This is a genomic window from Dactylosporangium roseum, assembly GCF_025264685.1.
Taxonomy (GTDB): Bacteria; Actinomycetota; Actinomycetes; order Mycobacteriales; family Micromonosporaceae; genus Dactylosporangium; species Dactylosporangium roseum.
In genome coordinates, this window is the sequence record NZ_CP073721.1 from 2,100,231 (window position 1) to 2,561,603 (window position 461,373).

At 72.8% G+C, this 461,373-nt stretch carries 404 protein-coding genes, 7 tRNA genes, 7 pseudogenes and 3 riboswitches (1 of these 421 cut by a window edge); of the genes and pseudogenes, 221 read left to right on the plus strand and 197 right to left on the minus strand.

Annotated elements, in window-relative coordinates; translation table 11 throughout:
- Positions 1–182, plus strand: partial view of a diacylglycerol/lipid kinase family protein gene (locus Drose_RS10535; RefSeq protein ID WP_260727987.1) — the end only. 700 nt of this gene lie to the left of the window's left edge; the window shows 182 of its 882 coding nt (coding positions 701–882); its start codon lies off the left edge, out of view; the stop codon is at positions 180–182.
- 134 nt (positions 183–316) lie between these two features.
- On the opposite strand, the pseudogene Drose_RS10540 reads toward Drose_RS10535, so the two are convergent.
- The 4 genes and pseudogenes from Drose_RS10540 to Drose_RS10555 form a co-directional block, all read right to left on the minus strand.
- Positions 317–433: pseudogene (locus Drose_RS10540) on the minus strand (inositol-3-phosphate synthase); the annotation flags it as partial.
- A 38-nt stretch (positions 434–471) separates the two neighbouring features.
- Positions 472–1,068 carry a YidC/Oxa1 family membrane protein insertase gene (locus Drose_RS10545; RefSeq protein ID WP_260727988.1) on the minus strand — a complete coding sequence of 199 codons (597 nt, stop codon included), beginning with the start codon at positions 1,066–1,068 and terminating at the stop codon, positions 472–474.
- 707 nt (positions 1,069–1,775) lie between these two features.
- Positions 1,776–2,030 carry a DUF6412 domain-containing protein gene (locus Drose_RS10550; protein WP_260727989.1) on the minus strand — a complete coding sequence of 85 codons (255 nt, stop codon included), beginning with the start codon at positions 2,028–2,030 and terminating at the stop codon, positions 1,776–1,778.
- A gap of 492 nt (positions 2,031–2,522) precedes the next feature.
- A complete protein-coding gene (locus tag Drose_RS10555; protein WP_260727990.1) occupies positions 2,523–3,608 on the minus strand; it encodes a GGDEF domain-containing protein in 1,086 nt (361 codons plus the stop codon).
- A gap of 139 nt (positions 3,609–3,747) precedes the next feature.
- On the opposite strand from Drose_RS10555, the gene Drose_RS10560 reads away from it, so the two are divergent.
- The 5 genes from Drose_RS10560 (at position 3,748) to Drose_RS10580 (ending at position 8,707) form a co-directional block, all read left to right on the plus strand.
- Positions 3,748–4,695, plus strand: a complete 948-nt coding sequence (locus Drose_RS10560) for an ABC transporter ATP-binding protein (RefSeq protein ID WP_260727991.1) — start codon at positions 3,748–3,750, stop codon at positions 4,693–4,695.
- Positions 4,679–5,557, plus strand: coding sequence for an ABC transporter permease (locus tag Drose_RS10565; protein WP_260727992.1), 879 nt, complete (start codon positions 4,679–4,681; stop codon positions 5,555–5,557). Before Drose_RS10560 ends, Drose_RS10565 begins: the two co-directional genes overlap by 17 nt.
- A gap of 1 nt (position 5,558) precedes the next feature.
- Complete coding sequence (locus Drose_RS10570) at positions 5,559–6,470, plus strand: ABC transporter ATP-binding protein (RefSeq protein ID WP_260727993.1); 912 nt, start codon at positions 5,559–5,561, stop codon at positions 6,468–6,470.
- A complete protein-coding gene (locus Drose_RS10575) occupies positions 6,470–7,183 on the plus strand; it encodes an ABC transporter permease (protein ID WP_260727994.1) in 714 nt (237 codons plus the stop codon). Before Drose_RS10570 ends, Drose_RS10575 begins: the two co-directional genes overlap by 1 nt.
- 129 nt (positions 7,184–7,312) lie before the next feature.
- On the plus strand, positions 7,313–8,707 hold the full coding sequence (locus Drose_RS10580; RefSeq protein ID WP_390891367.1) for an MFS transporter: 1,395 nt from the start codon (positions 7,313–7,315) through the stop codon (positions 8,705–8,707).
- An 86-nt stretch (positions 8,708–8,793) separates the two neighbouring features.
- Here the strand turns inward: Drose_RS10580 and Drose_RS10585 are convergent, their stop codons facing one another.
- Positions 8,794–9,549 (minus strand): 3-ketoacyl-ACP reductase, encoded by a 756-nt coding sequence (locus Drose_RS10585; RefSeq protein ID WP_260727996.1) that lies wholly within the window; start codon positions 9,547–9,549, stop codon positions 8,794–8,796.
- The gene (locus tag Drose_RS10590; RefSeq protein ID WP_260727997.1) at positions 9,546–10,850 is read right to left on the minus strand and encodes a glycoside hydrolase family 88 protein; all 1,305 of its coding nucleotides are present in this window, start codon (positions 10,848–10,850) and stop codon (positions 9,546–9,548) included. The genes Drose_RS10585 and Drose_RS10590 overlap by 4 nt, the downstream gene beginning before the upstream one ends.
- 245 nt (positions 10,851–11,095) lie before the next feature.
- On the opposite strand from Drose_RS10590, the gene Drose_RS10595 reads away from it, so the two are divergent.
- Complete coding sequence (locus tag Drose_RS10595; RefSeq protein WP_260727998.1) at positions 11,096–11,461, plus strand: hypothetical protein; 366 nt, start codon at positions 11,096–11,098, stop codon at positions 11,459–11,461.
- Between the two features lie 177 nt (positions 11,462–11,638).
- Here Drose_RS10595 and Drose_RS10600 read toward each other — a convergent pair whose 3' ends face one another.
- The 7 genes and pseudogenes from Drose_RS10600 to Drose_RS10630 form a co-directional block, all read right to left on the minus strand.
- Positions 11,639–12,211, minus strand: a complete 573-nt coding sequence (locus tag Drose_RS10600; protein ID WP_260727999.1) for a hypothetical protein — start codon at positions 12,209–12,211, stop codon at positions 11,639–11,641.
- A 116-nt stretch (positions 12,212–12,327) separates the two neighbouring features.
- A complete protein-coding gene (locus Drose_RS10605; RefSeq protein WP_260728000.1) occupies positions 12,328–14,163 on the minus strand; it encodes a polysaccharide deacetylase family protein in 1,836 nt (611 codons plus the stop codon).
- Between the two features lie 11 nt (positions 14,164–14,174).
- Positions 14,175–15,344 carry a non-hydrolyzing UDP-N-acetylglucosamine 2-epimerase gene (gene wecB, locus Drose_RS10610; protein WP_260728001.1) on the minus strand — a complete coding sequence of 390 codons (1,170 nt, stop codon included), beginning with the start codon at positions 15,342–15,344 and terminating at the stop codon, positions 14,175–14,177.
- A gap of 141 nt (positions 15,345–15,485) precedes the next feature.
- Positions 15,486–16,808, minus strand: a complete 1,323-nt coding sequence (locus Drose_RS10615) for a glycosyltransferase family 2 protein (RefSeq protein ID WP_260728002.1) — start codon at positions 16,806–16,808, stop codon at positions 15,486–15,488.
- Positions 16,809–16,811: 3 nt separating this feature from the next.
- On the minus strand, positions 16,812–16,979 hold the full coding sequence (locus Drose_RS10620) for an LPXTG cell wall anchor domain-containing protein (protein WP_259862599.1): 168 nt from the start codon (positions 16,977–16,979) through the stop codon (positions 16,812–16,814).
- 178 nt (positions 16,980–17,157) lie between these two features.
- On the minus strand, positions 17,158–17,949 hold the full coding sequence (locus tag Drose_RS10625; protein ID WP_260728003.1) for a serine/threonine-protein kinase: 792 nt from the start codon (positions 17,947–17,949) through the stop codon (positions 17,158–17,160).
- Positions 17,950–18,412: 463 nt separating this feature from the next.
- Positions 18,413–19,159: pseudogene (locus tag Drose_RS10630) on the minus strand (PP2C family protein-serine/threonine phosphatase); the annotation flags it as partial.
- A gap of 63 nt (positions 19,160–19,222) precedes the next feature.
- Between Drose_RS10630 and Drose_RS10635 the strand changes: the two are divergent.
- Together Drose_RS10635 and Drose_RS10640 are read left to right on the plus strand one after the other, a co-directional pair.
- Positions 19,223–22,150, plus strand: coding sequence for a LuxR C-terminal-related transcriptional regulator (locus tag Drose_RS10635; RefSeq protein ID WP_260728004.1), 2,928 nt, complete (start codon positions 19,223–19,225; stop codon positions 22,148–22,150).
- Between the two features lie 199 nt (positions 22,151–22,349).
- Positions 22,350–23,642: an IS4 family transposase gene (locus Drose_RS10640; protein WP_260728005.1), complete on the plus strand. Its 1,293-nt coding sequence runs from the start codon at positions 22,350–22,352 to the stop codon at positions 23,640–23,642.
- A gap of 36 nt (positions 23,643–23,678) precedes the next feature.
- Here the strand turns inward: Drose_RS10640 and Drose_RS10645 are convergent, their stop codons facing one another.
- Positions 23,679–26,333 carry an MGH1-like glycoside hydrolase domain-containing protein gene (locus Drose_RS10645; RefSeq protein WP_260728006.1) on the minus strand — a complete coding sequence of 885 codons (2,655 nt, stop codon included), beginning with the start codon at positions 26,331–26,333 and terminating at the stop codon, positions 23,679–23,681.
- Positions 26,334–26,501: 168 nt separating this feature from the next.
- Here Drose_RS10645 and Drose_RS10650 point away from each other — a divergent pair, with 168 nt between their 5' ends.
- The 6 genes from Drose_RS10650 (at position 26,502) to Drose_RS10675 (ending at position 34,547) form a co-directional block, all read left to right on the plus strand.
- Entirely contained in the window at positions 26,502–28,409 is a 1,908-nt protein-coding gene (locus Drose_RS10650; protein ID WP_260728007.1) for an amylo-alpha-1,6-glucosidase, read from the plus strand.
- A gap of 294 nt (positions 28,410–28,703) precedes the next feature.
- On the plus strand, positions 28,704–29,963 hold the full coding sequence (locus Drose_RS10655) for a glycosyltransferase family 4 protein (protein WP_260728008.1): 1,260 nt from the start codon (positions 28,704–28,706) through the stop codon (positions 29,961–29,963).
- A gap of 232 nt (positions 29,964–30,195) precedes the next feature.
- Positions 30,196–31,797, plus strand: a complete 1,602-nt coding sequence (locus Drose_RS10660; RefSeq protein ID WP_260728009.1) for a protein kinase domain-containing protein — start codon at positions 30,196–30,198, stop codon at positions 31,795–31,797.
- A complete protein-coding gene (locus Drose_RS10665; protein WP_260728010.1) occupies positions 31,790–32,626 on the plus strand; it encodes a patatin-like phospholipase family protein in 837 nt (278 codons plus the stop codon). The genes Drose_RS10660 and Drose_RS10665 overlap by 8 nt, the downstream gene beginning before the upstream one ends.
- Entirely contained in the window at positions 32,626–33,627 is a 1,002-nt protein-coding gene (locus Drose_RS10670; RefSeq protein ID WP_260728011.1) for a 1-acyl-sn-glycerol-3-phosphate acyltransferase, read from the plus strand. The genes Drose_RS10665 and Drose_RS10670 overlap by 1 nt, the downstream gene beginning before the upstream one ends.
- A gap of 23 nt (positions 33,628–33,650) precedes the next feature.
- Entirely contained in the window at positions 33,651–34,547 is an 897-nt protein-coding gene (locus tag Drose_RS10675; protein ID WP_260728012.1) for a Gfo/Idh/MocA family protein, read from the plus strand.
- 18 nt (positions 34,548–34,565) lie between these two features.
- On the opposite strand, the gene Drose_RS10680 is transcribed toward Drose_RS10675, so the two are convergent.
- Complete coding sequence (locus Drose_RS10680; RefSeq protein ID WP_260728013.1) at positions 34,566–38,264, minus strand: SCO7613 C-terminal domain-containing membrane protein; 3,699 nt, start codon at positions 38,262–38,264, stop codon at positions 34,566–34,568.
- A gap of 149 nt (positions 38,265–38,413) precedes the next feature.
- Here Drose_RS10680 and Drose_RS10685 point away from each other — a divergent pair, with 149 nt between their 5' ends.
- Complete coding sequence (locus Drose_RS10685) at positions 38,414–38,713, plus strand: hypothetical protein (protein WP_260728014.1); 300 nt, start codon at positions 38,414–38,416, stop codon at positions 38,711–38,713.
- A 3-nt stretch (positions 38,714–38,716) separates the two neighbouring features.
- Here the strand turns inward: Drose_RS10685 and Drose_RS10690 are convergent, their stop codons facing one another.
- The 3 genes from Drose_RS10690 to ung all read right to left on the minus strand — a co-directional run bounded on the left by Drose_RS10690 (position 38,717) and on the right by ung (position 41,702).
- Positions 38,717–39,349: a response regulator gene (locus tag Drose_RS10690; RefSeq protein WP_259867599.1), complete on the minus strand. Its 633-nt coding sequence runs from the start codon at positions 39,347–39,349 to the stop codon at positions 38,717–38,719.
- Positions 39,350–39,810: 461 nt separating this feature from the next.
- Entirely contained in the window at positions 39,811–41,007 is a 1,197-nt protein-coding gene (gene macS / locus Drose_RS10695) for a MacS family sensor histidine kinase (protein WP_260728015.1), read from the minus strand.
- A 20-nt stretch (positions 41,008–41,027) separates the two neighbouring features.
- On the minus strand, positions 41,028–41,702 hold the full coding sequence (gene ung, locus Drose_RS10700) for a uracil-DNA glycosylase (protein WP_343870980.1): 675 nt from the start codon (positions 41,700–41,702) through the stop codon (positions 41,028–41,030).
- Positions 41,703–42,155: 453 nt separating this feature from the next.
- Between ung and Drose_RS10705 the strand changes: the two genes are divergently transcribed.
- Positions 42,156–43,583 carry a hypothetical protein gene (locus Drose_RS10705; protein WP_260728016.1) on the plus strand — a complete coding sequence of 476 codons (1,428 nt, stop codon included), beginning with the start codon at positions 42,156–42,158 and terminating at the stop codon, positions 43,581–43,583.
- Here the strand turns inward: Drose_RS10705 and Drose_RS10710 are convergent.
- Positions 43,549–44,259, minus strand: coding sequence for a class F sortase (locus Drose_RS10710; protein WP_260728017.1), 711 nt, complete (start codon positions 44,257–44,259; stop codon positions 43,549–43,551). The genes Drose_RS10705 and Drose_RS10710 overlap by 35 nt on opposite strands.
- 77 nt (positions 44,260–44,336) lie before the next feature.
- Positions 44,337–44,672 carry a hypothetical protein gene (locus Drose_RS10715; RefSeq protein ID WP_260728018.1) on the minus strand — a complete coding sequence of 112 codons (336 nt, stop codon included), beginning with the start codon at positions 44,670–44,672 and terminating at the stop codon, positions 44,337–44,339.
- Positions 44,673–44,682: 10 nt separating this feature from the next.
- On the opposite strand from Drose_RS10715, the gene Drose_RS10720 reads away from it, so the two are divergent.
- From Drose_RS10720 to Drose_RS10730, 3 genes are all read left to right on the plus strand, one after another.
- Positions 44,683–44,937 (plus strand): hypothetical protein, encoded by a 255-nt coding sequence (locus Drose_RS10720; RefSeq protein ID WP_260728019.1) that lies wholly within the window; start codon positions 44,683–44,685, stop codon positions 44,935–44,937.
- A gap of 832 nt (positions 44,938–45,769) precedes the next feature.
- Positions 45,770–47,053, plus strand: coding sequence for a citrate synthase (locus Drose_RS10725; protein ID WP_260728020.1), 1,284 nt, complete (start codon positions 45,770–45,772; stop codon positions 47,051–47,053).
- Positions 47,054–47,175: 122 nt separating this feature from the next.
- Positions 47,176–47,841 (plus strand): hypothetical protein, encoded by a 666-nt coding sequence (locus Drose_RS10730; protein WP_260728021.1) that lies wholly within the window; start codon positions 47,176–47,178, stop codon positions 47,839–47,841.
- Positions 47,842–48,333: 492 nt separating this feature from the next.
- Here the strand turns inward: Drose_RS10730 and Drose_RS10735 are convergent, their stop codons facing one another.
- Together Drose_RS10735 and Drose_RS10740 are read right to left on the minus strand one after the other, a co-directional pair.
- Positions 48,334–48,750, minus strand: a complete 417-nt coding sequence (locus Drose_RS10735) for an STAS domain-containing protein (protein ID WP_260728022.1) — start codon at positions 48,748–48,750, stop codon at positions 48,334–48,336.
- Between the two features lie 35 nt (positions 48,751–48,785).
- A complete protein-coding gene (locus Drose_RS10740; RefSeq protein WP_260728023.1) occupies positions 48,786–49,751 on the minus strand; it encodes a sodium:calcium antiporter in 966 nt (321 codons plus the stop codon).
- Positions 49,752–50,453: 702 nt separating this feature from the next.
- Between Drose_RS10740 and Drose_RS38735 the strand changes: the two genes are divergently transcribed.
- From Drose_RS38735 to Drose_RS10795, 11 genes are all read left to right on the plus strand, one after another.
- Positions 50,454–51,110, plus strand: a complete 657-nt coding sequence (locus Drose_RS38735) for a hypothetical protein (RefSeq protein ID WP_313900013.1) — start codon at positions 50,454–50,456, stop codon at positions 51,108–51,110.
- 258 nt (positions 51,111–51,368) lie between these two features.
- Positions 51,369–51,785, plus strand: coding sequence for a response regulator (locus tag Drose_RS10750; RefSeq protein WP_260728024.1), 417 nt, complete (start codon positions 51,369–51,371; stop codon positions 51,783–51,785).
- A 97-nt stretch (positions 51,786–51,882) separates the two neighbouring features.
- Complete coding sequence (locus Drose_RS10755) at positions 51,883–52,512, plus strand: hypothetical protein (RefSeq protein WP_260728025.1); 630 nt, start codon at positions 51,883–51,885, stop codon at positions 52,510–52,512.
- A gap of 335 nt (positions 52,513–52,847) precedes the next feature.
- Positions 52,848–52,920 (plus strand) — tRNA-Trp (locus Drose_RS10760).
- Positions 52,921–53,019: 99 nt separating this feature from the next.
- Positions 53,020–53,092: transfer RNA gene (locus tag Drose_RS10765), tRNA-Leu, on the plus strand.
- Between the two features lie 70 nt (positions 53,093–53,162).
- Entirely contained in the window at positions 53,163–53,606 is a 444-nt protein-coding gene (locus Drose_RS10770) for an HNH endonuclease (protein WP_260728026.1), read from the plus strand.
- A 78-nt stretch (positions 53,607–53,684) separates the two neighbouring features.
- A tRNA-Ala gene (locus Drose_RS10775) sits at positions 53,685–53,757 on the plus strand.
- Between the two features lie 10 nt (positions 53,758–53,767).
- A tRNA-Leu gene (locus Drose_RS10780) sits at positions 53,768–53,841 on the plus strand.
- Between the two features lie 34 nt (positions 53,842–53,875).
- Positions 53,876–53,960: transfer RNA gene (locus Drose_RS10785), tRNA-Ser, on the plus strand.
- A 5-nt stretch (positions 53,961–53,965) separates the two neighbouring features.
- Positions 53,966–54,039 (plus strand) — tRNA-Arg (locus Drose_RS10790).
- 27 nt (positions 54,040–54,066) lie between these two features.
- Positions 54,067–54,152 (plus strand) — tRNA-Ser (locus tag Drose_RS10795).
- 37 nt (positions 54,153–54,189) lie between these two features.
- On the opposite strand, the gene Drose_RS10800 is transcribed toward Drose_RS10795, so the two are convergent.
- The gene (locus tag Drose_RS10800) at positions 54,190–55,458 is read right to left on the minus strand and encodes an ISL3 family transposase (protein ID WP_260723251.1); all 1,269 of its coding nucleotides are present in this window, start codon (positions 55,456–55,458) and stop codon (positions 54,190–54,192) included.
- Positions 55,459–55,567: 109 nt separating this feature from the next.
- Here Drose_RS10800 and Drose_RS10805 point away from each other — a divergent pair, with 109 nt between their 5' ends.
- Positions 55,568–57,124: an HNH endonuclease signature motif containing protein gene (locus tag Drose_RS10805; RefSeq protein ID WP_260728027.1), complete on the plus strand. Its 1,557-nt coding sequence runs from the start codon at positions 55,568–55,570 to the stop codon at positions 57,122–57,124.
- Between the two features lie 252 nt (positions 57,125–57,376).
- Here the strand turns inward: Drose_RS10805 and Drose_RS10810 are convergent, their stop codons facing one another.
- Together Drose_RS10810 and Drose_RS10815 are read right to left on the minus strand one after the other, a co-directional pair.
- Positions 57,377–58,276, minus strand: coding sequence for a glycosyltransferase family 2 protein (locus tag Drose_RS10810; protein WP_260728028.1), 900 nt, complete (start codon positions 58,274–58,276; stop codon positions 57,377–57,379).
- Between the two features lie 201 nt (positions 58,277–58,477).
- A complete protein-coding gene (locus tag Drose_RS10815; protein ID WP_260728029.1) occupies positions 58,478–61,528 on the minus strand; it encodes a hypothetical protein in 3,051 nt (1,016 codons plus the stop codon).
- A gap of 327 nt (positions 61,529–61,855) precedes the next feature.
- Here Drose_RS10815 and Drose_RS10820 point away from each other — a divergent pair, with 327 nt between their 5' ends.
- Positions 61,856–63,562 (plus strand): polysaccharide deacetylase family protein, encoded by a 1,707-nt coding sequence (locus Drose_RS10820; RefSeq protein WP_260728030.1) that lies wholly within the window; start codon positions 61,856–61,858, stop codon positions 63,560–63,562.
- 648 nt (positions 63,563–64,210) lie between these two features.
- Here the strand turns inward: Drose_RS10820 and Drose_RS10825 are convergent.
- Positions 64,211–65,545, minus strand: coding sequence for an MFS transporter (locus Drose_RS10825; protein WP_260728031.1), 1,335 nt, complete (start codon positions 65,543–65,545; stop codon positions 64,211–64,213).
- Between the two features lie 158 nt (positions 65,546–65,703).
- On the opposite strand from Drose_RS10825, the gene Drose_RS10830 reads away from it, so the two are divergent.
- Complete coding sequence (locus Drose_RS10830) at positions 65,704–66,240, plus strand: hypothetical protein (protein ID WP_260729988.1); 537 nt, start codon at positions 65,704–65,706, stop codon at positions 66,238–66,240.
- On the opposite strand, the pseudogene Drose_RS10835 reads toward Drose_RS10830, so the two are convergent.
- Positions 66,232–66,546 (minus strand): annotated as a pseudogene (locus tag Drose_RS10835) (aldo/keto reductase); the annotation flags it as partial. The gene Drose_RS10830 and the pseudogene Drose_RS10835 sit on opposite strands and share 9 nt — an antisense overlap.
- A 70-nt stretch (positions 66,547–66,616) precedes the next feature.
- Between Drose_RS10835 and Drose_RS10840 the strand changes: the two are divergent.
- Positions 66,617–67,090, plus strand: a complete 474-nt coding sequence (locus Drose_RS10840) for a response regulator (RefSeq protein WP_260728032.1) — start codon at positions 66,617–66,619, stop codon at positions 67,088–67,090.
- A gap of 93 nt (positions 67,091–67,183) precedes the next feature.
- Here the strand turns inward: Drose_RS10840 and Drose_RS10845 are convergent, their stop codons facing one another.
- The 10 genes from Drose_RS10845 to Drose_RS10890 form a co-directional block, all read right to left on the minus strand.
- Complete coding sequence (locus Drose_RS10845) at positions 67,184–68,869, minus strand: S8 family serine peptidase (protein WP_260728033.1); 1,686 nt, start codon at positions 68,867–68,869, stop codon at positions 67,184–67,186.
- 165 nt (positions 68,870–69,034) lie between these two features.
- On the minus strand, positions 69,035–69,280 hold the full coding sequence (locus Drose_RS10850; RefSeq protein ID WP_260728034.1) for a hypothetical protein: 246 nt from the start codon (positions 69,278–69,280) through the stop codon (positions 69,035–69,037).
- A 212-nt stretch (positions 69,281–69,492) separates the two neighbouring features.
- Entirely contained in the window at positions 69,493–70,527 is a 1,035-nt protein-coding gene (locus Drose_RS10855; RefSeq protein WP_260729687.1) for an ABC transporter ATP-binding protein, read from the minus strand.
- Between the two features lie 107 nt (positions 70,528–70,634).
- On the minus strand, positions 70,635–71,714 hold the full coding sequence (locus Drose_RS10860; RefSeq protein ID WP_260728035.1) for an ABC transporter ATP-binding protein: 1,080 nt from the start codon (positions 71,712–71,714) through the stop codon (positions 70,635–70,637).
- 55 nt (positions 71,715–71,769) lie between these two features.
- Positions 71,770–72,771, minus strand: a complete 1,002-nt coding sequence (locus Drose_RS10865) for an ABC transporter permease (protein WP_260728036.1) — start codon at positions 72,769–72,771, stop codon at positions 71,770–71,772.
- 134 nt (positions 72,772–72,905) lie between these two features.
- Complete coding sequence (locus tag Drose_RS10870) at positions 72,906–74,663, minus strand: ABC transporter substrate-binding protein (RefSeq protein WP_260729688.1); 1,758 nt, start codon at positions 74,661–74,663, stop codon at positions 72,906–72,908.
- Positions 74,664–74,931: 268 nt separating this feature from the next.
- Positions 74,932–75,933, minus strand: coding sequence for an ABC transporter permease (locus tag Drose_RS10875; protein WP_260728037.1), 1,002 nt, complete (start codon positions 75,931–75,933; stop codon positions 74,932–74,934).
- Positions 75,934–76,426: 493 nt separating this feature from the next.
- Positions 76,427–77,242: an exodeoxyribonuclease III gene (locus tag Drose_RS10880; protein ID WP_260728038.1), complete on the minus strand. Its 816-nt coding sequence runs from the start codon at positions 77,240–77,242 to the stop codon at positions 76,427–76,429.
- Between the two features lie 101 nt (positions 77,243–77,343).
- The gene (locus tag Drose_RS10885) at positions 77,344–78,354 is read right to left on the minus strand and encodes a LacI family DNA-binding transcriptional regulator (RefSeq protein ID WP_260728039.1); all 1,011 of its coding nucleotides are present in this window, start codon (positions 78,352–78,354) and stop codon (positions 77,344–77,346) included.
- Positions 78,355–78,614: 260 nt separating this feature from the next.
- Positions 78,615–79,064, minus strand: coding sequence for a hypothetical protein (locus Drose_RS10890; RefSeq protein WP_260728040.1), 450 nt, complete (start codon positions 79,062–79,064; stop codon positions 78,615–78,617).
- Between the two features lie 96 nt (positions 79,065–79,160).
- Here Drose_RS10890 and Drose_RS10895 point away from each other — a divergent pair, with 96 nt between their 5' ends.
- The gene (locus Drose_RS10895) at positions 79,161–79,721 is read left to right on the plus strand and encodes an AAA family ATPase (protein WP_260728041.1); all 561 of its coding nucleotides are present in this window, start codon (positions 79,161–79,163) and stop codon (positions 79,719–79,721) included.
- A 245-nt stretch (positions 79,722–79,966) separates the two neighbouring features.
- On the opposite strand, the gene Drose_RS10900 is transcribed toward Drose_RS10895, so the two are convergent.
- The gene (locus tag Drose_RS10900) at positions 79,967–83,125 is read right to left on the minus strand and encodes a penicillin acylase family protein (protein ID WP_260728042.1); all 3,159 of its coding nucleotides are present in this window, start codon (positions 83,123–83,125) and stop codon (positions 79,967–79,969) included.
- A gap of 129 nt (positions 83,126–83,254) precedes the next feature.
- On the opposite strand from Drose_RS10900, the gene Drose_RS10905 reads away from it, so the two are divergent.
- The 3 genes from Drose_RS10905 (at position 83,255) to Drose_RS10915 (ending at position 87,832) form a co-directional block, all read left to right on the plus strand.
- Positions 83,255–86,461 (plus strand): SNF2-related protein, encoded by a 3,207-nt coding sequence (locus Drose_RS10905; RefSeq protein WP_425545115.1) that lies wholly within the window; start codon positions 83,255–83,257, stop codon positions 86,459–86,461.
- Positions 86,462–86,699: 238 nt separating this feature from the next.
- A complete protein-coding gene (locus Drose_RS10910; protein ID WP_260728043.1) occupies positions 86,700–86,987 on the plus strand; it encodes a YciI family protein in 288 nt (95 codons plus the stop codon).
- A complete protein-coding gene (locus Drose_RS10915) occupies positions 86,984–87,832 on the plus strand; it encodes an SWIM zinc finger family protein (protein ID WP_260728044.1) in 849 nt (282 codons plus the stop codon). The genes Drose_RS10910 and Drose_RS10915 overlap by 4 nt, the downstream gene beginning before the upstream one ends.
- 153 nt (positions 87,833–87,985) lie before the next feature.
- Here Drose_RS10915 and Drose_RS10920 read toward each other — a convergent pair whose 3' ends face one another.
- Complete coding sequence (locus Drose_RS10920) at positions 87,986–88,816, minus strand: DUF3105 domain-containing protein (RefSeq protein ID WP_260728045.1); 831 nt, start codon at positions 88,814–88,816, stop codon at positions 87,986–87,988.
- A 258-nt stretch (positions 88,817–89,074) separates the two neighbouring features.
- On the opposite strand from Drose_RS10920, the gene Drose_RS10925 reads away from it, so the two are divergent.
- A complete protein-coding gene (locus Drose_RS10925) occupies positions 89,075–89,683 on the plus strand; it encodes an AN1-type zinc finger domain-containing protein (RefSeq protein WP_260728046.1) in 609 nt (202 codons plus the stop codon).
- Here Drose_RS10925 and Drose_RS10930 read toward each other — a convergent pair.
- Together Drose_RS10930 and Drose_RS10935 are read right to left on the minus strand one after the other, a co-directional pair.
- Positions 89,658–90,989, minus strand: a complete 1,332-nt coding sequence (locus Drose_RS10930; protein WP_260728047.1) for a hypothetical protein — start codon at positions 90,987–90,989, stop codon at positions 89,658–89,660. The genes Drose_RS10925 and Drose_RS10930 overlap by 26 nt on opposite strands.
- 192 nt (positions 90,990–91,181) lie before the next feature.
- A complete protein-coding gene (locus Drose_RS10935; protein ID WP_260728048.1) occupies positions 91,182–91,577 on the minus strand; it encodes a DUF2267 domain-containing protein in 396 nt (131 codons plus the stop codon).
- 189 nt (positions 91,578–91,766) lie between these two features.
- On the opposite strand from Drose_RS10935, the gene Drose_RS10940 reads away from it, so the two are divergent.
- The 5 genes from Drose_RS10940 (at position 91,767) to Drose_RS10960 (ending at position 95,472) form a co-directional block, all read left to right on the plus strand.
- Complete coding sequence (locus Drose_RS10940) at positions 91,767–92,528, plus strand: Hsp20/alpha crystallin family protein (RefSeq protein ID WP_260728049.1); 762 nt, start codon at positions 91,767–91,769, stop codon at positions 92,526–92,528.
- A 123-nt stretch (positions 92,529–92,651) separates the two neighbouring features.
- Complete coding sequence (locus Drose_RS10945) at positions 92,652–93,596, plus strand: DnaJ C-terminal domain-containing protein (RefSeq protein ID WP_260728050.1); 945 nt, start codon at positions 92,652–92,654, stop codon at positions 93,594–93,596.
- Positions 93,593–93,874, plus strand: a complete 282-nt coding sequence (locus Drose_RS10950) for a chaperone modulator CbpM (RefSeq protein ID WP_260728051.1) — start codon at positions 93,593–93,595, stop codon at positions 93,872–93,874. The genes Drose_RS10945 and Drose_RS10950 overlap by 4 nt, the downstream gene beginning before the upstream one ends.
- 46 nt (positions 93,875–93,920) lie before the next feature.
- The gene (locus tag Drose_RS10955) at positions 93,921–94,496 is read left to right on the plus strand and encodes an HdeD family acid-resistance protein (protein WP_260728052.1); all 576 of its coding nucleotides are present in this window, start codon (positions 93,921–93,923) and stop codon (positions 94,494–94,496) included.
- Positions 94,497–94,995: 499 nt separating this feature from the next.
- A complete protein-coding gene (locus Drose_RS10960) occupies positions 94,996–95,472 on the plus strand; it encodes a TM2 domain-containing protein (protein ID WP_260728053.1) in 477 nt (158 codons plus the stop codon).
- A 676-nt stretch (positions 95,473–96,148) separates the two neighbouring features.
- Here Drose_RS10960 and Drose_RS10965 read toward each other — a convergent pair.
- The 4 genes from Drose_RS10965 to aceB are packed head-to-tail and all read right to left on the minus strand — an operon-like array spanning position 96,149 to position 101,812.
- Positions 96,149–97,411 (minus strand): (Fe-S)-binding protein, encoded by a 1,263-nt coding sequence (locus Drose_RS10965; protein WP_260728054.1) that lies wholly within the window; start codon positions 97,409–97,411, stop codon positions 96,149–96,151.
- Positions 97,411–98,601 carry an FAD-binding oxidoreductase gene (locus Drose_RS10970; RefSeq protein WP_260728055.1) on the minus strand — a complete coding sequence of 397 codons (1,191 nt, stop codon included), beginning with the start codon at positions 98,599–98,601 and terminating at the stop codon, positions 97,411–97,413. Before Drose_RS10970 ends, Drose_RS10965 begins: the two co-directional genes overlap by 1 nt.
- 3 nt (positions 98,602–98,604) lie before the next feature.
- On the minus strand, positions 98,605–100,062 hold the full coding sequence (locus Drose_RS10975; RefSeq protein WP_260728056.1) for an FAD-linked oxidase C-terminal domain-containing protein: 1,458 nt from the start codon (positions 100,060–100,062) through the stop codon (positions 98,605–98,607).
- A gap of 10 nt (positions 100,063–100,072) precedes the next feature.
- A complete protein-coding gene (aceB, locus tag Drose_RS10980; protein ID WP_260728057.1) occupies positions 100,073–101,812 on the minus strand; it encodes a malate synthase A in 1,740 nt (579 codons plus the stop codon).
- A 126-nt stretch (positions 101,813–101,938) separates the two neighbouring features.
- Between aceB and Drose_RS10985 the strand changes: the two genes are divergently transcribed.
- Positions 101,939–103,069 (plus strand): FKBP-type peptidyl-prolyl cis-trans isomerase, encoded by a 1,131-nt coding sequence (locus Drose_RS10985; RefSeq protein ID WP_260728058.1) that lies wholly within the window; start codon positions 101,939–101,941, stop codon positions 103,067–103,069.
- A 291-nt stretch (positions 103,070–103,360) separates the two neighbouring features.
- Here the strand turns inward: Drose_RS10985 and Drose_RS10990 are convergent, their stop codons facing one another.
- A complete protein-coding gene (locus tag Drose_RS10990; protein WP_260728059.1) occupies positions 103,361–104,539 on the minus strand; it encodes a hypothetical protein in 1,179 nt (392 codons plus the stop codon).
- Positions 104,540–104,604: 65 nt separating this feature from the next.
- Between Drose_RS10990 and Drose_RS10995 the strand changes: the two genes are divergently transcribed.
- Positions 104,605–106,374 carry a thiamine pyrophosphate-dependent enzyme gene (locus tag Drose_RS10995; RefSeq protein WP_260728060.1) on the plus strand — a complete coding sequence of 590 codons (1,770 nt, stop codon included), beginning with the start codon at positions 104,605–104,607 and terminating at the stop codon, positions 106,372–106,374.
- A 4-nt stretch (positions 106,375–106,378) separates the two neighbouring features.
- Positions 106,379–106,636 carry a hypothetical protein gene (locus Drose_RS11000; protein ID WP_260728061.1) on the plus strand — a complete coding sequence of 86 codons (258 nt, stop codon included), beginning with the start codon at positions 106,379–106,381 and terminating at the stop codon, positions 106,634–106,636.
- Between the two features lie 3 nt (positions 106,637–106,639).
- On the opposite strand, the gene Drose_RS11005 is transcribed toward Drose_RS11000, so the two are convergent.
- Complete coding sequence (locus tag Drose_RS11005; protein WP_260728062.1) at positions 106,640–107,062, minus strand: hypothetical protein; 423 nt, start codon at positions 107,060–107,062, stop codon at positions 106,640–106,642.
- Positions 107,063–107,224: 162 nt separating this feature from the next.
- Between Drose_RS11005 and Drose_RS11010 the strand changes: the two genes are divergently transcribed.
- The 4 genes from Drose_RS11010 to Drose_RS11025 all read left to right on the plus strand — a co-directional run bounded on the left by Drose_RS11010 (position 107,225) and on the right by Drose_RS11025 (position 109,984).
- On the plus strand, positions 107,225–107,560 hold the full coding sequence (locus Drose_RS11010) for a DUF952 domain-containing protein (RefSeq protein ID WP_260728063.1): 336 nt from the start codon (positions 107,225–107,227) through the stop codon (positions 107,558–107,560).
- A gap of 361 nt (positions 107,561–107,921) precedes the next feature.
- A complete protein-coding gene (locus Drose_RS11015) occupies positions 107,922–108,296 on the plus strand; it encodes a hypothetical protein (RefSeq protein WP_260728064.1) in 375 nt (124 codons plus the stop codon).
- 85 nt (positions 108,297–108,381) lie between these two features.
- Positions 108,382–109,161: an SDR family NAD(P)-dependent oxidoreductase gene (locus Drose_RS11020; RefSeq protein WP_260728065.1), complete on the plus strand. Its 780-nt coding sequence runs from the start codon at positions 108,382–108,384 to the stop codon at positions 109,159–109,161.
- Positions 109,162–109,372: 211 nt separating this feature from the next.
- Positions 109,373–109,984, plus strand: coding sequence for a gluconokinase (locus tag Drose_RS11025; RefSeq protein ID WP_260728066.1), 612 nt, complete (start codon positions 109,373–109,375; stop codon positions 109,982–109,984).
- On the opposite strand, the gene Drose_RS11030 is transcribed toward Drose_RS11025, so the two are convergent.
- Positions 109,957–110,466: a GNAT family N-acetyltransferase gene (locus Drose_RS11030; protein ID WP_260728067.1), complete on the minus strand. Its 510-nt coding sequence runs from the start codon at positions 110,464–110,466 to the stop codon at positions 109,957–109,959. The two genes, Drose_RS11025 and Drose_RS11030, sit on opposite strands and share 28 nt — an antisense overlap.
- A gap of 120 nt (positions 110,467–110,586) precedes the next feature.
- A complete protein-coding gene (locus Drose_RS11035; RefSeq protein ID WP_260728068.1) occupies positions 110,587–110,973 on the minus strand; it encodes an LLM class flavin-dependent oxidoreductase in 387 nt (128 codons plus the stop codon).
- A gap of 147 nt (positions 110,974–111,120) precedes the next feature.
- Here Drose_RS11035 and Drose_RS11040 point away from each other — a divergent pair, with 147 nt between their 5' ends.
- From Drose_RS11040 to Drose_RS11060, 6 genes and pseudogenes are all read left to right on the plus strand, one after another.
- Complete coding sequence (locus Drose_RS11040) at positions 111,121–111,984, plus strand: GDSL-type esterase/lipase family protein (RefSeq protein ID WP_260728069.1); 864 nt, start codon at positions 111,121–111,123, stop codon at positions 111,982–111,984.
- A 147-nt stretch (positions 111,985–112,131) separates the two neighbouring features.
- Positions 112,132–113,235 (plus strand): amidase family protein, encoded by a 1,104-nt coding sequence (locus tag Drose_RS11045; protein WP_260728070.1) that lies wholly within the window; start codon positions 112,132–112,134, stop codon positions 113,233–113,235.
- Between the two features lie 64 nt (positions 113,236–113,299).
- A pseudogene (locus tag Drose_RS39010) lies at positions 113,300–113,392 on the plus strand (hypothetical protein); the annotation flags it as partial.
- Between the two features lie 124 nt (positions 113,393–113,516).
- Complete coding sequence (locus Drose_RS11050) at positions 113,517–113,738, plus strand: ATP-binding protein (protein ID WP_260728071.1); 222 nt, start codon at positions 113,517–113,519, stop codon at positions 113,736–113,738.
- Between the two features lie 110 nt (positions 113,739–113,848).
- Positions 113,849–114,043, plus strand: coding sequence for a hypothetical protein (locus tag Drose_RS11055; protein WP_260728072.1), 195 nt, complete (start codon positions 113,849–113,851; stop codon positions 114,041–114,043).
- Positions 114,044–114,404: 361 nt separating this feature from the next.
- Complete coding sequence (locus tag Drose_RS11060; protein WP_260728073.1) at positions 114,405–114,806, plus strand: class I SAM-dependent methyltransferase; 402 nt, start codon at positions 114,405–114,407, stop codon at positions 114,804–114,806.
- A 22-nt stretch (positions 114,807–114,828) separates the two neighbouring features.
- On the opposite strand, the gene Drose_RS11065 is transcribed toward Drose_RS11060, so the two are convergent.
- A complete protein-coding gene (locus Drose_RS11065) occupies positions 114,829–115,206 on the minus strand; it encodes a MarR family winged helix-turn-helix transcriptional regulator (RefSeq protein ID WP_260728074.1) in 378 nt (125 codons plus the stop codon).
- Between the two features lie 281 nt (positions 115,207–115,487).
- On the opposite strand from Drose_RS11065, the gene Drose_RS11070 reads away from it, so the two are divergent.
- Entirely contained in the window at positions 115,488–116,264 is a 777-nt protein-coding gene (locus Drose_RS11070) for a GNAT family N-acetyltransferase (protein WP_260728075.1), read from the plus strand.
- 9 nt (positions 116,265–116,273) lie between these two features.
- Here the strand turns inward: Drose_RS11070 and Drose_RS11075 are convergent, their stop codons facing one another.
- On the minus strand, positions 116,274–117,590 hold the full coding sequence (locus Drose_RS11075) for an ATP-binding protein (RefSeq protein WP_260728076.1): 1,317 nt from the start codon (positions 117,588–117,590) through the stop codon (positions 116,274–116,276).
- 310 nt (positions 117,591–117,900) lie between these two features.
- On the opposite strand from Drose_RS11075, the gene uraD reads away from it, so the two are divergent.
- The 9 genes from uraD to Drose_RS11115 all read left to right on the plus strand — a co-directional run bounded on the left by uraD (position 117,901) and on the right by Drose_RS11115 (position 125,147).
- Complete coding sequence (gene uraD, locus Drose_RS11080) at positions 117,901–118,383, plus strand: 2-oxo-4-hydroxy-4-carboxy-5-ureidoimidazoline decarboxylase (RefSeq protein ID WP_260728077.1); 483 nt, start codon at positions 117,901–117,903, stop codon at positions 118,381–118,383.
- The gene (gene uraH, locus Drose_RS11085) at positions 118,380–118,682 is read left to right on the plus strand and encodes a hydroxyisourate hydrolase (protein WP_260728078.1); all 303 of its coding nucleotides are present in this window, start codon (positions 118,380–118,382) and stop codon (positions 118,680–118,682) included. The genes uraD and uraH overlap by 4 nt, the downstream gene beginning before the upstream one ends.
- A gap of 7 nt (positions 118,683–118,689) precedes the next feature.
- Positions 118,690–119,544 (plus strand): factor-independent urate hydroxylase, encoded by an 855-nt coding sequence (gene pucL / locus Drose_RS11090; RefSeq protein WP_260728079.1) that lies wholly within the window; start codon positions 118,690–118,692, stop codon positions 119,542–119,544.
- The gene (locus Drose_RS11095) at positions 119,532–120,395 is read left to right on the plus strand and encodes an FAD binding domain-containing protein (protein ID WP_260728080.1); all 864 of its coding nucleotides are present in this window, start codon (positions 119,532–119,534) and stop codon (positions 120,393–120,395) included. Before pucL ends, Drose_RS11095 begins: the two co-directional genes overlap by 13 nt.
- The gene (locus Drose_RS11100; RefSeq protein WP_260728081.1) at positions 120,386–120,844 is read left to right on the plus strand and encodes a (2Fe-2S)-binding protein; all 459 of its coding nucleotides are present in this window, start codon (positions 120,386–120,388) and stop codon (positions 120,842–120,844) included. The genes Drose_RS11095 and Drose_RS11100 overlap by 10 nt, the downstream gene beginning before the upstream one ends.
- On the plus strand, positions 120,841–122,187 hold the full coding sequence (locus Drose_RS11105) for an 8-oxoguanine deaminase (protein WP_260728082.1): 1,347 nt from the start codon (positions 120,841–120,843) through the stop codon (positions 122,185–122,187). Before Drose_RS11100 ends, Drose_RS11105 begins: the two co-directional genes overlap by 4 nt.
- Positions 122,188–122,284: 97 nt before the next feature.
- A complete protein-coding gene (pucD, locus tag Drose_RS11110; protein WP_260728083.1) occupies positions 122,285–124,552 on the plus strand; it encodes a xanthine dehydrogenase subunit D in 2,268 nt (755 codons plus the stop codon).
- A gap of 1 nt (position 124,553) precedes the next feature.
- Positions 124,554–124,628 (plus strand): hypothetical protein, encoded by a 75-nt coding sequence (locus Drose_RS39015; protein WP_390891433.1) that lies wholly within the window; start codon positions 124,554–124,556, stop codon positions 124,626–124,628.
- 21 nt (positions 124,629–124,649) lie between these two features.
- Positions 124,650–125,147 carry a flavin reductase family protein gene (locus tag Drose_RS11115; RefSeq protein WP_260728084.1) on the plus strand — a complete coding sequence of 166 codons (498 nt, stop codon included), beginning with the start codon at positions 124,650–124,652 and terminating at the stop codon, positions 125,145–125,147.
- A gap of 34 nt (positions 125,148–125,181) precedes the next feature.
- Here the strand turns inward: Drose_RS11115 and secA2 are convergent, their stop codons facing one another.
- Positions 125,182–127,509: an accessory Sec system translocase SecA2 gene (gene secA2, locus Drose_RS11120; RefSeq protein WP_260728085.1), complete on the minus strand. Its 2,328-nt coding sequence runs from the start codon at positions 127,507–127,509 to the stop codon at positions 125,182–125,184.
- Positions 127,510–127,714: 205 nt separating this feature from the next.
- Between secA2 and Drose_RS11125 the strand changes: the two genes are divergently transcribed.
- Positions 127,715–128,548, plus strand: a complete 834-nt coding sequence (locus tag Drose_RS11125; RefSeq protein ID WP_260728086.1) for an NAD-dependent protein deacetylase — start codon at positions 127,715–127,717, stop codon at positions 128,546–128,548.
- Here the strand turns inward: Drose_RS11125 and Drose_RS11130 are convergent.
- Positions 128,537–129,268 carry a 3-keto-5-aminohexanoate cleavage protein gene (locus tag Drose_RS11130; protein WP_260728087.1) on the minus strand — a complete coding sequence of 244 codons (732 nt, stop codon included), beginning with the start codon at positions 129,266–129,268 and terminating at the stop codon, positions 128,537–128,539. The two genes, Drose_RS11125 and Drose_RS11130, sit on opposite strands and share 12 nt — an antisense overlap.
- 100 nt (positions 129,269–129,368) lie before the next feature.
- A complete protein-coding gene (locus Drose_RS11135) occupies positions 129,369–129,656 on the minus strand; it encodes a DUF3040 domain-containing protein (protein ID WP_260728088.1) in 288 nt (95 codons plus the stop codon).
- Positions 129,657–129,899: 243 nt separating this feature from the next.
- Between Drose_RS11135 and Drose_RS11140 the strand changes: the two genes are divergently transcribed.
- From Drose_RS11140 to Drose_RS11150, 3 genes are read left to right on the plus strand one after another with little or no spacing between them, the layout of a single operon-like run.
- A complete protein-coding gene (locus Drose_RS11140) occupies positions 129,900–130,808 on the plus strand; it encodes a hypothetical protein (RefSeq protein ID WP_260728089.1) in 909 nt (302 codons plus the stop codon).
- A gap of 41 nt (positions 130,809–130,849) precedes the next feature.
- Positions 130,850–132,139 carry an AI-2E family transporter gene (locus Drose_RS11145; protein ID WP_260728090.1) on the plus strand — a complete coding sequence of 430 codons (1,290 nt, stop codon included), beginning with the start codon at positions 130,850–130,852 and terminating at the stop codon, positions 132,137–132,139.
- Positions 132,140–132,148: 9 nt separating this feature from the next.
- A complete protein-coding gene (locus Drose_RS11150; RefSeq protein ID WP_260728091.1) occupies positions 132,149–132,592 on the plus strand; it encodes a nitroreductase family deazaflavin-dependent oxidoreductase in 444 nt (147 codons plus the stop codon).
- A gap of 2 nt (positions 132,593–132,594) precedes the next feature.
- On the opposite strand, the gene Drose_RS11155 is transcribed toward Drose_RS11150, so the two are convergent.
- A complete protein-coding gene (locus Drose_RS11155; RefSeq protein WP_260728092.1) occupies positions 132,595–133,071 on the minus strand; it encodes a MarR family winged helix-turn-helix transcriptional regulator in 477 nt (158 codons plus the stop codon).
- A 74-nt stretch (positions 133,072–133,145) separates the two neighbouring features.
- On the opposite strand from Drose_RS11155, the gene Drose_RS11160 reads away from it, so the two are divergent.
- The 4 genes from Drose_RS11160 to Drose_RS11175 all read left to right on the plus strand — a co-directional run bounded on the left by Drose_RS11160 (position 133,146) and on the right by Drose_RS11175 (position 136,974).
- Positions 133,146–134,345, plus strand: coding sequence for a histidine kinase (locus Drose_RS11160; protein WP_260728093.1), 1,200 nt, complete (start codon positions 133,146–133,148; stop codon positions 134,343–134,345).
- Positions 134,342–134,998: a response regulator gene (locus tag Drose_RS11165; RefSeq protein ID WP_260728094.1), complete on the plus strand. Its 657-nt coding sequence runs from the start codon at positions 134,342–134,344 to the stop codon at positions 134,996–134,998. The genes Drose_RS11160 and Drose_RS11165 overlap by 4 nt, the downstream gene beginning before the upstream one ends.
- Positions 134,999–135,173: 175 nt before the next feature.
- A complete protein-coding gene (locus tag Drose_RS11170) occupies positions 135,174–136,583 on the plus strand; it encodes an IS701 family transposase (protein WP_260726946.1) in 1,410 nt (469 codons plus the stop codon).
- Positions 136,584–136,737: 154 nt separating this feature from the next.
- Positions 136,738–136,974 (plus strand): hypothetical protein, encoded by a 237-nt coding sequence (locus tag Drose_RS11175; RefSeq protein WP_260728095.1) that lies wholly within the window; start codon positions 136,738–136,740, stop codon positions 136,972–136,974.
- 156 nt (positions 136,975–137,130) lie between these two features.
- On the opposite strand, the gene Drose_RS11180 is transcribed toward Drose_RS11175, so the two are convergent.
- Entirely contained in the window at positions 137,131–138,201 is a 1,071-nt protein-coding gene (locus Drose_RS11180; RefSeq protein WP_260728096.1) for a hypothetical protein, read from the minus strand.
- An 82-nt stretch (positions 138,202–138,283) separates the two neighbouring features.
- Positions 138,284–140,077 carry an ABC transporter ATP-binding protein gene (locus Drose_RS11185; RefSeq protein WP_313900014.1) on the minus strand — a complete coding sequence of 598 codons (1,794 nt, stop codon included), beginning with the start codon at positions 140,075–140,077 and terminating at the stop codon, positions 138,284–138,286.
- 95 nt (positions 140,078–140,172) lie between these two features.
- Here Drose_RS11185 and Drose_RS11190 point away from each other — a divergent pair, with 95 nt between their 5' ends.
- Positions 140,173–140,601: a MarR family winged helix-turn-helix transcriptional regulator gene (locus Drose_RS11190; protein WP_260728097.1), complete on the plus strand. Its 429-nt coding sequence runs from the start codon at positions 140,173–140,175 to the stop codon at positions 140,599–140,601.
- A gap of 46 nt (positions 140,602–140,647) precedes the next feature.
- The gene (locus tag Drose_RS11195) at positions 140,648–141,937 is read left to right on the plus strand and encodes a right-handed parallel beta-helix repeat-containing protein (protein WP_260728098.1); all 1,290 of its coding nucleotides are present in this window, start codon (positions 140,648–140,650) and stop codon (positions 141,935–141,937) included.
- 12 nt (positions 141,938–141,949) lie between these two features.
- Here the strand turns inward: Drose_RS11195 and Drose_RS11200 are convergent, their stop codons facing one another.
- On the minus strand, positions 141,950–143,209 hold the full coding sequence (locus Drose_RS11200; protein ID WP_260728099.1) for an aldehyde dehydrogenase family protein: 1,260 nt from the start codon (positions 143,207–143,209) through the stop codon (positions 141,950–141,952).
- A 248-nt stretch (positions 143,210–143,457) separates the two neighbouring features.
- Between Drose_RS11200 and Drose_RS11205 the strand changes: the two genes are divergently transcribed.
- A complete protein-coding gene (locus Drose_RS11205; RefSeq protein ID WP_260728100.1) occupies positions 143,458–143,661 on the plus strand; it encodes a hypothetical protein in 204 nt (67 codons plus the stop codon).
- Here the strand turns inward: Drose_RS11205 and Drose_RS11210 are convergent.
- Positions 143,640–144,044 (minus strand): GGDEF domain-containing protein, encoded by a 405-nt coding sequence (locus tag Drose_RS11210; protein WP_260728101.1) that lies wholly within the window; start codon positions 144,042–144,044, stop codon positions 143,640–143,642. The genes Drose_RS11205 and Drose_RS11210 overlap by 22 nt on opposite strands.
- A gap of 155 nt (positions 144,045–144,199) precedes the next feature.
- Between Drose_RS11210 and Drose_RS11215 the strand changes: the two genes are divergently transcribed.
- Complete coding sequence (locus tag Drose_RS11215; RefSeq protein WP_260728102.1) at positions 144,200–145,090, plus strand: serine/threonine-protein kinase; 891 nt, start codon at positions 144,200–144,202, stop codon at positions 145,088–145,090.
- A gap of 120 nt (positions 145,091–145,210) precedes the next feature.
- On the opposite strand, the gene Drose_RS11220 is transcribed toward Drose_RS11215, so the two are convergent.
- The gene (locus Drose_RS11220; protein WP_260728103.1) at positions 145,211–146,014 is read right to left on the minus strand and encodes a hypothetical protein; all 804 of its coding nucleotides are present in this window, start codon (positions 146,012–146,014) and stop codon (positions 145,211–145,213) included.
- Positions 146,015–146,194: 180 nt separating this feature from the next.
- On the opposite strand from Drose_RS11220, the gene Drose_RS11225 reads away from it, so the two are divergent.
- The 3 genes from Drose_RS11225 to Drose_RS11235 all read left to right on the plus strand — a co-directional run bounded on the left by Drose_RS11225 (position 146,195) and on the right by Drose_RS11235 (position 148,529).
- A complete protein-coding gene (locus Drose_RS11225) occupies positions 146,195–146,611 on the plus strand; it encodes a cupin domain-containing protein (RefSeq protein ID WP_260728104.1) in 417 nt (138 codons plus the stop codon).
- 255 nt (positions 146,612–146,866) lie between these two features.
- Positions 146,867–147,643 (plus strand): histidine phosphatase family protein, encoded by a 777-nt coding sequence (locus tag Drose_RS11230; RefSeq protein WP_260728105.1) that lies wholly within the window; start codon positions 146,867–146,869, stop codon positions 147,641–147,643.
- A complete protein-coding gene (locus tag Drose_RS11235; RefSeq protein WP_260728106.1) occupies positions 147,627–148,529 on the plus strand; it encodes an NAD(P)H-hydrate dehydratase in 903 nt (300 codons plus the stop codon). The genes Drose_RS11230 and Drose_RS11235 overlap by 17 nt, the downstream gene beginning before the upstream one ends.
- 325 nt (positions 148,530–148,854) lie before the next feature.
- Here Drose_RS11235 and Drose_RS11240 read toward each other — a convergent pair whose 3' ends face one another.
- A complete protein-coding gene (locus tag Drose_RS11240; RefSeq protein WP_260728107.1) occupies positions 148,855–149,226 on the minus strand; it encodes a cupin domain-containing protein in 372 nt (123 codons plus the stop codon).
- A gap of 107 nt (positions 149,227–149,333) precedes the next feature.
- Between Drose_RS11240 and Drose_RS11245 the strand changes: the two genes are divergently transcribed.
- Positions 149,334–149,780 (plus strand): MarR family winged helix-turn-helix transcriptional regulator, encoded by a 447-nt coding sequence (locus Drose_RS11245; protein ID WP_260728108.1) that lies wholly within the window; start codon positions 149,334–149,336, stop codon positions 149,778–149,780.
- A gap of 118 nt (positions 149,781–149,898) precedes the next feature.
- On the opposite strand, the gene Drose_RS11250 is transcribed toward Drose_RS11245, so the two are convergent.
- Entirely contained in the window at positions 149,899–151,173 is a 1,275-nt protein-coding gene (locus tag Drose_RS11250) for an ArgE/DapE family deacylase (protein ID WP_260728109.1), read from the minus strand.
- Between the two features lie 26 nt (positions 151,174–151,199).
- On the opposite strand from Drose_RS11250, the gene Drose_RS11255 reads away from it, so the two are divergent.
- Positions 151,200–151,937 (plus strand): endonuclease/exonuclease/phosphatase family protein, encoded by a 738-nt coding sequence (locus tag Drose_RS11255; RefSeq protein WP_260729691.1) that lies wholly within the window; start codon positions 151,200–151,202, stop codon positions 151,935–151,937.
- Here Drose_RS11255 and Drose_RS11260 read toward each other — a convergent pair.
- Genes Drose_RS11260 through Drose_RS11270 form a run of 3 tightly spaced genes read right to left on the minus strand, consistent with a single transcriptional unit; the run spans position 151,855 to position 153,162 of the window.
- Positions 151,855–152,259 (minus strand): hypothetical protein, encoded by a 405-nt coding sequence (locus Drose_RS11260; RefSeq protein WP_260728110.1) that lies wholly within the window; start codon positions 152,257–152,259, stop codon positions 151,855–151,857. The genes Drose_RS11255 and Drose_RS11260 overlap by 83 nt on opposite strands.
- Entirely contained in the window at positions 152,256–152,459 is a 204-nt protein-coding gene (locus tag Drose_RS11265; protein ID WP_260728111.1) for a hypothetical protein, read from the minus strand. Before Drose_RS11265 ends, Drose_RS11260 begins: the two co-directional genes overlap by 4 nt.
- A 10-nt stretch (positions 152,460–152,469) precedes the next feature.
- Positions 152,470–153,162: a GGDEF domain-containing protein gene (locus tag Drose_RS11270; RefSeq protein WP_260728112.1), complete on the minus strand. Its 693-nt coding sequence runs from the start codon at positions 153,160–153,162 to the stop codon at positions 152,470–152,472.
- A 205-nt stretch (positions 153,163–153,367) separates the two neighbouring features.
- On the opposite strand from Drose_RS11270, the gene Drose_RS11275 reads away from it, so the two are divergent.
- The 5 genes from Drose_RS11275 to Drose_RS11295 all read left to right on the plus strand — a co-directional run bounded on the left by Drose_RS11275 (position 153,368) and on the right by Drose_RS11295 (position 156,424).
- Positions 153,368–153,628 (plus strand): DUF397 domain-containing protein, encoded by a 261-nt coding sequence (locus tag Drose_RS11275; RefSeq protein WP_260728113.1) that lies wholly within the window; start codon positions 153,368–153,370, stop codon positions 153,626–153,628.
- A gap of 209 nt (positions 153,629–153,837) precedes the next feature.
- Entirely contained in the window at positions 153,838–154,668 is an 831-nt protein-coding gene (locus Drose_RS11280; protein ID WP_260728114.1) for a helix-turn-helix domain-containing protein, read from the plus strand.
- 9 nt (positions 154,669–154,677) lie between these two features.
- Entirely contained in the window at positions 154,678–155,442 is a 765-nt protein-coding gene (locus Drose_RS11285; protein ID WP_260728115.1) for an SDR family NAD(P)-dependent oxidoreductase, read from the plus strand.
- Positions 155,443–155,511: 69 nt separating this feature from the next.
- Positions 155,512–155,988: an SRPBCC family protein gene (locus Drose_RS11290; protein ID WP_260728116.1), complete on the plus strand. Its 477-nt coding sequence runs from the start codon at positions 155,512–155,514 to the stop codon at positions 155,986–155,988.
- Positions 155,989–156,250: 262 nt separating this feature from the next.
- The gene (locus tag Drose_RS11295) at positions 156,251–156,424 is read left to right on the plus strand and encodes a RidA family protein (RefSeq protein ID WP_260728117.1); all 174 of its coding nucleotides are present in this window, start codon (positions 156,251–156,253) and stop codon (positions 156,422–156,424) included.
- A gap of 32 nt (positions 156,425–156,456) precedes the next feature.
- Here the strand turns inward: Drose_RS11295 and Drose_RS11300 are convergent, their stop codons facing one another.
- From Drose_RS11300 to Drose_RS11315, 4 genes are all read right to left on the minus strand, one after another.
- Positions 156,457–157,107 (minus strand): DUF6766 family protein, encoded by a 651-nt coding sequence (locus tag Drose_RS11300; protein ID WP_260728118.1) that lies wholly within the window; start codon positions 157,105–157,107, stop codon positions 156,457–156,459.
- Between the two features lie 33 nt (positions 157,108–157,140).
- Positions 157,141–157,338, minus strand: coding sequence for a hypothetical protein (locus tag Drose_RS11305; RefSeq protein WP_260728119.1), 198 nt, complete (start codon positions 157,336–157,338; stop codon positions 157,141–157,143).
- Positions 157,339–157,377: 39 nt separating this feature from the next.
- A complete protein-coding gene (locus tag Drose_RS11310; protein ID WP_260728120.1) occupies positions 157,378–157,623 on the minus strand; it encodes a hypothetical protein in 246 nt (81 codons plus the stop codon).
- 292 nt (positions 157,624–157,915) lie between these two features.
- Positions 157,916–159,244 carry an NAD(P)/FAD-dependent oxidoreductase gene (locus tag Drose_RS11315; protein ID WP_260728121.1) on the minus strand — a complete coding sequence of 443 codons (1,329 nt, stop codon included), beginning with the start codon at positions 159,242–159,244 and terminating at the stop codon, positions 157,916–157,918.
- A gap of 57 nt (positions 159,245–159,301) precedes the next feature.
- Between Drose_RS11315 and Drose_RS11320 the strand changes: the two genes are divergently transcribed.
- Complete coding sequence (locus Drose_RS11320) at positions 159,302–160,468, plus strand: MFS transporter (protein ID WP_260728122.1); 1,167 nt, start codon at positions 159,302–159,304, stop codon at positions 160,466–160,468.
- Positions 160,469–161,007: 539 nt separating this feature from the next.
- On the plus strand, positions 161,008–162,441 hold the full coding sequence (locus tag Drose_RS11325; protein WP_260729692.1) for an SDR family NAD(P)-dependent oxidoreductase: 1,434 nt from the start codon (positions 161,008–161,010) through the stop codon (positions 162,439–162,441).
- Here Drose_RS11325 and Drose_RS11330 read toward each other — a convergent pair whose 3' ends face one another.
- Both Drose_RS11330 and Drose_RS11335 read right to left on the minus strand, forming a co-directional pair.
- Positions 162,442–163,143 carry an FHA domain-containing protein gene (locus Drose_RS11330; RefSeq protein WP_260728123.1) on the minus strand — a complete coding sequence of 234 codons (702 nt, stop codon included), beginning with the start codon at positions 163,141–163,143 and terminating at the stop codon, positions 162,442–162,444. It abuts the gene before it with no gap.
- Between the two features lie 75 nt (positions 163,144–163,218).
- Positions 163,219–163,995: a sporulation protein gene (locus Drose_RS11335; protein WP_260728124.1), complete on the minus strand. Its 777-nt coding sequence runs from the start codon at positions 163,993–163,995 to the stop codon at positions 163,219–163,221.
- A gap of 38 nt (positions 163,996–164,033) precedes the next feature.
- Between Drose_RS11335 and Drose_RS11340 the strand changes: the two genes are divergently transcribed.
- Complete coding sequence (locus Drose_RS11340; RefSeq protein WP_260728125.1) at positions 164,034–164,429, plus strand: MerR family transcriptional regulator; 396 nt, start codon at positions 164,034–164,036, stop codon at positions 164,427–164,429.
- A gap of 26 nt (positions 164,430–164,455) precedes the next feature.
- On the opposite strand, the gene Drose_RS11345 is transcribed toward Drose_RS11340, so the two are convergent.
- The gene (locus Drose_RS11345; RefSeq protein ID WP_260728126.1) at positions 164,456–165,106 is read right to left on the minus strand and encodes an FMN-dependent NADH-azoreductase; all 651 of its coding nucleotides are present in this window, start codon (positions 165,104–165,106) and stop codon (positions 164,456–164,458) included.
- Between the two features lie 157 nt (positions 165,107–165,263).
- Between Drose_RS11345 and Drose_RS11350 the strand changes: the two genes are divergently transcribed.
- Both Drose_RS11350 and Drose_RS11355 read left to right on the plus strand, forming a co-directional pair.
- Positions 165,264–165,806: a MarR family winged helix-turn-helix transcriptional regulator gene (locus Drose_RS11350; protein WP_260728127.1), complete on the plus strand. Its 543-nt coding sequence runs from the start codon at positions 165,264–165,266 to the stop codon at positions 165,804–165,806.
- A 121-nt stretch (positions 165,807–165,927) separates the two neighbouring features.
- Positions 165,928–166,656: a M23 family metallopeptidase gene (locus Drose_RS11355; RefSeq protein WP_260728128.1), complete on the plus strand. Its 729-nt coding sequence runs from the start codon at positions 165,928–165,930 to the stop codon at positions 166,654–166,656.
- Here the strand turns inward: Drose_RS11355 and Drose_RS11360 are convergent.
- Together Drose_RS11360 and pta are read right to left on the minus strand one after the other, a co-directional pair.
- A complete protein-coding gene (locus tag Drose_RS11360; RefSeq protein WP_260728129.1) occupies positions 166,653–167,003 on the minus strand; it encodes a VOC family protein in 351 nt (116 codons plus the stop codon). The two genes, Drose_RS11355 and Drose_RS11360, sit on opposite strands and share 4 nt — an antisense overlap.
- A gap of 21 nt (positions 167,004–167,024) precedes the next feature.
- Positions 167,025–169,049, minus strand: coding sequence for a phosphate acetyltransferase (gene pta / locus Drose_RS11365; RefSeq protein WP_260728130.1), 2,025 nt, complete (start codon positions 169,047–169,049; stop codon positions 167,025–167,027).
- Positions 169,050–169,067: 18 nt separating this feature from the next.
- Here pta and Drose_RS11370 point away from each other — a divergent pair, with 18 nt between their 5' ends.
- A complete protein-coding gene (locus Drose_RS11370) occupies positions 169,068–170,183 on the plus strand; it encodes an acetate/propionate family kinase (RefSeq protein WP_260728131.1) in 1,116 nt (371 codons plus the stop codon).
- Between the two features lie 111 nt (positions 170,184–170,294).
- Here the strand turns inward: Drose_RS11370 and Drose_RS11375 are convergent, their stop codons facing one another.
- Positions 170,295–171,725, minus strand: coding sequence for an aminotransferase-like domain-containing protein (locus tag Drose_RS11375; RefSeq protein WP_260728132.1), 1,431 nt, complete (start codon positions 171,723–171,725; stop codon positions 170,295–170,297).
- A gap of 198 nt (positions 171,726–171,923) precedes the next feature.
- Between Drose_RS11375 and Drose_RS11380 the strand changes: the two genes are divergently transcribed.
- The 8 genes from Drose_RS11380 (at position 171,924) to Drose_RS11415 (ending at position 180,286) form a co-directional block, all read left to right on the plus strand.
- The gene (locus Drose_RS11380; protein WP_260728133.1) at positions 171,924–172,763 is read left to right on the plus strand and encodes a nitrilase-related carbon-nitrogen hydrolase; all 840 of its coding nucleotides are present in this window, start codon (positions 171,924–171,926) and stop codon (positions 172,761–172,763) included.
- Positions 172,764–172,845: 82 nt separating this feature from the next.
- On the plus strand, positions 172,846–174,249 hold the full coding sequence (gene hydA / locus Drose_RS11385; protein ID WP_260728134.1) for a dihydropyrimidinase: 1,404 nt from the start codon (positions 172,846–172,848) through the stop codon (positions 174,247–174,249).
- Between the two features lie 18 nt (positions 174,250–174,267).
- Positions 174,268–175,752, plus strand: a complete 1,485-nt coding sequence (locus tag Drose_RS11390) for a CoA-acylating methylmalonate-semialdehyde dehydrogenase (protein ID WP_260728135.1) — start codon at positions 174,268–174,270, stop codon at positions 175,750–175,752.
- A gap of 4 nt (positions 175,753–175,756) precedes the next feature.
- On the plus strand, positions 175,757–176,752 hold the full coding sequence (locus Drose_RS11395) for a TIGR03842 family LLM class F420-dependent oxidoreductase (RefSeq protein ID WP_260728136.1): 996 nt from the start codon (positions 175,757–175,759) through the stop codon (positions 176,750–176,752).
- Positions 176,749–177,618, plus strand: a complete 870-nt coding sequence (locus Drose_RS11400) for an ABC transporter permease (protein ID WP_260728137.1) — start codon at positions 176,749–176,751, stop codon at positions 177,616–177,618. The genes Drose_RS11395 and Drose_RS11400 overlap by 4 nt, the downstream gene beginning before the upstream one ends.
- Positions 177,615–178,373 carry an ABC transporter ATP-binding protein gene (locus tag Drose_RS11405; protein ID WP_260728138.1) on the plus strand — a complete coding sequence of 253 codons (759 nt, stop codon included), beginning with the start codon at positions 177,615–177,617 and terminating at the stop codon, positions 178,371–178,373. The genes Drose_RS11400 and Drose_RS11405 overlap by 4 nt, the downstream gene beginning before the upstream one ends.
- Entirely contained in the window at positions 178,370–179,128 is a 759-nt protein-coding gene (locus Drose_RS11410; RefSeq protein WP_260728139.1) for an ABC transporter permease, read from the plus strand. Before Drose_RS11405 ends, Drose_RS11410 begins: the two co-directional genes overlap by 4 nt.
- A 24-nt stretch (positions 179,129–179,152) precedes the next feature.
- Positions 179,153–180,286 (plus strand): ABC transporter substrate-binding protein, encoded by a 1,134-nt coding sequence (locus Drose_RS11415; RefSeq protein WP_260728140.1) that lies wholly within the window; start codon positions 179,153–179,155, stop codon positions 180,284–180,286.
- A gap of 98 nt (positions 180,287–180,384) precedes the next feature.
- On the opposite strand, the gene Drose_RS11420 is transcribed toward Drose_RS11415, so the two are convergent.
- Both Drose_RS11420 and Drose_RS11425 read right to left on the minus strand, forming a co-directional pair.
- Positions 180,385–182,010 carry a protein kinase domain-containing protein gene (locus Drose_RS11420; RefSeq protein WP_260728141.1) on the minus strand — a complete coding sequence of 542 codons (1,626 nt, stop codon included), beginning with the start codon at positions 182,008–182,010 and terminating at the stop codon, positions 180,385–180,387.
- Between the two features lie 30 nt (positions 182,011–182,040).
- Positions 182,041–183,381 (minus strand): aspartate aminotransferase family protein, encoded by a 1,341-nt coding sequence (locus tag Drose_RS11425; protein WP_260728142.1) that lies wholly within the window; start codon positions 183,379–183,381, stop codon positions 182,041–182,043.
- A 78-nt stretch (positions 183,382–183,459) separates the two neighbouring features.
- Here Drose_RS11425 and Drose_RS11430 point away from each other — a divergent pair, with 78 nt between their 5' ends.
- From Drose_RS11430 to Drose_RS11450, 5 genes are all read left to right on the plus strand, one after another.
- A complete protein-coding gene (locus Drose_RS11430; protein WP_260728143.1) occupies positions 183,460–184,074 on the plus strand; it encodes a pyridoxamine 5'-phosphate oxidase family protein in 615 nt (204 codons plus the stop codon).
- A 130-nt stretch (positions 184,075–184,204) separates the two neighbouring features.
- The gene (locus tag Drose_RS11435) at positions 184,205–185,497 is read left to right on the plus strand and encodes a sensor histidine kinase (protein ID WP_260728144.1); all 1,293 of its coding nucleotides are present in this window, start codon (positions 184,205–184,207) and stop codon (positions 185,495–185,497) included.
- Positions 185,449–186,090: a LuxR C-terminal-related transcriptional regulator gene (locus Drose_RS11440; protein ID WP_260728145.1), complete on the plus strand. Its 642-nt coding sequence runs from the start codon at positions 185,449–185,451 to the stop codon at positions 186,088–186,090. Before Drose_RS11435 ends, Drose_RS11440 begins: the two co-directional genes overlap by 49 nt.
- Positions 186,091–186,222: 132 nt before the next feature.
- The gene (locus Drose_RS11445; protein ID WP_260728146.1) at positions 186,223–186,987 is read left to right on the plus strand and encodes a putative protein N(5)-glutamine methyltransferase; all 765 of its coding nucleotides are present in this window, start codon (positions 186,223–186,225) and stop codon (positions 186,985–186,987) included.
- 117 nt (positions 186,988–187,104) lie between these two features.
- On the plus strand, positions 187,105–187,911 hold the full coding sequence (locus Drose_RS11450) for a S1 family peptidase (protein WP_260728147.1): 807 nt from the start codon (positions 187,105–187,107) through the stop codon (positions 187,909–187,911).
- Positions 187,912–188,050: 139 nt separating this feature from the next.
- Here Drose_RS11450 and Drose_RS11455 read toward each other — a convergent pair whose 3' ends face one another.
- Complete coding sequence (locus tag Drose_RS11455; RefSeq protein ID WP_260728148.1) at positions 188,051–188,545, minus strand: YciE/YciF ferroxidase family protein; 495 nt, start codon at positions 188,543–188,545, stop codon at positions 188,051–188,053.
- A gap of 195 nt (positions 188,546–188,740) precedes the next feature.
- Here Drose_RS11455 and Drose_RS11460 point away from each other — a divergent pair, with 195 nt between their 5' ends.
- Entirely contained in the window at positions 188,741–190,150 is a 1,410-nt protein-coding gene (locus tag Drose_RS11460; RefSeq protein WP_260728149.1) for a bifunctional 3-(3-hydroxy-phenyl)propionate/3-hydroxycinnamic acid hydroxylase, read from the plus strand.
- A gap of 6 nt (positions 190,151–190,156) precedes the next feature.
- A complete protein-coding gene (locus Drose_RS11465; RefSeq protein WP_260728150.1) occupies positions 190,157–190,318 on the plus strand; it encodes an RNA 2'-phosphotransferase in 162 nt (53 codons plus the stop codon).
- Here the strand turns inward: Drose_RS11465 and Drose_RS11470 are convergent.
- Both Drose_RS11470 and Drose_RS11475 read right to left on the minus strand, forming a co-directional pair.
- Entirely contained in the window at positions 190,304–190,807 is a 504-nt protein-coding gene (locus Drose_RS11470; protein ID WP_260728151.1) for a hypothetical protein, read from the minus strand. The genes Drose_RS11465 and Drose_RS11470 overlap by 15 nt on opposite strands.
- A 95-nt stretch (positions 190,808–190,902) precedes the next feature.
- Complete coding sequence (locus tag Drose_RS11475; protein WP_260728152.1) at positions 190,903–191,112, minus strand: hypothetical protein; 210 nt, start codon at positions 191,110–191,112, stop codon at positions 190,903–190,905.
- A 227-nt stretch (positions 191,113–191,339) separates the two neighbouring features.
- On the opposite strand from Drose_RS11475, the gene Drose_RS11480 reads away from it, so the two are divergent.
- Positions 191,340–193,028 (plus strand): DEAD/DEAH box helicase, encoded by a 1,689-nt coding sequence (locus tag Drose_RS11480; RefSeq protein ID WP_260729693.1) that lies wholly within the window; start codon positions 191,340–191,342, stop codon positions 193,026–193,028.
- 40 nt (positions 193,029–193,068) lie between these two features.
- Here the strand turns inward: Drose_RS11480 and Drose_RS11485 are convergent, their stop codons facing one another.
- From Drose_RS11485 to Drose_RS11515, 7 genes are all read right to left on the minus strand, one after another.
- The gene (locus Drose_RS11485; protein WP_260728153.1) at positions 193,069–193,497 is read right to left on the minus strand and encodes a hypothetical protein; all 429 of its coding nucleotides are present in this window, start codon (positions 193,495–193,497) and stop codon (positions 193,069–193,071) included.
- Positions 193,498–193,566: 69 nt separating this feature from the next.
- A complete protein-coding gene (locus Drose_RS11490) occupies positions 193,567–194,751 on the minus strand; it encodes an adenylosuccinate synthetase (protein ID WP_260728154.1) in 1,185 nt (394 codons plus the stop codon).
- A gap of 144 nt (positions 194,752–194,895) precedes the next feature.
- A complete protein-coding gene (locus Drose_RS11495; RefSeq protein ID WP_260728155.1) occupies positions 194,896–195,861 on the minus strand; it encodes a hypothetical protein in 966 nt (321 codons plus the stop codon).
- 10 nt (positions 195,862–195,871) lie between these two features.
- Positions 195,872–196,831 carry a lipopolysaccharide kinase InaA family protein gene (locus tag Drose_RS11500; RefSeq protein ID WP_260728156.1) on the minus strand — a complete coding sequence of 320 codons (960 nt, stop codon included), beginning with the start codon at positions 196,829–196,831 and terminating at the stop codon, positions 195,872–195,874.
- Positions 196,828–197,577: an NUDIX hydrolase gene (locus tag Drose_RS11505; RefSeq protein WP_260728157.1), complete on the minus strand. Its 750-nt coding sequence runs from the start codon at positions 197,575–197,577 to the stop codon at positions 196,828–196,830. Before Drose_RS11505 ends, Drose_RS11500 begins: the two co-directional genes overlap by 4 nt.
- Positions 197,578–197,705: 128 nt before the next feature.
- Positions 197,706–199,400, minus strand: coding sequence for an AfsR/SARP family transcriptional regulator (locus tag Drose_RS11510; RefSeq protein WP_260728158.1), 1,695 nt, complete (start codon positions 199,398–199,400; stop codon positions 197,706–197,708).
- Between the two features lie 76 nt (positions 199,401–199,476).
- A complete protein-coding gene (locus Drose_RS11515) occupies positions 199,477–199,842 on the minus strand; it encodes an MmcQ/YjbR family DNA-binding protein (RefSeq protein WP_260728159.1) in 366 nt (121 codons plus the stop codon).
- 209 nt (positions 199,843–200,051) lie between these two features.
- On the opposite strand from Drose_RS11515, the gene dnaE reads away from it, so the two are divergent.
- Entirely contained in the window at positions 200,052–203,585 is a 3,534-nt protein-coding gene (gene dnaE, locus Drose_RS11520) for a DNA polymerase III subunit alpha (RefSeq protein WP_260728160.1), read from the plus strand.
- A gap of 86 nt (positions 203,586–203,671) precedes the next feature.
- Positions 203,672–205,066 (plus strand): outer membrane protein assembly factor BamB family protein, encoded by a 1,395-nt coding sequence (locus Drose_RS11525; RefSeq protein WP_260728161.1) that lies wholly within the window; start codon positions 203,672–203,674, stop codon positions 205,064–205,066.
- Between the two features lie 62 nt (positions 205,067–205,128).
- Here Drose_RS11525 and Drose_RS11530 read toward each other — a convergent pair whose 3' ends face one another.
- The gene (locus tag Drose_RS11530; protein WP_260728162.1) at positions 205,129–205,404 is read right to left on the minus strand and encodes a CBU_0592 family membrane protein; all 276 of its coding nucleotides are present in this window, start codon (positions 205,402–205,404) and stop codon (positions 205,129–205,131) included.
- A 129-nt stretch (positions 205,405–205,533) separates the two neighbouring features.
- Entirely contained in the window at positions 205,534–206,574 is a 1,041-nt protein-coding gene (locus Drose_RS11535) for a coiled-coil domain-containing protein (RefSeq protein WP_260728163.1), read from the minus strand.
- 3 nt (positions 206,575–206,577) lie between these two features.
- A riboswitch (cyclic di-AMP (ydaO/yuaA leader) is annotated at positions 206,578–206,724 on the minus strand.
- 220 nt (positions 206,725–206,944) lie between these two features.
- On the opposite strand from Drose_RS11535, the gene Drose_RS11540 reads away from it, so the two are divergent.
- Entirely contained in the window at positions 206,945–207,160 is a 216-nt protein-coding gene (locus Drose_RS11540; protein ID WP_260728164.1) for a ferredoxin, read from the plus strand.
- A 26-nt stretch (positions 207,161–207,186) separates the two neighbouring features.
- On the opposite strand, the gene meaB is transcribed toward Drose_RS11540, so the two are convergent.
- From meaB to Drose_RS11560, 4 genes are all read right to left on the minus strand, one after another.
- Positions 207,187–208,269, minus strand: coding sequence for a methylmalonyl Co-A mutase-associated GTPase MeaB (meaB, locus tag Drose_RS11545; RefSeq protein WP_260728165.1), 1,083 nt, complete (start codon positions 208,267–208,269; stop codon positions 207,187–207,189).
- A 17-nt stretch (positions 208,270–208,286) separates the two neighbouring features.
- A complete protein-coding gene (gene scpA / locus Drose_RS11550; protein ID WP_313900044.1) occupies positions 208,287–210,404 on the minus strand; it encodes a methylmalonyl-CoA mutase in 2,118 nt (705 codons plus the stop codon).
- Between the two features lie 68 nt (positions 210,405–210,472).
- Positions 210,473–212,803: a methylmalonyl-CoA mutase subunit beta gene (locus Drose_RS11555; protein WP_260728167.1), complete on the minus strand. Its 2,331-nt coding sequence runs from the start codon at positions 212,801–212,803 to the stop codon at positions 210,473–210,475.
- 925 nt (positions 212,804–213,728) lie between these two features.
- Complete coding sequence (locus tag Drose_RS11560; RefSeq protein ID WP_260728168.1) at positions 213,729–215,063, minus strand: HNH endonuclease signature motif containing protein; 1,335 nt, start codon at positions 215,061–215,063, stop codon at positions 213,729–213,731.
- A 110-nt stretch (positions 215,064–215,173) separates the two neighbouring features.
- Between Drose_RS11560 and Drose_RS11565 the strand changes: the two genes are divergently transcribed.
- Both Drose_RS11565 and Drose_RS11570 read left to right on the plus strand, forming a co-directional pair.
- Positions 215,174–215,986, plus strand: a complete 813-nt coding sequence (locus Drose_RS11565; protein WP_260728169.1) for a hypothetical protein — start codon at positions 215,174–215,176, stop codon at positions 215,984–215,986.
- Between the two features lie 15 nt (positions 215,987–216,001).
- Positions 216,002–216,457 carry a pyridoxamine 5'-phosphate oxidase family protein gene (locus Drose_RS11570; RefSeq protein WP_260728170.1) on the plus strand — a complete coding sequence of 152 codons (456 nt, stop codon included), beginning with the start codon at positions 216,002–216,004 and terminating at the stop codon, positions 216,455–216,457.
- Between the two features lie 19 nt (positions 216,458–216,476).
- Here Drose_RS11570 and Drose_RS11575 read toward each other — a convergent pair whose 3' ends face one another.
- The 4 genes from Drose_RS11575 to Drose_RS11590 all read right to left on the minus strand — a co-directional run bounded on the left by Drose_RS11575 (position 216,477) and on the right by Drose_RS11590 (position 219,266).
- Complete coding sequence (locus Drose_RS11575) at positions 216,477–217,817, minus strand: RNA polymerase sigma factor (RefSeq protein ID WP_260728171.1); 1,341 nt, start codon at positions 217,815–217,817, stop codon at positions 216,477–216,479.
- Positions 217,818–217,830: 13 nt separating this feature from the next.
- Entirely contained in the window at positions 217,831–218,190 is a 360-nt protein-coding gene (locus Drose_RS11580) for a YciI family protein (protein WP_260728172.1), read from the minus strand.
- Complete coding sequence (locus tag Drose_RS11585) at positions 218,187–218,534, minus strand: MmcQ/YjbR family DNA-binding protein (RefSeq protein WP_260728173.1); 348 nt, start codon at positions 218,532–218,534, stop codon at positions 218,187–218,189. Before Drose_RS11585 ends, Drose_RS11580 begins: the two co-directional genes overlap by 4 nt.
- Positions 218,535–218,612: 78 nt before the next feature.
- Positions 218,613–219,266, minus strand: coding sequence for an ATP-dependent Clp protease proteolytic subunit (locus tag Drose_RS11590; RefSeq protein WP_260728174.1), 654 nt, complete (start codon positions 219,264–219,266; stop codon positions 218,613–218,615).
- 210 nt (positions 219,267–219,476) lie between these two features.
- On the opposite strand from Drose_RS11590, the gene Drose_RS11595 reads away from it, so the two are divergent.
- Positions 219,477–219,995, plus strand: a complete 519-nt coding sequence (locus Drose_RS11595) for a chemotaxis protein CheX (protein ID WP_260728175.1) — start codon at positions 219,477–219,479, stop codon at positions 219,993–219,995.
- A 10-nt stretch (positions 219,996–220,005) separates the two neighbouring features.
- Here the strand turns inward: Drose_RS11595 and Drose_RS11600 are convergent, their stop codons facing one another.
- From Drose_RS11600 to Drose_RS11610, 3 genes are all read right to left on the minus strand, one after another.
- Entirely contained in the window at positions 220,006–222,483 is a 2,478-nt protein-coding gene (locus Drose_RS11600) for a putative bifunctional diguanylate cyclase/phosphodiesterase (protein ID WP_260728176.1), read from the minus strand.
- A 206-nt stretch (positions 222,484–222,689) separates the two neighbouring features.
- Positions 222,690–224,294 (minus strand): MDR family MFS transporter, encoded by a 1,605-nt coding sequence (locus Drose_RS11605; RefSeq protein ID WP_260728177.1) that lies wholly within the window; start codon positions 224,292–224,294, stop codon positions 222,690–222,692.
- On the minus strand, positions 224,291–224,809 hold the full coding sequence (locus tag Drose_RS11610) for a MarR family winged helix-turn-helix transcriptional regulator (RefSeq protein WP_260728178.1): 519 nt from the start codon (positions 224,807–224,809) through the stop codon (positions 224,291–224,293). Before Drose_RS11610 ends, Drose_RS11605 begins: the two co-directional genes overlap by 4 nt.
- Before the next feature lie 65 nt (positions 224,810–224,874).
- Between Drose_RS11610 and Drose_RS11615 the strand changes: the two genes are divergently transcribed.
- Positions 224,875–225,462 carry a TetR/AcrR family transcriptional regulator gene (locus Drose_RS11615; protein WP_260728179.1) on the plus strand — a complete coding sequence of 196 codons (588 nt, stop codon included), beginning with the start codon at positions 224,875–224,877 and terminating at the stop codon, positions 225,460–225,462.
- Between the two features lie 63 nt (positions 225,463–225,525).
- Here the strand turns inward: Drose_RS11615 and Drose_RS11620 are convergent, their stop codons facing one another.
- Positions 225,526–226,164: a hypothetical protein gene (locus Drose_RS11620; RefSeq protein WP_260728180.1), complete on the minus strand. Its 639-nt coding sequence runs from the start codon at positions 226,162–226,164 to the stop codon at positions 225,526–225,528.
- A 198-nt stretch (positions 226,165–226,362) separates the two neighbouring features.
- On the opposite strand from Drose_RS11620, the gene Drose_RS11625 reads away from it, so the two are divergent.
- The 5 genes from Drose_RS11625 to Drose_RS11645 all read left to right on the plus strand — a co-directional run bounded on the left by Drose_RS11625 (position 226,363) and on the right by Drose_RS11645 (position 231,814).
- Positions 226,363–228,486: a sensor histidine kinase gene (locus Drose_RS11625; RefSeq protein ID WP_260728181.1), complete on the plus strand. Its 2,124-nt coding sequence runs from the start codon at positions 226,363–226,365 to the stop codon at positions 228,484–228,486.
- A 25-nt stretch (positions 228,487–228,511) separates the two neighbouring features.
- A complete protein-coding gene (locus Drose_RS11630) occupies positions 228,512–229,162 on the plus strand; it encodes a response regulator (protein WP_260728182.1) in 651 nt (216 codons plus the stop codon).
- A 63-nt stretch (positions 229,163–229,225) separates the two neighbouring features.
- Positions 229,226–230,002: a phosphodiesterase gene (locus Drose_RS11635; RefSeq protein ID WP_260728183.1), complete on the plus strand. Its 777-nt coding sequence runs from the start codon at positions 229,226–229,228 to the stop codon at positions 230,000–230,002.
- Between the two features lie 122 nt (positions 230,003–230,124).
- Positions 230,125–230,526 carry a hypothetical protein gene (locus tag Drose_RS11640; RefSeq protein ID WP_260728184.1) on the plus strand — a complete coding sequence of 134 codons (402 nt, stop codon included), beginning with the start codon at positions 230,125–230,127 and terminating at the stop codon, positions 230,524–230,526.
- Between the two features lie 169 nt (positions 230,527–230,695).
- Complete coding sequence (locus Drose_RS11645) at positions 230,696–231,814, plus strand: hypothetical protein (protein WP_260728185.1); 1,119 nt, start codon at positions 230,696–230,698, stop codon at positions 231,812–231,814.
- 8 nt (positions 231,815–231,822) lie between these two features.
- Here the strand turns inward: Drose_RS11645 and Drose_RS11650 are convergent, their stop codons facing one another.
- From Drose_RS11650 to Drose_RS11660, 3 genes are all read right to left on the minus strand, one after another.
- A complete protein-coding gene (locus Drose_RS11650; RefSeq protein ID WP_260728186.1) occupies positions 231,823–232,440 on the minus strand; it encodes a hypothetical protein in 618 nt (205 codons plus the stop codon).
- A 303-nt stretch (positions 232,441–232,743) separates the two neighbouring features.
- The gene (locus tag Drose_RS11655; protein WP_260728187.1) at positions 232,744–233,007 is read right to left on the minus strand and encodes a hypothetical protein; all 264 of its coding nucleotides are present in this window, start codon (positions 233,005–233,007) and stop codon (positions 232,744–232,746) included.
- 108 nt (positions 233,008–233,115) lie between these two features.
- Positions 233,116–234,048 (minus strand): hypothetical protein, encoded by a 933-nt coding sequence (locus tag Drose_RS11660; protein ID WP_260728188.1) that lies wholly within the window; start codon positions 234,046–234,048, stop codon positions 233,116–233,118.
- Between the two features lie 100 nt (positions 234,049–234,148).
- Positions 234,149–234,277: riboswitch (cobalamin riboswitch) on the plus strand.
- A gap of 55 nt (positions 234,278–234,332) precedes the next feature.
- On the opposite strand from Drose_RS11660, the gene Drose_RS11665 reads away from it, so the two are divergent.
- From Drose_RS11665 to cobM, 5 genes are read left to right on the plus strand one after another with little or no spacing between them, the layout of a single operon-like run.
- Complete coding sequence (locus tag Drose_RS11665) at positions 234,333–236,414, plus strand: VWA domain-containing protein (RefSeq protein ID WP_260728189.1); 2,082 nt, start codon at positions 234,333–234,335, stop codon at positions 236,412–236,414.
- A 6-nt stretch (positions 236,415–236,420) separates the two neighbouring features.
- Positions 236,421–237,023: a cob(I)yrinic acid a,c-diamide adenosyltransferase gene (gene cobO / locus Drose_RS11670; RefSeq protein WP_260728190.1), complete on the plus strand. Its 603-nt coding sequence runs from the start codon at positions 236,421–236,423 to the stop codon at positions 237,021–237,023.
- Positions 237,017–238,405: a cobyrinate a,c-diamide synthase gene (locus tag Drose_RS11675; protein ID WP_260728191.1), complete on the plus strand. Its 1,389-nt coding sequence runs from the start codon at positions 237,017–237,019 to the stop codon at positions 238,403–238,405. Before cobO ends, Drose_RS11675 begins: the two co-directional genes overlap by 7 nt.
- Positions 238,396–239,943: a precorrin-6y C5,15-methyltransferase (decarboxylating) subunit CbiE gene (gene cbiE, locus Drose_RS11685; protein WP_313900015.1), complete on the plus strand. Its 1,548-nt coding sequence runs from the start codon at positions 238,396–238,398 to the stop codon at positions 239,941–239,943. Before Drose_RS11675 ends, cbiE begins: the two co-directional genes overlap by 10 nt.
- Positions 239,940–240,680: a precorrin-4 C(11)-methyltransferase gene (gene cobM / locus Drose_RS11690; protein WP_260728192.1), complete on the plus strand. Its 741-nt coding sequence runs from the start codon at positions 239,940–239,942 to the stop codon at positions 240,678–240,680. The genes cbiE and cobM overlap by 4 nt, the downstream gene beginning before the upstream one ends.
- Before the next feature lie 78 nt (positions 240,681–240,758).
- Here the strand turns inward: cobM and Drose_RS11695 are convergent, their stop codons facing one another.
- Positions 240,759–241,523: a LamG domain-containing protein gene (locus tag Drose_RS11695; protein ID WP_260728193.1), complete on the minus strand. Its 765-nt coding sequence runs from the start codon at positions 241,521–241,523 to the stop codon at positions 240,759–240,761.
- Positions 241,524–241,679: 156 nt separating this feature from the next.
- On the opposite strand from Drose_RS11695, the gene Drose_RS11700 reads away from it, so the two are divergent.
- The 3 genes from Drose_RS11700 to Drose_RS11710 all read left to right on the plus strand — a co-directional run bounded on the left by Drose_RS11700 (position 241,680) and on the right by Drose_RS11710 (position 244,449).
- Positions 241,680–242,735 (plus strand): hypothetical protein, encoded by a 1,056-nt coding sequence (locus Drose_RS11700; RefSeq protein WP_260728194.1) that lies wholly within the window; start codon positions 241,680–241,682, stop codon positions 242,733–242,735.
- Between the two features lie 307 nt (positions 242,736–243,042).
- Positions 243,043–243,627, plus strand: coding sequence for a hypothetical protein (locus Drose_RS11705; RefSeq protein ID WP_260728195.1), 585 nt, complete (start codon positions 243,043–243,045; stop codon positions 243,625–243,627).
- 57 nt (positions 243,628–243,684) lie between these two features.
- Complete coding sequence (locus Drose_RS11710; protein ID WP_260728196.1) at positions 243,685–244,449, plus strand: cobalt-precorrin-6A reductase; 765 nt, start codon at positions 243,685–243,687, stop codon at positions 244,447–244,449.
- A gap of 67 nt (positions 244,450–244,516) precedes the next feature.
- Here the strand turns inward: Drose_RS11710 and Drose_RS11715 are convergent, their stop codons facing one another.
- The 4 genes from Drose_RS11715 to Drose_RS11730 are packed head-to-tail and all read right to left on the minus strand — an operon-like array spanning position 244,517 to position 248,749.
- Entirely contained in the window at positions 244,517–245,410 is an 894-nt protein-coding gene (locus Drose_RS11715; protein ID WP_260728197.1) for a DUF72 domain-containing protein, read from the minus strand.
- A gap of 53 nt (positions 245,411–245,463) precedes the next feature.
- The gene (locus tag Drose_RS11720; protein ID WP_260728198.1) at positions 245,464–246,990 is read right to left on the minus strand and encodes a precorrin-2 C(20)-methyltransferase; all 1,527 of its coding nucleotides are present in this window, start codon (positions 246,988–246,990) and stop codon (positions 245,464–245,466) included.
- A 5-nt stretch (positions 246,991–246,995) separates the two neighbouring features.
- Positions 246,996–247,628, minus strand: coding sequence for a precorrin-8X methylmutase (locus Drose_RS11725; RefSeq protein WP_313900016.1), 633 nt, complete (start codon positions 247,626–247,628; stop codon positions 246,996–246,998).
- Positions 247,625–248,749, minus strand: coding sequence for a precorrin-3B synthase (locus Drose_RS11730; RefSeq protein ID WP_260728199.1), 1,125 nt, complete (start codon positions 248,747–248,749; stop codon positions 247,625–247,627). Before Drose_RS11730 ends, Drose_RS11725 begins: the two co-directional genes overlap by 4 nt.
- A gap of 53 nt (positions 248,750–248,802) precedes the next feature.
- A riboswitch (cobalamin riboswitch) is annotated at positions 248,803–248,972 on the plus strand.
- Positions 248,973–249,008: 36 nt separating this feature from the next.
- On the opposite strand from Drose_RS11730, the gene cobN reads away from it, so the two are divergent.
- Positions 249,009–252,563, plus strand: coding sequence for a cobaltochelatase subunit CobN (cobN, locus tag Drose_RS11735; RefSeq protein WP_260728200.1), 3,555 nt, complete (start codon positions 249,009–249,011; stop codon positions 252,561–252,563).
- A 3-nt stretch (positions 252,564–252,566) separates the two neighbouring features.
- Here the strand turns inward: cobN and Drose_RS11740 are convergent, their stop codons facing one another.
- Both Drose_RS11740 and Drose_RS11745 read right to left on the minus strand, forming a co-directional pair.
- Positions 252,567–253,391 (minus strand): PHP domain-containing protein, encoded by an 825-nt coding sequence (locus Drose_RS11740; RefSeq protein ID WP_260728201.1) that lies wholly within the window; start codon positions 253,389–253,391, stop codon positions 252,567–252,569.
- A gap of 32 nt (positions 253,392–253,423) precedes the next feature.
- Positions 253,424–254,224, minus strand: a complete 801-nt coding sequence (locus Drose_RS11745) for a class I SAM-dependent methyltransferase (protein WP_260728202.1) — start codon at positions 254,222–254,224, stop codon at positions 253,424–253,426.
- 75 nt (positions 254,225–254,299) lie between these two features.
- Here Drose_RS11745 and Drose_RS11750 point away from each other — a divergent pair, with 75 nt between their 5' ends.
- The 3 genes from Drose_RS11750 to Drose_RS11760 all read left to right on the plus strand — a co-directional run bounded on the left by Drose_RS11750 (position 254,300) and on the right by Drose_RS11760 (position 256,790).
- Complete coding sequence (locus Drose_RS11750) at positions 254,300–255,574, plus strand: MFS transporter (RefSeq protein ID WP_260728203.1); 1,275 nt, start codon at positions 254,300–254,302, stop codon at positions 255,572–255,574.
- Between the two features lie 91 nt (positions 255,575–255,665).
- Positions 255,666–256,301: an alpha-ketoglutarate-dependent dioxygenase AlkB gene (locus Drose_RS11755; RefSeq protein ID WP_260729696.1), complete on the plus strand. Its 636-nt coding sequence runs from the start codon at positions 255,666–255,668 to the stop codon at positions 256,299–256,301.
- A 93-nt stretch (positions 256,302–256,394) separates the two neighbouring features.
- A complete protein-coding gene (locus Drose_RS11760; RefSeq protein ID WP_260728204.1) occupies positions 256,395–256,790 on the plus strand; it encodes an STAS domain-containing protein in 396 nt (131 codons plus the stop codon).
- A 52-nt stretch (positions 256,791–256,842) separates the two neighbouring features.
- Here the strand turns inward: Drose_RS11760 and Drose_RS11765 are convergent, their stop codons facing one another.
- A complete protein-coding gene (locus tag Drose_RS11765; RefSeq protein WP_260728205.1) occupies positions 256,843–258,237 on the minus strand; it encodes an aminotransferase-like domain-containing protein in 1,395 nt (464 codons plus the stop codon).
- 49 nt (positions 258,238–258,286) lie between these two features.
- Here Drose_RS11765 and Drose_RS11770 point away from each other — a divergent pair, with 49 nt between their 5' ends.
- Together Drose_RS11770 and Drose_RS11775 are read left to right on the plus strand one after the other, a co-directional pair.
- The gene (locus tag Drose_RS11770; protein ID WP_260728206.1) at positions 258,287–259,162 is read left to right on the plus strand and encodes a DMT family transporter; all 876 of its coding nucleotides are present in this window, start codon (positions 258,287–258,289) and stop codon (positions 259,160–259,162) included.
- 374 nt (positions 259,163–259,536) lie between these two features.
- On the plus strand, positions 259,537–261,303 hold the full coding sequence (locus Drose_RS11775; RefSeq protein ID WP_260728207.1) for an ABC transporter substrate-binding protein: 1,767 nt from the start codon (positions 259,537–259,539) through the stop codon (positions 261,301–261,303).
- A 154-nt stretch (positions 261,304–261,457) separates the two neighbouring features.
- Here Drose_RS11775 and Drose_RS11780 read toward each other — a convergent pair whose 3' ends face one another.
- A complete protein-coding gene (locus tag Drose_RS11780; protein WP_260728208.1) occupies positions 261,458–262,546 on the minus strand; it encodes an AOC03_06830 family ribosome hibernation factor in 1,089 nt (362 codons plus the stop codon).
- A gap of 312 nt (positions 262,547–262,858) precedes the next feature.
- Here Drose_RS11780 and Drose_RS11785 point away from each other — a divergent pair, with 312 nt between their 5' ends.
- From Drose_RS11785 to Drose_RS11795, 3 genes are all read left to right on the plus strand, one after another.
- On the plus strand, positions 262,859–264,232 hold the full coding sequence (locus tag Drose_RS11785) for an FAD-binding oxidoreductase (protein WP_260728209.1): 1,374 nt from the start codon (positions 262,859–262,861) through the stop codon (positions 264,230–264,232).
- The gene (locus tag Drose_RS11790; protein ID WP_260728210.1) at positions 264,229–265,599 is read left to right on the plus strand and encodes a class I SAM-dependent methyltransferase; all 1,371 of its coding nucleotides are present in this window, start codon (positions 264,229–264,231) and stop codon (positions 265,597–265,599) included. The genes Drose_RS11785 and Drose_RS11790 overlap by 4 nt, the downstream gene beginning before the upstream one ends.
- Positions 265,600–265,778: 179 nt before the next feature.
- Complete coding sequence (locus Drose_RS11795; RefSeq protein ID WP_260728211.1) at positions 265,779–267,374, plus strand: S1C family serine protease; 1,596 nt, start codon at positions 265,779–265,781, stop codon at positions 267,372–267,374.
- A 31-nt stretch (positions 267,375–267,405) separates the two neighbouring features.
- Here the strand turns inward: Drose_RS11795 and Drose_RS11800 are convergent, their stop codons facing one another.
- Positions 267,406–268,353 carry a hypothetical protein gene (locus Drose_RS11800; protein WP_260728212.1) on the minus strand — a complete coding sequence of 316 codons (948 nt, stop codon included), beginning with the start codon at positions 268,351–268,353 and terminating at the stop codon, positions 267,406–267,408.
- Between the two features lie 63 nt (positions 268,354–268,416).
- Between Drose_RS11800 and Drose_RS11805 the strand changes: the two genes are divergently transcribed.
- Positions 268,417–269,034: a TetR/AcrR family transcriptional regulator gene (locus Drose_RS11805; RefSeq protein WP_260728213.1), complete on the plus strand. Its 618-nt coding sequence runs from the start codon at positions 268,417–268,419 to the stop codon at positions 269,032–269,034.
- Positions 269,035–269,066: 32 nt separating this feature from the next.
- Here Drose_RS11805 and Drose_RS11810 read toward each other — a convergent pair whose 3' ends face one another.
- From Drose_RS11810 to Drose_RS11820, 3 genes are all read right to left on the minus strand, one after another.
- Entirely contained in the window at positions 269,067–269,984 is a 918-nt protein-coding gene (locus Drose_RS11810; protein WP_260728214.1) for an RNA polymerase subunit sigma-70, read from the minus strand.
- Positions 269,985–270,099: 115 nt separating this feature from the next.
- Positions 270,100–271,302, minus strand: a complete 1,203-nt coding sequence (locus Drose_RS11815) for an NAD(P)/FAD-dependent oxidoreductase (RefSeq protein WP_260728215.1) — start codon at positions 271,300–271,302, stop codon at positions 270,100–270,102.
- A gap of 9 nt (positions 271,303–271,311) precedes the next feature.
- Positions 271,312–272,256 (minus strand): EamA family transporter, encoded by a 945-nt coding sequence (locus Drose_RS11820; protein ID WP_260728216.1) that lies wholly within the window; start codon positions 272,254–272,256, stop codon positions 271,312–271,314.
- 52 nt (positions 272,257–272,308) lie between these two features.
- Here Drose_RS11820 and Drose_RS11825 point away from each other — a divergent pair, with 52 nt between their 5' ends.
- Positions 272,309–272,806, plus strand: a complete 498-nt coding sequence (locus tag Drose_RS11825; RefSeq protein ID WP_260728217.1) for a MarR family winged helix-turn-helix transcriptional regulator — start codon at positions 272,309–272,311, stop codon at positions 272,804–272,806.
- A 276-nt stretch (positions 272,807–273,082) separates the two neighbouring features.
- Positions 273,083–273,652, plus strand: a pseudogene (locus tag Drose_RS11830) (aminotransferase class I/II-fold pyridoxal phosphate-dependent enzyme); the annotation flags it as partial.
- Positions 273,653–273,847: 195 nt separating this feature from the next.
- Here Drose_RS11830 and Drose_RS11835 read toward each other — a convergent pair.
- From Drose_RS11835 to Drose_RS11865, 8 genes and pseudogenes are all read right to left on the minus strand, one after another.
- Positions 273,848–275,248 carry an FAD-binding oxidoreductase gene (locus Drose_RS11835; protein ID WP_260728218.1) on the minus strand — a complete coding sequence of 467 codons (1,401 nt, stop codon included), beginning with the start codon at positions 275,246–275,248 and terminating at the stop codon, positions 273,848–273,850.
- A gap of 13 nt (positions 275,249–275,261) precedes the next feature.
- On the minus strand, positions 275,262–275,840 hold the full coding sequence (locus Drose_RS11840; RefSeq protein WP_260728219.1) for an HD domain-containing protein: 579 nt from the start codon (positions 275,838–275,840) through the stop codon (positions 275,262–275,264).
- Between the two features lie 10 nt (positions 275,841–275,850).
- Positions 275,851–276,498, minus strand: coding sequence for a hypothetical protein (locus tag Drose_RS11845; protein ID WP_260728220.1), 648 nt, complete (start codon positions 276,496–276,498; stop codon positions 275,851–275,853).
- 106 nt (positions 276,499–276,604) lie between these two features.
- Entirely contained in the window at positions 276,605–276,970 is a 366-nt protein-coding gene (locus Drose_RS11850; protein ID WP_260728221.1) for a hypothetical protein, read from the minus strand.
- 60 nt (positions 276,971–277,030) lie between these two features.
- Positions 277,031–279,073 carry an SIR2 family protein gene (locus tag Drose_RS11855; RefSeq protein ID WP_260728222.1) on the minus strand — a complete coding sequence of 681 codons (2,043 nt, stop codon included), beginning with the start codon at positions 279,071–279,073 and terminating at the stop codon, positions 277,031–277,033.
- Positions 279,070–279,618, minus strand: coding sequence for a YqgE/AlgH family protein (locus Drose_RS39020; protein ID WP_390891434.1), 549 nt, complete (start codon positions 279,616–279,618; stop codon positions 279,070–279,072). Before Drose_RS39020 ends, Drose_RS11855 begins: the two co-directional genes overlap by 4 nt.
- A 117-nt stretch (positions 279,619–279,735) precedes the next feature.
- A pseudogene (locus Drose_RS39025) lies at positions 279,736–280,350 on the minus strand (caspase, EACC1-associated type); the annotation flags it as partial.
- 4 nt (positions 280,351–280,354) lie between these two features.
- Positions 280,355–280,711, minus strand: a complete 357-nt coding sequence (locus Drose_RS11865; RefSeq protein WP_260728224.1) for an effector-associated constant component EACC1 — start codon at positions 280,709–280,711, stop codon at positions 280,355–280,357.
- Positions 280,712–280,975: 264 nt separating this feature from the next.
- Between Drose_RS11865 and Drose_RS11870 the strand changes: the two genes are divergently transcribed.
- Positions 280,976–281,899, plus strand: coding sequence for a 1-phosphofructokinase family hexose kinase (locus tag Drose_RS11870; protein ID WP_260728225.1), 924 nt, complete (start codon positions 280,976–280,978; stop codon positions 281,897–281,899).
- Positions 281,900–282,189: 290 nt separating this feature from the next.
- Here Drose_RS11870 and Drose_RS11875 read toward each other — a convergent pair whose 3' ends face one another.
- Entirely contained in the window at positions 282,190–283,809 is a 1,620-nt protein-coding gene (locus Drose_RS11875) for a CYTH and CHAD domain-containing protein (RefSeq protein ID WP_260728226.1), read from the minus strand.
- A gap of 141 nt (positions 283,810–283,950) precedes the next feature.
- Here Drose_RS11875 and Drose_RS11880 point away from each other — a divergent pair, with 141 nt between their 5' ends.
- Entirely contained in the window at positions 283,951–286,767 is a 2,817-nt protein-coding gene (locus Drose_RS11880; protein ID WP_260728227.1) for an alkaline phosphatase family protein, read from the plus strand.
- Here Drose_RS11880 and Drose_RS11885 read toward each other — a convergent pair.
- The 6 genes from Drose_RS11885 to Drose_RS11910 form a co-directional block, all read right to left on the minus strand.
- Positions 286,691–287,278: a DedA family protein gene (locus Drose_RS11885; RefSeq protein ID WP_260728228.1), complete on the minus strand. Its 588-nt coding sequence runs from the start codon at positions 287,276–287,278 to the stop codon at positions 286,691–286,693. The two genes, Drose_RS11880 and Drose_RS11885, sit on opposite strands and share 77 nt — an antisense overlap.
- Entirely contained in the window at positions 287,275–288,030 is a 756-nt protein-coding gene (locus Drose_RS11890; RefSeq protein ID WP_260728229.1) for an MBL fold metallo-hydrolase, read from the minus strand. The genes Drose_RS11885 and Drose_RS11890 overlap by 4 nt, the downstream gene beginning before the upstream one ends.
- Before the next feature lie 112 nt (positions 288,031–288,142).
- Positions 288,143–289,525 (minus strand): condensation domain-containing protein, encoded by a 1,383-nt coding sequence (locus Drose_RS11895; protein ID WP_260728230.1) that lies wholly within the window; start codon positions 289,523–289,525, stop codon positions 288,143–288,145.
- A 239-nt stretch (positions 289,526–289,764) separates the two neighbouring features.
- Complete coding sequence (locus Drose_RS11900) at positions 289,765–292,386, minus strand: Hsp70 family protein (RefSeq protein ID WP_260728231.1); 2,622 nt, start codon at positions 292,384–292,386, stop codon at positions 289,765–289,767.
- An 83-nt stretch (positions 292,387–292,469) separates the two neighbouring features.
- Positions 292,470–293,588: a glycoside hydrolase family 26 protein gene (locus tag Drose_RS11905; protein WP_260728232.1), complete on the minus strand. Its 1,119-nt coding sequence runs from the start codon at positions 293,586–293,588 to the stop codon at positions 292,470–292,472.
- On the minus strand, positions 293,585–295,546 hold the full coding sequence (locus Drose_RS11910) for a glycosyltransferase (protein ID WP_260728233.1): 1,962 nt from the start codon (positions 295,544–295,546) through the stop codon (positions 293,585–293,587). Before Drose_RS11910 ends, Drose_RS11905 begins: the two co-directional genes overlap by 4 nt.
- 755 nt (positions 295,547–296,301) lie before the next feature.
- Between Drose_RS11910 and Drose_RS11915 the strand changes: the two genes are divergently transcribed.
- The 4 genes from Drose_RS11915 (at position 296,302) to Drose_RS11930 (ending at position 299,393) form a co-directional block, all read left to right on the plus strand.
- Positions 296,302–297,474, plus strand: coding sequence for an FHA domain-containing protein (locus Drose_RS11915; RefSeq protein WP_260728234.1), 1,173 nt, complete (start codon positions 296,302–296,304; stop codon positions 297,472–297,474).
- 189 nt (positions 297,475–297,663) lie between these two features.
- Positions 297,664–297,840 (plus strand): hypothetical protein, encoded by a 177-nt coding sequence (locus tag Drose_RS11920; RefSeq protein WP_260728235.1) that lies wholly within the window; start codon positions 297,664–297,666, stop codon positions 297,838–297,840.
- 72 nt (positions 297,841–297,912) lie between these two features.
- Complete coding sequence (locus tag Drose_RS11925) at positions 297,913–298,605, plus strand: B3/B4 domain-containing protein (RefSeq protein ID WP_260728236.1); 693 nt, start codon at positions 297,913–297,915, stop codon at positions 298,603–298,605.
- Positions 298,606–298,709: 104 nt separating this feature from the next.
- Positions 298,710–299,393 carry a GAP family protein gene (locus Drose_RS11930; RefSeq protein WP_260728237.1) on the plus strand — a complete coding sequence of 228 codons (684 nt, stop codon included), beginning with the start codon at positions 298,710–298,712 and terminating at the stop codon, positions 299,391–299,393.
- A 29-nt stretch (positions 299,394–299,422) separates the two neighbouring features.
- Here the strand turns inward: Drose_RS11930 and Drose_RS11935 are convergent, their stop codons facing one another.
- From Drose_RS11935 to Drose_RS11945, 3 genes are all read right to left on the minus strand, one after another.
- Positions 299,423–300,895: a dihydrolipoyl dehydrogenase family protein gene (locus Drose_RS11935; RefSeq protein WP_260728238.1), complete on the minus strand. Its 1,473-nt coding sequence runs from the start codon at positions 300,893–300,895 to the stop codon at positions 299,423–299,425.
- Between the two features lie 472 nt (positions 300,896–301,367).
- On the minus strand, positions 301,368–301,697 hold the full coding sequence (cutA, locus tag Drose_RS11940; protein ID WP_260728239.1) for a divalent-cation tolerance protein CutA: 330 nt from the start codon (positions 301,695–301,697) through the stop codon (positions 301,368–301,370).
- A 71-nt stretch (positions 301,698–301,768) separates the two neighbouring features.
- Positions 301,769–302,605, minus strand: a complete 837-nt coding sequence (locus Drose_RS11945; protein ID WP_260728240.1) for an undecaprenyl-diphosphate phosphatase — start codon at positions 302,603–302,605, stop codon at positions 301,769–301,771.
- A gap of 57 nt (positions 302,606–302,662) precedes the next feature.
- Here Drose_RS11945 and Drose_RS11950 point away from each other — a divergent pair, with 57 nt between their 5' ends.
- Positions 302,663–304,264, plus strand: coding sequence for a GGDEF domain-containing protein (locus tag Drose_RS11950; RefSeq protein ID WP_260728241.1), 1,602 nt, complete (start codon positions 302,663–302,665; stop codon positions 304,262–304,264).
- A gap of 1 nt (position 304,265) precedes the next feature.
- On the opposite strand, the gene Drose_RS11955 is transcribed toward Drose_RS11950, so the two are convergent.
- Positions 304,266–305,174: a LysR substrate-binding domain-containing protein gene (locus Drose_RS11955; protein WP_260728242.1), complete on the minus strand. Its 909-nt coding sequence runs from the start codon at positions 305,172–305,174 to the stop codon at positions 304,266–304,268.
- A gap of 143 nt (positions 305,175–305,317) precedes the next feature.
- Here Drose_RS11955 and Drose_RS11960 point away from each other — a divergent pair, with 143 nt between their 5' ends.
- From Drose_RS11960 to Drose_RS12000, 9 genes are all read left to right on the plus strand, one after another.
- Positions 305,318–305,950 (plus strand): succinate dehydrogenase cytochrome b subunit, encoded by a 633-nt coding sequence (locus tag Drose_RS11960; protein ID WP_260729697.1) that lies wholly within the window; start codon positions 305,318–305,320, stop codon positions 305,948–305,950.
- Complete coding sequence (locus Drose_RS11965) at positions 305,947–307,884, plus strand: fumarate reductase/succinate dehydrogenase flavoprotein subunit (RefSeq protein ID WP_260728243.1); 1,938 nt, start codon at positions 305,947–305,949, stop codon at positions 307,882–307,884. The genes Drose_RS11960 and Drose_RS11965 overlap by 4 nt, the downstream gene beginning before the upstream one ends.
- Complete coding sequence (locus tag Drose_RS11970; protein ID WP_260728244.1) at positions 307,884–308,633, plus strand: succinate dehydrogenase/fumarate reductase iron-sulfur subunit; 750 nt, start codon at positions 307,884–307,886, stop codon at positions 308,631–308,633. The genes Drose_RS11965 and Drose_RS11970 overlap by 1 nt, the downstream gene beginning before the upstream one ends.
- Positions 308,634–308,643: 10 nt before the next feature.
- A complete protein-coding gene (murD, locus tag Drose_RS11975; RefSeq protein ID WP_260728245.1) occupies positions 308,644–309,999 on the plus strand; it encodes a UDP-N-acetylmuramoyl-L-alanine--D-glutamate ligase in 1,356 nt (451 codons plus the stop codon).
- A gap of 108 nt (positions 310,000–310,107) precedes the next feature.
- Positions 310,108–310,392, plus strand: a complete 285-nt coding sequence (locus Drose_RS11980) for a DUF2277 domain-containing protein (protein ID WP_260728246.1) — start codon at positions 310,108–310,110, stop codon at positions 310,390–310,392.
- Positions 310,393–310,455: 63 nt separating this feature from the next.
- Entirely contained in the window at positions 310,456–311,661 is a 1,206-nt protein-coding gene (locus tag Drose_RS11985) for a hypothetical protein (protein WP_260728247.1), read from the plus strand.
- On the plus strand, positions 311,646–312,446 hold the full coding sequence (locus tag Drose_RS11990; protein ID WP_260728248.1) for a LuxR C-terminal-related transcriptional regulator: 801 nt from the start codon (positions 311,646–311,648) through the stop codon (positions 312,444–312,446). Before Drose_RS11985 ends, Drose_RS11990 begins: the two co-directional genes overlap by 16 nt.
- Positions 312,447–312,696: 250 nt before the next feature.
- Positions 312,697–313,434, plus strand: coding sequence for an ABC transporter ATP-binding protein (locus tag Drose_RS11995; RefSeq protein WP_260728249.1), 738 nt, complete (start codon positions 312,697–312,699; stop codon positions 313,432–313,434).
- 3 nt (positions 313,435–313,437) lie between these two features.
- Positions 313,438–315,954, plus strand: a complete 2,517-nt coding sequence (locus Drose_RS12000; protein ID WP_260728250.1) for an FtsX-like permease family protein — start codon at positions 313,438–313,440, stop codon at positions 315,952–315,954.
- A gap of 55 nt (positions 315,955–316,009) precedes the next feature.
- Here Drose_RS12000 and Drose_RS12005 read toward each other — a convergent pair whose 3' ends face one another.
- The gene (locus Drose_RS12005) at positions 316,010–316,327 is read right to left on the minus strand and encodes an STAS domain-containing protein (RefSeq protein WP_260729698.1); all 318 of its coding nucleotides are present in this window, start codon (positions 316,325–316,327) and stop codon (positions 316,010–316,012) included.
- Between the two features lie 411 nt (positions 316,328–316,738).
- Between Drose_RS12005 and Drose_RS12010 the strand changes: the two genes are divergently transcribed.
- Positions 316,739–317,890, plus strand: a complete 1,152-nt coding sequence (locus tag Drose_RS12010) for a baeRF10 domain-containing protein (protein WP_260728251.1) — start codon at positions 316,739–316,741, stop codon at positions 317,888–317,890.
- Positions 317,891–317,958: 68 nt separating this feature from the next.
- Here Drose_RS12010 and murQ read toward each other — a convergent pair whose 3' ends face one another.
- On the minus strand, positions 317,959–318,858 hold the full coding sequence (gene murQ / locus Drose_RS12015) for an N-acetylmuramic acid 6-phosphate etherase (protein WP_260728252.1): 900 nt from the start codon (positions 318,856–318,858) through the stop codon (positions 317,959–317,961).
- The gene (locus Drose_RS12020) at positions 318,855–319,769 is read right to left on the minus strand and encodes a MurR/RpiR family transcriptional regulator (protein WP_260728253.1); all 915 of its coding nucleotides are present in this window, start codon (positions 319,767–319,769) and stop codon (positions 318,855–318,857) included. Before Drose_RS12020 ends, murQ begins: the two co-directional genes overlap by 4 nt.
- Before the next feature lie 54 nt (positions 319,770–319,823).
- On the opposite strand from Drose_RS12020, the gene Drose_RS12025 reads away from it, so the two are divergent.
- From Drose_RS12025 to Drose_RS12040, 4 genes are all read left to right on the plus strand, one after another.
- Positions 319,824–320,807 carry an N-acetylglucosamine kinase gene (locus Drose_RS12025; RefSeq protein ID WP_260728254.1) on the plus strand — a complete coding sequence of 328 codons (984 nt, stop codon included), beginning with the start codon at positions 319,824–319,826 and terminating at the stop codon, positions 320,805–320,807.
- Between the two features lie 375 nt (positions 320,808–321,182).
- Positions 321,183–322,592, plus strand: a complete 1,410-nt coding sequence (gene ngcE / locus Drose_RS12030; RefSeq protein ID WP_260728255.1) for an N-acetylglucosamine/diacetylchitobiose ABC transporter substrate-binding protein — start codon at positions 321,183–321,185, stop codon at positions 322,590–322,592.
- Between the two features lie 3 nt (positions 322,593–322,595).
- Complete coding sequence (locus Drose_RS12035; RefSeq protein WP_260728256.1) at positions 322,596–323,504, plus strand: carbohydrate ABC transporter permease; 909 nt, start codon at positions 322,596–322,598, stop codon at positions 323,502–323,504.
- Positions 323,505–323,511: 7 nt separating this feature from the next.
- A complete protein-coding gene (locus tag Drose_RS12040; protein ID WP_390891370.1) occupies positions 323,512–324,417 on the plus strand; it encodes a carbohydrate ABC transporter permease in 906 nt (301 codons plus the stop codon).
- Positions 324,418–324,496: 79 nt separating this feature from the next.
- On the opposite strand, the gene Drose_RS12045 is transcribed toward Drose_RS12040, so the two are convergent.
- Positions 324,497–327,268 carry an IPT/TIG domain-containing protein gene (locus tag Drose_RS12045; RefSeq protein ID WP_313900017.1) on the minus strand — a complete coding sequence of 924 codons (2,772 nt, stop codon included), beginning with the start codon at positions 327,266–327,268 and terminating at the stop codon, positions 324,497–324,499.
- Between Drose_RS12045 and Drose_RS12050 the strand changes: the two genes are divergently transcribed.
- Positions 327,164–327,889, plus strand: a complete 726-nt coding sequence (locus tag Drose_RS12050) for an alpha/beta fold hydrolase (RefSeq protein ID WP_260729700.1) — start codon at positions 327,164–327,166, stop codon at positions 327,887–327,889. The two genes, Drose_RS12045 and Drose_RS12050, sit on opposite strands and share 105 nt — an antisense overlap.
- 91 nt (positions 327,890–327,980) lie before the next feature.
- Here Drose_RS12050 and Drose_RS12055 read toward each other — a convergent pair whose 3' ends face one another.
- The 6 genes from Drose_RS12055 to Drose_RS12080 are packed head-to-tail and all read right to left on the minus strand — an operon-like array spanning position 327,981 to position 335,288.
- Positions 327,981–328,670 (minus strand): cellulose-binding domain-containing protein, encoded by a 690-nt coding sequence (locus Drose_RS12055; RefSeq protein ID WP_260728258.1) that lies wholly within the window; start codon positions 328,668–328,670, stop codon positions 327,981–327,983.
- Entirely contained in the window at positions 328,658–329,041 is a 384-nt protein-coding gene (locus tag Drose_RS12060; RefSeq protein WP_260728259.1) for a DUF742 domain-containing protein, read from the minus strand. The genes Drose_RS12055 and Drose_RS12060 overlap by 13 nt, the downstream gene beginning before the upstream one ends.
- Positions 329,038–329,454, minus strand: coding sequence for a roadblock/LC7 domain-containing protein (locus Drose_RS12065; protein WP_260728260.1), 417 nt, complete (start codon positions 329,452–329,454; stop codon positions 329,038–329,040). Before Drose_RS12065 ends, Drose_RS12060 begins: the two co-directional genes overlap by 4 nt.
- A 10-nt stretch (positions 329,455–329,464) precedes the next feature.
- Positions 329,465–331,414: a nitrate- and nitrite sensing domain-containing protein gene (locus Drose_RS12070; RefSeq protein WP_260728261.1), complete on the minus strand. Its 1,950-nt coding sequence runs from the start codon at positions 331,412–331,414 to the stop codon at positions 329,465–329,467.
- On the minus strand, positions 331,411–333,987 hold the full coding sequence (locus Drose_RS12075) for a helix-turn-helix transcriptional regulator (RefSeq protein WP_260728262.1): 2,577 nt from the start codon (positions 333,985–333,987) through the stop codon (positions 331,411–331,413). The genes Drose_RS12070 and Drose_RS12075 overlap by 4 nt, the downstream gene beginning before the upstream one ends.
- Positions 333,984–335,288, minus strand: coding sequence for an Hsp70 family protein (locus Drose_RS12080; protein WP_260728263.1), 1,305 nt, complete (start codon positions 335,286–335,288; stop codon positions 333,984–333,986). The genes Drose_RS12075 and Drose_RS12080 overlap by 4 nt, the downstream gene beginning before the upstream one ends.
- A gap of 266 nt (positions 335,289–335,554) precedes the next feature.
- Here Drose_RS12080 and Drose_RS12085 point away from each other — a divergent pair, with 266 nt between their 5' ends.
- From Drose_RS12085 to Drose_RS12115, 7 genes are all read left to right on the plus strand, one after another.
- Positions 335,555–336,397, plus strand: coding sequence for an IniB N-terminal domain-containing protein (locus Drose_RS12085; protein ID WP_260728264.1), 843 nt, complete (start codon positions 335,555–335,557; stop codon positions 336,395–336,397).
- A gap of 34 nt (positions 336,398–336,431) precedes the next feature.
- On the plus strand, positions 336,432–338,411 hold the full coding sequence (locus tag Drose_RS12090) for a P-loop NTPase family protein (RefSeq protein ID WP_260728265.1): 1,980 nt from the start codon (positions 336,432–336,434) through the stop codon (positions 338,409–338,411).
- Positions 338,408–339,922 carry a ribosome biogenesis GTPase Der gene (locus Drose_RS12095; RefSeq protein WP_260728266.1) on the plus strand — a complete coding sequence of 505 codons (1,515 nt, stop codon included), beginning with the start codon at positions 338,408–338,410 and terminating at the stop codon, positions 339,920–339,922. The genes Drose_RS12090 and Drose_RS12095 overlap by 4 nt, the downstream gene beginning before the upstream one ends.
- A gap of 139 nt (positions 339,923–340,061) precedes the next feature.
- Entirely contained in the window at positions 340,062–341,693 is a 1,632-nt protein-coding gene (locus tag Drose_RS12100) for a Na+/H+ antiporter (protein WP_260728267.1), read from the plus strand.
- A 173-nt stretch (positions 341,694–341,866) separates the two neighbouring features.
- The gene (locus Drose_RS12105; RefSeq protein ID WP_260728268.1) at positions 341,867–342,178 is read left to right on the plus strand and encodes a DUF6403 family protein; all 312 of its coding nucleotides are present in this window, start codon (positions 341,867–341,869) and stop codon (positions 342,176–342,178) included.
- The gene (locus tag Drose_RS12110; protein WP_260728269.1) at positions 342,171–343,553 is read left to right on the plus strand and encodes a hypothetical protein; all 1,383 of its coding nucleotides are present in this window, start codon (positions 342,171–342,173) and stop codon (positions 343,551–343,553) included. Before Drose_RS12105 ends, Drose_RS12110 begins: the two co-directional genes overlap by 8 nt.
- Complete coding sequence (locus tag Drose_RS12115; protein WP_260728270.1) at positions 343,550–344,536, plus strand: hypothetical protein; 987 nt, start codon at positions 343,550–343,552, stop codon at positions 344,534–344,536. Before Drose_RS12110 ends, Drose_RS12115 begins: the two co-directional genes overlap by 4 nt.
- Before the next feature lie 51 nt (positions 344,537–344,587).
- Here Drose_RS12115 and Drose_RS12120 read toward each other — a convergent pair whose 3' ends face one another.
- The 7 genes from Drose_RS12120 to Drose_RS12150 form a co-directional block, all read right to left on the minus strand.
- On the minus strand, positions 344,588–345,628 hold the full coding sequence (locus Drose_RS12120) for an AI-2E family transporter (protein WP_260728271.1): 1,041 nt from the start codon (positions 345,626–345,628) through the stop codon (positions 344,588–344,590).
- A gap of 177 nt (positions 345,629–345,805) precedes the next feature.
- Positions 345,806–346,408: an HdeD family acid-resistance protein gene (locus tag Drose_RS12125; RefSeq protein ID WP_260728272.1), complete on the minus strand. Its 603-nt coding sequence runs from the start codon at positions 346,406–346,408 to the stop codon at positions 345,806–345,808.
- A gap of 114 nt (positions 346,409–346,522) precedes the next feature.
- Positions 346,523–346,879: a hypothetical protein gene (locus tag Drose_RS12130; RefSeq protein ID WP_260728273.1), complete on the minus strand. Its 357-nt coding sequence runs from the start codon at positions 346,877–346,879 to the stop codon at positions 346,523–346,525.
- A gap of 78 nt (positions 346,880–346,957) precedes the next feature.
- Positions 346,958–347,431, minus strand: a complete 474-nt coding sequence (locus Drose_RS12135) for a hypothetical protein (RefSeq protein WP_260728274.1) — start codon at positions 347,429–347,431, stop codon at positions 346,958–346,960.
- A 577-nt stretch (positions 347,432–348,008) separates the two neighbouring features.
- Positions 348,009–348,737, minus strand: a complete 729-nt coding sequence (locus tag Drose_RS12140) for a serine hydrolase (RefSeq protein WP_260728275.1) — start codon at positions 348,735–348,737, stop codon at positions 348,009–348,011.
- Positions 348,738–348,782: 45 nt separating this feature from the next.
- Positions 348,783–349,613: a slipin family protein gene (locus Drose_RS12145; protein WP_260728276.1), complete on the minus strand. Its 831-nt coding sequence runs from the start codon at positions 349,611–349,613 to the stop codon at positions 348,783–348,785.
- A gap of 135 nt (positions 349,614–349,748) precedes the next feature.
- Positions 349,749–351,017 (minus strand): wax ester/triacylglycerol synthase family O-acyltransferase, encoded by a 1,269-nt coding sequence (locus tag Drose_RS12150; RefSeq protein ID WP_260728277.1) that lies wholly within the window; start codon positions 351,015–351,017, stop codon positions 349,749–349,751.
- 251 nt (positions 351,018–351,268) lie between these two features.
- On the opposite strand from Drose_RS12150, the gene Drose_RS12155 reads away from it, so the two are divergent.
- The 5 genes from Drose_RS12155 to Drose_RS12175 all read left to right on the plus strand — a co-directional run bounded on the left by Drose_RS12155 (position 351,269) and on the right by Drose_RS12175 (position 356,375).
- Positions 351,269–352,393: a CapA family protein gene (locus Drose_RS12155; RefSeq protein WP_260728278.1), complete on the plus strand. Its 1,125-nt coding sequence runs from the start codon at positions 351,269–351,271 to the stop codon at positions 352,391–352,393.
- A gap of 117 nt (positions 352,394–352,510) precedes the next feature.
- The gene (locus tag Drose_RS12160) at positions 352,511–353,164 is read left to right on the plus strand and encodes a CBS domain-containing protein (RefSeq protein WP_260728279.1); all 654 of its coding nucleotides are present in this window, start codon (positions 352,511–352,513) and stop codon (positions 353,162–353,164) included.
- Positions 353,161–353,610, plus strand: a complete 450-nt coding sequence (locus tag Drose_RS12165) for a YbhB/YbcL family Raf kinase inhibitor-like protein (protein WP_260728280.1) — start codon at positions 353,161–353,163, stop codon at positions 353,608–353,610. The genes Drose_RS12160 and Drose_RS12165 overlap by 4 nt, the downstream gene beginning before the upstream one ends.
- A 138-nt stretch (positions 353,611–353,748) precedes the next feature.
- Positions 353,749–355,158: a S28 family serine protease gene (locus tag Drose_RS12170; RefSeq protein ID WP_260728281.1), complete on the plus strand. Its 1,410-nt coding sequence runs from the start codon at positions 353,749–353,751 to the stop codon at positions 355,156–355,158.
- A 74-nt stretch (positions 355,159–355,232) separates the two neighbouring features.
- The gene (locus Drose_RS12175) at positions 355,233–356,375 is read left to right on the plus strand and encodes an aminotransferase class V-fold PLP-dependent enzyme (RefSeq protein ID WP_260728282.1); all 1,143 of its coding nucleotides are present in this window, start codon (positions 355,233–355,235) and stop codon (positions 356,373–356,375) included.
- Between the two features lie 18 nt (positions 356,376–356,393).
- On the opposite strand, the gene Drose_RS12180 is transcribed toward Drose_RS12175, so the two are convergent.
- Positions 356,394–357,056 carry a VC0807 family protein gene (locus Drose_RS12180; protein WP_260728283.1) on the minus strand — a complete coding sequence of 221 codons (663 nt, stop codon included), beginning with the start codon at positions 357,054–357,056 and terminating at the stop codon, positions 356,394–356,396.
- Positions 357,057–357,081: 25 nt separating this feature from the next.
- Here Drose_RS12180 and Drose_RS12185 point away from each other — a divergent pair, with 25 nt between their 5' ends.
- The 3 genes from Drose_RS12185 to Drose_RS12195 all read left to right on the plus strand — a co-directional run bounded on the left by Drose_RS12185 (position 357,082) and on the right by Drose_RS12195 (position 360,795).
- Positions 357,082–357,915, plus strand: a complete 834-nt coding sequence (locus tag Drose_RS12185; protein ID WP_260728284.1) for a hypothetical protein — start codon at positions 357,082–357,084, stop codon at positions 357,913–357,915.
- A gap of 604 nt (positions 357,916–358,519) precedes the next feature.
- Positions 358,520–359,764, plus strand: a complete 1,245-nt coding sequence (locus Drose_RS12190; RefSeq protein WP_260728285.1) for a type VII secretion protein EccE — start codon at positions 358,520–358,522, stop codon at positions 359,762–359,764.
- Positions 359,761–360,795, plus strand: coding sequence for a hypothetical protein (locus Drose_RS12195; RefSeq protein WP_260728286.1), 1,035 nt, complete (start codon positions 359,761–359,763; stop codon positions 360,793–360,795). Before Drose_RS12190 ends, Drose_RS12195 begins: the two co-directional genes overlap by 4 nt.
- 4 nt (positions 360,796–360,799) lie before the next feature.
- On the opposite strand, the gene Drose_RS12200 is transcribed toward Drose_RS12195, so the two are convergent.
- The 3 genes from Drose_RS12200 to Drose_RS12210 are packed head-to-tail and all read right to left on the minus strand — an operon-like array spanning position 360,800 to position 362,608.
- Positions 360,800–361,690 carry an SseB family protein gene (locus tag Drose_RS12200; protein WP_260728287.1) on the minus strand — a complete coding sequence of 297 codons (891 nt, stop codon included), beginning with the start codon at positions 361,688–361,690 and terminating at the stop codon, positions 360,800–360,802.
- Positions 361,681–362,175, minus strand: a complete 495-nt coding sequence (locus tag Drose_RS12205; protein WP_260728288.1) for an SUKH-3 domain-containing protein — start codon at positions 362,173–362,175, stop codon at positions 361,681–361,683. Before Drose_RS12205 ends, Drose_RS12200 begins: the two co-directional genes overlap by 10 nt.
- 28 nt (positions 362,176–362,203) lie before the next feature.
- Positions 362,204–362,608: a YwqJ-related putative deaminase gene (locus Drose_RS12210; RefSeq protein WP_260728289.1), complete on the minus strand. Its 405-nt coding sequence runs from the start codon at positions 362,606–362,608 to the stop codon at positions 362,204–362,206.
- Between the two features lie 116 nt (positions 362,609–362,724).
- On the opposite strand from Drose_RS12210, the gene Drose_RS12215 reads away from it, so the two are divergent.
- Entirely contained in the window at positions 362,725–364,398 is a 1,674-nt protein-coding gene (locus Drose_RS12215) for a right-handed parallel beta-helix repeat-containing protein (RefSeq protein WP_260729701.1), read from the plus strand.
- Between the two features lie 11 nt (positions 364,399–364,409).
- A complete protein-coding gene (locus tag Drose_RS12220; RefSeq protein ID WP_260728290.1) occupies positions 364,410–365,009 on the plus strand; it encodes a hypothetical protein in 600 nt (199 codons plus the stop codon).
- A gap of 19 nt (positions 365,010–365,028) precedes the next feature.
- On the opposite strand, the gene Drose_RS12225 is transcribed toward Drose_RS12220, so the two are convergent.
- From Drose_RS12225 to Drose_RS12260, 8 genes are read right to left on the minus strand one after another with little or no spacing between them, the layout of a single operon-like run.
- Complete coding sequence (locus Drose_RS12225) at positions 365,029–365,517, minus strand: TY-Chap domain-containing protein (RefSeq protein ID WP_260728291.1); 489 nt, start codon at positions 365,515–365,517, stop codon at positions 365,029–365,031.
- Positions 365,514–366,026, minus strand: a complete 513-nt coding sequence (locus Drose_RS12230) for a DUF6301 family protein (RefSeq protein ID WP_260728292.1) — start codon at positions 366,024–366,026, stop codon at positions 365,514–365,516. The genes Drose_RS12225 and Drose_RS12230 overlap by 4 nt, the downstream gene beginning before the upstream one ends.
- A gap of 4 nt (positions 366,027–366,030) precedes the next feature.
- Positions 366,031–366,927, minus strand: a complete 897-nt coding sequence (locus Drose_RS12235; RefSeq protein WP_260728293.1) for an SUKH-3 domain-containing protein — start codon at positions 366,925–366,927, stop codon at positions 366,031–366,033.
- Complete coding sequence (locus tag Drose_RS12240; protein WP_260728294.1) at positions 366,924–367,511, minus strand: HD domain-containing protein; 588 nt, start codon at positions 367,509–367,511, stop codon at positions 366,924–366,926. The genes Drose_RS12235 and Drose_RS12240 overlap by 4 nt, the downstream gene beginning before the upstream one ends.
- Positions 367,504–368,244, minus strand: a complete 741-nt coding sequence (locus Drose_RS12245) for a hypothetical protein (protein ID WP_260728295.1) — start codon at positions 368,242–368,244, stop codon at positions 367,504–367,506. Before Drose_RS12245 ends, Drose_RS12240 begins: the two co-directional genes overlap by 8 nt.
- Positions 368,237–377,575 carry a WXG100-like domain-containing protein gene (locus tag Drose_RS12250; RefSeq protein WP_260728296.1) on the minus strand — a complete coding sequence of 3,113 codons (9,339 nt, stop codon included), beginning with the start codon at positions 377,573–377,575 and terminating at the stop codon, positions 368,237–368,239. Before Drose_RS12250 ends, Drose_RS12245 begins: the two co-directional genes overlap by 8 nt.
- Before the next feature lie 35 nt (positions 377,576–377,610).
- Positions 377,611–377,940, minus strand: coding sequence for a hypothetical protein (locus Drose_RS12255; protein WP_260728297.1), 330 nt, complete (start codon positions 377,938–377,940; stop codon positions 377,611–377,613).
- Entirely contained in the window at positions 377,940–378,335 is a 396-nt protein-coding gene (locus Drose_RS12260; RefSeq protein ID WP_260728298.1) for a YbaB/EbfC family nucleoid-associated protein, read from the minus strand. Before Drose_RS12260 ends, Drose_RS12255 begins: the two co-directional genes overlap by 1 nt.
- 288 nt (positions 378,336–378,623) lie before the next feature.
- Between Drose_RS12260 and Drose_RS12265 the strand changes: the two genes are divergently transcribed.
- A complete protein-coding gene (locus tag Drose_RS12265) occupies positions 378,624–379,766 on the plus strand; it encodes a S8 family serine peptidase (protein ID WP_390891435.1) in 1,143 nt (380 codons plus the stop codon).
- Positions 379,767–379,832: 66 nt separating this feature from the next.
- Here Drose_RS12265 and Drose_RS12270 read toward each other — a convergent pair whose 3' ends face one another.
- The 3 genes from Drose_RS12270 to eccCa are packed head-to-tail and all read right to left on the minus strand — an operon-like array spanning position 379,833 to position 386,250.
- Entirely contained in the window at positions 379,833–381,548 is a 1,716-nt protein-coding gene (locus tag Drose_RS12270) for a WXG100 family type VII secretion target (protein WP_260728300.1), read from the minus strand.
- 17 nt (positions 381,549–381,565) lie between these two features.
- Positions 381,566–382,198, minus strand: coding sequence for a hypothetical protein (locus tag Drose_RS12275; RefSeq protein WP_260728301.1), 633 nt, complete (start codon positions 382,196–382,198; stop codon positions 381,566–381,568).
- Positions 382,199–382,251: 53 nt separating this feature from the next.
- On the minus strand, positions 382,252–386,250 hold the full coding sequence (gene eccCa, locus Drose_RS12280) for a type VII secretion protein EccCa (RefSeq protein WP_260728302.1): 3,999 nt from the start codon (positions 386,248–386,250) through the stop codon (positions 382,252–382,254).
- Between the two features lie 143 nt (positions 386,251–386,393).
- Here eccCa and eccD point away from each other — a divergent pair, with 143 nt between their 5' ends.
- Positions 386,394–387,779, plus strand: a complete 1,386-nt coding sequence (eccD, locus tag Drose_RS12285; protein WP_260728303.1) for a type VII secretion integral membrane protein EccD — start codon at positions 386,394–386,396, stop codon at positions 387,777–387,779.
- A 776-nt stretch (positions 387,780–388,555) separates the two neighbouring features.
- Here the strand turns inward: eccD and Drose_RS12290 are convergent.
- Together Drose_RS12290 and Drose_RS12295 are read right to left on the minus strand one after the other, a co-directional pair.
- Positions 388,556–389,482, minus strand: a complete 927-nt coding sequence (locus Drose_RS12290) for a hypothetical protein (protein WP_260728304.1) — start codon at positions 389,480–389,482, stop codon at positions 388,556–388,558.
- Between the two features lie 44 nt (positions 389,483–389,526).
- Positions 389,527–390,261 carry an SUKH-3 domain-containing protein gene (locus Drose_RS12295; protein ID WP_260728305.1) on the minus strand — a complete coding sequence of 245 codons (735 nt, stop codon included), beginning with the start codon at positions 390,259–390,261 and terminating at the stop codon, positions 389,527–389,529.
- Between the two features lie 92 nt (positions 390,262–390,353).
- On the opposite strand from Drose_RS12295, the gene eccB reads away from it, so the two are divergent.
- The 3 genes from eccB (at position 390,354) to Drose_RS12310 (ending at position 392,562) form a co-directional block, all read left to right on the plus strand.
- Positions 390,354–391,760: a type VII secretion protein EccB gene (gene eccB, locus Drose_RS12300; protein WP_260728306.1), complete on the plus strand. Its 1,407-nt coding sequence runs from the start codon at positions 390,354–390,356 to the stop codon at positions 391,758–391,760.
- Positions 391,761–391,895: 135 nt separating this feature from the next.
- Complete coding sequence (locus tag Drose_RS12305; RefSeq protein ID WP_260728307.1) at positions 391,896–392,237, plus strand: WXG100 family type VII secretion target; 342 nt, start codon at positions 391,896–391,898, stop codon at positions 392,235–392,237.
- Positions 392,238–392,265: 28 nt separating this feature from the next.
- Entirely contained in the window at positions 392,266–392,562 is a 297-nt protein-coding gene (locus tag Drose_RS12310) for a WXG100 family type VII secretion target (protein ID WP_260728308.1), read from the plus strand.
- 202 nt (positions 392,563–392,764) lie between these two features.
- Here the strand turns inward: Drose_RS12310 and Drose_RS12315 are convergent, their stop codons facing one another.
- Positions 392,765–393,808: an ornithine cyclodeaminase family protein gene (locus Drose_RS12315; protein WP_260728309.1), complete on the minus strand. Its 1,044-nt coding sequence runs from the start codon at positions 393,806–393,808 to the stop codon at positions 392,765–392,767.
- Positions 393,809–393,836: 28 nt separating this feature from the next.
- A complete protein-coding gene (locus Drose_RS12320) occupies positions 393,837–394,814 on the minus strand; it encodes a threonine ammonia-lyase (protein WP_260728310.1) in 978 nt (325 codons plus the stop codon).
- Between the two features lie 70 nt (positions 394,815–394,884).
- Between Drose_RS12320 and Drose_RS12325 the strand changes: the two genes are divergently transcribed.
- On the plus strand, positions 394,885–395,820 hold the full coding sequence (locus tag Drose_RS12325; RefSeq protein WP_260728311.1) for a LysR family transcriptional regulator: 936 nt from the start codon (positions 394,885–394,887) through the stop codon (positions 395,818–395,820).
- 60 nt (positions 395,821–395,880) lie between these two features.
- Here Drose_RS12325 and Drose_RS12330 read toward each other — a convergent pair whose 3' ends face one another.
- Positions 395,881–397,302, minus strand: a complete 1,422-nt coding sequence (locus Drose_RS12330) for a serine hydrolase domain-containing protein (RefSeq protein WP_260728312.1) — start codon at positions 397,300–397,302, stop codon at positions 395,881–395,883.
- A gap of 302 nt (positions 397,303–397,604) precedes the next feature.
- Here Drose_RS12330 and Drose_RS12335 point away from each other — a divergent pair, with 302 nt between their 5' ends.
- Positions 397,605–397,967 carry a DUF2203 domain-containing protein gene (locus tag Drose_RS12335; protein ID WP_260728313.1) on the plus strand — a complete coding sequence of 121 codons (363 nt, stop codon included), beginning with the start codon at positions 397,605–397,607 and terminating at the stop codon, positions 397,965–397,967.
- Here Drose_RS12335 and Drose_RS12340 read toward each other — a convergent pair whose 3' ends face one another.
- Positions 397,968–398,336 carry a hypothetical protein gene (locus tag Drose_RS12340; RefSeq protein ID WP_260728314.1) on the minus strand — a complete coding sequence of 123 codons (369 nt, stop codon included), beginning with the start codon at positions 398,334–398,336 and terminating at the stop codon, positions 397,968–397,970.
- Between the two features lie 70 nt (positions 398,337–398,406).
- Here Drose_RS12340 and Drose_RS12345 point away from each other — a divergent pair, with 70 nt between their 5' ends.
- Positions 398,407–398,877 carry a MarR family winged helix-turn-helix transcriptional regulator gene (locus tag Drose_RS12345; RefSeq protein WP_260728315.1) on the plus strand — a complete coding sequence of 157 codons (471 nt, stop codon included), beginning with the start codon at positions 398,407–398,409 and terminating at the stop codon, positions 398,875–398,877.
- Positions 398,878–399,262: 385 nt separating this feature from the next.
- On the opposite strand, the gene Drose_RS12350 is transcribed toward Drose_RS12345, so the two are convergent.
- Entirely contained in the window at positions 399,263–399,799 is a 537-nt protein-coding gene (locus Drose_RS12350) for an isochorismatase family protein (RefSeq protein WP_260728316.1), read from the minus strand.
- Between the two features lie 141 nt (positions 399,800–399,940).
- Here Drose_RS12350 and Drose_RS12355 point away from each other — a divergent pair, with 141 nt between their 5' ends.
- The 8 genes from Drose_RS12355 (at position 399,941) to Drose_RS12390 (ending at position 405,334) form a co-directional block, all read left to right on the plus strand.
- Entirely contained in the window at positions 399,941–400,279 is a 339-nt protein-coding gene (locus Drose_RS12355; protein ID WP_260728317.1) for an immunity 51 family protein, read from the plus strand.
- A 50-nt stretch (positions 400,280–400,329) separates the two neighbouring features.
- A complete protein-coding gene (locus Drose_RS12360) occupies positions 400,330–401,106 on the plus strand; it encodes a 5-formyltetrahydrofolate cyclo-ligase (protein ID WP_260728318.1) in 777 nt (258 codons plus the stop codon).
- A gap of 222 nt (positions 401,107–401,328) precedes the next feature.
- Complete coding sequence (locus Drose_RS12365; RefSeq protein ID WP_260728319.1) at positions 401,329–402,585, plus strand: PQQ-dependent sugar dehydrogenase; 1,257 nt, start codon at positions 401,329–401,331, stop codon at positions 402,583–402,585.
- A 135-nt stretch (positions 402,586–402,720) separates the two neighbouring features.
- Positions 402,721–402,852 (plus strand): hypothetical protein, encoded by a 132-nt coding sequence (locus Drose_RS12370; RefSeq protein ID WP_260728320.1) that lies wholly within the window; start codon positions 402,721–402,723, stop codon positions 402,850–402,852.
- Positions 402,831–403,529 carry a pyrroloquinoline-quinone synthase PqqC gene (pqqC, locus tag Drose_RS12375; RefSeq protein ID WP_260728321.1) on the plus strand — a complete coding sequence of 233 codons (699 nt, stop codon included), beginning with the start codon at positions 402,831–402,833 and terminating at the stop codon, positions 403,527–403,529. Before Drose_RS12370 ends, pqqC begins: the two co-directional genes overlap by 22 nt.
- On the plus strand, positions 403,526–404,905 hold the full coding sequence (pqqE, locus tag Drose_RS12380) for a pyrroloquinoline quinone biosynthesis protein PqqE (RefSeq protein WP_260728322.1): 1,380 nt from the start codon (positions 403,526–403,528) through the stop codon (positions 404,903–404,905). Before pqqC ends, pqqE begins: the two co-directional genes overlap by 4 nt.
- Positions 404,902–405,027: a hypothetical protein gene (locus tag Drose_RS12385; protein WP_260728323.1), complete on the plus strand. Its 126-nt coding sequence runs from the start codon at positions 404,902–404,904 to the stop codon at positions 405,025–405,027. The genes pqqE and Drose_RS12385 overlap by 4 nt, the downstream gene beginning before the upstream one ends.
- 103 nt (positions 405,028–405,130) lie before the next feature.
- Positions 405,131–405,334, plus strand: a complete 204-nt coding sequence (locus tag Drose_RS12390) for a hypothetical protein (protein WP_260728324.1) — start codon at positions 405,131–405,133, stop codon at positions 405,332–405,334.
- 120 nt (positions 405,335–405,454) lie between these two features.
- On the opposite strand, the gene Drose_RS12395 is transcribed toward Drose_RS12390, so the two are convergent.
- Positions 405,455–406,042, minus strand: coding sequence for a hypothetical protein (locus tag Drose_RS12395; protein WP_260728325.1), 588 nt, complete (start codon positions 406,040–406,042; stop codon positions 405,455–405,457).
- Positions 406,043–406,457: 415 nt separating this feature from the next.
- Here Drose_RS12395 and Drose_RS12400 point away from each other — a divergent pair, with 415 nt between their 5' ends.
- On the plus strand, positions 406,458–407,120 hold the full coding sequence (locus Drose_RS12400) for a hypothetical protein (RefSeq protein ID WP_260728326.1): 663 nt from the start codon (positions 406,458–406,460) through the stop codon (positions 407,118–407,120).
- A gap of 49 nt (positions 407,121–407,169) precedes the next feature.
- Here Drose_RS12400 and Drose_RS12405 read toward each other — a convergent pair whose 3' ends face one another.
- Positions 407,170–408,093, minus strand: coding sequence for a hypothetical protein (locus Drose_RS12405; RefSeq protein ID WP_260728327.1), 924 nt, complete (start codon positions 408,091–408,093; stop codon positions 407,170–407,172).
- Between the two features lie 16 nt (positions 408,094–408,109).
- Complete coding sequence (locus tag Drose_RS12410; RefSeq protein WP_260728328.1) at positions 408,110–408,631, minus strand: RNA polymerase sigma factor; 522 nt, start codon at positions 408,629–408,631, stop codon at positions 408,110–408,112.
- Between the two features lie 585 nt (positions 408,632–409,216).
- On the opposite strand from Drose_RS12410, the gene Drose_RS12415 reads away from it, so the two are divergent.
- Positions 409,217–410,647, plus strand: a complete 1,431-nt coding sequence (locus Drose_RS12415; RefSeq protein WP_260728329.1) for an alpha/beta hydrolase — start codon at positions 409,217–409,219, stop codon at positions 410,645–410,647.
- On the opposite strand, the gene Drose_RS12420 is transcribed toward Drose_RS12415, so the two are convergent.
- Positions 410,635–411,444, minus strand: a complete 810-nt coding sequence (locus Drose_RS12420) for a polysaccharide deacetylase family protein (RefSeq protein ID WP_260728330.1) — start codon at positions 411,442–411,444, stop codon at positions 410,635–410,637. The two genes, Drose_RS12415 and Drose_RS12420, sit on opposite strands and share 13 nt — an antisense overlap.
- 116 nt (positions 411,445–411,560) lie before the next feature.
- Positions 411,561–413,942, minus strand: a complete 2,382-nt coding sequence (locus Drose_RS38740; RefSeq protein WP_313900018.1) for a hypothetical protein — start codon at positions 413,940–413,942, stop codon at positions 411,561–411,563.
- A 150-nt stretch (positions 413,943–414,092) separates the two neighbouring features.
- Here Drose_RS38740 and Drose_RS12430 point away from each other — a divergent pair, with 150 nt between their 5' ends.
- The gene (locus Drose_RS12430) at positions 414,093–416,999 is read left to right on the plus strand and encodes a phospholipase D-like domain-containing protein (protein WP_260728331.1); all 2,907 of its coding nucleotides are present in this window, start codon (positions 414,093–414,095) and stop codon (positions 416,997–416,999) included.
- Between the two features lie 227 nt (positions 417,000–417,226).
- Positions 417,227–419,695, plus strand: a complete 2,469-nt coding sequence (locus tag Drose_RS12435; RefSeq protein ID WP_260728332.1) for a fibronectin type III domain-containing protein — start codon at positions 417,227–417,229, stop codon at positions 419,693–419,695.
- Positions 419,696–419,768: 73 nt separating this feature from the next.
- Here the strand turns inward: Drose_RS12435 and Drose_RS12440 are convergent, their stop codons facing one another.
- The 7 genes from Drose_RS12440 to Drose_RS39030 all read right to left on the minus strand — a co-directional run bounded on the left by Drose_RS12440 (position 419,769) and on the right by Drose_RS39030 (position 428,391).
- Complete coding sequence (locus tag Drose_RS12440; protein ID WP_260728333.1) at positions 419,769–420,653, minus strand: C40 family peptidase; 885 nt, start codon at positions 420,651–420,653, stop codon at positions 419,769–419,771.
- Positions 420,650–421,747, minus strand: a complete 1,098-nt coding sequence (locus Drose_RS12445; RefSeq protein WP_260728334.1) for a mandelate racemase/muconate lactonizing enzyme family protein — start codon at positions 421,745–421,747, stop codon at positions 420,650–420,652. Before Drose_RS12445 ends, Drose_RS12440 begins: the two co-directional genes overlap by 4 nt.
- On the minus strand, positions 421,744–422,577 hold the full coding sequence (locus Drose_RS12450; protein ID WP_260728335.1) for a serine hydrolase: 834 nt from the start codon (positions 422,575–422,577) through the stop codon (positions 421,744–421,746). The genes Drose_RS12445 and Drose_RS12450 overlap by 4 nt, the downstream gene beginning before the upstream one ends.
- Positions 422,574–424,322, minus strand: coding sequence for an ABC transporter substrate-binding protein (locus Drose_RS12455; RefSeq protein ID WP_260728336.1), 1,749 nt, complete (start codon positions 424,320–424,322; stop codon positions 422,574–422,576). Before Drose_RS12455 ends, Drose_RS12450 begins: the two co-directional genes overlap by 4 nt.
- A 26-nt stretch (positions 424,323–424,348) precedes the next feature.
- On the minus strand, positions 424,349–425,335 hold the full coding sequence (locus Drose_RS12460; protein ID WP_260728337.1) for an ABC transporter permease: 987 nt from the start codon (positions 425,333–425,335) through the stop codon (positions 424,349–424,351).
- Positions 425,336–425,342: 7 nt separating this feature from the next.
- A complete protein-coding gene (locus Drose_RS12465; protein WP_260728338.1) occupies positions 425,343–426,347 on the minus strand; it encodes an ABC transporter permease in 1,005 nt (334 codons plus the stop codon).
- 214 nt (positions 426,348–426,561) lie between these two features.
- A complete protein-coding gene (locus Drose_RS39030; protein WP_390891373.1) occupies positions 426,562–428,391 on the minus strand; it encodes a transposase in 1,830 nt (609 codons plus the stop codon).
- A gap of 474 nt (positions 428,392–428,865) precedes the next feature.
- On the opposite strand from Drose_RS39030, the gene Drose_RS12480 reads away from it, so the two are divergent.
- Positions 428,866–429,393 carry a hypothetical protein gene (locus Drose_RS12480; RefSeq protein ID WP_260728339.1) on the plus strand — a complete coding sequence of 176 codons (528 nt, stop codon included), beginning with the start codon at positions 428,866–428,868 and terminating at the stop codon, positions 429,391–429,393.
- Here the strand turns inward: Drose_RS12480 and Drose_RS12485 are convergent.
- Positions 429,317–430,111, minus strand: a complete 795-nt coding sequence (locus tag Drose_RS12485; protein ID WP_260728340.1) for a Mut7-C ubiquitin/RNAse domain-containing protein — start codon at positions 430,109–430,111, stop codon at positions 429,317–429,319. The two genes, Drose_RS12480 and Drose_RS12485, sit on opposite strands and share 77 nt — an antisense overlap.
- A gap of 81 nt (positions 430,112–430,192) precedes the next feature.
- Here Drose_RS12485 and Drose_RS12490 point away from each other — a divergent pair, with 81 nt between their 5' ends.
- Positions 430,193–430,717 carry a 2'-5' RNA ligase family protein gene (locus Drose_RS12490; protein ID WP_260728341.1) on the plus strand — a complete coding sequence of 175 codons (525 nt, stop codon included), beginning with the start codon at positions 430,193–430,195 and terminating at the stop codon, positions 430,715–430,717.
- 27 nt (positions 430,718–430,744) lie between these two features.
- A complete protein-coding gene (locus tag Drose_RS12495) occupies positions 430,745–431,170 on the plus strand; it encodes an archease (RefSeq protein ID WP_313900045.1) in 426 nt (141 codons plus the stop codon).
- Between the two features lie 7 nt (positions 431,171–431,177).
- Here Drose_RS12495 and Drose_RS12500 read toward each other — a convergent pair whose 3' ends face one another.
- The gene (locus tag Drose_RS12500) at positions 431,178–432,599 is read right to left on the minus strand and encodes an RtcB family protein (protein ID WP_260729702.1); all 1,422 of its coding nucleotides are present in this window, start codon (positions 432,597–432,599) and stop codon (positions 431,178–431,180) included.
- Between the two features lie 251 nt (positions 432,600–432,850).
- Here Drose_RS12500 and Drose_RS12505 point away from each other — a divergent pair, with 251 nt between their 5' ends.
- The 9 genes from Drose_RS12505 to Drose_RS12545 all read left to right on the plus strand — a co-directional run bounded on the left by Drose_RS12505 (position 432,851) and on the right by Drose_RS12545 (position 445,498).
- Positions 432,851–434,323, plus strand: a complete 1,473-nt coding sequence (locus Drose_RS12505; RefSeq protein ID WP_260728343.1) for a hypothetical protein — start codon at positions 432,851–432,853, stop codon at positions 434,321–434,323.
- On the plus strand, positions 434,320–436,536 hold the full coding sequence (locus Drose_RS12510; protein WP_260728344.1) for a hypothetical protein: 2,217 nt from the start codon (positions 434,320–434,322) through the stop codon (positions 436,534–436,536). Before Drose_RS12505 ends, Drose_RS12510 begins: the two co-directional genes overlap by 4 nt.
- A gap of 385 nt (positions 436,537–436,921) precedes the next feature.
- Positions 436,922–438,190: a CHAT domain-containing protein gene (locus tag Drose_RS12515; protein ID WP_260728345.1), complete on the plus strand. Its 1,269-nt coding sequence runs from the start codon at positions 436,922–436,924 to the stop codon at positions 438,188–438,190.
- A gap of 306 nt (positions 438,191–438,496) precedes the next feature.
- Complete coding sequence (locus Drose_RS12520; RefSeq protein ID WP_260728346.1) at positions 438,497–440,491, plus strand: N-acetylmuramoyl-L-alanine amidase; 1,995 nt, start codon at positions 438,497–438,499, stop codon at positions 440,489–440,491.
- A 177-nt stretch (positions 440,492–440,668) separates the two neighbouring features.
- A complete protein-coding gene (locus Drose_RS12525) occupies positions 440,669–441,028 on the plus strand; it encodes a hypothetical protein (RefSeq protein ID WP_260728347.1) in 360 nt (119 codons plus the stop codon).
- Between the two features lie 194 nt (positions 441,029–441,222).
- A complete protein-coding gene (locus tag Drose_RS12530) occupies positions 441,223–442,551 on the plus strand; it encodes a C39 family peptidase (protein ID WP_260728348.1) in 1,329 nt (442 codons plus the stop codon).
- A 75-nt stretch (positions 442,552–442,626) separates the two neighbouring features.
- Positions 442,627–443,643, plus strand: a complete 1,017-nt coding sequence (locus Drose_RS12535; protein ID WP_260728349.1) for a proline racemase family protein — start codon at positions 442,627–442,629, stop codon at positions 443,641–443,643.
- A complete protein-coding gene (locus tag Drose_RS12540) occupies positions 443,640–443,882 on the plus strand; it encodes a hypothetical protein (protein WP_260728350.1) in 243 nt (80 codons plus the stop codon). The genes Drose_RS12535 and Drose_RS12540 overlap by 4 nt, the downstream gene beginning before the upstream one ends.
- Positions 443,867–445,498: a glycoside hydrolase family 10 protein gene (locus tag Drose_RS12545; RefSeq protein WP_260728351.1), complete on the plus strand. Its 1,632-nt coding sequence runs from the start codon at positions 443,867–443,869 to the stop codon at positions 445,496–445,498. Before Drose_RS12540 ends, Drose_RS12545 begins: the two co-directional genes overlap by 16 nt.
- 314 nt (positions 445,499–445,812) lie before the next feature.
- Here the strand turns inward: Drose_RS12545 and Drose_RS12550 are convergent, their stop codons facing one another.
- Together Drose_RS12550 and Drose_RS12555 are read right to left on the minus strand one after the other, a co-directional pair.
- Positions 445,813–447,708 (minus strand): amylo-alpha-1,6-glucosidase, encoded by a 1,896-nt coding sequence (locus tag Drose_RS12550; RefSeq protein ID WP_260728352.1) that lies wholly within the window; start codon positions 447,706–447,708, stop codon positions 445,813–445,815.
- Positions 447,705–450,341, minus strand: a complete 2,637-nt coding sequence (locus Drose_RS12555; protein ID WP_260728353.1) for an MGH1-like glycoside hydrolase domain-containing protein — start codon at positions 450,339–450,341, stop codon at positions 447,705–447,707. Before Drose_RS12555 ends, Drose_RS12550 begins: the two co-directional genes overlap by 4 nt.
- 206 nt (positions 450,342–450,547) lie before the next feature.
- Between Drose_RS12555 and Drose_RS12560 the strand changes: the two genes are divergently transcribed.
- Positions 450,548–451,363: a hypothetical protein gene (locus Drose_RS12560; protein WP_260728354.1), complete on the plus strand. Its 816-nt coding sequence runs from the start codon at positions 450,548–450,550 to the stop codon at positions 451,361–451,363.
- A 107-nt stretch (positions 451,364–451,470) separates the two neighbouring features.
- Here the strand turns inward: Drose_RS12560 and Drose_RS12565 are convergent, their stop codons facing one another.
- Genes Drose_RS12565 through Drose_RS12575 form a run of 3 tightly spaced genes read right to left on the minus strand, consistent with a single transcriptional unit; the run spans position 451,471 to position 454,666 of the window.
- The gene (locus Drose_RS12565; RefSeq protein ID WP_260728355.1) at positions 451,471–453,060 is read right to left on the minus strand and encodes an ABC transporter permease; all 1,590 of its coding nucleotides are present in this window, start codon (positions 453,058–453,060) and stop codon (positions 451,471–451,473) included.
- A complete protein-coding gene (locus Drose_RS12570) occupies positions 453,057–453,977 on the minus strand; it encodes an ABC transporter ATP-binding protein (RefSeq protein WP_260728356.1) in 921 nt (306 codons plus the stop codon). The genes Drose_RS12565 and Drose_RS12570 overlap by 4 nt, the downstream gene beginning before the upstream one ends.
- Before the next feature lie 5 nt (positions 453,978–453,982).
- The gene (locus Drose_RS12575; protein ID WP_260728357.1) at positions 453,983–454,666 is read right to left on the minus strand and encodes a TetR/AcrR family transcriptional regulator; all 684 of its coding nucleotides are present in this window, start codon (positions 454,664–454,666) and stop codon (positions 453,983–453,985) included.
- 195 nt (positions 454,667–454,861) lie between these two features.
- On the opposite strand from Drose_RS12575, the gene Drose_RS12580 reads away from it, so the two are divergent.
- Together Drose_RS12580 and Drose_RS12585 are read left to right on the plus strand one after the other, a co-directional pair.
- A complete protein-coding gene (locus Drose_RS12580; RefSeq protein ID WP_260728358.1) occupies positions 454,862–455,269 on the plus strand; it encodes a four-helix bundle copper-binding protein in 408 nt (135 codons plus the stop codon).
- A gap of 116 nt (positions 455,270–455,385) precedes the next feature.
- The gene (locus tag Drose_RS12585; RefSeq protein WP_260728359.1) at positions 455,386–455,850 is read left to right on the plus strand and encodes an SRPBCC family protein; all 465 of its coding nucleotides are present in this window, start codon (positions 455,386–455,388) and stop codon (positions 455,848–455,850) included.
- 73 nt (positions 455,851–455,923) lie between these two features.
- On the opposite strand, the gene Drose_RS12590 is transcribed toward Drose_RS12585, so the two are convergent.
- Complete coding sequence (locus Drose_RS12590) at positions 455,924–456,136, minus strand: hypothetical protein (protein WP_260728360.1); 213 nt, start codon at positions 456,134–456,136, stop codon at positions 455,924–455,926.
- Positions 456,137–456,430: 294 nt separating this feature from the next.
- On the opposite strand from Drose_RS12590, the gene Drose_RS38745 reads away from it, so the two are divergent.
- Positions 456,431–456,964, plus strand: coding sequence for a MarR family winged helix-turn-helix transcriptional regulator (locus Drose_RS38745; protein WP_313900019.1), 534 nt, complete (start codon positions 456,431–456,433; stop codon positions 456,962–456,964).
- A 332-nt stretch (positions 456,965–457,296) separates the two neighbouring features.
- Positions 457,297–457,845 carry an SPW repeat protein gene (locus Drose_RS12605; RefSeq protein WP_260728361.1) on the plus strand — a complete coding sequence of 183 codons (549 nt, stop codon included), beginning with the start codon at positions 457,297–457,299 and terminating at the stop codon, positions 457,843–457,845.
- Between the two features lie 507 nt (positions 457,846–458,352).
- Here Drose_RS12605 and Drose_RS39035 read toward each other — a convergent pair.
- Positions 458,353–458,988, minus strand: a pseudogene (locus Drose_RS39035) (sigma-70 family RNA polymerase sigma factor); the annotation flags it as partial.
- Positions 458,989–459,417: 429 nt separating this feature from the next.
- Between Drose_RS39035 and Drose_RS12615 the strand changes: the two are divergent.
- The gene (locus Drose_RS12615) at positions 459,418–460,317 is read left to right on the plus strand and encodes a DMT family transporter (RefSeq protein WP_260728363.1); all 900 of its coding nucleotides are present in this window, start codon (positions 459,418–459,420) and stop codon (positions 460,315–460,317) included.
- 133 nt (positions 460,318–460,450) lie between these two features.
- Here the strand turns inward: Drose_RS12615 and Drose_RS12620 are convergent, their stop codons facing one another.
- Positions 460,451–461,359, minus strand: coding sequence for a DMT family transporter (locus tag Drose_RS12620; protein WP_260728364.1), 909 nt, complete (start codon positions 461,357–461,359; stop codon positions 460,451–460,453).
- Positions 461,360–461,373 lie beyond the last annotated feature (14 nt).

Sequence of the window (461,373 nt, forward strand, 5' to 3'; positions counted from 1 at the left end):
ACGCACTAGCGCTGCGGCGCGGCCGGCACCCCGAGCGCGAGGACGTCCTGCACACCCGCGCCCGGGAGGTCCACATCGCCGGCGAGCCGTTCCACGTCAACGCCGACGGCGAACTGACCGGCCCGTTCACCGCCAACACCTGGCGCGTCGCGCCGGCTGCCTGGCGCCTCCTCCTCCCCTGACCCCTTTCCGCGTCGATCTTGCAGTTATGGTGCCGTGACACTCCCAAAATGTCGGGTTTGTCAGGCACCACAACTGCAAGATCAACGCGGAAAGGGGGTCGGCGGGGCGGCCGGGTGCGGGAGCAGCGCCTTGGCGTCCGTCCGTGGCCGCCGCCGGCCAGCAGGTTGAGGCCCGACCATGAGCGCACCTTGAGGTGGCGCATGGCGACCATCGGCGCCAGCACCGACTTGAGCAGCGTCTCGCCGGTCTTGAGTTGTACGACCAAAGCCTGCCCTATTCGCCGCCGCGTCACCGATCGCGGGCCCGGCGGAACCACCAGCGTTCGACAGTGGTCCACAGTCCCGACGTGACCAGGTACAGCCCGGCGGCGAGCGGCGCGAAGGCCGCGACGGCGACCGTGCCGAACGGTAACACCCGCACCAGCGACGGCGCCCCGGCCGGGAGCTGCCGGACGTTCACCAGTGCGATGCCGGCGAGCGCCGCGACGACGAGCCATCCGACGAGCACGGCGGGATGCCCGACGAGCCGGAACGTGAGGTCCGCCCCGAGGAACGTGTGCCCGTGCATGCCGGGTGCGGTGAACTGGCGGTACAACATCCAGATGAACGGCGCCTGGGCGAGCGCGGGCAGCAGCCCGGCGAACGGCCCGGACCCTTCGGCCCGTAGCAGTGCGGTGGTCTTCTCCGCGAGGATGACCGGCTCGGTGGCATGCTGTTCGCGGAGCGCGGCGAGTTGCGGCGCGAGCCGGCTGCGGACCCGTTCGGCCCGGTAGGCGCGAACGCTGAGCGGCAACATGGCCGCGCGGAGCAGGACGGTGGCGACGATCACGGCGGCGGGCATGGAGTGGAGCAGGGCGGCAAGCCCTTCGAGCACGGTGTGCACCATGGTTCGGAAGACCCTTCAGAGTTACGGCGTCTCGGCTTTGCGTCGTCTCGGCCTTGCGTCGTTTCTGGGTTGCGTGGTTTCTGGGTTGCGTGGTGTCCGGGTTGCGTCGTTTCTGGGCTGCGTCGTCCGGCCGGTCGGCCGAGGCGTCGCGGCCGGGCCGCCGAGCTGGGTGCCGGCAGCAGCCGCCTCGGCCACACGTGCGGCCGGCGAGCCGGCGCGGCAGTACGGACAGTTCGATCACCACCGAGCCGCGAGCCTGGTGCGGCGCCCGGCTACACGCGCACGCCGGCCGGCCCGGCTGCGTCACCGGCCGGTGTGCGCTAACCGGCTCGGCTGTGTCGCTGGCTGGGTGTGGCCCGTTCGGTCCGCGTCGCCGGCCGGTGCGTGTCGACCGGTTTGGCCGGTGCGGACCGGCTCGGCTGTGTCGCTGGTCGGGCGCTGGCCGGTTCGGTCCGCGTCGCCGGCCGGTGCGCGCTGATCGGGCCGGCCTGCGCCGACCGGGTCGGCGGCGTCACTGATCGGCTGGGCCTGCGTGCGGCAACCTGGCTTTTGCTATCGCGCACAACCAGCACGGGGCGCGGTGACCGGCTGTGGTGCGACCGGCCCGAGGCGCGCTGGCCGGGCCCGTGGTGCGCTGGCCGGGCTGTGGTGCGCTGGCCGGGCCGTAGTGCGCGGCGACCGGGTTGCGCGGCGCGCGGCGTGAAGGGTCAGGCGCCGGGCGCACGGGGCCGCGGACGTCCCGCGGCATCGGGATCGGTGGCGCGGATGAACCGGGCGCGCTCGGCGCGGACCCGGGCCGGCACGAGCCGCCCGCGCGCGGAGGCCGCCGGAAGATCGGCGATGAGCCGGGCCGCGAGGACGATGGCCAGGCCGGCGATGATGGCGGTGGCGACCGCGACGATGTCGGCCGGCGTGGCGACTGCGCCCCACGCGGTTAAGAGGGTGGTCATCGACCACGACATGCCGAGAATCCTACGCTCCCACCGCAACTCCACCCTCGCGCCATGAACGAGGGAACATCGCACTGCCTGGCCGCGAGGCCGCGGAGTTGAACCATGCGGTCGTCGGGCAATCCCGGTGTTGCGCTACCGGATGGTGACGCACGGTCGTGCGGGCGGGTGTCTGTCGCTCGTGGTGGCCGCTGGCCCCGGGTCGGCGCGTTCCGGCCGGGCGACTCCATGATCATGGGATCGAGCGGCCTGGCGGCGGAACGCGCGCCGGCCGGCACGCCTCGGCGGCGACGCCTCCGCGCCCCGCGCCCGAATTGTCGGCCTATCCGGGTTGGCAAGGGGCTGGTCTGGGCTCGCCGCCGGCTTGTCCCACGGTTTCGGGGGCCGCTCCGCGGCGGCGGGCGGCTCGCCCTCCCGGCCCGGCGCGTCGTGGGCCGATGCCGCCGAACGGCCGGCCTAGACGGGAAGGGCGCCGGTGCCCGGGTGCCGTAGCGCGGTCGGCGGTCAGGCTGCCTCGCGCAGGGGTTCTCGGGATGCGCGCAGGATGTGGTGGGCGGACTTCACTCGGTACATGTCAGCGTCCGCCGTGCGCAGGAGGTTGTCCAGACTGTCGTCCACCGCTGTCGCCACGCCGATGCTGGCGTCGATGCTCACCTGCTCGCCGCCCAGGAGAATCGGCGCCATCACCGCCAGGCGGAGGCGCTCGGCGATCTCCCGCGCCGTCCGGGTGTCCGTGTCGTGCAGCATCACCGTGAACTCGTCGCCGCCCAGGCGGGCCACCAGGTCGCCGTCGCGCGCCTGGGTGCGCAGGCGGCCGGCGACCACTCGCAGCAGTTCGTCGCCCGCCGCGTGGCCCAGCGTGTCGTTCACCGCCTTGAAGCCGTCCAGGTCCAGCACCAGCACCGACACCAGCGATCCGGGTGACAGCGTCGTCCGGGAGTGCTCGTGCAGCAGGTTGCGGTTGCCCAGGCCGGTCAGCGGATCGTAGAGCGCCTGCTGGCGCAGTGTCGTCCGGGCCGTGGCCAGTTGGCGCAGGTGGGTGTGGTGCGCGCGGGACAGCAGGCCGGTCATCAGGGCCACCACGAGGAGCAGGGCGGGGGCGATCGTCACCAGGTCGTCGCTGGTCGCCCGGCCGGCGAGGAGCGGACCCTGGAAGTACAGCATCAGGCAGGCACCGGCCGTGGCGGCGAACGCCAGCAGTGCGCCGGCCAGCCGGTGGCGGTAGGCGGCGACGATGATCGGGATGATGAACAGCGGCCACAGGTCGACCCCCGGGTTCCGGGCGGTGACGACGACCGTCGCGATGATCGTGGTGGTGTCGGAGGCGACGAGTGCCGCACTCGTCCAGGGGTACCGGCGATGTGCCACGTTGCGCAGCGCGTAGCCGGCGAAACCGTTGATGGCGAGCTCGGGCAGGGCCAGGACCGCCGCCGTCAGCCAGGCCGTGCCGGAGAGCAGCCCGGCTGCGGGTGCCGGCAGCAGCACGTACGCTGAGATGATCCACAGCACGGAGCCGGACCGGCAGATGATCCCGGTCCACTCCAGGTTGCGGCGCATCCGTAGCAACGCTTCGTCGATGTCGACACTCACGTCGCACTGTCGGCTACGACGACCCTGACCTGAGCGGATCGCCGAACCTGAGGGAATTCACAGGTTGAACCCCTAAGTGGTGCCTTTCAGGTGCGATCCGGATGGCACGCCACCGTGTACGGTCCGTAATGTCAGCGGCGTGGCACTCATCGAGACACGTGCGCTGACGAAGCGCTACGGGGGTGGCGTCACCGCCCTGTCGGAACTGACCCTGGCCGTGGAGCCGGGGATCATCGGGCTCGTCGGTGCCAACGGCGCCGGCAAGTCGACCTTTATCAAGATCATGCTCGGGCTGCTCCAGCCGTCTGACGGCGGGCTGCGGGTGCTCGGGCTCGACCCCACGACGGACTCCGAGGAGGTGCGCGCCCGGGTCGGGTACATGCCGGAGCACGACTGCCTGCCGAGCGAGATGTCGGCCGCCGAGTTCGTGACGCACCTGGCGCGCATGAGCGGGCTGCCCGCCAACGCGGCCCGCGAGCGCGCCTCCGAGGCGTTGCGCCACGTCGGGCTCTACGAGGAGCGGTACCGGCAGATCGGCGGCTACTCGACCGGCATGAAGCAGCGGGTCAAGCTGGCCCAGGCCCTCGCGCACGACCCCGACCTGCTCCTGCTCGACGAGCCGACCAACGGCCTGGACCCGGCCGGCCGCGACGCGATGCTCGACCTGGTCCACCGCATCGGCACCGAGTTCGGCATCTCGATCGTGGTCTGCTCCCACCTGCTCGGCGAGGTCGAGCGGATCTGCGACTCGCTCATCGCCATCGACGGCGGGCGGCTGCTGCGCTCGGCGACGGTGTCCGACATGACGACCAGCCGCGACGTGCTGACCGTCGAGGTCAGCGAGGGCGTCGACCAGCTCACCGCGCGCTTGGCCGAGCTCGGCATCCCGGCCACCCGCGACGGCGCGGCGCTGACCGTGCCGCTGGAGAGCGAGGACGTGTACGACCAGATCCTGATCGCCGTCGCCGAGCTGGACCTGCCGCTGCACCGCCTCGACCAGCGCCGGCACCGGGTCGCCGAACTCTTCCAGAGCCCCGCGGTCACCAGCCCAGCACCTCAGGAGGTCGGCCGTGGCGCCGCAAACTAGTGTCATCCACGACATCGGCTACCAGCGCTACAGCGGCCCGCGTCTCGGCCGGTGGTACGCCAACCGCTCCCTCTACGAGCACAGCCTGCGCACCGCGTTCGGCATCGGCCGGGGCGCGAAGGCGAAGATCTTCCCCTGGCTGGTGATCGGCATCGTCGTCGGCGTGGCCATCGTCGAGATCGCGGTCCGCTCGATCAGCGGCCAGACCCTGATCACGTACCGCGGCTTCGTCACCGGCCTGTCGTTCCCGATCATCCTGTTCCTGGCGATCGTCGGGCCCGAGCTCGTCTCGCGCGACCTGCGTGACCGCACCCTGCCGCTGTACTTCTCCCGGCCGCTCGCACGCACCGACTACGCCCTGGCGAAGTACGCCGCGCTGGCGACCGCCGTCCTGCTCCTGCTCGGTGTCCCGCAGCTCCTGATCTACACCGGCGCGATCTTCACCCGTACCGACGGCTTCTCCGGGGCCATGAAGGAACTCGGCGACATGATGCCGGGTCTGGCCAGCGCGCTGATCCAGGCCCTGGTCCTGGCCGCGGTCGCGCTGGTGGTGGCGGCGACGACCGGCCGCCGCGCGTTCGCCGCCGCGTTCATCGTCGGCGTCTTCTTGATCACCGCCCCGATCGTCGGCATCCTCGCCGAGCTCGGCACCGCGCTGGAGAACTGGACGCTGACCAACGTGGCCTTCCTGGCCAACCCCATGACGCTGCTGAGCGGCTTCGAGCAGTGGCTGTTCGGCGCCGACGGCAACAACCGGATGCCGACCGGCGACTTCGGACCCCTTTACGGCGTCGGCGCCGTCGCGCTCCTCGCCCTGGCCATCACGCTGCTGCTGGCCCGTTACCGGAAGGTGGCCGCCTGACATGGGCACCGTCGACCTGAAGCACGTTTCGCGGTGGTACGGCAACGTGGTCGCCGTCAACGACGTGTCGATGACGCTCGGCCCCGGCGTGACCGGCCTGCTCGGGCCCAACGGCGCGGGCAAGACCACGCTGCTGCACATGATGTCCGGGTTCCTCGCCCCGTCGAAGGGTGAGCTGACCGTCGACGGGGCGCCCGCCTGGCGCAATCCCGACGTCTACAAGACCCTCGGCCTGGTCAGCGAGCGCGAGTCGGTGCACGGGTTCCTCACCGGCAAGGAGTTCGTCCTCGCGAGCGCCCGCCTGCACCGGCTGCCCGACGCCGAGGAGGCGGCCCGCCGGGCACTCGCCCTGGTGGAGATGGAGCCGGCGCAGGACCGCAGGATCGACACGTACAGCAAGGGCATGCGCCAGCGGACCCGCGTGGCCGCGGCCCTGGTCCACGACCCGGGTGTGCTGCTGCTCGACGAGCCGTTCAACGGCATGGACCCGCGGCAGCGCTTCCACATGATGGACCTGCTGCACAAGATGGGCGACGACGGCCGCACCGTGCTGTTCTCCTCGCACATCCTGGAGGAGGTCGAGCAGGTCTCCGGCACCGTCCAGGTGATGGTGGCGGGCCGGCTCGCCGCCTCGGGTGACTTCCGCACCATCCGGCGGCTGATGACGAACCGGCCGCACGTCTTCACCGTCCGCTCCAGCGACGACCGCCGGCTCGCGGTCGCGCTCATCGGGCAGCCCTCGGTCAAGGGCGTCGAGCTCGAGCCCGCCGGACTGCAGGTCCGCGCCTCCGACTACGGCACGTTCACCCGGGCACTGCCCCGGATCGCGCTGAAGGAGGGCGTGCGGGTGCGTCAGTTGCTGCCCGCCGACGAGTCCCTGGAAAGCGTCTTCTCCTACCTGGTGGGTGCCTGATGAACGCGACGATCGCCCGGATCACCACCCGCGGCCTGCTCGGCCGGCGCCGGATCTGGCTGCTCGTACCGCTGCCGCTGATCCTGATCGGCCTCGCGCTGATCGCCCGCGCGTCCGGCGCCACGCCGGAGGAGTGGGGTGAGCCGATCATCGTGGGGCTCGGCTTCACCGCCGTGCTGCCGGTCATCGCGCTCATCGTCGGCACCGGCGTGCTCGGCTCGGAGATCGACGACGGCACGATCACCCACATCCTGGCCAAGCCGTTGCCCCGCTCGGAGATCGTCTTCACGAAGCTGGTCGTGGCCGCCGGGGTGACGGGCCTGTTCGCCGGCGCTCCGCTCTTCGTCGCCGGTGTGATCGCCAACTCGTGGTCCCTCGCGTTCGCCCTCCTGGTCGGCGCGGTGGTGGGCGCCCTGGCCTACTCGGCGCTCTTCGTCATGATCAGCGTCCTGACCCGCCGGCCGGTGCTGCTCGGGCTGGTCTACGTCGTGCTCTGGGAGGGGCTGCTCGGCAACATCCTGTCGGGCACGCAGAAGCTGAGCATCCAGCAGTACGTCGTGTCGATCGTCGACTGGCTGGCTCCGTCCGAGGTCCTGCAGGGCCGGGTGTCGGTGCCGGTGAGCTTCGTGATGGCCGGCGTCTTCACGCTCGCCGCCACCGTGTACGCGGTGCAACGCCTGCGCTCCTTCTCGGTCGCGGGCGAGACGGGCTGACCCCCGAAGCCGCGTTGATCATGCACTTGTGGTCCCTGACAAACCCGGACATCCAGGGAGTGTCATGGCACCACAAGTGCATGATCAACGTGACGGGGGGCGTGGTGGGGGAGCGGGGGCCGTGATCGGATGAGGCGCGTGGGTGCGCATCGGGTGTACAGCGTCGTGGTGTTCATCGTGCTGGCCTCGCTCGACAACGTGGCCATCAGCCTCGTCCCGCCGCTGTACTCGCCGATCAGCCGGGCCCTCGGGGTCGGTGAGGGAGCGCTCGGGGTCGTCACGGCGGTCAGCTACCTCGTCACCGCCGTCGCCGCGGTCGTCTGGGCCTACGTCGGGGACCACACCGATCGCAAGCCGGTCCTCGTGATCGGCACCCTGATCTGGGCCGCCGGCACCGCCGGCACGGTGTTCACCGGCGGCTACTGGGCGTTCTTCGCCGCGCAGGTGCTCGCCGCGGTAGGGCTCGGCGCGGTCGGCTCCGTCGGCTTCTCCGTGGTCAGCGACCTGATCTCGCCGCGCCGCCGCGGCCTGGTCATGAGCCTGTGGGGCCTGTCGCAGGGTGTCGGCACGCTCGCCGGAGTGCTGGTCGCCAGCCAGCTCGGCGGCACCGACTGGCGGACGCCGTTCTCCGTGCTCGCCGGCCTCGGCGTGCTCGCCTCGATCGCGTACTTCACGACCGCCGACATCCGCCGCGGGCAGAGCGAGCCCGACCTCGCCGCCGTGTTCGCCGCGGGCGAGGAGTACGAGCACCGCATCTCCCGTGCCGACCTGCCCCGCATCGCCGCCCGGCGGACCAACGTCTGGCTGGTGCTGCAGGGCCTGACCGCGCAGGTGACGTTCGGTTCACTGGTCTGGCTGCCCCGCCTCTTCCAGGCGAAGGCGGAGGCACAGGGGTACGACGAACAGACCGCCATCCAGATCGGCGGTCTGCTGGCCACGCTGTTCCAGCTCGGCGGTGCCCTCTCGATCGTCGGCGGCCTGGTCGGCGACCGGTGGCAGCGCCGCGACCCGGGCGGCCGGGCGAAGGTCGCCGCCATCGGCATCCTCGCCGGCGTGCCGCTCTACGTGCTGCTGTTCTTCGCGCCGCTGACCCTGCCCCCGCCGGCGGCGGAGCACGACGCGCTGTCGCTGGTGCTGGGATCGATGTTCACCGAGCCCGGCCTGCTGGCGGCGTTCCTGTGCGCGCTGCTCGCCCTGGCCCTGACGTCGGCGAACTCGCCGAACTGGTTCGCCCTCATCGCCGACGTCAATCCGCCCGAGCACCGCGGCACGGTCTACTCGCTGGGCAACCTCGTCAACGGCGTCGGCCGTGCCGCCGGCAACGGCCTGGTGGGTGCCGTCTTCGCCGCGCTGGCGCGCGGCTTCCCGCCGCCGGTGAACCTGGCCATCGGCCTGGCGGCGTTCCAGGCCTTCTTCATCCCCACCGGGATCATGTACTGGCTGGCGTCGCGCACCGCACCGGCGGACATCGAGGCCGTCCACCGCCTGCTGCGCACCCGGGCCGCCGCCCCCCTTGCGCGTTGATCTTGCAGTTGTGGTGCCTGACAAACCGGTCATTCAGGGAGTGTCCCGGCACCACAACTGCAAGATCAACGCGCAAGGGGGGCGGGTCAGAGGGTGCGTAGGTGGAAGCCGCCGTCGACGTCGATCACCTGGCCGGTCGAGAACGGGAACAGGCCCTGCGCGACCGCGACCACCGCCTTGCCGACGTCCTCCGGCTGCCCCCACCGGCGGATCGGGGTCACGCCCTCGTCGAGGATCAGCCGGTCGTACCGCTCCTTCACCGGGCCGGTCATGTCCGTCGCGATGATGCCCGGGCGGACCTCGAAGACCGTGATGCCGTGCTCCGCCAGCCGGGCCGCGAACAGCTTGGTCATCATCGACAGGCCCGCCTTCGTCACGCAGTAGTCGCCGCGGTTGACGCTCGCGGTGTACGCCGACATCGACGAGATCGTGACGATCCTGCCGGGTGTGCCGTGCTCGATCATCCGCAGCGCGACCTGCTGGGTGAGGAAGTACGGGCCCTTGAGGTTGATGCCGATCAGGCGGTCGAACGACTCCTCGTCGGCCTCCAGGATGTCGGCTCGCCGCGCCGGCGCGACCCCCGCGTTGTTCACCAGGAGGTCGATGGTGCCGAACGCCTCGTACGCCTCGGCCACCAGCCGAGCGCGGTCGGCGGCGTCGGCGAGATCAGCTCGTACCAACGCCGCTTTGGCTCCTGCTTTTTCGACCTCTCCGGCGACCTCCTCGGCCGCCGCCAGGTTGCTCGCGAAGTTCACCACGACGTCGAACCCGGCGTGTGCCAGGGCCAGCGCGATGCCGCGCCCGATGCCGCGGGAGGCGCCGGTGACGAGGGCCGCGCTCACGCGACACCGCCGAAGAAGGTGTGGTACGGGCCGTTCTCGAGCCGGTCGAGGTACAGCGCGAGTTCGCGCAGGTGGTAGTCGCCCCACATGCTCGACTCGCCGTTCGGGACGTGCTGTCCCTCGTGGACCTGGTCCCAGCCGTTCGGGCGGTGGTACACGGAATGCAGCAGGAGCCCCTGGTGGCGCGGATCCGTCGAGAGGTACGGCTCGGCGAGCAGGGTCCGCGCGACGGTCAGCCCGGCCTGGACGTATCGCCGCTCGCCGAGATGGCGCCCGAGCCGCAGCAGCCCCTGCGCGGCGATCGCGGCCGCGCTCGAGTCGACCGGCTCGTGCTCGTTGAACGGGTCGGCCGGGCGGTCGCGGTGGCCGTCGAGGCGGGCCAGGCCCGGCGCGCCGGTGTCCCAGTAGGGAACGCCGTCGGTGGGGGAGTGCTCGATGTAGAAGTCGCACGTCGCCTTCGCGGCCTCGGCGAACACCGGCTCGTCCTCGAACTCCAGCAGTTCGGCGAAGCCGAGCATCGCCCAGGCGAGGCCGCGGGTCCACGTCGAGAACGGCGAGTAGCCCTGCTGCGTGCTCGGCGCGCGGAACCGGCCGTCGTTGACGTTGAACAGCGCCTCGTGCGCCGTCCGGCCCCGGACGTCGTAGGCGTCCCGGCCCTGGCCGTAGTAGACGTTGTACCGGGCGGTGTTGCGCCCGTGCTGCAAGAGCCGCTCGCGCAGGTCGATACGCTCGTCGTGCTCGCCCATGAGGACATGGCCGAGCCGATGCGCGACCGCCAGCGACCGGCAGGAGCGGATGGTGTCGACGAAGAGCGACTGCGGGCCGTTGAACGAGTAGATGTAGCCCGTCCCGTCGTCGGTCCGTTGCCAGCGCGCGGCCTGCACGGCGCCGCTCACCTTCAGGGCGAGCTCGGTGGCGTCGCGCTGCTCGTCGTCGATGCGGCCCTCGGTCATGAGCCGGAGGAGGGTGCCGTACGTGCTGACGTTGTTGAACCCGTGGTCGTGGACGCCGATGTGGCTGACGTGCGGCGGCATGAGCGAGCGGGTCTGGCGCAGGCCCAGATCGAGGAAGTGCTTGTCGTCCGTGGCGTCGAACTGCAGCAGCGCCGAGCCGACCTGGAACCCTTGCGTCCACTCGGTCCACCCGCGTGCCGTGTACCGCCCGTCGACGGTGAACACGGGTGAGCCGTCGCCCGGCGCCGGCTCGCCGAGAGCGTCGATCTTGGCGGCGGAGAGCTCCCACATCCGCGCGGTGGCGGGACGCAGCCCGCCGGCCGTGAGGCCGTCTTCGATGCGCAACATGCTCGGATAGTACCGAGGAAAGCCCTTTCCCGGGACCCCCACCCCGCGCCCGCCTCGCCCCGCGCCGTGCCGCGCCCCCTTTGTGCGTCGATCTTGCAGTTGTGGTGCCGAGACACTCCCTGAATGACCGGTTTGTCAGGCACCACAACTGCAAGATCAACGCGCGATGCGGGGGTGGGTGCGGGTGGCCCCGGGTCCGGTCGGTCGTCCGCAGGGCGGCGGCGGGGCGTGCGAGGATGTTCGGGATGGAGACCGCGGTTGAGGACGTCGCCGAGCGCTGGGCCGCCGCCTGGACGGCGGGCCGGACGAGTGACCTGTTCCGCCTGCTCGCCGCGAGCCCGGCGATCGAGTCCAACCTCGACCCCGACGGCGACTTCATCGAGATCCTGACCGACTACGCCGCGGCGCTCGACTCGGTCACCGTCTTCTCCCGCACGGTCATCGACCGCCGGGTGGCCCTGGTCTACGACTGCACCCTGGGTGACGAGACGTTCCGCCTGGCCGAGTTCCTGTTCGTGGACGACTCCGGCCTGATCCGCGAGATCCGCCGGGTCTACGACCTATATGCGGTGGAGCGCCTGATCCCGTCCCTGCTGCTCGGCTCCGCTTGATCGCGGGAAGCCTCTGGTCACCCTGGCGCCGAGCCGCGAAGTGAAGCCGCGCGGCCGTCCGTCCACCCCCGGTGTCGCGCTACGAGACGGTGACGCACGGTCGCGCGGGCGGCGTCGGTCGCTCGTGGTGGCCGCCGGTTCCCGGGACGACGCGTTCCGGACCGGACGACTCCATGATCATGGGAAAGATCCGGCCGCCCTGGCACCCGAACGCGGGGCGTGGCCCACCTCCCGGACGAGATCGTTGACCGTGCAGAACCCGGCCTGCACCGACTCGGCGACCATCGCCCGCACCTGCCGCGGGTCGTCACAGCGCAGAGCAGCCTCGACCACCGACCGCTCGGGCGAGGTCAGCCGGAGCGCGCCGTCCTGCCGAGCGAACGGATCGGGCCGCGTCGTGCGGTGCACCCGGACGAAGCCGCTCGACCGTATCCGGCGCTCGTGCGGGATGAGGACCCGGATGGACGGATCCCTCGGCACGTTGCGGAATCCGTGCACGCCGAGCGCTGCCGCTCCGGTGAGGTACGCGCCCGGCCCGCCGAAGAGCAGCGCGGCGATCAGCCGCTGCCGCTCCCGCAGCACACCGCTGAACATCGCGTAGACGGAAGGCAGCACAGTCTGCCACCGTCCGGTTTCCAGCTCCCACCGCAGCCGGCCCCTGGTGATCCCCGCCTGCCTGAGCTGGGCGGCCGTGATGATCTGCTGCTGGGACCGCCGCGGCGGGCCCGTCCACTCCGATTCGTCCTGCACGGGCAAGCATTCATCGCCGCCGGACCGGCGAGCAACCCGGACCGGGCCGCTGTGGACAACCCGCTCATGATCCAGGGGCGGATCCGGTTGTGGATCCGCCCCCGAGTGGCGATGAGTTACGACATCGCGGACGCCGCGACGAAGGTGTAGCCGAGGCCCTGGATGCCCTCGACCGTCTGCTGCAGGTAGGAGGTGCCCAGATACGGGTGGTAGAAGAAGCTCGCCACCCCGTCGCGGACCGCCAGGTTGGCCTTGGCGTTGGCGACCAGGTCCGCCGGCAGCACCGCCGGGTGCTGGTTGAACGGCTCCGGCTCGATGTTGCCGATGTTCTCCGGGACAACCGTCGAGCCGTAGACGTCACGCACCGTGTACGGGAAGAACTGCCCCACCATGTGCGCCACGCCGTTGTCCACGGTCCCGCCGGAGAGCACGCCCGGGAAGTACAACCCCCGGTCGTAACGAACCCCGAAGAGCGAGGTGATCGTCTTGTAGTCCAGCGCGCTGGCCGCGTAGTGCGGCGGCTCGAAGATGGTCGGCTGCTTGAGGCCGGCCACGAGGAACTCGGCGCGGGCGGCGGTGACCCGCGCGGTCACGTTGGCCGCCGAGTCGTTCTTCACCGGGCCGTCGTAGATCACGGCGTCGTTGGCGTCGACGTGGGCCCGGAAGAACTCGAAGTCGTTCGCGCTCACCCCGTCGTACGGGTTGTTCAGCGCGTCGAGCTGGTGCGTGTAGCCGTGCATGAGCAGGGTGCCGCCCTTGCTCTGCATGTACTTCAGGGCGCTGACCACCAGTGGCCGCTGGCGCAGCGTGTAGTCCTCGGCCTTGCCGTTGTTGTTCACGCCCTTCGGGTCGCGGTACCGGCTGTAGACGGCGACGGTGAACGGGACGTTCCTGCTCGACAGGTAGTCGGCGACGGCGCGCAGCTCGGCCGGGTCGGCGTCGGGGCCGACGTCCTCGATCCGGACCAGCGCCCGGTGCCGCGCCGCCGTCTGCGGGGCGAGGGCGTCGAACAGCAGGTCGGAGAAGGCGAGGTACCGGTCGTTGGAAGTGATGTACGAGAACGGGATCTCGCCGAGGTACGTCAGGTTGCCCGACTTGACGCCCCACGGAAACTTCGTGCCGTCGGCGCGGACCGCCTCGCCGACGCCGACCGCCTTGGCGGCGTCGTAGATCGCGTAGTCCATGATGCCGCCGGCGTTGCGCGCGTCGCGGGTCAGCGCGGTGCCCTTGTAGTTCACCCGGGCCACCGACGAGACGTCGAAGCCCTTCCAGGTGTACCCGTACTTCGTGGCGAAGTCCGCCGAGCGGGCCGTCAACTGCCAGATGTTGTCGTACATCCAGACGACGGGCTTGCTGGTGGCCAGGACGTCGTCGAGGAACGCCGCCGGGATCGGCTCGTCGTAGGTGGACCCGACGTAGACGACCGCGGAGTAGTTCGCGAGCTCACCGGCGGTGTACCCGCCGACCGGGTGCGCGGTCCAGGCGCCGAAGTGGGAGACGAGGTTGGTCGCCATCATCCCGTAGTCCTCGCCAAGCCACCCGTACGGCCCGGTGTTGTCGTAGAGGACCAGCGTCTTCGTCGACGGGTTCGCGCCGGGCGCGCCGGCGCCGGTCGACGTCTTCGTCGCGGCGGTCGTGGTCGTGGTCGGGTTGGCGGCCGTCAGGCCGGTCAGGGCCGTGCGCAGCGACGACAGCAACGATCCCCACGAGTCCGCCGCCCGGAGCTTCACCTGCCCGGTGGTGACCACCCGCTCGGACGGCACGAGCTTCGCCGGGCGCGGCGGCGCCGGCACGGAGGACTGGCTCGCGGCGGCGTACTCGCCGGTGGTACCGGCCCACCGATGGTCTCGTGCGCCGGGCGCGGCGGCGCCGGGCAGGGCGTGGGCCGTGGCGGCGAGCGCGCCGGCCAGGACGGCCGTCGCCAGGAGACGGAGCGGGGAGCGTTTCGACATCGTCAGGCCTCTCAGACGTACGACGGGGAAGGCATCGGGGACGGCGCGGAGGTGAGGCCGAGCAGTGCGGCGATGGCCTGCTCGGTCCGCTGCGACGCGAGCCCGTCGCCGTACGGGTTGCCGCTGGCGGTCATCGACTGCCGCAGCATCGGGTCGTCGAACAGGCGCGCGGCCTCCGCGACGATCAGCTCCTCGTCGGTACCGACGAGCTTGGCGCAGCCGGCGTGGAGCGACTCGACGCGTTCGGTCACCTCGCGGAGCACCAGGGCGGGCACCTTGAACGACGGCGCCTCCTCCTGGATGCCGCCGGAGTCGGTGAGCGTCAGGTACGCGCGGGAGAGCACCCGGGCGAGCGCCGGGTACGGCAGCGGGTCGGTGATCGTCACCCGCGGCACCCCCGTCAGCCCGGCCTCGACCTGGGCGCGCACCGCCGGGTTGGCGTGGGCGGGCAGGACGACGCGGATGTCCGGGTACGCATCGACGAGCCGGCGCACGGCGCGCAGGATGCGCTCCAGCGGCTCGCCCCACGACTCGCGGCGGTGGGCGGTGACGAGCACCAGCCGGGCCTCGCCGTGGGTGGCGGCGTCGACCGCGGCGGCGACGCCGGCGTCCTCGAACGGCAGCTCCTTCGCCGCGATCTCCAGCGAGGCGTCGACGACGGTGTTGCCGGTGATGAGCACGCTGGCGGGGCTGACGCTCTCGTCGAGCAGGTTCGTCGCGGCGAGCGCGGTCGGCGCGAGGTGCAGCGCGGCGAGCTGCCCGACGAGCTTGCGGTTGGCCTCCTCCGGGAACGGCGAGTCGAGGTCACCGGAGCGCAGGCCGGCCTCGAGGTGTACGACCGGGATGCGGCGCCAGAAGGCGGCCATCGCACCGGCGAGCGTCGTGGTGGTGTCGCCCTGCACGACGACGGCCTTCGGAGTCCGCTCCGCGAGCAGCGCGTCCAACTGCTTGATCATCTCGGTCAGCAGCTCGGGCTGGCTGCCGGTGACCCGCTCCAGCGGGAGCGTGACGTCGGCCTCCACGTCGAACGCGGCCAGGGCCTGAGTGACCATCGCCGGGTGCTGCCCGCTGGCGACCAGGACCGGGCTGAGCCGTCCGGCGGCGCGCATCGCGGCGGCGACGGGTGCGAGCTTGATGGCCTCGGGTCGGGTACCGGCGATGAGAAAGACTTCAGGAAGCATGTGGCGTCACCTTGGGGTCAGTTCCCCCGCGATCTTGCAGTTGTGGTCCCTGTCTTATAGCGATATTTCTATATAAAACGGGCACCACAAGTGCAAGATCGCGGGGCGGGGGTGGGACTGGGGGCGGGGGTGGGGACGGGGTCAGGCGGGGACGGGGTCGGGGGCTGGGTCCTCGGTCAGGCGTTCGGTCTTGGCCCATGCCTGGCGGCGGGCAATCTGCCGGGCTATTGCCCGCCAGGTGCTCACCAGGCCGAGCATCAGGAAGAAGGGGTACGTCAGCGCCGCCCCCAGCAGCCGCCCGAGCCTCTCGTCGCGCAGTTGGAGCCGGTGCACCAGCGCCCAGATGAGTCCCGGTGCGGTCATGCCGGCCACCCAGAAGGCGGCGACCCCGCCCATCTGCGCCCATGAGTGGATCATGAACGTCTCGCCGCGCCCCTGGAGCAGTCGCCACACCGCGACCGTCCAGAGGGCGAGCACCGTTGCCGTACCGAAGGCGTTCATCCACGGCGCGAGCAGGTAGTACAGCATCTCCAGCAGCGCGTGGTTGCGGATCCGGCGCGAGGCGACGAGCCGCGGCACGTAGGCGATGCACTGCAGGTTGCCCTGCGCCCAGCGGGTGCGCTGGCGCAGCAGCCGCTTGACGTCGACGAGGCCCTGCTGCCGGACGCTGGCGATGGAGGTGTACCGGACGCGCTCACCGTTGAGGTGCATCCGCAGCCCGAGTTCGAGGTCCTCGACCAGGCAGTGCGACCACGGCGCGGCACCGAGCCGCATCAGCGACGACAGCCGGGCGAACTGCCCGTTGCCGCCCAGCCCGACCGTCCCCGCCGAGTCGCGGAGTAGCTGGCTGGCGTTGGCGATGGCGGCGAACTCGAGGTCCTGCACCGCGCCGAGCACCTTGTCGCGGTTGTGGATCCGCACGCGGGTCTGCACCGCGCCGACCGCCGGGTCCCGCATGAGCCGCGACACCTCGGTGAGGATGTTGGTGCTGCCGCGGCCGTCGCCGTCGATGACGCCGACCGCGACCCGGTCCGGGTCCTCCCCGTGGCGCAGCGTGAGGTCGCGGATCGTGCGGAACGCCGCGTTGAGCGCCTCGCCCTTACCCTTGCGGGCGTCGGGGAAGTCGCGGCGCAGGACTGTCAGGTCCGGGTGGCCGATGCCGGCGAGGACGTCCGGGGTGCCGTCGTCCGAACCGTCATCGACCACCAGGACCCTGGTCCGTGTTCCCGCCGACCCGCTGAGCGCGAGGGCGGCGGAGACGGTCCGGCCGACGACCCGTTCCTCGTTGAGGGCGGGCACGACGATCCAGAAGGTCAGCGGCTCGTTTCCGTTCGGCGCGATGGCATCGCGCCGGCGGCGGCGTCCGGCGGTGGCCGAGTCACTGGCGGAGAACGCCACCAGTGCCAGGTTGTACGCCGGCCACAGCGCCAGGAACGCGAAGCCGACCAGCAGGATCGCCGTCATGGGTCAGGCGGCGCTGCGGTTGAAGCGGGATGCCCGGACCATCAAGAAGCCGGTCACGACGAGCGCGACACCGGCCAGGACGATGGCGAAGACCGGGCTACCGGTGACGGGCAGTGAACCTGCGGCGGCCCCGCAGGTCGCGGCGCCGCCGGCGACCTTCGTACACGACATGACAGCTTCCCCTCGGCTATCCGTTGGTGGTGCCCGGCGGCTCCCTGCTGGCAACCGTCGTGCACCCTGTCCGAGAAGCTTGAACCGACCGGGCTGCGATCACAATGGGTGATGCCGGGCTTCGGCTGAAGTCCGCCCAAGCACCCGACAGGGCGCTTACGCAGCCAAAAAGAGGTGGTTACGCACCGTGGCCGCGCGGTGTGCCGTAGCTCTCAGTGAGGGCTCCGGTCCGGTGCCAGTCGGTTGCGAACTCGGCCCACAGGGAGAGGGCGACGGCCGCGCTCTCCGGGCGGTCACCCGGCCGTTTGGCCATGCACTGCCGGCACAGTTCGGCCACGGAGCGTGGCACCCCGGGGACCATGACGACCGGCGTCGGGGCGGCCTGGAGGAGTCGCGCGCCGGGCGCGTGCGGCGAGCGGCCGGTGAGCATCTGGTAGAGCAGGACGCCCAGCGCGTGCACGTCCCAGGCCGGGGCGTGCTCGACCCGGGAGGCGGCCGGGTGGGTGAACGGCACGGCGAGCCCGAAGTCGATGATCTTCACGCCCGCGGTGGTCAGCATGACGTTGTCGGCGGTGAGGTCGCGGTGCGCGATGCCGCGCCGGTGCGCAACGGCGAGCATCTCGGCCACCGACGCGGCGATCTCCACCGCCTGCTGCCAGGGCAGCCGCCCGCGGGCCAGGCGCTGTGCCAGGGGGACGCCGTTGAGCAGCTCCATCGCCACCGCGGGCACGCTCACCCGGCCCGCGACGACCTCGCCGTACCCGTAGATCTTCGGCACCGTCGGGTGCCGCATCCGCTGCATGAGGTGCGGCTCGCGGCGCGCGGCGTGGCAGGCGCGCGTGTTCTGGGCGAACGCGGGCGCGAGCAGCTTCACCGCGGCCGGGCGGAGCCGCTCGAGATCGATCGCCTCGTAGACCAGCGACACGCCACCGCGAGCGATCGGACGGACCAGCAGGTAGCGGTCAAGCACCCTGTGGCCAACCTCGATTCCGGACACAAACGACGACTATTCCCTATTCGGTCCGGCTTGCGATAGTCCCGTGATGCTGGATACAGCGCAATTTGGACGAATTGCAGGCACCTAAGGCTGATCGAAGCGCATAGTTGGCATCCACGACTGTGCGTCACCATCCCGTAGCGCAACACCGGGGCGGACAGGCGACCGCACGGCTGAACTTAGCGCCCTTGCGCGATCGTCCAGCGGCGTACGACAACCTCGCCGCCGCCCTCCCCCTGGTGCGTTGATCTTGCAGTTGTGGTGCCTGACAAACCGGACATTCACGGAGTGTCGAGGCACCACAAGTGCAAGATCAACGCACCAGGGGGGACGGGAAGGGGGTAGCGGTGGGATCGGTGGTTTACGCCGGGAGCCGCGCGCCGGTGACCTCGTCCTTGCTGAGCCACGACCGCAGGCGGTGGCGCAGGCCCCGCGGCTCCGGCACGTCGTCCCCGACGACGTCGGCCACGACGACGGTGATGTTGTCCGGCCCCCCGGCCCGTAGCGCCAGGTCGACGAGCCGGTCGACGCACTCGTCCACGTCGCCGTACTCGCGCATCGCCTCCTCGATCGTCTCCGCGCGCAGCACGCCGGAGAGGCCGTCGCTGCACAGCAGGTACCGGTCGCCGGCCCGGGCGGGCGTCACGGAGTACACCGGATCGGTCGGCTGCCCCTGCAACACCCGGCTGACGAGGGACCGCTGCGGATGTGTCGCCGCCTCGTCCGGCGTGATCTGGCCTTCGTCGACGAGTAGCTGCACATACGTGTCGTCGCGCGTCACCTGGCTGAACTCCTCGCCGCGCAGCAGGTAGGCGCGGGAGTCTCCGATGTGGACCAGCCCGATCCGGGTGCCGGAGAACAGGATCGCGGTCAGCGTCGTGCCCATGCCCTGCTTCGCCGGGTCGGCCTCCACCTCGTCGCGGATCCGGCGGTTGGCGTCGGAGACGGCCGTGCGCAGCGCGGTGAGCAGATCGTTGGCGGCGAACTCCCCGTCGAGCGGGCTCATCGCCTCGATGACGAGCCGGCTCGCGACGTCACCGGCCGCCATCCCGCCCATCCCGTCGGCGACGGCGAGCAGGCGGTCGCCGGCGAACACCGAGTCCTGGTTGCTGCCCCGCACCAGCCCGACCTCGGTGCGTGCGGCCCACTGCAGGGCCAGCGGCTGGGGTTCCGCTTCTGCCATGCGTGCCAGACTGCCGTACCGCACCACGCGGCGTCTCTACGCAGTTGTGCGTATGGTGACCGGATGCCAGCCGCCCCGTTCGTCGGCCGAGCCGCGGAGCTCGCCGGGATCGAGGGTGCGTGGCGGTCCGGAGCGTCCCGCGTGGTGCTGGTCACCGGGGAGGCCGGCAGCGGCAAGAGCCGGCTGGTGTCGGAGGCGCTCGATCAGATCGACGCCGAGGTGGTACTGGCCGGTGCCGCGCGAACCCTCGGCGCCGCGCCGCACGACTGGCTGGCCTCGGTACTGAGCGGCAGGTCCACGGACGGCCTCCCGGTGGACGAGGCCGTGCTGGCCCAGCTCGCGCAGGCCCCGGTGCGCATCGCGGGGGCCGCCTCCGGTCCGGCCGCGGAGGGTGCACGGCTCGCCCCGGCCGCGATGCTGCGCGCCGCCGTCGACGTGGTCCGGGCGCTGCTCGACGGCCGCCGCGGTGTCCTCGTCGTCGAGGATCTGCACGACCTCGACCCGGCGAGCCTGACCCTGCTCGGCGAGCTCGCCGGGGCGGCGTTGCCCGCGCTGCTGCTCGTGACGAGCCGCCCGCCGCAGGAGGCCGCGTTCGCCCCGGCCGCCGCCCGCACGCTGCGCAGGCTCGCCGGCGCGCCCGGGGTGCTGCGCATCCACCTGCCGCCGTTCACCGCGCGGGAGACCGCGGAACTCATCGAGGCGTACCACGCCAGCACCCCGGCGCCGGAAACCGTCCGCGCCGTGCTGCGCCGCACCGGTGGCAACCCCTTCTGGCTGACTGAGCTCGTCACCGCCCACGGCTCCCCGGACGGCCCGGACGGCCCGGCCGCCGCCCCGCTGCCCGACCACGTGGTGGGCCTGCTGGTCGAGCCCCTCGCCGGCGAGCCGGCCCTCGTCGGCCGCGTGGCCCGCGCGGCGGCGCTGCTCGGCGACCCGGTCGAGAGCGACGTGCTGTTCCACGTCTGCGGCGGCGACGTCGAGCCGGGCCTGCGCCGCCTCCTCGACCTCGGCATGCTGGTGATCACCCCGGACCTGGCGCCGGCGGGCCCGCTGCGGTTCCGGCACCCGCTGTTGCGGGAGGCGCTGGCCCGCACCGCGCTGCCGGGCGAGCGGACGCGGGTGCACACCCTGGCCCGCGCGCTGGCGGTGGAGCTCGGCGACGACCCGGCGCTGGCCCGCCACGCGGCGGCACTGGGCCGCCCCGGCGAGGCCCGCGCGGCCGCCGCCCGCGGCGCGGTCGCGAGTCTCGCCGACGGCCGGCCGGAGGCCGCGCTGGACCTGGTGGAGCTGGGCCTGCGCCTCCAGTGCCCGGACGCCGAGCGCCGCTCGCTGTCCGCCGCCGGCGCCGCGGCCGCCTTCGTGGCCGGCCGTTTCGCGGTGGCCGCGGGCCACGCGGCCGAGTGGCTGGACCTGGCCGAGGCCGCCGGAGCGCCGACGGCCGCGGACCCCGGGACGGCGGGGGTGCCGATCTCGGGGGCCGGTGGGCGGGCGGCGCCGTCGGGTGGAGCCGGTGCGGCGGGGGTGCCGGTCTCGGGGGCGGGCGGCGCGGCCGCCACAGGGGACGGCGCCGACGAACTCGCGGACGCGCATCGCACGGTGGCCGCGATCCGGTGGTGTCTCGGGGACCCGGACGGGCACCGGCGGTCGCTCGACCGGGCCGCCGTCGTCGGCGGGTCGCCCGCTTCTCTCGCCCGGCAGCTCGCCGCCGAGGCGGAGGGCGCCCTGCGCACCGAGGAGCCGGCCGGTGTCCTGACGCTCGCCGAGGCCGCACTCGCCGCCGCCGAGCGGGCCGGCACCGGGATCGCGCCCGCGTCCGTCACGCTCGGCACGGCGCTGGCGTTCACCGGGGCCTTCGACCGCGGCACCGCACTCCTGCGCGTGGCCCGCCGGCTCGCCGAACGCGACCACGATCCGGTCACCGTCGGCCGCGCCGTCCACAACCTCGTCGCCGTCAGCCTCCCGAGGCTGGGCGACGTCGACGGCCGCCGGCTCTTCGACGAGGCCATGGCCACCCTCGCGCGGTTCGGGCTGGAGTTCTGCGCCGGTCGTACGACCAGCCTCGGCGTCGCCCACGCCGTCGCCACCGGAGACCTGGCAAGGGCGGAGGCGCTGGTCTGGTCCCGCCTGCCGATCGAGGGCGACCCGGTCGAACGGGTGCGGTTCACCGCCCGCGCCGGGCTCCTGGCCCTGGAGCGCGGCGACGACTCGCTGGCCGTGCGGATGCTGGCCCGCGCCGACGCCGAGGGGCGCGACACCGGGCTGGTCCGGGTGCTGCGGGTCGCGGTCGCCGCCCGCGGGGTGCACCCGGTCGACCCGGTGCGAGCCCTCGCCGAGTGCGCCGAGTGGTGCCGCCCGGCCCGGGTCGTCGAGGCGGCCCGCTGGGCCCTCCACGGCGGCGTGCCCGCGGCGACGGTGGAGGAGCACGTCGCCGTACGACCACCGTCGCTGCGCCTGCTCCTGGCGGTCGCCGCCGGCCGTGACACCGAGGCGGTCGACCTGCTGCCGGAGGCGCTCGGCGCGGCCGACACCGACCACGACACCGACCACGACACCGACCACGACAAGGACCGCGACACCGACTACGACATCGACCGCAGCACCGACCACGGCACCAACGAGAGCAGGCCCGACGCCGCCGCCGTGCACACCGCCGTCGCGCACGCGCTGCTGCGGCTCGGGCAGGCCGGCCAGGCCCGCCAGCACGCGGAGCGGGCCGTCGCGCTGCTCGCCCATTGGCCCGGCTGGCGGCTCACCGAGGCGGAGACCCTCCTGCACAGCCTGCGGGCCGGCGGCGACCTCACCGCCCGCGAGATCGAGGTGCTCGGCTGCCTGGCCGCCGGCATGACGAACCAGCAGGTGGCCAGCTCGCTCGGCATCTCCATCCGCACCGTGACGGTGCACGTGTCCAACCTGCTGCGCAAGACCGGCGCGGCGTCACGCACCGAGGCCGCGCTCTGGGCGGTCAGGCACCGCCTGGCCCCCGAGCGCTAGTCCCAATGCCGGGTAGTTAAGCCCAGCGGTGGCTGGTCAAGTGGTGTGTTGGTGTGGATGTGGGCAGCGGGACTCCGGTAGAGAGGTACGTCCGCCAAGACATGCCTTGCTGCCGGGAGTCCCGCTGTTGGTTCAGTCTGTCATTACGCGTGTGGTGCGGGTCGCGGCAGGTTCGTTCGCGCCGGGTCATCTGGGTGAGTTGACCCAGCAGGTGCCGTTCGAGATGGTCGATGCCGTACTTGCTCAGACCCGCTGCATGCAGCGGCGGGTGCGGGATCTGCCGTCGCGGGTGGTGGTGTATCTGCTGCTGGCGGGTTGTTTGTTCGCCGAGTTGGGGTATCGGCAGGTGTGGCAGCGTCTGGTCGCCGGTCTGGACGGGCTGCCGGTCGCGTACCCGAGCGAGGCCGCGTTGACCAAGGCCCGCCAGCGGGTCGGCCCGCAACCGTTGCGGGCGTTGTTCGACCTGCTGCGCGGCCCGGCGGCGGCGATGGCGGGGCCGGTGCGCTGGCGGGGGCTGCTGGTCTGCGCGATCGACGGGACCATGTTGTTCGCGGCGGACAGCGCGGCGAACCTGACCCGGTTCAGCAAGCAGCGCGGCGGGCGCACCGGCGGGTCGGGTTATCCGATGCTGCGGCTGGTGACGGTGATGGCGTGTGGCACCCGGTCGGTGATGGACGCGGTGTTCGGGGCGATCACCTGCGGCGAGACCACCTATGCCAGGGATCTGTTGGCCCGGCTGCCCGCCGGGGTGCTGCTGCTGGCCGACCGTAACTTCGCCGCCGGGCATCTGCTCAAGATCGTGACCGGCCGGCAGGCGCATCTGCTGGTGCGGGCCAAGACCGGCCGCGGCGGCCCGAAACTGCCGATGCTGCACCGTTTCCGGGACGGCTCCTACCGATCGGTGTTCGGCGGCCAGCCGGTACGGGTCATCGACGCCGAGATCAGCATCGCGACCAAGGCCGGCACGGTCACCGGTGTCTACCGGCTGATCACCACCCTGCTGGACCCGCAGGCCCATCCGGCCACCGCGATGCTGCGGCTCTACCACGAACGGTGGGAGATCGAGACCGCCTACCTGGAGATCAAGTCCAGCATCCTCGGCGGCCGGGTCCTGCGGGCCCGGACCCCGGCCGGCGTCGACCAGGAGATCCACGCCTTGCTGGTCACCTACCAGATCCTGCGCACCGCCATGACCGACGCCACCAACAGCGACACCGCAGTGGACCCTGACCGGGCCAGCTTCACCATCGCCCTGCACGCTGCCCGTGACCAGATCGTGCACGCCGCCGGGGTGATCGCCGACACCGTCATCGACCTGGTCGGCAACATCGGCCGCCTCGTCCTGAACGATCTCCTGCCCGAGCGACGGCTCCGCGTCAACGCCCGCACCGTCAAACGAGCAATCTCCAAATACAACGCCCGCGGCCCGAACATCGACCGACGCACCTACCAAGCCACCATCAGCCTCACGATCCTCGCCGAACCCCCTTGACGACCAGCCCCGACCCTTAACTACCCGGCATTGGCGCTAGTCCCGCTCGGTCGCCGCGGGCGGGCTGCGCAGCGTCAGGATGAGGTCGAGCACGAGAGCGGTCCAGCCGGTCTGGTGCGCGGCGCCGAGGCCCGCCCCGGTGTCGCCGTGGAAGTATTCGTAGAACAGCAGGAGGTCGTGCCACGCCGGGTCGCGCTGGAACAGGTCGACGTCGCCGAAGAACGCGCGGCGGCCGTCGGCGTCGTTGACGAACAGCTTGACCAGCCGCAGGGACAGATCGTCGGCGACCTGGCCGAGGGTGGCCATCCTCCCGGTGCCGGCCGGATACTCCACCTGGAGGTCGTCGCCGAAGAACTCGGCGAAGCGGCGGATCGCCTCGATGAGGATGTAGTTGACCGGGAACCAGATCGGGCCGCGCCAGTTGGAGTTGCCGCCGAAGAGGCCGCTGGTGGACTCGGCCGGCTCGTAACCGACCGTGTAGGCGTGGTCGCCGAGGTGGACCGTGAACGGCTCGTCCTTGTGCGCCCGGGAGAGGGTGCGCAGCCCATACGGCGAGAGGAACTCGTCCTCGTGCAGCATCCGCTGGAGGATCCGGATCAACTGGTCGGGCCCGACCATCGACAGCAGCCGCAACTGTTGGCCGGCCCGGCTCTTCTTGGCCCCGACGACGTCACCGTACTCCGGCTTGTTGGTGAGGAACCAGCGCAGTCGCGCGGCCACGTCCGGCAGCCGCCGCAGCGTCGACGAGCTGATGATCGTCGTCGCGGTGAGCGGGAGCAGGCCGACGACCGAGCGCACCTTCAGCGGGATCCGGTGCCCCTCCGCGGTGCGCAGCACGTCGTAGAAGAACGCCTCCTCCTCGTCCCACAGCCCGAACTCGTAGGCGGCGTCGGCGATGTACGCGAAGTGCTCGAGGAACTTCGCCGCGATGTCCTCGTACACCCGGTCGTGCACCGCGAGCGTGAGGGACATGTCAAGGAGGTTCAGCGCGTACATCGCCATCCAGGCGGTGCCGTCGCTCTGCTCCAGGCGCCCGCCGACCGGCAGCGCGGCCGAGCGGTCGAACGGGCCGACGTTGTCCAGCCCGAGGAAGCCGCCCTCGAAGACGTTGTTGCCCTCGGCGTCCTTGCGGTTGACCCACCAGGTGAAGTTGAGCAGCAGCTTGTGCAGCACCCGGGCGAGGAAGTCGAAGTCGCGGGAGCCGTCGAGCACGAACACCCGCAGCGCCGCCCAGGCGTGCACCGGCGGGTTGACGTCGCCGAACGCCCACTCGTACGCCGGGATCTGCCCGTTGGGGTGCATGTACCACTCACGGAGCAGCAACAGCAACTGCTCCTTGGCGAACCCGGGGTCGACGCGCGCGATGGCGACGCAGTGGAACGCGAGGTCCCAGGCGGCATACCACGGGTACTCCCACGGGTCGGGCATGGACAGCACGTCGCAACTGTTCATGTGCCACCAGTGGCTGTTGCGCCCGTAGCGCCGGCTCTCCGGCGGCGCCTCGGCGACCGGGTCGCCGGTCAGCCAGCGGGCCACGTCGAAGTGGAAGAACTGCTTGCCCCACATCAGCCCGGCGACAGCCTGCCGGACGACCATCTTCTCCTCGGCCGTCGCGGCCGGTGGCACGAGGTGGTCGAAGTACGCGTCGGCCTCCGCCCTGCGGCGGGCCATCGTCGACTCGAAGTCGGCCTTCAGGTCGGCCGGGGCGAGGTCCTTGGCACCGGGCGCGCTGAGGTTGAGCCGCAGCCGGATCTCGTGCGTGCCGCCGGCCGGCACCGAGACGAGGTAGTGCAGGGCGGCCTTGGTCCCGACGCCGTCCGGGTTGACGCTGTCCTTGCCGTGGATGACGTGGTCGCCGATGCCGTCCTTCGGGTACTCCCGGCCCGGCTTGCCCCAGATCCGCTGCCCGTTGGTCTCGTTGTTGCAGAACAGCGGGCGCGGTGCGCCGTCACCGGTCAGCGCCAGCCGGCCCAGCAGGCGGTGCTCGGCGAGCAGGCCGTCGTCCTTGGCGCGGATCTCCGGCATGTAGTCGCGGCCGGGCAGCCCCCAGGCCCACGTGTTGCGGAACCACAGGGTGGGCAGCAGGTGCAGGGTGGCCGGTTCCGGCCCCATGTTCGTCGCGGTGATCCGGATGCACATGTCGGTCGGGCCGGCCTTGGCGTAGTCGACCTCGACCGCCCAGTAGCGGTCCTCGTCGAAGATCCCTGTGTCGGCCAGCTCGTATTCGGGCTCGTCCCGGCCCCGGCGGCAGTTCTCGGCGACGAGCTCGTCATAGGGAAAGGCCCGTTGCGGGTAGTGGTAGCGCCACGTCATCCACGAGTGGGTCGGCGTGGAGTCCAGATACCACCAGTACTCCTTGGCGTCCTCGCCGTGGTTGCCGAGGTCGCCGCCGAGACCGAACATCCGCTCCTTGAGGATCGTGTCCTTGCCGTTCCACAGGGCGAGCGCGAAGCAGAACGTCTGCCGGTCGTCGCAGATGCCGGCCATACCGTCCTCGTTCCACCGGTACACCCGGGAACGAGCATGATCGTGGGGAAAGTGGTCCCAGGCCGTGCCGTGGGCGCTGTAGTCCTCGCGCACGGTGCCCCAGGCGCGCTCGGAGAGGTAGGGGCCCCAACCCCGCCATGGGCGCTCACCGCTGTCGGCCTCGGCCAGCCGCCGGTGCTCGGCGTTCCCGTCGTCCTGGATCACGTAACCATTCTCCGTCGCCCATATTTCCGTGAAGCTGAAGGTGTGACCGATGATCGACTCCTTCGGGCCCTTCAGGGCATTTGTTCCTACACCATGTAGCCCCTTGATCAACAATCTTTGTGGCGAAGCGCTCGCCATTGGCCACCGCCAGCCACAAAGATTGTGCGCATGGTGGTGTTGGGTCCGCAGGTATGTGGTGATTTGTCGCTCGGTGCGACGCGTGAGTGGCTTGTCCCGGACGGCGCCGGTGGCTACGCCATGGGCACCGTCTCCGGCCTGCGGACCCGCAGGTACCACGGCCTGCTCGTGGTCGCCGAGCCCGGCCGGCCCGCCCGCCGCCACCTGGCCCTCGCCGCCCTGGACCCGGTCCTGACGCTGCCGTCCGGCGCGACCGTCGAGCTGGCCGCGCACGAGTGGGCCGGCGGCGTCGTCAGCCCGCAGGGCCACACGCTGATCGAGCGGTTCGACCTCGTCGACGGGCTGCCCCGCTGGCGCTGGCGGATCGGCCCGGTGGTCGTCGAGCGCGAGCTGGCGATGATCCATGGCCGATCGCACCTCGGCGTCGTGCACCGGGTGGTGAGCGCGCCCGGCCCGGTCACACTGACCCTGAAGGCGCTGGTCACCTGGCGCGACGCCCATGGCGAACGGACCGCGGGCGGCCCGCCGCCGCGGGTCGCGAGCTCGTCCGGCGGCGCGGTGGTCGAGCGGGCCTTCCGGATCGCCGGTCCCGGCTGGGAGCCGATCGGGGAGTGGTACCGCGGCGCCCGCACCCGGGCGGAGGAGGAGCGCGGCCTGGCCGCCCACGAGGACCTGTGGTGCGCCGGACGGTTCCGGGCCGAGCTGCGACCGGGGGAGAGCCTCGAGGTCGAGGCCTGGACCGATGTCACCGGCGACCTGACCACCGACCACCGCCGCGGTGCCCGGCGGGTCGTCGACCGGGCCCGCGCCCGCAACCGCGCCCTGACCCACGACGCCGCCGACGCCGCCGACCGCGCGCTCGTCCTCGCCGCCGACGCGTTCGTGGTCGCCGGTCCGCAGGGCGCGCCCGACGTCGTCGCCGGCTACCCCTGGTTCGGCGCCTGGTCCCGCGACACCATGATCTCCTACGCCGGCCTGTTCCTGGCCACCGGCTGGTACGACGAGGGCCGCGAGCTGCTGCGCGCCTACGCGGGCACCCTCTCCGAGGGCATGCTCGCCAACACCGCCGACACCGGGCAGACCGAGCACAACACGGTCGACGCCACCCTGTGGTTCCTCCACGCGATCGAGCGGCACGTCGCCGGTACCGGCGACGACGACCTCGCCGCCGAACTGCTGCCCGCGCTCGACACGGTCGTCGCCGCCCACCTCGCCGGCACCCGCTACGGCATCCGGGTCGATCCGGCCGACGGCCTCGTCACGCAGGGCGCCCCCGGCGTCGCGCTCACCTGGATGGACGCCCGCGTCGACGGAGTGCCGATCACCGCCCGGGCCGGCAAGCCGGTCGAGGTCAACGCGCTGTGGGTCAACGGGCTGGGGGCGATCGCGGCCCTCAAGGAGCGGCTCGGCCGGGACGCGAGCGATGAGCACCGGCTCCGCGCCCGGGCGCGGGCGTCGTTCGAGCGGCGGTTCCCGATCGGCGATCGGCCGGTGGTCCCCCTCCACGACGTCGTCGACGGGCCCGCCGGCGACGACCCGGCGCTGCGCCCCAACCAGCTCCTGGCCTGGAGCCTGCCGCTGGGGCCGCTGCGCGGCAGGCCCGTACCGCCGGAACTGTACGAGCTGCTCACCCCGCTCGGGCCGCGCAGCCTCGCCCCGTCGGATCCCGCCTTCGCCGCCGTGCACCGGGGCGGGCCGGCCGAGCGGGACGCCGCCTATCACCAGGGCACAGTCTGGCCCTGGCTGATCGGCCCGTACGCGGACGCGCTGTCCGCCGGCCCGGACATCCTCCAGGGAATCGAGGCCCACCTGTGGGAATGGGGCATCGGCTCGGTCAGTGAGACGGCCGACGGCGCACCGCCGCACCACGCCACCGGCTGTCCGTTCCAGGCCTGGTCGGTGGCGGAGGCGCTGCGTGTCCGCCGAAAAGTCGGGTGACCGTTACACCCTAGAAATGAGATTTGCCTCCCTGGTAACCCTCGCCCGGCAGGATGAGTATCAAGCCCACCCACCAGCTCACACGCGAACGGAGTTTGCGTGTGTCAGCGTTGGCGCGCGTGGGTACCAGTGCGGGCATTTGATCAACACTCCGTTGATCGGGTCCCGTCGACCACCTCGGTCGGCGGGGTGCCGACCCAACCGGGTCGGCGGGACCTTGACAACCGGAACACCTGTGGGGGCGGCCACGTGAACGAGACCATCGGAACACCGACCAGACCGTTACGAGTGCTGATGCTGTCGTGGGAGTACCCGCCGGTGGTCGTCGGCGGGCTGGGGCGGCACGTGCACGCCCTCGCGACGTCACTGGTGACGGCGGGGCACGAGGTGACCGTGGTGACCCGGCACGCGCCCGGCGCGCCCCTGGAGGAGTATTCGGAAGGCGTGCGCATCGTCCGCGCGGCCGAGGACCCGCCGCTGTTCCCGCTCGCGACCTCGACCCTGCTGGCCTGGACGATGGCGTTCAACCACACGCTGACCCGCGCCGCCCTGCGTGCCGCGGCCGGCGGCGAGTACGACCTCATCCACGCCCACGACTGGCTCGTGACGCACACCGCGGTCACGCTCAAGGAGAGCCTCGACCTGCCGCTGGTCGCCACGATCCACGCGACGGAGGCGGGCCGCCACCAGGGCTGGCTGCCCGACGAGACGAACAAGTGCATCCACTCGGTCGAGTGGTGGCTCGCGCACGAGGCCTGCCGCGTCGTGGTCTGCTCCGAGTACATGCGCTGGGAGGTGACCCGGCTGCTCGACCTGGCGCCGGCGCGGGTGTCGGTCGTCGCCAACGGCGTCGACTCCAGCGTCTGGAAGGCGCCGTCCCGCGCGGTCAACGCGGCCCGTGCCCGGTTCGCCGGCGACGGCCCGCTGCTCGGCTACGCCGGCCGGCTCGTCTACGAGAAGGGCGTCCAGGACCTCATCGCCGCCCTGCCCGAGCTGAGCGCCCGGCACAACGGGCTGCGCGTCGTCGTCGCCGGCGACGGCCCCCACCGTGCCGAGTTGCAGGAGGACGTGCGCCGGCTGCGGCTCCAGCGCGCCGTCATCTTCGCCGGCTTCATGGGCGAGGGCGAGCTGCCCGCGCTGATGGCGGCCACCGACGCCCTGGTGGTGCCGAGCATCTACGAGCCGTTCGGCATGGTCGCCCTGGAGGGTGCCTCGGCGGGGGCGCCGCTCGCCGTCGCCGCGACCGGCGGCCTGGCCGAGATCGTCGAGCCCGGGGTCACCGGCGTCACGTTCCCGGCGAAGAGTCCGGACGCGCTCGCCGCCTCCGTCGGCACGCTGCTCGAGGACGAGCCGTTCGCTCGTCGTGTCGCGATGAAGGCGCGCACGATGGTCGGCCAGAAGTACGGCTGGTCGACCATCGCGGCGAACACCGCCGACGTCTACCGCGCGGCGATCACCGAGGCCCCCGGCTTCGCGGCCCGGCAGGCCGCGACCTACCTGGAGCACGGCCGCCCGCACATCGTGGTCCCAGACGGCAACCTCCTGTCACTGTAACCCCTCCCTCCCTCCCTCCCTCCGTCCCTCCCTCCCCGCCCGCGCGCCCGATTGCGCGTCGATCTTGCAGTTATGGTGCCGTGAAACTCCCAGTTCGTCCGGGTTTGTCAGGCACCACAACTGCAAGATCGACGCGCAATCGGGCCGGTCGACGTTGTGGGGTCGCCAGCGCGCCCGGTGGCCGGTACGGTTCCTGAGGAACAACGACCGGAATCGATCAGGACGGCTAGGTGTGAGCGGCACGGCCGACGAAGTCCTCGGGAACAGGTACCGGCTCATCGCACCCGTCGGCACCGGTGGCATGGCGGTGGTCTGGCGCGCCCGCGATCTCGTGCTCGACCGTGACGTCGCGGTCAAGCTCCTCGCCGGGGAGCTGGCCACCAAGCCCGGCAACCGCGAGCGGATCCGCGCCGAGGCGCAGGTGGTCGCCCGTCTCCAGCATCCCGGCATCACCGCGGTGCACGACTACGGCGAGGCCGGTGACCTCGCGGAGGGCCGCAACGGTCGCCGGCCGTACGTCGTCATGGAGCTCCTCGACGGCGAGCTGCTGTCGAACCGGCTGCGCGCCGGCCCGATGTCGTGGCGGCGGGCCACCCAGATCTGCGCCCAGGTCGCGGCCGGACTCGCCGCCGCGCACGCGCGCGGCGTGGTGCACCGCGACATCAAGCCGAGCAACATCATGCTCACCTCGGCCGGCGCCAAGATCCTCGACTTCGGCGTCGCCGGGCTCACCGGCTCGGTCGACCCCGACGACGAGCGCGACGGCACCGTCTTCGGCACCCCGGCGTACCTCGCCCCGGAGCGGCTCCTCGGCGGCAGCGTCGTGGCCGCCACCGACGTCTACACCGTCGGCCTGCTCGCCTACCGCTGCCTCACCGACCGGCTGCCCTGGCACGCGGACACCCCGACGCAGATGATCGCCAACCACGTCTACGAGCCGCCGCACCCGCTGCCGGAGATCCCCGGCCTGCCCGCGGAGATCGGCCGGCTCGTCGGCCGCTGCCTGACCAAGGACCCCGACGCCCGCCCGCCGGCCGCCGAGGTGGCCCGCGTGCTCGCCGCGGCGACCGGCATCCACATCGTGCTGCCCGACGAGGACGGCTCGACGACGCAGGAGGTGCACGCCCCGGTCCAGCCGCCGGACGCGGACGCGGAGCCTTCCCGGGGACAGCGGTCCGAGCAGCGGCGCGGCCAGCGGCGCACCTGGACCGCGGCCGCGGTGCTCCTGGCCGCCGCCGGCGCCACGACCGGCATGATCGTCTGGCAGCCGTGGGCGGCGAAGTCGGGCTGCCGCGTCGACTTCTACATCCGGCCGGAGGAGGGCGGCTTCGCCGAGCGCAAGTTCGAGGCCCGGGTGACCGTCGCCAACGCCGGCAACCGCACGCTCGATCCCTGGGTGCTGCGGTTCCGCCTGCCCGGCGGGCAGACGATCGACCGGATGGACGGCATCCTGAGCCACCGCGCCGAGATCGGCGGCATCCGCGTCACCGGCGAGGAGCCGTTGCCGCCGGGCAAGGCGGTCACGTTCGGCATCAACGGCTCCGGCGGCGAGCCGATCCCGCCGGAGGGCTTCGCGCTCAACGAGACCGACTGCGACACCCGCATCTCCGAGCGGGGCCCGGGCAGCCAGTTGCCCGGGCTCACCGGCGGCGTCATCGACGCGCCGGCGGGCGAGGAGCGGCCGCCGTCACTCCCGCCGCGGCGACCGGGCGGCAGGCCGCCCGGCGACCCCGGCGGGCGCGGCGGAAGCCCGCCCGCACTGCCCTCGTCGAGCTACGGTTACAGCACCCCGCCGGCCCAGCGCACCAGAAAGAGGCCCCGCGTCCGTGCCTGAACGCTTCACCGCGCCGGTCGGCTTCGTCTTCGGCGGCGGCGGTGTGCTCGGCGCCTACGAGGTGGGGATGGTCCGCGCACTCCTGCACGCCGGCATCCGCCCGGACCTCGTTGTCGGGACCTCCATCGGCGCGTTCAACGGCGCGGCGGTCGCCGCGGCGCCGACCGAGGAGGTCGCCGACCGGCTCATCGACCTGTGGGCGTCGGACGAGGCCCGCACCGTCTACGGCGACTCGCTGCCCCGCCAGCTCGGCCGCTTCGCCCGCCGGACCCACCTGCACTCGCCCGCGCCCCTGCGCCGGCTGCTGGAGCGGGAGCTCGGCGCCGACACCGCGTTCGAGGACCTGCCGGTGCCGTTCCAGTGCTGCGCCGCCAGCATCGAGCGGGCCGCCGAGCACTGGTTCTCGTCCGGCCCGCTGGTCGAGGCGGTGCTCGCGTCCTCGGCGGTGCCGGGGCTGCTGCCGCCCGTACACCTCGGGGAGGAGCACTTCATCGACGGTGGCATCGTCAACTCCGTGCCGGTCGGGCGGGCCGTCGCGCTCGGCGCGCAGACGGTCTTCGTCATGCAGGTCGGCCGGATCGAGCGGCCCTTGCGCCCGCCGCGCCGCCCGTGGGAGGTTGCCCAGGTGGCGTTCGAGGTGGCCCGGCGGCACCGGTTCGCGCGGGAGCTCCAGGAGGCGCCGCCCGAGGTGCGGGTCCACGTCCTGCCCACCGGCGGCGGCTCGGCCCGCGACGACTCCCCGCTGTCATACCGCAACGTCGCGCTCGCCCGAGCCCGCATCGACCGCGCGTACAGCGCCACTTGTGCCTATCTGGAAGCCTTGGAGTAGTGCCACCCCGCTGGTTCCGCCGCATCGTGCTCGCCCCTGTCGCGCTGGCGATCATCAGCGCGGTGCTGGTCACCATGCCGGTGTGGCTGCTCCTCGCGGGCGCCTTCGGCCCGCTCGGCTCCGGCCGGATGCGGGCGCTGCGGGTCTCCTGGATGGTCGCGGTCTACCTGTTCCTCGAGGTCGTCGCGCTGCTCGTGCTCTTCGGCCTGTGGGTCGGCAGCGGCTGCGGCTGGCGCCTGCGCGGCCCCCGGTTCCAGCGCGCCCACTACGTGCTGACCGGCAAATTCCTGCGGATCCTGTACGCGCAGGCGCGCTGGTCGCTCGGCGTGAAGGTGGCCGTCGTCGGTGCCGACCCCGACGTCGCCGCACCCGGCCGGCCGGAGCTGGTGTTCTGCCGGCACGCCGGCCCGGGCGACTCGTTCCTGCTGGTCCACGCGCTCGTCAACTGGTTCGACCGGGAGCCGCGGATCGTGCTCAAGGCCGGCCTGCAATGGGACCCGGTCATCGACGTGATGCTTAACCGGCTGCCGAACCACTTCGTCACCGTCTCGGCCGACGCCGAGTCCATGATCGGCCGGCTCGCGACCGGGCTGGACCACAACGACGTCCTCGTGCTGTTCCCCGAGGGCGGCAACTTCACCCCGAGCCGCCGGGAGAAGGCCATCCAGCGGCTGCGCGACCTCGGCCTGCACACGATGGCCGAGCGGGCGGAGCGGATGCGGCACGTGCTCGCCCCGCGCCCCGGCGGCACCCTCGCCGCCCTCGACGCGGCGCCGGAGGCGGGCGTGATCTGGGTCGCGCACACCGGCCTCGACAGGCTGCTCTCCGTCGCGGACGTGTGGCGGCACCTGCCCCTCGACCTGACGATCACCATGCGCTGGTGGTCGGTGGACGCCGAGGAAGTCCCCACCGGGCAGGAGGAGCGGGTCGACTGGCTCTACGAGTGGTGGGCCAGGATCGACGCCTGGATCGACCGCCACGGGCCCGGCTCGGGTTCCTGAGCGCCCTCGTGGAGAATGGCCCGATGCGATTCGGGCTGCTGGGCACGGGACACTGGGCGCGGGTGACACAGGCGGCGGCGCTGGCCGCGCACCCCTCCGCGACACTCGTCGGTGTCTGGGGCCGCGACCCCGCCAAGGCGGCGACGCTCGCCGGTGACTTCGGCGCGGCGGCCTTCGACGACGTCGACGCGCTCCTCGCCGAGGTCGACGCCGTCGCGATCGCGCTGCCGCCCGACGTGCAGGCCGAGCTCGCGATCCGCGCCGCCCGCGCCGGCCGGCACCTGCTGCTCGACAAGCCGCTCGCGCTGACGGCCGAGGCGGCCGACGCGATCGTCGCCGCCGCGCGCGAGGCCGGCGTCGCGTCCGTGGTGTTCCTCACCAACCGGTTCGTCCCCGCCGTCGAGGCGTTCCTGCGGGACAACGCGGTCGTCGGCGGCTGGTATGCGGCCCACGGCACGATGTACACGTCCATCTTCCGGCCGGACAACCCCTACGCCGGCTCGGTCTGGCGCAAGGAGCACGGCGGCCTGTGGGACCTCGGCCCGCACGCCCTCTCGGTGGTGCTGCCGCTGCTCGGCCCGGTGGTCGAGCTGTCCGCCGCCGAGGGCTCTCGCGACACCGTCCACCTCCTGCTGCGCCACGAGGGCGGCGCCGCCAGCACGCTGTCGCTGACGCTCGACGCCGCGCCCGACGCCACCGCCTTCGGCTTCTCGTACTTCGGCGAGCACGGCGCGACCACCCTCCCGGGCTGGGGCGAGGCCACCGCTGTCGACGCCTTCACCAATGCGACGACGGCCCTGATCGAGTCGGCGGCGTCCGGCACGCCGCACGCCTGCGACGCGACGTTCGGCGCCGACGTCGTCCGCATCCTGGCCGCGGCCGGCCAGGCGCGCCGAACCGCGACCATCGTCGCCCCGTGAGCGCACCGCCGGGGACGCTCATCGCATTCGTGTGACGGCCGCCTTGAGCCGGTGCAGGTCGCGGCGGCGGCGTTCGTACGTCGTGGCGAGCGCGACCAGCACCAGCCCGGCGACGGCCAGCGGCGCCCAGCGGGGGAGCAGGTCCCAGTAAACGGCGACCTCGTGCACCGCGAGCAGGCCGAGGACGGCGCCGCCGATCACCACCGGCGACTGCAGCCGGCGCACGGCTCCGGCCAGCACGACGCCGACCGCGGCCACGCCGAGCAGCAGGCGGCGCAGCGGTTCGCCCTCACCGACCATGACGACGGCCAGGCTCGGCGCGAACGCGGCGAGCAGCCCGGGCGCGAGCGCCGGCCAGCTTTTCAGCTCCGGGTTGCGCCGGGCCGCCAACCAGCCGGTGGCGACGGCCAGCGCTCCCGCCGGCACCGTGTACGCCTCGACGACGCCCACGTCGCGGGCGGCCAGCACCAGCCAATACGCGATGAGCTCCGCCCCGACGGCACACCCGGTGAACACGGCCCGCGCCCCACCGAGCAGGGCACGCAGCCCGAGGGCCAGCCCCCAGAGGGCGGCGATCCCGGCCATGGCGTCGAGGTGCCCGGCCGCCAGCAGGAACGCGACGGCGGCCGTGGCGTGCGCGACCGCCTCCATCAGCGGCGTGCCGGTCGCCCGGCCGGCCGGGCGGGTCTCCGTCGTCGGCGTGCCGGTCGCCCGGCGGGGCAGGCGCCCGACGACCTGCGCCCCCGCGAGGACGACGGCCGCGCCGAGCAGCACCCAGAACGCGGTGCGGTGCAGCGGCAGGTCCGCGGCCCGGGCGGCGGTGAACCCCAGCCAGCCGGCGGTCACCGAGGCCACCAGCCATCCGGCGGCACGGGCACCGGCCGCCCTGCCGGCCACCCCGATCACGGCCGCGACCATCAGGACGGCGGCGAGCGCGGTCAGGGTGGCCGCCTCCGTCGCAAGGCAGCCGGCCAGCCCGGCACCTGCCGTGAACCAGCAGGTCACCGCCCCGGTCCGGCCCGCGATGTCGAGCCCGGCGCGCGCCGGCCGGATCGCGGCCGCCAGCGCGGTGACGAGCCCGGCCGCGAGGGTCACCGCCGGCACCGCCGGCCAGGGCGCGTCCGCCGCCACGCATGAGAGCACCGCCGCGAACGTGACCGGCGGCCCGGCGAGGCTCCACAGCGGCATACCCGTGCGCCGGGCGGCCAGGACCGCCAGCACCGCGAGCAGGGCGAGCCCGGCCGCGGCCGGCCCGGGCGAGAAGGCCGCCGGCCCGCTGTCCCACCACCGCCCGCCGGCCGGGCCCAGCCCGACGCCGTCCGGCGCACCCGCCCAGACCGAGGTGAGCCAACCGTACGGCCGGAAGAGCACCACCAGCACCGCCGGCACCACGGCGACGAGGGCCACGACAGCGGACACCGCGGCCGGCAGGAGCACCCCGACCCGCCAGCCGGCCCCGCCGGCCCCGCCGGCCCCGCCGGTCGGCGTGAGTGTGGCCGGCCCGGTCAGTGTGGTCGGTCCGGTCGGTGCGGCTGGCGTGGGCGGTGCGCTTCGCGGAGCTTCGGCGGCCGGCCTGCCGAGCGTGGTGTCCGCCGCGAACCAGGCACACAGCACCGCGGCGGCGGCGAACCCGCCGAACGGGGTGCGGCCGTCGTCCGCCGCGGAGGCCCACACCGCGGCGAGCGTGACCCCCGCGCCGGCCAGAGTCACGCCGAGCGTGCCCGCCGCGCCCGCCCACCGGCGCAGGAACACCAGCGCCGCGGTCGACAGCACCAGACCCGCCAGCGCGCCGATCAGCGGCAGGGGAGCGTCGAGGGCACGTGCGGTACCACTCCCGAACCAACCGCAAGCGGCGGCGACCGGGACGGGCCCGAGACCGAACGCGACGACGGTGGCCGGGAGGCGCAGGCCAGCGCTCCCGCCGCCGGCCTTGACCACCGCGGACACGGCGATCAGCCCGGCGGACGCCAGCAGCGTGGCCTGCGGCGTCACCAGCCCGACGAGCAGCAGGTGCAGCGCGACGAACGGCAGCGCCGCCGCCGCCAGGGCATCGAACCGCAGCGCGGTGACGGCGAGCCCGACGAGCAGCAGGCCGTCGACGATCGCCACGACGGTCAGCGGCGTCTCGGCGGTGCCCGGCGCGGCGAACGTGATGAGCACCGCGGCCGGGTACAGGACCGCGCGGTGCCGGACGAGCAGGCCGAACGCGGCGGCGAGCACCGCGACGGCGACCGGCACCTGCCAGTCGAAGAGCCGGTCCGTCGTCATCGCGTGCTGTTGTGCCGCCGCCCGCCAGGCGGGGAGCGCGCGGACGATCGCGTCGCCGGCGGCGACGAGGGCGGCACCGGCGTACGCGGCACCGAGGATCCCGGTGACGACCAGCGCGCCGATCCACCCGCCGCGGCGGACCCGCTCCGGCAGGAGCAGGGTGGCAGCCGCGATAACGGCGGCGACGAAGGCGAACGCGAGGTACCGCTGCCCGGGGAACAGTTCGGCGGCCATCCGGACCCCGGCGAGCGCCGTGACGCCGGCCGCGGCACCCACGCCGATGTGCGCGGTGATCCGGTTCGCGAGCCCGGCGACGACGATGACGGCACCGAGGAGCAGCAGCGTGCCGCTCGCCCGGGCCACGCCGGCCACGCCGTCCGAGGTGACGACGGCGCCGAACACCACCGGTCCGGCGATCAGCACCGCGATGCCCGCCGGCAGCCAGGCGATCACGTCGACGGTACGGGCGAGCAGAAGGTTCGCCGCCGCGAGCACCACGAACACCAGCGCCCAGCCGGTCGCGCCGAGGCCGTGGCCGGCCGCGAGCAGGGGCAGCACCGGCTGGAACGCGAGCAGGGCGGCGTACCGCGGGGCGCGCAGGCGGGTCACGGCCGCGTACCCGCCGCCGACGACCGCGGTGACGGCACCGACAATGCCGGCGTACGTGCCGGGGCGCGTAGCTTCGGCCAGGCCGGCGAGGTCGACGTACCAGGCGGCGTACCCGTCGAGGAGGACCAGCAGGAGCCCGAGCGCGGCGAACGTCTCGGCGGTGGCGCGCAGCCGGCGGGCCAGGGCGACGGGCGGCACGGCGAGCGTGACCAGCGTCACGGCGGCCAGGATCGCGGCCCGGCCGATGACCCCGAAGCTGGCCCAGGCGACGGCGGCGAACACCACGGCGGCGCTGCCGAGGAGGAGCCCGCCGAGCACGAAGAGCACGTTCTGCACGGTTCGGGGGGCGGCCTCGGCGGCTGGATAGGTGTGTCCTGCCGGGCCGTGTCCCGCTGGGCCGGTTTCTCCCAGCCCTCTTCCTCCCGGGCCGTTCACGGCGGGCCGGCCCGCGGCGGTGGCGGCTTGGCCCTGGCCTCTGGTTTGGTCCTGGCCTCTGGTTTGGTCCTGGCCTGTAGCTTGGCTCTGGCCTGTGGCCCGGCTCTGGCCCGCGGCTTGGCCTTGGCCAGTGGCTCGGCTCATGGCGACGGCCTGCTTCACGCGGGCGGCGAGCAGGTTTCGCTGCGACTGCACGGCGTTGTACCGCTGCGCCGCCGCGTTGTACTGCACGTGCGCCTCGTCGAGCCGCCCGCGGGCGACCCGCACTTCCGCGAAGAGCTCGGTCGTGCGCCCGTTGAGCCGCACCACCTCGGCCGCGTCCGGATACGGCGGACGCCCACAGCCCCCGCATCCCGACTCCAGGTCGGCCGGGGAACCGCAGAAGGGGCACGGATAGGACACCATGGTTACAGGATGCGGCGGATCGGTTCGGACCCGAATCGGTTGCGGTACTCAACTCTGCCTGAGTACCCGGTCGAGGAGCCCTCCGCCGGGCCTCTCACCGATGCCTTTCGTGTCTTCCTGTACCTGCTCTCCCGCGTCATGCTGGCGTGATGCGGTTGCTCACCGAGGCCGAGTACCGAGCGACGATGGAGCCCGAACCGATACGGATCGGTCCGGAGGACGCGCCACCCTTCGATTTCTGGCCCTACTTCGACGAGATTCCCGAGGCGCATCTCGCCGGCCACGACTTCTCCGAAGGCAGCGTCACCTACGCGTGGCACATGGTGGAAGGGAACCTTCAGCATGTGCTGGTCAATTGTGAGGCACCCAACGTGTTCCTCGTCCTGATCTTGGATCTCGCCACCGAGACCGTGCTGGGTCACTATCTGCTCGACATCTACGGCGTCTGACGGCTACTCGTCGAGCCCGCGCTCGATCGCGTAGCGCACCAGGTCGACCCGGCTGTGCAACTGCAGTTTTCCGAGCGTGTTCTGCACATGGTTCTGCACCGTTCGATGCGACAGTACGAGCCGTTCCGCGATCTCCCTGTATGTGAGCCCCTTGGCGACGAGCCGCAGCACCTCGGTCTCCCGCTCGGTCAACCGCGGCGCGTCGGGATCCTCGGCGCGGGTGACGCTCGCCAACCGCCGGAACTCCCCGAGCACGAGCCCCGCCAGCCCCGGCGTGAACACCGGATCCCCGTCGGCGGTCCGCCGGACGGCGGCGAGAAACTCTTCCCGGGCGGCAGACTTCACAAGGTATCCGGTGGCGCCGGCTTTGACGGCATCGAGCACGTCCTGCTGTTCTCCGCTGGCCGACAGCATGAGGATGCGCGCGTCGGGGCACGACGCGAGGACCCCTTGGATGACCTCGACGCCGGACCGGTCCGGCAGTTGCAGATCGAGCACGACGACCTGCGGCCGCACCGAGGCCGCGATCCGCACCGCCTGGGCACCTTCTCCAACGGCCGCGACGACCTCGTATCCCGCTTCGGCAAGATCCCGGGCGACCCCGTCCCGCCACATGGGATGATCGTCGACGACCATGACGCGCAACTTCACCCCGTCGTCCACCCCTGCACCATATAGTCGCGGGCCCCTGCGGGACCTCTGCCGTTCCCGGGGTCTTCCATGATCGTGCAAGGCCGCGAAGTTCAGCCGTGCGGTCGTCTGTCAACTCCGGTATCGCGCTACGGATGGTGACGCACAGTCGTGCGGGCGGGTGTCTGTCGCTCATGATCGCCGCTGGCCCCGGGACAGCGCGTTCCGGGCCGGGCGACTCCATGCTGGCCCCGGGACGGCGCGTTCCGGGCCGGGCGACTTCACAGATCATGGGAAAGATGTGGCTATCGGGGCAGCCAGATCTTTCCCATGATCATGGAGTCGAGCTGAACTTCGCGGCCTTGCCTGATCGTGGAGCGTTTGACGACGGCGAGGTCGACCCGGGGCCGGTGCGTCCAGAGAAACACATTCGCTCCACGATCATGAAACTCCAGCCCGGCCGGCGGTCAGCGGGGGACGTGCAGTTCGACTTCCGTGCCCGAGCCCGGGACCGAGGTGACCGTCACCGTGCCGCCCAGGTCTCGGACCCGGCCGCGGATCGACTGGGCCACGCCGAGCCGGCCGGCCCGTTCGGCCTCGGCCAGCCGGCCGTCCGGGATGCCCGCGCCGTTGTCGCGGATGGAGACCGTGACGCCGTCCGGGAGCTCCTCCAGCAGGAGCCACGTCTTCGCACCCGGCCCGGCGTGGTGGCGCACGTTGTCGACCGCGGCACCCACCGCCGCCGCGACCTCCGCCGCCACCGCGGCCGGCAGGAGCACCGGCGTCGCCGGCGCCGCGATCGTCACGCCCGACGCCGCGTGCCCGTCGAGCAGACCCCGGAGATCAACGCGGCCGTCGACCCGGCGGCTGTCCGGGTCTCTGTCCGGGTGTCTGCCCGGGCCGTTGCCCGTCCCCGGAGCCTGCGACCGGACGGCCCCGGCAACGGCCACCGCCGCCGGGGGAGCGCTCGACGTCACCAGTGCCCGCAGGGTCGCCTCCTGCTCGCCGGCCAGACGTCCCAGCTCGGCCGCCTCGCCGCCGAGCTCGGCGCCGCGCCGTTGCACCAGGGCCAGGACCTGGAGGACCGAGTCGTGGATCCCTCGGGCGAGCCGCTCCCGCTCCCGGGTCGCCGCCTCCAGCTCGACCGCCCGCTGCAGGCGTGCCTCGGCGTCGATCGCCAGCCGGGCGATGTGCCCGACGCCGATGCCCGCCAGGAGCATCAGCACCGGGCCGTTGGCCGTGGACTGGCTGAACCCGTCGCGCACCACCGCGTCGGCGCCGCTCATGAGGACCGCGGCGATCGCGCCGCGCCGCCGGCCGCCGGAGATCGCCCACGCCACGACCGGGCTGGCGACCCAGGCCATCGGCAGCGTCGGCGCGCCCACGCCGAGCCCTTCCGGATCGACGATCCAGCGTGTCGCCAGCAGGCAGGCGGCGGTGACCGCCAGGTCGGCGGTGAGCAGGGGCCAGCCGCGGCGCTCCGGCTGTGCGTACGCGAGCGTGCTCACCGCCGTCCAGGCGGCCATCCCGCCGATGATCACCCAGCCGCCCGGAGGCCAGTGGTACTCCCGGAAGTTGTTCACCATCAGCACCGCCGCATATCCCAACGCGGCGATGCGGAAGACGGCGAGCGCCCGCCACAGCGGACCCTCCAGGCCGGACACCGGCCCCCCGCGGGCCACGGTCAGACCCAGCGCACCGGCGGCAGGCCGGCCTCTTCGAGCGCGGCGTTGACCTTGCTGAAGGGCCGCGAGCCGAGGAAACCGGCCGGGTTCATCGGGCTGGGGTGCCCGGCCTCGATGACCCTGTGCCGCGGGTTGGTGACGAGCACCGCCTTCTTGCGGGCGTAGCCGCCCCACAGCACGAACACGACCCGCCGCTCGAACGCGTTGAGCGCGCGGATCGCCGCGTCGGTGAAGTGCTCCCAGCCCTGGTTGGCGTGGGAGGCGGCCTTGCCGGCGCGGACGGTGAGGACCGCGTTGAGCAGCAGGACACCGTCGGCGGCCCACGGGGTCAGGTCGCCGTTGGACGGCGGGGTCACGCCCAGGTCGTCGCGCAGCTCCTTGTAGACGTTGCGCAGCGACGGCGGGACCGGCACGCCGGGGCGGACCGAGAAGCTCAGGCCGTGCGCCTGGCCCGCCTTGAAATACGGGTCCTGGCCCAGGATGAGCACCCGTGCCTGCTCCGGCGAGCACAGCCGGAACGCGGTGAACAGGTCCGGCAGCGGCGGGTAGACCGGACCGGCCTCGTATTCGGCGGCCACGAACGTCTCCAGCCGACGCACCACCTCGAGGTCGAGATGCGGCTTCATCACGTCCCGCCATGCGGCGGGGAGGAGCTCCAGCAGATCCAACGACATGCCCGGCACTCTACGAAACAGGTACGACAAATTCCGCCCGGGCAACGTGCGAAGCGCGGCGGACGACATCGAAGTGCTGCTCCGCGCTGCCCTGGACGCGGGTTCGACGGCTTCCCGCCCGTCCGGATGCCCGGCCGGGACGTCGTCTACACACCAACGAGCGGCCCGCCACCGCGAGGCGAGCGGGAAGCGGTGGTGGAGCGGGCGCTCGCCGCGGGCGCCGACGACATGGCGCTGCTGGCTGCTGCCGGCGAGGTCGTCACGAACGCCGTCCAGTACACCGCCGGCGCCGTGCGCGGACGGGGCGAGGTCCGCCGACGCGAGCGAGCGCCGCCGGAAAGATCGGCTGGTTCGAGTTTCCCGCTGGCATGTGGCAGAGGTCGTACTGGCTGAGGCGCGCAGTTCTGGATGAATCCGACCACATCGGTCCGACGAACCCGGGAGACTGGACGGGTGACGCAGGTTGGACCGGTGGGAGGCGGCGGCGAACCGCTGACGGTGCTGTGGGCCTGGCGGCAGGCACAGTTGGAGCAGGGCGGCCAGGACCGGCAGACACCCGCCGACCAGCGCCGGCGGCGGCGTCGACAAGATCGTCCGACGGACAGTCTGACACAGGACGGCCCGGTCGACGGCCCGAAACAGGGTGATCAGGGCTATCTGCCCCAGCTCCAGTCGCGGCTGCGGCAGTCACTGGGGCGGGGCGGCCCGAGCGCGATCCGGCGTGTCGTGCGGCGGCTCGCCGACGTGCCGGCCGAGCAGCGCACCGTCCTGCACAGCGCGTTCGCGCACGACCCGGAGGCGGCCGAGCGCGGGTTCGCCTGGATGCTGGAGCACTTCGACCAGCCGAACGCGGTCGTCCCGGCCCTGGCTCAGATCGGACCGGCGATCGAGGCGCTGACCGGCCCGCACGGCCGGCAGTTCGACCTGTTCGGCCAGGCGCTGCTGGACGCGGTCCGGGAGACGGTCGGCGCCGCGGGGGCCGGTGCCGACGGTGCCGGCGAGGGCAGTGAGACAGACGGTGCGACAGTCGGCGAGACCGACGGTGCGGCGGGCACGGCGGCCTGGTCCGACGAGGACGCCGACGCCTGGCGCGACGGCTGGCGGTTCGCGGTCGACTGGCTGCGTCAGGGCACCCAGTTGACGCACGGGGAGGCCCCGTTCTGGACCGGCACCGTCCTCGCCCACGACCGCCGCCGCGACGACGTCGCCGTGCTGACCGTCGCCACCGACCTGCCGTACCCGTTCCGTGCCGGCCAGCGCGCGATCATCGAGTGCCACCGGGTGCCCGGCGCCTGGCGGGCCTGCTGGATCGGCGAGCCGCCCGCCGGGGACAACCACATCGAGATCCACGTCCAGGCCGTGCCGGGCGACGAGGCGACCGGTTCCCTCGTCCGGGAGACGCACGTCGGCGATCCCGTGCGGCTGCACCGGGCCGAGGGCGACTTCGTGATCGAGGACGGCTCGGCGGGCGCGGTGCTCGTCGTCGCCGAGGACGTCCACGTCACCCCGATCAAGGCGCTGCTGTCGGAGCTCGCCGATCGGGGCGACGATCGCGTCGTGCACATCTTCTGGGGCGTCTCGACCCGCGACGACCTCTACGACCTGGAGGCCCTGCGCGAGCATGCCGCCCGCTGCGCCCACGCGACGGTGCACCCGGTCGTCGCGAGGGGCCCCGCCCACCCGTACCTCAGCGGCTCCTTCCCGCAGGTGGTCGTCGACTTCGGCGAGTGGACCTCGCACGATGTGTACCTCAGCGGCACACCCCTCGCGGTCGGCGTCATGCGCAACATGCTGATCGAGCGGCGGGTCGCGCCGGACCGGATCCACGCCGTCACGCTGACCCCGTTCAGCGCTGACGCCACGACGTCAGGGTCGCGGTGACCACGGTGTTGGCCAGGTAGACGCCGCGCCGCCGGTCGAACGCGCCGCCGCACGTCACCAGCCGTAGCTGCGCGTGGTCCGCCGGCCCGTACACCAGGTCGGCGGGGAAGTCCGCCTTCGCGAACATCCGCACCGAGTCGACCCGGAACACCACCGTGGAGCCGTCCTCCCGGGCCACCGTCACCAGGTCGCCGGGCTTGAGCCGGCCCAGGTCGTAGAAGACGGCCGGGCCGCTGGCCGCCGTATCGACGTGACCCACCAGCACCGAGTTGCCGATCTCGCCGGGCGTCGGCCCCCGCCGGTACCATCCCACGTTCTTCGGGCTCTGCAGGGACGGTGCCTCCAGCATGCCGTCGCGGTCCACGTCGACGGCCTGCACCGGCGCGTCCACCTCGATCGTCCCGATGGCCAGCCGCGCCGGCGGCGACGCGGACAGGCCGGCCCCGCCCCGCGCCGTCGCGGCGCCGATGCCTGCGGAGGAGCCACCGTCAGCGGCGATGAACGGCGGCGGGCCGGATCCGCCGGTGAACGACGCGCCGATGAGCGACACGCCGCTGACCACGACGGCGATCAGGATCATGGCCGTGGCGGCACGCCAGGTGCCGTCCCGGCGCACGAGGAAGCGCGCCGGTGATCGATGGGAGCGCAGAGCGTGCCGGCTCCGGTACTCGGGCACGGATCAGCTCACCGGCTCAGGTCACCGACCGGCCCCGCCGGTGTCGCTGGTCCCGCGGCTCCGGTCGTCGCTCCGGGTCACGACGGGCGGCCCCGGCGCAGGAGCAGCGCCCCGGCGGCGCCGATCACGAGGAGGCTGCCTCCGGTGGCCATCAGCGCGGCGTTCGCGCCCCGCGTGGTGGCACCGCCACCCGCCGGCACCCCGCCCGAGGGCGAGACGACGAGCTGGACGACCGAGGACGTGCCGTCGGCGCAGTCGAGGCTCACCAGGAACGTGCCCGGGCTCGTGGACTGCGGGATGTCCACGGACAGGGAGAAGACCCCGCTGGTCGAACCGGCCTGCATCGGGAGGCGCGCCGGCAGCCCCAGGACGGCCCCGGCGACGTCGGCGGAACGGACCCCGACGGCGCACACGATGCTGAATGTGACCCTTCCACCCGGCTGGACCGTCTCCGGGCTGACCGAACCGACCGGGCTTCCTGACGAGGTGCTTCCTGAAGAGGTGCTTCCCGGCGAGCTCGTTTCGGTCGCATTCGGCGAAACGCTCGCCGACGCACTCGGTGAGTCGGACGGCTCAGCCGCCGCCACGCCGGGCAGCACGAGGAGCGCGGTCACGCCACCGAGCGCGACGCCACTGAGGATTCGTCGCATGGGTCCATTGGCCGGGACTCCCGGGTGACTGCTGAACACCCGCCCCGGGCGATCATGCCCGCTCGTCGTACTCCGGGTGACACGATGACGGGTGGCGAGTCGCCGACAAGATCAATGCTGGCGGACCACCACTTCGATCGCGAGCGGGGTCGGGCCGGACCCGATCACCTTTCGTCAGGAGCCGGCCCCGGGACCGGTTCCGGCCGCATTGTCCGGTCGGCGCGATGCCGCTCAACCCGAGTGTGACCAATTTCCGCACCGGGAACGAGCGGGCGGATCGAGTCCGGCACCGGTGTCCTGGCCGGCCGCACGTTCTCCTGGTCGGACACCCAGCGCTACCGGATCGGGGCCCGGCCACTCGCGGCCGCCGAATCGCCGTCCCGGTGAGGACGTGCTGGTCAGCACCGACCAGGACGTGTCCAGGTGTCGTTACGGCGGCGCCGACCGCGACGGCCGATCCGCACGTCGACTACGGGCCGTAGACCCTTGCCGGGCCGAGGGAGGACGACGACCTGGTGCGCATTCGCACCGACCTGCTCCCGCGATGCGACAAGGTGGGCCCAGGAAAAGATGGTCTGACACTTCCGGCAGTGCGACGATGAATTTGGGCGGTGCTTGGCCGAAGTTTTCGGCCTCGACCACGACGTCGTCAAGGCCTACCCGGACGCCCCTGCGCCTCGGGTGTTCTTGACGACCCTGCCTTTGGCGCGTTACGAGTAGGAAATATCGCAGTGACGCGCCCCGCCGCACGGCGGGGCGCATTCATCTGAAATCCTGCCCGGCGGCGCCATAAGCGCCGGTCGTGGGCAATGACGGCCGCGGCCAGAGCCGGACTGCGGGACGAGACGGGAACGACGCGCATGAGTGAGTACAAGATCACCCACCCGGATGGCGAGCTCGATCTTCCGGTACACAAAGCGACCGAAGGACCTTCCGGGCTCGAGATCAGCAAGCTGCTCAAGGAGACCGAGCAGGTCACGCTCGACACGGGTTTCGTCAACACCGCGTCCTGCGTTTCGTCGATCACCTACATCGACGGTGACCAGGGCATCCTGCGGTACCGCGGATATCCCATCGAGCAGCTCGCCGAGCGGTCCAGCTTCCTCGAGACGTCCTACCTGCTGATCCACGGTGAGCTGCCGACCAGCCAGCAGCTCGCCGAGTTCACCGACCGCATCCAGCACCACACGCTCCTGCACGAGGAGCTGCGCCGGTTCTTCGACGGCTTCCCCCGCGACGCTCACCCCATGGCGGTGCTCTCGTCCGCGGTGAGCGCGCTGTCGACCTTCTACCAGGACAGCCTCAACCCGTTCGACGACGAGCAGGTCGAGATCTCCACGATCCGGCTCATGGCCAAGGTGCCGACCATCGCGTCGTACGCCTACAAGAAGGCCATCGGCCAGCCGATGCTCTACCCGGACAACTCCCTCGGCTACGTCGAGAACTTCCTGCGCATGACCTTCGGCGTGCCCGCCACCCCGTATGAGATCGACCCGGTCGTGGTCAAGGTCCTCGACATGCTCCTGCTGCTGCACGCCGACCACGAGCAGAACTGCTCCACCTCGACGGTCCGCCTCGTCGGCTCCAGCCAGGCCAACCTCTTCGCCTCCGTCTCCGCGGGCGTCAACGCGCTCTTCGGTCCGCTGCACGGCGGCGCCAACCAGGCCGTCCTGGAGATGCTCCAGCACATCCAGTCCGACGGCGGCGACGTCAGCGCCTTCGTCCGCAAGGTCAAGAACAAGGAGGACGGCGTCCGGCTCATGGGCTTCGGCCACCGGGTCTACAAGAACTACGACCCGCGCGCCGCCCTGGTCAAGAAGGCCGCCCAGGACGTGCTCGGCCGCATGGCCAAGCCCGACCCGCTGCTCGACCTGGCGATGGAGCTCGAGGAGATCGCGCTGGCCGACGACTTCTTCGTCTCCCGGAAGCTGTACCCCAACGTCGACTTCTACACCGGCCTCATCTACAAGGCGATGGGCTTCCCGACCACCATGTTCACCGTGCTCTTCGCGCTCGGCCGGCTCCCCGGCTGGATCGCCCAGTGGCGCGAGATGATCAAGGATCCGGACACCAAGATCGGCCGTCCCCGGCAGGTCTACATCGGTTACGGGCAACGGGATTACGCCCCGATTGCCGGTCGGTAAAGACCCGCAGCGCCAACCGGTTCTTGCTCGTTTGTCTACTTGACGGAGATCGACCCCGGCTGTCTCATACATGAGTCCGTTGGGGTCGTTGTCCGTTTTCGACAGGGAGCATTCGGAGCCACATGAGCGCGCCAACGTTGTCGCCGCTACTCACCGCGGCCGTGCAGGACCGGACGTCCGGGGCGACCGGCGTGGCCCGGCAGGTGCTCGACGGACTCGCCGAGTTCGTGCACGACCCGCCCGCCTTGCGGGCCGTGGTGGCCCCGCTGCCCGGACTCCTGCCCGGATACGCCTCGATGTGGCACATCGCTCGCGCCGCGAACAGCGACGACCCGGGCCCCGCGCTGCGGGCGATCCGGGAGCAGCTCGACCGTGACGTCGAGCTGAGCGTCGGCCTGGCCACGCGCCTGCTGCGGGCGCGCGGCGGCTGGGTGTGCACCGCGCCGAGCAGCGCCCTCGTCAAGGCCGTCGCGGCCGGCCTGCCGACCGGCACGGTGGACACCCCTGGCACGGAGGGTCTCCAGCCGGTCACCGGGCTGGCCGGCGCCGACGCCATCAGCCCGACCCGGGTCCTCAACATCAAGGGCACGCTGGCCCTGGCCCGCGGCGTCCCGACGGTCATCGTCACGACGTCGCTCAAACTGGTGCCGGAGAACGTGTTCGCCGGACTCGGCTCACCGCTGTTCGAGCGGATCCCGCTCGACGCGTTCTGGGCCGTGGTGCTGGACGGCGAACTGCTGACGCCGGCCGAGGTGGCCCGCCGCGCCGCGCTGCTGCCGTCGGCGTAGCGGTTCGCCCCGCTCGTTCGTCCGCTCCTTCGTCCGCTCCTTCGTCCGCTCCTTCGTCCGCTCCTTCGTGCGTTCAGCGGCCGGGTGGATCCGTTCGTGCACGACGAGTGCACCGACCGTCGTCCTGATTCTGTTGGCACGCCACCATTTGTTCGATCGTGCGCAGTCCGCACCTCCACATTGGACAGATCCCCACGGACGCCAAGACGGTACGGTTGAGGGGCTGTGCAGTGGCTTCGGTTGGGAGTACATTGCGTGCATCCCAAGGACGGCCGGGGCCGCCGCTTCCCCCGTGGTGGCGGCCCCGGTCTTGGGTCGCGGCTCCGGAGTGTTGCGTGTCCGTCGATGGGACACCACATCGCAACGGCCGCTGTCGAAACCCGCGCCCGGCGGGAGTCGCCGAAGGCCCCGTGCGCACGCCGACGGTCCGGGCCGCCTCCGCGGAGGGTGGCGTTCATCGGCGGCCTGATCGTCCGCGCTGCTGGTGGGCCGCTATCGCAGCTCCTGTAGCCCCATCATCCCGGTGCCCATCACCCCGGTGCCCATTGCCCCGGCGCCCGACACCGGGGCGTCCTCGGGCAGGTCGGGCAGCCCGAACAGCTCCGTCAGCCCGGTCACCTGCAACAGCCGGTGCACAAATGGTGACGGACTGCGCACTTCCATGCGGCCGCCGAACTCGCGGGCCTTGTTGTTGACGGCGACCAGCGTGCCGATCCCGATCGAATCCATGAACGGGACCCGCCGCAGGTCTACCGTGAGCAGGTGGGGACGGTACGCCTCCACCGTCTCGAGCACCACCGAACGCAGCGCTCCCACTGTCGCCGCCTCCAGCGGCCCGAGAACTTCCACCACGATCGTGCTGTCCGAACCCTCCCCGGAGCGGTGCGTCCGGACCATAGCGTCGCCCATTCGACCCGCGTACCCAGCGCGCCGGATCGGAAACGTCACGGATTCGCGGAGATCAACAGGGGGAGCATCAGCGCGTACGAGCAGAGCAGCACCGCCGCCTCCGGTCGGGTGATGCGGTTGCCGCGCTTGAGCAGCAGCCACGCGAGCACCCCGACGCCCACCATCGCGGTCACCGCGGCGAACCCGAACGGCGCGATCGTGTCCTCGCCGGCCGCCAGCCCGACGACCGCCCCGCCGATCAAGCTGTTGAACAGGTTGCTGCCCAGCAGGTTGCCGACCATCAGGTCACCTTGGCCGCGCCGCTGCGCCTGCACCGCGGTCATCAGCTCCGGCAGTGCCGTGCCGCCCGCCAGCAGTGTGAACCCGATGACGGTGTCGCTCACCCCCCACCGGTGCGCCAGGGTGCTCGCGTTGGCCACCAGCAGTTGCGCGCCACCCAGCGTCGCGGCGAGCCCGACGAGGGTCCGGACGGCCTCCACCCACCAGCGGCCGGGCGGCGGGGAGGGCTCGACGAACGCCGCCACGTCGTCCGGCAGCGGATCATTTGGCGGTACGCGCGAAAGGCGCACCAACAGCACCAACGCGCCGACGGTCAGGATCGCGAGCAGTACACCCGCGACGAACTTCATGCCCACGAGCGCGAACGCCCCGAAGACCGCCACGCTGGCTACCATCAGCGGCGCCTCGCGAACCGGCACCGACGAACGGACCACCACCGGCGAGACGACGGCGACGACGCCGAGGATCAGCGTCACGTTGAGAATGTTCGACCCGACGAGGCTGCCCAGCGCCAGCCCCGCGTTGTCCCGCACGGCGGCGACGCCCGACGCGACGAACTCGGGGGCGCTCGTGCCCAAGCCGATCACCACGACCCCGACGATCACCGGCGCCACCCGCAGGACCGTGGCCAGCCGCCCGGCACCCACGACGAGCTGGTCCGCGCCGACGGCCAGCACGGCAAGACCGACGATGCCGAGCCCGATCACCACCAGGGTCGACATCCGCCTCCTCTGTCCGCCTTCGGCCGCTCGTCTTCCGCCCGTGATCAGCGCTTGTGGTCCCGGGTGTGCCTGGCTCGAAACCATACCGTCCGGCGTGCTCCGCACTCCGGCTGGCGTCGCCGCCCAGGCCCCGCCCCCGAGATGCTTGGGACCGCTCCCGGCGAATTGACAGGGTTCACGGGTGGCGGAATGTGCTGGAGGGCTCTACAGTTTTCTTCGAGACCGGCGTCTTCCCCCGTGGATGCCGGTCTCACCATTTCTCGTGGCCGCTGGGCGCTCGTCCTCCAATGTGGACGCCCCGTGCGCGGCACGTGGACCTCTGGAGGGGAGGGGTCACCGTTGCGGTGCCCACGCTGTGGCGCCACCGGGATCGACGCCACTGGCAACTGCGTCCAGTGCCGCTTGTTCCTCGGCATCCCCCCGGCTCAGTCTGCGGCTCAGCCCGAGTCCACGGCCCACCTCCAGCCCCAGTCCGAGGCCCAGCCCCAGTCTCCGGCCCACCTTCATCCCCAGCCCTCGGCTCAGCCCCAGCCCCCGGCTCAGCCCCATTCCCCGGCCCAGGCCGTGCCGGTGCCCGGTGCGCCGCCTCCCGTGGCGCCGGCGCAGTCCCCGCCGACGGGAGCGCTCCCGGCTCCGCCGGCCTACGGCCCACCACCGGCGGCACCGCCGTCGACCGGGCGAAACCCGCTGCTGATTCCCGGCTTGATCTTCGGTGTCGTCTGTCTGGTACTCATCGGTGCCGTCATCGTCTACGCCGCCTCCGGTGGCGGGGAGGCGACACCCGTCAACGCGGCACCGTCCCTGAGCCGCACCCCGCCCGCCACCGCATCCCCGTCCGCCACCGGCTCGGCGGACGTTCCAGGTGCGGAACCGTCGGCGTCCACCGGCTCCTCGGTCGTCCCCGGCGCCACGCCCAGCGCGTCGGCCGACTCGCTCGCCGCCTGCGTGCTCGGGGTCTGGCTGGAGGAGAAGCGCGACGAGCAGGTCACCGTCCGCAACACCGGCGTGTTCCCGTTCCACAGCAGCGGCACCTACCAGCGGTACAGCGACACCGGCCGCGCGGTCTTCGACTACGGCGACGGCATCCACATGACCGGCACCAACGGCACGTCCAAGTTCGACTACGTCTTCAGCGGCTTCATCAGCTACAGCTTCAACGTCGAGAACGGCATGCTGCTCTTCGCCTCCCCACGCCCCAGCGGCACCGAGACGTTCATCCGCAACGGCAGGCAGGATTTCCGCGGCAGCCTGGGTCCCCACATGCCCCAGCCCCTGCGGATCAACTGCGGCCCGGTCGCGATGAGCCTGACGAACGACGTCATGACAATCCAGTTGAAGCGGACCAGCAGCGTACGATGACGGTGCGCGGCTGAGGGCCGGCCCAGAGCACCCGATGACCCCGGTGGCCATGCGGCCCTCGGCGGACTCGGCAGTCCGTCCGTCCCTCGCCGCTCGTCCGTCCCTCGCCGCTCCTCCGATCGCGCCGTTCCGATCAGGAGGCCGTTCCCGATCAGGCCGTCCCGATCACGTTTTGTGCTCACGCCTTCCCGATCGTGCCTTGCTCAGGATCGCCGCCCTCCGGCCGATGGGGCTGGTCGGAGAGAGGGGGAAGCCTGCATGGACACCAAGCTCGCCATGGTCATCGACGACTCGCGCGCCATGAGGGGCATCCTGAGACGGATCCTGCTGCCCCTCGGGTTCGTGGTGCGCGAGGCGACGAACGGTAAAAACGCGCTCGACCAGATCTGGGACGACAACCTGCAGCCGGGGCTGGCCCTCATCGACTGGAACATGCCGGAGATGAACGGGCTTGAGTTTGTCGTGGCCGTACGCAAGCAGAAGCACCTCCGCCAGATGACCCTCATGATGGTGACGACCGAGAGCGAACACGGCCAGATCGTGCGTGCCCTCGCCGCGGGAGCACACGAGTACGTGATCAAGCCGTTCACCGCCGACGCGATCGTGGCCAAGCTGACCTACCTCGGCCTCGTGCCGCTCTCGCCGACGACGGAGGCGACCGGCTCACCCGCCTGACGTCGCTGTTCCCGTTGTGAGATCTTGACCTGAAACGCGCTCGTCTTGGTCCGATAGGCGACGGAAGAACCCCACCCGCCGTCGTACCGTGCGACACATGACGATCGACTTCCCGCACGGCTGGTGGGGCACCGACCTGGGCAGCGCCCGGATGAGCATGGGCACGTACGAGCTCTACCCCACCGAGAGCCTGCCGGTCGTCGACGAGTCTCGCTTCGACGGTACGTTCGGCTGGCTCGTCCCCGGCGCCCCGCACGACCCGCTGCGAACCATGGAGGTCGCCGCCCTCGAGCAGCACGTCGAGCTGCCGCCGGCCTTCAAGCGGTTCATGGGCAGCCAGGTGCTGATGGACTCGATCCCGTCCTGCACCGGCTGCGACTTCGATCTGGCGCCGCGTCCGGTGCCCAGCCCGGTCGAGCCCGAGGCCCAGCTCGTCCGGTTCCTGCGCGATCAGCAGGACTGCGTGATCTGGTACCTCTACCTGCGCCCCGGCGCCGAACCGTTTGTGATCGCCTCGCCCTGGCTGCTCGAGATCGTCGGGCTGGAGGAGGTCGACCCCGACACGCTGATCGCCAACATGGTCCGCTCAGCGAACGGGTTCGAGCAGTTCATCCACCGCTTCTGGCTGGAGAACTCGCTGTGGTTCAGCGTCAACGAGGGCGACGAGTCCACCCACGAGATGGACCTGTACCTGGCGCACTACACGACGGCCGGCAGCCGCGGCTGAGGCGCGCGCATCAAACCCTGCCCCGGTGCGGACTAAATATCTTGCCTCGGCTCGGGCGAGGTCGTATCTTTGAATGCGTCAGGGCAACGAACGCGGCGATGAATAACCCAGCGACACAGAATCCAGAGAAGGGGCCGGCGATGAACGGGTACATGGAGTCACGACTGACGGCGAGCGCGCCGTTCGGTCTGGCCGCCGTGTCCCGCAGTTGGCGGTCGCGGCGCGACAACCTACTGGTCAGCGGGTTGCTGGAGCGTTCGGGTCGGTGGCGAGGCTAGTTCGTCGGCCTCTCCAGCCGCCCGGGCGAGCTCCGGGCGGCTTTTTTGTGTCACCTTGCGGGTGTAGCTCAACAGGTAGAGCACCGGCCTCCAAATCCGGCGGTTGCGGGTTCAATTCCTGCCGCCCGTGCATCGTTCTGCCTTTCGCTGGATTGGCATTGACGCTGTTCGTTGACAAATTCATCCAGTACAACTCCCGCGGGCTGTTTCTGCGGGACCGCAGTGTCGCGCCGGGGTAGCCCAACGGCAGAGGTGGCCCGTTCAAACCGGGTGCAGTGCGGGTTCGAATCCCGCCCACGGCACGCAAGATCGTTTGGTGAGAGTTGGAGTAGTACGTCGGTTTTGCTGGCAACTGTGAAGGGAGGAGGCCCGGTGACCGCGGTTCTCGTACTCAACGCCGACCTCGGACCCCTGCACCGGGTCACTCTCCGCCACGCCATCCGCATGCTCCTGCGTGAGGTGGCCGTCGTGCACGAGGCGGAGCCGGACCGGCTGATCGGGGTCTACCCGCTCCCGCGGGTGGTGCGGCTCGTGTCCTTCGTCGTGACCCGGTGGCGCTTCGGTGCCGGGCCGGCATGGTCGCGCGCCGGTGTGCACGCCCGTGACGGCCGCCGTTGCGGGTACTGCGGGCGGGAGGCCACCACCATCGACCACATCCTGCCCCGTTCGCGGGGTGGGCGGAACACCTGGAAGAACACCGTTGCGGCCTGCTCGGCCTGCAACCAGCGCAAGGGCGACCGCACCCCCGCCGAAGCGGGCATGGTGCTGAGGGTCAAGCCGTCGGTCCCGACGTGGGCCGCGCTCGCCCAGCGCTAGATCGGCCCCGGCGGGTCCTGCTACCGCCCGCCGGGGCCGGCGTTCCAGGCGGTCGCACCCAGGTGGCCGCAGTGTCTCGGGCTCGTAGCTCATCAGGAAGAGCGCCGCTCTTGCAAAGCGGAGGTGACCGGTTCGAGTCCGGTCGGGTCCACGCGGTACATGCCCGGATAGCCCAACGGCAGGAGGCACCTGATTCAGGGTCAGGACAGTGGAGGTTCGAATCCTCTTCCGGGTACGAGGTGTCGAGGTCTTCGTGTGTTGCCCAACCTGGAGAGTTGGCCGAGAGGTAAGGCTGCGGCTTGCTAAGCCGTCGACGGGGGAGACCCCGCGGGGGTTCGATCCCCTCACTTTCCGCGCATGCCCTTGTAGCTCAGTGGAGTAGAGCGCCTCGCTACGAACGAGGAGGTCGGAGGTTCGAGTCCTTCCAAGGGTGCTCTGTCATGGCTGTGTGTTGTAGTTGGGGGAGGCCAGCCGATTGGTGCCGGCACCCGTCTCGAAAACGGCGTTGGGTTGACGCCCGTGTGGGTTCGACTCCCACCCTCCCCGCTCAAGATCCGGAAAAATTGTCGTACGTGTGTGCCAATTAATGGGTTTCTGTGGGTAGTGATGTGGTGATGCCGCCGTGGCAGAGGTGGATCATTTCGATGAGGTTGTCGAGGTCGGCGTAGCCGTGGGAGCGGCGTTGGATGAGGCGGATGCCGGCGTTGATGCTCTCGAGGAGCGAGTTCGACAGTTGGAGGTGGATGGCGTTGAGGATGCCGGTGCGGTGGCGGCGCAGTCGCCGGGCGAGGGTGACGAAGGCGTTGATACCGCTGCGTTTGGCCCGGTTGATCCAGCGTCGTAGGTGGTCGGCTGCGTCGCTGGTGGGGACCTGGTAGAGGCGGCGGAGGTCTTCTTTGAGGCGCCAGGCGTGGTGGATGCGGGGGTGTTTGCGGCGGAGCTGTTCGATGATCGCGGTGCGGGTGGGGTCGTGTTGCCCGGCGGGCTGGCGCAGGGCGCCGCGGGCCTTCTGCCAGGTTTGGGCGGGTGTCAGTCCAGCCACGGCGATCTTTACGCCCTGTTCACGGCAGGTCTGGTAGGCCAGGTCAAGCGCTTCGCCGGCCCATTTGATCACGTGGAACGGGTCGAGGCAGATCGCCGCGTGCGGCACGTGGGTGGTGGCGGCGCCGCGGTAGATCGCGGTCATGTCCATGCTGACCGCCTCGATCCGGGCTCGGCCGTCCTCGCCGAGAGACTCCAGGAATCTGCCGAAGACGTCCTGCCTGCGGCCCTCGCCGACGAACACCACCCGGCCGGTGTCGTGGTCGGCGACCACGGTGAGGAACTTGCGGCCCCGGCGGTAGGCGATCTCGTCGACGCCGATGCGGTAGATCGCGTCGAGACGCTCGCTGTCCAGGTGGGTATCGACGAGCCTGGCTACGAGGTGGTCGACGGTCTGCCAGGTGGTGCCCAGCAGCGCGGCCGCGGCGCTCTTGGACATCCGTTTCGCCAGCCAGCAGGCCATATCCTCGAAGTCGCGGGTATGCCGGGCGCCGGGCCGGGCCCACGGCATCCACTCGCTGCGGACCTGCCCGCAGCCGCGGCAGTCGACCCGGCGGATCTCCGCTTCGATCACCACCCGGTACCGGCCGAAGTCGACATGACGCCACTTCCTGCGGGAACGGTCGTACCGGGCCCGGCTGGTCCGCCCGCACGGGCAGACCAGCACCTGCGAGCGAAGCCGGACCTGCACCACCATCGCGGTATCCGTGAAACACACGTCGTCCACAACCGTTCCCTCGAAGCCCAGCAGACGGTTGATCACAGCAGCGGCGCGCACGTGGATCCCTTCGCTCACAACGGTCTTCAGCAACCTGGTGAACGAACCGGCATCCCATGCGCGCCGCCATTTTGTCCGTTACAGCCCCCTATCCCCACCCACAGAAACCCACTAATTGGCACGTGTGTTCTAACATGACGGCATGGATGTGGCAGATTTGGTCGACGGGTTGCTGGGCACGGGTCCGGCCGCAGGTGTGTGGTCGTGGCCCGGTGACCAACTGCTTTCGGCTCTCGACACACTTCACGACGCCGAGCAGCGCTGCGCCGCCGCCAAGCTGACCGTCCTGCGCGAGATCGACGGCCGTGGCCTCGGCAGGCTCCTCGGCGGCACGTCGACGGCCGCGTGGTTCCACCATCGATACCAGGTGAGCGCGGCCACCGCGTCCCGCCTGGTCCGCCTCGCCGCGGCCCTGGACTCCGACCTGACCGCGACGGCGGCCGCGCTGGCCGACGCGGTGATCAATGTCGAGCAGGCCTGGGCGATCGCCGAGGCGGTCATGCAACTCCCGCCGGGCCTCCGCGACGAGGGCGAACACCGCCTCCTGATCCAAGCGAGGCAGGCATCCCACAACGCGAAGCCCGACCCGGCTCCGGTGGCCGAAGCCAGCGGCTCCTCATCCGAAACAGACTCCGGCTGTGGTTCTGGTTCTGGCTCCGGCTCCGCTGGTGCTGCGGCCTCGGGCGCCACCGGCTCGGAGGACACCGGCGCAGGCACAGACACCGGCGGCGGTGCTGGTAGTGGTGCTGGCAGCGACACGGGCGGTGGTGCTGGCAGCGGCACGAGCAGTGGCATTGGCCCCGGCAGCGGTGCCCGCGGCGGTGCGGCGAACGCCGCGCTCGGCGCCGCTCGTCTTCCGGCCGATCCAAAGGCTCTGACCGCGGCCGGCGCTCGGTTGCTCGACGACCTCGACCCGGCGGAGGCTGAGCGCCGCGAGCACGAGCGGGAGCAACGCCTGGCGGAGCGGGCCCATAAGATGCGAGACTTCCGGCTGGTCGACGTGCCCGGCACGGCCCTCGTCCGGGTCTCCGGCCAGCTCGACCGCGAGGCCGCCGCCATCCTCCGCGCCGGCCTCGACGCCCTCTGCTCACCCCGCGCCGCGAAACCATCGGCAGGCACGCAACCGCCGCGGACGGCGGGACAGCTCCGCGCCGACGCGATTGTCGAGATCTTCCGCATCGCCCTGGCCTGCCGTGACCTTCCCGACAACGGTGGCGATCGCCCGCAGCTCGTCGTCACCGTTGCGCTCCAGACGCTGCAACAGCAGCACGGCACCGCCGATCTCGAAGACGGCGGCACGCTGACCGCTGCGGCCGCCCGCAGGTGGGCCTGCGACGCCAAGGTCGTCCCGGTGGTCCTCGGCGGCGCCGCCCAGCCGCTCGACGTCGGCCGCGGCCAGCGGCTGTTCACCGGCCCGCTGCGGCGTGCGCTGGTGCTCCGCGACGGCGGGTGCGCGTTTCCCGGTTGCGACCGCCCGCCCCGCTGGTGCGACGGCCACCACGTGCGATCCTGGCTCGACGGCGGTCCGACGAGCCTGCACAACGCGGTCCTGCTCTGCCACGCCCACCATCGCCTGGTTCACGAGGGCGCCTGGGAGGTGCGCATCAACCCGCAGGACAACCTCCCCGAGTTCATCCCACCCGTGTACGTCGACTGGGCCCAGCGCCCACGGCGCAACGCGTACCACGGGCAGGAGTAGGCGCCGTCCGCCGCGCAGGTGTTCCACGGCGTACGCTCGCCGTGACCCACCAGCGGCGGAGGGCGCGCCTCATGCGGAACAGCCGCCGGGTCCAGCGCCGGGCAAGCTCGCCCATGCGCCGGTCGACTTCCCGCTGCCCAGCCTCCGCCATGATCGCAAACCCGTGCCGATCAAGCCGTCCGCCGCTCCTTACGGCGCCTCGACTTCCGCTGGTCTTGCCTTGGGTGGTTGATCCGGCGGTACCGGCGTGGATCAGTTCCGTGGCGGGCCGAAGGCATACCTGGTCAGCACGCGGACGCTGCTCCCGCTGCGCTGTTTGGCGGCTGAGGGGAGCATCGTCAGCGCGTGAAGGCGCGACGACAGGTGCCAGCGTGCCGTTCGCGCGGCCCTGGGCCAGCCGTGTGCCTCCATGCGGGCGGCGGCGCCGAGGAAGAAGTTCCGGGCCTCGCTGAACCGGCCGCCGGTCACGGCCGAGGCGGCGGACAGGCTCGAGCCGTGCCGGCGGTACTGGAAGCAGACCTCCTCGTCGGCGACCAGCGTGCCGCCGCGCGCGACCAGCTCCAGGATGAGCGCCAGATCTTGAATGACCTTCAGTGACGGGTTGAAGCCCACCGCCTTCATCTCTTCGGTGCGCCAGCACAGCGACGGGAAGTACAACCAGTTTCCCCTCAGCAGGCTCACCGCCAGGTCCTCGCCCGACATGACGGTCGTGCCGGCGAACCGAGGGGCGTACACCCGCCGCTTCGTGGAATCGACGAGCGTCTTGACGACGGTGCCGTTTTCGTCGATCACCTCGACACCTGGCTGGATGAGCACCGCCTCGGGGTGCGTGTCGATCAGCGCGTGGACGCGCTCGACGTACCGGGGAAGCATCACGTCGTCGCAGCCCATGATGACCATGAACGGCTGGGTCGCCAGATCGATGCACTGCTGGAAGTTGCCGGTGACCCCGAGATTCTGGGGATTTCGGCGGTACTTGACGCGAGGGTGGTCCAGCGTTGCGAACCACTCGGGAATCCCGTGAACGCGGTCCGCGGGGTTGTCATCGAGGACGGTGAGCTGCCACCGGTCGTCGGTCTGCGCCAGAACACTGGTGACGGCGAGCTTGAGCAGCGCCAAGTCGCCGTAGTGCGGCAGCATGATGTCGAGCACCGTGCGATCCTAGTATGTCCGGAAAGCCTGCCCAGGAACGCCCGGGACGTATCGCAGACGTATCGGCCCCGAACGTATCGCCCGGGCTGAGCCGACCTGCGAACCGGCCCACTCCCGATTGTCGGGGTGGACCGGTTCGGTCGTCCAGTCGTGCGTTGGGCTCCTAGTGGCGGGCCCGGCGGCTAGTGGCGGGCCCGGCGGCTAGTGGCGGGCCCGGCGGCGGCCTGCCGGCGGCTGGCCCGCCGCGGCTCGGCGGGCCGCCTGCTCCTCGGGGGAGTTCGGGTCCTCGTCCCAGGCCTTGGCGCGGCGGATCTCGTCGAAGAACCCGAGGAGCCGGTCGAGCTCCTGCGTGCTCGTCTTGTCGTCCGCCCGGGTGGTCTTGCCCTTCTTGCTGTGCGAGCGGATCTCCCGGCCGGTGTTGATCGAGGAGGTCTCCTCGGCGCCGGACAGGCGGTCGTCGACGCTGGCCTCGTCGTGAACCGCCATCCGCTGCCCCGGCATGCGCCCCGTCGCCTCGTCGTGGTGCCGGCTCGGCGGGGCGGGCACGTCGAAGTGATACTCGTCGTGGTTGGGCGCATCGAACGCGTACCCGGGCTGGGCCGGCCCGTTGGGCGGCAGCGGCTGCGCATCCCGATGGAACGTCCGCGGCGGCGCGACGTGCAGATCCGGGTGCATCCCGGCATGCCCGTCGCCGCGGCCGTTGACGTGCCCGTTCGCGGGTCCGTGCTGCGAGTGCCCGTTCGCGTGGCCGTTGCTGTGGCCGCCGCGGTCGGCGCGGTCAGGGCCGTCGAATCCGGGACCCACGTGACCAGGCGCCGCGTGACCCGAACCAGCGTGACCCGAACCAGCGTGACCCGGAGCGGCGTAGCCCGGACCGACCTGACCGGGACCGACCTGACCGGGACCGACCTGGCCCGGACCGGTGTGGCTGGAGCCTGCAAAGCCGGGACCGGCGTGACTGGGACCGCCATGATTGGGACCGCCGTGAACGGGACCGGCGTGAACGGGACCGGCGTGAACGGGACCGGCGTGGCCCTGGCCAGCGTGGCCCGGACCAGCATGGCCCTGGCCGTTCGGGCCGAGGCCGCGGTTGCCGTTGGGTCCCGGTACCTGGAACGCGGTGGTCGCGTCGCCGGAGCGGCCGCCGGGCGGCATCTCGGAACGCCCGCCCGGGAGCATCTCGGAGCGGTCATCGCGGCCGTTGAGCCTGCCGTCAGCCCTGCCGTCAGCCCGGCCTTCGGGACGACCGTCCAGCCAGCCATCCGGACGGTCCTCGCCGCGGGGGTCCGGGCGGGCGCCGGAGTGGCGCGGCTGGCCGTTTGTGGGGCGGTGGGCGCCGTTGGGGCTCAGCGGGGCGAACGAGGTCGTCCCGGGCTCGATCGGGGGCGCTGGTGGAGCCGGTGGGAACGAGCTGGTCCGCGAGGAACGGTAGCCGTCCTCGGGCTGTGCGGCGAACCCGCCGGTGCGCGGCTCTTCGTATGGGCGCTGCGGTTCAAAACTTCCGGCCGGGGAACCGTCGAGGGAACGGGTGTCCTCGAACGAAGGACGCGGCTCGTCGATCGGGCGCTGGCCCTCGAACCGGCGGTCGTAGCCGTTGCGCTCTTCGTACGCGGCGGACCGGGGCACCGTCGGGTGGGCGCCGGACGGGTGACCGTTCGCGGGGCGTCCGTCGACCAGGTACGGACCGTTGACGTCACCGTGACGCCTGGCCCGGCCCACCGGGCGGCTGCTGTCAGGGGAAAGACCCGAGGAAGGGCCGGAGGGAAGACCCGAGGAAAGACCCGAGGGAAGACCAGAGGAAAGGCCGGACGGGGACGAGCCGGGGAGACCCGGCGACGCCGGGGACTGCTGCACGGCCGGGAAGCTGCCCGTGGTTGTCGTCGAGGGCGGGAACGCCGGCAGCGCGGTCGCCGGGGGAGTCGCGGTCGGGGTGAGCAGTTCCACCTCGCTCGCCTCGGGCAGCGAGTCGATCAGGGCGGTCGCGAAGACGAAGACGTTCGGCGCGGCACCGCGGGGCACTGCCAGATAGGAGCGCTTGCGTGCGTCGATCGGCAGCTTCTCCAGTACGTCCGCGATCAAATGGCCCGGCGGAGGCAGTTCGGCGGCGTGCGGCGCCCCCATGATGATGGCGCACCGGTCCACGTCCACCGGCAGGCCACGGATCCAGTCGGCCGGGTCGTTGAGGTGCTCCGGGCGAATCCAGATGCCGGCCTGGACGACCTCGAGCACCCAACCGCTGCCCAGCGAGAACGTCGCCGCGCCGGCCGGAGTGTCGAGCAGATCGGGACAGGGGTTGATCCAGTCGACCGGGCGCGGGGCGCCGGTGCGGGGCGCGTGCCAGAGCTCCCGGGCGAACGTACGCCATCGGGGCAGGCACTTCCGGTCGATGGTGACGACGGCGCGCTGGCCGGCGGGGGCGCACAGCGGCAGGCCGGTGCGCACGTGCACGGACCGGCCGAGGACGTCCGCGACGACCGGACCGACTGGGCCGTCGGCGATGGGCTGCTGCCCATACGGCGTGAAGACGCACTTGTCGACGGCGAGCGCCGGGATGGCGGCGACGGCCTGGGCGACCTCGTCGCGGTGCAGCGGCTCCTCGTTCGGGTGCGAAAGGATCAGTGCCGGGTGTGCGTCGTCCGTCGGCACCGAGTAGGCCAGGTCGGTCACGCTGCCGACGCGACGCCGGTGCAGCCACAGGCCGGCCGGGATCTGGTCGAGCACCAGGTCGCCAGGGAGCTCGGGCAGCTCGGTGCTGAGGTCTGCCTCCCACTGCGGTGCGGGGAACCGCCAGCCGACGCGGACCGGCTGGTCGCCGGGGCGGAACCGCCAGAACCCGCCGGGACGGTGCTCACCGCGACCCTCCGGAGCGAACAGTGAACCGCCGGGCACGCCGAGCAGCGGGCCGGCCGCGGCGATCACGTCGATGCCGAGGCGCATCGAGATCATGTGGGCGGCCGCGGGGCGCTCCTTGTTGGCGCAGGCGCCGTCCCAGGCGACGAACCGCATCGCGCTGAAGCCGCGGGGGAGTCCGTTGGCCAGCACCTCGGCCAGTTCCTCGATCATCGCGGGCAGCAGTTTGACCGTGTGGGAGCTGATCACGACCGCGCACTCGGCGGACCCGTGCGGCGAGACGACGAGCTGGGCCGCGCCGGAGCTGGGCTCGTCACCGGAGTGGACGACCGCGCCGGCGCCGAGCCACGAAACCTTCATGCCCGGCCAGTTTCGGAGCCGGACCTGCATAGCGGTGCTCATGCGGACCTCTCAGAAGGCTGGAAATCCGGGTGAGTCGAAATGACCGGGCCGCGGCACACGGCGGTGTGTGTCTCGAGGGAGCGGTACCCGAGGGGGGCGGCCGCCGGTCGCGTGACCGTCCCTGCTGGCGGCCACGAAGGGACCAGCGTGTCCGGCGCTGTAGCTGCGAGCGGGCAGCACGTTGTCAAGATCGCCCTCCGTCGGGTGTGCCACGAGCGGTGCGATGCGGAGGGGGTTCCACACCGATCACCGCAGGGCGGCCTTGCCGGATCGTACCGCGCTGAGTGACGGACGCAACCATCTCGTTTGTTGCCAGATCCGCCGGATATGGCCGACCGGGCCGCCGATTGCGCCCGTTTTGATAGCGTTGATGGGGAGTTCTCCGGAGAGTTGCACATGCACCGAGCTGCAGTCCGACCAATACGCACCGTGACGCCCGGACGCCTTGGATGGCTGTTCGCGGTGATCGTCTCGTTGGCTCTGGCTGCCGTTTCGATGAGCGCCTGCAAAACCTCTCCAATCGATACGTCTCCGGCTAGCCCGTCGGCGAGCCGTTCTCCTGCATACCCGCGTTCCGGGGTGCTTGTCCTGTATGACACGACCGGGCAATACGGCGACCTGGGCGAGCTGTATGCGGTGCAAGCAGGGAATTTGGCCTCCCACTTCGGATCATGGGAGGCGTTGCCCGTGACGAAGTACACGTCCGGGACAGCGGCAAAGTACCAGTTGACGATCTACATCGGATCGACGTACGACGAGCCGTTGCCGGCCGTGTTCCTGGCCGACGTGGCGGCCGGAGCGCCGGTGTTGTGGATGGGCGCGAACATCTGGCAATTGATCTCGCGGTACCGCGGAATGGGATTTCAGAATGCGTCGATCAACGACGCCGCCGGCGACTCCGCGGTGCGGGAGATCCGCTATCGCGGCACGTCGTTGATCCGCAACCCGGCGGCCGGGGGGCTGGTCCGCATCGGTCTCTCGGCGGGCGCCAAGGCGACGACGATCGCGGATGCGGTGGGGCCCGGCGGTGCGGTGGAGCCTTGGGCGGTACGGGTGGGCGCGCTGACCTATGTGGCCGAGGTGCCCTTCACGTATGTCACGTTCGACGACCGGTACCTCGTGCTGGCCGACCTGCTGTTCGACCTGCTCGCGCCGGGCACTCCCGGGACGCCGGGCCGGCACCGCGCGCTGGTCCGGATCGAGGATGTCGGCCCGCATTCCGATCCCGCTCAGTTGCGGACCATCGCCGACTATCTGTCGTCGCGTAACGTTCCGTTCGCCGTCGCGGTTTTCCCCGTTTACGACGATGCGTCCGGCGTGTATTCCGGCGGCGTGCCGGTGCACAAGACGCTGAGCGGCACACCGCAGGTCGTGGAGGCGCTGCGGTACATGGTCGCCTGCGGCGGAACACTGCTCATGCACGGATATACGCACGGGTTCGCCGGCGGCCCGAATCCGTATGGCGTCAGTGCCGAGGACTACGAGTTCTATCGCGCGCACGTCGACGCCGGCGGTTCGGTCGTGCTGGACGGTCCCGTGCCGGGCGACTCCACCGAGTGGGCGCTGGGCCGGCTCGCCGCCGCCCGGCAGGAGTGGACCGCGGCCGGCCTGGAACTGCCGGACATCTGGGAGTTTCCGCACTATACGGCCAGTGCGCCCGACTATCGGGCGATCTCCTCGGCGCCGGGCATCCGGGCGCGGTACGAGCAGGTGCTGTACTTCTCGGGCATCCTCACCGGCACGCCGAGGAGTACACGCTCCGTGAGCCAATTCTTCCCGTACGTCGTGAAAGACGCATATGGGACACCGGTGATCCCCGAAACACTTGGAAACGTGGCAACACAAAGATTTAACCAACACGGGGTCCGGCTCACGGGGGACCTGCTGGCGTCGGCGCGGCGTCAACTGGTGGTGCGGGACGGTGTCGCAGGCTTCTTCTACCACCCGTTCCTGGGCCTGCGCTACCTCCCTGAGCTGGTCGAAGGCATGCAGGGTATGGGCTACACGTTCGTCAGCCCCTCCTCCGTGCTGTGATCGCCGGCCGGCTCGGCCCTCCGCCGGTCGGTCCGACGGCGCGGTCTGCGGGAAGTCGTCGACACGAGTTTTTCAGCGTTAACTTGCCGACCTGTTCCTATCCGTCATGCCCGACCGGTGCGTCCCGTGCGGCAAGCGCGACGAGCCCGGCTCTGACCTGGCCGTGTAGCAGTTCTTCCGGCCTGCGCTGCGGTGGCTCTCCGGTCGCTCTGGCTCAAGGCTGTGGAGCTAAACCCAACAGCCCCCTGCCAAACCAAACAAGGCCGACAATCCGGACACGGACCTCGGATGTCCACCCCGGGTGTTGCGCTAGGGGGTGGTGACGCGGTCGTGCGGGTGGTGTCTGTCGCTCATGATCGCTGCTTGAGCCGGGGCGGCGCGTTCCGGGTCGGGTGACTCCATGATCATGGGAAAGATGTGGCTATCGGGGCAGCCGTATCTTTCCCATGATCAAGGGATTGGGCCGGGCCGGAACGCGCCGCCCCGCTCCAGCGGCGATCACGAGCGGCAGCACTCGGTCGCACTAGTGGCGTCGCCACCCTGTAGCGCAACACCGGGGTTGGCGGGTGACCGCGTGGCTTGTCGGCGTGGCCCTGCGCGCTGGCTGCCGGAACGTTCACGATCATGACCGCTCCGGCGACCCGCTGATCAGTGGGTGTGGGCGGCTGCCTCGACGGGGGTGCCTGTGGCCGGGAGTGAGGTGACCGCGGCATCGGCCGGCCCCTCGGACCGGGCCCGCTCTTGAGCCTGAGCCGGGTCCTGAGCCTGAGCCGGGTCCTGGGATCCGGCCGGGGGCTGGGGCTGGATCAGGTCCTGGGGTCGGCGGTCCAAGCGGCGGAAGGTCAGGAGCAGGGCGGTCACGGCCAGGCTCACCAGGGCCACCGAGGCGAAGCCCCATGCTGGGGAGCCGTGGTCGATGGCCCAGCCGGCCAAGGGGGAGCCGATGGCCAGGCCGACCGTCAGGGAGGAGCCGTGCCAGCCCATCGCCTCGCCGCGGGCGGACGGCGGGACCAGGCGGCTGACCAGGTCGGCACTGGCGCTCAGCGTCGGGGCGCACAGGGCGCCGGCCGGGATCAGGACGGCGAACAGCAGCGGCCAGGCATCGCCGACCAGGCCGATCGGGAGCGTGAACAGGCTCAGGCCGCCCAGCAGCGCCACCAGCGGCACGGCCCGGGTCAGCGCGCCGTAGACGAAGCCGCCGGCCAGCGAGTAGACGCCCCAGACCGCGAGCAGTGCGCCGACCAGCTCGACCTTCCCCGCGTCGCGCAGCATCGCGACGATGCCCAGGTCGGTGCCGGCGAGCACCAGCGTGGTGGCCGCGCCGGCGGCGCAGACGGCCAGGAAGCGCGGGGTCAGCCAGTCGCGGCGGCGGACCGGGGCACCGCCGGTGGCCTCGCCGTCGGCGGAGTGCACCGGCGGGTTGGTGAGGTAGAGCGCGACGCCGGCGAGCACGAGCGCGCCGCCGATCGCCCACATCGTGATCCGGCTCGACAGGCCGCTCATGAGCAGCACGGCCAGCGGCGGGCCGGCCATGAACGACATCTCGACCGACATCGAGTCGAGCGCGTAGGCCTGGCGGCGCTGGTCGGCGGGGACGAGCGCGGCGATCGACTGGCGCACCACCGAGAACACCGGCAACGAGAACACGCCCGCGACGAACGCGCCGGCGAGCAGCACCGGATAGGACATGAACGGCGCCGCCGACCAGAACACCGCCTCGCACGCCGTGGTGACCACGAGCATCGGCCGCAGGCCGCGCCGGTCGACGAACCATCCGTTGAGCGGACCGCCGACGGCGGTGCCGACCGTCAGCGCCGCGCCCACCAGGCCGGCCGCGCCCCAGCCCCGGTCCAGGTCCTGCGCGACGTGCAGGGTCATGGTCACCCCGATCGCGGTGATCGGGATACGGGCCAACAGGGCCAGCGCCATGAGCGACCGCACCCCGGGGAGGGCGAGGACGCGACGGTAGGGCTCGAGGCGCATGGGGCAATCATGTCGTGGGGGTACGACAGAAACGACCGGGTTTCCCCGCCCGGAGCGCTCCGCGGGTCAGAATGTGCGCCAGCTCACGGGGAACCCAGCGGGCCGGTGCCCGGTCAAAGTGAGCGCAGGAAAAGACAACCATGGATGGAGATCCAGCAATGACGTCGCGGACCCCACTCGCTGCCGCAGCCGCCGCTCTCGTCGCCCTGTCGCTCGCCGGGTGCACCGGGGACGCCGGCAGCACCGCCGGCAGCACCAGCGGCGCTCCCTCCGCCAGTGCCACCGCGGCGGCGAGCACCGGCGGCACCACGGACGGCGGCGCGAGCCCGAGCGCCGCCGGCGGCAGTTCCGCCGCCGTCCCCGCGGGGGACGTCCTGGTGACGTTCACCCGGCAGGGCGGCATCGCCGGCGTCAACGACCGGCTCGTCGTCCGCGGCGACGGCGGCTACAGCCTGCAGACCCGCGGCGGCACGCGGACCGGCAAGCTCACCGCCGAGCAACTCACCGCGCTCAAGGCGGCCCTCGCGGCGGTCGACATCAACAAGGTGCCGAGCGTGAACGACGGCGGCACCGTGGCCGACGGCTTCACGTACCGCATCATCTACAACGGACGCGAGGTCGTGGCGGAGGACGGGGCAATCCCGCCGGCACTCCAGCCGGTGTTCGGGGCGCTGAGCGCGATCGTCAGCAAGTAGCTTGTCGATCGCGGACAGTTCGCCGTCGGGCAGCGCCAGGTGGTCCAGCGCGCCGAGGTTCTGCTCGAGCTGGGCCACGCCGCTCGCCCCGATGATGAGCGAGGTGACCCGCTGGTCGCGCAGTGCCCAGGCCGGCGCCAACTGGGCGCGGGACTGTCCGCGGCCGCGGGCCGTCTCGTCGAGGCCGCGGATCGTCTCCAGCCGCGCCGGGGTCAGCTCGCTCTCGTCGAGGAACCGGCTCGTGCGCACACGCGAGCCGTCGGGGCTGCCGCCGGGGTACCGGTCGGTCAGCAGGCCCTGCGCCACCCTTACCAGCGAACGCCTGGACCTCGCCGCAACACCACCGCCCTACCGGCGGACCCTCTAAGCTGAGAGTGTGGATCAAGATCCCGAGGATGTCGTACCTGACGAGCTCCCGGAACCGGAGGCCGGGACGTTCCCGGTCGCGACCGTTCTGCTGGCCGAGGACGACCCGGACATCCGCGATTTGTTCACGATGGTCATGGAGGGCGCCGGCATCGCGGTGACCGCCGTGAGCGACGGCCAGCAGGCGCTGGAAGCCCTGCACGGGGCCGGCGGCACCGGCGACGACCCAGGGTTCGACCTGCTCGTCACCGACATGTGGATGCCGAAGCTCTCCGGCCTGGACCTGTGCCGCAGGCTGCGCGCCGACCCGGCGACGCAGGGCTTGCCGGTGCTCATGCTCAGCGCGTACGGGCGGCTGAGGGGCCGGGAGGAGGCGATGATGGTCGGCGCGACGGAGTACGTGCAGAAGCCCGTCCGGCCGAGCCAGTTCATCAGCAAGGTCGACAGCCTGCTCGGCGGCCGCCTGGTGACGCGAGGCTCCTGAACGCCGGGGAACACAGCACCGCCGGGAACACAGCACCGCCGGCGATGCGGGGGGCACCTGAGCGGCACCCCCCGCACCACCGGACGGGTCAGATCAGCGTCCCCACCAGGGGTCCGCCGTCACGGCCGCGTAGGCGTCGACGATGCCGAAGCCGTAGAAGCCGTTGAACTCCTTGCCGCCCTCGCAGAGCGCGTTGAACTCGGGAGAACGTCCCTCGTTGGTGTACGTCTGCAGGCGCGGCTCCGGGCACGCGCGCTTGGCGGCCGTGCTGTACAGCAGGTACTCCACCTTCCACGGCTCCAGACCGAAGTCCTTGCCGCGCTTGGCGCCGTGCTGGCTGACGATGAGCGCGGCGACGCCCGACGCGTGCGGCGCGGCCATCGACGTGCCTTGCAGGTAGGTGTAGTAGCCGCACTTGCCGGCGGCGGTGCACTCCTTGTAGACGAGGCCCTCGGCCGTCGGCACGACGTTGCCGTCGGCGTCGACCGAGCCCTCCTTCTGCAGCACCTTCAGCGGGTACGACGACAGGATCTCGTTGCCGTTGGTGCGGTAGGTGTCCGTGCCGAAGCCGTCACGGAACCAGCCACCGGGCGCCGACACGCTGATCCGCTCGAGGCCGTAGTTCGAGAAGTCCGACTTCTTCAGCGACGGGCCGAGCGCCGAGACGCTGATGACGAACGGGCCCTCGTTCGGCAGGTCCCAGCAGCTACCGTTGTCGATCGGGCGGTCGTACGCGGTGCCCGCCGGATAGTCCGGGCTGCTGGTGTCGGTGCGCGGCTTGCCGAGGTCCTCGTGGTTGTTGCCCAGTGCGCCCACGAGCGTGACGCCCTTGAAGTGCGCGTAGGTCAGGGCCCGGAACATGCCCCGGATGATCGTGCGCTGCTCCGCCTGCGCGACCGGGGAGTCGGCCGGGTTGGCGGTGCAGTTGTAGAGCCACGGGTCGACGTAGAACGACATGTTGACCACGTCGATGCCGTTGTCCGCCGCGTGGGTGAGCGCGTTGACGACCGGCTCCAGGAAGAAGAACCCGGAGTCCTGGCCGCCCTTGAGCTCGACGAGCGACACGTTCGGCGCGACACCGGAGACGCCGATGCCGTTGGCCGCCCCGCCGATCGTGCCGGCGACGTGCGTGCCGTGCCCGTCGTCGTCGGTGCCGACCGGGTCGAGGCAGCTCGCGACCTCGCACGGGCCGTCGATGTCGACCATGTCCTTGGCGAAGTTCTTCGACAGCGCCCAGTTGAAGTTCGGGGCGATGTCGGGGTTCGACGCGTCGACGCCGGTGTCGAGGATGCCCACGGTGACCCGCTTGTCCCCGGCGTTGACCGTCCGCGCCTTGTCGGACTTGACCGTCGTCAGACCCCACAACTTGTCGTCGAGCGGGTCCATGCCGGCGGTCGCCGGCTTCTTCGCGGCCTTCGCGGCGGTCGCCACGGCCTCCTTCTCGGCGAGGTCCGCCAACCTCTTCCGGGGCGCCTTGCCGATCGCCGTCCGGTGCGTCGCGCCGACGAGCTTCGAGGAGGCCGCGGCCTTCTCGACGAATCCCTTCTGCGGCGCGGTGACCGTGTACATCCCCACGGTCTCGTTGGATGCGACGATCTTGCCGCCGGCCTTGCCGATGGCGGCCGCCGCGTCCGCGGCCGACACGTTGTCCGCCGCGACGACGGTGTATTCGGTCGTCGCGGCGGGTTCGGCGCTCGCCGGTGACGACAAGCCCGCGGCGGTCACCGTTAACGCGGCGGCGATGACCGCCGCGCCGGTGAACCTCTTGTTGAATCCCACATGGCCTCCCTGATCGAGGGGATGGGGATATGAGATCGAACATCGTGATGCCACGGAAGGCTTGCACCCAAGATTTTCAAGCTAGGAAAGGGTTCCAGGGGAAAATCGAGGGGGTGTTGTACCGAACGAGGGAGAACTTCGAGGGTTCGCGTCGCGCGGAACCGGTCATACCGAACGCGCGAGCCGCTCGACCGCGTCCTTCGCCTCGGCGAGCCCCACGCCGGTCGTCTGCCGATAGATCTTGATCGCCAGGATCAGGTTCTGCTTGCGCAGCGCCTCGGTGAACTCGGGCGGCATGTCACCGGCTGCCGCGAACGCGTCGGCGAGTTGCGGGTCGAGCCCGAAATGGCGGTACAGGAAGGCGATCTGGCGTTCGAGGCGGGCGAGGCGCGTGGTGTCGGCGGCGTCCATGGCCGACACGGTATTCGCCCGGTGGCGAAAAGAAAGTCGGGGAGCCGCCATTGGCGACTCCCCGACCCTCCCCACCGACCCTCCCACCGAGCCTTGTTGATCTTGCAGTTGTGGTGCCCCACAAACCCGGCATTCAGGGAGTGTCCAGGCACCACAACTGCAAGATCGACGCGTGGTGGGTGGGTGGTGGTGGTGGTGGTGGTGGGACCGCGTCAGGAGAGGGGCTCGGCGAACGGGTCCTCGGCCGTGTCGACCGGGATCTCAGCCGCGGCGGCACGGGCTGCCTGCACACCCCGCGACGAGCGGTCCTCGTCGGTGATGGGGAAGTGACAGGCGACGCTCTGGCCGGGCAGCAGCTCCGCCAGCGGCGGCTCCTGCTGCGCGCAGACGTCCTGGGCCTTCCAGCACCGCGTGCGGAACCGGCAGCCGGACGGTGGGTCGATCGGGCTCGGCACGTCACCGGTCAGCAGGACCCGCTCCCGCTGCGCCTTGTCCCGACGGTCCGGGTCGGGCACCGGCACGGCGGACAGCAGCGCGAACGTGTACGGGTGCAGCGGCGTCTGATACAGCCCGTCGCGGCCGCCGATCTCGACGACCTTGCCGAGGTACATGACCGCGATCCGGTCGGAGATGTGCCGGACGACCGACAGGTCGTGCGCGATGAACACGTACGTCAGGTTGAACTCGCGCTGCAGATCGTCGAGTAGGTTGACGACCTGCGCCTGGATCGACACGTCCAGCGCCGAGACCGGCTCGTCCGCGATGATGAGCTTCGGCTGCAGGGCCAGCGCCCGGGCGATGCCGATGCGCTGCCGCTGACCGCCGGAGAACTCGTGCGGGTAGCGGTTGTAGTGCTCGGGGTTGAGCCCGACCAGCTCCAGCAGCCGCTGGACCTCACGCTTCTGCCCGTGAGCGGTCTTGACGTTCTGGACCTGCAGCGGCGCGCCGACGATCGAGCCGACCGTGTGGCGCGGGTTCAGTGACGAGTACGGGTCCTGGAAGATCATCTGCACCTCGCGGCGCAGCGGGCGCATCCGGCCCACGCCGAGGTGCGAGATGTCCCGCCCCTCCAGGAGGACCTTGCCGCCGGTGGGCTCCAGGAGCCGGGTCATGAGCCGGCCCGTCGTGGACTTGCCGCAACCGGACTCACCGACCAGGCCCAGCGTCTCGCCGGACTTCACCGCGAGGTCGATGCCGTCGACGGCGCGGACCGCGCCGACCTTTCGCTTGAAGAACGCCCCCCGCATGATCGGGAAGTGCTTCTCCAGGCCCTGGACCTCGAGGAGATTGTCGCCACCCCGCTGAGGTGCTGCGGCGGGCTGGGGTTGGGTGCTCGTCGACACTGTCGTGCTCCTCAGAGGGATGGGGCGATGTCCGACTTGAAGATGGCCACCCGGTCGGCTGCCGGGATGTGGCACGCGACGCCGTGCTCGGGCGTGCCCTCCGCCAAGGTCGGCTCGACCGTCTTGCAAGGGATGCCGTTGCGCCCGACGTACGGGCAACGCGGATGGAACGAGCAGCCGCTCGGCAGGTTGATCAGCGACGGCGGGTTGCCCTTGATGGGGACCAGCCGGTCGCGGACCTCCCGGTCGACGCGCGGCATCGACGAGAGCAGACCCCACGTGTACGGCATCTCCGGCCGGCGGAAGATCGCCTGCGCGGTGGCGTGCTCGACGCACTTGCCGCCGTACATCACCAGGATGTCGTCGGCGAGCTCGGCCACCACACCGAGGTCGTGCGTGATGATGATGACCGCCGAGTTGAACTCCGTCTGCAGGTCCCGGATCAGGTCGAGGATCTGCGCCTGCACCGTCACGTCGAGCGCCGTCGTGGGCTCGTCCGCGATCAGCAACTGCGGGTTGTTCACCAGCGACATCGCGATCATCGCGCGCTGGCGCATACCGCCCGAGAACTGGTGCGGGTAGTCGTCGACCCGCTTCTGCGGCTGCGGGATGCCGACCCGGTCGAGCATATCGATCGCCCGCTTGCGGGCGTCCGCCTTGCTGACCTTGTGGTGCACGCGGTACGCCTCGATGATCTGCGCGCCGACCGTGTAGTACGGGTGCATCGCGGTCAGCGGGTCCTGGAAGATCATCGACATCTTCGCGCCGCGGAGGGTCCGCACCCGTTCCGGGGAGGCGCCGATGAGCTCCTCGCCGTCGAGCCAGACCTCGCCGCTGATCGCGGCGGAGCCGCGCCGGTGCAGGCCGAGGATGCCCAGGCTCGTGACGCTCTTGCCGGAGCCGGACTCGCCGACGATGCCCAGCGTCTCGCCGCGCTCCAACTGGAACGTCAGGCCGTCGACCGCCCTGACGATGCCGTCGTCGGTCTTGAAGTGAATCCGGAGGTTACGCACGTCGAGGAAGGACTGTGCCGCCGAGGGGTCGGCGCCGGCCGGGGTGGGGCCGCCGCTCGTGAGCAGACCGCTGGACATGCTCACTCCTTTCCAGGAAAGCCGTTGAGAAGCCGGGAACCGGAACGGATCAGGGTCATCCGAGCCGCACCCTCGGGTCGATCACGGCGTAGAGCACGTCGACGATGAGGTTGGCCATGACGATGAAGAACGCGCCGAAGAGCGTGACGCCCAGGATGATCGGCAGGTCCTTCTCGGTGACGGCGTCGATGCTCAGCCGCCCGATGCCGGGGAGGCTGAAGACGCTCTCGGTGAGGATGGCACCGCCGAGTAGGCTGCCGAGGTCGAGGCCGAAGATCGTGACGATCGGGGTGAGCACGGACCGCATGGCGTGCTTGGCGATCACGACCCGTTCCTTCAGCCCCTTGGCGCGGGCGGTCCGGATGTAGTCCTCGCTGATGGTCTCGAGCATCGTGGCGCGCGTCAGCCGCGTGTAGGTGGCGGCGAGCAGCAGTGCCAGGCTCACCCAGGCGAGGAAGAGCTTGTTGGCCCAGCCGAGCGGGTCGTCGACGAAGTTGACGTACTCACCGCCCTTGAGGATCTTCCATTGGTGGACGAACAGCGTTTGGAATATGAGGCCGGTGAAGTACACCGGCAACGACACGCCGGCGAGCGCGATGATCATGACTGTTCGGTCGAGGATCGTCCCGCGTTTCAGCGCGGATATGACGCCGCCGAGCACGCCGCCGACGAGCCAGATGACGGCGGCGCCGAGCGCCAGTGAGACGGTGACCGGGAGCCGGTCGATGAGCAGCGGCCACACCTCACGGTCGGTGCGGAAGGAGTAGCCGAAGCACGGCGCCGAGCAGTGGGTCACCTCCGGGCCGCTGTTGTAGTCCCGGCCGACGACCAGGCCCTTCACGAAGCGCCCGTACTGGATGTGGAGGGGCTTGTCGAGACCCAGCTTGACCCTCGTGGCATCGACGTCGCGCTGGGTCGCAGACTTCCCGACGTACATCTGGGCAGGATCGGCCTTCTGGGCCTTCGGGATCAGGAAGAAGATGCCGAAGGTGACGATCGAGACGGCCACGATGAGCAGTGCCGCGGTGACCAGGCGGCGCAAGATGTAGTTGATCACGTGTGCGGCCTGACGCCGGCCGGCTTGACGGGATTGCCGTCGCACCGGCCGGCGCCGTGGCCCTCACCTGCCTTCTGTTCGTCGTGAAGGGCGGGTTACCGGCTGTTCAGGCTTTACGGCCTCGGAACCAGGGGTTAGCTGACACCCAGGGTGCTGAAGTCGTACATGCCGTAGAACTCCGTCACGAAGACGTTCGTGACGCGGGGGTTGCGGTAGTTCAGCGCCTTGTCGTACACGAACGGCACCATGACGGCCTCGTCCATGACGATGTGGTTGATCTTGGTCCAGAGCTCGGCGGACTTCTTCGAGTCGGTCTCCACCTTCGCCTGGTCGATCAGGCTGTTCACCTCGGAGTTGTTGAGCTCCGCGTAGTTGTTGTTGCCCGACGGCAGGATCAGCCGGCCGTCGACCAGCACGGACAGGTAGCCGTAACCGGTCGGGAAGTCGGCGCCCCAGCCGGCCATCATGAGGCCGTAGCCCTTGGCGTGGGTGTTCGACGGCGCGCCGATGGTCGAGCGGAAGTACAGCGACGCGTCGGTCGGGTCGAGACGGGCGTTGATGCCCACGTTCTTCAGCGCGGCCTGCAGCGCCTCGGCCGTCTTCGGCTCCTTGCCGGCGTTACGGGTCGCGATGACCGTCTCGAAGCCGTCCGGCTTGCCGCACAGCTTCAGCTCTTCCTTCGCCTTGTCGATCTGCGGCTTGCCCGACTTGGTGTTGTACGGGTCGTAGTCGTCGTGACCGGCGATGTTCGGCGGGAGCATGTTGGTGGCGATGTCACCACCGGCGTCGGCGCCACCGCGAGCGGTCTGCATCGTGCTCTTGTCCGTCGCGTACTGCACGGCCTTGCGGCAGTGGATGTCGTCGAACGGCTCGACCTTGGTGTTGATCGAGAAGTAGCGGATGAAGCCCGTGTTCGGGGTGTCCGCGTTCTTCTTCTTCTCGGCGTCGAGGAGAATCTTCGGCTGCGCACCCGGCTGCACACCGACCTGCGCGACGTCGACGTCCACGGAGCCCGAGAGCAACTGGTTGTCGATCTCCTCGACCGCCGTGCCGATGGTCAGGTCGATCTGGTCCGGCAGCGCCTTGCGCACGGAGTCGGTCTTGGGGTCCCAGTTCTCGTTGCGGACCAGGACGGCCTTCTTGCCCTCGTCGTACGACTGGAACTTGTACGGGCCCGAGGAGACCGGCTTGGCGCCGTACTTGTCACCGGTGTCCTTCGCCGCCGGGACCGGACCCGCGCCGGGCATGGCCAGCAGGTACGCGAAGTCGGCCAGGGGCTCCTTGAGCGTGAAGACGATCGTCTTGTCGTCCGGCGTCTGCACCGACTTCAGGCCCAGCTTGTTCGCGTCGGTGTCCTTGTACGGGCCGGGGTAGCTCTGCCCCTGGTCCAGCACGTCGATCAGGTAGGTCGGGCCGCCGGAGAGCACGTCCTGGGCGAAGACCCGCTCGATGCCGTACTTGATGTCCTTCGAGGTGATCGGCGAGCCGTCCTCGAACTTGACACCGTCCTTCAGCTTGAAGGTGTACTTCTTGCCGCCGTCCTCGATCTTCGGCATCTCGGCCGCCAGGTCGGGAACCAGGTTGAGGCCGTCCTTGCCGGGCTTGGCCTCGTTGGTCAGCAGCGATCGGACGTAGTAACCCTTGGTGAAGTTCCACACCCACGCGTAGTACGCACGCGCCGGGTCGAACGAGTCCGGGTCGTCGTGGCTGGCGAGCTTGAGCGTGCCGCCCTTCTTGTCGGACGGGTTGACGACGCCCTTGGTCGCGGCGTTGAAGCCGGTCTCGCCCTTGGCGCTCGAGTTGGTGCTGGGGGTGTCGTCGCCGCCCGAGCCACAGGCGGACAACACCAGGGCGATGGCGGCCGAACCGGCCACCAGTGCCCCTGTCCTCATTCTCACTGGGTTTCCCTCCTTGTTTGGCGCGACCCGTCGAGGGACGGGCCGTCCGAGCTGTGCTGCGGTGCGAGTGGAAGATCGAGGTGCGCACAGGGTTCGACCAGGCGTGGCGCGGGGCCGGACGTACTGCGGGGTACGAGCTGCTGTGGTGGGGCGGCTGTGCGGGACTACTGCTGTCGGTGCTGCTGTCCGGTACTTGTCATCGTTCGGATCCTGGTGTGAAGCACGGTTCGGGACAAGCACGGCAGGCCCGAAGGCCAACCGGCTAGCGGTTGGCCTTCGGGTCGAGCGCGTCACGCAGGCCGTCGCCGAAGAGGTTGAAGGCGAGGACCATCAGGAAGATCGCGGTGCCCGGGATGAACATGTACATCGGGTCGTACTCGTAGTACTGGACGGCGTCGGAGAGCAGCCGGCCCCACGAGGGAGTGGGCGGCAGCACGCCGACACCGAGGAACGACAGCGCGGCCTCGAAGAGGATGTTCGTCGGGATGACCAGCGTCGAGTAGACCAGGATCGGTGCGACCAGGTTGGGCAGCAGCTCCCGGAAGAGGATTCGGCCGGGGCCGGCGCCGATGCTGCGCGAGGCTTCCACGAACTCGCGTTCCCGGAGGGAGAGGGTCTGGCCGCGGATGATCCGTCCTACGTAGGGCCAGCTAAAGAACGCGATGACTCCGATGACGACCCCGATGCGCCAGCCGGAGCTCACCGGGACGACCGAGATCAGGGCGATCGAGAACAGCAGGTAGGGGAAGGCGAGGATCAGGTCCATCAGCCGGCTGATCAGGCTGTCGACGAGCCCGCCGAAATAGCCGGAGACGATGCCCATCACGACGCCGATGGCGACCGCGACGACCGTGGCGGACAGCGCCACGAGCAGCGAGACCCGCGCACCGTAGATGATCTGTGAGAACAGGTCGCGGCCGGTGACCGGCTGGACACCGAACAGGAACTCGCTGCTGATGCCGCCCCAGGTGCCCGGCTCCGGGATGCCGCCGAGGCTCGTGTTGATCTTGTCCTGGTGAAAGTCGTTCACCGGATGCCCGAACGCCTTGTTCAGCAGTGGGGCGAACACCGCGACGAGCACGAGGAACACGATGAAAGCGGCACCCGTGAGCGCGATCTTGTCGCGCTTCAGGCGGGTCCAGGCGATCTGACCGAGTGAGCGACCTTCGATGGCCTTTGCGGGAACACCGGCAGGTGTGGCGGTCGCCTCTTCGACACTCGGCACCTGTTCGTCGCTCTTGGACGTGACGGGTCCCATAGTCATGGGCGTGGTGCCCCTCTCCCCGGCTGCCTGCCCGCCCTGCCAAGCCCGCCAGCGATGGCCGGCGCAGCATGGAGGCGCGCGCGTCGGCCAGACCGGGGCCCGTGGCAGTCAGCAGCCGATCGGCTGTGTCTTCGTGGACTCCTGGTGCCCCATCCGCAGGTTCGGTCCGCGGGCAGAGCATGCACGAAGCCGACGTGGTGTTGTCGCCTTCGTTGGAGGAACCCTGTCTCCCGTTTGGCCGATCGTCAAGGGTCACCCCCCGTCCTGTAACCAAGTCCACGCCGCGCCGTGATGAGGGCGTGATCCAAGGTCAGCGACTTTTGGATCATACACTCCCGAAAGGGGCGAAAAGCTGCTTGATCGTAACGGTGTGATTACGCTGGGTCGCGGATACAAGACGCAAACACCGTCGAGAACGGGCTATCCAGGACGATGGTTGATCGTTTCACACTTAACAGTATGTCCCGGACAGCTCCATGGTGACACAGGGTACTCAAATATCGAAATCAATCACAATTGGCGCATGGTCCGACGGACCCTTGCCCTTGCGTGCCTCGCGGTCGATGTAGGCGGACGTGACCGCGCCGGAAAGCGCCGGACTCGCGTAGACCAGATCGATCCGCATGCCTTTGTCCTGATGGAACATGCCTGCCCGGTAATCCCAGTAGGTGAACGGATTCGGGCCTTTCATCGGTGTGGGCACGATGTCGTCGAGCCCCGCCTCGCGCAGCGCGGCCAGCGCCGCCCGCTCCGGCGCCGTTACATGGGTCGATCCGACGAACGCGGCGGGGTCGAACACGTCGGCGTCGGTCGGCGCGACGTTGAAGTCCCCGCAGACCACGACCGGGGCGGCCGACGCGAGATCCTGGGCCACCGCGGTGCGCAGGCCGCCGAGCCAGGAGAGCTTGTACGTGTAGTGCGCGGACTCCGGGGTCCGGCCGTTGGGCACGTAGACCGACCAGACCCGCACGCCGCCGCACAGCGCGGAGACGGCGCGGGCCTCGATGTGCGGCTGCTCGAACAGGCCCTCCTCGCCCGTGGGCTCGCCGGCCCAGCCCGGGTCGCCGGCAAAGCCGCGGCGCACGTCCTCGAGGCCGGCCCGGGAGAGCAGGGCGACCCCGTTCCACCGGCCCTCGCCGTGGTGGGCGGTCTCGTAGCCGAGCTCGGCCACCTCCTTCGCCGGGAAGGCGTCGGCGGCGACCTTGGTCTCCTGGACACACAGGACGTCGGGGTCGGTCCGGTCCAGCCAGTCCAGCAGGCGCGGGAGGCGGGCCTTGACCGAGTTCACGTTCCAGGTGGCGAGCTTCACGCTGCCTCCGCTCCGCTCCGGCAGCATTCACTGCACTGGGTTCACCGCACTGGGTTCACCGCACTGGGCTCACCGCGCGGTCACGCCTACTGTGCCAGGTTTCAGGCCGACTCGCGCTTCACCAGCTCGGTGGGCAGCAGCAGGATCGGCTCGATCCGCTCGCCGGCCGTCATGCGCAGGACCTGCCGCGCCGCCGTCCGGCCCAGGTCGGTGATCGGCTGGCGGACGGTGGTCAGCGGCGGCTCGGTGTCCCGGGCGAAGTCCATGTCGTCGAAGCCGACCACGGCCACGTCGTCGGGCACCCGCCGGCCGGCCTGCCGTAGCGCCCGTAGCGCACCCTCGGCCATGGCGTCGGAGGCGGCGAACACCGCGTCGAGCGTCGGGTCGTCCGCCAGGAGCCGGCTCATGGCGAGCGCGCCGGACTGCCGGGTGAAGTCGCCGACCGCGACCAGCGATCGCCGGCTCGCGTCCCGCATCGCCGACCGGTAGCCCGTCAAGCGGTCGATCCCGGCGCTCATGGCCTGCGGCCCGGCGATCGTGGCGACCCGCCGCCGGCCGGTGTCGAGCAGGTGGTTGACCGCCGCCCGGGCGGCGGCCGCGTTGTCGACGTCGACGTAGGGCACCGTCGACGGCGTCAGCGGCCGGCCGGCGCGGACCACCGGCACGCCCGCCCGGCTCAGCCGCTCGGGCAACGGGTCGGCGCCGTGCATGGAGAAGACGATCGCGCCGTCGACGTGGCCGCCGGTCGCGTAGCGCTCGGCCCGGTCGTGGCTCGGCCCGGAGGGGCCCACCATCATCAGCACGAGCTGTTTGTCGGCGGCCTCGAGCTCGAGGCTCACGCCGCGGATGACCCCGGAGAAGAAGGGGTCGTCGGAGAAGACCCGGCTCGCGGTCTCGGAGGCGACGAGGGCGATGGAGTCGGTCCGCTGGGTGACGAGGCTGCGCGCGGCCTGGTTGGGCACGTAACCCAGGGCCTCGACGGCGCCCAGCACCTTGTCGCGGATGTGCGGCGCGACGGAGGTCGATCCGTTGACCACCCGGGAGGCGGTCGCGCGCGAGACTCCCGCGCGTTGTGCGACGTTCTCGAGTGTCGGCCGGTCCCGCCCCGACATCACCATTCCGGCGTCCCCCATATCTGTCCGCCGCACCATCATGACCCAAGTGCGGCGAGGTGGAACGCACAGGCGGGGTGGAACACACAACGGGACGGGGATGGAGCGTGCCGCTCCACCGAGGTTGGCGTCCACTCCCTCGCGGCAGCCTGGAGAGCGCTCTCAGGGCCTGATGCGTCCTGGCCGCCGACAAGCTCGAGGTCAATCGCGGAACTGCCTGCGAGCGCTCTCCGGCGTAGGTTGCGGGAACCGCCGGACTCCTATGCGGCCTGGCGCCGCCGGCAGGCCTCGACGTGCGCCGCGACGACGGCCGAGGTGCTCGAACGCACGCAGGCGTCGGCACCGGCTTCGAGCACGTCGACCACGTCCTGGTGGTCGCTGTACGGATCGAGGACCGCCACGATCGCCGCCGCCGGGTGACGCAGGCAGGCCGCCGTCACCGCCTTCGCCCCGGGGGCGTCCAGGACCACGACGTCGGGCTCCGGCACGTCGGCCGCACGGGCATCGGCCCCATGGAGTCCGGAACCGGAGGAGCCGGACCCGTGGAGGTTCCGCTCCTCGCCGGTCGGGAGCTGCCGGCACCGGACCACCCGCCAGTCGCGCGGCAGGTGCCGGGCCAGGTCGCCGAACCGCGACCCGCCGGTCACCAGCAGGACGGTGATCCGGTCGAGGGTCGGCGAGGTGCGCTGGGGGAGGGTCGCGATGTTCATCTTTCATGTATCGCGCCCGGGACTGGGATCCCGCTCCGTGGCGGCTGCGAAAATCCTGGAAAGCAGGCAACCCGACCCCCACCGGGAGTGGTGTGCGTGATCGTGTGGATCAACGGCCCCTTCGGCGTCGGCAAGACCACCCTCACCGCCGAGCTGTGCCGCAGGCAGCCGCGGGCGCGCGCCTTCGACCCGGAGCGCATCGGCTGGGTCCTCAAGCGCACGGTCGGGCTGGTCCGGCAGGGCGACTACCAGGACCTGCCCGCCTGGCGGTCGGCCACCGTGGCCGTGGCCGCGCGGCAGACCCGCGGCGCCGACCCGCTCGTCGTGCCGATGACGGTGCTGCGCCGGGAGCACCTCGACGAGATCTTCGCGGGCCTGCGCTCCCGCGGCCACGAGGTGCGGCACGTGCTCCTCGACGTGTCGGCCCCGGCGCTGGTCGAGCGGATCGAGTCCGACCCGGACCCGGATCCGCAGGGCTGGCGGCTCGACAACCTCGGCACGTACCTCGTCGCCCGGCACGACCTGCGTCGTGGCGGTGCCGTCGTGGACACCGACGACCTGACCGCGGACGAGGTCGCCGACGAGGTCGAGGCGCTGATCCGGCACTGGCGGGACGGGCGGGACGGGCGGGACCGAGGGCCGCGAGTGCCGCCGTGACACCGAGACCGCGCGTGGCGAACGACGCCGCCGCGACCCGCGGTGCGGAGTCGACCGGCCGGGCCGGGGGCGGCCCTGGCCGCCGTGCCGCTGCCCGCGTCCCCCGCCCGGCCTCGCCCAGCACGTGCTCGTCGAGCTGCTCATCGGCTGCTCGTCGAGACGTGTGCGCTCAGCCGGGCGGGGGAGCGGCTCACCTGGGCCCGCAGGGACGTGCCGGCCAGGGAGGTGGGCTCACCGCCCGGGCGTCACCACGGGTACACCTCCAGCTCCCACAGGGAATAGCCCCAGCCGGTGGCGCGGGCGACGCCGGCCATCCGCACGTACCGCGCCGTCACCGGGGCGAAGACCACACTGTCGGTGCCGCCGTTGCCGGCGTCGACCGCCGCCGCGGCCGTCCACGAGCTGCCGTCGCCGGAGACCTCGATGCGGTACCGCGCCGCGTAGGCCGCCTCCCAGCGCAGGATGACGCGCCGGACGGTACGAGCGGATCCGAGATCGACGGTGAACGACTGGTTGTCGCTGCGCCCGCTGGCCCACCGTGTCGCGGGATCGCCGTCGACCGCCGCGCCGGTGGAGTAGCCGGACTGCGTGCTGCTGGCCGACACGCCGCGGCCCAGCGCCAGGTTGGTGATGCCGTCGCCGCGTTTCGCCGGGAACGACACCACCTGCTGGTAGGTCGGCCGGTTCTGCCACGAGATCTTGTCGTGCGTGATCCCGCCGAGCGGCGACTGGACGATGGTGTCCGCGCACCACTGGTCGCCGGCGCCGCAGTGCTTGTCGCCGGGGTAGGTGGTGGCGGCGGGCTCGGCGACGGCCGCCGCGAGCGTCGAGGTCAGCACCTGCCGGCACGTGTCCAGGACGCCGTTGCCGCAGTACGTGCGGCCGAGGCCGCTGCGCACCGGGTCGCCGAGCACCGCGCGGAGGTCCTTGTCGAGGTACCCCCACCAGCCGTACTGGAACGCGGACCCCTTGTGGCTCTGGCTCTGGTTCGGCGAACCGGCGCTCGCCGGGCCGGTGAAGCCGGACGGGGACTCGTCGATCTGCAGCGCGCCGGTGAGCGCGGTGTAGACGTCGTCGCCGAGGCCGGTCCGGAACGTGCCGGAGACGAGCTTCGGCCACCAGGCGTCGAAGATCCGGATCGCGTCCGCGTGCTGGTACACGTGGGAACCCGGCGCCGTCTCGACCCGCTTCGCGCCGGCGGCCTGCCACGCGGCGAGCTTGGCGACCGCCGGGTCGCCCGTGCTGCCGAGGATCCGCAGCAGCTCCGGCAGCAGGCTCTCGGCGCGCAGGTCGGTGACGGCGGCGTCCTCGACGAGCCGCACCACGCCGGCGCGGTCCAGCTTGCCGTTGTTCGCCAGGGCGGCCCGCACCCGCCGGTCGAGCAGGTCGGCCCGGTGCACGGCGCCGAAGCTGAAGTTGCCGTCGGCGGCGCTGAACCCGAGGGCCTGCTTGTTGTTCCAGCTCACGAAGTAGTCCTGGCCGGTCGACTGCGGGTGCTGCGCGGCCGGGGCGTAGTCGGCGGTGTTGGTGTCCGGGTTCCACCCCGACCACTCGTAGGCCGCCTCGGCCTTCGTCGGCAGGTTCGGGTCGGCGCCGGCCTTGCGCACCGGGTTGCTGCCCGAGTTGAAGTACGCGGTGCTCGTCGAGTTGACGTAGAACCAGTTGAACGCGTAGCCGACGTCGGACGCGGAGGCGACGAACTGGGCAGGCGAGCCCATCGCGGCCGGGTCGTTGAACGCCTGGAATCCGATCGCCGAGTCCGCCTCGTGCTGGTAGGTGGAGCGTAGCTCGGTGAACGCGACCGGCCGCCCGCCGACCGTGCCGCGCCACGCGACCAGGCCGTACTTCGTCCGGTAGGCCACCAGCCGGTAGGAGCCGGCGGGCGTGGAGTCCGCGGTCGTCGGGGTCCACGCGTTGGTACGGGTGAGCTGCTCCATCGCCGTGCACCGCCCGCGGAACAGGTAAGCCTCGGAGGCGAGCGTCGCCGCCGAGCCGTCCAGGTTGCACAGCGGCACCGCGTAGGTGTCGGTGATGTCCTGCTCGGCGGAGGTCGCGCTCCACGCGTAGTCCTGGCCCCGCCCGAGCAGCACGTAGAGGTTCAGGCCGGCGAACGCGGCACCGTGCGCGCTGATCCCAGGGCCCTGGAGCTCCTGGAGCATCAGCAACTGCGGCGAGAAGTACCCGGTCTGCGGCCCGAACACGGCGATCGGGTTGCCCGTCGCCGAGTGCGCCGCGTCGACCACGACCGCGTTGGACATCCCGCGCTTCGTCGCCGCGCCGGGCTTGACCCCGGCGGTGGTCGTCGCCGAGCCCGTCGGGTTGAACACGACCGGCTGCGCGGTCACCGAGCCCGGGTCCGGCAGGGCCACGCCGGCCGCGTTCGGATCCGCCGAGCCGTACGGGAAGGTCTGTCCGTTATGGAGGGTGAGCGTCGCCTCCTCGTCGTTCTGCGCACGGAAGGCCGCCCACAGCCGGTCGCCCTCGGCGACGCCGTAGCGGGCCCGCGCGGTCACCCGGACCAGCGCCGACTCGACCTCGCCACCGCCTCCGCCGCCGAACAGGCCGCCGACGACCCCGGCGATCGCGATCAGGTCGGTCATCTGGAACGACTCCGGCCCGCCCGCGTTGGTGACCGCGTCGAGGTGGCCGGACAGCACGTACTCACCGGGGCAGTTGCGCGCCGACATGCACGCCGCGATATAGGCGTTGATCCCGGCGATGTAGTTCTGGACGTCGGTGTAGAGCTGCGTGCCGCGCGGCCCTTTCGCCTGGAGCGCGGCGACCTGCGCCTGGAGGTCGGCCTCGGTGTAGGGGGAACTGCGCCAGACCGACTGCTCCAGCTCGCGGTTGCCGGGCGCGCCGCCGGCGAACGGGGTCAACTGCCCGCGTCCGACCCGCCGCAGCAGATCCATGACGAACAGCCGGTCCTCGGCACCGGCGTACCCGGCGCCGAACATCGTCCCGGCCCGCGTCGTGCCGGTCACGTGCGGCACGCCGAGGCTCTTGTCCCGCACGATCGTGACGTCGGCGCGGGGGCTGTAGCTGCGTTCCACCTGGCCGGCCGGCACGCCGTACGAGGCGCTGTTGTAGAACCGGTCGATCTGCTCGGTGGTGAGACCGGTGTAGGCCGAGACGAGGTTCGCGTACTTGCCGAGCTGGTCCGACGAGTGCCTCGGACGGGACCCGACGGACTGGTGGGCCAGGATGTCGGCGAGCGTGGCGTTGCCGTTCTGTCCCGGCGGCAGGATCTCGTCGCACTCGTCGAGGCAGTAGTCGTTCGCGGGCAGGACGGCCGCCTGGGCGGCGGTCCGGTCGAGGACGGGCGGCGCCACCAGCGCGCCGGCGGTGAGGAGGAGCGCCACGATGGCGCGTCCGAGGGCAGGTCTGACGACGGATCGGGACATGGCGGATCCCTTCCGGGGGTTGCGAGCCAACATGAAAATGACTCGGATTACTGGATGGTAACAACGACACGGGTCACTGGATAGAGGTTCAGAAGGGCGGCCCGGGCCACCTCCTACTAGGCTTCGTGGGTGCTCGTGGTCCACGCGCTCTGGGCGTCTCCCGTCGGCTCGCCCCAGGGCTCGCTCCAGGGCCGGCTCTGCCTCTGGGCCGAGGACCCCGGTCTTCCGCCGCCGCGCACCGCCGGGCGTGGATCAGGGCGCCGGACCGGGGCGGCCCCGCATCCGTTCGCGGTGCGCGGGCTGCGGCTCGACGACGGTGCCGGGGAGTCCGCGGTCCGCACCCTGCGCCTGCCGACCCGCGGCGGGTTGCCGGAGGTGTCCCCGTCGGCCGTGACGGCGCTCGACCCGCCCGCCGGTGCCGCCCGGCCGCGGCTGGAGGACTGGGCGGTCGAGACCGCCGAATACCGCCCGGACGACGCGTTCGGCCTGCTCCGGTCGGCCCTGGCCCGGCTGGACGCGGACGGCGAGTTCGTCTGCGCCGACTCGACACGCTGGTTCACGTCGGTCGCCGGGTTCGCCGCCGGCCTGGTCGCCCGTGGCCGTCTGCTGCCCGGCCTGGCCCGGTCCGGCGGTCCGGGTGGAGCACGCGGACCGGGCGGGGAACGCGGTTCGAGCGGGGAACGCGGACCGGGCGGGAAACGCGGACCAGGCGGGAAACGCGGACCGGGCGGAGCACGGGGCCGGACCGAGGCCAGGGCCGAGGCTCGCTGGCTTCCCGTGCTCACCGGCCGGGACGCCGCCTACGCCCGCTCGCTCGCTCTCGCCATGCCGCAGGCCGTCCTCGCCGCCGAGCCGGAGGCCACGCGCGCGGCGACCCTGACCGACATCCTCGACACGCTGGTCGACGCGGCCGCCCGGGCGGCGCTGCCGGCCGCCCGCCACCGCGTCGCCGGCGCCGCCGGCATCTGGCTCACCGCGCTCACCGGCACCGACCGGCACCTGCACGACGTGCCGGACACCGAGGTCGCGGCGCTGCGGGCCGAGCTCGACGCCTGGCAGGCCGACGCCGTCGGCGGGACGGTCCGGGCCTGCTTCACGCTCGTCGAGCCGCCCGAGCCCGCCGAGCCGGGGGAGGCGACCGGGACCGGCGAGCGGCAGTGGCGGCTGGAGTTCGCGCTCCAGGCCGCCGACGAGCCCAGCCTCGTCGTCGGCGCGGAACGGGTCTGGCGGTCCCGCGGCGCGTTGAAGGCCCTGCAACGGCACATCCCCGCGCCGCAGGAGACGCTACTGGCCGAACTGGGCCGGGCGAGCCGGCTCTACCCGGCGCTGGAGGACGCGCTGCGGACCGCGCGCCCGTCCGCGCTCACGCTCGACGCGGCCGGCGCGCACCGGCTGCTCAGCGAGAGCGCGCCGCTGCTGGCCGCCGCCGGGTTCGGCGTGCTGCTGCCCGGCTGGTGGCGCCGTCCGTCCGCCCGCCTCGGCGTGCGGCTCACCGCGCGCGGCTCGTCGACGACCGCCCCGGGCACCGTCGCCGCCGCGAGCGGGATCGGCCTCGACGCCGTCGTCGACTACCGGTGGGAGCTGGCGATCGGCGACGAGCCGCTGACCGAGGACGAACTGCGCCGCCTCACCGACCTCAAGGCGCCGCTGGTCAAGCTCCGTGGTCAGTGGGTCGAGCTCGACCCGCGACGGCTCGCGGCCGGGCTCGAGATCATCCGGCGGCAGGCCGCCGAGCCCGGTGCCGGGGACGCCATGACGGTGGCGGACCTGCTGCACGTCGCCGGCGGCGCCGACGGCGGGCCCGGCGGCCTGCCGATCGTCGAGGTCACCGCGGACGGCTGGCTCGGGGACCTGCTCTGCGGGGACACGGAGCTGCGGGTCCGCCCGGTCGAGGTGCCCGACGGGTTCCGGGGAGCGCTCAGGCCGTACCAGCGACGGGGGTTGAACTGGCTGGGCTTCCTCGAATCCGCCGGGCTCGGCGGCATCCTCGCCGACGACATGGGCCTGGGCAAGACGGTGCAACTGCTGGCGCTGCTGGCCGGGAAGGCGCCCGGGCCGACGCTGCTGGTGTGCCCGATGTCGCTCGTCGGCAACTGGCAGCGGGAGGCCGCGAAGTTCGCGCCGGACCTGCGGGTGCACGTCCATCACGGCGCCGAACGGGCGCGGGGCGCCGACTTCCGGGCCGCCGTCGCCGCGGCCGATCTCGTCATCACCACCTACTCGATCGCCGCCCGCGACGCCGCCGCGCTGAAGGCCATGCACTGGCACCGGCTGGTGCTCGACGAGGCGCAGGCGGTCAAGAACGCGGCCACGAAGCAGGCGGTCGCGGTGCGGCAGTTGCCCGCCCGGCACCGGATCGCGGTGACCGGCACGCCGGTCGAGAACCGGCTCGCCGACCTGTGGTCGATCATGGACTTCGCGAACCCGGGCCTGCTCGGCACGGCCCGCAGGTTCAAGGAGACCTACGCGGAGCCGGTCGAGCGGCACGGCGACGAGGAGGCCGCCGCGCGGCTGCGCCGGATCACCCAGCCGTTCGTGCTGCGGCGGCTCAAGACCGACCGGGGCATCATCTCCGACCTGCCGGAGAAGCTGGAGATGGACGTCCTGTGCAACCTGACGCGGGAGCAGGCGTCGCTGTACCAGGCGGTCGTCGACGACATGCTCGCCCGCATCGAGCGCAGCGAGGGCATCGAGCGCCGGGGGCTGGTCCTGGCCACCATGACCCGGCTCAAGCAGGTCTGCAACCACCCGGCGCACGCACTGCGCGACGGCAGCCGCCTGGCCGGGCGCAGCGGCAAGCTCGCCCGCCTCGAGGAGATCCTCGACGAGGTCCTCGCGGCCGGCGAACGGGCGCTGGTCTTCACGCAGTACGCGGAGTTCGGCGGCATGCTGCGCGCCCACCTCTCGGCACGGTTCGGCCGGGAGGTCGCGTTCCTGCACGGCGGCCTGCCGAAGGCGTCCCGCGACGCGCTGGTGGCGCGGTTCCAGTCGGCCGACGCGGCGGCGCCGCCGCTGTTCGTCCTGTCCCTGAAGGCGGGCGGCACCGGGCTCACGCTGACCGCCGCCAACCACGTCATCCACGTCGACCGGTGGTGGAACCCGGCGGTCGAGGACCAGGCGACCGACCGGGCGTTCCGCATCGGCCAGCGGCGGGCGGTCCAGGTCCGCAAGTTCGTCACGGCCGGCACCGTCGAGGAGAAGATCGCCGCGATGATCCGGGACAAGCGCGGCCTGGCGGCGAAGATCGTCGGTGCCGGCGAGCAGTGGCTGACCGAGCTGTCCACCGCCGAGCTCCGCTCGCTGCTGGCCCTGGAAGCCGGCGCGGTCGTCGAATAACGGTCGTCGAATAACGGTCGAGCCGTGCGATCGCCGGTCCACCCCGGTGTCGCGCTGCCGGACAGTGACGCCCAGTCGAGCGGCCTGGCGGCGGATTGCGGCGGACCGTGTGCCGGCCGGCACCCTCGGCGGCGACGCCTCCGAGGCGCGCGCCCGAATTGTCGGTCGTGTTCGGTTGGCAGGGGCTGTCGGGCTGCGTCACCGAGCCGGGTGATGTCGGCGCGGGTAGACTGCCGGGGTGTTCGTGATCACGCTGAGCTACCTGGTTGCGATCGACCGCATCGACGAGGCCATGGACGCCCACCGGGAGTGGCTGGACGGGCAGTACGAGGACGGGGTCTTCCTGGCCTCCGGCGCCCAGGTGCCGCGCACCGGCGGGATCATCCTCGCGGCCGGACTGGAGCGGCCCGAGCTCGAGGCGCGGCTCGCCCTCGACCCGTTCCGGCAGAAGGGGCTCGCCGCATACACGATCGTGGAGTTCGAGCCCCGCAAGGTGGCCCCCGGCCTGGAGCGGCTCCAGTCTTGACCCGGCCGGACCACTGGGGCAACCGCACCCTCCGCGTCGAGGGCGGCATCCGGGCGCGCAGCACCCGCGGCGCGATCGGGTCGAGTTGGTGGTCCAAGCGCTTCCTGGCGGTGCTCGAGTCGTTCGCGCTGGGGACCAGGCTGACGCGGGGCCGCAACTATGCCCGGGCGGGCCAGGTGCTCACCCTGGACATCGCGCCCGGCGCGGTCGAGGCGACCGTGCAGGGATCCCGCCCGAGGCCGTACGAGGCACGGATCGGCCTCGCCGTCTTCCCCGGCGACGTGTGGGCGCGCGTCGAGGCGGCCCTCGCGGCCGAGGCCCTCGGCGCGGCCAAGCTGCTCGCCGGGGAGCTGCCGCCGCACGTCGAGGACGTGTTCACCGCCGCCGGAGCGCCGCTGTTCCCGGCGCGGATCACCGATCTCGGCCTGCACTGCTCGTGTCCGGACTCCGCGGTGCCGTGCAAGCACCTGGCGGCCACCTTCTACCTGCTCGCCGAGCGCTTCGACGCCGACCCGTTCCAGATCCTGCTGTGGCGCGGCCGGGCCCGCGACGCGCTGCTGGCCAACCTGCGCGAGCTGCGCACCGGCGCCGATCCGGCCGCGCCGGCACAAGCGGTCGCGCCACCGCGGGCGGCGCCACCGCCCACCGGGACAGCGCGGGCCCTGGCCGAGCTCACCGAGCCTGAGGTGGAGCTGGAGCGGTTCTGGGTGCCGCCGGTGCCGGTCACCGACCCGGAGCCGGTCGCGGTGGCCGAGCGCGACCTGCTCCTGCGGCAGTTGCCCGCCCCGGGTCCGGCCCTCGGCGGCCCAGAGTTGCTCCGCGTCCTGCGCTCCTGGTACCGCTGAGCCCAGTCAGCGCGTGGCGACCGGGAACGCCACGGCGGACACCGCGTCCGGCGGGCCGCCGGCCGGTCCGGACCTGCCGTAGCGGCCGCCGCCGCGAGCATCACGACCGCGAGCAGTGCGACACCGGATGCCGGCCGCGCGCCGGACGGCGCCTCAGCCGCCCTCGGTCGCGGTGACTCCGGTGCTGCACGGCGTGCCGGGCTCCAGGGTCGCGGTCTGCCGGTACCGCTCGACGAAGTCGTCGATGCGTCTGTCGTCCACAGAGGACACCTGGAGCTGGTACCCCCACGCCTGCAACGACACCTTGGCGAGTTGGCCCGGGTAGGGACTGAGGAGCAGGTAGTCGTTGCCCCGCACCCGCGTGGCGAGCTTCTCCACGTCGGACGACGGCAGGCCCGGCTGGTAGGTGATCCAGACGGCGCCGTGCTCGAGGCTGTGCACCGCGTTGCCGTTGTCGATCGGCGCGGTGTAGACGTCACCCTTACACTGCTGCCACACCGGATGGTGCGGGCCGCCGGCCGGCGGGGTCATCGGATAGGTGATGTCCTCCTCCTGCGGCCGGTGGTCGCGGGAGAGCCAGTCCGGGTGGTCCTTGCGGTAGTCGACGAGCCCCGGGATCGAGCTGGAGCCGGGCAGCGGCGTGTCGTCGTCACGGAGGAACCAGAAGACACCGACGATCCCGGCGACGCAGAGCAGCGCGAGCACACCGACGATGCTGACGAGTGCGACGACGAGCCCGCGGTTGCCCTGCTTCGGCGGCTGGGCCCCGGGCGCCGCATACCCGGGCGGCTGGAGTCCCACCGGCTGGAATCCCGGTGGCTGGAATCCCGGTGGCTGGAGTCCGGGCGGTTGGAGTCCCGCCGGCTGGGACCCGGGCGCCCCATACCCCGGCGGCTGCGGCCCGGGCGGCGGGAACCCTTGCGGTGCGGGCGGGGGCGGCGGGAACTGCGGATTCGGTTCCTGCGGCGGATACGGGCCCGTCATGTGCCCGACCCTACCGGAATGTGAGGGATGCGGCTGCCGGGTGGGTTCCGGCAGGCCCGAGCCACCCGGCACAAAAGCCACCCCGGCACAAATGCCGGGGTGGCTCAAACCTGCCGGGGTGGCTCGGCCGGATCGGCTCGCCGCGCAGGGCGCCGCGGACCGAGCTGTACCGGACGTCGCTGGGCCGTCGTCCCCGGCGTTCAGCGCCGGAGCGCGAGCCGGAGAGCGTTGTCGATGGCCCTGCGGTAGGGTCGCCGCATGCCTGCCGAGTGCGCGATCGACGACTGCGGGGTGCTGGCGATCGGGCGCTGCCGGGAGTGCGGCCGCGCCTTCTGCATGTCACACCAGGCACACAACGAGGTCACCGGCGAGGGGTATCCGGCGCTGTGCCTGCCGTGCCTCGCCCGGCGGCGGCAGGTGCCGGTGGCCGCCGCGCCGGTCGACCAGGACCGGCAGTGGCTCGCCTCCGGGCAGGCCGTCCTGGACCTCTACGCCGCCGGGATCGCGCCGCTGCCGATCGTCGAGCAGCGCGTCCGCTGGGTGCCGCAGCGGTTCGGCCGGCAGCGGCAGGAGATCGACGAGGTCGAGGTCGGCGGACTGTGGGTGGTCGGGAAGTTCGCCTGGACCGAGATGCAGGAGATCCCGGAGACGCGCGACTGGACGACCGGACTGCTGGCCCACCCCGGCGGCGGCTATCCGGTGTCGATGGTGGCGCGGGCCGTCACCCGCTGCCGAGTGAGCGACGGCATCGCCACGCTGGTGCGCGACGCGCCCTACGGCGATAGCTGGACACAGCTCGAGCGCAAGGAGATCCCGCGCATCGCCAAAGCGGTGCGGGACCTCATCGGGGCTCGCCGAGCTTCCTGAGCGCGTCCAGGTATCTCGCCGGCACCAGGTTGGGCGCGTCGCCCCGGAAGGCGGCGTCGACCTCGGCGTCGTCCGCCAGCCGGCCCGAGGTCGCGACCACCTCGTCGGCCAGCGCGCGCACGATCGGGGCGTCGCGCCAGTCCGGGTGCTCGGCCAGCAGACGGAGCGCGACCAGTGACTCCTCGATCTCGCCCACGCACTCGAAGGGCTTGTGGGCCGTCAGGCCCATCAGCTCGCGGTACCCCTCGAGCTGGGAGAGATCCGTGAAGATGTCGGTGCCGAAGATACCCACCAGGCGCTCCCGGCCGGTGAACGGGGCGAGCGCCAGGAACACGAACCGGCACTTCGGGCAGTGGCCGCACCAGCGCTCGCTCGCGTCGCGTTGCTTGAAGGCCGCGTTGCAGCTCGTGACGACCGCGTCATAGGTGGTGAACTTCGCGAACAGCGCGGCGATGTGCAGCTCGGACAGGCCGCGCAGCAGCGAGAAATACGCCTCCTGGAGGCCGGCGTGGGCGAGCAGCGCGTCGCGGAGGTGCGCCTCCGCGGGCAGCCCCTTGGACCACTGGTGGTTGATGTCCCGGCCGAGCCAGCCGAGGTTGGGCACCGAGGCCGAGCTCTCGTTCGACATGACGACCGGGCCGAGGCCGTGCATCAGCGAGGTGGCGACGGCGATCAGCGAGTTGATCGCGGTGACCGGGATGTGGCCGTTGTACGCCCCTGCCGCGTTGAGCTCGCGCATCCGCGGGTCGAGCGTGCGCCGGACGGTGCGGACCGGCTGCGGCGAGACCGCCATGACGCCGCGGATGATCGCGTTGGGGTTGATGGCGAAGAGCACGGGGTCGAGCCCGCCGTACTGCAACGCCTCCATGCTGACGATCGAGTCCTTGCCGCCGCCGACCGCCGACAGCGGCGGGCCCGACGGCTCGTGGATCTCGGCCGGCGGCTCCGCGAAGGGGCCCGGCACGATCGGCAGGTCGAGGACGTGGGGAAGGTCGTTGCGATAGGCGAACTCGCCGAGCCCTTCGCGGAAGAGCGCCGTCACCCAGGGCAGCGCCTTCTCGGCGAGGGGGAAGCCCAGCTCGACCCGGCGCGGCGCGGCGATCTTGTAGTAGGAGGTCGACGCGGCGACGTGGAGCAGGTCGAGCACCCGGTCGAGGGCCGGGTGGATCACGGACGGCGGACCGAAGTCGACCGTCTCCGTGAGCACGAGGTTACCGAGCGCGTAGTGGAAGCGGGCCGTGCCCGTCGCCGGGTCGAACTCCCGGCCCGGAAAGCGCAGTGCCTCGATCTGCTCCCGCCCGTTCACCTGTGCAGCCTCCAGTGTCTCGACCGATCGCCACTCGACCGATCGCCAATGGTAGCCGCCGCCGGAACGCGGCCAGCACCTTCGTCATCGGCGCGACACAGGAGGGGTCCGGAGGGGCCGCACACGGCGGGTCTGCCACGTCAGGGGAGCGCGGCCGTGCCACGCTCCCGGGGGCGTCGATGCCGGTGCGGCTCACACCGGCAGCAGCGACGAGTCCGACTCGGTGAGGGTCACGACGTCGCTCGGCAGCGGCTGGTAGATCCGCCGCAGGAGGGCCGGGTCGCAGACGCTCGCCACGGTGGCGAACACCGCCCGGGCGACGCGCTCGGCGTCGGCCGGCGACACCTTCGCCCGCGCGGCCACGTCAGCCCGGAAGTCCAGGTGGACCTCCTGGTCGTACAGGTGCTGATAGGACCAGAGCGGCTCGGCCAGCGTCGGCGGCAGCTCCGCGGCCAGGTGGTGCACCCAGCCGTCCGGCAGCCGGTTCGCCAGGGCGTGCAGCACTCCGCGCACCGCGCGGCGGGCGTCTTCGGCGCCAGGGAGTCCGGTCTTCTCGCGTACCTCCGCGATGAACACGTCTTCGTACATGCCGCGAACGCTGCCGGGCGCGTAGGTGAGCGGCCATCACTCGCGCAGGACGGGCGGCACCGCCCGGCCCGGCCCGGCCGCCGGTCATCCGGTCCGGGTGGCACCGTGTCACCCGCACTCCTTCCAGCATGGCTGCGTACACCGATCGTTCCGCGGCTCCATCGCTGCCCCACCGTTGGGAGACGCACGATGACACTCTTGGTCAGCCGCCCCCGCCGCCCGCTCGGCGTGTTCCCGTCCCTGACCACCCCCGGGTACGGCACCGGGTTCGGCGCGGGACTCGGCATCTCGGGCACCGGTCAGGTCCCGGTCGACATCGAGGAGACCGAGGACGCGTTCCTGATCGACCTGGACCTGCCGAACGTGCGAGCCGACGACCTGCGGATCGAGCTGCGGGACAACGAGATCCGGGTCTTCGGCAAGCACGCCGAGAAGCCCCGCACCGGGACGCTGCGCCACCACGCGCGCCGCACCGGCGAGTTCGAGTTCCTCATCGCGCTGCCCGGCGACGTGGACCCGGACGGGGTCGACGCCGAGCTGGACAACGGCGTGCTGTCGATCCGGGCGCCGAAGGTCCATGAGGCCCTGGCGCGGCGGATCGAGGTGCACCAGCGCAAGACGATCAGCGGCGATCCGTCGGCCCGGCCCGCCGGCTCCCCGGTGCAGCCGAGCAGCCAGCCGGGCGGGCAAGCGGGCGGTCAGGCAGGTGGGCAAGCGGGCGGTCAGGCAGGTGGTCAGGCAGGTGGTCAGGCAGGTGGTCAGGCGGGTGGTCAGGCGGGTGGGCTGGGCGGCTCCGGCTCCGGTGCTCCCGGTGGGGCGAGCACCCCGGCGGCGCAGGCGAAGCAGATGAAAGAGGGCCAGTCCCGGCCCGGCTCCGCGGGATGGCAGATCGGCTCCAGCGGCACCGGCAGCAGCGGTACCGGGCAGGTCGGCCGCAGCTCCATGGCGTGAGGCCGCCATCTGCCGGGCGCACACGGGCACGTGACTTCGGTGCTCGACTGTGTGCACGACCGCCGGGTGACTGCCGGTGCCCGGACACGGACGGTGTCGGACACGTGCGGCGGGAGGTCGCAGATGCCGGTTGAGATCCGTGACTACTACGCAGTCCTCGGTGTCCGCCGCGACGCGAACGCCGAGGAGATCCAGCGCGCATACCGGACCCTGGCCCGTCGCCACCACCCCGACGTCAACCGGGAGCCGGGTGCCGAGGAGCGGTTCAAGGAGATCAGCGAGGCGTACCACGTCCTGTCGAACCCGCGCAGCCGCCGCAAGTACGACCGGTTCGGCGCCGGGTGGCGGCAGGCGCCCGACGACGCCGGCTCACGCGGCACCGGGCGGCGGCAGGCACCGCCGCCCAGGTCCACAGTGGACATCGATCTGGAGGATCTGCTCGGCAGCCTGTTCGGCGGGCGGTTCGGGGGCGGCTTCCGCGGCTACCAGAGCGGCGGGCTCGGCTCCACGCCGGTGCCGGGCGCGGACACCCAGGCGGAACTGACGATCAGCGTCGAGGACGCGTACCTCGGCGGTCGGCGCCGGATCACGATGCCGGGCCCGGCCGGGCGGCCACGGCAGTACGGCGTGGACATCCCGGCCGGCGTCGTCGAAGGCCAGCGGATTCGGCTGGCCGGGCAGGGTGCGGCCGGGGCGCGGGGCGGCCGCCCCGGCGATCTGTACCTGGTGGTGCACCTGGCGCCGCACCCGCGGTACAAGGTGGAAGGGCGTGACGTGATGGTGGATCTGCCGGTGAGCCCGTGGGAGGCGGCTCTTGGCGCGGTGGTTCCGGTCGGTACGCCGGGCGGCGACGTCCGCCTGGAGGTACCGACCGGGTCGTCGTCCGGGAGGAGGCTGCGGCTGCGCGGGCAAGGCGTGCCGAACCCGCGAGGCACCCCCGGCGACCTGTTCGCCGAGGTACGGATCGTGGTGCCGGGCAGCCTGTCCCGGCGGGAGCGGCAGCTCTTCGAGGAACTGGCCGCCGAGTCGACCTTCGACCCACGCGAGGCGGGACGGGGTGCGCCATGACCTATGCGCTCGCGCCGCTGCCGTACCTCTCCCTTGAACGTTTCGCCGAGATGGCCGGCCTGCACCCGGAGATGGTGCACCGGCTGGTCGCGCTCGGCCTGGTGGAGCCCGCCGTGGACGTGCACGGTGAGCAGTGGTTCACGGTGACCCAGTTGACGACCGTGGCCCGCGTCCGGCGCCTCCACGCCGGGCTCCCCCTCAACTACGCCGCCGTGGGCGTGGTGCTCGACCTGCTCGACCGCATCGACGAGCTGGAGGACCGCCTGCGGCGGTCGTGAGCGGTCCTTCGGCGTTCTGACTTTCTCATCCGGCAAGGAGGACGTGATGCTGAGAAGAGAAGCGTGGTTGCTGGGTATCCGCGGGGTGCTCGCCATCGTGTTCGGCATCCTCGCGGTGGTGTGGCCCGGGGTCACGGTCATCGCGCTGGCCCTGCTGTTCGGCGTCTTCGCGATCGTCACCGGCGTCGAGCAGTTGGTGCACGCGATGCGCCCCGCGACCGGCCCGTCGAACCCGGTGACCGGCTTCGCCGACGGCAAGGGGCCGCGGATCGCCCGGGCGGTCGCCGGGGTCGTGGGCATCGTCGTCGGGATCATGGCGATCGTGTGGCCGGGCATCACCGCGGTGGCGCTGGCCATCCTGGTCGGTGTCTGGGCGGTACTGATCGGCCTGTCCGACCTGTGGCTGGCGACCCGCCAGCACGGGGGCTGGTCGCTGGCCCTCATCGGCGCGATCGCCATCGTCGCCGGCCTGTTCATCATGGTGCGCCCCACGGCCGGCGCGCTGGCCATCGCGTGGGCGATCGGCGTCTACGCCATCATCAGCGGTATCCTGCTCCTGGTGGCCGCCTACCAGCTATCCCACCAGGGCTCCGGCCGTGGCCGGATGGCCGCCGCGCACTGAGAAAGCGCGGCTCGGGGCACCCCGGTCTCGTGGGAGACGTGGGCGTGGACGATGCGCCAGCCGGCGGGGCGACGGACCAGGTCTGGGACTGCCGCCCCGTCCGGTCCTCCCGTTCGGGGTGGTCGGCCCTCGTTGCGACGGCGGTGAGACGGTCGCCAGGGCGATGCGGCACTTGCCGGTCGCGAGCCGTCGGATCGTGGTGCGCACCGGCCGGCGGCCGTCGAATTCCATGACCTTCATCCGGTCGCACCGGCCCGGCCGCGCTCAACGTCATCGACGTCACACGGATGGCCGAGACTGGCCATACCGGGGGCAGAAAGTGTCGGACCGGGGCGGTAGCCTGCTGGACATGACGCAGCCACCGTATGGATCTGAGCCATACTCATCGAATCCGTATGGCCAGCCAAGTCCGTACGAGCAGCCGTCGCCGTATGGACAGCCGTCGCCATATGCGCAACCGCAATACGGGCAACCCGCGTTACCGTCGACCCAGCCTCCAATGTCGGCGCCGCCCTCGTCGGCCCCGCCGGGCTCGGGCGTACCGTATTCGCCGGCCTACCAGGTCCCGGTCTCCGGCGTGCCGACCTCGGGCGGCTACGACCCGTATGGGCAGGCCGCCTACGCGCAGCCGGCCTACGGCGTGCCCGTCGCGGTGGGCGCACCGGCGTACGACCCGGTGACCGGCCAGCCGTATTCGGACAAGAACAAGCTCGTCGCCGGCCTCCTCCAGTTGCTGCCGAGTCTGTTCTTCCTCCTGGGCGGCATCGGCCGGCTCTACGCTGGCAACATCGCGCTCGGCGTGACCCAGTTGGTCCTCAGCGTGGTCGTCGGCTGGGTCGCCTTCGTGTGCGGCTTCTTCCTGTTCATCCCGTTTCTCGTCTCCGGCGGCCTGTGGCTCTGGTTCGTCATCGACGGCATCATGATGCTCGCCGGCCGCCCGGTCGACGGCGAGGGCCGCCCGCTCCGCCCCAACTGATCCGTCGCCGGTCCTCGCCGGTCCTCGCGTTCAGCGGCCCCGTCGGCGGTGCGGCAGCATCTCCGGCGGGCCGAAGAGCCTGTGCCCGACCACGCGGCCCAGGTGGACGTGCTCCACCGGCCCGCCGGTCGGGGCAACGTTGCCGTCCGATCGCGGGGCCGCCGGAAGCCCACACCCCGGACAGTCCACGAGTCTTGGCCCGGACCGACAATTCGGGCGCGTGGCTCGGAGGTGTTGCCGCCGGGATGCGCCGGCCGCCGCCGTTCAGCCGCCGTTCCGCCCGGGTCCATGATCATGGGAAAGATGTGGCTGCCCCGATAGCCGGATCTTTCCCATGATCATGGAGTTGCCCGGCCCGGAACGCGCCGTCCCGGGTCCAGTGGCGACGACGAGCGACCTGACACCACCCACGCGACTGTGCGTCACTATCCGTTGCGCAACATCAGGGTGTACGGATGGCCGCACGGCTTACTTCGCGGCCTTGCGTCGGGGCGACCTGAAGCTTCTGGATCATGACTGTCCGTGCCCGCAGCTCCACGAACCGGCTCGACCTGGCGTCCATCCAGCGTCTGGCTCGACCTGGCTGGCTCGACCTGGCTGGCCCGACCTGGCCGGCCCGACCTGGCCGGGCGTGGCGGTGTGGAGAGAGAAGTCGTGGCAGGCGGGCCGTGGTGGCTCAGGGGTAGCGGGGGAGGCGGATGCCGCGGATCGACGCGTCCAGGACCTGGGCTGTGTGGGCCAGGCGGATCTTGCCGCCCGCTCGGGTCACGCCTGCGGAGATCTGCATCAGGCAGCCGGGGTTGGCGGTCACCAGCACCTCGGCGCCGGTGGTCAGGACGTTGTGCGCCTTGCGGTCGGCCAGCTCCGCGGCCGGTTCCGCGTTCAGGATGTTCCACACCCCCGCCGACCCGCAACATATCTCGCCGTCGGGGATCTCGCGCAACCGCAGGTCGGGGACGGCGCGCAGCAAGGTCCGCGGCTGGGCTCGCACGCCCTGGGCGTGGGCAAGATGGCAGGCGTCGTGATAGGCCACCGTCAACGGTAGTGGGTGGCGAGGGGCTACCGGGCCCAGGTCGGTGAGGATCTCGGAGAGGTCGCGTACCCGCGACGCCAGGTCCGCCGCCCGCGCCGAGTATGCCGGATCGCCCGCCAGCAGCGTCCCGATCTCCTTCAGCGACGAACCGCAGCCTGCCGCGTTCACCACCAGCGCGTCCACGCCGGCCGTGGCGAACGTGTCGATGACCGACCGCGCGAACCGTACCGCCTCGTCGTGTCGTCCATTGTGGACGCTCAGGGCGCCGCAGCAGCCCTGGTCCGGCGGCACGACCACGTCGCAGCCCTCGGCGGCCAGCACCCGGGCGGTGGCGGCGTTCACCGACGGGAAGAACGCGTCCTGCACGCACCCGGTCAGCATCCCGACCACCGCACGGCGCGGGCCGACCGCTCGGACCAGCGGGGGCAGCGGAACCGCCCGGCGCACCGGCGGGGCCAGGTCGGTCAGCGTCGCCAGGGTCCTCGGCAGGTAGCGTCGCAAGGGCAGACCCAGCCGCTGGTACGCCCTGAGCGGCACCTTGGCGGCCCGGAGCCGCCGCGGGTAGGGGAACAGGGCGAACACCGCACCCCGCAGCGCCCGCTCCGCCGGGCCGCGGTGCCGGGCCTCCTCGACCTGGACGCGGGTCTGCTCGATCAGCGTGTCGTACCGCACGCCGGAGGGGCAGGCCGTCACGCACGCCATGCAGCCCAGGCACGCGTCGAAGTGGCCGGCCATGGTCGCCGTCAGCGGCTCGCCCTGGGACTCCTGGAGCATGAGCTGGATCCGGCCGCGCGGGGAGTCCATCTCCTCGCCCCACAGCACGTACGTCGGGCAGGTCGGCAGGCAGAATCCACAGTGGACGCAGTCGCTGATCAGCTCGGACCGGGGCCGTTCCTCGGCGGACATCAGATGCCTCCCACGAACCGGCCGGGTGCGAGAGTGCCCGCCGGGTCGAACTGCTCCTTGACCCGGCGCATCAGGTCGAGGCCGTCGACGTGGCCCCAGATGTCGACGCGGGCCCGGATCGCCGGCGGGGCGGTCAGCACGACACAGTGGCCGGCGCCGGCGCGGGTCGCCGCCCGCAGGTCGCTGACCACACCCGCGACGACACCCGGGTCGGTGTCGCCGGGGAGGCCGGCGTAGAGGACTCCGGTGCCCGCCGAGCCGCGCATCCGCAGCGGCACATCGTGCAGCCGGGCGGTGACGCCGGCGGCCGTCAGCAGGTACGGCACCCGGGACAGCGCCGACGTGAGCTTCATGCCGACGTCGCCCGGCTCCCACGGGTGCTCGCCCCAGCCCGGCGGCGGGTCGTCGGACGCGGTGGCGCCGTCGCCGAGCAGCTTCTGGAGGTCGGCGGCGCGCTGGGCGACCCCGGCGGGCACCCCCTCGACCAGCGCGGTCACCGTGAGCGGCGCGGCGCCGGACCGGACCGAGTCGATCTCCAGGGCACTCGGCACGACCTGGGCGCCGAGGACCGCTGACACGGCCCGCCCGGCCTCGTCCGGGCCTTCGACGCAGACCGAGACGAAGCGGCTCGCGGCGGGGAGCGGATGCAGCCGGAACGCGCACTCGGTGATCACGCCGAGGGTGCCGTACGACCCGGCGACGAGCTTGCCCAGGTCGTACCCGGCGACGTTCTTCACGACCTTGCCGCCGGCCCGGGCGACGACGCCGTCGGCGCGGACCACGGTGACGCCGATGAGCAGGTCACGGACGGTGCCGTACAGCATGCGCCGGGGGCCGGACGCGTTGACGGCGACCGTGCCGCCGATCGTGGACCCGGGCAGTGGCTCGTCGAGGGCCAACTGCTGGCCGGCCGGGCGCAGCGCGTCCTGCACCTGGCGCAGCGGGGTGCCGGCCCGGACCACCGCGACAAGGTCACCGGCCGCGTGTTCGACCAGGCCGCACAGCCCGGCGGTCTCCAGGATCAGGTCGAGCCGCTGCGGCGGCAGCGCCCAGTCCTGCCGGGTGCCGCCGCCCCGGACGACCAGCGCCAGGCCGTCCTCCGCGGCACCCTTGACCACGTCGGCCACCTCGGCGGTCGACGAGGGGGTCGCGACGGCGGCGGCGGACACCCCCGCGATCTCCGCTGACATCTTCTAGAACACCTCCGCGACGCCGGCTTCCTGGAGCGGATGGGCCCCCTTGCGTCTGCCGGGGACCTCGCCGCACAGCCGCGGGGTCGGGAACACCTTGCCCGGGTTGGCCAGGCCCCGCGGGTCGAACGCGCACCGCACCAACTGCATCGTGTCGAGGTCGTCCTCGGAGTACATGCGCGGGAGGTGCTTCGCCTTGTCGATGCCGACGCCGTGCTCGCCGGTGATCGAGCCGCCGTGCTGGACGCAGATGTCGAGAATCGCGCCGGACACGGCCTCGGCGCGCTCGGCCTGGCCCGTCACCGTCTCGTCGAACAGCACGAGCGGGTGCAGGTTGCCGTCACCGGCGTGGAACACGTTGGCGACCCGGATGCCGTGCTCGGCGGCGATCTCACCGATGCGGGTCAGCACCTGCGGCAGCGCGGTCCGCGGGATGACCCCGTCCTGCACGATGTAGTCCGGGCTGATCCGCCCGACGGCCGCGAACGCCGACTTGCGCCCTTTCCAGAACAGGGCCCGCTCGGCGTCGTCGGCCGCGATGCGGATCTCGAAGGCGCCGTGCTGCCGGCAGAAGTCCTCCACCGCCGCGAACTGCGCCTCCACCTCGGCCTGGGGGCCGTCGAGCTCGACGATGAGCACCGCGCCGGCGCCTCCGGGGTAGCCGCAGCGCACCGCGGCCTCGGCCGCCTCGATCGCGAGGGCGTCCATCATCTCCACGGCGGCGGGCACGACCCCCGCCGCGATGATCGCCGACGTGGCGGCACCCGCCTGGTCGGTGCCCGGGAACGCCGCGAGCAGCGTGCGGACGGTCTCCGGCAGGCGCACGAGGCGTACCGTCACCTCCGTCGCGATGCCGAGGGTGCCTTCGGAGCCGACGAACGCGCCGAGCAGGTCGTATCCGGGGACGTCCGGCGCCCGGCCGCCGAGCCGGACCAGGTCGCCGTCGGGCGTGACGATCTGGACACCGGTGACGTGGTTGGTGGTGAAGCCGTACTTCAGGCAGTGCGCCCCGCCGGAGTTCTCCGCGACGTTGCCGCCGATCGAGCAGATCTGCTGGCTCGACGGGTCGGGCGCATAGTAGTAGCCGTGCGGGTTGGCGGCCCGGCTGACCTGGAGGTTGATCACCCCGGGCTCGACGACGGCCCGCTCGTCTTCCGGCGCGACCTCGATGATCGACCGTAGCTGGGAGGTGACGATGAGCGCGCCGTCGGCGTGCGGCAGCGCACCGCCGGACAGTCCGGTGCCCGAACCGCGGGCCACGAAGGGCACACCCGTGGCTGCGCAGGCCCGCACGACGGCCGCGCATTCGTCGGCCGTACGGGGAAACACGACGACGCCGGGGATGACGCGGTAGTGCGCGAGCCCGTCGCACTCATACGTGCGCAACTGCTGACGGTCGGTCAGCACCTGGTCCGGCCGGAGTGTCTCCCGCAGCGTCGCCGCCAGCGCGTCGATGCTCATGCTCCCGTCCTCATGCCATCCTTTCGTACGCCGGCAAGGTCAGGAAGTCCACGAATTCATCCGCCACGGCCACCTCCATGAACAGGACACGGGCAGCAGACAGGTCACGCGCCGCAGGCGTCGACCGGCCCGGGGTAGCAGACAGGTCACGCGCCGCAGGCGTCGACCGGCCCGGGGTAGCAGACAGGTCACGCGCCGCAGGCGTCGACCGGCCCGGGGCGGCAGACAGGTCACGCGCCGCAGGCGTCGACCGGCCTGGGGCGAGACTGTGGTCGCCGTCGAGCTTCGCGAGTTCCTCGTCGGCGATCCGCTCGACCATCTCGCGGGTCACCGGCTCGCCGGTGTCGGCGAGCGTCACGCCGTTGTGCAGCCACTGCCAGACCTGCGAGCGGGAGATCTCCGCCGTGGCCGCGTCCTCCATCAGGTTGTCGATCGCGACGGCGCCGGTGCCGTTGAGCCACGCCTCGAGGTACCGCACGCCGACGCTCACGGCGTTGCGCAGCCCGGCCTCGGTCCGCGCACCCGGCGTCTCCCCGACCGCCAGCAGGTCCGCGGCGCTCACCCGCACGTCGTCGCGGACGCGGTCGAGCTGGTGGGGGCGATCGGCCAGTACACCGTCGAAGATCTCCCGGCAGACGGGCACCAGGTCGGGGTGTGCCACCCAGGATCCGTCGAAGCCGTCGTTCGCCTCGCGCGTCTTGTCGGCGGACACCTTCTCCAGCGCGATCCGGTTGACCTCCGGGTCGCGGCGGCTGGGGATGAACGCCGCCATGCCGCCGATCGCGTGCGCGCCGCGCTTGTGGCAGGTGTGCACGAGCAGTTCCGTGTAGGCGCGCATGAACGGCACCGTCATCGTCACCGAGTTGCGGTCCGGCAGGAGGAAGTCCGCGCGGCGGGCTCCGTCGAGAAGTCTGGACTTCTTGATGACGCTGAACATGTAGTCCCAGCGGCCGGCGTTGAGCCCCGCGGAGTGCTCCCGCAGCTCGTAGAGGATCTCATCCATCTCGAACGCCGCCGGGAACGTCTCGATGAGTACCGTCGCGCGGATCGTGCCGAGCGGTCGGCCGAAGCGCTCCTCGGCGAACGTGAAGACGTCGTTCCACAGCCGGGCCTCGAGGTGCGACTCCATCTTCGGCAGGTAGAAGTAGGGCCGGGTGGCGAGGTGGTTGTGGAAGAAGTACAGGCCGAAGTCGACCAGCGAGCCGGAGGTCGGCCGCCCGTCGACGAGGATGTGCTTCTCCGGCAGGTGCCAGCCGCGGGGCCGCACGACGATCGTCGGCCGCGGGCCGTCGGTCAGCTCATACGACTTTCCCTCCGGCGAGGTGTACGAGAGGGTGCCGGCGATCGCGTCGCGTAGGTTGAGCTGGCCGCGCACGACGTTGTCCCACAGCGGCGTGTTGGCGTCCTCGTGGTCGGCGAGCCAGACCTTCGCGCCGGAGTTGAGGGCGTTGATCGTCATCTTCGCGTCGGTTGGCCCGGTGATCTCGACCCGCCGGTCGACCAGGCCCGGCGCCGGCTCGGCCACCCGCCAGTCGCCCTCGCGGATCTCGCGGGTCTCCGGCAGGAAGCCCAGCGTGCCGCCGGCGGCGAGGGCGGCCTCCCGCTCCTTGCGCGCGTCGAGCAGCTCCAGCCGTCGCCTGTCGAAGGCGCGGTGCAGGTCTGCCAGGAAACTCAGAGCTTCCTCGGTGAGGATCTCGGCGAAACGGTCGGTGAGCGGTCCGGTAATCTCGACGCCCGTAGCGTTGCCCATATGCCGACCTTAGGCCAATCTCGAGGGACCCGGGGCGTGCCACAGAGCGTGTGGTATGGGAAGCTCTGCCGAGGCAAACTCAGGTCTGTCAAATTCGTGGCCGTCCAGCAGGGGAGTCGTCGAACTGTGAGCGATCGGGGCAGGAGCCGCCGCACCGCGAGGCCGACCAAGGCCACCCGGCCCAAGGCGGCGCCCGCGACATCGACGCCGGAGGAGACCACGGCGGCCGACGCGGCCGACGGGGCGGCGACCGAGGCGCCGGCCGGCGGCGTGACGGCCGGTGCGGCCGGTGCCGAAAGCGACACTTCGGACAGCGCTGCGGCGACGGGCGAGGTCGCGGCGAAGGGCGGTGTGGCGAAGGGCGGTGCGGCCGGGAAGGCTCGCGCCACCACGAAGGGTGAGGCCGCACCGCAGGGCGGCGCGCTCGCGGAGGGCGACCCGGACCCGGTCGACGCGGCCGATGCGGCAGATGTGACCGCCGAGGACGACGCCGCCGACGAGGATGCCGTCGACGAGGCCGAAGGCGGCAACGACGGCGTGGCCAAGGACGCCAAGGACAAGGGCAAGGACGCCAAAACGGCCCGGAACAAGGCGCCCGCACCGCTGACCAAGGCCGAGAAGCGCGCCGCCGCGCGGGTCGCCGCGGCCAAGGCCGCCAAGCGCAGGCGCGTGGGGCAGGCCTTCGCCGGCACGCTGATCGTCCTGCTGGCGGTCGGCGGCGCGTTCGCCGGCGTCTGGTACTTCGGCGACCGCGCCGAGGAGAAGCGGGTCCAGTGCAAGCCGCAGGCGCAGACCGAGTACCCGCCGCTGCTCGGCGGCTTCGACAAGCGGCTGGCGACCGAGCCGACCGTCGAGGCCGGTACCGGTCAGGAGCCCAAGGTGCTCGAGAAGAAGGTCCTCATCGAGGGCCCCTGCAAGACCGTCAAGCCGGGCCAGACCGTCACCGTCAACTACGTCGGCGTGACGTTCAAGGACGGCAAGATGTTCGACTCGTCGTGGTCGAAGAAGCAGACGTTCGACACGGAGGTCGGCCTGAAGCAGCAGGGCCAGCAGCCGCGGGTCATCGAGGGCTGGGACGAGGGCCTGGTCGGCGTCAAGGTGGGCAGCCGGGTGCAACTGGACATTCCGCCGAAGCTCGCCTACGGCGAGACCCCGCCGCAGGGCGCACCGGCCGGCACGCTGCGCTTCATTGTCGACATCCTCGATGCGAAGGACGCCAACAGCACCGGCGGCCTTCCCGGGGGCCTTGGCAACTAGCGCACCGCAGCCACAGCAGCCCATCGCGGACTCGGCGCGCCGCTCCAGGACCGGCGTCTCATGATCATGGGAAAGATGCGGCTATCGGGGCAGCCAGATCTTTCCCATGATCATGCAAGGCCGCGAAGCTCAGCCTGGTAACCCCCTGCCCGCCTGGATAAGGACGACAATTCGGGCGCGGGGCTCGGGGGTGTCGCCGCCGAGGTGTGCCCGGCCGGCGCGCGTTGCGGCGCGATCCGCCGCCGTTCCGCCCGGTTCCATGATCATGGAAGCCCGGTCGGGCCGTGATCGTCAGAGGTCGGTGGCGCGGCGGCGCAGCCGCTCCACCACACCCGGGTGAGGCCAGGATCGCAGGCGGTAACGCTCCGGTGCCAGGTCCGGCTCCGGTTCGAGGTCGACCTCGCGCGCGACGTCGTCCCAGGCTACGAGGAACGGGTCCGCGCCGCCGGACGGGAACGACACGTAGTCGGCCCGGGGCAGCAGCGTGTCGACCCCTTCGGCCCAGCCGGCGACCGAGAATATCCGGCCCCGGCCCTCGGCGACCATGAGCTTCGCGACGAACGCGTCGGTCTCCAGGTGGGCCGCCTGTGCCGCGTACTCGTTCGAGGCGAGCAGCACCTCCGCCCGGTGTACGGCGGGGAAGAGCGGGTGGTCGACCGGCACCGAGTAGGGCACGACCGCACCGGTCCCGTCGACGGTGTAGCCCATGGTGGAGATCGGGCGGGCGGCCTCGCGGTACTCCTCCTCGATGATCCCGAAGAGCTTGTCGATGCCGTCGTGGTCCGCGGCCAGCACCACGCCGGTGGTGTCCGGGACGAAGACGACCGGCCGGCCGCCGACGTGCCGGCCCTGCGCCGCCAGCCAGCCGTCGACCAGCAGATGCGACGCCCAGTACGCGTCGCCGGACTCGACCATGCGCTCGATCGACACCCGGTCGCCGTCCGGGCGTGCGGTCCGCTCGGCGTGCTCGGTGAGATTGGCCCGGGCCCGGTCGTAGACGACCCGCTCGGTCACGCCCCACGTCGCCAACTGGACCGGCGTGACGTACATGATCGAGGTCGGCTGGTCGACGACGACGAACTCGGCGAGGTACGGCAGCGCGGGCCGGCGCACCGGGCGCGGGGCGCCGCCGGGCACGCCGAGGCCGAACGACACCGACCGCAGCAGCGGGCGCAGCAGGGGCGCGACCGCCTCCCACGTGTCGGGTGCCCCCGGGTTGAACACCACCGCCGCGAGGAACGCCGCGATGCGCTGCCGCCGCTCGGTCCGGCCCGCGCCGTCGCACTCGCGGAAGAGGTTGCCGAGGTAGGCCAGCGACGGCGCCGCCGTCTTCGAGTCGCGGCGCAACTGGATCGCGAACTGTTCGGGCAGGTAGCGCGCCTCCGCCACGCCGGCGTCCCGGACGGCGGTCAGCACCTGGCGGGCGAACCGCTCGCGCGGCGACCCGAACACCTTGTCCAGCAGCCCCATGTGGCTGCACGGTACCGGATCGCCACTTGAGGTTTGGACCCGTCGTCTCCGGCAAAGCCGAGGGTATGACGAAGCAGACCGTGGGTGAGGCGATCATCGCCCGGCTGGCCGACTGGGGCGTCGACACCGTGTTCGGGCTGCCCGGCGACGGCATCAACGGCCTGATGGAGGGCCTGCGCCGCAACGCCGACCGGGTGCGGTTCGTCCTGGTGCACCACGAGGAGGCGGCCGCGTTCATGGCCACCGCCCATGCCAAGGCGACCGGCCGGCTCGGGGTGTGCCTGGCCACGTCCGGTCCCGGCGGCATTCATCTGGCCAACGGCCTCTACGACGCCAAACTCGACCACGCGCCGGTCCTCGCGCTCACCGGCATGCAGGAGTCGAGTGTCCTGGGCACCGCCTACCAGCAGGAGGTCCACCTCGACCGGCTGTTCCAGGACGTCGCAGACTACGACGAGCCGATCGTGAACCCCGCGCAGGTGCCGGCGCTCGTCGACATCGCCGTGCGTACCGCGCTCGCCCGCCGGGGCGTCGCGCACCTGACGATCCCCAACGACGTGCAGGTCGCGCGGGCGGGGGACAACCCGTTCGAGGAGGTCGGCCCGATCCGCGAGCCGGCGACGGCACCGGTGTGGGTGCACCCGCCGGTCCGTCCCGCCGACGACGACCTCCAAGCCGCCGCCGACCTGCTCAACGCGGGTAAGCGCGTCGCGATCCTGGCCGGGGTCGGCGCCCGGCACGCGGGTGCGCTGGTCGAACTGACCGCCGACGTGCTCGGCGCGCCGATCGTCAAGTCGCTGCCGGGCAAGATGTCGGTGCCCGACGATTCGCCGTTCACCGTCGGCGGGCTCGGGCTGCTCGGCACCGCGCCCAGCGAGGAGCTGATGGACGAGTGCGACACCCTGCTCATGGTGGGGACGAACTTCCCGTACACGAAGTTCCTGCCGGAACCGGGCAAGGCCCGCGTGATCCAGATCGACGCCGAACCCGCGCGGGTCGGCACCCGAATCCCCACCGACGTGCCGCTGGTCGGTGACGCGAGCGCCACGCTGGAATCGCTCCTGCCCCGCCTGAAGCGCCGCGAGGACCGCCGTCATCTGCGCAAGTACCAGGAGAAGATGCGCGACTGGCGGGAGAAGATGGCCGCGCTGGAGGATCCGGAGCGGGATCCGATCGCGCCGCAGTACCTGGTGCGGGAGCTGGACCGGGCCGCCGCCGCCGACGCCGTCCTCTGCTGCGACTCCGGCACCGTCGCCACGTGGGCGGCGCGGCACTGGCAGGTGACCGGCCGGCGCGAGTTCTACCTGTCCGGCACGCTCGCCACGATGGCACCCGGATTGCCCTACGCCATCGCCCTGCAGCATGAGTACCCGGGGCGGCAGTGCGTCGCGTACGTCGGCGACGGCGGCTTCGCCATGCTGATGGCCGAGTTTCACACCGCCGCGCGGTACGGGCTGCCGGTGAAGGTCGTCATCAACAACAACAACGCGCTCGGGATGATCATCTGGGAGCAGATGGTGCTCGGCCTCCCGGAGTACGGCGTGCGTTTCGGCGACCCGGCACCGGACTACGCGGCCTGGGCCCGCGGGTGCGGCGGCTACGGCGCGCACGTTACCGACCCCCGGGAACTGCCCGGCAAGCTGCGCGAGGCGCTGGCGTTCGAGGGTCCGGCGCTCGTCGACGTCGTCGTCGACGCCGACGAGCCGCCGATGCCGGCGAAGGTGACCTACCAGCAGGCGGTCAAGTTCGCCGAGGCGTTCCTGCGCGGCCAGCCGCACCGGGCGAGCATCGCGACCACGATCCTCAAAGACCGCATCACCCAACTGAAGGGCTGACACCATGCGTTCGCAGCCGCGCAACGCCCGGGGAACGATCGGGCGCCCATACAGCGCGCTCAACCTCCGGTTGCTGCTGGCGGTGTTCGGCTTCGTCACCAGCACGGTTCTCGCCGTGCTGGCCTGGACGGCCGGGATTGCCTGGCTGGCGATCGTGTTGTTGGCGCTGGCGGCGACGGCGCTGGTCGACATGGTCGTGGTGGAGTTGCGCCGTCGGGCCCGGCGCCGTGAGGGCGGCGGACGGGGTTCACTGTTCGAATGACCCCTACCTGGCGCGGTGGGCGCCGGAGGAGCGCATCGTGCGGATCCAGAGCCGGGCGCGGCCGACGGTCATCGCGACCCCGCCGGGGATGCGCAGCCCGCCGAGGCCGACCACGCCGCCGACCAGGACGACGCCGCCGAACGCGAGCAGGCCGGACGCGGCGAGCAGGTCCATCGTCCCGTCGCCACCCGGGTCGGGCCCGTCCTTCGCGGTCAACCCGCCCTGGTCGACGCCGTTCTGGTCGACGCCGTTCTGGTCGACGCCGTTCTGGTCACCGTCGGGCCGCTGCCCGGCGATGACACTGGCCCGGTCGACCAGTGACGGCCTGCGGTCCGCCGGCGTGCGATCGTAGGCCGCCTGGGCGGCGCTGAGTGTCCCGATCGCGAGCGCCGCTCCGGCCACACACTGCCATGCCTTGGTTCTCATCGAGCCGGGTCTACTCCACTCATCCGAACGTCCGGGTTCCCGCACCGGTCGTGCACTTCTCGGGCCGGACGTGCACGGTAGGTGGCATTCGGGTGAGTTGGCGACGTCCGCCGCTCACCCGCCGAGGGTGAACGGCGGCCTCACCCGTGACACAGTGAGCGCGTGCTGATCTACAAGATCCTGCTGCCCGCCGAGTGGGCGCAGTTCGAGGCCGCCGGGCGCTTCGACGGCTCGCCGCTGGACCTGCGCGACGGCTACGTCCACCTGTCCTCGCGCGACCAGATCGCCGGCACCGCCCGGCGGTTCTTCGCCGACGCGCCCGACCTCGTCGTCGCCGCGGTCGACGCGCAGTTGCTCGGCGCGTGGCTGCGCTGGGAGGTCTCCGCCAACGGCGGCCCCTACCCGCACCTCTACGCGCCGCTGCCCCGGGTCGCGGTCGTCGCCGTGCACCGCGTCGCCGGCACCGAGTCGGTCGACGACGTGGTGCCGCGCACCTGACGAATCGGCAGCGAGGATCGGCAGCCGTCAGCGGACGCGCCGGTGCCGGCCATGCCGATTTCCGACCCGGGCGCGCCTAACTCATATGTGAGCAAGCCCACCGGATTGCCATTGATTTCGGCGGCCGATGTGCGCAGTTCCGCCGCATTTTGGATCCGATCCCCCGGGGTCGGATACCAGGGGCAGATCCATTTCATCGACCGCTGAAACCACTCGGGTGACCCTGCCGCACACCAAAGGCGGTCGGGCACGGCATGAATGCATCGCATGACACAGAGGCTGGCAAATTCGCGACAGTCCGCATCGCGATCTGTTGGGCCATGATGACCGTGGGCATTTCACAAGGGGAGAGGGCACGAGTTTGGACGCACTCGAGCGGGCGTACCGGCGCGGCCGGTTCGTCAGCGTCCTCGTCCTGGTGACGGCCCTGTTGTTCGGCGCCACGATCGGCGCCTCGTCCACGCACTCGGGCGCCGTCCATCAGTTGCTCGGCCGGCCCGGCCACCACACCTCGTGGGCCGGCGAACGGCCCGGCGGCCCCGGCGGGCAGCATCCGTTGCTGCTGCACACCGAGGGCGAGCAGGTCGAGACCCAGAAGGTCGCGGGTCACGCCGACGCGCACCTCGCCTCCCACACGACACCGATCCTGCCGGCCTCCCTCCTCGACCAACGGCCCGCGGACGTGCGCCCGGCGCCCACCCCCGCACGTGCCGAGCTGCAGGTCTGGCGTACGTAGATCGCTCACCCATCCCGTCGTTGTTGTTGAGCAGCTCGACACGGTTGGAGTGATGTCAATGTCCGCATCCGCGGACGGTTCCTGCGTGCGCTCGGTCGTCCTGACCGGCGCGTCCCGAGGGCTCGGCGCGGCCCTGTTCCAAGCGCTGCAGGCAGATGGTGCCAGGGTGTACGGCCTGGCGCGCACGTTCACGGCCGAGCAGGAGCTCCTGGCGGCACAACGGCCGGCGTCGGTGTGGCTGCGGGCGGGCGACCTGGGCGACACCGGGTCGGGCGTCCCGGCCCCGGACGGGCTCGGTCTCGCCGGCGGCGGCCTGCCGTCCGGCGCCGAGCTCGCCGCGTTCGTCGGTGAGGCCGGGCCGGACGACGAGGTCGTGCTGTTGCACAACGCCGCGACGGTCGAGCCGATCGCGCTCGCCGGTGACCTGCCGCCGGCGGCGGTGCTCGCGGCGGTCAACCTCAACCTCGTCGTCCCGATCCTGCTCACCAACCTGTTCCTGGCCACGTTCCGAACCGGCCGGGCACGGCTGCGGATCATGTACGTCGCGTCGGCGGCGGCCCACCGGGCGTACCCGGGCTGGGCGACCTACTGCGCGACGAAGGCGGGCGCCGAGGCGTTCATGCGTTGCGTGGGCGAGGCGGCCGGCGCGCCGTGCGAGGTGGAGATCATCGATCCCGGTGCGATCGAGACGCAGATGCAGCGGACGCTGCGCGATCTCGGTGCCGGACTGCCGGGCCACGCGCGGCTGGTCGAGCGGCACCAGGTCGGCGACATCGGCGATCCGTCGATGGTGGCGAAGGGCATCGTCCAGCGCCACTTCCCGCCGCTGGTACCGCTGGCGGACAAGAACGCGGCCGCTGCCTAGCGCGGTCCCCGGCGTGTTGCGCATCGATCTTGCAGTTGTGGTGCCTGACAAGCCGGGCATTCAGGGAGTGTCTCGGCACCACAACTGCAAGATCGGCAAAGGTGGGACCGGTCGACGGAGCGGGGCGCCGTGTCGGGTGGGCTGCGGCTCGTTCCATTGGCGGGCATCACTCGGATGTGTGCCCCGCCGGTCGCCCGGGTACCGTCAGCGCATGGCAGACGCGCCGCAGCCGGCCTCGGGGCCACCGCCGGTCTTCATCGTCATGGGCGTCGCCGGTACCGGGAAGACCACCGTCGGCTCGCTCCTCGCGCGGCGGCTGGGCTGGCGCTACGCGGACGGCGACGAGTTCCACCCGAGGTCCAACGTGGACAAGATGGCCGCCGGCACGCCGCTCACCGACGAGGACCGCCGGCCGTGGCTCGCCGCGATCGCGCGATGGGTCGACGAGCGCGCCGCTCTCGGCGAGCCCGGGGTCGTCTCGTGCTCGGGGCTCCGGCGGGTCTACCGCGACCGGCTCCGCGGCGGCCGTCCGCAGGTGCGCCTGGTGCTCCTCGAAGGGACCCGTGAGCTGATCGTGCGCCGCCTCGCCGCTCGGCACGGCCATTTCATGCGCGTGGAGATGCTCGACAGCCAGTTCGCCGACCTGGAGTTGCCCCGGCCGGACGAGGACGTGACCGAGGTGTCGGTCGAGCCGCCGCCCGACGAGGTCGTGGACGCGATCTTCAAGGAGCACCCGGACGTCGAGCGGCTGTGGCGGCGCCCGGCACGGGGGAGGATCCGGCGTTCAGCCCGGGATCACCGATCGCCGCGCAGCTTGCCGTAGACGAGGACGTCGCGCCAGGTGCCGTCGCGGAACTCGGCCGACCTCAGGATGCCTTCGCTGAGGAAGCCGACCTTCTCGAGGGCCTTCTGCTCGGCGATGTTCTCCGGCTGGGTCCGCGCCTCGATCCGGGGCGCCGGACTGGTGGCGAACAGGTGGTCGCAGAGCAGCGTCTGGGCACGCCAGCCCACCCCGCGCCCGCGCCACTCGGGCAGCAGGACGATGCCGATGTTCCAGTACCTCGACAGGCCGGACCCGGTCGCGTCCCAGCTCACGAACCCGGCCGCGGTCTCGTCGGCCTCGACCATGAGGCGGCCGTCGTCGGGGCCGAGGTAGCCGTCCAGCGCGAAGCGCCGTGCCGGTCCGGACGGGTCGTGGTAGCCGGTCCAAGCCGCGCCAGCGAGCCCCGGCTCGGTGACGAACCGCCGGAACATCGCCAGGTCGCTCTCGACGACCGGCCGCAGCCGTACCCAGGTCTTCGTCACACGCCCCACCTCGCTAGCCGGACAAGATCGCCCGCCATCTTCGCTGATGATCGCGGCGATCGCCATCCGACCAACCGCCGGTAAGCGCGTGACGCCCCGCCGTGGAGCTGACCCACCGGTTCAGCCGGCCGTCGTGAGGCCGGCCTTCCGCAGGTGCGGGGCGACCTCCCGGCGGATCAGCTCGAACGAGCGGGCCCGCGCCTCCAGGTCGTACACCATCGTGGTCAGCATCAGCTCGTCGGCGCGTGTCTGCTCCAGCAACTCGGTCAACTGGCGGCGCACCGTCTCCGGGGAGCCCAGGGCCTGACCGACGCGCCGCTCCCGGGCGAACTCGCGCTCGCGGGGCGAGAACGGGTAGGCGGCCGCCTCCTCCGGCGTCGCCAGCGCCTCCGGTCGTCCGGACCGCAGCCGCAGGAACGACAGCTCGCCCGGCCCGGCGAGGAACTCGGCCTCCTCGTCGGTCTCCGCCGCGATCGCGCTGGCGGCGTTGTGCAGGGCCTCGCCCACCGGGGCGTGCGCGGAGACGGGCGCGAGGTCGAGGACGGACAGCGGAAGCTCACTCGCAATGCAAGGTCAACAACGGCGGGGCCGCCGGTATTCCCCCGCGCGCCGGGGGCATACAATTTACCGATCGTCACTGTGTGGATGCGTTGTGTGCCTGGATGGCGGGAGCGCTGGTGGGTGGGGCTGCTCGCCGGACTCGCCGTGCTCACGATCGCCTGTGAAGGAGGCGCCGTCCGGCCGCCGTCCAGTGGCGGGCCCGACCGGACCGGGAGCGGCGGCGGCATCCTCGCCATGGCCGCGCTCGGAGACTCCGTCACCAGCGGGTTCGCCTCGTGCCTCGCGCCGGTGCCGTGTCCACGCAACTCCTGGTCGACCGGCGACGGCACCCGCGTCGACAGCCACTACCGCCGCCTGGTCCGGACCAACCCCGGCCTCAAAGGCCGTGCGTACAACCTCGCCGCCGGCAATGCCCGCGCCGACGCGCTCGCCGGGCAGGCGTCCGCCGCCGTCCAGCGCAAGCCGCAGTACGTCACGATCCTCATCGGCGCCAACGACGCCTGCCGTCCGCGGCTCGAGGACATGACCCCCGTGGAAACCTTCCGCCGGCAGGTCGACCAGGCCCTGGCCGTCCTCGAGCAGGGCGCGCCGCAGGCCCGGGTGCTGGTCGTCGGCATCCCCGACATCCGGCGCCTGTGGGACGTCGGGCACACCAGCCCCGTCGCGGTGAAGGCGTGGTCGTTCGGCGTCTGCCCGGCGCTGCTGGCCGAGGCCACCTCCACGGCGCCGGCCGACGTCGCCCGGCGGCAGGCGTTCGCCGACCGCGTCGACGCGTACAACACCCAGCTCGCCGCCGCCTGCAAGGCGTACGGCCCGCGGTGCCGCGACGACGGCGGCGCCGCGCACCGGGTGGCGTTCACCCTCGACATGGTCGCCGCCCAGGACTTCTTCCACCCCAACGCCGCCGGTCAGAACGCCCTCGCGACGGCGACGTGGCCGGGGGAGCCGGTGTGGTAGCCCGGGGCGAGCCGGGAATCTCGCCGCCCGGTAGGGCTACCCTCATCACCGGGACTGCTGAGCATGCGGGACCGAACGGGTAGGTGATTCGGTGTTGTCGATCTTTCCCGAGCGGGCGCCGCGCCGCCGGGTGCCGGGCGCGGCGGCGTGAGCGCCGACGCCACGGTGTGGCGGATCAAGGGCATGCCGCTCGCCCCGGCTACCGGCCGGGGCCCGCTCGACGGCCTGCGGGTCGCGGTCAAGGACATGTTCGCCGTCACCGGCTTCGCCGTCGGCGGCGGCAACCCGGCCTGGCTCGCCGAGGCACTGCCGGCCGCCGAGGACGCACCCGCCGTCGCCCGGCTGCGGGCCGCCGGCGCCTCGGTGCAGGGCATCGTGCACACCGACGAGTTGGCGTACTCCCTGTCGGGCAGCAACACCCATTACGGCGCCCCGCCCAATCCGGCCGCGCCCGACCGGGTCACCGGCGGCTCGTCGAGCGGGCCCGCGTCGTCGGTCGCGACCGGCCACGCCGACATCGGCCTGGGCACCGACACCGGTGGCTCGATCCGGGTGCCCGCCTCCTGCTGCGGCCTCTATGGTCTGCGCCCCACCCACGGCGCCGTCCCCACCGAGGGTGTGCTCCCGCTGGCGCCGTCGTTCGACACGGTCGGCTGGATCACACGCGACGCGGCGACGCTCGCGCTGGTCGGTGAGGTGCTCCTGCCGGACGGGCCGCGCACGCCGCCCCGCCGCCTGCTCGCTCTGGGCGGCACGGCCGACGCCGCCGGGCGATGGGGCGTCCCGGTGCGGCCGGTGACCCTGTCCACCTGGGACGATCCCGACCCGTTGCTGCTGGCCTTCCGGCAGGTCCAGGCCGCCGAGGCGTGGCGGGCGCACGGCAAGTGGATCGCGGCGCACCCGCGGGCGCTGGGCGCCGACGTCGAGGGGCGGTTCCGCTTCGGCGCCACCGTCGACGCCGCGACCGAGGCGGCGGCGCGGGCACAGCTCGCCGTCTGGCGGGCCGAGCTGCTGGAGCTGCTCGGTGACGACACCTGGCTGGTGCTGCCGGCCGGCGGGCCCGGTCACCCGCGTGAGAGCAGCCTGGCCGACCGGGACGCGTGGCGCCGGGAGACGCTGCGCTGCGCGGTGCCCGCCAGTGCGTACGGGCTGCCGAGCGTCTCCGTCCCGACCGGCGTCACCCCACCGGCCGGGATCGCGGTGGTCGCGCCGCCCGGCTTCGACAAGGCCCTGCTCAAGATGGTCGCCTGACCGTCTCGGTGACCGCCCGCGCAGCCGGGTCGAAGGCGCCGGTCGTGACCGGTCACGTCAGCCCGTGCCGCGCTCGGCCGCAGCAGGATCGGGCCGGCTCAGCGACCTGGCCCGGGGCGACCTCGACCGGCGCGCGCCGACCAGAGCCGGGCCGCCCGAGGTGCGGGCCGTGGCCGCCGCGCTCAACCACCTCGCCGCCCGGACCGCGACTTGCTGCGGCAGGAGCGGGAGACCGTCGCCGATCTGTCTTCGCGCACACCGAGGAGGGCGTCGGCCTCGGCGTGGCGCTGCGGCGGACCCCGGACGGCGCGGTGCTGGTCGTCGAGGACGACGGAGCCGGCTTCGACCCCGCCGCGGGGAAGCGCGGGGTCTCCGGCGCCGGTTCGACCGGGCTCGGGCCCGACATCGCACGCCGTACCGCCGAATCCGCCGGCGGATCGTTGACCGTGGACCGCTCGCCCGCGGGCCGCACTCGCGCCACGGTCGTGTTAACCGATGCTTAGGCTTCCGGCAGGACTTCCCTAGCGCACGGCCGGGCACCGTTCAGGTCAGGAGCACGAAAGACCATGGAGGTGTACGGCAGATACGCAAGATCGTCATCGTCGGCGCGACGGTGGTCGCGGGCCTGGTCATCGGCGGAACGGCGATCGCGGCGAGCAGTCCCGGCCGCCGCGACGACAACCCCGCCGTTCAGGCGTCCACATCGGACACTCCGGCGGCGTCGCCCTCGGCTGACGGCCACGGCGGCCACGGCGCGGACGACGGCCCGGGGCACGACCTGGGCGACGACCGCGGCGGCCGCCGGTAACCACTGAACTCGTCGTTGGCAGGGCAGAGGTGAACTGCGATCATGATGCGGTGCTTCTGCTCGACGACGACACGCTTGCCGGCTCGGCGGTGGTGGCGAACTCCGCGATGAACCGCGAGCGACGGCTCGCCGGTGTGAACAGCTACGCCAAGGAGCTGGGATTCAACCCGGTCGACGTGCTGACGGCGGTGCTGCGGGTGACCGGGGCGCCGGACACGGTGGCCTGGCTGGACCTGTGCTGCGGCTCCGGGCGCGCGGTCATCGAGGCGGCCGGTGCGCTGCACGCCGCGGGCGTGTCCGATCGGGTGCTGGTGCATGGCGTGGACCTGGTCGACGCGTTCGACCCGGCGCCCGAGGTGCCGTGGCTGCGGCTCACCACCGCCTCGGTCGTCTCCTGGTGGGGCCGGACCGGCGCTACGACCTCATCACGAGCGTGCACGGCCTGCACTGCGTCGGTGACAAGCTGGCGGTGCTGGAGCGGGCGGCCGGCTGGCTCACCGACGGCGGCCGCCTCGTCGCCGACCTCGACCTGGCGAGCATCCGGCTGGCCGGCGGCGCGCCCGCGGGCCGCCGGCTCGCCGCGGACCTGCGTGAGGCCGGCTTCAGCTATGACGGCCGCCGACGGCGGATCGGGCGTGACGACCGCGGTGAGGTGCGCCTGCCGTGGGAATACCTGGGCGCCGACGACACGGCGGGTCCCGGCTACACCGGCCAGCCCGCCGTCCACTCCCACTATCGTCGCGGGAGCGGGGGTCCCACGTAGCCGAGGCTCACCGCCTGCGGGCTCAGGCGGGCTGCAGGTGCTCCGCGAGGATCGCGAGGTGCGTCTGGCGGGCGGCGGTGCGGCGCTCCAGGCCGGCGTCGGTGATCTTCACGAACACGCCGCGCCGGTCGGCCTCGCACATCGCGCGCTGGACCAGTCCGGCGCGCTCCAGCCGGGCCACGGCGCGGGAGAGGGCGCTCTGGCTGAGGTACATGTCCGCGGCCAGATCCTGCATGCGGCGCTTCTCGCACTCCTGCGAGACGAGGCGGTCCAGGATCTCGAACTCGCTCAGCGTCAGGCCGTGCCCGTCCTGTAGGGCGCGCTCCAGATGGCCAGCGACTTCGTTGTAGCTGGTCAGCATCGAACGCCACCGCTCGACCAGGAAACCCTCGAACCTCATGCGCGGCATCCTACTCCCTCGCCAATCGGGTGAACCCGCACCAAATGCATAGGCATCCATGCGCAGGCATCGGGTGCGGCGCCCACCAACGCCCGCCGCCTTCGTTGCGCGTCGATCTTGCAGTTGTGGTGCCTGACAAACCGGGCATTCAGGGAGTGTCTCGGCACCACAACTGCAAGATCGGCAAAGGTGGGGGGTCGAGGCGGCGCTCGGGCCGCGGGCGAGAAGGCCGTGATGATCCTCGAAATGCCTTGCGGACCGCCCGGGTCGAGGTGTCGGGTGTGAGGGTGGACGCGAAACATGTTCTTGCCCGGTTCGACCGCGAGATCCGGCAGCAGCCGGAGGCCGGCGCCCGGTCCGTGGTCGAGCGGGAGCCCGGGATCGTGCGGGTGGTGTCCGCCTCGGACCGCTGGACCGGGATCGCCTGGTGCGATCTCGACGGGCTCGACGCCGACGCGGTGGTCGAGGCCCAGGTGCGGCGCTTCGCCGAGACGGGCCGGTCGTGGGAGTGGAAGCACTACTCCCACGACCGCCCCGCCGACCTGCCCGGCCGGCTGCTGGCCGCGGGCTTCGAGCCCGGCCCCGTCGAGGCGCTGCTGATCGCCGAGGTCGACGCGTTGCCGACGGAGGTCGTGCTTCCGGAAGGTGTACGTCTGGTGCCCGTCACCGGCCGGGCCGGCACCGACCTGCTGGTCCGGGTGCACGACGAGGTGTTCGGCGGCGACCACGCGATGATCGGCCGCGACCTCCTCGAGCGGCTCGCCGAGCAGCCGGACTCCATCGCCGCCGCGGTGGTGATGGCCGGTGACCGGCCGATCTGCGCGGGTCGGGTGGAGTTCCACACCGGGACGGGGTTCGCCAGCATCTGGGGCGGCGGCACCGTCGCCGACTGGCGCGGCCGTGGCGTGTTCCGGGCGCTGGTCGCGCACCGGGCCGCCCTGGCGAAGGCGGCCGGCTTCCGCTACCTGCAGGTCGACGCCTCCGCCGACAGCCGGCCGATCCTGCGCCGGCTCGGCTTCGAGCAGTTGGCGATGACGACGCCCTTCGTCCACGCGTAGGGCGGCCCGCTACGACACCGGCTGGGTTCGCACCCGGGTGATGGCGGCCGACAGGTCGGCCTGGGTGATCGGGCCGGCCGGGCTGCCCTCGCGGGCCTCCCGCATCGCCTTGTCGAGCTGGGCCCGGCGCAGCGCCTCCTTGAGGTCGGCGCCGGTGAGGCCGGACGCGGCCGTGGCGAGCTCGTCCACGTCGAGGTCGTCGGCGAACATCTGGAAGCCGCCGACCTCGTGCCGGGCGATCAGGCCGCGGATCAGTTTGGTGAGGATGTCGGCGCGCGCCCGGCGGGCGGGCAGCGGCACCGGGAGCTTCAAGTCGAAGCGGCCCGAGCGGACCAGTGAGGCGTCGACCCGGTCCGGGAAGTTGGTCGTGGCGACCACGATGACGTTGGGGTTTTCCTCGATGAGGGTGTTCATCTCCTGCTTGAAGATGCCGGCGATCGCGTTGATCATCTGGCCGGCGGCGTCGAACGCGGTGCCGGTGTAGCTGATGATCGAGTCGAACTCGTCGAACAGCAGGACGGTCGGCTCGCGGAGCCGGCGGGCCTCGGCGAAGATCCGCTGGATGTTCTTCTCCGAGTTGCCGACCCACTTGTCGAGGATCTCCGGGGTGCGGATCTCGCGCAGCTCGCCGCCGATCTCGTTGGCGAGGGCGTGCGCCAGCATCGTCTTGCCGGTGCCGGGCGGGCCGTAGAGCAGGATGCCCTGTGGCCGGGTGGCGCCCCAGCGGGCCATCACCTCGGGATGACGGAACGAGACGGCGACGTCGCGGAACTGGGCGACGACCTCGTCGAGGCCGCCCACGTCGTCGAGCCGCACCCGCTCACTCCCGCCGGGCAGCGCCTGCCGCCCGCGCTCGGCGGCCGGGCTGACGGTGACCGGCCCCTCCGTCCCGGTCAGCTCCATGACGGCGAAGACCAGAGCCGGCAGGTCGGCGCTGTGCAGGACCAGGTCGGGCCCGTCCTCCAGGACGGTCACCTGCGGGTCGACCAGGGTCGTGGACTTCGGCCCCCCGGCACTGCGCGCGATGCCCACGGCGATGATCGTGCCGAGCACCGCGCCGGGCAGGCCGAGCAGCCGGAACAGCGCACCACCCGCGGCGCCGCCGGCGAACATCCTGGCGAAGCCGGGCAGGCTGAAGGTGCTGCGGGCCCACCGGGCGGCGTACCCTTCGGGCCCGACGGTGAGGTCGACGCCGCGATCGGGCAGGTCGTGGCCGATCTGCCGGGCCTGCGCCCCGGGTGCGATGCGATGGCCGTCGACGATGCGCAGGACACGCCCGGAGACCTCGACGACCTCGACCGCCGGGCGCAGTGATGTCTCCGACATGAGTTCGAGTCTGCCACGCTTTTTCGCAGGTGGCAGCCTGCCGGACCGGCGCACCCGCGGTGCCGGTGCTGTCCACAGTAGACGGCCGGGCGGCGCTGCCGAGGGGACGTGTGCCAGGTGCTCGGTCCGGATGCTGGCCGCGTCGACGATCCGCCGTGCCATTGTGGCGGTCCAGCGGTTGTGACGTCGGACAAAACAGCAATAATCGGAGTGTTCGGGCATGAGCACTGGATGATCGAACCGGTGCAGTTTTGGGACTGGACATGCAACATCCCTGGAGTAGGGTGCCGGGGATAGTGAAAGGGGGGCCATGCTCGATCAGTTCAACGGGTTGGCGCCCGCCGCCGCGGAGGAGGCCCTGCTCGCCTGCTGCGCGTCGCCCGGCTGGGCGGCGCGGGTCGTCGCGGGCCGGCCCTATCCCACCCCGGCCGACCTCGTGGTGTCCGGTGTCGCCGCATTCGACGACCTGAGCTGGCCTGATCTCGAGTCGGTGCTCGCCGCGCACCCGCGTATCGGGCAGCGGCCCCCCGGCGACAGCGCCGAGGCGGCCTGGTCGCGACAGGGGCAGGCCGGCGTCCAGGGCGCCGCGCAGGAGCTGGCCGCGGTCAACCGGGCCTACGAGGAGCGGTTCGGCCATCTGTTCCTGATCTTCGCCAGCGGCAAGTCCGCCGACGAGATCCTGGCCGCGGCCCGCGGGCGGCTCCGAAACGACGACGACACCGAGCGGACCGTGGTGCGGGGCGAGCTGCGCAAGATCGTGGAGTTGCGGCTGGAGCGGCTGGTGTCGGCGTGAACCTGTCGACCCATGTGCTGGACACGGCCCACGGCATCCCCGCTGCCGGGGTGCCGATCCGGCTGGAGACGGCGGGCGGAGCGGCCGTCGGCGCCGGCTACACCGACGCCGACGGCCGGCTCCGGTTCGACGCACCGGGCCCCGGGCGTTACCGGCTCGTCTTCGACACCGCGGCCTACCACGGCCCCGACGCCTTCTTCTCCGAGGTCGCCGTCTCGTTCACCGTCATCGACGACCGGCACCACCACGTGCCGTTGTTGCTGAGCCCGTTCGGATACTCGACCTACCGGGGGAGCTGAGCCGACCTTGCCGACCTTCGTGCTCGGGCCGAATCAGTACGGCAAGGCAGAAACCCGGATCGTGCGCGTCGTGCGCGGTCCCGGCGGCGACGAGCTCACCGATCTCAACGTGAGCGTCGCGCTGCGCGGCGACCTGGCCGCCAGCCACCTCACCGGCGACAACAGCGGCGTCCTGCCCACCGACACGCAGAAGAACACCGTCTACGCCTTCGCGCGCGAGCACGGCATCGCCGGCATCGAGACCTTCGCCGCCCGCCTGGCCGAGCACTTCGTCAGCGGGCAGCCGAGCATCCACGAGGCGCGGGTCGCCGTCGAGCAGTACCCCTGGCGGCCCGTCGACGGCGCGCACACGTTTCGCCGCGACGGCGGTGAGGTCCGCACCGCGACCGTCCACCATGGACCGTACGGGACGCAGACCGTCTCCGGCGTCACCGGCCTGGTCCTGCTCAAGACGACCGACTCGGAGTTCCACGGGTACGTCAAGGACCGCTACACCACGCTGCCGGAGACCCGGGACCGCATCCTCGCCACGTCGGTGAACGCCACCTGGCGCCACAGCGGCGCGGCGGACTCCGCGACTGCCAGGCAGGCGCTCCTGGACGCGTTCGCCGACACGTACAGCCTGGCGCTCCAGCAGACCCTCTTCGCGATGGGCTCGCGGGTGCTGGAGCGCTGCCCCGACGTGGCCGAGGTCAAGCTGTCGCTGCCGAACAAGCACCACTTCCTCGTCGATCTGGCGCCGTTCGGGCTCGACAATCCCAACGAGGTCTACTACGCCGCCGACCGGCCGTACGGGTTGATCGAAGGAACGGTCCGCCGCGACGGCGTGGCGATCCCCGAGGAGGTCGTGTGGAGTTTCTGAGGCCGTCCACCTGGGAGGATGCCCTCGCGGCCAGGGCGGCGCACCCCGAGGCGCTGCCGATCGCCGGCGGCACGGACGTCATGGTCGAGCTCAACTTCGACCGCCGCCGCCCGGCCGCGCTGCTCGACCTGACGCGCGTCGGCGCGCTGACCGACTGGAGCCTCGGGACGGATCACGGCGGGGAACGCCTGCGCGTCGGCGCCGGCGTCACGTACCGCCGCCTGATCGACGAGCTCGGCGGGCGGCTGCCCGGCCTGGCGATGGCGGCCCGTACCGTGGGGTCGCCGCAGATCCGCAACCGCGGCACCGTGGGCGGCAACCTCGGTTCGGCCTCGCCCGCCGGTGACGCCCATCCGCCGCTGCTGGCGAGCCACGCCGAGGTCGAGGTGGCGTCGGTCCGCGGCGTGCGGACCGTCCCGGTCGCGGAGTTCTTCCATGGGCCCAAGCGCAGCGCGCTCGCACCCGACGAGCTGATCGCCGCGTTCCTCGTCCCGGCGGCCGGCGGCCCGCAGCAGTTCGCGAAGGTCGGCACCCGCAACGCCATGGTCATCGCGGTCTGCTCGTTCGCCCTGGCGCTGCACCCTTCCGGCCGCACGATCGGCACGGGCATCGGCTCGGCCGGCCCCACCCCGCTGCGTGCCGCCGACGCCGAGGAGTTCGCGGCCGAGCTGCCGTGGGACAGCCGGGAGCCGCTGTCCGACACGACGATCCGCCGGTTCGGTGAGCTGGTCGGGGCGGCGGCCCGCCCGATCGACGACGTGCGCGGCAGTGCGGCCTACCGGCGGCACTCCCTCGCCGTCCTCGGCGGCCGGATGCTGCGGTGGGCGTGGGAGGAGTACCGATGCGGCTGAACGTGACCGTCAACGGCGAGCCGATGCAGGCCGACGACGTGTGGGAGGGGGAGAGCCTGCTCTACGTGCTGCGGGAGCGGCTCGGCCTGCCGGGCGCCAAGAACGCCTGCGAGCAGGGCGAGTGCGGCTCCTGCACGGTCTACCTCGACGGCGTGCCGGTCTGCGCCTGCCTGGTCGCGGCCGGTCAGGCGGAAGGCCGGGCGGTGCGCACCGTCGAGGGCCTCGCCGCCCCCGGCGCGCTGCACCCGGTGCAGCAGGCGTTCCTCGAGGCCGGCGCCGTCCAGTGCGGATTCTGCACGCCCGGCCTCGTCGTCGCGGTCCACGACCTGCTGGCGCGCAACCCGCGGCCGAGCGAGCCGGACATCCGCGAGGCGCTCGCGGGGAACCTCTGCCGCTGCACCGGCTACGAGCACATCGTCGCCGCCGTGAGACGGGCCGCCGAGTCGTGATCGTCATCGAGCACTGCGCGGTGGCCACGGTGGACGGAGCCGGCACCGAGCACGCCGACGGCCACATCGTGGTGTCGGGCGACCGGATCGTGGCGGTCGGGCCCGGCACCTACGCCGGCGACTCCGGCGTGACCCGTGTCGACGGCACCGGCTGTCTCGCCACCCCGGGCCTCGTCAACACCCACCACCACCTGTACCAGTGGGCCACCCGCGGCCTCGCCCAGCAGGAGATCCTGTTCGGCTGGCTCACCGAGCTGTACCCGATCTGGGCCCGCCTCGACGCCGGGGTCGTGCACGCCGCCGCGTCCGCCGGCCTGGCCCAGTTGGCGCTGTCGGGCTGCACGACCAGCACCGACCACCACTACGTCTTCCCGCGCCAGGGCGGTGACCTCCTGGCCGCCGAGATCGCCGCGGCCGCCGCGGTCGGCCTGCGGTTCCACCCGTGCCGCGGCTCGATGGACCTGTCCGTCAAGGACGGCGGCCTGCCGCCGGACTCGGTGGTCGAGGACACCGACGCGGCGCTCGCCGCGACGAAGGAGGCGATCGACCGCTTCCACGACCCGTCGCCGGGCGCGATGGTGCGGATCGCGGTCGCGCCGTGCAGCCCGTTCTCCGTCACCCCGCGGCTGATGCGCGAGGCGGCCGGTCTCGCCCGCGCCGAAGGGGTACGCCTGCACACCCACCTCGCGGAGACGGTCGAGGAGGAGGCGTACTGCCGGAAGGTCCACAACTGCACCCCCGTCGAATACGCGGAGTCCCTCGGCTGGCTCGGCGGCGACGTCTGGCTGGCCCATGCCGTACACCTCGATGCGTCCGCGATCGCCAAGCTCGGCGCTTCCGGCACCGGGGTCGCGCACTGCCCGAGCTCCAACGGCCGGCTCGGCGCCGGCATCGCCCCGGTCCGGGACCTGCTCGACGCGCGGGTGCCGGTCGGTCTCGGCGTCGACGGCGCGGCGTCGCAGGAGGCCGGGCAGCTCGGCAGCGAGCTGCGCCAGGCGCTGTACTCGGCCCGGCTGCGCGGCGGCCCGGCGGCGCTGACCGCCCGCGAGTCCCTGGCGCTGGGCACGATCGGCGGGGCGCGCTGCCTCGGTCGCGACGACGAGCTCGGGTCGCTGGAGCCCGGCAAACTGGCCGACATCGCGCTGTGGAGCCTCGACGGCCTGGGCCACGCCGGCATCGAGGATCCCGTCGCGGCCCTGGTCTTCGGCCCGCCGGCCCCGTTGCGGCTGCTCCTGGTCGGCGGCAGGGCCGTGGTCCAGGACGGCGTCATGTCCACAGTGGACGAGCCGACCCTGGCGGCAGCCCTGTCGGCCGCCGCTCGCCAGCTCCAGGAGTCCCCATGATCGCGTTGATCTTGCACTTGTGGTGCCTGACAAACCCGGGCATCGTGGGCGCGTCCCGGCACCACAACTGCAAGATCAACGCGGGGAGGGGTGGGCGGTGAGCGGCAGCGTCGACGTGGATACCGGGGTCGATGCGGGGATCGGGGCCTCGCCGGTCAGGCCGGACGGGGTGCTCAAGGTTACCGGGGAGTTCGCGTTCTCGTCGGACCTCTGGGCCGATCGGATGCTGTGGGGCGCCACGCTGCGCAGCCCGCACCCACGGGCCCGCATCCGGGGCATCGACCTCACCGGGGCGCTCGCCACCCCCGGCGTCCACGCGGTGCTCACGGCCGACGACGTGCCCGGCGACAAGCGCTACGGGCTCGAACACCGCGACCAGCCGGTCCTGGCGATGGGGGAGGTGCGCTACGCCGGGGAGCCGGTCGCCGTCGTCGCCGCGGACCATCCGGAGACCGCGCGGCGGGCGGCGGCCCGCATCACCGTCGACTACGAGGTGCTGCCGCCCGTCGTGGACAGCGTCGCCGCCCTCGACCCGTCCTCCGACCAGGTGCACGAGTCCGGAAACCTGCTGCGGCACGTGCCGATCCGCAAGGGCGACCAGGACGTCACGGCACCGGTCGTGGTCACCGGCGAGTACGAGGTCGGCATGCAGGACCAGGCGTTCCTCGGTCCCGAGTCCGGCCTCGCGATCCCCGCCGAGGACGGCGGCGTCGACCTGTTCATCGCCACCCAGTGGCTGCACGGCGACCTCGCCCAGGTCGCCGACTGCCTCGGCCTGCCGCACGACAAGGTCCGCCTCAGCCTCGCCGGGGTCGGCGGCGCGTTCGGCGGGCGCGAGGACGTCTCGATGCAGGTCCACGCGTGCATGCTCGCGCTGCGCACCGGGCGCCCGGTCAAGATGGTGTACTCGCGCGAGGAGTCGTTCTACGGCCACGTCCACCGGCATCCCGCCCGGATGTGGTACGAGCACGGCGCCGACGAGGACGGGAAGCTGGTCTACGTCAAGGCCCGTCTGGTTCTCGACGGCGGCGCGTACGCGTCCACGTCGACGGCGGTCGTCGCCAACGCCACCACACTCGGCGTCGGCCCGTACCGGGTGCCCAGCGTGACCGTGGATGGCTACGCCGTCTACACCAACAACCCGCCGTGCGGCGCGATGCGCGGGTTCGGCGCGGTGCAGGCGTGCTTCGCCTACGAGTCGCAGATGGACAGGCTCGCCGAGGCGCTCGGCCTCGACCCGGTAGAGCTGCGCGTCCGCAACGCGATGGAGCCGGGCGACACGATGCCGACCGGGCAGGTCGTCGAGGGCCCGGCCCCGGTCGCCGAGCTGCTGCGCCGGGTCCGCGACACGCCGCCGGCGCGGCAGCACCCCGGCGCCGACCCGCGCGAACTGCCGGGCGGCGTCGCCAACACCACTCACGGCGAGGGCGTGCGGCGCGGCGTGGGCTACGGCATCGGCATCAAGAACGTCGGCTTCTCCGAAGGGTTCGACGACTACTCGACGGCGCGGGTCCGGCTGGAGATCGTCGGCGGCGAGCCGGCGGCCGTCGTGCACACCGCCGCCGCCGAGGTCGGGCAGGGGCTCGTCACCGTCCAGGCACAGATCGCCCGGACCGAGCTCGGGGTCGAACAGGTGACGGTGGCCACCGCCGACACCTCCGTCGGCAGCGCCGGGTCGTCGTCGGCGTCGCGGCAGACGTACGTCACCGGCGGCGCGGTCAAGGCCGCCTGTGCGGCCGTCCGCGCCGAGGTCCTGCGCCGGGTCGGGCGCCCGGGCCTGCTCCTGGCCGGCGGCAAGGTCGTCACCGCGGAGCGCGAGGTGGTCGCCGACCTCGTCGACGTGCTCGGCGACGAGCCGATCGAGCGGACCGTCGAGTGGCGGCACCGGCCGACCTTCCCGCTCGACCCGCGCACCGGGCAGGGCGACGCCCACGTGCAGTACGCGTTCGCCGCCCACCGGGCCACCGTCGACGTCGACGTCGAGCTGGGCCTCGTGCGGGTCGTCGAGATCGCCACCGCGCAGGACGTCGGCCGGGCACTGCACCCGCAGTCGGTCTGGGGCCAGATCGCCGGCGGGACCGCGCAAGGGCTCGGGCTCGCCGTCATGGAGGAGATCCAGGTCGTCGACGGCCTGATCCGCAACCCGTCGTTCACCGACTACCTGATCCCGACGATCCTCGACGTGCCGCCGATGCGCATCGACGTCCTCGAGCTCGGCGATCCCGAGGCGCCCTACGGGCTGCGCGGCATCGGCGAGCCGCCGACCATCTCCTCGACCCCGGCCATCGTCGCCGCGATCCGCGCCGCGACCGGCCTGCCGCTGCGCCGGGTGCCGGTCCGGCCCGAACATCTGACGGGGACCTGAGATGACCCACGTGCGCCTCGACGCCTTCCCGGACGGCGGGGTGGCCCGCCTCCGGCTGTGGGGTGGGACCGGTTGACCCCTGGGTAGGGTTGGGCCCGTGACCGCCGACGCCATGGACTCCGGCCTCTTCCGCCGGGTGCTGCGCCGGCACGCCTCAGCCGTGGTCGTCGTCACCCTGCCGGGTCCGGTCGGCTTCACGGCGACCTCGTTCACCTCGGTGTCGCTCGATCCGCCACTCGTGTCGTTCAGCGTGGCCAAGGCGGCCTCCGTCTGGCCGTCCGTCGAGGCCGCCGGCCTGGTGGCGGTGCACGTCCTCACCGACGACCAGGAGCAGGTGGCCCGGACCTTCGCCGCTCCCGGGATCGACCGCTTCGCCGAGCACAGCGAGCGCCGCGGCTCGTGGCACGAGGGCCCGGACGGCGTCCCCGTGCTCGACGGTGTGCTGGCCGTGCTCATCTGCAAGGCCGTCAAGCTCGTCGAGGCCGGCGACCACGTGATCGTGATCGCGTCGCCGGTGTCCGCGACCCACCACGACGACGAGTCGGCGGCGCCGCTGGTCTATCACGCCGGCACCTACATGACGCTGGAACGCTGAGCGCTCGGGGCGCGTCCGGTCACGCTCACGGGCGTCAGCCCTTCTTGACACCCTTGCCGCTGCGGAACAGCTTCACCATGCCGGCGAAGAACCGCTCCATCTCCGAGCCGAACGGGTTGTCGCTCACCACGTAGGTCCACGTGGCGCTCGGGCGGATCAGGCCGGCGTCCTCCGGGGTCCAGTCCGGCGAGAACTCCTCGATCGCCTCGAACTCCGCGACGGTCCGGTCGTCGATCTCGGCGAGCAGGCCCCGGAACGCCGGGATCGCCTCGCGGTGGAACTCGTCGAGCGGGTCCTGCGCGCCGAGCACCCGCAGGTGGATGCCCTCGCGCAGCTCGCTCATGTCGGCCAGGTGCTCCGACCAAGCGTTGTCGGCGTGGTACAGCGCGATCATCCGGGCCACGCGCAGCACGGCCTCCTCACCGAACTCCTCGGCCAGCTCGTTGTAACGGTCCGGGGACCGCTCGGCCAGCAGCTCGCCGGCGGCGTCGGTCGTGAGCAGCTCCTCGCGCCGCTTGCCGTGCAACTGCCGGTGCTGGTCGAGCAGGTAGTTGTACCGCCAGGTGTTGCGGTGGATCTCCAGGTTGACGGCCTCGGCGACCCGCTGCGCGGAGCCGATGGCCCAGCGGACGTCCTCGTCGTCGATGGCGCCGTCGGCGTCGGCCCGGCCCATCGGCATCGGCTCCGGCCCGTACCGCTGGACGAGCTCGTCCTCGAGGCTGACGAAGAACATCGACTCACCGGGGTCGCCCTGCCGGCCGGCCCGGCCGCGGAGCTGGTCGTCGATGCGGCGGGAGTCGTTGCGGGCGGTGCCGATGACAAAGAGGCCACCCAGCTCGGCGACCCGCTCGCGCTCCTTCTCGTCGCTGCCGCCCAGGCGGATGTCGACACCACGGCCGGTCATCTGGGTGGAGACCGTCACCGCGCCGACCGAGCCGGCCTCCGCGACGATCCCGGCCTCCTTCTCGTCGTTCTTCGCGTTGAGGACGACACACTCGACGCCCTCCTCGGCGAGGGTGGCGGCGAGCCGCTCCGACTCGGCGACGCTCAGCGTGCCGACCAGGACCGGGCGGCCGGTCTGGTGCATCGTGACGATCTCGGCCACGCACGCGATGTCGCGTTCCTCGGCGGAGGCGTAGACGCGGTCCGGCCAGTCCTTGCGGATGTTGGGCAGGTGCGGCGGGATGACCGCGACCTCCAGCTTGTAGAACTCGCGCAACTGGTCACCGACCGGCAACGCGGTGCCCGTCATGCCGCAGATCTTCTTGTACTGCGTGAGGAACGCCTGCACGGTGATGGTCTGCAGCACCGTGCCGCCGCCGCTGCTGCGGATCTTCTCCTTGGCCTCGACCGCCGCCTGAAGCCCGTCGGGCCAGCGGCGCCGCTGCGCCACCCGGCCGCGGAACTCGTCGATGAGCTCGACCCGCTCGTCGCGGACGATGTAGTCGACGTCGCGCACGAGCAGGGCCTCGGCGTGCAGGGCCAGGTTGACCGCGGTGAGCGTGTCGACGTTGTCCGTCGCGTAGAGATCGACGTCCAGCGCGGCCTCGACCTTCGCCAGGCCGGTCGTGGTCAGGTGCGCGGTGCGCCCCTCGTCGACGACCTCGTAGTCGTGGTCCTTGTGCAGGCCGCCGACGATCTCGGCGATCGCGACCGGCTGGTCCTTGTCGTCGATCGTGGAGCCCGCCAGGACCAGCGGCACGCGGGCCTCGTCGATGAGGATCGAGTCGGCCTCGTCGATGATCACCGTGCCGAGGTCGCGGTGCACGCGGTCCCCGATGTCGGTGACGATGCTGTCGCGCAGCAGGTCGAAGCCCGCCTCGCTCACCGACACGTACGTGATGTCCCGGGCATACGCCTCGCGGCGCTCCTCCGGCGTCGACGACTCGTTGACCCAGCCGACGGTGAGGTCGAGCAGCTCGTAGACCGGCCGCATCCACTCGGCGTCGCGGCGCGCGAGGTAGTCGTTGACGGTGATCACGTGCACCGGCCCCTGCGCGGCGTAACCGGCGGCGGCGATCGCGGCCGTCAGCGTCTTGCCCTCACCGGTGGCCATCTCCACGACGTGCCCGGCGAGCAGCACCTGGGCGCCGAGGATCTGCACGTCGTAGGCTCGCTCGTCGAGGGCGCGCTTGGCGGCCTCTCGCCCGAGGGCGCACGCCTCGACGAAGTCCTGCGGGTCCTCCCGCTGGTGCAGTGCCGTGGCGGCGGCCCGCAACTCGTCGTCGGTGAGCTCGGACAGCTCGGCCTCGCGCGCCTCGATCTCCGGCAGCAGGGCCCGCATCGGCTCGAGGTCGATCGTGGTGCCCGGCTGCTCCTGAAGCTTGCGCCGCCACGCGTTGAATTTGCTCACCAAACCCATGGCGAACACGATACGTCCCCCGCTGGACCGGCGTGTGCGCCCCGTCACGGGACCCCTGTCCGGAATGCCGCGGCACACGGCCCGGCTTCCGGTGTCCGGCAAAATGTCCGGTTTGCGCCGGTGTTCACGGCCCGACGCCGAGCCCGGCAAGTCGGCCGTGCAGGCAACCTGCAAGATCGGCTCGCCGGCCTCCGCGTGAGGGAGGATGGTACCCGTGGAGCAAGGGGTGGCGGCGCTCAGCGAGCTTGTCGGGCGTGGGGACGTGCTGGTGCTCAGCGGGGCCGGGCTGTCCACGGAGTCCGGCATTCCCGACTATCGCGGGCCCACCGGCATGCGCAGGCCGGCCACGCCCATGACCTACCAGACCTTCACGCGCGACGCTGCCGCCCGGCGGCGGTACTGGGCCCGCAGTCACCTCGGCTGGCGCACCATCGCCCGGGCCGCGCCGAACGCCGGACACCGGGCCGTCGGGCGGTTGCAACGCCGGGGACTGCTCACCGGCATCATCACCCAGAACGTCGACGGGCTGCACCAGGCCGGGGGTGCCGACACCGTCGTGGAGCTGCACGGCGGCCTCGACCGCGTCATCTGCCTCGACTGCGGCGACCGCACCGCCCGGGCCGAGCTCGCCGCCCGCCTCACCGCCGCCAACGCCGGTTTCGACCACGTCGCCGACGGCGTCAATCCCGACGGCGACGTGGAGCTCACCGACGAGCAGGCGGCCGGGTTCGTCACCGCCGACTGCGTGGAGTGCGGCGGACTGCTCAAGCCCGACGTGGTCTTCTTCGGCGAGAGTGTGCCGGCGCCGCGCGTGCGGGCCTGCTTCGACCTGGTCGAGAAGTCCGCCGCGCTGGTGGTGCTGGGATCGTCGTTGACGGTGATGTCGGGAAGGCGGTTCGTGGTCCGGGCCGCGAAGCTCGGCCTGCCGATCGCCATCGTCAACCAGGGGCCGACGAAGGGCGACGGCCTGGCCACCCTGCTGATCGACGCGCCGCTCGGCGCCGTGCTGTCGGCGGTGACCTGGTCCCTACGCGGCTGACCACACCGCCAACGCGAGCCGCACCAGCTCCGCGTTGTCCGCGACCGGGCGGCCGTCCGGGCCGGTGAGCGTGTCCTCCAGGCCGATCCGCGTCGGCAGGCCCAGCCGCCCGGCCAGGGCCACCATGGGCCAGCACAGCTCGCCCTCGCCGTGCAGCAGCCGCTCGCCGCGCACGCCGAGCGCGTCCAGCCGCGCCAGCACCGCCTCCGCGTCGGTGTCCGGCCCCATGATCTCGACGAGCAGGCGCGGCGGCCCGCCGGCGGCCGGCAGCGCGTCGGCGTCGGCGAGCGTCCAGACCCCCGCCTCGACGGCGACGTCCAGCTCGCGCAGCGCGGTGACCAGGTCGGTGCGGCCGGGCTCGGAGACGTTCACCGAGGCGAAGTCCGGCCGGCGGTACCGCGGGAGCCCCGCCCACCCCGCGACGGCGCGACCGCGGGCGGCCGCGTCGCCGCCGCTGATCCACAGCCCGGTCGTCACGCCGATCGGCGTGGCCGGGCAGGCCTCGCGCACGGCGGACACCGCGGCTGCGACGTCGGCGGCGTCGAGCGACTCGCGCCCGTCGGCGCGGCGCGGATGCAGGTGGACGGCCTCGGCGCCGGCGGCGACCGCGGCCTGCGCGGCGCCGGCCAGCTCGGCGGGGGTGCAGGGCAGGGCCGGGTGCGCGCCGGGCGGGCGGCTGCCGTTGAGGGCCACCTTGAGCCGGGCGATCGGGCGCAACACAGGACAACTGTCCCTTCCGGCTCGCGGGCACGCAAGATCGGCCAGGGGGTGTACGGACCTCCGGCGACCGCAGCGGATCGCCGGGGTCGTGAGCTCGAGATCAGGGGTTGATGAAGTCCGTCGGCTGGTCGGGGTGTGCCGGCCGGTAGGTCCAGACGCCGCCGGCCACGCCCAGCGCGCAGATCGCCAGCACCGTCCCGGGGACACTGCCGGTGGCCAGCCCGATGACCGCTGCGACGATCGCTGCGACGGCGATGATCACCGCGGTCACCCGGCGGGGGGTGACGCGCCGCGTCATGGCCCGATTGAATCCGTTGACGAACCGCGTGTCGTTGCGCAACGCGGCTTCGATGTCCGCGAGCCGCTGCTGCTCGCTCTCGCTGAGCATGATGCCCAACCTCCTCCGACGGGCCTGCCCGGTGCGCGATGGGTACCCGTTGCGCTCGATCGTCACACACAATGCCCGTTTGTGGGTCGGTCGATCGGCGCCAACTGGAATTCCGCAGGTAGGAGGCTCGGCGTTTTGCGTCTTTTGTCGTATCGGGCGACCTGCGCAAGATGACGTGATATGCCATTCTCGACGGCGAATGGCGCGGAATTCGGTGCGTCAACTTCCGGGGAGGATTCGGACGTGGACCCGCAACACCAGTGGCAGCAACCCGACCAGACCGGGCCGTACGGCCCACAGGGACAGCCACCGGCCCCGCAGTACCCGCCGCAGCAGCCCCAGCAACAGTACCCCCAGCCGCAGTACCCCCAGCAGCAGTACTCGGCCCAGCCGTACGCCAACCAGCCGTACAGTGCCCTCCCGTACAGTTCGCAGCCCCACTCGGCGCCGCCGCACACCGGCCAGCCGCACACCGGCCAGCCGTACAGCGGGCAGCCCTACCCGCCGCAGCCCTACAGCGGGCCGCCGCCGCGGGCGACGCCCTTCGAGCAGCGGCCGAAGCGCAACCGGTGGTTCGCCGCGCTGGTCATCAGCGCCGTCCTGCTCGTGGTCATGGCGATCGCGGTCGTCGTGGTCGCCACCACCCGCGACCACGGCGGGGACCCGCAGGCGGGCGGCGGCGCCTCCCAGTCGCCGAGCGGCCCGGTCGACGCCTGCCTGGTCGGCAGGTGGAAACAGACCAGCTACCAGCGCAACGTGGTGCTCGGCGACACCGACGTCGGCAAGCGGGAGAACCTCGGTACGATCAAGATGAACGGCGGCGGCAAGCAGTGGACGATCAACGCCGACGGCAGCGCGACCGAGGACGACTCGAAGACCGTCTACAGTGGAAAGACTACGGACGGCCGGACCGTGACCGCGTCCTTCTCCGGCCAGACGACCTGGGCGGTCAAGACCGTCGACACGCAGCTTCAATACGCCGGCAAGGAGAGCAACGTCGTCGTCACCATCTCGGTCGACGGCACCGACAAGGGCCGCATCGAGCTCGAGCCGAACACCGACCCGGTGAAGTACACCTGCACCGGCGACATCTGGCGCATCACCAAGATCGACGATCCGGATGCCTTCAGCCGGTACGACCGGGTCAAGTAACTCGTCGGTTGGTGGCACCCGGAGGGGGTACTGCCGATGGCATGACGACGTGGATCACGCAGGTCGGTGAGCGGGCCCGGGCGCGGCTGACGAGCGCCCGGAAGACCGGGTCGGTGCCGCCGTTCGAGCCACCGGACCGCGACCTCCTGGTCGTCCGGCCGGCGTCCACAGTGGAGGACGGGATCCCCCGCGGGATCAAGCTCGCGGGGGCCTGGGCCTGGCGGATCGTGCTGTTCATCCTCGCCGGCTACCTCCTGCTCCGGCTGATCTCGTCGCTTCGGCTCATGGTCGTCCCGGTCGTGGTGGCCCTGCTGCTCGCCGCGCTGCTCGAGCCGGTCGCCGGCGCGTTGCGCCGGCGCGGGACGCCCCGCTCCCTCGCCGCCGCGCTCGTCCTCGTCGGTGGCCTGGTCGTGGTCTTCGGCTGGCTCGGCGTGATCATCTACACCTTCGTCACCCAGTTCGGGAGCCTCTCCGGGCAGGTCCGCGGTGGCCTCAACGAGATCCGCAACTGGCTCGCCGCCGGACCGCTGCACATCTCCGAGCGGCAGCTCAACAACACCATCGACCAGCTCGAGCACCAGATCATCACGAACCGGGGCGCGCTGACCTCCGGTGCGCTGAACACCGCCACCACGATCGCCGAGGTGCTCACCGGCTTCTTCCTGGTGCTGTTCACGCTGTTCTTCTTCCTGCGCGACGGCGCGCGCATCTGGGCGTTCGTCTGCCGCCTGCTGCCCCGCCAGGCCGAACTGCCCGTCCACCGGGCCGGCCAGTATTCGTGGTCCACCCTCGTCTCGTACGTGCGCGCCACCGTCATCGTCGCGTTCGTCGACGCCGTCGGTATCGGGATCGGCCTGTTCGTCCTCCGCATCCCGCTCGCCCTGCCGCTGGCCGCCCTGGTCTTCCTCGGCGCGTTCATCCCGGTCGTCGGTGCGACGCTGTCCGGCGCGGTCGCCGTGCTCGTCGCGCTGGTCACCCACGGGCCGGTCAGCGCGCTGCTCGTGCTCGCCGTGGTGATCGCCGTCCAGCAGCTCGAGGGCCACGTCCTTCAGCCGTTGATCATGGGGCGGGCGGTCGCCCTGCACCCGCTCGCCGTGATCCTGGCCATCGCCACCGGCGTGGTGGTCGCCGGGATCGTCGGCGGCCTGGTCGCCGTGCCGCTGCTGGCCGTGGGCAACACCGCCGTGCGCTACCTGGCGCACCACCCGGCCGGTGAGCCCACCCCGGACCGCGAGCCGCCCGGCACCGAGCCGCCCGGCACCGAGCCCGCCGACGAGGAGGAGCGAGGCGATGAGGAGAGTAGCGTCCGAGTCGACCGGGAGCGATCGTAAGGAGCAGCCATGCCGTTGACCGGTGAATACGAGCCGAGCCCGAGCCGGTGGTCGCGCGACCAGGCCGAACTGTTCGAACGTACCGGCGGGGCGGAGGGCAACACGCTGCGCGGCAAGCCGATCATCCTCCTGACCTCCCTCGGCGCCAAGACCGGCAAGCTGCGCAAGACCCCGCTCATGCGGGTCGAGCACAACGGCGAGTACGCGGTCGTGGCCTCCCAGGGCGGCGCGCCGACGCACCCGGTGTGGTATCACAACCTCGTCGCGAACCCGCTCGTCGAGCTGCAGGACGGTCCGGTCCGCAAGGACTACACGGTCCGGGCGGTCAGCGGCGAGGAGCGCGCCGAGTGGTGGAAGCGCGCGACGGCGGTCTGGCCCGACTACGACGAGTACCAGACGAAGACCGACCGCACGATCCCCGTCTTCGTGCTCACCCCGGTCGCCGATGCCTGACCCTACCCGCCGGCCAGCTCGTCGGTCGCGGTCCGGCCGGCCTCGGTGACCCGGCCGAGGAAGCCGGCCAGCAGCTCCAGTTGCGTGTCGTCGTAGCCGGCCAGCAGCTCGTCCATCGAGCTGTTCATGCCGGCGAACAGCCGGTGGATCTCCGGGACGCGGTCGCGCAGCGCGCGGACGACCACGGCCCGGCGGTCGCCGGGGTCGCGGTCCCGGGCGACCCAGCCGCCCCGCTCCAGCCGGTCGAGGACGCCGGTCATCGTCGCGGGGTGCAGCCCGACCCGCCGCGCGAGGGTGCTCGGGCTCAGCGGCCCGTGCCGGCCGACGATGTCGAGGCAGTCGAAGTCGACGTCCTTGAGGTCGAGGTGCGCGCCGACCTGACGGTTGAGCAGCGACAACTGAGTGCTCAGCGCCCGCAGCGACTCCTTGATCGCGTCGCTCGCGCGCCGCCGCTCGCGGGACGACCTGGGAGAGTCCATGCCGCCTTCAGATATTCCGGCTCTCGTACCTTATGACTGTCGAGGACACCATACCGGGATGGGATGCTGGGCGGGTGAAGGTTCTGCTGCGCGGCTCGACGTATCGGCGCGGCGTGTTCCTGCTCCTCGGCGGCGTGCTCCTGCTGCCGTACGCGTTGCTGGCCGCCGCCTTCGCCCAGTCGTGGACGGCGCCGGGCGCGCCGCGCGGCACCATCGTCGCGCTCGTCGTGTTCACCGCCGCGGTCGGCCTGGTGCCACCGTTCCTGCACGGCACCCGCGCCCTGGAGATCACCGCCGCGCGCTGGCTGCTCGGCGTCGACCTGCCCGACCCGGTGCCGGCCGCCGAGGGCCGCGAGACCCGGCTCCGCGCCGCGCTGTGGTTCGTGCTGCACCTCGCCATCGGCGGCGCGGTCGTGCTCGGCGCGCTGATCTCGGTGCCGCTCGCCCTCGTCGCGCTGTTGCAGCCGTTCGGCGGCGTCGGCGACGCCATGCGCGGCCAGCGGCTCGGCCCCTTCGACGAGCACGACACGCTGGGCCTGACGGCGGTCGGGCTGCTCGTCACCGGCGCGCTCGGCTACGCCGTCGCCGGCCTCGGCGCGCTCGCCACCACCATGGCGCCCGTCCTGCTCGGCCCGTCGCCGACGGCCCGGATCGCGGCGCTGGAGGCGCAGGCGGCGCGGCTCGCCGAGCGCAACCGGCTCGCCCGCGAGCTGCACGACTCGGTCGGCCACGCGCTGACCGTCACCACGTTGCAGGCCGCCGCGGCCCGGCAGCGCCTGGCGGAGGACCCGGCGTTCGTCGAGCGCGCGCTGGTGGCCGTGGAAGAGGTCGGTCGGCACGCCTTGCAGGACCTTGATGCGGTACTGGCCGTGTTGCGCGACGACACCACCGTGTCCACCACGCCGTCGCGGTCGCTGCGCGACCTGCCGCGCCTCATCGCGGAGGCCGGGGTCGCCGTCGACCTGCACGCCGACGGCGTGCTCGCCGAGGTCCCGCCGCACGTCTCCCGGGAGGGGTACCGCATCGTGCAGGAGTCACTGACCAACGCCATGCGGCACGCCGGGCGGGTCCCGGTCACCGTGCGGCTGTCGACCGTGGACGGAGCGCTCGAGGTGCTGGTGCGCAACCCCCTGGCCGGCAGGCCCGGCTCGCCCGGCCGCGGCCTGCACGGCATGGCCGAGCGGGTGACGCTGCTCGGCGGCCGGCTCGACGCCGGACCGGCCTCCGACGGCTGGACCGTGTCGGCGCGGCTGCCGTTCGGAGACGCCCGGTGATCCGGGTGCTGCTCGTCGACGACGACGAGCTGGTCCGCGTCGGCCTGCGCGCGATCCTCGACGGCGCGCCCGACCTGACGGTCGTCGGCGAGGCGGCCGACGGCGCCGAGGTGCCCCCGCTGGTGGCCCGGCTGCGCCCGGACGTGGTGCTGATGGACGTCCGGATGCCCGGCATCGACGGCATCCAGGCCACCCGCCACCTGCTCGCGACCTCCGCGGCTCCGCCGCGCATCCTGGTCGTCACGACGTTCGAGCACGACGATTACGTCTACGAGGCGCTGCGCGCGGGCGCGAGCGGCTTCGTGCTGAAGCGGGCCCGCCCGGCCGAGCTGATCGAGGCGGTGCGGGTCGTGGCCTCGGGCGAGTCGCTGCTGTTCCCGGCCGCGATCCGCCGGCTCGCCGGTGCCCGCCCCGACGGCCGCCCGGCCGGCGACCGGCTGGCCTCGGCGCGGCTGACCGACCGCGAGGCCGAGGTGCTCCGGCAGGTGACGACCGGCAGGTCCAACGCGGAGATCGCCGCCGAGCTGCACCTGGGCCTGGAGACGGTGAAGACCCACGTCGGCAACGTCCTGGCCAAGCTGGGCGCCCGCGACCGCACCGCCGCGGTGATCGCCGCCTACGAGTCCGGCTTCGTCACCCCCGGCGCCGACTGATGCGGTGTCCACTAACGTTCGCCGCTCGTCGTGCGTCGATCTTGCAGTTGTGGTGCCTGTCTCGACTTTCGGAGTTTTGGTTGATCAATTCGGGTGAGTGCGGCGTGGTGGCGTGATCGACGGCCGAACATGGTGAAGCATCGACGGTCTTCTTCCTGGCAGAAGGGGACTGTCGATGCTTCAGACGCAGATTCTACCGACGTCGTTGACCTCGTTGCTGGCCCTGCTGCGGCCGTGTTTCACCGGGCCGTCGTTCCGCACGTTCACCGCCCTGGTCGCGGGCATGATCGCGCAGCCCGGCCGGCGCACCATCACGGGGATGCTGACCGGGGCCGGGCTGGCCGGGGTATGGCACCACTCCCGGGCGTACTGGTTCTTCGGTCACGCCCGCTGGTGTGTCACGCAGGTCAGCACCGCACTGACCAGGCTGGTCGTGTCCCACCTGCTGCCCGGTGACGCCCCGGTACTCATCGCCGTGGACGACACCCTGTTCCACCGCTCGGGCCGCAAGGTCCACGCCACCGCCTGGCACCACGACGGCGCCGCCACCGGGCCGCGGCGCAACAAGGTCGCCTGGGGCAACAACTGGGTGATCGCCGCCATCGTCGTCACCCTGCCCTTCCACGACCGGCCGGTCAGCCTGCCGGTGGCCTTCGCCCTGTGGACCAAGGGCGGCCCCACCAAACAGGTCCTGGCCTGCCGGCTGGTCAGCATCATCGCCGCAGCCACCAACCACCCCGACCACCCCGACCACCCCGACCACCCCGACCACCCCGACCGGCCTCGCCGGCCCGTCCACGTGGTCGCCGACGCCTGGTACGCCGGCGCTGACGGCGCACCAGGCGCCACGGTCGGCGCCAACCGCGAACGCGGCCTGCCCACCCTGGTCAGCCTGACCTCCCGACTCCGCGCCAACGCCAAACTCCACGCCATCGCCGTGCCCACCCCCGGCAAAGGCGGCCGCCCCAAACGCATCGGCGCCGTACTCGGCACCCCCAAACAGATCGCCGCCACCACCACCGCGTGGACCACCACCCAGGTCACCCGCTACGCACGCACCACCACCGTCCACATCGCCGACCTGCACTGCCTGTGGTACGGCGTCTACCGCTCCCGCACCGTCCGGGTCCTGCTCGTCCGCGACCCGAACAGCACCGCCAAAGCCGGCTACGACCTCGCCCTCATCACCACCGACCTGACCAGCACCGCCGCCGACCTGGTCGCCCGCTACGCCGCCCGCTGGTCGATCGAGGTCGCCATCGAGGACGCCAAACAAACCACCGGCATCGGCCAGGCCCGCAACCGTACCGCCACCGCCGTAGCCCGCACCGTCCCGTTCGGCTTCACCGCGCAAACCCTCGTCGTGTGCTGGTACACCCTGCACGGCCACCACCCCGACACCGTGACCCAACGCCGCGCCCAGGCCCCCTGGTACCGCAGCAAAACCCAACCCTCCTACCACGACATGATCATCAAGCTTCGGCGCGTCATCATCACGGCCAGGTTTCGTGCAGGAAAGGCCGCAAACCCCACCCCCCACGAAACCCGGGCCGTACTCCTGGCCTGGGCAGAAGCCGCGGCCTAGGAGCACAGAACTCCGAAAGTCGAGGTGCCTGTCAAACCCGGGCATTCCGGGAGTGTCAGGGCACCACAACTGCAAGATCGACAAGGGTGGACCGGTCGCGGGATCGGGGAAGTCACCGATGCGGGGGCCGGTGCGACGGGAGCATGCTTGGCTCATGGGTCGTTTCGTCGTGGGCGCGATCGCCGTCGTCGTGGGTCTGTTCGTGGCCGGGGCCATCGCGGTCTGGCTGTTCAAGGCGCTGCTAGGCGCGCTGTTCTACCTGGTCGTCGGCGCGCTCGTCGTCGGCGGCGCGGTCTGGCTCTACGGTCGGGTCAAGCGGGGCCTCGGCACCGGCCGCAACCAGCGCCGCCTCGAGGCCGCCGCCGCGACCTGGCGCGAGCGGCACCGCTGACACCCGGCGCGTGACGGCTGCCGCATGACGCCCGGCGCGAGCGGCGCCGCCGACGCCTGGTGTGAGTGGCGCGGCTAGCATCGGCGTGAGGGGCACCGGCGGCGGCCACGGTCGGCGCGGGCAACGGTGTGCGGCGGCGGTAGCGGGATCGGTGCGTCACGCCGTCCGGCCGGAGGAGTGGCACGTGTCCCTGCGGCGGGTGGCGTACGCCGAGGTGGCGAAGCCCAGGGCCACACCCCACACCGGCCACAGGGCCATCGGCAGGATGAACCAGTCCCGCTCGCGCAGCGCGGTCAGGCCCATGTCGCTGACGAGGATGCCCACCCCGGCCGACAGCAGGGCCAGTGCGACGATCGTCGCCGGGACCACGGCGAGCGGCACCGGCACCCGCCGGCCGCGCAGCACGGGGATCCAGCGCGGGAACACCTCGCCCCAGCGGGCCACGAGGCCCACGCTGAGCATCGCGCCCACGACCGCGCAGGCGCCCAGCGCGGCACCCGCCCACTGTCCGCCGCCGGCCCGCAGCTCCCGCAGTTCCTCCCCGCTCAGCGCGAGCGGGATGCCGAGCAGCCAGGCGAACCGGGTCACGGCGTAGACCAGCGGCACGGCCACCGACACCCCGACCGCCCACCGGGCCGCGCGGTCGAGACGGTGCGCCGGCGACTCGCCGGGCGCGCAGCCGCACGAGGCGCACGCGCCGCGGGCGCGCCGCACGAACGTCACGGTCGCGGCGCCGACGAGCGCCCCGCCGGCGAGCGACCAGACCTGGTTGGCGATCGCCCAGTTGAAGATCCGGCCGTAGTCGATCTGCTCCGGCCAGCCGAACGGCGCGCCGATGATCAGCGCCGGCGCATAGCCCAGGACGGCGAGGACGCTCATGGTCGGTACCAGCACGACGAACCCGGTCGCGACGAGCCCGCACCACGCGGCGGCGGCCGCTCGGGTGGTGCCCCGGAGCCGGACGGCGGCGGGCCCGGCCATCGTGACGAGCACGACGGCGGTGACGAGCAGGACGCCGGCGAACACCGGCGCGCCGACGCCGGGCGTGAGCGCCCGCAGCGGCGAGGCGGGGTCGCCGAGGTTGGTGCCGAACGGGAAGCCCGAGCCGGTGACGACCCAGACGAGGTGGACGACGCCGTAGGAGGCGGCCCACAGCGCGGCGATCCAGCCGACGTGGTCGGCCGCCGGGCGCCGCTGGACGCCCGGCGCGGTGCTGGTGGTGGTCATACCGTCGACGGTGGCCGATCCGCGGACGGAGCGGTTCCCCCGCCGCCGGGACACGCGTCCCCCGCCGGAGGGAGGGTGCGGGTCAGGCGGCCAGAGCGGCGTAGGCCCCGTCGGCGTCGAGCAGCGCCGTGTGGGTGCCGCGCTCCACGGCGCGGCCATGGTCGAGCACGACGATCTGGTCGGCGTCGCGGACCGTCGACAGGCGGTGCGCGATGGTGATGGTGGTGCGCCCCTCGGCGAGGGTGTCGAACGCGCGCTGCACCGCCCGCTCCGTCTCGGTGTCGAGGGCGCTCGTCGCCTCGTCGAGCACCAGGATGCGCGGGTCGCGCAGCAGGGTCCGCGCGATCGCGATGCGCTGCTGCTCGCCGCCGGAGAAGCGGTGGCCCCGCGAGCCGACGACGGTGTCGTAACCGTCGGGCAGCCCGCTGATCAGGTCGTGGATCCGGGCCGCCCGGGCGGCGGCCACCAGCTCGGCGTCGGTGGCGTCCGGCTTGGCGTAGCGCAGGTTTTCCCGCACGGTCGTGTGCAGCAGGTACGTCTCCTGGCTCACCACGCCGACGACGTCCGCGAGATCGGTGAGGCGCACGTCGCGCAGGTCGACGCCGTCGATCGTGACCCGGCCGGCGGTCGGGTCGTGGAGCCGGGCGATCAGGGCGGCGATCGTGCTCTTGCCGGATCCGGTCTCGCCGACCAGGGCGAGCGAGGTCCCGGCGGGCACGTCGAGCGTGACATCGTCGACGGCCGGGGCGTCGCTGCCCGGGTACGTGTAGGAGACGCCCTCGAACCGCAGGTGCCCGCGGACCCGCTGCTTCGGCAGCGGCACCGGCCGGGCCGGGTCGCCGACCTCGACGGGCAGGTCGAGGTACTCGAAGATGCGCGCGAACAGCGCGAGGGACGCGGTCAGCGAGACACCGACGCCGAGCAGGCCCATCAGCGGCCGGAACAGCCCGGCCTGCAGCGCGGTGAACGCGACCAGCGTGCCGATGCTCAGCGTGCCCGCGGTCATCGGCAGGCCGGCGCTCAGGTAGATGACCGCCGGGATCGCCGCGAAGATGATGCTCATCGAGGCCATCCGCCAGCGTCCGGCCAGCTCGGAGCGCATCTCCAGATCGATCAGCCGCCGCGAGGACGCGGTGAACCGGTCGACGAGTGCCGCACCGGCGCCCATGGTCTTGCTCAGCCGCACGCCGCTGACCGACAGGCCCTCCTCGATCGTGACGTTGAGGTCGGCCAGCTCCCGCTGACGCCGCGCGGTGATCTCGCGGCGCATGCTCGCGACCTTGCGGGTGAGGTGGATCGCGGGCGGCAGCACGACCAGCGAGACGAGGGACAGCCGCCAGGACAGCGCCGCCATCGCGACGGCGGTGGCGACCGCGGTGGTCAGGTTGGCCGCGATGGAGGTGGCGGTGCTGGTGACGACCGTCTCCATCCCGCCGATGTCGTTGGTGATGCGGGACTGCACCTCGCCGGTGCGCGTGCGGGTGAAGAACCCGATCGACTGGCGCTGGAGGTGGGCGAAGACGTCGGTGCGCAGCCGATGCATGACCTGCTGCCCGACCTTGGTCGAGATCCAGGTCTGCGCCACGCCGAGCGCGGCGGTGACCGCGGCGACCGTGACCATGCCGACGACCAGCCAGACCAGCAGGGTGGTGTCGCGCTCGGGGAGGGCCTGGTCGATGACCTCGCGCAGCAGGAACGGAGCGGCCATCGCGATCACCGACGAGGCGACGATGATCAGCACGACGGCGACGAGCTGCCCGCGGTGCGCGGTGAACAGCCGGCCGATGCGGGCCAGGGAGACCTCGCGGGCCTGGGACTTCTCCGCCTCGGTGAGTTCGCGGGGGCGGCGGGCGCGGGTCGGGGGATGGGGCTCCAAGCGGGGGTCCTTTCGTTCGGAGACATATCGTTAGGAGGCATATTGAGGTTACCTCACTATGAGGGTGTAACAACAACCCCTGGTACCGTATTCCGGTGGAGAGCACGGTGGACGGCACCGCCGACGACGGGCTGGCCGAGACGTTCTGGAGCGTGGCGCGCCGGCTGCGGCACCAGACGCGCACGACGCTCGAGCCGTGGGGCGTCACCCCCGGTCAGTCGCGTGCGGTCAACGTGCTCGTGCGCCACGGCGAGATGCGGCTGAGCGAGCTGTCCGAGCACCTGCGCATCGCGCCGCGCTCCACCACCGAGGTCGTCGACGGGCTCCAGGAGCGCGGCCTCGTGCGGCGGCATCCCGACCCGGCTGACCGCCGGGCGACGCTGGTGGTGTTGACGGCTCATGGCCGTACCGTCGCCGAAGCCATCCGCAGTGCACGCTTCGCCGAGGGTGAGCGTTTCTTCGCCGCTCTGTCACCGGCGGACCGGGCCGAGCTGTCCCGCATCCTCGACAAACTGCGGGAATGACGCGGGCGGCGGGCATAAAGCCGGACCGCCAGGGCACCTCACCCCGATGGTTGACGCACGCGAACACGGCCTTGCCGGCGACGGGCGGACCAACGACCAGCCGGCTCTCCAGCGGCTCGTCGACGAGGTCGGCGACGCCGTCGAGCGCGACGGCATCCCCCGCACGATCCACTGCCCGGCCGGGGTCTACGCGATCCAGGACGCGGGCACGGTGTGGCGCAGCGGTGTCTCTCTCGTCGGTGACGGCCCCGCTGCCACCCGGTTCGTGCTGTCCAACCCCGGTGCGCCCACCACCGCGACGCCGCTGGCCTTCTTCACCACCCTCCAGCACGGCGCCTCGACCGGACGCTGTATCGCCGACGTCACGTTCGCGGCGTTCGAGATCGACGGTTCGGCGATCACCCTGCCGTCGTACGACGTCCTCGCCAAAGGGCTGGGCCTGCAGTACGTGCTGCGCGGCACCTTCCACGACCTGCACATCCACGACACCCCGGCGACCGGGTTCGGCTGCGACTTCCTCCAGGACACGACGGTGGCGCGGGTGCTCGCCGAGCACTGCGGGCGCCTGGACACCGGCTGGGAGCGGGGTGGCGCCGGCATCGGCATCGGAGTCGGCGGCTGGGGTGACGTCGAGCGGCTGACGATCAGCGATTGTGTGACGCTGCGCAACGGCACCAACGGCATCTTCCTCGAGCTCCAGCAAGCCGACTGGACCAGGCCGCGGGGCATCCGGGTGCTCGGCTGCCACGCGCAGGGCAACTTCTACGGCATCTCGGATTGGGGCGCCGACGGGCTCGTCGTCTCGGGCTGCACGATGATCGAGAACCACGTCGCCGGCTTCGACGTCTCCGGTCAGGGCACCACGCACATCGCCGGCCGCTACGGCGTGGTCAGCGGCTGTGTCATCGACGACAACGTCGGCGAGGGAGTGAGCATCGGCAACACCCCGGGCGGGTACGCGGTCGCGTCGAGCCGGATCAGCCGCAACGGCGGCCACGGGTACCGGCAGCACAACCTGCCCGGCGCGCGGAGCCTGCCGGCCTGCGACATCGTGATCGAGGGCAACGACATCTGGGACAACGGCCGCGACGGCATCCGGATCGACGGCTCACTCGTCGACGCGTTCCTGGTCGACAACCGGATCCGGGGCAACGGCCTGCGCGAGGGCGGCGCGGGCATCACCATCAACGCCCGGGTGGAGGGGGCGACGCTGCGCGGCCAGCGGATCTGGGACCGCCGCGACCCGCCGACGCAGCACAGCGGCCTGCGCGTGACGGCCCGCGGCTCCCTGGTGAACACGGCGTTTTCCGACCTCGACGCGGTCGCGACCGCGTAGGCCGAACCGGCCTCAGGCCAGTGCCGCGGCGTGCTCGGCGGGCAGGACCGCATACTGCCGCAGCGACAGATCCCGGAACGTCACCGGACCGCGCGGACCCGGCACCCGGTCGATGTTGATCCCGGTCTCCGGCACCGACAACAGCTTGAAGCCGTCGAGCAGGCGGGTCGTGGCGTTCCAGAACGCGCCGGTGCCGGCGTAGGCGGCCAGGAACTCCCGCGCCGCCGCGCCGTCCTCGGTGACGATGCCGGCGGCCAGCCCCGACGTCTCCTCGTTGGCGACCCGCGCCGCGTGCAGCGGGCCGTCGACCGGCGCGATCGTCACCGTCGCCTCGCGGTCGGCGTCGAGGGCCCATTCGTAGCCGAGCGGGTGGTCGTGCGGCGGCAGCGACGCCGCGATCGACGGGCTGCGGCCCGCCAGTCCGGCGACCACGCCGGGCACGATCCCGTCCCACAGCGACGCGTGGACCAGGAGCAGGTTGAGGCGGTTGCACACGCCGAGCCGGTCCAGTCCGGCGTCGATCAGCGCGAAGGCCTTGTCCCGGTCGGCGGCCGTGTCGAGATACAGGACCCCGCCGCCGTCGGCGTGGGCCAGGGTGCGCACGCCGTTGAGCGCCGCCTTCTCGGCGAGGCTGCGGGTGCTCTCGCCGCTGCCGCGCAGGATGACCAGCGGGATCAGGCCGGGCTGCGCGACCAGCGCCTCGGCCGAGCCACGGCCCTTGGCGCGCACCAACTGGATCGCGGCGGCGTCGAGGCCGGCCTCGGTCAGCGCGGGCGCGACGACCTCGTCCATCAGCGCGATCGCCGAGGCCAGCGCCGCCGAACCGGTGCGCAGGACGCCGCCGTTCTGCGACTTCACGAGCTGGGACGCGACGTCGACCGTCACGTTGGGGCGGGCCTCGTAGTTGGCGCCGATCACCCCGACCGGGCGCCGCCACTCCTGGAGCACCAGGCCGCCGTCGAGCCGGCGGATCGTGCGGCGGGCCGGCTCGGGCTCGACGTCGGCGAGGATGTTGAGCTGGTCGGCCATCGCCGCCAGCCGGGCCTCGTCGAGCCGGAGGCGGTCGAGCAGACCGCCGCTCATCCCGCTCTCCTCCGCCGCGGCCTGGTCGGCGCGGTTGGCGGCGAGCACCGCGTCGCGCGCGACGTCGAGGCGCCGGGCCATGCCGCGCAGCGCCTCGTCGATCGTCTTCGCCGGTGCGGCGGCCAGGGAACCGGCTGCGGCGCGGGCGGCCCGGGCGGCCTCCGCGACGACGGATTGGACGTCAGTCACGATCAACGAGTCTAGCCATCCCCACCGGCGGACCCGCAGCGTGGACGGCATCGGCGGCCGCCGGGCGATGCTCGCCGTGTCCGCCCGGCCCCGGTTCTCAGGCGGCGTGCGCGCTGATGCCGGTCGCCTCCGCCGGGCTCGGCTCGATGCCGGCGGCGCGACGGAGGGTGACCGTGCACGCGGTGGCTGGATTACCGGAGATCGGTCTGGGTATCGTGACCCGATCGCCGACCAGGAGAGTGATCGTGATGGACGCGCAGGACCCGACCGGGATCGACCCGCTCAGCCCGGAGGGCAAGGCGCGTGATGCCGCCCGCCGCGAGGCCGAGCAGCGGCAGAGCCTCCTGTTCCGGGAAGGGCGTGGCGGCCAGGTGGACGAGGGCGCGGTCGACTCGACGGGCCGGCGGATCGCCGACCCGCGGCGGGGGACTCAGCTCGACGAGGACATCTGAGGCACGGACAACAACCGCAGGGCTTTCGCCTCGCGTTTCGCGCGGTACATCTCCGCGTCCGCGCGCTGCGGCAGCCGCTCCGCGTCCCGCGGGTCGCCGTCGACGAGGCCGACGCTCGCGCGGACCTGGAGCCGCTGTCCCGGCACCGGCTCGTCCAGCAGGCTCAGGAAGCACCGCGCGACCTGCGCGGCGCCGGCCGCGTCGAGGCCCGGCAGCACGACCGCGAACTCGTCGCCGCCGATGCGCGCCGCCGTTCCGGCGGGCGGGGTGCTCGCCCGCAGCCGCTTGGCGACGCCGGCCAGCACCACGGTGCCGATCTGGTGCCCGTGCGTGTCGTTGATCGACTTGAAGTCGTTCAGGTCGACCAGCGGTACCGCCGCCATCCCCGCGTCCGCCGCGGACGTCAGCCGCTCCCGGGCCTTTTCCGGGCTTTTCCGAGGTCGCTCCAGCTCACCGGATCGGGGTTGCTTCGCGGGTGCTCCAGCGGTGCGTTCGGGTTCCGGGTGAGAATCACCCTCGACGGGGGAAAGAGGACTGTGTGCGGTGTTTGGGCGGGCGCTACCGGCTCCGGCGCAAGCTGGGCCAGGGCGGCATGGCGACGGTGTGGCAGGCTCATGACGAGGTGCTGGACCGCGACGTGGCCGTCAAGCTGCTGACACCCGAGCACACCGCCGACCAGGAGGCCTTCGACCGGGCCCGCAACGAGGCCCGCTCCGGGGCCCGGTTCGCCCATCCCAACGTGGTGTCGGTCTACGACTTCGGCACCTCGAAGCGGGCCGGCCGGGGCACCGCGTATCTGGTGATGGAGCTCGTCGAGGGCCAGCCGCTGGACGAGGCGATGCACGGCGGCCCGCTCGACTGGCAGGTCGCCGGCCGGGTCTGCGCCGAGGTGAGCGCCGGCCTCGCCGCCGCGCACACGCACGGCATCGTCCACCGGGACATCAAGCCCGCCAACGTGGTCCTGACGGCGTCCGGCGCGAAGATCCTCGACTTCGGCGTGGCGGCCCGCGCGGGCGACCCCGACCACCTGCCCGACGGCACGCTGCTCGGCACGCCCGCGTACCTGGCGCCCGAGCGGCTGGACCACGGCCCGAGCAGCCCGGCGGCGGACGTCTACGCCGTGGGCGTGCTGCTCTACCAGTGCCTGACCGGCCGCCTGCCGTGGCGGGCGAACACGGACGAGCAGGTGCTCCACGCCCACCGGTACACCGCGCCGGCCCCGCTGCCGCCGATCCCCGGCATGCCGGAGGATCTGGCCGAGGTCTGCACGGCGTGCCTGGACAAGGTCCCGGAGTGCCGCCCGACGAGCGTGGCCGTGGCGCTGATCCTGGCGGCCGCGGTCGACGTGGCGGTCCACGTCCCCCCGGTCCTGCGCGCCCGCCCGTCCTCGGCGGGCCCCGCGCTCCACGCCTCGACGGTGGCCATCTGACCCGCCTGCCAGGCTCGGCATGCTTCGCGATCCCGCACATCTCCGGCGGATTCGGCCTGCCGCAGGACATCGCGGTCGCGCGCCAGCGGCTCGTCGAAACGGTGCTGGCGGGCCTCAGGATCACTCGTGGGGCAGCAGGAACCGCCAGTTGACCTGCATCCGCATGCCGTCCGGCGCGCGGAACACCGGCCACTGCGCCGGATCCGGGTGCGGCACCGCGCGGACCAGCGCCCGCGCCTGCCGGCCGCGCAGGTCGAGCAGCGCCACGAACTCGTCCTTGCCCGGGTGCGGCACCGGCACGCCGGCCGGCCACGGCACGGGCTGTGTCCCGGTGCCGCCGGTCGGCTGCGCCGGGTCGAGCATCACCGCGATCATCCGCACCGCGTCGGGCCGCCACGCCGAGCCCACCTCCGTCGTGCGGTCGCGCAGCCGTGTCACGTGGTCGAGCAGCGAGTACACCGGCGTCGGGTACGCCCGGTCCTGCCGCGTCTCCTCCAGTCCCTCGAACCGCAGGCTGTAGCGCCGCCCGGGGGTCCGCGCCGTGAACACCGTCCACGGCACGTCGGCGACCACCGGCGCGCCGGGGCGGCGCCGTGCATTGGCGGGGTCGCGCAGGACGGTCGTCGTGTGGTTGCGCAGCGAGCGCAGCGTGCCGGGACTGACCCGCAGCCGCCGGGTCGCGTCCGCGATGAGGACGCCGTCGTCGTAGGCCGCCAGCCGCGCGGGCCGCAGCGCGTTCCAGCCGGCCGGCACGAACCCGCCGGTCAGCTCCCAGAGCAGGACCGGCTGCGGGCGGTGCCCCGCCATCGACTCCAGCGCCGTCTCGATTGAGCTCTCCGGCTCGGCGAGCGCCACACCCGTGCCCCCGACCGCCGTCGTTAGGCCGATCGCACCCGCGGCCACCAGCAGACTTCTGCGGTTCATGGTCTCGTCGCTCCCGTCCCGCCGGGCACGGTTGCCCGGCATCACTGACGTTAACGACAAATCGCTATAAAAGCCTCGGAAATGGTACGACCTGAGCAGTCGATGCCACGTTGGTAGGGTTTGCCGTGCGCGTGTCGGGGAACCGGACGACGCGATCCCGACCCCGCTTGGGAGCACCGCATGACCGACCACTGGCACACCCCGCTGCGCCACGTCAAGGGCGGCGAGCTGAGCGGCGACACCCGCCAGACGTCCGGCATGACCCGGCTGGAGGCGATCTCCGGCAAGACCGTCGGCTCGTCGAAGGTGTGGATGGGTCAGACCCGTGTCGCGCCGGCGACCTCCTCCGGCGACCACCACCACGGGGCGACGGAGACAGCCATCTACGTCGTCTCCGGCCACCCGGTCTTCGTCTTCGCGGAGGGGCAGCGGGAGGTCCGCCTGGAGACCTCGCCGGGCGACTACGTCTTCGTCCCGCCGTTCGTGCCGCACCGCGAGGAGAACCCGGGCGCGGAGGAGGCCGTCGTCGTGATCGCCCGCAGCAGCCAGGAAGGGGTCGTGGTCAACCTGCCGAGCCTGTTGGCGCCGGCGGACTGACCGGGCCGCCCGCGCCGCGCGGCGTCCGCCGTGCGGCGCGGAGGGTGGGGCGTGCGACGAGATCCATGCGGACATCCTGCCGACGGGGTCCGACAAATTTGCCGCGTCCCGGCCATGCTGTGTTTGAAGCGTTGCGGAGAGTTACCGGCGCCGGTGGCGGTTTGACGGCCGCCGGGGGTGTCGGGTTGGCTCGGTGGTGTGCCGGGCGGGTTCACGGAGCGTCGGGACACCGCGGCATGGCCGCGAGAAGAGGAGGTGCGACTGGTCGTTATCGACGGGCCCAGCACGGGTACGGGGTCCGGCATGGCGGAACTGCAATGGCTCGGTGTGCTGAGGCACGGACAGAGCACCGGCAACGTCCTCGCGCAGGACGCCGAGGTCAGTGGGCTCGAGGTCATCGACATTCCGGAGCGTGACGCCGACGTGCCGCTGTCCGACCTCGGCCGGGAGCAGGCCGCCGCGGTCAACCGGTGGCTGCGGGGCATGCCGGGCGACGACCGGCCGGACGTGGCGGTCGTGTCGCCGTACCTGCGGACGCTGCAGACGGCCGAGGTCGCGCTCGACGGGACCGGAATCCGGGCCGTGCGCGACGAGCGGCTCCGGGACCGGGAACTGGGCATCCTCGACCTCCTGACGGCGTACGGGGTGGAGGCGCGCCTGCCCACGGAGGCGGCCCGCCGGAAACGGCTCGGGAAGTTCTACTACCGGCCGCCCGGCGGCGAGTCGTGGGCCGACGTGGCCCTGCGGCTGCGCAGCCTGCTGCGGGACGTGCGCGAGGAGCATCCCGGCGGCCGGGTCCTGCTGGTCGCGCACGAGGCTGTCGTGCTGCTCGTGCGGTACCTCGTGGAAGGGCTCACCGAGCCGGAACTGCTGGCGATCGCCCGCGACACGACCATGGCGAACTGCGCGGTGAGCAGTTGGCGGGCCGAGGGCGGGGTCCTGCGGCCCGAGCGGTTCAACGCCGTGGACCACCTGCGTCGCGAGGGGACGCCGGCGACCCGCCAGGAGGACGTCAATGCCGAGCCCGTCTGAGGGGAGCCGGGGCCAGGGGAGCCGCGAGCGCCAGAGCGTCATCACGCCCGGGTTGCTGCGGGGCTGGCGGCTGCCGGAGCGGGAAGGGGGCAAGGAGACCCGTGGGACTGTGCTCGTCATCGGTGGTTCGCGGAACACGCCCGGTGCGGTGCTGCTCGCCGGCATCGCCGCGCTGCGTGCCGGGGCGGGACGGCTCCAGTTGGCGGTCACCGAGAGTAGCGCCACCGCGCTGAGCATCGCCGTGCCCGAGGCGAAGGTCGTCGGGCTGCCGGAGACCGCGGAGGGCAGCGTCTCCGGCGACGTGCCGGAGCACCTGCTGCGGCTCGTCGCCGAGGCCGACGTCGTCGCGGTCGGGCCCGGGCTCGACAGCGTGCCCGAGACGATCGCGATGTTGCGGGCGACACTGGCCGAAGCCGCGCCGAGCACCGCCTTCGTCCTCGACGCCTACGCGCTCGGCGCCCTCAGCAAGCAGCCGGGGCTGCTCAAGGGGGAGGAGCGGCCGGTGGTCCTCACGCCCAACCTGGTCGAGGCCGGGCACCTGCTCGGCGAGGCGCCGGGCGACGACCTCGCGGCGGTGGCCGTGACGCTCGCCGGGCGGTACCGCGCCGCGGTGACCCTGCACGGGCACGTCGCCGCGCCCGACGGACGGACCTGGCGGGAAGAGAGCGGCGACGTGGGTCTCGGCACGTCGGGCAGCGGCGACGTGCTCGCCGGGGTCGCCGCCGGACTGCTGGCGCGTGGTGCCGAGCCGGCCCAGGCCGCCTGCTGGGCCTCGTTCGCGCACGCGGTGAGCGGTCAGCGCCTGGCGCCGCGGTACGGCCGCACCGGCTTCCTGGCGCGGGAGCTGCTCGACGAGATCGCGTACACGATCGGCACGGTCGGCTAGCGCCAAGGCCGTGCGGTCGAGCCGTGCGGTCGTCTGCCAACCCCGGTGTCGCGCTACGAGATGGTGACGCGCGGTCGTGCGGGTGGGCGTCTGGTCGATCGTGGTCGCCGCTGGACCGGAGGCGGCGCGTTCCGGCACGATCGGGCCGCTCGATCTCATGATCATGGGAAAGGATGTGGCCGCCCCGATAGCCAGATCTTTCCCATGATCATGAAGTTGCCCGGCCCGGAGTGCGCCGTCCCGGGTTCAGCGGCGACCGCGATCGGCGGGCACCCGCCCGCACGACCGCGCGTCACCGGGGTTGGCGGGCGACCGGGGGGCTGAGCTACGCCGCCCAGGGGGGCGTGCCGATCGGCGTGCCGTCGCTCTGATACGCGGTGAAGCCCGCCTGTAGCGCGACGTACACCTCGGCCGCCTCGGCGCCCGGGTTGCCGACCGAGATCGGCGCGCCGGCCGGGACGACGGCCGAGTCGCCGGGTCCGAGCAGGTCGCCGTCGGGCGTGACCCGGATCTGCCCGGAAAGCACCACGAAGACCTCGTCACGGTCGATGGTGTGCGCGTTCGACTCGAGGCCGGCCGGGACGGTCAGCCGCCACGCGCACACCTGCCGTGACCCGTTGCTGGGTCCGGCGAAGACGGTGAACCGCGCGTCGCCGAGCTCGAATCGCGGCGCGTCGGCCGCTCGCACGATACTCATGGGTTGTCGCTCCTCCTGTTGTGCGGCCAGACCGGGCCGCGAAGCCTGTGGTACCTCTCCCGCTAGAAGCTAAACTAGGTTTCGTACTTTTGTAAATGGGGTTTCGTATGTCGGATGTCAACCCGTCCGCCGAGGAGTTGCGGGCGCTGCCGCTCGGCCGGCTCCTGCTGCACGCCCACCGTCGCGCCCAGGCGGCGTCGCTGGCCAAGCTCCAGGCGAGCGGCCACGCCGACGTACGGCTGGGCCACCTGCCGGTGCTGACCGGCCTCGACCCGTCGGGCACCCGGATCACGGAGCTGGCGGCGCGGGCCGGGATGACCCGGCAGATGATGGGCCGGCTGGTCCGGGAGCTGGAAGTCCTGGGCTACGTCGGTTCGCGTCCGGACCCGACGGACCAGCGCGCGGTGGTGGTGACGCTGACGGACCGCGGCGCGGCATTCTTGTCCGACGCCCCGGCGGCGATAGCCGAGGTCGACAGCGATGTCGCGACCCTGCTGGGCCCGGCGGACCTGGCGAAGCTCCGCGAGATGCTGGTCCGCATCAGCGCCTCGTAGCCGCGGCTCGACGATCCGGATCGGCGGAATCGGACTTCACCACGCGGGAGCGTCCGAGCATCACCGTCGGCTGGGATCGATGTGCGCCGGTGCGCCGGTGCGGGGACGGTCCGGCGGGTCAATCCGCCACGTGGCGGTCGGTCAGCGCGAGGCGGACCAGGGTCTCGGCGCAGGCGTGGACCTGGGCCAGCGAGACGCGCTCGTCGGGGCAGTGGCCGTAGCCGACGCCGGGGCCGTACTGGACGGTCGGGATGCCGGCGGCCGTGAGCAGGCGCAGGTCTGAGCCGTACGGGGCGCCGACGACCGCCGCCTCGGCGGCGGAGGTGCCGGCGTGCGCGGCGATGACCCGCTGGACCAGGTCGCTGCCGTCGGGGCAGCGGCCCGAGGCGAACTGCCCGCCCCACCACTCCACCGTCACCGGGTGCTCCTTCAGCCACGGGTCGGCGGCGCACGCCTCGGCGACGGTCCGCTCGAACACCACCCGCGCCTCGTCGACCGGCTCGTCGAGCGCCACGCCGAAGCGGCCCTCGGCGACGAGCAGGTCGGGCACGGTGGAGGCCCAGTCGCCGGCGCGGACCGTGCCGATCTCCAGCGGGTAGGCGACGTCCCACCGGCGCATCATCGGGTCGACGTCGCGGTTGCGGAATTTCTCCAGCGCCCGGAGCACCGGGAAGATGAGCTGGAACTTCTCGACGGCGCTGACCCCGCTCGTGCGGGCGCAGGCGTGCGCGGCCAGGCCCGGCACCCGCAGCCGGAAGGTGAGCGCCCCGCCGTTGGCGGCCAGCACGTCCAGCGCGGTCGGCTCGGTGATCACGCAGGCGTCGGCGCGCCAGCCACGGTCGAGGGTGGCGTACGTGCCGAGCCCGCCGTCCTCCTCGCCGACGACGGCGGCGAGCAGCACGTCACCGGCCGGCCGTGCGCCGCTGCGGTGCAGTGCCAGCAGCGCCGACAGCGCCGAGACGAAACCGCCCTTCATGTCGCAGGCGCCCCGGCCGTGGGCGTGCCCGTCGGCGATCCGGCCCGAGTAGGGGTCGGCGGACCAGGTCGACGGGTCTCCCGGCGGTACCACGTCCAGATGCCCGTTGAACATGAGCGTCGGCGCCGCTGGATCCGTGCCCGGCAGCCGCGCGACCAGGCCCCACGCCTCGTCGCGGTGGACCTCCATGCCGGGGAAGTCCGGCCGGGCGGACAGCTCGGCCACCGGGATCCGCCACAGGTCGATCTCGACGTCCTCGGCTTGCAACCGGCGGGCGATGTGGTGGACGATCTCACTTTCCGCCGCGGTGCCGCCCACACTGGGTATGCGGATCAGGTCGGCGAGCGTGGCGACCGCCTCGTCGCGGGCGGTGTGCAGGGCGGAGAGGGCGGGATCATGGTTCGCGAGGGCATTCACCAGGGCAATGTATGTCGTTGACGCTCATGACGTACAACATCAGAAACGGCGGCCGGGGAAGGCTCGACGCCGTCGCTCGCGTCGTGGCCGAGGTGTCGCCGGACATCCTCGCGGTGCAGGAGCTGCGCGGTGAGCCCGACCTGGGGGCACTGACCGGGATGCGGGCGCACGTCGCGCGCTCGGCCGGCGGCCAGCCGGTCGGGCTGTTCTTCGCCCGGCACCTGCGGGTGCTGGCGGCGGGGGTGGTGCCGCGGCCCTTCTTCCACGCCGCCGCGTGGGCGCGGGTGGCGACGCCGGGCGGGCCGCTGACGGTGGTGACCGCCCACCTCTTCCCGCTGTGGGGGAGGGTCCGGCGGACCGAGGCGCGCTGGCTGGCCGGCGTCGTCAAAGACCGGAAGGATGCCGTACTGCTGGGAGACCTCAACGCGCTGGACCCGTACAGCGACCACGCCGCCCGGCTGGCGACGCTCTCCCGGCGGTACCGGCGGCGGCACGAGCACCGGTGCGGCCGCGGCGTGGACACGCGGGCGATGGCGCTGCTGGCTCGGCGCGGCCTGGTCGACGTCTTCCGCCGGTGCGGCACCGGTCAGGCGTGGACCGTGCCGACCCGGCTCGGCGGCGCGGAGTTCACCGAGCTGCGGCTCGACTACGTGCTGGCGACCCCGTCGGCCGCCGGGTGGTTCACCGAGTGCCGCGTCGTGACCGGCGGGGCGGCGGAATCCGCGTCGGACCACTACCCGCTGATGGCGCGGGCGACGTGGTGACCGGCTCGCGCGGGTCGGCCTGCTCGCGGCTCGGCGGCTGGCGGCGATAACCACCCAGCGGCGGGTTCGCCACCAAACGGATGGCGGGGCGCTGGCCGGGGGCGGGCAGCCAGCCGAGGAAGCGGTTCCACAACTGCTCGGCGCCGTACTGGCGGAGGTCCTCGGCCGCGTCGGCGACCCGCAGCGCCATCAGCGTGCGCAGCTCGGCGGGGCTCTCGCCGTGGTCGGCGATGAGCTGCTGCCGTTTCGTCGCACAGGGCCACGGCTCGGCACATCCCGTGCACCGCCACGTCGGCCGTGCGGGGATGTGCGCGACAGTCACCCCAGACTCCCCGGCCGCGCGAGGTCGAGGCGCCGCAGGGCGTAGACGAGCACCGAGTTGCGGGCGCTCACGTACTGGTCGCACGGCCACGGCTGGTGGCAGTCGCGACACTGCTCACCACGCTTGAGCTTGTTGGCCAGCCAGGACCGGGGGCGGGGCTGGTGGCGGCGGCGCTGTCTCACGAGCTCTTTGAGGTCCATGGGGGTTCCCTTAGGTCGCCGAGGTCGGGCGGGTGGGGTCCTTCTCGACCGGCTGTCTGGGCTTGCCGAGGCGGAGCGTGGTGTGCAGGACGTGCTGTGCCGTGAGATGCGGACGGTAGCGGGCGCGCTTCGCGCGGTACATCGCCGCGTCGGCCCGGTGGACCGTGTCGGCGAGATGGGCGAACGGCTCGACCGGGACGAGCCCGACCGAGGCGCTGACGGTGATGGTGTGGCCGCCCAGCGGCATCGGCGCGGCGAGCGCCTCGGCGAGCCGGTCGGCCTGTTCCTCAGGGGGGCCGCCGCGGCACGCGATCAGGCCGGCGAACTCGTCGCCGCCCAGGCGGGCGACCAGCCCCGGCCCGGCGCACGCGACCAGTCGCTGCGCGACGGTGACCAGGACCGCGTCGCCGGCGGAGTGCCCGTACACGTCGTTGATCTGTTTGAAGCCGTCGACGTCGAGGACGATCGCGACCAGGGGGTGGCGGTCGAGGTCCGCGACGAGCGTGGCACCGCGCTGGTAGAAGGCACGGCGGTTGGGCAGGCCGGTGAGCGCGTCGTGGCTCGCGGCGTGTCGCTCGACGTTGAGCTCGGACCGCAGCCGAGCGACCTCCTGCTCCGCGCGTCGTGCGCGCAGATACATGCAGAGGCTCGCGCAGGCCCCTGCCGCCGTGGCCGCACCGGCCAGGAGGGCGAGGGGATCCATATGCGCGTCCCTTTCAAGATCGCAGCTAGGGAAGGGGCCCGATCGTTTGGGAGCGAACGTCCGGTTTCGATCACAAATTGTGAGCGCATCCGTACATTCGCACATGCGCTAGCATGCGCTTTATCGGCTGCAGACGCAAGAGCCGATGCACGTGCAGATGCAGTTCGCTCCGTGAACTTTCCACCAATGCGCCAGAGAGATGTCCATGGAACAGACGTACAACGGGATGCCGGCCGGCGACCTGACGGGTGTGACCTGGCAGAAGAGCCGCCGTAGCAACCCGAGTGGCAACTGTGTCGAACTGGCCCGGCTGCCTGACGGGTCCGGCTTCGCCATGCGGAACTCACGGGACCCCGAGGGCCCCGCGCTCATCTACACTTTCGACGAGATCGCCGCCTTCGTCGACGGTGCCCGTGACGGCGACTTCGACAATCTGTTGGCCTTGTTCCGCCGCCCGGCCGGCTGAGCCGTTCGGTTGAGTTAAGCCGCCATGAGTGGGAGGAAGGCTCGCCCGCCGGTTCGATGTGAGCCCACTCCCGCTTACTATCCGGTCATGGCATGCTTACTCCGGCCGTCGCGGGGGAAGCCCCGCGACGCGATTGTTTGACATCCCGGAGGCAGTAGGTGACGACCGGAACACCAGAAGGAGCATCCGGAGGCCCGACGGTCCTCCGGATGCTGCTGGGCGCTCACCTGCGCCGGTTACGTGAAGCACAGGGTGTCAGCCGGGAAGACGCCGGTTGGGAGATCCGCTCGTCCGAGTCGAAGATCAGCCGCATGGAGCTCGGCCGTGTCGGCTTCAAGGAGCGCGACGTCGCCGATCTGCTCACCCTCTACGGGATGGACGACCCGGTCGAGCGGGACCGCCTGCTCGCCCTCGCCCGCGAGGCGAACAACCCCGGCTGGTGGCACCGCTTCGGCGACGTCCTGCCGAACTGGTTCCAGTCCTACCTCGGCCTCGAGGCCGCCGCCGCGCTCATCCGCACCTACGAGGTGCAGTTCGTCCCCGGCCTGCTGCAGACCCGCGACTACGCCCGCGCCGTCGTCCTCCTCGGCCATGGCCGCGCCAAGCCGGAGGAGATCGAGCGCCGCGTCGAGCTGCGGATGAAACGGCAGGAGATCCTCACCCGGGAGCAGCCGGTCAAGCTGTGGGTCGTCGTCGACGAGGCCGCGCTGCGCCGCCCGATCGGCGGGCTCGACGTGATGCGCAACCAGGTGGATGCCCTGCTGGAGGTCAACACCCTGCCCAACGTGCGGCTCCAGGTCATCCCGTTCCAGGCCGGCGGTCACGCCGCCGCGGGCGGTGCGTTCTCGATCCTGCGCTTCCCCGACGAGGACCTCCCCGACGTCGTCTACATCGAGCAACTGACCAGCGCGCTGTACCTCGACAAGCGCGACGACGTGGACCTGTACGCGGAGGCGATGGAGCGGCTGTGCGTCGAGGCGCACCCGCCGACCGAGACCTCGAAGATCCTTGAGGAGATCCGGAAGGATCTGAACGTCTAGGTTTGCCGTATGGCAGATCGTTTGGACGGCACCGTCGCGCTCGTCACCGGCGCTTCCAGTGGTATCGGCGCGGCGGCCGCACTGGCACTGTCCGCAGAGGGCGCCGCGGTCGCCCTGGCCGCCCGCCGGACCGACCGGCTCACCGACCTCGCCGCGCGGATCGCCGTCGCCGGCGGTGACGCCATCGTCCTGGAGACCGACGTCACCGACGAGGCGCAGGCCCGGCAGGCGGTGGAGCGGACCGTCGACGAACTCGGCCGGCTCGACACCCTCGTCAACAACGCCGGGGTCATGCTCCTCGGCCCGGCCGTCGACGCGCCCCTCTCCGAGTGGGAGCGGATGGTCTCCATCAATCTGATGGGGCTGTTGTACTGTGCACACGCCGCGCTGCCACACCTGCTGGAGGCCGCCGGGAAGCAGCCGCGGCGGGTCGCCGACATGGTGAACATCAGCTCGGTCGCCGGGCGGGTGGCCCGCAACGGCAGCGCCGTCTACAACGCCACGAAACACGCGGTGGGCGCCTTCAGCGAGGCGCTGCGGCAGGAGGTGACCGGTCGCTTCGTCCGCATCTCCCTCGTCGAGCCCGGCGCCACCGCGACGGAACTCGCGTCGCACAACCGCCCGGAGGTCCGGACCACCATCCAGCAACGGTTCGAGGGTGTCGAACGCCTCTCCGCCGAGGACATCGCCGACAACATCGCCTACATCGTGACCCGCCCGCGGCACGTCGCCGTCAACGAGATGCTCGTACGGCCCACGCAGCAAACCGGCTGAGCGGTGTTTCCCGGCCCGCCGACCGGGCATGCCATAGGAGAACACGCAGTCAAGAGTTCAGGAGGACGAATGAGTGGCGTGACCGAGACCATCGACGTCCATGTGCCGGTGCGCACCGCCTACAACCAGTGGACGCAGTTCGAGTCGTTCCCGCAGTTCATGAGCGGCGTCGAGTCGATCCGTCAAATCGATGACCGGCGCACCCACTGGGTCACGAAGGTCGGTGGCGTCAAACGTGAGTTCGACGCCGAGATCACCGAGCAGCACCCGGACGAGCGGATCGCCTGGAAGAGCATCGGCGGCGACACGAAACACGCCGGTGTCGTCACCTTCCATCGCCTCGGCGACCAGGACACCCGCGTGACGGTCCAGCTCGACTGGCAGCCGGAAGGTCTGGTGGAGAAGGCCGGCAGCGCCGTCGGCGCCGACGAGCGTCAGGTGCGGGCCGACACCAAGCGCTTCAAGGAGTTCGTCGAGGAGCGCGGCAGTGCGACCGGCGCCTGGCGGGGCGACATCCCGCGTCCGGGGACGACCTTCAGTTCGTGATCTTCGGCGGGTGGCGTCTGGTCGCTCGTGGTCGCCGCTGGACCCGGGACGGCGCGTTCCGGGCCGCTCGACCTCATGATCATGGGAAAGATGTGGCTGCCCAGGCAGTCACATCTTTCCCATGATCATGAGGTCGAGCGGCGTGGCGGCGGATTGCGGTGGAACGCGCGCCGGTCGGCACACCTCGGCGGCGACATTCTCCCGGCCCAGCCCGAATTATCGGTCATGGCAATGCCGTCTCGTCTGGGACCACATCGCGGCGGTGCTGGCCGAGGCCGACCTGACCACGCGGAACCTCGCGAAGGTCACCACCTATCTGGCCGACCGGCGATATCGCGAGGCCAACGCCCGCATCCGGGCGGAGGTGCTGGGCGACCACCGGCCCGCGCTCACGATCATCATCACCGACATCTACTCCGAGGCGTGGCTGCTGTAGATCGAGGCGATCGCCGTCGCCTGACGGCGCGTTCAGCCGCCGGTCTTCGCGTGCGGCTCGGCGACCTTCTTGGACTGCGACGAGCCCCGCTGGCGCAGGAAGATGCCGGCCACGACGAGCACCCCCACCGACATGAACTCGCTCTGCCAGTTCTGCATCGACTGGAACCAGAACTCGCTGTTGGCGAGGAACTGCCAGAAGTGCACCGGCTGTCCGCCGTGCAGGGCCTGGGACTCGTTGTAGGCCGCCGTGCCGCCGAGCAGGTGTAGCACGAACGAGACGAGGAACAGGCCGGCCAGCAGGATCGTGAGACTGTTGCTGTAGAGCTTGAGCGCCAGGCCGCCCCGGCGGACCGGCCACGGCGAGCCGGGCCGGCGCTGCCGCTCCGGGTCGTCGTCGGCACCGCCGAGCGGCTGCGACTCCGGGGAACCCCGCTGCAGGACGAACGCGGTGAGCCAGACGTAGGACGCCATCTGGAGGAACTCCGACTCCCAGTTCTCGAAGACGGACTCGACGAAATCGCCGCTGCCGAGGTACCGCAGGTAGCTCTGCACCGCTCGGCCGTGGTCGGCCAGCTCGGCGTTCTGGGTGTGCCAGCCGAACACGCTCTGCAGCACGATGAACAGCACGAACGCGCTGAACATGACGACGGAGAGGGCATTGAACCGGAGCCAGCGGCGCATGACCTGTGCATTCCCGGTATCGCCGCCCGGTAATCAATCGACCTGACGGCGAACGCCGGCCCGGCCGGTCAGCCGCGGGGCCGTCGCGACGGCCCCGGCGAGCGCGCCGATGGCGGCTCGCCGGGGCTCGCGGTGCGCGGTGAGCGTCGCTCCGGCGGCGGCGCCCATCAGCGCGGTGAACCCGATCCCCTGCACCCGCTTCGCGTCCATGCCGACGACGCTGCGCGACACCGACGCCAAGCCTCAGGCCGGGGCCTGGGATCGGGGGTCTCAGACCGGAGCCGGCACGATGGCCAGCAACTGCGTCGGCGGTTCCAGAGCGTCGACCAGCGTGTCGCCCTCCAGCCAGAGGCCGCCGGCCCGGCAGACCAGGGCGGCGGCCGCCTCCACCGGACAGGGCAGCAGGGCGCCGCACGCGCCGCAGCGGCTCGGGTCGTCCGGGTCCCGTACGAGGTGACGGGTCTGCAACTCAGCGGCGGTCTGCACCAGCACGCTGTCGGGATCGAGGTGCAACATGGCGATGATCGTGCCGCCGCCGGGCGCCGCGCTTGCGGTACGAAACGGGTGAAAGCGCAGGATCACCCGCTTACCGGCTCGGCTGCCCCGTTCCCGCGCACTGGTCCCCGCTCCGCGTCACCCCGTCGGGCTGGTGCGGCGGCGTGGCCGAGCCGGCGTTGACGTGGACCCGGGCGCCGCACACCGGGCACCGGCTCATCGCTTCTCCTGCGGTCGCGGACATCGGACGTACCCCCCAATGGAAAAAGCCGGACAAGGCAGTGATGCCCCTTGTCCGGCCGTCCCGAACATGTCATGCGCTCACGCCCGCCTGTTCGGCGGCACCCGACTTCGCCAGTTCGGGAGATGCTGTGTCCAGCGGCACGTTCGGGGAGCGGACGAGACCGATCTCGACGGCCGGGTGGCCCGCGACGGCGTCGAGCACCCAGTCCGCGACGACCCGCGTGCGGTTGCCGGGCAGCGACATCAGGTGGTACCCGCGGGTGACGACCTTCGCCGGCCGGCCCGCGAGCGGCACGTGCAGCGGGTTCGCGGCCGCGTCCTTGCCGCCGAGGTCGACGAGGAAACCGAGGTCCCGGTGCCGGTACCGGCGGGGCCGGCCGACACCGAACGTCGCGGCGACGTTGCGCGCCGCGAGTTCGCCCTGCCGGACCGCGTGCTGAGCCGTCATCGGCGTCAGCTCGCCCGGCCGGGTCAGGTCCGGCACGGCCGCGGCGTCGCCCGCCGCGAACGCGTCCGGATGCCCGGGCACCTGGAGGTACTCGTCGACACACAGCCGGCCGTGCTCGGTCCGCAGACCCAGGTCGGAGATGAGCGGGTCGGGCCGCGCCCCGACGCACCACACCAGCGTGTGGGTCGGCACGACCCGGCCGTCGCTGAGTCGGACCCGGTTGTGCATGGCCTCCTCGACGGAGCAGCCGGTGAGGACCTCGACCCCGCGCTCGCGCAGCACCCGGTCGGCGGTCCTGGACAGCCGCGGCGACAGCTCGGGCAGCACCCGCGGCGCGGTGTCCAGCAGCAGCCAGCGGACCCGTTCGCCGGCGAGGGACGGGTGGTGGCCGAGCAGCTCGCGGGTGGCCAGCTCGCAGTGTGCCGCGACCTCAGTACCGGTGTAGCCCGCCCCGACGACCACGAACGTCAGCCGCGCCGCCCGCTCCGCCGGGTCGGTCTCCTCCGCGGCCAGCTCCACCTGCCGGACGAGGTGGTCGCGCAGGTACAGCGCCTCCGGCAGGCCGCGGAAGCCGTGCGCGTGCTCGGCGACGCCCGGGATCGGCAGCAGCTTGTTGACGCTGCCGGCGGTGAGGATGATCCGGTCGTACGAGACCTCGCGCCCCTCGCCCTCCGGATTCCGGTAGTGCACCACCCGCCGGTCGAGGTCGATGTGATCCGCCTCACCGAGCAGGAGCCGGGCCCCGGGCAGCGTGGCCGGCAACGACACCGTCACCCGGCGCGGCTCCAGGATGCCGGCCGTCACCTCGGGCAGCAGCGGCAGGTACAGGAAGTAGTCGTTGGGGTTGAGCACCACGATCTCGGCGTGCCCGCGGGACATCTGCAGCAGCCGGCGCGCCGCGTGGTACCCGCCGAAGCCGGCGCCGACGATCAGGATGCGAGGTCTCTGCATGGTCGGATCCGTACCCGGAGCGCGGGCGCTCAAGCCGTACCCCGGATGATCGCTTCCATGGCCCCCACCAGTCCCCTGCTCTCGGTGCTGCGAGCAGCCCAGGTCGCGCGCGTGCTCGCCGCCAGCACGATCGGGCGCATCCCGCTCGGCGCCGCGCCGGTCGCTCTCCTGCTGTACGCCCGGGAATCCCTGTCGATCGCCGCCGCCGGCCTCCTCGTCGGGGTCTACACCGCGGGCCTGGCGATCGGGGGACCGGTGCTCGCCAGGGTCGCGGACCGGTTCCGGCAGCCGCCCGTCATGCTGCTCGGCGCCGCCGTCTCCACCGCCGGGTTCGTGGTCCTGGCGCAGGGCGTGCCGCTGTGGAGCGCGCTGATCGCCGTACTGCTGGCCGGGCTCGGCGCGCCGCCGTTCGAGGCGGGCCTGCGGGTGCTGTGGCGCGACCTGCTCGACGAGGACCGCGTGCCGACCGCGTACACGCTCGACATCGCCGTGCAGGAACTCATCTTCATCTTCGGCCCGCTCGTCGCCGGCGCCGCGGTCGGTCTCGGCGGCGGCGTCGCCGGCGTCTACGTGACCGCCGGGCTGCAACTGCTGGGGACGCTGTGGTTCGTGAGCACCCCGGCGGTCCGCCACTGGCGCGGCGAGCACGCCGAACGGCACTGGGCGGGCGCGCTGCGCTCGGGCCAGCTCCGGTTGCTGCTGGTGGCGGTGATCCTGGTCGGCGCCGGCGTCGGCAGCCTCCCGGTCGCCGTCATCGACTACGCCGAGTGGGCCGGCGACCGCTCCTGGTCGAGCTGGATTCTGGCCGCGCAGGCGGGCGGCGCGTTCGCGGGCGGCCTCGCGAACATCCGGTTCAAGGTCGACGGCCGCCGGCTGCCGTTGCTGGCGGCGTTGCTCGGACTGGGCTATCTTCCGCTGCTGCTGACGCCTTCGTCACCGGTACTGATGGTGCTGCTGGCGATCCTGTGCGGCATCTGTCTGCCGCCGTTCCTGGCGGCGACGTTCATGACGGTGGACCGCATCGCCCCGCCGGGCACCGCGGCGGAGGCGTTCGCCTGGGTGGCGACGGCGTTCTCGGTGGGCGCCGCGGCGGGCGCGGCCGTGGACGGCGTGATCCTGGACGCGACGTCGGCCGTCCGAGCCGGCTTCGTCCTCTCCCCGGCGGTGATCCTGCTCGCGGTACCGTGGGTCCGCCCGGTGGCCCGCCGTGCTGGCACCCGGTGACCGGCACCTCGATCACGCGCTGGCCGGACCGCCCGGTCCGGCGGCCGTGCGCCGCGCTCCCACCGCCCCACGCCACGGCCGCATTCGAGCCGATCACCGACCAACACGATCCCGAGCCCCCGCCTCCCGCTCGGCTGGTGAGCGCCACCGCCCGCTCGCGACGGTGTCGAGCGGGAGTGGCCAGCCGGCCCGCGAGGGTTCTCTTTGTTGGTGTGCCTGGAGTGGGCGGTGCCCTGGAGTGAGCTGTGGGCGGGGGCGAGGGTGGGCGGGACCAGGGGTGGGTGGAGGGCTCGTTCGGGCGGATTCGGTAGCGACGCGAACGGATATGCCAGAAATGCCGGACAAATCCGATTTAATGGCTATCGTCGAGAACGACGCGGCCCATCGGTAGTGCAACGGGGGACGGTGGTCGCCGCGAGCAGCGGGTCCGGGTGGCAACAGTGCCACACGGGCCCGTTCTGTTTGTCGCGTACAGTTCCTGGGTGACCCCGCACGACCCCCACCGCATCATCGACGAGATCGGCGCCGACGTGGCCGCCGTGCCCGGCATCGATCCTGGCCGCCTCGCCATCTGCCTTGCGGTCTTCGACGAGCTGCAGGCCCTGCCGCCGGACCACCCCGACGTGCTGCGTGTGCGGCGGGCCACCTCGCACCTCTACAAGCATGTCAAGCGCCAGCGGCGCAGCGACAAGCGCGCGGCGGTCACCGAGGCCGACCGTCTGGTCACCGAGGCCACCGCGACCGGCGCGCCCGGCCGGATCGACGACGAGACGCAGGGTATCCCGCTGGTGTCGCCCACCGCCGGGGCGACCGCCGGGCGCCTCAAGCGGCCCCGGTCCTGCTACACCTGCAAGGACCGGTATGTCGACGTCGACGCCTTCTACCACCAGCTCTGCCCCGCCTGCGCCAGGCTGAACCGGGAGCGCCGCGAAGCCCGCACCGACCTCACCGGCCGCCGTGCCCTGCTCACCGGCGGGCGGGCGAAGATCGGCATGTACATCGCCCTGCGCCTCCTGCGCGACGGCGCGCACACCACGATCACCACCCGGTTCCCCGGCGACGCCGTGCGCCGCTTCGCGGCCATGCCCGACAGCGGCGAGTGGCTGCACCGCCTGCGGATCGTCGGCATCGACCTGCGCGACCCCGCCCAGGTCGCCGCGCTCGCCGACGACGTCGCCGCACAGGGGCCGCTGGACATCCTCATCAACAACGCGGCACAGACCGTGAAACGAGCCCCGGGGTCGTACGCGCACCTGGTCGCCGCCGAGTCCGCGCCCCTCGAACTCGACGGGCCGCTACCGGAGACGGTCACCTTCCACAAGGCCGCGCCGTACGCCCACGACGCGCCGGTCGAGCTGCTCGCCGGGACGCCGACGCTGATCCCGCCGGACGCGCTCACCGCGCTGGCCCTCACCAGCCGGTCGGCCACCCCGGAGCGGATCGCCGCGCTGACCGCCGTCGACGCCGGCGGGCTGGTGCCGGACCTGGCGTCCGTCAATAGCTGGACCCAGCGGGTGCACGAGGTCGAGCCGCTGGAGCTGCTCGAAGTGCAGTTGTGCAACGTCACGGCGCCGTTCATCCTGGTGAGCCGCCTGCGTCCGGCGCTCGCCGCGTCGCCCGCGCGCCGGAAGTACGTCGTCAACGTCAGCGCGATGGAAGGGCAGTTCAGCCGCCGGTACAAGGGGCCCGGCCACCCGCACACGAACATGGCGAAGGCGGCGTTGAACATGCTCACCCGTACGAGTGCGGAGGAGATGCTCACCGACGGCATCCTCATGACCGCGGTCGACACCGGCTGGATCACCGACGAGCGGCCGCACCCGACGAAGATGCGCCTGCACGAGGAGGGGTTTCACGCGCCGCTGGATCTCGCCGACGGCGCCGCCCGGGTCTACGACCCGATCGTGCGCGGCGAGCTCGGCGAGGACATCTACGGCTGCTTTCTCAAGGACTACAGCCCGTCCGCCTGGTGATCAGCGTAACTGGTACTGCAACGTGAACTTGCCGACCTGGACCTCGTCGCCGTCGTTGAGGGTCGCGCTCTTGACGCGCTCGCCGTTGACGTAGGTGCCGTTGAGGCTGCCGAGGTCGAGCGTCGAATAGCCGAAGCCGCCGCTGTTGCGGTGGAACTCGACGTGCTTGCGGCTCACCGTGTTGTCGTCGAGGACGATCTGGTTGGCCGAGTCGCGGCCGCAGCGCACGACGTCGCCGTCGAGCGCGAACTCGGCGCCGGCCTCGGCACCCTTACGGATCTTCAGCGTGGCCCGCCCCGTCGGCAGCTTCTCCATGTGGGCGGTCAGGTCGAGCGGCTGCGTCGGGCCCTCGGGCGCGGCGATCGCCGCGCTGGCCAGCAGCTCCTCGGAGGTCACGATCGGCACGCCCCAGTGCCGGGCCAGGGCGATCGCCTCCAGCGGCGCGGCCGGCACGCGGATGCCCTCGCCGAGCACCAACTGGAAGGGCGCGCCGGCCGAGACGACCTCGATCGCGCGCAGCGGCGCCCGCAGCGCGGTCAGCGCACGCTGGAACAGCTCGGCACTGATCGGCTCGTCCATGTCGCGCGGACCGCCGTCAACGGGGAACTGCAGGTGCCGGCCGGAGGAAGACTCCTTGAGCAGGACCATGGGGCGGCTCTGCCACGTCTGGGCCCGCACACCCACCACGACGAGCTGTTGCATGCCCCGCCTCCCGAGTCCGACGTCCACTGCTGTGCGCTAACGGTACCGCGCCGATGCATCGAAGGGCCGGTCCGGTCAGGAACCGCTGAACCGGTTTCGCGGAGTTTGCCGCATCCATCCGTCCACCTGACGCGGCCAATCGACGGAGCCGGCCTGCGCGTGACCGATCTTGAAACGGCTGATCGCGTCGTGACCGCCGCGACGTTTGTCCAGTTCCAGGATGATCTCCATGCCGTGCGAGTCGGTCACGAACGTCAACTCGACCTCGGTGACCTGCCCCTGGTACTGCGGTGCGGCCCAGAACTCGATCTCCTGATAGAACGGCAGCGTCTGGCGGGCGCCGTAGATGAAGCCGCGCTCGAGGTCCGCGGACTTGAACTGGAAGCCGAGCTCGACGAACGCGGCGAGGACCGCCGCCTGCGCGGGCAGCGGGTGGACGTTGATCGGGTCGAGGTCGCCCTTGTCGACGGCCCGGGCGACCTCCAGCTCGGTGCGCACGCCGATCGCCATGCCGGGCAGACGCTGACCGTACATGTGCGTGATCGGGGTCTCCCAGGGGACCGGAAGCTGGAACGGGACACCGTGGCGCATGCCGGGTGCGAGCCGGAACCCGCCGGTGAGCTGCTGGCGCTGGAACTCGACGGTGGAGTCGTATTCACCGTCGCCGGTCTCGACCTCGACTCTGGTCACGAGCGCCACGACGATCCGCTCGATCTCGACCTCGTGCTCGCCGCCGGCGAAGAGCACCTGCCCGGCGAGCGGCTCCCCGGGCCGCACGTCGGGCCGCTGCAGCACCGTGTCGACGGTGGGCCCGCCGACTCCGAGCGCGCGCCGCAAGCTCTTGAAAACCATGGCGGGCACACTAGCACGCAGGACTGTAGGGTTAGGCCGTGTCCAGACTGCTCCGGATCGGTGAGCTCGCCAACCTCTCCGGCGTCTCCACCCGCACCGTCGACTTCTACACCGGGCTCGGCCTGATCGAGGCCGCGCAGCGCACCGCGGGCAACTTCCGGCTCTACGACCCCGCGTGTGTCGAGCGCATCGCCGCCATCAAGGTCCTCGAGGCCAATGGCGTCAGTCTCGGCGACATGGCCGACGCCCTGCGCCGCGGGGCCGGTGACCTGGCCGGTCAGCTATCCCAGGTGCAGGGCGACCTCGAGACGCTCAGGGAGGCGGCCGGGCACGCCGGCCCGGCCGCCCACCAGCTCCTGCTCGCCCTGACCGCCCGCGTGCAGTCGCTCATCTCGACGGCGATCGACGTGACGAACAGCCTGCCCCCGTTGTGAAGGCTCGGCACGGGGAGCCTGGGGCGCTACGCCGCCGGCCTGATGAGCTCCGCGACGCGCCGGCCGTGCGCGGCGGCGTTCGCGTGGCCGTTGCGCAGTGACTCGGCGGCGAGGCCGCGCAGCGGTGCCATGGCCGGGCTGACGTCGGCGAGCGTCAGCTCCGCCTCGGCGACGTGCAGGTCGAGACCGAAGACCTCGCCGAGGATCCGCCCGAGGTACGGGGTCACGTGGTCCCAGCCCTCCTTCGGCGTGCCCGGGCCGTAGCCGCCGCCCCGGCTCAGCGCCAGCACCGCGGGGCGCCCGGCGAGCGGCTGATCCCCCTGCGGTCCCAGGTCCGGGTGCAGGAGCAGCAGGTCGATCCAGGTCTTCACCTGGGCCGGGAGATTCCAGTTGTACAGCGGGACGCCGAACACGTACGCGTCGGCGGCCAGCAGCTCCGCGCCCAGCTCCGTGACCAGCGCCGCCGCGGCCTCGGGCGCGGGCGGCGCCGACGGGTCGAGCCGGGTCCGGGTCAACGACGTCCAGGCGTCCGCCGGGAGCGGGCGGAGCCCCAGGTCGCGCCGGGTGACGATCGCGTCGGCGCGCTCGGCGCGCCAGGCGTGCTCCGCGGTGTCCGCCAGTGCGCGGCTCACCGAGCCGGCGACCCGGATGCTGGCGTCGAGTCGGAAGAGATGCATCGGTGTCGTACCTCCATGTGTCTCGCGGCCGCGCCCGCCGCGATCGTTTCGCTCTGTCACCTGTCCGGACGCCGCTGTGCGCATCAGTGGCGACACAGAAAGTCTGCATGACAGAACATCTGCCGGCAAGAGGGAGTTGGCCGCTTATCATTGCTGCATGACGCAGGCGCCGGAGACTCCGGCTCACACCGCCGACGACCTCCAGTCCGATCTGGGCTGGGCGCTCGGTGTGGTGCTGCGCGGCTACGCGAAGGGGGCCCAGCAGGTGATCGCCGACGTCCCGGGCGGCCCGCGCGGTTACCAGGTCCTCACGTCAGCGGTCGCCGGCACGGCCGGCACGCAGCTCGCGCTGGCCAACAAGCTGGGCATCGACCGCACCGTGATGACGTATCTGCTGGACGACCTCGAGAAGGCGGGCCTGATCGAGCGGCAGCCGGACCCGGCCGACCGCCGCGCCCGCCGCATCCTGTCCACGGAAGCGGGCCGCGCCGCCCTGTGCGCGCTGCGGGCCAAGCTCCGGCGCGTCGAAGAGCGGGTGCTGGGCGGGCTCGCCGAGCCCGACCGGACGATGTTCCGCGACCTGCTCCGCCGCGTGGCCATCCGCATCGACGAGCAGGACCCCCTGGTCGACGCGTGCGGCCCGATCGCCGAGTTCGCCGACGTCGAGCCGGCGGCCAGAGCGCGCCGCCGCCGGTCCTGACGAAAGCCGCCGGTCCTGACGAAAGCCGGGACTTCACGGCGATGTTCGGGGAGCCGCCGACCGCATACGCCGCGCGCTACCGACGGTCCACGGAAGGCACCTGGTGTTAGGGTGACGGGCGATGTTCTCGCAGCGCACCCGGCTGGTGGGCGTCGTGCTGCTGGTCGCCGTCGCGGCGGCCGGTTGCGGTGACAGCTCCGCCACCGGCACCTCCGGCGGCCCGGCCGCATCGGCCGCACCGACCGCGCACGAGTCGCCCGGCCGGCAGCTCGGCGCCACCGCCCAGCCGGAGAGCGCGCCGCCGAGCTCGGCGGCGCCGCAGCCGGTCAAGCACGCGTTCCCGGTGCGGGGCAAGTCGTCCTACGAGCACACCCACCACGACTATCCGGCCAGCGACATCATCGCCGCGTGCGGGCTCACCGCCGTGTCGCCGGTCGACGGCACGGTGCTCGAGGTGACGCGGTCCGACACCTACGACGCCAAGGTCGACGACGGCGCGACCCGGGGCGGGCTCTCGGTGTCGATCCTCGGCGGCGACGGTGCGCGGTACTATCTCTCGCACTTCTCCTCGGTCGACGAGGGCATCGCGGCCGGCACGCAGGTCCAGGCCGGTCAGCCGATCGCCAAGGTCGGCCGCACCGGCCGAGCCGGCGCCTGCCACGTCCACCTGGGCCTGTCCCCGGCGTGCCAGCGGACCGGCGACTGGTGGATCCGGCGCGGGGTCATCTGGCCGTGGTCCTACCTCGACGCGTGGAAGGCCGGCAAGGAGAAGTCGCCGGTCGCCGAGCTCGACTCCTGGCAGCGGCAGCACGGCTGCCCGGCGAAGCCTCCGCGGGACGGATCCGCTTAGTCGTACTCCAGGCAGAAGGGGTGTCCGGCCGGGTCGCTGTAGACGCGGAAGCGGGCCCCCTTCGTGGAGAGCAGTTGCGCGCCCATCCGCAGGACCTTCGCCTCGGCGGCGTCGATGTCGTCGACCCGGATGTCCAGGTGGAGCTGCTGCGGGAAGTTGGGGTCGGGCCACAGCGGCGGCCGGTGGTCGGGCGCGAGCTGGAAACTCAGCTTCGTCGTGCCGTCGCTGATCTCGACCCAGTCGCCGTCGGCCCGCGTGATGGGCAGCTCCAGCAGTTCGGAGTAGAAGTGCGCCAGCGTATTCGGGTCCGGCGTGTCGAACACCACCGTGTTGAGTCTCGCTGTCATGTTCCTATCCTGCCCGAACCGCTAGCCCTGCGCTTGGATGGCGGTGATCGCCACGGTGTTGACGATGTCCTTGACCGTCGCGCCGCGGGACAGGTCGTTGACCGGTTTGCGCAGGCCCTGCATGACCGGGCCGACCGCGACCGCGCCGGCCGAGCGCTGCACCGCCTTGTACGTGTTGTTGCCGGTGTTGAGGTCGGGGAAGACGAACACGGTCGCCTGCCCGGCCACCGGGCTGTCCGGCAGCTTCGTCGCCGCCACGGCCGGGTCGATCGCCGCGTCGTACTGGATGGGCCCCTCCACCGGCAGGTCGGGCCGTCGCTGCCGGACCAGCTCCGTCGCCGCCGCCACCTTCGTCACGTCCGCACCCGAGCCGGAGGTGCCGGTGGAGTACGACAGCATCGCCACGCGCGGCGTCACGCCGAACCGGGCCGCCGTGTCCGCCGACGACAGCGCGATGTCGGCGAGCTGCGACGCGTCGGGGTCGGGGTTGACGGCGCAGTCGCCGTAGACCAGCACCCGGTCGGGCAGCAGCATGAAGAACACGCTCGACGCCACGGACAGGCCGGGCACCGTCTTGATGACCTCGAACGCGGGCCGGATCGTCGCCGCCGTCGTGTGCGTCGCGCCGGAGACCATGCCGTCGGCGTGTCCGAGCTGCACCATGAGCGTGCCGAAGTACGACACGTCACCGACGACGTCCCACGCCAGGTCCCGCGTGACGCCCCGGTGGGAGCGGATCTTCGCGTATTCGACGGCGAACTCGTCCCGCAGCGGTGAGGTCAGCGGATCGACGACGGTGGCGCCGGACACGTCCACACTCAGGTCCCGGGCGCGGGCCTCCACGACGGCGGGGTCGCCGAGCAGCGTCAGGTCGGCCACGCCCCGGCGCAGCAGGATGTCGGCGGCGCGCAGGATGCGTTCCTCGGTGCCCTCCGGCAGCACCAGGCGCCGCCGGTCGGCGCGGGCGCGCTCGATCAGATCGTACTCGAACATCAGCGGCGTCACCCGCGACGAGCGCGACAGCTCCAGCACCGACGCCAGCGCGTTGGTGTCCACATTGGACTCAAAGGCGCCGAGCGCGGCCTCCACCTTCCGCGGGTTGGCGGTGCTGAGCCGGTGCTCCATGCGGGTCGAGGCGTCGATGGTGTCGTAGCTCGCGGTCGGTACCGACAGCACGGCGAGGCCGGGGTTGAGCCGCTCGAACAGCCGCAGCGCCACGGGCGGCGGCTCGATGCCGAGGGTCAGCACGATGCCGGCCAGCGGTACGAGCCCCGAGGCGTGCGCCGCGCCCGCCGCGAGGAGCAGGTCGGCCCGGTCGCCCGGGGTGATGAGCAGCGCCCCTTCGGTCAGGTGGTCGAGCAGGGTCGGCACCTGGGCGGCGCCGACGACGTAGTCGAGGACATCGCGGCCGAGCGCCGCGCCGGAGCCGGTGACGACGTGCGCGCCGAGCTGCTCGGCGACCTCCGCGACGGTCGGCGCGCCGATCGTCGGCACCTCGGGGATCGTGTAGCAGGGTACGGGCAGCGACGGCGGCTTCACCTCGCCCTGGGTCTTGTTGACGATCACCGCGGCGACCGTCGCGTCGAGATCCACCAGGCTGTGGTACGCCTGGCGCGCCGGGGACTCCACGTCGGCCAGGCCGTGCCCGTTGACGACCGAGGCGACGACGGCGCCGAACTCGTTGGCCAGCCGCACGTTGAACGACAGGTCGTCGTCGAGGTCGGTGCCGATGACGACGATCGCGTCGTGGCCGCCCGACACGGCGCGGAACCGCTCCAGGATCTGCCCGACCAGTTCCTCGCCCCGCCCGGCGGCCAGCAGCGCGGCGGCCTCGGGAGCGGTGATCCCGAAGAGCCGGTCGGCGGGCCCGCCGATGTCGTAGCGCGACCGGAGCAGCTCCAGCAGCGGGTCGGTGGCCGCGGCGACGACGGGACGGAACACGCCGATTCGTGGCACCTTGCGGGAGAGCAGTTCGGCGAGGCCGAGCGCGATCGCCGACTTGCCGGAGCCGGGACCATGCTCGACGAGGTACACAATTCGGGCCACAGCAGTAGTCTGCCTGGCATGATCCTCGTGCTCAACAGCGGCTCCTCGTCCGTGAAGTACCGAGTGCTGGACCTGGCGGACCCCGCGGCGGGCGACCGGGGGATCGTCGAGAGGATCGGTGAGCCGGGCGGCGTGCCGGACCACGCCGCCGCGCTGGAGCAGGTGCTCGACCGGATCGACCGGGCGGCCGTCGACGCGGTCGGCCACCGTGTCGTGCACGGCGGGAGCCGGTTCCAGGCCCCCACCCTGATCGACGACGACGTGATCAAGGCCCTCAACGACCTGGTGCCGCTGGCACCCCTGCACAACCCGGGGGGCATCACCGGGATCGAGGCGGCCCGTGCGAAGCTGCCGGACGTGCCGCACGTGGCGGTCTTCGACACCGCGTTCCACGCCACGCTGCCGGCGGCCGCGGCGACGTACGCGATCGACCGGGAGCTCGCCGCGCGGCACGGCATCCGCCGCTACGGCTTCCACGGCACGTCCTGCGCCTTCGTCGCCGGGCGCGCCGCCGGGCTGCTCGGCCGCGACGTCGCCGAGCTGCACCAGATCGTCCTGCATCTCGGCAACGGCGCCAGTGTCACCGCCGTCGCTGGCGGGCGCAGCGTCGAGACGTCGATGGGCCTGACCCCGCTCGAAGGGCTCGTGATGGGCACCCGATCGGGTGATCTCGACCCGGCGATCCCCGGTTTCCTGCACCGGGTCGCCGGCCTCGACTTCGCCGGCGTCGACGAGGTGTTGCTGCGCCGCGGCGGCCTGCTCGGGCTCGCCGGGGTCAACGACATGCGCACGCTCCTGGAGCTGCGGGCGGCCGGCGACGAGGCCGCCGGGCTCGCGTTCGACGTCTACTGCCACCGGATCAAGAAGTACGTGGGTGCGTACCACGCGGTGCTCGGCCGGCTGGACACGGTCGTCTTCACCGCCGGGGTGGGGGAGCACGCCGCGCCGGTGCGCGCCACGGTCCTCGACGGCCTGGACATGTGGGGCATCGCGGTCGACCCGGCCCGCAACGACAGTCCCGCCAAGGATGCCCGCCTGATCTCGCCCGACGGCGCCCCGGTCGCGGTGTGCGTGATCCCGACCGACGAGGAACTGTCCATCGCCGAACAGGTCACGACCCTCCTGGCCCGCTAACCCCCGCCCCCTTTCTGCGTTGATCATGCAGTTATGGTGCCGGGACACGCCCTGGATGCCCGGTTTGTCAGGCACCACAACTGCATGATCAACGCAGAAAAGGGGGCGGGGTCAGCGCCAGCCGTGGGGGTGGTTGGCGGTCCGCGGGCCGCTGCCGCGCAGCGGGGCGCCCGCCGCCTCGGCCAGCACGTCGGCGAGCTCCTCGAAGCCGTCGCGGACCAGGCCGACCGTGATCCGCACGTGGTCGCTGTCGAGGTGGCTCACCTCGAACGGGGCGCCCGGCGCCACCGCGATCCCGTGCGCCGCCAGGGTCAGCATCGCGACCTGCTGGTTGGCGACCGCCATCCACAGGTTGATCCCGTCGGCGGCGGTCGCGGTGACCCCGCGGGCGTCGAGGGCGTCGAGCAGGGCGGTGCGGCGGCGTGCGTACTCGTCGCGGGCCCGGGCGATCTGGTCCGCGGTGGACCGGTCGGTGAGCAGGTCGACGAGCACCGCCTGGAGGAGCCGGCTGGACCAGCCCGGCCCGAGCAGCCGCCGGTCGGTGACCGCGGTGACGACGGACGCCGGCCCGCCGATCGCGGCCAGGCGCAGGTCGGGGCCGTGGCTCTTGGAGAAGCTGACCACGTGCAGGGTCCGGTCCGGCAGCCGGCGCCCCAGGCTCACCGGCGGCGCGGTGGCGATGCCGCCCGCGTGGTCGTCCTCGACCACGGTGACCCCGGAATGCTTGGCGATCACCCGGGCCAGCTTGTCGGCCCGGGCCTGGGTCATGCTCGCGCCGGTCGGGTTGTGCGCGCGGGGCTGGAGGTAGACGGCGACCGGCTCGTAGGCGCGCAGGGCGGCGGCGAGGGCCTCGGGACGCATGCCGTGCTCGTCGATCGGCACGCCGACCAAGGTCGCGCCGACGGTCTCCAGCAGGTCGAGCATCGGCGGGAACGCCGGGTCCTCGACCAGGACGTGGTCGCCGAAGCGGACCACGACACCGGTGATCCGGTCGAGCGCGTCGAGGGCGCCGTCGACCACGGTGAGCCGCTCGGGCGGAAACGGCCAGCGCTCGCGCAGCACGGTCTCCAGCCGCGGCAGAACGGCGCCGTCGAGATAGCTCGTGGTCAGCCGGGCGTCGCCGATCCGCTTGAGCGCGTCGGTGAGGCTGGGCAGCAGGTCGTAGTCCGGCACGCCGGTCGAGTAGTCGCGGGTCAGGCCGGCCCGCAGCTCGCTGACCCGGCCGCCGAGCTGCGCGTAGCGCAGGCGCTGCCGCGGCAGGGAGGGCGCGGCGACGAACGTGCCGGAGCGGCCGCGGGTCTGGATCGCGCCGGCGCGGGCCAGGCTGCGCCACGCCTCGCTGACGGTCGTGGGACTGATCCCCAGCTCCCGGGCGACGTCCCGGACGGTGGGCAGGCGGACGCCGGCGGGCAGCGTGCCGGCCGTGACGAGCCGGCTGACGGCGGCGGCGACTCCCCGGGCGCTGCGGTCCTCGACCGCCCCCGCGATGAGGTCGAGGACCGCGGGCGCCGGCCGGTCGGAAGCGGAACTGGGCGCGAGCAAATTACATCTCCGAAACATTCTGTAACGCTTGGACCATTGTCCGCCTAAGTTTGTGTCGTTAGTGTCCTACGGCATCCGATCCGGGACAAGGTCGCCCCGCCCGACACGGCCGGACCGCCCGGGTCGGCGGCGCACGTGCTCGACCACCGGTGACCCCGCCACCGGACACAGTGGACTGACCACCAGAGAGGGGCAGCCATGACAGCGATCATCCGGGCCGCCATCGTCCAGACGAGCTGGACGGGCGACAAAGAGTCGATGATCAAGGCCCACGAGGACTACGCCCGGCAGGCCGCCGCCCAGGGCGCCAAGGTGATCTGTTTCCAGGAGCTGTTCTACGGCCCCTACTTCTGCCAGGTCCAGGACTCCGCCTACTACGAGTACGCGGAGTCGATCCCCGGTCCGACGACCGAGCGCTTCCAGGCCCTCGCCGCCGAGCTCGGCATGGTGATGGTCCTGCCGATGTACGAGCAGGAGCAGCCCGGGGTCCTCTACAACACCGCCGCGGTCGTCGACGCGGACGGGCGCTACCTCGGCAAGTACCGCAAGAACCACATCCCGCAGGTGAAGGGTTTCTGGGAGAAGTTCTACTTCCGCCCCGGCAACCTCGGCTATCCCGTCTTCGACACCGCCGTGGGCAAGGTCGGGGTCTACATCTGCTACGACCGGCACTTCCCGGAGGGGTGGCGCGCGCTCGGCCTGAACGGCGCGCGGCTCGTCTTCAACCCGTCGGCCACCAGCCGCGGCCTGTCCGCGTACCTGTGGAAGCTCGAACAGCCGGCGAGCGCCGTCGCCAACGAGTACTTCATCGGCGCGATCAACCGCACCGGCGTCGAGGACCTCGGCGACAACGACTTCTACGGCACCTCGTACTTCGTTGACCCGGAGGGCAAGTTCGTCGGCGCGACCGGCGACGCGTACCACCCGGAGCTGATCGTCCGCGACCTCGACATGGCGCTGCTCGCCGAGGTCCGCGACCGGTGGGCGTTCTACCGCGACCGCCGCCCCGACGCCTACGGGGAGCTGGTGCGGCCGTGAGCGGTTCGGAGCGCGGCGGAGAGGCCGCTCACCAGCGAGCACAGCGCTGTGAGCGCTGCCGGAGCGAAGCGGAGGCCGCGCGATGAAGCTGATCAAGGGCGGGACCGTCGTCGGGCCCACGGGCGCGATCCCGGGTGACGTGCTCGTCGTCGGCGAGAAGATCTCCGCGGTCTTCGCGCCCGGCGAGGGGCCGCAGGAGGGCGACTTCGAGGTTGTCGACGCGACGGGGAAGTACGTCATCCCGGGCGGCGTCGACGCGCACACCCACATGGAGCTGCCGTTCGGCGGCACCTTCGCCAGCGACACCTTCGACACCGGCACGAAGGCAGCCGCGTTCGGCGGCACCACCACCATCATCGACTTCGCGGTGCAGCGCACCGGCGAGGTCGTCCAGGACGGCCTGGCCGCCTGGCACGCCAAGGCGGCCGGCAACTGCCACGTCGACTACGCGTTCCACCAGATCCTCGGCGGCGTCGACGACGAGTCGCTCAAGGCGATGGACCAGCTCGTCACCGACGAGGGGATCACCAGCTTCAAGCTCTTCATGGCGTACCCCGGCGTCTTCTACAGCGACGACGGGCAGATCCTGCGCGCCATGCAGAAGGCCCGCGACAACGGCGCCATGATCATGATGCACGCCGAGAACGGCCCCGCGATCGACGTGCTGGTCAAGCAGGCCCTGGAGCGCGGCGAGACCGACCCGATCCACCACGGCCGCACCCGGCCCGAGGCCCTCGAGGCCGAGGCGACCAGCCGCGCGATCTGGCTCGCGAGTGTCGCCGCCGACTGCCCGCTCTACATCGTGCACCTGTCCGCCGGCAAGGCCCTGGAGCAGGTCGCCGCCGCGCGGGACCTCGGCCGCAACGTCTTCGCCGAGACCTGCCCGCAGTACCTGTACCTGACGCTGGAGGACCAGCTCGGCGCGCCCGGTTTCGAGGGCGCGAAGTGGGTGTGCTCGACGCCGCTGCGCAGCAAGCACGAGACCCACCGCGCCGACCTGTGGAAGGGCCTGCGCAGCAACGACCTGTCGGTCGTCTCCACCGACCACTGCCCATTCTGCTTCAAGGACCAGAAGGAGCTCGGCATCGGCGACTTCTCGAAGATCCCCAACGGCATCGGCGGCGTCGAGCACCGCGTCGACCTGCTGTACCAGGGGGTCGTCGACGGCAAGCTGTCGCTGGCCCGCTGGGTCGAGACGATCGCGACCACCCCCGCCCGGATGTTCGGCCTGTTCCCGCGCAAGGGCGTCATCGCGCCCGGCTCCGACGCCGACATCGTGCTCTACGACCCCTCGGCACGCACCCGCATCAGCGTCGAGACGCACCACATGAACATGGACCACTCGGCCTGGGAGGGCTACGAGATCGACGGCAAGGTCGACACCGTGATCTCCCGGGGGACGGTCATCGTCTCCGGCGACACGTACCACGGGCGCGCCGGCCACGGGCAGTTCGTCCGCCGGGGACTGTCCGACTACCTGCTGTAGAACCTGGGGAACCACAACATGCGAGAGATCAAGCATTGGCTCGACGGCCAGGCCGTGTCCGGCACGAGCGGCAGGCAACTGCCCGTGTGGGACCCGGCCACCGGCGAGCAGCAGGCCTACGTCGTCGCCGCGACGAAGGCGGAGACCGAGCGGGCGGTCGTGAGCGCGCTCGCGGCGTTCCCCGGCTGGCGGGCCGCGTCGCTGTCCCGCCGGGCCGAGGTGATGTTCCGCTTCCGGGAGCTGGTCGACGCCAACCGCAAGGAGATCGCGGCGCTGGTCAGCCTGGAGCACGGCAAGACCGTCGCCGACGCCGCCGGTGAGCTGGCCCGCGGGCTGGAGAACATCGAGTTCGCCACCGGCGCGCCGCACCTGCTCAAGGGTGGGTACAGCGAGCAGGCGTCCACCGGTGTCGACGTGTACTCGATCCGCCAGCCGCTCGGCGTCGTCGCCGGCATCACGCCGTTCAACTTCCCGGCCATGGTGCCGATGTGGATGTTCTGCAACGCCTTGGTGTGCGGCAACACGTTCGTGCTCAAGCCCAGCGAGAAGGACCCGTCGGTCTCGCTGCTGCTCGCCGACCTGCTGCGCCAGGCCGGCCTGCCGGACGGCGCGTTTAACGTGGTCCAGGGCGACCGGGAGGCCGTCGAGACGCTCATCGCGCACCCCGACGTGGAGGCGCTGAGCTTCGTCGGCTCCACCCCGATCGCCCGGGCGGTCTACGAGGCCGGCACCCGCGCCGGCAAGCGGGTCCAGGCCCTCGGCGGCGCCAAGAACCACATGGTGGTCCTGCCCGACGCCGACGTCGACGCGGCGGCCGACGCGGCCGTCTCCGCCGGCTACGGCTCGGCGGGGGAGCGGTGCATGGCCGTCTCCGTGGTGGTGGCGGTCGGCGCCGTCGCCGACCCGCTCGTCGCCGCGATCGGCGAGCGCATCGGGCGCATCGCGGTCGGCCCCGCGACCGACCCGGCCGCCGAGATGGGGCCGCTCATCACCCGCGAGCACCGCGACCGGGTCGCCGGCTACCTGGCGGACTCCGGCACCGCCGAGGTCGTCGTCGACGGCCGGCAGGCGCCGATCGCGAGCGGGCCCGGCTTCTTCCTCGGCGCCTCCCTCGTCGACCGGGTCAGCACCGACTCACCCCTCTACCGGGACGAGATCTTCGGCCCGGTCCTCTCGGTCGTGCGGGCCGAGACGTACGACGAGGCCGTGAAGCTGGTCAACGGCAACGAGTACGGCAACGGCACCGCCATCTTCACGCGCGACGGCGGCGCCGCACGGCAGTTCCAGTACGACGTCGTCTGCGGCATGGTCGGCGTCAACGTCCCGGTGCCCGTCCCGGTCGCCTACTACAGCTTCGGGGGCTGGAAGTCCTCGCTCTTCGGCGACCTGCACATGTACGGGCCCGACGGGATCCAGTTCTACACGCGCAGCAAGGTCGTGACCTCCCGCTGGCCCGACCCGGCCACGTCGGAGGTCGACCTCGGCTTCCCGAAGGTGCGGTGATGTCATGGACATAGGCGTGGTGCTGCAGTGCGACCCGCCCGCGACAGGTGTGGTCGAGCTGGCCAAGCAGGCCGAGGCGGCCGGGTTCAGCCACGTGTGGACGTTCGACTCGCACGTGCTGTGGCAGGAGCCGTTCGTCATCTACAGCAAGATCCTGGCCGACACCGAGCGGGTGATCGTCGGGCCGATGGTGACCAACCCCGGCACCCGGGACTGGACGGTCACGGCGTCCCTCTTCGCCACGCTCAACGAGATGTACGGCAACCGCACGGTCTGCGGCATCGGCCGGGGCGACTCGGCGGTGCGCGTGCTGGGCTCCCGCCCGACCACACTGGCCGAGCTGCGCGAGTGCGTGCAGGTGATCCGCGAGCTCGGCAACGGCCGCTCGGCGCGCCTGCGCGACCGGGACCTCCGGTTCGCGTGGGCCCCCGACAGCCGGCTCGAGGTCTGGGTCGCCGCCTACGGGCCGAAGGCGCTCGCGCTGACCGGCGAGGTCGGCGACGGGTACATCCTGCAGCTCGCCGACCCCGACATCGCCGCCTGGATGATCAAGGCGGTCCGGTCCGCGGCCGAGAAGGCGGGCCGGGACCCGGCGGCGATCAAGTTCTGCGTAGCGGCCCCCGCCTATGTGGGCGACGACCTGGCGCACCAGCGGGAGCAGACCCGCTGGTTCGGCGGCATGGTCGGCAACCACGTCGCCGACATCGTCGCGCGCTACGGTGCCGACGGCGCGGTGCCGAGGGTGCTCACCGACTACATCAAGGGCCGGAAGGGCTACGACTACGCCGAGCACGGCCGGGCCGGCAACACGCACACCGACTTCGTCCCCGACGAGGTCGTCGACCGGTTCTGCGTCCTCGGCCCGGTCGAGCACCACCGCAAGCGCCTCGCCGAGCTCAAGGCGCTCGGCGTCGACCAGTTCGCCCTGTACCTCCAGCACGACGCGAAGGAGTCCACGCTCGCCGCCTACGGCGAGCATGTCATCCCGGTCGTCTCGTGAACCGGACCAAGCGGTTCCTCGGGGCCCTCGGGGGTCTCGCCGCCTTCGCGCTGCTGTGGGAGGGGTACAAGGCGGTCGGTGACCCCGAGGGCACCGTGGTCCTCGGCGTGCGGATCCTGCCGCGCGCCGACGACCTCTCCATGCCGCACCTGCTCGACGTGGTGCGCCGCTTGGGCCGGCCCGAGCTCACCGGCGGCCGTCCCGTGTGGCAGGTGGTGCTCGACGCGTGCCTGTTCACGCTCGGCATCACCGCGATCGGGTTCCTGGCCGGCGCGGTCGTCGGGTTCCTCCTCGCCGCGCTCATGCAACGCTTCCGGCTCGTCGAGCGGGGCCTGCTGCCCTACGTCGTGCTGTCCCAGACCGTGCCGCTCGTCGCGCTCGCGCCGCTCGTGGCCGGATGGAGCGGCGCGCTGTCGTTCGGCCCCTACGCGTGGCAGGACTGGATGACCGTGTCCACCATCGCCGCGTACCTGGCGTTCTTCCCGGTCGCCGTCGGGCTGCTGCGCGGCCTGCACTCGCCGTCGGCCGCCGGGGTGGAGCTGATGCGCAGCTACGCCGCCGGCTGGTGGCGCACGTTCGTCAAGCTCCGGCTGCCCGCCGCGCTGCCGTTCCTGTTCCCCGCGCTGCGGCTCGCCGGCGCCGCCGCGGTCGTCGGCGCCGTGGTGGGGGAGATCTCCACCGGCACGCGCGGCGGCGTCGGCCGGCTCGTCATCGAGTACAGCCGGGAGGCCACCGCCGATCCCGCGAAGGTCTACACCGCGATGCTCGGCGCGGCCGTGCTCGGCCTGGTCGCCGCCGCGTTCGTCAGCCTGATCGAGCTGCCCCTCATGCGTCATCGGCGTCGAGTCGAGGTGAACGTGATATGACCGCCGTGCTCATCGAACGTGTCAGCAAGGTGTTCAACGCCGGCCGCCCCGACGAGGTCACCGCACTGTCCGATGTGGACCTCACGGTCGGCGGTGGACAGTTCGTGTCCCTGATCGGGCCGTCCGGCTGCGGCAAGTCGACGCTGCTGCGGCTGATCGCCGACCTCATCGAGCCCACCGTCGGCACCGTCACCGTCGCCGGGAAGCCGGCGGCGCAGGCCCGGCGCGACCAGGAGTACGGCATCGCCTTCCAGCAGGCCGGGCTGTTCGAGTGGCGGACCGTGCGGCGCAACGTCGAGCTGCCCCTGGAGCTGCGCGAGGTGCCGAAGGCCGAGCGCCGCGCCCGGGCCGAGGAGATGCTCGCCCTCGTCGGCCTCGCGGACTTCGCCGGGCACTACCCCGCGCAACTGTCCGGCGGTATGCAGCAGCGCGTGGCGATCGCGCGGGCGCTGGCCGTACATCCGCCGCTGCTCTTGATGGACGAACCCTTCGGCGCGCTGGACGAGATGACGCGGGAGCGGCTACAGGCGGAGCTGCTGCACATCTGCGCCAAGACCGGCACGTCCACGGTGTTCGTCACGCACTCCATCGCCGAGGCGGTGTTCCTGTCGGACAAGGTGGTGGTCATGTCGGCGCGACCCGGGCGGATCACCGCGTCGATCGACATCGACCTGCCGGCCCGGGACGAGGCGGCCCGGCAGTCCCCGGAGTACTTCGAGTTCGTCACGTCGGTGCGCAAGGCGTTGCGGGCATGAGGTGGGCCCGCACGGTCGTACCGCCGGTGCTCGTGGGTGTCCTGACCGTCGCCGGCTGGGAGCTGACGGTCACGTTCGGCCGGATCGCGCCGTTCATCCTGCCGGCGCCCTCCGCGATCTGGGAACAGCTCGTCGAGCAGCGCGCCAACGTCGTCGACGCGGCCCTCGCCAGCGGCGCCAACGCGCTCGTCGGCCTCGTCGTCGGGGCGGCCGCCGCGGTCCTCGCCGCGCTGGCCGCGTCGCGGGTCCGGTGGCTCGGCGACGTGTCGGTGCCGTTCGCGGCCGTCCTCAACGCGCTGCCGATCATCGCGCTCGCGCCGATCCTCAACAACATGTTCGAGTCGACCAGCAGCGTGCCGCGCCGCCTGATCGCCGCGATCATCGCGTTCTTCCCGGTGTTCATCAACACGCTGCGCGGCCTGCGGGAGGTCGACCCCACCCACCGCGAGCTCATGGACAGCTACGCGGCGGGCGGCTGGACGTTCGCCCGGCTGGTCCGCCTGCCCGGCGCGCTGCCCTATGTGTTCACCGGCCTGCGGCAGTCGTCGTCGCTGGCCGTCATCGCCGCGGTCGTCGCGGAGTACTTCGGCGGCCTGCAGGACGGGCTCGGGGCGCGGATCACCTCCGCCGCCGCGTTCACCGCGTATCCCCGTGCGTGGGCGTTCGTCGTCGGCGCCTGCGTCCTCGGGCTCGTCTTCTACCTGACCACGCTCCTCCTGGAGCGTCTGGCAATGCCCTGGAAGGCCCGTTCGTAGCGCCCTTTCCCCGGAGGAACGCCCATGAGAACCAGGTCCCTCATCGGCGTCGCGGTCACCGCAGGTCTCCTGCTGGCCGGCTGCGGCACCGCCGACACGCCACCGACCACGACCACCGCCAGCGGCGGGGTCACCACCGTGAAGCTGCAACTGCAGTGGTTCTACCAGGCCCAGTTCGCCGGGTACATCGCCGCCGTCGACAAGGGCTTCTACAAGGAGCAGGGGCTCGACGTGCGGCTGCTCGAGGGCGGCGTCGACATCGTGCCGCAGACCGTTCTCGCGCAGGGCAAGGCCGACTACGCCGTCGCCTGGGTGCCGAAGGCGCTCGCCTCCCGGGAGCAGGGCGCCGGGATCACCGACGTCGGGCAGATCTTCGCCCGCTCCGGCACGTACCAGGTCGCGTTCGCGAGCAGCAACATCAAGTCGCCGGCGGACTTCAAGGGCAAGAAGGTCGGCAACTGGGGCTTCGGCAACGAGTTCGAGCTCTTCGCCGGCATGACGAAGGCCGGGCTCGACCCGGGCAAGGACGTCACGCTGGTCCAGCAGCAGTTCGACATGCAGGCGCTGCTGAAGAAGGAGATCGACGTCGCGCAGGCGATGTCGTACAACGAGTACGCGCAGTTGCTCGAGGCGACCAACCCGGCGACCGGCCAGCTCTACAAGCCGGAGGACTTCGCCATCATCGACTGGAAGACCGTCGGCTCCTCGATGCTGCAGGACGCGGTGTGGGCCAACACCGACAAGCTCAAGGACAAGGCGTACCAGGACCAGACGGTGCGGTTCCTGACGGCCACGATCAAGGGCTGGGCGTACTGCCGGGACCACGCCGAGGAGTGCCGTGACCTGGTGGTGGCGAAGGGCTCGAAGCTCGGCAAGGGCCACCAGTTGTGGCAGGTGAACGAGGTCAACAAGCTGATCTGGCCGTCCGCCGAGGGGATCGGCCTGATCGCCGAGGCGGACTGGAACCAGACCGTGGACATCTCGCTGAACACGAAGAACCAGGTCGGCGACACGGTGCTGAAGAAGAAGCCGGAAGGCCTCGCGTACACCAACGACTACATGCGGAGGGCACTCGACGCCGCGAAGGCCGCGGGCGTCGACGTGACGGGGTCGTCGTTCAAACCGCAGACGGTGACCCTGAGCGCCGGCGGCGCGTAGCCGTCAGCGCGGTCCGGCATCAGCGGTCCGACATCAGCGGTCCGGGCGGCCGCCGGGGTGGGCGACGACCTTCCCGGCGGCCGCCATCGGAGGCCCTGTCAGTCCTGCTCGTTCCCGGGCGCGGAAAGGGCCCTGGCCAGCCGGTCGACCGCGGCCGTCACGGCGTCGTAGCCGTCCTGGGTGAACTTGCCGTCGTCGCGCAGGCCGCGCAGATCGACGCGCAGGTCGGCGACCCGCTGGGCGGCCCGTTCCGGATGGTTGCGGTCGAGCTCGCGGCGGATGTCGTCGAGCCGCCTGTTCAGGCCGCGGATCTCGTTCTGGGCGAGCCTGCTGTCCGCCCCCGCGATCGCCGCCTCGACGATGTCGACCGCCTCGACCGGGTCACCCGCTGTCGGGCTCACCGGCGGTGTCGCCGGTGCGGTCGTCGGTGCGGTCGTCGACGTGGGTGAGCCGGTGCCCGGGCCGGCCGGTGCCGCCGTGCCGGAGGACGTCGGGGCCGCGATCGGCTCGTCCTTTCCCGGCGGGCGGCTGGCGAGCAGTACGGCGAACACCACGACGGCGACGGCAGCCGCACCCAGCGCGATCAGGGCGACACCGATCGGTCCGAGCCGCCCCCGCCCGCCGCCGTGCGGCTCGCCGGGGTCGAGGACCGGTATGGCCTGCGTCCGGGGGCTCACCGCGGCGCTGGCGCGGACGGCGGCCCGGACGCCGCCCGACGGCCCGGCGGTGCCCGCTGTCCCGGTGCCCGCTGCCCCGATGCCCGCTGCCCCGATGCCCGCTGCCCTGGTGCCTGTGCTCTCGATGCCGGCCGGCCCGGGTCCCAGCGTCCCGGCTCTGGTCGCGCCGGCCCCGCCCACAGTGCCCACAGTGCCCACAGTGCCCACCGCGCCCACGGGAGCGGCGGCGGCCCCGGTGACCACGTCCACCAGCGCGGCCCGCACCCGCGCGGCGCTGGACGGCCGGTCCTCGGGGCGCTTCGCCAGCAGGGCGGCGACGAGCGCGTCGAGCTCCGCCGGCACGCCGGCCCGCAGCGCCGACACCGGCGCCGGCTGCTCGTGGACGTGCTGCCACAGCACCCGCACCGGCGTGTCGGCCGTGAACGGCGGCCGGCCGGTGAGCATCTCGAAGAGCACGCAGCCGAGCGCGTAGAGATCGGCACGCGCGTCCACCAGGCCGCTCGCCACCTGCTCGGGTGCCATGTACGTGGTGGTGCCGAGCGCCGTCGCCGAGGCGGTCAGGTGCAACTGCGCCGCGCCGGGCAGGCGGGCGATGCCGAAGTCGCAGACCTTCACGTGCCCGGTGGCGGAGAGCAGGATGTTGGCCGGCTTGACGTCGCGATGGATCACGCCGGCGGCGTGCGCGGCGGCCAGCGCGTCGCACACCTGCATGCCGACGCGGGCCACCTCGCGGACGGCGAGGGGGCCGCCGGACAGGGCCTCGGCCAGGCTGCGCCCCTCGACCAGCTCCATGACGAGGTACGGCACACCGTCGTCGGTGCCGACGTCGTGCATGGCCACGATGTTGGGGTGTGCCAGCCGCGCCACGGTGCGGGCCTCCCGGTCGAAGCGGGTCAGCATCGCCGGATCGTCCAGGCCCGCCCGGTGCAGCAGCTTGATCGCCACGGGGCGCTCGAGCCGCCGGTCGAACCCGCGCCTTACCTCCGCCATGCCACCGCGGCCCAGGATCGGGCCAACCTCGTACCGGCCGTCCAACACACGTGTCACGATGGCCAGCCTTGCACATGTCCGGCCGGGTCACCCGGCGTAGCCGTCGGCGACCTCCAGCGCATCGTCGATCGCGTCGATGCCCTCCAGCAGCTCCGCCTCCGTGATCACCAGCGGCGGCACCACGTGCAGCCGGTTGAAGTGCGTGAACGGCCACACGCCGCGGGCCTTGCAGGCCGCGACCACCTCGGCCATCGGCTTCGCCGCCGGGCCGCCGGCGTTGTACGGGACCAGCATCTCCTTCGTCTGCCGGTCGCGGACCAGCTCGATCGCCCAGAACAGGCCGAGGCCGCGCACGTCGCCGACCGACGGGTGGCGGTCGCGCAGCTTCTCCAGCCTCGGCCGCACGACCCGCTCGCCGAGGTCACGGACCCGCTCCGGGATCGCCTCGTCGCGCATGACCTCGATGGTGGCGACCGCCGCCGCGCAGGCGAGCGGGTGCCCCGAGTAGGTCAGTCCGCCGGGGAACGGCCGGTCGGCGAACGTCTCGTACACCCTCGGGCCCAGGATCACCCCGCCCAGCGGGACGTAGCCCGAGTTCACCCCCTTGGCGAAGGTGATGAGGTCGGGCACCACACCCCACCGGTCGACGGCGAACCACTCGCCGCACCTGCCGAAGCCGCTCATCACCTCGTCGGCGATGAGCAGCACACCGTGCCGGTCGCACAGCTCCCGCACGCCGGCGAGGTAGCCCGGCGGCGGCACGAGGATGCCGTTGGTGCCCACCACCGGCTCCAGGATGACGGCCGCGATCGTCTGCGGCCCCTCCAAGGTGAACACCTCTTCCAGGTGGGCGAGGGCGCGCCCGGTCTCCTGCTCGGGGGATTCGGAGAAGAAGGGGGAGCGGTACGGGTACGGCCCGAAGAACCGCACCACGCCGGGCATGGCGGGCTCGTTGGCCCAGCGCCGCGGGTCGCCGGTGAGCGTGATCGAGCCGGTGGTGGCGCCGTGGTACGACCGGTAGGCCGACAGGATCTTGTGGCGTCCGGTGGTGCCGCGCGCCATCCGCACGGCGTGCTCGTTGGCCTCCGTGCCGCCGTTGGTGAAGAACACGTGCCGGAGGTCGCCGGGAGCCACCTCGGCGATGAGCCGCGCCGCGGTGCTGCGGGCCGCGTTGCCGAACGTCGGCGCGATCGTGCACAGCGTCGCGGCCTGCTCCTGGATCGCGGCGACCACCCGGGGGTGCTGGTGGCCGAGGTTGAGGTTGACGAGTTGTGCGGCGAAGTCCAGGTACCGCTTGCCGTCGGTGTCCCAGAAGGTGCTGCCGAGGCCGCCGGCGACGACGACCGGGTCGAGGGTCCGCTGCGCCGACCAGGAGTGGAACACGTGGGCGCGGTCGTCGCGGTATGCGTCGGTGCGTTGTCCCGTCATGCACTGAAGCTAATGGCACATGTGAGGTCGGACAATAGCTCTTCTGTTACAGCTTGTTACGCGCCTTATGCTGACCCCATGCACATCACCTCGGTGGCGGAACTGGAGGAAGTGCTCGGGTCGCCGATGCCCCGGGCAGTGACCAAGGAACGAGCCCGGCTCAAGCAGACCGACCGTGCCTGGCTCGCGCTGTCCCCGTTCGTGCTCGTCGCCACGTCCGACGCGCACGGCAACTGCGACGTCTCGCCGAAGGGCGACCCGCCCGGCTTCGTCCACGTCGTCGACGACACGACGATCGCGATCCCGGAGCGCCCCGGCAACCGCCGCGCCGACGGCTTCCACAACATCCTGGCCAACCCGCACGTGGGCCTGATCTTCCTCGTGCCCGGGCGGCGCGAGACGCTGCGGATCAACGGCCGCGCCCGGCTGCTGACCGACGCGCCCTGGTTCGACGAGCTGGTCGTCGAGGGCCACCGGCCGATCATGGCGCTCGTGGTCGACATCGACACGATCTTCTTCCACTGCCAGAAGGCGTTCATGCGCTCGAAGCTGTGGAAGCGCGAGACGTGGACGCCCGAGGCGCTGCCGTCGCACGCGAAGCTCGTCAAGAGCGTCCAGGACACCGCGGAGACGGTCGAGGAGCTCGAGGCGTACTACGCCGAGGACACCTACGGCCGGGGGCTCTACGCCTGAGGTGCTCCCCGCGCTGCGGTCGGCCGGCCCGCCGCGATCGCGGCCGCACCCGGGTGGTATCGGCAGCCACCGCCTGAACGGTAGGGCTAGACCCACCGACACGCGCCCGTCCGTCGGCCAGAATGGCGGCATGAGAGCAGCCGTGCCGTACATCCGCCGGGGACTGACCGCCGTCGGCAGGGTGGCGCTGCTCGGGCTGCTCGCGCTGCCCGTCCGGCTCGCCCTGTTCGTGCTGAGCGTCCTGACGTTCGTGCTGTCGGTCATCGGCGTCGGGCTGGTCCTGGCGCCGCTCGTCCAGCTCGTCGTGCGTCGCTACGCCGACCTGCACCGCCGGCTGGCCGGCGAGTGGTCCGGCGTCGACATCCCCCGGCCGTACCGTCCGCAGCCCCCGCGCGCGTTCATCGGATCGCCACGCCGCTGGCTGTGGCTGGTCAGGGACCCGGCGACGTGGCGCGACCTGGTGTGGCTGCTCGCCGGCGCGCCGACCGGGGTGGTGCTCGGGGTGCTCGGGCCGGCCTCGCTGGCCTACGGGTTGGAGGGTGTCCTGTTCATCCCCGTGATCGTCACCGCGGCCACGGACTGGTACGGGTATGGTGTCACCTGGCCGATCGAGGACGCGTTCGACGCGGTCAGCGTGCCGCCGCAGGGTGCCCTGATCACCGTCGGGGCCCTCTACGCGGGGCCCTGGCTGCTGTGGACCCTCGCCCAGTTCGACCGGTCGCTGCTCGGCCCGACCCGCAGCGCCCGGCTGGCCGTCCGGGTCGACCGGCTCACCGAGACCCGCACTCAGGTCGTCGACGCGCAGGCCGCCGAGCTGCGCCGCATCGAGCGCGACCTGCACGACGGGGCACAGGCCCGCATCGCGGCCCTGGGCATGAGCCTCGGCATGGCGGAGGACCTCGTCACCCGCGACCCGGCCGCCGCCCAGGCGCTCATCGCTGAGGCGCGCGAGGCGAGCGGGCTGGCGCTCGCCGAGCTCCGGCTGCTCGTGCGCGGCATCCACCCGCCGGTCCTCGCCGAGCGCGGCCTCGACGGCGCGCTCCAGGCCCTGGCGCTCACGCTGCCGATCCCGGTCGCCGTGGCGAGCGACCTGAGTGGCCGGCCACCGGCGCCGGTCGAGTCCGCGGCCTACTTCGCGGTCGTCGAGGCTCTCACCAACGTGGTCAAGCACAGCGGGGCGTCGACGGCCTGGGTATCGTTGACGCACCTCGGAGGCGCCATCTACATCACCGTCGGCGACGACGGTGTCGGTGGCGCGGCCCCGCGCGCCGGTTCCGGGCTGGCCGGTGTCGAGCGCCGGCTGGGGGCGTTCGACGGCAGTCTGACCGTCGACAGCCCACCCGGCGGCCCGACCGTGCTGACCATGGAGCTGCCGTGCGCGTTGTCATCGCCGAAGACCTCGCCCTCCTCCGCGACGGGCTGATCCGGCTGCTGACCGCATACGAATTCGAGGTGGTGCGGGCCGTCGACAACGGCGCCGACCTGCGCACCGCGCTGCTGGAGCACCGGCCCGACGTCGCGGTCGTCGACGTGCGCCTGCCGCCGACCTTCACCGACGAGGGCCTGCGGGCCGCGATCTCCGCCCGGTCCGAGGCCCCCGGCCTGCCGGTGCTCGTCCTCTCGCAGCACGTGGAGCAGTTGTACGCGCGGGAGCTGCTCTCCGACCGCCGGGGCGGGGTCGGCTACCTGCTGAAGGACCGCGTCGCGACCGTCGCCGAGTTCGTCGACGCCGTGCGCCGCGTGGCGCGGGGCGGCACCGCGATGGACCCGGAGGTCGTCTCGCAGCTTCTGGCCCGCAATGCCGGCGAGCCGACCCGGGCCCTCACCCCGCGCGAGCGGGAGGTGCTGGGCCTGATGGCGGAGGGCCGGTCCAACGCCGCGATCGCGGCGCGGCTGTTCGTCACCGAGAAGGCCGTCGGCAAGCACATCAACAACATCTTCACCAAGCTCGGCCTGCCCCCGTCGGAGGACGACAACCGCCGCGTGCTCGCCGTGCTGGCGTATCTCAACGCGTAGCCAACGGCGGCCGGACGGGTCCGCTCGCCTCCGCCCGCCTCAGCCCCCTGCTCCAGGCCGGCGTGCGTGCCCGTTGCCGCTGTTGCCGGCCTCCGTCGTGTCGTCGCTCTCGCGGCTCTGTTAGCCTCCGTCGTGCCATCGCGATCCGAGATCGTCGCTCGCCTGCGGGCCGCCGGCTGTGTCTTCGCCGAGGACGAGGCGGCCCTCCTGCTCGGCGTCGCCCACGACGAAGATCATCTTGAGTCCATGATCGCGCGCCGCGCGGCGGGGTTCCCGCTGGAGCACGTGCTCGGCTGGGCCGACTTCGCCGGCGCGCGGGTCGCCGTCACCGGCGGCGTCTTCGTCCCGCGCCACCGCACCGAACTGCTGACGACGACCGCCCGCGCCCTCGTCCGCCCGGGGCACACCGTGCTCGACCTGTGCTGCGGCACCGGCGCGCTCGGCCTCGTGGTCGTGCGGGACGTCACCCCGGTCCGTCTCGTCGCCTCGGACGTCGACCCGGCCGCCGTCGAGTGCGCCCGCCGCAATCTCGCCCCGCTGACGGGGGAGGTGTTCTGCGGCGACCTGTTCGCGCCGCTCCCCGCGGACCTGCGCGGAACGGTCGACCTCCTGCTCGCCAATGTCCCGTACGTGCCGACGGCCGAGATCGCCTACCTCCCGGAGGAGTTCCGCGTCCACGAGGCGCGCTCGGCTCTGGACGGCGGCGCCGACGGCTTGGACATCCTGCGCCGCCTCGCCGACGAGGCACCCGGCTGGCTGGCCCCCGGCGGCACCCTGCTGACCGAGGTGGGTGCGGCGCAGGTGGATCCGGCACGCGAGATCCTGTCGTCGGCCGGTCTGCGCCCGCGGACGGTTTCCGACACGGAGACCTTCGTCGTCGTCGCGTCCCTGCCCTGACCGTCGTGCCGCCCCATGATATGAGTCATCCATTGCATTCATAAATGTCGAATCGATATGTATCATACTCCCCATCATCCAACTCGATGGGGAGGCTCCCGGATGGTTCGAGGGTTCATGTCCGCAGAGCACGCACCGGCCCGGCGCGCCGGCGCTCACGCACGCCGGCTGCTGGCCGTGCTCACCGCGGTTGTCGCGATCGTCGGCGTCCTGCCAGGCGCGGCGCACGCACGCGAGACGCAGGAATCGGTCGTCGGCGGCACGCGGGCGGCGCAGGGCGAGTTTCCGTTCATGGTCCGTTTGTCGATGGGCTGCGGCGGCGCGCTCTACAGTCCCCGCCTGGTGCTCACCGCCGCGCACTGCGTCAGCGGTACCGGCACGAACACCAGCATCACCGCCACCCTCGGCGTTGTCGACCTGCAGTCTTCCAGCCGGATCACCGTGCGGTCGAACTACGTCTACCGCGCACCCGGCTACAACGGCAACGGCAAGGACTGGGCACTGATCCGCCTGGCGAGCCCGGTGACCGGCCTGGCAACCATGCCGATCGCGACGACGACGGCGTACAACAGCGGCACCTTCACGGTCGCCGGCTGGGGCGCGGCCCGCGAGGGCGGCGCACAGCAGCGCTACCTGCTCAAGGCGACCGTCCCGTTCGTGCCCGACTCCACCTGCGACAACTCCTATCCCGACCTGATCCCGGGCGACGAGATCTGCGCCGGCTACGCCTCCGGCGGCACCGACACCTGCCAGGGTGACTCGGGCGGCCCGATGTTCCGCCGCGACGCGTCCAACGCGTGGATCCAGGTCGGCATCGTCAGTTGGGGCAACGGCTGCGCCCGTCCGGACTACCCGGGCGTCTACACCGAGGTGAGCACCTTCGCCTCGGCGATCGCCTCGGCCGCCGCGAGCCTGGGTGGCTGATCGCCGGTTGACCGGCGGCTGATGCGAGGAAGCGGTGGGCGGCCCGGCGAAGGGCCACCCACCGCGCCTTCGCGGCTCGCGCTGTTCGCGGCGGCGGCCCGCCCCGTGCCAGGCGCTCGCCGCGCCGGACCGCCCCGGGTCAGACGTTCATCGTGACCCGCTGTCCGAGCTCGTGGCTGATGCGCTCGAACGTGCCCGCGTTCTCCTGCTTCTGGACCAGGTTGGTCTGCAGGACCTGCGCGCACTGCGTCTCGCCCATGAGCAGGGCCTTGTCGATGAGGCCTCGGTAGCCGGCCATGCCGAAGTGCGCGAGCTTCGTCTCGGCGTCGACCGTGTAGATCTCCAGCGCCTCGGTGGAGGGGCGCTGGCTGGTGAACTGCTGGAACTCCGCGCGCATGCCGTCGAGGGTCGTGCAGGAGACGTCCATCGGCTCCGTCTCCATCATCGCGAAGCACGTCTCGAGGTTCTGGATCTTCTGCTGACCCTGCTGCTGCTGGGCGCGCAGGATCTGGGCCAGCGGGCTCTGCTCCGCCTGGCCGAGGATCTCACCCACCAACTGGTTGCTCTTGCGCTCGGCGTCGTACATGCCCGACAGCTCGTAGAGGAACAGGTCGGCCGGGTTGTCGAGTGCCATCTGCTTCTCCTGCCTGGGTTGGGTCTGTGGGTGCTGCCGGCCGCGCTCTACCCGCTCCGCACGGCACTGAACACGACGGCCGGGCTGAACACGACGGCCGGACTGAAGTCGCTGCCGCCGGCCCGGCAGGGGAGCCGATCGACGGCTGGTGGCCGGCGTGGAACCACGCCGATGGACAGGCGCTAACCTCGATGCGTGGATCGCGTCGTGATCGTGGGGGCGGGGCCGGTGGGCACCGCCTCCGCGATCCTTCTCGCGCAGCGCGGCGTGCCGTGCCTGCTGCTGGACCGGTATGCGGAGCCGTATCCGCTGCCGCGCGCGGTCCACGTCGACGACGAGGTGGTGCGGATCCTCCAGGAGCTCGGCGTCGCCGACGAGTTCCTGCGGGTGAGTCGGCCGGGGCTGGGGCTGCGGCTGCTCGACGGGCGGCACCGGGTGATGGCCGAGTTCCGGCGGGACACGGCCACCGGGCCGCACGGGTATCCGCAGGCCAACATGTTCGACCAGCCGGATCTGGAACGGGTGCTGCGGGCGCGGCTGGCGACGCTGGACGGCGTCGAGTTCATCGGCGGCGCGGAGGTCGTCGGGGTGTCAGCGGGTTCGTCAGCGGGTTCGTCGGCGGGTTCGTCGGCAGACGTGACGTACCGACTCCTCCGAACCGGTGCGGAACACACCGTCCCGGCGGCGGCCGTCCTCGGCTGCGACGGGGCCAACAGCACCGTCCGCGGGTTGATCGGGGCGACGCTGGAGGACCTGCGCTTCGAGGAGCGCTGGCTCGTCGTCGACGGCGTGTGCGACCGCGACCTGGGCGCGTGGGGCGGGGTCCACCAGGTCTGCGACCCGCGCCGGGCGGCGACCTTCATGCAGATGGGTTCGCTGCGGTACCGGTGGGAATTCCGCCTCCACCCCGGTGAGTCCATTGTGGACGTACGGCCGCTGGTCGGCCCGTGGCTGGGTGACGCGGCGGTGCGGATCGTGCGCCGCGCGGAGTACACCTTCCGGGCCCGCGTCGCCGATCACTGGCGCTCCGGCCGGGTCTTCCTCCTCGGTGACGCCGCCCACCAGACCCCGCCGTTCATCGGGCAGGGACTCGGCGCCGGGCTGCGGGACGCGTACAATCTCGCGTGGAAACTCGCGTCGGGTGACGAACGGCTGCTCGACTCCTACGAACGGGAGCGCAAGCCGCACGCCCGCGCCCAGATCCGGCTGGCCATCGTGGCCGGCTGGGCGATGACCGGCGGGCAGGACCGCGCGGCGGCGGTGCGGCGGGTGGTGCTCGGCGCGATCTGGCGTGTGCCGGGCCTGAAAGGGCTGGCGCTGCGCTCGACGAGCCCGCCGCTGGACCACGTCGGCCGCGGCCGGCGCGCCGGTCGCCTCGCGCCGCAGCCGATGGTGGTCTGGGAGGGGCGCGAGGTGCGGCTGGACGAGGCGCTCGGCCCCGGCTGGGCGACCCTGTTCGGCGAGCGGCCACCCGCCCCGCGCCGGGTCCGCGGCCGCCCGATCCGGGTGACTCCCGAGCTCGACCCGTCCGGCGCCCTGCGCCGGTGGATGCGCGGCCGGACGATCGTGCTGCGCCCGGACCGGGTCGTGCACGCGGCACACTGAGCCGGCGTGCCAGACGGTCACCGGGTGGGCGCCCGCCGCGGCGGCGCGACCGTCGTCCTGACCGTGCTCGCCGGGCGGATGGCGCGTGACGGCCACACCTTCTACCGCTCCGACAACGGTGTATGGCTGACCGAGGAGGTGCCGCCGGAATACCTACGCGTGCCCTGAGCCGGATGCTGAGCCCAGCCGCTGCCGCAGCAGCGTCGCCAGCGGGATCGACTCGCCGTCGCGGGCGCCCTCGCCCACGATCAGGCGCGGGGTCGCGGGCTCCGGCGTCACGCCGGTGAGCCAGCCCGTCGCCGACGGCGGGACGAGCAGGGAATAGTACTCGCCGTCCTCGCCCACCGCGATCGTCCGGGAGGCATTGAGGTACCAGCCGTGCAGGGAAGTGCGGTAGGACCGGCCGCGATAGGACTGGGCCCGCAACGGCTCCGTCGGCACGCCGGCCTGCTTCGCGGCGGCGACGAACTCGGCGATCTGCGTCATGGCCTGGGCGGCCTCCGCCGCGAGCCGCTGCTCCAGTGCCGCTCCGTGGTGCGCGACCGCCCGTGCACGCTGCTCCCGCCAGTCGCTCTCAGGCTGCGGGGGCGACGGAGGCTGCGGGGGCGACGGGGGCCGCGGGGGAGCGGAGTCGTCAGGAGAGGCCGCCGAGGTCACACCGCTCACCATAGTGATCAGCCGGTCGTGCCGTCTCGACCAGGCCACCGGGCTGCGCGCGGGCCAGCTCCGCGGGGCCGTACCGCCGCGAGCCGCTACGCGCCGACGCGGCCGGGCAGCTCGTGATGCGGATGGACACCGGCCGCCGTAAGGTTGCCAGGCCACCACCGCACCTGGACCCGGATCGTCCGGGTGCTCGGGCGGATCCCGGCGAACCCGCCGACCAGCCCGGCGAGCAGCGGCAACAGCGGTTGCTCGGCCGCCGCGACGATCTGCTCGTTGTACCAGTCGCAGATCACAGACACCGACCACGCCACCGGCGTGAAATGCCCGCCTGGGATGCTAGACAAGCCCGCGTTGCCCACCGGGCCACACATGAGCCACACACGCCAGAGCCACACACGCCAGAGCCACACACGCCAGAGCCACACACGCCAGAGCCACACACGCCAGAGCCACACACGCCAGCCACACCCACCAGCCGCGCCGACTGAGGAGCACCATCGTGACCGCGATCATCAACGACGAGGGCATGGCCGGCTTCGCCGACCTCGGCCTGCGGGACGAGTTGCTCAAGGCGCTCACGGGACTCGGCTACGAGGAGCCGACCCCGATCCAGCGCGAGGCCATCCCGCCGATGCTCGCCGGCCGCGACCTGCTCGGCCAGGCGGCGACCGGCACCGGGAAGACGGCCGCGTTCGCGCTGCCGCTGCTGCAGCGCATGCCGCCGCCCGGCGGTGACAACCCGTCGGCCCTGGTCCTGGTGCCGACCCGCGAGCTGGCGGTCCAGGTGTCGGAGGCCATCCACCGGTACGGGCGGGACCTGGGCACCCGCGTCCTGCCGATCTACGGCGGGCAGCCGATCGGCCGCCAGCTTCGGGCGCTGGAGCAGGGCGTCGACGTGGTCGTCGCGACCCCCGGCCGGGCGCTGGACCACCTCGGCCGCGGCACCCTGCGCCTGCACGACCTGCGCGTGGTGGTGCTCGACGAGGCCGACGAGATGCTCGACATGGGCTTCGCCGAGGACATCGAGGCGATCCTCCAGGAGACCCCGGAGGACCGTCAGACGGTGCTGTTCTCCGCGACGATGCCGCCCCGCATCGACGGCCTGGCCCGCAGCCACCTCACCGACCCGGTCCGGATCCAGATCGGCCGCGAGCCCACTCCCGCGGGTGAGGCGCCGCTGGTCCGGCAGGTCGCCTACGTCGTGACCCGCGCGCACAAGCCCGCCGCCCTCGGCCGGGTGCTCGACGTCGAGGCGCCCGGCGCGGCGATCGTGTTCTGCCGCACCCGCGACGAGGTCGACCAGCTCACCGAGACGCTCAACGGCCGGGGATACCGCGCCGAGGCGCTGCACGGCGGCATGGGCCAGGAGCAGCGCGACCGGGTGATGGCGCGGCTGCGCAACGGCACCGCCGACCTGCTCGTCGCCACCGACGTCGCCGCCCGCGGCCTCGACGTCGAGCACCTGACGCACGTGGTCAACTACGACGTGCCGTCGGCCCCGGAGTCGTACGTGCACCGCATCGGCCGGGTCGGCCGCGCCGGCCGTGAGGGTGTGGCCATCACCCTCGCCGAGCCGCGCGAACACCGCATGCTCAAGACGATCGAGCGGATCACCAAGCAGCGCATCGTGATCGAGAAGGTGCCGACGGTCGCCGACCTGCGGGCCCGCCGCCTGGAGTTGACCCGGGCCGCCCTGCAGGAGAGCCTCCTGGCCGACAAGGGCCTGGAGCGGTTCCGGGTGGTCGTCGACACGCTCGCCGAGGAGTTCGACCTGGTGGAGATCGCGCTGGCGGCGGTGAAGCTGGCGCACGAGTCGGGCGGGGTCGGCGACGGCGACCAGGAGGAGATCCCGGAGGTCACCATCCGTCCGCCGCGCGAGCGGGACGGTGAGCGGCCGGGCCGGCGGGTCAGCGTCCGCGACGCCGACGGGCGTGGCCGCGGCCGGGACGGCGGGCGGCGGACCCCGCCGGGCGGCATGACCCGGCTGTTCGTCGGTGCCGGCCGCAGCGCGGGCATCCGGCCGCAGGACCTCGTGGGCGCGATCACCGGCGAGTCGAGCCTCACCGGCCGCGACGTCGGCGCGATCGAGATCACCGACCGGTTCTCGCTGGTCGAGATCCCGGAGCAGTCGGTCGACGAAGTCATCGACACGCTGCGGCGCACGACGCTGAAGGGCCGCCGCCCGGTGGTTCGCCGCGAGCGCAGCCGCCCCTAACGCCTGTTTGGGTCGGTAACGCCTGTTTGGGTCGGTACAGCTAGAGCCGCAACGGCAGGGTGCCGCCACCGGGCAGGGTGAGCGTCAGGCCGGCGCCGGCCGGCGGCGCGTCGAACGCGACCGTCCGGTCGGCCGTGGCGCCCGGCCGGAGGTCGACGGCACCCGCCGTCCGGCCTCGCAGCGGCACGCCGTCGGCGGTGACCCGCACGGCCGCCGCGTCGATCCGCGCGAGCGTGCGGCCGGTGTTCGTGAACCGCAGCGTCACCTCGAGCCGGTCGGCGCCGAGGAGATCGACGCTGGTCACCCGGACCGGCGCGGGCCCGGCGGCGGACGACGGGGCGGCGGACGGCGGCGCACTTGACGACGGCGCACTTGACGGCGGGTTCATGACGCCGGCGACACCGCCGACGGCCAGCCCCGCCGTGGCGGCGAGCGTGAGTGCCCTGAACGCGTCCCGTGCCAGCCCCATGTCCCGCAGCGTCACACGGCGGGCTGTGGTGCGACTGTGGTGCGACTGAGGTGCCGTGCCCGCCGGTCTTCAGGATGTCAGCCGGTCGGCCGACTTCTTGTCCTCCGCGGTGGGCCCCCACGACTCGACGACCACCGGCGCGCCGAGCGTGTCCTCGACGGCCGTCACCCAGTCGCGCACCTCGGCGTACCGCGGTTCGGCGCCGGCCAGGCTCCCGGTCATCGCCTCCTGCCGGGTGAGGTCGCCGGGCGGGCCGGGGGTGAGCCGGACGCCGCCGTAGCCGGTGCACATGCGGCTGACCGGCAGGTCGAGGTGGGTCAGCGCGAGGCCGTCGACGCCGCCGCAGACGTCCAGCGCGTACCGGTGCGCGACCGCGTCGAAGTGCCCGACCCGGAACTCGCCCTGCCACGGGTTGGCGGGATTGTTCGGGTCGGTGATCCCGAGCGACGGATCCTCGGTGACCAGCGGCCCGGCACCGTGGCGGGTCGTCACGGTCCGCAGGACCCCGAGCCGGAACGCCGGGGCGCCGTCCAGCAGTTCCTCGGCGTTGGCGAACGTGGTCGTGCTCCAGGTGGTGTACGGGTGGAAGCCGTGCCACTCGTCGAGCAAGACCCCCTGGGCACCCTCGAAGACGCAGGGGCCGTCGTCGAAGCGCATGCCGTCGACGATCGGCACCGTCGCCGCGAAGGCGGTGAACGCGCGCACGCAGTCCTCGACCGGCGGCCCGTCCACGCCGAGCCGCGCCCGCAGGGCGGTCAGCTTCCGGCGCAGCGCCCGCGGGTCGGCACAGTCGCCGACCCGCGGTGTGTCGTCGGCGTGGGACAGCGCGTACGCCATCGTCTCGCCGACGCCCATCCCGCACGAGCCGTGCCGGTCCGCTCCCCGGGCGAGTTCCTTGGCGCGGTTGGCCTCGCGGTGGTACGGCGTGGCGACCAGTGCGCGCCGGTCGACCGTCAGCCGCTGCCAGACGTCGTGGACGCCGAGGGCGATCAGGTGCTCGGCCTCGGCGACCAGCGCGAGCGGGTCGACCACCATGAACCGGGACAGGTGCGTGCGCACCCCCGGACGCAGCGTCCCGGCGCCGAACTGCGCGAAGGTGTGCTGCCGCCCGTCGGCGAGCACGACGGTGTGCGCCGCCTGCGCGCCCCCGTTGAACCGCACCACCGTGTGAACCTCGCGGGTGGCGCACAGGTGATCGACGACGGTCCCCTTCCCGCAGTCCCCGAACCCGAGGTCGACAACAACGACGTGCACCGGCGCACTCCTTCCGTCGCCCACCAACTGCGTTGATCTTGCACTTGTGGTGCCAGGACACTCCCACGATGTCCGGGTTTGTCAGGCACCACAACTGCAAGATCAACGCAGTTGGTGGGGGTGGGGGATAGGGGATTGGGGGGGTTAGGGGCGTTCCACTGTTACCGGGGTGGACAGGTCGGACGGGGCCGCGCCCGTCGCGACCGGGGCGCGGTCGGCGCCGATGCGGGCCAGCGCCCTGCCGACCGTCGCCGTGGCCACCGAGCCGACGTCGCGCAGGTCGTCGAGGCCCTCGTCGAGGTCGATGGCGTCCTCGCCGAGCCCGACCGTGATCGCGATCGTCTCGCACACCGCGTCGAGGTCGTCGAGCGCGATGACGTTCTGGCCGAGCAGGTCCCGCCAGAAGTCGAGGATCGTGGTGTTGCCCGCGTACGAGGAGCCGGCCGGCAGGATGTAGTAGGTGTCGTACGTGCGGCGCACCTCGTCGACGATCGCCTTCAGGCCGATCGGCTCGGCGAGCCGGTCGCCGATGACGGCCTTGACCTCCGCCGGCTTCACCCGCTTGTAGGCCTGCTCGTCGCCGATGATGAACAGATAGCCGCGCCTGCCCCGCTTCTCGTAGCAGTCGATGCTGGTGTGCCGGGCCATGAAGTACATCGCCAGTTCGTACGACTCGGTCATCTGGCCGCCGCCGCCGCCTTCGAGCACGATGCGGCCGAGGTCCTCGTCGAGCCGGTTGTCCGACTCGAACTGCCCGACCTGCAGCGGCACCCGGTCGCACGTGGCGTCGCCGATCGCGCCGAACAGGATCTGCGGGTCCTTCACGTACCCCTTGCGCAGCAACAGGCCGAGCAGTTGGGGCAGCTTCTGCTGCAGGACCCGCGGGACCGACCCCATCGAACCGGTGACGTCGAAGAGCACGGCGATCGCCACCGAGTCCGGGTGCTCGTCCGAGTCCCGGCTCTCGCGAACCGTGACGCCCTTGGGGTCGAGTGCGGTGTGGACGCTACGGGCGCCCGAGTCGCTGTACGCGAAGGCGCTCTTGCCGGTGGCGCGCCGGTAACGGTCGGCCGCGTCGTAGACGTCGGTCGACCAGATCCCGCTTCCCATTTTTTGCTCCTCAGATCGTGAACGGACGAAACTTGCGGGGGCCGTACAGGCGGTGCAGCAGCTCGTCGAACTCGCTCAGCAGGCGCCACGCGTCGTCGGGACGCTGCCGCGGCGAGGCGAGCCGGCACCCGTCGGCGAACCGGCGCAACGGCTTCGGCGCGCGGTCGCCGATCAGGTCGGCCATGACCCGGGCGGCCATGGCCAGGTCGGTGTAAGGGCCCGGCGTGCCGCGGCCGAGCACCTCGGCGGGGTAGTGGTCGCGGTACCGCGGGACGATCGCGGCGATCCGCTGGTCCGGCTCGGCGGCGCTGTAGCACCAGTCGACGAGGACCACGCCGTGGTCGTCCGGCTCGATGAGGACGTGCTCGGGCAATACCGCACCGTGGATCACGCCTGCCCGGTGGGCCAGGCCCAGCGCGACCAGCAGCCGCCGCCACATCCACGCCGCGTCGCGCGGATCGAGGCCGTGGGGGCGCTTCGCGGCCACCTCCGCCAGGCTGTGCAGCCCCCCGACGGAGGTGGCGATCACGTTGGCCCGCCGGGCGACCCCGCGCTCCTTGTGGCGGAAGGTGTCCACGAGCCGCGGGACATAGGGGAGGTACCGCGGGTCGCCGCGCTCGGCCAACCGGCGCAGGGCTGCCGCCTCGCGCGCCAGCAGGTCGTTGCACGACGGGTCGCGGACCAGCTTCAGGTGTCCGTCCGGCACGCGGTAGAGGTTGGCGAGGTCCCCCGTCCAGTCGAGGACCGCTGTGGAGTAGACACCCTTCGCGCTGCGGATGGCGCCGCGGCTGCGCCACAGCTCGGCCAGGCGCGCGAACGCCTTCGCGCCGGACGGTCCGGCGGTGTCCGGGTGGGTGAGGCGGGCCAGCCTGCGGTACGCCCGGGCGGGGTCGTCGCCGCCGAACAGCTCCTCGGCGGTGGCGCGCTCGACGAGGGCGATCGCCTCGGTCGTGCTCGTGGGGAGGTTCACCGCACCGTCTCCTCCTTGCTGGGCATGAGCAGCGCCGGGTGCAGCAGTCGCGCGTCGCCGGCGCGGTAGAGCTTGGCGCGCGGGCCGCCGCGGCTGCCGCCGCGCTCGGTGACGGCGCCGGTGCTCTCGACGAACCCCGGCACCGACAGCACCTTGCGGTGGAAGTTGCCGGCGTGCAACTGCTCGTCCCAGACCGTCTCGTAGACGGCCCGCAGCTCCGCGATGGTGAACTCCTCGCCGACGAACGTCGTCGCCAGCGGCGTGTACTCCAGCTTGGAGCGGGCCCGGTCCAGGCCGTCGGCCAGGATCGTGCCGTGGTCGAACGCCAGCCGGTCCACCTCGCCGACCGGCGTCCAGGCGGCCACGCGGGCGTCGCTGCCGGAGACGGGGTCGGGCAGGTCCGGCGCGAACGCCAGGTAGGCCACCGAGACGACCCGCATGCGCGGGTCGCGGTCCGGCGCGCCGTAGGTGCCGAGCTGCTCGAGGTGCAGCCGGCGGTTGGCCGTCGCCACGCCGGTCTCCTCGGCGAGCTCGCGCGCCGCGGCGGTCGACAGGTCCTCCCACTCGCGGACGAACCCGCCGGGCAGCGCCCACATGCCCTCGCTGGGCGGGCCAGCGCGGCGCACCAGCAGGACGGTGAGCGCGTCCTGCCGGATGGTGAACGCCACGACGTCGACGGTCACCGCGACCGGAGGATAGGCACGCGGGTCGTAGCTGGCGAGGAACTCGGCTTCGTTCACCGTCACGATCCTTCTCGATCAGAGTCTTGCTCGTGCTGAGTCTTTCTCACACCGAGTGCTTCTCGAACTGAGTATTTCTCTATCTGAGAACAACATAGCGCCGAGTGGCGGGAGGGCGCAAGGTGAATGTGCTGTCAGCCCGCTGTCAGGCGGGTGCGCAGGTGGTGGCTGCGCGCGGCGGAGACCTGCGCCGCGACGGCGTCCCTGATCAGCCCGCTGCGGTGGCGGACGCGGCCGCCCCGGCCCTCCACCAGCAGGTGGGCGTGGACCAGCCCGTCGACGGCGTCGAGGATCTCGTCGACGCCGAGCCCGGCCACGGCGGCGAGCTGCTCGACCCGCAGCGTGCCGAGCGCGGCGGTCAGCCGGAGCACCACCCAGGCCGCCGGCGCCATCCAGCGAGTGCGCTGGCGGGCCAGGTGCATGGCGACCTGCCCGGCCGTCGCCGGGTCGGCGGCGACCAGCGCCGGGATGCCGCCGCTCGCGGCGAGCGTCGCCGGGTCGAGGTCGGCGCCGGTCAGCGGCTCCAGCCGGAGCACCAGCCCGGCGTCGAGCGCGCCGAGCGGGCGGGCGGCGATCGCGGACGGGTAGCGGTACGAGACCACGACGCGCAACCCGTGCTCCTGGAGCCAGCGCAGCTCCACGACCGAGTCGGCGTCGAGGTGCTCGGCGTCGTCGATCGCGACGATCCGCCCCGGCAGGCCGTGCGCGATCGAGTCGAGCTCGGCCGGGTGCAGGGCGCGACGCTCGGCCATCGCGGCGTCGAGGACGTCGTCGGCCGGCCGGCCGAGCTGGTGCAGTACCGTGCGCAGCCAGCCCAGGCGGAGCGCGCCGCCCGGCCCGGGACCGCGGCCCAGCCCGGCGGTGCCGGGGTGCAGCTCGCGCAGGCGGGCGAGCAGCGCCGACTTGCCGGCGCCGGCCGGCCCGGCGACGTGGACGACGGCGGGCCCGCCCGCGAGGGCCGCGAGCTCCGCGTCCCGGCCGAGGAACCCGGTCACCGGCTGCCGGGCCACGTCCGGCAGGACCGGTCGGCGCCGGTCGCCCCGGCGCCGGTCGTGGGCCGGAGGCCCGGGCCGTTCGACGCCGGCGTCGAACGCTGTCAGGAGGGTGTCGCGCAGCGTGACGGTCTCCCGTGACGGCGCGACGCCCAGCTCCTGGTCCAGCGTGCGGCGGCACCGGTCGTACCACTGGATCACCGCATCGGCGCGGCCGAGACCACCGGCGGCGCGCATCCCGGCCCGGTAGGCGCGCTCGGTGAAGGGTTCGAGCTCGCTCGCCTCGCGTGCCAGCCGCTGGGCCCGCGCGGGATCGGCGCCGGCGGCGGCCTCGGACAGGTCGAGCAGCGCCGCGACGACGACGGCCCGGACCTCGGCGCGGGCGGGCGCGGCCCACTCCGCGTACTCGTCCTCGGCGAACGGCAGGTCGCGGGCGAGCCGAACGATCTGCTCCCGCACGTCGGCGCGGTCCGGACGGGTCTCGGCGAGCCGCGCGGCGGTGCGCAGCTCGGCCAGGTCGAGCCGGGCGCGGTCGGTGGCGAACACGTAGCCGCCGGCCCGGGTCACGATGAACGACCGGGCGGTCGGCACGCCCGGCTGGAGCGTGCGGCGCAGCACCGAGACGTAGTGCTCCAGCGCGGCCACGTGGTTGCCCGGCAGCTCCTCGCCCCAGACCGCGTCGGCGAGGGCGTCCTTCGACTGGAGCCGGTCGTGCCGGGCCGCGAGCACGCCGAGCACCTGGCGCGCCCGGCGCGGCAGGTCGTCGCCGGTCAGCCGCCGCTCACCGCCGGCCGCCTGGCCGATGATCTCGAGCCGTCCGAGCACCCGCACGTCCACGCCCGGCGCGATCGGCAGGAAAGCGGCGTTTCTGAGGCGTTACCGTTGCCGAGCGTGCCGTCTTCGGGTCCGCCGATCAGCCGAAGGGCAGGCCGGCGCGGGCGACGATCGGGCGCGGCGCCGTCATCCGCCACGCCTCGGTGATCAGGTCGGCCAGCTCGTCCTCGTGCGCCTTGCGCAGCCGGACCTGGACCCAGCTTATCCGGCCCGAGGCGCCCGCCTTCTTGTAGGCCCGCGGATCGTCCTCGACGAGCGCGGCCTGCTCCTCCCGGGTCGCCTTGACCAGCATCGTCCAGTCGTCCTCGCACAGGTAGGCGAAGCCCTTGTCACGCACCCGGAACCCGATGTGGTTGCCGTGCTGACGCTGCTCGACCTCGGGCAGCGTGAGCACCATCCGGAGCGCCTCGTCGACGCTCACTCCGCGTCCGGTTCGGATCCCCATGACTCTGGTGTAACAGGCGGGTACGACACTTTTCCGGGGATCCGATTTTCCCCTTTTGGGTCTTTCATGATCGAGGTGGACGCCGACCCGGCGCACCGTGCCGATTTCCGCGATCCTCAGCACACGTCCGTGTGCCTCGGCGTGTCGGCCGGGATCCATGACTAGGCTGATCGGCCGGACCGGATCGAACCGCGCATCAGGAGGTTGGCATGGCTGACTCGTTCGTGCATCTCCACGTGCACACCGAGTACTCCATGCTTGACGGAGCGGCACGGCTCAAGGAGATGTTCGCCGAGGCCAACCGGCTCGGCATGCCGGCCGTCGCGATCACCGACCACGGCAACATGCACGGGGCGTACGACTTCTACAAGCAGGCCAAGGCCGCCGGCGTGACCCCGATCCTCGGCGTCGAGGCCTATGTGGCCCCCGAGTCCCGACTGACGAAGCAGCGGATCCGCTGGGGCCGGCCGGATCAGAAGGACGACGACGTCTCCGGCTCCGGCGGCTACACGCACAAGACCATCTGGGCCCGCAACAGGACCGGCCTGCACAATCTGTTCCGGCTCAACTCCCGGGCGTCGATCGAGGGTCACTTCGTGAAGTGGCCGCGCATGGACGCGGAGATCATCGCCGAGCACGCCGAGGGCCTGATGGCCACGACCGGCTGCCCGTCGGGTGAGGTGCAGACCCGCCTGCGGCTCGACCAGTTCGACGAGGCGCTGAAGGCGGCGGCGAAGTACCAGGAGATCTTCGGCCGGGAAAACTACTTCCTCGAGGTCATGGACCACGGCCTCGACATCGAGCGGCGGGTCCGGGCCGGCCTGATCGAGATCTCCAAGCGGCTCAACATCCCGCCGGTGGTCACCAACGACTCGCACTACACCCACGAGGCGCAGGCCGAGGCGCACGACGTGCTGCTGTGCGTGCAGACCGCGTCCAACGTCAACGACCCCAACCGGTTCAAGTTCGGCGGCTCCGGCTACTACCTCAAGTCGGCCGACGAGATGCGCGCCGTCGACTCGTCCGACCTGTGGCGGGAGGGGTGCCGCAACACCCTCCTCGTCGCCGAGAGGGTCGACACCGAAGGCATGTTCGAGTTCCGCAACCTCATGCCGCGGTTCCCGGTGCCGGAGGGCGAGACCGAGGAGTCGTACTTCCGTGCCGAGGTCCGGCGCGGCATGGAGCGGCGCTTCCCGAACGGCATCGACGAGGAGCACCGGCAGCAGGCCGAGTACGAGGCCGACATGATCGTCAAGATGGGCTTCCCGGCGTACTTCCTCGTCGTCTCCGACTTCATCCTGTGGGCCAAGAGCCAGGGCATCGCGGTCGGCCCGGGCCGTGGCTCGGCCGCCGGCAGCCTGGTCGCCTACGCGATGGGCATCACCGACCTCGACCCGCTGCCGCACGGCCTGATCTTCGAGCGGTTCCTCAACCCCGACCGCGTCTCGATGCCCGACATCGACATCGACTTCGACGAGCGCCGGCGCGGCGACGTCATCCGGTACGTCACGGAGAAGTGGGGCGAGGACCGGGTCGCGCAGATCGCGACATTCGGCACGATCAAGGCGAAGGCCGCCATCAAGGACTCGGCGCGGGTGCTGGGCTATCCGTTCGCGGTCGGCGACCGGATCACCAAGGCGATGCCACCGGCGGTGATGGGCAAGGACATCCCGCTGTCGGGCATCTTCGACCCCAACCACCCGCGGTACTCCGAGGCGGTCGAGTTCCGGTCGCTGTACGAGAGTGACCCCGACGTGCGGAAGGTCGTCGACACCGCGAAGGGTCTGGAGGGCCTGATCCGCCAGACGGGTGTGCACGCCGCCGGCGTCATCATGTCCGCCGAGCCGCTGATCGAGCACGTGCCGCTCATGCGCCGCGACGCCGACGGGGCGATCATCACGCAGTTCGACTACCCGACCTGCGAGACGCTCGGCCTGCTGAAGATGGACTTCCTCGGCCTGCGCAACCTGACGATCATCGACGACGCCGTCAAGAACATCGACAAGAACCACGGCATCAAGGTCGACCTGCTGTCGCTGTCGCTGGACGACGAGGCCGCCTACGAGCTGCTGGCCCGCGGCGACACGCTCGGCGTGTTCCAGCTCGACGGCGGGCCCATGCGGTCCCTGCTGCGGCTGATGAAGCCGGACAACTTCGAGGACATCTCCGCGGTGCTGGCGCTCTACCGGCCCGGCCCGATGGGGGCCAACTCGCACACCAACTACGCGCTGCGCAAGAACGGCCAGCAGGAGATGATCCCGATCCACCCGGAGCTGGAGGAGCCGCTCAAGGAGATCCTCGGCCCGACCTACGGCCTGATCGTCTACCAGGAGCAGGTGCAGCGCGCCGCGCAGAAGCTCGCCGGCTACACGCTGGGCCAGGCCGACCTGCTGCGGCGGGCGATGGGCAAGAAGAAGAAAGAGGTCCTGGAGAAGGAGTTCGTGCCGTTCCGCGACGGCATGCGCGCCAACGGCTACAGCGACGAGGCCATCAAGAAGCTGTGGGACGTGCTCGTCCCGTTCGCCGACTACGCCTTCAACAAGGCCCACACCGCCGGCTACGGCCTGGTGTCGTACTGGACCGCATACCTCAAGGCCAACTACCCGGCCGAATACATGGCCGCCCTGCTGACCAGCGTCGGCGACGACAAGGACAAGATGGCGCTCTACCTGTCGGAGTGCCGTCGCATGGGCATCGAGGTGCTCCCGCCCGACGTCAACGAGTCGGCCGGCCCGTTCACCCCGGTCGGCAAGGACATCCGCTTCGGCCTGGCGGCCGTGCGCAACGTCGGCCACAACGTCGTCGACGCGATCGTGCGGTGCCGCCACGCCGCGCCGTACAAGGACTTCCACGACTTCCTGTCCAAGGTGGACGCCGTCGCCTGCAACAAGAAGACGGTCGAATCGCTGATCAAAGCCGGCGCGTTCGACTCGATGGGGCATCCGCGGCGCGGCCTGCTCGCGATCCACGCCGACGCCATCGACGCCTACGTCGACATCAAGAAGAACGAGGCCATCGGCCAGTTCGACCTCTTCGGCGACGCCTTCGCCACGGACGACGGCGGCGGCACGGGCCCGGCGATGACCCAGCCCATCCCCGAGATCGAGTGGGACAAGCGGGAACTGCTCACCTTCGAGCGGGAGATGCTCGGCCTGTACGTCTCCGACCACCCGCTGTTCGGCCTGGAGTCGGTGCTGTCGAAGGCCGCCGACACGGCGATCAGCAGCCTCTCGGAGGAGGGCGCCGTCCCCGACGGTGCGGTGATCACGCTCGCCGGCATGCTCACCGGCGTCCAGCGCCGCATCACCAAGCAGGGCAAGCCGTGGGCGTCGGCGACGCTGGAGGACCTGGGTGGCGCCGTCGAGGCGCTGTTCTTCCCCAACACGTACGAGCTGGTCGGCCAGTACATCGCCGAGGACGCGATCGTCGTGGTGAAGGGCCGCGTCGACCGCCGCGACGAGACGCCTCGCCTGATGGCCATGGACCTGTCGATCCCCGACGTCAGCACCGCCGACGAGAACCGCCCGGTCGTGCTGTCCCTGCCGGCGAACCGGTGCACGCCGCCGCTCGTCGACCGGCTCAGGGAGATCCTGACCAATCACCCGGGCAAGGCCGAGGTCCACGTGAAGCTGAGCCACGGCTCGCGGATCACCCTGCTGCGCCTCGGCCCGTATCGGGTCGACCCGACAACGGCTCTCAAGGGTGACCTCAAGGCGTTGCTCGGCCCGAACAGCTTCTCATAGTGCTGTCCCGACTACAGGGGGTTCGCGTGCCGGTCGACACGGCATGCAGGTCTGTGCGGACGGTGAGCGCGCGATAAGGTCGGCGGGTGCATACGCACGCCCTTGCCGACGACCTGCGCCCGCGTAGGTCGTTGTGGCTGTCCCGGCGTGCGCGCTGGTCGGCCGCGATCGGCGTGGCACTCGCCGTCCTCCTCGTGGTCTTCGGGGTCGTGTACCGGCTGAATCAGCAGCCCTACGCCTTCGACCGCCTCACCCTGGTGGCCGGTGTCGGCTATCCAGGCGGGGGTGACGCCGGGGGCGCGGCCGGTCACGGCACCCGCGCCTACCTCGACGGCGGGCGCGCCTTCATCGGGCACCCGACCGGCGGCGGGAAGTTCGACCTGCGGGCCGTCGACGTCGAGCGGCCGGGCGGCGCCCCGATCTGGACCAACACCTCGCTCCGCGACGTCGACAGCTTCCGCGTCGCCCGCGGCTCCGTGATGGTCACCGGCCTGCCCGACAAGGACAGCCGCCGCCGGATCACGCTGCTCAACGCGTCCAACGGCGTGCCGTTCGCCACGTTCGGGGTGATGAACAGCGACCTGTGGGTGCTCGTCGGCAAGTACTTCGTGCGGTACCGCGACAGCGACCACAAGCTCGTCGTGACCGACGTCGGCACGCTCGAGGAGATCGTCGCCCTCGACCAGCCCGGTGGCCCGCGTAGCTGGTGGCTGACCGACAACTGGAGCGGCCAGCAGGTCCCGACGTCGGTCGACGGGGCCCAGCTCGACGAGGCGTTCACCGTCGACCCGCACATCGTCCGGGCGACCGCCGACCGGGGCCTCGAGGCGATCAGCCTGTCGAGCGGCAAGCCGCTCTCGGCCGCGACCGGCCTCGCCGGCCCCGAAGACCTCGTCTACCCGTACGACGAACAGCTCTTCGTCGCGAGCCGTGAGCACGGCCAGGTCCGCGCGTACGACCGCCGGAAGCTCGGCAAGGCGCAGTGGAGCTGGTCGCTGCCCGACCCGCGGTCCGCCCCGACATTCGTGACCGTGTGCGGCGAGCGGCGGGTCTGCGTGGGGGAGCAGCACCACGTCACCGCGCTCGACACCCGCACCGGCGAGGTCGAGTACCGGCTCGACGTCGACCGGCCCGGGCACGTGCTGCCGGTCGGCGACCGCGTGATGCTCCACCACGAGACCGGCGGCCGGTCGCAGTCCTCGCTCGTCGACCCCGACGGCCGGATCACGACGAGCTGGCCGGACAAGCGCGCGGCGCGGCTCGACGAGGGCAGCTACCTGCTGCTGCCGTCGACCGTGCCGGACTCGGGCGCCTTCCCTTGGCTGGGCGTGCAGGCGCAGAACGGCGCGGCCCGCGAGCTCGGCAACCTCGACGTGCGCCTCGACTCGTGCACGTGGAGCCACAAGTACCTCGCCTGCGCCGCCCCCGGCGAGTTCGTCTTCTACCGGGTGCGCAGCCCCTGGTATTCGGGCCGGCTCTGAGCCGGGCTTCCTGGCGCGCTGGGCTTTTCTAGTGCTGTGGGATTTTGTAGCGCTGGGCTTTCCTAGTGCGTCGGTGTCTCCGGGCGCGCTTGCCGGCGCCGTGCCAGTTGGAACATCGTCACACCCCCGATGCCGACCCAGACGATGTTCAGCACGGCCGACGGCCAGGCGCCGTTGACGGCCGAGTTGAACGCGAGGGCGACCGCGCCGCTGATGTTCATGAGCTGGAAGCCGGCGCCGTCCCCGGCGAGCCGCTTCGACGAGACGAGGGCATAGGCGGTGACCAGCGCGGCGGCACCGAGCCAGCCGATCAGGGAGATCAGGAACTGCGAACTCACGGAATGCATGTTCGCATCCAGCCCGGCCGCGTCGATCACCCGGCGGTCGACGCCTCGACGCCCTGGTGACGGCGGGCCGGCCCGTCTCGGACCGGCCCCCGGCGCTCAGGAGACGGATCAGTAGACGGATCAGTAGACGGACAGGTGCACGTGGTTCGTGTGGTCGCTGCTCGGGTCGCCGTTGCCGCCGCTGTACGCGTGCCATCCGGCGGCCGGCGTCCAGATCTGCCGGTACCAGATCACGTACATCACGCCGAGCGCCTTCGCGTTGCGGACCAGCCACGTCGCAAGCTGGGTGCCGTACTCCTTCGACGCGCCGGTCGCCGCGCCGCCGAAGCCCTTCGCGTCCGCGGCGAAGTCGCACGCCCGGCCCTTCGGATGCTCGTACGGCTCATCCGGCGGCCGCCAGCACGACACGAAGTGTGTGAAGCCGGTCTTCTGCACCTGTCGCAGGGCGTGCAGGGTGCGCGGGGTCAGGCAGCCTCGCGTCGTCGGATCCTGCACGCTGCACGACTCCACCGGCCAGGACCCGTCGGCCCGCCGCGGCGCCGGCTGCGCGTTGATCTTCGGTGCGTTGCCGCTGGTGGTCGTCGCCGCGTCGAGACCCTTCGCCGCGGCCTTGTTCGCCGCCTCGGCCTGCCGCGCCTCGGCCAAGGCCTTCTCGACCGCGGCCTTCTGCTTGGCCATCGCCGCGACCTCGGTCTGCTGCCTGGCCACCTCGGCGTCGATGCCCGCCTTGGTGGCGGTGAGCTGGTCGCGGAGCGTGGCGAGCTTTTTGAGCTGCCCGGAGTTCTGCCGGGCGATCACCTCCAGGGTGCTGACCTTGTCGGCGAAGACGCCGGGGGAGGCGCTGTCGAGCAGGGAGGCGGCGCCGCGCATCCCGCCGCCGTTCTGGTAGGCGGCGATCGAGATCGTCTGAGTTTCGTCGCGCAGCTCGACGTACCGCGGCTCGAGCTCCGCCTGTTGGGCGGCGAGCGAGGCCTGGCGCTGCTCCGACGCGTCGAGTGCGTTCTGCGCGTCGATGTAGGCCCGGTTCGCGGCGTCGAGCTTCTGCGCGAGCTCGGTCGTGCCCCCTTCCGGCCCGGGCGTGGGCGCGGCGTGGGCGGTGGACGGGACGAGGAGGACCGCCAACGCGCAGACGGCGGCCACGATCCACGGAGGTCTGGACATACTGTTCCCTCCATCGGCCGCCTACCGGGTTAGCTGACGGATTCGGAACGGAACAGTCGCCCCTACCGCACTACAAGTGCGGATTCACCCCAAAACGGACACAATGTGGGTCCCCGGCTCGCATGGCACGCGACTCGGCGGCGGTTCTGCACTGTGCAGAATGCGGCCAGCCTAACCGGCCCGGAGTGTCACCCGCCGCACGCCCTGTCCGGATCGGGGCCGGCCTCGCCATCTCGCCATAGACTCGCCACAAAACTGGCCACAAGCTCGCCATCGAACATGAAGACGGGGGGTGGAAAACTCGCTCGCGCTCCGGGCCGGCCGTCGCGGCGGGGCAGCGGGCAGTTGCGGAGTTCGATAGGTTGGTCGCATGTGGCGGATCACCATGGATCACACCTGCATCGGATCCGGCATCTGCGTCGGGATCGCACCCTCACGGTTCGAGCTCGACGACGCCGCCAGCCGCTCATACCCTGTGACGCCGGACGTCGAGCCCGACGAGGCGATCCTCGACGCGGTCGCCTCGTGCCCGATGGAGGCGATCTCCGTCGTGGACCTGACCACCGGGGAGCCGGTCGAGGTCTGAGCCCGTCGGCGCCGCGGCCCGGCGCCTCAGCCCTTCCCGTGAAACGCTCTCAGCAGCGCCTCCGCCGCCTGGCCCGGGGTCATCGTGCCGGCGAGGACCCGGCGCTCCACCTCGGGGGTCAGCGCCTTCACGGCCTCGTTGGTGCGCAGGCTGTCGAGCAGCGCGTCGCGCGCCATCGACCAGACCCAGCCGAGCTGCTGGCGCTGCCGCCGGCGCTGGAGCTCGCCGGTGCGCTGCAGCGACTCGTGGTGCCGTTCGAGCTGCTGCCACAGCTCCGGAAGGCCGGCCCCGGTGAGCCCGCTGCAGGTCACCACGGGCGTCTGCCAGGCGTCGGCCTTGTCGGGAGCGCTGCCTGGAGCTTTGCCGGGAGCGCTGCCTGGAGCTCTGCCGGGAGCGCTGCCGGGAGGTCTCTCCGGTGCTCCCTCCGCAGCCGGTGGGCGCAGCAAGCGCAGCGCGCCGGCCAGTTCCCGCGCCGCCTTCCGGGCGTCGGCCTCGTGTGGGCCGTCGGCCTTGTTCACCGCGATCACGTCGGCGAGCTCCAACACGCCCTTCTTGATGCCCTGCAACTGGTCGCCGGTACGCGCGAGCGCCAGCAGCAGGAACGAGTCGACCATCTCGGCGACCGTCGTCTCCGACTGGCCCACGCCGACGGTCTCGACGAGCACGACGTCGTACCCGGCCGCCTCCACGATCAGCATCGCCTCACGCGTCGCCCGCGCGACGCCGCCGAGGGTGCCGGAGGTCGGCGACGGCCGTACGAACGCCGCGGGATCCGTCGCCAGCCGCGTCATCCGCGTCTTGTCACCCAGGATGCTGCCACCGGTGCGGGTCGACGACGGGTCGACCGCGAGCACCGCGACCCGGTGCCCGGCGGCGGTGAGATGCGTGCCGAGCGCGTCGATGAACGTCGACTTGCCGACGCCGGGCACGCCGGTCACCCCGACCCGCCGCGCGCTGGGCCCGGGACTGCTCGCGGTGCCGCCCGCGTGCGCCGCCAGCGCGACGAGCAGCTCCTGGCCCATCGCCCGGTGGTCGGGCCGGGTCGACTCGACGAGCGTGATCGCCCGGGCGAGCCACGCGCGGTGCGCGGGCCCGTCCCGGTCGAGCACCCCGTCGACGTAGTCGGTCAGTGACGCAGGCGCGATCGCAGCTCTCCCATCAGGTCCAGCGCCGCGTCGGCGATCACGGTGCCGGGCGGGAAGATCGCCACGGCGCCCGCCGCGCGCAGCTCGTCGAAGTCCTGCGGCGGGATCACGCCGCCGACGATGATCATGATGTCGTCCCGCCCGAGGGCCGCCAGTTCGGCCCTCAACGCCGGTACCAGCGTCAGATGCCCCGCGGCGAGCGAGTTGACGCCCACGATGTGCACGTCGGCCTCGACCGCCTGCCGGGCCACCTCGGCGGGCGTCTGGAACAGCGGGCCCACGTCGACGTCGAAGCCGAGGTCGGCGAAGGCGGTCGCGACCACCTTCTGGCCGCGGTCGTGGCCGTCCTGGCCCATCTTCGCGACCAGGATGCGCGGGCGGCGCCCCTCCGCCTCCGCGAACTCCGCGGTGGCGGCGCGCACCCGCTCGATGTTGCTCACGTTTCCGGCCTCGTCGCGGTACACCCCGGAGATCGTACGGATCTGGGCCGTGTGGCGCCCGAAGACCTTCTCCAGCGCGTCGGAGATCTCGCCGACGGTGGCGTGGGCGCGGGCCGCGTCGACGGCCAGGGCCAGCAGGTTGCCCTTGCCGGCGGCACCTTCGGTGAGGGCTCGCAGTGCCCGGTCGCAGGCCGCCTGGTCGCGCTCCCGCCGCAGGCGCTCCAGCTTCGCGACCTGCTGCGCGCGGACCGAGCTGTTGTCGACCTTCAGCACCTCGATCGGCTCGTCGGCATCGGGACGGTACTTGTTGACGCCGATGACCGGCTGGCGGCCCGAGTCGATCCGCGCCTGGGTACGGGCCGCGGCCTCCTCGATGCGCAGCTTCGGGATGCCCTCGTCGATCGCCCGGGCCATGCCGCCGGCGCGCTCCACCTCCTCGATGTGCTGCCACGCGCGGACGGCCAGGTCGTGGGTGAGCTTCTCGACGTACGCGCTGCCGCCCCACGGGTCGATCACCCGGGTCGTGCCGGACTCCTGCTGCAGCAGCAACTGCGTGTTGCGCGCGATCCGCGCCGAGAAGTCGGTGGGCAGCGCGAGGGCCTCGTCGAGCGCGTTGGTGTGCAGCGACTGCGTGTGCCCCTGCGTCGCCGCCATCGCCTCGACACACGTGCGGACCACGTTGTTGAACACGTCCTGCGCCGTCAGCGACCAGCCCGACGTCTGGCAGTGCGTGCGCAGGCTCAGCGACTTGGGGTTGGTCGCGCCGAACTCCTTGACCAGCTTCGCCCACAACAGCCGGGCCGCGCGCAGCTTCGCGACCTCCATGAAGAAGTTCATGCCGATCGCCCAGAAGAACGACAGCCGCGGCGCGAACGCGTCCACGTCGAGGCCCGCGTCCCGCCCGGCGCGCAGGTATTCGATCCCGTCGGCGAGCGTATACGCCAGCTCGAGATCGGCCGTCGCCCCCGCCTCCTGGATATGGTATCCCGAGATCGAGATCGAGTTGAACTTCGGCATGTGTTCCGAGGTGTACGCGAAGATGTCGCTGATGATGCGCATCGACGGTTCCGGCGGATAGATGTAGGTGTTGCGCACCATGAACTCTTTGAGGATGTCGTTCTGGATCGTGCCGGACAGCTTTTCCGGCGCGACCCCCTGCTCCTCGGCGGCCACGATGTAGAGGGCGAGCACCGGCAGTACCGCACCGTTCATCGTCATCGAGACGCTCATGCGGTCCAGCGGGATGCCCTCGAAGAGCTGCCGCATGTCCAGGATCGAGTCGATCGCGACCCCGGCCATGCCGACGTCACCCGCCACCCGGGGGTGGTCGGAGTCGTACCCGCGGTGGGTCGCCAGGTCGAACGCCACCGACAGGCCCTTCTGCCCACCGGCGAGGTTGCGGCGGTAGAACGCGTTGGACTCCTCGGCGGTCGAGAAGCCGGCATACTGCCGGACCGTCCACGGCTGTGTGGTGTACATCGTCGGATAGGGGCCGCGGAGGTACGGGGTGATGCCCGGGAACGTCCCCAGGAAATCCACGTCGGCCAGGTCGTCTTCGGTGTAGACGGCCTTGACGTCGATCCCTTCGGGCGTCTGCCAGGGCTCGTGTCCGTCGGGCCCCGCCTGGTTCACGCGCGCGGTGGTCTCGTCGGCGCGCATGCTCTCGTCGGCGCGCACGCTCTCGTCCACCCGCGGCGTGCCGAGGGCCACCTCGGAGAAGTCGGGGATCACTGTGCCGTCCCTCCCAGGTCTCGCATTCCCAGGTCGCGCACTCTCAGGTCTCGCACTCCCAGGTCTTCATGCGTCTGCCGCAGTACCCGCAGTGCGTCGCAGCCCGCGTACAGGTAGTCGTCGACGCCGTCGTAGCCCGCGCCGCCGGCCTCGTCGTCCCCGCCCTTCGGCGGTCGCCCGGCGAGCCAGACCTTCTGGACGCCCTGCTCCTTGAGCCGGCGGGCTGCCACCGCCGCCTGCTCCTGGTAGGAACGGTCCGAACCGCAGATGCACACGACTTTGGCTGTCGCCCCGGCCGGCTGGCCTGTCGTGCTGTCAGGCTTGGCGGTCGCCCCGGCCGGCTGGCCTGCTGTCCCGTCCAGTCCACTTTGGACGGTCTTGATGCCGCCCGCCGCGAACAGGTTGGCGGCGAACGAGGCGCGCGCGGAGTGGGCCGAGGGCGGGCCGAGCGTCACCAGGGTCACCGTCGGGGGCTCGCCGTCCGCCCCGGCGGCGTCCGCGGCGTCTCTGAGGAGTTCGAAGCTCTGCGCGTACCATCGCCGCGGCAATCCTCCTGAAGGAGGCAACGGCGCCGGGGCACGCTGCGGGCGGCGCTCCTCGAGGAGCGGGAACTCCGACACGCCGGTGATCGGGTCGCGGCGGTGCGCGAGATTGTCGGCCCGCCGCTGCCAGGTGGCTTCGATCCGGTCGGCGACGAGCCCGCTGTCGAGCGCGGCGCGCATCCCTCCGGCCCGCTCGACCTCGGTGAAGACGTCCCAGGCTGCGTGCGCCAGGGCGTCGGTGAGCGACTCGACGTACCAGGATCCGCCGGCCGGGTCGAGGACCCGCGCGACGTTCGCCTCCTCGACGAGCAGCGACTGGGTGTTGCGCGCGATCCGCCGCGAGAACCCGTCGGGCAGGCCGAGCCGTGCGTCGAACGGCTGGACGGTGACCGCGTCGGCGCCACCCACCCCGGCGGCGAAGCAGGCGATCGTGGTGCGCAGCAGGTTTCCCCACGGGTCGCGGGAGGTCATCATGGCGTCGCTGGTGACCGCGTGCTGCACCTGTGCGCCGAGGTGCGGCACCTCGCAGACCTGCGCGATCCGGGCCCAGATCCGCCGCGCGGCGCGCAGCTTGGCGATGGTGGCGAACTGGTCGGCGGTGGCCGCGTAACGGAACTCTAGCTGTCGCAGCGCCATCCCGGTGCTGAGGCCGGCGTCGACGAGCGCCCGCAGGTACGCGACGCCCGTGGCCGCCGCGAACCCCAACTCCTCGGCGTCACTCCCACCCGCGTCGTGGTACGGGGTCGCGTCGACGGTCGCCACCCGCAGCCCGGCGGTGATGTTCCCGGTTGTGATGTTCCCGGCTGTGATGTTCCCGGCTGTGATGTTCCCGGCTGTGATGTTCCCGGCTGTGATGCTCCCGGCTGTGATGCTCCCGGTTGTGATGTTCCCGGTTGTGATGTTCCCGGTTGTGCCGCCCCCGACGGCGGCCGCCCTCCGGGCCAGGCGGCCGAGCATGCCGAGGTCGGCGGGCTCGCCGGTGCGGGCCTGCCAGCCCAGCGGGTCGGCGCCCAGGTTGCCGAGTTTCTCCGCACCGGGCAGGCCGAGGAAGATCTCCGCTGCGGCCTCGGTGCCGGCGCCGTTGTCGAGGACGACGGCCGCGAGGTTGAGTTGTACCCCGTCGAGGGCCTCGGGCAGGTCGGCAGGGGCGATACCGGCGAGCCAGATCGACGTGGCACCGTTCTCCAGGTCGGCGAGGACCGCCTCGCGGGTGGCCTTGGCGTCGGGATCGGCGTGCCGCTGGCGGATGTCCCACGGGCCGTTGGCGGCCCGCCCTCCACGGATGAACGGCGAGTGCCCCGGGAGCCCGGCCGCGGGAGCCTGGTCGGCGGCCGTGTAGAGCGGCTTGATCCGTACCCCGCTGTAGTCGACGGTGGCGAGCAGTTCGTCGACAGCTTCCGACGATGTGCCGTCCCCGGCGGCCCCCGACTTGCGCAGCACGCCCAGCGCCAGCCGCTGCCACTCCCGCAGGTCGGCGGCGGGGAAGTCCGCGGCCAGCCGCAGATCCGGCCGCTGGGGCGGCTCGACCAACTGCCGCTGATCGGCGGCACGCGGCTGATCGGCGGTGTTCAGTTCGGCGGCGTTCGGCTCGGGGGTGTTTAGCGCGGCGGTGTTCGGCGCGGCGGTGCTCAGCGCGGCGGCGCTGGACTGGCCCGCAGCGTTTGGTCGCTTCGCGACGTCGGGCCGGACGGCGTCGGTCGGCCGGACGCCGGCGTTGGACTGGCCTGCGTCGTTCGGCTGATCGGCGGCGCGCGGCGGCTCTGCTGCTTCAGGCGGCTGTGCCATGTCAGGCGGCTCCGGCATGTGCTCTGGCACCGTTCATGCACGAATGTTAAAGGCGTGTGACAGTGAACGAATCCGCGTTGTGACAACCTCCACCAGTCGACTATCTCACCGACTGACAGGCGTCGCCCCGTGCGCGTCCGGACGCCTGGTGCCGTCTCTCGGATCACCTTCCGGACGCGGCGCCGACCCGCCGATCCGCTCCTGACCTGCGACGGAGCGACTATCTCCGGCGTTGGCGTCTGGTGATGGCGCCGATTGACCGTGGCGCTGTTTGGCTGTGGCGCTGACTGACTGTGGCGCTGTTTTGGCTGTGGCACGGTTTGGCTGTGGCGCTGTTTGAGCGTGGCGTCGCTGGAGGCTACGGCGGTTGCGTTCACGCGTCGCCCGGAGCTGTGGGCCCTTGCCCTCGGTAGCTGGTCAGTGCGGGAGGGCGTGGGATGCGTGGCGTCACCCGTACCGGAACTCCTCGATGCGGCATATCACCTGGTTCATACCGATCGCGTGTTCCAGCCGGTCCAGGTACAGCGAGCATTCGCCGGGCCGTCGACCGTGAACCGTCGACCGTGAAACTGTAGGAGACGGCCATCAGCGGATTGACGAGCAGCCTTGCACCGCGGGCGGGGGCCGCGATGGACGTCGCCGAACGTGCCACTCGTCGGCCGCGAGGTACATCGCGGTCGCGTGTACAGCGGCCGAGTGCATGGCGGCCTCGTACCCGCAAGCTTGCCACCCTCATGATCGCCGTCCGTCTGGCCGGCTGGGCGATGCGCCGGCTGGGCGATGCGCCGGGTGGGGCGTGCGCCGGGTGGGGCGTGCGCCGGGTGGTACATGCGGGAGTTCAGGCACGCGGCGGCACGGCCATACCGGTAGCCCGGGTCGGCCATGACCGCTTCGCGGCCTCGCGTCCTTGGCTCGGTCGTCGGCCCTACGTCCGTCGGTGGAACGTGTTGCGGCGCGGGGCCTGGGCCGGGTCGATGTCGGCGGGAGGGATGAACTCGGGGAGGTGGTCGCCCGGATTGAGGCGCACCACCCATTCGCCGAAGTGGACCAGGCGGTGGTGGAGGTGGCAGAGCAGCACGGCGTTGGTGAGGTTCGTCGGGCCGCCGTGCGCCCAGTGGTGGATATGGTGGCCGTCGCACCACTTCGGTGGACGATCGCAGCCGGGGAAGGCGCAGCCGCCGTCGCGCAGGATGAGCGCTCGCCGGAGCGGGCCGGTGAACAGGCGTCGCGCCTGGCCGAGGTCGAGGATCTGGGTCGGTGTGCCGAGGACGGCCGGGATGAGCTGCGCGTCGCAGGCGAGCCTGCGGGCCTCTCCCGGTGAGAGAACCGTGCCGTCCTCCAGTCGCGCCGAGCTGACCCCGCCGCTGTTCGAGCCGGCCGAGCCGGCCGAGCCGGCCGAGCCGCTGCTGGAGCCGGTGCCGTCACGGAGGACCTGGAGCGGGATGGTGACGGTGACCTGCGGGCGGTCGCCGCCGTGGTCGGGAAGCTCGCCGCAGGCCAGCGCGATGCGCATCAGGTCGACCAGGGCGTCGGCGCGCAGTTGGCGGGCGGTCGGCAGTGGGATGGGCCGGCCGTCGTCGCTGGAACAGCGGTCCCTTCGCGGTGAGCAGAGACTGTCGATGGCCTCGCGGACGATGGCGGCGTCGGTGCGGGAGAGCAGCGCCGTGATGCGGGTCTGCTGGGTGCCGGGGATCTCGCGGATGTGCAGGGCGCGGGCGCGGTGCGCGTCGCGCGTGGCCTTCTCCAGGTGGTCGCGCTGCCTCCGCTCGTACTCCTCCGGATCCAACTCCTCGAGCAAGTGTGCGCCGCGGGTGCGCAGGCCGTGCCGGTCGGACTGGCCGGCCTCCTCGAGCAGCAGCCGCGCGGCGTCGCCGCGGTGCGGAGCCGGGAGCTCGGCGACCGCTTCGGCGATCGCGGCGGCCTGCTCCACGTTGATCGCTCCCTCGGCGAGGGCCGCGGCGGTCGCGGCGAGCTCCGGGCGGTCGAGGGCCGCACCGAGGCTCAGCCAGCGGTGGGCGGTGCCGCTGGAGATCTGATGGCGGGCGCGTATCCACTGTGCGGACGTCTGGCCGTGACGCTTCGCGAGGGCGCGGCCGTCGAGCTCGCGCAGGATGGCGAGGTGTGCGGCGGTGGCGCGCTGGATCAACGTGTGCACGGCGTCCTCGCGGGCCGCGAGGTCCACATCGGACCAGGCCCACGCGCCGGACGCGGGGCCCGTGCCGAGGGCCGCGTCGATCACTGCCAACACGTCGTCATCCACGCCCGGCAACTTACGCCGCCAGTACGACACGAACCGCGAAGGTGCAGTCGATCGATTACCCAAGGTGACGAGGTGGGTGGGAGGTGTCGATGAATCGGTACGCTGTGCCGATGCGCGAGTTCGTTCAGCAACTGCCGGCATTGCTCGGCGTGGTGGTCGGCGTCGTCATGACGTACCTTCTGACGGCCTGGGGCGAACGTGCGCGCTGGCGGCGCGAACGGCGCATCCGGTGGGATGCGGACCGCATGCAGTCCTATGTCGAGTACGGGAACTCGGTGAAACGGGTCGTCCACGTGACGCGCCGGCTGGCGGTGACGCGCGGTCTCGCCGGTGCTTCAGAAGGTGTACCTCTGGAAGATGGCCTCCGGGAGCTCAACCAGGCGAACGCGGAGCGCACCGCGCGCTGGGAGTCGGTGCTGTTGCTCGGCGATGCGAAGACGATCGCCGCCGCGCGTGCCTGGCATCAGAGCGTCTGGCAGTTGGAGTTCTTCGCGCGGGGCATGCTCGACGGCGCGGAGGAGTGGTCGCAGGCGTATGGGGAGTATGAGGCGGCCCGCAACGAGTACTACCGGTGTGCGCGCACGAGCCTCGGCGTCTCGGGTGGCGAACTGCCGGCGGCGGTGTGGCCGCCGCCATGGTATTCGCGGTATTCGACGAAGGTGGCCGCGGAACTGCGCGACGCCGCGGACGCGGACAGCGGCACAACACCGGGCAATGACACCGCGCTGGGCAACTACACCGCACTGGGCAACGAGGCCGCGCTGGGCAACGACGCCGCGCTGAGCAATGCCGCCGCATTGGGTAATGACGCCGCGCTGGGTGATGACGCCGCGCCGACCGCGGTGCCGATTTCGACTCCGGCGAAGCCGTTCCGGTCGGCTGCGCCTGCCCCGCGGAACGACCCGAAAAATGTCATACCCTGATGCCACGATGCTCGCATGTGGTGGAACGAGTTCGTCGAGGCGGAGCCTGGGTTCGCGGAGCGGGTGAAGGCCCGGTTCGCCGCCGGGAAGCACAGCACGATGGCGACGTTGCGCGGCGACGGTTCGCCGCGGATCAGCGGCACCGAGGTGGACTTCACCGATGACGGAGAGCTGCTGCTGGGCAGCATGCCGGGATCGGTGAAGGCGCGCGACCTGCTCCGTGACCCGCGGCTGGCGCTGCACAGTCCCAGTTTCGACCCGCCCGAGGACGATCCCGGGTCGTGGCCCGGCGACGCGAAGATCTCGGGGACGGCGCACGACGTCGTTGACCCGGCGCCGGAGGACGGCTCGCACCGGTTCCGGATCGACGTGACCGAGGTGGTGCTGACGTATGTGGCGGCGGCCGGCGACCACCTGGTGATCGAGAGCTGGCACCCGGACCGCGGACATGAGCAGCGGACCCGCACATAGGGCGAGCGGCCGGCGCGGCTCAGGGCGCGGCGTGGGAGGGCACGACCTGAGCGGGGCCGGCGGGGGAGGGACCGGCGGGGGAGGGCGCCGCCCGGGACAGCAGATATCGGCGTTCCGGGTCGCTCTCGGTCAGGTTCGCCGCCTGTTCGAACGCCTCGCGTGCCTCGTCGCGGCGGCCGGCCTGGTCCAGCAGGTGCCCCCGCACGGCCGGCACGCGGTGGTGGCCGGCGAGCGCCGGGTCGGACGCCGCCTTGTCGAGCGCGGCGAGGCCCGCGTCCGGGCCGTCGACCATCGCGACGGCGACGACCCGGTTGAGCGTGACCATCGGGCCGGGGGAGAGGCCGGCCAGCAGGTCGTAGAGGGCGAGGATCTGCGGCCAGTCGGTGTCCTCGGGACGCTGGGCCTCGTCGTGTACGGCGGCGATGGCGGCCTGCAACTGGAAGGGGCCGATCGGGGCGGTGTTCAGCGTCGTGGTGAGCAGGGTGCGACCCTCGGCGATCAGCTCCTGGTCCCAGCGGCTGCGGTCCTGCTCGGCGAGGGGGATCAGCGCGCCGCCGGGCCCGGTGCGGGCCGGCCGCCGGGCGTCGGTGAGCAGCATGAGGGCGAGCAGGCCGGCGACCTCACCGGCGACCGCACCATGGCTGGCGGGCGTCGCGCCGGCGTGGCCGGGCGCGGATCCTCGCTGCCGGAGATGGGGAGGGAGGTGGGGCAGGGTGCGGTACAGCTCGCGGGTCAGCCGGAGCGCTTCCGCGGTCAGGTCGACCCGGTGCAGCGACGTGCCCGAGGTCGCGGTGTAGCCCTCGTTGAACACGAGGTACAACACCTGGAGGGCGGCGTCGAGACGGGCCGGGAACTCGTCCGGCGAGGGCGGGCGGAACGTCGCGCCGGTGGCCTTGATCCGCTGCTTCGCGCGGCTGACGCGCTGGGCGATCGTGGCCTCCGGCACGAGGTACGCGCGGGCGATCTCGGCCGTGGTCAGGCCGCCGACGGCCCGCAGCGTCAGCGCCACCTGCGACGGCGGGGTCAGCGCGGGATGGCAGCACAGCATGAGCAGGGAGAGCGAGTCGTCGACGGAAGAGGCCGGCGGCGGGGCGGCCTCGGAGACGGGCGGCTCGGCGAGAGCCTCGCGCCGGCGGCGGGCGGTGTCGGCGCGCCACTGGGCGATCCAGCGGCGCGACGCGACGGTGATCAGCCAGCCACGGGGGTTGGCCGGCACACCCTCGACCGGCCATTGCAGTGCCGCGGCGAGCAGCGCCTCCTGCACGGCGTCCTCGCAGGTCTCGAAGTCGCCGCGGTGCCGCACGAGCGCGGCGAGCACGTGCGGCGCCTCGGTGCGCAGCAGTTCCTCGACCTGGGCCACGGGGCGGGGCTCGCTAGCCGAGGTCGACGACGGGGCGGACCTCGATCGTGACGTACGGGGCCTCGGGGATGCCGGCGGCCAGTTCGAGCGCGCGGTCGAGCGAATCGCAGTCGACCAGGTAGAAGCCGGCGAGGTGCTCCTTGACCTCGGCGAACGGGCCGTCGGTGACCTGCGGGCGGCCCGCGCGGGTGGTCAGCACCTTCGCCGCCCCGGGCGGTGCCAGGGCCTCGGAGTGGACCAGCTCGCCGGAGGCGGCCATCGCGTCACGGAGTTCCGCGTGCCGGGCCCAGCCCTCGGTCTGCTCGGCCGGACTGAACGTCTCCCACATGGCGCGGCTCGCCGGGTTGCTGTAGATCATGATCAAATACTTCACGAGACCCCCTGATGCCACTGCGCGTAGACCCGCTTCGGGACGACCATCCGCCAGGCGTCGACGACGATGTCGTGCAGTTCGTCGGCGTCGAGCTGGTCGAGGTGGGCGCAGACCCAGTGGTACCGCAGGTCGGAGGTCCTCGGCAGGAAGAACCGCTCCGGTTCGGTCGTGACGAGCGCGTCGCGCTCTTCCTTCGGAAAGGCGAAGCCGAGCGTCTTCTCGTCCTGCGACAGTGCCAGGTAGACGATCCTGCCGACCCGGAACTTGACCCGGTCACGGATCAGATGCTCGGTCGTGCGCGGCAGGCTCAGGGCCACCTTGCGCACCTCATCGACGCTCCCCATCCGCCTATCCTGGCACGGAGAACCCGTCCCGGCTGGCGGGCGGAGCTCACCTGAGCCCGGCCGACGAGCCCGGCTCGGTCAGCGGGTGACGATGTCGGTGATCAGACCGTACGACAGGGCTTCCTCGGCTGACAGGACCCGGCCCGACTGGAGGTCGTCCTCGATGCTCGAACGGGGCTGACCGGTCGCGGCGGCGATGCGCAGCACCAGGTCCTCGAGGTCGCGCAGGTAGCGGCCGGCCTCGGCGACCACCTGGTCGGCGGTGCCGCCGGGGCTGGAGACCTTCGGCTCGGCGAGCCGGAACCTCGCGTGCGCAAACGCGGAGCGGCGGCCGGCCGCGCAGAACACGCCGAGCGCGGCCGCGCCGACCTGGCCGATCGCCGTCGCGTGCACCGGGGCCTTGACCGCGTCGAGAGCGTCGACCAGCGTCCAGACCGCCGTCAGGGAGCCGTGGTCGGCGCTCAGGTGCATCGTGATCGGGTCGGTGCCGGCGGCGTCGAGCGCCAGCAGGATGGCCGCCGCGCGGGCCGCCGTCTCGGCGTCGATGTCGCCGCGCAGGAAGAGCATGCGGCGGCCGAACAACTGCTCGTCGAGCCATGGCGTGGGCTGCGCGGGCGACGGGCCGCCCGGTCCGAACGGCCCCGATGGCCCCAACGGCCCCGTCGGGTCGTCGTCCGGCAGCCGGCCGGGCCGCCGGTCGTACCGGAGGCTGGGACTGTGCGACATCGACATCACCCGAACATAGGCGACACCACGACCCGGGACAGCCCGCCGGACCCCCATTCCGCTGCGGGCGTAAGGAGGGCGGTGCGAGGAAGGGGCCTCGGGGAGAGGTGCGCGCCGGATTCGGCAAACACGCCGGGGATGAAACCTTCGCCTGGCAACATGCGGATGAAGCGGCACCGGTCGGCGGTGCCTTCTGTACACCGTCCGGGAGCGGTCATGACGGACGCCTTGACGCAGAGCGCGTCACCTGCGCCATCCGGGATCGACGACGAGGACCTCATCGCGATCGTCAACGAGGTCTGGGACGCCTACCTGCAGCAGCCCGGCGCGGAGCCGGTCGAAGCGTACGTTCCCGTGGAGCAGCGCATGATCACCGCGGCGGTGTCGATCACCGGGGCGTGGGAGGGGCACGTCCGGGTGCTCGTACCGCCCGCGGCGGCCACCGACATCACCGCGCTCATGCTCGCCATGGCGGCCGACGAGGTCACCGACCAGGACATCACCGACGCCATGGGCGAGCTCATCAACGTGGTCGGCGGCAACGTCAAGAACCGCGGCGCCCAGCCCGCCAAGCTCGGCCTGCCCGTGGTCGCGACCGGCAGGATGCTGTTTCCGGCCACGCGCGAGACGCACCGCCTCAGCGTGTCGTGGCAGGGCACCGATCCCATCACGTTCAGCGTCCTGGACGTCAACCCCGAGCGCGCCGGGTTCCCGATCACCGCGAAGACACGCTGAGCGCTCACCCTCACCATGTCCGCTGGTGGACCAGCGCCGCCTCGACACGCTCCGCCGGACCGGGCGTGCCGTAGAAGTGGCCCTGGCCGAAGCGGCAACCGGCCGACCGGACCAGCTCCAGGTGCTGCTGGGCCTCCAGGCCGTGCGCGACCACCGCGACGTTGAGCCGCTGGCCGAGCTTCACCACCACGTCGATGATCGGCGCGACCGGGCCGCCGGTCGCCGGCGGCAGCGCGAACAGCGACCGGTCCACCTTGAGCAGGTCGGTCGGGAGCCGCCGCAGGTGGGCGAGTGACGTGAGGCCGGTGCCGAAGCCGTCCAGGGCGATGCGGACGCCGATCGCCCGCACGGTCGCCAGGGGATCCGCGGCGCGTTCCAGGTCGGCGCCGAAGTCCCGTTCGGCGAGCTCGATCACGAGGTCGCCGGGGTCGACCTGGTGGCTGTCGAGGGCCAGGCTGAGCCGGGACGCGAAATCGGCCGCGACGAGGTCGTCGAAGGTGACGTTGACGCTCATCCACAGCCGGTACCCTTCATGCTGCCACAGCGACAATTGACGGCACGCCCGGTTGAGCACCCAGTCGTGCACCTGCCCGGTGAGTCCGAGTTCCCGCGCGACCTCCAGCGTCTCCCGCGGCGGGATCGTGCCGAACCGCGGATGCCGCCAGCGCAGCAGCGCCTCGACCCCGATGGGGTGGCCCTCGACGAGGTCGTAGACGGGGTGGTAGGCGAGGTCGAGCTCGCCGCGCTCGACGGCGTGCGGCAGGTGCTGTTCGAGCGTGGCCCGCCGGGCGTACGCCTCCTCGATCGCCTCGTCGTGCCACTCGATCCGGCCCCGGCCGGCGCGCTTGGCCCGCCGCAGCGCCAGTCCGGCCCGCCGCAGCGTCTCCTCGGGGCCACCGCCCACCGGAGCCAGCCCGACCCCGGCGGACAGCCGCAGCACGGGATCGGACGGCAGGGGACCGGACGGCAGAAGGTCGGGGAGCGCGGTGCCGGGCACGGGATATGGCGCGGAGAGCTCACCGAGCAGGCGGGTGGCGAGGGTGTACGCGTGGACCTTGCCGACCCGCGTGAGGATCGCGAACTCGTCGCCGTTGAGTCGCGCGGCGACGTCGCCGCCGGTGATCGAGGCGCGGATCCGGGCGGCGACTGCGACCAGCACGGCGTCGCCGACGTCGGGGCCGTGCAGGTCGTTGACCGCGGCGAAGCCGTCGAGGCCGATCGTCAGCAGGAACCCGCCGCCGGTGGCCAGCTCCCGCAGCAGCGTCGCGCGGTTGACCAGGCCGGTGAGCGGGTCGACGCGGGCGGTGCGCTGAAGGCTGTGCTCAAGGGTGTGCTGCTCGGTGACGTCACGCAGGTGCACGACGACGCCCCGCACCTCCGGGGTGCCGCGCGGGTCGGTGACGGTGAACTCGACGTGCCGCCAGACCCCGGACCCGTCGCGGATCCGGCTGCGCAGGGCGCTCGGGCCGGGGTTGTCGAGCAGTTCGCGGAGCACGACCGCGAGGACGGCCACGAGCCCGACCACCAGGGCGGCCGGCCCGATGCGTCCCCGGGTGGCGAGCGAGTAGAGCACCGCCGCGGCTCCGGCGAGCACCGGCGCGACGAGCAGCGGGTCCCCGATGAGCGTGCCGTCGCCCGCCGGCCGCTCCGGCCGCGCCGCATCCATGCTCGCCGGGGCCGTGCTCGTCGGGGTCGTGCTCGTCGGGGTCGTGCTCGCCGGGGTCATGGCGGTCCAAACGGACCGGCGGGCACCCGCCCGGACCAGCACCGAGCCGAGGACGAGCAGCCCACCGGCGGCGAGCGGCCACGGGGCGCGCTGATGCGGGGAGGAGGGCAGCAGCGGCGGCACGGCCAGGCCGAGGACGAGCAGCGCGACGCCGGCGGCGGCGGTGGCGGCGGGCCCGCGCGGGTACCGCGCCCGCACGCCGCTCACCACGGCGACGGTGACGCCGACGACGGTGAGCAGGCAGGTGACGAACGCGGCGGGGCTGGACCCGCCGTCCACCTCCAGCACCAGCACGACCAGGATGAGGTACACCCACAGCGCCACGCAGACCCCGTCGAACGCGCGGCGGGCGGCGGCGCCGGGGCCGCCGGCGGTCACGCCGGGCAGGACCAGCAGGCCGGCGACGAGGGCCGTCCCGGCGAACGGCGCGACGCCGGCCGTTAAGCCGGGTGTCAAGCCGGGTGTCAAGCCGGGTGTCAGGCCGGGTGTCAGGCCGGGTGTCAGGCCGGGCACGGCGGCAGAGACCCCGGCGGCACAGACCCCGGCGGCGAGGACGCCGAGGCCGAGCGCACCGGGGCCGGCGGCGGCGGACGGCGCCATGCGCTCGCGGCACGCCATGACGGCGATCCGGACCAGCCGGAACGCCTGCAGTGCCGCGGCCGCGGCGGCCGTGAGCAGCACCACGGTGAGCGCGCCGAGTCCGGCGGACCGGGCGAGCAGGACCGCCGCGGCCGCGATGAGGGTGAGCGGGGCCGACGCCATGAGCCGGCGACCGCGTGATCTGTGTGCGCCACTTGCCGGTCTCATCGTGTTGCCGGTCTCATCGTGGGATCCGTCCGTCGCCGGGTCGGGGGGCACCTAGCTGACCCGGTAACGAGGCCGGACAACGAGGGTGACGGCCCCGAACTTCCTTCACCCGGAAGGAGGACCCGCAAGGGCCGGGAACGCGGAGGCAGGACCCGTAAAGGTCAGCGGTTCGTCAGCACGGGCCCGTCGACGGGCTCCGCGCCCGGTGCCTCGGCGGGCTCCGCCAGGTCCAGCGTGGTGCGCAGGGCCGCGGGCCGCATGAGCAGCGCGGCGATCACGCCGATCACGGCGATGCCGGCCGAGATCAGGAAGATGTGACCGGTCGCGTCGCCGTACGCGGCGCGGACGATCTCCTGCATCGCCGGTGGGAGCGCGTCGAGGTTGAGGTTGCTGGTCTGGCCGCCGGCCGGGGCCTGCACGCCCGCCGCGGCCAGAGAGCGCGTGATGTCGTCGGTGACCTGGCGGGCCAGGACGGCGCCGAGCACCGAGACGCCGATCGTGCCGCCGAGGGAGCGGAAGAACGCGACGGTGGAGCTCGCCGCGCCGATGTCCTTGAGCCGGACGGTGTTCTGCACGGCGAGGACGAGGTTCTGCATCGACATGCCGACGCCGACGCCGACGAGCAGCATGCCGCCGCCGACGAAGTACAGCGACGTCTCGTGGTCGATGACCGACAGGACACCGCAGCCGGCGACCAGGATGATCGTGCCCGCCACGATGTACGGCTTGATCCTGCCGGTCCTCGTGATGAGCCGGCCGGCCACGATCGAGGAGGTCAGCACGCCGGCCATCATCGGGATGGTGAGCAGGCCCGCCTCGGTGGGGGAGTAGCCGCGGCCGATCTGGAAGTACTGGCCGAGAAAGACCGCGCCGCCGAACATGGCCATGCCGACGGCGAGACTGCCCAGGATCGACAGGGCGGTGGTGCGCTGGGCCATGATGGGCAGCGGCACGACCGGCTCCTTGGTCCGGGACTCGACCCAGACGGCGAGGGCGAGCAGGACCACGCCGGCGGCGACCATGGCGAGCGTCTGCCACGACAGCCACGCGAACGAGTCGTCGACGAACGACACCCAGATGAGCAGCACGCTGACGCCGGCGGCGATGAGTGCCGCGCCCACATAGTCGATCTTCACGTTGTCGCGGCGCATGGTGACCAGGTGCAGCGTCTTCTGGAGGACCATCAGCGCGAGGATCGCGATCGGGACGCCGACGAAGAAGCACCAGCGCCAGCCGAGCCACGAGGTGTCGACGATCAGGCCGCCGAGCAGCGGGCCGCCGACGGTGGCGACGGCCATGACGCCGCCGAGGTAGCCGTTGTACCGGCCGCGCTCCCGCGGCGGGATCATCGCGGCGATCACGACCTGGACGAGCGCCTGGAGGCCGCCGACGCCGATGCCCTGGAACGCCCGGGCGGCGATGAGCTCGCCCGCGTTCTGGGCCAGGCCGCTGACCGTCGAACCGACCGCGAAGATCACGATCGAGATCTGGACCAGGAGCTTCTTGTCGTAGAGGTCGGCGAGTTTGCCCCAGATCGGGGTGGAGGCGGTCGCGGTGAGGAGGGTGGCGGTGACCACCCAGGTGTACTGGCTCTGTGAGCCGTTCAGCGCGCCGATGATCTTCGGCAGGGCGGTCGAGACGATGGTGGAGCTCACCAGCGCCACGAAGAGCACGAGCAGCAGGCCGCTCAGCGCCTCGAGGATCTGCCGATGACTCATCGGCTCCCCGGGTTGCGCCGGGGCGGCCACGGCGTGCGGTTGACTCATCGGTTCGCCTCCGTCAGCAGGGATTGTGCGAAGCGGCGCAGCAGTGCGCCGAAGAGTTCGATGTCGGCGCGGGTCCAGTCGCGCAGCGCGTCGGCGAGCAGGGCGTCGTACCACTCGTTCGACTCCCGCAGGGCCGTCCGGCCCTCATCGGTCAGTTCGAGGAAGCTGGCCCGCCCGTCGTTCGGGTCGGCGACCCGGCGCACGAGCCCGGCCTGCACGAACGCGCTGACCGCACGGCTGGTGGTCGACTGGTCGAGGGCGCAGGTCGCGGCGAGCTCCTTGAGGTGGCAGCCGCCGGCGAGTCGCTCGATCGCGCCGAGCATGCCGATCGCCCCGAGCGGGACGCGGCCGTGCTGTTGCCGCTGCTTGACGAGGCGCACCACCTTCAGCAACGCGCGCAGCTCCTCCCGGAGCGGGGCGACGGCGGTCTCCACGAAGTCCTCCATCGGCTGGGCCTGAGCGGCGAACGACAGATACCGACCGGCAAGCGACAAATACTTGCCTGGTACAAGCATCCAAAATTCTTGCCCATCGCGCAAGTTTGCCCAGTGAGAAGTAGCTAACAGTGTCCCCGGGTAGGATGAAGGCCGTGAGCACCGGCCTGCGGGAACGTAAGAAGTCCGCCACCCGGCAGGCCCTCCACGAGGCCGCCGTGGCGCTCGCCGTCGAGCACGGCCCGGAGCGGGTCACCGTCGAGGCCATCGCCGACGCGGCGGACGTGTCCCGCCGGACGTTCTCCAACTACTTCGCCAGCAAGGAGGAGGCGCTCCTGCACGGCGACCGGCTGCGCATGCAACTGCTGCTCGACGCCGTCCGTGCCCGGCCGGCCACCGAGACGCCGTGGGCCGCGCTGACCGCGGCCGCCCTGGAGCTGGACCGCCGGCTCGGCGCCCGCGACCCGAAGTGGGTCACCCAGGTCCGCCTGGTGCGCCGGCACCCTACGCTCGCCGCGCAGCAGACCGGCACGTACAGCGCCCTCGAGGACGACCTGACGGCCGAGCTCACCGCCCGTGGCGTCACCGACCCGATGCGGGCCCGGCTGACCGCCGCGGCCTTCCTCGCCGCCATCCGGGTCGCCGTGCAGGCGTGGCTGGACCGCCCGGCCGGGACTGCGCTGGGCGACGTGATGCGCGAGGCGCTGGACGCGACAGGCGCCGCCTTCGCGTAGCGAAGACGGCGCCTGGACGGACTGGACGGAGAGGTTCTGTCTATCGGGTCGGGCCGGCCCAGCTCACGGGCGGGCACCGACGAGCTGCGGGCGCAGCGCCAGGATCACACCCAGCGTCGCGTAACCGATGATCAGGTGGGCGCCGCCGACCCAGCTCGCCACCGGATCGCCGAGGATGACGAACGTCGGCACCGTGACCACGGCCCAGCTCTCGGCGACCATCGGCCAGATCCGGGCCGGCCCCCGCCAGCGACCGGCGAACAGGATCTTCAGCCCGATCACGAACATGCCGAGCATCGACAGCGGCCAGAACGCGTCGAGCGGGACCAGCCAGGCCGCGTCGCGCAGTGCCGGCACGGCGTGCAGGACGCTCCAGATCGTGGCGAGACCCAGCAGCACGTGCTCGACGTAGAGCATGCTTCGGGCCACCTTCGAGGTGCCGGTGGCACGGGTGCGCAACTGTACCGCCAGCAGCGCGAAGACGCCGAGCTGGAAGAGGGTGCCGCCGATGTCGGTGATGGTCATGCCGGTCGAGGTGTCGGGGTTGTTGCCGACGGTGAACATCGCCGCGGCCCAGGCCAGCGTGCCGGTGGTCAGGGCCAGACCGAGGGCCCGCGTCCGGCGGGCGGAGATGCCCGGGACGACCGGGGTGCCGGACGGGAGGTCGGTGCGGGCGGGGAGGTGGCCGGTACGGATCGTCATGGCAGTTCGTTGCTTCGGGGAGGGGCTGTATGGCGTACGGCCAGCTCGTCGCTGTCCGGGTATGCCGTAGAGCTTCCGGGGAACCGCGACCCGGGCGGCAGGGCCGCGCGCCCCGGCCGCCGTCCTCAACCGTGTCCCGGGCCGGACGGGACACCCGTCCTCTGCCTCCGGGGACACGGCGGCTGGCACCATGACTGCGTGTCCCGCTTCAAGGTGTCGACCCTGGTCGGCGGCGTGTTCGTGGTCCTCACCGCCGCGGCGACCGGCGTGTCGGCCGTCCTGGAACTGTCGGTCGACGCCGCCCGCCGGTCCTCGGACGGCCTGGAAGCGGGCTGGATCGCCGGCCTGACCGGGCTCGCCCTCGCGATCCCCGGCGGGCTGCTCGTGCGCAAGGCACCCCGCAACGCGGTCTCGTGGATCCTGTGCGTGACCGGCCTGCACTGGGCGGTTGACGGGACCGCCTCGTCGTGGGTGGCCTACGCCACGACGCGGCACCCGACCCTGCCCGGGGCGGCGCTCGCGTACTGGATGTACCAGCGGGTCGGCGCCGGGCTGCTGTTCTCGCTGCCGCTGCTGCTCGTCTTCTACCCGGACGGGAGGCTGCCGGCGGGCCGCTGGCGCTGGGCGGTGTTCGGCAGCCTCGGCGCGACCGCCGTCCTGCCGGCGACGCTGCTGTTCGTGCCCGAACGGCTCGCCGACGCCGCCGCCGCGGGGCCGGAGCCGGTCGCCGGGCGGGACCTCTCGATCGACCTGCTGACCCTGCCGCTGCCCGACGCCGTGTGGACCGTCCTGCTGCGGGTCGGCTACGCGGCCCTGCCGCTGAGCATGCTCGTCCCGTTCGCCGTGGTGTTCCGGCGGTACCGGCGGGCGGCCGGCCTCGAGAAGACCCGCATGCGCTGGCTGGTGTGGGCGGGCGTGGTCGACGTGCTCGTCATGCTGTCCACGCTGGTACTGCCGTCTCAGGTGACCAGCGCCGGGTTGCTCGCCGCCGTGACGGTCACCGGGTTCGCGATCGCCGTCGGCGTGCTGCGGCCCCGGCTGTTCGACATCGACCGGCTGCTGGGCGGTACCGTCCTCTACGGGGCGCTCGCCACGATCGTCGTCGTCGTCGACGCCGCCGTCCTGACGCTCGTCGCCACGCTGCCCGGCGTCGACCGGCCCAGCGACGGCGCGGCGCTGGTCGGGCTGCTCGTGGTCCTGATCGTGTACGGGCCGCTGCGCAACCGGCTGTGGCTGCTCGTCCAGCGCGTGGTGCTGGGGCAGCGGCACGACCCGTACCGCGTCGTCTCGGGCCTCGCCGAGCAACTGGAGCGCTCCGACAGCCCCGAGGACCAGTTGCTCGCGGTGGCGCGCGGCGTCGCCGAGGCGTTCCGGTCGCCGTACGTCGCCGTGGAGGTGTACCGCACCGGGGGCACGCTGCTCGCCGAGCACGGCGTGGCGCCGCCGGAGACGCAGATGCTGCCGATCACGTACCGCGACGAGACCGTCGGCCGGCTCATCCTCGCCGCCGGTGACCCGCGCACCGCCCTGTCGCCGAAGGACGAGCAGCTCCTCGCCGACGTGGTCCGGCAGGCGGCGGCCGCGGCCCGCTCCAGCTACCTCGCCGCGGAGCTGCAGCGCAGCCGCGAACGCCTGGTCGGGGCCCGTGAGGAGGAGCGCCGCCGGGTCCGCCGCGACCTCCACGACGGCCTCGGCCCGGCGCTCGGCGGCGTGGCGCTGCGCATCGACACCGCCCGCAACCTGCTGCGCGGCGCCGGTGACGCGGTCGCGCGCGCCGACGGGATGCTCCGCCAGGCCCGCGAGGACGTCGCGGCGGCCCTCGCCGACGTGCGCCGGCTCGTCCACGACCTCCGTCCGCCGGCCCTCGACGACGTGGGCCTCGCCGGCGCCGTCGGGCAGCTCGCCGAGCGGCTGCGCACCCCGGCCATGGTGACCCGGGTCGAGGCCACCGATCTCGCCGACCTGCCGGCCGCCGTCGAGGTCGCGGCGTACCGGATCGCGTCCGAGGCGCTGACCAACGTGACGAAACACGCGAACGCCGCCATCTGCACCGTCCGGTTCCGTCGCGACGACCACACCCTCGTCGTCGAGGTCTCCGACGACGGCGTGGGCATCCCGGCCGGCATCCCGGCCGGCGTCGGGCTCGTGTCGCTGCGTGAACGCGCGGCCGAACTCGGCGGCCGGTGCGAGATCGAGTGCCCGCCCGCGGGCGGTACCGTCGTGCGGGCGCACCTGCCGCTAAGCTCTGGAGCCCAGGTCGTCGGGGTCGATACCGGCGGGGGCCCTTCCGGAGCTGCCCCTTCCGGAGCGGCCCATTCCTGAGCGGCCCAGACAGCGGAGGTGCGCATTGGCTGACGACGTCGTGCGGGTCGTGGTGGCGGACGACCACCCGATCTTCCGTGACGGCCTGGCGATGCTGCTGGGCTCCGTCGGCGGCATCGACGTGGTCGGGACCGCCGCCACCGGTGTCGAGGCGGTCGAGCTGGCCGTGGAGCTGCTGCCCGAGGTCGTGGTGATGGACGTGCAGATGCCGGGGCTCAACGGCATCGAGGCGACCCGGCGGCTCGCCGCCGAGGCGCCCTCGGTCGGGGTCGTCGTGCTGACCATGTCCGAGGACGACGGCACCGTCTTCACCGCGGTCCGCGCAGGTGCCCGTGGTTACCTGGTGAAGGGCGCCGAGCAGGAGGAGATCGTGCGGGCCATCAACACCGTCGCCTCCGGCGGCGCCGTGTTCGGCGCGACCCTGGCCCGGCGCATCGCCGAGTTCTTCGCCGCCGGGCCGCCGTCGGCGACGACCGCGTTCCCCGAGCTCACGGCCCGCGAACGGGAGATCCTCGACCTGCTCGCCGCCGGCCGCTCCAACGCGCAGATCGCCCAGGCCCTGTTCCTGTCCCAGAAGACGGTCCGCAACAACGTGTCGAACGTCTTCGCCAAGCTCCAGGTCGCCGACCGCGCCGAGGCCATCGTGCGGGCCCGCGAGGCCGGCCTGGGCCGCTGATCCACCGTCGCCGGCACCGCAGAGCGCCGGGACAGCAAAGCGCCTGCACAGCAAGATGGGCGCATGGCGCTCATTGCTCACCTCAGCGACCCGCACATCACGACCGGGCCGCTCGCCGCCGAGCCGGCCGCCGGGCTCTACCGGGCCCTCACCAGGGTCCTCGCCCTCGAGCCGCGGCCCGACTGCGTCGTCATCACCGGCGACCTCGCCGACCGGGGCGAGGCCGGCGAATACGCGGCGCTCCGGCAACTCCTGAGCCACTACCCGATCCCGGTCCACCTCGCGGCCGGCAACCACGACCGCCGCGAACCGCTCCTGGCGACGCTCGGGCTGTCCGCGACCACCTACGTCGCCGACCACTCCGGATTCTCGGTCGTCGTCCTCGACTCGCTCGCGCCGGAGCTCGCCGACGGCGGGCAGCTCGGCGCCGAGCAGCTCGACTGGCTCGACCGGGCGCTCGCCGAGCGGTCCGGCGTGCCGGTTCTCGTCGGCCTGCACCACCCGCCGATCCGGGTCGGCATCCCGGGGATGGACGAGATCCGGCTGGTCGACGGGGACGCCCTCGCCGGGGTGGTCGCCCGGCACCCGAGCGTCGTCCGGGTCCTCACCGGGCACCTGCACCGGGTCGTCACCGCCGGGTTCGCCGGGACGACGCTGACCGTCGCGCCCAGCACGTACCGGCAGGTCGACCTCGGGATGCGCGAGGGCCGGCCGGTCGGCTTCGTCGACGAACCGGCCGGTTTCCTGCTCCACTGGCTGGACGGTGACGGCGCCGGGGCGGCCTGTGTCACCCACACCGTGCCGACCGGCCACACCGCCGCGCCCGTCGTCGCGTACTAGCGCGGGGGACCTAACGGGGGATACCGGCCTGGCACGTTTCCGGGATTTTGACCGCCCCGCCCGCCCGTACCGTGAATGACACCAGCGCATCACCACGAAGACGCATCCGAGAGGACCACCCCATGAGCGAGTACGGCGAGATCGAGATGAGCGAAGGCCACGGCAGCCTGGCCGAGGTCCACGCCGAGAGCGGCAGCGAGCAGGACTACCAGTCGCAGTACGGCATCCTCGAACAGGAGCACCAGAGCTACGAGCACGAGGAGTTCGAGAACATCCGCCACATCGAGTACACCGATGCGGCCGGCAACCACTACGAGGTCACCGAGTACACGCGCTACGAGCACACCGAGATCGAGCAGGAGCACACCTTCGCCGCCTACGGCGAGGAGGGCGGCTCCGCCGGCTTCTCGGCGGGCGAGACCGCGGAGGTCGCCGAGATCGACAGCATCACGTCGCGGCTCGAGAACTTCCTCACCAGCGGGGGCTTCGTGAGCAACAACGAGATCTCGGACTCGAGCGCCTGACCCGTCCACCCCGGATGCGGTGCCGATGCGCTCCGAACGCCGGCCGGCGAGAGCCGGCCGGCGTTCGGCGTGGGTCAACAGGCCCGCGCGACGACGGACGGTTGTCAACCGATTTCGGACCGAAATATGAGCAGCGCTCGGCGGCGGCGATGACGGAGACTGCGATCCCATGAACCCAGACGGCACCGGCAGGACGATCGGCTCCGAGCCCGACCCCGACGAGTGGCACTACCTGCCGACCCGCACCCGCGCCGGCGCGCTGCAACGCGGCCTCGGCCGGGGCGCGTTCCGGGCCAGGTTCGACCCCGCCGGCCCCGACCTGGTGAACGCGTGCATCCGCCGCGACCACCGCTGGCTCTCGACCTGCGACGAGCGCGGCACCTACCTCGCCCGCCTCGTCCGCGACCTCGGCCTGCCGGTCGGCCCGCTCGTGTCGCGGCTCTACACCGCCGACGACGAGGACAACGAGTTCACGCACGTCCTGGAGGTCCTCACCGCCCTGGGCAGGGCCGAGGTCGACGAGGTGATCGGGAGTCTGCGGCGGTACGTGCGGATCGGCCCCAACTGGTCCGGCGCCCTCGAGGCCATCGCCCGGAGCTGGCCGGCGAACTGGTGGGACGACCTCCTCCCGGCGGCGATGGACCGGCTCGGCACCGCCGGCGACCACGACCTGCGATGGGCGGGCCTGCCGTGGACCGACTGGACCGGGCGGGACGAGCGCCTCCGCGCCGCCCGCTCGCACGACGCCGCGCAAGCCGGCACCGACCAGCACGACGCCCCCGATCCCGGTCCGGGCGCCGTGCCCGCGGCCCGGGCCTGGGCGGCCGAGCCCGGCTCCGGCCGGTACTGGCTCGCCCTCACCGTCCTCGCCCGGCACGGCGACGAGTCCGACAGCCCGGCCCTGCTGGCCGGACTGGACTGGCTGGACCGCCGCCCCGACGACCTGTGCGGCTACGACCGGCTGATCGACGGCCTGGTCCGCATCGGCGGCGAGCCCGCGCGGGCCGCCCTGCCCCGGATCCGCCGCCTGTGGTTCAGCCCGCACTCCCATGAGCGCGCCTCCTACCTGCGGGCCCGCCTGGCGCTGGAGCCCGAGGAGTGCGCCGGCGCCCTGACCGAGGGACTGTGGGACTGCGAGGCGGCCGTCCGGCTGCTCGCCGTCCGGCACGTGCCGGTCGACGCCCGGACGAAACCCCGCCTGACCTACCTCCGCGACGACTCGATCGAGACCCCCGAGGTGCGGGAGGCCGCCGCCGAGCGCCTCATGCTCGAGGCGTCGGCAGCCTGACGATCACCTCACACGACGATCACCATCGCGGCGAGGACCTCACGCAGCCGCTCGCCCGGTGGCGGCAGTCCGGGGGAGCCGGCGCCGCCGAACAGCATCGCCAGCAGGACCTCGTCGCGCGTCCACAGGCACAGCGCCGACGCGTTCCCGTACCCGTCTCCGGTGATGCCCGCACACTCGGCGAGGCCGCCGACCTGCCCCGGGTCCACCGCCGCGGCGGCGCCGACCGCGGCGCCGCCCAGTTGCGCCAGCCACGCGTCCCGAAAACCGGTGAGCAGGCCGCGGTCGTCGGCGCGCCCGATCGCCGGGCCGCTGCCGCCCCACACGACCAACGTGCCCGTCCCGTCGCCGTAGGCCGCCGCGTAGGCGGTGTCCGCGCCCAGGTCGAGCGCCTGTTGCCGCAGCTCCAGGTCGGCGGGGAGCGGGACCTGGGTCATCGTCCCGATCGCTTCGGGCAGCACGACGTCGAGGCGCTTGCCGAGGACCAGGTCGGTGGAGAGCAGCACGACGAGGACGAGGACCCCGCAGATGCCGATGCCGGCCGCCCAGACGACGGCGCGGGCCGTCGACGCGGGATGGTTCGACTCCGCCGGGATCCGGGTGAGGTCCACCACGTCCCTGCTCACGTAGGGCAAGATACGGCACGGGCGCGAGCGGCGGGGGCCGCCACCGCCGCGGGTCTGCCACCGGTCTGCCACGGCGCTGTCGTGCGGACGACACCGCGCCGCAAGTGCGCGCCAAGCGAACGCCAAGCGGGTTCGTCGATCCTGTCCTCAGCACCACTTGAAGGGATCACCGAGATCCTCGAACCACCACCTCGGCCGGCCGGGCCCGCGCCCGGCGCCGACGACCATAGAGAGATGTTGATCAGAACGATGCGGTACCGCTGAGCCTGGTGGGCGGCCCCTCCCCCGATGCCGCTCACCACCTCAGCCGGTGAACAGCAGCAGGCCGGTCACCGGGTAGACCACCATCAGCCCCGAGCAGCGGCACCCGGTGACCTGCTCGGCCGTCAGGTCCTGGTACGTCGGCCGCGCCGCATACGCCGAGGCCGAGACCGGCGCGACCGACGGCGCGGTCATCCGGGCCTTCGTGGCGTCCGGCGCGTCGCCGCAGCCGGCCGCACCGGAGGCGAGCGCGAGACTGGCGAGCGCGAGACCGGCGAGCGCGAGCAGGGAACGGGAGCGGATCATCGCGGGACCTCCGGGTCTGTCACGCCACTTGTCACGCCGCTCGTCACGTCACGACGAGCGTCACCTCGTTGGTGTCGGTCGTGGTGCTGATCGGCGCCCGGGCTTGAGCTACCCGGCGAGCGCGGTCCAGGTGTCGTACCGGTGCACCGCGATGCCCGCGAACGCCGGGTAACGCTGCGCGGCCGCGTCCACCTCGGCGAGCGTGCGGCGCAGCCGGTCGCCGGAGGTGCCGTGGAAGCTGCAGTACGCGCAGTCCCCGAGCGGCTGGGTCTCCGCCGCCAGGCGGGCCGGCTTCGCCGCCTTCGCGGCCCGGTCGAGCAGGTCACCGGCGACGCCGAGCATCGAGTTCGCGCCGGTCGCGGTGGTGCGGTAGCTCATCACCGTGACGGCGTCGGCCCGCTCCAGCACGGCGTCGGCGAGCGTGGCGCCTTCGCCTGGCGGCGCTGCGACGGTCGGGAGCCAGAACGGCACGTCCAGCTCCAGCGGCAGGTCCGTCGCGGCCCGGACCGCGTCCAGGAGGGCGAGGAACCGCGGCACCAGCGACTGCCACGACGGCAGGAGATAGGGCTCCACGTCGAGGTGCAGGCGGCGGAAGAGCCCGGTCGCGGCGGCGGCCCGCACCCAGGTCAGCGCGGCGGCGTGGTCGGTCGTCCAGGCCGGCTCGCCGCCGAGGGCGTCGAGCGTGACACCGGCCTCGTCGCACAGCGCGCGGAGCTGCCGCAGGCGGGCCAGCTCGGCGGCGTCGGCGCGCGGGTCGAAGGACACGAAGATGGTCCGGACGCCGTTGGCGGTGGCCCAGGCGACGACCGGCGCGGGCCGCTCCCGCTCCCACAGCCACATGGCCCGTGTGCCCGGCGGGGCCACGGAGGTCTCCGGGGCCGGTGGGGGCAGGCGGAGCGGGGTGGCGGCGACGAGCGACGCGACCACGAGCAGGAGGCTCAGCGCCGCCTGCGCGGCGGCGTTCCGGCCCCACCAGCGCCGCACCATATCCTGCCGATCGGCGGAACGGCGGGCGATGTGAGCGTGACCTGAGCGGGACATGAGCGCAGTGTGAGCGCGCGCTGTCGATCGGGTCACGCTCGACGGGGTCGCGTTGACTGTCCCGGGGCGCGTGGGACACGATGACTGCGAGCGGTACGCGGAGGAACACCGGTGGAAATCCGGGACGGTCCCGCCACTGTGACCGGGGAGCCGTCCTCCAGCGCACGGGCCACGGCCGTAACAGGCTGGAAGGCCGGGGGACAGCGGCGATCCGGGAGTCAGGAGACTCCGGCCGCTTGTTCAGCCAGCACCTTGCGGGCGCGGACCCGCCGAAGGGATGTGTCGTGACCCCGCCGTATTCGTTCTCGGCCGTGGTCGGCCTCGCCGACCTGCGCCTGGCGCTCCTGCTCACCGCCGTTTCACCGGCGATCGGGGGCGTCCTCGTCCGGGGCGAGAAGGGCACCGCCAAGTCGACCGTCGTGCGGGCCCTGGCCGCACTGCTGCCCGAGGTCGCGGTGGTGAACGGCTGCCGCTTCGCCTGCGACCCGGCGGCGCCCGACCCGGAGTGCCCGGACGGGCCGCACGCCCTGGACGCGTCCGGCGGCCGCGGCACCCGCCGCCGCTCGGCCCTCGTAGAGTTGCCGGTCAGCGCCACGGAGGACCGGGTCGTCGGCACGCTCGACCTGCAGCGTGCCCTGGCCGAGGGGGTCAAGGCGTATGAGCCGGGCCTCCTCGCGGCGGCGCACCGCGGCGTCCTGTATGTCGACGAGGTCAACCTGCTCCCCGACCATCTTGTCGACCTGCTCCTCGACGCCGCCGCGATGGGCCGCGCCCACGTCGAGCGCGACGGGGTGTCGGTGAAGCACGCGGCGCGGTTCCTGCTCGTCGGCACCATGAACCCGGAGGAGGGGGAGCCCCGGCCGCAGTTGGTCGACCGGTTCGGGCTCGTCGTCGGCGTGAGCGCCCCGCAGGAGGCGGCGCCGCGCGCGGAGGTGGTGCGGCGGCGGCTCGCCTACGAGACCGACCCGGCCGCCTTCGCGGCGCGCTTCGCCGAGGACGACGCCCGGCTCGCCGCCCGGATCGTCACCGCCCGCGCCCTGCTGCCCGGGGTGGCGCTGCCCGACGGGGAGCTGGACCGGATCGCGCGGATCTGCCTCGCGTACCGGGTCGACGGTCTGCGGGCGGACATCGTCGTGGCGCGGACCGCGGTGGCGCTCGCGGCGTGGCACGGGCGACCCACGGTCACGCGCACGGACGTGCGCGACGCGGCCCGGCTGGCGCTGCCGCACCGGCGGCGCAGGGATCCGCTCGACCCGCCCGGCGCCGACCTCGAGCGCCTGGAGGAGATCCTCGAGCAGGAGGCGCCCGACGAGGAACCACCGGCCGGCGGCGGCCCCGACACGGGCCCGGACCCCGGCCCTTCCGGCGGCCCGGCGGACGGCTCGGACGGCGGCTCGGACGGCGGCCCGAGTGACGGCCCCACTGACGGCCCGGATGATGGCCCGGACGGCGGTCCCGGTGCGGGGCCGGGCGGCCCGGACGGCAGCGGCCGGGATCCGGATCCGCGCGGCGGCGCCGGTCCCGCCGCGGACAGCGTCGGTCCAGGGCACCCGCCCGCGGACTCCGGGGAATCCGAAGGCACCGGTGACGCTGTGCGGGCACCGTCGGCGGCGGCGTTCGCCGGAGTGCCGTACCGGCCGCGGCTGCTCACCGTCGCCGGGCGGGCGAACGGGCAGCCCGGCTCGCACGCCGGACGGCGCTCCCCGGCCCTCTCGCGGCACGGCCGGGTCGTCCGCTCGCGCCGCCCGCTCGGCGGCAAGCTCACCAGCCTTCACCTGCCCGACACGGTGCGGGCGGCGGCCCTGCGCGGTGCCCGCGCGGTCACGGCCGACGACGTGCGCGAGGCGGTGAAGGTCGGCAGAGAGGCCAACCTGGTGCTGTTCGTCGTGGACGCCTCGGGGTCGATGGCGGCGCGGCAGCGGATGAGCGTGGTGAAGACGGCCGTGCTGTCGTTGCTCCGCGACGCGTACCAGCGGCGGGACAAGGTCGGCATGATCACCTTCCGGGGCCGGCAGGCCACGACGGTCCTCGAGCCGACCGCGAGCCACGAGGTCGGCGTCCTGCGCCTGGCGGAGCTGCGCACCGGCGGGCGCACGCCGCTCGCGGCCGGGCTGCGGCAGGCGGCCCGCACGCTCCACGGCGAGCGGCGGCGCGACGCCCGCCGCCGCGCCCTGCTCGTCGTGGTCACCGACGGCCGGTCGACCGACGGTCCCGACCCGCTGACCGTCGCGCCCCTGCTCGCCGGGGTCGCCACGGTCGTGGTCGACTGCGAGTCCGGCCCGATCCGCCTGGGCCTGGCCCAGCGCCTGGCCCGGGCACTCGACGCCTCGTGCGTCCCGCTGGCCGCGCTACAGGACAGGAGCTGATCAGACATGCCCCAGGGCAAGGTCGACCACGTCCCCGACGACGGGCTCACCACGCGGCAGCGGCGCCGCCAGCACGTCCTCGCCGTCCACACCGGACAGGGCAAGGGCAAGTCGACCGCCGCGTTCGGCATGGCGCTGCGCGCCTGGAGCGCCGGCTGGCCGATCGCCGTGTTCCAGTTCGTGAAGAGCCCCAAGTGGCGGGTCGGCGAGGAGACGGCGCTCAAGGCGCTCGGCGAGACCGGCAAGGGCGGTCCCGTCGTCTGGCACAAGATGGGCGAGGGCTGGTCCTGGATCCAGCGCCCCGGCACCGAGCGCGACCACGCCGTCGAGGCCGCCGAGGGCTGGGCGCAGATCAAGCGTGACCTCGCCGAGGAGGCGTACCGGTTCTACGTGCTCGACGAGTTCACCTATCCGATCAAGTGGGGCTGGGTCGACATCGCCGACGTCGTCGCGACGCTGCGCGACCGGCCCGGCAACCAGCACGTCGTCGTCACCGGTCGCGACGCGCACCCGGACCTGGTCGAGATCGCCGACCTGGTCACCGACATGACGAAGGTGAAGCACCCCATGGATGCCGGCCGGAAGGGTCAGCAGGGCATCGAATGGTAGCCCGTCTCGTCATCGCGGCACCCGCCTCCGGGCACGGCAAGACCACCGTCGCGACCGGGCTGCTCGCCGCGTTCGCCGCGCGCGGGCTCACGGTCGCGCCGTTCAAGGTCGGCCCCGACTACATCGACCCCGGCTACCACACGCTCGCCGCCGGCCGGCCCGGGCGCAACCTCGACCCGGTGCTGGTGGGGGAGGAACGCGTCGGGCCGCTGTTCGCCCACGGCTCGGCGGGTGCCGGCCTCGCCGTCGTCGAAGGTGTGATGGGGCTGTTCGACGGCCGCACCGGGTGGGGCGAGTTCGGCTCCACCGCGCACGTCGCGCGCCTGCTCGCCGCGCCCGTCGTCCTCGTCGTCGACGCCACGGCGCAGGCCCGGTCGATCGCCGCGGTGATCCACGGCTTCCGGTCGTTCGGCGACACCCTGCACATCGCCGGCGTGATCCTCAACCGGGTCGGCTCCGACCGGCACGAGCAGATCCTGCGGGACGCCTGCGCGGAGGTCGGCACGCCCGTCCTCGGCGTGCTGCGCCGCCACGACGCCGTCGCCGCGCCGTCCCGGCACCTCGGGCTGGTCCCGGTGGTCGAGCGGGCGGCCGAGGCGACCGCGTCGGTCGACGCGCTGGCCGCCCTGGTCGCCGGCAGCGTCGACCTCGACGCGGTGCTGGCCGTCGCCCGCGGCGCGATGCCGTTCGCCGCCGAGCCGTGGTCGCCCGAGATCGCTGTGCCCGGGAGCGCCGTGCCCGGGGCCGCCGCGCCCGTGCCCGGCCGTCCGGTCGCCGCGCCCGTGGCCGGGCGGCCGGTCGTCGCCGTCGCGGGCGGGGCCGCGTTCTCGTTCGGGTATGCCGAGACGGTCGAGCTGCTCGCCGCCGCCGGCGCCGAGGTCGTCACCGTCGACCCGCTCCGGGACGAGCGGCTGCCGGACGGCACGCGGGCGCTGGTCGTCGGCGGGGGGTTCCCCGAGGTGTACGCCGAACAGCTCGCCGCCAACGCACCGCTGCGCGCCGCCGTGGCCCGGCTCGCCGCGGCCGGCGGCCCGATCGCCGCCGAATGCGCCGGCCTGCTGTGGCTGTGCCGCTCCCTCGACGGGCGGCCGATGTGCGGGGTCCTCGACGCCGAGGCGGTGATGACCCCGCGGCTCACGCTCGGCTACCGCGACGCGGTCGCCGTCGCCGACAGTGTCCTCGCCCCGGCCGGCACACGGGTCAGCGGCCACGAGTTCCACCGCACCGCCGTCACCCCGCCCGCCGGCACGACCCCCGCCTGGGCGTGGCAGCCCGGCACCCGCGACGGGTTCGTCTCCGGTTCCGTGCACGCGTCCTACCTGCACCTGCACTGGGCCGGTGCGCCGGGACTGGCCTACCGGCTGGTGGCGTCATGCGCCTGACGGTCGGTATCGGCGCACGCCCGGCGACAGGCGTGGACGAGCTCGACGCGCTCGTGCGCGAATCGCTGCCCGGCCCCGGCGACCTGGCCGAGGTGACCACGGTGTCCACAGTGGACGAACGAGCGGCGGTCGCGGGCGAGCTGGCGGCCCGTCACGGCTGGGACGTGGTCACCTTCCCGGCGCGGCGGCTCGCCGAGGTCCGGGTGCCCTCGCCGTCGGCGCGGGTGGCGGCCGCGCTCGGCACCGGCAGCGTGGCCGAGGCCGCGGCGCTGCTGGCGACCCCCGGCCCGGCCGTGCTGCTGTCCCCGAAACGGGCCTCCGGCGGGGCCACCGTCGCCGTCGCCGCCGCCGCGCCCCCGGTGACCGTGGTCGGCATCGGGGCCGACGGGTTCACCGGGCTCACCGACGCGGCTAGGGCGGCGGTCGACTCGGCCGACGTCGTCCTCGGCGGACGCCGGCAGCTCGAGCTGGTGCCCGGCCTGCGGCACCGCGGCACCGTGTGGCCGTCGCCGCTGGTCCCCGCGCTGCCGCGGCTGCTCGCCGGGGTCCACGGCCGCGCCGTGTGCGTGCTGGCCAGCGGCGACCCGATGCACTACGGCATCGGCTCGACCCTCGTCCGGCTCCTCGGCGCCCGGAACGTCCGGGTGCTCACCCACCCGTCGTCCGTCTCGCTCGCCTGCGCCCGGCTCGGCTGGGCCGTCGACGACGTCTCGGTCGTGAGCGCCGTCGGGCGGTCCGTCGACGCGCTGCGGCGCGTGCTGCACGACGGGCGCCGCGTCCTCGTCCTCAGCTCCGGGGCCGGCACGCCGGCCGAGGTCTGGAAGATCCTGGAGGACAGCGGTTTCGCGGACAGCGAGGTGACGATCCTCGAGTCGCTGGGCGGGCCGGACGAGCGGATCCACCACGACCCCGGCGCGGCGGGACCGCTGACCGTCGTGGCCGTGGCGTGCCGCGGTGCCGCCGGGGTGCCGCTGGTGCCGGGGCTCGACGACAGCACGTACGACAGCGACGGGCAGCTCACGAAGCGCGAGATTCGCGCCGTGACCCTGGCCCGGCTCGGGCCGCGCCCCGGCGAGCTGCTGTGGGACGTGGGCGCCGGCTCGGGCAGCATCGCGATCGAGTGGCTGCGCGTGCACCCGTCCTGCCGCGCGGTCGCCGTCGAACAGTCGGCGGAGCGCGCCGGGCGGATCGCCGGCAACGCGGCGCGGCTCGGCGTGCCGGGCCTGTCCGTCGTGGTCGGTGCGGCGCCGGCGGCGCTCGACGGCCTGGACCCGTCCGACGCGACGCCGGACGCGGTGTTCGTCGGCGGCGGGTTCACCGCACCGGGGGTGTTCGACCGGTGCTGGGCCGCACTGCGCCCCGGCGGGCGGCTCGTCGTCAACGCGGTCACGGTCGAGTCGGAGCGGCTCGTCGCCGAGCTCCACGCGGCGCACGGCGGCGAGCTGACCCGCATCGCCGTCAACCGCGCCGCGCCCGTCGGCGGGTTCCTCGGATGGCGGCCGATGCTGCCGGTGACGCAATGGGTGGTTTCACGATGACGGTGTACTTCATCGGCGCCGGGCCGGGCGCCGCGGACCTCATCACGATCCGCGGCCGGGACCGGATCGCGGCGTCTCCGGTATGCCTCTACGCGGGCAGTCTCGTGCCGGCGGAGCTGCTGGTCCACTGCCCGCCCGGCGCGCGGCTCGTCGACACGGCCAACCTGGACCTCGACCAGATCCTCGCCGAGCTCACCGCCGCGCACGCCGCCGGCCTCGACGTGGCCCGGCTGCACTCCGGCGACCCGTCGATCCTCAGCGCGATGGCCGAGCAGTTGCGGCGGCTCGACGCGGCGGGCGTCCCCTACGAGATCGTGCCGGGTGTGCCCGCCTTCGCCGCGGCCGCGGCCGCGCTGGGCCGCGAGCTGACCGTGCCGGGCGTCGCCCAGTCGGTCGTCCTGACGCGGACCGCGGCCCGCGCCACCCCGATGCCGCCCGGCGAGGAGCTGTCCGCCCTGGCCTCCAGCCGGGCGACGCTGGTGCTGCACCTCGCGGTGCAGCGGATCGAGGTGCTCGCCGCCGAACTGGTGCCGTGGTACGGCGCGGACTGCCCGGTCGCCGTGGTGGCCCGGGCCAGCCGTCCCGACGAGGTGATCCTGCGCGGCACCCTGGCCGGCATCGCCGACCAGGTGCGTGCGGCCGGGATCAGGCGCACCGCGGTCATCGTCGTCGGCCGGGTCCTCACCGCCGAGGAGTTCCCCGACAGCCACCTCTACTCGGCGACCCGGAAGCGGTAGCCAGGATCCGGTCGCGGACCGCCAACGGCGACGGGACGGCGGGCGGGGCCGTCCCGTCGCGGGTCTTCCCGGGAGCGCTCAGCCCAGGGCGATCCAGACGTCGTCGAGGCTGCCGTGGAACTGGTCGTTGTCGGCGCCGTCGCCCTTGCCGCCGATGCTCAGCGGCACCGTGTTCGTCACCGACAGGGTGGCGGGGATCGTCGCTGTCGCGTGGACCACGTCGTCCACCAGCAGGATCAGCGCCGTGCCGGCCCGGCGGCACTCGAGCCGGTGCCAGGCGCCGTCGGTGACGGCGACGTCCGACCGGGCGACGTGGATGCCGCGGACCACGTTGTCGGCGACCACACAACTCGGCCGGCCGGCCGCGCCGTCGACCTGGAGCTTGTACTGGCTGCCCGACGCCGAGTACCCCTTCTGGACGATGTTCTGGCCCGAGCCGGCCCGGTGCTGCCGCAACCTGATCGTCGCGCCGAAGCGGACGGGGCCGGTGCCCGGGTTGAGGTCCGGCGCGTCCGGCGCCTGGAGCACCGCGTGCGGGCACTTCTTCCCGGAGCACTTGGCCGGGAAGGCCGCCGCCCGGCCGGACGCCCGCTCCGCCAGCCGTACTTTGCCGCCGCGAGCGGTCGACGGGGTGAGCGTGTGCCCGCGGCCGGAGTCGTCGACGACCGTGCTGCCGGTGGTCGTGGTGTCGAAGGTGTACCGCGCGACGACGACCGGTGCGACGACCGGTGCGGCTGTGGATATGGCGTGCGCGGGTGTGGCGGCGCCCGGCGCCGGTCCCGCGATCCCGAACAGCAGAGCGGCGATGCTCAGCGTCGCGGCTGTGTTCCCCCATGTCTTCATGTCCGAAATGTGGCACATAATCCGTCTCCGGCCCGCTGATTTCACCAACGTGTCGCGTGCTCTCGGTAACCGATCGGTCGACCCAGGGTCACTCGAACCGGGTGAACCCCCGGCTGAGCATCGGTTCTCCACGTGCTGTCTGCCAGAATCGATGACATGCGGTCGGCGGCGGCGCTCCTGGTGATCGTCGGTGTGATCGTCGGTGTCGTGGCTGCTCCCGCTCCCGCCCTCGCGCAGGAGCGGCGGAACCCGGAGCAGGTCTGCCGCATCACCGACCCCGCCGTGACCGAAGTGTCCGGCATGGCGGTGATCCCCGGCGGCTACCTCGTCGAGAACGACTCCAGCCCCGACCCGCGCCGGACCCGCCTGTTCTTCCTCGACAGGGCGTGCGCGGTGACCCGCTCGGTCGGCTACCCGACGACCGCCCGCGACCCCGAGGACCTGGCGGTCGACCGGACCGGCACCGTCTGGATCGCCGACATCGGCGACAACAGCCCGCTGTCCGGCGGCTCCGGCAAGCGGCGCGGCACGATCGCACTGTGGACCCTCCGGCCCGGGGCGAAGCGCCCGGAGATCCACCGCCTGCGGTATCCCGACGGCGAGCCGCGCGACGCCGAGGCGCTGCTCATCGACGGTGCGGGCCGGCCGGTCATCGTCACCAAGGAGCCGGGCGGCGAGGTGTTCCGCCTCGACGGGCCGCTGCCGTCGGGCAACACCGCGGCCAACACCACCGGTGCCGACCTCACCGAGATCGGGCACTTCCAACCCACCCGGACCGGCACCGACAACCCGCTCGGCTTCCTCGGCAGCGCGCTCATCACCGGAGCGGCGGTGTCGCCCGACGGCACGCGGGCGGTCGTCCGCACGTACTCCGACGCCTACGAGTTCGAGGTCACCGGCGGCGACGTCGCCCAGGCCATCACCACCGGCCGGCCGAAGGTCACGCCGCTGCCCGGCGAGCCGCAGGGCGAGGCCGTCGCGTACAGCCCCGACGGCAACAGCATCCTGACCGTCTCCGACCAGCCGGGGCCGGTGAGCGTCCTGAAGTACGACCTCCATCGGGAGACCACCCGTCCGGCGCAACAGCAACAGCCGGCGAGCGCGGCGCCGCCGGCCGAGGAGCGCGGGCAGCGGGGAGTCCTGCTGGCGGGCGCCGCGGGGGTCGTGGCCCTGATGGCGATCGCCGCCGCACGGCGGTCGCGCCGTCGCTGAGCCGTCGCCGGCCACCGGGAGCGCGTCGCCGGGAGCGCGTTGCCGGGGGAGTCCGCGGCCACGTCCATTGTGGAGCCTTCGCCGCCGCTGCCCGGCGCGGTGCGGCACCGCCTGCTGTCCAGTCGGTCGTAAGGGTCCGGACAGTCCGGAAAACGGCGCAGTCCAAGAGGTTCGGTGAGCTGGGACACGTTCGTTGTCGGGTGGCATACATCCGGGATGCAACGGGATGCCGGGGTGCATACGTTGCTCGCGTCCACCCGAGATCCCGTGCCTCCCGCGGTACCACCATATGAAAGCGAATCCACTCATGAAGCGTTTGCTGATCGCCGGTTCCATCGCCTGCGCCACGCTCCTGTTCACCGCGGCCTGCGGTGACGACAAGAAGGCCGACGCTCCCGCCGCGGCCACGCCCGCCACCTCCGCGGCTTCGGCTGGTGCCTCGGGCGCCGCCGAGTCCGGCGGCGCGGCGCCGAGCGGGTCCGCGAAGGCCGGCTCCTCCGGCAAGGCGGGGCAGTTGCAGTACCAGACCGTCGCCAAGCTGACGGGTGAGCTGTTCACCAAGGACGCCGACTGCCCGGTCGGGCAGTGGGACGGCAACTCGACGGGCGTCGACCCGAAGTACCGTTCCGCGGTCGCCGACTTCAAGCAGTTCGACTGCTACAAGAAGCGGGGTGACATGCTGCCGCACCGCGGGCAGCAGGCCATCTACGTGGAGTTCAAGTCGGCGAACGCGGCGAAGGCGTACGCCCAGGACCAGGCGAAGGCCCACCCGACGCTCATCGTCGGAGACACCGTCGTCGTGGCCGGCGGCGGGCTGAAGGGCACCGACATGAAGGCCTACCTGGAGGCGGTCAACGAGACCGCGGGCGGGACCGGCCAGATCCTCGCCTGAACCGGGCGGCGCCGGAGGGTTCGGGCCGCGGCGCCGTGGCCGCGCTAGTCTTTCGCCGTGTTCACGGTGCTCATCCTCGGCGGGACGGGGGAGGCGCGGCGGCTGGCCGTGGCGCTGCGGCCCGGGCCGCGGGTCGTCACGTCGCTCGCGGGCCGGGTCGCGCGGCCGGTGCTGCCGCCGGGTGAGGTCCGCGTCGGCGGCTTCGGCGGCGCGGCCGGGCTGGCCGCCTACCTGACCGCGGAGCGCGTCGACGTGGTCGTGGACGCCACGCACCCGTTCGCCGCCCGGATGAGCGGCAACGCCGCCGAGGCGGCCGCCACCACCGGCGTGCCGCTGCTGGTCCTGCGCCGCCCCGGCTGGACGGAGCGGCCCGGCGATCGCTGGCACCGCGTCCCGGACCTGCCCGCGGCGGCCGGCGCCGTCGCCGGCGCCGACCGGGTGTTCTTGACCACGGGCCGCCGGGGTCTGCCGGCGTTCGCCCACCTGACCCGGCCGTGGTTCCTGGTGCGCAGCGTCGACCCGCCGGAGTCCCCGGTCCCGCCGAGGATGGCGACGCTGCTCGACCGCGGCCCGTTTACGGTGGCGGGCGAGACGGCGCTGTTGCGGGACCATGCGATCGAGGTCGTGGTGACGAAGGACAGCGGCGGCGAGATGACCGCGGCGAAGCTCACGGCCGCGCGCGACCTGGGCCTGCGGGTCGTCATGGTCGACCGCCCCCCGCTGCCGCCGGGCGCGGTCGCGGTCCCGACGGTGGAGGCAGCCCTGGCCCACCTGACCCGAGCCACCCCCGGTCCGCGTCGATCTTGCACTTGTGGTTCCTGACAAACCCGGACATCCACGGAGCGTCCTGGCACCACAACTGCAAGATCGACGCGAGCCGGGGGTGGGGTTAGTGGGAGCGGGCCGTTTGGTCGGCCAGTAGCGCGGCCAGGCGGGCGCCGTCGCGCTGGGCCTGACCGGCGCAGCAGGTGTTCATGAGCGCGTGCACCTCGTCCGCCTCTTCCGACAGCCGGCGCAGCCGGGCCGCCCAGTCCCGCAGCTCCCGCTCCTGGTACGCGTAGCGGAACTTGTCCTCCTTCGAGCCGCGCGCCCAGTCGGGGCTGTGGCCGTGGAACCGGACGACCGCCGGCTCCGCCGTCACCGCCAGCAGCGGGGGCACCGACGACGGGTGGCCCTGCGGCATGTCGACGCAGACGTACGACGCCCCGGCGCTCTGCAGCATGAGCATGGTCTTCAGGGCCCGGTCGCCCTGGAACCACGAGCCGTGGCGCAGCTCCACCGCGGCCGGGTGGGGCTGACAGCGCTCGACGGTGTCGAGGATCCGGCGCGTCGCCGCCTCGCCGTGCGCGAACCACGGCGGGAAGCCGAGCTGGATCACGCCGAGCCGGCCGGCGGCCGCGAGCGGGTCCAGGGTGTCGTGGAAACGCTGCCACAGCTCGTCGACGGTCTCGGGCGGCAGGTCGCTGCGGCGCACGGTGCCGTTCGGCGGCGCCGCCGGCGGGCGCAGGTCCTTCGGCAGCGTGCCCACGCGGACGTGGTGGCCGGTGAACAGGCCGAACGCCTTGACGTCGAAGGTGAAGCCGTCCGGCGTCGCGAGCGCCCACGACGCCGTCGTCTCCGGCGCCGGGATCGCGTAGTAGCTCGTGTCGGCCTCGACGAGGTCGAAGCGGCCGGCGTAGTACGCGAGGCGCCCGGCCGGCGTGTGGACGCCGCGCGGGTACCACCCCGAGGTGAGCAGCTCCCGATCGGCCCAGGAGGACGTACCGACCCGAATCACACTCATGTAATCCAGTCCACCGCGCGGCGCGGCGAACGGCAACTCGGGGAGGAGCGAGCTCAGGCGGGATATCGCCGCGGGGTCCACACCACCGGTGTGCCGGTGCCCCGGTCCTGCAGCCGCGTCTGCGAGGAGCCGACGATGAGCAGTGTGCGCATGTCCACCTCGCCGGGTCGCAGATCGGCCAGGCGCACCACCCGCACCCGCTCACCCGCGCCGCCCACGTCGCGGCCCAGCACCACGGGCGTGTCGGGGGAGCGGTGCGCGAGGAGCAGGCCGCGGGCCGCCTCCACCTGCCAGGTGCGGCTCTTCGAGCCGGGGTTGTAGATCGCGATCACCAGGTCGGCCTTCGCGGCGGCCTCCAGCCGGGCGGCGATGACCTCCCACGGCTTGAGCCGGTCGGACAGGGACAGCACGCAGAAGTCGTGGCCCAGCGGCGCGCCGACGCGGCTGGCCACGGCCTGGGCCGCGGTCAGGCCGGGCAGCACCCGGACCGGGACGTCCTTCCAGCGCGGCTCGGCGGCGACCTCCAGCACGGCGGCGGCCATCGCGAACACACCCGGGTCGCCGGACGAGACGACCGCGACCCGGCGGCCGTCCCGGGCCAGGGCCAGCGCGAACTCGGCGCGCTCGGTCTCGACCCGGTTGTCGGAGGCGTGCCGGCGCTGGCGCGGGTTGGCCGGCACCCGGTCGAGGTACGGGCCGTAGCCGACCAGGTCGTCGGCCGCCTCGACGGCCGCGAGGGCCTCCGGGGTCAGCCAGTCACGGCCGGCCGGGCCGAGCCCGACGACGACCACCTCGCCGGCGGGTGCCGTGCCGGACCCCGCCGACGGCGCCGCCCGCAGCGCCGCGGCGGTCTCGTCGTGGACGCGGCTGGGCAGCAGCGCGATGGAGAAGTACGGCACCGTGGCCGGATCGACGTCGGCCAGCGGCACGGCGCGCTCCTTGTCGGTGGTGGCGCGTTCGACGTACCACGCCTGGTCGAGCCGGCCGGTGCGCGCGAGCGCGTCGCGGACCTTGCCGAAGGTGCGGCCCAGCTTCATGATCGCCGCCGAGTCGGTGGCGGCGAGCCGCTCGGCGAGGATGTCGGCGGGCAGGGTGCCCGGCAGCACGGTCAGCACCTCGTCGCGCTCGACCAGCGGCCGGCCGAGCACCGCGGCTGCGCCGGCCATCGACGTGACGCCGGGCACGACCTCCGTCGGGTACCGCTGGGACAACCGCTTGTGCATGTGCATGTACGAGCCGTAGAACAGCGGGTCGCCCTCGCACAGCACGACCACGTCGCGCCCGGCGTCGAGGTGGGCGGCCAGGCGCGCGGCCCAGGCGTCGTAGTGCTCCTCGATGACCGTCCGGTAGTCGGCGGTGTCCTCGGTCGTGACCGGGTAGACGAAGGCCTCCTCGATCTGGCCCGCCCGCAGGTAGGGCGCCGCGATCGAACGGGCGATGCTGCGGCCGTGGCGGGCGCTGTGGTACGCGACGACCGGAGCCGCCGAGATCAGCCGGGCGGCCTTGACCGTCATCAGTTCGGGGTCGCCGGGGCCCAGGCCGACGCCGAACAGCCGCCCTCGCGGGCCTGCACTGTCCACTATGGTCATTCCTTGTCGCTCGCGATCGCGTTGACGGCGGCGGCCGCCATGGCGCTGCCGCCGCGGCGGCCGTGCACCACCAGGTGATCCAGGCCGGACCCGGCGAGCGCCACCTTCGACTCGGCGGCGCCGATGAAGCCGACCGGGATGCCGAGCACCGCCGCCGGCCGGGGCGCGCCCGCGGCGACCAGTTCGAGGAGACGGAACAGCGCGGTCGGCGCGTTGCCGATCGCGATCACGGCGCCGCCGAGCCGGTCGCCCCACAGGTCCAGCGCCGCCGCGCTGCGGGTGGTGCCGAGGCCGGCGGCGAGGCCGGGCACGCGCGGGTCGCGCAGGGTGCAGATCACCTCGTTGTCGCGGGGGAGGCGGGCCCGGGTGACCCCGGCGGCGACCATCTCTGCGTCGCAGAGGATCGGCGCGCCGTCGCGCAGCGCCTGCCGGGCGCGCGACACCACACCGGGGGAGAAGGCGACGTCCCGCGGCAGGTCGACCATGCCGCAGGCGTGGATCATGCGCACGGTCACCCGCGCCACGTCGGCGGGCAGCGCGGACAGGTCGGCCTCGGCGCGGATCGTGGCGAAGGACCGCTGGTAGATCTCGGCGCCGTCCCTGATGTAGTCGCTGATGGAATCCGTCACGACTCGACCCGCCGGTATCCCGAACCCGTCGCCAGCATCTCCACGTGCCTTCCTCTCGGCGCGCCGCAGCGCCGCTCGCAACCGACCCAGTGCACCGGCAGCGCCTGCGGAGCGGCATCGGCCACGACGGCGGCGCGAGCGTCCGCGCGGACGTCGGCGAGCGCCTTGGCGCAGCCCGGCCGGCCGGCACAGGCGGTGACGCCGGCCCACGGCGACGCGGGATCGGCGACCAGCCCGGCGGCGGCCAGCCGCTCGACCGCCAGGTCAGCTTCATCCATCGGTACGTGCGGCAGGACGACGGTCCGCCACGGCGTGACGATCATCTCTTCCGCCACCCCTCCCAGGGCTTCCGCCTGGTCCGGGGTGAGCAGTCCGAGCGGTGCGACGACGACGATCGCGGCGGCGCCGTCCACCTGCCGGGTGAGCCCGACAGGGGTGGGCCGCGGCGCCCCGGCGAGGCGCGGGCCGGTCTCGGTGCCGAGCCGGGCCGCGACCCGCGCCGGCCCGCCGTCCAGCTCCGCCAGCCGCCAGGCCGCCGAGCCCTGCCCGGCGCGCTCGGCGAGGAACGCCAGTGCCGCCCGCACCAGCAGGCCGGCGCCGCCGCGCAGCGGCGTCGGCGCCTGTGCGAGCAGCAGCCGGCCGCCGTGCAGGCCGACGTCGCCGCCGAGACCGGTGACGTCGCCCCGGCCGTCGTCGATCGTGACCAGGAACCGTCCCGGGAGTCCGGCCAGCTCCGGGGTGGCGCACAGGGCGGCGTCGAACTCGCGGACCAGCGCGCGCACGTCGGGACCGGCACCGTCGAGGCCGCTCAGCGGGCTGGCGACGATGTTGCGGACCCGCTCGTGGGTCTCCGACGGCAGCAGGCCGGCCTCGTGCAGCAGCGCCGCGAGCCGCTGCGGCGCACCCTCCCGCAGCGCCCTGACCTGGACGTTTCCCCGTGAGGTCAGCTCCAGCACCGGGTCGCCGAGCGCCGCCGCCGCGGACCGCAGCGCGCCGAGCTGCGCCGCGGTGAGCCGCCCGCCGGGCAGGCGGACCCGCGCCAGGCCGCCGTCGGCCGCCGCGTGGACCCGCACGGCGCCGGGGCACCGGTCGGGGACGTGACGTCTGCTGGCGGCCTGCACGCGCCGGATACTACCTGTGCTTGACGCGGGTGAGCCGCGTCAAGGAGAGTTGGCGGTGCTGTAACGGCGACGGGTGGAGGAAGCCGGTGGGAGTCCGGCGCGGTCCCGCCACTGTCACCGGGGAGCGAGCCTCCGACGACGGCCACCGGGTCCCCGACCTGGGAAGGCTGGGGGCGAGCGGTGATCCGGAAGCCAGGAGACTCTCCGGCGCCGACCCATCCACGGACTTGGGGCGCGGACCCCGAGGGAGGACCCTGGCGTGATCCTGCTGCTGTCGACCTCCGACACCGACCTGCTCAGCGCGCGTGCCTGCGGCGCCGCCTACCGGCTGGCCAACCCCGCCCGCACGGCCGTCGAGGACCTGCCCGACCTGCTCGACGGCGCCGACCTCGTCGTGGTGCGGATCCTGGGCGGCTACCGCGACTGGGAGGAGGGCCTCGACGCGCTGCTCGCCCAGCCGAAGCCGGTCGTGGTCCTCGGCGGTGAGCAGGCGCCCGACGCCGAGCTGATGCGCCACTCCACGGTGCCCGCCGGTCTCGCCGCCGAGGCACACGCCTACCTGGCGTTCGGCGGCCCGGCCAACCTCGCCGAGCTGCACCGCTTCCTCTCCGACACGGTCCTGCTGACCGGCGAGGGCTTCGAGCCGCCGGTCGAGACCCCCGCGTGGGGCCGGCTGGACCGGGAGCCCGCCGCGGGTGCGGGGCCGACCGTCGCGGTCATCTACTACCGCGCCCACCACGTCGCCGGCAACACCGCCTTCGTCGAGGCGTTGTGTGGCGCGATCGAGGCGGAGGGCGGCCGGGCGCTGCCGGTGTTCGCGTCGTCGCTGCGCACCGCGCCCGAGGACCTGCTCGACACGCTGCGGCGGGCCGACGCGCTCGTCGTCACCGTGCTCGCCGCCGGCGGCACCCGTCCCGCCGGCGCGCAGGCCGGCGGGGAGGACGAGGCGTGGGACGTCGGCGCCCTCGCCGCGCTCGACGTGCCGATCCTGCAAGGGCTCTGCCTCACGAGCAGCCGCGCGTCGTGGGCCGACCTCGACGACGGGCTGTCCCCGCTGGACACCGCCACCCAGGTCGCCATCCCCGAGTTCGACGGGCGGCTCATCACGGTGCCGTTCTCGTTCAAGGAGATCGACGCCGACGGGCTCACCGTCTACGTCGCCGACCCGGAGCGCGCCGCCCGGGTGGCCGGCATCGCCGTCGCGCACGCCCGGCTGCGCCACCTGCCGCCCGGCGAGCGGCGGGTCGTGGTCATGCTCAGCGCGTACCCGACGAAACACTCCCGCATCGGCAACGCCGTCGGCCTCGACACGCCGGCCAGCGTGGTCCGCCTCCTCGACGCCATGCACCGGCAGGGGTACCGCGGCGCCGACCGCTTCCCGCAGGACGGGGACGGGCTGATCCACTCGCTCATCGCCGCCGGCGGCCAGGACGCCGACTGGCTGACCGAGGAGCGGCTACGGGGCAACCCGATCCGCATCCCGGCGGCCCGGTACCGCGCCTGGTTCGGCACGCTGCCGGAGGAGCTGCGCACGGAGATCGAGCGGCACTGGGGGCCGGCGCCCGGCGAGCTCTTCGTCGACCGGTCGGCGGACCCGGACGGCGAGATCGTGCTCGCCGCGCTGCGCGAGGACAACATCGTGGTCATGGTCCAGCCGCCGCGCGGCTTCGGTGAGAACCCGGTCGCCATCTACCACGACCCCGGCCTCCCGCCGAGCCATCACTACCTGGCGGCCTACCGCTGGCTGGCCGACGAGTTCGGCGCACACGCGGTCGTCCACGTCGGCAAACACGGCAACCTCGAGTGGCTGCCGGGCAAGACCGTCGGCATGTCCGCTGCCTGCGGCGCCGACGCGGCGCTGGGCAACCTGCCGCTCGTCTACCCGTTCCTCGTCAACGACCCCGGCGAGGGCACCCAGGCGAAGCGCCGCGCCCACGCCACGCTCGTCGACCACCTGATCCCACCTATGGCCCGCGCCGACAGCTACGGCGACATCGCCCGCCTCGAGCAGCTCCTCGACGAGCACGCGACGATCGCCGCGCTCGACCCGGCGAAGCTGCCCGCGATCCGCGCGCAGATCTGGACGCTCATCCAGGCCGCCCGCCTCGACCACGACCTCGGCCTCGCCGACCGCCCGCACGACGCCGAGTTCGACGACTTCCTGCTCCACGTCGACGGCTGGCTCTGCGAGGTGAAGGACGTCCAGATCCGTGACGGCCTGCACGTCCTCGGCGCGGCACCGGCCGGTGAGGCGCGTGTCGACCTGGTCCTCGCCATGCTCCGCGCCCGGCAGATGTGGGGCGGGCAGGTCGCGGCGCTGCCCGGCCTGCGGGAGGCGTTGGGCTTCGACGAGTCCGCGCCCGACCGGCTCTCGGCCGATGAGGCCGAGGCGCGGGCCCGGGCACTGGTCGCGGCCATGGAGGCGGGCGGTTGGGACGTTTCCAAGATTCCGGACGTTACCGATGACAGCAAGGTGGCGGCGGTCCTGCGGTTCGCCGCCGAGGAGATCGTGCCCCGGCTGGACCGCACCACCGACGAGCTCACGATGGTCCTGCACGCCCTCGGCGGGGGTTACGTCCCGGCCGGCCCGAGCGGCTCCCCGCTGCGCGGCCTGATCAACGTGCTGCCGACCGGCCGCAACTTCTACTCCGTCGACCCGAAGGCCGTCCCCAGCCGGCTCGCCTGGGAGACCGGGCAGGCGATGGCCGACTCGCTGCTCGCCCGCTACCGAGCCGACCACGGCGAGTGGCCGCGCTCCGTCGGCCTGTCGATGTGGGGCACGAGCGCGATGCGCACCGCCGGCGACGACATCGCGGAGGCGCTCGCGCTGATGGGTGTGCGACCGGTGTGGGACGACGCGTCCCGCCGGATCGTCGGCCTCGCCCCGATCGACCCGGCCGAGCTGGGCCGCCCCCGAATCGACGTCACGATGCGGATCAGCGGCTTCTTCCGCGACGCGTTCCCGCACGTGGTGGCCCTGCTCGACGATGCCGTGCGGCTCGCCGCCGGCCTCGACGAGGCGCCGGAGGACAATTACGTGCGGGCCCACGTCCAGGCGTCGCTCGCGGAGCACGGCGACGAGCGCCGGGCCGCGTTGCGCATCTTCGGGTCGAAGCCGGGCGCCTACGGCGCGGGCATCCTGCCGCTCATCGACAGCCGGAACTGGCGCGACGACAAGGATCTCGCCGAGGTCTACGCCGTCTGGGGCGGCTACGCCTACGGCCGCGGCCTCGACGGGCTCCCGGCCCGCGGTGACATGGAGAGCGCGTACCGCCGGATCTCCGTCGCGGTGAAGAACACCGACACCCGCGAGCACGACATCGCCGACTCCGACGACTACTTCCAGTACCACGGCGGCATGGTCGCCACGGTCCGGGCCCTCACCGGCCGGGCGCCGGCCGCCTACGTCGGCGACAGCACCAACCCCGACGCCGTGCGGACCCGCACGCTCAGCGAGGAGACCGCCCGGGTCTTCCGCGCCCGGGTGGTCAACCCGCGCTGGCTCGCGGCGATGCGCCGGCACGGCTACAAGGGCGCGTTCGAGCTGGCGGCGACGGTCGACTACCTCTTCGGCTTCGACGCGACCGCCGGGGTCGTCGCCGACTGGATGTACGAGAAACTGGCCGAGTCCTACGTCTTCGACCCGGACAACCGCAAGTTCCTCGACGAGTCCAACCCGTGGGCGCTGCACGGCATCACGGAGCGCCTGTTGGAGGCCGCCGACCGCGGTCTGTGGGAGCATCCCGAGGAGTCCACACTGGACGCGCTGCGCCAGGTGTACCTCGAGACGGAGGGCGACCTGGAGGACGAGTAGCGCTCAGGCGAGCCAGTGGTCCCACGGGTGGCGGCCCGGGCCGAAGCCGACCGACTCGGCCAGCGCGGCCGCGTCGGCGAAGCCCGCGGCGACCAGGTCGGGGCGGTGTGCGTCGCTGCCGAAGCTCACCGCCCGGCCGCCCTCCTCGCGCCACCAGCGCAGCAGCAGCGGCTCCACGGTGCGCCGCGTGTTGACCTCCAGCGCGCGGCCCGTGCCGGCCAGCGACCGCAGGACCGCCCGTAGCTCCTCCTCGAAGTCCGCGGCGTCGAAGGCGTATCCCGCCGGCGTGTACCGCAGCGGGTAGTCGAGGTGCGTGAGTGCCTGGAACGACGGGCAGGTCTCGATGAGGCGGATCGTCTCGGCGAAGTAGTCCCGCAGCACCTCGGGCACCGGGCGGAGCAGGTACTCGTCCTCGACCAGGCGGTAGTGGCCGGCCACGGTGAGCGAGTGCAGGGATCCGATCACCCGCTCGAACGGGGCCGCGGCGAGCAGCGCGGCGGTCTCGGCGGCGAACCAGTGCGGTTCGCCCAGCTCGACCCCGGAGATGATCTTCAGGGAGGGGTACTTGTCGCGGCAGCGTTCGATCGCCGCGAGGTATCCCGCCACGTCGAGCGGCGGCGGTACGAGACGTGTCTCGTCCGCCAGGTGCTTCGTGAGCCGCTCGGGCAGCACGGCCGGGTCGACCGTCCACGAGACGAAGTCGGTGTGCTCGGTGAACGCGATCGCCGGCAGCCCCAGCTCCACCGCCCGCGCGCAGGAGCCCTCCATGTCGCCGGTCGCCGTGTCCCAGGAGAACTCGGTGTGCGTGTGCAGGTCGGCGGGGAGCATGCCGCGATGGTGTCACGGGCGGCCGGCGACGATCACGCCCGGGTGGCGGGGCGCGCCAGGACCTCGCCGTGCAGGATCGACAGCCAGCCGTCGCCGTCGGCGGCCCAGCGGCGCCAGCCGTCGGCGAGCCGCTCCAGTTCCTCCGCGGTCACGCCGCTCGCGAGGGCCTGCGCGGCCATCGCCGACGAGCGGACCCGGTCCGCCCACATGCCGCCCCACCAGGCCCGGTCCGCCTCGTCGGCGAAGCACCAGGTGCTCGACGTCGCGGCGACCTCGGCGAAGCCCGCCTGCCGGGCCCATGACAGCAGCCGGCGCCCGGCGTCGGGCTCGCCGCCGTTGGCGCGGGCCATCCGCTGGTACAGCGCCAGCCAGTCGCCGAGCTCCGGCAGGAGCGGGAACCACGTGAACGCGGAGTAGTCGCTGTCGCGGACCGCCACGTAGCCGTCCGGCTTGCAGACCCGGCGCATCTCGCGCAGCGCCTGGACCGGGTCGGCGACGTGCTGGAGCACCTGGTGGGCGTGCACGACGCAGAAGGTCCCGTCGGGGAACGGCAGCGCGTGCACGTCGCCGACGACGAAGTGGACGTTGTCCGCGTGCCCGGCGCCGTCCCGGGTGACGTCGAGCGCCTCCGCGGTCGCCTCGAGGGCGGTCACGTGCCCGACCCGGCCGGCCAGGTCGGCGGTGATCGTCCCCGGGCCGGCGCCGACGTCGAGCAGCGTCATGTGGGGCCGCAGGACCGGCAGCAGGTAGGCGGCCGAATTCTCGGCGGTGCGCCAGCGGTGCGAACGCAGGACCGACTCGTGGTGTCCGTGGGTGTAGACGTTGCTCGGCATGTCCCGCAGTGTAGTATTCGTATCCTGGATTCTGGGAGCGCTGTCTCGAATATTGGACGTACGTAAGATCGCGAAGTGACCAAGGTGACGGCCTCGCTGCTGGTACTGGCCTATCTCGCGTTCATCAGCCTGGGCCTGCCCGACGGGCTGCTCGGGGTCGGCTGGCCGTCCATCGCCACGACGTTCCAGGTGCCCACCGAGTCCGTCGGCTACCTGCTCCTCGCCGCCACGACCGGCTACCTGACCTCCAGCGTCGCCGCGGGGTTCCTGCTCAGCCGGATCGGCGTCGGCTGGCTGCTCGCGGCCAGCACCGCGCTGGCCGGCCTGGCGCTGGCCGGCTACGCCGCCTCGCCCGCCATGTGGTTCCTCGTCCCGTGCGCGCTGCTGGGCGGCCTCGGCGGCGGCGCCGTCGACGCCGGCCTCAACGCCTACGCGGCCACCGAGTTCGGGCCGCGGCACATGAACTGGATGCACGCCTGTTTCGGCCTCGGCGTCGCGATCGGTCCGCTCATCATGACCGCGGTCATCGAGGGCGGTGCGGTCTGGCGGCTCGGCTACACGATCGTCTCCGGCGCGCAGTTGCTCCTCGCGCTGTCCTTCGTCGTCAACGCCCGGCGGTGGGGCCGCGCGCCCGTACCGGAGCGGCACGAGACCCGCCACGCGCGCGGCTCGCTGCGGCGGCCGACCCTCTGGCTGGGCGTCGTCACGTTCGGCGTCTACGTCGCCGTCGAGGCCGGTGCCGGCCTGTGGGCGTTCCTGCTGCTGACCCGGGGCCGCGGCGTCGACGCGGGGCTCGCCGGCCTGTGCGTGTCCGGCTACTGGGCGATGCTCTTCCTCGGCCGGGTCGTCCAGGGCGTGGTCGCCGAGCGGTTCGGCAACCGCGCCGTCCTGGTCGCCAGCATGTCCGGGATGGTCTTCGGCTCGCTGCTCGTCGCGGTGCCGGGGCCGGGCCGGCTGGCGATCGCCGGGCTGGCGATCATCGGCTTCGCCGCCGCGCCGGTGTTCCCGCTGCTCACCCTCACCACCGCGGAGCGGGTCGGGCCCGCGCTCGCCGACCGGGTGATCGGGCTGCAGATCGCCGCCGCCGGGCTCGGCGGCGCACTCGCGCCGAGCGCGCTCGGCGTGCTGCTCGGCCGCGCGGGCGTGGAGGCCCTCGGCCCGGCACTGCTCGCGCTCTCGCTGCTGCTCATCGTGCTGTGGTGGCTGTCCACCCCCCGGGATGTCCACATCGGACATCAGGATGCCGCGGAACTCCATCGACGCCGAGAAGCACCGGATCACGCCGACCACCTGGGCACCCCGGAAGTGGCCGCCCGGCCGCCGCGGAACAGCCGCGCCGGCGGCCCGTGATTCCGGGCGGCGCTGGAGTTCGCGTCACGCTTGTGGGGATGCGGGCGTTTCGCTCGTACGGGTGTTCTAATTGGGGTATGGTGATCGCATGATGGACCTGGCGTACCAGCCCTCGATGTTCGACACCGCCGTCGCCTCCGGGCCGTCGCTCGGGCCGCTCGCCGGGCACGTGGTGCGGCACGAGCTGAGCCGTGGCGCGTGGGTCGATCATCTTCCCGGCTGGGTCCTCGGCAGCGACGCGGTCCTGCGGACCCTGCTGGACGACGTCGAGTGGCGTGCCGAGCGCCGCAAGATGTATGACGGCGTGGTCGACGTGCCGCGTCTGCTGCGATGGTATGGCGGGGCCGAGACCCTGCCGCACCCGTTGCTGACCGAGGCGCGGCGCAGGCTCACGACGCACTACGTCGAGGAGCTCGGCGAGCCGTTCGTGAGCGCCGGCATGTGTCTCTACCGCGACGGGCGTGACAGCGTCGCCTGGCACGGCGACACGATCGGCCGGGGCGCCCGGTTCGACACCATGGTCGCGATCGTGTCGTTCGGGTCGCCGCGTTCGCTGCTGCTGCGGCCGAGAGGCGGCGGGGAGAGCCTGCGGTTCCCGCTCGGCCACGGTGACCTCGTCGTGATGGGCGGCTCCTGCCAGCGCACCTGGGAGCACGCGGTGCCGAAGACGGCCCGTCCGGTCGGGCCGCGGGTCAGCGTGCAGTTCCGGCCCGCGGGTGTGGCCTGATCCGCACATCGTGGTGCTCGATCTCGCGATGCGTGACTCGCCGGCCGACCTCCCGTATCGTGGAGACGGCTCGGAAGTGGGAAGGTGAGCCAGATGAACCAGGTCGATCGTTTCGCGGTGTTCCCGGAGTTGCACATCACGGTCGATCCGTTGCCCAACCGGGCGATCCGCGTGCGGGTCGCCGGTGAGATCACCGTCGAAAACGTGGCCCAGTTGGGCGCGGTGCTCTTCCGCGCCATCGACGACGTCCGGGCCACCGCGGTCGAGGTCGACGTCAGCCTGGTGACGTTCATCGACTCCACCGGCATCGGCAAGCTGGTCGGTGCGCGGGCCCACGCCCGCGGCAACAACAGCGACCTGTGGATCGTCAACCCCAGCCCCGGCGTCCGGCGCGTGCTGAGCCTGCTCGGGCTGCTCGACGTGCTCGGCGGACCACCCGCCGGACGCGAGCGCCCGGCGGCGGGCTGGGCCCCGCCGAAGTCGGCCTGACGCACTCCCGCCCGCCTGCGGTCCGGCTGCGGTCCGGCTGCGAACCGAGGGCTCAGGTGCCCAAGGCACGGGCCAGCCTGCGCACGCCCTCATCGAGGAGGTCCGGCGGCGCGGCGGCGAACGTCAGGCGCAGGTGGGCGCCGTCCGGCTCGGCGGCGAACCACGGGCGGCCCGGGAAGACGACCACCTGTTCGGCGGCCGCCGCCGTGGTCACCGCGACGTCGTCGGTCCCGTCGGGGAGGCCGGCCCAGACGTGTAGGCCTCCGCGCGGTACGACCTCCGGCAGCAACTCCGGCAGGCGCCGGCGCAGCGCGTCGAGCAATGCGTCGCGGCGCACGCGCAGAGCGGTGCGCAGCGCGCGGAGATGACGGGGCCAGGCCGGCGACGTGACCAGGTCGAGCGCGGCCTGTTGCAGCGGACCGGCGACGAAGAGGTCGTCGAGCGCCCGCGCCGAGCGCAGGCGGGCACCCGCCGGACCACGCGCGCCGATCGCGGCCACCCGCAGGCCCGGCGCCGCCGACTTGGTGAGCGAGCGCAGATAGACGACGTGCCCGTCCGGGTCGTCGGCGACCAGCGGCGGGGGAGGGTCGCCGTCGATGGTGAGGTCGCGGGCGTAGTCGTCCTCCAGCAGGAACGCGCCGGCCTCCCGCACGGCCTCCAGGGTCGCCGCGCGCCGGTCGCCGGCCAGTGTCGCGCCGTGCGGGTTGGCATGGAGCGGCTGGCAGTAGAAGAGGCGGGCGCCGGTGCGGTGAAACGCGGCCGCGAGCAGGTCCGGGCGGACCCCCGCGGCGTCGGCCGGGACCGGCACCACCCGCAGGCCGGCGGCCCGCGCGGCGGCGAGCGCGCCGAGATAGGTCGGCGCCTCGACCAGCACGGCGTCGCCGGGGCTCAGCAGGGCGCGGAACGCCGTCGACAGCGCCGACTGGCCGCCGGGGCACACGACCAGGTCGTCGGCGCGCAGCGCGCCGCCGGTGGTGCGGGCGAACCAGGCGCGCAGGTCCTCCCGGCCCTCCACCGGGCCGCGCTGCCACGACGCGGGATGGCGGGCCGCCCGGGCGAGTGCCGCGCCGAGGGCCGCCGCCGGCTGGAGGTCCTCGTCGAGGTACCCGCCGGAGAGCGGGACGGCCCCCGGGCGCGGGACGGCGAGCAGGGCCTGCATCGCGTCCTCGCCGGGCGGCCGGGGGCCGAGCGCGATCGACTGCCAGGACAGGTCCGCGCGCCGTCCGGCGGCCGTCCGCGGCCCGGCCACGAACGTCCCGCGGCCCGGCCGCGCGTCGACGACCCCCTCCGCCACCAGCCGGCGGACCGCCCGCGCCACGGTCACCGGCGACGCCTGGTGCCGGGCGGTCAGCTCGCGCACGGTCGGCAGCCGGGTGCCGGCGAGGGAGTCGCGCGCCAGCGCTCGGAGATCTTGGATAACGCGAGCTGCTGCGTTATCGTCATTCATGAGAGAGAAGGATAGCGCTACCGCAACCCGGTGGATAACGGACCGGGCCATGACCGGCGCGGCGCTCGGCGCGCTGGGGGTGCTCGCGTTCAGCATGTCGCTGCCCGCCACGCGGGTCGCGGTCGAGGGGCTCGACGCGTGGTTCGTGGCGTTCGGCCGGGCCGTCGGCGCCGGCCTGCTCGCGGTGGCGTATCTCGCCGTGTCGCGCGCCCCGCGCCCGACCGCCGGCCAGTGGCGCCGGCTCGCCGTGGTCGCGCTGGGCGTGGTCGCCGGCTTCCCGCTGTTCACCTCCCTCGCACTGCAGACGCGGACGGCGGCGCACGGCGCGGTGGTCATCGCGGTGCTGCCCGCCGTGACGGCCGGCTTCGCGGTGCTGCGGGCCGGCGAGCGCCCGTCGCGCGGGTTCTGGCTGGCCGGTGCCGCGGGCCTGGGTGCCGTGCTGACGTTCCTGGTCGCGAGCGGCGCGGTGCGCGGAGCGGTGGGCCCGGCGGACCTGTACCTGCTGGCGGCCGTCGCGCTGTGCGGCCTCGGGTACGCCGAGGGTGGCGCCCTGGCCCGCGAGCTCGGCGGCGCGCGGACGATCTGCTGGGCGCTCGTGCTGTCGTTGCCGGTGACGACGGCGATCGCGGCGGTCGCCGTGCTCCGGCACCCGCCGCACGCCTCGGCCGCGGCCTGGGCCGGGTTCGGCTACGTGACGCTGGTGTCGATGTTCCTGGGGTTCTTCGCGTGGTACGGCGGCCTGGCGCGCGGCGGCGTGGCCCGCGTCGGCCAGCTCCAGCTCGTCCAGCCGGTGCTGACGATGGCCTGGTCGGCGCTCCTGCTGGACGAGCCGGTCCCGGCGGTCGCGGCCGCCGCCGCGGTGGCGGTGCTGGTGTGCGTGGCCCTGACCCAGCGCCTCCGCCCCGGCCGGATCGCTACGGGTTGACCTTGGTGGATTTCCGTGGCCCTGGCAACGGAAACCCACCAAGGTCAACGTTGAGGGGGTGTGGTGGTCGACTTGAGGGTGGCTGAGTCTCTAGCCGTTGACCAATCCGTGACCTTACAAAGGTTCTCGCGGTGCAACCGGGCAGGGGAGCCCGTGGTCTTTGCACAGTGAACGGCGACGCACATCGCCTTCAACGCGAAGCGGCACACCACCGGCTCCGTCGGCGTTTCGGCGATCCTCGTGGTGGGCGCGGTGCATGCCCGTGCCCTGTCCACAAAGGAGGGTCCACAGTAGACGTCGGCTGATCCGTGCTGCCCGCGTCCCAGTTCGGTCTCCGCGGCCGACCAGCCGCGGCATCCGGGAAGGTTCGACACGTGAATACGAGAGCGAGCGTGCTCGTGGCCGGCTTGGCTACGGCGACTCTTGCGCTGTCCGCCTGTGGAGGCGGTTCAGGCACCGACGATACCAGCAACGCGAACGGCCAGAAAGGCGGCGGATTCAACGCCGCGCTGGCCGGTGTGGTCAACCCGTCCGACAAGAAGGGTGGCACGCTCAAGCTCGTCGCCCACGACGACCCGGACTCGTTCGACCCGGCGCGTGCGTACTACGCGTCGGTGTTGAACTTCAGCACGGGCTTCTATGCCCGGACGCTGCTGACCAACGAGGCCAAGCCGGGCAAGGACGGCCTCAACCTGGTTCCCGACCTGGCGGCCGAGATGCCGAAGATCGAGGACGGCGGCAAGAAGTACACCTTCAAGCTGAAGGACGGTGTCAAGTTCGAGGACGGCTCGCCGATCACCTCGAAGGACATCAAGTACGGCATCGAGCGGGTCTTCGCCCAGGACGTGCTCTCCGGCGGCCCGACCTACCTGATCGACGTGCTGGACCAGGGGCAGAGCTACCCCGGCCCGTACAAGGACACCGACGCGAACAAGCTGGGCCTGAAGTCGGTGCAGACGCCGGACGACAAGACGATCGTCTTCACGCTCAAGGAGCCCCTGGCCGACTTCGCGTACCTGCTGGTCATGCCCGGCGCGGGTCCGGTCCCGGCGGCGAAGGACACCGGTGACAAGTACGGCGCCAAGCCGGTCTCCTCGGGCCCGTACAAGTTCCAGTCGTACGACGAGGGCAAGAAGGCCGTCCTGGTCCGCAACGAGAACTGGGACCCCAAGACCGACTCCGTGCGCAAGGCGCTGCCGGACCAGATCGACCTGACCATCGGCGCGTCGGTCGAGGAGATCGACAGCCAACTGATCTCGGGTGAGGCGGACGCCGACCTCGCGCAGACGGGTGTGCAGCAGGGCGCCCAGGCGAAGGTCCTGTTGAACCCGGATGTCAAGAAGTACGCGGACGCGCCGGTGACCGGCTTCATCCGGTACTTCTCGATCAGCACCAAGGTCGAGCCGTTCGACGACATCCACTGCCGCAAGGCCGTGCAGTACGCGACGGACAAGACCACGATGCAGACCGCTCGCGGTGGCGCCGACGCCGGTGGTGACATCGCCACCAACATGCTCCCGCCGACCCTGGCCGGTCACGACGACTACGACCCGTACAACACCAAGTCGGGCAAGCCGCAGATCGACAAGGCGAAGGAAGAGCTGAAGCTGTGCGGCAAGCCGGACGGCTTCGAGACGGTCATCGCGACCCGTAACGCCGGCAAGGAGCCGAAGACGGCCGAGGCGCTGCAGCAGGCGCTGGCGGCGGTCGGCATCAAGGCGCGTCTCGACCCGACCGACGCGTCGCTGTACTTCCGCTCGACCATCGGCGCGCCGTCGAACACCCACGCCAAGGGCTACGGCCTCATGATGGCCGGCTGGGGCGCCGACTTCCCGACCGAGTCCGGCTTCCTGAAGGTGCTGGTCGATGGCCGGCTGATCCTGCCGTCGGGCAACAACAACTACGCGGAGCTCAACAACTCCGAGGTGAACAGCCTGATCGACCAGGCGAAGGGGGAGACCGACTCGAAGAAGTCCGCCGAGCTCTGGACCAAGATCAACCACATCGTCATGGACGAGGCCGTCATGGTGCCGTTCACCTACGACAAGGCACTCAACGTCCGCAGCTCCCGGCTGACCAACGTGTTCGTCACCCAGTACTACGGGATGTACAACTTCAGCAGCCTGGGTGTCATGAGCTGACCGCACGGGTGTTGCCCGGGTTGACGAGGGACTTCCCGGGCATGCGGTGACGCACGCGGCCGTTCTTCCTCCTTGGGACGGCCGCGGGCGTCCGGCTCGGGTCCGGGACCCGCCGGATCCGAGCCGCAGCAACGTTCAGGCGCTGGTACCGCAGCTAGTACCGCACGATCAGCGCGATCCGGCCGTCGGCCGCCAGACCGCCGTCGCGGACGAAGGTCACGTTGCCGTCGTTGCGGGCCACCATCTCCACGATGTCGTCCACCGCGTCGTCGACGAGCGTGCCGGGTTCGTCACCGTGCGGCTCCCGGTCCGGCGGGTGGAGATGGTCGCCGTGGACCCAGGCCGGGCTGTGGAAGCCCTCCTCGACGAGCAGGTGCGCGGCGCGCCCCTGGCGGGCGAGGGTCCACACCTCGGCCAGGCCGGCGGCGAACCGGTTCGCGCCGCGGGCCGCGTCGAGCGCCTCGAGCGCCGCCACCTGCTGGGTGCTGGTGTGGGCGTCGAGCTGCTGGACCAGGACGCGGTACACGTCGTGCGGCCCGGCGCGGTCGTAGTTGCCGCGGACGGCGCCGGCGACCGGCCGGCCCCACTCGTCGGCGAAGAACGCGAGGTACCGCTCCACGCCGAGGACGAAGACGGGCCGTGGGTCCAGCGCGTCGATCTCGGCGAGGGCCGAGGCGATGTCGCGGAAGAACTGCCGGTGCCGCTCGTCGCGGTGGGCGCTCGGCCGCTGCCCGTAGTCGCGGGGCGGGCCCGTCGTGCCGCCCGGCCCCTCGTGGGTGAACGGGAAGCCGTGCGAGTGCACCTCGACCAGGTCCGCGCCGTCGCCGCTCCACAGCCGGGTCGGCTGCTCGGACAGCACCAGCGCCCAGTAGCGGTGCCGCCGGGCCGCGTCGGCGACCACGTCGCGCACCTCGTACGTGTTGCCGACCACCACTCGTTCCTGGACCGGGGAGTCGAGCAGCCGGACGTGCACCCGTCCCGGCGACGCGAACAGCGCGAGCCCTTCGCTGACCTGCCGCAGGTCGACGTGCGCGGCGGCCTCGGCGATCTCCTCGTACACCTGGGTCGCCACCGACGGCGGCACCGCCTCGTCGTCGTCCAGGCGCCGTTTCGCCTCCGACAGCAGGTTGCGCAGCCGGATCGGATCCTGTTGGTTCTCCGGAGGGGTGCGGTGGGTCGGCATCAGCAGCGAGACCGCCGGATAGCCGCTCGGTGTCAGTCTCGCCAGATCCTTCACCGTCATGCGCCCACGGTGCCCCTGCCGCGCGGCGCCAGACTCGCCCGTCCCGAGTGACCTTACGATCCTTGACGTGGGCAATGCATTCGAGATCGTACGTGCGGGCTCGCTGCCGGTCGGCCAGGGTCGAGGTGTTCGACGGGTTCACCGGCGGCGCCGGCGTGGCGGGAAAGCACGCCGGCCCGCGCTGGTCGCCGCCCAGGGTCGCGGGCGGCGTGAGTTCGATCACCAGCGGTTGGCCGGCCTCGCCGACTGTGCGAGGTTTGCCTGAGGCATGCCTCCACTTTCTGATCTGATGCGTGGAAAGGAGGTGGTCGAATGCGACGGATCAACCCGAAGGGCCGGGCAGAGCACGAGCGCGCCGTCGACGCGCTGCGCGCCTCGTACGCCGCGGTCCCGCCGGGCGAGACCGTTCGCCTGGCGAAGAAGACGTCCAACCTGTTCCGCCCGAGATCCACGACCGGCCCGGCCGGTCTCGACGTCAGCGGTCTCGACGGCGTGGTGGCCGTCGACCCGGTCGCCCGCACCGCGGACGTGCAGGGCATGTGCACATACGAGGACCTGGTCGACGCCACGCTTCCGCACGGCCTGATGCCGCTCGTGGTGCCGCAGCTACGGACCATCACGCTCGGCGGTGCCGTCACCGGGCTCGGCATCGAGTCGACCTCGTGGAAGCACGGCCTGCCGCACGAGTCCGTCATCGAGCTCGACATCCTCACCGGCGCGGGTGACGTGGTGACCGTCCGGCCCGAGGGAGAGCACGCCGACCTCTACGCGGCGTTCCCCAACTCGCTGGGCAGCCTCGGCTATGCCACCCGCCTGCGGATCGAGCTCCAGCCCGTCGCCGACCGGGTCAGCCTGCGCAACCTGCGCTTCGACGACGTCGACGAGCTGCTCGAGGTGGTCGGCGAGGTGATGAAGACGGGTGAGCACGACGGCACGCCCGTCGACGTCATGGACGGCGTCGTCTTCCGGCCGGGGGAGTCGTACCTCGTGCTCGGCACCTTCGGCGGTGACGGCCCGACCAGCGACTACACCGGCCAGGACGTCTACTACCGGTCGCTGCGCTCGAAGGCCACCGACCGGCTCACCGCCTACGACTACCTGTGGCGGTGGGACACCGACTGGTTCTGGTGCTCGGCCGCCTTCGGCGTCCAGCATCCCGCCGTCCGCCGCCTCTGGCCGAAGCGTTACCGGCGCAGCGACGTCTACCACCGCATCGTGCGGTTCGAGAACCGGCACGGCGTCGCCGCGCGGGTCGACCGGTGGCGGGGCCTTCCCGCGCGGGAACGGGTCGTGCAGGACGTCGAGGTGCCCCTCGACCGGACCGGCGCGTTCCTGCGGTGGTTCGCACAGCACGTACCGATGGCGCCCCTGTGGCTGTGTCCGCTGCGGCTGCGGGAACGTGCGTGGCCGCTGTATCCGATGCACGCCGGGACGCCCTACGTGAACGTGGGCTTCTGGGGGACCGTCCCGATCGAGCCCGGCGCGGCCGACGGCGACGTCAACCGGGCCATCGAAGAGCAGGTGTTCGAGCTCGGCGGCCACAAGTCGCTGTACTCCGACGCCTACTACGACCGCGGGACGTTCGACGAGCTCTACGGCGGCGCCGCCTACCGCGCCGTCAAGGAGCGCTACGACCCCGGTCACCGACTGACCGACCTCTACGACAAGGTTGTGGGGCGACGATGACCATCACCAACCGGCCACGCGCCGGCTCCTCCGCACCGGGCCGGCCACGCGCCGGCTCCTCCGCACCGGGCCGGCCGCCCCGCCGGCGACCCGCCGTGCCGAAGGTCGCGGACATCATCCGCGCCGTCACCATCGACGAGCCGGCCGTGCGGATCACCGCCTACGACGGCAGCGCCGTCGGCCCCGCCGACGCGCCGATCGGCCTGCACCTCGCCACCGAACGCGGCCTCTCCTACGTGCTGACGGCCCCCGGCGACCTCGGCATGGCCCGCGCCTACGTCACCGGCGACCTCGAGGTCCGCGGCGCGCACCCCGGCGACCCGTACGAGGCGCTGCGCGGGCTCGCCACCGGCCTCCGGTTGCACATGCCGTCCCCGGGCGAGGCGCTGCGGCTCGTCCGCGGCCTCGGCTGGGATCGGCTGCGCCCGCCGTCGCCCCCGCCGCAGGAGGCGGTCCCCGCCTGGCGCCGCACCGTCCAGGGCCTGCGGCACGGCCGGGGCCGCGACGCCGACGCCATCCACCACCACTACGACGTCTCCAACGCCTTCTACGAGAAGATCCTCGGCCCGTCGATGACCTACACCTGCGCCGTGTTCCGCTCCGAGTCCGACACCCTGGAGCAGGCGCAGGCCAACAAGTACGACCTCGTCGCCGGCAAGCTGGCCCTCAAGCCGGGCCAGCGGCTGCTCGACGTCGGCTGCGGCTGGGGCGGCATGGTCCGGCACGCGGCCCGCGAATACGGGATCCGGGCCCTCGGCGTCACGCTCTCCCGCGAGCAGGCGCAGTGGGCGCAGGCCGCCATCGAGCGCGAGGGCCTCGGGCACCTCGCCGAGGTCCGGTACCTCGACTACCGCGACGCGCCGTTGGAGCAGTTCGACGCGGTCAGCTCGATCGGCCTCACCGAGCACATCGGTGTGCGCAACTACCCACGCTACTTCGGGACGCTGCGCAGCCGGCTCAAGCCCGGCGGCCGGCTGCTCAACCACTGCATCACCCGGTCCGACAACCGCGCCTCCCACAAGCCGGGCGCGTTCATCGACCGGTATGTGTTCCCCGACGGCGAGCTGCCCTCCCCGGGCCGGCTCGTCAGCGCCGTCCACGACGCCGCGTTCGAGGTGCAGCACGAGGAGAACCTCCGGCAGCACTACGCGCTGACGCTCGCCGGCTGGAACCGCAACCTCGTCGAGCAATGGGACGACTGCGTCGCCGAGGTCGGCCTGGGCACCGCGCGGGTGTGGGGCCTGTACATGGCCGGCTCGCGGCTCGCCTTCGAACGCAACGAGATCCAGCTCCATCAGATCCTCGCCACGAAGACGACCCGGGACGGCGTGTCCTCCTACCCGCTGCGGCCCGACTGGACCGCTTGACCTGAAGCGCGCTCGAGGTCCGAACCTGGGGCCATGAGCGTTCTTGTCACCGGCGCGACCGGGCACGTGGGCTCACACGTGCCCGGTCGCTCGGCTCTTCGGCGGGGACGGCGGCGCTCTCGGCTTTCTCCCAGCAAGAACCCAGTTTCGGTGCAGGTGCGGTGTGCAAGGTGGATTTCATGAGTGACCAGGACCGCCAGTGGGACGCGCCGCCACCCTCCGCAGCATCCGGGGAGACCGCGCCCGCCCCGGCGTCACCGGCCGCGCCCGCCCCGGCCTCGTCCGCGCCCGCCTCGGGGATTCCGGCCTCCGCGATGCCCGCGTCGGGTGTGCCCGCTTCGAGCGTGCCGGCCTCCGGTGTGCCCTGGGCCACCCCCGGTGACGGGTGGCCCGCGCAGGCCTGGCCGGCCAACGGGCAGGCCCAGACCGCGGAGCTGCCGGCCGCCGGCGCCACCGGGGCGTTCCGTCCCGCGTCGCCGGTCCCGGGCGCCCCGACCACGCCGCTGCCCGGCGTCGGCGCCACCACGGCCTCGTTCCCGGCCGCGCCGGTCACCGCCCCGCAGGGCTACCCCGGTGCGCCGGCCACCCCGGCCTACCAGTCCGGCCCGATGGGCCACCCGGGCCGGCCGGACACGTTCGGGCACCCGGGCCAGCCGGGGCACCCCGTCCAGCCCGGGTTCCCGCCCGGGTTCCCGCCCGCGCCGGGCCGCCCCGGCTGGCCGGGCCAGCCCGCACAGCCCGGCGCGCGGCCCGGGCGCGGCGGGCGGATCGCCGCCGTCGTCGCCGCCGCGGTGGTGCTGTCGGTCGGGTCGGCGTTCGCGGGCGGGCTCGTCGCCACCCGGTTCGCCGACGACCGGGACGGGGGCACCACCGTGGTGACCCGCGACGCCGCGCCGAACCTCGACCGGTCCTCGGTCCGCGGCGTCGCCGAGGCGGTGCTGCCCAGCGTCGTCGACATCAGCACCGGCGAGTCCGAGGGCTCCGGTGTCATCATGACCGCCGACGGCCAGATCATCACCAACAACCACGTCGTGCAGGGCGCCACCAAACTGACCGTCACGTTCAGCAACGGCAAGACCGCCCAGGCCACCGTCGTCGGCACCGACCCCGCCGGAGACATCGCCGTCATCAAGGCCCAGAACGTGTCCGGGCTGGCCGCGGCGAAGTTCGGTGACAGCGACGCCCTGCGGGTCGGTGACACCGTGCTCGCCGTCGGCAGCCCGCTCGGCCTGCAGGGCTCGGTCACCGCCGGCATCGTCAGCGCGCTGCACCGCACGATCAGCTCCGGCCAGCAGGGCGGCAAGTCGATCGCGGACGCCGTCCAGACCGACGCCGCCATCAACCCCGGCAACTCCGGCGGTGCGCTGGTCAACCTGGCCGGCGAAGTCGTCGGGATCAACACCGCCATCGCCACGGCCGGCGAGAACAGCAACGGCAACATCGGGGTCGGCTTCGCCATCTCCGCCAACCGCGCCCGCGCCGCCGCCGAGCAGCTCGCCAAGGGCGGCAAGGTCAGCCACCCGTACCTCGGTGTGCAGTTGGCCGACGGCGTCGGCGGTGCGCTCGTCGGCGGTGTGGTCGCCGGCGGCCCGGCCGACAAGGGCGGCATCAAGAGCGGCGACATCGTGACGAGGATCGGCGGCACCACGATCTCCGACGCCACGGACCTCATCAACGCGGTCCAGGCGGCCAAGGCCGGCGACGAGCTCAAGGTGACCGTCCTGCGGGGCAACGGCGAGCAGACCGTCACGGTGACGCTCGGCGAGTCGCCGTGACCTGGGACACGACGCGGGCCGCCGCGTGTGGTCAGCCGAGTTCCCGGATCAGCGCGCCGTACCTGTGGAAGGCGGGCTTCGGCGTGTAGTCCGAGCGGACCAGCCCGAACTGGTACATCGTGTCGGGGACCGCGCTGTCGGCGTCCCGCAGGGCGAAGTGCTCGTACGTGGTGATGCCCAGCTCCGCCGACGCCCCGTCGACGGTCCGCACGATCCTGTCGAGGACCTCGGCCTGCCGCTCGGGGGAGCGGTCCGGTCCGGTGGCCCAGCCGTTCTCCGTGACGTGGATCGGGGTCCGGCCGGGAATGCCGGCCGCGGCCAGGCTGGTGTGCCGGAATCCGTGGAGGACCCCGCGGACGGCGTCGGTGAGCGCCTCGGCCGGCACCGCACGGAACACGTCGGGGAAGAAGTCCAGGCCGGCGTAGTCCAGCGCGCCCGTGAACTCGCTGCCGCCGAGCCGGCCGAGCCCGGTCCAGAACTCCTGGGCCGGGTCGAAGACCGGCGTCGAGTTGCAGCCGACCCGGACGTCGAGGCCCAGCCGGTCGATCTCGTCGCGGGCGGCGAGGACGCCTTCGACGATCGCGCGGCGCACCGCCGGACGGCCCCCGTCGCCGCCGGGACCGTCGTGGTTGGCCTCCTCGCCCACCTGCAGCGTCGCGAGGGACTCGCCGTGCGTGCGGATGACGGACCGCAGGAACGCCAGCCAGCCGGTCAGGTCGTCGCCCGGCTCGCGGAAGCAGGCGACCAGGTCGAGCCGCCGGCCGCGCACGGCGTGCTGCCACGGCGCCGGCGGCGCCTCGAGGTGCGCGCCGTCCGCGTCGCTGTACTGCACGTAGCCGCGGACCAGGAACGGCCGTTCGCCGTGCAGCTCGTCGAGCCGCTCGGCGATGCGCTGAGCGTCCTCGGGAGGTCCGGGAGTGATGTCACCGTGCTCGTCAGCGCCGAGACCGCCGGCGTAGACACCGAAGAGGAGAGTCATGCGGCCGACGGTACAACTAATTTTGGTGTCACACCAAATTTGTAGTCACGCTATAGTTCGGCCATGGCATTGCGGGCGGAGAAGAAGGCGGCGACGCGCACGGCGCTCGCCGACGCCGCGCTGGCCCTGTTCCTCGAGCGCGGCTTCGACCGGGTCACGGTCGCGGAGGTCGCCGAGGCGGCGCGGGTGTCGGTGAACACGGCGTTCAACTACTTCCCGACCAAGGAGGACCTGTTCTTCGACCGTCAGGACGCGGTGGTGCGCCGCCTGGCCGACGCGGTGTCGTCGCGGCTGCCCGGCGAGTCCCCGGCAGCCGCGGTGCGGGCACTGTTCCTGGCCGAGCTCGACCGTGACGAGCCGACGCTGGGCCTCTCCCCGGGCGCGGCCGGCTTCTGGCGGGTGATCGACGGGAGCGCCGCTTTGCAGGCCCGGGCGCGCCGGCTGACCGAGTCGGCCGAGGCCGCGCTGGCGGCGGTCCTGGCCGGTGCGGTCGGTGAGCGGTCGGCCGGCTGGGCGGCGGCGGTCCTGGCCGGCGTGGACCGGGCCCTGCACGCGGAGATCCGCCGCCGGATGCTCGCCGGCGCCGACCCGGCCGAGGTGCGGGCCGCGATCCGCGCGACGGCCGAGGACGCGTTCGCGGCGGCGGCGCGCGCCCTCGACCCGGGGGGCGAGCGTCGATGAGGACCGCGATCCGCGCGTCCACGTGCCGGTTCTCAGCCCGATGACCGGACGGGCAGCTCCGGCGGCAGCCCGAACAGCGGGAACAGCCGCTCCGGGGACAGGAACGTGGTCGCCGCCGCCACCCGCCCGTCCGGCGCCCCCTCCAGCACGAGCACGGCGAAGGGACGGCCGTCGCGGTACTGCCCGAAGGCCGCGCCACCGTTGGCCGGCACCCGGACGAGCACGTCGCCGCGGCAGGCGTCCGACGCCGCGAGCACGGCGGCGATCCGGTCGCGGCCCCGCAGCCACCAGGTCAGCGGCGGCATCGCCATCGTCGCGTCCTCGTGCAGCAGCGACACCAGCGTCGGCACGTCGTGCGCGGTGAACGCCCGCACGTATCGCCCCAGCAACGCCTCGTCGACCGGCCCGCCGGCCGGCACGGTCGCCAGAGCGGCCCGCGCCCGCTGCAACGCGCTGTTCACCGCCGGCACCGACGTGTCCAGCAGCGCCGCCACCTCGGCCGCGCGCCACGCCAGCACCTCGCGCAGGATCAGCACCGCCCGCTGCTTCGGCGGCAGCGCCTGGAGTGCCGCCACGAACGCGAGCCGGATCGACTCCCGCTGCACCGCCAGCTCGGCCGGATCGCCCTCCGGCGGCACCACGAGGCCGTCCGGCACCGGGCCGACGAAGGCGTCGTCCGGCAGCGTCTCGCCGAAGGCGCCGGGATCGAGGTCGAGGGGGAGTGCCCGCCGCCGGGCGCTGCGCAGCGCGTCGAGGCAGACGTTGGTGGCGATCGTGAACAGCCAGGTCTTCAGTGACGCCCGGGCGGGGTCGAAGCGGCCGGCGTTGCGCCACGCGCGCAGCAGCGTCTCCTGGACCGCGTCCTCGGCGTCGAAGGCCGAGCCGAGCATCCGGTAGCAGTGCCCGGTCAGCGCGACCCGGTGCGCGGCGAGCTCGTCCTCCAGCGGCACGGTTCCACCGTACCGGCGGGCGATGAACATGGGTGTTCGTTCCGTCGCGCGGGCGGTGGTCGACGGCGCGCGGGTCGGGCCGTCGGGCCCAGGGATGCGTGCCGGTCCCGGCCGGTCAGGAGGCGCCCGACATGATGCGGCCGATGTTGGCCGGATCGAAGTACGACGGGATCGGCGTGCTGCCCTGAAGGACCCCGAAGAACCGCGTGCTCTCCGCCGGCGAGGCGGCGATGGTGGCGAACAGCGCGGCGGTCTCCGGCGACGGCGGCTCCATCGACGCGAGCTGGCAGGTCAGCCGGAGTGCCGGCAGGAAGCGCTCGTCACGCGCCCGCACGTAACCGGCCACGGCGGCGTCGAGCTCCCGCTCCCCGTCCGGATCCCCGGACAGCGCGGCGTGGACGGCGTCGGCGAGCAGCCGCGCGCAGACGAAGGCGTCGGTGATGCCCGAGGCCATGCACGGATCCTTGTGGTAACCGGCGTCGCCGACCAGTGCCCAGCCGGGACCGCTGGACTCGCGGAAGAAGTTCGGCACGTCGGCGGTGCCGCGGATCCGCTCGACCCGCTCGCCGGCGGCGACCCGGGCGGCCAGGGCCGGCACCCGCGAGATCGCCTCCAGGTAGTGGCCCTCGACGTCGGTGCGGAACTCGTGGAACCGCTCGATCGGACAGGCGACGAAGACGCAGGCGAGGCCGTCGTTGGTCGGGAACACCACGACGGCGCGGTCGCCCAGTTGGTAGATCTCCGCGCCGGGGCCGGAGACGCCGCGGTAGTAGGCGTAGTAGCAGGCGGTCAGCGACGGCGTGTCGTGGTAGGTGCCGGCGCCGGTCTCGCGGGCGACGATCGAGCGGAGGCCGTCGGCGCCGATGACGAGCTTCGCCTCGACGGGGCCGTCCGGCCCGGTGACGCCGGTGACGCGGCCGGTGTCGTCGCGCAGCAGGCCGTCGACCGCGAAGCCCTCGCGCACCTCGGCGCCGGCGGCGCGGGCGGCGTCGACGAGGATCTTGTCCAGCCGGGTGCGGCGCACGCAGTACGGATGGGCGACGCCGTCGACCGCGGGAGGCGGGCCAGCGATGGTGAACGGCCCGAAGTCCATCGTGAACCGCTCGTGCGGCGGCGCGCCGGTCGCCACGACCGCGTCCAGCAGGCCCCACTCGCGCAGACATGCCATCGCGGGCACGTGCAGCAGGTGCGTCGACAGCACGTCGCTGGGAAACGTCGCCTTGTCGACGAGCAGCACCCGGTGTCCGTGGCGGGCGAGGAGCATGGCGGTGGGGGAGCCGGCGACCCGTGCGCCGACCACGATGGCATCGAACGACACCGGTGCACCCTACCGCGTCGCGCCGGCCGGCACGGCCGGTGCCGATGGTGCCGCGGCCGCCGGCGAAGGGCTGTCCCCACCGCCGCCCGCCCCCAGCAGGACCGCGCCGAGCACCGCCGCGGCGCCCAGGAGCTGCCCCGCCGACAGCGCCTGGCCGAGGACCAGCCAGCCGAGGGCCGCGGCGACGACCGGGCTGAGCAGGCCCAGCAGCGTGACCCGGGCCGGTGCCAGGGCGGTGACACCGCGGAACCACAGGAAGTACGCACCGGCGGTGCCGACCAGCGACAGATACCCGAAGCCGGCCGCGTTCGGCCACGTCACGGTCGGCGGCAGGCCCTCCACCAGTAGCGCGGCGGGTGCGAGGAGCAGGCCGCCGACGGTGAGCTGCCAGCCGGTCAGCGCGAGCAGCGCGGTGCGCCGGTCGGCGAACCCCTCGGGGACGCCCCAGCGGCGGCCGAGCACGGTGCCGAACGACATCGACACCATGCCGCCCGCCGCCGCGGCCAGGCCGATCGGGTCGAGCGCGATCGCCGAGCGCAGCACGAGCAGCGCGACGCCGGCCAGGCCGATCCCGGCGGCGGCGAGCACCCGGCCCGCCGGTCGCTGCCCGAGCAGGCCGAAGGCGAGTCCCGCGACGACGAACGGTCCGAGCGCGCCGAGCACGGCCGCGACGCCGCCGGGCAACCGGTAGGCCGCGACGAACAGCAGCGCGAAGAACAGGCCGATGTTGAGCGTGCCGAGGACGGCCGCCCGCCACCACCAGCGCCGCCCCGGCAGCGGGTTGCGGTGGAGGCGCGCGACGAGCCCGATCAGCAGGAGCCCGGCGGGCAGCGCGCGCAGGGTGCCGGCGAGCAGTGGCCGGCCGGGCGGGAGGAACTCGGTGGTGACCAGGTAGGTGGTGCCCCACACGGCGGGTGCGGCGGCCGTGGCGGCGGGCAGGCTCAGGTTCCTCATGGTTAAGTAGCTTAGCACTAAGCTAATTATGGGCAAGTGGTATCGTGATGCGATGGACGATGTCGACCGGATCGTGGGTCAGTGGGCCCGTGAGCGCCCCGACCTGCAGACCGAGGCGATGGCGGTGTTCGGCCGCATCTACCGCCTGGCCAAGCTGGTCGGCGACCGGCAGGAGAAGGTCTACGGCGGGCTCGGCGTCAACCGCGGCGAGTTCGACGTGCTCGCCACGCTGCGCCGCGCCGGGGAGCCGTTCGAGCTGGCACCGAAGGCCCTGAGCGCCTCGTTGATGCTCACGACCGGCGGCATGACCGGCCGCCTGGACCGGCTCGAGCGGGCCGGGCTGGTCACCCGCTCCCCGGACCCGAGCGACCGGCGCGGCCTGGTCATCACCCTCACCGACCGGGGCCGTGAGCTCGTCGACGAGGCCGTCGGCGCCGGCCTGGCGGTGCAGCGGGAGGTCCTGGAGCGGCTGCCCGGGCCGCGCCGCCGCCAGCTCGACACGCTGCTGCGCGAGCTGCTGGCCACCGCGGAGTCCGACAGGCATTCTTGACCCAGACCCGGCTCAACCCGCCATCGAAGCACTCCGCACCCTCCGCCTGGCCTGGACCGAAGCCGCCGCCCAACCACCCAGGAGGGGGACGGCTCCACCAACCTACGAATCGCCGAACCACACCCGTAGCTGCCTCGCCGGTTCCCGGAGGCGATCTCCTTGGCCGCCGGCCGCCCCTTCGACGAGTTCCACTCCGCCACCGACGTCGACAAGCACCTCCAGGCGTATCTCACGCACCTGCGCGAGCGCGGTCTCGGCCCGGCGCGCAGCCGCCGGTTGCTGACGCAGTACGGGCGGACCAACGGCCACATCGGTGACCTCATCGCCCGGATGCTCGACGTTGACGAGAACATCCAGGTCCCGGCCGCCGCGGTCATGGTCACCACGGGCTGCCAGGAGGCGATGGTCATCGCCCTGCGCGGCATCTGTTCGGGACCGAACGATGTGGTGCTCGCCGCCGAGCCGTGCTACGTCGGCTTCACCGGCGCGGCGCGCATCCTCGGCATCGAGGTGGTGCCGGTGCCGGAGTCCGCCGACGGTCTGCGCCCCGAGACGGTGGCCGCCGTCGCCGCCGTCGCCGCCGACGTCCGGGCGCGCGGCAAGCACCCACGCGCGCTCTATCTCGTGTCCAACTTCGCCAACCCGTCCGGCGTCTCGCTGCCGGTGGCGACCCGCCGCGCGCTGCTCACCGTCGCCGCGGACACCGACCTGCTGATCCTCGAGGACGATCCGTACGGGCTGTTCGGCCTCGACGGCGCGCCCCGCCCGACGCTCAAGTCCCTCGACGACGACCAGCGGGTCATCTACCTCGGCTCGTTCGCCAAGTCGTACTTTCCCGGTGTCCGCGTCGGCTTCCTCGTCGCCGACCAGCCCGTCGTCGACGCCGCCGGCCGGACGGCGCTCGGGCATCCGGTCGACCGGCACCGGTTCGTGGTGGCCCACGCCCACCTCCGTCGATCTTGCAGTTGTGGTGCCCAACAAACCGGGCATTCAGGGAGTGTCGCGGCACCACAACTGCAAGATCGACGCGGAAGAAGTGTGCTAGCGGGGCAGGCGGACGGACTGGACCGTGTGGAAGACGTCGGACGGGTCGTACCGCTGCTTGACCTGCTGGAGGCGCTGGTAGTTGGCGCCGTGGTAGGCGGTTTCCCAGCCGGCCAGCTCGCGGTTCCCGTAGTTCTGGTAGACCTCGCCGGTCAGGTGCGGGCGCAGGTCCTCGGCGAAGTCGTCGACCCAGCTCACGTTGAGGTCGGTATCCTCGTCGCCCTGCCACTGCGAGATGATCGAGACGTAGTGCAGCGGGGAGCGGTGGACGAAGGCCGTAGCGTCCTGCGGGACCCGGGCGATCGCGCCGCCGGCCAGCAGGTCGAAGCGGACCATCGAGAAGCCCGACGGCATGCGGCGGAAGTGATCGGCCAGCTTGGCGAAGGCCGGCTCGTCGAAGCCGTCGGGGGCGAAGTACCCGCCGAGCCACTTCGACTGCAGGCCGTAGACGATCTCCTCGCCCATGCCCTGCATAAGGTCGAAGTACGACGTCTCACCCATCGACGAGAACAGCGGCTCGCCCAGGGCGGCCAGCGGTGCCAGGGCGGCCGCGGCCTCCGCCGGCGGGCCGACGTACATCCCGTACACGCCGATGACCTGCTCGCCCTCCGGGTACGGGTCGGTGGTGAGCAGCAGGCACAGCGCGAGCTTCTCGTCGGCCCGGTCCGCGTAGAGATCGCGGTAGGCGCGGAAGACCTCCTCGGCCTTCGCCATCGGCCACGCGATCATGCCGCCGACGACGGTCTTCGGCACCGGGTTGAGCCGGTACGTCAACGAGGTCACCACGCCGAAACCCGCGCCGCCGGCGCCACGCAGCGCCCAGAACAGGTCCGGGTGCTCCGTCTCGGAGGCCCGCAGGACCTGCCCCTCGGCGTCCACCACGGTCGCCTCCAGGATGTGGTCGCAGCCCAGGCCGAAGGTGCGGCCGAGCGGCCCGTAACCGCCGCCCAGGCTGTAGCCGGCGTTGCTCACCGTCGGGCACTCGCCGCCGGGGCCGGCCAGCCCGTACTCCAGGCCGTCCGCGCCGGTGAAGGAGTGCTCCACGTAGGTGACCTTGTCGATGTCGCGCCAGCCGATGCCGGGGCCCACCGTGACCGTGGCCGCCGCGGGGTCGAACGCGACGGCGCGCATGCCGCCCACGTCGACCACGACGCCGCCCTCCACGAGCGACAGCCCGCTGGCGTGGTGGCCGCCGCCGCGGACCGACAGCGGCAGACCGTTGTCGCGGGCGAACCGGATCGCCGCCGCCACGTCGGCCTCGCCGGCGCACTGGGCGATGAGCGCCGGACGGGTCCGCACGCGGGTGTTGAACAGGACCCGCGCGGCCTCGTAGCCGGGGTCGTAAGGGGTGATCAGCCTGCCGGTGAAGGACGCGAGTCCGGAGAGGTCGAGCCGCATCCGGCCGATCTTGTCACCGTCGCGGGGTCACGGCAAGGGTGGCGAACTCGGCGACGAGGCGGCGCAGCCGGCCGATCACCGGCCGCTCGCCGAGCCGCCCGGCGAGCAGGTCCGTCACCGAGCGGTAGTTCCACAGCAACTCGTCGGCGGTGCGGGTGCTGTGCTCGAACAGCGCCGGGCCGAACCGGTGCAGGTCGTCCACAAGGGACTGTAGGCCGCACACCTTGTCGGCGGCGATGACCAGCAGCGACTCGTCGGAGGCCGCCGCCATCCGGCCGAGGTGGGCGCGCTTGCGCTCCCACCAGGTGAGGCGGGTGCGCTCGTCGGCGTCGGCGTCGGTGCAGTCGTGGACGATACGGTAGACGTCGTCGCCGAAGGCGTCGCGCAGCTCGGACCGCGACGTCGGCTGGTCCTCCAGCACGTCGTGCAGCAGCGCGCCGATCGCGACGGTTTCGTCGCCGCCCTCCTCCAGGACGATGGCGCACGTCGCCAGCAGATGGGAGACGTACGGCGTGCCGGTGTTGTGCCGGACCTGGCCGGTGTGCCGGCGCGCGGCGAACGCGAGTGCCTCCTCGAACCGCGGCGACAGCACCGGCGACCACCTATCCCAGCATCGCCGCCACGTCGGACAACTGGCGGACGACCTCGGCGCGATCCAGCCGGCGACCCAGTTGCAGGCCGCCCCGGGGCGGCGGCTCGCCGGGCCGGTAGTACACCCGCGACCGGCGGCGCTCCCGGGGACCGCGCAACACCAGTGTCGCGCACGCGGCGGCCCGGTCGGTGACCGCCTGGTGGACGACCGCGGACGTGACGGCGTAGTGGCCTTCGAGCGGTCGGCGGTCCACGGTGCGCACCGGCGCCAGCCGAGCCTCGCCGTCGTGGGTCACGTGGGCCAGCCGGCCGCCGAGATACGGCCGGTAGGTGAACCGGCGCCAGGCGTCCCCGCCCGGCGCCTCCTCGAGTTCGACGAAGTGCTGCCGCCCGCCCAGCAGGACCGAGATGAACGGGAACCGGTGGTCGTGCGGGCGGGAGACGTCGGGTGCGGCGCCCGGCGACGCCGGCCAGTAGTGCAGGGTGAGCCGGGAGCGGTCCGCGTGTTCGGCGGCGACGATCTTCGTGAAACCGTTGACGTGCCGGTACGGCGCACCGGCCGGCCACTGCCCGCCGCGCGCGGACGCGAGGAGCCGGTCGAGCACCTCCACGACGCCGGCACGGTCGAGCAGGAGGTCCTGCGGAAGGACGTCACCCACAGCGGATCTCCGCATAGCTGCAGCGTGGCACGGATCGGGCACAGCGGGCGGCGGATCGCGCCACGGTCATGCCTGTATAGATATCAGCTTGCGCGCGCCGGGGGTGTCATCGGCGGGTGAATCGTTCGGCCGCGTCGAGGACCCGCTTCACGGCCTCGCCGGTCGCTTCGCGCAGCAGCCGGGCGGGCGAGCGACCGGCCACCCCGGCGGCGCCGACCTCGCGCAGCCACCCGGCGGCGGCTCCCAGCCGGTTGGCCCGGGCGAACGTGTCGGCGACCTCGACGGCACCCTGGAGGCGCTCCTCGATCTCACGCCGGCGGCGCCGGTCGGCCCGCCAGCGGTGGAACTCGCCCACGGTGACGGCGCCCGCGATGTACGCGGTCAGCTCCTCACCCAGCAGCGCAAGGCAGCGGTCGACGCCACTGCGCGCCGTCGCCGGGCGGGTCGTGCCCCGCAGCACCTGCGCCGTCATACTGCCGACGCTACCGCCCGGCGGCCGTCCCGGCGACCGCCGAACGGGCGGTTGGCACGTTCACCCGGTCACCACGGCGGGCGGCAGGTAGAAGTCCGACACGTCCTGGGCGAGCAGGTCGAGCACCGGCGCGCCGTTGTCCAGCGCCGCCGCGAACGCCGCCCAGGAGTCGAGCCGGTGGCCGCCGGCCTCGGGGAACTCGCCGCGGGTGAGGTACCGTGGGAGGAGGAACGCGTTCTGGACCAGCCAGTGGACGTACCCTCCCTCCTCACCCCAGCCGGGCAGCTCCTTCGTCGACGTCAGGTAGGCCCGCAGCTCCGCGGCGCTGGACCAGCGCACCATCCGCGACTCGTTCGTCAGGTGCCGGATATAGGGGTTGTACAGGAGGGTGCCGCCGAGCCCGAAGTGCTCGCGGAACTGCTCCCACAGCAGCCGCTCGTCGCTGCCGGCGTAGGCCATGACCTGCGCCGCCGGCTCGGTGTCCAGCAGGTGGTGCAGGTACGCCCACGTGGTCAGCGGGGTGAGCAGCCGGTTGGCGTCCTTGCTCAGCAGCGTCTGCACGATCGCGGCGGCGTTCTGCTCCAGGTCGTGCAGCGCCAGGTGGGGCACCACCTTGATCGCGGCCAGCACGCTGTAGAGCGACGGGTTGCGCTCACCGTAGAAGATCCGCGCCACCGACCACGGGTCCGTGGGGCGCAGCAGGCTCGGCTCCCGGTGCGATTCCTCGATGTAGTCGTGCAGCGAGACGACCGACGGGTCGGCGGCCGGGTCGATCCGGCGCATCCAGCGCCGCAGGTCGGCGGCGAACGCCACGCCGAGCTCCGCACGCTCCGCCACGCCCAAGTCGTCGAGGCAGACCACCACCCGCACGCCGCGCTGGCTCAGCGCCGCCGCGGTGAGCGCCTGGACCGCGTTGATCAGCGACGCCTGGCCCCGCAGGCGCACCGGCCAGAACAGCAGCCGCGGCGGCTGCGGCTCACCGGCCCAGTCGACGCCCCAGCCGTACCGCCGCTCAAGCTGGCGCAGCAGCGGCAGGACGGCGGCGGGCGCGACGTTGCCCGGCTGCGAGAAGAGCTCACGCTCCCAGTCGAGGTGCCGCACCCGGCGGCGCGGGTCGGCCCGCGGCGCGGTCGCCGGCACCTGGAGGCGGTCGGCGAGCCGGGTGAACAGCTCGTCGCCGTCGACGCCCGGGTAGTAGGCCGCCAGGTCGCCGAGCCGCTCGGAGAGCGCGGCCGACGGGCCGCCGTCCTCTTGCAGCGCCCACAGCACCCGCACCGGCCGGACCTCGCGGACCGCGCGCAGCGCGCCGGTCACCACGTCGTCCCATCCGCTGTAGCCGACGACGACCACCCGGTCGCCGGTGATCAGATCGGCGATCGCCCGGCACGCCGCCGCCGACGCCTGCGCGTCGGGCGCCGGGTCGTGCAGCAGCGGCGAGCGGGCGGCCTCGCCGACCGGGCGCCAGAACCCGTGCAGGTGGAACACCTGGACGGCGCCCTCGCTCTCCGGCCGCCGGTCCGGGCGGCCGGCGGCGTCGACCGGGACGCTCAGCGCCTGCCGGCCGGTCAGCCGCACCGCCACCTCGAGCATCGGGTCGAAGTTCGTGGTCAGCACGCTGTTGCCGAACTCGTCGGGACGCCACGCCAGCAGGCGGCCCACGGCCCGTACGCCCGCCGGGAGCTCCCACCAGTCCAGACTGTTCTCCACCCGCTCGCCCAGCCGCAGGTCGACCCGCTGCCAGATGCCGTGCGTCGCCAGGGGCGAGCTGGCCAGGTCGGGTGCCCGGTAACCGGCGAGCACCGCCTGCTGGGCGATCACGTCGAACTCGCCGGGGGAGCGCCGGGCGGTGAAGACCCGCCGGTACGCGAGGTACACCTCGATCGGCGCGGCCCGCGCGTCCAGCTCCTCGCGGGCCTGCCGCAGCGCCTGGGTGAGCTCGCCGTCGTCGCCGAGCCCCGCCGCGTACCGCTCGGCGAGCGCCACGATCCCGGCGAGCCCCGGCACCGCGGGCATGGTCATCCCCGCGCCGAGAATGAGCGTGATCTGCTCACCGCGGCCGATGGCCTCGGCGATCTCGTCGAGCAGCGTCATCCGGGGCGTCATCCGGAGTCCCCCCGAGCGCGTGCGTGCAGCGTCGTCCACAGCTCCCGCGGCCGGCTGGAATGCACCTCCCGCACGTCGGAGTCGCTGAGCAGCAGCAGACCGCCGTCGATGTCGGACTCTAGCTGCTCCGGCCCCCAGCCGAGATAGCCGGAGAACAGCCGCAGCCCGGCGATCACCGGCGCGAGCGGCGCCGGGTCGGCCGACAGCGCGATCACCCCGAGCCGCTCCCGCACCGGCCGGAACCGCAGCGGCGGCTCGACGTCGGGGCGCAGCCGGGCGACCGCGACGAACCCCTCGGCGCGGCTCAGCGGCCCGGCGTCGAACACGACCGCCGGCGGGGTGAGCAGCCGCCGCCAGCCCGCCGTGATCTCGGCCGGCAGCGGATGCCCGGTCGGGGTGTTGATCCGCACGCCGACCGCGCCGCGGCCCCGCTCGTGCCGCAGGATCAGCACCGCGGCCTGGCGCAGGTCGCGGTCGTCGACGGCGGCCGTCGCCACCACGACCCGCCCGACCAGGTCACGGTGGTGCCGGGCGGCGTTGCGCACCAGCGCGAGCTCGTCGCCGGCGTTACCCGTGCGCAGCTCCGGCAGCTCGAAGCCGCGCTCCCGCAGCCGCAGCGTGACCTCCCGCCAGACGGTGCGCACGTCGAGGACGGCCGGCCGGTCCGGCAGCCCGCCGCGCAGCACCCGCAGCAGCTCGCCGGTGAACGCGGTGTACGGCTCGCCGGGCGGCGCCTGCGCGGTCCGGTTGCGCGGCGCCGACACCAGCAGGCAGGTTTCGTCGGTGCCGGCCTGGTCGGCGACGACCTGGGTGCCGGACTCGCCGGCCGCCATGTGCCCGGCCGCCCGGCCGGCATAGCAGCAGTCGAGGATCACCAGGCGGCGCCGGGCCCGGCTCGCCGCCACCGCCCGCCGGAGGTGCTCGAAGGGCAGGCCGGCCTCGTGCGGCACCGCCGGATCCGTGTCCCGCAGGGCCAGCGCCAGGCTGCCGTCGACCGGGTCGACGAGCCCGTGCCCCGCGTAGTAGACGACGAGCATCCCCTCCGGCTGCACCTCGTCGGCGGCCCGGCGCAGCTCCCGGCTCACCAGCCGCGGGTCGTCGTGGTCGGCGAGCACCGTGCAGTGCTCCGGGGCGAGGCCCCACAGATCGGGGTCGGCGAACACGCCGCTGAGCGCGATGAGGTTGCGCGCCACCGCCGGCACCTCGGGCAGCGCACCGTATCGTGCGCTTCCGACGAGCACGGCCCGCGACGCCCGCGGGTCGGCCAGCTCCGCCATGGGCCTACCCGTCGAGGGCCCGCGCCGCCGCGGCGACCGCCTCAGGATCGGACGACTCGATGCGCACCGTCGCGCCGTCGGGGTCGGTGCGGGTCAGCACCACGGCCGGTGCCTGAGGCCGGGCCCGCCGCCAGTTGGAGATGGCCAGCAGCAACTGCCCGACGGACAGCCCGGTGCCGAGCACCAGGCTGATGATCTCCACCGCGCCGCTGAGCTCGCCCGGACGGGCCGCGGTGGACAGGCCGATCTCCTGCCGCGCGATGCCCGGCTCGCCGATCAGCCAGCGTTGCAGCGACAGCAGGACGTCGATGTCGGGGGCCGGGCCGTTGTCGAGGGCCTCGAGGTGGAGCTGCAAGCGCACTGGTCAACCCGGGGTGTGAGAGGTCGGATACTTCGAACCCTATCGAACCCGTGCAACGGTTGTCATGCCCCCCGTTCCCGCCGCGCGTCAGGTCGGGACCGCCGCCTCATCCGTGCGTCCACATAGGATGATCCGGCGACGCCTCCGTCGGCGGGACGGTTGGGGCCACCGCGCCGTGGCCGCACGCGGATCCGGTGCCCCGTTCACGTGGAATCTCACCACGAGACCGTTACACCTGGGTCAGTCCGGGGAACCGGACAACGCATGGGCGAGAGTGTGTTGGTGTTCGCGCCGGTGCCGGTGCTCACGGTGACTGTCGAGCAGCAGGTCGAGGCGGTCGAGTTGCACCTGCACCCGGGCGGGCAGGGCGTGTGGCAGGCGCGCATGATCTCCGCGCTCGGCAGTCCGGTGACGCTGTGCGCGGCGCTGGGCGGCGAGACCGGTGAGGCGCTGTCGAAGCTCATCGAGGACCAGGGCCTGACCCTGCGGGCCGTGCGGCGCTCCGGCGAAAGCGGCTGGTACGTCCACGACCGCCGTCAGGGCCAGCGCCGGGAGATCGCCGCCGCCCCCGGTGCGCCGCTGGCCCGCCACGACCTCGACGAGCTGCACAACCTGGCGCTCGCCGAGGGCCTGAAGTCGGCGGTGGCGGTGCTCAGCGGCCCCGCCGACCCGTCCGTGGTGGCCGCGGACGTCTACCGCCGCCTCGCCATGGACCTGGCCGGCAACGGCGTGCGGGTCGTCGCGGACCTGTCCGGCACCTACCTGGACGCGGTCGCCGGCGCCGGGGTGGCGGTCCTCAAGGTCAGCCACGAGGAGCTGCTCGACCACGGCCGGGCGGCCTCGGCCTCGCTGGAGGACCTGGTCGAGGCCGGGCGCCGTCTGAAGGGCGAAGGAGCGGAGGTGGTACTGGTGAGCCGCGCCGAAGAGCCGGCCCTCGCGTTCTTCGACGACCGGGTCATGCTGGTCCGCGTGCCGCCGCTCCAGGTCGTCGAGCACCGGGGCGCCGGCGACTCGATGAGCGCCGGCGTGGCCGCGGTGCTGGCCCGGGGCGGCACGATCGAGGAGGCCATCCGCACCGGCGCCGCGGCGGGCGCGCTGAACGTCACCCGTCACGGCCTGGGCACCGGCCGCGCTGAGGCGATCGCCGAGCTGATCCCGCGGGTCGAGCTGGAGCCGCTCCGGAGCTAGAGATCGAAGATCGGACGGGCGAGCCGCCGAACCGCGCCACGGTCAGGACTCTGCCGGCCGCGGCTCGGGATTCGCGGCCACGGAGACTCGGCGCTGCTTCCCGGCTCCGGGCCGGTTCCGGCGGGCGTTCCGCCGCAATCCGCCGCCAGGCCGCTCGATCCCATGATCATGGGAACGATGTGGCTGCCCCGACAGCCAGGTCTTTCCCATGATCTGGAGTTGCCCGGCCCGGAGCGTGCCGCCCGTGTCCGGGCACCTCGACGCAGACGGCGATCGGATCGGGAGCCGCGCTAGAACAGCCTGATCGCCGCGCGGCGGGCCGTGCGGCGGGCCTTGCCGAGCCGGGACAGGGCCTGCCGGCCGTGCTCGTCCTGCCGGGCGTGGAGCAGCCCGTACGTGAACGCGTTGTCGCCGTCGGCGTGCGCCCGAACGGCGTAGTCGCGCAGCAGCGCACCGGTCACCAGCGAGTCCTGGTGCGCGCCCAACACGTCCTGGAGGTCGGTGAGCCGGTCGGCGAGCCTCCCCGCCGGCTTGCCGGCGAACGGTTCGATCAGCTCCGCCGCGTATCGCGCCCGCTTGTACGCCTTCCGCGCCTCGTGCAGCCGCTCGTCCCGCGTCGGCTGCCCGGCCCGCGGCGGCGCGCCCTCCCGCGGCGGCTCAGGGGTCCGCAGCGCCGCGGCGAGCCGCCGGTCGGCCCGGCGCAGCGCCTTGCGGGCCAGCCGGCGCAGCCGGCTCCGACCGATCCGCCCGCCCGCGCCGGCCCCGCCGGTGATCCGGCCGCCCGCGCCGGCCCCGCCGGTGATCCGGCCGCCCGCGCCGGCCCCGCCGCCGGTGGCCCCGTCGACGAGCGCGTCGATGTCGGTGAGCAGCCTCGTGTACCGGTCGCTGTCGAGGCCGGCGACGAGCTCCTCGCGGGCGGTCGCGCGGCGCTCGGCGAGGCGCTCGCGGATCCGGTCGGCGACCGGGCCGAGCACCAGCTCCGGCGGCTCGGCGGCGACGAGCGCGGCGAGGTGGTCGCCGATCACGTCCCGGTCGCGAACCGCGCCGAGCAGGCCGGTCAGCCACTTGACCTCGTCGTGCAGGCGGTCCAGGTCGGCGTCGGCGGGCAGGACCGAGGCGAACGAGCGCAGCGTCGAGCGCAGCCGCCGGGTGCCGACCCGCATCTTGTGCACCGCCTCGACGTCGCCGTCGCGGACGGCCGGGTCGTGCTCGACGATCGCGTCGCGCTGCGCCCGCAGGTAGTCCGTCAGGGCCCGCCGCCCGGCCGACCCGCCGTCGCCGGCACCGGCCGGTGCGTCGGCCGGTGCGGCGGGATAGTCGTCGCCGAGAGCCTGGGCGAGCTTCGACGGGCTCGCCGACGGCCGTGCGCCCGCCGCCCGCAGCGCGGCGTCGAGCTCGTCGAGCGCCTCCCGCGCGCCGTCGACGAGCTCGACCTCCAGCTCCCGCCACCGCCGCACGGGCCGGCTGCCGAAGAGCGACTCGGTGGTCACCGTGTCGTCGGCGACGAGCGCGACGGTGCTCCCGGCGGCGTCCCGCAGGGGCCGCTCGACGCGGTGGGTGCGGATGCGGGCGACCGGCCGGAGGTCCTCGCCGCGGGTGAGCGCGCGGACCTGGCCGGTGATCTCGCCCGGCGGCTCGGTCCGGTCCTCGGACCCGGGCACCTGGAGCTCGCTGCGCTCGCCGCCGGAGGGGCGCTTGAGGTGCCAGCCGGCGTCATGGCCGCCGCTGCGGCGGCGCAGCGTGGCCCGGCCGCGGGCCAGGCGCAGGCCAGGGGTGTCGTAGTAGACGGCGTCGAGCCGTAGCTCCTCGGCCTCGCCGACGGATTCGACCCCGCCGACCCCGGTGAGTGCCGGCAGCGCGAAATCGGCGGGCAGCTCGTACTTCCGTTCCACTTCGAGTTTTCCGGCCATGGCGACAAGTTTCCCCGCGGATGACTGATCGGCAAACAACAGTCGGCCGGATCGCAACGGTCCGCGGCCATGAGGCGGTGCGACTCGGGTCACTCTTGCCGGTTGCCAGAGCATCCGGCCTGGTGCACGTAACCTTGGGCAGTGAGTCCGAGCCTGTTGCGCGCCGCGGCGGCCTCCGTCGCGGCGCAACGCGTCCGGTTCGGCATCCGCCTGCTCCGCGACTGGCGGCTCACCGTCGCGTGGGGCAAGTCGCTGCTGCGCAGCGGCGTGACCAGTTTCGTGGTCCTCGCCGTCACCTTCTGGCTGCTGCCCGGGGTCCGGGCCACCGGCGGCCCGGCCGCCCTGGTGGAGCTGACCGTGCTCCTCGCGGTCATCGGCACGCTGATGCGGCTCGTCCTGCTCGGTGTCGCCGTGGTCGTCGGCGGGATCGGGGTGCTCGTCGTCGGGGTGATGGTCCAGGCCCTGGTCATGTTCACCGCCCTGCGTCTCGCCGAGGGGGTGAGCGCCGGCAGCTTCGTCGACGCCTGGGTCGCGAGCTGGCTCGCCGCCGTGCTCACCGCGCTGGTCAACTGGCTGGCCGACGCGGGGAGCGAGGACGTCTTCCTCGGCCAGGCGCTGCGGCAGATGGCCCGGCGGCAGGGTGACCGGCCGGCGACCGAGCCCGGGGTGCTCGTCGTGCAGCTCGACGGGCTCTCCGCGCCGCTGCTGTCCTGGGCGGTCAAGGCCGGCAACCTGCCCAACCTCGGCAAGTGGCTGCGCACCGGCACGCACTCGCTCGTGCCCTGGCACACCGGGATGCCCGCGACCACGCCCGCCAGCCAGGCCGGCATCCTGCACGGGTCGGAAGGGCAGATCCCGGCCTTCCGGTGGTACGAGAAGGAGACCGGCCGCCTGGTCGTCACCAACCGGCCCCGGGACGCCGCCGACGTGGAGGCGCGCATCTCCACCGGCCGCGGCCTGCTCGCCGACGGTGGCGCCAGCGTCAGCAACGTCTTCTCCGGCGACGCGCCGACGAGCCTGCTCACGTTCAGCAACGCCGCCCTGCCCGGCCGCTCCGCCCGCGGCTACCTGGCGTTCATCGCCAGCCCGTACGGCTTCGCCCGGGCGATCGTGCTGTCGGTCGGCGAGATGCTGAAGGAGATCCAGCAGGCCCGCCGCCAGCGGTTCCGCAACGTATACCCGCGGGTGCCGCGTACGGGTGCTTACGTCGCCCTGCGCGCCGTCACCAACGTCCTGCTCCGCGACCTCAACGTGTCGCTGATCTCCGAGCAGATGAGCAAGGGCACCCCGGTGATCTTCTGCGACTTCGTCGACTACGACGAGGTCGCCCACCACGCCGGCCCCCTGCGCCCCGAGGCGCTGCAGACCCTCGAAGGGCTCGACCGGGTTCTCGGCACCCTGCACCGGCTGACGAAGGTCGCCGGCCGCAAGTACGAGATCGTCGTGCTTTCCGACCACGGCCAGAGCCAGGGCTCGACGTTCAGCCAGCGGTACGGCCTGCCGCTCGAACGCCTCGTCGCCGACCTCGCCGGCGGGGTGAGCTGCGCCGCGAAGGGCGGCACCAACGACGAGGACTGGGGCCGTGCCAACACGCTGCTCGCCGGCATGTCGAACCAGACCCGCTCGTGCGGGCCGGTGCTGCCGCCCGCCGCCGGCGAGGTGATCACCGTCGCGTCCGGCAACCTCGCCATGCTGTACCTCACCGACGTCTCGGGGAAGGCCGACCTCGAGGCGATCGACCAGCGGCGCCCCGGTCTCGTCGAGGGCCTCGCCAAGCACCCCGGCATCGGGCTCGTCGTCGGGGAGTCGGCCACCGATGGGCCGGTCGCGATCGGCGCCGAGGGCCGCCACCTGCTGCGCGACGGCGCCGTCGAGGGCGTCGACCCGCTGCGGCCGTACGGGCCGCACGCCGCCGCCGACCTGCTCGCCCACCAGCGGACCGCCCACGTCGGCGACCTGGTCCTCGTCAGCCGGGTCGACCGGGGTACCGAGGAGGTCGCCGCGTTCGAGGAGTTGGTCGGCTCGCACGGCGGGATCGGCGGCTGGCAGACCGAGGCGGTGCTCGTCCACCCGGCGCACTGGCCCGGCCCGCAGGAGCCGCCCGTCGGACCGGTCGCCGTGCACCGGGAACTCGTCCGGTGGCTCGACGAGCTGGGCCTGCGTGTCCCGCCGGCGGTCCCGACGCCCCGCCCCGGTGACGTGTCGGAGATGTCGGCACCGGCTGACCGTCCCTTGTGGATCAGGATTCGACGTGGTTGGATCGATGGACTTCGCCTCGTGGAGGGACCTCGACATGACCGCCGCGCGCCCCTGGAACTGGGAGGATCCGCAGGAGCTCGCGGCCACCGTCGACCTGTTCACCGCGGACCTCGCGCGGGTCGGCAAGGTTTCCCCGCTGCTCACCGCGCCGCTGCTCACCCGCGAGCACCTCGACCAGTTGGGCGTGTTCGCCGAGCACCTGATCGAGCACGTGTCGCTGCGCGCCGGCATCGCGTAGCTGACGGAGGTGCGCCGGATCCTGCGCCCGGGTGGTCTGCTGCGCCTGACGACCCCCGATCTGCGGGTGTACGCGCAGAGTTACGTCAACGGCGACGGTTTCTTCGCCAAGCACCGCCGCCGGATGAACCGCGCCCTGACCGGCGTGGCCCCGGCGATGCCGGCCCGCGGCGCGTTCATGTTCAACCAGTTGTTCTACGTCTACGGCCACCGCTGGCTCTACGACCTGGAAGAGTTGCGGCACGCGCTGACGACGGCCGGTTTCGACGAGTCGGGCATCACCGTGCGCGCGTATCGCGAGGGCGCCCGTCAGGACGTGGCCGACCTCGACCAGGTGCTCCGCAACGACGAGTCCATCTACGTGGAGGCCACGGCCTGACGCCGCTCAGGCGTCGGCGGAGACGCGGGCCTCGCGGCGGCGGCGGAGCCAGCCGGCCACCTGGGTCACCACCAGGGCGATGACGACCGCCGCCACCACGCCCTGCCACGGTTGCGGGAAGACGCTGCGGCCGAGGAGGCCGATCGCGGCGTACGTGGCCGACCACAGCGCGCACGCGCCGACGTTCGAGACGATGAACGTCCGCCAGGACAACCCGACGACCGCCGCGGTGAGCAGCACCGGGATGCGCCCGCCCGGGAGCAGCCGCGAGATCAGCAGGGCGGTGACCGGCTGGGCGCGCAGCCGACCGCGCACCGTGGCGGCCAGGCGGAGCGGCTCACGCAGCATCCGCAGCCGCCGGGTCAGCGCCTCCCCGCCGGCCCGGCAGATCGCGAACGTCACCGCGTCGCCGAGGTACGCCCCGAGCCCGCCGACGGCGACGACGGCCAGCAGCGCCAGCGGGCTGCGGTGGGCGGCGACGACGGCGGTCGCGCTCACCGCTGCGCCGGTCGGCAGCACCGGCACGGTCGAGCCGACGGCCACGATCGCGAACAGCGCGGCGAGTGCCGCGATCACCCCTTCGAGTGTCGTCACGGGCGTGACGCCAGGGAAAGGCTCTCGCCGGGGGCGAGCACGTCAACGGCGGTCTCCGGGGCGAGGTGCGCGGTGTGCGCGGCGAACTCGTCACCGGGTCGCGCGAACCGGTCGGGCCGCACCCGCGCGCACCCGACCGGCCAGAGCGTGCCCCAGTGGATCGGGACCGCCCGCCCCGGCCCGATCAGCCGCATCGCCTCCGCGGCGCCGGCCGGGTCGAGGTGGCCCGGGCCGAGGGTCCAGCCCCAGCCCCAGACCGGCACGAGCGCCAGGTCGACCGGCCCGATCGCCTTCATCTCGTCGAACAGCCCGGTGTCGCCGCCGAACCAGGCCGACCGGCTGCCGCTGACGACGTATCCGAGCGCGATCGCGCGGACCCGCGACCTCGGCGTCCGCCCGCCGTCGTGGCTGGCCGGCACGGCGCGGACGCACAGTTCCCCGACGGTGGTCTCCTCGCCGGGTGCCAGCTCGACCAGGTCCCGCTCACCGAGGCGCGCCCGCAGGAACGGCGCCGAACCCTTCGGCACGATGAGCCTGGTCCGCCGCGGCAGCATGCGCAGCGAGGGCAGGTCGCAGTGATCACCGTGCAGGTGGGAGATGACCACGGCGTCGGGCGGCGCGGACAGCTCCGGCCGCGGGCCGCGCCGCCGGTGGAGGTGCGCCAGCCGGTTCCGCAGCACCGGGTCCGTGAGAATCGTGGTCCCGCGGTCCTGGATCGCGACGGTCGCATGCCCCCACCAGGTGACGTCCATGCACACAGTTTGCCTGCTCGCTCCCCGGATCCGCACCGGCGGGCCGCCGCCCGGCCGGCGCGTTCCGGCCCGGGCGGCGGTCGTGCTGCGTGTGCTGGAGCGGAACCGCCGCCTACGACCTGGAGCCGTAGGACTCCGACAGGTCGCGGACGGCGGTCGGGGCCGACGGGTCCAGCGCCGCCTCGACCGCGAACGACTCCATCTCGGTCAGCAGGGCGTGGAGGTCCTCGATCGCCAGGGCGGCGGTGTCGACCTCCGTGGTGATCTGCACCGTGTCCGGGACGTCGTCGACGTTGATCATCAGTTCCTCGTTGAAGAATCCCATCGGCCGCTCCAGCACGACCGCCGTCTCGGCGCGGGCCGCGACGATCTCGTCGCCGGACGGCACCGCGCCCGCCGTGGCGGTGCGGAGCGTCGCCCGCCGGTCGTTGTAGAACACCGCCAGGTCGACCGGCTCGCCGCGCTCCTTGGCGATCCGCTTGATCAGGGCCAGGCGGGCGCCCGGTTCGTAGTATGCGTACTTCGACGCGGTCGTCGACGCCTGCCGCGCCCGCCGGACGGCCTCTCCGGCGTCGACCCCGGCCACGTCGAGGACCACCAGGCCGTTCTGCGCCAGGGGGCTCACCACATCGGCGAGGCCGGGGCGGAAGCGGTTGCCGACGATCACCTGCGACACGAACGGCGCGCCGCCGGTGACCCGGCCGAACGCGACGGCGTATGCGGCGAGCAGGACCGGCGCCGCGTCGACGCCGAGCCGGGCGGCGAGCCGCTCGCCGGCCAGCAGCAGCGCCCGCGACCGCCACACCACCTGGCGGAACCGCGGCTCCCCCCGATCCGCGGCCGGCGCGAACCGCCGGGGTCGGATGCTGCGGAGGTGGCCCTCCCAGTACCGGATCGCGCTGTCGGTCTGGCCCTGCGCACCCCGTTCGAGCTGCGCCGCCACCAGGTCGAACGGCTGCATCGCGGGGTACGGCCCGGTGGGCTCCCGCGTCGCCGGGTCGCGCTCGCCCAGCTCGCGGATCATGGTGGCGAGCCCGTTGCCGTCGGTGGCGAGGTGGCAGACGAGGACGATCACGTGTGTGACGGCGCCGCCCTGGCGGACCACCGCCATCCGGATCGGCCACTCGTAGGCGTAGTCGAAGTTCCGCGCCTTCCACTCCGCGAACACGGCGTCGGCGACGGCGGCCGGGTCCTCGCCGGGCCGGGCGTCGTGGACCCACATGGTCGCCTCGCCCGAGCCGAAGACCTCCTGGGTCACCTCGCCGTCGTGGCCGAACCGCAGCTTGCTGCGCATCGACCCGTACCGACTCATGAAGAACCGCAGCTCGGCGGCGAAGTCCTCGACCGTCCGGCCGTCCAGGACCGGCACGACACCGCCCATGCTCATCGACGAGTCGACCTCGACCATGGCCCGCCACACCTGCTGCTGACCCCACGTGAGTCCGCCGACACCGGCGCCGTTGCCCTCGAACGGGACGATGATCTGCTCCACCATTCCGGCCTCCCGATGCCGCGGCGTGCCCCGTGCACACCGGTTCCCGGGCGATGCTGCCACAGCGATCGACGGAGATCGTATCGACCAAAGGGACTCGACTCAGACAACAACGACCGATACCGCCCCCACTCCCCACCCCCCGATTTGCGTTGATCTTGCAGTTGTGGTGCCGCGACACTCCCTGAATGCCGGGTTTGTCAGGCACCACAACTGCAAGATCAACGCAGTCCCCGGGGGGGTCATCGGGTTGGGGTGAATGTCTCGACCGTGTTGGTGCCGTTGAGTGCCTCGGCCGGGTTGTAGCCGCCGATCACGAAGATGGAGCCGCGGCCGGAGGCGAGCGCCATGCCGGCACGGGGCATCGTCAGCTTCGGCAGCAGGGGCGTCTTGGACTGGTCCGCGCACCACCAGTCGTACACCTCCGAGCCGTTGTGGCCGCCCAGCACGCAGAGGCCGATGCCCTCGATCTTGACGGCCGCGGCGCCCTCGCGGGGATGGTCGAGCTTGCGGCCGTCGGAGTCCACGACCTTCCGTTGCCGCAGGACGTCGACGTCGTCGTACTTCTCGTTCCTGCGCTGGAAGACCCCGCCGACGAAGAGGACCGTCCCGGCCCCGTCACTCACCGCGGCGAGTTTCTCCCGCGGCTTGCTCAGGTTGCCGACGACCTGCCATTCGGTGCCGTCCTTGCTCAGCCCCCAGATCGTGTCCTTGGCCATGCCGTCCTTGCCCGTGCCGCCCGCGTAGACGATGCCCTGCCCGTCCCACACCGCGGCGCCCGAGTTGCGCGGCTCGGGCAGCGGGACCTTCGCCGCCCAGTCGCCGTTCTTGTCCAGCCGCAACACCTGGTCGCTGGCGCCGTCGGCGGTCCAGCCGCCGATCACCCACAGCGATCCCACCGGGTCCACGACGACACCCATGTGGCTGGTCGGCACGGGAAGGCCGGGTCCCTTCGTCCAGGTGCCCTGGTCGCCCTGTTCCAGGTCGTAGATCCACACCGACGCGAGATGCTTGCGCGGTTCCACGGCGGTGAACCCGCCGATGACGTAGAGCTTCGTGCCGACGACGGCGGCGCCGGCGGCCTCGATCCCGACCTTCGTGCCGTCGGCCTCGGTGGGGACGTCCGGCAACCGCTTCCACGAGCCGATCGGCTCGACATCGGTGCCGCCGCTGTCGTCCCTGTCCCGGAACGCGGTCAGCGCCCAGATGCCGCCACCGATGAGCACGAGCAGCGCGACGAGCCCGGCGAGCAGCGCGCGGCGGTTGCGGCCCCGCGCCGGAGGAGCCTCGCCGCCCGGCTCCACGGCGACGTTCGCCATTGTCGCCGTGGGCGAGACCGGCGCGCCGGCGGCGGCGAACGCGGGGGACACCGGGACCGCCGAGACCGGCACGTGCGAGCCGGGCTGCGCGGAGACCGGCTGGGCGGAGACCGGCTGGGCGGACACGGGCTGGGCCGACACGGGCTGCGCGGAGACCGGCTGCGCGGAGACCGGCTGCGCGGAGACCGGCTGCGCGGAGACCGGCTGGGCCGACACGGGCTGGGCCGACACCGACGCGGCCGACGCGACCGGCACGGCGTTCGGCGAGCCGTACACAGGAGGCCGCGGTACAGGAGACCCGGGCCCCGTCGGCGGCGGCGGGTAACCCTGCGCCGGGTAGCCCTGTGGCGGCGTACCCTGATACGGGCCGGCCGGATAGTCCTGGGTGGGGTAGCCCTGCGGTGCCCGATGCCCGCCGCCGAAGGGGCCGCCCACCGACGCCGAGCCGGTCGCGACGCCGAGCCGGCCGTCGGTGCCGAGCTCCGCCGGGTGGACCACGGCGCCCTCGGCGACCGGCAGCTCCGGCTGCTCCAGCACCGTCGGCGCGATCCGCAGCTCGCGGTGCAGCATCCGGGCGACGAGCGGCACGCGTGACGAACCGCCGACGAGCATGATGCCGGCGAGCTGGTCGGTCTCGAGGTGGCACTCCTGGACGACCCGGGCGGTCTCCGCGACGGTACGGCGGATCATCGGCCCGATCCGCCGCTCCAGCTCCTCACGGGTGAGGTGGAGCGCGGCCTCGACACCCGGCACGGACACCGGCGCGACCGTGGTGCGCGACAGCATCTCCTTCGCGCCGCGGATGTCCTCCCAGAACAGCCGCCGGTCGCGGCGGTCCTGGGAGGACACCGGCTGATCGAGGCGGCGCCACGCGTCCGGCTGGGTCGTGCGCAGCACCTCGCCGAGGAGTTCGACGAGCGCCGCGTCGATGTCGAGGCCGCCGACGTCCTCCAGGCCGCCGGAGCCGATGACGGTGAAGCCCTGCTCGTCGTTGCGCACGACCGCGACGTCGACGGTGCCGCCGCCGAAGTCGTAGACGGCCATGGCCGAGCCGCGGGGCAGCGGGTGGTTGAGCGCGCTGATGAAGTACCGCGCCGCGGCGACCGGCTCGGGCACCAGGCTCACCTGCGGGAAGCCGGCCGCGACCGCGGCGTCGTGCAGCAGGGAGCGACGCATCCGGCCCCACGACGCCGGATAGGTCAGCACCGCGGTCGGCGGGAACCGGGTGATCTCGCCGACCCCGGCGGCGACGCTGCGCAGCACCGCGGTCAGCAGGTGCACGGTCGGCACCTCGACGTCGCCGAGGAGCACCGTCGGGTCGCCGAGGCGGCGCTTCGGGTTGGGCTCGAAGCGGCCCGGGTCGAGCTGGGCGAGCCGCTGGGCGTCGCGACCGACCGCGAGCTGCCCGTTGTCCTGCATGAAGACGGCCGACGGCATCAGCGGTGCGCCGTCGAAGAGCACGGGGCGCCGGCGCCCGTCCGGGGACCGGATCACGGCGACCGTGTTGGAGGTGCCGAGGTCGATGCCGACGACGAAGCCGCTCATCACGACGACCTCCTCATGATGTGCTGCTCCCTGTCCGAATCGATGACGGTGGCGATGGCGGTGGCACGGTACGACGACAACCGCTACCCCGATCGGGACGCCGGCAGCGCGGTGCGGGGCACCTGGGACGGGGACCACCGGGTGTCGAAGTACGGCTGCGCCACACCCTCGGCGAACGCCTCCGACGCGGCCTTCGACGCCGCGATGCGCCAGTCGGTCTCCTTGACCGACTCGTACCACAGGAAGCCGATGATCTCCGGGTGCTTCGGCAGTGTCCGCAGCAGGTCCGCGATCCACTCGGCCTTGCGTCCGGCCTCGTCCGTGGCGGCGACCTCGGTGACCACGACCGGCCGCTTGGAGACCGACTTCAGCTCGTCGAGCGTGGGCCGGTAGATCTGCTCGAAGGTGCGGTACTGCTCCATGTGGGCGGTGCCGTAGTACCCCGAGAGGCCGACCCAGTCGACGTAGGCGTCACCGGGGTACACCTGCGACAGCGGCGTCGAGTTGGCGTACCGGACGTTCGGGCTCCACACCCAGATCACGTTCCGCGCGCCGGCCGCCTCGAACAGGTCGTGCACGTGCCGCCAGGCGGCCACGTAGTCGCCGCGCCGGTTGCCGTTGGCGGACTCGCACCAGGGGTACCAGTACCCGTTCATCTCGTGCGCGAACCGGATCGCCACCGGATATTCCAGGTCCTTGATCCCGTCGGCCCAGGCCCGGATGTACGGGTCGAACGCCCCGTCCGTGATCCTCGCCAGCCGGTACTCGGGCTGCGTGCCGCGTTCGGCGTCCACATCGGACTCCCCGCGGTAGTTCCACGGCTCCCAGCCGAGCATCGGGAGCATGCCCCGGTTGACGATCCGGTCGAACGGCTGCCGGTCGAACGTCTTGTGGACCGCCCAGCCGCGGGCGAACATCATCACCTGCGGCTGCTTCCCGGCCGCCCGTACGAAGCCGGTGAAGTCGGTGAGGTCGCCGGGGCCGCGGTCGGTGAAGACGCCGAAGAAGGCCTTGCCCGCCGGCGGGAACAGCACCGGGTCCGAGGACCGCGGTCCCGGCGTGAACGTCGGCAGCGGCTCGGCGACCTTCTCCTCCCAGCGCGCGGACGGCGACGTCATGGCCTCGACACGCGGCGCGACCACGAAGACGTAGCCGCCGATGAGCAGCAGCGCGAGGGCCATGACGCGGGGCAGCGTGATCATGCGGTGCCTCCGCGCGTGGGTGCGGCGGCGGGTCGCAGGCCGGCCGTCGGTACCGCCGGAATCCTCGGAACGGTGGGCAGGTCGGACACGTCGATCGACCCGTGCGCCGGGGCGGTGCCCTTGATCTTGATGAGGAGCGTCGGCGGCGCGTCCTCGACCTCGGGCTCCGTGGCGCGCCGGTCGCGCAGCCAGGTGCACCACGCGATGAGCGGCGGCAGCACGCCGACGAGCACGCTGACGGCGGCCCACAGGCGCAGGGCCAAGGAGTCGTACCCGAACCAGGCGCTCGAGCCGAGCAGCGCGCCGCCGATGAGCGCCCAGAGGGCGTGCGTGCGGAACGACTTCGGCCCGTCGACGCTGCGCAGGCGACCCTTCGCCGTCACCGCGTAGGCGAGCGGCCTGCGCAGTAGCGCCGCCGCGCCCGCCGCCACGTAGATCGGCACGGCGAACAGCGCGAGCAGCATGCCGTGGACGCCGAGCTCCTTGCGCTCGTGCCGGGCCAGGTTGAAGCGGCGCAGCCACAGCCACAACATCGCCCAGGTGCCCATGCTCACCGACCACAGGCCGAGCCACGGCCGCCAGTCGACGTCGGCCGCGTTGATGCCGAGACCGAGGTACGTGCCGGTGGCCGCGACGCCGGACACCGCGGCGAGGGCGACGCTCGGATAGTAGGACTGGACGAGGCCGTAGCACAGCCGCTGCCCGGCGCCGAGCTTGCGCAGGTGCGGCCGGCTGCGGCGCAGCAGGATCTCCCACACCCCGTAGGCCCAGCGCTTCTGCTGGTTGAAGTAGTCGGTCCAGCTCGTCGGGCCCTCGCCGATCGCGATGACGTCGGGCGTGTAGACGCCCTTCCAGCGGCGGTCGGTGAGCGGGTTCCGCGCGCCCATCACGACCATGCTCGTGAGGTGGTCCTCGATGATCGAGTCCTGGTAGCCGTCGATGATGGCCCAGGCGAGCGGCCGGTAGAGGTGGTTGGTGCCGATGAGCAGCGGCGCGTTCAACCCGTTGCCGCCGCGCTCGATGAGGCCGCTGAAGAGGTACTGCTGGACCGAGGCGCCGTGTACGACCCAGCCGTCGTACATGTTGCCGTACACCTGCGGGGCGACGACGAACGCGACGTCGGGGTCGCGGAAGTAGCCGACGGTGCGCTCGAGGAAGCTCGGCAGCGGCACGTGGTCGGGATCCATTTGCGCGACGACGTCGTAGACGTGCTCGTGGGTGGCCCGCCAGGCGTTGTGGTTGCCCGACTTGGTCTTCGCCCGGAACGCCCCGTGCTCCTGGTTGAACCGGGGCTGGCCCTTGCGGCTGAAGTGGTGGACGCCGAGCCGCTTGGCCATCGCCTTGACCCGCGGGTCGTCGCCCTCGTCGAGGATCCAGATGTCGACCTGCCCGGCGTACCGGACCTTCTGCATCGCCATCAGGGAGCGCTCGACGACGTCGATGGGCTCCTTCGACGGTACGATCGTCGTCAGCATCGCGATGCGCAGGCCCTGTTCCGGCACCATCGGCACCGGATCGCGCGCCTTCCAGGCGAAGACCCACACCGCGAGGTTCTGCAGCAGGCGCACGCCCTCGACGAGCACCACGAAGCAGAAGGCGATCCGCGCCGCGATCACGTGCCAGTCGCCGGGCCCGACCAGCGGCATGTCCGGTCCGGGGATGTGCCGGGGCAGGACGAGCCAGCCGAGGAAGACCAGCCCGGTGAGGAAATTGGCCGAGATGAGCAGCGACAGCATGACCCGCTGCGCCGGACGGGCCGTGCGCCGGAAGACGACGGGCAGGTGCGGCCCCGCCGGAGTGGTCAGCGGCCCGGTCAGGGTGTTGCACGCCTCGTAGGCGCGCTGTGTCTCGGCGAGTTTCCGCTGCTGCCGCGCTCTGCGCCGCTGGGCGCGGGTGGGTTTCCCGGCGGTCACGGCGCGCTTCGGGGTCGCCTGTCGGGGCACGACGGTGTCCAGCAACGACCCGGCCTCCGATCTTTTCCGCTGGAAATGATGATTCGGCGTCCCATGGATGGATGCACCGCCGATCGTAGGCCGGGTGGTCATCCAGCGGAATCGCGAAAGTGTTCCGGTGACTCGATATCGAAACTGGCCGCAAGCAGGCGTTTCCCGAGATTTCGAGCGAGAATGTAGTGGATCCGACAGGACATGTCCGTGCATTCTGCGCGAGCCCGGCGATCACTTTTCGGAACCATTCCATTGTTGGTCCGTCACGTGGTGCTGATCATGTGCGGCGTTGACTGGGTGCTGTCAATTTCCCGACGAATCCGCGTCGATTTTCGGCACCTCCCGGCGCGCGGCGGTCCCGGGCCGGCCGCGGCTCCGCGAGCCGGAGCCCCGGCGCGATCCGTCGCCGTGCCGCTCGGCCTCATGATCATGGGAAAGTTCCGGCTGCCCCGGGCGAGCGTGTCTCCCGCACCGTTCGCCGGCTCGTTGCGCGTCGATCTTGCAGTTGTGGTGCCGAGACACTCCCTGAATGCCCGGCTTGTCAGGCACCACAACTGCAAGATCGACGCGCAGGTGGTGCGTCGGACCGTCGAGGAGGAAGCCCGGATCGCCGCGGGGGGGGCGGGGGCGTCGTCCATGGCGGTGGTGGCTGGACCGGTGGGCGGTCGTGGGCGGGTTCCAGCTCGGTGGAGATTCCGGGTCCGCGCGGGGTGACCACGTACCCTGTTCGACGGGCGGCGGGGGCAGTGGCAGAAGGGGCGGTGGGGATGACGGGTTACGTGCCCGGGGAGTGGCTCGCGTTCGCCGGCAAGAACGTCTGGGCCCTCGCGAACGTCCAGCCCGGCGACCCGGAGACGGACGAGTGCTGGAAGCTCGTCCAGGCGGGTGCGACGGCCGCCGAGATCGCGGGCGTGCTGTCCGGCGGCTCGTTCGGCACCGCGTCGTTCGTGGTTGTCCGCGCCGACGCGTACGGCGCCCGGGCGCTGGTCCGGGGCGACGCCCACGCCGAGGTGCTCGACGTCGACGGGTACACCGTCTCGGTCCGGGCCGCGGACGGCGCGGGCCGGGACGTGTTCCGGCCGGCCGCCACCATCCGTCTCGACGGTCCGCGACCGCTCGGGACGGCGCCGGCCGAGTTGCCCCTGGAGCGGGGGGTCGTCCTGGCGTCGTCGCTCACGGTGCGCCTGACCGAGCCGGTGGAATACGCCGACGAGCCGGAGCCCACCGAGCAACCGGTGCCCGCGCAGCGGATGGCCGCCGAACAGCCGGCCTTCACCGAGCGGCCGGCGCCGCCGTCCGCCGAGGAGTCGCCCTCGGCCCTCACCGAGCCCACGTCCTGGGTCGCCCGGGCCACTCCGGCAGGGTCGGCGGCCGCCCGGGCCACGGTGGCCCGGGCCGCTGTGCCCGGAGCCTCGACCGACCGCGCCGCGCCGGCCGTGTCCTCGTCCGGCCCGGTCGCCGTGTCCGAGGGCCGGCACGGGGCGACGATCGCCGCCGTGCGGTGCCCGGTCGGTCATGTGAACCCGCCGGGGTCGGTGCTCTGCCGGGTGTGCCGGATCCCGGTGCCGCGCCAGACCCCGGTCCAGGTCGACCTGCCGCTGCCCGGCGTGCTCCGGCTGCCCGGCGGCGAAACGGTACCGCTGGACCGGCGAATCATCCTGGGCCGCGCGCCCGGCGCACCGGACCCCGGCCTGCCCGATCCGGCCCACCACGTCACGGTCACCAGCCCGGACAACGGCATCTCCCGGCGGCACGTCGAGATCCGCGTCGAGGGCTGGGACGTCATCGCCGTGGACCTGGGCTCCCGCAACGGCACGATCGTGCAGCAGCCCGGTGAACGGCCGGTCGAGCTGCCGGCCCGGGGCAGCCAGACGCTGCGCCCCGGCGCCGCCGTGGTCCTCACCGACCAGGTCTCGATCCGCTACGAGCTGACCGGGTGAGCGCGGCGGCGAGCGCCGCGGCCGGGAACCTCATGCCCGCCGGCAAGGACGAGGACGACGAGCCCGGCCCGCGGGCGCGGCGGGGTCCTGCGGCGCCTGCGCTTCCTCGCGCTCCCGCCCATCCCCTGAGTGTTCATCATGGCGTTGACCCCGTGAGGGAAGGGCCTGCTCGCCGACGGGCGGTCCACCGTGGAGCGGGCCGCCACCGCCAGCATCCTCACCACGCTGACCGCCGGGCCGGACGGCGGCCTGTCGGCGACCGTCACGCCGGCCGCCGGCGGCGCCAAGGCCGGCCCCGTCGACCTGCAGTTGGTCGGCAAGCGGAGCGGGCAGGTCGCGCTGGTGTCGTTCGAGGTGCGCGCGTAGGCATTGGTCCACTCCGGCGGCCGCCGGGTGGTCCTTCCGCCGGGCGCCGGGGCTCGGGCAGCATGATCCGTCGTGGACTTCCGGCACCATGACGACCTCTGGCACGATTTTCCCGCGTTGGTACCGGCTGTGCTGCTCATCGACGGCGTCACGCCCGACGCCGACGTCAGCGCCGCGGTCGCCGAGCACACCGCGGCGGCCCGCGCCCGGCTGGCGGCGGGCTCCGAGGCGGAGCTGCCGCAGATCCAGGCGTGGCGGAGGGCGTTCGCGGCGCAGGGGCTCAAGCCCACGCAGTACCGTTGCGCCTCGGAATCGCTGCTGCGCCGGCTGCGCAGGGAGGGTGAGCTGCCCCGGCTCCACCCGCTGGTAGACCTGTGCAACGCGGTCTCGGCCGCGTTCGCGATCCCGGTCGCGGCGCTGGACGTCACCCGGATCGGCGGGGACCTCGAGGTGCGATACGCGGACGGCAGCGAGAAGTACGAGACCTTCGGCGGCGAGCTCGAGCACCCGGACCCGGGGGAGGTCGTGTTCGCCGACGCCGCGAACTTCGCGCACGCCCGCCGCTGGACCAACCGGCAGAGCGGACGCTCGGCGATCCGCCCGGCGACGACGACGGCGCTGATCGTCGCCGAGGGCCTGCACGAAACCGCGGCCTCGGACGTACCGCTGCTGCTCGACACCCTGGCCGGGGCGCTCCGCGCGGCGTGGCGGGCGGAACCCGCGACGGCGGTCCTGACCCGCGGCGCTCCGGTGTTCCGGGCCTGATTCCGGGCCTCGTTCGGGGCGGTGGGCTCATCCCGCGCGGATGGTGTGCCCGGCCCGGCGGGCGTGTGAGCGTGGGCTCAGACGGTGCTGTCTGAGGGGAGCCGATGGGACTCGGTGCGGCGATCGGCGCGGTCCTGTCGCCGGCGGTCGGCGTGGCGCTGAGCCCGTTGCCCGTCGTCGCGGTGACGCGCATCCTGGCTGCCGACAACGCGCTGCGCACCGGCCTGGCCCTGGCGGGCGGCTGGGTCGGCGGCCTGGCCGTCGCCACCGCGGCCGTGGTGGCCGTCGCCGAATCCGCGGGCGCCGGCGAGTCGCGCAACAGCGCGGCGATCGGCGCGCTGTTCCTGGCCTTCGGCATCTTCCTGCTGCTGCTGGCCGCGAGCGAGTGGCGGCGCCGGCCGAGACCGGGCCGGCAGCCGAAGCTGCCGGACTGGACGGCGGCGGTCGACACGATGCAACCTGTGACGGCGGCCGGGATCGGGGTCATGCTGTCCGCCGCGAACCCCAAGAACCTGTGTCTCCTGCTGGCCGCGGCGATGAGCATCGCCCGGCAGCATCCGGGTCCGGGGCAGGCGGTCGTCGCGGTGGCGGTGTTCGTCGTCGTCGGCAGCCTGACGGTGGCGGGTCCGGTCGTGGTCCTGCTGGCCCGCCACGACGGCGCCGTCCGGGCGTGGCTGTCGTCGCTGCGCGACTGGTTCCTGCGCGACCACGGCACGATCACCTTCATGACGCTGCTGCTCCTGGGCACGGTCCTCCTCGGCAGCGGCATCGCGACCGTCACCGCCTGACCGCGAACCGACCGACCGTCCCAGTGACCTCACGGGCCGGGGCGTGACGCCGCCATCCGCTGCGTGTCCACCGATTCCAGCAGGTGCGACCACACGTCGCTCAGGGTGGGGAAGCTGCCGATCGCGTGCCACATGGCGCTGATCGGGGTGGCCGCGCAGATGGCGACCGTCGCCGCGTGGATCAGCTCGGCGATCTCGGTGCCGAGGAAGGTCGCGCCGAGCAGCACGTCCGTGCGGCGGTCGATGACCAGCTTCGTGCGGCCACGATAGTGGTCCCGCAGCACCCGTCCGGCGTCCAGTTGCGACAGGTCCATCTCGACCGTCTCCACGTCGTAGCCCCGGCGGCGCGCCGCGGCCTCGGTGAGGCCGCTGGTGGCGATGACGGGATCCGTGAAGATCACCTGGGCGACGGCGCCGCGGCGGACGAGGTCGGTGTGGCGGTTGAACGGCGCCTCGTCGAGCGGCCGCCCGGCCGCCCGTGCCGCGATGACCTCGCCCGCGATCCGGCCCTGGTACTTCCCGATGTGGGTGAGGTACGACGCGCCGCTGACGTCGCCGACCGCGTACAGCCACGGCATGCCCTCGACGGTCATGTGCTCGTCGACCGGCAGGCCCTCGCCCGGGCCCAGCACCTCGGTGTTCGGCCGGCGCCCGGCGGCCACGAGCACCTCGTCGACCCGCAACGTCGCACCCGAGTCGAGCGTCACCGTCACCGGCCCGCCGTGGATGCGCCCGACGCCGGTGTCGTTGATCGTCGGCCGCTCGATGCGGGTCAGCGTCTGGCCGAACCGCACTTCAACGCCCGACGCGCGCAGGCTGTCCCCGACCGCCGCCCCGGCGAACGGCTCCTGGTCGGTGAGCAGCCGCGTCGACCGCTCCACCAGCGTGATCTGCACCGCGCCGAGCGCGCGCAGCCAGGTCGCGGCCTCACAGGCGACGACACCGCCGCCGAGCACGAGCAGCCGCCGCGGTACCTCGTGCATCGCGGTCACGTCGCGGGAGTACCACGGCCGCGCCTCGCGCAGGCCCGGGACCTCGGGCGTGTGCGGCCGGCTGCCGGCCGCGACGACCACGGCCTGCCGGGCGCGCAGGGTGCGGCCGTCGACGGTGACGGCCTTCTCACCGGTGACACGGCCCCGCCCGCGGACGACGTCGAGGCCCCAGCCGAGGGCCCGTTCGACCTGGCGGCCGTCGTCGAAGTGGTCGACGATCGCGTCGCGGCGGTTCAGCACCCCGTCGACGTCGAGGTGCCGGTCGGCGAGCAGCGGCCGGATCCCGCCGAGGTCCCGGCCGGTGGCGAGCAGGTGGACCGGTGCCAGCAGCGCCTTGCTCGGCACGCACGCCCAGAACGGGCACTCGCCGCCGACCAGTTCCCGCTCGACGATGACCGCGTCGAGGCCGGAGAACCGCGTCGCGTACTGCGCGGCGGTCTCCCCGGCGGGCCCACCGCCGATCACGATCACGTCCCACTCAGACCGGTCCGGGTTCAGTGATCCAGCCATCAGCGCTGGATACCCGTCACCCGATCGTGAAACCCGGGGTCCCGATATCCTCCACCGGTGCGACCGGACCTGTTCGACGTGCCGCCGGTCGTCCCGCGTGCTGAGCAGGGCGTCACGCCTCATGACCACGCAAGGCCGCGAGGTCGAGCCCAACGGCCCTTGCCGACCAGGATGAGGCCGACAATTCGGGCGGAAGGCTCGGAGGTGTCGCCGCCGGGGTGTGAGGGTCGGTGCGCGTTGCGGCGCGATTCGCCGCCGTGCCGCTCGATCTCATGATCATGGGAAAGTTGTGGCTGCCCCGATAGCCACAACTTTCCCATGATCATGGAGTTGCTCGGGCCGGAGCGCGCCGCCGGGTCCAGTGGCGACCGCGAGCGACCAGATGCCACCCGCGCGACTGTGCGTCACCGTCCCGCCCGGCTCCTTGCGGGACCACGGAGACGGTGTGCTGCTCCAGCACCTGTCCGGCGGCTCAGCCCGGGACGACGGACGTCTTGCGGTCGAGCCAGTCGAGGTAGGAGCGGGTGCCGGGGACGATCGGGACGCCGACGACCTCCGGGTCGGGCTCCGGATGGCGGTCGACGATGTAGGCGGTGAGCTGGTCGAAGCGCTCGACCCGGGTCCGGAGCACCAACTGCCACTCCTCGGTCTCGACCAGCGTCCCCTCGTGCCAGGTCATCGACAGCACCGGCCCGATCACCTGCGCCGCGGCGGCGAGCCGGGAGTGGGTCGCCGAACGCGCGAGATACGCCGCGTCCTGCCGGGTCGCGAGTACTGTCGACACCTGCAGATAGTCGGTCATCGCGCGAAACGTCCCTTCTGGAGCACATCAGCCGTCGATATGACCATATATCGATTCGCGCCGAACGTGGGTCAGGTCCCGGCGACCACACCGCCCCAGAGCAGCGCCACGATCACCCCGCCGAGCGCCGCGCGGTAGTAGACGAACGTCGCGATCGAGTGGCTCGCGACGAACTTGAGCAGCCAGGCGATCGAGGCGTACGCGACGACGAAGCTCACGACCAGCCCGACCCCGACCGGCACCCAGCCCACCGTGCTGGCGACCTCATCCGCCCGCTGCACGCCCTCGAGCGCACCGGCCGCGGCGAGCGCCGGGATGCCGAGGAAGAACGACAGGCGCGTGGCGGTGACCCGGTCCAGTTCGCGGAACAGTCCCGCGCTGATCGTCGCGCCGGAGCGCGACACACCCGGTACCAGCGCGACGCACTGCGCCAGCCCGATCAGCAGCGAGTCCTTCCAGGTCACCTGGCCCTCGCCGCGCCGCTGGCGGGCCAGGTGCTCGGCGGTGACCATGACCAGGCTCCACACCACCAGGGCGCCGGCCACGAACCACAGGCTGCGCAGCGCCCCCTCGATGAGGTCCTTGAACAGCAGGCCGATGACCGCGATCGGCAGCGAGCCGACGATGACGTTGACCGCCATCCGCCAGCCGTCCTGCTTGCGCCCCTCGGCACTGGTCACGCCCTTGACGAAACCGGCGACGAACCGGCCGATGTCGGCCCGGAAATAGATGATCGCCGCGACGATCGCGCCGACCTGGATGATCGCGGTGAACGCGGTGACACCCTTGTCGTCGATCGGGATGCCCATGAGCTTCTCGGTGATCGTGAGATGCCCCGTGGAGGAGACGGGCAGGAACTCCGTCACACCCTCGACCACGCCGAGCACGACCGCTTGCCAGATGTCCAAGGAGCCCTCCTCCGATTCGCCGTGGCGAACTTACCGGACATGGCGCACGCTGGTGACATGTCTGCCCTCAGCTTCTCCTCAGGACTGCCGATCCTGCTGGGCATGAGTGGCACCCTCGTCGTCAACGCCGATCAGTTGGCCGCGACCGTCCTCGAGATGGAGGCCGACCGGCGCACCGCCGACCACGACCGCGCCATGGCGGCGGAACGGGCCGCCGTGGAGCTGGGCCGGCCCGACCTGGCGGCCCGCGCCCGGCTGCTCGCCGCCGACGCCCTCTGCCGCCGGGGCGACCTGACCGCGGCCGCGCCGCTGCTGCACGAAGTGCACCGCTGGGCGGTCCGCGAGGGCGAGCGTTTCGTGCTGGCCCGCAGCCACTTCCTGCTGGCGATCCTGCACACCTGCCTGGGCGACAACGCGGAGGCCCGCCGCCACGCGCTGCTCTCCGTCGACCACCTGCCCGACGACGCGCCGCCGCTCCTGCGGGGGAGGCATCTGGTCACCCTGGCGCTCGCCTTCGACTCGGTGTCCCGGGCCGACGCCGCGCCGTACCACGCCGAGGCCCTCGACATCGCCGCCGCGGCCGGCGACCACGAGCTGAGCCGATCGGTGCTCAACAACATGGCCTACGCCGCATACCAGGCCGGCGACGTCGAGGCCGCCGGCGAACTGGCCGAGCGCATGCGCGGCCTCGTCGCCCGGACCGGGGTCGTGCTGCGCCCGTGCGACCTCGACACACTCGCCCGGGTCCTCATGTTGCAGGGGCGGTTCGCCCAGGCTGAGGCGACCCTGCTGCCGTCCGTCGCGCCCGGCGCGGACTGGAGCGCCGCCGACGCCGAGGGCGACATGCTGCCGGAGATGCTGCTGACGCTCGCGGAGGCGCAACGGCTCGGCGGCGCGCTCGACCGTGCCAGTGCCACGATCGACCGCTGTTTCGCGCTGTGCGCGGAGCGCGGGACGGCCGACACCGCCGCCCGGACCCGCCGTGAGCTGGCCCGGCTGCACGCCGCCCACGGCCGCTTCCGGGAGGCGTACGAGGAGCAGTGCCGCTACGACGAGGAGTCGCAGGCGCTGCGCTCGGCGGAGCGCGAGGAGCAGGCTCGGCTCACCCAGTTCGTCTTCGAGAGCCGGGAGGGCCGGCGCGAGTCGGCCCGCTTCCGGGAGATGGCGTTGCGCGACGCGCTCACCGGCATCTACAACCGCCGGTTCGTCGACGCCCAGCTCCCGTCGCTGATCGCCCGTGCGGCGGAGCGCGGCACGCCGCTGTCCGCGGCGCTGGTGGACGTCGACTTCTTCAAACGGGTCAACGACACCCTCTCCCACGAGGTCGGCGACCTGGTGCTGCAACGGATCGCCGCCCTGATGTCCGGCGCGGTGGAGGAGCCCGCGACGGTGGCGCGCCTCGGCGGTGAGGAGTTCGTGGTGGTACTGCCCGAGGTCGCCCACGCCGACGCCGCGTCCTGCTGCGAGGCCATCCGCCTGGCGGTGCAGCGGCACGACTGGCGCGACCTGACCGGCGACCTGCCGGTGACGGTGAGTGTCGGCGTCACGACCACGCTGGACGGCCGCACCACCGCGGCGGCGCTGCTGAGCCAGGCCGACCGCAACCTGTACGCGGCGAAACGGTCCGGCCGCAACCGCGTCATGGCCGACCCCGGCTGAGTCAGAGGGCCTGGACGCCGAGGGGAAGCGGACCGCGTGCCACGTGGTCGAGCAGCGTCGTGCGCATCGCCTGGGCGGCGTGGGGGAGGACCGAGCCGCGTCGCTGGGCCAGGGCGATCGTGCGGTGCACGTCCTGGTCGACGAGTGGGGTCGCGCGCAGGAGCGGTCGGTTCACCAGCGCCATGCTCGGGACCAGGGCCACGCCGAGGCCGGCCTCGACGAAGGCCAGTACCGCATCCATCTCGCCGCCCTCGACGGCGTAAGTGGGCGTGAAACCGGCGCGGCGGCAGGCCTCGAGCGTGGTGTCGCGCAGGTCGTAGCCGGTCCGGAACATGACGAGCGGGGTGTCGCGCAGGTCGGCGAGGGCGAGCCGGTCCGGCAACGGCGCCACCGAGGCCACCACCAGGCTCTCCCGCAGCAGCGGCACGGTCTCCAGCACCGGGTCGGTGCCCCGCGCCGGCTCGACGATCAGCGCGAGGTCGAGCGCGTGCGTGACGAGGTCGGCCACCAGGTCCTGCGATCCGCCCTCGTCCACGTGCAGCTCGATCCGCGGGTGCCGGGCGTGGAACTCACGAAGTACCACCGGAACGAGCGACGTGCAGAGGCTCGGCGTCGCACCCAGGCGCACCCGGCCGCGGCGGAGCCCGACGACCTCCTGGACGGCGTCGCGCGCGGTGTCGGCGTCGGCCACCACCCGGCGCGCCAGCGGGAGCAGGGTCTCGCCCGCGGTGGTGAGGACGACCGTCCCGCGCGACCTGTCGAACAGCGGTGCGCCGAGGGCCGCCTCCAGGGTGTGAATCTGCTTACTCAGCGTCGGCTGGCTCACACCCAGCAGTTCGGCTGCCCGGGTGAAATGTCGTAGTTCGGCCACTGCCACGAAGTATCGGAGTTGGTGCAACTGCACGCTCATAGCGTACGGCTATCGCCACTACGGGTCTCATGCATTGGACGAATAGGACTTTCGGCCCTAGCGTCGGGCTCGTGGCGGTACTCACTGCTCCTTCACGGGCAGTTCCCAGGAAACGTGCCTCGTCGGTGGGGCTGAAGCTGGTCATGGCAGCCAGCGGGCTGCTGCTGGTGCTGTTCCTTTTCGCGCACATGGCGGGCAACCTCAAGATCTTCGTCGGCGCCGCGTCGTTCGACCACTACGCCCACTGGCTGCGCGACATCGGCACACCGCTGCTGCCGCGGACGTGGTACCTGTGGCTACAGCGGGTGGGGCTCACCGCCGCCGTGGTCGCGCACATCGCCTCGGCCGCCGTCCTGGCCCGCCGCGCCCGCGCCGCCCGCCCGGTCCGCTACGCCCATCGGCCCAAGGTCCAGGGCAGCTACGCCGCGCGGACCATGCGCTGGGGCGGCGTCATCATCCTGCTCTTCGTCGTCTTCCACGTCCTCGACCTGACCACCGGCACGCTGAACCCGGTCGGCGACGCGCAGCACCCCCACGCCAACGTCGTCGCCGACTTCGCGCCGTCACGCTGGTACGTCACGCTCTTCTACACGCTCGCGATCGTCGCCGTCGGCTTCCACCTGCGGCACGGCATCTTCAGCGCGCTGCGCACGTTCGGGCAGCAGTCCCCGCGCGGCGAGCACCGCGCCCGCGCGATCGCGCTCGTGCTCTCCGTCGTCCTGGTCGTCGGCTACCTGTCGGTGCCGTTCGCAGTACTCAGCGGGCTGGTGTCATGAAACTCTGGAACGAAGGCGACCCGATCGCCGACAAGGCCGCCCCCGACGGGCCGATCGAGACTCGCTGGGAGCGCCGGCAGTTCGGCGCCAAGCTGGTCAACCCGGCCAACCGCCGCAAGCTGACCGTCATCGTCGTCGGCACCGGCCTCGCCGGCGGTTCCGCCGCGGCCACGCTCGCCGAGGCGGGGTACAAGGTCCGGTCGTACTGCTACCAGGACAGCCCCCGCCGCGCGCACTCGATCGCCGCGCAGGGCGGCATCAACGCCGCGAAGAACTACCGCAACGACGGTGACTCGGTCTACCGGCTGTTCTACGACACGGTGAAGGGCGGCGACTTCCGCGCCCGCGAGTCCAACGTCTACCGGCTCGCGCAGGTCTCGGTGAACATCATCGACCAGTGCGTTGCGCAGGGTGTGCCGTTCGCCCGCGAGTACGGCGGCCTGCTCGACAACCGCTCGTTCGGCGGCACGCAGGTGTCCCGCACGTTCTACGCCCGTGGCCAGACGGGCCAGCAGCTACTCCTCGGCGCCTATCAGGCCATGGAGCGGCAGATCGCCGCCGGCAACATCGAGATGCACGCCCGCCACGAGATGCTGGAGCTCGTCGTCGTCGACGGCCGGGCCCGCGGCGTCGTCGTGCGCGACCTCGTCACCGGCGAGATCACCACCGACTTCGCCGACGCCGTCGTGCTCGCCTCCGGCGGCTACGGCAACGTGTTCTTCCTGTCCACCAACGCCAAGGGCTGCAACGTCACCGCGACCTGGCGGGCACACCGCAAGGGCGCGCTGTTCGCGAACCCCTGCTACACGCAGATCCACCCGACGTGCATCCCCGAGTCCGGCACGCACCAGAGCAAGCTCACGCTGATGAGCGAGTCGCTGCGCAACGACGGGCGGGTCTGGGTGCCCAAGCGCGCCGGCGACGACCGCAAGCCCGCGGACATCGCCGAGGACGAGCGCGACTACTACCTCGAACGCATCTACCCGTCGTTCGGCAATCTCGTACCGCGGGACATCGCCTCCCGCGCCGCGAAGAACGTCTGCGACGAGGGCCGCGGCGTCGGCCCCGGCGGGCTCGGCGTCTACCTCGACTTCGCCGACGCCATCACCCGGCTGGGCCGCCCCGCCGTCGAGGCCAAGTACGGCAACCTCTTCGAGATGTACCAGCGCATCACCGGCGAGGACCCTTACGTCACGCCGATGCGCATCTACCCGGCCGTGCACTACACGATGGGCGGCCTGTGGGTCGACTACGACCTCCAGTCGACGATTCCCGGCCTGTTCGTGATCGGCGAGGCGAACTTCTCCGACCACGGCGCCAATCGGCTCGGCGCGTCCGCGCTGATGCAGGGCCTCGCCGACGGCTACTTCGTGCTGCCGAACACGATCAACGACTACCTGGCCGCGGGCCCGTACCCGGCCGTGGCCGCCGACGACCCGGCGGTCGTGTCGGCGCGCGCCTCGGTCGAGGACCGGATCTCCGCGCTGCTCGCCGTCGACGGGGACCGGACCGTCGACTCGTTCCACCGCGAACTCGGCCACATCATGTGGGAGTACTGCGGTATGGACCGCACCGAGCAGGGCCTCACCAAGGCGATCTCCCTCATCCGCGCGCTGCGTGAGGAGTTCTGGACCCGGGTCAAGGTGCCCGGCACGGGTGAGCAGCTCAACCAGAACCTCGAGCGCGCCGGCCGCGTCGCCGACTTCTTCGAGCTCGCCGAGCTCATGTGCGTCGACGCGCTGCACCGCACCGAGTCGTGCGGCGGGCACTTCCGCGCCGAGAGCCAGACGCCCGACGGCGAGGCGCTGCGCCACGACGACGCGTTCTCCTACGTCGCGGCCTGGGAGTTCACCGGTACCGGCGAGCCGCCCGTCCTGCACAAGGAAGCGCTCGGCTTCGAGTACGTCCACCCGACCCAGCGGAGCTACAAGTAATGGACATCACGCTACGCGTGTGGCGCCAGGCCGGCCCGACCGAGCGGGGCCGGATGGTCACCTATCTCGTTGAGGACATCTCGCCGGACGCCTCGTTCCTGGAGATGCTCGACGTGCTCAACGAGCGGCTCATCCTGGAAGGTGACGAGCCGATCGCGTTCGACCACGACTGCCGCGAGGGCATCTGCGGCATGTGCGGCATGATGATCAACGGTGTGGCGCACGGCCCCGAGCGGGCCACCACCACCTGCCAGTTGCACATGCGGCACTTCAAGGACGGCGACACGATCGAAGTCGAGCCGTGGCGCGCCGCCGCGTTCCCGGTCGTCAGGGACCTCGTCGTCGACCGCAGCGCGTTCGACCGGATCATCCAGGCCGGCGGCTACATCACCGCGCCGACCGGCGCCGCGCCCGACGCTCACGCCACCCCGGTGCCGAAGGCCGACGCCGACGCCGCCTTCGAGGCCGCGACCTGCATCGGCTGCGGCGCCTGCGTCGCGGCCTGCCCGAACGGCTCGGCGATGCTGTTCACCGCGGCGAAGGTCGGCCATCTCGGCCTGCTCCCGCAGGGCCAGCCGGAGCGCGACTCCCGCGTGTCCGGCATGGTCGCCGCCCACGACGAGGCCGGCTTCGGCGGCTGCACCAACACCGGCGAGTGCACCACGGTCTGCCCGAAGGGCATCCCGCTGACGCTGATCGGACGCCTGAACAGTGACTACCGGAAGTCCCGCACCGGGAGGGGTCGCTAGGCTACCGGCCATGCACCTGTCCGAACTGCGCGGCCGCCGGGTCGCCGTCTGGGGTACCGGCCGTGAGGGCAAGGCGGCGGTCGAGGCGATCGCGCCGCACGGGCCCGCGAGCCTCGTCGTCGTGCAGGACAAGGTCACGTTCCTGCAGACCACCTGGGACGAGCGCCACGCCGCGCTCGCCCCGCTCTTCGAGGGTGACGCGGCCTGGAAGGCCCTCGAGGACGTGGAGATCGTGGTCCGCTCGCCGGTCATCGGCGAGTCGCACCCGTGGATGCGGCGACTGCGGGAGCGCGGCGTCACGATCACCGGCGGCACGGCGCTGTGGATGGCCGACCACGCCGACCGGACGATCGGCATCACCGGCAGCAAGGGCAAGAGCACCACGACCAGCCTGATCGGCCACCTGCTCAACGCCACCGGCCGGCCGGCCGTCGTCGGCGGGAACATCGGCGTCGCGGTCCTGAGCCTGCCCGAGGCGCCGCTCTACGTGATCGAGCTGTCGATGTACCAGTCGGCCGACCTCACCGACTCGCCCCGGGTCGTCGCGCTGACGTCGCTGTTCGAGGAGCATCTCGACTGGACCTGCGACGGCCTCCCGGCGCAGTACTACGCCCACAAGCTCAACGCGGCGTCGCACGGCGCGGCCGCGGTCGTCCACAACGCCACCGACCCGACGCTCTCCGCCGAACTGGCCGCGCGTCCGGGCCTGCCGCTGGTGCCGGCCGCCGTTCCGTCCGGCTTCCACGTGTCCGGCGACACGGTCCTCTTCGGGGACGAGCCGCTGTTCCCCCGCGACGCCTTCCCGCTGCGCGGCGCGCACAACGACGGCAACCTGTGCGTGGCGCTCGGTGCCGTCCGGGCGTACGGCGTCGACGTGCTCGCCGAGCGCGCGTCGGTCGAGGCGGCACTGCGCACCTTCACGCCGCTGCCGCACCGGCTCACCCCGATCGCCGACCCGTCCGGCGTCGAGTTCGTCAACGACTCGCTCTCCACCGCGCCGCAGACCGCGATCCACGCCATCGAGGCGTACGCCGGCCGCCCGCTCGCCGTCATCGTCGGTGGCCAGGACCGCGGCATCGACTACACCCCGCTGCGCGACTTCCTCACGACCCGCCGCGTCGAGCTCACCCTCATCGGCGTCCCCGACAGCGGCGAGCACATCCTCGACGTCGTCGGCGAGCTGCCGGGCATCCACCGGGTCGTCGCCGAGGACCTGCCCGCCGCGGTCCGCCTGGCGCGCGGCATCGTCCCGCCCGGCGGCGTGGTCCTGCTGTCGCCGGCCGCGCCGAGCTACGGCCGGTACGACAACTACGAGGCCCGCGCGAAGGCCTTCGTCGAGGCGATCGAGGCCACGGCAGGCGGGTGACCCGGTCACCGGGACGGTTCCGCTGCCGAGCCGGCGGGCGTGAGGTCGCCCGCCGGCCACCGTCCGCTCCACCTGCGCACGCAGGCCGTCACCTGGCATGGTGGAGGCATGTGCAGGAACATCCGGGTGCTGAACAACTTCGAACCGCCGGCGACCGAGGACGAGATCGAGGCCGCCGCGTTGCAGTACGTCCGCAAGGTCAGCGGCATGACCAGGCCGTCCGCCGCGAACCAGGAGGTGTTCGACGCCGCCGTCCAGGCGGTCGCCGCAGCCACCCGCGAGCTGCTCGACGCGCTGGTCACCAACGCGCCGCCGCGCGACCGCGAGGTCGAGGCCGCCAAGGCGAAGGCCCGTGCCGCGGAGCGCTACGGCACGCGGGCGACGCAGGACTGATGCACGGCGCGCGCCCGTCCGGTGGATGCCTTCCGGCTGCCGCGTCAGGCACGATGCGTCTCGATGGGAGTCGTGCGGCGGGTGCGGTCCGGGCTCGACTGGTCGCTGATCACGGTCGACGCCGACCCCGACGGGGTGGTGCGGCGCAACGAGGAGCGCCTTGCCGGCACCGTCGCGTTCATCCGGCTCGCGACCGTGCCGTTCCTCGCTGTACCGCTCGTGGAGTGGCACGATCTGCTGCGCCCGTGGCTCATCGTCGCCGTGCTGGTCGCCGCCGCGGCCGAGGCCGGGTGGTTCTTGCGCCGCGCGCGGCGCCCCGGCGGCATCCGGGGCGACGAGATCCTCGTCTGGGTCGACGTCGCGTTCTGCGTCGCGCTCATGCTGGCCGGCTCTCGGGCCGGCCCGCCGGACGAGCGCAACACCGTGCTGACGGAGCTGGTGCCGGTGAGCCTCGCCAGCCCGGTCGTCCTCGCGTTCGCCGTCGGGCTCCGCCTCCGCGCCGTCGCCGCCATCCTGCTGCTCGCCGGGGCGTGGACCATGGCGGTGCTGCCGGACGTCACACAGAAGCTCGGCTCCGACATCCTCGGCTTCGTCGTGTGGTATCTCGCCGGGCTCGCGGCCGCGACGCTCCTGCGCCGCATGGCGGCCGAGACGGCGGCCGCGGTCGCGCAGGCCAGGCGCGCCGAGCTGCTCGCCGCCGAGCAGACGCACCGGGAGTCGGAGCGGAGGCACCGGGAAGGCGTGCGTCGCTCGCTGCACGACGGCGTGCTGCCGATCTTCGACGGCATCGCCCTCGACGAGCGGCTCGGCGCCGACACCCGCCGCGCCGCGCGCCGGGGCGCGATGCGGGCCCGTGCGCTGCTGCGCGGTACCGGCCCGCCGAACGCCGGTGGTTTCGAGCAGCGGGCGTCCGAGCTGGCCGACACGTTCCTGGACCTCGGCCTGCTGCTGACCCCGCGGCTGTACGTCCACGCCGATCCGCCGGCGGACGTCGCCGACGCGGTCCTCGCCGCCGCGCACGAGGCGCTCGCCAACGCGTTGAAGTACGCCGGCCCCGACGCCGGGGTCGTGCTGTTCGTCGAGTCCACCGCGGAGGGCGGCGAGATCTCCGTCCTGGACACCGGCCTCGGCTTCGACCCGGCCACGACGCCGAAGGGCGGCGGCTACACCGCGTCGCTGCCGGCGGTCGAGGCGGTCGGCGCCACCTGGTCCGTCACGGCGAGCCCGGGCCGCGGCGCGAAGGTGGTGCTGCGATGGCAGTGCCCGTAGTGGTCGTCGACGACCACCGGATGGTCGGCGTGCCCCTGGTGGCCGCGCTGACCCCGGCGCTCGCCGCGCACGGCTTCCGGGTCCTGCCGCTGGCGGTGACGGTGGCCGCGGTCGGCCGTACGACCACATCCGGCGTCGCCGTCTGCGACGTCATCCTCGACGGTGACGCCTCCGGCGCGGCCGCCGTCGAGGCGCTGGCCGACCGGGGCTGGCGCGTCCTGCTGATGTCCGGCGCCGCGCCGGAGGAGCAGGTCCTCGACGCGGTCGCGGCCGGCGCGCGGGGCTACCTGGTGAAGTCCGACGACCCCGGCAGCCTCGTCGCCGCGATCCTGGCCGTGGCGGCGACCGGCCGGCACCTGTCGCCGTCCCTCGCCGCGCTGCTCTACGCCGATTCCGGCCGCCGCCCCGAGCCGCGCCTGTCCGCCGCCGATCAGCGCGTGCTGCGCAGCTTCGTCCAGGGCGAGGACGCCGGAAAGGCTGCCGGGTCCTGCGGGCTGACGGAGCCGGAGGTACGGGCGAGCATCGAGCGCATCTTCCGCGCGGCCGTCGAGCGGCGCCGCCGGCACCAGCTCACCCCGCGGGAACTGGAGGTCATCCGAGCGGTCGCCTGCGAGCACCTGTCGACCGCCGAGGCCGCCCGCCGGCTGTTCATATCGATCGACACGGCCAACACCCACCTGCGGTCGGTCCGCCGCAAGTACCGCCTCGTCCACCCGGACGCGCCGGCGAACCTGCCGCAGCGGACCGCGGCCCAGCTCTGGGCGCGTGAGCTCAACCTCTGTTGACGGATTCACCAGTCTTGGTGAGTGCCTGTGCCTGTGGCCGGTTGCCAGACTGGAGTCGCGCGGTGGTCACGCGGGGGGTGTGACCACCGCGCCCGGCCCGGCTGGGTCGCACTGTTGGTAGAGCCTGCTGTACCTCAAGTGGATAGCTGACTGGATCGTGCTCGGGTCGGCGCGCCCGTAGCGTCGAGGCCGACCGATGAGGCGACGTCCACCGAGGAGCACAGATGCGTCCACACCCGCGGAGCCGACGATGACGACGGCGGTGCGGCAGGCGACCGCGCTGACGATGACCCACGTCAGCAAGGTGCATCCGGGCGGGGTCCGAGCGCTCGACGACGTGTCCCTGGCCGTCCGTCCGGGCGCCTTCCTCGCGGTGATGGGGCCGTCCGGGTCCGGCAAGAGTACGCTGATGCACTGCGCCGCCGGGCTCGACACGCCCACGGCCGGCACCGTGCTCGTCGGCGGCACCGAGATCGGGCGGCTCGACGAGACCCGCCGCACCGAGTTGCGCCGGGAGCGGATCGGGTTCGTCTTCCAGGCGTATAACCTCGTGCCCTCGCTCAGTGTCGAGGACAACATCGCCCTGCCGCTGCGGCTCGCCGGCCGGCGTGCGGACCGGGCCTGGCTGGCGGAGCTCGCCGGGCGGGTCGGACTGTCCGGCCTGCTCGCCCGGCGGCCCGCCGAGCTGTCCGGCGGCCAGCAGCAGCGCGCCGCGATCGCCCGGGCACTCGTCACCCGGCCCGCGGTCGTGTTCGCCGACGAGCCCACCGGCGCCCTCGACCTGCGCACCGCGCACGCCGTGCTCGACCTGCTCCGCGACCTCGTCGACGGGCTCGGTCAGACGGTGCTCATGGTGACCCACGACCCAGCCGTCGCGGCGCGGGCGCACGGCGTGCTCGTCATGGCCGACGGGCGCATCGTCGACACGCTCACCGGGGCGACCGCGGCCGAGCTCGCGCACCGCATCACGACTCTCGAGACGGAGTAGGCCGTGCTGAGCCTCGCGATCCGCGTCGGCGGCCACCGCGTCGCCGCCCTGTTCGCGGTCGCGTGCGCCGCCCTGGGCGGTGCCGCCCTGATCACCGGCACGGGAGTGCTGGCCGAGTCGGGGCTGCGTTCGCACGTGCCGACCGGCCGGCTCGCCGGCGCCGACGTCGTGATCGCCGCCGACCAGACGTACCGGCCGGCGGAGGACCTGCCGATCCCGCTGCCGGAGCGGGCCGCCGTGCCGAAGTCCACTGTGGACCGGCTGGCGGGGCTGCCCGGTGCCGTCACGGTCGCCGGCGACGTGAGCTTCCCGGCGGCGATCATCGGGCCCGGCGACCGCGTCGTGCCGATGGGTGACCCGCGCACCGCCGGGCACGGCTGGGCGTCCGTGGCCCTGCTGGACGGCCCGCGCGTCGAGGGCACCGCCCCGGCCGGCCCGGGTGAGGTGGCGGTCGACGCGGCCGCCGGGGTGCGGCCCGGCGAGCGGGTCCGGGTCGTCGCGGCGGGCGAGACGCGGGAGTATCGGGTGTCCGCCGTCGTCGGCGCGCCCGGCGCCGGCATCCTCTTCGACGACGCCACCGCGGCTCGGCTGGCCGGGCGGGACGGTGCCGTCGACCTGATCGGGATGCGGGCCGAGCCGGGCCGGGCCGCGTCCGTGGCCGCCGCCGCCCGGGAGCGGCTCGCGGGCAGCGGGCTGACCGTCGCCACGGGCACGGGCCGCGGCGACCTCGAGGCACCCGGCGCCGCGGCCGCGCGGTCGCTGCTGCTGGTCCTCTCCGGGTCGCTGGCGGGCACCACCCTGCTCGTCGTCGGGTTCATCATGGCCGGTGCCATGACCGTGTCCGTCGCCGGCCAGCGCCGCGACCTGGCCCTGCTGCGCGCCGTCGGCGCCACCCCGGGCCAGATCCGCCGGCTCGCCGCCGGCCAGGCCACGGTCGCGACGGCCGCGGCGGTGGTCCCGGGTGCCGCGTTCGGCTACCTGCTGGCCGAGCGGTTCCGGCTCCTGCTGGTCGATCAGGGCATGCTGCCCGCCGAGCTGCCGCTGACCCGCGGCCCGCTGCCCGTGGTCGCGGCCGCGCTGCTGCTCGTCGCGGTGGCGCGGGTGGCCGCCCGGTCCGCCGCGTGGCGCACCTCCCGCCGGCCCGCGACCGAGGCGGTCGCCGAGTCACGGAGCGAGCCGCGCGGCCCGTCACCGGTGCGCACCACCGCGGGCCTGCTGCTGATCGCCGGAGCGACCGCGCTGTCGGCCGTGCCGCTGGTGATGCCGACGCAGGTCGGTGCGGCGGCCACGCCGCTGGCGGGCATCGTCGCCGCGATCGGGCTCGGGCTGGCCGGCCCGGACCTCGTCCGGCGCGCCGGCGCCGGACTCGCCCGCCGCCTGCCGGAGCACACGCCGGCCACGACCTGGCTGGCGGTGGCCAACACCCACGGCTATGCGCTGCGCATCGCCGGCGCCGTGACCACGCTCGCGATGGCGGTGCTGTTCACCCTGACGTATGCGCTGACCCAGACCACGCTCATGAGTGCCGTCTCCGGCGAGGTCCGGGCCGGCACCCGCGCGGACGCCACCGTCACCGCGCCGGGCCTCGGCGGGCTGCCGGCGGGTGCGCTCGACGAGATCCGCGCCGTCCCCGGTGTCCGGGCCGCCGCGCCGGTCAGCGCCACGACCGTGCTGTGGACCACCCGGATGTTCGGGGAGGACAGCGTGGAGAGCACGTCCGCGCTGATCCTCACCCCGGCGGCGAAGGACGTGCTCGATCTCGGCCTGCGCGCCGGCACCCTCGACGCCCTGACCGGCGCGGCGGTGGCGCTCGACGCCGGCGCCGCCGCGGACCGGGGCGTGGACGTCGGCGGATCGGTTCGGCTGATCCTCGGCGACGGCAGCCCGGCCACCGCGAGGGTCGCCGCGATCTACGACCGGGGTCTCGGCTTCGGCCCGGTTGTGCTGTCCCGCGACCTCACCGCCGGACACACCGGCAGCACGCTGGATCAGAGCATCCTGGTCCGCACCGACGGCACGCCGCCCGCGCGGTCGGCGCTGGCCGCGCTCGTCGCGTCCCGGCCGGGTCTCGACCTCGACGGCGACGGCGACGGCGGAGCCCCGGGCGGCCTGGGCGGCACTCCCGCGGAGGTCTGGGTCAACCTGGTCGTCCTCGGCGTCCTGCTCGGCTATCTGCTGCTCGGCATCGCCAACAAGGTGGTGGCCGCGACGTCGGTCCGGGCCACGGAACTGGCCGCGCTGCGACTCATCGGCGCGACCCCGCGGCAGTTGCGCTCGATGATGCGCCGTGAGGCGACGCTGGTGGTCGGCTTCGCGGTGACCGTGGGTGTCGTCCTGGCGCTGGTGCCCCTGATGCTGCTCGGCACCGCCTTCCTGCACCGCCCGTGGGCGGCGGGCCCGCTGTGGCTGCTGCCGGCGTGTGTGCTCGTCGTGGCGGCGGTCGCGTTCCTCGCCACGGACCTGCCCACGCGCCAGGCTTTGCGCACCACCCCGTTCCAGGCCCTGACGGCCCGCGGGTAGCCCGCCACGGGGTCGTGGCGGGCGCGGCGCGGACGGTTGCGGGTGGGAGCTTTGGTCAAGTCGGGGGCAGGCCGATGAAGTCGTGCAGTCCGGCGGTGCGCAGCGTCCGGACCAGGGCGGCCGGCGGGTCCTGGAGGACCAGTCGGGTGCCGGCGCGCTCTGCCTGCTTCGCCGCCGACACGAGGGCGCCGACGCCGCTGGAGTCCATGAAGGTGACCAGTTGCAGGTCGACGTGGATCACCCCGGCGGACTGCTGGAGCGCCTGGTCGACGCAGGCGCGGAACCGCTCGGCGGAGTCGTAGTCGAGATCGCCGCGCGCGACGATCACGAGGCCACCACCGATGCGGCCTTGCACGTGCAGGTTCAGGTTCATCGCCACCGTCCCAACGCTGATCGGCAACAGACTATCCGCCCAGCTCACAACCTTTTTCTTGCCATCAGGCAAGCGATTGGCCACACGGCGTCCGGCCGCAGGTCGGGTCACCGGTGGCGAGGCCGGTGCGCCATCACCCCCGTACCGCGTGCGTCACGGACCGACGGAGGGAACACCGGTTGCGAACGGCGAGCGGGTGGCCGGACCACTCCGGCCAGGTGATGACGGTTCGCCCGGACCGGGTACAGCGTGGTCGGGGCGGTACAGGTTCGCCGGAGGGGGTTCCGTGTCCGGTCTGCCCGCTTGCCGTTTGGTGAGTATCGCCCTGGCTGATCCCGGAGCCTCCCGGTCGCATTTCGGCGCTTGCCGCCCGTGGTGCCCCGCCGCCGATCTTCCGGAGGTGTTCGCCTGATGACCAGTCATGCGCAGATCGACCCCATCGTCCAGTTCGGCGCCGAGGGCCTGCCGGTCGTGTCGCTCTACGTCGGGGTCGAGCCGGACGGCTCGCTCACGAACGAGGGCGAGGTCCGCACCCGGCTCAACAGCTTGCTCGACCCGGTCCGGTCGATGGACAAGGATCACTCGCTGGACCGCGAGGCCCGGCTGTCCATCCGCGGCGACGTGGAGCGCCTCGCGCGCGCCTACACGGAAGAGCGCTGGCCGGCCGGCATGATGGCGCTCTTCTCGTGCAGCGCCAGGAACTTCTTCGAGGAGGTTTCGCTGCCCCGGTCGATCCGTGACCGGGTCGTGGTGGACAGCACACCATGGGTGCGGCCGATGCTCGCCGTCCTCGACGAGTACCGCCGGATGTGCGTGGTCATCACCGACGACGCGATCGCTCAGGTGTGGGACTTGTACCTGCGGGAGCTGCGCGAGGTCTGGCAGTCACGCGACCCGGCGTTGCGCAAGCCCGACTACGCCCACGGCAGGGCGGAGTACAGGGTGCGCAACAAGAGCGGGGAGCTGACCAAGCGCCACTACCGCCGGGTGGCCGAGGTGCTGACCGACCGGTTCCGCAATGACGGGTTCGACGTGCTCGCGGTGGGCGGTCACCAGCACGAGGCGGCCAGCTTCATCGAGTACCTGCCCCGCGAGCTGCGGGAGCGCGTCGCCGGGACGTTCACCGTCGACGCGAACACCGCCACCGCCGGCGACGTGCGCCGCGCCGCCGAGTCGGTGATGCGGCGGTACGAGCAGCAGGAGGAGCGCGGGCTGGTGGCCGGGATCGCCGAGGCCGTGGCCGAGCGGCGGTGGGCCGCGTTCGGCCTCGACACCTGCCTGTGGGCCGGCACGGTGTCGGCGATCGGGACGCTCGCGGTGGAGGAGGGCGTCGAGAAGCCGGGCGTGGTCTGCGACCGGGACGGCTGGATGTCGCAGGCGGGGGAGACCTGCGCACTGTGCGGGGAGCCGGTCCGGGCCACCACCGACGTCATCGACGAACTGGTCGAGTCCGTGATGGACGACGGCGGCTCGGTGCGCCACATCCGCTTCGAGACGGAGCTGCGCGACCACGCGGTCGGCGCGCGCCTGCGGTTCCCGCTCCCGGAGAAGCCGGCGGCGTGAGGGAAGCTGGCGGCCTGAGGGAAGCCGGCGGCCTGACCGGTGCCGACCGGCCCACCCGTTCGACCCGATCAGCCGACCGCGCGCAGTGCCCGGTGGACGACGCCGCCCGCGGCGCGCAGGGCCTTGCGGGCCTGGTCGACGTCGGCCCGGGTGAGCAGGGTCAGCAGCGCGACCTTCGCCTCGCCGTCGGCCGCCGTCAGCGCCGCCTGGCAGGTCTCCGCCGGCACGCCGGTCGCCTGGACGAGCATGCGGACCTGCCGGACCCGCAGCTTGGCGTTGCTCGCGACCATGTCGGTCATCAGATTGGAGTAGGTGCGGCCGAGCCGGATCATCACCGCGGTCGACAGCGCGTTGAGCACGAGCTTCTGGGCTGTGCCGGCCTTCATCCGCGTCGAGCCGGTGACCACCTCGGGCCCGGTGTCGACGGCGATGTGGATGTCGGCGAGCGGCGCCAGGGTGGCGCCGGGGTTGGCGGAGAGCAGCAAGGTGCGCGCGCCCCGGTTGCGGGCGGCCCGCAGCGCGCCCCCGACGAACGGCGTGCCGCCGCTGGCGGTGACGCCGAACGCGATGTCGCCCCCGGTGAGGGGCTCGGCCGCCGAGGCGCCGGCGGCGGTGTCGTCCTCGGCCGCCTCGACCGCGTCGGTGAGGGCGGTGGTACCGCCGGCGAGGTGCGCGACGACGTGGCCGGGCTCGACGCCGTACGTCGGGCGCAGCTCGGTCGCGTCGAGCACGGCCATCCTGCCGGAGGTACCGGCGCCGAAATAGTGCAGGCGATGGCCGGATCGCAGCGCGTCGACGGTCCGGTCGACCGCCTCGGCGAGCTCCGGGAGCACGGCGGCGACCGCGCCGGCCACGGTCGCGTCCTCCGAGTTGATCAGTTCCAGGATCCGCATCGTCGGGAGCCGGTCGATGTCGTAGGTGCGCGGGTTGCGCTCTTCCGTCGGGGCGAGCGGGGAAGAGATGGTCACCAGCGTCCTCGTTCCGGTCGTACGCGCCGGCTGCGGACCGCCTCACGGGTCTTCTCCACAGCCATCTTGGTCTGTCCGTAGGTCTTCTGGGCGACGCCGACGAACACGCAGTCGACGACGGTGAGCTGGGCCAGCCGGCTGGCCATCGCGCCCGAGCGGAACGTCGTCTCGCGGGCGGCGGTGGTGAGCGTCAGATCGGCGATGCGGGTGATCGGCGACTTGGGGAAGTTGGTGAGCGCGACGGTGGTGGCGCCGCGGCGGCCGGCCTCGGCGAACGCCTCGATCGTGTCTACGGTCGTGCCGGTGTGCGAGATGCCGACGGCCACGTCGCGGCCGTCGAGCAGGGCGGCGCTGGTCAGCGCCAGGTGCAGGTCGGACCAGGCGTAGGCCACCAGGCCGACCCGGTGCAGCTTCATCTGGAAGTCGCGGGCGACGAACGCGCTCGCCCCGACGCCGTAGATGTCGATCCGGCGGGCGCCCGCGACAGCGTCGATCACGTGCTGCAGGGTGTCGAGGTCGAGTTGGGCGGCGGTGTCCTCGACGGCACGGGCGTCGGCGAACGCGATCGTCTTGACGACGGTGGCGAGCGGGTCCGTCGGGCTGATGTCGCTGCCGGGCTCCTCGCCGCCGGTGCCGTCGTCCTGCGCCCGGCCCGCCTCGGCCGCTAGCCTGAGTCGTAGCTCAGGATAGCCGGAGAAGCCGATGGCGCGGCAGAACCGGATGACCGTGGTTTCGGACGTGTCGGCCCGCTTGGCCAGCTCAGTGATCGTCAACTGGGCCGCGGTGGCCGACTCGTCGACGATGATCCGCCCGACGCGCTGCTCGGCCGGTGAGAGGGAGGGCAGCAATCCGCGGACCTTTACCGCCGTGGACGTGGCGCCGCCTTCGTCGGACGGCTGGCTCACCTTCATGTGGGAAAGTTTCCGTTTTCTCGACGTTTTCGTCAATGGAGTACGGTGTCCCCCGTGAACGTACCTCTGGTCGCCGGCGTCGACGCCGGTGCCACCAGCACCCGCTGCCTGGTGAGCACGATCGACGGCATGATAGTCGGCCGCGGCCGGTCCGGTGGTGCGAACCAGAACTCCAGCGGCGGCCGCCCGGCCGTGGCGCTGGCCGAGGCACTGCGGGCGGCGCTCGACGGCGTCGACCCGGCGCGGGTCGCGCTCGGCGTGGTCGGCGCGGCCGGGGCGGCGTCCGCGGGGCGGGTCGAGGCGCGGCAGGCCGCCGAGGAGGCGTGGCTGACCGTCGGCCTGTCGGGCGGGGGCGTGCGCAGCGTGACCGATCTCGAGGTGGCGTTCGCCGCCGGAACCGGTCAGCCCGCCGGTCTTCTCCTGCTGTCCGGTACCGGGGCGGCGGCGGTGGCGTTCGACGCCGGGGTGGCGCGGAAGCGCTGCGACGGATACGGGTGGCTGCTCGGCGACGAGGGCTCGGCCGTGTGGCTGGGCCGTGAGGCGCTGCGGGCGGTGCTGTGCGGCCTCGACGGCCGCGGCCCGGCGACGCGGCTCACCGGCCCGGTGACCGACGCGCTGGAGGCGGTGGCGCACCCGGACCCGGATGAGCACGCCCAGGCACTCGTCCGGGTCGCGTACCGCCGCCCGCCGGCCTCGCTCGGCCTGCTCGCCCCGCTGGTGAGCACCGCCGCGGAGGCCGGCGACCAGGTGGCCGTCCGCATCGTGGAGACGGCCGCCGCGCACCTGCTGCACGGACTCGAGGCGGTGTCCCGCCGGGTCCGCCTGTCCGGTCCGCCGGCGGTCGTCCTGGCCGGCTCGGTGCTGCTCCGGCCGGGACCGGTGGCCGACCGGGTCCGCGCGGGAGTCGAGGAGCGGTTCCGGGTGGCCCCGACGGAGGCTCGCGACGGCGCCGCGGGCGCCGCGGCCCTGGCGATCGCCGCCCTCACCGGCGCCCCGGTCGACCGGGCCGTCCACGCCCGGCTGACCGCTGCCGCATAGCCGCGTTCCGTGCCCGGCGGGACGTGCGCGCGGACACGATCGGCACGCCCTGAGGGTCCGGATGCCGCCTGCCGGGACGCCGGCGCGGGTTCCCGGCGGCCTCTGGCCGTAAGCCCCCCGGCAACGATTTCGTCAATATTCGCCGCCGCCTCGCGGGCCGGCGAAGACTGCGGCACGATCGGATACGGCGCACTGCCGCGGCGTATCCGCAGCCAGTGCCCCATGTCATCGGTTGGCGGGGCGGTCGCGGTGCGTCGATGAACTCCACTGGGTCGGCAAGTGGCAAGAATCTTCCGACTCTTGAAAGTTACGTTAGAAACCTTCATCGTGGTCAACGACGAGCGCCCCCTCGACCCCCACGAAGGAGCACGACGGATGAACACGATGACCCGCAGGGGCGTGCTGCAGACCGCGGCCGCCACCGGCTTGCTTGCCGCTACACCGGCCGTCCTCGCCGCCTGCGCCACCGGCGGCGACAAGAACGACAAGAGTGCCGAAGGCGACAAGAGCAACACGAACCCGCTCGGCGTGAAGGAGGACGCTTCGCTCGAGGTCGTCATCTTCAACGGCGGGTTCGGTGAGGACTACGCCAAGGCGCACGAGGCGATGTACAAGGAGAAGTACCCGAAGGCGGAGATCAAACACTCGGCGACGCAGGAGATCAACAAGACCCTCCAGCCGCGGTTCGTCGACGGCACCCCGCCCGACATGGTCAACAACTCCGGTTCCGGTCAGATCGACTTCAACGGCCTCGTGTCGGAGAAGGCGATCGTCGACCTGCAACCGCTGCTCGACGCGCCGAGCCTGGACATCCCGGGCAAGAAGGTGCGCGACACGCTGCTGCCGGGCTCGCTGACGCCGAGCACGTACGACGGCAAGACGATGTTCCTCAACTACGCGTACACGGCATACGGCGTCTGGTACAACGAGAAGCTCCTCACGGACAAGGGCTGGCAGTACCCCAAGACGTGGGACGAGATGATCGCCCTGGCCAAGACGATCAAGGCGGCCGGCATCGCGCCCTGGACCTACCAGGGCAAGCACCCGCGGTACATGAGCTGGATCATCCTGTCGATGGCCGCGAAGATGGCCGGCCCGCAGATCCTGGTGTCGATCGACAACCTCGAGCCCAACGCCTGGAAGCACGACGCGATCAAGGCGGCCGCCGAGGCGGTCCGGCAGCTCGTCGTCGACGGCTACATCCTGCCCGGCTCGGAGGGCCTCGACCACGTCCAGTCGCAGACCGAGTGGTCGAAGGGCAACGCGGTCTTCATCTCCTGCGGCTCGTGGCTGGAGTCGGAGCAGAAGAAGGTCACCCCGCCCGACTTCAAGATGGCGATCGCGCCGACGCCGAGCATGGGCTCGGGCGACAAGCTGCCGTTCGCGGCGCTTCGGGGCACCGCCGGCGAGCCGTACATGGTCCCGGCCAAGGGCAGGAACGTCAACGGCGGCCTCGAGTACCTGCGCGTCATGCTGTCGAAGAAGGGCGCGGCGGACTTCACCAAGAAGACCTCGAGCCTGACCGTCGTCGCCGGAGCCGCCGACGGCATCGAGCTGCCGCCCGGCCTGACCAGCGTCACCAAGGCACTCGCCGCGTCCGGCTCCAACGGCTTCAACTGGGTGTACAACTCCTTCTACCGGAAGCTGGAGCGCAACCTCGTCGACGCGGCCTGCGGCGAGCTCATGACGGGCCGCGCCACCGCGCAGCAGTTCGTCGAGCAGTGCCAGAAGGGCGCGGACGAGATCGCCAAGGACGACTCGTTCAAGAAGTACAAGCGGAGCTGACCCATGCGGCACGGTAGGCGCCTGTTCGCGCTCACGTTTCTCCTGCCACCACTGGCGCTGTACGCCGTGTTCGTGCTTTCGCCGTACGCCCAGGCATTCCAAATCTCCGCGACGGACTGGAAGGGATTGTCGCCGGACTACAACTACGTGGGCCTCGCCAACTTCGCCAAGCTCCTGAAGGACGAGCACCTCTGGAACGCCCTGAAGAACAACGCCATCCTGCTGGTGGCGCTGCCGATCATCACGATCGTGCTGGCGCTGTTCTTCGCCACCATGCTCACGGTCGGTGGCCGGAAGGGGAAGGCCGGCGTCAGCGGGGTCCGTGGCGCCGCCTTCTACCGGGTCGTCTACTTCTTCCCGCAGGTGCTGTCGGTGGCCATCATCGGCGTGCTGTGGAAGGAGGTCTACGCGCCGAGAAGCGGCATACTCAACGGCTTTCTCCGCGCGGTCGGCCTCGACTCGCTCGCAAAGCCCTGGCTCGGCGACCCCGACCTGGCGTTCTACTGCGTCATGGCGGTCATGGTCTGGAGCAACGTCGGCTTCTACGTGGTGCTCTTCAACGCCGCGATGCAGTCGATCCCCAAGGAGATCTACGAGGCGGCGATGCTGGACGGTGCGGAGCGCCGCACCGTCCTGCGCATGATCACCGTCCCGCTGCTGTGGGAGACGATCCAGGTCGCCTGGATCTACCTCGCGGTCATCGCGATCGACGCCTTCGCGCTGGTGCAGATCGTCACCAACGGCGGCCCGGGCGAGAGTTCCAGGGTCGTCGGTCTGTACCTCTACGAGGCGGCGATGAACGAGAACAAGTTCGGCTTCGCCTCCGCGATCGGCGTCGCGCTGTTCTTCCTGACCCTGTCCATTGCGTTCGTCTCGCTGCGGCTCACCCGTCGCGACCGGATCGAGCTCTGAGGCCCGAATGACCACGATCTCCGAGCCGCAGACCACGGCGGTGTCCCCGAAGCCGGAGAAGGCGCCGCGCGAGCGGGGTCGCTTCAGTACCTTCAACGTGTTCTCCCACACCATGCTCGTGGGTTGGGCGTTGCTGACGACGCTCCCGCTGCTCTGGGCGATCATGAGCGGGTTCAAGGACGACAACGAGATCCTCACCAGCGCCTGGCGCCTGCCGTCGAAGCTCCGCTTCGAGAACTGGAGCCGGGCCTGGAACGAGGCCAACCTCGGCCTGTACTTCCTGAACACCGCGATCGTCGTCGCCGGCGCGCTGGTGCTCACGATGCTGCTCGGCTCGATGGCCGCCTACGTGCTCGCGCGATACGACCTCAAGTTCGGCCGGCTCATCTACTTCCTGTTCGTCGGCGGGATGATGTTCCCGGTGTTCCTGGCGCTGGTCCCGCTGTTCTTCGTGGTGAAGAACATGGGCCTGCTCTCGACGCACCTGGGCCTGATCCTGACCTACACCGCGTATGCGCTGCCGTTCACGGTCTTCTTCCTCACGGCGTTCTTCCGGACGCTGCCGACGGAGGTGGCCGAGGCGGCGATGGTCGACGGCTGCTCGCACTTCGGCCTGTTCTTCCGGATCATGCTGCCGATGGCGAAGCCGGGCATCATCAGCGTGGGCATCTTCAACCTGCTGACGCACTGGAACCAGTACATCCTGCCGATCGTGCTCATGCAGGGTCAGGGCGCGGAGAAGAAATGGGTGCTCACCCAGGGCCTGACCGCGCTCACGATCAACCAGGGTTACGCCGGCGACTACAGCGCCCTGTTCGCCGGGATGGCGATCGCGATGCTGCCCGTGCTGATCCTGTACCTGGCGTTCCAGCGGCAGGTGCAGTCCGGCCTCACCGCCGGCCATCTGAAGTGAGTGGCGCACCGGATGCCCCTCGACGGCGACGGGCGCCCCGGGATCCCGGGGCGCCCGCCGCTGCGTGGTATTCAGGCCGTCACGTGCTGGCGTGGTTCGACATCGACAGGCCGGCACGGCTCCACCAGACGAACGTGGTCGTGTTCTTGGCCGTCTGCACCCGGTGCCAGACCTGGCCGTCACCGCCGATGGCGAAGACCTCGAGCAGCCCGTCGTCCCGCTTGTGGAGCGTCGGGTTGCTGTAGATCAGCCCGCTCAGGTTGTCCCAAGTGGTCCAGGAACCCGGGGTGGACGTCGAGGTCTGCTTGGTCGCCCACAGGTTGTCGTCCAGGCCGCGGCCCATCACGACGACGGTCCCGTCGTCGTTCTGGGTCAGCGCCAGCGAGTGCAGGTACCGCGGCGAGCTCACCGGGGTCCACCAGGCGAACGAGCCGTCGGCGTTCTGCAGGCGGTGCCAGATCGAGTGGTCACCGCCGACGACGAACACCTGCAACCGGCCGTTGTTGTTCAGCACGGCGACCGGCTCGCTGTAGATCAACCCGCCCAGGTTCTCCCAGGTGCCCCAGGTACCGTCGGCGGCCTGGACGTTGGTGTACAGGTTGTTGTCCGAGCCGCGCGCGAACATCTGCGGCCGGCCGACGCTGTTGCGCACGATCGGCCCGGTCATCTTCACCGTCGCCCCGGACGCCACGTAGAGATCGGCGCGCAGGTTCCGGACGGTGCCGTCCGGGCCCACACCCGCCGCGACCAGCGAGTGGTTCGACCCTTGGAGGTCGCTCGGGATGGTGATCGGCTGGGCGAAGTCACCATTGGCGTCGGTGAGGACGCTGACCAGCTCGGTCGGGTCCGAGTACAGCGTGATGACCACCGTGGAGAACGGCGCGTAACCGGACCCCTCGAGCGTGATCTCCTGCCCCGGCTCGGCGGCGCTGATCGGGCCGGCGTCGGTGGTGAGCGGTGCGTCCGCCGGTGGCGCCGTCGCCGGCGTCTGCGGTTCCGTCGCCGTGACGGAGTTGGACGGGTCGCTCACCGGCGAGTCGCCGGCGGCCGAGTGGGCCACCACCGTCACGGTGTAGTCCTCGCCCGCGGTCGCGCCGAGCACGCAGCTTGTCTCGGTCTTGCTCTTCGTGGTGCAGGTGGCCGGGCCCGGCGTCGCCGTCACCGTGTAGCCGGTGACCTCCGTGCCGTTCTCGTTCGGGGCCGTCCACGTCGCCTCGATCGACGACACCCCGGCGGTCAGCGTCGGCGCCGCCGGCTTGTCCGGGGCGTCCGGCGGTGCGGGGACCACCGTCAGCGTCGCCGCGCTGGTGGTCACGCTGCCGAGCGAGTTCTGGAACACCGCGCGGTACTGCGCGCCGTTCTGCTGGTCCGTCGTGGTGAACGTCAGCGTCCCGGTCGTCTGGCCGGCGATGTCCGTCCAGGTGCCGCCCTTGAGCAGTTCCTGCCACTTGACGTCCGGGGTCGGGTAACCCGAGGCCGTCGCCGTGAACTTGGCCTGGGTGCCGACGCTGCGCGACTGCGCGTACGGCGGCTTCGTCACCTTCGGCGCCGCGTTGTACGCATACATGATGGTGCTGTTGCTGTCGCCGCCGGCCGTGGTGACCACGACCGGGGCCGTGCCGGGGGTGCCCGCCGGGGCGGTCACCTTGAGGCTGGTGGCGTTGACCGGCGTGAGGTTGGTGCCCTCCACGCCGCCGATGGTGACCTTGGTGGCATCGGCCAGGTCGGTGCCGTTGACGGTCACCACGGTCCCGCCGGCCGGAGGGCCGCTGGACGGTGTCACGCTGGACACCACCGGCGGATCCACATAGGTGAACTCCACGGTGGCGTTGCTGTCGCCGCCGGCCGTGGTGACCACGACCGGAGCCGCACCGGCGGCGTGCGCCGGCGTGGTCACCTTGAGCGAGGTGGCGGTGACCGCCGTGAGGGCGGTGCCGGGCGTCCCGTCGAAGGTGACCGCGGTGGCGCCGGTCAGGTTGGTGCCGGTGACGGTCACCTGGGTCCCGCCGGCCACCGGGCCTGCGGTCGCCTCCACCTTCGTCACCGTCGGTGCGGCGACGTACGTGAAGTTGAGCGTGGTGACGGACGGGCCGTCAGCATTCGTCACAACCACCGGGGCGAGGCCGGTGGTGCCCGGCGGCGTGGTGATGGTGACGGTGGTGGCGGTGACCCCCGTGAGGTTGGTTCCCGCGACACCGTCGAAGGTGACGCCGCTGGTGCCCGTCATGTTGGTCCCGGTGATGGTCACCGCGGTCCCGCCGGCGACAGGACCGCTTGACGGTGTGATGTCCGTCAGGGTCGGAACTGCCGCGTATGCCGGTGTCGCCACCGCGACGCCCGCCGCGGTGAGCGTAAGGGCCAGCGCCGTGCCGGCCCAGGTTCGTCCGCGTGGTACCGGCCCCCCGCGGATGTTCGTGGTTGCAAACACCCTTTCCCCCCGTACAGGTGTGGAGCGGCACCTGGTGCCGCTCGGTCTCCACGAACGTAGGTCAGATGTGAATGGTTTTTGCAATACTTCGGTGGATTCGCACCCGGACAGCCGGTAACGGCCGTCCGGTACTCGGTCATACCTCCACGGATCAGCGACGTTGCGTATGGTGAGGGCAGCACGCCGTCGACGAGGACGCGAAGGGGAGCGATCACCGTGACCGACACCGGTTGGACGACCGACACCAGGGGAACGGGTCGATACGCGGCGGTCAACGGCCTCGATCTCTACTACGAGACCGTCGGCAGCGGACGGCCCATGATCCTGCTGCACGGCGGACTCGGCTCCGGGGAGATGTTCGGGCCGATCCTGCCCGCGCTGGCCGAGCGCCACCAGGTGATCACCGTCGACCTCCAGGGGCACGGCCGGACCGCCGACGTCGACCGGCCGCTCGACATCTTCCTGATGGCCGACGACATCGCGGCACTGATCGACCACCTCGGGCTCGACCAGCCCGACCTGGTCGGCTACTCGCTCGGCGGCGGCGTCGCGCTGCGCGCCGCGGTGCGGTATCCGGACAAGGTCGGCCGGCTCGTCGCCGCCTCGGCGAACATCCGCTCCGACGCGATCTACGCGGAGATGCGGGCCCAGCAGGGCCAGGTGTCCGCGGCCGCCGCGGAGTTCATGAAGGACACCCCGATGTATCGGCTGTACCAGCAGGTCGCGCCGCGTCCGCAGGACTTCCCTCGGCTGCTGGACAAGATCGGTGCGCTGATGGCGAACGACTTCGATCTCACCGAGGACGTCCGTGGCCTCCGGGTGCCGACACTCATCGTCGCCGCCGACGCCGACATGGCACCGCCGAGCCACTACGTCGAGGTCTTCAACCTGCTCGACGGCGGCCTCCGTGACGGCGGCTGGGCCGGCGAGGGCCGGCCCAAAGGCGGCCACGCCCTGGCGATCCTGCCCGGCCTGACGCACTACAGCATCTTCGGCTCACCGCTGTTCGCCGCGGTGACCCTCGCGTTCCTCGACGAGCAGTAGGTCCGCTCGCCCGCAAGTGGCGCGGCAGCGTGGCGCCACCGCGCGGCCGGCCCCGCCGCCGGGCCGGCGACCGGCTCCTGAGCGGGCGCGGTCAGCCGACACCCTCGCAGGGGCGGCCGTCGACGGTGCACGCCGTCGGGGTCGCGTCGAGCAGGGCCGCGCCGTTGACGCGGAACGACACCGTCACCGACCGGCCCCCGCCGACCTGCGCGGTGCCCGAGTCGGGGACGAAGGTCCACACCGCACCGTCGCGGGTCACGGTCGCGCCGGAGACGTCCGTGACCGTGAGCGTGCTGCGCGGCAGGGTCAGGGTCACGGTCCAGCCGGTCACCGGCACCGTGCCCGGGTTGGTGACCGCGATCGTGGCCGGGTAGCCGGCCAGCCCGTCGTTGCCTCTGGCGAACCTGGCGGTCAGCGGCACCGGGGTGGCGCCGCGGGACGGGGCGCTCGTGCCCGGCGCCGCACGGGTGGAGGCGCTCGGGGAAGGACTCGGCGGCGCCGAGGACGGTGCCTGCGCGCTGCCCCCCGCGTGACCGGTGGTCGACCCGGCCGCCGTGGCCGGCGGCGCCGGTCCGCCTGCGGGCGCCGGCGGCGCGGACGGCCACAGGAACACCGCGACGAGCGCTCCAGTGCCGGCCAGCGCGGCGAGGGAGCCGCCGGCGACGCCGGCCACGACCGGCCGGTCACCGCCGCGCAGCAGTCGCCGGAGGCCGCCGGGCGCTTGGGCGAGCGTGTCCAGCAGCACGACCGGCACGCTCCGGGGCCGCTTCACAGGTCCCACAGCCCGGACAACACCTTGCCGAGCAGTTGGTCCGACGGCTCGTCGGCCGGGCGCTCGCCGCCCGCGACCACGAGCCCGGCGGCGCGCAGGTCGGACAGGAGCACGCGGGCGGTGCTCAGCGGCACCCCGAGGTGGGCGGCGACCTCGGCGACCGAGACGGGGCGGGCGGACAGCCGCAGGATCTCGGCCTGCTCGGGGGAGAGGTCCTCCAGGCCGGTGGGCGCCGGCCCGGCCGTCACGACGCTGGCCAGGTCGAGGCCGTCGGTGTCGGGGGTCACGCGGCCCCGGGTCAGCGCGTACAGGCGGACCACCGGGCCGGCGTCCGCGTCGTACCAGACCTCGTCGGCGAGGTCCCTCGGCGGTGCGGTCACCGGGCCTCGCCGCCGGTCCGTCCGCGGGCCGCGAGCACCCGGCGGGCACGCTCGGCGGTCTCGGCGACCGGCTCGTTGACCACCTCCGGATCCGGCGCGCCGGTGAAGGTGACCGCGAGGAGGGCGGCGTCCCCGGCCGGCTCGACGACCAGCAGGACGTGCTCCATCTCGACGATGGTGCGCAGGGCGTCGCCGCCGTGGATCTGCCGGCCGGCCGCGGCGGCGAGGGCGTGCAGGCCGGCCGCGGCCGCCGCGACGAGGGTGGCGGCCTCCTCGGTGACCGTCCGGGAGGCGACGAGCGCCACGCCGTCGGCCGACAGGAGCACGGCCAGCTCCGCTTCGGACACCCGGTCGACGAGGTCGTCGAGCAGGTGGTGCAGGTCGTCCGCCGGGGCGATCGTCGTCTGCTTCAACGTTGTCCTCCTACCGCTGCGCGGTGTCGTCCACAGTGGAGTGCCGCATCGGGAGCTCGACGGTGGGCGCGGCGACGTCCGGCCGCCCGTCGCCCGCGCTGGTCCCGCCGGTGTCGTCACCGCCGGGGTCGGCGCCGGGTCCGCCCCGGCCGCGGGCCGCGAGGCGGTCGCGGAAGCGGGCGGTCCGGTCGACCGGCGGCGGCCGGTCGGCCCGCCGCCACGCGAAGCCGGCCGCGACCGGGACAGGGCCCGGCGCCCGCTGCGGCAACCCGTCCTGCCGCGGCTCCGGAAGGCCGGGCGGGACGCCCGGGTCCGGCGGCTCCGGACGCCGGGGCGGGTCGGGGTGGGGGTCGTCGTCGAGGACCATCAGCCCCAGCGGGATGCGGACCCGGGCGGCGATCCCGCCGCGCGGGGCCTCCTCCAGGTCGATCTCGACGGCATGGGTACGGGCCAGCCGGCCGGCCAGCCGCAGCCCCGTCCGCTCCGGTCCGGCCGGCCGGAACGGGCGGGCCAGCGCGTCGCGGGCCGCCGCCAGCTCGCCCGCCGTCATGCCGGGACCCCGGTCCTGGACCACGACCGTGTACGCGGTGAGGCCCAGCTCTCCGGTGACCCAGACCGTGGAGTCCCCGGGCGAGCAGCGAGTGGCGTTGTCGATCAGCTCGGTCAGCAGGTGGGTGACGTCGCCGACGGCCGGACCGGCCAGCCCGGCGGGGTCGACCGACGCGACCATCACCGCGCCGTACCGCTCCACGGACGCCGCGGCGGCCCGGGCGACGTCGACCACGGGCACCGGCCGGCGCCAGCGGCGGCCCGGCGCGCCACCGCCGAGGATGATCGCCTTCTCGACGTTGCGCCGTAGCTGGGCGGCGAGGTGGTCGGCGCGGAACAGCGCGGCCAGGTCGCCGGTGTCGTTCTCGCGCCGCTCCAGCTCGTCCAGCACGGCAAGCTGCCGGTGCAGCAGGGCCTGGTTGCGCCGGCTGAGCGTCAGCAGCACGGTGGCGGTGCCGTCGTCCGGCTCGGCGGCCGGGGCGTCCCGGCGCCGGGCGAGGGCGTAGGCGGCGAGCACGGCGACGAGGCCGAGACCGCCGAAGAGGCCGACCTGGACGATGGCCGACACACCGGCCGGCGCCAGCCCGGCGGTGCCCTCACCCAGCCCCGCCGCGACGATGCCACGCTCCGCCGCCAGCGCCGGGCCGGCCGCTGCCCGCCAGGCCGCCGCGTCGGGTGCGCCGGTGCCGCGGACCAGCGCGTCCTCGGCCGCGGCGAGCCCGGTGTCCGGCAGGGCGTCCAGGCGGGCCCGGTCGGGTGCGGCCAGTGCGGCGGCGGCGTCGGCGTGCAGCAGCCGCCGGGCGCCGGCGAGCTGGGCCAGCTCGGTCCGGTCGGCGTCGGTGAACGTCGCTCGCGCGCCCGAGATCAGGGCGTCCTCGCGGGCCAGCAACTCACCGGCGCGGGTCAGGGCGGCCAGCGCGCGCTGCCGCTCGGCCGCGGCCGGGTCGGTCCGGGGCCAGATGGCGGCGGCGAGCTGGAGCGCGGCGCCGGTGGTCTCCGTGTAGGCGGCTGCGGCCTGCCGCGCGTCGAGCGACCGGTCGTCGACGCCGGTGCGGATGGCGGCCAGCGCGGCCAGCCGGTCGAGCAGCCGGGCCGCGGCGCCCCCGGCCGGCGTGCCGCTCCAGCCGACCCGGGCGCGGCCGGCGGACTCGCGCAGCCGCGCCGCCGCCTGATCGGTCCGGGCGCGCTGCGCCGCCAGCTCGTCGGGCCGGCCGGGGCCGGCGAGGACGAGCGCGGTGAGCCGGCGCTCCTCCTGCAGGGCGGCGATCACCGGCTGGGCGGGCTCGACGAGGTCGACGGCGGTCGCGCGGTCCTGGAAGTGCGTCAGCGCGGTACGCCCGCTGTGGTAGGTGCCGAACGCCCACATGACGGCGAGGAGGAGCAACAGGGCGTGCCGGCGGCGCAGGATCACGGCGCCCCGTCCGCGACCGCGCCGGCCGTGTCGTCATCGATCAGGATCCGCAACCGCGCGAGCAGGTCGGCTCGGCTGGCGCAGCCGAGCCGCTGGCGCATCCGGGCCATGTGGTGCTCGACGGTCTTCGCGGCGATGAAGAGCCGGTCGCCGACCTCCCGGTAGGTGAGCCCTTCGAGCACGAGCCTCGCCACCTCCCGTTCGCGTGCGCTGAGCACCGGATCGGCCGAACCGTCGCCCCCGGGCCGGGGCGACGGTTCGGCCGCTGCCGCGCCGGCGCGGCCGGCGCCACGGCCCTGTAGCAGCCGGGCGCACTCCAGCAGCGCCGTCATCGCGCGGCGGTCGGTGGTCCGGATCGCGGCCTGCCCGGCGAGCCTGGCCCCGTCCCAGCGGAACCCGACGCCGTGCAGCCCGCGCGCGGCGGCCTCGACGGCGGCCGGGTCGACGCGCGCGTTGAGCACCTCCAGCCAGCTCGCCGCGGCGGTCGCGGCGGCGGCCGCGTAGGCGCTGTGTCCACTGTGGGCGGCCAGCGCGGTGACGTGCCGCGCCGCCACCGACGGCTGCTCGGCGATGACGGCCGCGTGCAGCGCGCTCCAGTGCAGCGGCACGGCCCACAGCGGCGGCTCGGCGACCGCGGCCAGCAGCAGGTCCGCCTCGCGAAGATGGGTCGCGAGCCAGCGCTGCTGGCCGAGCCGGGCCGCCGCGATCGCGAACTCCCCGAGCGGCAACATGGTGAACAGGTCGACCGGGTGGCGGACCAGCGCCTCGCACGCGGCCGGCCACCCCCGGTGCAGCGCGACCAGGTCGCTGCGGCGGCGGGCCAGCCCGATCCCCAGCGCGGCGGCGAACACCAGGTCGCGCGGTTCGAGCCGGTCCCGGTCGGCGGTCACGGCGGTGAGCTGCGCGTCGGCGGCGGTGAGGTTGCCGCGCACCATCTCCAGCCAGGCACGTAGCAGCCCGTGCCGGGTGGCGAGCAGCGCGCCGCCCACCCGGGACGCGATGGCCCGGTCCAGGACCGATTCGCCGATGTCGAGCTCGCCGCAGTGCAGGGCGACGAGCCCGGCCAACGCGGCGGGACCGTCGGGCAGCGGCACGGCGGGCCCGGCGGACTCCAGCAGCGCCGCCGCCTGCACGAGCGTCGACAGCGCGCCCGTGGCGGTGCCGGTGACCGACTCCCGCACGCCGCGCGCCATGAGCGAGGCGGCACCGGTGAGCAGTGTCGGCGGGCCGTCGCCGGGCGAGTCCCGCAGCGCCGCTTCCGCCTCGGCGAGCCGCCCGGTGGCGAGCAGGCCGATCGCGGCGAACGCCGGCGAGGGGCCACGGTTGGACCAGCGGTACAGCTCGGCACTGCGGCCCAGTTGGCCCCGGTGCGCGATCGCGGTGGCGGCCAGCAGCGCGCCCTCGGCGCGCTCCGGCGAGTCCGGCGCGGCGACGACCTGGTCGGCCAGGCGCAGCGCGGCGTCGACGTCGCCGGCGAGCGCCGCGGCCCGTGCCTGGCGGACGACGGTCGGGCGGCCGGCGGCGGCCGCGGCGGCGAACAGCTCGGCGGCCAGGGCCGGCTCGCCGTCCAACGCCTCCTCGGCCGCGGCCTCGAACGCCGCCGCCATCCCCGTGCCGCCGAGCCGTTCGGTCCCCGCCGGGCCGGTGCCGAGCAGGGCGCGAACCAGGGGGAGCACGGGGCCGCGCCGGTCCAGTTGCAACTCGGTGAGCCGCTGCCACACCGCGACACGCTCGGCCGTCGGGGTCAGCGTTGCGAGGGCGGTCCGGGTGATCGGCACTAGCTGTCCGTCGCGCCCGACGAGTCCGGTCGCGCGGGCCGCCTCGAGGACCGCGCCGACGCCTTCGGGCCCACAGTCCAGCAGCGCACCGAGCAGGTCCATCCGCAGGCCCAGGCCGGCCTCCGCGGCGAGCAGAGCGCGCCGGACGTCAGGGTCGAGCTCGTCGAGCTCCGCCGTGAAGCCGGCGACCGCGGCCGCCGGCACCTCCAGCCGGGCGCCGCCGTGCCGGCCGCCGCTCGCCGCCAGGGCGGCCGCGAGCCGGACCACGTAGGCCGGCACCCCGGCGGTCTGCGCCGCGACGAACGACGTGACCTCCGGCGCGGGGGTCAGCTCCCAGGCGTGGGCGAGGTACGCACGAACCTGTTCGGGCCCAAACGGTGTGAGCGTGAGCGGCGGCCGCACGCGGGGCAGCGCGTCGACGAGCTCCAGCAGGGCGACGGGCCGTGGCCACGGCCGGTAGGCCAGCACCAGCCGCGGCATCCCGCGCCGGACCCGGTCGCGCAGCGCCGCCAGCCGGTCCGGACCGAGCAGGTGCGCGTCGTCCACGAGCAGGACCGCGTCGCCGTCCGGCTCGGCGTCGGCCTGCCACGGGGTCACGACCCGCACGCCGGCCGCGGTCAGCGCGTCGCCCAGGGCTTGCAGCAGCGCCGACTTGCCGTGACCGCCCGGTGCCCGCACCTGGGCGCAGAGCGGGCCGAGCGGGTCGGCGGTGGCCGCGTCGAACAACTGCCTGGCGGGTGCGCCGAGGACGAGCCTGCGTGCGGCCGGGTGCGTCGTCGTCCGTGCCCCGGTCACCGCCGCCTCCTGCCGCGGCGGGCGCGCCGGGCGACCAGCGTCCCGACCGGTGGGTCCGCGTCCCGCGCCGGTTCCGTGGCCGGCTCCACCGGCGGCCGCGCCGGGCGGCCGTCGTCCCCGGCGGGCCACGACTCCTCGGCGGCGAGCGGCAGCGGGGCGGTGACCTCGTGCGGCCAGACCGGTGCGGCACCGCCGCGGTGGCCGCTCACGATCCGCCGGGCGACCAGCGCCGCGCCGCGCGCCGCGGTCGTGCGCGGGTCCTCGTCGAGCAGGACCGGGGCCCGCAGCCGGTCGGCGATCAGCTCGGCGACCAGCGGTGTCCGGGCCGCGCCGCCGACGAGCAGCACCCCGGCGACGTCGGCGGGGGCGTGGTCGCCGCCGGCGACGAGCCGCGCCAGGCCGTCGACGCTGGCCCGCAGCAGCGGCCGGATCAGCGTCTCCAGCTCCGCGCGGGTGACCCGCATCGCCCGCTGGTGCTCGCCGGTCCCGCCCGGGTCGCCGGCCCACCAGGGCAGCGGCACGTGCGCCTCCGGCGCGTCGGAGAGCCGCTCCCGGGCCTCCGTGCAGTCGCGGCGCAGCAGCACGGCGACCGGGCCCGAGTCGACGTCCGCGGACGGGTCGGTGATCGCACGGCCGATCGCCGCACGGACGTGTGCCAGCAGGGCGTCGTCCAGGTCCGCGCCGCCGATGGTGTGCTCGGTGTGCGCCAGCAGCTCCGGTGACCGGTGGGCGGGCCGGCCGACCAGGAACGTGGTGCAGGTCGTGCCGCCCAGGTCGTAGCCGGCCAGCAGTGCGTTGCCCGGCAGCCGGCCGCCGGCCGACTGGTGCTCGGCGGCGGCGACGGGGCCGGGCACCAGCACGACGTCACCGAGACCGGCGTCGCGCAGCGCCTCGAGGAGCAGGCCCTGCCGGTGCGGGCCCCAACCCGCCGGATGGGCGAGGACCACCTGCTCGCACGCCTCGCCCTCCTGCTCGTGCAGCCGGTCGACGACCAGCCGCGCCAGCGCGGCGAGGAGTTCCTGCGGCCGGTACGACCGGCCGTCCACCACCATCGGCACGTCGTCGCCGACCCGCCGGTTGAACCCGCGCAGGATGCGGCCCGGATCCCCGGAGGCGTCGGCGCGCACGCCGTCGCCGGTCAGCAGCGCGCCGGTCGGCGACAACTCGATCAGTGACGCGGCGGCCGAGGAACGGGCACCGAGTCGCACCGTCTCGGCACCGCCCCAGGTGGCTCCGCGGCGCCGGCAGACGGCGGCCGAGGTGAAGCTGTCGCCAATGTCTACTCCCAGGACGTACGGCATGGTGGTGTTCCTCGATGTGCGGGGCGGTTCAACGCGTTGTTCGTACCAGATACGCCATCGACGGTCTCCCCTAGATCTCTGCGTGGCCCGATTTCCCCCAATGCCCCTAACGGCAGGTGGGGGACCATCCCCCAAGGAGTCGCCCGGTTACTCGGCGCGATCCCCGATGCCGGCTTCGTCCCCGTGAACCTACCTTCGGCGGCGGCGCTGGACGAATGCATCCAGGCATGTTTATGTTGTTGACACCCTGCGAGGAGAGCCTGTTCATGGAAACCCCGGCAAGCCCGACGCTGCACGACTTCGTGCTCAACCTGCTCACCGACCCGGCCGCGCGTTCGGCGTTCGAGCTCGATCCCGAAGGAGTCCTCGTCGACGCCGGACTCGGCGACATCACCGAGGCCGACGTGCAGGACGTCATCCCGCTGGTGATGGACTACGCGCCGATCGGCGGACTCACCGAGATCGTCGGCACCGACGACGCGACGCTCGGCTTCGACGGCGACGTTACCGGCGCCGTCCGGCAACTGCAGGGCATCACCCAGTTCGCGGTGGTCGGCAGCCGGCAGGCGCACGGCCACGGCTCTGACATGACCGTCAACGCCACGGCCGTCGCGGGCGCCTCGGTCGGCCTCGGCGGGCTGTCGCTCGCGCCGGCCGGCCTGCCGGTGCCGGGTGCCGTCCCGGGCGCGCTCGACCTGTCGCTGCTCGGTGACCCGGCCGGCACGCTCGACGCGGTCGACCCGGTGGTCGGTGGCACGACCGGCACGGTGGTCGACACCGTCGACCCCGTCCTCGACACCACCGACCCGGTGGTGCACTCGGTCGACCCGATCCTCGGCACGGTCGACCCGGTCCTCGGCGGCGTGTACGGTACGGTCGACGTGACGCTCAGCACGGCGACCGACCTGGAGCCGGTCGACTCGCTCGGCCTCGGCGGGGTCGCCGACACCGGCACGGTGACGGACACCGTCGACGCGACGGTGTCGAACGTCACCGGTTCAGTGGTGTCAGGGCACGGCGACGGCCTCACCGGCGGGCTCCTCGGCGGCAGCGGCGCTCCCGCCGAGCACGACCAGGACCACGGTGGTCTGCTGGGCCACCTGCACTGACCGCACCGACGCCGACCGTGGACGGAAGCACCTCTTGACGGACATCTGGGAGGCCGGACTCGCGACACACCCGCGTCCGGCCTCTCCACCCGCCCCGGAGCCGCTCGCGCCGGACCTCTTCGCGCCGGATCCCCTCGCGCCGGATCCCGTCGCCGCGGAATCCGGCACGGGCGTGCCGCGCTGGCTCGACCTGCTCGACCGCACCACCCGCACCTGCGTGGCGCTCGACCGGCCCGACCTGGCGCGCTGGCTGCGCCACCGGCGCGCGCGCCTGCTCGACCCGCAGTTGCGCGTCCTGGTCGTGGGCGGGGCCAAGCAGGGCAAGAGCCAGCTCGTCAACGCGTTGCTCAACGCCACGGTCTGCCCCGCCGGCGACCGCGCGGGGCGGCGGGTGGCCACCGTCGTCCAGCACGGGGCGGCGCCGTCGGCGCACCTCGTCCGCCGCCGTCCGGCCCGGCCGCACGACGACGAGCCCGCGGAGGACCGCCTGCCGCTGCCGGTCGAGCGCCTCGCCGACCTCGACGCCGGCGACGACCGCGAACCGCACCGCGGCCTGCTCTACGCCGAGGTGGGGCTGCCCCGGTCGCTGCTGGCCGGCGGGCTCGCGCTGATCGAGGCGCCCGCCGTCGACTGGTCCGACCCGGTGCCGGAGGTGACCGGCATCGCCGCGGTGACCCGCGCCGACACGGTGCTCTTCGTGACCGAGGCGACCCGCGAGCTGTCCCGCGGCGAGCTGGCGCTGCTCGCGCACCTCGGCCGGTCGTACCCGGGCATGGTGGTCGCGCTCACGAAGACCGATCTGGCCCCCGACTGGCGGCGGGTGCTGCGGCGCAACCGGCAGCGGCTCGCCGAGGCGGGCGTGCCCGTGCGGCTGCTCGCCCTCTCCGCGACGCTGCGCCTGCACGCCGCGCGCACCGGCGACCAGGCACTCAACACGGAGTCCGGCTTCCCGCACCTGGTGACCCACCTGCGGCAGACCGTGGCCGGCAAGAGCGAGCTGCTGGCGCCCGCGGCCGTCGGGCTGGCGACCCGCACGGTGCTCGAGGACCTGGCCGCGGCCCTGCGCGAGGAGCTGTCCGTCCAGCGCAAGGGTGGCACGTCCGATGCCATGTCGCGGCTGCACGAGGCCCAGCGCGGCCTCGAGGAGTTGCGCCGCCGCGCGACCCGGTGGCAGTACGCGCTGGCCGACGAGGTCTCCGACCTGGTCTCCGACATCGAATACGACCTGCGCGAGCGGACCCGCGCGGTCCTGCGCAGGGCCGACGAGCGTCTCGACGAGGCCGACCCGGCCCGCACCTGGCAGTCGTTCGCGGAGTGGCTCGACGGTTCGCTCCGCGACGCGGCCGAGGCCAACTTCGGCTGGCTCGCGGAGCGCATCGACGCCATGGCCGCCCGGGTGGCGCGGGAGTTCCCGCCCGGCACCGCCGACCGCCTTCCACAGTGGACACCGGCGCTGCTGCGGGACGCGCCGGACCGGGTGGATCCGCTCGACAGGCCCACCGTCGACCGGCTGTCGTTGAGCCAGAAGGTCTTCACGGGGCTGCGCGGGTCGTACGGCGGCGTGCTCATGTTCGGCCTCGCCACCGGCCTCGCCGGGATGCCGCTGATCAACCCGATCTCGCTCGGCGCGGGCGCGCTCTTCGCCGGCAAGAGCATCCGCGACGAGAGCCTCTCCACCCGCAAACGGCGCCAGGCCACCGCGAAGGCCGCCGTCCAGCGCCACGTGGACGACGTCTTCGCCCGGCTCAACAAGGACGCCAAGGACGTGATCCGGCAGGCGCAGCGGGTCCTGCGCGGCCACTTCACCGAGCTCACCGAGGAGCTGCGGCAGGCCGTCGTGGAGTCGGCCCGCACCGCCAAGCAGGCCGTCGACGACGACGCCGCGGTGCGCGACCACCGGGCGCGGCGTATCCAGCGCGAGCTGGTCGGCCTCGCCGGGCTGTACAAGCAGGCGACCGCGCTCGGTGCCGGCCGGGCGGTGCTGGTGCCGGCGCAACGGCGACCGCCCGCATGAGGCCCGCCGAGGACCTCCGCGACGCGGTCCGCAGCCTGATGGGCGAGGCGCTGTACGTCTACCAGGACAGCCCGCGGGCTTCGACCTGGTTGCGGGACCATCTCGACCGGTTCGACGAGCCGCTGCGGGTCGCCGTCACCGGCCGGGCCGGTGCCGGGCGGTCGACCCTCGTCAACGTCATGGTCGGGGCCGATGTCAGCCCCGTCTTCGGGGCCGATCTCGACGGCCGGCCGCTCACCTGGTATCAGGACGGCCCCGCGCCCCGGGTGACCGTGTACCCGGTCCAGGGCCCCGCCCAGGAGCTGCCGGTGGCCCGGTTCGCCGACGGGCTGCGCCTCGACCCGGTCGGCCTGCCGCCGGGAGAGGCCGGCGAGGTGGTGGTCGAGCTGCCGGTCCGGGCGCTGCGCCACGCGCAGCTCGTCGAGACCCCGGCCGTCCAGGTCGGTGCCGGTCCGGTGCGCGGCGACGGCACACCGGAGGCCGCCCTCGCCCGGCGGGTGCTGCGCGACGCGGACGCGGTGCTGTACCTCACCCGCCACCTCGACGACGCCGACCTGCGCTTCCTGGAGATGGCGTGGCAGGGCACCGTCGCCGCGGCGGCACCGGTCAGCGTGCTGACCGTGCTGTCCCGTGCCGACGAGCTGGCCGGCGGCGGCATCGACGCGCTGACCCAGGCGCGGCAGCTCGCCCGGCGGCACCGCCGCGACCCGGCGATCGGCCCGGTGGCGCGGCATGTCGTGGCGCTCGCGCCGCGCCTGGCCCGCGCGGCAGCCACGCTCACCGAAGCGGAGTTCACCGTCCTCGCGGCCCTCGCCGCCGTGCCCCGGGCGGCCCTCGACGCCTTCCTGCTCTCGGCCGACCGGTTCACCGGGCAGCAGCCGGTGCCCGGATCCGCCTTCCCGGCCCCGGTCGACCCCGCCACGCGCCGCGCGCTGCTCGACCGGCTCGGGCTGACCGGCGTCCGGTTGTGCACGACGCTCGTCCGCTCCACCGGCCGGACCCGCGACCGGCTCGCCGCCGAACTGGTCCGGCGCAGCGGCCTGGCCGAGCTGCGCGAGTCGGTCCGGGAGCAGTTCCTCGACCGGCGGCACGCGCTCAAGGCGCGGTCCGCGCTCATCGCCCTCGAGTTCATGCTGCGCGCCGAGCCGCGGCCCGGTGCCGAGTACCTCCTCGCCGAGCTCGAGCGCACGGTCGCCGGGGCGCACGACTTCCAGGAGCTGCGATTCCTCGCGGCGCTGCGGGCCGGGCGGGTGACGCTGCCGGCGCCGCTCACGGCGGAGGCCAGGCGGCTGGCCGGCGCGGCCGGCGCGAACGTCGTGGCGCGCCTCGGCCTGGAGCACGAGCCGACCGAGGACGAGCTGTGGAGGCTCAGCAACGACGTGCTGCGCCGCTGGCGCCTGACCGCCGAGGACGTGACGCTCACCGCCGAGCAGCGCCGCGCCGCGGCCGTCGTCGTGCGGAGCTGCGAGGGGATGGTCGCGCGCGTCGGCGCCGCGGACGTCAGGCCCTGACCGACCCTCGCGGCCTTCTTCGCCGCGCGGGTGGCCGCGGTCGAGGAAGCCGACCGGCAGGGTGCGGACGTCCGCCGGTACCAGGCCATGATCGGGAACGTCAAGGTCAACTGCCCGGTCGATCGGGGAGAATGACAGGGTGATCCCCGAAGTGCTTCTCGTGTTCGTGCTCGCCGCCGTCGCCGTGATCGTGGGCGTCCGCTGGCTCGCCGCCCGGACCGGCCTGCCGGCCGCGGCGGTCCTGCCGGTGGTCGGCATCGTCTACGCGCTGCTGCCGGGGCCGAACATCGCACTCGAGCCGGAGATCATCCTGACGTTCGTGCTGCCGCCGCTGCTGTACAGTGCGGCACTCAACTCGTCACTGCTGGCCATCCGGCGCAACATGCGCATCGTGGTCAGCCTGTCGGTGATCCTCGTGCTGCTCACCGCGCTCGTGGTCGGGCTGGGGTTCCAGATGTTCGTGGCCGGGGCGACCCTCGCCGCCGGCATCGCGGTCGGCGCGGCCGTCGCTCCGCCCGACCCGGTCGCCGCCCTGGCCGTCGGGCGGCGGGTCGGCCTGCCACCCCGGCTCGTCACCATCATCCAGGGCGAAGGGCTGCTCAACGACGCGACGGCACTGACGATCCTCAGCTTCGCCGTCGCGGCCGCCGTCGGCGGCGAGTTCTCCGCGCCGCGGGCCGTCGGCCAGTTCCTCCTCGCCGCGGCCGGCGGTGCCCTGGTCGGCGCCGCGGTCGCCTACGCGGTGCGGCTCCTGCGGCCGCTCGGCAAGGACCCGCTGATGGCCAACGCGATCTCGCTCGCCACGCCGTTCGTCGCGTACCTGCTGGGCGAGAAGCTCCACGTGTCCGGCGTCCTCGCCGTGGTCATCGCCGGGCTCATCGTCGGCCACGACGCCCCGCGCTCGTCGTCCGGCGCCAGCCGGCTGCAGACCAGCGCCGTGTGGCGGCTGGTCGACTTCCTGCTTGAGGGGTTCGTGTTCCTGCTGATCGGCCAGCAACTGCCGGCGGTCGTCCGCAACCTGCGGGAGTACGACACGTCGACCGTCGTGATCGCGGTCGCCATCGCCGTCGGCGTGACGCTACTGATCCGCCCGCTGTGGCTGGCGCTCACCCAGTTGTTGCCGCGGTCGCTGCACACCCGGCTCGGCAGCGAGAGCGGCAAGCTGGAGGAGGCGCTCGGCGGCCGCGAGGTGGTGGCCTTGAGCTGGGCCGGCACCCGGGGCGTGATCAGCCTCGCGGCCGTGTCCACGCTGCCGCTGGTCACCGACAGCGGCGCGCCGTTCCCGGACCGCGACCTGCTGCTGTTCTGCACGTTCGTCGTGGTGCTCGTCACGCTCGTCGGGCAGGGCCTCACGTTCACGCCGCTGGTCCGCCTCCTCGGCCTGCGGGCCAACGAGGTGGACGAGGCGCGGATCCGCAACGAGGCCCGGTCCGCGTCCGTGCGGGCGGCCCTCGACCGGCTCGACGAGATCGCCCGCGAGGACCACGACGACCTCGACACGCAGGCCATCGAGGCGATGCGGGCCCAGCTCGAGCACCGCCTGCGCCGCTACCAGGGCCGCCTCGACCTGCTGCAGAGCTCCGACTCGCCGGAGATCCCGGTCTCGCCGCGGTACGAGGCGGCGCTGCGGACCCGGCGCGCCGCGATCGACGCCCAGCGCGAGGAACTGCTGCGCTGGCGGGACGCCGGCACGCTGCCCGACGAGAGCCTCCGCCGCCTGGAGCGCGAGCTCGACCACGAGGAGCGGCTGCTGCCCGAACGAACGTCGTGAGACCGGCGCGGAGGCCCAGCCGTGGCCGGCGACCCCGGCCGTCCGGCGCGTCGTACCTCACAGCGGCCGCCGTCCACGATGCAGGCGGTCGCCGATCGTGTTGACATGATCGTGGATCATCGGTCGGTGGCCGCTTGAGCTGCGGTGACGGTTCGAGGTTTGGGAGTGTCCGCGTGTTGTCGTCCTGGCCGGTGTGGCTGATCGGGTCGATCCTGGTCGTGGCCGCCGGATTCGCGGCGGCGTTCGTGCCGCGCCGGCACGCCCGCGCCCGGGACCGGCGGATCGCCTGGTCGGGGGCGCGGGCCGCGATCGACGTGGCGACCGTCAGCCGCGACGCCGCCGGTACCCGGGTGGCCGAGGCCGAGGAGTTGCTCGCCCGCGCCGAGGCGATCGCCGCCGGGCGCGGCGGCCGGGCGGCGGCGCGCACGGCGACCGGCTACGCCCGGGCGGCCGACCGGCTGTGGCGGGCGGCCGCCGGTGCTTGACCGCCGCCGCCTCCGGGGCCTCGCCGGACCGACGCGCTGGGTCGTGCTCGGCATCGCGGTGGCCAGCGTCACCGCCTTCCTGGTCGCGCAGCGGCAGAGCGCCGACACCACGTACGGGCGATCCCCGTCGACCGCGACGATCGCGGAGGGCTCCGCCGGCGAGATCAGCGGCGCGACCCTGCCGTCCGTCGGGGAGATGACGGCCATGGTCGCCGCCGAGCGGGTCGTCCGGCTCCCCGGCGCCGTGGCCGAGTGGGACACCGGCCGGGTGTCGGCGGCGATCGGCGCCTCCGACGTCCGCATCCTCGTCGCGCCGCCCGGGCTCACCAAGGGCCAGCAGAGCGAGGTCCGCAAGGTCGAGAACGCCACGATCCGGATCGTCGGCACCAAGGTGAGCGGCGGCTTCTACCAGGCGTCCGGCAGCACGCTGACCGAGTGGCGCGACCAGTTCGCCCGAAACGACGTCACCGGTCAGTTGGTGGAGCTGATCCGCGCGCTGCGCGAGGACGCCGGCCGCCCGGCGGCGGACGACGCCGCCGGCGGCGCGTGGCGCGACCCGACCGGCGCCGAGCTCGATACGGTCGCCGCCGCGCTGCGGGCCGGCGGGCGGTACGTCGCACCCGGAGCGACGCTCGCGGCCGTGCCCGCCAAGACCGCCGAGGACGCGTTCGGCACCGGCTCGACGTTCGTGGTCGCGCTGCCCGTCCAGCCGAGGGACATGCCGGCGCCCCGCTTCGGGCCGCGCCTGGCCGAGCTGTTCCCGGACCGGCCGATCGTCGTCATGTACGGCGCGTGGATCGAGTACCACGGCCCGCACGCGGCCGACTTCGCCGACGTGACCGCCGCGAGCTTCTACGCCCGGTTCGACGACCGCCTCAGCGCGTACGCCTACCCCCAGGACAACGTGCTGGGCGCCTACCTGGCGCTGGTGACCGACGTCCGCTACGCCGGGTTGTTCGACCGGCCGCTGCCGTATCGCCCGGTCGATCCGCTGCGGGTCGCGCTCCCGGTGCTGCCCTGGCTGTTCGCCGCCTGCGTCGCCGCGTTTCTCGTCCTGTCCGCGCGGGCGCTGCCGGGTCCCCGGCCGCCGAAGGGTCTCGCGGTCGCCGGCCGTGACGGTGTCCCGGCCCGGCTCGCGGGTCTCACCGCCCTCGCCGTCGAGGTCTCCGGGCTCACCGACAACCGTACCGACGCCGCGCTCACCCGCGCGATCAGCAGCCTGGGCGCCGCGCGCGAGGCACTCGACGCGCGGCTGCCCGACCAGCACGTCCGGGGTCTGCTCGACAGCGCCGAACGGGAGCTGGACAGCGTCGGCCGGGCGGTCGGCGTCGCCGGGTACCGCCCGGCGGAGTACCTGCGGGGGCGGCTGGCATGAAGCGGTTCGGTGCCTGGACGCGGCGCGCGCTGCCGACCCCGTTCGGGCTCGCGGTGCTGGGCTGCCTCGTCCTCGCGGGCTGGGCGCTGTGGTCCGGCGGCTTGTTCGACGGACCGATCGCCCGGCACGTCCGCACCTCGTCGGTGTACGCCGTGCCCGGCACCGGCCTCGACACGGCGGTCGCCGAGCGGATCATCGGCAACCGGCGGCTCGTCGTGATCCTGCTGGAGCCGGTGGCGGACCTGCGCGACGGCTGTCACGCGGTGCGCCGCGCCGCGTCCGGCACGCTCGTGCTGCTGATGCGCCGGGACGGCGACGGCGACGGGTTCGACACGTACGGCTGCTCCATGCTGCCCGGCCACGACGACGAGAACTTCGGCAAGGCGTTCGTCGCCGAGACGACCGTCGGCAGCGGCGTCGATCAGTTCGTCGACCGGCCTCTCGACGCGATCAAGGTGATCGCGGTCAACTACGACCGGCTGGCCAAGGCGGACATGGTCCCCACCGACGCGCGGACGATCAGTCCGTCGCTGCCGCGCTACCTCGTGGCGATCGCGGCCGTCGCCGCCGTGCTCGTCGGGGCGGCCGTGCTCTACGGCGGGGCGCGCCGGGCCGGTCGGCTCGCCGCGGCCCGGCGGGACCGGCTCGACCGGGCGACCGACAGCCGCACCGTGCTCAGCGCCGCCACGGCCGTCGTCGCCCAGCAGATCATCGACCTCGACGCACGGTACGCCGCGGCCGTCCGGCGGACCGTCGCCGCGACCCGTGACGGCACGAATCGCCGGCCGGCGAAGCGGCGCTCCGGCGGCACGGAGGCGCCGGACTTCGCGGCCCGGTATCGGAAGCTGACGTCGGAGTACACGAGCCTGCTCGACGACGTCGCGGCGGCCGACCGCCGCGGCGAGGAGGACTTCGCCCGGTTCACCGCCTGCGCCGAGGCACTGGCGGAGCGCTTCCGGGCCCTGGCCGACGACAGGCGCTGAGCCGCGGGGGCAGCGGCCGGCACCACTCGGGCGATGCGCCACCGACCCGGGTCACGACCGGTGTTCGCGGATCGTGGACCACCACGACATGACGATCGCCGCCACCGGCGGCGCGAGGAACACCCCGGCCAGCCCGCCGATCGCGGCGCCGACGACGGTGGCGACGAGCACGACCACCGGGTGCAGGCGCAGGGCACGGCCGAACACGATCGGCCGGAGGACACCTTCGAGGATGTTCTGGGTCACCAGCACGATGCCGAGCATCCACAGCCCGGTGGCGAGGCCGCCGGCGCCGATGGCGACCATGACGGCGAACCCCGCCGAGACCCAGGCGCCCAGGTACGGCACGTAGGCGGCGACGAACGTGACGGCGGCGATCACGAGGAGGAACGGCACCCGCAGCACGGCGGCGCCCGCGGTGATGACCAAGGCGTCCAGCGCCGCGACGGCGGTCGTGCCGAGCACGTACCGGCGGAACTGGACGGCGGCGCCGCGCAGCAGGGCCCGCGCCGACCCGGCCGGCAGCGGCAGCCGCGACTCGATCAGCGCCATCAGGCGCGGGCCGTCCCGGAGGGCGTAGAACAGCAGGTACGAGCCGGCCAGCAGCCCGACGGCGATCTGCCCGACGATGACCGCCCCGTTGGTCAGCGCCGAGCCGAGCCCGAGCAGGGCGGTCCGCCACTGGCCGGACCCCAGGATCGTCCGCACCGGGTCGGCGCCGAGGGTCTCGCGCAGGTACGTGCCGGCGGCCTCCGCGGCGGGCCGCCACCCCGACGCCTGGGTCACCAGCACGTACGCGAGCAGCACCCCCACGGCGATCAGCACGGCCGGCACGATGATCGCACCGGCCAGCGCCGCCGCTCCGCGCGGCACGCGGTGCGCCTGCAGCCGGTCGACGGCGGGCTGGATGGTCACCGCGACGACGATCATGACCAGCAGCGGCAGGATCAGGGGCAGCAGTACCGCGGCGACGACGACCAGCGCGGCGGCGCCCGCCGCGGCGCCGGTGACCGACCAGCCCACCCGGCCGAGCCGCCTGTACCAGACGGCCGGCCCGGGAGCACTCCCGGACCGGCCGTTCGTGGTGCTCATGGACCCGTGGTGCCCGGTCCACGCACGATGTCACCGAAAGTGATGTCTCCCATCGTGTCCCTCCCCGACTACGCAGGATCACCGGGCATCCGCACGAGACTGCCGCCAGGTCTTCAGACTTGGACCACGGCCACCCGGTCGCATCCCTCCGGGAAGGTGAGGAGTGCCGCCGAGGGCTCAGGCCGGCGCACCACCGGACTCGACCGCGGGCCTGGCGCGCCGCGAACGCAGGGCGTACGCGACCTCACCCGCGCCGATGATCAGCGCGCTGATCCCGGTCAGCAGCACCAGCGTGGTGAGCGACGGACCGGGCCACAGCATGAAGGCCAGGCCGACCAGGATCGAGAGCACGCCGAGCGTGGTCAGCCAGACTCTCGCCGTGCCCCTCGTGAACACGCTGATCGCGAGCTGGGTGAAGCCGCTGAGCAGCCAGGCGAGGCCGAGGATGGTGGCGAGCAGGAGCACGCCGCCGGCCGCGTTGCGCACGCAGGCGATCCCGGCGACGATGAGCACCGCGGCGACGAAGCCGGTGAAGATCCGCCGGGCGGTGTCCTGGGCGCCGCCGAGCGCGGCGATCGCGCGCGAGACGCCCAGGACGATGAGCCAGACACCGGCCAGGACGCCGAGAAGGTGCAGCGTCTGGCCCGGCCACACCAGCACGGCGATGCCGAAGAGCACGGTGCTGACCCCGAGGGACAGGACCTGCCAGAACGGCTCGACGGTGGGAGCCCGGCCGCGGTGCGTCGGGGCGTGCCCACGGTGCCAGGAGAACGTCGTCATCGTCCACCTCCATGCGAGTTCGATCCCGCTGGAAGTGTGCGTTCACCGCCGCGCGGCCACCTCATTCGCGCGGGGTGACGTCTCCTCACCCGGCGTCGCGACCGGCCACCGGCGTCACTTGCTGTCCGACTTGCGGGACCGGCCGCTCGTCACCTTCGGCTCCGCGGCGGTGTCGCCGTCCTGATCGAGGAGCTTCATGATCCTCGGGGCCAGCGCCGCGGCCAGGGCCGGCGCCAGTGCGTCGGCCAGCGCGCCCGCCATCGCCTCGGCGATGAGCAGCCGCTCGAGCAACGGCGCGCGTGCCGCGCCGCGGGCCGGCAGCGCCGACATCACCACCTCGAGCACGTTCGGCGCCGAGCGGCCACGGGCGGTCCGGGACGACCCGGCTTCCTCGAGAATCTCCCGGATGGCATCGTCGATCAACGATTCGACCGGGTCCGTGGGCTCCTTCGACGTTCCGTCAGCCGCCACGACTCCTCCTTCTGTTGGTGACGGACCAGGGTGATCCGCCCTCCGGTCTGCCGACCGAAGGGCGGTGCGCGGGACCGCCTACCGGCGGGCCAGCATCGAGGCGAGCAGGAGCGGGTGCTCGATGCCTTCTTCGCCGCTCTCCTCACGGCGGCGCATCAGCGCGGCGAGCAGCAGCGGGTGTTCGATGCCGCTCTCACCGCCCTCCTCGCGCCGGCTCATCAGCGCGGCCATCAGGAGCGGGTGCTCGAAGACGCCTCCACCCTGACGGCGGCGGTGCATCAGCGCCGCGAGCAGGAGCGGGTGTTCGATGCCTTCTTCGCCGCTCTCCTCGCGGCGGCGCATCAGGGCGGCGAGCAGGAGCGGGTGCTCGAAAATGCCTTCACCGCCCTGACGGCGACGGGCGAGTGCGGCCATCATCAGCGGGTGCTCGAAGATGCTCTCCCCGCGTTGCTCACGGCGTGCCATCAAGGCCGTGAGCAACAGGGGAAGCATGCTCTGTTCCTCGCCCTCCTGGGCCTCCGGTCGGGTTCGTTCGGCGGTGCTCGTGCTCATGCGTACCTCCCGTTCAGAGCCGCACCGGGACCGCTGCGGGCCGGTCGCCGGCCGATGCTCGGATCAATCGCCGTACCGCACCAGGGTCGCCTGGTGGAGGACGGCCGGGCGTCACCTGGCCGGAGTGAACGGGTGGCAGCGGCGCCCGGCGCCGAACGCGAACGGCACCGCGCCGGGTGCCGGAACCGATGGCCGGTCGCCCGGTGACCGGCGGCTTTCAGCGGCCGGTGACGCTGAAAATGAAGCCGATGATGAGCAGGATGCCGAGCACGCCGATCGTGATCAGGGCACCCGTGCCCGCGCTCTCCGGCTTGTCGCGCTCGCGGTCGGGCTGCACGGCGTCCCCTCGTTCCCCATGCGGTTCCGGGCTCACCGGCGCTCTGCCGACGCGGCCTCGGACGTGCTGGCTGCCGACCCTAGTGACTAGGCGTCCGTCCCGCAAGGATCTCCTACAGCCGATCGTAGGAAGTTCCGGGCGGGGTCATCGCCGGTTGTCCGGATCGTCCCGGTCCCACCCGCCGTGCTCCGTGACCGCCGCCGGCGAGCCGGCCGCGCCACGTGGCGCGGCCGGCCGTCACTACCGGTCGGCGAGGTTCCTGATGATCCGGCCGAGGGCCCGCATGGTGCGCAGCACCTCGCCGGTGCGGTCGCCGGTGTAGTTGGCGACGACCGCGTACGCGACACCGTCCACCACCCCGGTGTCGGCCCGGACGCCGGTGTCGGTGCCGGTCTTGTTCCACAACGTGCCGTGGACCAGCGGGTCGAGGTCGAACGCGGCGGCGACCATCGACAGGTCCGTGTTGTTCCGCAGCCAGGCCAGCACTCGCGCGGCGCCCGCGTACTCACCGCGATGGATGCCGAGCATCAGCCGGGACAGCTCCGCGGCGGTGCCGGACGACAGCCGCGGCGCGTCCGCCGGTGTGCGCACGTCGCGCACCCGGTCGTGCAGGGCGGTGTCGCGCAGGCCGAGCCGCGTGCCGAGCGCCTGGACCGCGTCGAGGCCCACGCGGTCGAGGAGCACGTTGGTCGCCAGATTGTCGCTGACCGCGCCGACCAGGACCGCGAGGTCCTCGACGCCGAGCACGTCGACGGCCAGGTGCTGCCAGATCCCCGAGTCGGCCACGGGCGCCGTCCGCCGCAGCGGCTCGCCGGCCGCGAGGCTGCCGTCGTCGATGCGCCGCGCGACCTCGAGCAGCAGCAGGACCTTTCCGACGCTGGCCGTGGACAGGACCCGCGCCGCGTCCCGCTCGTAGAGCACGGCACCGTCCCGGTCCCGCACGCACACCGACCACAGGAACTCTTCCACGCGGGGACTGTATTCCGGGACGCCGCCGATGTCGCGACCCGGCCGTCACCGTAGTGCGTCCACGTCCACCCTCGGCAGCTCGGCGGGGTACCCGGCCGGGGACGCCGGTGGGGCCTCGCGCTCCGGCTTCGGCACCTTCTCGTCCAGGAAGCGCAGCAGCTCGACGGGGAACGGCAGCACCAGGGTGGAGTTCTTCTCCGCGGCCACCTCGACCACCGTCTCGAGCAGACGCAACTGCAAGGCCGTCGGGGTCGACGCCATCGTCGAGGCCGCGTCGGCGAGCTTGTGCGACGCCTGGAGCTCGCCGTCGGCGGTGATGATCCGGGCGCGCCGCTCGCGCTCCGCCTCGGCCTGGCGGGACATCGAGCGCTTCATCGACTCGGGCAGCGAGACGTCCTTGATCTCGACGCGGTCGATGTGGACGCCCCACTCGATCGCCGGGCTGTCGATCATCACCTCGAGGCCCTGGTTGAGCCGCTCGCGGTTGGTCAGCAACTCGTCGAGGTCGCTCTTGCCGATGATCGACCGCAGCGAGGTCTGCGCGACCTGAAGGACGGCGAACATGTAGTCCTGCACGTTGACCGCCGCGCGGATCGGGTCGGTGACCCGGAAGTACACCACCGCGTCCACCTTGACGGTGACGTTGTCCCGGGTGATGCCGTCCTGTGCCGGTACCGGCATCGTGACGATCTGCAGGTTCACCCTCTGCATGCGGTCGAGCACCGGCACGATCATCGCCAGGCCCGGCCCGCGGGTGTGGTCGCGCAGGCGTCCGCACCGGAAGACCAGCCCGCGTTCGTACTGCCGGACGATCCGCACACTGCCCAGGAGGGCGGACACCGCCAGGACGATCAGGACGATGAGGACCGGTTCCATGACGCCCCCCGCACGGGAGTGTTCCTCCGCCAGCACATCCACGCTACTGCGGAACCGGCCCGGCGGGGGTGAGTCCCCGGGTGAGGCCGCGCGACGCGGCGTCCGACCCGGGCACACGACCGGCCGTCCGGCACATCAGGCGGGGCTGCCGCTCAGGGCCGCGAGGGCGGCCGGTATGCCGTCGGCGATACGGTCGAGATCCGGCACGGCGCGGTCGTCGGCGTGCAGTCCGATGTGGACCGACTCCCGGTAGGTCGACAGCGCGATGCCGAGCGCCTGCCCGTGGGCCAGGGGAGCGATCGGGTACACGTGCCGCAGCGGCGCGCCGGCGAGGGTCATCGGCCGCGCGGGGATCGGCACGTTCGTGATGGTCGTGTCGAACAGCAGCGGGCCGGCCCGGCGCAGGAGCGGGACGGTGAGGCGCTGCGCCGGAGCCGGCATCCGGTCGGCGAGGACCGGGAACGCGCCCGGCCCGCGGGAGAAGCCGGCGGCCTTGTTGCGGTCCATCGTGGTCCGCACGGTGCGCAGCGCGGTGACCGGATCCGGCTGCTCGATCGGCAGGTCGCAGAGGTAGCCGGAGAGCACGTTGTGCCGCTTCGGCCCGGTGGTCCGGCTGCGCCGGCTGACGGGGATGAACGCCCGGATGCCGAGCCGCTCCGGGCACTGGTCGTTGGCGGTGAGCCACTGCCGGAAGGCCCCGGTGACGACGGCCAGCAGGACGTCGTGCTCGGTGCCGCCGTGCAGCCGCCGCACCCGCCGTACGTCGCGGGTGTCGAGCCGGACGAGCACGAGCCGGCGTGCCGTCGCAGAAGGACGGGCGTGGTCGACCGCCGACGGCAGCAGCGCGGCGAGCCGTACGTGCGACAGCACGGACGTGGCGATGCCGACGCTCCCGGCGACGGTTTCGGCGGCCTGGCCGAGCGCGCGGGCGAGCCGCACGGCGCCGCCGGCCGCGCCGTCGAGCGCGGGAGCGTCCGCGGGCTCGGGCCGCGCGGGCCCGCCGTCCGTGCGGCCGTCCATCAGGCGGAGGCCGAGTTCGACCGTGCGCAACCCGTCCGCCATCGCATGATGCAGCTTCACCAGCACGGCGAAACGACCCTCGGACAGGCCCGTCAGCAGGTGCAACTGCCACAGCGGACGGTCGAGGTCGAGCGGCTCGGCCATCAGCTCGCCGGCGACCGCCGCCATCGCCGTGCCCCGCCGCAGGCGGTGGACGTGCAGGTGCCGGGACATCTCGAACGCCGGATCCGGGGCCCAGGCCGCGCCGCCCGGCGGCAGCCACGTGGTGCGGACCCGCTGCCGCATGGCGGGGATCCGCGCGACGCGCTCGCCGAGCAGTGCCGCCAGCCGGCCGGGCGGCACCCGTTCCCGGGGGTGGAAGACGGCCAGGGCGCCCAGATGCATGGGAGCACCAGGCGATTCCAGCCGAAGAAAGGCGGTATCGAGGGGGCTCAACCGTTCGTCATCCACTGACAGCACTCCATGCGACGCCCGGCAGGGGGACGGCGCGCCGGGAACCCGCCCGATGCGCGCCGTCCCTGAATGTCGCAAGTTCCACCGGCTCATTCGATGCAGGTACGCCAAGGTCACCCCGCATTCGGCGTGAACCACCCGGGGTGAGCGACGGGCGCCGGCGCGATGGCTACGGTGAAACCGTGGGCGTACGGAACCGTCCGGTGACGGTGTTCCTCTGCGGCGACGTCATGACCGGTCGCGGCGTCGACCAGATCCTGCCGCATCCCGGTGACCCGCGGCTGTGGGAGCGGTACGCCGCCGACGCGCTGACCTACGTCGAGCTCGCGGAGCGGGTCAACGGCCCCGTTCCCCGGCCCGTCGACTTCGCCTGGCCCTGGGGCGACGCCTTGCGTGTCCTCGACGACGTCGCGCCCGACGCGCGGGTGATCAACCTGGAGACGAGCGTCACCCGCAACGACGACGCGGCCCCCGGCAAGGCCGTGCACTACCGGATGGCCCCCGAGAACGTCCCGTGCCTGGCCGCCGCCCGGCCCGACGTCTGCGTCCTGGCCAACAACCACGTGCTCGACTTCGGCCGCCTCGGGCTCGCCGACACGCTCGGCGCGCTGGCGGGCGCGGGAATCGCGACGGCGGGCGCGGGGAGCACCGCGGCTGCGGCCGGGCGGCCGGCCGCCGTCGGGATCGGTGGCGGCGGGCGCGTGCTCGTCCTGTCGTTCGGCGCGGAGTGCAGCGGCATCCCGCGGAGCTGGGCCGCGACCCGGGACGGGTCCGGCGTGCAACTGCTGCCCGACCTTTCCCTGGCGACCGCCGCCGCGGTCGGCGAGCGCGCGCGCCGGGTGAGACGGCCGGGCGACGTCGTCGTGGCCTCCGTCCACTGGGGCTCGAACTGGGGGTACGAGGTGTCGCGCCGGCACGTCGACTTCGCGCACCGGCTCGTCGACGCCGGCGTCGACATCGTGCACGGGCACTCCGCGCACCACCCCCGGCCGATCGAGGTGTACCGGGGCAGGCTCGTCCTTTACGGCTGCGGCGACACGATCGACGACTACGAGGGCATCACCGGCCACGAGGAGTTCCGCGACGACCTGCGCCTGCTGTACTTCGCCACGGTGGAACCGGGCACCGGGCGGTTGGCCGGGCTGCGGATGGCCCCGCTGCGGGCCCGCCGGATGCGCCTGCACGACGCCTCGGCCGGGGACGCCGAACTCCTGCGGAGCGTCCTCGGCACGATCAGCCGCCGGTTCGGGACACGGGTCGACCTGCGCGACGACGGCATGCTCCACCTGCGCGTCGCCGGCGAGTGACCGTGAAGGTGGTTGCCGCGCCGTCCGTCGGCGGCGGGCGGGTGGGTTCCGCCTGCGGCGTCGTAGCGTTGCCAGGAGGTACCGCGGCCCGGCCAGGGGCGCCGGAAGGAGGACATCATGGTCTTCGAGAAGGTGAAGGAGTCCGCCAAGCGCGGCCTGGAGCAGGGCCGGTCGCGCATCGAGGAGACGCGGGCGGTCCGGCAGCGGAACAGGCTGCTGCAGGAGCTCGGCGAGGCGTACTACGCCGAACACAGCGGCAAGGCGGCACCCGAGGCCGTGGCCGGGAAGCTGGAGGCCCTCAACGAGCACGAACGGTCGCAGCGCGAACTCCAGGCGAGCCGTGTCGAGCGGGGCCGCCGGGCGCGGGACATCATGCACCCGGGCGCCGAGTGCATCGGTGAGCACGAGAACATCACGAGCGCCGCGCGGAAGATGCGCGAGCTCAACGTGGGCTCGCTGCCCGTCTGCGGTGCGGAGGACCGGCTGCACGGCATCGTCACCGACCGCGACATCATCGTGAAGAGCATCGCCGACGGCCGGGATCCCAACGAGGTCAAGGTGCGCGATCTCGCCCAGGGCTCGGTGGTGTGGGTGGACGGCGACGCCGGACTCGACGAGGTGCTGCGCCGGATGGAGGACCATCAGATCAAGCGGCTGCCGGTCATCGAGAACCACCGGCTGGTCGGCATGATCAGCGAGCAGGATCTCGCGCGCAACCTCGACGAGCACCGGCTCGCCGAGTTCGTCGAGAAGGTGTACGCGACACCGTGACGCTCACCGTCTCCAGCCCGGTCTTCGCCGAGGCGGCAGAGATACCGCGGCGCTTCACCTGCGAGGGCGCCGACGTCTCGCCGCCGCTCGGCATCACCGGGCTGCCGGCGGGCACCGCGGAGGTCGCGCTGCTCGTCGAAGACCCCGACGCCCCCGGCGGGACCTTCACCCACTGGGTCATGTGGGGCATCGGCCCCGACCGGGCGGGCATCGGGGAGGGCGAGGTGCCGCCGGGCGCCGCCCAGGGCCGCAACGACTTCGGCCAGGAGGCCTACGGCGGCCCCTGCCCGCCGCGCGGCCGGTCCCACCGGTACACGTTCGAGGTGCTCGCCCTGGCCGAGCCGCTCGGCCTCGCCCCAGGCGCCTCGGCCGGCGACCTGCGGCGGGCCGCGGCGGGCAAGGTGCTCGACTCCGGCCGCCTCACCGGCCGGTACCGGCGCCACTGACACCCGCGAGGAAGGCTGGGTTTTCCCTCGCCCGGCCCTCGTTCCGTCCCTCGCGTACAGCCGCGGGAGCGTCTCGCGGGCCCACCTCCCGATAGCCTTCCCATCGACGCAGTCAAACTGATCGATGGGGAGGCCGACATGTCACGCTTGCGGCGTGCACTGTTGTCGATCGCACTACTCGTCGGGCTGGTCGGCGCGGTCGGGGTCACGAGCCCCGCCGTTGCCGCCGAGACCGACATCCTGAAGCGGCTCCAGGCGCTGCCGGGGCTGACCGTCCTGGAGGAGCGACCGGTCGCCGCGCCGTACCGCTTCTTCATCCTGAGCATCGCGCAGCCGGTCGACCACAACCGTCCCGAGACCGGCACCTTCCAGCAGCGGTTCACCCTGCTGCACCGGGGCACCGACCGGCCGATGGTGCTGCACACCACCGGCTACAACGTGCCGGCGTACGCGTTCCGGTCCGAGCCGACCCGGCTGATCGACGGCAACCAGATCTCCGTCGAGCAGCGCTTCTTCACTCCGTCGCGGCCCGAGCCGGCCGACTGGTCGAAGCTGACGATCCAGCAGGCCGCCGCCGACCACCACCGCATCGTCACCGCGCTCAAGCGGATCTACGCCCAGAAGTGGATCTCGACCGGGGCGAGCAAGGGTGGCATGACCTCGATCTACCACCGCAGGTTCTACCCCGACGACGTCGACGGCACGGTCGCCTACGTCGCGCCGCAGGACGTCGTCAACGCCGAGGACTCCGCCTACGACCGGTTCTTCACCGCGGTCGGCACCGCGCAGTGCCGGGCGGCGCTCGACGCCGTGCAGGTCGAGGCGCTGCGGCGGCGGACCGAGCTCGTCGCCCGCTACCAGGCGTGGGCCACGGGGAACGGCCGCACGTTCGGCATCGTGGGCAGCGCCGACCGGGCCTTCGAGTTCATGGTCAACGGCACGACGTGGGCGTTCTGGCAGTACAGCCTGGAGAGCGACTGCGCCGGTGTGCCGCCCGCGACCGCGTCCAGCGACGACATCTGGGCCTGGCTGGACCTGACCTCCGGCCTGGACTCGAGCACCGACCAGGGCGTGACGCCCTACGTCCCGTACTACTTCCAGGCGTCGTACCAGCTCGGCTACCCGGTGGTCGAACTGCCGCACCTGGCGCGCCTGCAGCACTACCGCGGCCAGGACCGGGCACCGTCGTACATCCCCAAGGAGATCGTGCCGCGCTTCCAGCCCTTCGCGATGGACGACATCGACGTCTGGGTCAAGCTCTTCGGCCGCCGGCTGCTGTTCGTGTACGGCCAGAACGACCCGTGGGGCGCCGAGCCGTTCCGCCTGGGCCCCGGCACCAGGGACTCGCTGACCTACACCGCGGCGGGCGCCAACCACGGCGCGAACATCAGCCGCCTGACGGCCGAGGAGGCGGCCACCGCGACGGCGGCGCTGCGGCGCTGGGCCGCCGTCACCGCCCCCACGGCGTTCAGCGCGTCGTCCGCTCCCGCGTACATCCCGTCGCTCGACGACCACAACCTGGCACTGGACCGCCGCTTCAACCGGTAGTCCCGGGCCTCGACCGCCGGGCCCGTCCCGCCGCGCGCGGGGCGGGCCCGGCCGTTTCCGCGGTAGGGTCCGGTGTGGCCGACGCACTCGGATCCCAGCGCGACCTCTTCGACGTGCCGGAGGACGTCGCGTATTTCAACGCGGCCAGCCTGTCGCCGATGCTGCACGCGGTCCGGGAGGCCGGCGAGGCGGCGCTGCTGCGGCGGTCGCGGCCGTGGACGATCCGCGAGCCCGACTGGTTCACCGACGTCGAGCGACTGCGGTCGCTGTTCGGCCGGCTGGTCGGCACCGACGCCGAGGGCGTCGCCCTCGTGCCGGCGACCAGTTACGGCCTCGCCGTGGCCGCCGCCAACCTCCCGCTCGGCCCGGACGACCAGGTGCTCGTGCTCGCCGACGAATACCCGTCGGGCATCCACACCTGGCGGCGGGCGGCCGGACCGGCCGGCGCGGCGATCCGGACCGTGACGCGCGAGGCCGGGCAGTCGTGGACCGACGCGATCCTCACCGCGATCGACGAGCGGGTGGCGATCGTGTCCGTGCCCAACGTGCACTGGACCGACGGCGGCCTGGTCGAGCTGGACCGGGTCGCGGCACGCACCCGCGAGGCCAGCGCGCGCCTGGTCGTCGACGTGAGCCAGTCCCTCGGTGTGATGCCGCTCGACGTCACCGAGCTCCGGCCCGACGTGGTCGTGTCGGTCGGCTACAAGTGGCTGCTGGGCCCGTTCGGCCGCGGGTACTTGTGGGTCGCGCCCGAGCACCGCGACGGCCGGCCCCTGGAGGAGAACTGGATTCTCCGGGCCGGCGCGCAGGACTTCTCCCGGCTCGTCGACTACGGCGAGGACTACCTCCCCGGGGCCCGGCGGTTCGACCAGGGCGCCCGGACGCTCTTCGAGCTCACCCCGATGGCCGTCGCGGCGCTGGAGCAGGTCCTCGCCTGGGGCCCGCCGCGCATCGCCGCCGCGCTCGCCGGGATCACCGCCGGCCTCGCCACCCGCGTCGCCGCCGCGGGTGTCGGTGTGATCGCCACCGAGCCGCGCGGCCCGCACCTGCTGGGGCTCCGCGTGCCCGGCGGCAGCGCCGACCGGGTCGCCGCCGCCCTGCGCGAGGCGAACTGTTTCGTGGCCCGCCGCGGCGAAGCCCTCCGCGTGGCGCCGCACGTGCACGTCACGCCCGCCGACGTCGACCGCCTCGTCACGACCTTGGTCGCCGCGCTCTGACTCGCTCGTCACGCCGGGTCAGCCGCGCGCCGGCTCGGCGAGCGCGGCGGGATCGGCCTCCGCCGCGCGGCGCCGCGCCCGCCTGCTGTAGAGGATCGTCCAGGTGACCAGGCCGGCGGTGACGGCATAGGGCAGGACGGCGGAGACGGCCACGGTCGCGCCGACCGTCAGCACCTCGGCCAGCTCGATGCGGACCGCCGCCTCGGCGAGGAAGACCGCGCCCCACACCACGGTCAGCGTCCGCTGGGTGCGCCGGAACCCTCCGAACCGCCACAACCCGTCCCACCAGGCGACGCGCTCGGGGGAGCCGTCGGTGGCGAACTTGCGCCCGAAGTAGAACATCAACGGCCGGGGCGCCAGCAGGGATCCGAGCAGGACCAGGCCGAACAGTCCCGTGACGGCGGACTCCTTGAGCAGCACCAGGCGCTCGTCGTCGAGCAGGAGGGACGAGCCCACCCCGAGCGCGATGACGATCAGCGTGAGCACGCCGATCTCGTCGATCCGGCGCCGGACCGCCCACAGCACCCCGACCTCGACGACCGGCCAGACGGCGCTGACCGCCAGCGCGGACACCTCGCTCATGCCGCGGTCGGTCAACACCTGATAGGTCATGAGCGGCAACGCGACGTTGCAGACCAGGGTGGGACCCCAGTTGAGCAGGAGGCTTGCGAGCCGCCCCATGACGACCTCCCCGAATGAGTCGATTATGCTCACGTACGTGCAGCGGATCGTATCATCTCAAGCCGGGGGACGGTCGGCGTCGCTCGTGCCGTTCCTCTTCGGCGTGGCCCAGCGCCCGGAGCTGCCCGGCGTCGGCCTGACCCGGCTGCTCGGGGACTTCGGCCTCACCGGGGCCGCCGCCCGTGCCCTGCTGCTGCGGATGCGCCAGGAAGGCAAGCTGGCGAGCGTGCGTCGGGGCCGGGGCGTCGGCTACCGTCTCGCGGGTGAGTACGGTCACCGGTTCGACCGGATCCGCCGCGCCGACCACACGCCACCGCCGTCCTGGCCGGGCTCCTTCCACGCGGTGCTGTACCAGGTGCCGGAGTCTCGGCGGGCGTTCCGTGACGCCCTGCGCCGGGCCGCCGTCCACGCCGGTTACGGGCTGCTGCAGCAGGGCGTCCTGATCGCGCTGGAGGACCGCACCGGAGCGGTGGCGCCGCTCGCCGACCCGCCCGCCGACGCGGCGCTGTTCGTCACGCGGCTCGCCATGGACGAGGCGGACGCCGCCCGCGCCGCCCGGCTGGCGTGGGACCTCGACGCGCTCGCCGGCACGTTCGCCGGGCACACCGAGTCGCTGCGCGCCGCCCTGCGCGACCAGACCGCCGCCGCGCCGGAGCCGGGCCCGGTCACGCTGCGCCGCTACGCGGAACTGCTCCGGACCCCGATGGTCGAGAGCCTGCGCAGCCCCCGGCTGCCGGCGGCACTGCTCCCGGCCGACTGGCCGCTGCCTGACCTCTGGCGCGCGATCCTGGAGGTGCAGCAGGTGTACGGCGCCCCCGCCGTGAGCTACGTCACCAGCGTGCTCGACGCCCCGCGCTGATCCCAGCCCAGCCCAGCCCGGCCGGCCCAGCCCAGCCCGGCATCGGCGGCCGGCCCGGCCCGGCCCAGCATCGGCGGCCGGCTCGTGCCGGGATCGGGGCCGGGCCGGGCCGGGAATGGCGGCTGCCCTGTCCGGGGCGCTCGTGCGGATCGCCGGGATGACTGTCCAATGTGGTCACTTCGGCGCGGCACGCGTGGCCGCGCCGCACCTGCCGGCCGGGCCGGGCAACGCCTTGATCATGGGAAAGATGTGGCTGTCAGGGTAGCCACATCTTTCCCGTGATCATGAGGTCGAGCGGCCTGGCGTTGGATTGTGCCGGAACGCGCGTCTCGGCGGCGGCACCTCCGAGGCCCGCACCCGAATTGTCGGTCTCCGCGCGCTTCGGCCGGATGACCGGCCCGCCTGGAGGAAAGCCCGGGTCGTAGGCCAGGTTTTCCTCCAGCGAAGATTCGCGATCAGGAACGTCGCCAGGGCCACTTGCCGGCGGGCGGTGGCGTCGTCCACACCTGACCGTGGGCTAAGGTCGGGCGGCCGACACGGCATGACAGGGATAGGTAAGCTGCGATCTCGACAGCATACGTGAAGCAACGGGGGATGCCGGCAGATGACTCAAGCGCCCACGTCCGTGCGGGCCACGCCGCCGGGGGATGACGCCGGCTCGCGGCCGCGGCTGCGGCGCAGGCCCGGATACGTCGGGGCCTTGCACATCGGGCGGCTGGTGCTCATCGAGGCCGTGATCCTGGGCATCGCCGCCGCGTTGCCGCGCGGACCGGTCGTCGCGGGGGTCAGCGCGTTCGCCGGGATCCTGGTGGCCCTGGTCGTCCTGCTGCGCTCGCACGGCCAGTGGTGGATCGAGCGCCGGTCGCTGTCGCGGCAGCACGCGCGGCGGCGCCGGGCGCGCCCGGCCGACGGCGCGCCCGGGGAGCGGCGGCTGACCATGCTGCGCACGCTCGCGCCCGGGCTGGTGATCCAGGACGCGGGTGTGGCCGGGGCGGAGTCCGGCACGCGGATCGGGATCGGCTGTGACGCCGCCGGGTGGTATGCGGCGGCGGTCGTCGGCCCCGAGCACTCGATGCGCGGCGACGCCGAGCCGGGCGTGCCGCTCGACCTGGCCGCGCGGGTCCTGGACGACGCCGAGCACCCGGGCGCGATCGTGCAGGTGACGACGCTGAGCGTGCCGGCGCCGTGGCAGCAGGTCGATCCCGGCCAGGCCGCCGCCCGGTCGTACCGTGAGCTGCAACAACTCCAGCAGGGGACCCCTCCGCTGCCGGCGGAGCGCACGACCTGGGTCGCGGTGCGGCTCGAGGCGCGCTCCCGGGCGCAAGCCGGCATGGCCGGCAGCTACGACGCCGAGCACGCGCCCGCGCTGGTCGCCTCGCTGATCCGCAAGGTCGGCCGGCTGCTGCGCGAGGCCGGGCTCGACCACCACATCCTGACCGCCGACGAGCTGGCCGCCGCCGTGAGCCGGGCCTGCGAGCTCGACCCGGCCGCGCCGGGCGGCTCCGGGAGCCCTCGCGAGGACTGGACGGCGTGGCGCTCCGGCGAGCTGTCCCACGCCGCCTTCTGGCTGCGCGGCTGGCCTCGGATGCAGGACACCCCCGCCGTGCTCGACTGGCTCACGTCGATGCCGTCGGCGTCGTCGGGCGTGTCGATCACGCTCACGCGCGACGACACCGGGCTGGCGGTGCGCTGTCTGCTGCGGGTCTCGGCGGCCGGTGACGCGCTCGAGCCGACGGTACGGGCCGTGAGCGAGGCCGCCGGCGCCATGCAGGCCGAGATCGTGCGCCTCGACGGCGAGCACGGGCCCGCCGTCTACGCCTGCGCGCCGACCGGGGGAGGTGCCAAGTGACCCAGCCGCCACCGCCACCGCACCAGCCCGGACCTCCCGGCCGTCCGGCAGCGGCACAGCACGCCGCCGGTCCCGCCCGGCACCAGGCCGCACCGCCGCAGCAGCGCCGGGCGGCGGCCGACGCCCGGCCGGCGGTCGTCACGCAGCCGCCGCCCGGTCTCGAGACCGGCCAGGCCCGGCAGGCGGTGCCGTGGCAGGCGCAGGCGACGGCGTCCGCCCAGGCCGCGGCCTCGGTCGCCGCGCCCGAGGAGGCGCTCACCGCCCGGCCGGCACCCACCGGGCCGCCGCCCGAGGCGCGGCAGGGCCCGGCCACCGCTCGCGGGGAGCGGCACAAGGCGCTGTCACACCGGTTGCCCGCGCTGCACGTCGGCTGGCACGCGGTCAGCTCCGCGATGCTGCGCGGCGTCACCGCCGGGGGTGGCGCGACCGGGCTGCTCCTCGGCGTCGACTACCAGCGGCAGCCGGTGTCGATCCGGTTCTTCCGGCCGCAAGCGACCCGCGTCACGCTCGTCGGCGGGCTGTGGGCCGCGCGGATCCTGGTGTTCCGGGCGCTGGCGCTCGGCGCGCGGGCCGTCGTCATGACCGGTGACCCTCGGTCGTGGCAGGGCCTCGGCGAGTGGGCGACCGGCATGGCCGACCGGATGGTGCTGTGGAACGATCCACGCCCGCCGGCCGTGCCTGCCAACGCCCGGCAGCCGCTGCTCGTCGTCGACGACGCCGGGACCACCGGCGGTGTCGTCACGCCGAAGCCGCAACCCGGCCCGTGGCAGACCCAGGTGACCGTGCTGCGCCACCTCGGCCCGGAGAACGCGCACGCGTTGCAGGGCAGCAACCTGGTCATGCTCCAGCGGCTCAGCGCCCCGGAGGCGGCCGTCGCCGGCTCGGCGCTGAACCTCACCGAACAGGGCGCCGGCCTGCTGCAGGAGATGGCGCCCGAGATGCTCGCGCTCATGGGCAGCGACGCCAACCGCTACATCTGGCTCGCCCCGACCAGCATCGAGCAGCAGTACCACGGACCGCCGCAGCGATAGCCGATCAGTCCTCGTCGCGGCGGCGGTTCTTGTCCTCCACCGCGGTGAGGAACGCGTCGTACATCGCCCGCATCGCCTCGGCGGGCAGCTCCATGCCGTTGGCGCCGCCCGGGTTGAGCCGCAGCGCGCCGCCGTCCTCCGGCCACGAGGCGACGATCTCGACGAACCCGACCGTGACCCACTCGCGGTCGCCGAGCTCCGACTGGAGGTACGGCAGCGAGGTGAACGCCAGGATCACCGGCACGCCGTCCACCCGCTCGGCCCGCCACCACGGGAACTCGGGGTCGGTCACGTCGCGGGAGACGACGGCCGAGTCGGTGCGCACCGCCGTCCAGTAGTCGGCGGGCTCTGATGCCGGCTCGGGCGCCAGCTCCTCCTGGGTCGGCAGCGGCAGCAGCAGCTCCGCGTCGATCAGCCGGGACAGGTAGGCCTCGCGGTCCTCGGCCCGCACCGCCGCACCCAGGGCGAAGTCCAGCGGCGCCCACTCCGGCTCCCACGCCAGCAGGTCGCGCACCGCCTGCGGCGTCAGCATCGACCGCACCGGCAGGCCCGGGTCGACGGCCAGGCCCCAGCCGAGGTCGGCGATGAACCGCACCACCTCGAACAGCGGCGACCGGCGGAGATGGCGGAACTCCGGCGGCAGCGCCGGGCCGGAGGTGAACGCGACGACGTACTTCTCGCCGCCCGCCTCGGCGGTCATCCACGTCACCTTCTCGCGGCCGTCCGCGGCCCCGGCCGTGATCGGCAGGATCAGCGCCGCCTGGGACACGGCCTGGAGATAGGCGAGCTGGTCACCGGCGGCGACCGCGGCGGCCATCGCCTCCTCGGCCTCGGTGGTCGGCCGCCACCCCGTGCCGGAGACCGGCCCGGTCACCGAACCGCCGCTCACGCCCATGTGCCCTCGTCCGACACCCGGGCCGGCATCCGCCCGGCCACCAGCGTGCACAGCGCCTCGTCGAGGGTGGCGCCGAGGAACCAGTCGGCGGTGTGGTCGACGAGGAACACCCGGCCCCGCTCGTCGACGGCGAGCAGCCCGGTGCCGTCGCCCTCCTCGCCGAGCGGGGTCATCCGCGCGCCGACCAGGGTGCCGAGCTCGGCGAGCGTCGACGCGCTGTGCAGGGCGCGCATCGGGTCGAGCACGAAGCTGGGCGGCGCCACCTGCTCACCGGCGCCCTCGCCACGGACCGCGAGCCCGCCGAACTCGGCGAACGCCGCCATCGCGGGCGGCACCACGGTGTGCTGGTGACCGTCCGGGGAGGCGTGCGAGGCGAGTGCCAGCGCCCACATCCGCGCCTGGTGCCGCTCGTTCCGGCCGGGCGTCCAGCCGGCGCGGGCCAGCACCTCCGCCACCTCCGAGGGAAACCGCTCCGGCGTGCTCATGCGACCTCCGCTGCGCTCCGGACCGCCCTCACTCGGCCACCACCTCGACGCCGAGCCACTCCAGCAGCGCGGCGCAGCTACGGCAGGTCGGTGCCGGGCGGCCGTGCGCCGGGTCGCCGTCCTCCCGGATGAAGCACACCGACATCCGCGCGCCCCACAGCTCGGCGCGCGCGGCGGCCGCGGTCAGCGGCCGGCCGGCCTCCCGCTCGGCCGCGTGCAGCCGGTCGGAGACGAGCACCACCTCGGCGCACGAGCCCGCATACCGCTCGCGCTGCTCGGCCGGCAGTTCGTGCAGGAACCGCCGGACCAGCGGATGGAGGTCGGGGGGCGCGTCGCCCCGCACCGACGTGTGCTGGTGGACGGTGCCGCCGACCAGCAGCGCCCCCGCCGTCAACGGGAGCGTCCGGCCGATCACCGCGCGACTGGTCGCCATGCGTCCCACCCTATCGTCCGGACCCGTGCGGAACTGCCCATAGGCGGGCGTCGTATCGACACGGCAAGCTGCGATACTGCGAAGGCGAAGACCGCTCGACTACCCAGGGAGCCACGATCCGCACACTCCTCGTCTCCCCGCAGCAGCGCGGCGCCTACACCACGATCGGTGACGCGCTCGCCGCGGTCACCGACGACTCGGTGATCGCGGTCGCCCCCGGCACCTACGCCGAGGCCATCTACCTCACCGGCAAGCGTGTGCGGCTGGTCAGCGCCGAGCCGCGGAGCACGGTGACGCTCGACGCGTCGATGCTGCCGCACCCGACCGTCAGCGTCCGCGACGGCGCGCTCGCCCTGGAGGGCTTCGTGCTGCGCGCCGGCGACGCCCCGGTGATCAGCGCCCGGCACACCCGGTTGTCGCTGGCGAGCTGTGAGCTGTCGGCCGGTTTCGGGCCCGGCGTCGACCTGGCCGGCGGCTCCATCGAGATGCGCAAGTGCACGGTCACCGGCGCGCAGTACGGCATTGTGGTCGAGGACGCGCCGGGCACCATCGACGGCTGCCAGATCGACGACGTCGCCGAGGACGGCATCATCGTGCGCATCGGCGCCGACCCGGTCATCACCGGCACCGTCGTGCGCGGCTGCGGCCGCCGCGGCATCTACGTCTACCAGTTCGGCAAGCCGACGATCGAGGGCTGCGAGGTGGCCCAGACCGGCGACGCCGGCATCGTGGTCGCCCATCAGAGCACTCCCGCGATCCGCCGCTGCTGGGTCCACGACACCCAGGGCGTCGGCGTCTCCTTCGCCCGCGGCTGCGCCGGCGCGGTGGAGGAGTGCCGGATCGAGAACACGGGCGTGCCCGCGCTGGACATCGCCGACGGCGCCACGCCGACCGTGATCACCGCCCGGCCGGACGCGCCACCGCTCACCATCGGCGACGCGAGCCCGTCCGCCGGCGGCGACGCCGAGGCCGTGGAGCAACTGCTCGCCGAGCTCGACTCGATGGTCGGCCTGGCCGGGGTCAAGGACGAGGTGCGCGCCCTCATCGACGAGATACAGGTCAACGAGTGGCGCCGCAGCGCCGGCCTCGCCGTCGGCGGCATGAGCCACCACCTCGTCTTCGCCGGCGCGCCCGGCACCGGCAAGACCACCGTGGCCCGCGTCTACGGCAAGCTCCTCGCCGCGCTCGGCGTGCTGCCGAAAGGCGCGTTCAAGGAGGTGTCCCGCCGGGACCTCGTCGGGCAGTATCTCGGCCACACCGCCGAGAAGACCTCCGCCGCCTTCGAGGAGGCCCGCGGCGGCGTGCTGTTCATCGACGAGGCCTACACACTGTCCCGGTCGATGGGCTCCGGCGGCGACTTCGGCCAGGAGTCGATCGACACGCTGGTGAAGCTGATGGAGGACCACCGGCACGAGATCGCCGTGATCGCGGCCGGCTACACCGGCGAGATGGACGAGTTCATCTCGGCCAACCCGGGTCTGGCGTCGCGGTTCACCAAGACCATCGTCTTCGAGAACTACAGTCCGGAAGAGCTCGTCCGCATCGTGCGGCGGATGTGCGCCGAGGACGACTACGTCCTCGGCGGGCAGGTCGAGGCGGCGCTGCTGCGGCACTTCGCGGCGATCGAGCGCGACGCCAACTTCGGCAACGCCCGCGACGCCCGCAAGCTCTTCGAGAGCGTCCGCAAGGCCCAGGCGCAGCGGCTGCGGGTGCTGGGCCGCCGGCCCAGCCTCGACGAGCTGCGCACGCTCGAGCTCGCCGACGTCGAGGCCGTCGTCGGCGTGAGCTGAGGGGAGAGCGCATGTCGTTGCCCGGCGGCGGGTCCGAGGAGTTCCGGGCCACCTGGCGGCAGACGTGGCACACGCACATCAAGCCGTTCCTGATCTCGAACATCCTCATCGCGGTGGTCGCGTGGGTGCTCGGCTACGTGTTCGGCGGCCCGGTCGTCTCGGTGCTGCCGCCGGTCGTCCTCGTCGGCCTGATCACGCTGCTGCAGCGGGTCGCCAGCCGCGGGCACGGCCTGCGGCTGTCCGCCGACGGCGTCGAGTTCCTGCGCCGTGACGGCGTCGTCGTGCGCATGCGGTGGGCCGACATCCGCGGGATCGCCGTGCTGGATCAGCGCCGGACCGGGGTCATCGCCCCCTACGGCGTCGCCCGGGCGGCCGCGGCGGCCGATTCCGCGGCGTTCGCGGCCGCGAACACCGGCGACGGCCTGGTCGGCATCGGTGAGGTCCTGACCCCGGCGCAGGCCGCGCAGCAGCGCCAGGCCGGCCCGGCGTGGCAGCCGCTCGGCAAGACCGGCGCGGCCTCCCTGCGCCTCGCCGTCGTCGACCGCGAGTGGCGCACCGGCCGCATCGGCGAGTGGTTCCGCGCCTACCGCCCCGACCTGATGCCGGGCTAGGCCGGCCTCTGGCCGGGCTCTAGGCCGGGTCCGGGTCGCCGTCCTTCGGCGCGACGCCGGGCAGGTGCAGCGTCCGGTCGAGGCCGGACGGCTCCCAGGAGCGGTAGACCAGGTCGGCCGGGCGGTCCACCTCGTTGAGGTCGCGTAGGACGGTGACCACGGCGTCGACCAGTCGGTCGTATTCGGCGGTCGTCGCCGGCCAGGTGAGCTCCTGCCACCAGTTGGTGTCGTCGGGGTCGGCCGGGTGCCAGCCCAGCGCCTCGAGCATCCGGGTGCTGCGGGCGCTCGGACGGGTGGTGCCCTCGGCGTCGACGGTGTCGCCGCCGACCTCGGCGCGCAGGTAGCCGATGCGCCGGTCGCCGCCGGCCGGGTCGCCGGCCCGCTGCACGAACTGGGCGAGGTGCCAGGGCTTCCCGCGCTCGTGCAGGACGATGATCGCGTTTTCCGGCAGCCGCGCCAGCTCGGTGGTCAGTGCGCGAGCGAACTGCGCCCACCCGTCGTCGGTCACTGCTCGTGCTCCGACAGCGCGACGAGCCGGTCGTACTCGGCGGTGCGGAGCATGGCCAGCCGCACGGTCAACCGGCTCAGGCCGAGCTCCAGAACCGCGTCGCCGAGCCGCCACGTGAGGATGGACTGGTTGTCGCCCATCTCGGTCGTGTGCGGCGGGCCGAACGACTCCGCGAGCGCGCGCGCGGCGACGGCGAACGCGTCGCGGTGCAGCTCGGCGCGGCCGGGCGTGCGCAGCGGGAGGTTGTCGCAGAGCCCGGTGGAGAGCCTCGACACCGTGCCGTCCCGATCGAGGTCGAGGTAGGACAGGCACTTGGCCACGTCGAAGCCCGGGTCGGCGGTGACCGTGCGGTCGTCCCCGTCGTCCTCGCACCTGGCCCAGCCGAGCCGCTCCAGCACCCGATCGGCCGGTGCGGTGTGCAGCAGCGGCTCCACCGAGATCATCCGGCGGCTCACCGCCTGCACCTGCTCGGCGGTGAGTGTCCGCGGCTGGTGCGGCTCGGTCGACATGCGCCTACCCTAACCAACCGCCGGACGGCCGTGGTGCCGCGGCCGGGGCGCGGCCACGGATCAGCGACGTCAGTGCCTCGTCGATGTCCCGGCCGAGGTACCGCTCGACGTCGCCCGCGGTGCCGACGCCGAGGCCCGGGTGGAGCACGATCTCGCACTTCCACTCGGGCACGGTGCCGAGCGCGAACAGCGGCCCGCCCCGCGCGGACGCGCCGGCCAGCCGCGCCGGGTCGGCCGGGTCGCCGTTGGGGAAGAGCTGGAAGCCGACGACCCGCCAGTCGCCGGTGTAGCCGTAGACCGGGTAGTCGAGGCCGCCGAACTCGGCGAGGACCGACCGCCCGGCGGCGACCAGGTCGGCCGGCAGGTCGTGCTGCCCGGGGGCGGCGCGGGGCCACCACGCGTCGATCACCGGGCCGACGTCCCGGCCGGGCGCCCAGCCGACGGTGACCAGCAGATCGTAGACGTCGGGCGGGAAGCGGAACTGGATCGGGGCCGAAGGCTCGAACGGCGTGGGCTGCCGCCGCAGCAGCGCCTGGTGCGCCTGCCCGACCCGGTCGGCGTGGACCCGCGGGCTCCAGAAGCCGCGCTGGACGATCAGGTCGGCCAGCGCACCGGGCGGCGCGACGCCGTGGTGCTCCAGGTAGTACTCCAGCGCCAGGGGCCAGATCCAGACGCCGTCGGTGCGGTAGCCCCGCGGTACCACCGCCGAATGCCGCGGATCGAGGACGTCCGGACCCTTCGTGGCCTCGTCCCGGATCACGGACGGCGCGCTGCGCAGGTAGCGCAGCGTGCGGTGGAACCGCGGATCCTGCGGGGTGAAGGCACCGGCGACCAGCCGGCCACCGGTGTCCGCGCCCAGCTCCACGAACCGGAACGGCAGGTCCGACTCGACCGTGCTCATGACCCATCCTCCGCGAGGTCGGCGTGGTCGTGCTGCCAGTGGCGGTACCACTCCTCGAACCACGGCCGGCCGGCGGCGAGCGGCACGACGGTCGCGACGGTCTCCCCGTAGTACGACGCCCGTTTCTCCGGCCGCGGATGGGTCCGCAGCCGCTGCACGTTGCTGAGCCGGTCGGCGAGCTTCACGTCGATCGCCTCGGCCGGCGCCTGCCGCAGCCGTGCCAGGTAGGCGGCGCGGTCGGTGCCGGGGGTCCTGGTCACCCAGCCGACCAGTTCGGCGACGCGCGGCCCGAAGCGCTGCCGCACCTCGTCGAGGGTGGTGCCGGTGTCCTCGACGACGTCGTGCAGCAGCGCGGCGCGCAGCGTGTCCGGGTCGCGATCCCCGACGGCGTCGACGAGCACCTGTAGCGCCTCCAGGAGGTGCTCGACGTAGGGCTCGCCGGCCGGGCGGCGCTGGTCGCCGTGGCGGTCGGCGGCGAACGCGACCGCCTCGTCGAGGCCGGCCAGGGTCTGCGCGGGAAGCCGGTCGGCGAAGCGCTGCCGCAGCGCCGGCCAGCCCACCGACCCGTCGAACGTCTCAGGCATCGGCGGGACCGTCCTTGCCGAACCAGGTCGCGTCGACCGTGGGGGAGGTGCCCAGCAGCGACACGGCCGTGCTGCGGTGCCGCCAGACGAGCGCGATCTCGTGACCGGCGTTCGTCGCGACGACGGTGGTCGAGGCGGGCTTCTCCAGCGGCTCACCCAGTGCCCACCCGGCCCCGCGCAGCCACCGCGCGACCGCCTGGAGCGTCTCCGGCACCGGCTGCCCGGCCGGCGGGATCACCGCGTAGCCGCACTCGACCCGGAACTGCTCCTCGGCGAGGTCGACCGACGCGCGACCGACCCGCTGCGGCCCGGGGTCCGACAACAGCGTCACCCGCCCGCCCGCGACCGCGCCGGCGGCGCCGGCGAGCTGCTCGCGCAGCCACCGCTGGGACTGCTCCAGCCAGCGCCCCATGGCGTCCCAGCCGACCGGGGTCGCCTGGTGCTCCGGGAGCGGCCGGACGCCGATCGGCGTGCCGCCCTCGATGTGCCTGGCCCGCCACTGCTGCCACGACGGCAGCCCGGTCCGTGGCGTGCCCGGACCGGCCTGCGACGTCTCGTAGTCGGCGATCAGCCGCCGCTCGCGCAGCGCGAGCGAGGCGGCCTCCACGTCCGCGCGCACCGCCGCGGGGTCGGCGTAGTCCCGACCGTCGACGGAGAACACCGGCTCCAGGTCGTCGTAGGCCTCGCCGAGCCGGAAGACGTAGACCGTCGTGAGCTCGGCCCCGTCACCCATCCGTCATCTCCAACTGGTCCCGGGCGGCCGCCTCCCTGAGCGCCTCCCGGACCGCCTGCTTCTCGTCGTCCGTCAGCACGATATACGGCTTGTACAGGGAGTTGTGCTCGATGTCGGCGGCCACGGACGCGCGCAGCGTGGTCAACTGGAGCTCGAACGCGTACCGCCGGCCCTCGATCTCGGTCCCGATCACCAACGGGATCACCCGGTACGCGGGGTTCTTCGACTTCGGCTTGGCGTACATGTTGTCGATCTCGACGATCCGGCCGCCGGCACCGACGCCGAAGTGCTGGACGACCGCCGTCAGCGCGCGCTGGAGGCTCGCCATGTCGGGCACGGTGATCCGGGCGCCGACCGCGTCGACGATGTCACCGACCCGGTACTGGCCGCGCCCGGCGTCGCCCGGGCGGCCGCGGGCCATCCGCCGGACCTTGTCGACCAGGCCGTCCGCGTCCTTCGGCCGGCTGTTGTAGTCGACCGGCCCGTCCGCCTCCTCCCGCAGCATGGCGACGATCGGCGCGAGCTCCCCGTCGACCGCCGGCTTGACCGCGTGCCGGAGGCGGTGGGCGTAGTCCTCCACGGCCTGCCGCTCGGCGGGCGACGGCGTCGCGCCCGCCTCGAGCGCCGTCCGGTCGTCCGCCTTCATCTCCTCGACGTAGGCGCTGAGCCGGGTCCGGCCGTCCGCGGCGTGGTTGAGCTCGTGCGCGACCTGCTCGTACAGCGGGCCGCGGCCGGGATGGTCGGCGAGGAAGCCCGGCAGGTCGACCCCGCCGTACGGCCGCATCGCGTCACCGCGGGCCAGCTCCTCGACGGTGCCCATCACCCGCTCGTGGAGCACTGGGCTGCGCAGCGAGTTGGTGACGTTCAGCGCGTGCGGGTCGGCGACCAGTTGCCGCACCACCGAGGACAGCTCCGGCGAGTGCGGGCCGACCCGGTCGGCGACGGACTGCTGGACGTCGGGCACCGTGTACCGCCCGTCGGGCCCCGGCGGCCCGATCGGCCGAGTCAGCTCGGGTGGCGGCGGGAACGCTCCCGGGCCTCCCCATCGAGGATCAGGCGGCGCAGTTCCGTCTCGTCCGGCAGTGCCGTGCCCAACTCCCTGGCGATGCGCTCCGCCTCCGTCCGGGACACCACCCGGGTCCGTGCCGGGTCCGCGCTGCCCGGGGAGCTGGCCGAGGTCGCCTCGAAGCGCCAGCTCCACAAGGCCCGGTCGAACCTCGTCGAACGGTCCTGCCCAACTGTCCGCTCCGCGCAGACCAGGGTCTCGGCCGGCGGGATCCGCTCCGCCGTCGGATAGATCGCCAGGTACTCGTACTCGATCCTCGGGGTGTCCTCCACCACCAGCACCGTCCCGGGCGAGACCGGGCTCGGCGTCGTACGCTCCAGGACCAGCGTGACCTGTCCGGTCCTGCGGTCCGCGGGGCTCTGGAACTCCACCGCCAGCACCTTCGTCCGCGCCCCGGTGCCATCCCCGAGCACCATCTCCGGCTCGATCACCCCATGCAGCGGCAGGCCCGACACCAGCAGCTCCCGGCTCGGCAGATCGAAGATCTTCTCCACCGAGAAGCGGATCACCATACGCCTCATCCTCCAGCCGGGCCCTGAGCCGATCCAGCGCGGGCCCCTCACTCGCGAACGCCTCCCGCTCGAGCTGCGCCCGCAGGTTGCCGGTGACCCGGACACCGCCGCGGAGCTGCTCGACGTGCGTGTACTCGTGCGCGATCGTCGCGGCGAGCGTGTCCCGGTCGGCGAACGCGGCGGGACCGAGCCGCACGACCCGGCCGCCCTCGTGGACAGGGGTGGTGGCCGAGAGGCCGCGCTCGTCGAGCATCCGGATCCGGGCCGGGTCGGTGACGAGCTCCACCCGAACGCCGGTGAGGTCGATGCCCATCAGGCCGGCGAGCCGGTCGACCTCGGCGTGGGTCATCGGGACGTCGCCGCCGTTGCGCCAGACGTCCTCGTTGGTGCGGCCCAGGTCGTCCGGAGGCCGGTGCGGGCCGTGGTCGTCCGGCGGCGGCGGTGGCGGCTCGTGCAGCCGGCCCGACAGCGCCGCCGGATCCTCGTACCCGTCGACGCGCAGGCGCATCTCGTACAAGTCGAAACCGACCCGGCTCACGTCGGTCACGTGCATCCGGGTGCCGGCCGCCAGCAGCGTGTCCCCGCGGGTGTGTTCGCCCACGGCGCCGATCCAGGCCATGTGGGTACCGGCAGGTGCCTCCACCACCACGCGGACGTCACCGCCGGAGGTGCCGTGCTCGTCCGCGGAGAGCCGCGTGAAGCCGCTCACCGACAGGTCCGCACCGACCAGGCCGGGCAGGTCGGTGACGCTGTCCACGCCGAGCCGGCGCAGGTCCGTGCCGCCGTGCAGGCGCAGGTCGGCCGGCGACGGGCGCATCGCGTCCTGGATGCGGAACGCGTCGGCGCGGCTGCCGCCGTGCTCCGCGCCACCGGAGTGCAGATAGCCGTCGATCGCGGAGCCGCCGGTGCCCGCGTAGCGGCTCATCGCGTCCCGCTGGTCCGGTGCCCAGCCCGCGCCGTGACCGCCGGTCTCGCGGTCGACGAACGCGGGGTCGGGCTCGCGGAACGGACCGGCGCTCGAATCGGACCACGGCCGGTGGCTGGTGGCCAGGTCCAGCCGGACCGAGGCGTCGTGGTGGCCGCGCCCCGCCGGGGTGGCGAGGTAGTCCTCGAGCATCCGGGTGTATCCGCCAGGCGTCCCGCGCTCGGCCTGGAGCGCCGCGTCGAGCGCCCGGGCCGCCTCGTGGATCGTCATGCCCGTCGAAAAGTCGTGCGTCTTGCGGTAGACCTGCTCGCGCAGCGCGTCGTACAGCTCCCGGCCGGTCATCCCCTGCCGGAGGTCGAGCTGGACGGCGTCCGTCATCCGCCGGATCTCCTCGGGCAGCGGCGGGTTCTCGTAGGCCCGCAGGACCGCGTCACGGCGGGCGAGCAGATCGCCGGTCAGGTGCGCCGCGCGGTCCGCCGGCAGGCCGGCCGTGTCGACCGCGGCCCGGATCTGCTCGTCCGACATGGCACGGACCGCCGCGACGGCGGTGTGCCCTTCGCCGGGCGGCGGGACCGGGCCGCCGTCGAGCAGCGAAGGCTCGCCGAGCCGGCCGGCCAGGGCCCGGTCGAGGTCGGCGAGCACCCGGTCCGGGCGGGCCGGTGCGGCGGGCTCGTGCGCCGGGTCCGGGCCGCGCAGCGCGCTGTCGATGCGGTCCCGGAGCAGGTCGGCGCCCTGGTGCGCGAGGTCCTCGGCCGAGGTGAACGAGCGCCGGTCGGGGGAGAAGTGCCCGGCGTCGGGCCCCTCCGGGCGCGCGGCGCGCAGGAACTCGTGCACCGCCCGGGCATCGACGTCGACCGTCCGTCCGTCGGCCAGCGTCACCCGGACGACCGACCGACTGCCGCCGCGCTCCATGACCGGGCTGACGGTGGACACCCGCTCGACCCGGACCACCCCGGGGATCTCACCGGGCCGGTCCAGCTCGGCGAGCGCCCGCGCGAAGGCCGTGTCGCCACGCGTGATGCTGTACGGCGTGGGGTCGGCGCCCGTCACGCGGACCTCGAGCCGCGACAGGTCGGCGCCGCGGCCGGCGAGCACCTCCCGCTGCCGGACGACGTGCTCGGCGGTCGGCACGTAGTGGCCGCTGTTGTTGTCGACCATGGTGACACGGCCGTTCACGACGTTCATCTCGCCGACCGCCAGCACGTCGCCGCCGGCGAGCAGCGTCGAGTGCTTCGCGCCGATCCGGCCGCCGTCGACCCACTCCATCGCGTGGATGCCCTGCGTGTGCGGGTCGGTCGCGAAGATGTAGTGCCCGTGCAGCGGGATGCCGCGCTGGTCGTACAGCAGGCCGTCGACGATCCGCACCTCCTGCCGCGCGCGCTGGGCGGCGTCGAGGTACGGCACGCCGTCGCGGCCGTCCTGCAGCCGGATCGCCGGCTCGAGGCGGATCGGGGCGCCGTGGTCGCGCGGGCCGACGACGGTGATCCGCGGCTGGTGAACCGGCGAGCCGTCCGGCGCGGTGTGGGCGAAGTCGAGCCTCAGGTGCTCGAGGTGCCGGGCCGTGACGGCGTCGACGCCGTACTCGGCGACCAGCTCGATCCGCGGCGGCTGGCCGTCGACCCACTGGCGCGGGTCGGCCGCGGCCCGCAGCAGGTTGCCGGCGTGCTCGTCGAGGACGTGCCGGGCCGCCGGGTCGCCGGTGCGGGTCAGCTCGGCCGGCAGGTGCGACGTCCAGACCCGTCCGCCGTCGGCGGCCTCGACCGGGATCGGCCGGCCCGGATCGTACTGGTGGGGCTCGTGCCGGCCGCCGAGGTCGACCGGCGGGCTCTGGCCCGGATCCGGGGGCAGGAGGTTCAACTCGCCCGGGCGGAACGTGTTGTCCGGGCGAGTCATCTGGAACGGCCGCACCTGGGTGGTGGGCCGGTCGGGGATGTCGATCCGTGGGCGGCCCTGCGGGTCCGGGCCGTCCAGGCGCGGGAACAGCTCCTGCGTCACCTTGTGGTACTCGACGCGCAGCGTGCCGCTGCGGATCGCGTCGGCGAGCCCGGGCATCTCGGCGTAGAGCCGCCGCATCGTCGGGTCGTGCTCGAGCATCCACTTCAGGTAGGGCGCGGTGCCCTGCATGACCCGGCCCTCGTCGACCAGGCGGGTCGTGAGCTCGCCCGTGCCGCCCTTGGCCTCCCACAGGACCAGGCGGCTGTGCTCCACGTCGGCGGGGTCCCAGCGCAGGCCGATCACGTCGAGCTCGTGCGCCTTCGGGACACCGGTCGCGTCGCCGAAGATGTGCACGGTCTCCGGTGGGACGTCGGGGCCGTGCAGCGTGCGGTGGGCGACGTCCAGCGCGCCGCGCATGCCGATCTCGCTGACCGCCAGGGTGCGGTCCGCGTACGCCGCGCTCAGGTCCTCCGACAGCCGCCGCAGGTCGCCGATCGTCTGCCGGTCGACGCCGACGGCCCGGAGCTGGTCCAGGGTGCCGGCGAGGTTCTTGCTGTTGAAGTCGCTCGGCTTGAACGTCGGGTCGGCACCGTCGTCGCCGACGAGCGCGTTGACCTCGTCGATGAGCACGCGGCGCTGCGGGTCCAGCTCCAGGATGCGGTCGTTGGCGACGTGCCACTCCTGGGTGGCGTGCTGGATCGCGCTGACGCTGTCCCCGGCCGGGACCGTCGCGTCGTGGGACAGCGTGTGCGGTGACGCCGTGCCCTGCTCCGCGATGACGGAGACGCCCGACTGCTCCCCGGCGCGCCAGTCCTTGACGTACTCGCTGCCGGACTTGAGCTGCCCCGTGACGGTGCGGAAGGTGTCCTCCGGGTCGCCGGGCAGGTGGTACTTGCCCTGCTCGTCCACCCACAGCGGGTCGGCGAGCAGCGGGACCTTCTTGCCCGTCGGCGTGAGGTTGTCCTCACTCCACTTCGGACCGTCCGGCGGCGTCCGCGACGTGCCGGTCTCACCCGGCGGCGGTCCGCCCGGGTCGTGGTCGCCGCCCGGCGGCAGGTCGTCGGTGTGCGGCCCGCCGGGCAGGTCGTCGACCGGCTGCCGGGGCGCCGGCAGGTCGTCGGCACGCGGCACCGGCGCGCCGGACGTGGTGTCGTGCGGGGCGGCGATCCGGGCCGGGTCGTGCACGGACACGTGCGGCTCGCCGTTGGCGTCGAGCGCGATGTGCCAGACCCCGTCGATGTTGCGGTCGAAGATCGGCCCGGTGTCGGAGATCACCCCGCGCTGGAGGTCGGTCCAGACGATCGTGCCGTCCTTGTTGATCGCGTTGAACGCGTGGCCCTCGCCGGTGTCGGCCCACCGGACGGCGATGACCGCCGCCGCGTCGGGGCCGGCCTCCAGCAGGTGGTCGGCGACCCGGGACAGCGCACTCGCGTCCTGGCCGTCGAGCGTCCACGTGCCGCGCGTCCACTCCGCGATCCGGGTCGCGCCGTTGGGCTCGCCCGCGGCGGCCGGATCACGCATGAACCCGGCGACGGTCGGGTCGCCGTAGTGCGCGGCGAGGGTCGACAGCGCCACGTCGGGGCAGTTGTTGTCGCGGCCGGCCACGTGCGGGCCGCCGTCGTTGACGCGGTGCGCCCACTCGCCCTCGCGCGGGTCCGCGTACCGTACCGGCTGACCGTTCCCGTCGCGCGGGAACGCGTCGAGCAGGGCCCGCTGGTGTGCCTCGGACGGCGGGGCGACCTGGTCGGCGGGGCGCGTCTCGGCGAGCGTCCGCCCGTCGCCGAGCGCCCCCAGGCTCGCCGGCGGCTCGTGGCTCGTGGTCGTCGTCGGATGGCCGGGCGGCGGCGGTTCGCCGGCCGGGTGGGCGCCGGTGCCGTGCGGGTCGATCGGCTGGAGGCCGAAGTCCCGGACGAACGGCTCGCAGGACGAGCACGGCGGCGCGTAGTCGCCGTGCTCCTGCCGGCTGCCGTCCCCGACCCAGTGCGTCGACACCAGGCCGTCACGCAGGTGCGTCCGGGCGTAGTCGGCGAACTCGCCGGGCCGGCCCTCGGCCTGCCACTGGCGCTCCAACTGGTACAGGTGGTCGGAGACCAGCACCACTTCCGCGCACTTGCCGTGGTTGAGGCCGAGCCGCTTCGACGGGTCCGCCGCCACGTCGGCGGCGATGGCGTCGAGCACCCGCTTCGCCTCCGGGTGCACGTTGAGGTCCGTCGGCGGCGTACCGTCGCTGTGCCGCATCGGCCGGGCACTGCTGTGGCTGGTGATCGTCGGGTCGTCCGGCCGCAGCAGCGCCCCGGCGACGCGGACCCGGTTCTTGGTCCCGAGCCCCTCGGCGTCCATGTTCTTCTTGACGCTGTCGGCCAGGTCGCGGGCCGAGCGGGTGACCGCCTCCCGGGCCTCCCGGCTCTGCGGATCACCGTCGAACCGCCGGGGCTGACCCTCGTAACTGCGGGTGCCGTTGGCGGTTTCGGTCGTCGACAGCTTCGATCGATCGTCCCGGCCGTCGCCGCCGGGCCGGTCGCCGGGCGGCGGGTTGTCGTCACCGCCGCGACCGCCACCCGGCGGCCCGTCGTCGCGGCCGCCGCCGGTGGCCGTGTCGTCGTGCCGCGCGCCGCCCTGCCCGCGCTCGGTGGTCGCGGCGGTGTCGTGCCCGCTGACCCGGGTGTGGGTGGTGCCGGCGGGTGGTTCGCCACCGCCGAGCCGTGCGGGCAGTTCGTCGCCGCCGCGCATGGCGAGGACCACCGGCACGACCGTATCGTCGTTACCGGTTCTGGCATGGTCGGCAGGCCGCCCGCGCTCCGCGGACCCGCCGTTGTCGGTGGAACGGACCGGGTCGGCAGACCGCCCGTGCTCCGTGCCGCGGCCGTGATCCCCGGCCCGGACCGGCTCCCCGGCGCGGCTGGGGCCGGCGGGCTGACCGTTGTCACCGGCGCGGGTCGTCTCACCGGCGCGGGTCGTCTCACCGGGCCTGGTGGTCTCGGCCGGTCGGCTGTGCTCGGGCGCGCGGATCGACCCGGCGTTGCGGTCCCCGGTCCGCGCGGCCTCTCCGGTGCGTGCTTGTTCCCCAGTGCGTGCTTGTTCCCCGGTCCGTCCCTGCTCGCCGGTCCGTGTGTGCTCGCCCGTGCGTCCTTGTTCCCCGGTCCGCGTGGTTTCCCCGGTGCGTGCTTGTTCCCCGGTCCGTCCTTGCTCGCCGGTGCGTGTGTGCTCGCCCGTGCCGGTGGTGTCGGTTGTCCGGGTCGAGTCTGTGGTGCGGGCCGTGTCCGTGGTGCGGGCCGTGTCGGTCGCGCCCCGGTCCGCGGTCTGCACTCCGCGGTCGAGCACCATCGGCCCGGCCTCGTGGGTGGCCGCCGGCCCGGTCTCGCGCGAAGCCACCGACGCCGGCTCGGCGGAGCGGTCGGCGGTCGTCACGACCGGGTCGCCGCCGCGGGCGCTCTCGCTGGTGCCGCGCACCGACGTGTGGCCGCCGGGCCCCGCCGTGTCCTGCCCGCCGGCGTTGCGGGTGACCGGGTCGCCGGTCGAGGTGGAGGACCCGCCGGTGTCGCGTGGCCCGGTCGCGGTATGGGAGCCCGAGCCGCTGTCACCGGTAGTGACGTGGGGTCCGGCGCCGTTGTCCGTGGTGGTGACGTGGGGTCCGGCGCCGTTGTCGCCGGTGGCCACGTGCGAGCCGGCGCCGGTGTCGCCGGTGGCCACGTGCGAGCCGGAGCCCGTGTCGCCGGTGGTGACGTGCGGTCCGGACGCGGTGTCTGTGGTCGGGACGTGCGACCCGCCGGTGGTGTCCGCGCCCGATCCGGTGGTCGAGACGTCGGAGCCGCCTCCCACGCCGGTCGTGTCGCCGGTCACGCCGCCGGGTGAGGAGTCGCCGGTGTTCACCGGCGCTCTGACGTCTGTCCCGGCCGGGACGTCGGAGCCACCGGGAGCGCGCTCGGTGGTGGGGCTGGGGGTGTCGGCACCACCCGCGCGCGGATTGCGAACCGAGCCTATCAGCCCCATCCCGCCGCCGCCCGCGGCGCCGAACAGGATCGACTCGAGGGTGATGCCCTTGGTCAGGCTCTCCCAGCTCCAGTCGCCCGTCGTGATGCCGTTGGTGAGCATCGTGGAGATCGGCAGCGCGATGCCGTTGCCCAGGGCCTGGACACCCGCGTTGGCGCCCATCCGGCCCCACCGGTTGTTGATCGGCAGGTGGACCAGGCTGACCGGGAACGTGAGCGCACCGGCGATGAGAGCGGAGTACAGGCTTCCCTTGAGACGCTCGGTGTCGAGCTTGTCCCGGTAGCCTTCCGAGATCTGGATCTGCTGCGCCAGGTAGTCCGCGCCGACCGTGAACACGACCTGCTGGGTCTCGTGGATCACGAACCTGGTGAACAGCTTGCGGATGATGCCCTTGCCCAGCCATTGGACGAGCCGCTGGAGCACCTGTTGCGCGATGGTACGGGCAGCGCCGATCGACGCCGCCGCCACCGCCTCCGAGGCGCCGGCCGTGAAGATGGCGAACACCTGGCAGATCAGCACCGTGATCAGCGTGACGATCAGGGTGATGAGCAGGACGAGCTTCGCGTATTCGATCTCCAGCGCCGCGTTCTCGGCGGCGGCGGAGTAGTTCATGGCGATGTCGGCGATCTGCGGCAGGCCGTTCTGGGGGCCGACGGCGAGCGCGTTCCAGTACGTGTTGAACGCCTCGCCCGCGTCGCCGCCCCAGTTCGTGAGGACCTGCATCGCCGACGTGTCGGCGGTGCTCAGCGCGTTGTTGAGCTCGGTGGCCAGTTCCTGCCAGGCCTCCGCCAGCTCCCGTAGCTTGTCCTCGTTGCCCTCCGGCCAGGCCGAGCCGGCGCCGATGACGCAGATGGCGTCCCACAGCCAGTCGAGCGGGTGCAGCGAGGGCTTCTCAATGGACACGCCGGCTCCCCCGTGTCATCGCCACGTGGGGCGCCTCACTTCTTCGGGAACCAGGTCGCGATCAGATCATCGAGGTCGGCTGTGCCTTCGACCCCTTCCTTGACCTGCTCTCCCACCTTGGAGAGCGCGACGACCATGCTCTCGCCCGAGTCGAGCACGTTGGTGGCCGGAAGGTGGGATCCCTCCAGGTAGTTCTTGTTGAACTGCTTGCCGGGCTCGTCGTCGCCCCACGGCTGGTCGCCGTTGAGCGCGTCGATGCGGGCGCGCAGCCCGTGCCAGCGCGACAGCATGGAGTCGCCGACGCGGGTCAGTTGCGCGGCACCGTTGAGCGCCTGGGTGGGGTTGACTGCGGTGTTCTCGGCCATCACCGCTCCAGGTCCTTGAGGTCGAGCTCGGCATCGAGCCGGCGGCTCATGCCTTCGGTGTCGAACTGTAGGTGCGCCTGCACCTGGTCGTCCGGCAGATACGGCTTGCAGGCCTCGGCGACCTTGTCCATCGCGTCCTGCGTCGCGGCCTGGATCGTCTTGGTGATGGAGATCGCGAGCTGCCGCGAGTCGGGGCGGCGGTAGACGCGGGGATCGATGTCCAACCGGATGAGCTGCCCGCGCGGGCCGACGACGGCCGTGATGAACCCGTCGTCCGACTTCGCAATGGCTGTGATCTGCCGTAACTGCTGACCGAGGTCGTTCATGCCGAGCCGGATCCGGTCGAGCTCGCCGAGCAACTCGTCGGCGCGTGCGCGCAATGCGCGATTGTCCATGGCGGCCTCCCCGTCCCCACTGGCCCAACCGTACGATACTCAACATCGGCAATATGCCACCAGTACGTATCGATCAGCGGAAAGGGTCCGGACATGCGGCGCACGCGTTGGTTCTCCGCCTTCGCCGCGCTGATGGCGGCGTCCGGCGCGGCATCCGGTACTGTCGCAGGCACCGCACCGGCGAGTGCGGCACCCGCCGACGCGTGCGGCAACGCGGCCAAGCCGGGTGCCGTCGTCCGGGAGACGCCGTGGACGCAGCGGGTGCTCGGCGCCGACCGGGTCTGGCCGATGAGCACCGGAAACCGTGTTACGGTCGCGGTCCTCGACTCCGGCGTCGACGCCGCGCATCCGCAGCTCGCGGACCAGGTGCTGCCGGGCTTCGACTTCCTGCGCAACGCGGCGGGCGCCGACTTCGACTGCACCTCGCACGGGACCGCCGTGGCCAGTCTCATCGCGGCCAAGCACGTCAACGGCATCGGGTTCGAGGGCCTGGCACAGGGCGTGAAGATCCTGCCGCTGCGGCTCACCGAGCACGGCGACAACAGCAGCGGTGCCGCGGTGACCCCGGGCGTCTTCGCCCAGGCGATCCGCTACGCCGCCGACAACGGCGCGAAGATTCTCAACATCTCGCTCACCCTGGACGCCGACTACCCGGTGGTCGCGGAGGCCGTCGACTACGCCGTCAAGACCAAGGGCTGCCTGGTCGTCGCCTCGGTCGGCAACCACCACAAGGAGCCCGCGGCGCCCGCCTCGCCGGTGTTGGGTTCCCGGGGTGGACCGGCCGCCGACCGGCCCTCGTATCCGGCCGCCTACCCCGGCGTGTTGGGCGTCGGCGCGGTCAACGAGGACGGCACGCGGGTCGACGAGTCACAGGTGGGGTCGTATGTCGACCTGGTCGCACCGGGTGGCAACGTCCTCGCCGCGACGCGGGTGCGGGGCCACGAATACTGGAAGGGCACCAGCATGGCGGCCCCGATCGTCAGCGCCGCCGCCGCGCTCGTGTGGTCGCTCTCGCCCCAGTTGCGCAACAGCGACGTGGCGCGGCGGCTGCAGGTGACGTCCGACCAGTTGCCCGGCCAGGTGCGCGGCCCGGAGTTCGGCTACGGCATGGTGAACCCGTACCGTGCGGTGACCGAGCAGCTCCCCACGACCGACAAGGCGACGCCCGACCCGATCCCGCCGGTCGCGCACGACCCGGCGGCCGCGGCCCGGCTCGCGGCGTGGGACGGCTGGAGCCGGACCGCGGTCGTCGTCGGCCTGGTCGTGCTGATGGCCGCGCTGGGAGGCGCGCTGCTCCGGTTCGCTGCCCGCCGCGGCCGGGCACGGCGCTGGCGCCCCGGTGAGCGTCCGCGACCCCGTCGCGTGCCGCACGACCCGGACGAGGAGCCGGAGGACGTGTTCTTCGCCCTGCCGCGCCGGAGATCGAGCTGAGGCGGACCCGCATGATCCGGAGGACGCACCGTCTTCCGGATCATCCGGACGATCCTTGCCGAAGGGTCAGGAGCGGCCGATCGCCGGGCCCGGAGTAGCCGGCGGGGGGAGGCGCGGTGCGTCGAGCACGCCGTCTGTGGAACGCTCCACCGCCCACAGTTCGTCCTCGCCGGTGACCGCCTCGCTACCGACCGTGAACGAGCCCGAACCGTGCTGGTCCTGACGCCTCCCCGGCTGGCGGCTCGCCGGGCCGTCGACTGCGGGGTCGCCGGTGCGGCCGCGGAGTGTCGGGGTGCGGCCCGCGTCCGCCGGCAGCGGACCCGACACGCGCTGGGTGCCGCCGCGGCCCTCCAGCGTCGGGCGTCCGCCGGTCTGGCGGCGCAACTCCGCCTGGTCCTCGACCGGCATGCCCGGTCGGCGCCGGCCGGTGAGACGGTCGCCCGGGTCCTCCGCCGCACGGCCGCGCATGCCCGGCGGCGTGCCCTGTCCGCCGAACGGACGGCCGCCGGGACCGCCGTGGCCCACCGGGTCGCCGCGGCGGCCGCCCAGCCGCGGGGGAACGGAGCCGGTGCGGGAACCGGGTGGCAGTTCCTCCGCCAGGTTGGGGCCCTGGACGCCGGGCAGGCGGTTCTTCGCGCCGCGCAGGTTCGGGTTGCCCTGGCCGGGCAGCGGCGGCCGCGGCGCGCCCGGCGCCGTCGGGGACCGCTGGCCGGACAGGTTGGGGCGCCCGCCCATCGGGGGCGGCGGCCGCAGCGTGCCGGGCTCCTGGGGGAGCCGGGGGTTGACGCCGCCGGGCTTGCCGGGGACTCTCGGGACCGGGCCGGACCCCATGCCGGGCGGGACCGGCAGGCCGGTGACCTGCGGCAGCGTCGCCTGCGGAGGGCCGACCACCTTCGGCAGGTCGGGCACCTGCGGCAGCGTGGGCAGGCCGGTGCTGCCGGCCAGGGTCAGCCTGTGGTCGCCGTCCACAACCGTCGGCAGTTCACCCGGCTTCGGCAGGTGGGCGGTCAGCTTGGACACGTCCGGGCGCTCCGGGAGGCGGGCCGGCGGCGGCAGCACCGGGATCGGCGGCAGACCGCCCGGACCGCCCTTGTGCATCGGGGGCGGCACCGCCACGACCGCGTTCGTCGGACCCTTGAACCGGCCGCCGTACGTCAGGTAGTTGAAGTAGACCTGGAGGTACGTGTCGGCCAGGTCCTTGACGTAAGGCTTGATCTTGTCGGTGTAGTGCTTCTGGAGCCGCTGCTTGCGGTCGTCCTCGTCCTCCTTGATGGCGCCGCCCTTGCCGACCGCCGTCGTCCGGGGCGCGCTGCCCTCGACCGAGCCGGGGTTGTTGACGGCCCGCACGTATTCCAGGTAGATCTGCCGGGCGTTCTTCTGGTTCCAGGCGATCGTGGAGGCCAGCACGTCGAGGCCGGTGGCGTTGGTGGTGGCGACCTCCTTCCACTCGTCGATCGAGTGGAGGGTCGCGCCGACCCGCTCGAGGAAGACCTTCGACGCGTCGGAGTTCCAGTTCTCCGCGAGCGCGTCGGTGTACCGGCGCAGGTGCTGCCCCGTGTTGTCGAGCAAGGTGTGCACGCGGCGCCACATGTCCGCCAACGCCGTCGCCCGGGCGTCGGAGTCAACCTTGATCCACGGCCACATCAGGTCGATGGTGGTCTTCTCGTCGTCCCAGTTGGTCGGCTCGTATTCGACGTCACCCATCGCGATGGTGTAGTCGTCGTACCGCGAGATGCTCGCCGGCAGCGGAACGTAGTTGTATCCGTAGTACTGCTCAGTCATCGTCAGGCCCTCACCGTCTATTTCCTCAGCGGGCTCTCGGGCGTGTCGATCATGTCGCTCTGGTTGGCGTTGACGACGTATTCGCCGTTGGTGCCCTCGGCGACGACGAACGAGTCGTCCCAGTTGTTCATCGCGGACGGCATGGCCGGCTCGGTGAGCTGCTTCGGGTCGACGATCGGCTGGTTCTGCCCGGTCCCGTCGCCCTGCTGGCCGTTCTTCGGCTGCTGCTCGTTCACGGCGTCCTGCACCGTCTTCTGCCCCTTGGTGGGGTAGAACGCCTCGTACACGTCGTCGACTTGCGCCTTGCTGAGGTCGTCACCGCCGATGTACTCGAAATAGATCGAAGCGGCGGCCTGGCTGAGCGAGACCAGACCCATGCTCAGGTCCTTCAGCATGGCGCCGGCGGCCATGAGGGACTTGGCGTGCTGGCCGCGGTAGAGCTTGCCCTCGCCCATGCCGCCGAATGTCGACTGCACCCGCATCATCGGGGTGACGCCCTGCTTGAGGTTGACGTTGAAGTCGTTCTTGACCTCGTCGGACAACAGCGTGGAGTATTCGCGCAGGCTCTCGACGTTGACCTTGATCGGCGACTTGTCGACCGGCACCCAGGTGTCGTTACCGGGGAGATCCCCTGTGTCGTCGTCCAGCATTTCACCCTCCCCGTAAGGTCGATGTCATCGAGCGGACTCAATCGTACTGAAGGTCAGCCAGGTGGGGGCCGCCAAGCGAGCTGGATCAGCCGGCCACCCTCCTTCCGCGTGACCAGGTAACCGCGGCCCGGCGGCTGGTGCGACGGGCGGACGTTGCCCAGCAGCGCGCCCTCGTCGCGCTCGCCGGACAGCAGCACGCCGGGCGAGCCGAGCTCACGCAGCCGCATCAGGATCTGCTCGTACAGGGCCCGGCTCGCGCCACCGGTGCGCCTGGTCAGGATCAGGTGCAGGCCCACGTCACGCGCCTGGCTGAGGAAGTCGAGCAGCGGCGCGATCGGGTTGGTGCTGCCGCCGGCGACGAGGTCGTAGTCGTCGACCAGCACGTACAGCTCCGGCCCCTTCCACCAGGTGCGCTTGCGTAGCTGCTCGATCGTCACGTCCGGGCCGGGCAGCCGGTCCTTGAGCACCTGGACGACCTCGGTCATGATCGCCTGCGCGGTCTCGGCCGACGTGCCGGTGCCGATGAGGTGCTCGGTCTCGAACGCGCCGAGCAGGCTGCGCCGGTAGTCGACCACGATGATCCGGGCCTCGGTGAGGGTGTACCGGTCGGCGACGGCCTGCCCGAACGCCCGCAGGAACGCGCTCTTGCCCGACGCGGAGTCGCCGAAGAGCAGGAAGTGCGGGTCGGTGGACAGGTCGATCCACACCGGGCGCAGGTCGGACTCGGCGATGCCGATCGGGATGCCGGCCATCTCCTTGTCGGTGACCGGCAGGCTCTCGTACGGCAGCAGCGCCGGCAGCAGCCGCACCGGTGGCGCACCGGGCGCCGTCCAGCCCGAGCGGATCTCGAGGACGAGCTTCTCGACGCCGTCGGCGAGGTCTTCGGCCGGGCCCGGCCCGGGTCGGTCCGGCGAAGCGTCACCGTCCGGGACCGGGCGTAGCCCCCCGTCTGCACGGGGCAGCGCCGCGAGGAACTGCAGGCCGCCCGGGACGATGCCACGGCCCGGCGTGCGTTCCGGCACGTTCATCGCCGCGCGCCGGTCGATCGCCGAGTCGCTCGCATCGCCCAGCCGCAGTTCGAGCCGGCTGCCGAAGAGGTCACGGATGGCGGGACGGATGTCCATCCAGCGCGTCGCGGTGGCGATGACGTGGACGCCGTACGTGAGGCCGCGGTTGGTGAGATCGTTGATCGCCGGCTCGAGATCCTCGAAGTCCTGCCGGATCGTCGACCAGCCGTCGATCACCAGGAACACGTCGCCGAACGGGTCGTCGGCGTGCCGGCCGGCGCGGCGTGCCCGCCGGTACGTGCCCATGGAGTCGATCGCGGCGGTGGCGAAGCGCCGCTCCCGCTCGGCGAGCAGCACCTGCAGTTCGGCGATCGTCCGGCGGACCGCGCCCGGGTCGAGGCGGGTGGCGATCCCGCCGACGTGCGGCACGTCGCGCAGCGAGCCGAGCGCGCCACCGCCGAAGTCGAGGCAGTAGAACTGGGCCTCGCGCGGGGTGTGGGTGAGCGCCAGGCTGAGGATCAGGCTCCGCAGCACCGTGCTCTTGCCGCTCGCCGGGCCGCCGACCACGACCGCGTGACCGGCCGAGCCGGCCAGCTCCCACCACACCGGGTCGCGGCGCTGGTCCAGCGGCCGGTCGACGATGCCGATCACCGCGTGCAGGGTGCCCTGCAGCTCGGGGACCTGGACGTTGAGGCCGCGCTCCGGGTCCAGCGCACGCGGCGGCATGAGTGCGTCGAGGGTCGGCGGGTCGGCCAGCGGCGGCAGCCAGACCTGGTGCGCCGGGGTGCCCTTGCCGCGCATCCGGTCGACCAGGATGTCGAGCATGCTCTCGCCGACCGCGTTTTCGTCCGGGACGGCGATCACCGGCTCCTCGGTCACCGGTGGGGCGATGTAGCCGCTGACGTAGTCGCGGACCTGCGGGCCGCCCGACGCCGCCAGCACGGCCGACGAGTCACGCCGGTACACACCCGAGACGTACGCCGCCCGGAAACGGCGCAGCGGCTCGGTGCCGAACCGGAGATACCCGTGGCCGGGCGAGCGCGGCAGCTCGAAAGCGGCGACGTCGCCGAGCACGATGCGGCTCTCCACGGCGGAGAAGGTCCGCAGACCGATCCGGTACGACAAGTGGGTGTCGAGGCCGCGCAGCCGGCCCTCCTCCAGCCGCTGCGAGGCCAGCAGAAGGTGGACGCCCAGCGACCGGCCGACCCGGCCGATCTGCACGAACATGTCGATGAAGTCGGGCTTCGCGGTGAGCAGCTCGCTGAACTCGTCGCAGATGATGAGCAGGCTCGGCAGCGGCGCCAGCGACGCGCCCGCGGTGCGGGCCTTCTCGTAGTCGCGCTGGCTGGCGAAGTTGCCGGCCTTGCGCAGCAGCTCCTGCCGGCGCAGCAGCTCGCCGTTGATCGCGTCGGTCATGCGGTCGACCAGCGGCAGCTCGTCCTCGAGATTGGTGATCACCGCGCTGGTGTGCGGCAGCACGTCCAGCTTGGTGAACGTCGCGCCGCCCTTGAAGTCGATGAGGACGAAGTTGAGCACCTCGGAGCTGTGCGTGACGGCCAGCGCCAGCACCAGCGTGCGCAGCAGCTCGGACTTGCCGGAGCCGGTGGCGCCGATGAGCAGGCCGTGCGGACCCATGCCGTCCTGCGCCGACTCCTTGAGGTCCAGCTCGACCATCGTGCCGTCGGGCGACCAGCCGATCGGCACCCGCAGCCGGTCGCGCTGCGGTCGCGGCACCCAGTGCCGGCCCGGGTCGTAGTCCTCCGGAGAGCCGATCTCCAGCAGGTCGGCGAGGTCGATGGTCCCCGCCGTGCGCTGCTCGGTGCGCGACGCGGCGGACAGGCGCAGCGGCGACAGTTGCAGCGCCAGACCCTCCGTCTCCGGCAGGCTGAGCCCGTCGGCCCGGCCCACCTCGGCCTTGCCCTCGAACGTCGTGCTGGTCAGCATGCCGCCGGGTGCGATGCTGAGCACCAGCGCCGCCTGGTCGAGCAGCCGCGGCGGCGAGGTCGACAGGTCGAGGACCGTGACACCCTCCACCCCGCCGTCGGTCATGAGATGGTCGGAGCCCAGCACGTCGCCGCCGTCGAGCACGACGATGAGGTGCGGGCCGCCCTGCCGGTCGCCGGCGCTCGTCGGGTTGAACCGGGGCCGGTTGGCCAGGACGTCGTCGAGCATCGCCTCCAGGCCGGGCACGTTGGGTGCGACGAGGCGCAGCGGGCCCAGCGCGTCGGTGCGGGACGGGTGCAGGCCGTGCGGCAGCCACTTGAGCCACTCCCACTCCTGCGGCCCGCCCGGCGCGGCACAGACCGCGACGAGCAGGTCGTCGGGGGCGTGGAAGGCGGCGGACTGGGCGATCACCGCCCGCGCGAGCGCCCGGGCCTGGTCGGGCTCACCCTGCACGTAGACCCGTGCGAAGCCGTCGAGCGCCATCACGATCGGCAGGTCGTCGACGGTCGCGTAGGTGTCCATGAACTTGCGCAGCGCGACCGCACACATCGGGTCGAGGTCGTCGAGAGGCTGGCTCTGCGGCGGTACGAGCGGTGTCGCGAGATCCTGCGGGCCGAGCGCGATCCGTACCATGCCGAAGTCCGCGTCACCGGGCCGGCGCTCCCACAACCGCTGACTGGTCGGGATCGACCACAGCGACGACGGGTCGGGGTAGCGGTAGAGCTGGCTGGCGCGCTGCCGCTGGGCGGCCTTGCGCACCTGGCGGCGCCGCTGGGCGAGATGGCGCATGTAGTTGCGCCGCGCCAGCAGCATCTCCTGCCGGCCGGGCCCCGTGTTCTGCCCGAACTGCGAGGCGAGCATGCCGACGGCGGACAGGCCGAACATGGCGCCCGTCAGGTAGGCCAGCGGCCCGCCCCGCTGCCCGGCGAACATCAGCGCCATGGAGCCCGACCCGGCCAGCATCGGGATCATCATGAGCATCTGCGCCCAGCCGCGACCTGTCGGCGCCGGCACCTCCGGGGGCGCCTCGAGCAGCACCTCTCCCGACGGATACTCGGGCTCCGGCCGGCGCGGCGGCCTCCGGCGCACGACAGTGCTCAACTGAGCTCATCCTCCCCGTAGAACGCCCCGCGGAATTCGATCCGGTCCGATGCGTCGATGCGTCAGACCGGTACCAGCACACATGCTAACCATCCGGCTGCTAGGTTGGGCACTCTCGATGGACCGGGGGAGGCGCAGGAGCGATGGCGGAGAACGTTGGTGCCGGTCTGGCCAGGGTCGTCCTGGCCGCGCCGAAGCGGCGGCTGGACCTCGCCCTGCCGGAGCAGATCCCACTGGCGATGCTGCTGCCCGGCGTCCTGCCGCGGGCCGGAGAGTCACTGGCCGACGACGGGCTCGACCACGGCGGCTGGATCCTGCGCCGCACCGACGGGTCGACGCTCGACATGAGCCGCACGCTCGCCGCCCAGGACATCCACGACGGTGACATCCTGCACCTCGCGCCGCGCTACGAGGAATGGCCCGAGCTCGAGTACGACGACGTGGTCGACGCGATCGCGGCCGGCGCCCGCCGCTACGGGGTCGCGTGGAGCCCGACGGCGACCCGGGTCACCGGCCTGGCCGTCGGCGTCTCGCTGCTGCTCGGCACGCTCGCGCTGCTCCTGCTCGCCGGTCCGTCCTGGACCGTGCCGGCGAGCATCGCCCTGTGCGTCGCCGCCGTGCTGATGACCGGCGGATTCGTACTGTCCCGCGCGCTGTCCGACGCCACCGCCGGCGCGACCCTCGGCGCCGGGAGCCTGGTCTACGCGTTCGCCGGCGGCCTGCTGGTGCTCGGCGGACGCGAGCCGCTGTCCCGGCTCGGCGCACCGCACCTGCTGGTCGGCTCGGCCGCGCTGCTCGCCTTCGGGGTGATCGGCTATCTCGCGGTGGCGGCCACGGTCCGGCTGTTCGTCGCGGGCATCGTGCTCGGCGCGCTCGGCGTCGTCGCGGGCCTGGTCGCGCTGACCTCGCTGGGCGCCGGGCAGACCGCCGCCGCGGTCGTGGGCCTGCTGGTCCTGCTCGCACCGGCGCTGCCGCTCCTCTCGGTCCGGCTGGGCAAGGTACCGTTGCCGCAGCTTCCCCGGACCACCGACGATCTGTTGCAGCAGGAGCCGGTGCCGCCCGCGGTGTCGACGTATGCCGCGGTGGCCCGGGCGGATGAGATCTTCACCGGCCTGCTGTTCGCGTTCGCGATCGCCAACGTGGTGTCGTTCTGGCTGCTCAGCCTGCACGACGGCAGCGTCAGCGCGATCCTGGTGGCCGTGGTCGCGGCCGCCTCCGCGCTGCGGGCGCGCCTGTTCACGACGGTGCGCCACCGCCTGCCGCTGCTGCTGACCGCCTTGCTGGGCGTGGCCCTGCTCCTGGCCCGCCTGGCGGACGCAGGCGTCGGGGTGCAGGTGGGGGTAGGGTTGGGGTTGCTGCTGGTGGCGGTTGCGGTGGTGACGGCCGGCATGCGCTACAGCGTCCGCCCCCCTTCGGTGTACCTGGGCCGGCTGGCGGACACTTTCGACGTGGTGCTGGTCCTGGCCACAATCCCGATCGCCTGCCAGGTGCTGGGCGTGTACCAGTTGGTGCGCGGCCTGGCCGGCTAGCCCCGCAGCGAACCTGCCCTCGGCCCGCCGTCCTGCCCTCGGTCCGTGCTTTGGTCCTCGGTTCGCCGTTCTGGCCTCGGTGCGTGCTCGGGTCCTCGGTGCGTGCTCGGGTCCTCGGTTCGCGCTTGTCCTCGGTTCGCGTCCTTGACTTCGGTCGGGCCTTGACTTCTGCCACGCTGTGCCCGCGACGGCCGTGTTCGCGCAGACCCGTCGGTGCGATCAGCCTGTCGGTAGGGGCCGTGAGCCGCGCCGTGACCACCGTTCGCTACGCCACTGATGGAAGGCCCGCAGCGGCCAGTCACGAGGCGCCGCCGCTGAGTGCCGGTTCATGGATTGGGCCGCGAGATTCGGACGCGAGGATAGCGGTCGCAAGGAGGCCGGTCGCGTGTGTCTGCTCGTGCGGGTTGGCCGTGTGGGTCGGTCGTGGGGGTTGATGGTGAGCTGATCAGGCGGGCTGGCGGTGAGAGTTGAGGGTGCGGATTGGTCGTGAGGCGTCGATCTCTGGGCGTCGGCATTGAGGACCGATCGTCAGGGGCACGGTCGACGCACCTGGTTTTCGCTCGCTGGCCGTGGCTCGTTTCGTGCCCGGCTCGTTTCGTGCCCGGCTCGTTTCGTGCCCGGCCCGTTTCGTGCCCGGCTCGTTTCATGGCCAGTCCGATGCGTCGTCGGACCGATTCCGTGATCGGCTCGACGTCGTCGAGTCGCATCGGGAACGGGCCGCGCGGCCGTGCCTTGACGGATGCCGCCGTCGGCGCCGTGGTGCGAGCGGACGACAGCTACTGCGGCGATGACTGCACGAAGCATCTGCCGGCCGTCCGGTTGGACCCTGCGATGAACCCGCCGGCTATGTGCAGGGTGTGAGGAACCCACCGGGGCGGCGGTGGACCACGCGTGTCCGTCGAGGTCAGGCCACGTCGAATTGTCGGCGGACGGCCGGGCCGCAGCCGTGAACGGAGAGCCTGGACAGGGCGGGACGGGCGGCCGCTGAGGGATGGTGGCGCCTTCTGACGGTGGGATCGCTGCCGGTTTTCCGGGGCAGGCAGCGGCCTGTCGGAGCCGTCCGGGTTGTCCGGCGCGGTCGGCACCTTGTCGTATGCGGCCGCCGACCCGTCGTGTGCGGTGCCTGAAGGCGGGGCCACGTCGGCACGGACGGGTTCGGTCTCGGTGTGGGTCGGCTCGGCCTCCGCACGAATGAGTTCGGCCTGCGCACGGGCGGGTTCGGGCTTGGTGTGCGCGGGCTCGGCCTCTGCCCGAACGGGCTTGACCTCCGCAGGGGCGGGTTCGGCGTCGGTGCGGGTCGGCTTGGCCTCCGCAGGGGCGGGTTCGGTCTCGGTGTGGGTCGGCTCGGCCTCCGCACGAATGAGTTCGGCCTGCGCACGGGCGGGTTCGGGCTTGGTGTGCGCGGGCTTGGCCTCCGCACGAATGGGCTCGGTCTCCGCGCGGGCAAGCTCAGCCTCCGCCCGCCGGGCCGCTGCCCGGGCGCGGGCCTCGCGCCAGGACTGCTCCAGCGACTCCTCCAAAGCGCGGCTGTCCGCCCGAGCCAGCTTGGCGGCATGGCGGGCGTGCAAGCCGTGCCGGCGGGCCTCGGCGAACTCCGCGCGGACCGCGGCGCGGCGCTGGCGGCGCTCACGCCAAGCGGCCGCCTGTGCGGCGAACCGTGCGTCCCAGTCGATCCACGTGACCCCGTCCTCTGCCCCCACCACACCGCCAACCTACCCCCCAGGTATGACAAAACCCTGGGTCGCGGTCAGGTCTCGAACGGAGTGAACGGCTCGCCGCGGACCAGGCGGACGATCGCCTCGTCGGGGGTTGTGCCCACCAGGAACTCGCCGGCCTCGTGCAGCAAAAATACTCGCCCGTCGGCGGCCACCGCTATGTCGCTGGGGCCGTCCTCGTACCAGGCCAGGGGGAACACCGGCGTGCCGAGTTCGGCGGCGAACTCGGTGAACAGGTCCGTGACGATCCGGCCCTGGGTCGGCCAGAACTGTACGTCGTAGCCGCCGCTTGTCGAGCCGGGCTGCTTGAGCTGCCGGAAGGACAGGCCGCCGAATTCGTCCAGCAGGCTGCGGGCCGCCGGGTGGATCGGCAGGTGCTCAGCCGCCTCGGCATCCGCAGCGTACAGGTCCCGCAACCAGCTTGACACCCACGCGTTGACGTCGCGGTCGGAGCGCCAGCCGGCGGCGGTCAGCACCCGGCGCACGTCCTCCGGCAGCCGGGTCCGGGCGGCCGCCTCGCGACGATAGAGGTCCGCGACGTGTTGCGGGGACAGCGACGGCCACTGGGTCAGCTCGCCCGTCTCCTTGTCGACCACGGCCAGCGGCGCGCCCATGACCGCGGGCGGCAGGCTGGGATCCGACGGCGGCACCTTGGCCCACGCGACGAAACCCAGGTCGAACTCGTAGAGCCCGATGTCCCCGCCACTGGACGGGACGCTGGCCAGCGCCCACGGCCGGGCGATCTCGACGGCCTCATCCGGCGTCACCAATGCAGCGCACCTCCCCATAACTGGCCTATCGTATGCAGCCGAGCGCGGTCTCGCATGGAGGGCCACCGAACGGGGAGGGACAACCGGGCATGCCGTCCCGACGGGAACAGATCCATTCGTACCAGTATCTGATGCGCCGGGTGGTCAACGCGTTCGTCGCGGGTGAGGCCGATCCCTCGATGTCGCCGACGCGCAGGCTGGCCGGTGCGGGGTTCGCCAGCGTCATGGTGGCCGTCCTTGTCGTGGCCGTCTTCGGCGTCATCGGCCTGCTCAAGAAGGGTGGCAACACAAGCTGGCAGTCCAACGGCGTGGTGGTGATCGAGAAGGAGACCGGCACCCGGTACGTCTACCGCGACGGCGTCCTCTATCCGGTCGCCAACTACGCGTCGGCGGTCCTGGTGATCGGCCAGCCGGTGACCACCGTCTCCGTGTCGCGCGAATCGCTGGTCGGCGCGACCCGCGGGCCGTTGATCGGCATCCCGGGTGCGCCCGACGCGTTGCCGCCGGCCGGCCGGATGCTGAAGACCCCCTGGTCGGTGTGCGCGCAGAACGCGCGGGACGGCAGCGGCGGCACGACGGTCGTCAGCACGGTCCTCGTGGGCGCCTCGCCGGCCGGCGGCACCCCGCTGGACAAGTCGGCGGTGCTGGTCCGTGACGTGGCCGGCAGCAAGGTGTACCTGTTGTGGAACGGCCATCGGTTCCATGTCCCGACCCGCGTGCAGCTCGGTGCGATGGGCATCGACGGGCAGCCCTCGGTGCTCGTCGACGGTGCCTGGCTCGACACCGTGCCGCTGGGCCTGCCGGTGCAGCAGCCCACGGTCGAGGGGCGCGGCCAGCAGTCCACGGCGCTCAAGAACTTCCTGGTCGGGCAGGTGCTGTCGGTCACCGGTGGCGGTACGACCAGCTACTACCTCGTGCGCGCTAACGACATCCTGCCGGTGACCACTGTGGAGCAGGCGCTCATCCTCGCCGACTCGGCCACGGCGGCCGCATATCCGGGCGGGAGGCCGTCGGTCACGGAGGTCTCCCCGGCGGAGATGGCCCAGGTGACCAAGGCCCGGCGCCAGGCCGCCTCCGACCTGGACCCGCCCGCCGAGGTGCCGGCCATGGTGCCGGTGCCGGCGGACGCCGCGATCTGCTCGACGTTCGACAACGGCGCCACCGCGCCGAAGTTCGTGGTGAACACCGAACCGCTGCCGGTGGGCGCGGGCATCGCCACCGGCGGCAGTTCCGCGCAGGAGGTCGCCGACCGGGTGCTGGTGGAGCCGGGTCACGGCGCGATCGTGCGCTCCGCGCCGTCGGCGCAGGAGGGCACGGGCACTGTGTTCTTCGTCACTGACCAGGGCAAACGCTATCCGCTGCCGAGTCCCGCGCAACTGGCCTGGTTCGGCTACGGCGCGATCCAGCCGGTCGTCATGCCGTCGTACGTCGTCGCCCGCATCCCGACCGGTCCGGGCCTCGATCCGCAGGCCGCGCAGCGCCCCTTGGCGGGCTGATGTGGCGGCCCTCTGTCAGGATGTGGGAGAACTTCGATACGGTGATATCGAGGTACACCGTGCTGGGCATCGGCGCGGTTCGGCTAGCCGCCCCATGGGGAGGCGCGGGCAAACCGAATGGAGGTTGGTCTCACGATGGCAGGCAAGGGCGTAACCACTGACGCCGCGGTCATGGCGAAGACCGCCGGGGAGGTCGAAGGGGCCGCTGACCGGCTCACGAGCATGTTCAACAAGCTGATGAACGAGCTCACACCACTGCAGGCGGCCTGGGTCGGCGCCGGCGGTACCTCCTTCCAGGGGGTCCGGGAGCGGTTCGACACCGACGTGGCGAACCTCAACGTCGCGCTGCGCAGCATCGCCTCCGCGGTGGCCAGTGCCGGTCGTGACTACACGCTCAGCGACGACGAGATGCGCCAGGAGATGCAGCAGGCCGGCGCGACGGCCGGCGAGATCACGCGCGCGCTGAAGCTCAACTGAGCCGACAACGGGGAAGGAACAAGCGACCATGGCCAGTGACGAGATCGTCGTCGAATTCGCGGCCCTGAACCAGGCCGCCGCGGACATCAGCAGCGCGCTGTCGTCGATGCAGTCCGAGTTGGACAACGTCAACTCGACGGTGCAGCCGTTGGTGAGCACCTGGCAGAGCGACGCCCAGGAGGCGTTCGTGCAGCGCAAGGCGGAGTGGACGAGTGCGGCCAACGACCTGCACACGCTGCTCACCGGGATCAAGAGCGCGGTCCTCAAGTCCGCCGAGATCATGGCTGCGCGCGAGAAGGCGAACGTCGCCAAGTTCCAGCGCTGATCCGCCGCGTGCGACACCGCCCGCCGGCGTCGCACGGTAGGCGGGGCAAGCCGATGAGAGCATGGCCCGACCACGTGCGTCCGCATGGCCGGGCCATGACTCATTCCGGCCCTTCGCGATCGAGGGTGGAGTTCGGCCCTGAACCCGCCGGTCTCCAGCAGGGTCTTGCCGCGTGCACGGTCGGGCTCGCGGTAGGCCGCGACTATCGCCTGACCGTGTCAGGCGATAGTCGCCCTGCCTCTGGTGATTGGCTGCGATGCCGCGAAGCGGTGGCGGTGAGGAGGCCGGCGACGGCGGCGTCTTGCGCGCCGATGCCGGTGAGGTCGGCGATCGTGATGTCGGTGTGGCTGCGGCGGCCGGGGGCGTGTGCGGTGAGGATCTGGCCGAGGGTCTGGATCGGCAGGGTGTCGGCGAGACCGGCCTGGGCGGCGTGCTGGAGTTCGCCGAGGCGTAGGCACTGTTGGGGGTCGTCGACGGCGATCACCGTGGCGTGTCGCAGGACGGAGATGTCGAGTTCCTGTTTGCCGGGCGTGTCGGAGCCGACGGCGGTGATGTGGGTTCCTGGCGCGATCCACTCCCCGTGCACCAGCGGGCTGTGCGAGGGGGTGGTGGTGATGACGAGCTGGGCGTCGCGCACGGCGTCCTCGACGGTGTCGGTCATCTTGACCTGCCAACTGTGCATCACTCCCATGCGTTCAGCGAACGCGTGTGCCCGAGCGGGGTTGCGTGCGTGGACGAGGAGTTCCCTGGGCTGGCGGACCAGCAGCAGCATGCGCAACTGGTGTTCGGCCTGCGTGCCGGATCCGATGATGGCGGCGCGGTCGAGGTCCGGGTTGGCCAGCGCGTCGGCGGCGACGGCGCCGGCGGCGCCGGTCCGCAGGTCGGTCATGTACCCGTTGTCCAAGGCGATGGCGAGGGGATGGCCGGTCGCGGCGTCGGCGATGATGCTCAGGCCGCCGGAGACGGGCAGGCCGAAGTCGCGGTTGGTGTAGAAGCCGGTGGCCAGCTTGACGGCGTAGTGCTGGGCGCCGTGCAGGTGCGCGCCCTTGACGTGCACCTCGCCGTGCGGTGAGCCGTCGGCGGAGGTGACGTTCAGGTGCCAGGGCGGGGGTTGGGAGACGGCGCCCGTCGCATGGGCGATCAGCGCGTCCCGGGTGACCTGCAGAACCATGGCCGGGGACAGCGCGCTGCGGACCTGTGCTTCGTCGAGGACCTGGACGGTGGGCATCGGGTGGCTGGCCGACATGGGGCAGGCCCTGCTTTCGTTCGGGATGTCAGCGGCTGGTGGTGTGCTCGGTGAGTACGGTCGCCAAGGCTGGGAGGGCGATGTTGCGGCCGGAGACGACGGCGACGATCCGCCCTTGGGCGGTGACCTTTCCGGCGAGGACGGCAGCGACCGCTGCGGCTCCGGCGCCCTCGGCGACGTACCCGCGCTCGGCGGCCAGGTAGCGGATCCCGTCGCGGATCTCGGCCTCGGTGACGGTGACGAGCGCGTCGACGTGGCGGGCGATGAGGTCAACGGTGACGCAACCGGGTTCGATGTTGCCGGCCATCCCATCGGCCAGTGTCGCCTCCACCTCGACCGGTACCTGTTGGCCGACGGCCACCGCCGCGGAGACGGCAGTGGAGGCCGCGGCCTCGACGCCGACGACGCGCACGTCGTTGCGTCCCGCGGCCCACAGTCCCAGTCCGGCGGCCAGGCCGCCTCCACCCACGCCGCACACCAGGGTCAGCGGGCCGGTGACCTGGCCGTCGAGTTCGGTGCCGATGGTCGACTGGCCGGCGATCACGTGCGGATCGTTGTACGCCGAGATGTACAGCGCGGCTCCACTGTCGGCGACCCGGCGGGCGTAGGCCTCGGCGTCGTCGTAGCTGGCGCCGGTCTGCACCAGGTCCACGCCGGATCGGCGTAGTTGGTCGACCTTGGCCGTCGAGGCGTTCTCGGCCACCACGACCGTGGCCCGTCGGCCCATGGTCCGGGCGGCGAAGGCGACACCGAGGGCATGGTTTCCGGCAGACGCTGTGATCAGCGGTACTCCGGTCGGTGCGGCGGCCAGCGCGGCCAGCGCTCCGCGGACCTTAAACGACCCGGTGGGCTGCAGGCTTTCCAGCTTCAGCGCCGGTGCCTGCGCGGTCCCCGCTCCGGGGTCGAGCGGGGTCGGCGCCAGGTGGGCCGTCACCACCTGTCGTGCGGTCTCGATGTCCGCAGCGGTGGGGGAGCGCACAGCGCGTAGGGGGAAAGCAGCGGTCATGACTCGACCATGCCCCCTGCTCGGCGAGGGCACCAGGTCGGCGTGCTTGCGCTGACCGTAAGCTTTGCTGATGCTCGACCCGAGGAAGCTCCAGATCTTGGTGGACGTGTCGGACACCGGATCTATCGCGGGCGCCGCCCAGCGCGCCGGGATTTCCGCCTCGGCGGCCTCCCAGCAGTTGACCGCCCTGGAACGCCAGTGCGGGGCCAGGCTCCTCGAACGCTCCGCCCGTGCCGTCAGGCTGACCGCTGCGGGTCAGGTGCTGGCCGACCGGGCCCACAAGGTGCTGGCCGAACTGCACGCCGCCGCCCACGCCGTGCAGGCTGCGGCGGGCCTTCGTGGTGGAACTCTGCGCGTCGCGGCGTTCGCCTCCTCGGGGCCGGCGCTGACGGTGCCCGCACTGGCGGCATTCCACCGCCGCCATCCAGAAGTCACCCTGACCTTCACCGAACTCGAACCCGAGGAAGCTGTGGTCGCCGTCGCCGACGGTCACATCGATCTGGCGGTGACGCACCAGTACCGGCACCTACCCCCGCCGGACGTGCGCGGTCTGACCCAGACCCTGTTGCACCGTGACCGGCTGTTCCTGGCCGTGCCGGCCCACGCCCGACCCGCGACACCGGCGGCCATCAGCCTGGCTGCCCTCGCCGACGCGACGTGGGTGTCCACCAAACCGACGGACGGATTCCAGGCCGTGACCGAACATGCCTGCCGTGCAGCCGGATTCGCCCCGCGCATCGACTTCCGGGCCGACGACTACGACCTGCTGCTCGGCCTGGTCGGCGCCGGCATGGGCGTGGCACTGGTCCCCGAACTGCTCGCCACTTTGCGGCCCGGGGTCAGCTACCTGCAACTGGCCGACCCCGAAGGCCTCAGCCGGGACATCTACGTCACCGCCCGCGCCACGGACCCCTCCCCAGCCGTTCAGGCCATGGCCGGGTGCCTGGCCCGGCAACTCACCCGCCGCTGGGCCCCATCCCCAGCCCCAGACGACCTGCCGCAGTAAGCCGACGGCCAGCCGCCGCAGACCGCTCAGCCGGTGGCCGCGCTGCTCGCCCGAGCCCGGTCAGCCGAGGCCGGCGGCTAGGGCGTCGGCCACCGCGACCCGGGGCTTGTCCGGATCGGCGCGGGTCCAGTCCGGGTGCGCGCGGTTGGTCAGCAGCACCACCACGACCCGCCGGTCCGGGTCGACGAGCCACGACGTGCCGGTGAACCCGGTGTGGCCGAAGGTCAGCGGCCGGGCCAGCTTGCCCATGAACCAGGGCTGTTGCAGCTCGACGCCGAGCCCGTGCGTCGACGAGCGGCCGGGCCGCTCCGCGTCGATCGCCGGCAGGCCCCGGTTGGCGTTGACGAGCATCCGGCGCACGATCTTCTCGCTCAGGATGCGCCTGCCGCCGTACTCACCGCCGTTGATCAGCATCTGGCCCAGGACCGCCAGGTCGGACGCGGTGCCGAACATGCCCGCGTGCCCGGCGACCCCGCCCAGCGCGAGGCACAGGTCGTCGTGGACCACCCCGCGTGTCAGGCCCCGCGCCTTGCGGGCCTCGGTGGCGACCAGCCGGGGATCGTTGCCGGAGATCTGGTTCAACGGCTTGAACATGGTGTCGCGCATGCCCAGCGGGCCGGTGATCCGGTCCCGTACGGCCGCGTCGAGCGCCTGCCCGGCGACCTTCTCGACGAGCCGGCCGAGCACCATCAGGCCGACGCCGGAGTACCGGAACGTGTTGCCCGGCACGCCACCGCCGACCAGCGGCGCGGTGACCACCTTGGCCCACCGGTCCGCCACGGTGGCCAGCCCGGAGAAGCTGACGCCGCCGGGCAGTGCGCCGGTGTGCGCCAGCACCATCGCGACGGTGATCGCGTCCTTGCCGGCGCCGGTGAACTCGGGCAGGTACCGCACCACGGGTGCGTCGAGGTCGACCTTGCCCTGGTCGGCGAGCTGGAGCACGAGCAGCGCGGTGAAGACCTTGGTGATCGAGGCCAGGTCGAAGATGGCGTCGCGGCGCATCGGGACCCGCTGCGCGCTCGGCAGCTCGACCGGGCCGGTGCCGTAGCGCAGCGCGTGCCCGACCGCTGTGTGCGCGGTGACCTGCCCGTCGACGGCGACGAGCGCGACGGCGCCGGCGTATCCGGGGTACTTCGGGTTGTCCGGCGCCGGCGCGAGGTATCGCGTCATGACCTGGGTCAGCGTCGCACCGTACGCGGCGGTCGCGCCGAGCGGCCGCACCACGCGGCCGGGCGTGAAGGTGAGCTCCGCGGGGCTGGTCGCGCGGCCCTTCGGCGCCTTGCCGAACCCGGGCGGGGCGGCCGAGCCGGACATGGACGCCGATGGCGAGCCGGCCGCGGAGCCCTCCGCGCCGGGCAGCCCGGCGGACTCGCCGACGGGCCGGGCGGTGCCCGTGGCCGGTGCCGCCCTGCCGCACCCGGCGAGCAGGGCACCGGCGGCGGCGAGGCCGGTCCCGAGCACGGTTCGGCGGGCCACGGTCATGCGCGGGATTGTGCCATGCACGCTGACCGGCCCGTTCGCCACCTCGACGTCGGCCGAACCGGCGATGTGCGGCTGAGCGGCGACCTCAGGCCGGCTGGCCCCAGGGTGGCGGAAGCGGATCGCGGACGGCCGTCGCGTCATGGGGGCCAGGCGGGGTTGCCCGGCTCGCCCGGGTCGAAGAGCGGTGGGTGGCCGGTGCGGTAGGACTCCGGCCGGGCAGCGGGGCACCCTGGACCGTCACGAGCACCGCGGGCGGCGACCCGCCGAGCGGGAGGCCCGCGTCGGGTGGCAGGCTGGTACGCATGGCGCTGTTCACCGTTGCCGAGGCGAAGGCCGAGCTGGCGCGGCTCCGACCGACGCTGGATCGGATCGTGGCCGTCCGTGCCGACGCCGCCGAACTTGCCGCGTCTCTCCAGCCGGGCGGCACCCCGACCGGCCTCGGTGGGATGCCCGAGTTGAAGGCCGCGCAGGCGCTGCTGGACGAGTTGCTCACCGCGGTGCAGCAGACCGGCGCGGAGCTCAAGGGCCTGGCCCCGCTGCTGGTCGACTTCCCGGCCGAGTTCGACGGCACCGACGTGCTGCTGTGCTGGCTCGAGGGCGACGCCGAACTCGCCTGGTATCACCGCACGGACCTCGGCTTCGCCGGCCGCCGCCCCCTGCCGTAGCTAGCCGAACAGGTGCGCCCGCGCCGGTGCGGGAATCCACAGCAGCGCCAGCGCCACCACGGTGAGAGCGAACCCGGCGGCCAGCACGGTCTTGACCACGACGGCGTAGCTGCGCTGCTCCGCACGCCACACGAACACCCGCCCGACGGCCTGCGTCGTGAGCAGGGCGGTCAGCGTGATCAGCGCCCAGCCGGCGCCGTTCCACACCTCGATGCCGAGCCAGCCATACAGGACGGCGAAGGTCAGATGGAAGAAGAACGGCACGTGTAGCCCGAACGGCGGGGTGACGAGCGCGTAGATGTGCTCGGCCACCAGCAGCGCGATGCAGACGACCGCCCAGACGACGGGCACCGGAACGTCGGCGGGCATGACACCCCCTGTCTGAACCTCTTGAGACTGTCTCAAATGAGATCGTCTTGTCCGGTGTAGCGTAGCAGGTGTGCCGAACAGCGCCAGACCCCGATGGCCCGCCGCCGCCGAGCTGCCGGACGGGCACGTGGCGACCGGACTGCTGCTCCAGATGGCGCACCGCGCCGCCCACGACCGGCTCGCCGCCGAGCTGAAGCCACTCGGCATGGACATTCGCCATTTCGGCATCCTGCAGTTCCTGGCCCGAGGCGGGCTGACCCAGCGCCAACTGATCGACCTGGTCGGCGTCGACAAGTCCACCCTGGTCCGGATCATCGATCAGCTTGAGGAGCAGGGCCTGGCCGTGCGGACCCGTGACCCGCACGACCGGCGGGCCTTCCAGGTCACCGTCACCGAGCGCGGGCGGGAGCGCCTCGCGGCGGCGAACGCGGTGGCCGCCGACCTGGGCGACCACCTGTTCGGCTGGCTGGGCGCGGGCGACCGCCGTCGGCTGCACGAGCTGCTCCAGCGGATCATCCAGCAGGCGCACGAGCGGGGTTAGCCGGCCGACCGGCGGTGCCGCGCGACTGTGTCGAGCTGCTCACGCCTTCGCTGAGTGGGTTGTCGGGCCACGTTCCAGGCGGCGGAGGCGCCACGTTCCAGGCGGCGGAAGCGCCGCATTTTAGGCGGCGGAGGCGCCGCCCGCGTTCCAGGCGGCGGAGGACCGGGACGGCGGTCGCGCGAACGGCGTGCCGGTCGGCGGCGTGTGGATGCACCACTCCGTCGCCGGCGGCCCGGTCATGCTCATCGGCGCCCGCGCTACCGGTGGGATCGATGCTCGTCGTGGTCGCGGGCTGAGTCCTCGCCACGACGGTCGTCGCCGATGCCGGTCGGGCCCGCGTCGCGGAGCGGGTCGCGGCCCGCTCCGGGGAACGGGTGCTGAACCGTCAGTGGAGCCGGTCGAGCACCTCGTCCGTCGTGAGCACCTCGCCGAACCGGGGCAGGACCACGGTCAGAGCGTGCTCGTGCTCCTGTGCGGTCAGGCCGCTCATGGCGTCGGCGGCGAAGACCACCTTGAACCCGTGATCGGCGGCCGCGCGGGCGGTCGACTCGACGCCCATCGTCGTCGCTATGCCGGTCATGACCACCTTGTCGACGCCCCGCTCGCGCAGTTGCTCCGCGAGGCCGGTGCCGTAGAACGCGCCGACGGTGCGCTTCACGACGGTGATGTCGCCCGGCTCCGGCCGCAGCTCCGGGACGAACTCGCCGCCGGGCGGCTGCTCGGCGACGCCCGGCCGCTCGGCCCGGATCAGCACGATCGCACCGCCGGCCCGGCGGAACGCGGCCACCAGCCGGCTCGTCCGGGCCACGATGTCGGCGCCGAGGTGCGGGCCGAGGTCCCGCTCGACGACGCGTGGCATCAGGTCCACGACGATCAGGGCGGTGTGCCGGGCCAGGATCTCGTTGGTAACGACCGAATCCATGTCGAGACCCTAACACCGCAGGTTCCGTAGCGCGGGGAGGACCCCGCCCTCGATCATCAACAGCAGCCGCCGTACGACACCGTCGGACCCCGGCCGACCCCGGCCGGTCGCGGGCACCGGCGGGCTGCGAGGCTTGGGATCATGACTCCGCTGAAGCTGATCGAGCTGGACCCGGGCAAGTACTCCCTGCTGCTCAACGCCGGGACCACCGCCGTCGACGGCGTGATCGAGAAACTCGGGCACGAGCCCAACGGGTACTTCTGGGAGGGCGTCGCCCAGGTGCTCGTCGCCACGGAGGCCCCGGAGCTGGAGGGCCGCTTCTCGTACGATCCGGAGGCGGGCATGTTCTGCGCCTATGGCTCCGACCGGGAGGCCCTCGAGGCGCTGGGCACCCGGATGAGCGCGGTGGCGGGGGACGCCGGCCGGATCCGGCACCTGGTGACCACGGCCGAGGCGAACGGCATCGAGTTCGACGACTGACCCGCGAACCGCGGAGCCGCGGCTTCACGCCGGTCGTTATGGTGGGCTGCGTGCCTCGACGTGCTCCACGCCACGACCGCGACGCCGGTGGGCCGGCCGATCTGCTCGCCGCCAAGGCCGCCCTGCGGGAGGAGGTGTGGGCGGCGCTGAGCGCGGCCCGGGTGGCCCGGTTCCCGGGCGCCGCCGGGCGGATCTCCAACTTCGTCGGTGCCGAGGCGGCCGCGGAGCGGCTGCGGTCCACCGCGTGCTGGAGCACCGCCGGGACGGTCAAGGCCAACCCCGACTCGGCGCAACTGCCCGTGCGGCAACGCGCCCTGGAGGACGGCAAGGTCGTCTACATGGCGGTGCCCAGGCTCGCCGAGCCGGAGCCGTTCTTCCTGCTCGACCCCGACCACCTGGCCGACAAGCCGCGGACCGCGGCGTCGATCAGCGGCGCCGGCCGGTCCGCACGCCGGATCTCGGTCGCCGACCTCGCGCCGGTCGACCTCGTCGTCACCGGTTGCGTCGCCGTCGGGGAAGACGGCGCCCGGCTGGGCAAGGGTGGCGGCTTCGCCGACCTCGAGTTCGCGCTCGCCGGCGCCGCCGGGCTGATCGGCGCGGACACGATGGTCGTCACCACCGTCCACGAGCTGCAGGTGCGTCCGGCCGGCGTGGTCCCGACGACCGGCCACGACGTGCCCGTCGACTTCGTCGTCACTCCCGACCGGGTCATCGACTGCCGGGGCCGGCGCGGGCCACGCCCGGCGGCCGGGATCCGCTGGGCGGAGCTGACCGACGAGAAGATCGAGTCGATTCCGCTGTTGCGAGCGTTGCGCGAACAGCGCTGATGAACGCGCTCGGCGGGCCGGTCACCGCGGTCGCGCCGGCCGTGATGAGGACCCGCTTCGCGGTGCCCGCGGCCGCGACAGGAGACCGAGCAGCGGGCGCTCACCGGTGCGACGGGAGCAGAGGAAGTACCGCTGAAGCGTCCTCCCGGACAGGTGAGGCCGCGCCGCCCGGGCCGGTGTGACGGTGGAATGTGATCACGTCTGCTGTCGGGCTGGAGGGCGATGGCGGTGGGGACGGCGACCGTGCGCGGCTGGGTCGGTGGAGCACTTTCCGCCGTGCTGGCCCTGAGCCCGGTCGCGGGATGCGCGCCGGGCCGGGCGGCCGGCCCCGGTCCCGGGCGTTCGCCGCCCCCGTCCGCTCCCGGGCCGGACCCCACGGACCTGAGTCCCGGGCCGGCCGGCCCGTCCGCCCACGGTGACGCGCTGGTGTCGGTCACCACGCAGGCGCGGCACCTCGACATTCCCTGGGGCGTGACGTTCCTGCCGGACGGCGGCGCCCTCGTCACCGAACGGAGGACCGCGCGGATCCTCAAGGTGGGACCGGGCCGGCAACGCGACGGTGAGCTGACCGTGTCGGTCGTGGCCACGGTCACCGAGGCGAACGCCGACACCGAGGGTGGCCTGCTCGGCATCGCGGCCTCGCCGTCGTACGCCGACGACCGGACCGTGTTCGTCTACTACTCGACGACGACCGACAACCGGATCGCGAAACTGCGGCTGCCCGGGCGACCCCGGCCGATCGTCACCGGCATCCCGAGCGGCGGGGTGCACAACGGCGGACGGCTGGCCTTCGGCCCGGACGGGTACCTCTACGCGAGCACCGGCGACGCCGCACGGAACGAGAACGCGCAGCACCTGGACAGCCTCGGCGGGAAGATCCTGCGCATGACGCCCGACGGCGGGCCCGCGCCGGGAAACCCGTTCCCCGGCTCGCTCGTGTGGTCCTACGGGCACCGCAACCCGGAGGGCATGGCGTGGGACAGCCGCGGCACCATGTTCGTCGCCGAGATCGGCGAGGCCGCCTGGGACGAGCTCAACGTGGTCCGGCCCGGCCGCAACTACGGCTGGCCGGCGGTCGAGGGCATCGGCGGCGACGCGCGGTACACCGACCCGGTGGTGGCGTGGCGCCCGGAGGTGGGGGTCAGCGCCGACGTGGCGATCGCCGGCCGTACCGCCGTCGTGACCTGTCTGCGAGGTCAGCGCGTCTACCTGGTGCCCCTCGGCGGCGCGGCCACGAGCGGTGCGGGAGACGACGTTTCCGGCGTCCGGTGGCGCACCGGTGCCGGGGTGGCCGGGCGTCCGGTGGAGGCGCTGGACGCCCGCTACGGCCGGCTCCGCACCGCGATCCGCGCCCCGGACGGCAGCATCTGGCTCACCACGTCCAACCGCGACGGCCGCGACGACCGCGGGCCGGTCCCCGACGACGACCGGATTCTCCGCCTGTGGTTGCGCGGCGCGGGCCTCGTCGAGCTGACCTGAGGGCGCCGACGGTACCGCCGTTTCCTGAAAATTCGCTGGATGTTCTCCGGCCGCCGGTTCACACCGAAGTGCTGATGTCCGTGCGGTGGTGCCGGGGCAGCTTGGATGGCGCAAGCCGCGACGAGAGGAGCGACGATGTCCCGCACCGAGCAGCACGCACCCGCCCGCCGGCAGTGGACCGCGCCACGCGTGGAGTGTCTGGAGACCCGGCCGGAGATCTCCGCCTACTCCGGCGCGGGTGACCCGTGGCACCGGCAGTCGCGCTGAGCCGGGAGGCGTTCGCCGGCGCGCTGCGCGGCCTCGGCACGTACTACTGGGACCGGCACCGCTTCCACCGGCGCCTCCACGACGGGCGCTGCAGCCCGGACGAGATCCGTTCGTGGGTGGCGAACCGGTGGTACTACCAGCGGTGCCTGGCCCAGAAGAACGCGGCGATCATCTCGCACTGCCCCCTGCCGGAGGTGCGGCGGGCGTGGCTGCCGCGGGTGACGTTCCACGACGGGCCGCGCGACGGTGCGGGTGGGCTGGCCGAGTGGCTCGTCCTGGCCGAGGCGGTGGGTCTGTCGCGGGAGGAGGTCGTCGACGAGCGGCACGTGCTGCGCGGAGTACGGTTCGCCGTGGACGCCTACCTGCATTTCTGCCAGACCCGGCCGTGGACCGAAGGCGTCGCCGCGGCGCTCACCGAGCTGTTCGCCCCCGAGCTGATGACCGATCGCCTGCGCGCCTGGCAGCAGCACTACGACTGGATCAAACCCGACGGCCTCAGCTATTTCGAGACGCGGATCCCGGTGGCCCGCGACGAGAGCGCCGACACGCTCGAACTGGTGCTGACCCACTGCACCGGCGCCGAGCAGCAGTTGGCGGCGCTGGCGGCACTGCGGTTCAAGTGTGACGTGCTCGGCGCGATGCTCGACGCCATCGACTACGCGGCGACCACGACATGACGGGGCCGGGCCTGCGCCGCGGTGTCCGTCTCGTGTTCGACCCGGTGCGGGACCAGCACGCCCTGCTGTATCCGGAGGGTGTGCTGCTGCTCGACCCGGTGGCGGCGGACGTGGTCGCCGCCTGCGACGGCCGGCGGGACCTCGCCGGGATCGTGGGTCGGCTGGCCCGCGAGTACGACGACGTCGACGCCGCCGACGTCGGGCGGCTGCTGGCCGACCTGAGCGACCGGCGGCTGCTGACCCCCGGAGGCACCGGACGGCCCGGCGGCGCCGCGGCGAGCGGCACCGGGGCACCCCCGTGGGCCAGTGACCACCCACGCCCGACGGGCCTGCTCGCGGAGCTCACGTATCGGTGCCCGCTGCGGTGCGCGTACTGCTCGAATCCGGTGGAGCCGGCCGCGTACCGCGCCGAGCTCGGCACCGCGGAGTGGGCGGATGTGCTGGACCAGGCGCGTGCCGCCGGGGTGCTCCAGGTCCACTTCTCCGGTGGTGAGCCGTTGCTGCGCCGGGACCTGCCGGAGCTGGTCGGGCAGGCCCGCGGGCTCGGGATGTACACCAACCTCGTCACCAGCGGCGTCCCGCTCACCGGCGACCGGTTGGCCGCGTTGCTGGACGCGGGTCTGGACCACCTGCAACTGTCGATCCAGGATTCGCGGCGGGCCGACGCCGACCGGGTCGCGGGCGGCCGGTTCCACGACCGCAAGCTCGCCGCGGCCGGCCTGGTCCGGGAGTCGGGGACGGTGTTGTCGGTCAACGTGGTCCTGCACGCCGGGAACGTGGCGCGGCTGGGCGAGATCGCCGAGCTGGCCGTCGATCTCGGTGCCGAGCGGCTGGAGCTGGCACACACCCAGTTCTACGGGTGGGGGTTGCGGAACCGGGCCGCGCTCATGCCGACCCGCGCGCAGGTCGACGCCGCCGCGGCCGCGGTCGCCGAGGTCCACGACCGGCACGGCGACCGGGTCGAGATCGTCTACGTCGAGCCGGACCACCACACCGGCAGACCGAAACCGTGCATGAACGGCTGGGGCAGCCGCCAGCTCGTCGTGGCACCCAACGGCGACGTGCTGCCCTGCCTCGCCGCCGGGCAGCTACCCGGCCCGGCGCCACCGAACGTCCACAGTGGAACACTCGCGGATCTCTGGCAGCACTCCGCGTTGTTCAACGCCTTCCGCGGCACGGCATGGATGCCCGAACCCTGCCGCGGCTGCGATCTGCGCACCGTGGACTTCGGTGGCTGCCGGTGCCAGGCATTCCAGCTCACCGGCGACCCGGCGGCCACCGATCCGGCGTGCCTGTGGTCCCCGCACCACGGGACCGTGCTCGCCGCCGCCGGTACCGTCGAACGGCCACCGATGATCCCGCGGCGCCCGCCGTGAAGGTCCACATCCTCGGCAGCGCGGCCGGCGTCGGCCACCTCAACAACACCAACCCGTTGGCCGGTGCCGGTGCTGGGGCCCCGGTCGAGGTCGCGTGGGACGGGCAGACGCTCGAACGGTGAACCGGCGGTCCCCGGCCGGATCGGACCAACTGTTCACCACGCTGTTTACCCTGAGCGGGAGCGGGTCAGTGAGGTACAGGAGGGCGCACAACAGGAGCACGAGATGAGCAAGACGGCTGACAGCAAGACAGCACACGTTTTCGACCAGGACGGTGAGCCGGTCGTCGCCATGAGCGCGGCGGCGAAGGCGGCGGACCGCGACCCGGACGACTACGGCCCGGAGGAGTTCGGCTCGGAGGCGGACGTCAACCCGGCCACCGGGACCGAGTACGGCGAGGTCGACAACTGGCGGGCGCACGAGCGCTAGCGTCCGGTGCCGCTCACAGCAGCGCGGCGTAGCCCACGTCTCCGCCGGCGGCGCATCCATGCCCTGGCCCGGATCACGGCCCGGCTCGCGTGGTCTCCGCGGGCCGGGCCGGACCGGGGATCAGGACCCCAGCGCCTGCCAGGCCTTCGGCATCCACACCCAGTGGCCGTTGACGTTCACGAGGCCCTCGAACGCGAGGCCCGTGTCGTCGCCCGGCTCGGTGTACTTCCACCGGTACAGCGTCAGCCCCGGCTTCAGATGCGCGCCGAGCTGCTGGTAGCCGCCCGGGAACTCCGCCGAGACCTTCGGCCCCCACGCCCGGATCTCCTCCGACGTGGCCTTGAAGACCTTCAGCTCGGTCTGCTCCGGCTTTCCGGCGACCTTGATCTCGTCGCCGTTCCATAGCTTCGTCGTGTAGAACTGCTCCGCCTTGGCCGCGGCCGCACCCACGAACACAGCCTTGTAGTCCTCGGTCGTCGGCTTCAGCCGCTGGACGAGCGCCGGGTCCTTGCCCGTGCGGAGCGCCTCCAGCAGCGCCTTGGCGCCGTCGTCCGTCTTCGGGTACGCGCTGCCGGCCGAGCTCTGCGCGGTCGAGGGCTGCGCGGCCGATGGCTGCGCGGCCGGCGGCTTCTCCGCCTTGTCACCGCAGCCGGCGAGGGCGAGACCCAGCGTGGTGGCCAACAACGTCGAGAGCGCCAGGCGCTTCATGCGATTCCTCCTCGGTGGTATGACCGGCGCGGTGCGTGGAACCCCCGCCGCTGGCGCGGATCAAGGTACCGGCCGCAGTCAACAACAACGCCGTCCGCGACGCCTGAGCGTCGTCATTCCGACAGCCGGGGCGACCGGCGTCATCGCTGGCGGTGATGCGCATGCGAGCCCGACCGCCCGTCCTCGGACGGCAGCGGCGGACCCTCCGGGTCGGTGGCGCCGGTGGCCCGCACGGCGGTGGGGCCTACCGGGCGCAGGTCTGATGCAATGCGTAACCGAGACCTTGCAACCAGTATTCAGTGGCATCGATGACAGATCGAGGCCACCACGGCGGCGCCGGAGGCGGCAGCCTGGGCTGGTCACATGGCTTCGACCAGGGGGGACGGTCATGCACCAGGACAACAGGAAACAGCGCGTGAGCCGCAGGGGAATGCTCGCCGGGCTCGGCGCGGGCGGAGCGGCGGCCGTCGCCGCGGCGGTCACGGGCGGCAGCCCCGCCGCGGCGGCCCCGGGCGACCCGGTCGTCCAGGGCGCCGACAACAACGCCGGTTCCACCAGCACCGTCCTGCGCTCGAACCTGACGGGCGCGACGCTCGACGTCCGCAACACCGTCGGCAGCGGCGGTGGCGGCAGCGTCGCGGTCAAGGCGAACGCCGAGGTGGGCGTCGATGCGAACGGGTTCGACGCGGGTGTCGTCGGCTCCTCGTCCAACGGCAACGGCGTCATCGGGCGCAGCGGCCTCGGCTACGGCGTCGTCGGCACCGCCACCGACCCGGGCGGGGTCGGCGTCGTCGCCGGCGCGCCCGACGAGTTCGGCAAGACCGCCCTCGACGTGCGCGGCCAGGTGCGCTTCACCCGCAGCGGCGTGGCGACCGTGCCGGCCGGCGCGACCAGCGTCACGGTGAGCGGCCTGCACATCTTCGGCTCGACGCACGCCCTCGCGGTCGCGCAGCGCAACACCGCGGTGTGGGTCAAGGCGGCGGTGCCGGACCAGGTGTCCGGGCAGCTCAGCCTGCACCTGAACGCCAAGGCGCCGAGCGGCGGGGTGGCCGTCGCGTGGTGGTTGCTGGAGGTCTGAGCCGGCGGGGCGCCGGTGCCGGGACGGTACCCGGCGCCGGCGTCCGCCGTCACGGAGTGCCGCTGCGGGATGTCGTGGGCTGTACCTGCCAGGAACCGGACGCCTCGGGACCGGGCCTGGGTGGCGCCGGCGCCTCGCCGTCCGCGGACACCCACAGCGCTACGGCCTTGCCGGGCAGCGGCGCGGAGTCGTACACGATCCAGGTGTCGGGCACCGCGCCGCCGGGCGGCTCGGTCGACTCCCAGCCGACGCGGTAGCTGGCGGTCCGGCCGCTCGACGCGAGGATCCGTTTCGCCTCCGCCACGGTCTTGCCGACCAGGGTCCGCGCCTGCGCGTCCTCCTCCGGCGAGCCGCCGTCGATCTCCTCGCCGGGCAGCGCGGTCCGGCCGATGACGATCCTCGCGTACGACCTGAAGGTCACCGGCACCTTGATGCCGGCCGAGCAGTTGCCGTTGGCGGTGCAGTCCCCGGGCGCCTCGATCCACTCGAGGTCCGGGCCGTCGCCGGTGTCGCCGACCTCCGCGAAAATGACCCTGCCGACCCGGTCGGGCGCGGCCGGCGCCAGGCTCAGGTCGATGTCGAGGTGGTGCCGGGCGAGTTCCTCCCGGTAGCGCCGCGGATCGGCGACCGGGTCCTTGATCCTGATGACGATGTAGCCGCTGTCCTCGGTGATCTGCAACGCCTGCGCCGGGGCCGGGCCGACCGGGCCCGAGCCGGTGGGGAGCGCGGCGCTGACGCCGAACGCGAGCACGGCGACCGCGGCCATGGTGGGCACCGCGACGGCCAGCCGGCGGTGCCGGGCGAACCAGGACGCCGGACCGCGGTGACGCGCCGGGGGCGCCTCGGCGCGCAGGATGCCCTCCAGCAGCGTGACGGCCGCCTCGCCGGACGGGCTCTGCGCCGAGGGCGGGACGTGGTGGATGGGAACGAGCAACCGGATCAGGTGATCCCGCCGGTCGTCGGTGTCGGTCATGGGTGTGTCTCCTCGATCACCTGTTGAGTGACGGTTCGCGCAGCGCCGCGGCGAACCGGCGCCGGGCACGGTGCAGCCGGATGCGGGCGGCGTTCACCGTGCAGTCGAGCGCGATCGCCAGTTCGTCCGCCGTGAGCCCTTCCCACGCCACCAGGCGCAGCAGTTCCCGGTCGGCTTCCGGCAGGGCGCGGAACGCCCGGCCGACCTCTTCCGGTACCTCCGGCTCGACGGTGGTGACCTGCGTCAGTTCCTGGCGGAGGCGGGCGGCGAGGTCCGCCGACCGCTGGTCGGCCCGGTGCTGGTTCGCCATCACCTTGCGTGCCACCCCGAACAGCCAGGGGCGTGCCTGGTCCGCCGGGAGGTCGTCGATCCTGCGCCAGGCGACCAGGAAGACGTCGGCGACCACGTCGGCGGCGGCCTCCGGCCGGTCGGTGCGGCGCAGGGCGTAACCGAGCAGGTCGGTGTAGCAGGCGCGGTACAGGCGCTCGAAGCGTGCGGCGGGATCATCGCCGGGTGACGAGGGTGCGGCGCGGGCCAAGCGTGCCTCCTGGGTCCGTGGGTCGATGCCGGGCGAATGCGCCCGACACCGGCCACATGTGCGGCACGTGCCGAATCATTTCACCCGGCGCCGGCACGGTCGCGGTCCGGAGATCACCGTGGCCGCCGGATCAGGCCGCTCTCGTAGGCGAAGGCGCTGCTTCTGGTCGCCGACCCCACCGTCCTGCGTCGGATCACCGCAACGCATCCGTAGGCGTGTCACACCCGCCGGTCATACGATCGCGCCTTCGCGGGACCGCGAGATCGGCGGCCCGAAATGGCGGGAACGGCTGATTCCGGCAGATCGGACGATGGTTTCTCGGTGCTGTTCGTGGCAGTTTCCAAAGGGACCGGATCGCGAGCGGGTTGCCCCAGGGTTACGTCGGCGTGGTCCGGCGCTCACGGTCCGCTGTTGCCGGCGGTCGACCGCGCGGATACGGTTTCCGTTCGTCGCCCGGCCGCACCAGCGGCGCCCCGCTCGTGCGGGCCGACCGGTGAGCGCGCCGACGGCCGCACGGCCCCGGCGCTCAGGACCGGCGGCACCGGGCCGGCCCAGGGACGCCCGGACCGCACCGCGGAGGGGGACATGGGGGACCGCTGGACACAGGAGCCCGCCCTGGAGCATCCCGTCGCCGTGGCGCGGCCACCGGCCCGGTCCCGGCGGTGGTGGTGGGCCGCCGCGGCGCCGCCGGTCGTCGTGACGCTGGCCGTGGCGGGCCCGGCCGGAGGGCTGGACCACGTGCCGCTGCTCGACCACCCGGTGGCCCTCGGCGTCGAGGCGGCGGGCGGCGCACTGCTGATCGCCGCCTGGTGGCGCCGGGACCGCCGATGGATCACCCGCACGCTGCCGGTCCTGCTGGTGGTGGTCGCCGCGCTTGTCGGCCTGATCGCGATCACGCTGTGGACGACCGGCACGATCAGCGACACCTACCCGCCGTCGTTCGCGGTGTGGGTCGGCGCCGGCATCGCCGCGATCGCCGGATGCCCCCTGGCCCTCCGGCACGCGGGCGCCTGGCGCAACGCGGCCGCCGTGCTCGCGGTGCCGCTGACCTTCTCGGGCGCGTTTCTGCTGATCGACCAGCACTACGGCATCTGGCCACAGTTCGGCGACGTGCTGGGCCATTCCGGCGCCGTCGGCGGCCGGCAGGCGCACGACCTGCTCGACGCCGCCACCGCGCCCGACGGCGCTCCTCCCCGGCACGGCATCATCCTCGGCCTGGACGTGCCCGGCACCCACTCGCACTTCAGGCACCGCCCGGGTGTGGTGTTCCTGCCCCCGGCGTACTTCAGCGCGGACCGGCAGAGGCTGCCGGTGCTGGTCATGCTGGTCGGCTCACCCGGCACGCCGATCAACTGGCTCAAGTCGGGACACGCCCAGGCCACCGACGACGCCTACGCCGCGGCTCACCACGGGATCGCGCCGGTGCTGGTGGCCGTCGACCACAACGGCTCCACCACCGGCGACTCGGAATGTGTCGACGGCCCGCAGGGCAACGCCGAGACCTATCTCACCGTGGACGTGCCGGCGTTCGTCACGGACACGCTGCGTCTCCGGCCCGACCCGTCGCGGTGGGGCATCGTCGGCTTCTCCGAAGGCGGCACCTGCGCCCTGGACCTCGTCCTCGGGCACCCCGACGTCTACCGTCACTTCCTGGACCTCGGCGGCGACGCCAGGCCGAACCTCGGCTCCCCGGCGCACACCCTGAGCGACCTGTTCGGCGGTTCTGTCGCGGCGCAGCAGGCGCACGATCCCGTGCGGCTGCTGCGCACGGGGCACTATCCCGGCGTGACCGCGTGGTTCGGCGCCGGTGCCGGGGACCCGCGGGACATCGCCGTCAGCCGGCGCCTGGCGGCCGCCACCGCCGAGGCCGGCATCCCCACCCACCTGTTGATCGTCGGCGGCGGGCACAACTGGCAGTTCGCCAGTGCCGCCTTGGCGCGGACCCTTCCGCCGTTGTGCGACGAGCTGGGCTGCGCCGCAGGCCCGGCCCCCGCCGCGGCGGGTCAGGGGAAGTAGTCCTGCAGGCGGGCCGGCGTCAGCCCGGCCGCCTTGATGGCCTCCAGTGCGGCGATGAAGTCCTCGACGAACTGGTCCCGGAAGTGCATGAGGATGACATCACCCGGCTGGACGATCCTGGCCTCCTGGTACTGCACGCGCCCTCGGTTGACCGTCTCCTTCCAGAACAGCGCGGCCTTCATTCCGCAGTCGCGCACGACGCGGAGCGTGGTCGCGTCCTGCTCGCCGAACGGCGGACGGAACATTGTCGGCCGCCGTCCGAACAGCCCGGCGAGCTGCTCGGCCCCGTCGCAGATCTCGTGCTTCTGGACGCCGTAGGACTGGCCGCGCAGCTTCGGATGGGTGATGGTGTGCGCCTCGATCACCGCACCGAGGTCCTGCAACGTTTTGAAGTACGCCGGATTGTCGCTGATCGCGTTGACCGTGAGGAACAGCGTCACCGGCACGCGTGATTCCCGCACCAGCTCGGCCGCCTCCGGGTGTTTGACCCAGCCGTCGTCGATGGTGACGAACGCGACCGGCTGGTCGGTGGGCACCCGCAAGATCCACGGCGCGCCGTCGCTCTCGGCGGCGGTGACCGGGTGTGCGGGCGGAGCCTTGTCGAACTTCGGCAGACGGGCGAGGTAGGCCACGCCTGTGGGCGATGCGCTTGTCGCGGCTGCCGACGGCTGCGGATGCGTCCTGCCGTCGCTGACCCAGCGAACGGTACGACGGGAATCCGGACTGCTCACGGCGACGACCACGACGACAAGCAGCACCGCCACCAGCAGGCGCGCCTTGGCTGGCGGGACGTGCACGCAAGCGAGCGTAGTGAGCACCGGACCGGTCGTGAGCGTGATCGAGGGCGGCTCATCCCGGCCATGCCTCCCCGGGCCTCCCGGCACGTCACTCGGCACCGCCCGGGCACCTCCCGTCAGGGGCAGTTGCCGTCGAGGTCGTGGAACCGTTCCTTGCCGAACACGTGCCGGCCCGCGCCGTTGACGACGACCAGCTCGTCGAGCGCGGGTCTCCCGCCGGGGCACAGCGCACCGGACAGCACCGGCCGGCTGCGGTCGCCCAGGTACGCGACGCCGGCCGGCTCACCGTGCAGTACCGCGACCCGGGCGTAGCCGGGCGGCGCGCCCGCGAGCCACTTCGCCGCCTCGACCAGGGGCTCCACCAGGCCGTCGCCGGTGACGGGCGCGACGCGGTGGGCGCGCCGGTGCGTCAGGTCGAACAGGTCCCGGCCGAGCCGCAGGCGCACCGCCGGATCGTCGCGGAGCAGGGCCGCCGCCAGCTCGACCGTCCGGCGCACGCCGACCCGGTCCGCCTCGGCCTGGTCAGCGGTCGCCGCGAGCAGTCCGGCGAGGTCGGCGGGGTTCTCCAGCCGCCCCGCCTGACCGGCCGCGACGAGGACCTGGAGCTCGGGCAGCAGCCGGCCGGTGATCGCCGCCTCGAGCGCGGCCAGCACCGTCGCCTGTTCCTGCTCGGTGAGGTGCGCCTTGCCGCGGGTCATCACGTCGGCGGCGCCGAGCGTGAGCACCTGGAGGGACGGGTCGAGCCGGCTCACGGTGCTCGACCGGGACGGGTCGAGCAGCAGCGACTGCATCCGCAGCCGGGGTGCGGAGCTCGGGCCGTCGAGCACCGGCGAGTACACCTGCGCCGAGTAGCGCACCCGGACCTTGTTCTGGCCGGGCGCCGGATTCTTGAACGTCATCGCCGGGGTGGCGATCCGGGCACCGGGTGCGACGACGCCGAGGCGGATCGTTTTCGTGGCCATGCCGGGCTCGACCGTGGCGACCACCGTGGCGTCGCCGGGCGCGGTGCCGGTGTTCGTGACGGTCACCGCCCACGAGCACTGCGGCGTGGCACAGTTGTCGAGGTCCGCGTCGAGCTGAAATCTCGGGGCCTTGACCGGTACCTTCGCCTGCTGGATCGCCGCCGGCCCGGCCTGGTCCGGCGCAAGGACCTCGCCGACCGCCGCACGGGTCCGGCCGAGCGCGGCCTCGTCCGGGACGGCGACGGTGACGCTGACGTACGGTGGGCGGTGGATCCGCTCGTAGGCCGGCACGAAGCCGGCGCCGGTGCCGGTCGGCAGCGGCGGGCCGCCGAGCCGGCTCGCCGGCTGGAGCGGCCCGAGCCCGGACAGGTGCCCGCCGAGCCACACGACGGTTCGCGGTCGCGCCTTGGTGACGGCCAGGGTCCAGTCGCCGTTCTCGACGAGGTCGGCGTCGCGGTCGCCGAGCCGGACCGTCCCGGTCACCGCGGGGCGCCCGGCGCCGGCGAAGCGGATCGCCTCGGCGAGCCGGTTCGGGGTGAGCACCCGGCCGGCGTCGACGGGCAGGGCGACGCCGTCCTTCGGCTGGACCCACCGGTCGGCGAGGGCGCTGACCTGGTCGGGTGCGCGGCGGGTCCACCAGGCGGCGTCGCCGCGCACGACCGTGCGGGTGCCGTTGGTGCGCAGGTCGGCCCGGCCACCGCCGGGGTCGGTGACGGTACCGCTGCCGAGCCCGTCGGCGGTGACGGTGAACTCGGCACCGACCAGGTTCCCGCGGTCGTCGCCGAACGCGAGCGTGACGCTGGTGCCGGGCGCGGCGGCGACGGCCGACACGGCTCGCGCGAGGTCCGCGGTGAGGGACGGTTCGCCGGGCCGGCTGGCGACATGGGCGGCGATCCCGGCGGCGACGAGCACGACCGCGAGTGCCCCGGCGACCAGCCCGGCCACGAGCCCGCGCCGCCGCCGCGGCGGGTGGATCAACGGTGCTTCGCCGGCCGGTGGCGCGCTGACCGCGGGCGGCGCGCTGACCGGGGCCCGCGGGTCCGGCCGCTCGACGTCGGCCGGCTCCGCTGGAGCGGGCATCCACGGTCCGGCCGGCGCCCATGCGTCGGCCGGCCCCTGCTCGTCGAACGCTACCGCCTCCTCGTCCGGCAGCTCCTCGTCCGGCAGCTCCTCGTCCGGCGGCCAGTCGTCGGAGGACGACCGCGTCGCGAGGGGCCGCGCCCACGGCGACTCCGCCGGTGACGGTGCCCCGGCCGGCGGCGGTGGTTCGGGCGGCGGCGGTGGTTCGGGCGGCGGCGGTGTCCCGGCCGGCGGCGGTGGTTCGGGCGGTGGCGGTGGTTCGGGCGGCGGCGCCCACGGCGACCGCGGCCCGGCCTGTGCCAGCGAGACCGGTTCCGCGGCCGGCGCGCCGACCGCTTCCTCCGCCTCGGCCTCAGCCGGTGGGCCGGGCGGTGGGAGCCGCGGTGGGGCCGCCCACGGGGACCGGCTGGCCCACGGCGTGTCCCGGTCCGGCTGCCCGGTGTGCTCGTCGGTCATCGTCCCCCCGGATCACCGATCCTGTCCGACCCGCCTCGGATCGACGCGGAGGGATGGTACCGGCAAGTCGGTCGTCCCGCAGTCAGCGGTGTCCCGGCGACAGGTGTATCACGGCCCCGCCGGCCGGCTCCGGATGAGCGAGGAGGCGTCATGGGAGACACGAACGAGGCCGCCGACCGGCACGTCGTCAGCGGCGGGACCAGCGACGGCGTGGGCACACCACCGGGGACCGGGGCCCCGCCGTCCACGCGGGACACGACCTCGACCACCACAGCGACCACGACACAGACCACCGACTCGGCCAGCACTGGAGATACCACGATGCCGGAACTGCCCAACTCCACCCGCACCTTCCTCAAGGCCACCTACGACCGGGTCGGCGTCCAGGCCGGCGCGAGGGAGGAGCCGACCGCGTTCGACAAGCTGGCGTTCGCCCGGGACGTGGCCGTGTCGCCCGCCGAGGCGCGGGCGCTGCGCGAACTCGCCCCCGACGGCCCGGTCCGGCAGGCGGCCGAGCTGCTCGGCTCCGCGGTCACCGCGCCCGCCGCCGCACCGGACGCCGCCCGCCGGGCCGCGGCCGTCCCGGCCGACGCGCTCGTGACGGCCGCCGGGCTGCTGGGCACGATCCGCGCCGAAGGCCCGGCCCGTGCCGGCGCGGTCCCGCTCGACGCCGCCGTCGAGCGGTTCGTCGAGCGGCGGCGGCTCGAACCCGTCGCCTGGCTGCACCTGGAGCGCGTGGAGATGACGCCGGTCGGCGTCGAGCGCGGGGAGCTCGTCGCGACCGTGCCGATGGCGCCGGGGGAGAAGGTCTCCGTCAGCCACAAGGAGTGGGCGACGACCGGCAACGAGTTCGAGGACATCGTCACCGACGAACTCGAGACGTACAGCGAGAAGGGCGTCGCCGAGAAGACCGACGCGGCGATGGGCAACGAGTCGGAGACGAAGCGCGAGACCGCGATGAACTTCGGGGTGAGCGCCAAGGGGTCGTACGGGCCGGTCACGCTGAGCACGTCGTTCGACGTCAAGGCCGCCGACTCGGAGCGCGGCGCGCGATCCACCAGCGTCAAGCAGACCGCCGAGCAGACCCGCAAGTCGTCGTCGCGGGTCCGCAAGGAGCACAAGGTCTCGCTGCGCGTCGAGACGAGGTCGGGCACCGAGGACGTCGCCGCGAAGGAGATCCACAACGACACCGGCCGGGCGATCCGGATCGACTACTTCCGGATGATGCGCAAGTGGCGGGTCGATCTCATCCGGTACGGCATCCGCATGACCTACGACCTCGTCGTGCCCGACCCCGGCGCCGCCCTGCGCCGGACCTACGAGGAGATCGTCGCGCTCCGGGCGAAGCTCGGCCCCTTCGAGTTCCGGGTGCGCCACGACGACATCACCCCCGCCAGCGCCACGCAGCTCGCCGACGAGTTCGGCGCCGAGGTCGAGCCGCCGCCGGACGCGCTGCCGCCGCTCCAGGTGGCGCTGGCCGGCACACCCGGCCTCGGCATCGGCCACCACAACTTCGCGTTGCAGTTCGACGTGCCCGACGGCCACCGCGTCGTCGACGTGACGTTCACGGCGCGGGTGACCAGCCCGCCCGGCGTCAACTTCGGGCTGCGGGTCCTCGGGACCACGTACGAGAAGCCGGAGCCGCAGGGGGACCAGACGTACCCGCCGGAGGTGCTGCGGAGCCCGACGGGCCGCCCGTACCTCGAACAGCGCACGGGCCGCCTCCAGGTCGTGATGATGCTGCACGACGCGGAGACCGCCGCCGCCGAGCTGACCGTGCGCATCGAGCCCACCGGCGCCGGCTACCGGGCCTGGCAGCAGCGCATCTGGAACCCCTGGACGACCGGCAACACGGTGATCCCGTACCTCGACTACGCCGCCTACTACACCGCCCTCGCCGACGCCCTCGCCGGCGCGCGCCCGGGATCGACCGCGCTCGTCGCCGGCCTCGTCCTCGAACCGTCCACGCCGGTGACGCTCGGGACGACGACCACGACGGCCGGTGCCGTGCTGGCCGCGGCCGGCGGGCGCGGCGTCGCCGTCCGGGTCCTGCTGTCGGGGCACTTCAGGCACCCGAACACCCCGGCCGTGGAGTGGCTCAACCGGCAGCGCGGCGTCGTGGCGTGCCTCGACGAGCGGCTGCCGATCGCCGGTACCTTCCACCAGAAGGCGGTCGCGATCGACGGTACCGCCGCCTTTCTCGGCGGCATGGACATCGCCACCGACCGGCTCGGCGACCCGGGGCGGGGGACCGGGCCGTGGCACGACGTGCAGGTGCGCATCACCGGACCGGCGGCCTTCGACGTGTACCGGACCCTCGCCGAACGGTGGAACAGCCTCCCGGCGATGCGGTACCTGCCGCTGCCCGCCCGGCTGGCACCCGGTCCGCGGCACGCCGCCGAGCAGTCGGTGCGGGTCGTCCACACGTACGCCAGGCCCGACCGGCCGCCGCCCGCTCCGTGGGTGTGGCCCCCGCCGCCGGCGCCGGGACCGGAGCGGACGGTCCGCGCGCAGTTGCTGGAGGCGTTCGCGCAGGTGCGCTCGACGATCTACGTGGAGGACCAGTATTTCGTGGGCGCCGCGGACGACGACGAACTGCTGGACGCGCTGACCGGCGCGGTCACGCGCCCGGAGTTTCGGCACCTGCTCGTCCTGACCGGCCACGCCGAGCAGGCCCAGACCGACCTGCGGCAGGCCAACCGGCACCGCCGCACGCTGCTCGGCCGCCTGCGCGCGGCCGGGCCGGGGAAGGTGTCGGTTTGGACGTACAAGCCGGAGCGGAAGGACCGGTGCGGGTGGATGCACGCGAAGACCTGGATCTTCGACGACACGCTCGCGGTGGTCGGCTCGGCGAACACGCTCCTGCGGCGCCTCGACCTCGACGCCGACGAGCGTACCCACCCGGACCGGCTGATCCTGTGCGGCCGGGCGGTGCCGTCGCCGCGCGACGAGATGCTGCGCACGCTGGCCTGCGCGGTCCTGCCCGTGCTGGGCGTCCGCACGCACACCTTCGACGGCCAGTGGGACCACGTCATCGACCCGTCGCCGTCGCCCTGATGGCCGGGTGCGCCGCCGGTCGAGCCGCGGCGGATCGCTCGAGGTGACGCTCCTGAGCGGCTGAGGCGGCATGATCCGGAATCATGCGGACGCGGCACCCGATTCGCCGATCGTCGGACGCTTTCCTTTCGAGCAGCTACATTGTTCGCAATTGGGGCAAATTGTCCATACGGGGGCTTTCGGTGTTGCATGGGGTGAGTAGACGTTTCCTAGGTGCGCTCGGCGCGGTGACGATCGTCGGGACGCTCGCGGGTCTCGGCCTGGGTGTCGAGCCGGCGTCCGCGAAGCGGGCCGACAAGGACGGTGGGTCCGCCGCGGTGCGGAGCACGGATCAGGCGTCGCCCGCCAAGGCTCGGACCACGGGCAAGGCGGGGAAGAAGACCGACAAGAAGACCGACAAGAAGAGGTCCGACGGAAAGTCCGACGGCAAGAAGGCCGACAAGAAGGCCGCCAAGGCGCGCGCCGCGGACGTGACCCAGGGCGCGGCGAAGAAGATCCGGCCCGCCGCGCAGGCGTCACCGACCGCCGCGGCCGTGGCGTCCTCGGCCCCGGCCGCGGCGCCGCGGGTCCTCGCCGAGGCCACGCAGACCATTACGTTCACGCAGCCACCGGACACGCCGCTGTCGGCGTTGTCGGCGCCGCTGACCGCTTCGGCATCGTCCGAGCTGCCGGTGACCTTCACCAGCACCACTCCCGGCGTGTGCGCGGTGGGCATTCCCGGCGGTGAAACGCTCCTGGGCGCCCAGAGCAGGACCGAGGACACCGCCAGCGTGTCCCTGATCAGCCTCGGCACCTGCACGATCGAGGCCACCCAGCTCGGCGGCGACGGGTTCGACCCGGCGCCGCCCGTGAGCCGTTCGTTCGAGGTGACCAAGGATCCGCAGACGATCACGTTCACCCAGCCGACGGACCTGCTGTTGTCGGTCGGTCCGACGACGCTGGACGCTTCGGCGTCGTCCGGCCTGCAGGTCGCGTTCACGAGCACCACCACCGCCGTGTGCACCGTCGTCGGCAACATCGTGACCCCGGTCGTCGGGGGCATCTGCACCATCGACGCGGACCAGGCCGGCAACGGCGAGTACCTGGCGGCGCCGACGGTGACGCGGTCGTTCGAGGTGCTGAAGAACCCGCAGGTGATCACGTTCGGCCAGCCCGCCGACACGCCGCTCTCGGCGGGTACGGTCGCGCCGGGCGCGACGGCGTCGTCCGGCTTGCCGGTGACCTACACCAGCTCCACGCCGACGGTGTGCACGGTGTACCTGCCGAACACGGAGAGCCTCGCCGAGAACGGTGTCGTCGTGACGCTGCTGGCCGGGGGCACCTGCACCATCGACGCGGACCAGGCCGGTGACCCGAGCTACAAGGCCGCGGCGACGGTGACGCGGTCGTTCGAGGTGCTGAAGAACGCGCAGACGATCACGTTCGGCCAGCCGGACGACACGCCGCTGTCGGCGGGCACGGTCACGCTGACCGCGACGGCGTCGTCGGAGCTGCTGGTGACGTACGCGAGCAGCACGCCGGCGGTGTGCACCGTGGACAACCCGGAGTCGGCCGCCGGCATCGCCACCGTCGACGTCGTCGCGACGCTGGTGGGGGCGGGGACCTGCACGATCGACGCGGACCAGGCCGGCAACGGCGAGTACCTGGCGGCGCCGACGGTGACGCGGTCGTTCGAGGTGCTGAAGAACGCGCAGACGATCACGTTCGGCCAGCCCGCCGACACACCGCTGTCGGCGGGCACGGTCGCGCTGACCGCGACGGCGTCGTCGAACCTGTCGGTGATGTTCACCAGCGGCACGCCCGCGGTGTGCACCGTGGGCGGCGGCCAGTCCTTCGGGGCGACGGCCCCCGGCAACAACGGCACGGTGACGCTGGTCGGGGCCGGCACCTGCACCGTCACGGCCAACCAGGCGGGTGACGCCGACCACCTGGCGGCCCCGGCGGTCACCCACTCCTTCGCCGTCACCGCCGGCATCCCGACCGGTCCCGCCGTCCCGGCCGCGCCGGGCTCGGTGACCGCGGTCGCCGGCATCTCGTCGATCAACGTGACCTGGACCGCGCCGCCCGGGGACGGGCCCGCTGTCACCGGGTATACGGCCACCGCGAGCCCCGGCCCGGCGACCTGCACCACGACCGGCGCCACGAGCTGCGTGCTCGGTGGCACCGCCGGGGTGTCCTACACGGTGACCGTCGTCGCACACAGCGCCGGCGGAAACTCGGTGCCCGCCGGGCCGTCGAACGCGGTCGTGCCGACCGCGCCCCCGACGCCGGCCAGCCCGCCGGACACGCCGCTGGAGCTGACCACCGACCGGGGCCGGATCACCACCGCCGCGCCGGGCCAGGCGATCGTGGTCATCGGTACCGGCTTCGCCGCCTACTCGACCGCCACGATCACGATCTACTCGGCACCGACGGTGCTGGCGACCGTGACGACCGACGGCAGCGGCAACTTCACCAAGGCGGTGACCGTCCCGCCGGGCCTGGCGTCCGGTCAGCACACCTTCGTCGCGGCCGGCGTGGCACCTGACGGGCTGCCGCACTCGATGAAGCTGGTCATCACGGTGGCCGCGGCGGGCACGTCGGACGGCTCCCTGCCGGTCACCGGCGCGGCCCTGACGACCATCGTCCTGGCCGGTGCCGGGATGGTGCTCGCCGGTGGCGGCCTGACGTTCGCGTCCCGGCCGCGGCGGGCCTGACGCGACACCCGCGCCGCGGCCACGACCCGAGCGCACGATCATGAAACGGCGGCCGAACCATTCGGCCGCCGTTTCAGACCCGGTGGGCGCCGACGAGGGTCTCGGCCCGTTCGGGCGGCATCGCCTCCTCGACGACCCGGTGCGCGACGGACGACGCGTGCACCATCCGGCCGGCCTCCGCCACGATCCCGACATGGTGGATCCGCCGGCCGGGTCGTGCGAAGAAGTACAGGTCACCGGGGCGTTCCTCGCCGCGCGGCACGACGGCGGTCGCGGCCGACTGGTCGTGGGCGTCGCGCGGCAGTGCCGTGCCCAGCCGGCGCCACACCAGGTGAACCAGGCCGGAGCAGTCGATGCCGAGGTTCGACAGGCCGCCCCACACGTAGACGGCGCCGAGGAGGCGGCGGGCCATGGCGAGCACCTCGTCGCCGGTCGGCGGGCCCGCGGGCACGGGGGCGAGATGGTCGGTGCGGGCCCACAACGGATCGGCGTGGCCCGCGGCGTGTACCGGCAGCCAGCCGTCGACCGCCGCGCCCGCCGGTGTCAGCAGGGTGCCGAGTACGACACCGGACACGGCAGACGGACCGCCCGGGGAGTGGGCGAGGGCGGTGGACAGGGCGTCGACGACGAGTGGCGCACCGCCGCCGGTCGGGAACCGCTCGGCGAGGTGCGCCGCGCGGATCCAGCCCGGGTAGCCGCGCGGGTCGAGGCCGGGCGCCGGCTGGCCCGTCGCGACGACCCGGGCCCAGCCGTCGGGGCGCACCTCGTCGACCAGCACCCGCTCGCCGAACAGGAGCTGGGTGACCACGTCGCTGTCGGTCTGCTCCGCGGGGGTCATCGCGGCGATCCAGGCGCCGATGCCGGGCCGGTCGTCGAGGGCCGCGGCGTCGGCCGGGCGTACCTTCTCCGGCGCCGCGACCAGCGTCGCGACCGCAACGGTGACCGTCGCTTCCGTCATTGATCCTCCAACGTGATGCCGAGCCCGGGTGACTCGGGCAGGTGCACGGTGTCCCGCTCGTACCGGATGCCGCCCTTGAGCGGCGAGGACGCCAGCCACCACCCGGCGTCGAGGTCGGAGACGGCCGTGGTGCCGTACGCGGCGACGAGGCTGGCGGCGGCGCCCACCCCGACCTGCGTCTCCATCATCGAGCCGACCAGCGTGCCCAGGTCGTGCGCGGCGGCCAGGTCCAGCAGCGTGCGGGCCGGGCCGAGGCCGCCGCACTTGGCCAGCTTGACGTTGACCAGGTCGGCCGCCCGCCGGCGGATCACCTCGACGAGGTCGCGGACGCCGAAGACCGCCTCGTCGGCGAGGATCGGCACGCCGACCCGGTCGCTGACCCAGGCGAGGCCGTCGAGGTCGTGGCGGGGCACCGGCTGCTCGACCAGCTCGACGTCGAGCCCGGCGTCCTCGATGCCGCGGATGACGCGAACCGCCTGGCGCGGGGTCCAGCCCTGGTTGGCGTCGAGGCGCAGCAGCACGTCGGGGCCGACGGCCGCACGGAGGGCCCGGACCCGGGCGAGGTCGGCGGCCGCCGCGTCGCGCTCGTCGGCACCGGCCCTGCCGACCTTGACCTTGAGCACGCGGAAGCCCTCCTGTACCCGGTCCCGGGCGGCGGCGACCAGCGCCTCGGGGCTGCCCGCGGCGAGGGTGACGTCGGTCGGCACCGAGGTCCGCACACCGCCGAGGAAACGGACCAGCGGCACACCCCTCCGGCGCGCGGCCAGGTCGTGCAGCGCGACGTCGACGGCCGCCTTGGCGCCCTCGTTGCGCTGGACCGCGTGCTGCACGAGCCGGCTGTTGCCGGTCACGTCGTCGGCGTCGCGGCCGGTCAGCAGCGGGCCGAGCAACTGCTCGACGCAGGCCTCGGCAGCGGCGATCGAGCCGCCGGTCACCTGCCAGACCTGCGGTGCCTCGCCGAAGCCGCCGCGCCCGTCGCTGTCGACGACCTCGACCAGCAGTGAATCGGCCGTCGTGGCGCGGCGCAGGGCGGTGACGAACGGGGTGTGGAAGGGGGCGGAGACGCGGTGCGTGCGCACCAGTTCGATGGTCATCGGGTGAGCTCCTTGCGCGCGTCCCACGCGATGCGCGACACACGGGTGATGAGCCGGCGGGCATCGTCGTCGCCGTCGGGCTCGCCGGTGGTGCAGACGGCGATCACGTAGGGCGGTGTGTCGCCGGGACGGACGACCCCGGCGCCGTGCCGCACGCCTGGGATCCAGCCGTTCTTGTGCTCGACGCGGACCCCGTCGGGCAGGCCCGCGGCGAGGTCCTCGCGCTGCTCCTGGGCGGCGAGCACGTCGAGCATCTCGGCGCAGGCCCGGGGCCCCGCGATCGACCCGGTGGCGATGGCGCCCAGCAGCCGGGCGAGGTCGGCGGCGGTGACCGTGTTGTCGATCCCGGCCGCGTGGGCGGCCCGGTCCTCGATGCCGCGCCCGGTGACGCTGCCGGTCGCGCCGGCCAGCCGCCACGCCTCGGCGACCGCGGGCAGCCCCACCAGGGCGATGAGCAGATTGGTCGCGAGGTTGCTCGACCGTACGATCATCCGGCGGGCCAGCCACCGGGCCGGCGCGGCGGCACCGAGGCGGTCCCACACCTCCCGCTCGTTGTCGTAGCCGGGGTCGTCGGCGTAGCGGGAGCCGTCGCCGAGCGCCGAGGCGAAGTCGTTCACCACCGGCACCGGCGCGTCGAGGTCGAGCGTGCCGGCGTCGCCCGCGCGGTAGAGGGCTACGAGCACGGCCACCTTCATCGTGCTGGCGGCGTAGTGCGGCTCGTCCGGCAGCCGGGTGTAGGCCGGTGGAGCGCCGAGGCGCCCGAGGGACACCGAGACCAGGCCCGGTGTCCCGTCGAGCGCCCCGTCGAGCGTCGAACGGAACCGTGTCACTGCTTCACGTACGCGTTGGTGACCGCGACGCTGCCCCAGATGGAGTCGATGAAGAGGCCGCCGACCTTGGAGCCGTGGATCGTGAACATCACGTCGACGTACAGCGGCACGACCGGCGCGTACTCCTTCATGATCTTCTCGTCGAGCTTGCCCCACTCGGCGCCCTGCTCGGCGACGGGCAGCGCCAGGATGCGGTCGAACTCGGCGTTGAGGGCGGGCGCGTTGAGGTACGAAGCGCCGTTGTTGCTGCCTTCGGCCTTGATCGCCCGGCCGTCGTAGAGCACCGGCAGGATCGAGGCGCCGCTGGGCCAGTCCGCGCCCCACGACCCGATGTACAGGTCCCAGGGGTTGTCCTTCTTCTTGGTCTCGTCGAGGAACGTGTCGGCCGGGATCGGCTTCAGAGTGATCTTGAAGCCGGCCTTCTCCAGGTTGCCCTTGAGGTGGGTGCTGAGCTCCTGGTTCGTGGCATCGTCCTGGAACCCGAGCACCAGCGCGGGCGCCTTTCCGGCGAGCAACTCCTTGGCCTTGTCCGGGCTGCCGCTCTTGCCGGCCGGGTAGGCGTCGTAGTCCTTCCAGCCGATCGTGGCCGGCGGCATGAGCGTGGTGACCCCGCGGGCCACCGTCTCGCCGCCGAGGGTCTTGACGACGCCGTCGCGGTCGATGGCGTAGTTGAGCGCCTGGCGGACGCTCAGGTCGGTCACCCGGTTGTTGTTGATGGTGAGCGTGTACTCACTCGGCGTCGGCTCCTGCAGCGTCCGCGACTTCAGCGCCGGGTCGCCGACCACCTTGGACACCAGCGACGAGTCGACGCCGTTGAACGACACGGCGCTCGCGTCGGCGCCACTGTCGGCGATGATGCGGTTGGTCTGGGTGACCGGGTCGGGGCCGAACTCGTAGACGTACGAGTCCGGGTACTGGTGGCGCATCGCGTCGGTGGCCGGGTCCCAGTGGGTGTTGCGCTCGAACGTGAGCCGGGTGCCCGCCTCGTTCTTGGCCAGCTTGTACGGGCCGGAGGAGAACGGCTGCTTGTCGTAGTCGGTGCCGGTGTCCTTCGCCGGTGGCACGGGCGCGGTGGCTGGCAGGGACGCCGCGAACGGCAGGTCGCAGTGCGGCTTGGCGAAGGTGAACTTCAGCGTCCGGTCGTCGGGTGTGCTCAGCCCCGGCGGCAGCGACGTCTTGTTCTTCGCGAAGTCGAACTTGGTGTCGAACTGGGGCGTGTCGGCCAGCCACTCCTGGATGTAGGTGGGGCCGCCGGTCAGCGACAGGTCGAAGGAGCGGGCGATGCCGTAGGCGATCTCCTTGGCGGTGATCGGGCTGCCGTCCTCGAACTTGACGCCCTCCTTGATCTTGAACTCCCAGGTCTTGCAGTCCTTGTTGACGTCGGTGCCGGGCGTCTCGGCCAGGTCACCGACGAGGACCACCTTCCCCTTGCCGTCGTCCTTGAACGTGGTGAGCCGCCGCGCGTAGAGCTGCGAGGCGGTCAGGCCGACGAACGAGTAGACGCGCTGCGGGTCGAGGTGCGAGATCTTGCTCTGCCGGATGACCGTGACGGTCCCGCCTTTGGCGGCACCGGGGATCTCCGCGGCCGGACCCTTGGAGTCCTTCGGGTCGGTGGCGATCGAGCCGGAGGCCTGGCGGTTGGTGTCCGGTCCCGGCTTGTCGTCACCCCGCTTGTTGTTGCTGCACGCGCCGAGCCCGGCCACGAGTGTGAGCAGCGCCAGCGCTGTCAAGGACTTCCGTCGCATGTCTTCCTCCCTGGCCGTGCGGGTTCTCACCGCAACCGGACCCGCGGATCGATGGTGGTGTACAGCACGTCGACGACGATGTTCGCGACGACGATGAAGGCCGCGGCGATCAGGACCGTGCCCATGATCGTCGGCAGGTCTCCGTCCTTGACCGCGTCGATCGCGGTCCGGCCGAGCCCGCGCAGGCCGAACGTGGTCTCGGTGATCACCGTCCCGCCGAGCGCGGCGCCGACGTCGAGCCCGGCGGTGGTGACGAGCGGTGTGATGACGGCCCGCAGCGCGTGCCGACCGACGACCGTGCGCCGCTTGAGCCCCTTGGCCTCGGCGGTCCGCACGAAGTCCTCGGTCATCGTCTCGAGCATCTGCGCGCGGGACAGCCGGGCGTAGACGGCGGAGAACAGGAATGCCAGAGCGCACCACGGCAGGATCAGGGCGGTCGCCCAGTCCCACGGGTTGTCGAGGATCGAGGTGTACCGCGGGTAGGGCAGGACCTTCAGCGTGTAGACGAAGATCAGCAGCAGGAGGCCGCCCACGAAGTACAACTGCATCGAGGCGCCGGCCAGGGACACCCCGATCGCCATGCGGTCGAAGACCGTGCCCCGGCGCAGCGCCGAGATCATGCCCAGCCCGATGCCGATGCCGAGCCACAGCACCGACGCGGGGATCACGATGCTCAGCGTCACCGGGATGACCCGGCCGAAGGTCTCGGTCACCGGCTCGCTGTTGACGTACGAGTAGCCCAGGCACGGCGCGTCGCAGTGCCCGCCCTGCGTTGCACCCAGGTCGCGGCCGACGAACACGCCCTTCATGTAGTTGAGATACTGAACGTGCTTGGGATCGTTGAGCCCCAGCTCGGTGCGCACCCGCTCCAGCCGGGCCGCGTCGCAGTTCTTCGGGCACATCGCGGTCGCCGGGTCACGGGGCAGCGCGAAGAACATCAGGAACGTCACGACGCTCACCGCGAACAGCGTGAGCCCCGCCAGCAGGACCCGCCGGATCAGGAAGATGACCATGTGCGCCCTACCGTGACGACTTGGGGTCCAGCGCGTCGCGCAGCGCGTCGCCGAACAGGTTGAACGCGAGCACGAGCACGAAGATCGTGACGCCGGGGAACAGCACGTACGCCGGATCGGTCTGGAGGTAGTTGAGGCTGCGGAAGATCATGCGGCCGAAGTCGGGGGTCGGCTCCAGCATGCCGATGCCGAGGAAGGACAGCGCGGCCTCGCTGGTGATGTACGCCGGGATGGACAGCGAGAACGCGACGATGATCGGTGCCCAGAGGTTGGGCAGCAGCTCCCGGAACAGGATGCGTGCCGTCCTGGCGCCGCTCGCCCGGGCGGCCTCGACGAACTCGCGCTCGCGCAGCGACAGCACCTGACCGCGCACGAGCCGGGCGGTGGCGGTCCAGCCGAACGCGGCGAACAGCCCGATCAGCACGATGACCCGGAACCAGCCCGGCACCGCCTCCCGGGGGCCGTAGAACGCCAGTTCGAGCGGGCGGATGACGGCCAGCGTGAAGATGAGGAAGGGCAGTGCGAGGGCGATGTCGGTGATCCAGTTGATGATCGAGTCGACCCAGCCGCCGACGTAGCCGGCGACGATGCCGGTCAGCACGCCGAGCACCGCGGTGATCAGCGCCGCGGCGAACGCGATGCCCAGCGAGGTGCGCATCCCGTAGACCATCTGGATGAACACGTCACGACCGAGGCCCGGCTCGATGCCGAACCAGTGCTCGCCCGAGACGCCGCCGGCGATGCCGTAGGGCATGCCGAAGCGGTCGAGGTCGTCCTTGAACGAGTCCTGCGGGCCGATGCCGTAGGCGAGCTCGATCAGCGGCGCGGCGAGCGCCACCACGATGAGCAGCGCCGATACGGCGCCGCTGACCAGGGCGGTGCGGTCGCGCCGGAGCCGTGCCCAGATGACCTGCCCGGGCGAGCGGGCGGCGACGGCATCGGCGTGCCCGCCGGTCGGTGGCGGCTCGCCCCCGCTGACTGACGTGCCGACATCGAACGGCACCGCACCCATCGCGCCCACCTCCCCGGCTCAGCGATCGGTCGTGACGAGTGAAGACAATCGCCTACGTTCAGCCTTGGAGTGAAAGTAATCTACCAACGGCTGCGAGTCAGCGGTTGGTTGTAACGACTCTGCAAAGGATTTCGGACCGGCCTGGCGGCACCGACGCGGAGATCCGGGCCGCCCGGCTGGACGGCCCGGATCGGTGGCGACCGGGGTCCGGCGGCTACGAGAGCGCCGTACGCGCAGGCGGGGAGCCGAGGGACCGCCCAGGCCGCTCGGCGCCGTGAGCACCATGCAGCTCGGCGAGCAGGATCTGGTGGAGACGCGGCCACACCCCGGCGGCGTGCCACTCGCCGAGCCGCCGCCGGCAGGTCACCCCCGACCCGAAGCCGAGCTGGTGCGGCAGGAGCTCCCACGGAATGCGGGTGTAGAGGACGAACAGGACGCCGCACAGGACCAGCCGGTCCGGAATCCGGTCGTGGGCGGGATGCCGTCCCGAGCGCTCCACCTCGGCCAGCAACGGCTCGATGCGCTGCCACAGCGCGTCCGAGACGATCCACGGCGGCTGCTGGCCCCGCCGCACCCAGCGGCGCGCGTGATGGCGGCGGTCGGGCTGCCGGACCGGGCGGCGGTCCCGGCGCGGTCGTGCCGGTGCCACGGTCTTCGCCGACGCGGGCACGGGCAGTCCGGCCGGACCGGAAGGTGCCGGCGGCTCTGGCGGCTCTGGCGGCTCTGGCGGCTCCGGTGGCTCCGGTGGCTCCGGCGGCTCCGGCGCGGGGGCGCCGGCCGCCATCCGCGTCGCACCTTCGGCCGCCGCCCGGCGGGCACGGGTGGCCAGCGCGACGACGACGGCCTCCAGCGGGCCGCGGCCCACGGTGAACCGCACGGTGAGCGCGACCAGCACCACGGCGACGATCTGCACGAGCCAGCCGCCCGTCGCGCTGTACGTGTCGTAGTCGGAGTTGATGAACATGACGTGCGCGGAGTAGAAGGTCAGCGTCATGCTGCCGGCCGCCGCCAGCGGCACCAGCACGGCCGTGACCAGGTGGCGCAGGACCGGCACGGTGACGCGGCCGGCGAGCAGCATGAGCCCGAGCACGGCGACGGCGATCCCGGCGGTGCCCAGGATGTCGACCGGTGTGCTCGTGTGCGGGGCGTCGATCGCCAGCCACCACCACGTCGAGGAGGGCGTGTAGCCGTTGCCGCCGAACGTGAGCAGGTCGGCGGTCTGGGCCGTGGTGAGCCCGCTGCGCGGCTGCGCGGCCCAGATGTGCGCCAGGCCGCCGAAGCGGTGCAGCAGCAGCCACGAGGCCGCCTTCGCGGCGACGGCGAGCACCGTCCCGGCGGCGAGCAGCACGGTCGCCACCTTCGCCCGCGTCAGGTCAAGCCGCCCGATGACGATGCCGGCGCACATGTACGCCAGCCAGACCGGCGACGGGTAGAACCCGGTGAGGGCCAGCTCGGTGAGCATCCCGGCCGGATCCTCGAGCAGGCGGGCGAACGTCGGGTTCGCCAGGCTCGGCGCCGGCAGGTGCGGCAGCAGGAGGTGGTTGGCGACGGGCCCGGCGAGGGCCAGGACCACGCCGATCACCGCCACCGCCCGGGTGCGCAGGAAGACCAGCGGGATCGCGAGCAGGAACACCACCGCGAGGTACGGCAGGATCACCGAGTCCAGCATGGTGTCGATGCCGCCCAGGTACATCCCGATGGCGCCGATGGCCAGGGCGCGCACGGCGAGCATCACCACCGTGGCCCGTGCGTCGGCGCGGCGGGCCGGGCGGCGGCCGGTCGCGAACGTGACGCCGACCCCGGCGAGCAGCGCGAACGCCGCCGCGGCCTTGCCGCTGAAGGCCAGCTCCGACCAGGTCGGGTTGCCGGCCCCGTCGGCCTCGTACAACGCGTGCAGGGAGATCATGCCGAGCAGCGACACACCCCGGGCGGCGTCGACCCCGACGAGCCGGGCCCGTCTCCGGGACGGCTTCGCCGGTGGCGGCGGGGTGTCGACCTGACTCGGCGGGGCGGGTTTCGGCGTTGTGGGCAGTGCGGTGTTCACCGGAGACGTACTCCTCGACGGGATCGCGAAACGGAACTGACGGCGAGGCCGTGTCGTCGGCCCCCATGGTGACAGTCGCGCATCGACGGGAGGGGTGACCAACCGGAAATTTTCACCATGAGATCACCTGCCGCCGAGGTGACCTACCCCGTTCGCCCGGAGAACTCACTCCCGGCCTCATCCACCGGCCGGTGGACAGTCGGTCGGTGGACACCGGCCGCCCGTGGGCCGGTCGTCCCGCGGGCCGTGCCGGCGCGTGCCGGCTCACCCGCCGATGCGCCGCGCTCACCCGGCCGCCTCACCCCGTCCAGGAGTGAATGGTGGTTCTTGCGCCGCCCGCCGGGTGACGTCCGTGCGCTCACGTCGAATCGGCCACGGGAAATGCCACATTGGGCAGCGAGCGCGCCGTGCCACCCCAGGCGTGGGGCGCCGTTCGGAGCCTGCATCGTGTGGAGATGGCCATCGGTGAATGACGTGCGGTCGAACGTTCTCGACAGGGCCCGCCGGGGACGGCACGGCGCCCGGCGGCGCTCGGACTGGCTGAGCCGGACCGTCGCTGGTGCGGCGTGCGTCGGCGTGGTCGGCCTCGCCTTCCTGGCGCACGCCGCGGACACGCCGGCCTCGTACGACCGCTCGGCGAGCAACCGCCGGTCGGCGCCGGCCTCCCCTTCGCCGTCAGGGCAAGGGGAGGCCGGCGGCGACGGGCAGCTAGCAGCGGGCAACCGCCGGGCCGGCTTCCCGGAGCTGCACGGGCTGAAGTGCGGCCAGGCCGTCGAACGCCTGCGGCTGCTGGGCTTCACCCTGGTGGTCCTGGTGTCGGTGGACGCGAAGCTGGTCGACGTCGCCCCGCCGAACGGCTGGTCCGTCACCGCCGACGCGGCCGCGCCGTACAAGGCGGGCGACAGCGTGGCCCTCGACGCCGTGATCAGCGTGCAGTGCCAGTGGGACGGTGCGGGCACGCAGTCGCGTCCCGGGCAGCCCCGTCCGGTGCAGACGTCCTGAGGCCGGCGTCCGGCGCCTGGGCCGCCGCGGCGACGACGGCCTCCAGCCGGTCGGCGTGCGCGCCGCGCCAGTAGACGCGCCCGCACGTCCGGCAGCGGGCGAACGTCGAGTAGGAGCGGCGGGTGCCCGGCTCGAGCAGGTGCTCCACCTCTGGCTTCGCGACCGGTTCGACGCCGCCGTTGCAGGCGGGACACCGCGACCACGGCGTCAGCGGGGGGTCGAAGCGGCTCAGGACGTCCCGTAGCTGTTCGTCGGCGCGCGCACCGTGCACGTACGCACCGGCGGTCAACGCCCGCCGCCGCAGCAGGCCGCGGTCCTGGGTGAGCACGACGCGCCGCTCCGCCGCCGACTGCGCGACCAGTTCCGCGTCCTCGGCGTCGTTGCGGTAGGCCACGTCGAGGCCGAGCAGGCGCATCCGGCGGGCCAGCGCGCCGAGGTGCACGTCGAGCACGAACCGCGGCTCGGCGATCCGCTGGGGCCGGCCGACCGGGCGGACGTCGACCACGTCGTCCTTGCCGGGGCGGGCTTCCGGCCCGACCGGCCGCCCGTTGACGAGCAGCTCGCCGATCTCGGTGCGGGGCACGCCCAGTGACTCGACGAGGTGCCGCACGGTGGACACGCCGTCGACGGGCACCCGCACGTCACCGTGGCGGTGCCGGACGGGCAGCAGGAAGCGCAAGGGCTCGGCCACCCGGACCCGCACGGTCGACCGCCGCATCCGTCCATAGTAGGTGCCACCCGACTTCGACCCGCTGCCGACGCGGTCCGCTCCGGTGGCCGGCGGAGCTACTGTCGAGCGGTGGCCCTGGCCGTCTGCCTGCTCTTCGACAGCCGGGCCGAGCGCGCCCTGACGAGCCTCTGGGACCGGCTCGAGGAACAGGGCATCGCGACACTTCGCTCGCACACCCACGGGGCGCACCACCCGCATCTGTCGTATGTCGTCCTGCTGCGGTGGGACCTCGCCGCCGTCCGTGACACCGTGGTGGCGCTGCCGGACCGGGGTGCCTGCGAGGTCACGTTCGACGCGCTCGGCGCCTTCCGCCGGGGCCGGGTCTGCCTCGTCCCCGCCGTGCCGGCCGACCTCGTCGCCCGGCAGCAGGGCGTCGTCGAGGCGGTCCGCGCCACCGGTGCGCTGGTGCACGCCCACTACGAGATCGGTGCCTGGCTCCCGCACTGCTCGGTCGCCACGCGCGCCCGGTCCGAGCAACTGCCGGTCGTCGCCACCACCGTCTTCGGCATGCTGCCCCTCACCGCCCGGATCACCCGCGCCGCGCTCATCGACAGCGGGACCGGGGAGCTGTGGCCGCTGCCGAACGTGCCGTGATCCGCAGGTGGCAGGCTGGAGACGATGATGGGCGAACGACCGGAGTCGGGGCACCGGGCGGTGCCGCACACCGCGGACGTGCGGTTCGAGGCGTGGGCGCCGTCGCGGGAGCGCTGCGTCGCCGAGGCGGTCGCGGCGATGGTGGACAGCTTCGCCGAGGTGCCGGCCGGGGTGGCGACCACGGCGGTGCGGTTCCGGACCGGGCCCGGCGCCGATCCCGACCTGCTGGTCGCGGTGCTCGACGAGGTCATTTTCCTGATCGACACCATCGGCCGGCTCCCGGTCTCGGCGCGGGTGGTGCCCGGCGACGGCGGTCTCGACGTGGAGCTGGCGACGGCCGACACCGGCCTGGCGGAGCCGGTGGGTGCCGTGCCGAAGGCGGTCTCGCTGCACGACCTGCGGTTCGGTCGGGAGGGCGCCGGCTGGACGTGCTCGGTGACCCTGGACGTGTGACCAGCCGCTATCCCTTGACCACGCCGATCGGCACCAGCCGCGCGACCCGCGCGCACAGCCCGGCACCCTGCGCCGCGTCCACGACGGCGTCGATGTCCTTGTACGCCTCCGGGGTCTCCTCGGCCAGGCCGCGCCACGACGCACCGCGCACCGCGATGCCGCCGGCCTCCAGGCGCCGGCGGAGCTCCTGGCCGCGCACCACCTTGGCCGCCTGGTGGCGGCTGAGCGCACGGCCGGCGCCGTGGCACGTCGACGCGAACGCCGGCCCGCCCGCCCGGCCGGTGAGCACGTAGGACGCGGTGCCCATGGTGCCCGGGATGAGCACCGGCTGCCCGGTGTCGTGCAGGTCCGCCGGCAGGTCCGGATGGCCCGGCGGCAGCGCCCGGGTGGCGCCCTTACGGTGCACGCACAGCCGCCGCGCCGCACCGGCGACCTCGTGCGTCTCGAGCTTGGCGAGGTTGTGCGAGATGTCGTACACCAGCGCCAGCTCCCGCCCGGTGATCCGGTCGAACACGTGCCCGGCCGCCTCGGCGAGGAGCTGCCGGTTGGCGCGAGCGTAGTTGGCCGCCGCCGCCATCGCCCCGAGGTACGCCCGGCCCTCCGGCGACGTGACCGGCGTGCACGCGAGCTGCCGGTCGGGCACCGTGATGCCGAACCTGCCGGCGGCGCGCTCCATGACCCGCACGTAGTCGGTGCAGATCTGGTGACCGAGCCCGCGCGACCCGCAGTGGATCATCACGCACACCTGGCCGGCCCGCAGCCCGAACGCGCCCGCCACCCGCTCGTCGTACACCCGGTCGACGGCCTGGACCTCCAGGAAGTGGTTGCCCGACCCGAGGCTGCCCACCTGGCCCAGCCCGCGCCGCACCGCCCGCTCGCCGACCTGCCCGGGGTCGGCGCCCGCCATCGCGCCGGTGTCCTCGCAGCGTTCGAGATCCCGTGGTACCCCGTGATGCCGCTGTACAGCGTACCGGGCGCCCTCTGCCAGGACCTCCCGAAGCTGCCGGGCGTCGTGCAGCGTCCACACCGCGCGGTGGCTCATGCCGCGGGGGATCGCCGCGTCGAGCCCGTCCATCAGCCCCCGCACCGCCGGCTCGGTGAGCTCCCGCCGGTCGAGGTCGGCGGCGAGCAGCCGGACCCCGCAGGAGATGTCGAACCCGACCCCGCCGGGGGAGACCACCCCGCCGGCGTCGACGTCGGTGGCGGCGACCCCGCCGATCGGGAACCCGTACCCCCAGTGCATGTCCGGCATGGCGTACGACGCCTCGACCACCCCGGGCAGCGTCGCGACGTTGGCCACCTGCTCGAGGGACTTGTCGGCGGCAGGGTCGGGCAGGAGGGCCCGCGACGCGAACACCACGCCCGGCACCCGCATCCCGCCGCACGGATCGATGCGGAACCGGTAGTCGGACTCCTGCACCAGCCTCACGCTCACCCCGCCTACCCGCCGCCGGCGGCCGATAATCCCGCACTCGCGAACCGGCCGGGCCGTTCACGATCAGGGTGCGGGAGCACTTGGCCCGGGAGCCGAGTTTCCCGACACCCTGGCCAAACGCGAGCCGGAAGCTGTCCGTCAGATACCGGATGGAGGGGATCACCCGGACCCGCAGGAGGTTGAGGAACGTGTCCATGCTTGGGCCGCGGCGTGCGCGTGGCGATGACACACTGTATGCCCGCGCGATGCCGGAGAAGGTCGAGCTTTGCGAGACCTACGCCGTGGAACAGGAGATCTCCCGCAACCCGACCACCGAGCAGGTCGGGGACGGTAGCGGCCGGATCGAGATCACCGTTCCGTACGACGGGAGCCGGTTCTTCACGCGGCAGGCGGTGGCCGACGTGGAGCGGGTGCTCGGCCGGCGCGGCGGCGCGGGAGAGCATCGCGCGACGGTCGGACATCTGCTGCTCGCCGACCACACGAACACGAACGGGCTGCGCGGCGCCATGCGCCACCACAGCCAGGCCGGCACCATCCCGGTGAGCGTGCCGGTGGCGAAGCACGACGGCAGTCTCGACCTGAGCGGCGACCGGCAGGCGTGCGTCATCGGCTACGACTACGGTCCGGACCACGCGCCGGTGTACCCGGTGCAGCTCGAGGTGTGGCTCGACGACCCGGACAGTCTGACCGACGCGTTCGCGGGCGTGCGGACGCTGATGACCCGCGGCCGCGAGAATCCGTCGTGGCTCATCGAGCGGCTCCGGCAGGAGGCGAGCTTCACCAGCAAGCTGCTGTTCACGTTCAAGGTCAAGGTGTCCCTGCCGGTCAAGAGCGGTTTTCAGCGGAAGATCGAACCCGTCGTCAAGCACATGTCGGTCGAGTGGCCGACCCTGACGTCGATGCAGAGCACGGAGCTGTACGTCGGGGAGATCCCACCGGGTCCCGAGCCGCGGGTGCGGCAGGCGGCGGTCCGCTACAACCCCGTGAAGAGCCGGCTGGAATGGACCGACGTCCCCACGTTCGAGGTGGTCGAGGACGGCGCTCCGAAGCGTGGTGAGGCCGGGACGCGGATCTTCCACAGCGTGGTGTGCGTGCTCGCGGTCGGCCACCCCGGCGAGCTGTTCGAGCAGGAACGGCTCGAGGTCAGCGCGCGCGTGGAGATCCCGAACTACCTGCTCTCCGGCCTGGAGGCACGCTCCTACGACGCGACCGGACGGCCGCAGGTCAGGCAGCCGGAGCACGTCACGAAGCTGAACCTCCGCACGATGGTCTACCCGGCCGACATCTTCGCCGGGCGGACGTTCTCGCCGTACCAGCAGTTCGTCTTCGACGACATCATCCCCGACGAGATGCGTATCACCGACATCGTCACGGTGCTGCGCAACTCGAAGTTCACGGTGGAGAACCCGCGGCCGCAGACGCCACAGGATCCCCTGGCACCGATGTGGCTGGTCCTGGCACACCGCAGCCAGGGCCCCGACGATCTGGACCTGCTGGTCGCGGTCGAGGGCAAGCGGGCCATCCTGGACCGCGAGCACATCACGTCCTCCAGCGTGAAGCTCAAGGGCAGTGCCGAGAGCGGCCAGCTCAAGGTGTCGGTGCTCGGCACGCTGCCGCGCGACCACCGCGAGCTCACCCGCGAGATGAACGCGTTCCAGCAGAAGCTGCGCGAACGCTTCCGTTTCCACCAGATGTCGAGGGAAGTCGGTGCCTCATGACCGGGGTCCTGGTGAACCGAGCGCCGCGCGTGCGCTGCTACGAATGCGGCTCCGAGACCGTCTTCTCGGTCTGCCACCACTGCCAGCGGCCGATGTGCCGGCAGCACAGCCCCCTCGTCTTCCGGCAAGGCGGCGCCCGGGGCCCGGCCCTGGGTGACGCGATCGAGGAGGCGAGGCCGATCAGCAAGGAGCTCGCCGGGTTGCGGCTGGGTGGCCTGCGCGAGGCCGTCCATCACTGCAAGGACCACGACCACCTGGTCCGCGGCTTCCCGCTGCCCTGGGTCGCGGCCGGCGCCGGCAGCTTCGCGCTCGGCTTCCTGCTGCTGTTCGCCTCCGTGGCCACCGGCCTGGTGCTGATGCTGATCGGCGCGGCTCTGACCGGCGGCGCGCTGCTCGTGCACCGGATGCAGGCCGAGCGCACCGTCCGGCCGCCGTTGCCGCTCGTTCCGCAGGTGAACGCGGTCGACATGCTCGAACGGCTCACCGGCTACGTCCGGCTTGAGCACGGGGAGTACACGAGCACCGTGGACTCCCTCGACGGCGAGATGAAGGTCAACCTGTCAGCCAACGACGGCCACCTGGTGCTGCGCGCCTACCGCAAGAAGTTCGCCGTGCCGGAGTCCGATCCGGTGCCGTTCTCCGCCGGATACCTGATGGTGCGCGGCGACGTCGGCCTCGCGTTCCGTGCCGGACCGGTGCCGCTTCTCCCCGGCGGCACCGGCATCGTGCTCGGCGGCGACTCCGCGGACGCGCACGAGCTGTTCCCCGACGACCCCGAGCTGCCACAGCGCGAGTCCAACCTCGTCATCGGCTACGAGGTGCAGGACGACCGCAGCCCTCGGGAGATTCCCCTGTGGATCGTCCCGTCGCTGGTGCCGTCCTCGGACCGCCGGAGCCTCGAGATCGACCTGCACTGGAACGATCTCGGTGCCGACGGCCAGCGGCTCGGGCTCGCCATGTTCGACCTCGTGGCGCTGGAGGTGCCGGCGAGCTGGGGCAGTGTGGAGAGCTTCGCTCCCGGCCGGGTCGAGATCGGCCGGTCCGCGGGCCGGCGGATCATCCGATGGAAGCAGCTCAAGCCGGACGTGAAGGGGGCGCGGAGCCTCACGTTGAAGCTGCGCTTCGAGCGGCCCATCACCGAGGTCTCCGAGTCGGCCGGGCCCGCCGCCGGCGACTTCACCGGGCCTGACGACGGCACCCGGACCAGGCTCACGCTCGCCGGGACCCTGGAGGCCACGTTCAACGGCCTGCTGTCCGGAGTGAAGGGCGTCGGCTTCTTCCTGCCGGGTGGCGGAACGGGCCATCCGCCGCCGACGACGACGCGCACGAAGGTGGCCGTCGGCTTCGACGTCAGTCTCCGCTCGATTCGCTACCAGGACGAGCGGGTGGTGCCGGACGAGCACGACGAGGACGACCTCAGGCACGGCCGCCACCGGGTCGACGAGTTTCGCGGGATCGTGCCGGACCATCGCATCGTCGCGGAGCTGACCAACGCGATCAGCGCGGACGGCTACTACGTCAAGAGCGTCGTGGAGCATCAGCCGTACCGCGACGACGGCCGGCCGGGTGTGGTCAACCGCGTGTGGGACATCGCGGGCCGGCTCTACGTCGGACTGTTCCCGGTGGACTTCGACATCAGCCTGCGTGGCGACGAGATCGCCATGGCCGGCGGGTTTTCCGGCATGACGGTCGCGCAGGTCACCGTCAAGGGTGCGTACGCGAGGGGGACCCTGGTCGACAGGCGGAGCCCCTTCGAGGACACCGGCAGCCCGGCCGACCTCTCGTCGGCGACGATCGAGGCGGACCGGCAGGGTGACGAGCTGCTGCGGAGGATCGAGGACACGTGGACCGGCCTGCACGACCGGGTGACGCAGGTGTTGTCCGCGCGCGCCGACCGGACCGGCGGCGGGCGGTCGCTTCCCGGGCCGGCGGGACACGTCGTGCACGGCCAGGTGCTCGAACCGGACGCGGCACGGCTGCCGGACGACGTCGTGACGGTGGCGGCGGTCACGGTGCCGGCACCGCGCGAGACGCCCGACGAGAGCGTTCCCGCGCCTCCGTCCAACGGATTCGCGGGCCGGTTGGCGGATCTGCGGCGGCAGCGGGAGGCCGCCGACGACGCGGTGATCACGGGCCGGATCTCGGACGAGACCTACGGCCGGATCGTCGCTCGGATCGATGCGGAAATCAACGAGCTGGGGGCAGCGTCATGAACGTCAACTGCGGGATCAACGGCGAGTCCCGGCACGTGAGTCAGATCTTCCTGTGCCACCACTGCGGGATGCCGGTGTGCGCAGAGCACGGCTGGGTGGTCGTGTCCGACGACGCGTTCGCCGGCACCGCGGCGGCACCGTCGGCGCTGCCGGTTCCACCGGTTCGACCGGTTCCACCGGTTCCGCCTGGCCCGCCCGCCAATCCCGCTCCGGCGCCGCCGCCGGAGCCGGCGCTGCGGATCGCCGCGACCGTACCGAGGCCGGCGATGCATTGTCGTGACTGCGTGGACCGGTTCCACAAAGGGGCGCCGAAGCGCCACGGCTGGGCCGACCCGCGTCCGCAGGTCGTCGGCCGGCCCGGTCCGGTGGGCAGACCATGATCGAAGTGTCCGTCGCACCCGGCGACGTCGTGGTCGGCCAGGCGTCGTCGTTGGCGATCCGGTTCCGCAACCCGGGCCCCGGCCCGTGCTTTAACGTCGTGTTCAAGCCTCGGCTGCCGCCCGGCCTCGTGCTCGTGCGAGGCTCCGGCCAGGTGGACATCCCGGCCCTCCCCGCCGGGCACACGCACACGCACACGATCTCCGTCGAGGCGCGCCGGCCCGGCCCGTTCGAGCTGACCAGCATCAACTTCTCCTACCGCGACGAGAACGACCTGCCGGTCCGGGTCACCGACTTCCGCGCCGGCCTGGTGGCGAAGCCGGCGCCGCCACCGGTGCTGATCAGGCAGCCCACCGGCCGCCTGCGGGTCGAGTGCGAAGACGGCGAGCTGGACCTCGGCGCCTGGGACCTGCTGCGGATCAGGGTCTCCAACGGCACCGGCGTCCCGCTCGACGACGTCACCGTGGCGGTGGAGGGTCCGTTCGCGACCGACGGCAAACGCTCCAGGATCACGACCCTCGACGACGGCACGACCGCGAGGTACTCGTTCCACGTGAACGCCGCCGAAGGGGGCCAGCACGTGCCGGTCACGGTCCGCACCACCTACCGCTATCGCGACCTCGGCGGCGAGATCCGCACCCGCACCCAGCAGGACGACGTCAACATCGCCGTTCGCGCCGTCGAACCTCGTCGCGACCCGACGTCCGGCGAACAGATCGTCCTGTACCTGGCCGCGAGCCCGCGCGACATGTCACCGCTGCGGTCGGACCTGGAGATGCGCAAGGTCAAGGAGAAACTGCAACTCAGCCGGCAGCGCGAGCAGTACCGCATCGAGCTGTGCCCCGCGTCCCGCTTCGACGACATCAGCCAGGCCCTGATCGACTACGAACCGCACGTGGTCCACTTCTCCGGCCACGGTGACGCCGGGGGCAACCTGTGCGTCGAGGACGAATACGGCTATCGGGACTCGATCACCCCCGAGGGCCTGGCCGAACTGTTCGGCCAGCACCGCGCCACGATCCGCTGTGTGGTCGTGAACGCGTGCCACTCGATCCACCTGGCCAAGATCCTGTCCACCCGGATCGACCACGTCGTCGGCATGCGCTACCAGATCGGCGACGAGGCCGCGATCCAGTTCAGCGTCGGGTTCTACCAGGCGCTGTTCGCCGGCTGGTCCGTGCCGGACGCCTTCGCGCGGGGCCGCGCGCACATCCGCTCCCGACCGGCGCTCGAACAGCAGCACCTGACCCCCCTGCTGTTCCCGCCCGGCCCGTAGCGCCACGAGGGCCGACCCGCGCCGGCATCCGCCGTCGGCACGGGCGCGCGGCCGTCGCGAGCGGCGGGGGTGACGCCCGGCCGGGTCGCGGAGCGGTTGAACGCCCGCTGACCGCCGGTGGTCGCCGCCGCCCGGCCGGCGGGAGCGCCGGGCGGCGTGACGATCGGACGCCGGCGGTGCGGATCAGAGGACCCGGCACGACGGTGATGAAGATTTTCTACGCCACATGGCAACGAAGTGCAAGGGATTGACGGCAAGGATTCATGGAGCCACGCTGTGCGTAACCATGTACAGTCAGGAGGTTCGATGCGTTTACGTCGCAACTCCCTCACCACCATCGCCCTTCTCACCACCACCACCACCACCGTCGTCGCGTCGCTGGGCGCCGCGGCCCTCACCGCCGGCACCGCGTCGGCGGCCGGGCCGGACGGCCGCCAGGCCGACTACGCCGCGGCGTCCGCCGCCTCCGGCGTGCCGCTGAGCATCCTGCTCGGCGTCTCCTACCTGGAGTCACGGTGGGACACCAACCGGGGCGCGCCCAGCACCGGCGCGGGCTTCGGGCCGATGCACCTGACCGACGCGGCCGCCCTCGCGGCGACGGCGCAGCACCACGACGACCCCTCCGAGGACCCGCGCGGCGACGGCGCGCGCGGCACGAAGGCCGGCCGGCGGGCCGGCACGACCACCGCGGGCGGGCCGGCGCTGCAGACGCTCGACCGGGCCGCGGCGCTCACCGGCGCGGCCAAGGAGACCCTGCGCACCGACCCTGCGGCCAACATCCGCGGCGGTGCCGCGCTGCTCGCCGCCTACCAGCGCGAGGCCGGCGGCCCGGCCGGCGCCGGCAGCGATCCCGCCGGCTGGTACGGCGCGGTGGCGCGCTACAGCGGCGCCGAGACCACCGACGCCGCGGCCGCGTTCGCCGACGAGGTCTACGCGACCCTGCGCGACGGTGCCGCCCGCACCACCGACGACGGCCACCCGGTGACACTCGCCGCGCAGCCCGGCATCCACCCGGTCAGGACCTGGCTGGACCGCCTCGGCCTGCGCAAGCCGCCGGCCCGCCCGGACGGCCTGGAGTGCCCGGCCGACATCTCGTGCGAGTGGATTCCCGCGCCCTACGAGCAGTACGGCCCCGACGCCGGCGACTACGGCAACCACGACCTGAGCGACCGGCCGGGCCGGCAGCGGATCGAGTACATCGTCATCCACGACACCGAGACCAGCTACGCCGGCACGATCGGCCTCGTGCAGGATCCGACGTACGTGAGCTGGCACTACACGCTGCGTTCGGTCGACGGGCACGTCGCGCAGCACGTGAAGACCAAGGACGTCGCGTGGCAGGCCGGCAACTGGTACGTCAACGCGAAGTCGGTCGGCCTCGAGCACGAGGGCTACGCGGCGCAGCAGGGCGCCTGGTACACCGAGGCGATGTACCGGTCGTCGGCGAAGCTGGTCCGCTACCTGGCGCAGCGGCTGTCGATCCCGCTGGACCGCAACCACATCATCGGGCACGACAACGTCCCCGGCACCGTCCCCTCGACGGTGCGGGGCATGCACTGGGACCCCGGTCCGTACTGGGACTGGAGCCACTACTTCGACCTGCTGCACGCGCCGTTCACCCAGTTCGGCACCGACCGGACCGGCCTGGTGACGATCGACCCCGACTACGCGACCAACCAGCCGCGGTTCACCGGCTGCACCGGCGCGGCGACGAACCCGTGCCCGCCGCACGGCTCGTCGTCGGTGATCCTGCGCACCGCGCCGGACGCCGGCGCTCCGCTGCTGAGCGACGTGGGCCTGAACCCGGCCGGCGGGCCGGCCACGATGGAGATCGCCGACCACGGGGCCCGCGCCGCGGCCGGGCAGACCTACGCGGTCGCCGACCGGCAGGGCGACTGGACGGCGATCTGGTACCTCGGCCAGAAGGGGTGGTTCCACAACCCGCGCTCCAAGCCGGCCGCGAAGTGGTCGACCGGGTTCGTCGTGGTCCCCAAGCCCGGCAAGGCGACCGTCCCGGTCTACGGGCGGGCCTACCCCGAGCGGGCCGCGTATCCGCCCGGCGTGCCCTACCAGGCGATCACGCCGCTGCAGTACACCTTCGCCGCCGGCCAGCGGTACGCCATGGGCACCATCGTCCCGGGCGAGTACTACCGGGCGGTGACGTTCGACGGCTCCGCGCCGGGTGACTGGACGGTGGTCCGTGGCCAGACGAAGTACGCGCAGGTCCAGTTCGGCCACCGGATCATGTACGTGAACCTCGACGACGTGCAGATCCTGCCGTCGTTCGTGCCCGGGCCCTGATCCGGCGCGGACCGCGGTCCGGGGGTGTCCGGCGACACCCCCGGACCGCGGTTACCCGTCCGTGCCGGTGTCGGGGCCGTGACAGCGCGGCCTTGACGCGGTTGCCGATCATGGGATGACCGGATGGCTCCGTGCCCGCGACGCCGTCCCACCCCTGACGGAAAGGATCATCACGTGATGCGTGCTGCGCGTACGGCCGTTGCGGTCACGATTTTCGGCATCGTCGGCGCGGGTCTTGCGGCCTGTAGCTCACAGGCCGACCAACTGGAGAGCCAGCTCCGCAAGGCGGGCTACACGGACGTCGACGCCGAGGCCGACTACGACTCGAAGTACAACTCGAAAAAGAAGAAGAACGAGAAGAAGCTCGACGACTACGAGGCGACGGCGAAGGCCGGAAGCTGCACCGTCGAGGTGGAGCAGGATCCCGGCAGCAAGGACTGGGTCGTCGAGACCGCCAACGGCAAGGACGTCAACTTCCGGAACATGACGGCCGCGGCGCTCGTCGCGGAGCTGGGCAAGCAGGGTGTGCGGTGCTGAGCGGACCGTCCGCCACCGCCGGGCGGTCTGTTCGTAAGAAACCTTCGACGGTGCGCCAATGGTTGAAAGGTATCGACATCGACGCGATGCCGGTATAGAGTGCCGTCCATCCGTCGGCCGTCCGCCCGGGCCGGCCGCCGGCGCGCACGCGACGGCGGACCGCCGGGGCGTCGCGACCTTCACCCGGAGGGCACATGAGACGATCATCAGCCACCGTCGCGCTCGCCGTCGCCGCCGTCCTGGTGTCGACCGCGCCGGCGTCCCCCGCGGCGGCGAAGCCGAAGCCGGTCAACCACGACGAGCAGATCACGTTCCACCGGTGGCAGACGTTCCCGCAGTGGCGCGGCGGCACGTCGGAGGGCACCCTGGCGGTGCCCGGCCACAAGCCGTTCCTGACCATCGGCCGGGCCGCGGGCACCACCGAGTTCACCGACCCGCACACCGGCACCACCCGCACGTGGGAGTACGCCACCTGGACCTCACCGCCGCAGCGGGTCGGTTTCGGCGCGAGCGAGCTGGTCGCGTCGTGGAACGCCGACACCCCGTCCGGCACGTGGTTGCGGGTCGAACTGGAGGGCACCTACACCGACGGCCGGTCGACCCCGCGTTACGTCATGGGTCGCTGGGCCAAGGGCGACCAGGACATCAAGCGCGCCACCGTAGACGGCCAGGGTGACGGGGTTTCCTCGATCTGGACCGACACGTTCGCCATCGACGACACGAGCAAGGGCGTGCTGCTGCAGGCCTACCGGCTGCGGGTCACGCTGTTCCGCACGCCGGGCTCGGCCGCGGCGCCGCAGGTGTTCCAGGTCGGCGCCATGTCCTCGAACGTCCCGGACCGCTTCACCGTCCAGCCGAGCGCCGGCCACATCGCCTGGGGCCGGGAACTGGCCGTGCCGAGGTACTCGCAGAACATCCACCAGGGGGAGTACCCGGAGTACGACGGCGGCGGCGAGGCGTGGTGCTCGCCGACGTCGACGCAGATGGTCGTCGAGTACTGGGGCCACCACCCGACGCCCGAGGACCTCGCCTGGGTCGACCCGTCCTACGCCGACCCGCAGGTCGACCACGCGGCCCGCGGCACGTACGACTGGACGTACCGAGGCGCCGGCAACTGGCCGTTCAACACCGCGTACGCCGCGACCTACGGCCTGACCGGCATCGTGACCCGGCTGCACTCGCTCGACGAGGTCGAGCGGTTCATCGCCGCCGGCATCCCGGTCGTCACGTCCCAGTCGTTCCTCGCCACGGAGCTGACCGGGGCGAACTACGGGACGTCGGGCCACCTGTTCGTCATCGTCGGGTTCACCGCCGACGGCGACGTGATCGTCAACGACCCGGCCTCGTCGTCCAACGACGCCGTGCGCAACGTCTACAAGCGCACGGAGTTCGAGCAGGTGTGGCTGCGCACGAAACGGTACCGCGCGAACGGTACCGTCGGCTCCGGCAGCGGCGGGATCGCCTACGTGATCGCGCCGAGCTGGAAGCGGTTGCCGAAGGTGCCCGGCTCGGACAACTGGTGACACCGACACTTCGGGTGTCACCACGCTTTCCCACCCGGCTTGTCCCGCCGTCCGCGGTCGTGATCTCATGCGGCCATGGAGATCGGACGGGTCCGGACGGTGGACTACCACACCGGGGGTGAGCCGTTCCGGATCGTGCCGGAGCCGCCGGTGGAGATCCGCGGGCGGACGGTGGCCGAGCGGCGCGTGTTCGCTATGCACGATCCGGCGGTGGACGGGCTGCGGCGGGTGCTGTGCTTCGAGCCGCGCGGGCACGCGGACATGTACGGCGGGTTCCTCGTACCGCCGGACGACGACGGGGCGCGGCTCGGCGTGCTGTTCTGGCACAAGGACGGCTTCTCCACGGCGTGCGGGCACGGGACGATCGCACTCGGGGTGTGGGCGGTGCGGTCGGGGCTGGTGGCGGCGCCGGTGGACGGGACCGCCGACGTGGTGATGGACGTGCCGTCTGGGCGGGTGACCGCCCGCGTGCACCTGTCCGGCGGGCGGGTGTCCGCCGTCGACTTCGTCAGCGTGCCGTCGTACCTGATCGCCCCCTCGGTCGAGGTCGTCACGCGGCGGGGCGTCGTGTGTGCGGCGGTGAGCTACGGCGGGGCGATCTACGCGCAGGTGGACGCGGCGTCCGTCGGGCTGACGGTGACGCCGGAGCACCACCAGGAGCTGATCGCGCTGGGCCGGGAGGTGAAGTGGGCCCTCGACGCCCACCCGGTCGCGCGGCACCCGGACGACGACCGGCTCAGCGGGGTGTACGGGACGATCCTCCACGAGTCGCTGGGGACCACGGCCGGCGGCGCGCTGTACCAGCGCAACGTCACGATCTTCGCGGACGGTGAGCTGGACCGGTCGCCGTGCGGGTCCGGGACGGCCGCCCGGGTGGCCACACTGGCCGCGAGTGGCGAGCTGGCGCCGGAGCAGACCCTGGTGCACGACTCGATCGTCGGGTCCCGGTTCACCGCCCGGGTGACGGTGCCCGCGGACGGACCGGCGGGCACGGTGGTGCCGGTGATCACCGGCATGGCCTACCCGACCGGGGAACACGTCTTCGTGGTGGACCCGGACGACCCGATAACCCCCGGGTTCGTCCTGCGATGATCCCCCTCCCCGACGCCGGGGAGAGCACCACGCCGCTGCCGCCGGTGGAGGCCGTCGCCGCCGTCGAGGCGGCGCTGCGCGGCGGGCTGGACCCGACCGGCGGCACGGCCCGGCTGCGGGTCGTGGTGTTCGCGTGGGGGTGGCCGACCGTTGAAAGTTGCCAACGTTCGCGATTCAATGGTCAGAATATTTCACCATCCACCCTCACGGATGAGGTGGCACCATGTCTGTCCGTGTAACCCGTCTGCTCATCGCGGCGACGGCCGGCACCCTGCTGGCCGCCGCCGCCCTGACCGGCGCTGCCGTCGCCGCACCCGCCGAGCCGGCCGCCGTCGCGGTCACCGATCCGCGCACCTGCACCGTGAACCCGGCGACCCCCAAGCACCAGATGCGGGCCATGTGGATCGCGAGCGTCGTCAACATCGACTGGCCCAGCGCGCCGGGCAAGTCGGAGGCCGAGCTCAAGGCCGAATACGACGGCTGGCTGGCCCTCGCCAAGTCGCTCAACTTCAACGCGGTCATCGTGCAGGTCCGCCCGCACGCCGACGCGTTCTGGCCCTCACCGCTGGAGCCCTGGTCGCAGTACCTCACCGGCGTCGCCGGCCAGGACCCCGGCTGGGACCCGCTCGCCTACCTGGTGAGCAAGGCCCACGAGCAGAACCTCGAGTTCCACGCCTGGTTCAACCCCTACCGGGCGAGCATGCCCGCGCCCGGCGGCGCCGGCACCGACCTGTCGAAGCTGCCGGAGAACAACCCGCTGCGCGAGCACCCCGACTGGGCGGTGCCGTACCCGGCGAACAACGCCGCCGGCCGGCTGTACTTCAACCCCGGCATCCCCGAGGCGCGTGCCTGGGTGCAGGACGCGATCATGGACGCCGTCACGAAGTACGACATCGACGGCGTGCACTTCGACGACTACTTCTACCCGTACCCCGCGGCCGGGCAGGACTTCGGTGACGACGCCGCGTTCGCGCGGTACGGTGCCGGCTTCGCCACCAAGGGCGACTGGCGGCGCAACAACATCGACCTGCTCGTCAAGGAGATGGACGCGCGAGTCCACGCGGCCAAGCCGTGGGTGAAGTTCGGGGTCAGCCCGTTCGGCATCTGGCGCAACAAGGCCGCCGACCCGCTCGGGTCCGACACCAACGGCACCCAGTCCTACGACGCCAACTTCGCCGACACCCGCAAGTGGGTGAAGGAGGGCTGGATCGACTACATCGTGCCGCAGGTGTACTGGAACATCGGCCTCGCCGTCGCCGACTACGCCAAGCTGGTCCCGTGGTGGGCCGACGTCGTCGCCGGCACCGACGTCCAGCTCTACATCGGCCAGGCCGACTACAAGGTCGCCGCCGCCGGCCAGCCGGCCGCCTGGTTCGACCCGAACGAGCTCTCCAAGCACCTCACGCTCAACCGGCAGTACCCGCAGGTCCTCGGTGACGTGCACTTCAGCGCCGTGCAGGTGCGCGCGAACCGGCTCGGCGCGGAGACGATCCTCGCCGCCGAGCACCGCAGCCGGCCGGCGTTCCCGCCCGCGTGGGGTCCGGCGAAGCCGTTGCTGTTCCCGGTGATCACCGGGGCGAAGCGGACCGCCGAGGGTGCCGAGCTGCGGTGGCACGACACGGCGAGCGGGGTCGGCCCGTTCGGCCAGGTGACGTCCTACGGCGTGTACCGCTTCGACGGCGTGACCGTCCCGAACGGCTGCGACCTGGCCGACGCCGCGCACCTCGTGGCGACGGTGCGCGGCACGACGTACACCGACGCGACGGCCGAGCCGGGCAAGCGGTACACGTACGTGGTGACCGCCCTCGACCGGCTGTGGCACGAGAGCCCGGGCAGCCCGCCCCGCTGGCTCTAGCCAGGATCTAGCACGTTCCGACCGTGAGGGTCCCCTCGGTGAACGGGGACCCTCACCGGCGGCCTCGGTGCGATCGCGTCGAGGCCGCCCACCGGGCGGTTTCGATCAGCAGCGTGGCACGTCCGGTATGAAGCCCGGGGCTCGTGCCGGAGCCGGCCGCGCGGGCGCCCGCGCCGTCACCAGCCTCTGACCTCGGGCTCGTAGCCGCCGGCCGGTCAGCCGGTCGTGGCCGGCACCGGCACCACCTGCCGCCGCTCGGCGGCGCTCCGGCCTACCCGCTGGGTCGGACCGGTTCGACGGCCGTCATCGCCCGGTCATCGGGCGCTGCGCCGCGCGCGGATGAACTCCGCGACCGACCAGGCTTGGAACGGGCAGCCGGTGGCCGTGTGCGGCGCGTCGCCCTCCGCGGTCTCCGACACCGAGCCCAGACCCCATTCGCTGAGGTGCAGTTCCAGGCCGTCCAGCAGGCCGCCGGTGCCGGCGCCGACGCGCCGGGACGCGTCGGTGAACGGCCCGATCAGCCAGGGCCAGACGGTGCCCTGGTGATAGGCGTGGTCCCGCTCGGCCGGGCTGCCGTTGTGCCGGCCGAGATAGGCGGGCGTGTCCGGCGCGAGGGAACGAAGGCCGACCGAGGTGAGCAGCGCGGTGCGGCACACCTCCACCGGTCGCGGGTCCGGGACCGGCACGTGTGGCAGGGCGACGGCGAGCAACTGGTTCGGGCGGACGGAGGGATCGTCGCCGCCCGGCCCGTCGACGACGTCGTAGAGGCCGAGTCCGTCGGGCCGGGGAAAGCGGCGCCGGAACGAGGCGGCGGCCCGCTCCGCGGCGGCGCCCCAGTCGTTCCGCCGGCCGATGCGGTCGAACAGTTCGGCGGTCACCGCGAGCCCCTCGATCCACAGCGCGTTGATCTCGACCGGCTTTCCCCGGCGTTCGGTGACGGGCCGGCCGTCGACGCGGGCGTCCATCCAGGTGAGCGCGTACCCGGGACAACCCTGCGTGAGCAGGCCGTCAGCCGGGTCGGCCACGATGCCGTAGCGGGTGCCGTCCCGGTGGTGGGCGAGGATGTCCTGCATGCTGCCGGCGAGGGCGGCGACGGTGTCGAGATCTCCCGTGGCGTCGACGTACCGGCCGATGGCGTGCAGGAACCACAGGGCCGCGTCCGCGGTGTTGTACTCCAGCGTTCCGGTGTCGGCGGTATTGGCGAGCATCCCCTCCGACACGGTCGCGCCGGCCCGCAGCAGGACCTCCCGGGCTTCGGCGTACCGGTTGGTGGCCAGCAGCAACCCCCCGAAGGAGGTCATCAGGTCGCGCGACCACTCCCCGAACCAGGGGTACCCGGCGACGGCCGAAGGCCCCGCGGGCGTGTCGATGAGGAACTGGTCGGCGGCGATCGCGAGCTGCCGTCCGACGGCGTCGGTGGCGCCGGCGTCCCTGCCGAGCTTCCGCGCACGCCGCCGGGCCGCGGTGACGAGGCCGCCGGCCGCCGGCAGGGTGCCGTCGAACGGCGCCGCGGCGGCCGTGATCTGGACGGTGTCGCCGGGCACCAGTTCGGCGGTGAACCGTCCGGCCGCCCAGAGATCCTCGACCGGGTTCAGCCCGCGGGCGGCCTCCTCCCGGGCGTACACCCCGCGGTACCAGTCGCCGCCGGGTTGCCAATCCGGGCCGGTCACCCGGTAGGCGTGCTCGAACTCGAAGCCGCCGGAGACCGCGGTCACCTCCGGGTCGCCGCCGGCGTGGCGCTCGCCGTGAGCGTCCCGCCACGTGCACAACGGCACCAGGTCCAGCCCGACCGGCCGGGAGGCCCGGAGCAGGCGGAACACGACGCCGACCGCGGGCCGTCCGTGCGCCATCGCGATCTCGCGCTGGAGCACCACGTCGCCGAGGTCCCAGCGCCAGCACGGCACGCCGTGGTCGAGGCTGAAATGCGCGAGATACACGTGGCCCGCGGGATCCACGGCGCCGCCGGCCCACTCGTCGGTGGCGAGCCGGAACAACCGTTCGCCGACCCGCACGACGGGTTCGAGGGCGGCGAGGCCGAGCCGGCGGGAGCCCGCACCGGGCGACGCGACGACGAGCAGTCCGTGATAGCGGCGGGTGCGCAGGCCGGCGACCGTGCCCATCGCGTACCCGCCGAGGCCGTCGGTCACCAGCCACTCGCGGGACGAGGCAAGGTCGAGGTCGCCGCAGACCTGCCGGCCGAACGCGATCACCGCCGCACCTCCCGTCGCGGCGGGCGCTGCGCCGTCGGCCGGGCCACGAGTTCGGCCAGCAACCCGGTCCAGCCCGTCTGGTGCGACGCGCCGAGCCCGGCGCCGTTGTCCGCGTGGAAGTACTCGTAGAACAGCAGGTTGTCGCGCCAGTGCGGGTCTTCCTGAAGGTGGCGCACCCACCCGTACGCGGGTCTGCGCCCGTCGGGCCCGCGGCGGTACAGCGAGAGCAGCCGCTGGCGCAGGTCCTCGGCGATCTCGCCGGCGGTGCGCTGCTGTCCGGAACCGGTCGGGTACTCGACCTTCACCGACTCGCCCAGGTTCGCGTGGTAGTCCTCCAGCGTCCGCAGCACGAGGTAGTTCAGCGGTATCCACAGCGGCCCGCGCCAGTTCGAGTTGCCGCCGAACATACCGGTGCTCGACTCCGCCGGCTCGTAGCCGACGCTCGCCGTGCCGCCGGGCACCCGCACGCTGAACGGGTGCCGCTCGTGCCACCGGGACAGCGCCCGCAGGCCGTACGGCGAGAGGAAGTTCTCCTCGTCGAACAGGTGGGTCAGGATGCGGCGTACCCGGCCTTGCGCGGCCACGCCGACGCTGACGAACCGCTCGCCGCCGGCGGTGCCCAGCACGTGATGCTCGGGGATCGCCGCGAACGCCTTGCTGAGCCGGCGCACCCGCTGGAAGTCCTCCTCGCGCAGCGCCTTGGTGGCGAACAGCGGGATCACGCCCACCATCGACCGGACCCGCAGCGGCTCGGCGGCTCCGTCGGCGCCGCGCAGGACGTCGTAGTAGAAGCCGTCGCCCTCGTCCCACAGGTCCTTGCCGCGCATCGCCTCCGAGATCAGCGCGAAGTGCTCCATGAACTTGACGACGAGGTCGCTCAGCGCCGGGTCGTGCCGGGCCAGTTCGCGGGCCATCTCCAGCAGGTTCAGGCAGTAGAACGCCATCCAGGCCGTCGCGTCGGACTGCTCCAGGGTGAACCCGGCGGGCAGATGGGAGCGGTCGATCGGGCCGATGTTGTCCAGGCCCAGGAACCCGCCCTCGAACAGGTTGTTGCCTTCGGCGTCCTCCCGGTTGACCCACCAGGTGAAGTTCAGCAGCAGCTTGGCGAAGACCCGGGTGAGGAAGGCGATGTCGCGCCGCCCGTCGATGTCGTACACCTGGAGCGCGGCCCACGCCTGCACCGGAGGGTTGAGGTCCTCGAACGCCCACTCGTAGGCGGGGATCGCGCCGTTGGGGTGCTGGAACCACTCGCGGCACAGCAGGATCAACTGGTACTTCGCGAAGGCCGGATCGAGATGGGCGAGCGCGACGGCGTGGAAGGCCGAGTCCCACGCGGCGAACCACGGATACTCCCACGGGTCGGGCATGGACATGATGTCGGCGGCGTCGAGATGACGCCAGCCGGCGTTGCGCCCGAACCGCCGGCCCGGCGGTGGTGCCGGCTGTGCCGGGTCGCCGTCGAGCCAGCGGGCGACGTCGTAGTGGTAGAACTGCTTGCCCCAGATCATGCCCGCGAACCCCTGCCGCATGATCATGGCGTCCTCGGTGCTGGTGCCGGGTGGGGTCAGCGCGGCGTAGAACGCGTCGGCCTCCGCGCGCCGCCGGGCGAGGACCGTGTCGAAGGCCGGGCCGAACGCGTCCGGGTCGGCGGCCGGCGCCAGCCGCAGCGACAGTTCCGCCGTCTCGCCCGGCGGCACCGTGACGCGATACCAGAAGGCGGCCTTCGTGCCCTCCCGGGCCGGGTTGACGGTGGCGGCGCCGTGCAGGACGTGGTCGTTGATGCCGTCCTTCGGGTACGGCGTGACCGACGGGCTGCCGAACAGCCGCTGTGCGTTGGTCTCGTTCTCGCAGTACAGCCGCTCCGGGACCACGCCGTCCGGCGCCGGTGCGGCCTGCAGCACCAGCGGGCCGAGGCCGTCGTGCTCGACGCCGATCGCGGACCCGCCGGCGTCGGCCAGGCGCGGCTTCGGCACGTCCGGCTCCCACGACCACGTGTTGCGGTACCACACGGTCGGCAGCACGTGGAGCGTCGCCGGCTCGGGTCCGGCGTTGGTCAGCCGAACCCGGATGCGCACGTCCTCCGGGTCCGCTTTGGCGTAGTCGGCCTCGACGATCCAGTACCGGCCGTCGTCGAAGACGCCGGTGTCGAGCAGTTCGTACTCCGGCTCCTGCCGGGATCGGCGGCGGTTCTCGGTGACCAGCCGCTCGTACGGGAAGGCCCGCTGCGGGTAGTGATAGCGCCAGCGCAGCCAGGCGTGGCTCGGCACCGCGTCGAGGTACCACCAGTACTCCTTGGCGTCCTCGCCGTGGTTGCCCTCGTTGCCGGTCAGCCCGAAGGCGCGCTCCTTGAGGATCGGGTCCTGCCCGTTCCACAGCGCGAGCGCGAAGCACAGCCGCTGCCCGGCGTCGCAGATGCCGCCGAGCCCGTCCTCGCTCCACCGGTACGCGCGGGACCGCGCGTGGTCGTGGGGGAACGCCTCCCACGCCGTGCCGTCGGCGCTGTAGTCCTCGCGCACGGTGCCCCAGGCGCGCTCGCTGAGGTACGGGCCCCACAGGTACCAGGGGCTCGCGTCGAGCAGTCCGTCCTCGGGGTGCCCGAAGGACGCCACCCGCTCCCGCTCGGGATTCGTCATGTCGCCAGATGATCATTTCCGGCGCGCGGCGGCCTCACCTCGGCCGCGTGAGCTTCGCCGCGGCCGAGCCGGCGTCCGGCGCGTCACCGTTCGGGGGAGTTCCGGCGCGGGCGGATGTCGTAATGGCGACCGACCGCGGCCGAACGTCCTGGCGCGGCCCATCGTGGTTGGAACCGCACGCGTCACCGACCCGATGGAGGCCCGTCATGCCCGTTCGACGACTTCTCATCGAAGACGCCGCGGACGTCGCGTACGCCGCCCGGGCGCTGGCCGGAGGCGCGGTCGTGGCCACCGCCTTCGGGAACTTCTACGCCGTGGTGACCCGGCCCGACGCGGCCGCCGTCCGCGGGGTGAACCTCGCGAAGGGGCGCCCGGCGGACCAGGTCGGCAGCGTCACCACGACGCGGCCGCGGGTCGCCGGGGTGTTCGACTGGTCGCGCCTGCCGGACGGGGTCGGCGAGGGCGCGGTCCGGGGGCTGATGGACGACCTGTGGCGGCTGGGGCCGTTCGGCTTCCGCGGCCCGGCCGCGCCCGGCGTGCCGGAGCACCTGTCGCAGGTGGACGGCGGGGTGCGCACCGCGCAGGTGATCGCGCCCGGGTACGCCTGCCCGTCGAACGGGCTGTTCGACCTGGCCGGTGATCCCTGGCTCTACATCACGTCGGCGAACCGCTCCCGGCACCTGACCGGAGCGGCCGAGGAGCCGGCGCACTGGACGGCCCGCGGCATCGCCGCCGACTTCGAGCACGTCGGCAACCTCGTCATCGTCGAGCACCGGGACGAGGCGGCGGCGCGCGGCCGATACCCGGCGTTCGTGCCCGCCTCCGTCACGCTGCTGTCGTTCCATCGGGCGCACCGCACGCCGGACGGGCAGGTGCTGCTCACCGTCGACCGGCACGGCTCGCTCGACGTCGCCACCGTGCGCGAGCACGCGGCCCGGCACGGGTTCGCCGTCACCCTCGGCGCGGGAGCACGGCGGCGGCTGCCGGTGCGTTCGTACGATCTGGCCCGGGTCACGCCGTAACGCCGGCGAGCACCGGCTGAGGACGCCGCCCACGGCCCCGCACCTGCGGGCGGTCACCGGTCGAGGGCCGCGCGGGTCGACCCGCGCGGCCCTCGATCCGGGCGTGGTCACGCCACCGGCATGTCCCGGCGGCGCAGCCCGGCGAGGCCGGCCGCACCCAGCGCGACCGCGACGACGGTGAGCCACAGCAGCGGCGTCACGGTGAACGCGGAGCCGGGCACCTTCGGCACGTGCGCGAACGGGGTGAGGTCGACGACCCACTGGCTCAGCCCGAACAGCGCGCCGAGCTCGAAGAGCAGGACGGACACGATGAGCGCGGCCCAGGTCAGCGAGCTGAGCCTCGGCGCGAGGCCGACCAGGGCGGTGCCGAGCCCGGCCAGCACCCAGGCGGCCGGTAGCTGCACGAGTGCGGCGCCGAGCAACCGTCCGACCTGCCCGCCGACGTCGTGGACCTGCGCGCCGTACACGAGGCCGCCGCCGACGCCCGCCACGGCCAGCAGCAGCGCCGTGCCCAGCAGCGCGAACGTCAGGTGGCTCGCCGCCCAGCGCAGCCGGCCCACGCGGGTCGCCAGCAGCGCCTCGACCCGCCCGCTGCTCTCCTCCTGGCGCAGCCGCAGCGTCGCCTGCACCGTGTAGGCGGCGGCGACCATGCCGGTGATGCCGAAGATGGCGGCGAGGAACGCGTCGGTGAGGCCGTTGCGCCCGCCCATCCGGCTCAGGATGTCGGTGAGCTGCTGGTTCGGCGACTCCAGGTTGCCGATGCCGACGGCGGCGCCGCCCATGACGGCCCCGGTCAGCGCCAGCCCGACGGTCCAGCCGAGGAGCAGGCCGCGGTGCAGCCGCCAGGCCAGTGCGAGCGGGCTGCGCAGGGCGGGGGAGGCCGTGGCCGGCCCGGGCCGCTCCGGCAGCAGGCCGGCGCCCACGTCCCGGCGACCGGTGAGGGTGTAGCCGACCGCGGCGAAGACGGCCGCGAACCCGGCGAACAGCAGGGCGACCCACCACCGTTCATCGGCATACGGGCGCAGGTGTATCGCCCAGCCGGTCGGCGACAGCCAGCTCAGCCAGGCCGGACCGGTGTCGCCGACGGCGCGCAGCAGGTAGGTCCCGCCGAGGACGGCGCCGGCGATGCCGCTGGCCGCCCGAGCGCTCTCGGTGAGCTGCGCGGCCGCGGCCGCGATCGCGGCGAACAGTATCCCGACCAGACCGGTCGCGAGGCCGAAGGCCACCGAGCCGGCGACCGGCAGTCCGGTCGCCAGCAGACCGAGCGCGATCAGCACCGCGATGGCCAGGTCCGCCAGCCCGGTGACCAGCAGGGCGGCGGTGAGCGGCGCGTGACGCCCGATCACGGTGGCGCGGAGGAGTTCGAGCCGGCCGGTCTCCTCCTCGGTCCGGGTGTGGCGCACGACCGTCAGCAGGCTCATCAGCCCGACCAGGATGAACTCGGTCACGCCGATCTTCCACGCGGTGAGCGCGCCGATCGACACGTCGTGGAGCGGGCCGCTGAGCGCGACGAGTGACGGGTTGGCGAGGACGCCGCTCACCGCGCGCAGGTCCTCCTCGGTCGGGTAGAGCTTGAGGTAGTTGGCCGCGGTGCCCATCGGCATCACCGCGAGCCCGAGCACCCACACGGTCAGCCGGACGCGGTCGAGCCGCAGCGCCAGCCGTGCCAGGGCGCGCGTGCCGGTCAGTGAGTTCACCGGGCCGCCCCCGTCCGCTGCTTTCCGTCGGCCTGTGTCCGGTCGTAGTGGCGCAGGAACAGCTCTTCGAGGGTCGGCGGCTGGCTGGTCAGGCTCCGGACGCCCAGCGTCGTGAGCTGCCGCAGCACCGCGTCGAGCGCGCTGTTGTCCACGTCGAAGCGCACGGTGCTGTTGTGGATCTTCAGGTCGTGCACGCCGGGCAGCGTGTCGAGACCGGTCGCCGGCCCGGCGAGGTCGACCTGGATCGAGGTGCGGGTCAAGTGCCGCATGTCGGCGAGCGTGCCGGTTTCGACCGCCCGCCCCTCGCGGATGATGGTGACCCGGTCGCAGAGCGCCTCGACCTCGGACAGGATGTGGCTGGACAGCAGGACGGTGCGGCCGTTGCGGCGTTCCTCGGCGACGCAGTCGCGGAAGACCTCCTCCATGAGCGGGTCGAGGCCGGAGGTGGGCTCGTCGAGGATGAGCAGCTCGACGTCGGAGGCGAGGGCGGCGACGAGGGCGACCTTCTGCCGGTTGCCCTTCGAGTAGGTCCGGCCCTTCTTGCTCGGGTCGAGGTCGAAGCGCTCCAGCAGTGCGGCGCGGCGCTTGGCGTCGAGGCCGCCGCGGAGCCGGCCGAGCAGGTCGATCACCTCGCCGCCGGACAGGTTGGGCCACAGCGTGACGTCGCCGGGCACGTAGGCGAGACGGCGGTGCAGGTCCGCGGCGTCGCGCCACGGATCACCACCGAGCAGCCGGGCCGCGCCGCCGTCCGGGCGCAGCAACCCGAGCATGACCCGGATGGTGGTGGACTTCCCCGCGCCGTTGGGACCCAGGAAGCCGTGCACTTCCCCGGTCTGCACAGCCAGGTCGAGCCCGTCGAGCGCACGGGTGCGCCCGAACGTCTTGACCAGTGCGTCTGCGCGGATCGCCTCGGTCATGTTCCTCATGCTCCTTCGGCCGCGGGGTCGGTCCCCGTGGCGGTAGGCGGATTGGGTGCCCGCAGCGACGCCATCGCCGCGCGGGTCTTGGCGACGAACTCGGCATCGAGCAGCGAGTGGGAGTAGAAGTCGGCCAGCGCGCCGGCCATGCGGATGTGCCCCTCGGTGGTGAAGACGTCGGCGCCCAGCGCGCGGGACACGTGGTCGTGCATCGCGAGAATCCCGGACTGCATGCCGACGAGCACCGCGGCGAATCCCCGGTAGTCCTCGGTGACGTCCGGCGCGTACGTGCTGATCCACTGCTCGGTCAGCGTCACCATGTCGTCGAACATGGCCGCGGCGGCGGGCGAGCCGTCGAGCAGGGCTCGGGTGACGTACTTGTACAGCAGCACGATCGTGGGATGGACCGACGGCAGGAAGGTCGGGTTGGTCACCTTGCCGTCGAGGAAGAGCTCCTCTTTGATCTTCACGAGCCGGTCCAGCGCGTAGGCGTCGCACTCCACGCGCAGCGCCTCCTTGGAGCCGAAATGGTGCCGGAGCAGACCCGGTGACACGCCGGCCATCTCGGTGATGTCGCGGACCGTCGTGCCGTCGATGCCGCGCTCGGCGAACAGGCGGATCGCGGCGTCTCGGATCCGTGCCCGAGCGGTCAGGTCCTCGAATGCCGGATCGCCGACCGGGCGTTTCATGATCCGCACCTCCCTATGCAAACGTATGGCGAGCTATGCGGCCCGGTAGCTGACTATACGCTCGTATAGCCCGGCCGCAAGACGCCTGTGACGGCGGGAACACCGGGACACCGGGAACGCGCCGGGCGGAGGTTTGCGGCGGCCGTGCCGTGGTAGATGCGTGCGGTCGCCCTACCTGACGTCGGGAGGATCGCCATGTCGCAGACCCGGGAGCTGCTCGACACGCTCGCCGTGAGTTTTCGTCCGCAGGTGAGCAGTGAGCAGTTGGCGAGCGTGATCGATGCGATGGCGGCGTGCGAGGAGGCCGCCACCGCCTGCGCGGCCGCCATGGTCGCCGAGGACGACGTGCGGGTGCTGCAGGACGCGATCATCCGGGACCTGAACTGTGCGGACGTGGTGGCGGCGGCCCGCCGGGTGGTCAGTCGCGGCGCCGATGCCGCGTTGCTGGGTTCGCTGCTGGAGGCGTGCGTGGCGGCGTGCGAGCACAGCGCCGAGCTGTGCGGCCGGCACGCCCACCATCACGATCACTGCCGGATCTGCTCGCAGGCGACGTCGCGGTGCGCGGAGGCGTGCCGGGCGATCCTGCGCGGACTGCACGGTTAGCGCGCGTTCACGCCTCGTCGATCGGAATGTCGATCGGAATCTTGACCAGCACCGCCGTTATTCTGCCGAACCGGCGGGCACATCTTGCGGTCCGAAGTGCTGCGAAGGAGGCTGCGATGAGCACGGTCACAGAGTCCGTAGACGTCCACGTCCCGGTGCACACCGCGTACGAACAGTGGACACAGTTCGAGTCGTTCCCGCAGTTCATGAGCGGCGTCGAGTCGATCAGACAGGTCGACGACCGGCACACGCACTGGGTGACCAGGATCGGCGGCGTCCGCCGCGAGTTCGACGCCGAGATCACCGAACGGCGTCCCGACCAGCGGATCGCGTGGAAGAGCGTCGGCGGTGACACCAGACATGCCGGCGCGGTGAACTTCCAGCCCCTCGGGGAGCGGGACACCCGCGTCACCGTCCAACTGGACTGGCAGCCGGAAGGCATCACCGAGAAGGCGGGCAGCGCGGTCGGTGCCGACGACCTTCAGGTGAAGGCGGACACCAAGCGGTTCAAGGAGTTCGTCGAGAAGCGAAACTCCGCCACGGGGGCGCAACGCGGCGACGTTCCACCCCCGGGCAGGTAGCCCGTCCGGCCCGAAGCGCGCGAACCCGCTCCGGCCGGCTTGCCGGGGCGGGGTTCGCGCGCGGACGCGGCGGTCACCACCACACGGGCAGCCGGTACTCCCGCGACCGCCTGCCCCGCCGGCCGGGGTGGACGACGTGCCGGGCGAGGCGGCACACCGCGTCCACGACCGCCGTGATGGGTGCGCCGATCCAGTCGAATTCGGACACGGCGAGATGCTCGACCTGTTCGTGCGCCCGTGGCCGGCTGCGCGAGCGGCGTGGGGCCGGTGTCGGCTGTGTGGTCATGAGGTCCTCCGGTCCGCTGTACGGCTGACGGCGTTGCTCCGGCCGCAGGGGTGGGCATCAGGACGCGTGCCGCGCCCGGGCCGGTACGGATGCTTGCATAGTGCAATTATTGCTCTTGCCTGGCGTCGCGGCCACGGTGGCACCGAGCCGCAGCCCAGCACCGGGGCGGCCGTGCTCCGCGTCCCGCCCGGCCGCCGCGCTCGTGATCGCGAGCCCGCAACCGGCCGCCGGCCCACGACAGACCTCAGGTAGGTGCCATCGGGCAGGCGCACCGGATGATGCAATCATGGCAGTATGCAATCTTATCGCCCGCAGAACACTGAGGTTGCCGTGCAGGCGCTGATGCTGGCCAGCCGTGCTTTCGTCGGGCTCGCGGCCCGGTCGCTGGCCGCCGTGGCGGGTGAGGTCACGCTGCCGCAGTTCCGCGCCCTGGTCGTGCTGGCCGTGCGCGGGCCGCAGCGCAGCATCGACATCGCCGACGAGCTCCAGGTCAACCCGTCGACCGGCACCCGCATGCTGGACCGGCTGATCCGCAAGGGGCTGGTCCGCCGGGTGCGGTCGACGGCCGACCGGCGGGTCGTGCGGGTGCGGCTGACCCGGGCGGGTCACGACGTCGTGGAGCAGGTGATGGCCCGCCGTCGTGCCGACCTGGAGCGACTGGTCGCCGAGACGGCCGACCTGTGGCAGCCGCCGGTGACGGCGGCCTTGACGGCGTTCGCCGAGGCCGCCGGCGAGGTCGGCGAGCAGGACTGGTGGCTCGGCTGGGCCGCGCACAGCGCCGAGGTCGACGCGGCCGACCCGGCGGAGGGCGAACCGGCCACCGCCTGATCCGGCCGCATCGGTGACCGTCGAGCCGGGCGACAATATTTGCCGTGGTGCGTGATCGCCGCGGCGGCGCCTTATCGCCGCGTCACCGGCGGTGTACCGCGACCCGGGCACCTGCCGCAGGCCCTTCGCGACCGCCCGCCGCGCCGCGCGCGACGCCGTGGGCGAGGCGGACCGCGGCGCCGGATCCTGGACCCGCACGTGAAACGTCCGTGCCGGACCCGGCGGCGAAGGACCCTTGTGTGCCGACAGCGGCCGGCGACGCGGCTGGCTGACGTGCGGCGGCCGAGCCTCACGGCGCTGAACCACCCGCTTTGTACCACCGGCCCCGGCCGATGTGCGAGCCGGCGAACATTCCGGCCGTCGGAGGGGTAGCTGAAGAACTGCATAGGACGACGCAGATGCGGTTCAGGAGGTACGTCATGTCCGACGTGTCCGAATACAGAGAGATATCCGAACATCCAGATGTCGCCGAGATGCGTCAGCGGTACGAGCGGATCACCGCCAGCAGTCAGGCGACCGTCATCGACGGCCTTGTGCTGCTGGCCGGCGCGTGGCTGGCCATTTCCCCGTGGATCGTGCATTTCAACACGTCGGCGCCGAGTGTCATGATCAATAATCTGATCCTCGGGGTCCTGGTGGCCGTGATGGCGCTCGGCCTGACCTGGACGCCGGCGCGGATGTACCGGCTGAGCTGGGCGATGGTGGCGGTCGGTATCTGGGTCATCATCGTGCCGTTCGTGACCCGGCAGGTGAATGCCGGCGTCGTCTGGACCAACGCGGTCACCGGCGGTGTGACCGTCCTGCTCGGCCTCGCCGCGATGGGGACGCTGTTGTCGACAGCCATGGCGAGCAACAGATCGACATTGGCGCGTCAGCGGTGAGCATGGTGGACGTCGTGGCGCCCGCCCGCTACGGGTGGGCGCCACCGACGTGCGGCGCCCACCCGTAGCGGCGTGCGCTGCTCCCACGGCGGGGGCCACGAACCGTCGGAATCTCACAGTGCCGTCCGGGCCGGGCGGCGGGCCTCGAGCCGAAGGTCGCGCCCGGCGCCGCCGGCCCGAGTCCGCACCCGACGGGCACGACGGAACGCTGGGGGAGGCGATCCTCCGGCCCGGCGACACCGGGCAGCCGTTCCGTCCGGCCGGCGAGGCGTGCCACGGCACACCGGCCGGCCGGGTGGGAGGTGGGTGCGGAGCCGGCGCGGGTGTTCGGCGGTGTCCCCCGTGCCGCTGGCGCGGCGGTGCGGCGGTGCTTCGGGCCGGCGGGTCGTCGGCGGTGCGGCGGTGTCCGGCCGTGTGCGGCGCGGCATCGTCCAGCGCGGCGCCGTCCAGCGCGGCGCGCAGCCGGTCGAGCGCGGTGCGGAGCAGCCGGGTCACCTGTGCGGGCGAGCAGCCGACCTGTTCGCCGATCTCCTCGTACGTGCGGTTGCCGTAGAACCGCAGGACGACGACCCGGAGCTCCCGATGGGGCAGGCGGCGCAGTTGTGCGTGGAGGGCTTCGCGATCGTCGACCGCGCCGGTCTCGTCGGTGTCGTCGGCCAGGGTGTCGGCGATCGTGGCGCCGTCGTCGGACGGGTCGGCGGGTCCGTCGAGGGACAGCATGTGCTGTTCGTGCAACACCCGCAGCGTGCTCGTCACCTCGGCTTCCCCGCACCGCATCGCGGCGGCCGTCTCGGCGACGGTGGGATCGCGCCCCAGGTGCTGTGTCAGCCGGTCGCGGACGTCGGTCATCAGGGCGAGGAGTTCGCCGTGGCGCCGGGGTGTGTGCAGCGGCCAGCGGTTGTCCCGGATGTAGCGCTTCAGCGCTCCCGAGAGGGTGGGCGTGGCGTACGCGGAGAACGGCACGCCGCGCCCGGGGTCGAACCGTTCGGCGGCCTCGACGAGCGTGAGCGCCGCGACCTGGCGGATGTCCTGGGCGCGTGGATCGCGGCGGTATCGCGCGGCGACCTTCTCGGCGAGCCGCAGATGCCGCTCGACAAGGCGATTGCGCAGGACGACCCGCTGTGCGGTGTCCGCGCGCCGCATCGCGGTGAACGCGGCACCGCACCCCGGGTCGCCGCATCCGCACCCGGGACCGGTCGTGACCGTGCCCGTTTGCCGTTCGCGGAACCATGGGTTCACGATGCCGTGACCCCTTCCTCCGGCCAGGCGGCGAACATGGCCGCCCTACCCGTCATTGCATAGTGCAAACATTGCATAGTGGATCACGCCACGGGCGGGTCGTGCGATCACCCGGTGGTGGCGATGGCCCGGTGCTTGCCGCGGGTACCGTTGGTCACGGTGACAGTCGGTGGCGCTCGTTGCGGTGTCGAGCGCCACCTCCTCATCCAGGACCGGCGGTGCGGTGTCCGTGTCGCACGGCGCACGTGGCCCGGTTCGACGACGCGAGGAGGAACGGCGGGGATGACAGCGGCACCGGATGCCCGGCACCGCGCCGTCGGATAGCTCGCGGCGATGATCTACGCTCTTGCGGTTTGCGCCGCGGCACTCAGCGGCATCGGCAATGCGATCCAGCAACGTGCGGCGGCGCGCGCACCGGCCGGCGCCACACTGCACTGGCGGCTGCTGGGATACCTGCTCCGGCAACGGCTGTGGCTGAGCGGTCTCGCCGTCGCCGTGGCCGGCAACGTCATGACCGGGGCGGCGTTGGGCATCGGCACCGTCACGCTGGTGGAGCCGCTCACGGTCACGTCGCTGCTGTTCGCACTGCCGGTCGCGGCGCTCTGGAGCCGCTACCGGCTCGGCCGCCGCGAGTGCGTCGGCGCGCTCGCCGTCGTCTTCGGCCTGGCGGCCTTCCTGGTGGCCGGCCGGCCGGAGCCGGGTCAGCGGACGGATGCTCCGCTGTGGCAGTGGATGCTTGTCGCCGGGGCGATCGGGCTGATTACCTGGGGACTGGTCCATGTGGCCCGGCGGCTGCGTCCGCAGCAGGAGGCGTCGGTGCTCGGTCTCGGCGCCGGCATGCTGTTCGGCCTCCAGGCGGCGTTGACCAGTACCGCCGCGCACCGGCTGTTCAGTGACGGGCCGCGGGCGGTGCTGTTGTCCTGGACGCCGTACGCGATCGTGGCGGTCGCCGCGGTCGGCATGCTGCTGGCGCAGAGCGCGTACAAGCTGGCGCCGCTGTCGATCTCCTATCCGGCGGTGACCGCCGCGGAGCCGCTGGCCGGGGTCGCCATCGGTGTCGGTGTTCTCGGCGGCGCGCTGCGGATCGGGCCGCTGGCGGTCCTCGCACAGATCGTCGCGTTGGCGGTGATGACCGCCGGCATCTACGCGGTGGCCGCTTCGCGGCTGGTCGAGGCGCACCACCATCACCGGTTCCACCCTCCCCATCTGCATATCGGGTCAGGTCATCGCTGAATTCAGGTCCGGACGTCCGTCGGGACGTACCCCACACACCTCCTGGTCCGCTCTCCCCCTGAACGTACGCCGTCCTCGACCGTGAAACCAGGCGATGCGCGCGGGCCGTGTCGAGGCCCGGATCGGACAGCCGTCAGCTCGTGCCCGGTCCGCGTTGTGGCATCGAGCCGGGTTTTCCGTTCCCCGGTTGCTGTTGGCGGATGTCTGACCGGGTGGTGGCGGCGAGCCAGATGCCACCGATCATGGCGAGCACGGCGATCGCTTGGATCGCGAGCCGCGGCCCGTCCGTGGAGATCGTCTCGTGGAAGGCGGTCACGCCGATCGCGACACTGACGGCAGGGTCGAGGATGGTGATCGCGGTCAGCGGCACGGCGATCCGCGAGGTCTGGAAGGCGTTCTGGTTGAGGGTCACCGCGGCGAGCCCGACGACGACGAGCGCATAGGTCTGCCCGCGGGTGAAGATCGCGAGCGGCTCCGTGGACAGCGTCGCGGTCAGCGCTTTGAGCAACGAGGCGGCGACGCCGTAGAGCACGCCGCTGGCCACGCCCAGCAGCACGGCCCGGACCGCGTTGCCGGCGAACCACGCGGCGGCCAGGCACACCGCGAGCAGCGGGCCGGCCCAGAGCGCGACGCCCAACCAGCCCGCCACCGACGGCTCGGCGATGCCGGGCTGGGGCTGGGCGGCGAGCAGGAACACGGCCAGGCCGGCTCCGCCGAGCGCCACCACACCGTAGTCGCGTGCGTGGACCCGCCGCCGGTTGAGGGCGGCCGCCAGCGGTATGGCCAGGAACAGGCCGGTGATCAGCAGCGGCTCGACCAGGACGAGCGGCCCGAAGCTGAGCGCCAGGGCCTGCAACCCGGTGCCGATGCCCTCGGGCACCCAGGCCAGCAGCCATCTCGGCCGCCGTATCAGGCGTAAGAGCAGCCGGGGATCGAGCGGCGGCGCCCGCTCCTCCTGCCGGGCCTCGCTCTGCTCGAGCGCGGCGCCGACGGCGAAGGCAGCCGCCGAACCCAGCGCGGCGACAACCGCGACAGCGTTCATGACGCCCACCCGCC

Coding starts and splice junctions, on each gene's coding strand:
- Drose_RS10545 (WP_260727988.1), bottom strand. CDS start 1,068: ATGGTGCACACCGTGCTCGAAGGGCTTGCCGCCCTGCTCCACTCCATG.
- Drose_RS10550 (WP_260727989.1), bottom strand. CDS start 2,030: ATGTCGTGGTCGATGACCACCCTCTTAACCGCGTGGGGCGCAGTCGCC.
- Drose_RS10570 (WP_260727993.1), top strand. CDS start 5,559: ATGGGCACCGTCGACCTGAAGCACGTTTCGCGGTGGTACGGCAACGTG.
- Drose_RS10575 (WP_260727994.1), top strand. CDS start 6,470: ATGAACGCGACGATCGCCCGGATCACCACCCGCGGCCTGCTCGGCCGG.
- Drose_RS10580 (WP_390891367.1), top strand. CDS start 7,313: ATGAGGCGCGTGGGTGCGCATCGGGTGTACAGCGTCGTGGTGTTCATC.
- Drose_RS10590 (WP_260727997.1), bottom strand. CDS start 10,850: ATGTTGCGCATCGAAGACGGCCTCACGGCCGGCGGGCTGCGTCCCGCC.
- Drose_RS10595 (WP_260727998.1), top strand. CDS start 11,096: ATGGAGACCGCGGTTGAGGACGTCGCCGAGCGCTGGGCCGCCGCCTGG.
- Drose_RS10605 (WP_260728000.1), bottom strand. CDS start 14,163: ATGTCGAAACGCTCCCCGCTCCGTCTCCTGGCGACGGCCGTCCTGGCC.
- wecB (WP_260728001.1), bottom strand. CDS start 15,344: ATGCTTCCTGAAGTCTTTCTCATCGCCGGTACCCGACCCGAGGCCATC.
- Drose_RS10615 (WP_260728002.1), bottom strand. CDS start 16,808: ATGACGGCGATCCTGCTGGTCGGCTTCGCGTTCCTGGCGCTGTGGCCG.
- Drose_RS10620 (WP_259862599.1), bottom strand. CDS start 16,979: ATGTCGTGTACGAAGGTCGCCGGCGGCGCCGCGACCTGCGGGGCCGCC.
- Drose_RS10635 (WP_260728004.1), top strand. CDS start 19,223: ATGCCAGCCGCCCCGTTCGTCGGCCGAGCCGCGGAGCTCGCCGGGATC.
- Drose_RS10650 (WP_260728007.1), top strand. CDS start 26,502: ATGGTGGTGTTGGGTCCGCAGGTATGTGGTGATTTGTCGCTCGGTGCG.
- Drose_RS10655 (WP_260728008.1), top strand. CDS start 28,704: ATGCTGTCGTGGGAGTACCCGCCGGTGGTCGTCGGCGGGCTGGGGCGG.
- Drose_RS10675 (WP_260728012.1), top strand. CDS start 33,651: ATGCGATTCGGGCTGCTGGGCACGGGACACTGGGCGCGGGTGACACAG.
- Drose_RS10680 (WP_260728013.1), bottom strand. CDS start 38,264: ATGGTGTCCTATCCGTGCCCCTTCTGCGGTTCCCCGGCCGACCTGGAG.
- Drose_RS10685 (WP_260728014.1), top strand. CDS start 38,414: ATGCGGTTGCTCACCGAGGCCGAGTACCGAGCGACGATGGAGCCCGAA.
- Drose_RS10690 (WP_259867599.1), bottom strand. CDS start 39,349: ATGGTCGTCGACGATCATCCCATGTGGCGGGACGGGGTCGCCCGGGAT.
- ung (WP_343870980.1), bottom strand. CDS start 41,702: ATGTCGTTGGATCTGCTGGAGCTCCTCCCCGCCGCATGGCGGGACGTG.
- Drose_RS10725 (WP_260728020.1), top strand. CDS start 45,770: ATGAGTGAGTACAAGATCACCCACCCGGATGGCGAGCTCGATCTTCCG.
- Drose_RS10730 (WP_260728021.1), top strand. CDS start 47,176: ATGAGCGCGCCAACGTTGTCGCCGCTACTCACCGCGGCCGTGCAGGAC.
- Drose_RS10735 (WP_260728022.1), bottom strand. CDS start 48,750: ATGGGCGACGCTATGGTCCGGACGCACCGCTCCGGGGAGGGTTCGGAC.
- Drose_RS10740 (WP_260728023.1), bottom strand. CDS start 49,751: ATGTCGACCCTGGTGGTGATCGGGCTCGGCATCGTCGGTCTTGCCGTG.
- Drose_RS10750 (WP_260728024.1), top strand. CDS start 51,369: ATGGACACCAAGCTCGCCATGGTCATCGACGACTCGCGCGCCATGAGG.
- Drose_RS10755 (WP_260728025.1), top strand. CDS start 51,883: ATGACGATCGACTTCCCGCACGGCTGGTGGGGCACCGACCTGGGCAGC.
- Drose_RS10805 (WP_260728027.1), top strand. CDS start 55,568: ATGGATGTGGCAGATTTGGTCGACGGGTTGCTGGGCACGGGTCCGGCC.
- Drose_RS10815 (WP_260728029.1), bottom strand. CDS start 61,528: ATGAGCACCGCTATGCAGGTCCGGCTCCGAAACTGGCCGGGCATGAAG.
- Drose_RS10820 (WP_260728030.1), top strand. CDS start 61,856: ATGGCCGACCGGGCCGCCGATTGCGCCCGTTTTGATAGCGTTGATGGG.
- Drose_RS10825 (WP_260728031.1), bottom strand. CDS start 65,545: ATGCGCCTCGAGCCCTACCGTCGCGTCCTCGCCCTCCCCGGGGTGCGG.
- Drose_RS10830 (WP_260729988.1), top strand. CDS start 65,704: ATGACGTCGCGGACCCCACTCGCTGCCGCAGCCGCCGCTCTCGTCGCC.
- Drose_RS10850 (WP_260728034.1), bottom strand. CDS start 69,280: ATGGACGCCGCCGACACCACGCGCCTCGCCCGCCTCGAACGCCAGATC.
- Drose_RS10855 (WP_260729687.1), bottom strand. CDS start 70,527: ATGCGGGGGGCGTTCTTCAAGCGAAAGGTCGGCGCGGTCCGCGCCGTC.
- Drose_RS10860 (WP_260728035.1), bottom strand. CDS start 71,714: ATGTCCAGCGGTCTGCTCACGAGCGGCGGCCCCACCCCGGCCGGCGCC.
- Drose_RS10870 (WP_260729688.1), bottom strand. CDS start 74,663: ATGAGGACAGGGGCACTGGTGGCCGGTTCGGCCGCCATCGCCCTGGTG.
- Drose_RS10875 (WP_260728037.1), bottom strand. CDS start 75,933: ATGACTATGGGACCCGTCACGTCCAAGAGCGACGAACAGGTGCCGAGT.
- Drose_RS10885 (WP_260728039.1), bottom strand. CDS start 78,354: ATGTCGGGGCGGGACCGGCCGACACTCGAGAACGTCGCACAACGCGCG.
- Drose_RS10890 (WP_260728040.1), bottom strand. CDS start 79,064: ATGAACATCGCGACCCTCCCCCAGCGCACCTCGCCGACCCTCGACCGG.
- Drose_RS10900 (WP_260728042.1), bottom strand. CDS start 83,125: ATGTCCCGATCCGTCGTCAGACCTGCCCTCGGACGCGCCATCGTGGCG.
- Drose_RS10920 (WP_260728045.1), bottom strand. CDS start 88,816: ATGACGGGCCCGTATCCGCCGCAGGAACCGAATCCGCAGTTCCCGCCG.
- Drose_RS10925 (WP_260728046.1), top strand. CDS start 89,075: ATGCCTGCCGAGTGCGCGATCGACGACTGCGGGGTGCTGGCGATCGGG.
- Drose_RS10935 (WP_260728048.1), bottom strand. CDS start 91,577: ATGTACGAAGACGTGTTCATCGCGGAGGTACGCGAGAAGACCGGACTC.
- Drose_RS10940 (WP_260728049.1), top strand. CDS start 91,767: ATGACACTCTTGGTCAGCCGCCCCCGCCGCCCGCTCGGCGTGTTCCCG.
- Drose_RS10945 (WP_260728050.1), top strand. CDS start 92,652: ATGCCGGTTGAGATCCGTGACTACTACGCAGTCCTCGGTGTCCGCCGC.
- Drose_RS10950 (WP_260728051.1), top strand. CDS start 93,593: ATGACCTATGCGCTCGCGCCGCTGCCGTACCTCTCCCTTGAACGTTTC.
- Drose_RS10955 (WP_260728052.1), top strand. CDS start 93,921: ATGCTGAGAAGAGAAGCGTGGTTGCTGGGTATCCGCGGGGTGCTCGCC.
- Drose_RS10960 (WP_260728053.1), top strand. CDS start 94,996: ATGTCGGCGCCGCCCTCGTCGGCCCCGCCGGGCTCGGGCGTACCGTAT.
- Drose_RS10965 (WP_260728054.1), bottom strand. CDS start 97,411: ATGTCCGCCGAGGAACGGCCCCGGTCCGAGCTGATCAGCGACTGCGTC.
- Drose_RS10970 (WP_260728055.1), bottom strand. CDS start 98,601: ATGTCAGCGGAGATCGCGGGGGTGTCCGCCGCCGCCGTCGCGACCCCC.
- Drose_RS10975 (WP_260728056.1), bottom strand. CDS start 100,062: ATGAGCATCGACGCGCTGGCGGCGACGCTGCGGGAGACACTCCGGCCG.
- aceB (WP_260728057.1), bottom strand. CDS start 101,812: ATGGGCAACGCTACGGGCGTCGAGATTACCGGACCGCTCACCGACCGT.
- Drose_RS10990 (WP_260728059.1), bottom strand. CDS start 104,539: ATGGGGCTGCTGGACAAGGTGTTCGGGTCGCCGCGCGAGCGGTTCGCC.
- Drose_RS10995 (WP_260728060.1), top strand. CDS start 104,605: ATGACGAAGCAGACCGTGGGTGAGGCGATCATCGCCCGGCTGGCCGAC.
- Drose_RS11000 (WP_260728061.1), top strand. CDS start 106,379: ATGCGTTCGCAGCCGCGCAACGCCCGGGGAACGATCGGGCGCCCATAC.
- Drose_RS11005 (WP_260728062.1), bottom strand. CDS start 107,062: ATGAGAACCAAGGCATGGCAGTGTGTGGCCGGAGCGGCGCTCGCGATC.
- Drose_RS11025 (WP_260728066.1), top strand. CDS start 109,373: ATGGCAGACGCGCCGCAGCCGGCCTCGGGGCCACCGCCGGTCTTCATC.
- Drose_RS11065 (WP_260728074.1), bottom strand. CDS start 115,206: ATGAGGTTCGAGGGTTTCCTGGTCGAGCGGTGGCGTTCGATGCTGACC.
- Drose_RS11075 (WP_260728076.1), bottom strand. CDS start 117,590: ATGTCGGAGACATCACTGCGCCCGGCGGTCGAGGTCGTCGAGGTCTCC.
- uraD (WP_260728077.1), top strand. CDS start 117,901: ATGCTCGATCAGTTCAACGGGTTGGCGCCCGCCGCCGCGGAGGAGGCC.
- Drose_RS11100 (WP_260728081.1), top strand. CDS start 120,386: ATGCGGCTGAACGTGACCGTCAACGGCGAGCCGATGCAGGCCGACGAC.
- secA2 (WP_260728085.1), bottom strand. CDS start 127,509: ATGGGTTTGGTGAGCAAATTCAACGCGTGGCGGCGCAAGCTTCAGGAG.
- Drose_RS11125 (WP_260728086.1), top strand. CDS start 127,715: ATGGTACCCGTGGAGCAAGGGGTGGCGGCGCTCAGCGAGCTTGTCGGG.
- Drose_RS11135 (WP_260728088.1), bottom strand. CDS start 129,656: ATGCTCAGCGAGAGCGAGCAGCAGCGGCTCGCGGACATCGAAGCCGCG.
- Drose_RS11145 (WP_260728090.1), top strand. CDS start 130,850: ATGACGACGTGGATCACGCAGGTCGGTGAGCGGGCCCGGGCGCGGCTG.
- Drose_RS11150 (WP_260728091.1), top strand. CDS start 132,149: ATGCCGTTGACCGGTGAATACGAGCCGAGCCCGAGCCGGTGGTCGCGC.
- Drose_RS11155 (WP_260728092.1), bottom strand. CDS start 133,071: ATGGACTCTCCCAGGTCGTCCCGCGAGCGGCGGCGCGCGAGCGACGCG.
- Drose_RS11170 (WP_260726946.1), top strand. CDS start 135,174: ATGCTTCAGACGCAGATTCTACCGACGTCGTTGACCTCGTTGCTGGCC.
- Drose_RS11175 (WP_260728095.1), top strand. CDS start 136,738: ATGGGTCGTTTCGTCGTGGGCGCGATCGCCGTCGTCGTGGGTCTGTTC.
- Drose_RS11180 (WP_260728096.1), bottom strand. CDS start 138,201: ATGACCACCACCAGCACCGCGCCGGGCGTCCAGCGGCGCCCGGCGGCC.
- Drose_RS11195 (WP_260728098.1), top strand. CDS start 140,648: ATGGTTGACGCACGCGAACACGGCCTTGCCGGCGACGGGCGGACCAAC.
- Drose_RS11205 (WP_260728100.1), top strand. CDS start 143,458: ATGGACGCGCAGGACCCGACCGGGATCGACCCGCTCAGCCCGGAGGGC.
- Drose_RS11210 (WP_260728101.1), bottom strand. CDS start 144,044: ATGGCGGCGGTACCGCTGGTCGACCTGAACGACTTCAAGTCGATCAAC.
- Drose_RS11220 (WP_260728103.1), bottom strand. CDS start 146,014: ATGAACCGCAGAAGTCTGCTGGTGGCCGCGGGTGCGATCGGCCTAACG.
- Drose_RS11225 (WP_260728104.1), top strand. CDS start 146,195: ATGACCGACCACTGGCACACCCCGCTGCGCCACGTCAAGGGCGGCGAG.
- Drose_RS11235 (WP_260728106.1), top strand. CDS start 147,627: ATGCCGAGCCCGTCTGAGGGGAGCCGGGGCCAGGGGAGCCGCGAGCGC.
- Drose_RS11240 (WP_260728107.1), bottom strand. CDS start 149,226: ATGAGTATCGTGCGAGCGGCCGACGCGCCGCGATTCGAGCTCGGCGAC.
- Drose_RS11245 (WP_260728108.1), top strand. CDS start 149,334: ATGTCGGATGTCAACCCGTCCGCCGAGGAGTTGCGGGCGCTGCCGCTC.
- Drose_RS11255 (WP_260729691.1), top strand. CDS start 151,200: ATGACGTACAACATCAGAAACGGCGGCCGGGGAAGGCTCGACGCCGTC.
- Drose_RS11265 (WP_260728111.1), bottom strand. CDS start 152,459: ATGGACCTCAAAGAGCTCGTGAGACAGCGCCGCCGCCACCAGCCCCGC.
- Drose_RS11270 (WP_260728112.1), bottom strand. CDS start 153,162: ATGGATCCCCTCGCCCTCCTGGCCGGTGCGGCCACGGCGGCAGGGGCC.
- Drose_RS11275 (WP_260728113.1), top strand. CDS start 153,368: ATGGAACAGACGTACAACGGGATGCCGGCCGGCGACCTGACGGGTGTG.
- Drose_RS11280 (WP_260728114.1), top strand. CDS start 153,838: ATGCTGCTGGGCGCTCACCTGCGCCGGTTACGTGAAGCACAGGGTGTC.
- Drose_RS11285 (WP_260728115.1), top strand. CDS start 154,678: ATGGCAGATCGTTTGGACGGCACCGTCGCGCTCGTCACCGGCGCTTCC.
- Drose_RS11290 (WP_260728116.1), top strand. CDS start 155,512: ATGAGTGGCGTGACCGAGACCATCGACGTCCATGTGCCGGTGCGCACC.
- Drose_RS11300 (WP_260728118.1), bottom strand. CDS start 157,107: ATGCGCCGCTGGCTCCGGTTCAATGCCCTCTCCGTCGTCATGTTCAGC.
- Drose_RS11310 (WP_260728120.1), bottom strand. CDS start 157,623: ATGTTGCACCTCGATCCCGACAGCGTGCTGGTGCAGACCGCCGCTGAG.
- Drose_RS11315 (WP_260728121.1), bottom strand. CDS start 159,244: ATGCAGAGACCTCGCATCCTGATCGTCGGCGCCGGCTTCGGCGGGTAC.
- Drose_RS11320 (WP_260728122.1), top strand. CDS start 159,302: ATGGCCCCCACCAGTCCCCTGCTCTCGGTGCTGCGAGCAGCCCAGGTC.
- Drose_RS11330 (WP_260728123.1), bottom strand. CDS start 163,143: ATGCAACAGCTCGTCGTGGTGGGTGTGCGGGCCCAGACGTGGCAGAGC.
- Drose_RS11335 (WP_260728124.1), bottom strand. CDS start 163,995: ATGGTTTTCAAGAGCTTGCGGCGCGCGCTCGGAGTCGGCGGGCCCACC.
- Drose_RS11345 (WP_260728126.1), bottom strand. CDS start 165,106: ATGCATCTCTTCCGACTCGACGCCAGCATCCGGGTCGCCGGCTCGGTG.
- Drose_RS11350 (WP_260728127.1), top strand. CDS start 165,264: ATGACGCAGGCGCCGGAGACTCCGGCTCACACCGCCGACGACCTCCAG.
- Drose_RS11355 (WP_260728128.1), top strand. CDS start 165,928: ATGTTCTCGCAGCGCACCCGGCTGGTGGGCGTCGTGCTGCTGGTCGCC.
- Drose_RS11360 (WP_260728129.1), bottom strand. CDS start 167,003: ATGACAGCGAGACTCAACACGGTGGTGTTCGACACGCCGGACCCGAAT.
- Drose_RS11370 (WP_260728131.1), top strand. CDS start 169,068: ATGATCCTCGTGCTCAACAGCGGCTCCTCGTCCGTGAAGTACCGAGTG.
- Drose_RS11380 (WP_260728133.1), top strand. CDS start 171,924: ATGACAGCGATCATCCGGGCCGCCATCGTCCAGACGAGCTGGACGGGC.
- hydA (WP_260728134.1), top strand. CDS start 172,846: ATGAAGCTGATCAAGGGCGGGACCGTCGTCGGGCCCACGGGCGCGATC.
- Drose_RS11390 (WP_260728135.1), top strand. CDS start 174,268: ATGCGAGAGATCAAGCATTGGCTCGACGGCCAGGCCGTGTCCGGCACG.
- Drose_RS11395 (WP_260728136.1), top strand. CDS start 175,757: ATGGACATAGGCGTGGTGCTGCAGTGCGACCCGCCCGCGACAGGTGTG.
- Drose_RS11405 (WP_260728138.1), top strand. CDS start 177,615: ATGACCGCCGTGCTCATCGAACGTGTCAGCAAGGTGTTCAACGCCGGC.
- Drose_RS11410 (WP_260728139.1), top strand. CDS start 178,370: ATGAGGTGGGCCCGCACGGTCGTACCGCCGGTGCTCGTGGGTGTCCTG.
- Drose_RS11415 (WP_260728140.1), top strand. CDS start 179,153: ATGAGAACCAGGTCCCTCATCGGCGTCGCGGTCACCGCAGGTCTCCTG.
- Drose_RS11425 (WP_260728142.1), bottom strand. CDS start 183,381: ATGACGGGACAACGCACCGACGCATACCGCGACGACCGCGCCCACGTG.
- Drose_RS11430 (WP_260728143.1), top strand. CDS start 183,460: ATGCACATCACCTCGGTGGCGGAACTGGAGGAAGTGCTCGGGTCGCCG.
- Drose_RS11435 (WP_260728144.1), top strand. CDS start 184,205: ATGAGAGCAGCCGTGCCGTACATCCGCCGGGGACTGACCGCCGTCGGC.
- Drose_RS11450 (WP_260728147.1), top strand. CDS start 187,105: ATGTCCGCAGAGCACGCACCGGCCCGGCGCGCCGGCGCTCACGCACGC.
- Drose_RS11455 (WP_260728148.1), bottom strand. CDS start 188,545: ATGGCACTCGACAACCCGGCCGACCTGTTCCTCTACGAGCTGTCGGGC.
- Drose_RS11480 (WP_260729693.1), top strand. CDS start 191,340: ATGGCCGGCTTCGCCGACCTCGGCCTGCGGGACGAGTTGCTCAAGGCG.
- Drose_RS11485 (WP_260728153.1), bottom strand. CDS start 193,497: ATGGGGCTGGCACGGGACGCGTTCAGGGCACTCACGCTCGCCGCCACG.
- Drose_RS11495 (WP_260728155.1), bottom strand. CDS start 195,861: ATGGGAAGCGGGATCTGGTCGACCGACGTCTACGACGCGGCCGACCGT.
- Drose_RS11515 (WP_260728159.1), bottom strand. CDS start 199,842: ATGGGGATCCGAACCGGACGCGGAGTGAGCGTCGACGAGGCGCTCCGG.
- dnaE (WP_260728160.1), top strand. CDS start 200,052: ATGGCTGACTCGTTCGTGCATCTCCACGTGCACACCGAGTACTCCATG.
- Drose_RS11535 (WP_260728163.1), bottom strand. CDS start 206,574: ATGTCCAGACCTCCGTGGATCGTGGCCGCCGTCTGCGCGTTGGCGGTC.
- Drose_RS11540 (WP_260728164.1), top strand. CDS start 206,945: ATGTGGCGGATCACCATGGATCACACCTGCATCGGATCCGGCATCTGC.
- scpA (WP_313900044.1), bottom strand. CDS start 210,404: ATGCGCGCCGACGAGACCACCGCGCGCGTGAACCAGGCGGGGCCCGAC.
- Drose_RS11555 (WP_260728167.1), bottom strand. CDS start 212,803: ATGGCACAGCCGCCTGAAGCAGCAGAGCCGCCGCGCGCCGCCGATCAG.
- Drose_RS11565 (WP_260728169.1), top strand. CDS start 215,174: ATGCGCGAGTTCGTTCAGCAACTGCCGGCATTGCTCGGCGTGGTGGTC.
- Drose_RS11570 (WP_260728170.1), top strand. CDS start 216,002: ATGTGGTGGAACGAGTTCGTCGAGGCGGAGCCTGGGTTCGCGGAGCGG.
- Drose_RS11585 (WP_260728173.1), bottom strand. CDS start 218,534: ATGGGGAGCGTCGATGAGGTGCGCAAGGTGGCCCTGAGCCTGCCGCGC.
- Drose_RS11590 (WP_260728174.1), bottom strand. CDS start 219,266: ATGTCGATGTCGCACAGTCCCAGCCTCCGGTACGACCGGCGGCCCGGC.
- Drose_RS11595 (WP_260728175.1), top strand. CDS start 219,477: ATGACGGACGCCTTGACGCAGAGCGCGTCACCTGCGCCATCCGGGATC.
- Drose_RS11600 (WP_260728176.1), bottom strand. CDS start 222,483: ATGGCGTCGGCCCCGCTCACCCTCATCGCGGCCGCGGCGGTCCTGCTC.
- Drose_RS11605 (WP_260728177.1), bottom strand. CDS start 224,294: ATGAGTCAACCGCACGCCGTGGCCGCCCCGGCGCAACCCGGGGAGCCG.
- Drose_RS11610 (WP_260728178.1), bottom strand. CDS start 224,809: ATGCTTGTACCAGGCAAGTATTTGTCGCTTGCCGGTCGGTATCTGTCG.
- Drose_RS11615 (WP_260728179.1), top strand. CDS start 224,875: ATGAAGGCCGTGAGCACCGGCCTGCGGGAACGTAAGAAGTCCGCCACC.
- Drose_RS11620 (WP_260728180.1), bottom strand. CDS start 226,164: ATGACGATCCGTACCGGCCACCTCCCCGCCCGCACCGACCTCCCGTCC.
- Drose_RS11635 (WP_260728183.1), top strand. CDS start 229,226: ATGGCGCTCATTGCTCACCTCAGCGACCCGCACATCACGACCGGGCCG.
- Drose_RS11640 (WP_260728184.1), top strand. CDS start 230,125: ATGAGCGAGTACGGCGAGATCGAGATGAGCGAAGGCCACGGCAGCCTG.
- Drose_RS11645 (WP_260728185.1), top strand. CDS start 230,696: ATGAACCCAGACGGCACCGGCAGGACGATCGGCTCCGAGCCCGACCCC.
- Drose_RS11655 (WP_260728187.1), bottom strand. CDS start 233,007: ATGATCCGCTCCCGTTCCCTGCTCGCGCTCGCCGGTCTCGCGCTCGCC.
- Drose_RS11660 (WP_260728188.1), bottom strand. CDS start 234,048: ATGTCCCGCTCAGGTCACGCTCACATCGCCCGCCGTTCCGCCGATCGG.
- cobO (WP_260728190.1), top strand. CDS start 236,421: ATGCCCCAGGGCAAGGTCGACCACGTCCCCGACGACGGGCTCACCACG.
- Drose_RS11675 (WP_260728191.1), top strand. CDS start 237,017: ATGGTAGCCCGTCTCGTCATCGCGGCACCCGCCTCCGGGCACGGCAAG.
- cbiE (WP_313900015.1), top strand. CDS start 238,396: ATGCGCCTGACGGTCGGTATCGGCGCACGCCCGGCGACAGGCGTGGAC.
- cobM (WP_260728192.1), top strand. CDS start 239,940: ATGACGGTGTACTTCATCGGCGCCGGGCCGGGCGCCGCGGACCTCATC.
- Drose_RS11695 (WP_260728193.1), bottom strand. CDS start 241,523: ATGAAGACATGGGGGAACACAGCCGCGACGCTGAGCATCGCCGCTCTG.
- Drose_RS11700 (WP_260728194.1), top strand. CDS start 241,680: ATGCGGTCGGCGGCGGCGCTCCTGGTGATCGTCGGTGTGATCGTCGGT.
- Drose_RS11705 (WP_260728195.1), top strand. CDS start 243,043: ATGAAGCGTTTGCTGATCGCCGGTTCCATCGCCTGCGCCACGCTCCTG.
- Drose_RS11715 (WP_260728197.1), bottom strand. CDS start 245,410: ATGAGTGTGATTCGGGTCGGTACGTCCTCCTGGGCCGATCGGGAGCTG.
- Drose_RS11740 (WP_260728201.1), bottom strand. CDS start 253,391: ATGCTCCCCGCCGACCTGCACACGCACACCGAGTTCTCCTGGGACACG.
- Drose_RS11745 (WP_260728202.1), bottom strand. CDS start 254,224: ATGCCGAGCAACGTCTACACCCACGGACACCACGAGTCGGTCCTGCGT.
- Drose_RS11755 (WP_260729696.1), top strand. CDS start 255,666: ATGGACCTGGCGTACCAGCCCTCGATGTTCGACACCGCCGTCGCCTCC.
- Drose_RS11760 (WP_260728204.1), top strand. CDS start 256,395: ATGAACCAGGTCGATCGTTTCGCGGTGTTCCCGGAGTTGCACATCACG.
- Drose_RS11765 (WP_260728205.1), bottom strand. CDS start 258,237: ATGAATGACGATAACGCAGCAGCTCGCGTTATCCAAGATCTCCGAGCG.
- Drose_RS11770 (WP_260728206.1), top strand. CDS start 258,287: ATGACCGGCGCGGCGCTCGGCGCGCTGGGGGTGCTCGCGTTCAGCATG.
- Drose_RS11780 (WP_260728208.1), bottom strand. CDS start 262,546: ATGACGGTGAAGGATCTGGCGAGACTGACACCGAGCGGCTATCCGGCG.
- Drose_RS11785 (WP_260728209.1), top strand. CDS start 262,859: ATGCGACGGATCAACCCGAAGGGCCGGGCAGAGCACGAGCGCGCCGTC.
- Drose_RS11790 (WP_260728210.1), top strand. CDS start 264,229: ATGACCATCACCAACCGGCCACGCGCCGGCTCCTCCGCACCGGGCCGG.
- Drose_RS11795 (WP_260728211.1), top strand. CDS start 265,779: ATGAGTGACCAGGACCGCCAGTGGGACGCGCCGCCACCCTCCGCAGCA.
- Drose_RS11800 (WP_260728212.1), bottom strand. CDS start 268,353: ATGACTCTCCTCTTCGGTGTCTACGCCGGCGGTCTCGGCGCTGACGAG.
- Drose_RS11805 (WP_260728213.1), top strand. CDS start 268,417: ATGGCATTGCGGGCGGAGAAGAAGGCGGCGACGCGCACGGCGCTCGCC.
- Drose_RS11820 (WP_260728216.1), bottom strand. CDS start 272,256: ATGAGGAACCTGAGCCTGCCCGCCGCCACGGCCGCCGCACCCGCCGTG.
- Drose_RS11825 (WP_260728217.1), top strand. CDS start 272,309: ATGGACGATGTCGACCGGATCGTGGGTCAGTGGGCCCGTGAGCGCCCC.
- Drose_RS11835 (WP_260728218.1), bottom strand. CDS start 275,248: ATGCGGCTCGACCTCTCCGGACTCGCGTCCTTCACCGGCAGGCTGATC.
- Drose_RS11850 (WP_260728221.1), bottom strand. CDS start 276,970: ATGACGGCGCAGGTGCTGCGGGGCACGACCCGCCCGGCGACGGCGCGC.
- Drose_RS11855 (WP_260728222.1), bottom strand. CDS start 279,073: ATGACGCCCCGGATGACGCTGCTCGACGAGATCGCCGAGGCCATCGGC.
- Drose_RS11870 (WP_260728225.1), top strand. CDS start 280,976: ATGGGCGAGAGTGTGTTGGTGTTCGCGCCGGTGCCGGTGCTCACGGTG.
- Drose_RS11875 (WP_260728226.1), bottom strand. CDS start 283,809: ATGGCCGGAAAACTCGAAGTGGAACGGAAGTACGAGCTGCCCGCCGAT.
- Drose_RS11890 (WP_260728229.1), bottom strand. CDS start 288,030: ATGGACGTCACCTGGTGGGGGCATGCGACCGTCGCGATCCAGGACCGC.
- Drose_RS11895 (WP_260728230.1), bottom strand. CDS start 289,525: ATGGTGGAGCAGATCATCGTCCCGTTCGAGGGCAACGGCGCCGGTGTC.
- Drose_RS11900 (WP_260728231.1), bottom strand. CDS start 292,386: ATGAGCGGCTTCGTCGTCGGCATCGACCTCGGCACCTCCAACACGGTC.
- Drose_RS11905 (WP_260728232.1), bottom strand. CDS start 293,588: ATGATCACGCTGCCCCGCGTCATGGCCCTCGCGCTGCTGCTCATCGGC.
- Drose_RS11915 (WP_260728234.1), top strand. CDS start 296,302: ATGACGGGTTACGTGCCCGGGGAGTGGCTCGCGTTCGCCGGCAAGAAC.
- Drose_RS11930 (WP_260728237.1), top strand. CDS start 298,710: ATGGGACTCGGTGCGGCGATCGGCGCGGTCCTGTCGCCGGCGGTCGGC.
- Drose_RS11935 (WP_260728238.1), bottom strand. CDS start 300,895: ATGGCTGGATCACTGAACCCGGACCGGTCTGAGTGGGACGTGATCGTG.
- cutA (WP_260728239.1), bottom strand. CDS start 301,697: ATGACCGACTATCTGCAGGTGTCGACAGTACTCGCGACCCGGCAGGAC.
- Drose_RS11950 (WP_260728241.1), top strand. CDS start 302,663: ATGTCTGCCCTCAGCTTCTCCTCAGGACTGCCGATCCTGCTGGGCATG.
- Drose_RS11955 (WP_260728242.1), bottom strand. CDS start 305,174: ATGAGCGTGCAGTTGCACCAACTCCGATACTTCGTGGCAGTGGCCGAA.
- Drose_RS11960 (WP_260729697.1), top strand. CDS start 305,318: ATGGCAGCCAGCGGGCTGCTGCTGGTGCTGTTCCTTTTCGCGCACATG.
- Drose_RS11965 (WP_260728243.1), top strand. CDS start 305,947: ATGAAACTCTGGAACGAAGGCGACCCGATCGCCGACAAGGCCGCCCCC.
- Drose_RS11970 (WP_260728244.1), top strand. CDS start 307,884: ATGGACATCACGCTACGCGTGTGGCGCCAGGCCGGCCCGACCGAGCGG.
- murD (WP_260728245.1), top strand. CDS start 308,644: ATGCACCTGTCCGAACTGCGCGGCCGCCGGGTCGCCGTCTGGGGTACC.
- Drose_RS11980 (WP_260728246.1), top strand. CDS start 310,108: ATGTGCAGGAACATCCGGGTGCTGAACAACTTCGAACCGCCGGCGACC.
- Drose_RS11985 (WP_260728247.1), top strand. CDS start 310,456: ATGGGAGTCGTGCGGCGGGTGCGGTCCGGGCTCGACTGGTCGCTGATC.
- Drose_RS11990 (WP_260728248.1), top strand. CDS start 311,646: ATGGCAGTGCCCGTAGTGGTCGTCGACGACCACCGGATGGTCGGCGTG.
- Drose_RS11995 (WP_260728249.1), top strand. CDS start 312,697: ATGACGACGGCGGTGCGGCAGGCGACCGCGCTGACGATGACCCACGTC.
- Drose_RS12005 (WP_260729698.1), bottom strand. CDS start 316,327: ATGAACCTGAACCTGCACGTGCAAGGCCGCATCGGTGGTGGCCTCGTG.
- Drose_RS12010 (WP_260728251.1), top strand. CDS start 316,739: ATGACCAGTCATGCGCAGATCGACCCCATCGTCCAGTTCGGCGCCGAG.
- Drose_RS12020 (WP_260728253.1), bottom strand. CDS start 319,769: ATGAAGGTGAGCCAGCCGTCCGACGAAGGCGGCGCCACGTCCACGGCG.
- ngcE (WP_260728255.1), top strand. CDS start 321,183: ATGAACACGATGACCCGCAGGGGCGTGCTGCAGACCGCGGCCGCCACC.
- Drose_RS12035 (WP_260728256.1), top strand. CDS start 322,596: ATGCGGCACGGTAGGCGCCTGTTCGCGCTCACGTTTCTCCTGCCACCA.
- Drose_RS12040 (WP_390891370.1), top strand. CDS start 323,512: ATGACCACGATCTCCGAGCCGCAGACCACGGCGGTGTCCCCGAAGCCG.
- Drose_RS12050 (WP_260729700.1), top strand. CDS start 327,164: ATGATCCTGCTGCACGGCGGACTCGGCTCCGGGGAGATGTTCGGGCCG.
- Drose_RS12080 (WP_260728263.1), bottom strand. CDS start 335,288: ATGCCGTACGTCCTGGGAGTAGACATTGGCGACAGCTTCACCTCGGCC.
- Drose_RS12085 (WP_260728264.1), top strand. CDS start 335,555: ATGGAAACCCCGGCAAGCCCGACGCTGCACGACTTCGTGCTCAACCTG.
- Drose_RS12095 (WP_260728266.1), top strand. CDS start 338,408: ATGAGGCCCGCCGAGGACCTCCGCGACGCGGTCCGCAGCCTGATGGGC.
- Drose_RS12115 (WP_260728270.1), top strand. CDS start 343,550: ATGAAGCGGTTCGGTGCCTGGACGCGGCGCGCGCTGCCGACCCCGTTC.
- Drose_RS12120 (WP_260728271.1), bottom strand. CDS start 345,628: ATGAGCACCACGAACGGCCGGTCCGGGAGTGCTCCCGGGCCGGCCGTC.
- Drose_RS12125 (WP_260728272.1), bottom strand. CDS start 346,408: ATGACGACGTTCTCCTGGCACCGTGGGCACGCCCCGACGCACCGCGGC.
- Drose_RS12135 (WP_260728274.1), bottom strand. CDS start 347,431: ATGAGCACGAGCACCGCCGAACGAACCCGACCGGAGGCCCAGGAGGGC.
- Drose_RS12145 (WP_260728276.1), bottom strand. CDS start 349,613: ATGGAACCGGTCCTCATCGTCCTGATCGTCCTGGCGGTGTCCGCCCTC.
- Drose_RS12150 (WP_260728277.1), bottom strand. CDS start 351,017: ATGCATCTGGGCGCCCTGGCCGTCTTCCACCCCCGGGAACGGGTGCCG.
- Drose_RS12160 (WP_260728279.1), top strand. CDS start 352,511: ATGGTCTTCGAGAAGGTGAAGGAGTCCGCCAAGCGCGGCCTGGAGCAG.
- Drose_RS12170 (WP_260728281.1), top strand. CDS start 353,749: ATGTCACGCTTGCGGCGTGCACTGTTGTCGATCGCACTACTCGTCGGG.
- Drose_RS12180 (WP_260728283.1), bottom strand. CDS start 357,056: ATGGGGCGGCTCGCAAGCCTCCTGCTCAACTGGGGTCCCACCCTGGTC.
- Drose_RS12185 (WP_260728284.1), top strand. CDS start 357,082: ATGCTCACGTACGTGCAGCGGATCGTATCATCTCAAGCCGGGGGACGG.
- Drose_RS12190 (WP_260728285.1), top strand. CDS start 358,520: ATGACTCAAGCGCCCACGTCCGTGCGGGCCACGCCGCCGGGGGATGAC.
- Drose_RS12200 (WP_260728287.1), bottom strand. CDS start 361,690: ATGGGCGTGAGCGGCGGTTCGGTGACCGGGCCGGTCTCCGGCACGGGG.
- Drose_RS12205 (WP_260728288.1), bottom strand. CDS start 362,175: ATGAGCACGCCGGAGCGGTTTCCCTCGGAGGTGGCGGAGGTGCTGGCC.
- Drose_RS12210 (WP_260728289.1), bottom strand. CDS start 362,608: ATGGCGACCAGTCGCGCGGTGATCGGCCGGACGCTCCCGTTGACGGCG.
- Drose_RS12220 (WP_260728290.1), top strand. CDS start 364,410: ATGTCGTTGCCCGGCGGCGGGTCCGAGGAGTTCCGGGCCACCTGGCGG.
- Drose_RS12230 (WP_260728292.1), bottom strand. CDS start 366,026: ATGTCGACCGAGCCGCACCAGCCGCGGACACTCACCGCCGAGCAGGTG.
- Drose_RS12235 (WP_260728293.1), bottom strand. CDS start 366,927: ATGAGCACGGTCGAGTCGGACCTGCCGTTCCGGTTCGTGGAGCTGGGC.
- Drose_RS12240 (WP_260728294.1), bottom strand. CDS start 367,511: ATGCCTGAGACGTTCGACGGGTCGGTGGGCTGGCCGGCGCTGCGGCAG.
- Drose_RS12245 (WP_260728295.1), bottom strand. CDS start 368,244: ATGGGTGACGGGGCCGAGCTCACGACGGTCTACGTCTTCCGGCTCGGC.
- Drose_RS12255 (WP_260728297.1), bottom strand. CDS start 377,940: ATGGCCGAGAACACCGCAGTCAACCCCACCCAGGCGCTCAACGGTGCC.
- Drose_RS12260 (WP_260728298.1), bottom strand. CDS start 378,335: ATGGACAATCGCGCATTGCGCGCACGCGCCGACGAGTTGCTCGGCGAG.
- Drose_RS12265 (WP_390891435.1), top strand. CDS start 378,624: ATGAGCACCGGAAACCGTGTTACGGTCGCGGTCCTCGACTCCGGCGTC.
- Drose_RS12270 (WP_260728300.1), bottom strand. CDS start 381,548: ATGACTGAGCAGTACTACGGATACAACTACGTTCCGCTGCCGGCGAGC.
- Drose_RS12275 (WP_260728301.1), bottom strand. CDS start 382,198: ATGCTGGACGACGACACAGGGGATCTCCCCGGTAACGACACCTGGGTG.
- eccD (WP_260728303.1), top strand. CDS start 386,394: ATGGCGGAGAACGTTGGTGCCGGTCTGGCCAGGGTCGTCCTGGCCGCG.
- eccB (WP_260728306.1), top strand. CDS start 390,354: ATGCCGTCCCGACGGGAACAGATCCATTCGTACCAGTATCTGATGCGC.
- Drose_RS12305 (WP_260728307.1), top strand. CDS start 391,896: ATGGCAGGCAAGGGCGTAACCACTGACGCCGCGGTCATGGCGAAGACC.
- Drose_RS12310 (WP_260728308.1), top strand. CDS start 392,266: ATGGCCAGTGACGAGATCGTCGTCGAATTCGCGGCCCTGAACCAGGCC.
- Drose_RS12315 (WP_260728309.1), bottom strand. CDS start 393,808: ATGTCGGCCAGCCACCCGATGCCCACCGTCCAGGTCCTCGACGAAGCA.
- Drose_RS12320 (WP_260728310.1), bottom strand. CDS start 394,814: ATGACCGCTGCTTTCCCCCTACGCGCTGTGCGCTCCCCCACCGCTGCG.
- Drose_RS12325 (WP_260728311.1), top strand. CDS start 394,885: ATGCTCGACCCGAGGAAGCTCCAGATCTTGGTGGACGTGTCGGACACC.
- Drose_RS12330 (WP_260728312.1), bottom strand. CDS start 397,302: ATGACCGTGGCCCGCCGAACCGTGCTCGGGACCGGCCTCGCCGCCGCC.
- Drose_RS12335 (WP_260728313.1), top strand. CDS start 397,605: ATGGCGCTGTTCACCGTTGCCGAGGCGAAGGCCGAGCTGGCGCGGCTC.
- Drose_RS12340 (WP_260728314.1), bottom strand. CDS start 398,336: ATGCCCGCCGACGTTCCGGTGCCCGTCGTCTGGGCGGTCGTCTGCATC.
- Drose_RS12350 (WP_260728316.1), bottom strand. CDS start 399,799: ATGGATTCGGTCGTTACCAACGAGATCCTGGCCCGGCACACCGCCCTG.
- Drose_RS12355 (WP_260728317.1), top strand. CDS start 399,941: ATGACTCCGCTGAAGCTGATCGAGCTGGACCCGGGCAAGTACTCCCTG.
- Drose_RS12365 (WP_260728319.1), top strand. CDS start 401,329: ATGGCGGTGGGGACGGCGACCGTGCGCGGCTGGGTCGGTGGAGCACTT.
- Drose_RS12370 (WP_260728320.1), top strand. CDS start 402,721: ATGTCCCGCACCGAGCAGCACGCACCCGCCCGCCGGCAGTGGACCGCG.
- pqqE (WP_260728322.1), top strand. CDS start 403,526: ATGACGGGGCCGGGCCTGCGCCGCGGTGTCCGTCTCGTGTTCGACCCG.
- Drose_RS12390 (WP_260728324.1), top strand. CDS start 405,131: ATGAGCAAGACGGCTGACAGCAAGACAGCACACGTTTTCGACCAGGAC.
- Drose_RS12395 (WP_260728325.1), bottom strand. CDS start 406,042: ATGAAGCGCCTGGCGCTCTCGACGTTGTTGGCCACCACGCTGGGTCTC.
- Drose_RS12405 (WP_260728327.1), bottom strand. CDS start 408,093: ATGACCGACACCGACGACCGGCGGGATCACCTGATCCGGTTGCTCGTT.
- Drose_RS12415 (WP_260728329.1), top strand. CDS start 409,217: ATGGGGGACCGCTGGACACAGGAGCCCGCCCTGGAGCATCCCGTCGCC.
- Drose_RS38740 (WP_313900018.1), bottom strand. CDS start 413,942: ATGACCGACGAGCACACCGGGCAGCCGGACCGGGACACGCCGTGGGCC.
- Drose_RS12430 (WP_260728331.1), top strand. CDS start 414,093: ATGGGAGACACGAACGAGGCCGCCGACCGGCACGTCGTCAGCGGCGGG.
- Drose_RS12440 (WP_260728333.1), bottom strand. CDS start 420,653: ATGACGGAAGCGACGGTCACCGTTGCGGTCGCGACGCTGGTCGCGGCG.
- Drose_RS12445 (WP_260728334.1), bottom strand. CDS start 421,747: ATGACCATCGAACTGGTGCGCACGCACCGCGTCTCCGCCCCCTTCCAC.
- Drose_RS12455 (WP_260728336.1), bottom strand. CDS start 424,322: ATGCGACGGAAGTCCTTGACAGCGCTGGCGCTGCTCACACTCGTGGCC.
- Drose_RS12460 (WP_260728337.1), bottom strand. CDS start 425,335: ATGGTCATCTTCCTGATCCGGCGGGTCCTGCTGGCGGGGCTCACGCTG.
- Drose_RS12465 (WP_260728338.1), bottom strand. CDS start 426,347: ATGGGTGCGGTGCCGTTCGATGTCGGCACGTCAGTCAGCGGGGGCGAG.
- Drose_RS12485 (WP_260728340.1), bottom strand. CDS start 430,111: ATGCGGCGGTCGACCGTGCGGGTCCGGGTGGCCGAGCCCTTGCGCTTC.
- Drose_RS12495 (WP_313900045.1), top strand. CDS start 430,745: ATGGGCGAACGACCGGAGTCGGGGCACCGGGCGGTGCCGCACACCGCG.
- Drose_RS12505 (WP_260728343.1), top strand. CDS start 432,851: ATGCCGGAGAAGGTCGAGCTTTGCGAGACCTACGCCGTGGAACAGGAG.
- Drose_RS12510 (WP_260728344.1), top strand. CDS start 434,320: ATGACCGGGGTCCTGGTGAACCGAGCGCCGCGCGTGCGCTGCTACGAA.
- Drose_RS12520 (WP_260728346.1), top strand. CDS start 438,497: ATGCGTTTACGTCGCAACTCCCTCACCACCATCGCCCTTCTCACCACC.
- Drose_RS12525 (WP_260728347.1), top strand. CDS start 440,669: ATGCGTGCTGCGCGTACGGCCGTTGCGGTCACGATTTTCGGCATCGTC.
- Drose_RS12530 (WP_260728348.1), top strand. CDS start 441,223: ATGAGACGATCATCAGCCACCGTCGCGCTCGCCGTCGCCGCCGTCCTG.
- Drose_RS12535 (WP_260728349.1), top strand. CDS start 442,627: ATGGAGATCGGACGGGTCCGGACGGTGGACTACCACACCGGGGGTGAG.
- Drose_RS12540 (WP_260728350.1), top strand. CDS start 443,640: ATGATCCCCCTCCCCGACGCCGGGGAGAGCACCACGCCGCTGCCGCCG.
- Drose_RS12545 (WP_260728351.1), top strand. CDS start 443,867: ATGTCTGTCCGTGTAACCCGTCTGCTCATCGCGGCGACGGCCGGCACC.
- Drose_RS12555 (WP_260728353.1), bottom strand. CDS start 450,341: ATGACGAATCCCGAGCGGGAGCGGGTGGCGTCCTTCGGGCACCCCGAG.
- Drose_RS12560 (WP_260728354.1), top strand. CDS start 450,548: ATGCCCGTTCGACGACTTCTCATCGAAGACGCCGCGGACGTCGCGTAC.
- Drose_RS12570 (WP_260728356.1), bottom strand. CDS start 453,977: ATGACCGAGGCGATCCGCGCAGACGCACTGGTCAAGACGTTCGGGCGC.
- Drose_RS12575 (WP_260728357.1), bottom strand. CDS start 454,666: ATGAAACGCCCGGTCGGCGATCCGGCATTCGAGGACCTGACCGCTCGG.
- Drose_RS12580 (WP_260728358.1), top strand. CDS start 454,862: ATGTCGCAGACCCGGGAGCTGCTCGACACGCTCGCCGTGAGTTTTCGT.
- Drose_RS12585 (WP_260728359.1), top strand. CDS start 455,386: ATGAGCACGGTCACAGAGTCCGTAGACGTCCACGTCCCGGTGCACACC.
- Drose_RS12590 (WP_260728360.1), bottom strand. CDS start 456,136: ATGACCACACAGCCGACACCGGCCCCACGCCGCTCGCGCAGCCGGCCA.
- Drose_RS38745 (WP_313900019.1), top strand. CDS start 456,431: ATGCAATCTTATCGCCCGCAGAACACTGAGGTTGCCGTGCAGGCGCTG.
- Drose_RS12605 (WP_260728361.1), top strand. CDS start 457,297: ATGTGCGAGCCGGCGAACATTCCGGCCGTCGGAGGGGTAGCTGAAGAA.
- Drose_RS12615 (WP_260728363.1), top strand. CDS start 459,418: ATGATCTACGCTCTTGCGGTTTGCGCCGCGGCACTCAGCGGCATCGGC.
- Drose_RS12620 (WP_260728364.1), bottom strand. CDS start 461,359: ATGAACGCTGTCGCGGTTGTCGCCGCGCTGGGTTCGGCGGCTGCCTTC.